This window comes from Pigmentibacter sp. JX0631 (genome assembly GCF_029873255.1).
Lineage (GTDB): Bacteria > Bdellovibrionota_B > Oligoflexia > Silvanigrellales > Silvanigrellaceae > Silvanigrella.
Genome location: NZ_CP123622.1, coordinates 962,501 through 1,423,873 on the forward strand (window position 1 = coordinate 962,501; position 461,373 = coordinate 1,423,873).

398 protein-coding genes, 8 tRNA genes and 1 pseudogene (1 of these 407 running past the window's edge) are annotated in these 461,373 nt (G+C 29.5%); 197 read left to right on the forward strand and 210 right to left on the reverse strand.

Annotated features, from left to right (window positions below):
• The first annotated feature begins 353 nt into the window (after nucleotides 1-353).
• Nucleotides 354-1,079, forward strand: coding sequence for a dihydrodipicolinate reductase C-terminal domain-containing protein (locus QEJ31_RS04135; protein ID WP_280592510.1), 726 nt, complete (start codon nucleotides 354-356; stop codon nucleotides 1,077-1,079).
• Nucleotides 1,080-1,232: 153 nt separating this feature from the next.
• A complete protein-coding gene (locus QEJ31_RS04140; RefSeq protein WP_280592511.1) occupies nucleotides 1,233-1,838 on the forward strand; it encodes a hypothetical protein in 606 nt (201 codons plus the stop codon).
• On the opposite strand, the gene QEJ31_RS04145 is transcribed toward QEJ31_RS04140, so the two are convergent.
• Nucleotides 1,835-2,479: a hypothetical protein gene (locus QEJ31_RS04145; protein WP_280592512.1), complete on the reverse strand. Its 645-nt coding sequence runs from the start codon at nucleotides 2,477-2,479 to the stop codon at nucleotides 1,835-1,837. The genes QEJ31_RS04140 and QEJ31_RS04145 overlap by 4 nt on opposite strands.
• A gap of 155 nt (nucleotides 2,480-2,634) precedes the next feature.
• Between QEJ31_RS04145 and QEJ31_RS04150 the strand changes: the two genes are divergently transcribed.
• The 5 genes from QEJ31_RS04150 to QEJ31_RS04170 all read left to right on the forward strand — a co-directional run bounded on the left by QEJ31_RS04150 (nucleotide 2,635) and on the right by QEJ31_RS04170 (nucleotide 8,402).
• Complete coding sequence (locus QEJ31_RS04150; protein WP_280592513.1) at nucleotides 2,635-3,426, forward strand: hypothetical protein; 792 nt, start codon at nucleotides 2,635-2,637, stop codon at nucleotides 3,424-3,426.
• A gap of 55 nt (nucleotides 3,427-3,481) precedes the next feature.
• A complete protein-coding gene (locus QEJ31_RS04155) occupies nucleotides 3,482-5,032 on the forward strand; it encodes a response regulator (RefSeq protein ID WP_280592514.1) in 1,551 nt (516 codons plus the stop codon).
• A 32-nt stretch (nucleotides 5,033-5,064) separates the two neighbouring features.
• Entirely contained in the window at nucleotides 5,065-5,838 is a 774-nt protein-coding gene (locus tag QEJ31_RS04160) for a DUF6588 family protein (RefSeq protein WP_280592515.1), read from the forward strand.
• Between the two features lie 197 nt (nucleotides 5,839-6,035).
• Complete coding sequence (locus QEJ31_RS04165; protein WP_280592516.1) at nucleotides 6,036-6,371, forward strand: hypothetical protein; 336 nt, start codon at nucleotides 6,036-6,038, stop codon at nucleotides 6,369-6,371.
• A gap of 33 nt (nucleotides 6,372-6,404) precedes the next feature.
• Nucleotides 6,405-8,402: a PP2C family protein-serine/threonine phosphatase gene (locus QEJ31_RS04170; protein WP_280592517.1), complete on the forward strand. Its 1,998-nt coding sequence runs from the start codon at nucleotides 6,405-6,407 to the stop codon at nucleotides 8,400-8,402.
• Nucleotides 8,403-8,404: 2 nt separating this feature from the next.
• On the opposite strand, the gene QEJ31_RS04175 is transcribed toward QEJ31_RS04170, so the two are convergent.
• Both QEJ31_RS04175 and QEJ31_RS04180 read right to left on the reverse strand, forming a co-directional pair.
• Complete coding sequence (locus QEJ31_RS04175) at nucleotides 8,405-10,345, reverse strand: ABC-F family ATP-binding cassette domain-containing protein (protein ID WP_280592518.1); 1,941 nt, start codon at nucleotides 10,343-10,345, stop codon at nucleotides 8,405-8,407.
• Between the two features lie 4 nt (nucleotides 10,346-10,349).
• On the reverse strand, nucleotides 10,350-11,246 hold the full coding sequence (locus tag QEJ31_RS04180) for an alpha/beta fold hydrolase (RefSeq protein ID WP_280592519.1): 897 nt from the start codon (nucleotides 11,244-11,246) through the stop codon (nucleotides 10,350-10,352).
• Nucleotides 11,247-11,381: 135 nt separating this feature from the next.
• On the opposite strand from QEJ31_RS04180, the gene flgG reads away from it, so the two are divergent.
• The 5 genes from flgG to QEJ31_RS04205 are packed head-to-tail and all read left to right on the forward strand — an operon-like array spanning nucleotide 11,382 to nucleotide 15,815.
• Entirely contained in the window at nucleotides 11,382-12,167 is a 786-nt protein-coding gene (gene flgG / locus QEJ31_RS04185; RefSeq protein ID WP_280592520.1) for a flagellar basal-body rod protein FlgG, read from the forward strand.
• Nucleotides 12,168-12,179: 12 nt separating this feature from the next.
• The gene (locus QEJ31_RS04190) at nucleotides 12,180-12,974 is read left to right on the forward strand and encodes a flagella basal body P-ring formation protein FlgA (protein WP_280592521.1); all 795 of its coding nucleotides are present in this window, start codon (nucleotides 12,180-12,182) and stop codon (nucleotides 12,972-12,974) included.
• Nucleotides 12,958-14,229, forward strand: coding sequence for a flagellar basal body L-ring protein FlgH (locus QEJ31_RS04195; protein WP_280592522.1), 1,272 nt, complete (start codon nucleotides 12,958-12,960; stop codon nucleotides 14,227-14,229). The genes QEJ31_RS04190 and QEJ31_RS04195 overlap by 17 nt, the downstream gene beginning before the upstream one ends.
• A gap of 21 nt (nucleotides 14,230-14,250) precedes the next feature.
• Nucleotides 14,251-15,327 (forward strand): flagellar basal body P-ring protein FlgI, encoded by a 1,077-nt coding sequence (locus QEJ31_RS04200; protein WP_280592523.1) that lies wholly within the window; start codon nucleotides 14,251-14,253, stop codon nucleotides 15,325-15,327.
• An 11-nt stretch (nucleotides 15,328-15,338) separates the two neighbouring features.
• Nucleotides 15,339-15,815: a rod-binding protein gene (locus QEJ31_RS04205; protein WP_280592525.1), complete on the forward strand. Its 477-nt coding sequence runs from the start codon at nucleotides 15,339-15,341 to the stop codon at nucleotides 15,813-15,815.
• 6 nt (nucleotides 15,816-15,821) lie between these two features.
• Here QEJ31_RS04205 and QEJ31_RS04210 read toward each other — a convergent pair whose 3' ends face one another.
• Nucleotides 15,822-19,355, reverse strand: coding sequence for a hypothetical protein (locus QEJ31_RS04210; protein WP_280592526.1), 3,534 nt, complete (start codon nucleotides 19,353-19,355; stop codon nucleotides 15,822-15,824).
• Nucleotides 19,356-19,636: 281 nt separating this feature from the next.
• Here QEJ31_RS04210 and QEJ31_RS04215 point away from each other — a divergent pair, with 281 nt between their 5' ends.
• From QEJ31_RS04215 to QEJ31_RS04250, 8 genes are all read left to right on the forward strand, one after another.
• A complete protein-coding gene (locus QEJ31_RS04215; protein WP_280592527.1) occupies nucleotides 19,637-20,962 on the forward strand; it encodes an ISKra4 family transposase in 1,326 nt (441 codons plus the stop codon).
• A gap of 137 nt (nucleotides 20,963-21,099) precedes the next feature.
• Nucleotides 21,100-22,215: a methyltransferase domain-containing protein gene (locus QEJ31_RS04220; protein WP_280592528.1), complete on the forward strand. Its 1,116-nt coding sequence runs from the start codon at nucleotides 21,100-21,102 to the stop codon at nucleotides 22,213-22,215.
• A complete protein-coding gene (locus tag QEJ31_RS04225) occupies nucleotides 22,212-22,925 on the forward strand; it encodes a glycosyltransferase family 2 protein (RefSeq protein ID WP_280592529.1) in 714 nt (237 codons plus the stop codon). Before QEJ31_RS04220 ends, QEJ31_RS04225 begins: the two co-directional genes overlap by 4 nt.
• 12 nt (nucleotides 22,926-22,937) lie before the next feature.
• Nucleotides 22,938-23,624: an HAD family hydrolase gene (locus QEJ31_RS04230; protein WP_280592530.1), complete on the forward strand. Its 687-nt coding sequence runs from the start codon at nucleotides 22,938-22,940 to the stop codon at nucleotides 23,622-23,624.
• Nucleotides 23,625-23,626: 2 nt separating this feature from the next.
• Nucleotides 23,627-24,577, forward strand: coding sequence for a class II aldolase/adducin family protein (locus tag QEJ31_RS04235; RefSeq protein ID WP_280592531.1), 951 nt, complete (start codon nucleotides 23,627-23,629; stop codon nucleotides 24,575-24,577).
• Between the two features lie 15 nt (nucleotides 24,578-24,592).
• On the forward strand, nucleotides 24,593-26,152 hold the full coding sequence (locus QEJ31_RS04240) for an NTP transferase domain-containing protein (protein WP_280592532.1): 1,560 nt from the start codon (nucleotides 24,593-24,595) through the stop codon (nucleotides 26,150-26,152).
• Nucleotides 26,153-26,163: 11 nt separating this feature from the next.
• Nucleotides 26,164-28,194, forward strand: coding sequence for a hypothetical protein (locus QEJ31_RS04245; RefSeq protein ID WP_280592533.1), 2,031 nt, complete (start codon nucleotides 26,164-26,166; stop codon nucleotides 28,192-28,194).
• The gene (locus QEJ31_RS04250) at nucleotides 28,194-28,841 is read left to right on the forward strand and encodes a hypothetical protein (RefSeq protein ID WP_280592534.1); all 648 of its coding nucleotides are present in this window, start codon (nucleotides 28,194-28,196) and stop codon (nucleotides 28,839-28,841) included. Before QEJ31_RS04245 ends, QEJ31_RS04250 begins: the two co-directional genes overlap by 1 nt.
• Before the next feature lie 19 nt (nucleotides 28,842-28,860).
• On the opposite strand, the gene QEJ31_RS04255 is transcribed toward QEJ31_RS04250, so the two are convergent.
• Nucleotides 28,861-30,621, reverse strand: coding sequence for a glycosyltransferase family 39 protein (locus tag QEJ31_RS04255; RefSeq protein ID WP_280592535.1), 1,761 nt, complete (start codon nucleotides 30,619-30,621; stop codon nucleotides 28,861-28,863).
• Nucleotides 30,622-31,019: 398 nt separating this feature from the next.
• Between QEJ31_RS04255 and QEJ31_RS04260 the strand changes: the two genes are divergently transcribed.
• The 5 genes from QEJ31_RS04260 to QEJ31_RS04280 all read left to right on the forward strand — a co-directional run bounded on the left by QEJ31_RS04260 (nucleotide 31,020) and on the right by QEJ31_RS04280 (nucleotide 37,282).
• Nucleotides 31,020-31,649 carry a hypothetical protein gene (locus tag QEJ31_RS04260; RefSeq protein WP_280592536.1) on the forward strand — a complete coding sequence of 210 codons (630 nt, stop codon included), beginning with the start codon at nucleotides 31,020-31,022 and terminating at the stop codon, nucleotides 31,647-31,649.
• A gap of 233 nt (nucleotides 31,650-31,882) precedes the next feature.
• Entirely contained in the window at nucleotides 31,883-33,097 is a 1,215-nt protein-coding gene (locus QEJ31_RS04265; RefSeq protein ID WP_280592537.1) for a hypothetical protein, read from the forward strand.
• A gap of 71 nt (nucleotides 33,098-33,168) precedes the next feature.
• Nucleotides 33,169-35,544, forward strand: a complete 2,376-nt coding sequence (locus QEJ31_RS04270; protein WP_280592538.1) for an adenylate/guanylate cyclase domain-containing protein — start codon at nucleotides 33,169-33,171, stop codon at nucleotides 35,542-35,544.
• A 9-nt stretch (nucleotides 35,545-35,553) separates the two neighbouring features.
• Nucleotides 35,554-35,988 carry a GatB/YqeY domain-containing protein gene (locus QEJ31_RS04275; protein WP_280592539.1) on the forward strand — a complete coding sequence of 145 codons (435 nt, stop codon included), beginning with the start codon at nucleotides 35,554-35,556 and terminating at the stop codon, nucleotides 35,986-35,988.
• 28 nt (nucleotides 35,989-36,016) lie between these two features.
• Nucleotides 36,017-37,282 (forward strand): MFS transporter, encoded by a 1,266-nt coding sequence (locus tag QEJ31_RS04280; RefSeq protein ID WP_280592540.1) that lies wholly within the window; start codon nucleotides 36,017-36,019, stop codon nucleotides 37,280-37,282.
• Nucleotides 37,283-37,308: 26 nt separating this feature from the next.
• On the opposite strand, the gene QEJ31_RS04285 is transcribed toward QEJ31_RS04280, so the two are convergent.
• The 3 genes from QEJ31_RS04285 to QEJ31_RS04295 all read right to left on the reverse strand — a co-directional run bounded on the left by QEJ31_RS04285 (nucleotide 37,309) and on the right by QEJ31_RS04295 (nucleotide 39,296).
• Nucleotides 37,309-37,761: a hypothetical protein gene (locus QEJ31_RS04285; protein ID WP_280592541.1), complete on the reverse strand. Its 453-nt coding sequence runs from the start codon at nucleotides 37,759-37,761 to the stop codon at nucleotides 37,309-37,311.
• Nucleotides 37,762-37,845: 84 nt separating this feature from the next.
• Nucleotides 37,846-38,298, reverse strand: coding sequence for a hypothetical protein (locus QEJ31_RS04290; RefSeq protein WP_280592542.1), 453 nt, complete (start codon nucleotides 38,296-38,298; stop codon nucleotides 37,846-37,848).
• Between the two features lie 14 nt (nucleotides 38,299-38,312).
• A complete protein-coding gene (locus tag QEJ31_RS04295) occupies nucleotides 38,313-39,296 on the reverse strand; it encodes a pyridoxal-phosphate dependent enzyme (protein ID WP_280592543.1) in 984 nt (327 codons plus the stop codon).
• Nucleotides 39,297-39,368: 72 nt separating this feature from the next.
• On the opposite strand from QEJ31_RS04295, the gene QEJ31_RS04300 reads away from it, so the two are divergent.
• The 11 genes from QEJ31_RS04300 to QEJ31_RS04350 all read left to right on the forward strand — a co-directional run bounded on the left by QEJ31_RS04300 (nucleotide 39,369) and on the right by QEJ31_RS04350 (nucleotide 53,847).
• Nucleotides 39,369-40,655 (forward strand): 50S ribosomal protein L11 methyltransferase, encoded by a 1,287-nt coding sequence (locus tag QEJ31_RS04300; RefSeq protein WP_280592544.1) that lies wholly within the window; start codon nucleotides 39,369-39,371, stop codon nucleotides 40,653-40,655.
• A 2-nt stretch (nucleotides 40,656-40,657) separates the two neighbouring features.
• Nucleotides 40,658-41,947: a hypothetical protein gene (locus tag QEJ31_RS04305; protein WP_280592545.1), complete on the forward strand. Its 1,290-nt coding sequence runs from the start codon at nucleotides 40,658-40,660 to the stop codon at nucleotides 41,945-41,947.
• A gap of 540 nt (nucleotides 41,948-42,487) precedes the next feature.
• Entirely contained in the window at nucleotides 42,488-44,281 is a 1,794-nt protein-coding gene (locus QEJ31_RS04310; protein ID WP_280592546.1) for an MraY family glycosyltransferase, read from the forward strand.
• Nucleotides 44,282-44,306: 25 nt separating this feature from the next.
• Entirely contained in the window at nucleotides 44,307-45,314 is a 1,008-nt protein-coding gene (locus QEJ31_RS04315) for a hypothetical protein (protein WP_280592547.1), read from the forward strand.
• Complete coding sequence (gene asnB / locus QEJ31_RS04320) at nucleotides 45,314-47,164, forward strand: asparagine synthase (glutamine-hydrolyzing) (protein ID WP_280592548.1); 1,851 nt, start codon at nucleotides 45,314-45,316, stop codon at nucleotides 47,162-47,164. Before QEJ31_RS04315 ends, asnB begins: the two co-directional genes overlap by 1 nt.
• An 8-nt stretch (nucleotides 47,165-47,172) precedes the next feature.
• Complete coding sequence (locus QEJ31_RS04325) at nucleotides 47,173-48,516, forward strand: nucleotide sugar dehydrogenase (protein ID WP_280592549.1); 1,344 nt, start codon at nucleotides 47,173-47,175, stop codon at nucleotides 48,514-48,516.
• Nucleotides 48,517-48,550: 34 nt separating this feature from the next.
• Nucleotides 48,551-49,465: a class I SAM-dependent methyltransferase gene (locus QEJ31_RS04330; RefSeq protein ID WP_280592550.1), complete on the forward strand. Its 915-nt coding sequence runs from the start codon at nucleotides 48,551-48,553 to the stop codon at nucleotides 49,463-49,465.
• Between the two features lie 23 nt (nucleotides 49,466-49,488).
• The gene (locus QEJ31_RS04335) at nucleotides 49,489-50,718 is read left to right on the forward strand and encodes a hypothetical protein (RefSeq protein ID WP_280592551.1); all 1,230 of its coding nucleotides are present in this window, start codon (nucleotides 49,489-49,491) and stop codon (nucleotides 50,716-50,718) included.
• A 353-nt stretch (nucleotides 50,719-51,071) separates the two neighbouring features.
• On the forward strand, nucleotides 51,072-51,884 hold the full coding sequence (locus QEJ31_RS04340; protein WP_280592552.1) for a transketolase: 813 nt from the start codon (nucleotides 51,072-51,074) through the stop codon (nucleotides 51,882-51,884).
• Entirely contained in the window at nucleotides 51,884-52,804 is a 921-nt protein-coding gene (locus QEJ31_RS04345; protein WP_280592553.1) for a transketolase C-terminal domain-containing protein, read from the forward strand. Before QEJ31_RS04340 ends, QEJ31_RS04345 begins: the two co-directional genes overlap by 1 nt.
• 5 nt (nucleotides 52,805-52,809) lie before the next feature.
• The gene (locus tag QEJ31_RS04350; protein ID WP_280592554.1) at nucleotides 52,810-53,847 is read left to right on the forward strand and encodes an NAD(P)-dependent oxidoreductase; all 1,038 of its coding nucleotides are present in this window, start codon (nucleotides 52,810-52,812) and stop codon (nucleotides 53,845-53,847) included.
• On the opposite strand, the gene QEJ31_RS04355 is transcribed toward QEJ31_RS04350, so the two are convergent.
• From QEJ31_RS04355 to QEJ31_RS04370, 4 genes are all read right to left on the reverse strand, one after another.
• Nucleotides 53,839-55,620, reverse strand: a complete 1,782-nt coding sequence (locus tag QEJ31_RS04355) for an ABC transporter ATP-binding protein (protein WP_280592555.1) — start codon at nucleotides 55,618-55,620, stop codon at nucleotides 53,839-53,841. The two genes, QEJ31_RS04350 and QEJ31_RS04355, sit on opposite strands and share 9 nt — an antisense overlap.
• Before the next feature lie 144 nt (nucleotides 55,621-55,764).
• The gene (locus QEJ31_RS04360; protein ID WP_280592556.1) at nucleotides 55,765-56,715 is read right to left on the reverse strand and encodes a glycosyltransferase family 2 protein; all 951 of its coding nucleotides are present in this window, start codon (nucleotides 56,713-56,715) and stop codon (nucleotides 55,765-55,767) included.
• Nucleotides 56,712-57,632: an NAD(P)-dependent oxidoreductase gene (locus QEJ31_RS04365; protein WP_280592557.1), complete on the reverse strand. Its 921-nt coding sequence runs from the start codon at nucleotides 57,630-57,632 to the stop codon at nucleotides 56,712-56,714. Before QEJ31_RS04365 ends, QEJ31_RS04360 begins: the two co-directional genes overlap by 4 nt.
• A 183-nt stretch (nucleotides 57,633-57,815) precedes the next feature.
• A complete protein-coding gene (locus QEJ31_RS04370) occupies nucleotides 57,816-58,985 on the reverse strand; it encodes a hypothetical protein (RefSeq protein ID WP_280592558.1) in 1,170 nt (389 codons plus the stop codon).
• Nucleotides 58,986-59,426: 441 nt separating this feature from the next.
• On the opposite strand from QEJ31_RS04370, the gene QEJ31_RS04375 reads away from it, so the two are divergent.
• Nucleotides 59,427-60,245 (forward strand): methyltransferase, TIGR04325 family, encoded by an 819-nt coding sequence (locus tag QEJ31_RS04375; protein WP_280592559.1) that lies wholly within the window; start codon nucleotides 59,427-59,429, stop codon nucleotides 60,243-60,245.
• A 239-nt stretch (nucleotides 60,246-60,484) separates the two neighbouring features.
• Here QEJ31_RS04375 and QEJ31_RS04380 read toward each other — a convergent pair whose 3' ends face one another.
• From QEJ31_RS04380 to QEJ31_RS04510, 27 genes are all read right to left on the reverse strand, one after another.
• Complete coding sequence (locus QEJ31_RS04380) at nucleotides 60,485-61,048, reverse strand: transposase (protein WP_280593270.1); 564 nt, start codon at nucleotides 61,046-61,048, stop codon at nucleotides 60,485-60,487.
• Between the two features lie 125 nt (nucleotides 61,049-61,173).
• Nucleotides 61,174-61,638 carry a hypothetical protein gene (locus QEJ31_RS04385; RefSeq protein ID WP_280592560.1) on the reverse strand — a complete coding sequence of 155 codons (465 nt, stop codon included), beginning with the start codon at nucleotides 61,636-61,638 and terminating at the stop codon, nucleotides 61,174-61,176.
• A 132-nt stretch (nucleotides 61,639-61,770) separates the two neighbouring features.
• Complete coding sequence (locus QEJ31_RS04390) at nucleotides 61,771-61,950, reverse strand: hypothetical protein (protein WP_280592561.1); 180 nt, start codon at nucleotides 61,948-61,950, stop codon at nucleotides 61,771-61,773.
• A 515-nt stretch (nucleotides 61,951-62,465) separates the two neighbouring features.
• A complete protein-coding gene (locus QEJ31_RS04395) occupies nucleotides 62,466-63,452 on the reverse strand; it encodes a class I SAM-dependent methyltransferase (RefSeq protein WP_280592562.1) in 987 nt (328 codons plus the stop codon).
• 510 nt (nucleotides 63,453-63,962) lie between these two features.
• On the reverse strand, nucleotides 63,963-64,493 hold the full coding sequence (locus QEJ31_RS04400; RefSeq protein ID WP_280592563.1) for a DDE-type integrase/transposase/recombinase: 531 nt from the start codon (nucleotides 64,491-64,493) through the stop codon (nucleotides 63,963-63,965).
• Between the two features lie 388 nt (nucleotides 64,494-64,881).
• Nucleotides 64,882-65,217, reverse strand: a complete 336-nt coding sequence (locus QEJ31_RS04405) for a hypothetical protein (RefSeq protein ID WP_280592564.1) — start codon at nucleotides 65,215-65,217, stop codon at nucleotides 64,882-64,884.
• Nucleotides 65,218-65,333: 116 nt separating this feature from the next.
• On the reverse strand, nucleotides 65,334-65,624 hold the full coding sequence (locus QEJ31_RS04410) for a class I SAM-dependent methyltransferase (protein ID WP_280592565.1): 291 nt from the start codon (nucleotides 65,622-65,624) through the stop codon (nucleotides 65,334-65,336).
• Nucleotides 65,625-65,710: 86 nt separating this feature from the next.
• Entirely contained in the window at nucleotides 65,711-67,072 is a 1,362-nt protein-coding gene (locus QEJ31_RS04415) for an aspartate aminotransferase family protein (protein WP_280592566.1), read from the reverse strand.
• 20 nt (nucleotides 67,073-67,092) lie between these two features.
• The gene (locus QEJ31_RS04420) at nucleotides 67,093-67,542 is read right to left on the reverse strand and encodes a VOC family protein (RefSeq protein ID WP_280592567.1); all 450 of its coding nucleotides are present in this window, start codon (nucleotides 67,540-67,542) and stop codon (nucleotides 67,093-67,095) included.
• Between the two features lie 13 nt (nucleotides 67,543-67,555).
• The gene (locus QEJ31_RS04425; protein WP_280592568.1) at nucleotides 67,556-68,128 is read right to left on the reverse strand and encodes a D-sedoheptulose 7-phosphate isomerase; all 573 of its coding nucleotides are present in this window, start codon (nucleotides 68,126-68,128) and stop codon (nucleotides 67,556-67,558) included.
• A gap of 2 nt (nucleotides 68,129-68,130) precedes the next feature.
• The gene (locus tag QEJ31_RS04430; protein WP_280592569.1) at nucleotides 68,131-69,204 is read right to left on the reverse strand and encodes an NDP-sugar synthase; all 1,074 of its coding nucleotides are present in this window, start codon (nucleotides 69,202-69,204) and stop codon (nucleotides 68,131-68,133) included.
• Nucleotides 69,205-69,212: 8 nt separating this feature from the next.
• Nucleotides 69,213-69,980 (reverse strand): SDR family oxidoreductase, encoded by a 768-nt coding sequence (locus tag QEJ31_RS04435; RefSeq protein ID WP_280592570.1) that lies wholly within the window; start codon nucleotides 69,978-69,980, stop codon nucleotides 69,213-69,215.
• Nucleotides 69,981-69,997: 17 nt separating this feature from the next.
• Entirely contained in the window at nucleotides 69,998-70,732 is a 735-nt protein-coding gene (locus QEJ31_RS04440) for an acylneuraminate cytidylyltransferase family protein (protein ID WP_280592571.1), read from the reverse strand.
• On the reverse strand, nucleotides 70,729-71,574 hold the full coding sequence (locus QEJ31_RS04445) for a sugar phosphate isomerase/epimerase family protein (RefSeq protein ID WP_280592572.1): 846 nt from the start codon (nucleotides 71,572-71,574) through the stop codon (nucleotides 70,729-70,731). The genes QEJ31_RS04440 and QEJ31_RS04445 overlap by 4 nt, the downstream gene beginning before the upstream one ends.
• A complete protein-coding gene (locus tag QEJ31_RS04450) occupies nucleotides 71,571-73,484 on the reverse strand; it encodes an N-acetylneuraminate synthase family protein (protein ID WP_280592573.1) in 1,914 nt (637 codons plus the stop codon). The genes QEJ31_RS04445 and QEJ31_RS04450 overlap by 4 nt, the downstream gene beginning before the upstream one ends.
• Nucleotide 73,485: 1 nt before the next feature.
• The gene (locus QEJ31_RS04455) at nucleotides 73,486-74,874 is read right to left on the reverse strand and encodes a CBS domain-containing protein (protein ID WP_280592574.1); all 1,389 of its coding nucleotides are present in this window, start codon (nucleotides 74,872-74,874) and stop codon (nucleotides 73,486-73,488) included.
• Between the two features lie 19 nt (nucleotides 74,875-74,893).
• Nucleotides 74,894-75,724: an SDR family oxidoreductase gene (locus QEJ31_RS04460; RefSeq protein WP_280592575.1), complete on the reverse strand. Its 831-nt coding sequence runs from the start codon at nucleotides 75,722-75,724 to the stop codon at nucleotides 74,894-74,896.
• Nucleotides 75,721-76,713, reverse strand: a complete 993-nt coding sequence (locus QEJ31_RS04465) for a glycosyltransferase family 2 protein (RefSeq protein ID WP_280592576.1) — start codon at nucleotides 76,711-76,713, stop codon at nucleotides 75,721-75,723. The genes QEJ31_RS04460 and QEJ31_RS04465 overlap by 4 nt, the downstream gene beginning before the upstream one ends.
• Before the next feature lie 39 nt (nucleotides 76,714-76,752).
• Nucleotides 76,753-77,880: a glycosyltransferase family 4 protein gene (locus tag QEJ31_RS04470; protein ID WP_280592577.1), complete on the reverse strand. Its 1,128-nt coding sequence runs from the start codon at nucleotides 77,878-77,880 to the stop codon at nucleotides 76,753-76,755.
• Nucleotides 77,877-78,971, reverse strand: coding sequence for a glycosyltransferase (locus QEJ31_RS04475; RefSeq protein ID WP_280592578.1), 1,095 nt, complete (start codon nucleotides 78,969-78,971; stop codon nucleotides 77,877-77,879). Before QEJ31_RS04475 ends, QEJ31_RS04470 begins: the two co-directional genes overlap by 4 nt.
• A gap of 58 nt (nucleotides 78,972-79,029) precedes the next feature.
• Nucleotides 79,030-80,052, reverse strand: coding sequence for an NAD-dependent epimerase/dehydratase family protein (locus QEJ31_RS04480; RefSeq protein WP_280592579.1), 1,023 nt, complete (start codon nucleotides 80,050-80,052; stop codon nucleotides 79,030-79,032).
• A gap of 24 nt (nucleotides 80,053-80,076) precedes the next feature.
• Nucleotides 80,077-81,135: a glycosyltransferase family 10 gene (locus QEJ31_RS04485; protein WP_280592580.1), complete on the reverse strand. Its 1,059-nt coding sequence runs from the start codon at nucleotides 81,133-81,135 to the stop codon at nucleotides 80,077-80,079.
• 91 nt (nucleotides 81,136-81,226) lie between these two features.
• Nucleotides 81,227-82,531, reverse strand: coding sequence for a lipopolysaccharide biosynthesis protein RfbH (gene rfbH / locus QEJ31_RS04490; protein ID WP_280592581.1), 1,305 nt, complete (start codon nucleotides 82,529-82,531; stop codon nucleotides 81,227-81,229).
• Between the two features lie 16 nt (nucleotides 82,532-82,547).
• Nucleotides 82,548-83,633, reverse strand: a complete 1,086-nt coding sequence (gene rfbG / locus QEJ31_RS04495; protein ID WP_280592582.1) for a CDP-glucose 4,6-dehydratase — start codon at nucleotides 83,631-83,633, stop codon at nucleotides 82,548-82,550.
• A 21-nt stretch (nucleotides 83,634-83,654) separates the two neighbouring features.
• Nucleotides 83,655-84,503 (reverse strand): sugar phosphate nucleotidyltransferase, encoded by an 849-nt coding sequence (locus QEJ31_RS04500; protein WP_280592583.1) that lies wholly within the window; start codon nucleotides 84,501-84,503, stop codon nucleotides 83,655-83,657.
• Nucleotides 84,504-84,528: 25 nt separating this feature from the next.
• The gene (locus QEJ31_RS04505) at nucleotides 84,529-85,650 is read right to left on the reverse strand and encodes a glycosyltransferase (RefSeq protein WP_280592584.1); all 1,122 of its coding nucleotides are present in this window, start codon (nucleotides 85,648-85,650) and stop codon (nucleotides 84,529-84,531) included.
• An 18-nt stretch (nucleotides 85,651-85,668) separates the two neighbouring features.
• On the reverse strand, nucleotides 85,669-86,637 hold the full coding sequence (locus QEJ31_RS04510; RefSeq protein ID WP_280592585.1) for a GDP-L-fucose synthase: 969 nt from the start codon (nucleotides 86,635-86,637) through the stop codon (nucleotides 85,669-85,671).
• A gap of 163 nt (nucleotides 86,638-86,800) precedes the next feature.
• On the opposite strand from QEJ31_RS04510, the gene gmd reads away from it, so the two are divergent.
• Nucleotides 86,801-87,961, forward strand: a complete 1,161-nt coding sequence (gmd, locus tag QEJ31_RS04515) for a GDP-mannose 4,6-dehydratase (protein ID WP_280592586.1) — start codon at nucleotides 86,801-86,803, stop codon at nucleotides 87,959-87,961.
• A gap of 700 nt (nucleotides 87,962-88,661) precedes the next feature.
• Here the strand turns inward: gmd and QEJ31_RS04520 are convergent.
• Genes QEJ31_RS04520 through QEJ31_RS04530 form a run of 3 tightly spaced genes read right to left on the reverse strand, consistent with a single transcriptional unit; the run spans nucleotide 88,662 to nucleotide 91,674 of the window.
• Entirely contained in the window at nucleotides 88,662-90,233 is a 1,572-nt protein-coding gene (locus tag QEJ31_RS04520; protein WP_280592587.1) for a response regulator, read from the reverse strand.
• 2 nt (nucleotides 90,234-90,235) lie between these two features.
• Nucleotides 90,236-91,171: a hypothetical protein gene (locus QEJ31_RS04525; protein ID WP_280592588.1), complete on the reverse strand. Its 936-nt coding sequence runs from the start codon at nucleotides 91,169-91,171 to the stop codon at nucleotides 90,236-90,238.
• Nucleotides 91,168-91,674 (reverse strand): hypothetical protein, encoded by a 507-nt coding sequence (locus QEJ31_RS04530; RefSeq protein ID WP_280592589.1) that lies wholly within the window; start codon nucleotides 91,672-91,674, stop codon nucleotides 91,168-91,170. The genes QEJ31_RS04525 and QEJ31_RS04530 overlap by 4 nt, the downstream gene beginning before the upstream one ends.
• 192 nt (nucleotides 91,675-91,866) lie before the next feature.
• Here QEJ31_RS04530 and fumC point away from each other — a divergent pair, with 192 nt between their 5' ends.
• Nucleotides 91,867-93,261 carry a class II fumarate hydratase gene (gene fumC, locus QEJ31_RS04535; RefSeq protein ID WP_280592590.1) on the forward strand — a complete coding sequence of 465 codons (1,395 nt, stop codon included), beginning with the start codon at nucleotides 91,867-91,869 and terminating at the stop codon, nucleotides 93,259-93,261.
• A 50-nt stretch (nucleotides 93,262-93,311) separates the two neighbouring features.
• On the opposite strand, the gene QEJ31_RS04540 is transcribed toward fumC, so the two are convergent.
• On the reverse strand, nucleotides 93,312-94,268 hold the full coding sequence (locus tag QEJ31_RS04540; protein WP_280592591.1) for a hypothetical protein: 957 nt from the start codon (nucleotides 94,266-94,268) through the stop codon (nucleotides 93,312-93,314).
• A 252-nt stretch (nucleotides 94,269-94,520) separates the two neighbouring features.
• Here QEJ31_RS04540 and pheS point away from each other — a divergent pair, with 252 nt between their 5' ends.
• From pheS to QEJ31_RS04555, 3 genes are all read left to right on the forward strand, one after another.
• Nucleotides 94,521-95,645: a phenylalanine--tRNA ligase subunit alpha gene (gene pheS, locus QEJ31_RS04545; RefSeq protein WP_280592592.1), complete on the forward strand. Its 1,125-nt coding sequence runs from the start codon at nucleotides 94,521-94,523 to the stop codon at nucleotides 95,643-95,645.
• A 23-nt stretch (nucleotides 95,646-95,668) separates the two neighbouring features.
• Entirely contained in the window at nucleotides 95,669-98,500 is a 2,832-nt protein-coding gene (gene pheT / locus QEJ31_RS04550; RefSeq protein ID WP_280592593.1) for a phenylalanine--tRNA ligase subunit beta, read from the forward strand.
• Nucleotides 98,501-99,354: 854 nt separating this feature from the next.
• Nucleotides 99,355-100,866: a hypothetical protein gene (locus QEJ31_RS04555; RefSeq protein ID WP_280592594.1), complete on the forward strand. Its 1,512-nt coding sequence runs from the start codon at nucleotides 99,355-99,357 to the stop codon at nucleotides 100,864-100,866.
• Nucleotides 100,867-100,915: 49 nt separating this feature from the next.
• On the opposite strand, the gene QEJ31_RS04560 is transcribed toward QEJ31_RS04555, so the two are convergent.
• The gene (locus QEJ31_RS04560) at nucleotides 100,916-102,814 is read right to left on the reverse strand and encodes a prolyl oligopeptidase family serine peptidase (protein WP_280592595.1); all 1,899 of its coding nucleotides are present in this window, start codon (nucleotides 102,812-102,814) and stop codon (nucleotides 100,916-100,918) included.
• Between the two features lie 111 nt (nucleotides 102,815-102,925).
• Between QEJ31_RS04560 and QEJ31_RS04565 the strand changes: the two genes are divergently transcribed.
• The 4 genes from QEJ31_RS04565 to argF all read left to right on the forward strand — a co-directional run bounded on the left by QEJ31_RS04565 (nucleotide 102,926) and on the right by argF (nucleotide 108,933).
• Nucleotides 102,926-103,648 carry a VTT domain-containing protein gene (locus QEJ31_RS04565; protein WP_280592596.1) on the forward strand — a complete coding sequence of 241 codons (723 nt, stop codon included), beginning with the start codon at nucleotides 102,926-102,928 and terminating at the stop codon, nucleotides 103,646-103,648.
• A gap of 102 nt (nucleotides 103,649-103,750) precedes the next feature.
• Nucleotides 103,751-104,872: a glutamine-hydrolyzing carbamoyl-phosphate synthase small subunit gene (carA, locus tag QEJ31_RS04570; protein ID WP_280592597.1), complete on the forward strand. Its 1,122-nt coding sequence runs from the start codon at nucleotides 103,751-103,753 to the stop codon at nucleotides 104,870-104,872.
• Nucleotides 104,865-107,987, forward strand: a complete 3,123-nt coding sequence (gene carB / locus QEJ31_RS04575; protein ID WP_280592598.1) for a carbamoyl-phosphate synthase large subunit — start codon at nucleotides 104,865-104,867, stop codon at nucleotides 107,985-107,987. Before carA ends, carB begins: the two co-directional genes overlap by 8 nt.
• A gap of 1 nt (nucleotide 107,988) precedes the next feature.
• Nucleotides 107,989-108,933 (forward strand): ornithine carbamoyltransferase, encoded by a 945-nt coding sequence (gene argF, locus QEJ31_RS04580; protein WP_280592599.1) that lies wholly within the window; start codon nucleotides 107,989-107,991, stop codon nucleotides 108,931-108,933.
• Here argF and lepB read toward each other — a convergent pair.
• Complete coding sequence (gene lepB / locus QEJ31_RS04585) at nucleotides 108,930-109,637, reverse strand: signal peptidase I (protein WP_280592600.1); 708 nt, start codon at nucleotides 109,635-109,637, stop codon at nucleotides 108,930-108,932. The two genes, argF and lepB, sit on opposite strands and share 4 nt — an antisense overlap.
• A gap of 85 nt (nucleotides 109,638-109,722) precedes the next feature.
• On the opposite strand from lepB, the gene QEJ31_RS04590 reads away from it, so the two are divergent.
• Both QEJ31_RS04590 and QEJ31_RS04595 read left to right on the forward strand, forming a co-directional pair.
• Nucleotides 109,723-111,780, forward strand: a complete 2,058-nt coding sequence (locus QEJ31_RS04590; protein ID WP_280592601.1) for a site-specific recombinase — start codon at nucleotides 109,723-109,725, stop codon at nucleotides 111,778-111,780.
• A 16-nt stretch (nucleotides 111,781-111,796) separates the two neighbouring features.
• Complete coding sequence (locus QEJ31_RS04595; RefSeq protein ID WP_280592602.1) at nucleotides 111,797-112,891, forward strand: alkene reductase; 1,095 nt, start codon at nucleotides 111,797-111,799, stop codon at nucleotides 112,889-112,891.
• Between the two features lie 13 nt (nucleotides 112,892-112,904).
• On the opposite strand, the gene phnD is transcribed toward QEJ31_RS04595, so the two are convergent.
• The 4 genes from phnD to QEJ31_RS04615 all read right to left on the reverse strand — a co-directional run bounded on the left by phnD (nucleotide 112,905) and on the right by QEJ31_RS04615 (nucleotide 116,461).
• Nucleotides 112,905-113,831: a phosphate/phosphite/phosphonate ABC transporter substrate-binding protein gene (gene phnD, locus QEJ31_RS04600; RefSeq protein ID WP_280592603.1), complete on the reverse strand. Its 927-nt coding sequence runs from the start codon at nucleotides 113,829-113,831 to the stop codon at nucleotides 112,905-112,907.
• A 137-nt stretch (nucleotides 113,832-113,968) separates the two neighbouring features.
• Entirely contained in the window at nucleotides 113,969-114,766 is a 798-nt protein-coding gene (locus tag QEJ31_RS04605; protein ID WP_280592604.1) for a MetQ/NlpA family ABC transporter substrate-binding protein, read from the reverse strand.
• A gap of 20 nt (nucleotides 114,767-114,786) precedes the next feature.
• Nucleotides 114,787-115,437 carry a methionine ABC transporter permease gene (locus tag QEJ31_RS04610; protein WP_280592605.1) on the reverse strand — a complete coding sequence of 217 codons (651 nt, stop codon included), beginning with the start codon at nucleotides 115,435-115,437 and terminating at the stop codon, nucleotides 114,787-114,789.
• Complete coding sequence (locus QEJ31_RS04615; protein WP_280592606.1) at nucleotides 115,406-116,461, reverse strand: methionine ABC transporter ATP-binding protein; 1,056 nt, start codon at nucleotides 116,459-116,461, stop codon at nucleotides 115,406-115,408. Before QEJ31_RS04615 ends, QEJ31_RS04610 begins: the two co-directional genes overlap by 32 nt.
• A 336-nt stretch (nucleotides 116,462-116,797) precedes the next feature.
• On the opposite strand from QEJ31_RS04615, the gene QEJ31_RS04620 reads away from it, so the two are divergent.
• On the forward strand, nucleotides 116,798-118,039 hold the full coding sequence (locus tag QEJ31_RS04620) for an aspartate kinase (protein WP_280592607.1): 1,242 nt from the start codon (nucleotides 116,798-116,800) through the stop codon (nucleotides 118,037-118,039).
• A 64-nt stretch (nucleotides 118,040-118,103) separates the two neighbouring features.
• Here the strand turns inward: QEJ31_RS04620 and QEJ31_RS04625 are convergent, their stop codons facing one another.
• Nucleotides 118,104-118,832 (reverse strand): VC0807 family protein, encoded by a 729-nt coding sequence (locus tag QEJ31_RS04625; protein ID WP_280592608.1) that lies wholly within the window; start codon nucleotides 118,830-118,832, stop codon nucleotides 118,104-118,106.
• Nucleotides 118,833-118,972: 140 nt separating this feature from the next.
• Between QEJ31_RS04625 and QEJ31_RS04630 the strand changes: the two genes are divergently transcribed.
• The 4 genes from QEJ31_RS04630 to QEJ31_RS04645 are packed head-to-tail and all read left to right on the forward strand — an operon-like array spanning nucleotide 118,973 to nucleotide 123,585.
• Nucleotides 118,973-119,572 carry a class I SAM-dependent methyltransferase gene (locus QEJ31_RS04630; RefSeq protein ID WP_280592609.1) on the forward strand — a complete coding sequence of 200 codons (600 nt, stop codon included), beginning with the start codon at nucleotides 118,973-118,975 and terminating at the stop codon, nucleotides 119,570-119,572.
• 9 nt (nucleotides 119,573-119,581) lie between these two features.
• On the forward strand, nucleotides 119,582-120,850 hold the full coding sequence (locus QEJ31_RS04635; RefSeq protein WP_280592610.1) for an aminotransferase class V-fold PLP-dependent enzyme: 1,269 nt from the start codon (nucleotides 119,582-119,584) through the stop codon (nucleotides 120,848-120,850).
• Entirely contained in the window at nucleotides 120,837-122,333 is a 1,497-nt protein-coding gene (locus tag QEJ31_RS04640) for an FAD/NAD(P)-binding protein (protein ID WP_280592611.1), read from the forward strand. The genes QEJ31_RS04635 and QEJ31_RS04640 overlap by 14 nt, the downstream gene beginning before the upstream one ends.
• Entirely contained in the window at nucleotides 122,320-123,585 is a 1,266-nt protein-coding gene (locus QEJ31_RS04645; protein WP_280592612.1) for an ATP-grasp domain-containing protein, read from the forward strand. The genes QEJ31_RS04640 and QEJ31_RS04645 overlap by 14 nt, the downstream gene beginning before the upstream one ends.
• A gap of 1 nt (nucleotide 123,586) precedes the next feature.
• Here the strand turns inward: QEJ31_RS04645 and QEJ31_RS04650 are convergent, their stop codons facing one another.
• The 3 genes from QEJ31_RS04650 to QEJ31_RS04660 form a co-directional block, all read right to left on the reverse strand.
• On the reverse strand, nucleotides 123,587-125,206 hold the full coding sequence (locus QEJ31_RS04650) for an ABC transporter substrate-binding protein (protein ID WP_280592613.1): 1,620 nt from the start codon (nucleotides 125,204-125,206) through the stop codon (nucleotides 123,587-123,589).
• 242 nt (nucleotides 125,207-125,448) lie between these two features.
• Complete coding sequence (locus tag QEJ31_RS04655; protein WP_280592614.1) at nucleotides 125,449-126,648, reverse strand: FAD-dependent oxidoreductase; 1,200 nt, start codon at nucleotides 126,646-126,648, stop codon at nucleotides 125,449-125,451.
• A gap of 26 nt (nucleotides 126,649-126,674) precedes the next feature.
• Nucleotides 126,675-127,607, reverse strand: coding sequence for a 50S ribosomal protein L11 methyltransferase (locus QEJ31_RS04660; protein ID WP_280592615.1), 933 nt, complete (start codon nucleotides 127,605-127,607; stop codon nucleotides 126,675-126,677).
• Nucleotides 127,608-127,759: 152 nt separating this feature from the next.
• Between QEJ31_RS04660 and QEJ31_RS04665 the strand changes: the two genes are divergently transcribed.
• The 3 genes from QEJ31_RS04665 to QEJ31_RS04675 are packed head-to-tail and all read left to right on the forward strand — an operon-like array spanning nucleotide 127,760 to nucleotide 130,112.
• Nucleotides 127,760-128,746, forward strand: a complete 987-nt coding sequence (locus QEJ31_RS04665) for a hypothetical protein (RefSeq protein WP_280592616.1) — start codon at nucleotides 127,760-127,762, stop codon at nucleotides 128,744-128,746.
• Nucleotides 128,747-128,769: 23 nt separating this feature from the next.
• On the forward strand, nucleotides 128,770-129,012 hold the full coding sequence (locus QEJ31_RS04670; RefSeq protein ID WP_280592617.1) for a hypothetical protein: 243 nt from the start codon (nucleotides 128,770-128,772) through the stop codon (nucleotides 129,010-129,012).
• Between the two features lie 17 nt (nucleotides 129,013-129,029).
• Nucleotides 129,030-130,112: a rhomboid family intramembrane serine protease gene (locus tag QEJ31_RS04675; RefSeq protein ID WP_280592618.1), complete on the forward strand. Its 1,083-nt coding sequence runs from the start codon at nucleotides 129,030-129,032 to the stop codon at nucleotides 130,110-130,112.
• A gap of 62 nt (nucleotides 130,113-130,174) precedes the next feature.
• Here QEJ31_RS04675 and QEJ31_RS04680 read toward each other — a convergent pair whose 3' ends face one another.
• The 3 genes from QEJ31_RS04680 to QEJ31_RS04690 all read right to left on the reverse strand — a co-directional run bounded on the left by QEJ31_RS04680 (nucleotide 130,175) and on the right by QEJ31_RS04690 (nucleotide 132,283).
• The gene (locus tag QEJ31_RS04680; RefSeq protein ID WP_280592619.1) at nucleotides 130,175-130,504 is read right to left on the reverse strand and encodes an HPF/RaiA family ribosome-associated protein; all 330 of its coding nucleotides are present in this window, start codon (nucleotides 130,502-130,504) and stop codon (nucleotides 130,175-130,177) included.
• A gap of 66 nt (nucleotides 130,505-130,570) precedes the next feature.
• On the reverse strand, nucleotides 130,571-131,563 hold the full coding sequence (locus tag QEJ31_RS04685; RefSeq protein ID WP_280592620.1) for a universal stress protein: 993 nt from the start codon (nucleotides 131,561-131,563) through the stop codon (nucleotides 130,571-130,573).
• Nucleotides 131,564-131,593: 30 nt separating this feature from the next.
• Nucleotides 131,594-132,283, reverse strand: a complete 690-nt coding sequence (locus QEJ31_RS04690; protein ID WP_280592621.1) for a hypothetical protein — start codon at nucleotides 132,281-132,283, stop codon at nucleotides 131,594-131,596.
• Nucleotides 132,284-132,561: 278 nt separating this feature from the next.
• Here QEJ31_RS04690 and rpsP point away from each other — a divergent pair, with 278 nt between their 5' ends.
• The 3 genes from rpsP to QEJ31_RS04705 all read left to right on the forward strand — a co-directional run bounded on the left by rpsP (nucleotide 132,562) and on the right by QEJ31_RS04705 (nucleotide 134,192).
• The gene (gene rpsP, locus QEJ31_RS04695) at nucleotides 132,562-132,825 is read left to right on the forward strand and encodes a 30S ribosomal protein S16 (RefSeq protein WP_280592622.1); all 264 of its coding nucleotides are present in this window, start codon (nucleotides 132,562-132,564) and stop codon (nucleotides 132,823-132,825) included.
• Between the two features lie 123 nt (nucleotides 132,826-132,948).
• Entirely contained in the window at nucleotides 132,949-133,221 is a 273-nt protein-coding gene (gene rpsT, locus QEJ31_RS04700) for a 30S ribosomal protein S20 (protein WP_280592623.1), read from the forward strand.
• A gap of 215 nt (nucleotides 133,222-133,436) precedes the next feature.
• The gene (locus QEJ31_RS04705) at nucleotides 133,437-134,192 is read left to right on the forward strand and encodes a transporter substrate-binding domain-containing protein (protein ID WP_280592624.1); all 756 of its coding nucleotides are present in this window, start codon (nucleotides 133,437-133,439) and stop codon (nucleotides 134,190-134,192) included.
• Here QEJ31_RS04705 and QEJ31_RS04710 read toward each other — a convergent pair.
• The 3 genes from QEJ31_RS04710 to QEJ31_RS04720 all read right to left on the reverse strand — a co-directional run bounded on the left by QEJ31_RS04710 (nucleotide 134,176) and on the right by QEJ31_RS04720 (nucleotide 136,622).
• Nucleotides 134,176-135,111 carry a substrate-binding domain-containing protein gene (locus QEJ31_RS04710; protein ID WP_280592625.1) on the reverse strand — a complete coding sequence of 312 codons (936 nt, stop codon included), beginning with the start codon at nucleotides 135,109-135,111 and terminating at the stop codon, nucleotides 134,176-134,178. The two genes, QEJ31_RS04705 and QEJ31_RS04710, sit on opposite strands and share 17 nt — an antisense overlap.
• 133 nt (nucleotides 135,112-135,244) lie before the next feature.
• A complete protein-coding gene (locus QEJ31_RS04715; protein ID WP_280592626.1) occupies nucleotides 135,245-135,934 on the reverse strand; it encodes a type 1 glutamine amidotransferase domain-containing protein in 690 nt (229 codons plus the stop codon).
• A 103-nt stretch (nucleotides 135,935-136,037) separates the two neighbouring features.
• A complete protein-coding gene (locus tag QEJ31_RS04720; RefSeq protein WP_280592627.1) occupies nucleotides 136,038-136,622 on the reverse strand; it encodes a TetR/AcrR family transcriptional regulator in 585 nt (194 codons plus the stop codon).
• Between the two features lie 247 nt (nucleotides 136,623-136,869).
• Here QEJ31_RS04720 and QEJ31_RS04725 point away from each other — a divergent pair, with 247 nt between their 5' ends.
• Both QEJ31_RS04725 and QEJ31_RS04730 read left to right on the forward strand, forming a co-directional pair.
• Nucleotides 136,870-137,274, forward strand: a complete 405-nt coding sequence (locus QEJ31_RS04725) for a hypothetical protein (RefSeq protein ID WP_280592628.1) — start codon at nucleotides 136,870-136,872, stop codon at nucleotides 137,272-137,274.
• A 200-nt stretch (nucleotides 137,275-137,474) separates the two neighbouring features.
• Nucleotides 137,475-139,700 carry a cation:proton antiporter gene (locus QEJ31_RS04730; protein WP_280592629.1) on the forward strand — a complete coding sequence of 742 codons (2,226 nt, stop codon included), beginning with the start codon at nucleotides 137,475-137,477 and terminating at the stop codon, nucleotides 139,698-139,700.
• 150 nt (nucleotides 139,701-139,850) lie between these two features.
• Here the strand turns inward: QEJ31_RS04730 and QEJ31_RS04735 are convergent, their stop codons facing one another.
• From QEJ31_RS04735 to QEJ31_RS04745, 3 genes are all read right to left on the reverse strand, one after another.
• Nucleotides 139,851-141,011 carry an MFS transporter gene (locus QEJ31_RS04735; RefSeq protein ID WP_280592630.1) on the reverse strand — a complete coding sequence of 387 codons (1,161 nt, stop codon included), beginning with the start codon at nucleotides 141,009-141,011 and terminating at the stop codon, nucleotides 139,851-139,853.
• A gap of 151 nt (nucleotides 141,012-141,162) precedes the next feature.
• Nucleotides 141,163-141,678: an oligoribonuclease gene (gene orn / locus QEJ31_RS04740; RefSeq protein WP_280592631.1), complete on the reverse strand. Its 516-nt coding sequence runs from the start codon at nucleotides 141,676-141,678 to the stop codon at nucleotides 141,163-141,165.
• A 39-nt stretch (nucleotides 141,679-141,717) separates the two neighbouring features.
• Nucleotides 141,718-144,381: a valine--tRNA ligase gene (locus tag QEJ31_RS04745; RefSeq protein WP_280592632.1), complete on the reverse strand. Its 2,664-nt coding sequence runs from the start codon at nucleotides 144,379-144,381 to the stop codon at nucleotides 141,718-141,720.
• Nucleotides 144,382-144,517: 136 nt separating this feature from the next.
• On the opposite strand from QEJ31_RS04745, the gene QEJ31_RS04750 reads away from it, so the two are divergent.
• The gene (locus QEJ31_RS04750) at nucleotides 144,518-145,126 is read left to right on the forward strand and encodes a hypothetical protein (RefSeq protein WP_280592633.1); all 609 of its coding nucleotides are present in this window, start codon (nucleotides 144,518-144,520) and stop codon (nucleotides 145,124-145,126) included.
• Between the two features lie 3 nt (nucleotides 145,127-145,129).
• Here QEJ31_RS04750 and QEJ31_RS04755 read toward each other — a convergent pair whose 3' ends face one another.
• Nucleotides 145,130-145,699: a TIGR00730 family Rossman fold protein gene (locus QEJ31_RS04755; protein WP_280592634.1), complete on the reverse strand. Its 570-nt coding sequence runs from the start codon at nucleotides 145,697-145,699 to the stop codon at nucleotides 145,130-145,132.
• Nucleotides 145,700-145,865: 166 nt separating this feature from the next.
• Here QEJ31_RS04755 and proB point away from each other — a divergent pair, with 166 nt between their 5' ends.
• Together proB and QEJ31_RS04765 are read left to right on the forward strand one after the other, a co-directional pair.
• Complete coding sequence (proB, locus tag QEJ31_RS04760; RefSeq protein WP_280592635.1) at nucleotides 145,866-146,957, forward strand: glutamate 5-kinase; 1,092 nt, start codon at nucleotides 145,866-145,868, stop codon at nucleotides 146,955-146,957.
• Nucleotides 146,950-148,200 (forward strand): glutamate-5-semialdehyde dehydrogenase, encoded by a 1,251-nt coding sequence (locus QEJ31_RS04765; RefSeq protein ID WP_280592636.1) that lies wholly within the window; start codon nucleotides 146,950-146,952, stop codon nucleotides 148,198-148,200. The genes proB and QEJ31_RS04765 overlap by 8 nt, the downstream gene beginning before the upstream one ends.
• A gap of 44 nt (nucleotides 148,201-148,244) precedes the next feature.
• On the opposite strand, the gene QEJ31_RS04770 is transcribed toward QEJ31_RS04765, so the two are convergent.
• Both QEJ31_RS04770 and QEJ31_RS04775 read right to left on the reverse strand, forming a co-directional pair.
• Nucleotides 148,245-150,251, reverse strand: a complete 2,007-nt coding sequence (locus QEJ31_RS04770) for a M13 family metallopeptidase (protein WP_280592637.1) — start codon at nucleotides 150,249-150,251, stop codon at nucleotides 148,245-148,247.
• Nucleotides 150,252-150,389: 138 nt separating this feature from the next.
• Nucleotides 150,390-152,399, reverse strand: coding sequence for a M13 family metallopeptidase (locus QEJ31_RS04775; protein WP_280592638.1), 2,010 nt, complete (start codon nucleotides 152,397-152,399; stop codon nucleotides 150,390-150,392).
• Nucleotides 152,400-153,078: 679 nt separating this feature from the next.
• Between QEJ31_RS04775 and QEJ31_RS04780 the strand changes: the two genes are divergently transcribed.
• Both QEJ31_RS04780 and QEJ31_RS04785 read left to right on the forward strand, forming a co-directional pair.
• The gene (locus QEJ31_RS04780; protein ID WP_280592639.1) at nucleotides 153,079-153,759 is read left to right on the forward strand and encodes an AzlC family ABC transporter permease; all 681 of its coding nucleotides are present in this window, start codon (nucleotides 153,079-153,081) and stop codon (nucleotides 153,757-153,759) included.
• Nucleotides 153,749-154,078 carry an AzlD domain-containing protein gene (locus tag QEJ31_RS04785; protein WP_280592640.1) on the forward strand — a complete coding sequence of 110 codons (330 nt, stop codon included), beginning with the start codon at nucleotides 153,749-153,751 and terminating at the stop codon, nucleotides 154,076-154,078. The genes QEJ31_RS04780 and QEJ31_RS04785 overlap by 11 nt, the downstream gene beginning before the upstream one ends.
• Nucleotides 154,079-154,186: 108 nt before the next feature.
• Here QEJ31_RS04785 and QEJ31_RS04790 read toward each other — a convergent pair whose 3' ends face one another.
• Complete coding sequence (locus QEJ31_RS04790; protein ID WP_348524545.1) at nucleotides 154,187-154,537, reverse strand: HU family DNA-binding protein; 351 nt, start codon at nucleotides 154,535-154,537, stop codon at nucleotides 154,187-154,189.
• 299 nt (nucleotides 154,538-154,836) lie between these two features.
• On the opposite strand from QEJ31_RS04790, the gene eno reads away from it, so the two are divergent.
• The 3 genes from eno to QEJ31_RS04805 are packed head-to-tail and all read left to right on the forward strand — an operon-like array spanning nucleotide 154,837 to nucleotide 157,604.
• Nucleotides 154,837-156,120: a phosphopyruvate hydratase gene (gene eno, locus QEJ31_RS04795; RefSeq protein WP_280592641.1), complete on the forward strand. Its 1,284-nt coding sequence runs from the start codon at nucleotides 154,837-154,839 to the stop codon at nucleotides 156,118-156,120.
• 24 nt (nucleotides 156,121-156,144) lie between these two features.
• A complete protein-coding gene (locus tag QEJ31_RS04800; RefSeq protein ID WP_280592642.1) occupies nucleotides 156,145-156,414 on the forward strand; it encodes a hypothetical protein in 270 nt (89 codons plus the stop codon).
• Between the two features lie 11 nt (nucleotides 156,415-156,425).
• A complete protein-coding gene (locus tag QEJ31_RS04805) occupies nucleotides 156,426-157,604 on the forward strand; it encodes an ATP-binding protein (RefSeq protein WP_280592643.1) in 1,179 nt (392 codons plus the stop codon).
• Nucleotides 157,605-157,613: 9 nt separating this feature from the next.
• On the opposite strand, the gene QEJ31_RS04810 is transcribed toward QEJ31_RS04805, so the two are convergent.
• On the reverse strand, nucleotides 157,614-158,969 hold the full coding sequence (locus tag QEJ31_RS04810) for a hypothetical protein (protein WP_280592644.1): 1,356 nt from the start codon (nucleotides 158,967-158,969) through the stop codon (nucleotides 157,614-157,616).
• A gap of 226 nt (nucleotides 158,970-159,195) precedes the next feature.
• Here QEJ31_RS04810 and QEJ31_RS04815 point away from each other — a divergent pair, with 226 nt between their 5' ends.
• Both QEJ31_RS04815 and QEJ31_RS04820 read left to right on the forward strand, forming a co-directional pair.
• A complete protein-coding gene (locus QEJ31_RS04815; RefSeq protein WP_153421330.1) occupies nucleotides 159,196-159,420 on the forward strand; it encodes a NifU family protein in 225 nt (74 codons plus the stop codon).
• A 1-nt stretch (nucleotide 159,421) separates the two neighbouring features.
• Nucleotides 159,422-160,549 (forward strand): Mrp/NBP35 family ATP-binding protein, encoded by a 1,128-nt coding sequence (locus QEJ31_RS04820; RefSeq protein ID WP_280592645.1) that lies wholly within the window; start codon nucleotides 159,422-159,424, stop codon nucleotides 160,547-160,549.
• Here QEJ31_RS04820 and QEJ31_RS04825 read toward each other — a convergent pair whose 3' ends face one another.
• From QEJ31_RS04825 to QEJ31_RS04860, 8 genes are all read right to left on the reverse strand, one after another.
• Nucleotides 160,550-161,365, reverse strand: coding sequence for a hypothetical protein (locus tag QEJ31_RS04825; RefSeq protein ID WP_280592646.1), 816 nt, complete (start codon nucleotides 161,363-161,365; stop codon nucleotides 160,550-160,552). It abuts the gene before it with no gap.
• Between the two features lie 216 nt (nucleotides 161,366-161,581).
• Nucleotides 161,582-162,739, reverse strand: coding sequence for a response regulator (locus QEJ31_RS04830; RefSeq protein ID WP_280592647.1), 1,158 nt, complete (start codon nucleotides 162,737-162,739; stop codon nucleotides 161,582-161,584).
• A 296-nt stretch (nucleotides 162,740-163,035) separates the two neighbouring features.
• A tRNA-Asn gene (locus QEJ31_RS04835) sits at nucleotides 163,036-163,110 on the reverse strand.
• Between the two features lie 121 nt (nucleotides 163,111-163,231).
• A complete protein-coding gene (locus QEJ31_RS04840; protein WP_280592648.1) occupies nucleotides 163,232-163,894 on the reverse strand; it encodes a hypothetical protein in 663 nt (220 codons plus the stop codon).
• A 6-nt stretch (nucleotides 163,895-163,900) separates the two neighbouring features.
• Nucleotides 163,901-165,352, reverse strand: a complete 1,452-nt coding sequence (locus QEJ31_RS04845) for a DUF4340 domain-containing protein (RefSeq protein WP_280592649.1) — start codon at nucleotides 165,350-165,352, stop codon at nucleotides 163,901-163,903.
• Nucleotides 165,349-166,995, reverse strand: a complete 1,647-nt coding sequence (locus QEJ31_RS04850) for a Gldg family protein (RefSeq protein ID WP_280592650.1) — start codon at nucleotides 166,993-166,995, stop codon at nucleotides 165,349-165,351. Before QEJ31_RS04850 ends, QEJ31_RS04845 begins: the two co-directional genes overlap by 4 nt.
• A 3-nt stretch (nucleotides 166,996-166,998) precedes the next feature.
• Complete coding sequence (locus tag QEJ31_RS04855) at nucleotides 166,999-167,727, reverse strand: ABC transporter permease (RefSeq protein WP_280592651.1); 729 nt, start codon at nucleotides 167,725-167,727, stop codon at nucleotides 166,999-167,001.
• Nucleotides 167,724-168,704 (reverse strand): ABC transporter ATP-binding protein, encoded by a 981-nt coding sequence (locus QEJ31_RS04860; protein WP_280592652.1) that lies wholly within the window; start codon nucleotides 168,702-168,704, stop codon nucleotides 167,724-167,726. Before QEJ31_RS04860 ends, QEJ31_RS04855 begins: the two co-directional genes overlap by 4 nt.
• A gap of 183 nt (nucleotides 168,705-168,887) precedes the next feature.
• On the opposite strand from QEJ31_RS04860, the gene QEJ31_RS04865 reads away from it, so the two are divergent.
• From QEJ31_RS04865 to QEJ31_RS04890, 6 genes are all read left to right on the forward strand, one after another.
• Complete coding sequence (locus QEJ31_RS04865) at nucleotides 168,888-169,385, forward strand: response regulator (protein ID WP_280592653.1); 498 nt, start codon at nucleotides 168,888-168,890, stop codon at nucleotides 169,383-169,385.
• 6 nt (nucleotides 169,386-169,391) lie between these two features.
• A complete protein-coding gene (locus QEJ31_RS04870; protein ID WP_280592654.1) occupies nucleotides 169,392-170,174 on the forward strand; it encodes an aspartate kinase in 783 nt (260 codons plus the stop codon).
• 23 nt (nucleotides 170,175-170,197) lie between these two features.
• Entirely contained in the window at nucleotides 170,198-170,881 is a 684-nt protein-coding gene (locus tag QEJ31_RS04875) for an NAD(P)H-binding protein (protein WP_280592655.1), read from the forward strand.
• An 891-nt stretch (nucleotides 170,882-171,772) separates the two neighbouring features.
• Nucleotides 171,773-172,825 (forward strand): cysteine synthase family protein, encoded by a 1,053-nt coding sequence (locus QEJ31_RS04880; protein ID WP_280592656.1) that lies wholly within the window; start codon nucleotides 171,773-171,775, stop codon nucleotides 172,823-172,825.
• Entirely contained in the window at nucleotides 172,822-174,153 is a 1,332-nt protein-coding gene (locus tag QEJ31_RS04885; RefSeq protein ID WP_280592657.1) for a hypothetical protein, read from the forward strand. Before QEJ31_RS04880 ends, QEJ31_RS04885 begins: the two co-directional genes overlap by 4 nt.
• 14 nt (nucleotides 174,154-174,167) lie before the next feature.
• A complete protein-coding gene (locus QEJ31_RS04890) occupies nucleotides 174,168-175,052 on the forward strand; it encodes a hypothetical protein (protein WP_280592658.1) in 885 nt (294 codons plus the stop codon).
• A 62-nt stretch (nucleotides 175,053-175,114) separates the two neighbouring features.
• Here QEJ31_RS04890 and QEJ31_RS04895 read toward each other — a convergent pair whose 3' ends face one another.
• Entirely contained in the window at nucleotides 175,115-175,639 is a 525-nt protein-coding gene (locus QEJ31_RS04895) for a phospholipase D family protein (RefSeq protein WP_280592659.1), read from the reverse strand.
• 245 nt (nucleotides 175,640-175,884) lie between these two features.
• Between QEJ31_RS04895 and QEJ31_RS04900 the strand changes: the two genes are divergently transcribed.
• A complete protein-coding gene (locus QEJ31_RS04900) occupies nucleotides 175,885-177,030 on the forward strand; it encodes a serine hydrolase domain-containing protein (RefSeq protein WP_280592660.1) in 1,146 nt (381 codons plus the stop codon).
• A gap of 50 nt (nucleotides 177,031-177,080) precedes the next feature.
• Here the strand turns inward: QEJ31_RS04900 and QEJ31_RS04905 are convergent, their stop codons facing one another.
• The 3 genes from QEJ31_RS04905 to bioB are packed head-to-tail and all read right to left on the reverse strand — an operon-like array spanning nucleotide 177,081 to nucleotide 181,563.
• Nucleotides 177,081-179,291: an aminotransferase class III-fold pyridoxal phosphate-dependent enzyme gene (locus QEJ31_RS04905; protein WP_280592661.1), complete on the reverse strand. Its 2,211-nt coding sequence runs from the start codon at nucleotides 179,289-179,291 to the stop codon at nucleotides 177,081-177,083.
• A gap of 24 nt (nucleotides 179,292-179,315) precedes the next feature.
• A complete protein-coding gene (locus QEJ31_RS04910; protein ID WP_280592662.1) occupies nucleotides 179,316-180,521 on the reverse strand; it encodes a pyridoxal phosphate-dependent aminotransferase family protein in 1,206 nt (401 codons plus the stop codon).
• On the reverse strand, nucleotides 180,511-181,563 hold the full coding sequence (gene bioB / locus QEJ31_RS04915) for a biotin synthase BioB (RefSeq protein WP_280592663.1): 1,053 nt from the start codon (nucleotides 181,561-181,563) through the stop codon (nucleotides 180,511-180,513). Before bioB ends, QEJ31_RS04910 begins: the two co-directional genes overlap by 11 nt.
• A 161-nt stretch (nucleotides 181,564-181,724) precedes the next feature.
• Here bioB and QEJ31_RS04920 point away from each other — a divergent pair, with 161 nt between their 5' ends.
• Nucleotides 181,725-183,044: a hypothetical protein gene (locus tag QEJ31_RS04920; RefSeq protein WP_280592664.1), complete on the forward strand. Its 1,320-nt coding sequence runs from the start codon at nucleotides 181,725-181,727 to the stop codon at nucleotides 183,042-183,044.
• A gap of 23 nt (nucleotides 183,045-183,067) precedes the next feature.
• Nucleotides 183,068-185,005 (forward strand): glycoside hydrolase, encoded by a 1,938-nt coding sequence (locus QEJ31_RS04925; RefSeq protein ID WP_280592665.1) that lies wholly within the window; start codon nucleotides 183,068-183,070, stop codon nucleotides 185,003-185,005.
• A 1-nt stretch (nucleotide 185,006) separates the two neighbouring features.
• Here the strand turns inward: QEJ31_RS04925 and QEJ31_RS04930 are convergent, their stop codons facing one another.
• From QEJ31_RS04930 to QEJ31_RS04945, 4 genes are all read right to left on the reverse strand, one after another.
• The gene (locus QEJ31_RS04930) at nucleotides 185,007-185,693 is read right to left on the reverse strand and encodes a hypothetical protein (RefSeq protein ID WP_280592666.1); all 687 of its coding nucleotides are present in this window, start codon (nucleotides 185,691-185,693) and stop codon (nucleotides 185,007-185,009) included.
• A gap of 18 nt (nucleotides 185,694-185,711) precedes the next feature.
• Nucleotides 185,712-186,920 carry a tetratricopeptide repeat protein gene (locus QEJ31_RS04935; protein ID WP_280592667.1) on the reverse strand — a complete coding sequence of 403 codons (1,209 nt, stop codon included), beginning with the start codon at nucleotides 186,918-186,920 and terminating at the stop codon, nucleotides 185,712-185,714.
• A gap of 74 nt (nucleotides 186,921-186,994) precedes the next feature.
• A complete protein-coding gene (locus tag QEJ31_RS04940; RefSeq protein ID WP_280592668.1) occupies nucleotides 186,995-187,630 on the reverse strand; it encodes a hypothetical protein in 636 nt (211 codons plus the stop codon).
• A gap of 33 nt (nucleotides 187,631-187,663) precedes the next feature.
• A complete protein-coding gene (locus QEJ31_RS04945) occupies nucleotides 187,664-188,545 on the reverse strand; it encodes a hypothetical protein (protein ID WP_280592669.1) in 882 nt (293 codons plus the stop codon).
• Nucleotides 188,546-188,592: 47 nt separating this feature from the next.
• Between QEJ31_RS04945 and tyrS the strand changes: the two genes are divergently transcribed.
• Complete coding sequence (gene tyrS / locus QEJ31_RS04950) at nucleotides 188,593-189,858, forward strand: tyrosine--tRNA ligase (RefSeq protein WP_280592670.1); 1,266 nt, start codon at nucleotides 188,593-188,595, stop codon at nucleotides 189,856-189,858.
• Between the two features lie 49 nt (nucleotides 189,859-189,907).
• Nucleotides 189,908-191,209: a hypothetical protein gene (locus tag QEJ31_RS04955; RefSeq protein ID WP_280592671.1), complete on the forward strand. Its 1,302-nt coding sequence runs from the start codon at nucleotides 189,908-189,910 to the stop codon at nucleotides 191,207-191,209.
• 17 nt (nucleotides 191,210-191,226) lie between these two features.
• On the opposite strand, the gene QEJ31_RS04960 is transcribed toward QEJ31_RS04955, so the two are convergent.
• The 4 genes from QEJ31_RS04960 to QEJ31_RS04975 all read right to left on the reverse strand — a co-directional run bounded on the left by QEJ31_RS04960 (nucleotide 191,227) and on the right by QEJ31_RS04975 (nucleotide 196,961).
• Nucleotides 191,227-192,459, reverse strand: a complete 1,233-nt coding sequence (locus QEJ31_RS04960) for a S8 family serine peptidase (RefSeq protein WP_280592672.1) — start codon at nucleotides 192,457-192,459, stop codon at nucleotides 191,227-191,229.
• A gap of 86 nt (nucleotides 192,460-192,545) precedes the next feature.
• Complete coding sequence (locus tag QEJ31_RS04965; protein ID WP_280592673.1) at nucleotides 192,546-193,325, reverse strand: SDR family NAD(P)-dependent oxidoreductase; 780 nt, start codon at nucleotides 193,323-193,325, stop codon at nucleotides 192,546-192,548.
• A 9-nt stretch (nucleotides 193,326-193,334) separates the two neighbouring features.
• Nucleotides 193,335-195,218: an ABC transporter ATP-binding protein/permease gene (locus QEJ31_RS04970; protein ID WP_280592674.1), complete on the reverse strand. Its 1,884-nt coding sequence runs from the start codon at nucleotides 195,216-195,218 to the stop codon at nucleotides 193,335-193,337.
• 3 nt (nucleotides 195,219-195,221) lie between these two features.
• Nucleotides 195,222-196,961, reverse strand: a complete 1,740-nt coding sequence (locus tag QEJ31_RS04975; protein ID WP_280592675.1) for an ABC transporter ATP-binding protein — start codon at nucleotides 196,959-196,961, stop codon at nucleotides 195,222-195,224.
• 175 nt (nucleotides 196,962-197,136) lie between these two features.
• On the opposite strand from QEJ31_RS04975, the gene QEJ31_RS04980 reads away from it, so the two are divergent.
• A complete protein-coding gene (locus tag QEJ31_RS04980; RefSeq protein WP_280592676.1) occupies nucleotides 197,137-198,504 on the forward strand; it encodes a DHA2 family efflux MFS transporter permease subunit in 1,368 nt (455 codons plus the stop codon).
• Between the two features lie 3 nt (nucleotides 198,505-198,507).
• Here the strand turns inward: QEJ31_RS04980 and QEJ31_RS04985 are convergent, their stop codons facing one another.
• The 3 genes from QEJ31_RS04985 to purH form a co-directional block, all read right to left on the reverse strand.
• Nucleotides 198,508-199,281 carry a transporter substrate-binding domain-containing protein gene (locus QEJ31_RS04985; RefSeq protein ID WP_280592677.1) on the reverse strand — a complete coding sequence of 258 codons (774 nt, stop codon included), beginning with the start codon at nucleotides 199,279-199,281 and terminating at the stop codon, nucleotides 198,508-198,510.
• Nucleotides 199,282-199,296: 15 nt separating this feature from the next.
• Nucleotides 199,297-200,064 carry a transporter substrate-binding domain-containing protein gene (locus tag QEJ31_RS04990; RefSeq protein WP_280592678.1) on the reverse strand — a complete coding sequence of 256 codons (768 nt, stop codon included), beginning with the start codon at nucleotides 200,062-200,064 and terminating at the stop codon, nucleotides 199,297-199,299.
• 116 nt (nucleotides 200,065-200,180) lie between these two features.
• Nucleotides 200,181-201,833 carry a bifunctional phosphoribosylaminoimidazolecarboxamide formyltransferase/IMP cyclohydrolase gene (purH, locus tag QEJ31_RS04995; protein ID WP_280592679.1) on the reverse strand — a complete coding sequence of 551 codons (1,653 nt, stop codon included), beginning with the start codon at nucleotides 201,831-201,833 and terminating at the stop codon, nucleotides 200,181-200,183.
• A 234-nt stretch (nucleotides 201,834-202,067) separates the two neighbouring features.
• Between purH and QEJ31_RS05000 the strand changes: the two genes are divergently transcribed.
• Entirely contained in the window at nucleotides 202,068-203,201 is a 1,134-nt protein-coding gene (locus QEJ31_RS05000) for a cyclic nucleotide-binding domain-containing protein (RefSeq protein ID WP_280592680.1), read from the forward strand.
• Between the two features lie 3 nt (nucleotides 203,202-203,204).
• On the opposite strand, the gene QEJ31_RS05005 is transcribed toward QEJ31_RS05000, so the two are convergent.
• Complete coding sequence (locus QEJ31_RS05005; RefSeq protein WP_280592681.1) at nucleotides 203,205-205,352, reverse strand: S8/S53 family peptidase; 2,148 nt, start codon at nucleotides 205,350-205,352, stop codon at nucleotides 203,205-203,207.
• 323 nt (nucleotides 205,353-205,675) lie between these two features.
• Here QEJ31_RS05005 and QEJ31_RS05010 point away from each other — a divergent pair, with 323 nt between their 5' ends.
• The gene (locus tag QEJ31_RS05010) at nucleotides 205,676-207,172 is read left to right on the forward strand and encodes a hypothetical protein (protein WP_280592682.1); all 1,497 of its coding nucleotides are present in this window, start codon (nucleotides 205,676-205,678) and stop codon (nucleotides 207,170-207,172) included.
• On the opposite strand, the gene QEJ31_RS05015 is transcribed toward QEJ31_RS05010, so the two are convergent.
• The 4 genes from QEJ31_RS05015 to nadA all read right to left on the reverse strand — a co-directional run bounded on the left by QEJ31_RS05015 (nucleotide 207,169) and on the right by nadA (nucleotide 210,185).
• Nucleotides 207,169-207,888, reverse strand: a complete 720-nt coding sequence (locus QEJ31_RS05015) for a transporter substrate-binding domain-containing protein (protein WP_280592683.1) — start codon at nucleotides 207,886-207,888, stop codon at nucleotides 207,169-207,171. The genes QEJ31_RS05010 and QEJ31_RS05015 overlap by 4 nt on opposite strands.
• A gap of 166 nt (nucleotides 207,889-208,054) precedes the next feature.
• Nucleotides 208,055-208,612 (reverse strand): acyltransferase, encoded by a 558-nt coding sequence (locus QEJ31_RS05020; RefSeq protein ID WP_348524548.1) that lies wholly within the window; start codon nucleotides 208,610-208,612, stop codon nucleotides 208,055-208,057.
• A 54-nt stretch (nucleotides 208,613-208,666) separates the two neighbouring features.
• Nucleotides 208,667-209,062 carry a hypothetical protein gene (locus tag QEJ31_RS05025; protein WP_280592685.1) on the reverse strand — a complete coding sequence of 132 codons (396 nt, stop codon included), beginning with the start codon at nucleotides 209,060-209,062 and terminating at the stop codon, nucleotides 208,667-208,669.
• Nucleotides 209,063-209,072: 10 nt separating this feature from the next.
• On the reverse strand, nucleotides 209,073-210,185 hold the full coding sequence (gene nadA / locus QEJ31_RS05030) for a quinolinate synthase NadA (protein WP_280592687.1): 1,113 nt from the start codon (nucleotides 210,183-210,185) through the stop codon (nucleotides 209,073-209,075).
• 182 nt (nucleotides 210,186-210,367) lie between these two features.
• Between nadA and QEJ31_RS05035 the strand changes: the two genes are divergently transcribed.
• From QEJ31_RS05035 to QEJ31_RS05050, 4 genes are all read left to right on the forward strand, one after another.
• Nucleotides 210,368-211,225 (forward strand): 3-hydroxybutyryl-CoA dehydrogenase, encoded by an 858-nt coding sequence (locus tag QEJ31_RS05035; protein WP_280592688.1) that lies wholly within the window; start codon nucleotides 210,368-210,370, stop codon nucleotides 211,223-211,225.
• A 25-nt stretch (nucleotides 211,226-211,250) separates the two neighbouring features.
• Nucleotides 211,251-212,081: a Bd3614 family nucleic acid deaminase gene (locus QEJ31_RS05040; protein WP_280592689.1), complete on the forward strand. Its 831-nt coding sequence runs from the start codon at nucleotides 211,251-211,253 to the stop codon at nucleotides 212,079-212,081.
• Between the two features lie 10 nt (nucleotides 212,082-212,091).
• Nucleotides 212,092-213,204 carry a DNA polymerase IV gene (gene dinB / locus QEJ31_RS05045; protein WP_280592690.1) on the forward strand — a complete coding sequence of 371 codons (1,113 nt, stop codon included), beginning with the start codon at nucleotides 212,092-212,094 and terminating at the stop codon, nucleotides 213,202-213,204.
• A 249-nt stretch (nucleotides 213,205-213,453) separates the two neighbouring features.
• Complete coding sequence (locus QEJ31_RS05050; RefSeq protein WP_280592691.1) at nucleotides 213,454-214,398, forward strand: NAD(P)-dependent alcohol dehydrogenase; 945 nt, start codon at nucleotides 213,454-213,456, stop codon at nucleotides 214,396-214,398.
• On the opposite strand, the gene QEJ31_RS05055 is transcribed toward QEJ31_RS05050, so the two are convergent.
• Nucleotides 214,395-220,520: a TcdA/TcdB pore-forming domain-containing protein gene (locus tag QEJ31_RS05055; RefSeq protein ID WP_280592692.1), complete on the reverse strand. Its 6,126-nt coding sequence runs from the start codon at nucleotides 220,518-220,520 to the stop codon at nucleotides 214,395-214,397. The two genes, QEJ31_RS05050 and QEJ31_RS05055, sit on opposite strands and share 4 nt — an antisense overlap.
• 608 nt (nucleotides 220,521-221,128) lie before the next feature.
• Here QEJ31_RS05055 and QEJ31_RS05060 point away from each other — a divergent pair.
• Complete coding sequence (locus QEJ31_RS05060) at nucleotides 221,129-222,406, forward strand: MFS transporter (RefSeq protein ID WP_280592693.1); 1,278 nt, start codon at nucleotides 221,129-221,131, stop codon at nucleotides 222,404-222,406.
• 299 nt (nucleotides 222,407-222,705) lie between these two features.
• Here the strand turns inward: QEJ31_RS05060 and QEJ31_RS05065 are convergent, their stop codons facing one another.
• Nucleotides 222,706-223,998: a hypothetical protein gene (locus tag QEJ31_RS05065; protein WP_280592694.1), complete on the reverse strand. Its 1,293-nt coding sequence runs from the start codon at nucleotides 223,996-223,998 to the stop codon at nucleotides 222,706-222,708.
• A 106-nt stretch (nucleotides 223,999-224,104) separates the two neighbouring features.
• The gene (locus QEJ31_RS05070) at nucleotides 224,105-225,139 is read right to left on the reverse strand and encodes a hypothetical protein (RefSeq protein ID WP_280592695.1); all 1,035 of its coding nucleotides are present in this window, start codon (nucleotides 225,137-225,139) and stop codon (nucleotides 224,105-224,107) included.
• 524 nt (nucleotides 225,140-225,663) lie between these two features.
• Here QEJ31_RS05070 and QEJ31_RS05075 point away from each other — a divergent pair.
• Genes QEJ31_RS05075 through QEJ31_RS05085 form a run of 3 tightly spaced genes read left to right on the forward strand, consistent with a single transcriptional unit; the run spans nucleotide 225,664 to nucleotide 228,709 of the window.
• Nucleotides 225,664-227,286: a Do family serine endopeptidase gene (locus QEJ31_RS05075; RefSeq protein WP_280592696.1), complete on the forward strand. Its 1,623-nt coding sequence runs from the start codon at nucleotides 225,664-225,666 to the stop codon at nucleotides 227,284-227,286.
• Between the two features lie 24 nt (nucleotides 227,287-227,310).
• Nucleotides 227,311-228,339, forward strand: coding sequence for a hypothetical protein (locus tag QEJ31_RS05080; protein WP_280592697.1), 1,029 nt, complete (start codon nucleotides 227,311-227,313; stop codon nucleotides 228,337-228,339).
• On the forward strand, nucleotides 228,314-228,709 hold the full coding sequence (locus QEJ31_RS05085; protein WP_280592698.1) for a hypothetical protein: 396 nt from the start codon (nucleotides 228,314-228,316) through the stop codon (nucleotides 228,707-228,709). Before QEJ31_RS05080 ends, QEJ31_RS05085 begins: the two co-directional genes overlap by 26 nt.
• A 301-nt stretch (nucleotides 228,710-229,010) precedes the next feature.
• Here the strand turns inward: QEJ31_RS05085 and QEJ31_RS05090 are convergent, their stop codons facing one another.
• Both QEJ31_RS05090 and QEJ31_RS05095 read right to left on the reverse strand, forming a co-directional pair.
• The gene (locus QEJ31_RS05090; protein ID WP_280592699.1) at nucleotides 229,011-229,322 is read right to left on the reverse strand and encodes a hypothetical protein; all 312 of its coding nucleotides are present in this window, start codon (nucleotides 229,320-229,322) and stop codon (nucleotides 229,011-229,013) included.
• On the reverse strand, nucleotides 229,306-229,656 hold the full coding sequence (locus tag QEJ31_RS05095; protein ID WP_280592700.1) for a type II toxin-antitoxin system RelE/ParE family toxin: 351 nt from the start codon (nucleotides 229,654-229,656) through the stop codon (nucleotides 229,306-229,308). Before QEJ31_RS05095 ends, QEJ31_RS05090 begins: the two co-directional genes overlap by 17 nt.
• A 414-nt stretch (nucleotides 229,657-230,070) precedes the next feature.
• Here QEJ31_RS05095 and QEJ31_RS05100 point away from each other — a divergent pair, with 414 nt between their 5' ends.
• Complete coding sequence (locus QEJ31_RS05100) at nucleotides 230,071-230,433, forward strand: helix-turn-helix domain-containing protein (protein ID WP_280592701.1); 363 nt, start codon at nucleotides 230,071-230,073, stop codon at nucleotides 230,431-230,433.
• A 101-nt stretch (nucleotides 230,434-230,534) separates the two neighbouring features.
• Here the strand turns inward: QEJ31_RS05100 and cueR are convergent, their stop codons facing one another.
• Genes cueR through QEJ31_RS05115 form a run of 3 tightly spaced genes read right to left on the reverse strand, consistent with a single transcriptional unit; the run spans nucleotide 230,535 to nucleotide 233,472 of the window.
• Complete coding sequence (gene cueR, locus QEJ31_RS05105; protein ID WP_280592702.1) at nucleotides 230,535-230,942, reverse strand: Cu(I)-responsive transcriptional regulator; 408 nt, start codon at nucleotides 230,940-230,942, stop codon at nucleotides 230,535-230,537.
• A gap of 30 nt (nucleotides 230,943-230,972) precedes the next feature.
• Nucleotides 230,973-233,189, reverse strand: coding sequence for a heavy metal translocating P-type ATPase (locus QEJ31_RS05110; RefSeq protein WP_280592703.1), 2,217 nt, complete (start codon nucleotides 233,187-233,189; stop codon nucleotides 230,973-230,975).
• Between the two features lie 22 nt (nucleotides 233,190-233,211).
• The gene (locus tag QEJ31_RS05115) at nucleotides 233,212-233,472 is read right to left on the reverse strand and encodes a heavy metal-associated domain-containing protein (RefSeq protein ID WP_280592704.1); all 261 of its coding nucleotides are present in this window, start codon (nucleotides 233,470-233,472) and stop codon (nucleotides 233,212-233,214) included.
• Nucleotides 233,473-233,639: 167 nt separating this feature from the next.
• Here QEJ31_RS05115 and QEJ31_RS05120 point away from each other — a divergent pair, with 167 nt between their 5' ends.
• Nucleotides 233,640-234,842, forward strand: coding sequence for a 3-oxoacyl-[acyl-carrier-protein] synthase III C-terminal domain-containing protein (locus QEJ31_RS05120; RefSeq protein ID WP_280592705.1), 1,203 nt, complete (start codon nucleotides 233,640-233,642; stop codon nucleotides 234,840-234,842).
• A gap of 357 nt (nucleotides 234,843-235,199) precedes the next feature.
• Nucleotides 235,200-236,927: a hypothetical protein gene (locus tag QEJ31_RS05125; RefSeq protein ID WP_280592706.1), complete on the forward strand. Its 1,728-nt coding sequence runs from the start codon at nucleotides 235,200-235,202 to the stop codon at nucleotides 236,925-236,927.
• A gap of 51 nt (nucleotides 236,928-236,978) precedes the next feature.
• On the opposite strand, the gene QEJ31_RS05130 is transcribed toward QEJ31_RS05125, so the two are convergent.
• From QEJ31_RS05130 to QEJ31_RS05140, 3 genes are all read right to left on the reverse strand, one after another.
• A tRNA-Asp gene (locus QEJ31_RS05130) sits at nucleotides 236,979-237,055 on the reverse strand.
• Nucleotides 237,056-237,123: 68 nt separating this feature from the next.
• Complete coding sequence (locus QEJ31_RS05135; protein ID WP_280592707.1) at nucleotides 237,124-237,615, reverse strand: hypothetical protein; 492 nt, start codon at nucleotides 237,613-237,615, stop codon at nucleotides 237,124-237,126.
• 101 nt (nucleotides 237,616-237,716) lie between these two features.
• Complete coding sequence (locus QEJ31_RS05140) at nucleotides 237,717-238,871, reverse strand: catalase family protein (RefSeq protein WP_280592708.1); 1,155 nt, start codon at nucleotides 238,869-238,871, stop codon at nucleotides 237,717-237,719.
• Between the two features lie 325 nt (nucleotides 238,872-239,196).
• On the opposite strand from QEJ31_RS05140, the gene tmpT reads away from it, so the two are divergent.
• The 4 genes from tmpT (at nucleotide 239,197) to QEJ31_RS05160 (ending at nucleotide 244,275) form a co-directional block, all read left to right on the forward strand.
• Complete coding sequence (gene tmpT / locus QEJ31_RS05145; protein ID WP_280592709.1) at nucleotides 239,197-239,838, forward strand: thiopurine S-methyltransferase; 642 nt, start codon at nucleotides 239,197-239,199, stop codon at nucleotides 239,836-239,838.
• A gap of 315 nt (nucleotides 239,839-240,153) precedes the next feature.
• Nucleotides 240,154-241,173 carry a hypothetical protein gene (locus QEJ31_RS05150; protein WP_280592710.1) on the forward strand — a complete coding sequence of 340 codons (1,020 nt, stop codon included), beginning with the start codon at nucleotides 240,154-240,156 and terminating at the stop codon, nucleotides 241,171-241,173.
• 206 nt (nucleotides 241,174-241,379) lie between these two features.
• Entirely contained in the window at nucleotides 241,380-242,792 is a 1,413-nt protein-coding gene (locus QEJ31_RS05155; protein WP_280592711.1) for a pitrilysin family protein, read from the forward strand.
• Nucleotides 242,793-242,796: 4 nt separating this feature from the next.
• Entirely contained in the window at nucleotides 242,797-244,275 is a 1,479-nt protein-coding gene (locus QEJ31_RS05160; protein WP_280592712.1) for a hypothetical protein, read from the forward strand.
• A 4-nt stretch (nucleotides 244,276-244,279) separates the two neighbouring features.
• On the opposite strand, the gene QEJ31_RS05165 is transcribed toward QEJ31_RS05160, so the two are convergent.
• Genes QEJ31_RS05165 through QEJ31_RS05215 form a run of 11 tightly spaced genes read right to left on the reverse strand, consistent with a single transcriptional unit; the run spans nucleotide 244,280 to nucleotide 257,368 of the window.
• On the reverse strand, nucleotides 244,280-245,278 hold the full coding sequence (locus tag QEJ31_RS05165; protein WP_280592713.1) for an ABC transporter ATP-binding protein: 999 nt from the start codon (nucleotides 245,276-245,278) through the stop codon (nucleotides 244,280-244,282).
• Between the two features lie 2 nt (nucleotides 245,279-245,280).
• Complete coding sequence (locus QEJ31_RS05170; RefSeq protein WP_280592714.1) at nucleotides 245,281-246,102, reverse strand: ABC transporter permease; 822 nt, start codon at nucleotides 246,100-246,102, stop codon at nucleotides 245,281-245,283.
• A 12-nt stretch (nucleotides 246,103-246,114) separates the two neighbouring features.
• Entirely contained in the window at nucleotides 246,115-249,663 is a 3,549-nt protein-coding gene (locus QEJ31_RS05175) for an AAA family ATPase (protein WP_280592715.1), read from the reverse strand.
• 23 nt (nucleotides 249,664-249,686) lie between these two features.
• Nucleotides 249,687-250,910 carry an exonuclease subunit SbcD gene (gene sbcD, locus QEJ31_RS05180; protein ID WP_280592716.1) on the reverse strand — a complete coding sequence of 408 codons (1,224 nt, stop codon included), beginning with the start codon at nucleotides 250,908-250,910 and terminating at the stop codon, nucleotides 249,687-249,689.
• A 30-nt stretch (nucleotides 250,911-250,940) separates the two neighbouring features.
• Nucleotides 250,941-251,699 (reverse strand): outer membrane protein assembly factor BamD, encoded by a 759-nt coding sequence (bamD, locus tag QEJ31_RS05185; protein ID WP_280592717.1) that lies wholly within the window; start codon nucleotides 251,697-251,699, stop codon nucleotides 250,941-250,943.
• Between the two features lie 34 nt (nucleotides 251,700-251,733).
• A complete protein-coding gene (gene mce, locus QEJ31_RS05190; RefSeq protein ID WP_280592718.1) occupies nucleotides 251,734-252,147 on the reverse strand; it encodes a methylmalonyl-CoA epimerase in 414 nt (137 codons plus the stop codon).
• 9 nt (nucleotides 252,148-252,156) lie between these two features.
• A complete protein-coding gene (gene meaB / locus QEJ31_RS05195) occupies nucleotides 252,157-253,155 on the reverse strand; it encodes a methylmalonyl Co-A mutase-associated GTPase MeaB (protein WP_280592719.1) in 999 nt (332 codons plus the stop codon).
• Nucleotides 253,156-253,159: 4 nt separating this feature from the next.
• A complete protein-coding gene (locus tag QEJ31_RS05200; RefSeq protein ID WP_280592720.1) occupies nucleotides 253,160-253,723 on the reverse strand; it encodes an acetyl-CoA carboxylase biotin carboxyl carrier protein subunit in 564 nt (187 codons plus the stop codon).
• Between the two features lie 16 nt (nucleotides 253,724-253,739).
• Complete coding sequence (accC, locus tag QEJ31_RS05205; RefSeq protein ID WP_280592721.1) at nucleotides 253,740-255,284, reverse strand: acetyl-CoA carboxylase biotin carboxylase subunit; 1,545 nt, start codon at nucleotides 255,282-255,284, stop codon at nucleotides 253,740-253,742.
• Nucleotides 255,285-255,314: 30 nt separating this feature from the next.
• Nucleotides 255,315-256,865 carry an acyl-CoA carboxylase subunit beta gene (locus QEJ31_RS05210; RefSeq protein ID WP_348524549.1) on the reverse strand — a complete coding sequence of 517 codons (1,551 nt, stop codon included), beginning with the start codon at nucleotides 256,863-256,865 and terminating at the stop codon, nucleotides 255,315-255,317.
• A gap of 11 nt (nucleotides 256,866-256,876) precedes the next feature.
• A complete protein-coding gene (locus QEJ31_RS05215; RefSeq protein WP_280592723.1) occupies nucleotides 256,877-257,368 on the reverse strand; it encodes a cobalamin B12-binding domain-containing protein in 492 nt (163 codons plus the stop codon).
• A 162-nt stretch (nucleotides 257,369-257,530) separates the two neighbouring features.
• On the opposite strand from QEJ31_RS05215, the gene udk reads away from it, so the two are divergent.
• From udk to QEJ31_RS05250, 7 genes are all read left to right on the forward strand, one after another.
• The gene (udk, locus tag QEJ31_RS05220) at nucleotides 257,531-258,241 is read left to right on the forward strand and encodes a uridine kinase (RefSeq protein ID WP_280592724.1); all 711 of its coding nucleotides are present in this window, start codon (nucleotides 257,531-257,533) and stop codon (nucleotides 258,239-258,241) included.
• 281 nt (nucleotides 258,242-258,522) lie between these two features.
• Nucleotides 258,523-258,759, forward strand: a complete 237-nt coding sequence (locus QEJ31_RS05225) for a hypothetical protein (RefSeq protein WP_280592725.1) — start codon at nucleotides 258,523-258,525, stop codon at nucleotides 258,757-258,759.
• Nucleotides 258,760-259,007: 248 nt separating this feature from the next.
• Complete coding sequence (locus tag QEJ31_RS05230; protein WP_280592726.1) at nucleotides 259,008-260,654, forward strand: ABC transporter substrate-binding protein; 1,647 nt, start codon at nucleotides 259,008-259,010, stop codon at nucleotides 260,652-260,654.
• Between the two features lie 110 nt (nucleotides 260,655-260,764).
• On the forward strand, nucleotides 260,765-262,348 hold the full coding sequence (locus QEJ31_RS05235; RefSeq protein WP_280592727.1) for an ABC transporter substrate-binding protein: 1,584 nt from the start codon (nucleotides 260,765-260,767) through the stop codon (nucleotides 262,346-262,348).
• A gap of 107 nt (nucleotides 262,349-262,455) precedes the next feature.
• A complete protein-coding gene (locus tag QEJ31_RS05240; RefSeq protein WP_280592728.1) occupies nucleotides 262,456-264,081 on the forward strand; it encodes an ABC transporter substrate-binding protein in 1,626 nt (541 codons plus the stop codon).
• Between the two features lie 150 nt (nucleotides 264,082-264,231).
• Complete coding sequence (locus QEJ31_RS05245; protein WP_280592729.1) at nucleotides 264,232-265,851, forward strand: ABC transporter substrate-binding protein; 1,620 nt, start codon at nucleotides 264,232-264,234, stop codon at nucleotides 265,849-265,851.
• The gene (locus QEJ31_RS05250) at nucleotides 265,827-267,608 is read left to right on the forward strand and encodes an ATP-binding protein (RefSeq protein ID WP_280592730.1); all 1,782 of its coding nucleotides are present in this window, start codon (nucleotides 265,827-265,829) and stop codon (nucleotides 267,606-267,608) included. The genes QEJ31_RS05245 and QEJ31_RS05250 overlap by 25 nt, the downstream gene beginning before the upstream one ends.
• A 1-nt stretch (nucleotide 267,609) precedes the next feature.
• Here the strand turns inward: QEJ31_RS05250 and QEJ31_RS05255 are convergent, their stop codons facing one another.
• From QEJ31_RS05255 to QEJ31_RS05300, 10 genes are all read right to left on the reverse strand, one after another.
• Nucleotides 267,610-268,155, reverse strand: a complete 546-nt coding sequence (locus QEJ31_RS05255; RefSeq protein ID WP_280592731.1) for a hypothetical protein — start codon at nucleotides 268,153-268,155, stop codon at nucleotides 267,610-267,612.
• A gap of 21 nt (nucleotides 268,156-268,176) precedes the next feature.
• Nucleotides 268,177-268,527, reverse strand: coding sequence for a hypothetical protein (locus QEJ31_RS05260; protein ID WP_280592732.1), 351 nt, complete (start codon nucleotides 268,525-268,527; stop codon nucleotides 268,177-268,179).
• Between the two features lie 40 nt (nucleotides 268,528-268,567).
• On the reverse strand, nucleotides 268,568-269,035 hold the full coding sequence (locus QEJ31_RS05265; RefSeq protein ID WP_280592733.1) for an NUDIX domain-containing protein: 468 nt from the start codon (nucleotides 269,033-269,035) through the stop codon (nucleotides 268,568-268,570).
• Nucleotides 269,032-270,198 (reverse strand): MFS transporter, encoded by a 1,167-nt coding sequence (locus tag QEJ31_RS05270; RefSeq protein WP_280592734.1) that lies wholly within the window; start codon nucleotides 270,196-270,198, stop codon nucleotides 269,032-269,034. The genes QEJ31_RS05265 and QEJ31_RS05270 overlap by 4 nt, the downstream gene beginning before the upstream one ends.
• Before the next feature lie 133 nt (nucleotides 270,199-270,331).
• Entirely contained in the window at nucleotides 270,332-271,105 is a 774-nt protein-coding gene (locus QEJ31_RS05275; protein WP_280592735.1) for a hypothetical protein, read from the reverse strand.
• Between the two features lie 48 nt (nucleotides 271,106-271,153).
• On the reverse strand, nucleotides 271,154-272,248 hold the full coding sequence (locus tag QEJ31_RS05280) for an FAD-dependent oxidoreductase (protein ID WP_280592736.1): 1,095 nt from the start codon (nucleotides 272,246-272,248) through the stop codon (nucleotides 271,154-271,156).
• 72 nt (nucleotides 272,249-272,320) lie between these two features.
• Nucleotides 272,321-273,745 carry a S41 family peptidase gene (locus tag QEJ31_RS05285; protein WP_280592737.1) on the reverse strand — a complete coding sequence of 475 codons (1,425 nt, stop codon included), beginning with the start codon at nucleotides 273,743-273,745 and terminating at the stop codon, nucleotides 272,321-272,323.
• 162 nt (nucleotides 273,746-273,907) lie between these two features.
• Nucleotides 273,908-274,729, reverse strand: a complete 822-nt coding sequence (locus QEJ31_RS05290; protein WP_280592738.1) for a succinate dehydrogenase/fumarate reductase iron-sulfur subunit — start codon at nucleotides 274,727-274,729, stop codon at nucleotides 273,908-273,910.
• A gap of 20 nt (nucleotides 274,730-274,749) precedes the next feature.
• Nucleotides 274,750-276,669: a fumarate reductase/succinate dehydrogenase flavoprotein subunit gene (locus tag QEJ31_RS05295; RefSeq protein ID WP_280592739.1), complete on the reverse strand. Its 1,920-nt coding sequence runs from the start codon at nucleotides 276,667-276,669 to the stop codon at nucleotides 274,750-274,752.
• Nucleotides 276,670-276,675: 6 nt separating this feature from the next.
• A complete protein-coding gene (locus QEJ31_RS05300) occupies nucleotides 276,676-277,341 on the reverse strand; it encodes a succinate dehydrogenase cytochrome b subunit (RefSeq protein WP_280592740.1) in 666 nt (221 codons plus the stop codon).
• A gap of 393 nt (nucleotides 277,342-277,734) precedes the next feature.
• Between QEJ31_RS05300 and QEJ31_RS05305 the strand changes: the two genes are divergently transcribed.
• A complete protein-coding gene (locus QEJ31_RS05305) occupies nucleotides 277,735-278,109 on the forward strand; it encodes a CBS domain-containing protein (protein ID WP_280592741.1) in 375 nt (124 codons plus the stop codon).
• An 8-nt stretch (nucleotides 278,110-278,117) separates the two neighbouring features.
• On the opposite strand, the gene rsmA is transcribed toward QEJ31_RS05305, so the two are convergent.
• Entirely contained in the window at nucleotides 278,118-279,014 is an 897-nt protein-coding gene (gene rsmA, locus QEJ31_RS05310) for a 16S rRNA (adenine(1518)-N(6)/adenine(1519)-N(6))-dimethyltransferase RsmA (protein WP_280592742.1), read from the reverse strand.
• Between the two features lie 65 nt (nucleotides 279,015-279,079).
• Here rsmA and QEJ31_RS05315 point away from each other — a divergent pair, with 65 nt between their 5' ends.
• The gene (locus tag QEJ31_RS05315) at nucleotides 279,080-279,718 is read left to right on the forward strand and encodes a glutathione S-transferase family protein (RefSeq protein WP_280592743.1); all 639 of its coding nucleotides are present in this window, start codon (nucleotides 279,080-279,082) and stop codon (nucleotides 279,716-279,718) included.
• Between the two features lie 765 nt (nucleotides 279,719-280,483).
• On the opposite strand, the gene hflX is transcribed toward QEJ31_RS05315, so the two are convergent.
• The 5 genes from hflX to QEJ31_RS05340 all read right to left on the reverse strand — a co-directional run bounded on the left by hflX (nucleotide 280,484) and on the right by QEJ31_RS05340 (nucleotide 282,287).
• Nucleotides 280,484-281,875: a GTPase HflX gene (gene hflX / locus QEJ31_RS05320; protein WP_280592744.1), complete on the reverse strand. Its 1,392-nt coding sequence runs from the start codon at nucleotides 281,873-281,875 to the stop codon at nucleotides 280,484-280,486.
• 19 nt (nucleotides 281,876-281,894) lie between these two features.
• Nucleotides 281,895-281,969, reverse strand: a tRNA-Thr gene (locus QEJ31_RS05325).
• 51 nt (nucleotides 281,970-282,020) lie between these two features.
• A tRNA-Gly gene (locus QEJ31_RS05330) sits at nucleotides 282,021-282,097 on the reverse strand.
• A gap of 21 nt (nucleotides 282,098-282,118) precedes the next feature.
• Nucleotides 282,119-282,204, reverse strand: a tRNA-Tyr gene (locus QEJ31_RS05335).
• A gap of 7 nt (nucleotides 282,205-282,211) precedes the next feature.
• A tRNA-Thr gene (locus tag QEJ31_RS05340) sits at nucleotides 282,212-282,287 on the reverse strand.
• Nucleotides 282,288-282,503: 216 nt separating this feature from the next.
• Here QEJ31_RS05340 and QEJ31_RS05345 point away from each other — a divergent pair.
• The 7 genes from QEJ31_RS05345 (at nucleotide 282,504) to QEJ31_RS05375 (ending at nucleotide 291,254) form a co-directional block, all read left to right on the forward strand.
• Nucleotides 282,504-283,076 carry a hypothetical protein gene (locus QEJ31_RS05345; RefSeq protein WP_280592745.1) on the forward strand — a complete coding sequence of 191 codons (573 nt, stop codon included), beginning with the start codon at nucleotides 282,504-282,506 and terminating at the stop codon, nucleotides 283,074-283,076.
• 178 nt (nucleotides 283,077-283,254) lie between these two features.
• Nucleotides 283,255-284,292, forward strand: coding sequence for an ATP-binding cassette domain-containing protein (locus QEJ31_RS05350; RefSeq protein ID WP_280592746.1), 1,038 nt, complete (start codon nucleotides 283,255-283,257; stop codon nucleotides 284,290-284,292).
• Complete coding sequence (locus QEJ31_RS05355) at nucleotides 284,270-285,070, forward strand: ABC-2 family transporter protein (protein WP_280592747.1); 801 nt, start codon at nucleotides 284,270-284,272, stop codon at nucleotides 285,068-285,070. Before QEJ31_RS05350 ends, QEJ31_RS05355 begins: the two co-directional genes overlap by 23 nt.
• Nucleotides 285,071-285,844 carry an ABC-2 family transporter protein gene (locus QEJ31_RS05360; protein ID WP_280592748.1) on the forward strand — a complete coding sequence of 258 codons (774 nt, stop codon included), beginning with the start codon at nucleotides 285,071-285,073 and terminating at the stop codon, nucleotides 285,842-285,844.
• Nucleotides 285,845-285,984: 140 nt separating this feature from the next.
• Nucleotides 285,985-287,082, forward strand: a complete 1,098-nt coding sequence (serC, locus tag QEJ31_RS05365; RefSeq protein ID WP_280592749.1) for a 3-phosphoserine/phosphohydroxythreonine transaminase — start codon at nucleotides 285,985-285,987, stop codon at nucleotides 287,080-287,082.
• Nucleotides 287,083-287,358: 276 nt separating this feature from the next.
• On the forward strand, nucleotides 287,359-289,974 hold the full coding sequence (locus tag QEJ31_RS05370; protein WP_280592751.1) for a hypothetical protein: 2,616 nt from the start codon (nucleotides 287,359-287,361) through the stop codon (nucleotides 289,972-289,974).
• Between the two features lie 146 nt (nucleotides 289,975-290,120).
• A complete protein-coding gene (locus tag QEJ31_RS05375; RefSeq protein WP_280592752.1) occupies nucleotides 290,121-291,254 on the forward strand; it encodes an ABC transporter substrate-binding protein in 1,134 nt (377 codons plus the stop codon).
• Nucleotides 291,255-291,295: 41 nt separating this feature from the next.
• Here QEJ31_RS05375 and QEJ31_RS05380 read toward each other — a convergent pair whose 3' ends face one another.
• The 17 genes from QEJ31_RS05380 to QEJ31_RS05460 form a co-directional block, all read right to left on the reverse strand.
• Complete coding sequence (locus QEJ31_RS05380) at nucleotides 291,296-291,547, reverse strand: hypothetical protein (RefSeq protein ID WP_280592753.1); 252 nt, start codon at nucleotides 291,545-291,547, stop codon at nucleotides 291,296-291,298.
• A gap of 66 nt (nucleotides 291,548-291,613) precedes the next feature.
• A complete protein-coding gene (locus QEJ31_RS05385) occupies nucleotides 291,614-291,958 on the reverse strand; it encodes a hypothetical protein (RefSeq protein WP_280592754.1) in 345 nt (114 codons plus the stop codon).
• Nucleotides 291,959-292,361: 403 nt separating this feature from the next.
• Nucleotides 292,362-293,027: a contact-dependent growth inhibition system immunity protein gene (locus QEJ31_RS05390; protein ID WP_280592755.1), complete on the reverse strand. Its 666-nt coding sequence runs from the start codon at nucleotides 293,025-293,027 to the stop codon at nucleotides 292,362-292,364.
• A gap of 15 nt (nucleotides 293,028-293,042) precedes the next feature.
• Nucleotides 293,043-295,076, reverse strand: a complete 2,034-nt coding sequence (locus QEJ31_RS05395; protein ID WP_280592756.1) for an RNase A-like domain-containing protein — start codon at nucleotides 295,074-295,076, stop codon at nucleotides 293,043-293,045.
• 18 nt (nucleotides 295,077-295,094) lie between these two features.
• Nucleotides 295,095-295,820, reverse strand: coding sequence for a hypothetical protein (locus QEJ31_RS05400; RefSeq protein WP_280592757.1), 726 nt, complete (start codon nucleotides 295,818-295,820; stop codon nucleotides 295,095-295,097).
• 10 nt (nucleotides 295,821-295,830) lie between these two features.
• Complete coding sequence (locus QEJ31_RS05405) at nucleotides 295,831-296,715, reverse strand: hypothetical protein (RefSeq protein WP_280592758.1); 885 nt, start codon at nucleotides 296,713-296,715, stop codon at nucleotides 295,831-295,833.
• Nucleotides 296,712-297,797: a hypothetical protein gene (locus QEJ31_RS05410; protein WP_280592759.1), complete on the reverse strand. Its 1,086-nt coding sequence runs from the start codon at nucleotides 297,795-297,797 to the stop codon at nucleotides 296,712-296,714. The genes QEJ31_RS05405 and QEJ31_RS05410 overlap by 4 nt, the downstream gene beginning before the upstream one ends.
• 1 nt (nucleotide 297,798) lies before the next feature.
• Nucleotides 297,799-299,319, reverse strand: a complete 1,521-nt coding sequence (locus tag QEJ31_RS05415; RefSeq protein WP_280592760.1) for a hypothetical protein — start codon at nucleotides 299,317-299,319, stop codon at nucleotides 297,799-297,801.
• On the reverse strand, nucleotides 299,316-300,281 hold the full coding sequence (locus tag QEJ31_RS05420; RefSeq protein WP_280592761.1) for a hypothetical protein: 966 nt from the start codon (nucleotides 300,279-300,281) through the stop codon (nucleotides 299,316-299,318). Before QEJ31_RS05420 ends, QEJ31_RS05415 begins: the two co-directional genes overlap by 4 nt.
• A 16-nt stretch (nucleotides 300,282-300,297) precedes the next feature.
• On the reverse strand, nucleotides 300,298-300,894 hold the full coding sequence (locus QEJ31_RS05425; RefSeq protein WP_280592763.1) for a hypothetical protein: 597 nt from the start codon (nucleotides 300,892-300,894) through the stop codon (nucleotides 300,298-300,300).
• Between the two features lie 293 nt (nucleotides 300,895-301,187).
• Nucleotides 301,188-301,682, reverse strand: coding sequence for a hypothetical protein (locus QEJ31_RS05430; protein WP_280592765.1), 495 nt, complete (start codon nucleotides 301,680-301,682; stop codon nucleotides 301,188-301,190).
• Nucleotides 301,683-301,696: 14 nt separating this feature from the next.
• Nucleotides 301,697-302,341, reverse strand: coding sequence for a hypothetical protein (locus QEJ31_RS05435; RefSeq protein WP_280592766.1), 645 nt, complete (start codon nucleotides 302,339-302,341; stop codon nucleotides 301,697-301,699).
• A gap of 272 nt (nucleotides 302,342-302,613) precedes the next feature.
• Nucleotides 302,614-303,426, reverse strand: coding sequence for an ATP-binding cassette domain-containing protein (locus QEJ31_RS05440; RefSeq protein ID WP_280592767.1), 813 nt, complete (start codon nucleotides 303,424-303,426; stop codon nucleotides 302,614-302,616).
• Nucleotides 303,427-303,501: 75 nt separating this feature from the next.
• Complete coding sequence (locus QEJ31_RS05445) at nucleotides 303,502-304,653, reverse strand: citrate/2-methylcitrate synthase (protein ID WP_280592768.1); 1,152 nt, start codon at nucleotides 304,651-304,653, stop codon at nucleotides 303,502-303,504.
• Between the two features lie 151 nt (nucleotides 304,654-304,804).
• A complete protein-coding gene (locus QEJ31_RS05450; protein ID WP_280592769.1) occupies nucleotides 304,805-305,779 on the reverse strand; it encodes a hypothetical protein in 975 nt (324 codons plus the stop codon).
• A 112-nt stretch (nucleotides 305,780-305,891) separates the two neighbouring features.
• Nucleotides 305,892-306,437, reverse strand: coding sequence for a hypothetical protein (locus tag QEJ31_RS05455; RefSeq protein ID WP_280592771.1), 546 nt, complete (start codon nucleotides 306,435-306,437; stop codon nucleotides 305,892-305,894).
• A gap of 289 nt (nucleotides 306,438-306,726) precedes the next feature.
• Nucleotides 306,727-307,857, reverse strand: a complete 1,131-nt coding sequence (locus tag QEJ31_RS05460) for an NUDIX hydrolase (protein ID WP_280592772.1) — start codon at nucleotides 307,855-307,857, stop codon at nucleotides 306,727-306,729.
• Nucleotides 307,858-308,421: 564 nt separating this feature from the next.
• Here QEJ31_RS05460 and QEJ31_RS05465 point away from each other — a divergent pair.
• Together QEJ31_RS05465 and QEJ31_RS05470 are read left to right on the forward strand one after the other, a co-directional pair.
• Nucleotides 308,422-309,825 carry a hypothetical protein gene (locus QEJ31_RS05465; RefSeq protein ID WP_280592773.1) on the forward strand — a complete coding sequence of 468 codons (1,404 nt, stop codon included), beginning with the start codon at nucleotides 308,422-308,424 and terminating at the stop codon, nucleotides 309,823-309,825.
• 49 nt (nucleotides 309,826-309,874) lie between these two features.
• Entirely contained in the window at nucleotides 309,875-311,353 is a 1,479-nt protein-coding gene (locus QEJ31_RS05470; protein WP_280592775.1) for a nicotinate phosphoribosyltransferase, read from the forward strand.
• On the opposite strand, the gene QEJ31_RS05475 is transcribed toward QEJ31_RS05470, so the two are convergent.
• Nucleotides 311,350-313,221, reverse strand: coding sequence for a cation:proton antiporter (locus tag QEJ31_RS05475; protein ID WP_280592777.1), 1,872 nt, complete (start codon nucleotides 313,219-313,221; stop codon nucleotides 311,350-311,352). The two genes, QEJ31_RS05470 and QEJ31_RS05475, sit on opposite strands and share 4 nt — an antisense overlap.
• 101 nt (nucleotides 313,222-313,322) lie before the next feature.
• Between QEJ31_RS05475 and QEJ31_RS05480 the strand changes: the two genes are divergently transcribed.
• From QEJ31_RS05480 to QEJ31_RS05515, 8 genes are all read left to right on the forward strand, one after another.
• Complete coding sequence (locus QEJ31_RS05480; RefSeq protein WP_280592778.1) at nucleotides 313,323-314,303, forward strand: hypothetical protein; 981 nt, start codon at nucleotides 313,323-313,325, stop codon at nucleotides 314,301-314,303.
• Between the two features lies 1 nt (nucleotide 314,304).
• Nucleotides 314,305-315,561: a fumarylacetoacetase gene (gene fahA / locus QEJ31_RS05485; RefSeq protein WP_348524550.1), complete on the forward strand. Its 1,257-nt coding sequence runs from the start codon at nucleotides 314,305-314,307 to the stop codon at nucleotides 315,559-315,561.
• Nucleotides 315,562-315,909: 348 nt separating this feature from the next.
• On the forward strand, nucleotides 315,910-316,917 hold the full coding sequence (locus QEJ31_RS05490) for a hypothetical protein (protein WP_280592781.1): 1,008 nt from the start codon (nucleotides 315,910-315,912) through the stop codon (nucleotides 316,915-316,917).
• A gap of 135 nt (nucleotides 316,918-317,052) precedes the next feature.
• Nucleotides 317,053-317,598 carry a pentapeptide repeat-containing protein gene (locus QEJ31_RS05495; protein WP_280592783.1) on the forward strand — a complete coding sequence of 182 codons (546 nt, stop codon included), beginning with the start codon at nucleotides 317,053-317,055 and terminating at the stop codon, nucleotides 317,596-317,598.
• Between the two features lie 28 nt (nucleotides 317,599-317,626).
• Nucleotides 317,627-318,220 (forward strand): hypothetical protein, encoded by a 594-nt coding sequence (locus QEJ31_RS05500; protein ID WP_280592785.1) that lies wholly within the window; start codon nucleotides 317,627-317,629, stop codon nucleotides 318,218-318,220.
• 49 nt (nucleotides 318,221-318,269) lie between these two features.
• On the forward strand, nucleotides 318,270-318,833 hold the full coding sequence (locus QEJ31_RS05505; RefSeq protein WP_280592786.1) for a hypothetical protein: 564 nt from the start codon (nucleotides 318,270-318,272) through the stop codon (nucleotides 318,831-318,833).
• A 165-nt stretch (nucleotides 318,834-318,998) separates the two neighbouring features.
• The gene (locus QEJ31_RS05510; protein WP_280592787.1) at nucleotides 318,999-320,699 is read left to right on the forward strand and encodes a hypothetical protein; all 1,701 of its coding nucleotides are present in this window, start codon (nucleotides 318,999-319,001) and stop codon (nucleotides 320,697-320,699) included.
• Between the two features lie 13 nt (nucleotides 320,700-320,712).
• Entirely contained in the window at nucleotides 320,713-321,744 is a 1,032-nt protein-coding gene (locus QEJ31_RS05515; protein ID WP_280592788.1) for a hypothetical protein, read from the forward strand.
• A gap of 157 nt (nucleotides 321,745-321,901) precedes the next feature.
• Here the strand turns inward: QEJ31_RS05515 and QEJ31_RS05520 are convergent, their stop codons facing one another.
• From QEJ31_RS05520 to QEJ31_RS05535, 4 genes are all read right to left on the reverse strand, one after another.
• Complete coding sequence (locus QEJ31_RS05520; RefSeq protein WP_280592789.1) at nucleotides 321,902-323,329, reverse strand: FAD-binding oxidoreductase; 1,428 nt, start codon at nucleotides 323,327-323,329, stop codon at nucleotides 321,902-321,904.
• A gap of 98 nt (nucleotides 323,330-323,427) precedes the next feature.
• Nucleotides 323,428-323,504 (reverse strand) — tRNA-Asp (locus QEJ31_RS05525).
• A gap of 90 nt (nucleotides 323,505-323,594) precedes the next feature.
• Nucleotides 323,595-323,942, reverse strand: a complete 348-nt coding sequence (locus QEJ31_RS05530) for a hypothetical protein (protein ID WP_280592790.1) — start codon at nucleotides 323,940-323,942, stop codon at nucleotides 323,595-323,597.
• Nucleotides 323,943-324,032: 90 nt separating this feature from the next.
• Nucleotides 324,033-325,679 carry a peptide chain release factor 3 gene (locus QEJ31_RS05535; protein ID WP_280592791.1) on the reverse strand — a complete coding sequence of 549 codons (1,647 nt, stop codon included), beginning with the start codon at nucleotides 325,677-325,679 and terminating at the stop codon, nucleotides 324,033-324,035.
• 136 nt (nucleotides 325,680-325,815) lie between these two features.
• Here QEJ31_RS05535 and QEJ31_RS05540 point away from each other — a divergent pair, with 136 nt between their 5' ends.
• The 5 genes from QEJ31_RS05540 to QEJ31_RS05560 all read left to right on the forward strand — a co-directional run bounded on the left by QEJ31_RS05540 (nucleotide 325,816) and on the right by QEJ31_RS05560 (nucleotide 330,029).
• Nucleotides 325,816-327,219, forward strand: a complete 1,404-nt coding sequence (locus tag QEJ31_RS05540; protein WP_280592792.1) for a hypothetical protein — start codon at nucleotides 325,816-325,818, stop codon at nucleotides 327,217-327,219.
• 121 nt (nucleotides 327,220-327,340) lie between these two features.
• On the forward strand, nucleotides 327,341-328,027 hold the full coding sequence (locus QEJ31_RS05545) for a hypothetical protein (RefSeq protein WP_280592793.1): 687 nt from the start codon (nucleotides 327,341-327,343) through the stop codon (nucleotides 328,025-328,027).
• Nucleotides 327,978-328,748 carry a hypothetical protein gene (locus QEJ31_RS05550; RefSeq protein ID WP_280592794.1) on the forward strand — a complete coding sequence of 257 codons (771 nt, stop codon included), beginning with the start codon at nucleotides 327,978-327,980 and terminating at the stop codon, nucleotides 328,746-328,748. Before QEJ31_RS05545 ends, QEJ31_RS05550 begins: the two co-directional genes overlap by 50 nt.
• Nucleotides 328,745-329,227: a hypothetical protein gene (locus tag QEJ31_RS05555; RefSeq protein ID WP_280592795.1), complete on the forward strand. Its 483-nt coding sequence runs from the start codon at nucleotides 328,745-328,747 to the stop codon at nucleotides 329,225-329,227. The genes QEJ31_RS05550 and QEJ31_RS05555 overlap by 4 nt, the downstream gene beginning before the upstream one ends.
• A gap of 19 nt (nucleotides 329,228-329,246) precedes the next feature.
• Complete coding sequence (locus QEJ31_RS05560) at nucleotides 329,247-330,029, forward strand: RsmE family RNA methyltransferase (protein ID WP_280592796.1); 783 nt, start codon at nucleotides 329,247-329,249, stop codon at nucleotides 330,027-330,029.
• On the opposite strand, the gene aguB is transcribed toward QEJ31_RS05560, so the two are convergent.
• From aguB to QEJ31_RS05585, 5 genes are all read right to left on the reverse strand, one after another.
• The gene (gene aguB, locus QEJ31_RS05565; RefSeq protein WP_280592797.1) at nucleotides 330,015-330,878 is read right to left on the reverse strand and encodes an N-carbamoylputrescine amidase; all 864 of its coding nucleotides are present in this window, start codon (nucleotides 330,876-330,878) and stop codon (nucleotides 330,015-330,017) included. The genes QEJ31_RS05560 and aguB overlap by 15 nt on opposite strands.
• Nucleotides 330,879-330,881: 3 nt before the next feature.
• Nucleotides 330,882-331,928, reverse strand: coding sequence for an agmatine deiminase family protein (locus QEJ31_RS05570; RefSeq protein ID WP_280592798.1), 1,047 nt, complete (start codon nucleotides 331,926-331,928; stop codon nucleotides 330,882-330,884).
• Between the two features lie 106 nt (nucleotides 331,929-332,034).
• Nucleotides 332,035-332,379 carry a hypothetical protein gene (locus QEJ31_RS05575; protein WP_280592799.1) on the reverse strand — a complete coding sequence of 115 codons (345 nt, stop codon included), beginning with the start codon at nucleotides 332,377-332,379 and terminating at the stop codon, nucleotides 332,035-332,037.
• 85 nt (nucleotides 332,380-332,464) lie between these two features.
• On the reverse strand, nucleotides 332,465-333,457 hold the full coding sequence (locus QEJ31_RS05580; protein WP_280592800.1) for a hypothetical protein: 993 nt from the start codon (nucleotides 333,455-333,457) through the stop codon (nucleotides 332,465-332,467).
• A gap of 227 nt (nucleotides 333,458-333,684) precedes the next feature.
• Entirely contained in the window at nucleotides 333,685-334,014 is a 330-nt protein-coding gene (locus QEJ31_RS05585; RefSeq protein WP_202914064.1) for an HU family DNA-binding protein, read from the reverse strand.
• A gap of 161 nt (nucleotides 334,015-334,175) precedes the next feature.
• On the opposite strand from QEJ31_RS05585, the gene pdxY reads away from it, so the two are divergent.
• Entirely contained in the window at nucleotides 334,176-335,039 is an 864-nt protein-coding gene (pdxY, locus tag QEJ31_RS05590) for a pyridoxal kinase PdxY (RefSeq protein WP_280592801.1), read from the forward strand.
• A 4-nt stretch (nucleotides 335,040-335,043) separates the two neighbouring features.
• Here the strand turns inward: pdxY and QEJ31_RS05595 are convergent, their stop codons facing one another.
• Entirely contained in the window at nucleotides 335,044-335,571 is a 528-nt protein-coding gene (locus QEJ31_RS05595; protein ID WP_280592802.1) for an MgtC/SapB family protein, read from the reverse strand.
• A gap of 157 nt (nucleotides 335,572-335,728) precedes the next feature.
• Between QEJ31_RS05595 and QEJ31_RS05600 the strand changes: the two genes are divergently transcribed.
• Entirely contained in the window at nucleotides 335,729-336,040 is a 312-nt protein-coding gene (locus QEJ31_RS05600; RefSeq protein ID WP_280592803.1) for a hypothetical protein, read from the forward strand.
• Here the strand turns inward: QEJ31_RS05600 and QEJ31_RS05605 are convergent.
• Nucleotides 336,015-336,818, reverse strand: coding sequence for a hypothetical protein (locus QEJ31_RS05605; protein WP_280592804.1), 804 nt, complete (start codon nucleotides 336,816-336,818; stop codon nucleotides 336,015-336,017). The genes QEJ31_RS05600 and QEJ31_RS05605 overlap by 26 nt on opposite strands.
• Nucleotides 336,818-337,795: a hypothetical protein gene (locus QEJ31_RS05610; protein ID WP_280592805.1), complete on the reverse strand. Its 978-nt coding sequence runs from the start codon at nucleotides 337,793-337,795 to the stop codon at nucleotides 336,818-336,820. Before QEJ31_RS05610 ends, QEJ31_RS05605 begins: the two co-directional genes overlap by 1 nt.
• A gap of 147 nt (nucleotides 337,796-337,942) precedes the next feature.
• Between QEJ31_RS05610 and QEJ31_RS05615 the strand changes: the two genes are divergently transcribed.
• The 4 genes from QEJ31_RS05615 to QEJ31_RS05630 all read left to right on the forward strand — a co-directional run bounded on the left by QEJ31_RS05615 (nucleotide 337,943) and on the right by QEJ31_RS05630 (nucleotide 342,014).
• A complete protein-coding gene (locus QEJ31_RS05615) occupies nucleotides 337,943-339,118 on the forward strand; it encodes a homogentisate 1,2-dioxygenase (RefSeq protein WP_280592806.1) in 1,176 nt (391 codons plus the stop codon).
• A gap of 25 nt (nucleotides 339,119-339,143) precedes the next feature.
• The gene (locus QEJ31_RS05620; RefSeq protein ID WP_280592807.1) at nucleotides 339,144-340,283 is read left to right on the forward strand and encodes a UDP-N-acetylglucosamine--N-acetylmuramyl-(pentapeptide) pyrophosphoryl-undecaprenol N-acetylglucosamine transferase; all 1,140 of its coding nucleotides are present in this window, start codon (nucleotides 339,144-339,146) and stop codon (nucleotides 340,281-340,283) included.
• 6 nt (nucleotides 340,284-340,289) lie between these two features.
• Nucleotides 340,290-340,832 carry a tRNA (adenosine(37)-N6)-threonylcarbamoyltransferase complex ATPase subunit type 1 TsaE gene (gene tsaE, locus QEJ31_RS05625; RefSeq protein ID WP_280592808.1) on the forward strand — a complete coding sequence of 181 codons (543 nt, stop codon included), beginning with the start codon at nucleotides 340,290-340,292 and terminating at the stop codon, nucleotides 340,830-340,832.
• A 90-nt stretch (nucleotides 340,833-340,922) separates the two neighbouring features.
• Nucleotides 340,923-342,014: an ABC transporter substrate-binding protein gene (locus tag QEJ31_RS05630; protein WP_280592809.1), complete on the forward strand. Its 1,092-nt coding sequence runs from the start codon at nucleotides 340,923-340,925 to the stop codon at nucleotides 342,012-342,014.
• Here QEJ31_RS05630 and QEJ31_RS05635 read toward each other — a convergent pair.
• A complete protein-coding gene (locus tag QEJ31_RS05635) occupies nucleotides 342,005-342,499 on the reverse strand; it encodes a hypothetical protein (RefSeq protein ID WP_280592810.1) in 495 nt (164 codons plus the stop codon). The genes QEJ31_RS05630 and QEJ31_RS05635 overlap by 10 nt on opposite strands.
• 436 nt (nucleotides 342,500-342,935) lie before the next feature.
• On the opposite strand from QEJ31_RS05635, the gene QEJ31_RS05640 reads away from it, so the two are divergent.
• The 4 genes from QEJ31_RS05640 to QEJ31_RS05655 all read left to right on the forward strand — a co-directional run bounded on the left by QEJ31_RS05640 (nucleotide 342,936) and on the right by QEJ31_RS05655 (nucleotide 345,584).
• The gene (locus tag QEJ31_RS05640; protein ID WP_280592811.1) at nucleotides 342,936-343,766 is read left to right on the forward strand and encodes an F-box protein; all 831 of its coding nucleotides are present in this window, start codon (nucleotides 342,936-342,938) and stop codon (nucleotides 343,764-343,766) included.
• 15 nt (nucleotides 343,767-343,781) lie between these two features.
• Nucleotides 343,782-344,642, forward strand: a complete 861-nt coding sequence (locus tag QEJ31_RS05645) for an F-box protein (protein ID WP_280592812.1) — start codon at nucleotides 343,782-343,784, stop codon at nucleotides 344,640-344,642.
• An 86-nt stretch (nucleotides 344,643-344,728) separates the two neighbouring features.
• On the forward strand, nucleotides 344,729-345,064 hold the full coding sequence (locus QEJ31_RS05650; protein WP_280592813.1) for a hypothetical protein: 336 nt from the start codon (nucleotides 344,729-344,731) through the stop codon (nucleotides 345,062-345,064).
• 112 nt (nucleotides 345,065-345,176) lie between these two features.
• The gene (locus QEJ31_RS05655; RefSeq protein WP_280592814.1) at nucleotides 345,177-345,584 is read left to right on the forward strand and encodes a hypothetical protein; all 408 of its coding nucleotides are present in this window, start codon (nucleotides 345,177-345,179) and stop codon (nucleotides 345,582-345,584) included.
• Nucleotides 345,585-345,675: 91 nt separating this feature from the next.
• On the opposite strand, the gene QEJ31_RS05660 is transcribed toward QEJ31_RS05655, so the two are convergent.
• Complete coding sequence (locus QEJ31_RS05660) at nucleotides 345,676-345,954, reverse strand: hypothetical protein (protein ID WP_280592815.1); 279 nt, start codon at nucleotides 345,952-345,954, stop codon at nucleotides 345,676-345,678.
• Nucleotides 345,955-346,172: 218 nt separating this feature from the next.
• Here QEJ31_RS05660 and QEJ31_RS05665 point away from each other — a divergent pair, with 218 nt between their 5' ends.
• Complete coding sequence (locus QEJ31_RS05665; RefSeq protein ID WP_280592816.1) at nucleotides 346,173-346,535, forward strand: nuclear transport factor 2 family protein; 363 nt, start codon at nucleotides 346,173-346,175, stop codon at nucleotides 346,533-346,535.
• A gap of 69 nt (nucleotides 346,536-346,604) precedes the next feature.
• On the opposite strand, the gene QEJ31_RS05670 is transcribed toward QEJ31_RS05665, so the two are convergent.
• From QEJ31_RS05670 to rpoZ, 6 genes are all read right to left on the reverse strand, one after another.
• The gene (locus QEJ31_RS05670; RefSeq protein ID WP_280592817.1) at nucleotides 346,605-347,027 is read right to left on the reverse strand and encodes a hypothetical protein; all 423 of its coding nucleotides are present in this window, start codon (nucleotides 347,025-347,027) and stop codon (nucleotides 346,605-346,607) included.
• A 174-nt stretch (nucleotides 347,028-347,201) separates the two neighbouring features.
• Complete coding sequence (locus tag QEJ31_RS05675; RefSeq protein ID WP_280592818.1) at nucleotides 347,202-348,959, reverse strand: proline--tRNA ligase; 1,758 nt, start codon at nucleotides 348,957-348,959, stop codon at nucleotides 347,202-347,204.
• A gap of 28 nt (nucleotides 348,960-348,987) precedes the next feature.
• On the reverse strand, nucleotides 348,988-349,887 hold the full coding sequence (locus tag QEJ31_RS05680) for an SAM-dependent methyltransferase (protein ID WP_280592819.1): 900 nt from the start codon (nucleotides 349,885-349,887) through the stop codon (nucleotides 348,988-348,990).
• Between the two features lie 2 nt (nucleotides 349,888-349,889).
• On the reverse strand, nucleotides 349,890-350,741 hold the full coding sequence (locus QEJ31_RS05685) for a Cof-type HAD-IIB family hydrolase (RefSeq protein WP_280592820.1): 852 nt from the start codon (nucleotides 350,739-350,741) through the stop codon (nucleotides 349,890-349,892).
• A gap of 32 nt (nucleotides 350,742-350,773) precedes the next feature.
• The gene (metG, locus tag QEJ31_RS05690) at nucleotides 350,774-352,777 is read right to left on the reverse strand and encodes a methionine--tRNA ligase (protein ID WP_280592821.1); all 2,004 of its coding nucleotides are present in this window, start codon (nucleotides 352,775-352,777) and stop codon (nucleotides 350,774-350,776) included.
• A 109-nt stretch (nucleotides 352,778-352,886) separates the two neighbouring features.
• Nucleotides 352,887-353,114 (reverse strand): DNA-directed RNA polymerase subunit omega, encoded by a 228-nt coding sequence (rpoZ, locus tag QEJ31_RS05695; RefSeq protein ID WP_280592822.1) that lies wholly within the window; start codon nucleotides 353,112-353,114, stop codon nucleotides 352,887-352,889.
• A 200-nt stretch (nucleotides 353,115-353,314) separates the two neighbouring features.
• On the opposite strand from rpoZ, the gene QEJ31_RS05700 reads away from it, so the two are divergent.
• The 16 genes from QEJ31_RS05700 (at nucleotide 353,315) to QEJ31_RS05775 (ending at nucleotide 372,361) form a co-directional block, all read left to right on the forward strand.
• Nucleotides 353,315-354,886: an ABC transporter substrate-binding protein gene (locus QEJ31_RS05700; protein ID WP_280592823.1), complete on the forward strand. Its 1,572-nt coding sequence runs from the start codon at nucleotides 353,315-353,317 to the stop codon at nucleotides 354,884-354,886.
• Nucleotides 354,887-354,895: 9 nt separating this feature from the next.
• Nucleotides 354,896-355,816 carry an ABC transporter permease gene (locus QEJ31_RS05705; RefSeq protein ID WP_280592824.1) on the forward strand — a complete coding sequence of 307 codons (921 nt, stop codon included), beginning with the start codon at nucleotides 354,896-354,898 and terminating at the stop codon, nucleotides 355,814-355,816.
• On the forward strand, nucleotides 355,813-356,667 hold the full coding sequence (locus QEJ31_RS05710) for an ABC transporter permease (RefSeq protein ID WP_280592825.1): 855 nt from the start codon (nucleotides 355,813-355,815) through the stop codon (nucleotides 356,665-356,667). The genes QEJ31_RS05705 and QEJ31_RS05710 overlap by 4 nt, the downstream gene beginning before the upstream one ends.
• A 295-nt stretch (nucleotides 356,668-356,962) precedes the next feature.
• Nucleotides 356,963-357,907, forward strand: a complete 945-nt coding sequence (gene choX / locus QEJ31_RS05715) for a choline ABC transporter substrate-binding protein (RefSeq protein WP_280592826.1) — start codon at nucleotides 356,963-356,965, stop codon at nucleotides 357,905-357,907.
• 18 nt (nucleotides 357,908-357,925) lie between these two features.
• Nucleotides 357,926-358,765 (forward strand): ABC transporter permease subunit, encoded by an 840-nt coding sequence (locus tag QEJ31_RS05720; protein WP_280592827.1) that lies wholly within the window; start codon nucleotides 357,926-357,928, stop codon nucleotides 358,763-358,765.
• The gene (locus QEJ31_RS05725; protein WP_280592828.1) at nucleotides 358,762-359,622 is read left to right on the forward strand and encodes an ATP-binding cassette domain-containing protein; all 861 of its coding nucleotides are present in this window, start codon (nucleotides 358,762-358,764) and stop codon (nucleotides 359,620-359,622) included. Before QEJ31_RS05720 ends, QEJ31_RS05725 begins: the two co-directional genes overlap by 4 nt.
• Nucleotides 359,623-359,631: 9 nt before the next feature.
• A complete protein-coding gene (locus QEJ31_RS05730) occupies nucleotides 359,632-360,705 on the forward strand; it encodes an aromatic ring-hydroxylating dioxygenase subunit alpha (RefSeq protein WP_280592829.1) in 1,074 nt (357 codons plus the stop codon).
• A complete protein-coding gene (gene betA / locus QEJ31_RS05735; RefSeq protein WP_280592830.1) occupies nucleotides 360,686-362,398 on the forward strand; it encodes a choline dehydrogenase in 1,713 nt (570 codons plus the stop codon). The genes QEJ31_RS05730 and betA overlap by 20 nt, the downstream gene beginning before the upstream one ends.
• A 360-nt stretch (nucleotides 362,399-362,758) precedes the next feature.
• Nucleotides 362,759-363,193 (forward strand): hypothetical protein, encoded by a 435-nt coding sequence (locus QEJ31_RS05740; RefSeq protein ID WP_280592831.1) that lies wholly within the window; start codon nucleotides 362,759-362,761, stop codon nucleotides 363,191-363,193.
• A 191-nt stretch (nucleotides 363,194-363,384) separates the two neighbouring features.
• The gene (locus QEJ31_RS05745; RefSeq protein ID WP_280592832.1) at nucleotides 363,385-363,798 is read left to right on the forward strand and encodes a chemotaxis protein CheW; all 414 of its coding nucleotides are present in this window, start codon (nucleotides 363,385-363,387) and stop codon (nucleotides 363,796-363,798) included.
• A 24-nt stretch (nucleotides 363,799-363,822) separates the two neighbouring features.
• Nucleotides 363,823-365,190 (forward strand): CheR family methyltransferase, encoded by a 1,368-nt coding sequence (locus QEJ31_RS05750; RefSeq protein WP_280592833.1) that lies wholly within the window; start codon nucleotides 363,823-363,825, stop codon nucleotides 365,188-365,190.
• Entirely contained in the window at nucleotides 365,183-365,689 is a 507-nt protein-coding gene (locus QEJ31_RS05755) for a chemotaxis protein CheW (RefSeq protein ID WP_280592834.1), read from the forward strand. The genes QEJ31_RS05750 and QEJ31_RS05755 overlap by 8 nt, the downstream gene beginning before the upstream one ends.
• 16 nt (nucleotides 365,690-365,705) lie before the next feature.
• Nucleotides 365,706-367,550 (forward strand): methyl-accepting chemotaxis protein, encoded by a 1,845-nt coding sequence (locus QEJ31_RS05760; protein WP_280592835.1) that lies wholly within the window; start codon nucleotides 365,706-365,708, stop codon nucleotides 367,548-367,550.
• A gap of 2 nt (nucleotides 367,551-367,552) precedes the next feature.
• Nucleotides 367,553-369,961, forward strand: coding sequence for a hybrid sensor histidine kinase/response regulator (locus QEJ31_RS05765; protein WP_280592836.1), 2,409 nt, complete (start codon nucleotides 367,553-367,555; stop codon nucleotides 369,959-369,961).
• Nucleotides 369,954-370,988, forward strand: coding sequence for a chemotaxis-specific protein-glutamate methyltransferase CheB (gene cheB, locus QEJ31_RS05770; protein WP_280592837.1), 1,035 nt, complete (start codon nucleotides 369,954-369,956; stop codon nucleotides 370,986-370,988). Before QEJ31_RS05765 ends, cheB begins: the two co-directional genes overlap by 8 nt.
• Nucleotides 370,985-372,361, forward strand: a complete 1,377-nt coding sequence (locus QEJ31_RS05775; RefSeq protein ID WP_280592838.1) for a fused response regulator/phosphatase — start codon at nucleotides 370,985-370,987, stop codon at nucleotides 372,359-372,361. The genes cheB and QEJ31_RS05775 overlap by 4 nt, the downstream gene beginning before the upstream one ends.
• 3 nt (nucleotides 372,362-372,364) lie before the next feature.
• Here QEJ31_RS05775 and QEJ31_RS05780 read toward each other — a convergent pair whose 3' ends face one another.
• Nucleotides 372,365-373,168, reverse strand: a complete 804-nt coding sequence (locus QEJ31_RS05780; protein WP_280592839.1) for a transporter substrate-binding domain-containing protein — start codon at nucleotides 373,166-373,168, stop codon at nucleotides 372,365-372,367.
• A gap of 55 nt (nucleotides 373,169-373,223) precedes the next feature.
• Entirely contained in the window at nucleotides 373,224-374,552 is a 1,329-nt protein-coding gene (locus QEJ31_RS05785; RefSeq protein WP_280592840.1) for a putative Na+/H+ antiporter, read from the reverse strand.
• Between the two features lie 80 nt (nucleotides 374,553-374,632).
• On the opposite strand from QEJ31_RS05785, the gene QEJ31_RS05790 reads away from it, so the two are divergent.
• Entirely contained in the window at nucleotides 374,633-375,346 is a 714-nt protein-coding gene (locus QEJ31_RS05790) for a YjjG family noncanonical pyrimidine nucleotidase (protein WP_280592841.1), read from the forward strand.
• Here the strand turns inward: QEJ31_RS05790 and QEJ31_RS05795 are convergent.
• The 3 genes from QEJ31_RS05795 to fabF all read right to left on the reverse strand — a co-directional run bounded on the left by QEJ31_RS05795 (nucleotide 375,327) and on the right by fabF (nucleotide 378,261).
• Nucleotides 375,327-376,094: a transporter substrate-binding domain-containing protein gene (locus tag QEJ31_RS05795; RefSeq protein ID WP_280592842.1), complete on the reverse strand. Its 768-nt coding sequence runs from the start codon at nucleotides 376,092-376,094 to the stop codon at nucleotides 375,327-375,329. The genes QEJ31_RS05790 and QEJ31_RS05795 overlap by 20 nt on opposite strands.
• Before the next feature lie 30 nt (nucleotides 376,095-376,124).
• Nucleotides 376,125-376,892, reverse strand: a complete 768-nt coding sequence (locus QEJ31_RS05800; RefSeq protein WP_280592843.1) for a transporter substrate-binding domain-containing protein — start codon at nucleotides 376,890-376,892, stop codon at nucleotides 376,125-376,127.
• Between the two features lie 127 nt (nucleotides 376,893-377,019).
• Nucleotides 377,020-378,261, reverse strand: coding sequence for a beta-ketoacyl-ACP synthase II (gene fabF / locus QEJ31_RS05805; RefSeq protein WP_280592844.1), 1,242 nt, complete (start codon nucleotides 378,259-378,261; stop codon nucleotides 377,020-377,022).
• A gap of 331 nt (nucleotides 378,262-378,592) precedes the next feature.
• Between fabF and QEJ31_RS05810 the strand changes: the two genes are divergently transcribed.
• From QEJ31_RS05810 to QEJ31_RS05825, 4 genes are all read left to right on the forward strand, one after another.
• A complete protein-coding gene (locus QEJ31_RS05810; RefSeq protein ID WP_280592845.1) occupies nucleotides 378,593-379,264 on the forward strand; it encodes an HAD family phosphatase in 672 nt (223 codons plus the stop codon).
• Between the two features lie 7 nt (nucleotides 379,265-379,271).
• Nucleotides 379,272-379,931, forward strand: a complete 660-nt coding sequence (locus QEJ31_RS05815; RefSeq protein WP_280592846.1) for a hypothetical protein — start codon at nucleotides 379,272-379,274, stop codon at nucleotides 379,929-379,931.
• 149 nt (nucleotides 379,932-380,080) lie between these two features.
• Nucleotides 380,081-381,208: a histidine decarboxylase gene (locus QEJ31_RS05820; protein WP_280592847.1), complete on the forward strand. Its 1,128-nt coding sequence runs from the start codon at nucleotides 380,081-380,083 to the stop codon at nucleotides 381,206-381,208.
• A 79-nt stretch (nucleotides 381,209-381,287) separates the two neighbouring features.
• Nucleotides 381,288-381,542: a hypothetical protein gene (locus QEJ31_RS05825; protein WP_280592848.1), complete on the forward strand. Its 255-nt coding sequence runs from the start codon at nucleotides 381,288-381,290 to the stop codon at nucleotides 381,540-381,542.
• A gap of 187 nt (nucleotides 381,543-381,729) precedes the next feature.
• Here QEJ31_RS05825 and prmC read toward each other — a convergent pair whose 3' ends face one another.
• The 3 genes from prmC to rpmE form a co-directional block, all read right to left on the reverse strand.
• Nucleotides 381,730-382,680, reverse strand: a complete 951-nt coding sequence (gene prmC / locus QEJ31_RS05830; protein WP_280592849.1) for a peptide chain release factor N(5)-glutamine methyltransferase — start codon at nucleotides 382,678-382,680, stop codon at nucleotides 381,730-381,732.
• A 4-nt stretch (nucleotides 382,681-382,684) separates the two neighbouring features.
• Nucleotides 382,685-383,758 (reverse strand): peptide chain release factor 1, encoded by a 1,074-nt coding sequence (gene prfA / locus QEJ31_RS05835; protein WP_280592850.1) that lies wholly within the window; start codon nucleotides 383,756-383,758, stop codon nucleotides 382,685-382,687.
• A 138-nt stretch (nucleotides 383,759-383,896) separates the two neighbouring features.
• Nucleotides 383,897-384,118 carry a 50S ribosomal protein L31 gene (gene rpmE, locus QEJ31_RS05840; protein WP_158999405.1) on the reverse strand — a complete coding sequence of 74 codons (222 nt, stop codon included), beginning with the start codon at nucleotides 384,116-384,118 and terminating at the stop codon, nucleotides 383,897-383,899.
• A gap of 277 nt (nucleotides 384,119-384,395) precedes the next feature.
• On the opposite strand from rpmE, the gene QEJ31_RS05845 reads away from it, so the two are divergent.
• Entirely contained in the window at nucleotides 384,396-384,962 is a 567-nt protein-coding gene (locus QEJ31_RS05845) for a DUF2807 domain-containing protein (protein ID WP_280592851.1), read from the forward strand.
• 327 nt (nucleotides 384,963-385,289) lie between these two features.
• Here QEJ31_RS05845 and QEJ31_RS05850 read toward each other — a convergent pair whose 3' ends face one another.
• Nucleotides 385,290-386,183 (reverse strand): IS982 family transposase, encoded by an 894-nt coding sequence (locus tag QEJ31_RS05850; protein WP_280592852.1) that lies wholly within the window; start codon nucleotides 386,181-386,183, stop codon nucleotides 385,290-385,292.
• A 135-nt stretch (nucleotides 386,184-386,318) separates the two neighbouring features.
• Between QEJ31_RS05850 and QEJ31_RS05855 the strand changes: the two genes are divergently transcribed.
• The gene (locus tag QEJ31_RS05855) at nucleotides 386,319-387,113 is read left to right on the forward strand and encodes a hypothetical protein (RefSeq protein ID WP_280592853.1); all 795 of its coding nucleotides are present in this window, start codon (nucleotides 386,319-386,321) and stop codon (nucleotides 387,111-387,113) included.
• 74 nt (nucleotides 387,114-387,187) lie between these two features.
• On the opposite strand, the pseudogene QEJ31_RS05860 reads toward QEJ31_RS05855, so the two are convergent.
• Nucleotides 387,188-389,069 (reverse strand): annotated as a pseudogene (locus QEJ31_RS05860) (FAD/NAD(P)-binding protein).
• A 222-nt stretch (nucleotides 389,070-389,291) separates the two neighbouring features.
• Here QEJ31_RS05860 and QEJ31_RS05865 point away from each other — a divergent pair.
• Nucleotides 389,292-389,834 (forward strand): GNAT family protein, encoded by a 543-nt coding sequence (locus QEJ31_RS05865; protein WP_280592855.1) that lies wholly within the window; start codon nucleotides 389,292-389,294, stop codon nucleotides 389,832-389,834.
• Nucleotides 389,835-390,098: 264 nt separating this feature from the next.
• On the forward strand, nucleotides 390,099-390,647 hold the full coding sequence (locus QEJ31_RS05870) for a hypothetical protein (protein WP_280592856.1): 549 nt from the start codon (nucleotides 390,099-390,101) through the stop codon (nucleotides 390,645-390,647).
• A gap of 111 nt (nucleotides 390,648-390,758) precedes the next feature.
• Here QEJ31_RS05870 and QEJ31_RS05875 read toward each other — a convergent pair whose 3' ends face one another.
• Nucleotides 390,759-391,289, reverse strand: coding sequence for a metal-dependent hydrolase (locus QEJ31_RS05875; RefSeq protein ID WP_280592857.1), 531 nt, complete (start codon nucleotides 391,287-391,289; stop codon nucleotides 390,759-390,761).
• A 185-nt stretch (nucleotides 391,290-391,474) separates the two neighbouring features.
• On the opposite strand from QEJ31_RS05875, the gene QEJ31_RS05880 reads away from it, so the two are divergent.
• On the forward strand, nucleotides 391,475-392,368 hold the full coding sequence (locus tag QEJ31_RS05880; RefSeq protein ID WP_280592858.1) for a transposase: 894 nt from the start codon (nucleotides 391,475-391,477) through the stop codon (nucleotides 392,366-392,368).
• Nucleotides 392,369-392,414: 46 nt separating this feature from the next.
• Here the strand turns inward: QEJ31_RS05880 and QEJ31_RS05885 are convergent, their stop codons facing one another.
• From QEJ31_RS05885 to QEJ31_RS05915, 7 genes are all read right to left on the reverse strand, one after another.
• Nucleotides 392,415-392,912 (reverse strand): hypothetical protein, encoded by a 498-nt coding sequence (locus QEJ31_RS05885; protein WP_280592859.1) that lies wholly within the window; start codon nucleotides 392,910-392,912, stop codon nucleotides 392,415-392,417.
• Nucleotides 392,913-393,039: 127 nt separating this feature from the next.
• Nucleotides 393,040-394,014 (reverse strand): tRNA pseudouridine(55) synthase TruB, encoded by a 975-nt coding sequence (gene truB / locus QEJ31_RS05890; protein WP_280592860.1) that lies wholly within the window; start codon nucleotides 394,012-394,014, stop codon nucleotides 393,040-393,042.
• A gap of 20 nt (nucleotides 394,015-394,034) precedes the next feature.
• Nucleotides 394,035-394,451: a 30S ribosome-binding factor RbfA gene (rbfA, locus tag QEJ31_RS05895; protein ID WP_280592861.1), complete on the reverse strand. Its 417-nt coding sequence runs from the start codon at nucleotides 394,449-394,451 to the stop codon at nucleotides 394,035-394,037.
• Between the two features lie 20 nt (nucleotides 394,452-394,471).
• Nucleotides 394,472-397,792: a translation initiation factor IF-2 gene (gene infB / locus QEJ31_RS05900; RefSeq protein ID WP_280592862.1), complete on the reverse strand. Its 3,321-nt coding sequence runs from the start codon at nucleotides 397,790-397,792 to the stop codon at nucleotides 394,472-394,474.
• A gap of 67 nt (nucleotides 397,793-397,859) precedes the next feature.
• Complete coding sequence (locus QEJ31_RS05905) at nucleotides 397,860-398,366, reverse strand: hypothetical protein (protein ID WP_280592863.1); 507 nt, start codon at nucleotides 398,364-398,366, stop codon at nucleotides 397,860-397,862.
• A complete protein-coding gene (gene nusA, locus QEJ31_RS05910; protein WP_280592864.1) occupies nucleotides 398,335-399,957 on the reverse strand; it encodes a transcription termination factor NusA in 1,623 nt (540 codons plus the stop codon). The genes QEJ31_RS05905 and nusA overlap by 32 nt, the downstream gene beginning before the upstream one ends.
• 58 nt (nucleotides 399,958-400,015) lie before the next feature.
• Nucleotides 400,016-400,687: a hypothetical protein gene (locus QEJ31_RS05915; RefSeq protein WP_280592865.1), complete on the reverse strand. Its 672-nt coding sequence runs from the start codon at nucleotides 400,685-400,687 to the stop codon at nucleotides 400,016-400,018.
• A 213-nt stretch (nucleotides 400,688-400,900) separates the two neighbouring features.
• Here QEJ31_RS05915 and QEJ31_RS05920 point away from each other — a divergent pair, with 213 nt between their 5' ends.
• From QEJ31_RS05920 to QEJ31_RS05930, 3 genes are all read left to right on the forward strand, one after another.
• Nucleotides 400,901-401,389: a hypothetical protein gene (locus QEJ31_RS05920; protein WP_280592866.1), complete on the forward strand. Its 489-nt coding sequence runs from the start codon at nucleotides 400,901-400,903 to the stop codon at nucleotides 401,387-401,389.
• Nucleotides 401,390-401,462: 73 nt separating this feature from the next.
• Entirely contained in the window at nucleotides 401,463-402,176 is a 714-nt protein-coding gene (locus tag QEJ31_RS05925) for a hypothetical protein (RefSeq protein WP_280592867.1), read from the forward strand.
• 10 nt (nucleotides 402,177-402,186) lie between these two features.
• Nucleotides 402,187-404,079, forward strand: coding sequence for a S8 family serine peptidase (locus QEJ31_RS05930; RefSeq protein WP_280592868.1), 1,893 nt, complete (start codon nucleotides 402,187-402,189; stop codon nucleotides 404,077-404,079).
• 1 nt (nucleotide 404,080) lies between these two features.
• Here QEJ31_RS05930 and trxB read toward each other — a convergent pair whose 3' ends face one another.
• A complete protein-coding gene (gene trxB / locus QEJ31_RS05935) occupies nucleotides 404,081-405,004 on the reverse strand; it encodes a thioredoxin-disulfide reductase (protein WP_280592869.1) in 924 nt (307 codons plus the stop codon).
• Between the two features lie 259 nt (nucleotides 405,005-405,263).
• Between trxB and QEJ31_RS05940 the strand changes: the two genes are divergently transcribed.
• On the forward strand, nucleotides 405,264-406,043 hold the full coding sequence (locus QEJ31_RS05940; RefSeq protein ID WP_280592870.1) for an SDR family oxidoreductase: 780 nt from the start codon (nucleotides 405,264-405,266) through the stop codon (nucleotides 406,041-406,043).
• On the opposite strand, the gene QEJ31_RS05945 is transcribed toward QEJ31_RS05940, so the two are convergent.
• Together QEJ31_RS05945 and QEJ31_RS05950 are read right to left on the reverse strand one after the other, a co-directional pair.
• The gene (locus QEJ31_RS05945; RefSeq protein WP_280592871.1) at nucleotides 406,038-406,802 is read right to left on the reverse strand and encodes a tyrosine-protein phosphatase; all 765 of its coding nucleotides are present in this window, start codon (nucleotides 406,800-406,802) and stop codon (nucleotides 406,038-406,040) included. The genes QEJ31_RS05940 and QEJ31_RS05945 overlap by 6 nt on opposite strands.
• Nucleotides 406,803-406,979: 177 nt before the next feature.
• Nucleotides 406,980-408,050 (reverse strand): phosphatase domain-containing protein, encoded by a 1,071-nt coding sequence (locus QEJ31_RS05950; protein ID WP_280592872.1) that lies wholly within the window; start codon nucleotides 408,048-408,050, stop codon nucleotides 406,980-406,982.
• Nucleotides 408,051-408,305: 255 nt separating this feature from the next.
• On the opposite strand from QEJ31_RS05950, the gene QEJ31_RS05955 reads away from it, so the two are divergent.
• Nucleotides 408,306-409,571: a hypothetical protein gene (locus tag QEJ31_RS05955; RefSeq protein WP_280592873.1), complete on the forward strand. Its 1,266-nt coding sequence runs from the start codon at nucleotides 408,306-408,308 to the stop codon at nucleotides 409,569-409,571.
• Between the two features lie 146 nt (nucleotides 409,572-409,717).
• Here the strand turns inward: QEJ31_RS05955 and QEJ31_RS05960 are convergent, their stop codons facing one another.
• Together QEJ31_RS05960 and QEJ31_RS05965 are read right to left on the reverse strand one after the other, a co-directional pair.
• Nucleotides 409,718-410,179, reverse strand: a complete 462-nt coding sequence (locus tag QEJ31_RS05960; RefSeq protein ID WP_280592874.1) for a hypothetical protein — start codon at nucleotides 410,177-410,179, stop codon at nucleotides 409,718-409,720.
• A gap of 105 nt (nucleotides 410,180-410,284) precedes the next feature.
• Nucleotides 410,285-410,371: transfer RNA gene (locus tag QEJ31_RS05965), tRNA-Leu, on the reverse strand.
• Between the two features lie 129 nt (nucleotides 410,372-410,500).
• Here QEJ31_RS05965 and fabG point away from each other — a divergent pair.
• Nucleotides 410,501-411,319, forward strand: coding sequence for a 3-oxoacyl-[acyl-carrier-protein] reductase (fabG, locus tag QEJ31_RS05970; RefSeq protein WP_280592875.1), 819 nt, complete (start codon nucleotides 410,501-410,503; stop codon nucleotides 411,317-411,319).
• A 47-nt stretch (nucleotides 411,320-411,366) separates the two neighbouring features.
• Here fabG and QEJ31_RS05975 read toward each other — a convergent pair whose 3' ends face one another.
• From QEJ31_RS05975 to der, 9 genes are all read right to left on the reverse strand, one after another.
• Nucleotides 411,367-411,819: a hypothetical protein gene (locus tag QEJ31_RS05975; RefSeq protein WP_280592876.1), complete on the reverse strand. Its 453-nt coding sequence runs from the start codon at nucleotides 411,817-411,819 to the stop codon at nucleotides 411,367-411,369.
• Nucleotides 411,816-412,307, reverse strand: coding sequence for a type II toxin-antitoxin system antitoxin SocA domain-containing protein (locus tag QEJ31_RS05980; RefSeq protein ID WP_280592877.1), 492 nt, complete (start codon nucleotides 412,305-412,307; stop codon nucleotides 411,816-411,818). The genes QEJ31_RS05975 and QEJ31_RS05980 overlap by 4 nt, the downstream gene beginning before the upstream one ends.
• Before the next feature lie 92 nt (nucleotides 412,308-412,399).
• Entirely contained in the window at nucleotides 412,400-414,535 is a 2,136-nt protein-coding gene (locus tag QEJ31_RS05985; RefSeq protein ID WP_280592878.1) for a hypothetical protein, read from the reverse strand.
• A 1-nt stretch (nucleotide 414,536) separates the two neighbouring features.
• Entirely contained in the window at nucleotides 414,537-419,468 is a 4,932-nt protein-coding gene (locus QEJ31_RS05990; protein WP_280592879.1) for an MG2 domain-containing protein, read from the reverse strand.
• Between the two features lies 1 nt (nucleotide 419,469).
• Nucleotides 419,470-421,191 (reverse strand): hypothetical protein, encoded by a 1,722-nt coding sequence (locus QEJ31_RS05995; RefSeq protein ID WP_280592880.1) that lies wholly within the window; start codon nucleotides 421,189-421,191, stop codon nucleotides 419,470-419,472.
• Nucleotides 421,158-421,742: a DUF1175 family protein gene (locus QEJ31_RS06000; protein WP_280592881.1), complete on the reverse strand. Its 585-nt coding sequence runs from the start codon at nucleotides 421,740-421,742 to the stop codon at nucleotides 421,158-421,160. Before QEJ31_RS06000 ends, QEJ31_RS05995 begins: the two co-directional genes overlap by 34 nt.
• Nucleotides 421,743-421,807: 65 nt before the next feature.
• The gene (locus QEJ31_RS06005; protein WP_280592882.1) at nucleotides 421,808-422,785 is read right to left on the reverse strand and encodes a DUF2135 domain-containing protein; all 978 of its coding nucleotides are present in this window, start codon (nucleotides 422,783-422,785) and stop codon (nucleotides 421,808-421,810) included.
• Nucleotides 422,786-422,811: 26 nt separating this feature from the next.
• The gene (locus QEJ31_RS06010; RefSeq protein WP_280592883.1) at nucleotides 422,812-424,197 is read right to left on the reverse strand and encodes an RsmB/NOP family class I SAM-dependent RNA methyltransferase; all 1,386 of its coding nucleotides are present in this window, start codon (nucleotides 424,195-424,197) and stop codon (nucleotides 422,812-422,814) included.
• A 2-nt stretch (nucleotides 424,198-424,199) separates the two neighbouring features.
• On the reverse strand, nucleotides 424,200-425,705 hold the full coding sequence (der, locus tag QEJ31_RS06015) for a ribosome biogenesis GTPase Der (protein ID WP_280592884.1): 1,506 nt from the start codon (nucleotides 425,703-425,705) through the stop codon (nucleotides 424,200-424,202).
• 138 nt (nucleotides 425,706-425,843) lie between these two features.
• Between der and QEJ31_RS06020 the strand changes: the two genes are divergently transcribed.
• Entirely contained in the window at nucleotides 425,844-427,211 is a 1,368-nt protein-coding gene (locus tag QEJ31_RS06020) for a CCA tRNA nucleotidyltransferase (RefSeq protein ID WP_280592885.1), read from the forward strand.
• A 3-nt stretch (nucleotides 427,212-427,214) separates the two neighbouring features.
• Nucleotides 427,215-427,961: an RNA methyltransferase gene (locus tag QEJ31_RS06025; RefSeq protein WP_280592886.1), complete on the forward strand. Its 747-nt coding sequence runs from the start codon at nucleotides 427,215-427,217 to the stop codon at nucleotides 427,959-427,961.
• Here QEJ31_RS06025 and QEJ31_RS06030 read toward each other — a convergent pair.
• From QEJ31_RS06030 to QEJ31_RS06040, 3 genes are all read right to left on the reverse strand, one after another.
• Complete coding sequence (locus QEJ31_RS06030) at nucleotides 427,941-429,071, reverse strand: PQQ-binding-like beta-propeller repeat protein (protein WP_280592887.1); 1,131 nt, start codon at nucleotides 429,069-429,071, stop codon at nucleotides 427,941-427,943. The genes QEJ31_RS06025 and QEJ31_RS06030 overlap by 21 nt on opposite strands.
• 293 nt (nucleotides 429,072-429,364) lie before the next feature.
• A complete protein-coding gene (locus QEJ31_RS06035) occupies nucleotides 429,365-430,975 on the reverse strand; it encodes an aldehyde dehydrogenase family protein (RefSeq protein WP_280592888.1) in 1,611 nt (536 codons plus the stop codon).
• A gap of 125 nt (nucleotides 430,976-431,100) precedes the next feature.
• Nucleotides 431,101-432,315, reverse strand: coding sequence for a KamA family radical SAM protein (locus tag QEJ31_RS06040; protein WP_280592889.1), 1,215 nt, complete (start codon nucleotides 432,313-432,315; stop codon nucleotides 431,101-431,103).
• A gap of 204 nt (nucleotides 432,316-432,519) precedes the next feature.
• On the opposite strand from QEJ31_RS06040, the gene QEJ31_RS06045 reads away from it, so the two are divergent.
• The 21 genes from QEJ31_RS06045 (at nucleotide 432,520) to QEJ31_RS06145 (ending at nucleotide 457,275) form a co-directional block, all read left to right on the forward strand.
• A complete protein-coding gene (locus tag QEJ31_RS06045; protein ID WP_280592890.1) occupies nucleotides 432,520-433,809 on the forward strand; it encodes an FtsX-like permease family protein in 1,290 nt (429 codons plus the stop codon).
• 12 nt (nucleotides 433,810-433,821) lie between these two features.
• The gene (locus QEJ31_RS06050) at nucleotides 433,822-434,511 is read left to right on the forward strand and encodes an ABC transporter ATP-binding protein (protein ID WP_280592891.1); all 690 of its coding nucleotides are present in this window, start codon (nucleotides 433,822-433,824) and stop codon (nucleotides 434,509-434,511) included.
• A 170-nt stretch (nucleotides 434,512-434,681) separates the two neighbouring features.
• Complete coding sequence (gene bamA / locus QEJ31_RS06055) at nucleotides 434,682-437,036, forward strand: outer membrane protein assembly factor BamA (protein ID WP_280592892.1); 2,355 nt, start codon at nucleotides 434,682-434,684, stop codon at nucleotides 437,034-437,036.
• A 35-nt stretch (nucleotides 437,037-437,071) separates the two neighbouring features.
• Complete coding sequence (locus tag QEJ31_RS06060; protein WP_280592893.1) at nucleotides 437,072-437,677, forward strand: OmpH family outer membrane protein; 606 nt, start codon at nucleotides 437,072-437,074, stop codon at nucleotides 437,675-437,677.
• Nucleotides 437,674-438,678, forward strand: a complete 1,005-nt coding sequence (lpxD, locus tag QEJ31_RS06065; protein ID WP_280592894.1) for a UDP-3-O-(3-hydroxymyristoyl)glucosamine N-acyltransferase — start codon at nucleotides 437,674-437,676, stop codon at nucleotides 438,676-438,678. Before QEJ31_RS06060 ends, lpxD begins: the two co-directional genes overlap by 4 nt.
• Nucleotides 438,679-438,703: 25 nt before the next feature.
• Nucleotides 438,704-439,171 (forward strand): 3-hydroxyacyl-ACP dehydratase FabZ, encoded by a 468-nt coding sequence (fabZ, locus tag QEJ31_RS06070; protein ID WP_280592895.1) that lies wholly within the window; start codon nucleotides 438,704-438,706, stop codon nucleotides 439,169-439,171.
• A gap of 11 nt (nucleotides 439,172-439,182) precedes the next feature.
• On the forward strand, nucleotides 439,183-440,004 hold the full coding sequence (gene lpxA / locus QEJ31_RS06075; RefSeq protein ID WP_280592896.1) for an acyl-ACP--UDP-N-acetylglucosamine O-acyltransferase: 822 nt from the start codon (nucleotides 439,183-439,185) through the stop codon (nucleotides 440,002-440,004).
• Nucleotides 440,005-440,007: 3 nt separating this feature from the next.
• Nucleotides 440,008-441,237, forward strand: a complete 1,230-nt coding sequence (gene lpxB, locus QEJ31_RS06080; protein WP_280592897.1) for a lipid-A-disaccharide synthase — start codon at nucleotides 440,008-440,010, stop codon at nucleotides 441,235-441,237.
• Nucleotides 441,237-442,976 (forward strand): ABC transporter ATP-binding protein, encoded by a 1,740-nt coding sequence (locus tag QEJ31_RS06085; RefSeq protein ID WP_280592898.1) that lies wholly within the window; start codon nucleotides 441,237-441,239, stop codon nucleotides 442,974-442,976. The genes lpxB and QEJ31_RS06085 overlap by 1 nt, the downstream gene beginning before the upstream one ends.
• The gene (locus QEJ31_RS06090) at nucleotides 442,969-444,183 is read left to right on the forward strand and encodes a tetraacyldisaccharide 4'-kinase (RefSeq protein ID WP_280592899.1); all 1,215 of its coding nucleotides are present in this window, start codon (nucleotides 442,969-442,971) and stop codon (nucleotides 444,181-444,183) included. The genes QEJ31_RS06085 and QEJ31_RS06090 overlap by 8 nt, the downstream gene beginning before the upstream one ends.
• A gap of 4 nt (nucleotides 444,184-444,187) precedes the next feature.
• Nucleotides 444,188-444,634, forward strand: coding sequence for an NUDIX domain-containing protein (locus QEJ31_RS06095; protein WP_280592900.1), 447 nt, complete (start codon nucleotides 444,188-444,190; stop codon nucleotides 444,632-444,634).
• 192 nt (nucleotides 444,635-444,826) lie between these two features.
• Nucleotides 444,827-446,233, forward strand: coding sequence for a hypothetical protein (locus QEJ31_RS06100; RefSeq protein ID WP_280592901.1), 1,407 nt, complete (start codon nucleotides 444,827-444,829; stop codon nucleotides 446,231-446,233).
• 232 nt (nucleotides 446,234-446,465) lie between these two features.
• Nucleotides 446,466-447,041 carry a hypothetical protein gene (locus tag QEJ31_RS06105; RefSeq protein ID WP_280592902.1) on the forward strand — a complete coding sequence of 192 codons (576 nt, stop codon included), beginning with the start codon at nucleotides 446,466-446,468 and terminating at the stop codon, nucleotides 447,039-447,041.
• A 5-nt stretch (nucleotides 447,042-447,046) separates the two neighbouring features.
• Nucleotides 447,047-447,853, forward strand: a complete 807-nt coding sequence (locus QEJ31_RS06110; protein WP_280592903.1) for a hypothetical protein — start codon at nucleotides 447,047-447,049, stop codon at nucleotides 447,851-447,853.
• The gene (locus QEJ31_RS06115) at nucleotides 447,850-448,989 is read left to right on the forward strand and encodes a hypothetical protein (protein ID WP_280592904.1); all 1,140 of its coding nucleotides are present in this window, start codon (nucleotides 447,850-447,852) and stop codon (nucleotides 448,987-448,989) included. Before QEJ31_RS06110 ends, QEJ31_RS06115 begins: the two co-directional genes overlap by 4 nt.
• Nucleotides 448,986-450,632 (forward strand): hypothetical protein, encoded by a 1,647-nt coding sequence (locus QEJ31_RS06120; RefSeq protein ID WP_280592905.1) that lies wholly within the window; start codon nucleotides 448,986-448,988, stop codon nucleotides 450,630-450,632. Before QEJ31_RS06115 ends, QEJ31_RS06120 begins: the two co-directional genes overlap by 4 nt.
• Nucleotides 450,619-452,433 (forward strand): HEAT repeat domain-containing protein, encoded by a 1,815-nt coding sequence (locus tag QEJ31_RS06125; RefSeq protein ID WP_280592906.1) that lies wholly within the window; start codon nucleotides 450,619-450,621, stop codon nucleotides 452,431-452,433. Before QEJ31_RS06120 ends, QEJ31_RS06125 begins: the two co-directional genes overlap by 14 nt.
• Before the next feature lie 164 nt (nucleotides 452,434-452,597).
• Entirely contained in the window at nucleotides 452,598-453,092 is a 495-nt protein-coding gene (locus tag QEJ31_RS06130; protein ID WP_280592907.1) for a hypothetical protein, read from the forward strand.
• 291 nt (nucleotides 453,093-453,383) lie between these two features.
• Nucleotides 453,384-454,073: a hypothetical protein gene (locus QEJ31_RS06135; RefSeq protein WP_280592908.1), complete on the forward strand. Its 690-nt coding sequence runs from the start codon at nucleotides 453,384-453,386 to the stop codon at nucleotides 454,071-454,073.
• On the forward strand, nucleotides 454,046-454,999 hold the full coding sequence (locus QEJ31_RS06140; protein ID WP_280592909.1) for a hypothetical protein: 954 nt from the start codon (nucleotides 454,046-454,048) through the stop codon (nucleotides 454,997-454,999). The genes QEJ31_RS06135 and QEJ31_RS06140 overlap by 28 nt, the downstream gene beginning before the upstream one ends.
• The gene (locus QEJ31_RS06145; protein ID WP_280592910.1) at nucleotides 454,966-457,275 is read left to right on the forward strand and encodes a HAMP domain-containing sensor histidine kinase; all 2,310 of its coding nucleotides are present in this window, start codon (nucleotides 454,966-454,968) and stop codon (nucleotides 457,273-457,275) included. Before QEJ31_RS06140 ends, QEJ31_RS06145 begins: the two co-directional genes overlap by 34 nt.
• A gap of 7 nt (nucleotides 457,276-457,282) precedes the next feature.
• Here the strand turns inward: QEJ31_RS06145 and QEJ31_RS06150 are convergent, their stop codons facing one another.
• The 4 genes in view from QEJ31_RS06150 to QEJ31_RS06165 are tightly spaced (at most 42 nt apart) and all read right to left on the reverse strand, a layout consistent with a single transcriptional unit that may run on beyond the window.
• Nucleotides 457,283-457,894: a CoA pyrophosphatase gene (locus QEJ31_RS06150; RefSeq protein WP_280592911.1), complete on the reverse strand. Its 612-nt coding sequence runs from the start codon at nucleotides 457,892-457,894 to the stop codon at nucleotides 457,283-457,285.
• Entirely contained in the window at nucleotides 457,894-459,129 is a 1,236-nt protein-coding gene (locus tag QEJ31_RS06155; RefSeq protein WP_280592912.1) for a small ribosomal subunit Rsm22 family protein, read from the reverse strand. Before QEJ31_RS06155 ends, QEJ31_RS06150 begins: the two co-directional genes overlap by 1 nt.
• Nucleotide 459,130: 1 nt before the next feature.
• Nucleotides 459,131-460,153 carry an endolytic transglycosylase MltG gene (gene mltG, locus QEJ31_RS06160; RefSeq protein WP_280592913.1) on the reverse strand — a complete coding sequence of 341 codons (1,023 nt, stop codon included), beginning with the start codon at nucleotides 460,151-460,153 and terminating at the stop codon, nucleotides 459,131-459,133.
• Nucleotides 460,154-460,195: 42 nt separating this feature from the next.
• Nucleotides 460,196-461,373 carry the 3' portion of a hypothetical protein gene (locus QEJ31_RS06165; RefSeq protein WP_280592914.1) on the reverse strand. It continues 265 nt past the right edge of the window, so only the last 1,178 of its 1,443 coding nucleotides appear in the window; its start codon lies beyond the right edge, outside the window — the gene reads right to left on this strand; its stop codon occupies nucleotides 460,196-460,198.

Below are 461,373 nucleotides of genomic sequence, written 5' to 3' on the forward strand. Positions count from 1 at the left end.
TTTATGGTAGCTTTTACTCTACCTTGACGGTTCTTTCTTTTATGAAGGAACCTTGTAACTCGTCTCTTGCGATACGAATCACTACGCTCCCGCACTCTGTTTCTGCTCTCTTCTCTTGTCAAATAACTTAACCAGTTTCAGGACTTCCACTCTCGTGGAGAACCGTCTGGTGAGTGATGTAGCTACAGAAACCAAAATATTTTGTCAAATTTTTTAATCGAAAATTTTAATTTTTTTTTTATATCATTATAAACAAATGGTTACATGAACAACAGACTTTCCTTTGAATTTTGTAGCATTCGATATAATGTTCTTAACGTTTAGTAGTGCAGTCTTAGAGTTAAGGATAAACCATGAATATTGTTTTGCTAGGTTCTAATGGAAGATTGGGTAGTCTTATACATAATCAGTTAAACGCTGAAAATATTCCCACATTCGCTCTTGCAAAAGAAATTCTTGCAACAAAAAAAGATTTTCAAAATTTTTTCAGCAATCTACCCGAAAATGCAATAATCTTGGATGTAAGTCTTCCAACAGGAACTGAACATTTAATAGAGCAGGTTAAACAACTCAATTCAGAGATTAAAAATAAATTGAAGGGTATCGTCATTGGAACTACGGGGCATACAAATGCTCAACAAGAAAAAATTAAAGATCTTTCTAAAGAAATTCCTATTTGCCTTGTTTCAAATTTCTCTAAAGGAGTTTTTCTATTTGATCAAATTTTAAACGCTAAAACATCTAATGGAATGACTGTCTGCGAATTGGCTCATTCATTAGGCTTTGATCTTGCATTGAATGAAATTCACCACACCCAAAAGAAAGATGCGCCCAGTGGAACAGCAGTTAGCCTTGCAAACACTGCGAATTTGCCTCTTGAACGAATCTCATCGACACGAGTTGGGAATGTCATAGGTGAGCACACTCTGTATTTCAGCCAAGACTCAGAGATGCTCGAAATAAAGCATTCCGCTCACAGCCGAAAATTATTTGCTTTAGGCGCAATCCAAATTTGTAAAAATATAATTGCAAAAAGCCCAAATGCAGGACTTCTCGCAAAAGAAGAATTTTTTACTTAGTAATTCTAAATATATATTCAATCTGTTGCAAAGCATAAATACCTCAATTATACCTTTGCTGGGATGAATCCCAGACATTGCAAGTATGATTAAAATTTAATACCTTAATGTAAATTTTAATTTTTTTCTTAACAAAAACTTCTTGGTTGGAACATGGATACTTTAATTTTAATTTTTCGGATACTTTTCATCATAATTGGTTCACTAACTGCAATTATTTACATTCTCTTTCAATTTTATCAGAAAGTACCAAAAGCAGCATTTAAATTAATCACAGCGGATTACTTGGTTTATTCATTAATTTCATTGATCTTTGGATTTGGAACAAATTCTTACTATGGGCTTGCCTCGTTTATTCCATTGTTACTATTAAAATATGCAGCAAATAAATCGATTGTACCTGAAAAGCTCAACGGTTCTGGATTTTGGATGGAAATCGATTGGAAAAAATTAACTCCAAGAGGATTTAATAGAAATGTTCCAAAACACATTTTAGACGAAATGAATAAAATGTTAAACAGCACCCCTAAAGATACACACTTTATAGTTCCTAGATTTTATGCAATCATTGCTGTAAAATTTATGTTGCGAAAAATGCAAAAAGAATCAAAAAATATGCCAACTAACTTTTCAGTTCAGCAACAAAATATGGGCATGGATCAAATAAATATGCTTGCAGAAAATATCTTAAATTTGGCAAAGGGAAAATCAGAAAAGAAAGATTTTAATATTGGTGTACTTAAAATAACTAGGCACTAATTTATTATTTTTGGTAAATCCATAACCCAAGAAATATTGTTATCATCTCTATTCATTCCAGCAATAAACACTGCTGGAATGCTGTCATTTTCTGAAGAAATATTTAAAATTTCTGCAAATTGCTGAACTTCATCTAGGTTTTTATGTGACTCAACCCATTCTAAGAGAGGTTTCATTGCTGTACCAACCAACACTATTTTAGGACAAAGACTTTCTTCAAAATTTCCAATTAAATCGATTAAAGAAGTAGTTAAAGTACCTGAAAATGGTTTAGATTCTTTATACTTATCTATTCTATTGTCAACACACACAGGAAGTGCTAAAGTTTTTGCCAATGTTTCTGCTGTTTTTAAAGTACGATTTTCGTTACCAGCTACTATTAATACCTCAGAATAAAATTGTAGAGAAGCTTTCATAGCGTTAGAAAAGTCGCTTTGTTGTTTAAATGAACGCCAAATAACTTCGTCGTTTAAAGACTTTGCTCTTTCTGAATAGCTTGTATTAATTGGAATTTTTAGACTTTCAGAAATAAATGTAGATATAGTTTCAGCAAAAGTTTCTGCTCCTTGCTCACCTGTCCTGCTTAAATATTCAGGAGCTCCAGCTTCTCCTTGCGTAAAAAATAAAAATAAAGCTTTCATAATGCTCCTTTCAGTAAAAGCTAGTGTAGCACTCTAATCAATACTCGCTTCACTTAAACTACTATAGTATGTTAGAAAACAATCTTTGCAAAATGTTATGATATCTTTTTGCAAAATATTAAATTGCATTAATAGTATTTCTTAGGAGTTTTAAAATGTCTGCTGATACTGACAACACTCAGAATATTGAATTTGAAAATCATTTTGCTCTAAAGGTTGTCGTAATTTACTTTCCAAATGGCTATCATATAAATAGTGAAGAAAGTTTAAATATCTTAAAAAATGCTTGGTCTAAAAATTTAAAATCTTGGCACTCACCATATACATGCTTGTTTGATTTAAGAAATTTTACAATTAATTCAGAACTGGAACTTGAATTTGAAAAACTAATTAAGTTCTTTAAAAATTTTTTCATGCGAAAAATAATTGGATTTTATGATAAAAATTCACCTTCTGTAAATGTAAGTTTCGATAAAATAGAAGGTTTTGAAGAAGCTGCATCACAAACAGGCCTTGCAAGAGCAAATTCACCAGAAAGAAAAGTAACTGATTTAAGAAGTAAAATACAATTTGATAATGATTTTAACGCACATGTAATGGAAATAAGTTTTTTATCTGAAACTGAATTAAATACTAAAGAAGATCTTGCAATATTAAAATCTAAATTACAAAATAATTTAATGTTATGGCATACTCCTTATTCTATTATTATTAACTGCCTCAATTTAAGTTTTTCAGCAGAAGCTAAAATTGAATTTAATAAAATAAATAAATTTCTGTCAGCTTTTTTCTGCAAAAAGATAGTAGGATATGCTCCAAAAGGACAGAAAGATACTTATCCATTTCTGACCTATCGCTCGCGCCATTTAGCCGCAGGTTCACTGGAAAATGAAGGCTTAGAAGCAGGAGACAAAGCAAATTGCTCTACACGTAAAATTGGCACATAGATAAATTAAAAAGTAGCTATAATTAGACATTCTATAGTTATAGGAGTCTATTTTTATGCCTACTTCAAATACTGATAAAGAAATACAAACTGCATTTGTTAAAAACGCATTACAAAAACTTCAAGAAATGAATGGAATAGCAAACGTTTTATTACGCGAAGGTGCTAAACCTGAGCTTACAGATGCTTTTTCGCGTGCTTCTAACGCATTAAAAAATTTTTCTGTTACTTGCCATCAGAATCAAGTAGCAGATTTTATAGCTGGAAAAATAGATCCTCATTTTGAAGCAATACGTCTTGAAAATGTTAAAGTAACTGATGAACTTAAACAAAACATAAAAGACAAAATGTCTCAACTGAAAGAACTTATCCAAAACATAGCGCAAGATGAAGCTATTGTTGTTCCGCAAGAGACTGAAAATATTCCTAAAGAAGATGAACAAAATTTACACTCCTTACTTTCTGCGATTGGGCAATTAAGTGTTTGGAGTTTTCATGAACTCATGAACACATTAGCAAAAGTCCAAGGTTTTACCGAAATGCTTGATGATATTTATTCGCAAATTCCAGAAGCAGCTAAAGAAAGCCGAGATAATTTAAAAACAATTCAAAATAAATTATTAGCAAATACTTCACATATGACAGGAGTTATAAATAGAATTCGTTCCTTAAGAGGCAAAACTAAAATTGTTATTAAAGAATATAATATTCGTGATGTAGTAAAAAATATTCAAGAACTCACCCAACAGCCTCCCAAAACATTAAATTGGTCATCACTGCATATACCAAGCGTGTTGGTACCTTTTGATCATATTATTTTTGAACAAATTTGGGTACATTTATGGAAATTATTAGGAGAATGGCTTCCTCCAAAAGCTAATGCGCAACCGAAATGTTTTGGAAAAATTGAGTTAAATAAAAATACTAATGATGCTAAATATAAAAACAATATTTCGCTTTATTTTTGGTATGAACCTTATAAATCTGAAACTTTTGACCCCACATCATTAACGTATAGTAAACAAACTCCACAAGCAGATTTAGCTTATGTTTATCATTTTACTTCACAAATTGCGCAAAGAATTCATTCTTCTATCAGTGCAGCTAAAGCACCTTTTGGGGGAACGGTTTTTTCTATAACTCTACCGTGCGCAGATGTTGTTTCATCAGTAAGTGAAACAGGTTATCAAGTTCCCCAACCACTTCATATTGGTAAATTGGCAGAACCAGAAAAAAATTCAAAAACAGTACTAATTATTGATGATGAAAAAGATCTTAGAACAATCTTAAGTTTAAAAGTAAATAAGATGGGATATAATGTTTTTGTCGCTGAAAATATTTCTGAAGCAATTAATTTTTTAGATAGTAAAAAAATTGATTTAATAATTTCTGATCTTTTTATTGGCCAAGAAAGTGGATTAGATTTATTAAAAACATTAACAGTATCAGACTCTAAAATTCCATTTATTTTTATCACTGGTGCAAGTGAAGATGATATTTCAAAACCAATTCTTGATATATTAGCTAAATATTCTAAAGCATTTCTAACAAAACCGATTCCGACTCAGCTTCTAAAAGAAACTCTTGATAAATTTGTCCCAAAGTAATAATATTTTTCCTAAAAATGAAAGGAATTTATATGTTAAAAATTCTTATAAATTATAAATATTTATTTATTTTTAATATTTTTTTTAATGTAACAGTATTTGCTGATAATAATATTGATTTTAAATTTACTTCATCCCAAATTCCTGATAGCGATTATGAAAACATTGTGAAGCCTTTAATTAATCCAACAAGATTTCAATTTATGTCTGCACCAATTCCATCAAGTGGAAAAATTATTCCTTTAGGAATTTCTGCAGGAGGAGGAATATCATACTTTACTCCTCCGCAATCAATGATAGATTCTTTAAATAAATATTCTGATTCAGCTAATAATTTTCCAAATAGCATTATAATTCCCAGATTTATTGGAAAAATTGGAATTCCTTTTGGAATTGATGTAGCAGTTAACTATGCTAAGGTTCCACAAAGTACTATTGAGTTTTATGGAATAGGGGGACAATTTATTTTATCTAACCCTAGAGTAATACCAATTTCTTTAGCATTAAGAGGTGGATATACTCAGATTAATGGATTTGCACCTTTTGACGCTAATAGTACTAATGCTGAACTACTTTTAGGCGTTCCTCTTCCAATTTTAAAACCCTACTTTGGAGGAGGAAGCAATTGGTCAAACGCTTCTACTACTTTCAAAATTGGAAATTCAACGTTAACAAAAAGCTCTTCATGGAACGAAATTTATGGAATTATTGGTTTTCAAATTATTACAATCTTAGCTTTAGATGTTGAAGCCCAAATCTCCCCAACTCAAACTATTTATAATGCAAAAATATCATTGGAAATTTAATTATTTTTTATAAAATATTTAATTTTATTTTCCTACAATCAATTATATTTCAATATATTTTAACATTAGGAAAATTTTGCTGCATTAAAGCTTTAAAAAGCAAACCGAAGCTTATTGGAAGTACAACCTGTTTTTTCTAGAGCAGGCTTACTGAAGGAATTCAAGAAGTATTCCTGATATGCCATGGAGGCTTTTTTATGATTTTTTTTACGTTGCAAAAAAAACTGAGGGAACTTGTAACTTCTAAATGCACTTTACTATGGCTTGAAGGAACACAACATGAAAGAGTTCTTAAGATTAAGTTATCTGGGAGTAAAATAATATTAAATTTAGCTAATGGAACAACTAAAGTAATAGCATTTGAGAAATATACATTTACTTCAGTTGGGTTGCAATTTTGGTGCCAGGGAAAACCTGGAGTTTTATATAAGTGGGAGCAGGTAGGAAATACAGAAAGTTATAATAATGAAAAAACAAAACTTGATGATAACGTTCCAGATGATGATCCAACTCCACCAGATATTGCAGCATAGTTTTTTTGATTTCTAAAGATTTTTGGAGTTTTTATGAGGCTAACGGCAAAAATTCTTTCTTGGTTACTCGCTTCGGTTGTCGTAGTGATGATCATGTTTACTAGTTTAGCTATTTATATGCTACAAAAAAATCTTGAAGAAGAGGCATTTCGTTCACATAAACTAATTTACTCTCTATTCTTACCTACAATTACTCGCTATCTTTGGGAATTCGATATTACAGGTATTAAAGAAACATTAACTAATATAATAGAAAATAATTATGCTAATAAAATTTATATTTATGATGCTGATTCAGTTCTAGTTACGTATTTATATAAAGACAAGAAAACAGGAAAGATTTCAAATATTAAAGATACTAAAATGAGTGAATCAGGTAATATTATCACACCAGAATTTAAAATGCAGTTAGATAAAAAATCTTTATCTAATGAAGAATTTTTTATCTATCAAGATAACATAATGAAAGATACCTCTAGAATTATTGGTGCTATGCTACATAAGAAAGGGACAAGCACTAGTTCATCGATTATTGGTTACTTTGTGTTAGACTATTCAACAGATAATATTGCTGTTGCAGTTCAATCTATGGTTCGAGGAGTGGTCATTTTAGCTCTTTGTGTTACCATAATGCTCGTTGTATCAATTGGATTTTTACTGAGACAATCATTGATAAATAATATTTTAAAATTAAGTCAAGCAAGCCTTGATATAACAAGGGGTACTTTTACTCGTATTGAAGAGCCAAAACGCAGCAAAGATGAAATGGTTGATTTAGTAAAAAACTTTAATATTATGATTAGTCAAATAGAAATAAATCAAGAAAATTTAAAATTACTTGCTGAAGAAGGAATTAAGATCTCTAGTAAATTTGATATTAGTGATGTTGCAATTCAAATAGCTGAATCTTTACAAAAAATTGCAAAAATTAATCTGCACATTGAAGTCTTTGTTATCTATTCTATGCTCGCTTCGGATCAAGTAGAAGGATATCATGAGATGATAAAATCAGGACAAAGAAACTTTATTCGCTTTGCAGAAGAATTAAAAGAACCACCAAATAAAAAACGCTTTGTAATAAAAGATAGTGCTGGACGTAATTGTGTTATTTTACAAATTGATGATCTAAGAGCTGTTCATCTGTTTTCCTTTACTGCAGCTCAATCAATTTATAATGCAATATTAGCTTTGCAAATCAGTATTACAAATGCTCTCGATAACATTCGTTTTGTTGCTGAACAAAAAGAACAACAAAGACTCGTCAGTGAGCAAGAAACTGCTCGCTTGGTTCAAAACAATCTCATGCCAAAATTTGAATATAGAAGAGTTGGTTTTTTTGAAATTGCAAATCATTTTGAAGCTGCAACGGAGTGTGCGGGAGATTGGTGGAATTATTATATTTTACCAAACAATAAACTCTTATTACTGCTTGGTGACGTAACAGGACATGGAACTGCAAGTGCAATTTTAACCGCAGTCGTGAAAGGATATTGTGACTCAATTCATATTCAACCAAATATTACAGCGAATGAAATTCTGGCACAATTGGATTCCGTAATTCGTTCGAGTGGTGACGGCAGCAAAGTAATGACAATGTTTTCGGCAATTTTAGACCCAAATAATGGTGTCATAGAGTTTTCAAATGCTGCGCATAATTTCCCAATGTTAATCAAAAGAAATAATGAGAAAAAATCTGTAGAAAAACTTGTCGCTCAAGGTCGTCCATTAGGCTATGAATTAGTTAACAATAAAGAAACAGAAAATCCTTATTCATACGCACTAAAAAGAATTCAACTAGAATCAGGTGATATACTATTTATTTTCTCAGATGGATTAATTGAAGCCGTTAACTCAGAAGGGGAAGAATTTAGTGAAAAAAGGCTTAAAAATGCCTTACAACGTTATTCAGAAAGTGAAGCTTCAATTATAAAAGAAAATATTATGCACGATTTTAGAGAATTTACTTCTTACAAAAAATTAGATGATGATGTTACTTTCCTTGTCTGTAAGTTCAATAAAGAAGCGGCTTGATTTTATTTCTTTACAATTTTAGCTTCAATTTCTAACCATAATTCTTCATTATCGAAAAGTTTTTTCTTATTTACTTGCAAAGATTTTTCTAATTCACTCATTTTTTTATAGTCACTAGGATCAAGCTGGTGCATTTGTGCATCGATTTCTTTTATTTTTTCAGAAATTTGATAAATTTCAAGTTCAATTTTTTCTTTTGATTTTTCCAACTTTTGAATTTCTTTTTTACTATCAATCTCATTATCTTTTGCATTATTCGTAACTTTTGTATTCTCAACGGGCTCATCAATTAATTTCGCCATTTCCATACTTCTATCAGGACTCAAAATATCTGGAAATCCTGATAAGGGAGCAAGACGTTCATAGTCTTCGAGTTTTCCTTCAAATAAAGCAAAACGCCCATCATTGGTCATGGCAAAAACATGTGTACAAATAGAATCAATAAAATTTCTGTCATGGCTGACAAATAATACGGTTCCTTCATATTCATCAATTGCATCAGCTAGTATTTCAGCGCTTGACATGTCTAAGTGGTTTGTGGGTTCATCAAGCAATAAGAAATTTGCATTTTTTAATAATAGACAGGCTAATCCAACTCTACTTTTTTCGCCACCTGAAAGAACTTTCACATATTTAAAAACATCATCACCACGAAATAAAAAGCTTCCTAAAACACTTCTTGCTTTTTTCTCACCAATATTATCAGAAACACTTAAAACATTATCTAAAATAGTTTTATTCTCGTCTAAAGTGTCTAATTGGTCTTGCGCAAAAAAAGCTAAAGAAACATTATGACCTAATGTAAATTCTCCTTCTAAAGGGTTTATTACATTTGATAATGTTTTAAGAAAAGTTGATTTTCCAATACCATTTGGACCAATAATTGCAATTTTCTGACCACGCAAAACATTTAATTCTATATGTTTTGAAAGAATAGACTGATAACCAATACTCATTTTTTCAACTTTTAAAACTTCTTTCCCACTTTGCGTTACCTTGGGTAAAGAAAAAGAAATTTCATCAACAGAATTATCTATATCAAAGCTACCTTCTACTTCTTTCATTCTTTCAAGCATTTTCATCCGGCTTTGAGCTTGTTTTGCTTTAGAAGCTTTTGCTTTAAATCTATCGACAAACCGTTGAATTTCATCTGCTCGTTTTTTATGGCGTTCATATGCTGCTGTTTCAAGTTCGAGTCGTTGCTCTCTTTGTTCAAGAAATGAATCAAAATTTCCTTTATAAGGAGTAAATTTTCCGTTGAATAAATGTAAAGTAATTGTTGATAATCTGTTTAATAAGGCTCTATCATGGGAGACAAAAAGAAGGGTTCCGGCAAAACTTTGCAAAAACTTTTCTACCCATATAAGACTTGGTAAATCTAGGTGATTTGTAGGCTCATCGAGAACCAAAAAATCTGGATCATTTAAAAAGACTTTTGCAAGCTCAAGACGCATGCGCCATCCACCTGAAAGCTGTTTAGGACTTTTATGGAGTTGATTTCCAAGAAACCCTAAGCCAACTAAAATTCCTTTCGCTCTGGCTTCAAGAGCGTAGCCTCCTGCTTCTCGAAAAGCATCTTCTATTTTTTCAAATTTTTTATGCACATCTTCGCTATAATTATTTTCCATTTCTAATAAAATAAGATCTAAATCGTGTTTTAATTTTTTTAACTTTAAAGCACCATCCATACATTCTTCTAGGACTGTATCTTTTGGATTCTGATTAGGTTCTTGGGGCAAATAACCTAAATTCATTTTAGCTGGTTTTAGAATTTGTCCATCATCAGGTTCTTCAATACTACAAAGTATATTTAGCAAAGTTGATTTACCAGCACCATTTGGTCCAACTAAAGCAATTCGCTCTCCTTCAGGAAAGTGATATGAAGACTGACTAAATAGTATTTTACTGCCATATGCTTTACTTAAGTTTTCTATTCGAATCATTTTATTATTCCAATTTTAGTTCATACTTTCTTTGGGTCCAATGAAGTAAATCTGCTAATGCTTCGTTCCGTATTGGATCAATTTCATTAAAAATTTCATGCCCAGCTCCTTGCAACACTCTTAAAGAACTATCATTATGCGAAAAATAAGGCACGCATTTTTTAGTTACATCAACTTTTACTAATTTGTCATCCTCTGCCGCAACTATTGTAACAGGGGCGCTAATTAGTCGTATTGCTTGAATTATTTTTTTTTCTTCCACAGCACCTAAAAATGTATTCCCCATGCGAGCTGTTATGGTTGTTAACCGCAGAGTATCTTCTTCAGCAGCAATATTATTTTCAGGATTATTTGATAAGTCATCTGAAGGTATGCCTATCGGAGCAGTTAATTGCGGTAAATATTTTGCCACGCTATTAGCGAGAAACTTTTTCCAACCTGGAATAGATTTTTTAATAGCATAACAAGGTGAACTTAAAAAAACGGGCGGGCAAGAATCCGCCAGATGGGCAGCGGCATAAGTGACTAAAAGAGACCCAAAACTGTGCCCCATTATTCCAAAAAAAGAATCTTTTTGTTTAGTTAAACCTAGTAATTGTTTCACGTGATTGGTCATAAAAATAACATCAAGAACCATTGCGTGTAAATTTTCAGCGTCACCCCGTTTCGGACCTGACTTTCCGTGCCCCCTTATGTCAAAGATAGCAAAGGCAAGATTTTGTGAACAAATAGCTTTTGCAACATGTGCATATCTGCCGCTGTGCTCACCAAATCCATGTACGGCAAGAACAACACCATTCAATTTTGACTCAGTAACAGTATTTTTTGACGGAGTATAAACTCTAAAAAATAATTCATTTCCATCGAAACTTTTTATGTTTTCAGCACGTTCTTGAAACATTTGTAATTACCCCTTGCTTCAAAATTTCCTATAGATTTTCAGATAGCTGCAATGTTTTCACACAACTTTTCTTCCAAAACAATTTATCCTACAAAAAGAATTTTATTCTTCTTTGGATGCTCAAAAGGAGGTCATATGCTTCGGAGTTTAAATACAGCCGCAACAGGAATGGATTCCCAGCAACGCCTAATAGATACTCTCTCGAACAATATGGCTAACGTGAACACTATTGGTTTTAAAGCAAGTAAAGCGTATTTTCATGATTTGCTCTATCAAAATATCAGAGCTCCTGGACTCCAGACTACGACAGGTGTGATAGCTCCAAGTGGAATCCAAATTGGAAATGGTTCTAAGATAGTTTCTGTAGAAAAATCGTTTGATGAAGGTGCTATTAAAATTACAAACAAAGATACAGACATGGCCATTATGGGGAAGGGTTTTTTTCGAATTCAACTATCTGATGGAACCATTGGTTACACAAGAGATGGAACTTTTAGAAGAAGTGCTGATGGTAGAATTGTTACTTCAGAAGGTCTACCACTCATCCCTGAAATTGTGATTCCACCTAATACCCTCCATTTAACTATTGGCTTAGATGGTTTGGTATCAGCAAAAGTGAGTGGTGAACAAGAACCAAGAAATTTAGGACAAATTTTGTTAGCGAATTTTATAAATCCTGCTGGATTAAATTCAATGGGTCGAAATTTGTATACAGTAACACCATCCTCAGGTGAACCTATTGTAGCAATTCCTGGAGAAAATGGAATTGGAAATATCGATCAAGGAGAACTTGAAACCAGTAACGTTAATATTGTTGAAGAAATGGTTCAACTTATTGTTGGTCAAAGAGCTTATGAACTAAACAGTAAAGTAATCAAAACTGGGGATGAAATGCTATCTTCAACTAATCAAATGAAATAATGGATAGTAAAAATGTTATCTGCGTTACCTTCTATTTATGTTGAATATAAAAATCTTGCAAAAGCAGATAGTATTGCTGAAATCCAAAAAGATCTTATTGTGCAATTCATGAAAAATTTAAAAAAAGATGACAATATCATTGTGGATAATTCTAATCACCAAAAAACAGAAAATGAAAAAGATATTAATTACATAGTTCGTTGTATACAATGTAACGTAGAAGTCGGTCATGACTATGAAATAATCCATTCATCAGTCAATAAAACAAAAAATGCTTTTACTAATCAATATGTTTTTGATCTAAGAAATGAAAAAAATCAAAAAACAACTTGGCGTCTTGAAATAACCGAAAAAAAAATAATTTTCTTTATTTCTGCTAAAAGTAATTTATTAATAAATAACATTCTAACTGATAAAGATTTAGAAATATCTCAATGCAATACTGATGATTTAAAATGCAATCCCAAAAATTATTTTTTAAATAAATCAGACGCTCAATCAAATCTAATTAAAGTAACCAATAAAAGGACAAACACACCAATTAGACAAGGAAAAGAAATTGATATACTAACTTTGTCACAGGAAATTCTTGTTCATTCAGGAGAAAAAATAAAAATTATTTATTCTCCTACAGATAACCTAACTATTCAGACTTATGGAAAATCTCTTACTAATGGTGGACTTGGTGAGACTATTCGTGTTCAAATAAGCAACTGGTTTGACAATAGTTCAGTTTCACAACCCGCTGGAATTATTGAAGGAACTGTGGTAGCTCCTGGTGAGGTTAAATATGCAGTCAAACAATAAATACCAAAAATATCAACATATTTTTGATGAAATTAATTTGCGCGAAGAAGATGGTTATGTTGAATCAAATTTAAATAAAATTTTTCATGAGTTACAAACAAAGCCACATAAATATAAAGCAAAAACGAAACAAGAAAAAAAAGATCTTTGGTTTACAACGGTAGATAAATACCTAAATTCAATAGAGTATGCAATTGACAAAGGTAACAGCACAACTAAAAAAATGTCGCACGCCCTAGATAACATCCCCGAACCAACTTCTAAAAAATTTGTTGTAAGATTTACAATACTTTTTGTTGTTCTTGCACTAATTATTTTTTTTGCCAGTTGCAACAAAGCTTCTGCGCAGATCATTCCTTCAACCCAAGATTTACCTTTGCCTTTATCTAAAGCGGTCGAATTAAATAATCAAAAAAATCAACTTTCCCAAGAAAAGGAACAAGAACGTTTCTTTATTAAACGTGAAAAAATGCAAATAAAAATGAAAGAACCAGGTTCTACTACCGGAAGCATTTGGGCTGATTCTAGCCAGCCAAAATCTCTTGCAACCGAATATCAACCAACTCGTACGGGAGAAATAGTAACAGTTAACATTCCTGAAGATCTGCAATTTAAACCGCAGGAACAAGCAGGAAACAATAATTCAAATCAAAAGTATGATCCAATAAAAACATTGAAGTTTGAAGTAGTCGGATTTGAACCCGGTGGAGATGTCTATCTGCGTGGAACAAAAAATTATGTCAGTGAATCTGGTGAACAAAAAAATATCATGATCATGGCAAAAATGCCGCAAAGAAATTTAAATAAATTTGAAATCGAGGCTAAAGATCTCACACAAGTAGCTATTACGAATAATAATAATGGAATGGTTTCAGAATATGCTGCTGCAGGTTGGGATTTAACCGTATCCAGACAACTTTCAGGATATGCTCCTGATTTAAATGCTGGCATTGCTGCGCTTGATGGCCAAAAAAAGGAGTTAGAAGTTCAACAAAAAGCTTTAAAAGATCAACAAAAATCAATCACAGAAGAAGCTGATAGATTAAAGAAAGATAGAAATAGATTAAATGCAGAAGCAGCTCAAGCTAGGCAATTACTAGATTCCGCAACAATTATGGATCCTCCTGAAGAAGATGGAAACGGAAAAGATAAGAAAGGTAACGGAGGAAATAATAAACAAAATGCAGCCAGTGGAAACAGTGGAAACTCTAGTAATAATAAAAATGCTTCTGGCCAAGGAAATGGAAAAAAGTAAGAAATAAAAAAGGAGGTTTACTTGTTAAAAATACTTAAATTAAAAATTTTTATCAGCAAACTTCTTTTTGTTACATTATTGTCTAATTCTGCTCAATGTTTTGCCCAAGAAAAAGAAGCAGGTATTCGAATTAAAGATTTAGTAGAAATTAGAGGAGTTCGAGGCAATTCACTCACTGGGTTAGGTCTTGTAGTAGGTTTACAGGGTACTGGTGACAGTAAAGCCAGTGTAGCTACAAATAAAGCAGCTGCTTCCGTCCTGAATAGACTCGGCATGAGCGTTACAGCGAACGAAGTCATAACAAAAAATACAGCCGTTGTTGCCGTTACAGCATCACTCCCTCCCTTTGCAAGAATAGGTGATAAAATTGATGTACGAATTTCTAGTATTGGAGATAGCAGCAGTTTAGAAGGTGGTACCTTATTATTAACAACCTTAACAGCAGCTGATGGACAAGTATATGCGACAGCACAAGGAAGTATAACACAGGGAACTTCAATGGCAGGAAACGAAGGAGGTGCTGGTCAACCTGCAAAAAGCTCTGCACCCAAAACTGTTTCTCTTGCTTTAAATGGTATTGTGGAAAAAGAATTTCCCGCTACTTTTATTAATAATAATAAAATAGAATTAAGTTTAATTAATGCTGATTTTACAACTGCAAGTAGAATAGCAAAAGTTCTAAATGATTATTTTAATGATTTCATAGCAGACCCTGTTAACAGTGGATTGATTTCTGTAAAACTTCCAAGAACTGTTACAAGAAATAATCCAAGCTTTAATCCTGTTACTTTTGTAGCAATTCTTGAACAATTAAAAGTCGTTCCTGATTCTGTTGCGCAAATTGTAATTAATGAAAGAACAGGAACAATTATAGCTGGAAATAATGTTATTTTAGAACCTGTTGCTATTAGCCATGGAAGACTTGAAATTATAGTTGGAAAAAAATCAAGTAAAGTAGCTGATCTTCCCTTAACAACGACTGTTGGCGAATTAGTGAGAGCCTTAAATACCTTAGGCGCAGGCCCAAAAGATGTTGTTTCTATTCTTCAGACTTTAGAAAGTTCCAAAGCCTTAAGAGCTAAAATAAAGATTTTATAAAGGAATGAGGCATGCGAATAAATTTAATGGATTCTGCTACGAAATATAATTCAAATGAACTTTCTACTAATGAAATTAGTAATGAAAAACCTCTTTCTGAATTTGAAAAGAAAAAAATTGAAAAATTAAAAGAGGCGCAAAATGTAGCAAAGGAATTTGAAAGTATCTATCTAGACATGATGATTAAAAGCATGCGCCAAACTGCAAAGCCAGAGGATGAAAGTAACGCCCATGATATTTTCCAAAGTATGCTAGATGGAGAATATTCTAAACTTATGGCTGATTCTCAAAACTTTGGTATTCGGGATCTGGTTTTAAATTGGATGAAAGAAAATGATCCCATGTTAAATCCCAATTTAAAAACTCTGAATTCAAAATCTTTAGAAAACGAAATAAAATCAACCCGTAATACAATAAACGAAATAAAAAACAATAATTACCTGAATAAATTTGCTTTAGATCAATATAAAATAGAATTAAATAAATAACTTTTTTTAATTCGCAATATAGTATCCATTAGAAGACATAACAGTACCCGATAGGTTTAATTTTTCACTCGCTAATGAAAAATTAATATCTTCAAGTTCCGCATTAGATGTCCTGTCTAAATTAATTGTTAGCTCAGTAAATGAATTGCCAAAATCTTTGGAAACAAACACTTTTTGCGTAGTCACAACAAATAGAGAATTTCCAATAACTTTGACAGATTTTATTGCACTTTCAATCAATCTTGAATTTATTTTATTGGCAGTACGATTATATATATGCAGTCCTTTATTTGTTCCGATAAATAATTTATTTTCAGTAAAATCAATTGCAGAAATTGTTAATCCATCTAATTTTATAGGCTGTTTATCAAAGTTTATTAAATCTTTTGTAAAATAAATTTCATTATTTATTGTGAAGTAAATATTATTTAAATTTGTAGAAAAATATTCAAAAGAAAAATCGTAATTTTTTACAAAATTTCCATTCTTGAATTTAAAAATGCCGCTTCTACCTTTTATGTACAATTCATTATCAAAAATAAAAAACTTCTTTAATGAAGAATCATTATAACTGATTTGTTCTAGGCGTAAAGTCGATGAATTTTCTTTATAAATAAAATTACTAGAAAGAAAATACATGTTTCCTTGATAAAAAATACCATCAAGGAAATTACTTTGATCGGTTGAATTAGAAAGCGGAAGAAGTACAGAACTAACAAGACTTAAACTTTTCTTTTTTCTAATTTCATTTTCAGAAATAATATAATAGTAATTATTTCCTTCAATTACTTTAATTAATTTTTCATTATTCTTAACAAATTTATTAAAATTTAAATCTTCATTTAGGGACAACAAAAACATGTTTTCATTTTTTATAATATAGGAATAATGGAAGAAACCTTCTAAATTATCTATAGCATTATCATTAAATGCACTACTTTTTTTAAATACACCATTTAAACCATTCGTAGAAGCATACAACCCATGGCTAGTGCTAAATAAGACATAATTATTATAAAAATAGATATTTTTTAAATTAATATTTACAGGGATATTTAAAGCAATTTTTTTAAATTTTATAGCGATATTACTTTCCCAATTTCCGACACCATCCATCTCACTATAATACAGAGATTTCTCAGTCAATAAAAACAATTTTTTATTGATAAATTTAACAGATTGAATATTTTCAACAGAAGAAAAATTGTAATCAGATTGTGAAGCGTAATGGATAACAGCTAATTTTAATGAGTTTTGTGGACTAAAAGTGGCTAATAAAATATTTTTATTAGAAAAGACTACTAAGTTATTATTCACATTTTCCAAACCCACCATTGAAAAATTAGAAAATTTATTTTGCAAATAAAAATTTAGTTTTTCCCCATTTTTAGAACAATATAATCCTCTTGAATTAACATTACTTCTAATTAATAAACAAATACTACTATTTACTTCGGTTAATGCTATAACATTATTTTCGTCAAAACTAATTTCATCATTATTTTCAGTAAAAATTGCTACTGGAATTTTTGTAAATTCATCTTTTCCAAAATTCTTCGCCACAAATAGCCCTTTTTCTTGTCCCGATTTCAAAATATATATTTTATCTTTTGCCTTAAATATTTTAAGTACAGAATTCATTTCAAGTTTTTTTGGATAAAATGAATTTAAATATTTAAAACCCATGTTTGTGGCTGCAATAATGTCATCTTGAGTAACTAAAACTCCTAAAAAACTTGATGCCCCCGTAGGATCCTTTTTAAAAAGAGGGGTTACTTCACTACTTAAACTGAATTTTTTTGTATATATCCCATTTTCTTTTGTACAATTTATCCCATTTTCTTTTGTGTTATTATTAACAAAACACATTGCAGCGATATATAAAGAGTCTCCAAACAATTTCATGTCATAAATATCATTGTTCTTAAAAGATAGATCCTCAACAAATCCATCTAAAAGAACATTTTCATAATCACTTCCAACGGCAGTTGATTTTGAGAAAAACAATCCCGAGTTTGTTCCTAAAACAACTCTTCCTTCATATGTGTACAAACTTTTTATTTCGTTTTGTGAAATATTCCTTCCAACTATTGGAATATCCGTTGCTATTTGAATAAAATTTTGACCGCCATTTTTTGAATAAAAAATATCTTTACCACGTACAGCAAAAATATTATTTTTTTCTGCAAATATGTCTTGAAAAATTCTAAAATTATATCCATTTATTTTAACAGGAATACTTTGTAAATTAATATTGTTATTATCAATACTAAAAAGGCCATTTTGCTTTGTGGCCAAATATACTTTTCTACCATTATTAGCTATACTAACAAAATCATCCACAGTTATTATTGAGTTTTTAATATTAAGTTTTTTTTCAATTTTCTTAAATACAGAAGGATTGTTTAAATCAGCAAAATATACCCCCCCTTTTTTACTTTCCTTATTATGTTTAAATGCTACGACATAAATTTTATCATTATGAACCGTAAGTCCTCTAATTTCAATTCCTTTAGGAATCCCATTTACCGCATTAAATTGACCATTTACTCCATTTTTTGATACATACAAAGATTCTTTATCCGCACTATTCACAGCTACAAAAAGTAAATTTTCGTGTTTAAAAACCCTGAATATTGATAATTCATTAAAATCATTTGAATTAGAGACTGAATTTGAATTATTGTCTAATAATAATTCTAGATCTTTCTTAAATTCTTTTGTTTCTGCTTCTGCATGTGGATATTTAAATTCTACTCCTAATGAAAAATTTCTTTTCGAAATACTCGTGTGAGGTAAAAATAATTTAGCTTGACAAGTTTCATTTACTTGCAATATTTTATTTAAGCAATTTTCATCAGTCATAAATTCATTCAAAAAATTTTCTATTTTTACAGGTGAAGTTCCATTATTTTTAAGCTCAATAGTCTCTGAATAAAATTGATTAACTTTAAATTTATTTTGTAAATTTGGGGATATTTCTAGGGAAAAAACACTACTGTAAAAATTTTTCTCATTTAATTTTTCTTCTATATTGCTGAAAATAATTTCTATATTATGAGAAATTAGCTTCTTAATTTTAAAAAAATATTGAGTACTATAATTTGTATTTAATGTATTAGTACTTCTAATTAATTGCAATATTTTAGAATCATAGTTATCAATCGGAATATCAATTCCAATTTCATTCGAAAAAGAAAATTTTTCATTATTCTTAGTATTAATTTCTAAATATATTAAATTTAAATTGCATTTTATGTCATCTTTTTTTAAAAATAATTGATTTTCTATTCCCTCTGAAAAATTGTTAATTTGCCAAATTTCATCATTTTTCCGACCAAAGCAATTAATATATTTTCCTTTTGCAATAACTTCCGAAATTTCATTATTACCAATGGAACTATAATTTTTATTTATACTTATTTTTGGGTAGATTCCTTCTTCTAATAAAATATTTTTCTCTGAATCGGAATTATTACGACAACTAGTAGAAATAATTATTGCAAAAAACAGATAAGTTAAGAAACCAAAATATTTCACAATTTTCTCCATTTTTAATTTTCTTAAATTTGAATTGCTGAAAAATTACTTATCTTTTTTTTTAAGATAAATTTTCATAACTGATTATAATAAAAATGAAATTCTTTCAATCTACAAATTTTTCTTTTTTGTAAAAAATTCTTTTAATTAGGGAGTGTTCTCCAATATTGAAGAAGATTTGATTTTTGGCATGTTTCCCGCAAAATCTGGAGAAAGCATAACATTTATTGACAAATATAATAATATTTGCTAGCATCATCTCTGCTGGGGGTGAAGAAAATATGTCTGAAAAGTTTCGAGTTATAACAGAGCTAGTAAGTAAAGATGGAATAATAATAGAGCGGAAAGAAGTATCTTCTTGCGAGTTATCTGAACCTTTAAATATAGAAGAATTAGGATATACCCATGTAGCACAAATAGAAATATTAAAAGATATTACTGAAAATAAAATACACCATCAAACAAAATTAATAAGATCTAACACAATATGCCCTTCTTGCGGAAAAACAACTAATAAACATGGTACTTTTACTTCAAATTTTCATTCTGTATTTAGTGATCATAAAGTTCAAATTCAAAGAAGAAATTGCAATTGTGGTTGGACAAATAAGTTTACGCTTGAGGGGCTATTTGGGTCTGCATTTCACCCTGATCTATTGAAATTGCAGTGTGAATTTGGTTCAGATAATAGTTTTAAGCGAGCAGAAAATCTTTTAAAAGCTCTAAATACAAGACATCGTCCAGTAAATAATCATGTTCGTATTTCAAAAACAATTGAAAAAATAGGTTCTATAATAGGAGAATTTAAGACAGAAAATCCTGTGCAAATAGAAAAACCTGCAAATATTATGGTTGCCCAGATCGATGGTGGACATATTCAGCCAAAAGACAAAGACTTACGTAGTTATGAAGTTCTTGTAGCAAAATGCTATAATTTAGAAAATCAGATAGAAAAGGATCAACATCATACTGAACTATTAAAAAGTACTTGTATAGCTTCTGCTTTATCCGATCAAGGAGAGACAATAAAAAAGCAACTTATTTATGCCGCTTTATCTGAAGGAATGACTAAAGAAACCACTGTATATGCCTTATCAGATGGAACTAAAAATTGTTGGTTTGCACTTTCTATTTTATCTGGAAAATGCTCTCAACTTATAAAAATATTGGACTGGGAACATATTGCACGTAAGTTTAAGCTTGTAGAACAAACCTTAGCAGATGAATTAAAAGATAAATTAGAAAGTGCAAACAGAAAATTATGGCATGGAAATAGCAAAGATTGCATAGAAAAACTTTTATATATCAGAAATGAATTGGGAGAAATAGAAAATAAGAAGTTAAATAATTTAACTGAATACCTTGTTAGGAATGAACATTACCTTATAAATTATGAAGAACAAAGGAATAATAATCTTCCCTATACCAGCAATGTAATTGAATCTGCTGTGGATACTCTTATAAATGAAAGACAAAAAAAGAATAAAAAAATGTCTTGGACAAGAGAAGGGGCTCATCATGTCCTTCAAATTAGAGCGTCTATTGCTAGTAAAACATGGGATATTGATTGGAAAGATGCTTTCACAGTTTTAACATCGGCTGTATAAATAATTATCTGTCATTAAATACTATGCTTTCATTCATATTGAAACTTTTTTTACTTTGCAAAATTACTAGTTTTAGATATTCTGTTAAGCGTTAAATTTTTTTAATGAATTTGATTTCTTAGTTTAAAGGATGTCTAATGAATCCGAGCTACATTTTGCGCACAAGTTGTCCTGTTTGTCAGGGTAAAGAAATAAATTTGCATTATTCAAGCCATTTTCCCATACTACCAATTTGCACAGAAAAAAAAGTTGAATTTGATATCAACATCCCCTTTGAAATAGGAATATGCAATGAATGCGGTCTCATTCAGTTAACGAAACTAGTGGAACCTTCTCTACTCTATGACAATTTCCACTCTGAAGGTCTTGGTGAAACATGGAATAATCATTATGAGGCATTTTCAAATATAATTAAAAAACTACCAGTTAGGGTAGCTTTAGAAGTAGGAGCTGGTCAGGGTAAATTAACAGAAAAATTAAAAGAAAAGTTGCATTTGACTGTAGTTGATCCTTTATATAGAGGTAATAGAAATAATATTGAAGTTTTTAGCACTATGTTTGATTCGAATATAAGCGACACTATGATGGGTAAATTTGAAATGGTTTACTCTTCCCATACTTTAGAACATTTTTATGAATTCAATGAATATTTTCAAAATTCTTTTAAAGTTTTGCAAAGTAATGGATTTTTAGTTACCGCTGTTCCAAATTTAGAATTTTCATTTAACACAGGTTATACAAATACTTTAAATACCGAACATACTTCTATTTTAAGTCTATCGCATCTTATAAATCTACATCAAAAAAACGGATTTATAATTAAAAGTATAGAATATTACAAAGATCATAGTATTTATATTACTTCTCAAAAATCAGAAAAAATAAACACAAAGATAAATTCAGTAGAATATTCTCAGGTTTTACTTGAAAATTTTATTCTTCGAATAAAAAACAAAATTGATATTATTAGAAATAGAGCTAATGATAAAAAAATTAATTATCTTTTTGGTGCGAGTAACTTTGCTCAAACATTATTTGCATTTGGTTTACAAGAAAATTATTTTTCTAATTTATTAGATAATAGTGATATTAAAGCAAAAAAAAGACTATATGGAACTAATTTAGTATCTCTTCATCCAAAAGATATTGACCTTAATTCTGCTCGAATTTTTATTAATGCAGGGACATACTCAAAAGAAATCAATATTCAGCTTAAAAAATTAAACCAAAATATTGAGACAATAATACTATGAATTTATCTATCGTAATTCCTTGTTTTAATGAAGAAAAGGCAATTCCTATTTTACTTGAAAAATATTATAATATTTCACTACTTATACCTCTGCAATTAATTCTTGTAGATAACGGCTCTACCGACAATACGAAAGGAATTATTGAAACTAAAAAATTAGATCCTAAGTTTAATTTTGTTACTTTTTTAAGAATTGAAAAGAATGTGGGTTACGGTCATGGAATTATGTTTGGAATAAAACATACTAAAACAGACTTTATTGGATTTACTCATTCAGATTTACAATGCGATCCTGATGATATATTAAAAGCATACAATAGAATTTTAGAAATTGATCCAAATGATACTAAAGTTTTAATTAAAGGAAGAAGAATAGAAAGGCGGAAAGAGGAAAAATGGATTTCAGCAAAACTTGACTCTATTGCTTCTTTTTTGTTTTTTAGAAAATTTCATGATATTAATGGACAACCAAAAGTTTTCCATCGATCACTTTTAGATTCATATATTTACTATCCAGTTGATATAACATTTGATGTATTTGTAACTTATAAAACAAAGCAACTAGGTTATCAAATAATTGATTTTCCTGTTTACTTTCATAAAAGACAATTTGGAAAATCAAGTTGGAATACTTCTGTTTTAAAACGTTGGAAAACCATTCTATCATTTTTTAAAACAATACTTTTTTTAGTATTTAAAATATATAAATAGGATCTAAAAATTATGATTTTTCAAAAAAACAAAATTAAAACAGTTGTTTTCGACCTTGACGATACATTAATTCCTTCTTCACAATTTTATCATGATTCATATCTTCTATGTGGAATTGACAGCCAAGGTGAAAATTTTAAAACAGCTAAAGAACTTGTTAAAAAAAGTTTAGGTAATAATCACACAAGCTCTCATAATAGAATTTTATACTTTAAAAAATACTTAGAACTAGAAAATAATTTCACTTCTAAAAATCTCATCTCATTAGTCACAAAGTATAATTTCTACTTAAAATTACTAATAAAAGATTTTATTGAAAAATCTAAAAGAAATCTCCTCTTTAGACAATTAAAAGAAAAATATACATTAGCAATTATTACTAATGAAACAACATTAAGTCAAATTATAAAATTAGAGGAAATTGATTCAAATGGGGAATTTTTTAGCAATATAATAACATCTGAAGAAATTGGGGTTGAGAAACCATCAGATGAAATTTATCAATATTTTTTTAAAACTTGTCAGACTCTTCCAGAAAACTGCCTATTTGTTGGAGACAACTTCACAACTGATCTCCAAAAACCAATTTTACTTGGCGCAAGTACAATACTAACTCAAGAATTTAATAATGAAAACGATGACTATCAAATTAATTGTACCAAAATAAAATCTCTAGAAGAATTAAAAGAGGTCTTATAAACATGAGTATAAATGAACTTATTACAGCTTCAAATCTTATTGGAAATAAAATACCATTGTGGAATCAAGGAAAAGGCGGTAACTGTTCTTTTAAAAACAACTTAATAGATAATATTATATGGATAAAAGCATCTGGATACAGATTAGATAAAGTATCTTTAGAATCAGGACTCGTTTCAGTTGATATAGACAAAGCATCTAAAAAACTATTAGAAATATTTCATCAATTTTCAAATAGAGACATTAATTACGATGATGAGAAAGATTATGAGAACATTTTATTAAATTCTGCTTATCATACAAATTCTAATTTAAAACCTTCAATGGAAACAGGACTTCATATTGTCTTAAAAAAAGATTTTGTTTTTCATTTCCACTCAACTGCAGCATTAATAATGTATGAATTTAAAGATAAAACTAATGAATTCTATAAAAAATATCCTCAGTATAAAGTATCTTTTATAAAATTTATACAACCTGGTCTTGAGTTAGCTTATGAAGTATGGAAAAAAAATGAAAGTGATATTTTTATTTTACAAAATCATGGTGTTATTTTACAATCAAACAACATAAATATATTAAAATCATGGGAAATGATGGAAAAAGAATTTTTTCAATTTATAAAACGCCCTGATGTGAATAAATTATACACGTCTAATGCTAATTTTTCCTTAAAAGGCTCATCAGCCCCTCTTAAATTTTACTTCCCCGATTCATTAGTTTTTGAAAATAATTTAATTTCAATTTTAAAATTTATAAAGACAAAAAATGGTCAAAATTATTATGAAATAGATCCTCTCAAAAAAGAATTAGATAAAAATGCTTTTGAGCTTTGGGAAGCCACGTCTTTAATTTATAATTATTTCCCACAAACGTTAGAAATACCCAAAGAAGCGGGAAAAAGAACAATCGATCTTCCTTTTGAAAAACATAGAGTTTCACAAACACAATAATGAGGATTATAAAACATGTCCAAAATAAAAATTCATTTGTTGATTCCCATGTCTGGCGAAGGAATTCGCTTTCAAAATTATGGTTATACTATTCCTAAACCTCTCGTTCCTATTTCTGGTGAACCAATGATATCAAGAGTACTTGATAATTTCCCAGAGCATTGGGAATCACATTTTGTCATATCAGAGAATCATGCAAAAACACAATTACCCAGTATACTAAAAGATCTAAGAAAGAATTGTAACATATCGATAATTCCCCCCCATAAATTAGGTCCTTCATTTGCTGCACTTGAAGCCTTAAAACATATCCCCGTCAATGAACCTGTTTTTGTCAGTTACTGTGATTATGGAATGATTTGGGATAGTAGCCAATTTGAAAGATTTATTGTCGATTCTTCTTGTGAGATCGCCCTTGTTTCTTATCGAGGATTCCATGCTCATTATTTAACAAGCCAAACTTATGCCTATTCAAAAATGAGTGGTGAGTTGGTAGATTGTGTGAAAGAAAAAGGATCTTTTACAGATAATAGAGAGAATGAATTTGCATCTAGTGGTGGATATTATTTTCGTTCAGCTGGTCTATTAAAAGAATGTATTGATTTTCAAGTATCTAAAAATCTCAGCTATAATGGAGAGTTTTACACGAGTTTAACAGTTCAAGCATACTTGCAACAGAATCCATTAGCTCATGTAAGAGTATTTGAAATACCGGGTTTTTTTCAATGGGGAACCCCAGAGGATATTGTAACTTTTGAATATTGGGAAAAAACTTTTCGAGCATACAATCGAAATCAAAGACAACCAATTAAATACACTGAGCAAATAATCATGCCTATGGCAGGAAAAGGCTCTCGATTCTTAGAAAGTTCAAAACGTCCTAAACCATTTATAGATATAGATGGAATTCCAATGTATGAGAAAGCTTTGCAATCATTACCTCAAGCAAAAAAAACGAATATCATTATGCTTGATGAACATAAATCATATATTACTCATTCAAACTATAATTTCACTTCCCTATCCGAAACACCTAACGGTCAAGCATTAAGCACAGAATTCGGTTTCCTTAACGTTGACATGAACAAAGATGTTATTGTTTCCTCCTGTGATCATGCAATTGTCTTGGATAGTCAAGTATGGCAAGAATTTCAAAAGATAAAAGATTGTGACGCGGCTATTTTTACAGTGAAAAGATATCCAGGAGTTGCTAGAACACCCCATTCATATTCATATGTTATCATTGATAATCTAGCACATCCAAACAACTTCCCTCTCGTAAAAGGAATATCATTAAAAGCTCCTACTACAGAAAATCCTTTAGAAGAAGAGCTTCTTGTTGGAACCTTTTGGTTTAAAAAATGTTCTTTATTAAAACAAGGGATTGAAATGTTAAAAACTTCTCATTTTGATCTGAATAAAGAATTGTATCTTGACAGTATTTTTAATGTACTTATTCAAAATAATTATAAAGTATTATCAATACCATTAGATGGATATATTTGCTGGGGAGATCCCCAGGCACTAAAAGAATCGCAATATTGGTATGAAATATTCACATGCAAAAAGGTATAGTAATATAAAATATGAATAAAATAAATTTTATAAAAATAAATTCTATATCCAAAGTATTCTTAATTGGACTATTGCTTCGTTTATTTTGTCTATCTTATGATAATACTCTTTATTTAAGTAAATATTTCATTCCTTTTATCGATTGGAGTATCCTTCATCCTTTCGAAAATCCTTGGAAAGAGTTTCCACCTGTTTATTTTCCATACGGTTCATTTATTTATCTTTCATTGTTATTATCAAAAGCATTTGGTTATCTCATTTTTGGAGCCAGTTCATTAGGAGATACTGTCCTTAGCAATATTTTTATTAAAGCACCTCTCTTTTTATTTGACATATTACTATATAAAGTAATTGAAAAATTTACACATTCCAACAAGAATATCAATTATTTTTATTGGTTAAACCCTATTGTGATTTATGTTACTTATATTCTAGGATCAATTGATATTGTTTCTATGTCTTTGTGTTTTTTGTCGTTACTTTTATTAGTTAGAAAACAGTATATTGCTTCTAGTATAGTTTTATCACTAGCTTGTTTGAGTAAATTTCATATATTTATTATTTATCCATTTATGCTCGCTTACATATATAGGTCTAATTTTTTATCAACTTCAATATTAAAAATAACAAAATCTATTCTAGTTTTTTTAATAATACTCTTTATTGGTCTTATTCCTATTTTACAAAGCGGACATTTATTATACGTATCCTTTGCTTCACCCCAAGCACTAAGTATTTTTTCACTTGCCTACAAAATAGATGATTCCTCATACTTATTTTATGGATTACTGTTCTTGTCAATTATTTTATATCGGCTTGTTTTTTCAGCTAATATTAATGAAAGAGGATTGATTTTTGGAAGCAGTATTATTTTTTCTCTTTTAATCATTATAACACCGCCAGTAGCTAATTGGTATATTTGGTTAGTTCCTTTTTATTGCATATTCTTCATAATGTATAGCAATTCTCCAAAAAAACTATACTATTTATTTATCGCAACTTATACAGTAAAGTTCATAATTTTAAGTCATTTTAAAAATACCCCTATTATTATGAATTCCTTTTTAATAACAGCTCTTCAGTCAATAGTAATTTTAATTGCAATTTACATGTGGATTCTTGTAATTATACATGACTGCCCCATAGGAAAAAAAATAAAACCAATTGTAATTGGGATATCAGGAAATTCAGCCGCCGGTAAAAATACTTTAAGTTTTGTCATTTCCAAACTATTTGAACAAAAAGCTCTCACAGTAATCGATGGAGATGACTATCATAAATGGGAAAGAGGAAATGAAAGATGGGAAAAAATAACTCATTTAGATCCCAAAGCTAATAACCTCCATTATTTATTTACCCACCTTACAAATATTTTTAGAGGAAGATCTATTTATAAAACTTTTTACGATCATAGTAATGGTAAATTTACACCATTTAAAGAAGTAAGATCTTCACCAGCAATTGTACTTCAAGGACTTCATATTTTTTATCAAGCAAAACTTCGCAGATATATTGACATTAAAATTTTTCTTGATCCAAGTGATGAAATTATTTTATATTGGAAAATAAATAGAGATGTCAATGAAAGAAACTATAAACTCAATGACGTATTGAAATCCATTGAAAGAAGATATGAAGACACTAAAAAATATATTACTCCTCAGAAGCAATATGCTGATTGGATAATAAATTATTTCCCATTGCATGAAATATCTAGAGAAGAAATTTTAGCTGGTAAAAAACCAATACTAGCAGTAAAACATATTCTATATAATGACTTTCCAAGTGATGAACTTTCGCATGCTCTTTTAAGCTCTTGTAATGTTGAAATTAAAGTTAATTCCTTTCAAAATGACATTAATAAAATTGAAATAACCATTCTTCAAGAGCCTAGTGCACATGATATTTACAAAGCATCTATTGTACTTTTTGATAATTTGCCATCGTTACTTCGTTTAAGTCACCCTCCAAAATGGAGTTCTGGTTTTCAAGGTATCAATCAACTCATTTTTTTAATCCTAATCAATAAGAGTTATATGTAATGCAACTACCAACTTTCGTTAGACATAGAGTTAATAGTATAAAAGATTTAAGTAATCATGCGCCAAACTGGGGAGCTGAAATTGATATTCGATCAAATGTTAATATCCCAGGGGAGCTTCATCTTTCCCATGATCCATGGACATTAGGAGATAATTTTGACTTATGGCTCAATGCTTTTGTAAAATTAAATATTTCTGGGCCACTTATTCTCAATACTAAAGAAGATGGATTAGAATCAATTCTAATAGAAAAACTTCAAGAAAGAAAAATAACTAATTATTTTTTTCTTGATACTACTCCTCCAACTCTTATAAAATATGCTTTTGGTCTGAATATTAGAAATTTTGCTATTAGAGTATCTCAGTTTGAGAATGTCGAAAATGCTTTATTATTTAAAGATCACGTAGATTGGGTTTGGTTAGATTGTTTTGCTGGTGTCCCTGTAGACATAAACATATTAAAGCCAATCTTACTGCATTTTAAAGTGTGTATTGTTTCACCTGAACTCCAATCATGTCAATTAGAAGATAATTATTTAAAATTTCTTCCTCTAGTTCAAAAAGCTAAGTTAATTTGCACAAAGTCTCCTAATTTTTGGTTAAATAAAATGTTAGACAATAATAAATCTAGAGAAGTCCAGTATTAATTATCAATTTTCAAAAAATTTAGAAACGTTTCATTAAAACTAATGGCAAAGAATAAATATTATTAATAATTTTCCATTCCTTCCAACCATTTTTAATCAGTTCAGGTATTAAACTTGTACTATTTGGATGAATAACTAACACTTTAATATTTGAATTATTTTGTATACAATGAATTAAATCTTGAGAAGGCTTACAATATAAAACTTGATCATAAATCAATCTAGAACTTAAATATTGTTTTATAGTATAATCATTAATGATAACTGAAAATACAATATAACTTGGATCTATAACAAACTCATTCCCTGCCAATCCATTGGCTTTTAATTCCTTAAAAACAAGATCATAATTGACTGGAAATTGAGAAATAACTCCATTCTTATAAATAGGCAAGTTATTTTTAATAGAATCTCCTAAATTAATTTTTACAAATTTTATTTGATAAATATTATACAAATTATAACAAATTATAAATATTAAAACAAATGCTGTATATTTATGAAAATATTTATAAATTAAAGACACTATGTAAACAAAGCCTAAAACAAAAAATGGAGCTACATACTCTGCTTGATATCTCCCCCCCCCCCAGAGAGTACAATTTATAGAGTAAAATAAGCAATATCCAAGAATAAATAACATTAGAGCTAATAAATGATTTAATATATTTTTTCTTGCAGTTGGAATAAATGAAAACAATGCAATTACCACCCCACCAATTCCAATTGCATTAGAGATAGATAAATATGGTATTTCAGTTCTAAAAGATAATATAATTCGTTCTAATACATTATAGTGTAAAGGAATAAAAAAACACTCACCGGGCGAATAAGAAGCAGGAGAAGATGAATATAACAATCTAATTATATAAGGAATAGCAGACAGAATAGGTAATAAAAAAATTAATAAATTTTTATAAGTATAATTATATTCTCTTCTTTTAATAATTATGAGTATAAAAATTGGTATAACTGCTAAAATAGCTGTATGACGAATTAAAGTAAAAATTGAGATAATAGAAACTATTCTTATTATATTTTCAATTGTAAGAGAGCTACTATATTTATAGATAAATAGTAATGACAAACTCCAAGCACAACCAGACCAAATAGAGAACTCAAGTATAGTAGATGAATACCATAGAACAGGAATAGTAACAACACATAAACTTGATAGAAAAGATAAAAAAAATGAAAAATTATTTCTTATAATTTTAAAGACTGTAAAGCCTAAAAGTAATAAACATAAAATTTGAGGAAGGAAAAATTGATAATTATTCACCAAACTAATAGAACTAAAAAAAGACGGAAGCAGAGTTCTTAGAGGTGGATGAAATTCAGTAAAACTATAACCACCAAAATACCTAAAAGAAAACAAATAAAGAAAAATAAAAATACAATTAAAAAAAACATAAATATGCCATGTTTTTTTTAATAATTTATTATGAATAATAAACAAAACATAAAAAAACATAATTAAACCAATATTTACAAAAAAAAGAGGCCACTTAAAAAAAAGACTATCTATATTTAATTGTGAATATATATCAAACTTAGATAAATGATATAATATATTTTTAGTTATTTCTATCGAATAAAATTTTGAAAAATAAGCATGATATATTTGATCTCCAGTTAATGAAAAATCAAACAATTCATTATACGAAAAAAGAATTAAAAAAAACAAAATACCTAAGATAACGATAATATCTATTTTTCTAAGAACAATTACATCTTTATATTTTTCATTAGTCAGTGATAAATATAATAATAAATTCATTATTGACAACAAAATAAAAGGCTCAAAAAAAATAATTATCTTATTTGTACTAGGTATAATAAGTAAAATATTAAAGCCGCGTTGTAATGTGTAACTAAATATAAAACATAATAATATAATTTTAAACCAGTTTAAATTTATATAAATTAGATTTTCTTTCATAAAATTTGTTTGAAAATAAGTTTTGATAATTAACCCCTTTCATGTTAAGTGATTTATCAAGATTATCTTTAGCCTCATCAGATTGACTAAAAATATGTTACTTTGTTTTGAAGAGTTTCAGCTTTCAAAGGAAAGTCCTCAAAAGCTTTATATAAACAGTAACTTATTTAAGCTCCAAAAAAATACTATATATTACTTTTGTTAAAGAGGAAGAATAAATGAGAGCATAACATTTATTGACAAATATAATAATATTTGCTATCAGCATCTCTGCTGGGACTGAAGATGAAATAATAATAGAGCGGAAAGAAGTATCTTCTTGCGAGTTATCTGAACCTTTAAATATAGAAGAATTAGGATATACCCATGTAGCACAAATAGAAATATTAAAAGATATTACTGAAAATAAAATACACCATCAAACAAAATTAATAAGATCTAACACAATATGCCCTTCTTGCGGAAAAACAACTAATAAACATGGTACTTTTACTTCAAATTTTCATTCTGTATTTAGTGATCATAAAGTTCAAATTCAAAGAAGAAATTGCAATTGTGGTTGGACAAATAAGTTTACGCTTGAGGGGCTATTTGGGTCTGCATTTCACCCTGATCTATTGAAATTGCAGTGTGAATTTGGTTCAGATAATAGTTTTAAGCGAGCAGAAAATCTTTTAAAAGCTCTAAATACAAGACATCGTCCAGTAAATAATCATGTTCGTATTTCAAAAACAATTGAAAAAATAGGTTCTATAATAGGAGAATTTAAGACAGAAAATCCTGTGCAAACAGAAAATTATGGCATGGAAATAGCAAAGATTGCAAAGAAAAACTTTTATATATCAGAAATGAATTGGGAGAAATAGAAAATAAGAAGTTAAATAATTTAACTGAATACCTTGTTAGGAATGAACATTACCTTATAAATTATGAAGAACAAAGGAATAATAATCTTCCCTATACCAGCAATGTAATATTAGAGAATTACAACTAACCAATATAATACATTGATTATATTGGTTTTAAAATAAATTATTAAGAAAAGCTAAATCATCCCGATAACCGTACATGCTACTTAATGCAAAGGGAGGACTTCACTTTGGTAATTAAAAAAGTGGCTCAAAAATCTACTGATTCCTTGGCTTCTATTAGAATGTTTCTTGTGGAAAATAGTAGAACAAATTCAGCAAAAGAAGTCAGAAATAATGTCCTAGTAGCATATAAAAATCTTTCTGAGGTTGAGAAAGATTATTGTAGTAAATTTACAGCAGATCTTCTTCTTTCAAAATTTAAAAGACATGATAAATTCACAGAATATCTTCATTCCTACATAATGCTTTCAGCACAAGAAAAAGATTGGGATCATACTTTAAAACTTTATGATCTTCTTTTGAAAGAAGAAAACTCTTACTTTTTTATCAAAAAGTTAAGTGAAGCATTGATTGAATTAGTGAATCATGAATTCGAAAATGAATTTATAAATGAAACTATGTTAGCTCACTATCTTACCTTACTTGTTAATATTGCAATTACAAATCATAGTTTAATAGAAAAAAACAAGTATGATAGAATTCAAATAGAAGGTATTATAGATTATATTTCTTCTAATATTATAGCTATGTGCAATGTTAATAGTATTGAAATAAGAATTGCAGCAGTTATTCTCCTCAATAAAATTTCAGGAAAAGGGAATTACAATCTCCAAAAAATTCTTTCTCGATTTGGTCAGACTTTATTGGAGCATATTTTTCAAAAATATTTTCAAAATGCTGAAAGCAAAGATATTGCATTTAATTTTTTTAATGCTCATTTTGAAATATTCATTTCTAGTTCCCCTTATTTGGCAGAAATGACTAATTCTGTTATGCAAAGTCAAATGTTAAAAAATGAGAAAGTTTTTTTAGACTTTCTAGTTCACTATATAGATAATCATCATAATAATATAGATGTTTTAAAGTCATTATCAATTCATCTATCTTTTCTTCTTAGAAGAAGCTGTGATTTAAATAAACAAGATTTAATTAGATATTTAATAGATCTTATCTTTAAAAATCTTGAATTAATTCAAAATAATTCAGAAATTTTATTTGTAGAAAGCTTTGAAAATGTTATAGAAATTTTGTCAAAAGTCCATTCTAAAAATATTAGAGAAGCGATAAATTTAATAACAAAATATTACCTAGATAAAAATAAAAAACAGACCAAGACACCTAATAATAAAATAATAAATATTTCCTCTAAAAGATTAAAAAAATCTACCCAAAAAGATGAAAATAAAAGTTACTTTGATGAGATCTTTCTTTTGGCAAAATAACACATTTTTTCCTATTTGTTGAACTTTGAAATATCCATAATAGTAGAAAGAAAATACTAAAAGGATTCGCAATGAGCACAAAGCAATCAACATCAGAGCATTCTCAGAAAAAAAGTAAATTATTTCATTTTCTTCTAAAACCATCTTCATTTAAAGTTGGAATTATTCTTACTGCCTTATCTTTATTTTTTTTAGTAAGACATTACACTTTGCCAAAAAATTCAATTGACATTGTTGGACAACTAGAAAGAGAGCTATACGATATAAGATTTAAATTAAGAGGACAAAGAGAATTTACTGGAATTGTTGGCACACTTTCTGCAGATGACAAAAGTTTGGAGAAATTTGGGCGTTGGCCTTTTCCCAGAGGAGTATATGCTCAAGCGTTTGAAAATCTAAAAAATGCAGGAGTTAAATGGATAGGTTTTGATGTTTTCTTTTCTGAACAATCGCATAGACTTTTAAAAGAATCTGTTCCTGAATTAAAAGAAATTATTAAAAATAACTCTTACTCTTCTGAAAAATATGACAAGTTATTTTTAGATTTAGAAGAATTTAGTCCGGGTGATGTTTCTTTAGGGAAAAGTATAGAATCTTTTGGAAAAATTGCTCAAGGTTTTTTTTATGTCGAACATGCAAATCAAATAAAAGATTCTAGTTATGATTGGTATACAAGCTTTTTACGTTTAAAAAACTCCGCTATTGATTTTTTGGATTTTCCTACAGGATATAAACTAGCAAATTATCGGGATATTCTTTCTCCAGGAGTTGTAACCAATACTGCAGTTATTGCTGGTAAAGCAAAATATATGGGTTTTGCGAATAATCAATCGGACAGCGATGGCATGATAAGAAAATCAACCTTAATTCGAGGTATTGAACCAATAAATAAATTTGGCGAGAAATTAGCTCCTCCCATTTTGGTTCCCAGTTTGGCTTTATCTTTGGCAGCTAACTACCTAGAAAGCGCAATTATTGTCCACTTTGATTCTGCCGGAGTCGATTCAATTGAATTATATCCGAGCGATAATAAGAAAAAACAAATTAAAATTCCTGTTTACTTTGATGGATTAGGAAAACTTCTAATTAATCACTATGCTGAATTTTCTAAAATACCTCAAATTTCTCTTGTTGATGCTTATGATAATAAACTACCAAAGAATATTCCTAAAATATTAGTATATGGAGGAACTGCAACGGGTACGAATGATAAAAGACCTTCACCATTTGATGAAAACTTTGATGGAGTTGGGCATCATGTCGCCATAATAGAAAATATTTTAACTCAAAATTTTATGCAAAGACCCTTATCTGCTCCAGTCATCGAAGTTTCCTTATTACTAATATCAGGAATTATTTTTTCTTATGCATTAAAATACTTAAATGCTTTAAAATCTTCAATATTTATTATCTCAGTGTTACTTTCCTTTTTTTATATTGACGAACATTATCTTTTTGGCAAAGGTAACTGGTATTATGCTGGCATGTTTTATGTGCAAAGCATTTCTATTTACTTTGGGATAACAGTTTTTAAATATTTTACTGAAGAAAAAGAAAAGAAAAAGGTTCGAGGAGCCTTTCAACACTATTTAAACCCCGCAGTCATTAATCAGCTATTAGAACATCCTGAGCGATTAAAATTAGGTGGCGATAAAAAGTTTATGACTGTTTTTTTCTCAGATGTTCGAGGATTTACAACGATTAGCGAAAGCCTAACTCCAGAGAAATTGACCTCTGTATTAAATGAATATTTTACCCCGATGACAAAAATAATATTAGATTCCAATGGTTTATTAGATAAATACATTGGAGATGCTATTATGGCTGTTTGGGGAGCACCTATTCCAATAGAGGATCATGCTGATAGAGCTTTAATATCGAGTTTAAAAATGCTTGATGAGCTTGAAAAACTGCAGAAAAAATGGGCTGCTGAAGGTTTGCCTTTTTTAGATATTGGGATTGGACTGAATACCGGTGACATGGTTGTAGGAAATATGGGGAGTGATCAACGTTTTGACTATACTGTTCTTGGGGACTCTGTAAATTTAGGTGCACGATTAGAAGGTATCAACAAAAACTATGGTACAAGAATTATTTGTTCTGAATTCACAGTTAAATCATTAAAAAACCCGCAAAAATTTCTCCTCAGAGAATTGGATAATATTCAGGTCAAAGGAAAAAATGAACCTGTACGTATTTTTGAGGTGATGCGCTTCATAGAAAGTGATAGACAAAAAGTTATAGAACTTGTTAAGTTGTTTGAAGAAGGCTTAGCCTTCTATAGACAGCAAGAGTGGGATTTAGCAATTCAAAAATTTAACTCAGCCATTCAGCTTAATAATGGCAGCGATCCTCCCAGCAAAGAATTCATTGAACGCTGCAATTATTTAAAGCAAAAAGGTCTAGAAAAAGATTGGAATGGCGTATGGGTCTTCAAAACAAAATAGGTACGCATTATGTCTTCATTAAAAGAAACGTTAACAAACGATTTAAAAACCGCATTAAAAAGCCAAGACAAAGAACTCACTGCTGCAATCAGAATGCTCATAAGTGCAATTCAATATGGACAAACAGCAGCCAAGCCTGTTCCTGAATTTGATTCTGTCCTAGGTTATAGAAAACAACTTGCAGATTCACTAGAAATGTTTCCTAAAGATGGCGAAAAATATATTCAAGTACAAAAAGAATTAGAAATTGTTGACAGATATCTTCCAAAACCTCCAACTGACGCAGAATTGAATGATATTATTTCTATCAATTTAGCAAAAATTCAACCTCAAGAAAAACCAAATATTGGAATAATAATTAAAGAAATTAAAAATAAATTTCCAACTTGTGATGCCAAAGCTGCTATGGCACTTATTCAAAAGGCTATTTCAGAAAAAAAATAATAATTGAATATATTTTTATAGGATGAATATGACTACTCATCAACAATCTGATAAAAAGACTTTGTTTCTTTGTTCTTTAGGTGGCGCTTTTGAGTTCTATGATTTTTCTCTTTTTGCTATTATGTCGCCTATTATTAGCCAGCATTTCTTTGATAGTTCAGATCCTAACTTAGCTTTAATAAAATCATATGGAGTCCTAGCTACAGGTTATTTTGCTCGTTTTCTTGGAGGTTTTTATTTCAGCCATCTTGGTGATACCTCCGGTAGAAAAAAGCCCTTTATGTGGACTTTGTTTTTAATGGCTTTACCGACATTAAGCATTGCTTTCTTGCCTACTTATCAACAAATTGGAATCATTGCTCCACTTTTTTTAATCTTTTTTAGAATTATTCAAGGATTTGCTTTAGGAGGAGAAGCACCTTGTGCTATGACTTATATTCATGAATATTCAAGTGATAAAAAAAGAAGCTTATCAATGAGCATTTTATTTTGTGGAATATTATTAGGTTCATTTTTTGCTTCTCTTATCAATACATCTTTAACATCTCTACTTGCAAAAAGCGATTATGAAAGTTGGGGTTGGAGAATTCCTTTTGCTATAGGTGGAATTTTAGGATTAATAGGTCTTTATTTAAGAAAAAATTTGCAGGAAAGTAAAATTTTTATTGCATGTAAAAATGAAAATAAATTATCAAAAACTCCATTTTTTACTCTTCTAAAAAATAATTATAAAAATGTTTTTTTAGGCATTACAATTTTGTTACCTTCGGCCACTGCATTTTTACATTTTTTAATATTATCATCTGCAAATCTGCAAAAAAATTATAATTTTAATAAACAAGACATTCAAGAAATTGTTTCTTTAGGATTTTTAGTTAATGCATTTTCTTGTGTTTTTTTTGGATACTTTGCTGACAAAATAAATCCAAAGAAGATATATTCAACTGGTATAGTTTGTTTATTTATTTTAACTGTTATTTCATCTTCTATTTTTAGTACGCAAAACTTTTTTTATTTAAGTATTTATATTTTTATTTTAGCTATTGTATTGGGAAGTTGTGTTGGTACTGTGTTCCATCTTTTAGCAAATTTATTTTCTACCCATACAAGAACTTCTGGTATTGCCTTATGTATGAATACTACAAATGGTCTTTTTATTGGTCTAACACCTATAGTATTTACCGAAATACTAACAAAGACCAATTTTAAACTTTTTCCAAGTTATTATATATGCTTTTTGTGTTTTATAGGATTAATAAGTATAAGCTTAACAGGCAAAAGGAAATTTCAGTAATTAAATGCAAGAATTGCAATTCTCATTTAAAATGAGTAACTTAAACTCACACCCATAGCCAATTGATTTAATTTTTCAACTTGAAAAAAGTCAGAAGATGACTCGGTTTTTATATCAACTTCAGCTTTATTTTCTGGTAAAAGAGTTAACAATGGGGATGCTTGAAATCCTGGTTTTTCTTTATTTAAAGTATGTTTTTGGTTACAATCAGATAAAGATAGTTCCACAATTCCAACCACAGCACCCACACCTGTACCGATTAAAGTAGCAGTTGCAAGATTTGCTGCTATATTATTTGAATTTTGGTTTGCAACTAGAACAAGAGCTCCAACTCCTAAACCTAAACCGGCACCAAAAAGAGTGTCCCGAAAGATAACAGGCCCTACATCACAGGCTGCATTTGCTTGTTGCATTACAGGAAATATAGCTAAACAAGTTACTATAGAGAGTTTAAGTTTCTTTATTAATTTATTTTTCATAAAAACACCAATTGTGAACTATAAGAAAAAATCAAACTTTTTGTTTGAAAGAAGAGAATAAACAAAAATAAAAATATTTGCAAATCAATTGCCTTTTGAATGTTCCTTCAATTTTTGCAGAAAAGCTTCGTCAAAATCAGCAGCTATCACACTTTCATCTATTCCGCCATTAGAAATATATTGTACTGCTAATTGGAGGAAGTTCTTCTCATTTCCTAATGAAAGATATTTCACTGCTTGAGGAAATAGATACCAACTAACAGCACAAATTTCATTTGCTATTTGAATTGTTTTTGGCAACTGAGATACATCCTCAACCTTTGCCCATTCAACTAAATATTTTATTGTTTCACCTTTATTGATGTAAAAATCAAAGTCATTTTTTCTTTTACAGAAATTAGTTTCAATAAATTTTTGGAGCTCGTTTCTTTCAACAGCAAAAGTTGGAATTCCTACCGTAGTTGAAATAGCAAATAGTATTTTTGGATATGAATCATTTCTAGAAAAAACTGAATAAAACAAAATTTTCAAACTCATATCCTTTTAATTCCTTACTTTGAGAAAATATTATTCGGTAGAACAGCTTGCTTAAAGGAGTTTTTTTGCAACCAATCATTGTCCATCATTTTAGTCATGTAATTGCGAATGCCATCTGGTAAAATTACAACTAATTTGGAGCCAGCAGGAACCTCTGGTAAAATTTCACTTACACCAAATAAAGCAGTACCTGAGCTTCCTCCGCATAAAAAGCCTTCCTCACGAATAGCTTTCCTGGCCCAGTGAAAACTAGGTTCATCAGTAGTTTTCACCCATTTATCTATCAAGTTCACCGCTAATGCCTTAGGAAAAAAATCGTATCCAATTCCTTCTACTTGATAAGTTGAAACCTCAGTTCCACCACCTAAAATACTTCCTACTGGATCACAACCAATTATGTTGCAACTAGGTTTAAGCTCCTTAAACTTTTTTGCAATCCCAGAAATAGTACCACCAGTTCCAGCCCCAGCAACCAAATAATCAGGAACACAGCCCAAATCATCGATTATTTCTTGTGCAGTGTACAAATAATGCGCTTCTGCATTTGATGGGTTGGCATATTGATCTAGAACATGGGCGTTTGGCAATTCTTTAGCAAGTCGATTGGCTACAGAGATGTGACTTTCTGGTGCATCAAAAGCAGCTTCCGTAGGAGTGCGAATAATTTCAGCTCCTAACGCAGCAAGAACAACTTGTTTTTCTTTACTCATTTTTTCTGGCAAAGTTATAATAACTCTATACCCTAATACGGCACCAGCTAAAGCTATACCTATACCTGTATTCCCGCTTGTGGGTTCAATTAATATATCTCCAGGTTTGATACGTCCAGACTTTTGTGCATCTAAGACCATTTGGTAGCCAATTCTGTCTTTAACAGACCCCCCTGGATTCATAAACTCACATTTTGCATAGATCTCAACCCCAGGTTTATGAAATAAGCGATTTATCTTTACAAGTGGAGTTTTCCCAATGGACTCTAAAATATTTTTTGTTTGCATTTTAATACCTTCCTATGCGACTAGTTGGAGTCGGCTTTTATTCAAAATGCTATTAACTCAAAAAGGGTAAATATGTCCAAGCAATCAGCGAAACAGAAAAAAATCAATTTAAAAGTTGCCAAAGGACTTCGTCTTCGAATTGCAGAAGATGGAAACATTTATGGATCTATTTCTAGCTCTTCTGGAGAATTTTTTATTGCTCCAGAAGTACTCACCCTTCTTACCTTACTTGCTAATTGCAAAAATTCACTTTTAGTTAATGATCTTCCTAAACTTTTAAAACAAAATTATCAAGGACTGCAAGCTAATCTTCCTACCAATGAAGAATGCGAACAACTATTAAGTGACCTACTAGGAGCTGGCGTACTTGTTAGTGATGAAGTGCAATCTGTAAAGCATATGCAAAACGATGGATTTGGTGATCCTTGGGCGCAATGGACAATGCTAGCGGATACTCCACGATGTGATGCCTACTATAAAGCACTTTCTAAAAAAGTAACTGAGAAAACAATTGTATTAGATGTGGGATCTGGATCTGGATTATTGTCTGCAATTTCTCTCCATTTAAAAGCTAAAAAAGTTGTTGCTATTGAAGAAACAAATGCTGCAAAATATATTCAACCAATCCTCCAAAATCTTCGCTTAGATATCAGTAAAAATCGATTTATTTTACACAATAAGAATAGTTTTGATGTCACTTTGTCAGAAGATATTTCTTTAATTGTAAGTGAACTATTTGGAAATGATCCTTTTCAGGAAGGAATTCTACCGACATTAAGAGAAACAGCACAAAAATTTTCAAATCAAAACATTAATTATATTCCTGAAAAATTGACTGTATTTGCTCAAATTATAGATTTAAAACAGCATGCTGCAAAAAATAGAATTCAAAGTTTTCAATCTTTAAAAAAAGAAGAAAACAATTTTTTATCGCAATTTTTCCAATCAGCATTAAATGCTTTAGATCTTGATGAAATTTCTTTTTCATTACCATTAACTAGCAATGATTTTACAACTATTTCCCAACCAGTGGAATTGGGATTATCTGCTCTAAATCCCCCACCAGTTTATTCAAAAAAATTCAACCCGTTTCATGGTAGAAAAGAAATTCATATTGAAAAAGATTCTTCTACTAGCATTTGCATTATATGGTTTAGAGTTCATTTGTTAAAAGATATTAGCATTTCATCTCTTATAACTGAAAGTGACGCTTGCGACCATTGGAGTCCAATTGTAATTCCCTTGAAAAAAAGTCTACAAAAAAATGATAAATTGGAAATCGAATATGAATTGAATGATTTAGAAAATTTTTTAAATTGCAAAATTTATAAGAAAAAAGAATTGATAGGATCTAGATAAATATGGATATTATAAACTTAGAAAGACAGATAAAAAAGAATATTTATGGAAAACCGCAAACAGCTAAATTATTTTATCCACCTGGATTCGGCGAAACGGCTAAAAGTGAACTCAGTACAATCTTAGCAAATCTTTGGTATCCACAAAACACAAAAAATACTTATGAATTAAATGCTAAATATATTGACTTAAAAGACACTCACATTTCAGTTTTAATGGAAATAATATTGCGTACAAAATGTTTATCAGATGTTCATTTAGTTTTAACGTATGAAAAATGTCATAACAAGGATGAATTTCGAAAAATTTGTTCTAGTATCAAATGGAATTACTATTTAGAAAAAAACCTAAATATAAAAATTAAAGTTAATTCAACAGCCAGTAAGGCCTTTCACGAATCTAGCTTAAAAGAAATAGCAAATGAAATATTATCTCCACTCGTAAATAATATATACTCTGGAGAAAAATCTAATGAAGATACCGTTATCAGCTTTGAATTATATAAAGATAAGTTAACTACTAGTATTTCTCTTGCGGGACAACCCTTATACAAACGAGGATACAAAAAAGATTTAAAAACATTAGCTCCTTTGCGCGAAGATCTTGCAGCTTGTTGCATTCAAAAGTTTTTTAACACCTTAAAACAAAAAGATATTCATAATATTCCTGATAAAGTCTATGTGCCTTTCGCAGGCAGTGGTACACTTGCATTTGAAACTCATTTTTATTTGAATAATATTAATAATCATTATTTTGAACGTGAATATGTTTTTATGAAGCTTCCATTTTTTAAAAAAGAAAATTACAACTTTCTCATAAAAAAATCCTCTGAAATAATGAAAACTTTCAATGATATTGAAATACTTTGTATTGATACTGCCGAGTCTGCAGTAAAAAATAACCTTGAAAATATAGAAAATTATTTAACTCTAAAAAATCAATTTTCTTCTGCAAAACTAAATATAAAAGTCGAAAAAAATGACTTTTTTCAAAACAACTCTTTTACCTTAAACCAAAATTTTGACTTTCTATTTATCCCCTTAAACCCTCCCTATGGTTTACGAATTCAAAACAAACTTAACTCAACGCATTTCTATCAAAAAATTGCCCAAACCCTCAACCAGTTAAATGAATGTAAGACTGAAGAACAGAAACACATAGGTGGATTTATTCTTTGCCCAACTGAAGAAGCATGGTCATCATTTTTAAAAACTTTAAAATTTAATACAAAAGACACATATCATTTTACTCAAGGAGGGCTTGATATTAGAGTTTGTCAGTTTTATTCATGATTAAAAATCTAACGTAAGAGAAGAAAATAAATTTAGAAAAGCTACATTTGAGAATGTTCTATGCAAACCAGAGACACCCCTTATTCCAAATATGATCCTTAGATGCATGATTAAAATTACATATTGGTTTAGAAAATATGAGGTATGATACGTTTTTACATAATTTGTGGTATAAAGTTATTGTTTATCTGTGTGCACTAAAAAGATGAACCTAATGGTAGTGGCTTATTAAGCCATAAGAAACGATCAATATGTTTATAACAATAAATAATAGATTTGCATTAGGATAAAAAAATATGCTACTATTTGAGAAATATAGTAAATGAGAATAATATGAACTTTAAAAATATCAAAGACCTTAGGCTTGTATTTTACAAAAATTTAGATAGAGAAAAAATTATAGCATTCAGTGGCAATGCTGTTGCAAAAGGTTTAATGGACAAGTTGAGGTTTTTTGTAAGATACAGAATACTTGTTCAAATTAGCTCTAACAATAAAGTTATAACTTATTTTTAACCGCTATACATCGGGAGTTTTATTTTGATAGGGATTTATATTCTCCTCATTTTTTTTACTGCGTTTGTTTTATCCTTGTTATTAGTGCCATTAATAATTAAATTTGCGAAAGTCAATAAACTATATGATTTACCAGATTTAGTAACTGAAAAAAATCAAATAAACCCTAATGTTTTAAATTACGAAAGTTCCTTTGATCCGCCAAGAAGAATTCACACAAAACCGATACCAAGACTTGGAGGAGTTGCAATTATTATTGGATTTTTTTCCAGCCTCATCATCTGGAAATTTCCTTTAAACATGGTCGGTATATTTATATGCTCATTTATTATGTTCTTAACTGGATTTATTGATGATATCAAATCTCTTTCAGCAAAGTTTAGACTTTTTATACAAGTAACAACTTCTTTAGCAGTTGTGTTAATATCTAATTTACAAATTCATTCCATTGCATTGAGTCAAACAACTTTCTTGCAAATACCTTTTGCATTAGGATTAATATTATCAACCTTTATTATAATTGGTGCAATTAATTCAATTAATATGATCGATGGTCTTGATGGATTAGCTGGAGGTGTAGTTCTAATCGGCATATCTCTATTAAGTTATATCTACTTTTTGTCAACCCATAATTTAAACTTACTAATTGTTTTTAGTATTCCTATTATAGGAGCTATACTTGGTTTTTTAAAATACAATACACATCCTTCCAGTATATTTATGGGAGACTCAGGTAGTAATTGGTTAGGATTTATGGTTGGTGTATTTATAATACTTATTATGAATAATTTCACTATTTCAGAAAATATCAGTAAGTTAGATATAATTAGTAATTCTTCGATGCAATTTATACCCATAATTAGTATAGTATTATGTCTATCAATTCCAATTTTTGATACAGCTCATGTAATTCTATTAAGGTTATTTGAAGGTAAAAACCCAATGAAGCCTGATAAAAGACATTTTCACCATTCTCTAATGAAAATTGGATTTACACATTCACAAAGTGTTATTATTGTATATTTTTTAATGCTATTTTTTGGAATACTCGGAATATTACCTGTTGCATATCCTCAATATGGCCTTACCTGGACTCCTTATGCAGGAATAATATTGCTTATAATTTGTATAACATTTTCAGTTAAATTAAATGAAGGATTTATTACAAATTTAGCTGGATATAAATTATTCTTAGCTTCTCAAAAAACGACTGGTCCAAGAATATCATTCATTTTAAAATATTGGGAACATTTAAATCGATATACTATATATTCTATTTTACTTGCAACGCCTTTTTTATCTGATATAGCACCAAAAAATGTTGCTTTAGCTTCTGCTGCTATGTGTTTTGTTATGATTTGCACAGTTTTTATAAGAAAATCTGACAGCTTTTTTGAATCATTTATCATAGCTATATCAACTACAATTTTACTTACCGCAAACAATTCAAATATCATTTGGATAGAAATTTTTAGTAATAAGTACAATTTACAAGAGGCATATAATGTTTTATTTATTTGGCTTCTAATAAGTACATTACTATTTTTTATCGTCACCTTCAAACGCAAGTATTTAGTTATTGCTCCAACAGATTTTCTTTTAGCAATTTTACCACTTATACTTCTTTTATTACCCATTGAAATTCAAAATGAATACAAATTAAATATTATCGCTTTAAGAAGTCTTGTTTTATTTGCAGCCCTAAGAACATTATCTAAAAGACATAATACCTTTTTTTACAAAGTTCATTTTATCTGTATAATAGCATTAGGCTGGATAGCTTTAACTAGTTTAGCAGGATTAAGATTGGTGCATTAAATATACCTGTATTTAGGAGTACAAGTTGATTTTATCTAAATATCATAAACATCTTGAAAAATATATAGTCAGCTTTGGCAATAAAGATATTTTTGATTTTTTGATTTTCATTAATTTAAACAAAAGTAGACTATTTTTAGGAATTATCTTCACTATAATTATTGGTTTTATTGTAATTTATATTAACATAAAAAATACTCCTTACATAACTGCTATAAAAGTAGAGCCTTATTTTGTAAACTCAATTTATCCCACTGATATTAAAAGAAACTTAATCTATTACAATCAAAGTATTAACAGAGAAGAATTTCTTAATAAAGTATTTAAAGAATTAAATCATTATGACATCAAAAAAATTAAATTTGAAATTGTAGTTAATGAATTTAACCAAAATTCCATTTTGAAATTTTTTTTACCACAAGAAATAAATAAAGATGAATCAAATAAAATTATCCAATCATTCTTAGCAGAAGTTAAAAATGAAAACGAAACAATAGCTAAAAATTTAAATTTATTTTTAAATAATCCCTTTAATTCCAATAAAAATCAACTTGAATTTCAAGAAAATTTAATTCATATTTCTATAAAAATGAAAATAATTATAGATAAGTTAATAAAAAAATATAAAATAGATTTATCTGCGCAAAATTATAGTAACTCAGCATACATTTATTCATCTTTAGATCATTCTACAGTATTCACTTCAATCATAGGAATTTTGATTAATTCAAATAAAATCAATTTTAAAGAAATTGAACCCGATATAAAATCTTTTGCAATTCTTAAAAACGATTTTGATATACTATCAAATAATAATTATGCTTTAGGCGTAAAACTAAGAGATAGTATTCTTCCTATTTTTAATCCCAATAATTTTGAATATTTGACGATAAATGAAAAGAAAAAATTATTGCAAGAAAATTTAAAGATTTTTATTTCAATTTTAGTCTTAGGACTTTTAATTTCATTAATTGTATGTTTTTTCATTGATTTTCATAGAAATTATAAAATTCGTTATAAAGGAAATAATTAGTGTGCGGAATATTTGGCATAATCTCAAGACCGAACGTGTTTAATGAGAAAATTGTTAGGGACGCTCTAAATAAGATATCTCATAGAGGTCCTGATGATTGGGGGCTTGAAAAACTAGAATTAAAAGACAAATGGGATGTTTGGTTTGGTCAAAGAAGATTATCAATAATTGATCTGTCTTCCGCAGGTCATCAACCTATGACTAAATTTTTACCTGATAATATTATATCACTATGTTTTAATGGTGAAATTTATAATTTTAATCAACTTAAAGAACAATTAAAAGATAATTGGAAGTTCCAATCAGGTACAGATACTGAAGTTATTTTAGCAGGAATTCATTTATTAGGAAATGATTTTTTAAAAAAGCTTAATGGAATGCTTGCAATGGCTTTTTTCAATCAAAATGAGCATAAAATTACTTTCGCAAGAGATAGATTAGGAAAAAAACCTTTATATATTTATAAGTCTAAAGATTGCATAGCGTTTTCATCAGAATTAAAATCAATTATCAATTTAAAATTACCATTAACCATAAATAATGAAGCTTTAGAGTTTTATCGTTGGCTTGGTTACATACCTGCAAATCTAACTATTTATAATGAATGTTTTAAGTTAAGCGCAGGCTCTTACCTTAATCTTGATCTCTCTAAAAATAATCTAGAATTAGAAAATGAAACATTATACTGGGATCCATTTATTGGATACGGCAGACAATACAAACATTCTTATGATGAAGCGATAGATGAATTTTTAGAATTATTAGATGATGCGACTAAAATAAGATTAGTCTCCGACGTACCTGTAGGAGCATTCTTGTCAGGAGGGATAGATTCTTCTTTAGTATTATCGAGTATAAAGAAATTAAATATTCCTAATTTTCAGTCATTTACAGTTCAATATGATAATAAAGAATTTGATGAATCTTCAATTGCAATCGAAACATCAAATAATTTAGACATTCCTATTCAATTATTGCATTTAAAAGAATCAGATTATCAAAACCAAATTCTAAAAATCCCATTTCATTATGACGAACCATTTTCAGATAGTTCACAAATTCCAACAATGGCTATTTCAGAAGCAGCAAGAAAATTCGTTACAGTTGTTCTAACTGGAGATGGTGGAGATGAGGTATTCTTAGGGTATCCTAGATTTTCCTACACTAAAAAACTTGTCATTATAAATCAATTAACAAAATTAATTCCATTTTTAAATAAAACAATTGCTTCTTCTTTAAAAACTAAACTTGGAAAAATACTATTTAGAAAAATATTAAACTTGTTCTCTGTAAATTCAACAAATTTAGATTCAAAGCTTGAAAAAATAAACGAAATTTTATCTGCTAAAAATGAATTTCAATTATATGATATAATTTTACGAACAAATCCAAAATCAAAAACAAATAACCCTTTAAATAATTTTAATAGCTATTTCGAATTTACTAAGAATTGGTATCCTAACTATTCTTGGCAGAATCTTGATAATAGAAGCATAGAAGAAAAATTTGCCGCATTAGATCTAGTAACTTATCTAAGAGATGACGTGTTAGTAAAAGTTGATAGAGCAACGATGGCCTATTCTCTAGAAGCCCGTTCACCTCTGCTAGACTATAGAATTGTTGAATTCGGTACTTCTTTGCCTCTCCATTTCAAAATTCAAAATAATGTCTACAAAAAAATCCTGAGAGATGCATTAGCGAGAAGGACGCAAGGAAAAGTATTGAGCATGCCCAAAAAAGGATTTGGTGTTCCACTGCCTGCTAACCTTCCAAATGGATCAAATTTAAATTCTAGATGGAATTTATTTATTGAAAATGAATGGGAAAAATATACTAAGCAACATAGTTAGGAAATATTATGCAAAATCATATGTCAACAGAGATTCTTGAAATTAAATCAACAAAAATTGGAGTAATTGGCTTAGGTTATGTTGGTTTGCCTTTAGCAATTTCTTTTTCCAAAAAATATAATGTTATTGGTTTTGACATAAATAACGAAAAAATTGAAAAATTAAAAGCAGGAAAAGATTATACTGGAGAGATAGAAAATACAAACATTTTAAATAATGATAATATTTTATATACATCTGATTATACAGATTTAACAACATGTAAAGTTATAATAGTTGCGGTTCCTACTCCAATTGATAATGGAAATAATCCTGATTTAACTCCACTTTTGTCGGCTTGCTCCTTAATTGGAGAAATTTTAAAATTAAATTCAAATATTTATTATATTTGTTTTGAGTCAACGGTCTATCCTGGTTGCACAGAGGAAGATTGTAAACCATTAATTGAAAAAATTTCTGGCAAAACTCATGGTGTAGATTTTTATTTAGGCTATTCACCAGAAAGAATAAATCCTGGCGATAAAAAACATACATTTGAAAATATTACTAAAGTAGTCTCTGGATGCTGTAACCATTCACGTGATTTTTTTGCCCAATTATATAATTCGGTTATATCAGCTGGCGTTCATATTGCTTCCAGCATCAAAGTTGCTGAAGCTGCTAAAATTATAGAAAACACTCAAAGAGACATTAATATAGCACTTATAAATGAATTATCCATAATTTTTTCCAAATTAAATATTGATACACATGAAGTTCTAAGCGCAGCAAGAACAAAATGGAATTTTCTCGATTTCATTCCTGGCTTGGTGGGCGGTCATTGTATTGGAGTCGATCCCTATTATTTGACTTATAAGGCAGAGACAGTGGGATATATTCCAAAAGTTATTTTATCAGGAAGAACAATAAATGATTCAATGGCATCATTCGTTGCTTCTCAAGCAGTAAAATTGGCTCTAAAAAATAAGCCTAAAAACTCAGAATTATATAGATGTCTTATATTAGGTTTTACATTTAAAGAAAATATTTCTGATTTTAGAAATACTAAGGTAGCACAAATAATTAATTCTTTAAAAGAATATAATTTCCATACAGACGTTATTGATCCACTTGTAGATAAAAAAGATGTCCATTCTGAATATAATATTGAAATAAATACTCATTTAAATATTGATTTTCAATTATATGATTGCATTATACTTGCAGTACCTCATCGCGAACTTGTTCCTACAATTGAAGAAATAATTAATCCAGATAAACAATATAACGGCGTTTTTGTAGATGTAAAAGCATACTTAAATTCAACTCAAATAGCGCAGATATCAAATCACATAACTTATTGGCGTCTTTAATTTTATCGAGTTAATTTTAAATTAGGATTTTAATATGAATAATAATTTTGAAGATATCATTGACAAATCAATTTTTCAAAATGTGATTATAAGAAATAATTTTATTCAAAGTACAGACATAAATATTCAATATACCGGAAATGCAGAAACGGTTAAATCATTTGGAGAAGAATGGAATATTTTTAAACATTCTGATTTATCCTTAACTGAAACAGCTGCAAAAGAATATTTTGACGTTTTTCCATTAGAGCAATTAAATAAAAATTGGATTGGAGTAGATGTTGGCTGCGGTACTGGAAGATGGGCTAGAAGAATTAGCCCCTATGTAAAAACTCTGTACGGCGTAGATCCTTCAGAAGCGATAAATATATTTATGGAAAATACTAAAAATGATGACAACATCATTCCAGTTAAGGCGTACGCAGAAAATTTGCCGTTTCAAGATAAATCTATCGATTTTGCTCTTTCATACGGAGTCTTACATCATATTGAAAAAACCGAAGAATCAATAGCAGAAATAAATCGAATCCTAAAAAATGATGGTATTTTTCTTTTTTATTTTTATTATAATTTAGATAACAGATCTTTTTTGTTTAAATGCATTTTTTTAATTGTAAATATTATGAGAAAGTGTATTAGCAAATTTCCTCCATTTTTAAAAAAAATAACATGCGATTTACTAGCAGCATTTATTTATTTGCCATGTGTTATTCTAGCAAAAATAGTTAAATTAATTTTTGGTGAAAAACTAGCTGAAAAACTTCCTCTTTCTTCCTACAGAAACAAAAATTTTTATATAATGAGAAATGATAGCCTTGATAGATTTGGGACACCGCTTGAAAAAAGATATTCAAAAGAACAATTAACAAAACTTCTAAAAGATAATGGTTTTAAAAATGTTGTATTTTCAAATAATATACCTTATTGGCATGGTTATGCAGTAAAGTAATTTGAATATTAAGGTAAATTTTAATGACCATTCCGTTCTTGACACCTACTATATTTTTTATATTAGTTACGATTTTTATCATGTACAAAAATGGAAAATATTTTTTTTACAAATTTCTATTTTTATTTGTTTATTTATTTTTAACCTCATTTTTTCTTAAAAGAGAGCCTGATCATTATACTTACTTAAACTTTATGACAAATACTTATACGTCTATAAGTACTGCTTTAAAAGCAAATAGCGGAGTTTATACTTTTGCAGCTTCTTTAGTGTATATTATTAACCAATTTGTTAGGTCTATTGATTTAAGTATTTTAATTAATAACAGCTTTACAATAACATGTATTATTTGTATACCAAATATTTTTTCTAATAATAATTCAATTATTCCTTTAAAAAAACATATATTTCAATTAGCTTTAATTATACTTTCTCCTATGATAGTCACTTCAGGAAAAAATATGAATAAAGATTTAGCAGTTTCATTTTATTTATGTCTTTCTTTTTATACATTTTACTACATGATTGAAAAAATGAGAGAAATTATACATTTAAAAATTAAAGATATAACAAATATTATATTTATGATACTGTTATTTATCATTTCTACTACCTATTTAAATTTTGTAAGATCATCTTTGTGTAGTATTTTTATTGTGTCTATAATTATTTTTATTATATCAAAAATTTTATATTTTATTTTTAATAAAAAAGTACATATAAATTTTATAAGTATAATTTTAATTTTTATTTCAATATCATACATTCAATTGTTTAAATGGGATAGTTTAATTTTCTCTCAATCCGAAAATCTAGGTAACGCTACGATAAAAGAACTTCAAGGATTAAGTCAGCCTTATATTTTTGATACTCTTTTTTACTCTTTGCAAGGATATTTTTATTCTTTTTTTGGAATATACATTTCACAATTAAGTACAAACACATTATCTTTAATTAACTTTATCCCTTCTGTAATAATAAATATCACGTATTTAATTTTAATAATCAAATTGATTAAAAGTGATAAAAATAATCTAACATTACAAAATCTCTGTTTTTGTTTTATATTTTTTCATATTGGAATACAAATATGGGGTACACCAAATTATTCAAATTTATTTAGACAACAAATTCCTGACGTTTTTCTAATTGCAATTTTTTTACTTATCCATAAAATGAAGCTAAAAGATAATAAAGTTGAACCTCCAAATTATTCAAATATACAAATATCTGTTATTAAGAATTCTAATTAAATGTCTTTTTATATTTTAAGGTTCATCTCTAAAATATCATTTTTGAACTACTATATAAATCCAAGATCCATAAAATTTTAAAGTAGAATATTTATAATAAAAAACAAGAGTATAATATAAAATTTATAAATAATTATTTGCTTTAATTTGTGCAATATATTATTTTAGAAAGTAGTTTTGCTAAACCATTATATAAATTATTAATGGGGAAGCTTTTTATCTCATAAAAACTAAAGTAGGCAGAAATTTAAGTGATAACTGGAATAATATTAACATAAATTAGAAAATTTGAAGTATACCTTTAGAATGATCTATACTTCATGGATTTAAATTAATAAAATTGGAGAACCTATATGCTAAAACCTTATTCTAAAGAGATAAATCCAAATAACCTGAGAAAAAATATTTTAAACATGGCTAAAGTAGGTAATTCTGTACATATTGCATGCGCTTTTTCAATTGTTGAGATTCTTTCCGTTCTTTATCAAAATTTCATTAATATAGATCCTAGTAACCTTAAAAATACTAATAGAGATCTCTTTTGCCTAAGTAAGGGGCATGGAGTCATGGCCTTATATTCATGCCTTTATGAAATTGGAATATTACCTGAAGAATACTTGAACAAATATTTCCAAGATGGAAGTAAATTAAAGGGACTTTCAGATGCAAATATTCCAGGAATTGAAGTGTCCGGAGGTTCGCTAGGGCATGGAATTACTGTTTCTGTTGGATTAGCGCTCGCCGCCAAATTAAAAAATAAATCAAATAAAATATACTGTCTAATAGGTGATGGAGAAATGAATGAAGGAAGTGTTTGGGAAGCATTACTTTTTTCGAAACATTGGAATCTTGATAATTTGATTTTAATAGTTGATGCAAACCAGTATCAAGCAATGGGACTATGTTCCGAGATTCTAGATTGTGAACCTTTTTATAATAAATTTGAAGCGTTTGGTTTTGAAACATGGGAATGCGATGGACATTCTGTATTAGAACTTAATAGAGTATTCAATCAAGCTTTAATAAGTAAGCACGAAAAACCCAAAGTGGTTATAGCAAGAACTGTTAAAGGAAAAGGCGTGTCGTTTATGGAGAATAATAACGCTTGGCATTATTCTCGACTAAATAACGAATTATTTCAAAAGTGTCTTGAGGAGTTATCTTAATGAGAGAAACAATTTCAAATTTCTTAGCTGAAACAGCTTTAAATAATCCTGATTTTTATGTTTTAAGCGGTGATCATGGTTATGCACTTTTTGATGAAATTAGAAAATCAGCTCCAAAACAATTTATTAATGTTGGAGTATCAGAACAAGCGATGGTTGGTTATGCTGCAGGAATGATAAAACAAGGCTTAAAAGTTGTAATTTATGGTCTTTCCTCTTTTGTTCCAATTAGAGTTATAGAATTTATTAAAATGGATATTTGTTATGAATCTCTACCACTAATTATTTTAGGGGATGGCGCTGGTTTGGTATATTCTACTTTAGGGCCAAGTCATCAATCAGCAGAAGATATCGCTTGTATGAGATCTTTGCCAAACATAAATATTTTCTCTCCCGCAGATAAATATGAAATGTCTGCAAGTTTAAATAAAGCGCTAATTTTAAATTCGCCCTCCTACATTAGAATTGGAAAATCTGATAAGCCATGTGTACACAATCAAAGTTTTCAAATGCCCAAAGTTTCAAGATTAATTTCAATTTCAGAATCATATTCAAATGAAAATTGTATTGTAGCTACAGGATCCATGGTTTCAACTGGAATAAATATCTCAAAAAAATTAAATGTTGATATATTTTCTTTTATTGAATTAACAAACTTTGATGAAAAAATAGTCGTAGATCAAATAAAAAAATATAAGAATGTATTTACTTTAGAAGAACATTCTATCAATGGAGGAATTGGCTCTATTCTATCAGAAGTAATCGCAGAAAATGGTTTGAAAATAAATTTAAAAAGAATTGGGATCAAGAATAAGTTCTCACAAAAATGTGGCAGTTATGAGTATTTGATGAAAGAACATGAGCTTGATGAGTCTTCAATATACTCTCACTTATCAAATTTCATCGAGAATAAAGGTTAAAATAATTGTTAAATAATCTATATATAACAGATTTAGAACATATATATACACATACACAAGAAGTATTTAACGAAATTTCAAACAAAAGAATTTTTGTTACGGGCTGTACAGGATTTTTTGGAATATGGTTAATTGAAAGTTTTCTATACATTAATAAAAAAATGAATTTAAACTCTCACATGACTATTTTAACAAGAAATAAAAAAAAATTTATTTCGTTACATAATCATTTAACTAACTTTAGCGAAATTGATTTCTTAGAAGGTGATATTTGTTCTTTTGAATTCCCTCAAAATAAATATGAATATATTATTCATGGAGCTGCTGAAGTAAGCAATGACGAAATCTCAGCTATTGAAACAGTTGCAACTATCGTAAATGGAACTAAACATATTTTAGATTTTGCTAATCATAATCAAACAAAAAAATTATTATTTATTAGTTCAGGAGCCGCATATGGCAAACAAATTGCCTCGCTCCCATATATCACTGAAGAATCAAATATAGCTCCCCTTACAACTGACTCGACATCAGTTTATGGTGAGTCAAAACGATTAGCTGAATTATTATGTGTATTAGCTGCTAAAAAAGGGATATTAGAAATTAAAATTGCAAGATGTTTTGCTTTTATTGGACCTTACTTACCTTTGAATAGTAGGTTTGCTGTTGGAAATTTTATTAAGGATGTGATCGAAGGAAAAAATATTGTTATAAAAAGTAATATTCAAGTATATAGATCCTATTTATACGCTTCTGATTTAGCTATTTGGCTTTGGACAATACTCATTAAGGGTAATAATTGCGAAATATATAATGTTGGATCAGATAAAGAAATATCTTTAATTGAATTGGCAAATTTAATATTGAAAGTTTCAAAAAGTAATTGCAAAGTTCTTGTTAATTCTTCTCAAAACAATTTAAATTTAATAGACAGGTATGTCCCATCGATTGAAAAATCAAATAGCTCATTAAATCTAAAGCCAACAATTAGTCTAGAATTGGCTATTGAAAAAACTTTAAATTGGAATAAAAAGTTATTTTGAAGAAACCTCAATAATTTTATCTATATTTTTTAACGCTCCTGTTCTGTGGGATACAATTATTGTTGTGCACTGTTTCTTCAATTTTGAGATTGATTCACAAACTTCATTTTCAGTACTTTCATCTAAATTAGAAGTTGGTTCATCTAATATCAAAATTTGTGGATTATTTAAGATGGCTCTTGCAATGCATAATCTTTGTTTCTGTCCGGCCGATAATTCAGAATGATTTTCGCTAACTCTATAATTTAGCGTTTTAGATAAAAAATCTTTTTTTAACGAAACAAGTTCTAGCGTACTCCATATTTTATCTTCATCTGGTATAGAATCTAAACCATAAAGTAAATTTTCTTTTATGCTTCCTTCAATTAAAAAAGGCTCTGGTCCAACATATCCTAGTTTAATATTGTTATTAAAAAAATAGTCTTTAGGTGATTTACCATCGACCCAAATATTTCCATGTTGTGGTTCCAAAATACCTAATAAAAGCATTAATAAAGTAGTTTTCCCTGACCCACTAGAACCTATTATACCTAACTGTTCTCCCGATTTTAAAATCATACTGAAATTTTCAAGAATTTTCTTTTCATTCGTATCATAGTAAAAACTTACAGCATCAAAATTAATTTCTGGTGCATTTTTAAGAACCGCAGACATTACTTGTTTATGAATTTTCTGATTATCTACTAAATTAATATCTGGTGTTAATGTCGAGCCTTTAAATTTTATATGTGTTATAGGCAATGAAGATAGCATTTTATCTCTATCTGAAAACTCATTAAAATATTGAACAGATTTTTTGAACTGCGGATATGAAATATTTAACATTCCAAAAGAATTTGTTATTACTGAAAGATTTTGGATAAATCTTACTAACATATAAAGAAATGAAATCAAAACTATTGACTTTGTGTGCCAAAACTCTTGACTTATAAAAATCGTCACAACCAAAAGAATTATACCAAGAAAAGGAGTTCCAATAGAATTAAAATTATTTAAAAAACAAACTCTAATGTAATTTAATGAATAATTCAATGAGTTTTTTATAAGTCTTATATATTCTTGATTATTTGTTTTCATTATTTTTATGAAAAGAATGTTTCTTGATACTTTTTCAATACCTTTATTTATTTCCTCTTGTTCTGATGGTATTTTTTTTGACAAAGACCTTATTTTTTTGTTATTTTTAGATATTATAAATCCAATAACTAAAATACCTAGCAAACAAACAATTGCTTCCTTCCATGCTATAGCTATTAAAAAAATTAATAGTAAACTACACTGTATTAATGTTGATACCAATGAAAGACTACTCGACATAAAAATTGAAAGTTTTGGTGCTAATTCTGAGATCATGAAATTGACGTTAGAAGAACTTATTTTTTTTGAAGAAGATTGAAATAAAAGATCATATATAGCTAGATGTTTAATTCTACAATTCGAATATTCAGTTATATATGTTAAACTTTGAGAATTTATCAGTTGTGATATAAATCTCAAAAATCCTATAAAAAACAGTAAAACAAGAACAGTCAAAATTGTTAATTTAGGAAAACTATAACCAAAAATAGTTACATTGTTACTTATAAATCCAAAACTAATAAGCAAAAATTGTATTGCTAAAGCAAACAAAAACTCAATAAATGATAATAAAATAGAAGAGAAAATTCCAAGAAAAAAAACAAAAATAGCTTTTTTACCCATAAATTGAAATATTTTTTGGATTTTATAAAACCCATTTAACCCAGCAAATCTCTTATAATACAATGATTTCATTTCGTATTCTCAAATTAAAATATTTTTAAAAATTCTTATAAATTAATTAACTATTCTCAAGATTAATAAAATCTTAAAAAATCTTATTAATCTTATAAAACATTTTACTGTCACTTACATTAAATAACTTCCTATAGTTCATCTTTATCTTGCAAATAAACATCTAATTTTGAATATTCCTTTTTTCAAGTTTTTCCTAAATCTTTGTGAAGTAACAGCAACTATAGCATCATAAACTATATTTCTTGATTTCATACAAAGGTAATGTTTAATGCCATAAATTTTTAATAGTTTAATTCCGTATAAATTTGATAAGAAGAAAAGATATTGAGTGTGTCTATACCAAATCTGCTTTCCCCAATTCATTGGAGCTCTTTCTTTCCTTACTTCAACTATAGGAAAATTAAAAATAGTCACACCTGTATTAGTATTTGCAAGTCCAACTTGTAAACCATACATATGAGCATATAAAGTTTTTATAGTTTTTGCTGATACTTCATTATTAAAAATATCTTTCCGAAAAATATTAGCACTAATAAGGGTATGTGCTAAAAGATTATGTGGATTATTTTTGACAGAGAATAAAGCAAAATCTTTATAGCTTTTAAAATATTTTCCTTCCAAGCCTAATGAAATTGTTTTGGGCAATATAAAGAGTCCTGTATCAGATTTAACTTTTAATTCATTTAATACTAGGAGAATTGAATTCGGAAAGATAAGTTCATCATCACCAAGTATCCAAACATACGTTCCAGAAGATCGCAGAGTACAATAAAAAATATTATTTATCCCACCAATATTATTAGAATTAATATAATAAGTTAACCTAGAAAGGTTTATATAACTATTTTGAAGAAAAGCATTAGTATCATCCGTAGAAGAATTATTTGAAATTAAAATTTCTATAAATTCATTTTGGGGATCTACTGTCTCACATTGAGGAATAAGGTCTTTCAATATTTCTGATAAATAAAAACATCTATTGAAAGTGGGTATAGCAATTGTCAAAATTGGTTTTTTAATTAAAGACTTTTTAACTAACCCATTTTTAGAGTCTGATAAGTAATTTTTTTCAATACTTTTATTATCTTTCATTTTAATTTATTCCGATAAATATTAATAATTTCTTCTATTCCTTGCTGATAATTAATTTTTGCTTTCCATCCCAAAGCCTCTAAATTTGAGTTATTTGCACAAGAACTCATAATTTCATCTTCCCGATAAGGAATGGCACCATACTCTAATTTAGAACTACTTTTTGAATATTTAAGGACAAAATCAGTAAACTCTCTAAGTTCAAAAGCTTTACCTGTTCCAACTTCATAAATTTGATAACCATTATGGTTTCGTAATTCATATTTTAATATTTTTAAATAAGCATCGACTACGTCTGTGATAAAAATGAAATCTCTTTTTTGATGTCCATAAGTTAAGTTAACAATAGGGAGTTCTTTTATAGCAATATTTTGAATAACTCCCTCTATGAATTTTTGCGGTTTATCGAATGGACCATAAATATGTTCTAACATAAGATCTATAACTCTTATTTTGCTAGAATAAAATTTAAGCCAATAGTTTAAACTTTTTTTAGTCAATGAATAATTAAGTAAATATGAATAAAATGCATTATCTTTATTGAAATAAGAATCAGTATTTATAAAAATTTTTAAATTATTCATAACACCTAATTCTAACAATCTTAAAGGAAGTGTTAAATTAGCTAGAATTACATCTGAAGTTGAAGCAAAATTTCTTCCATACTCAGTTGCTGTATGAATAATTACATTAATATTATAATTTTTAAATAGAAAATCAAGATCATCCTTATTTATACAAAAAAACTTAAGTTTATTACAATTGAACAATTCTAGCTTAGTAAGATCAGAAGATTCTCGATGTAAAACTATGACGCTAAAATTATTTTCTAATAATTCAGGTAACAATCTAGAGCCTAAGAAACCCGTTGCTCCAGTCAACAAAACCGTTGGTTCTTGATTTCTATTCATTGTCATTTTATACTGAATTCCCCTGCTTAAAAAGTAAAATACAAAGATTATACTTTATAAATAAATATTGACACATGAATTTCCCTAATCATAATTTTCATAAAAATCAATGCTTATTGACAAGTACTATTCAACGTTTTAAGAGTAATGCATACAATTCTATTTTACAACAAAGAGCAAACTCTTTTACTAATTTTTACCCCATATAGCTTCTCTATATTGATTTATTGCTAGGTCATACTTATTTTTAAGTGCTAATATTAGCTCATTCCTATTTAATATATTATTTGCACTAATAGCATTCTTTTCATAATATTCAATTAAGTCATTTGGGCTTTTAATTTCAGGTAGATAAATTACCCCTTCTGAATATTCTTGTGAGTAAATTGAAGTATCAACATCATGGGGGTTAAGCATAAGGACATGTTTTTTTCCAAATTGACTTGCCTCAAGTAGAGAAGAAGAAGCTAAAGATAAAATAACATTAGACTTAAGCAGATCTTCTGATAATGTAGAATTAGAAATATCCCAGTTTAAATGCTTTTTATATTTTTTAAAAAAAATTTCTCTTTCAGAGGGATGTGGTCGATAAATAAAATACTCATCTTTAAAATTAAATTTTTCTTTTAATTTATCTCTTATTTTATTCATAAAATCATAATATTTCATTACTGTATCAAAAGAATATGACTCCTCAAACCCTCCCATAAATAGAATGTAGTTTTGTGTTATTTCTATTTCTTGCACTGTATTTAAGTATTGCATAGCCTCATAAAATCTATAAATACATAAAGTAAAATACATATCATTAAACACAATTTGCTTATTCAGAAAGAATTTATATTTTTTATACAGTTTATTTTTAGGTAATTTTCCAAAATATAAAATTTTTGATTCAGAAAACTTCCTGCCAATATGATGAATGCCGTGCGGTAAATACACTACTTTAATAAATCCATTTAGCCATCTATCAAGAATAACTAAGCCACAAGTTAAATATGTAAGATCATCTACCACAATAAAATGGATGGAAGGACGACAAAAAACTAGTTTTAATAAAAAAGCTCTTATACATGATACAATGCGCATTTTTCTATTCATAGGGATAACTTCTTGTAATTTTGTTCCAATTTTATGAGGAAAAAACAAGAAATGAGGAACATTATATCTCTTCAATAAAGCTTTGTCTTCAGGGCTCAAAGGATAAGACGTCACAAAGATTAAAGGGTAACGTTTTTCATCAGATGCAGATATTACACTAAAAAAATGAGCCTTAGTGAAGTACTCAGAAACAGCAACCCTATATTTTTTACGGGAAAAAGTTGTAAGAATAAAATAATAAAGTGCTTTAAATATCATTTACTCCCTTTCAAGGTTTAAATAACCAATAGTGAAAGTATTATATTACATAATTTTTTCAAATTTAATAGGGTGTGTTTTGGATTACACAAATCTAGCCAACAGAATTAACTGTAAATCCCTTCAAATACAAAAAGCGGTTTAAATTTAAGTTTAGAGAGAATGTATGATTTTTTTATACTTCTCTACAAATTAGAATAATACATTTCATAGTTTTCAGATTTTTGTAAGTTAGCATAGAATTAACTTAGACATTCTTTTGCCAAAAACCTCCTTTTATATTTAGAAACATGAAAACGTTTAAATTAGTAGCAGATTTCCTCCCAAAATGGGTTAAATTGCATAGAACGCAAGCACTATAAAATAATGATAAAACTATTGAAATTTCTTCGTTATAAATTACTATATCATCGTTGTTACTTTTAGAAAGGAAAATAAAATTTGTTTATTAAAAAATTAATAAAAAATGTAATGCCAATCGGATTGTATATTTTATCTAATAAGATAAAATATTTAATTTATCAATTGAGAACCTCTAATGGGTACAAAGGAAAATACAATTCATTTAGTGATGCTATAAATTTTAACAATAAGTATATTGATGGATTTAAATCAGAAGAATACAATAAAAATATTTTAAAAAAGACAAAAAATATTGAAAATAATATCAAAAGCTTAACACCAGTTGTAAATATAAATGATTTTATTTTAAGTATGGAAATTATTTTACATATATCCCAAGGAAATAAAATACTTGATATAGGAGGGAGCATTGGCCATCATTACTTAAACATAAAATCTACAATAAATGACCTCGACTTCTATAAATCCAGTGAGCCAAAATATTTTATTATGGAGAATAAAAACTTATTAAATTCTATCAACTCCTATTTCTTTAATGAAAAATTTATAGGAATAACTGAACACCCTATTAAAGCTGATTTAGTAATAATGAGTAGTACATTACATTACATCGAAGATTGGAAAAGTTTAATAAAAACTTTAATTGATTTAGGAACTAAAAAATTCGTTTTATCCAGAGTACCCGTTCATTCTGGAAATACTTTTATTTCATTTCAAGTAATCGAAGAAGGAGGCTTTCCCTGCTACTTTTTTAATGAAAAAGATATAATTGATTTTTTTTCTGAAAATCAATTTTATCTTAAAAAGAAATGGGCTTGCCCTGAAAATCATGCTGTTTATTTTGGGCCTGCAAAAAATGATTCAAAATACGGATATGGTTTCATATTTCAAAAATGAGTTAAATATTTTTAACTCCCAAAATTCATAGAATATTCAAGATAGTGTTTTTGATTTAAGAAAACAGCCTCTTTCCGCCCAAACAAAAGACTAATTTACGTTTATTATAATGTCCTTATGAAGACTCTTGAAGTTCAAAATAATGAACATCACCAATTGCAAGGCATCCTTCCGACAAGTTTGTTTGCAAGAAGTAAATTAGTTAAGTAAAGAATTCAATTGAGGCTAGTAGTGGAATTCTAAGAGAGCCATTTGTCAGAATTATTCATAATATTTTTACTGTTATGAAGAAGTTCAGTGAGATATTTAATTAAATTAATCTTATTGGTATAGGCGTTGGCTAAAATGGAAGTGATTATGGCTACAACATAAGCATCATTTTGGTTTTTGAAGAAATGAGAATTTCTTCTATAGCGAATGGCAATTTTTAGCATTCTTTCGCTCAGGATGTTTTCAAGTGGTGCATTTTTAATTTCACAAAATGCGCAAAGTTTTTCGAAATATTGAATAATATATTTATACGCTTTTCCTATTGGTGAATTAGGTTCTACCAGTTTTTCATTTAGTCCTGATTGAAAGATATACAAAATTTTATTCATTATTAGTAAAGAATATTTTTTATGAAATAGTAGACGTTCTATTCGATTAAGTTTTTTCTTTTTTGCTTTGCGAGCATTGAGTAAAATGTCTCGATATAAAAGTAAAATTTTATCTACTTTTTCAGTGAACTGTTTCCTTAAGTCGTAAAAATTTCTTCTAGGATGGACATAGCATAACGATAAATCAACTTTATTTTTATCAATTTATTTTAGTTACTAGAAAGATTATCTATCATAATAACGACTTTTTCTGAGTTGGTTCTTTGATTGCAAAATACAGAAAGTCGATTTCCAGCATGTTTTGAACCGAATAAATAATGAACAATTTTTTATTCGGGAAATAATGCAATTATGTTAGTTATTCTAGTTTTCGTTGAAATTTGATTTGCTTTTTGTCCCTTTACAATTCTAATTTTTTTTTGCTTTTTTAAATCTTTTTTTAAATTAATTATGAGAAAAGGAGAACCATCGGCACGAAGAATATCAGCATAATGAGCAAAATAATCTTTTAAAAATTGATAGAATTGACGAAGTTTTTTAGCCACCTGTTCCAGGAGATCCCATTGAGTAGCATCAGGAATTCTTGCACCAACTTGAGAGGATAAAAATTCAAAACAACAAGCAAGCATTCCAAACTGATAACGAAATGATGTTAAAGTTGCTACAGCCGAATGATGATAACGACCAATTTTATGATAAGTTAATTCTTCTAGTAAAATAGGTTTTTCAATATGATTACCACAAGAACAACGTAACGATGGCATATGGAAAAATTTAACTTTTAATAGAGGCATGGATAGAACAAGTGTTTGTTTTTCGATATATCCTTGATTTAATGTTTCTTTATGACAAGATGGACATTGTTTGATATCGTCAGGAGTTATCAGTACTTTTTTAGCATTCAGATAGTTTATCTTTCCTGAGGATTATTTCTTTTTAAAATTAGAATCGATTGAATTATCAGCTGAATCTTTTTGTAGCTCAATTTGATTATTTTCAGACTCAACTGTTTTTTCATTGTAATCAAACAGAAAAGCTTCATTATGTGAACCAAAAGTTAGCTTTTGGAGTTTTGTACATGCAATTCTTTTTTGTTTCACTTTCATTGATAAACAATAATGTTCTTCAATAATTTTTAAAAAACTCTTATTTTATCATTTGGAAGATTGTTGCCGTGGACAAAAAATTCATCATATCGTCTTTTTCGGCAGTGAGAAAGTCATTATTATTTTATCTAAATTAGAACCTATAAAAAACATTATACAAAAAGAATAAATGACTAATAATTTAATTAATTGTCAAATTTTATAAATAAATTAAATTATTTTTCAATCTCTCAATGTTATAGCTCTATTTAAATCACATCCAAGTATGATAATTTGTAGCTTTTTTAAATCCAATTTTTCACACTCTTCCTCTGAATTAGGTGTTTTAAACTTTCCGTTTAACATTCTTTTTGTTGAATGCAAAAATCAATGTCCATCATAATACAGAATTTGCAGACAAGTTTTTTGTTTATTTCTAAAAACAAATAAAGAGGATTACTAAAGTCTCTAAAGTGATCCCTTTTATGTAAAATAATACTTTTGCTCATAATAATTTATTACTTTTCACCCTTATACTACTTTGATTTTTTCCCTGTATATAATAAACAATCTGAATAATGATATTTTGATACAATGCACTCATATTCAAGCTCCATTCTGTGGAAGAAATCTGATAATTCACAAAAAATTTCTTTGTTATTATCTTTATGAATATTTAGTAATGGATCTGACAATGCAATCTCTCCATTAGGTTGCGGTTTTGAATTTTGAAGCCAAAAAATTTGATTAAAAACAGGATAACCTTGAAGCCCTTTAATACTACCTTCAAAGCCACAGACTTTAAAAACTTCAATTAAAGATGTTGGTGTAAAATAATGGATATGAGCTTTATGATAAAAGAAATTAGAATAACCAAGATTTTTGTAAAGTGATAGTAAAGCATCAAAATGATTCGGAACTTCAAAATGAATAATTCCATTATCAGATAATAGTGAATGAGCTTTTCTGAGAAATTGAACAGGGTTTGCAACATGTTCCAAGACTTCAAAACTTGTAATTATATCGTATTGTTGATTTGCTATAAAATCAATAAAATTAACATTAAATATATTTGCCTTCAAGTATTCATTTTTGGCATATTGATAATCTTCTCTATTTGGTTCAATGCCATGAATAATTTTAGCTTTAGAATGTTGTAAGACATTAGAAATAACTCCACCAAATGAGCAGCCTATTTCTAAATAATTCGTATTTTCTGTTATATGGTTAGAAAATGAATCATATTGCTTTTTATTTAATTTACTATATATTCTCCTGTGCTGATCAGATTTTGTATGAGAATTAAGAGTTGAAGAAAATTCTTTTCTATAATTTTCTTCATAATAATTTTCACTCTCCCAAAACTCTTTTCCTAATATTCCATGTCCATTAAATTTATTTTCCCAAATATAAGCATTTCTACCATCACGAAGAGTAATCTCTTTTTTATAATAATCACTAACAGACTCATGTTCAAAACCGACTTGATCTAGCATTTCTCTTGTAATTTTTGTTTCATTCATAAAATCTCCTTTAGAGTTAGTCTTTTATAAAATAATAATCCATAATATTCTTTTATAAAAATCAAATCAATATGTTAAAAGAAAATCGACTTTTACATAATAATTTTATCCAATTTTAGTTGAACTATTTTCTTTACATCCTAAATTTGAGCACATTCTATAAATCATTTTTTAAAGATAAATAATAATAGTTAAATCGGTCTTTCATTTTATGCTTAAACCATCCTTTCAATAAATTTGTATTGATTATAGCGTCCCCCATCGTCAAGACAAAAAGAGAACTAATTTCATTAATGCACAACATGATCTAATACTTCTATATTTCTATCCCCTTTTAAGCTAAACTGACCATCATGCAAACCTCCTGTTGTTGTTATTTTGATCCTGTGAACTGACAATGGTATTGTAATCCAAAGATTGATGAAAACTTTCGTAATTATAAAATCTAAAATACTCTGTAATTCCTATTCTAAAATTTGTATAAGTTTCGTATTTTAAGCTCCACTGGAATCACTGGACAAATAAATTATCAAGAAAACACCGTCTGCCATCAATAATTATTTGTATGCTTTCTTCGAGAAGTCGATTTGTAAATTCATTGATGGTAATTTGAGAACCATAATCTGTATTGAATATTTTAGTTTTACCAAGCTTTAAAGACTCTTCAAGGGCATCTAAAAAGAAAGAGGATTTCAATTTATTGGTTAATTTCCAAGATAAAATATAATTACTATTCCAATCAATAACGGCATAAAGATAAATCTTACTTTTTCGTAATCTAATGTATATAATGTCCATAATCCAAACCTGATTTATTTCAGTAATATCCATACCAGACAATAAATAGGGATATTTTTTAAGCGCAAAATTTAGAATAGAAAGGTTTTTCTTTAAGTAAATCAACTGCAATACCATAAGGCTCATTAAACGATCAACTTTTTTAATATTGATTTTTATATTTTTTGCCTGACAAAGATATGCAGTTATTCTCCTGCTCCTACAAAAAGGGTATTGAGTATAAATTTCATCAAAAAGGTTCATAATATTTATGTTGCCTTAATTCTTTTCAAGGGGTTTAAAAATGAAAAGTTAACTAAAAACATGATATCAAAGGAACGGCTTTATTTTCATAAAAATAATTCACTTTCTTTGATGCTTGAAATGAAAAACAAAATTGAACAGGATATCCATAATATAATATTTGACCCAAGTGATTAATTAGTAAGCACTTTATTAAACTCTGCGCTACCGTTGCCGATATTTTAACCTCTATCTTATTTATTGCAAAAGAAAGTAATTTAAATTTTGTTGATTACCTTAGGGTTCTTCTTATTTATCAAAACCTTTGGATGCAAAACCCAAAAGATTGGTTACCTTGGAATTATCTAGATACAATCAACATAATTAAAAACCACTCTCTATAAAAAATTTAATACCATTTATTGTAATTGTAAAATGCACTTATTGGGAGGACACAAGAAGAAGCGATATGTTCAAATACATGAAACAAAGAAATAACATCATAATAATTATCTTGAAGCTCTATAATGTTTGAATACGTATTGAAACCTTCTTGTTTAAGCATTTGATTTACATCTTTTGAGCCTCTTTCCTCCATATCTGCATAGTACTCTTTGCTAAGATGAGATGTATTATTTAAAAAAATAATGCCTGATTTTAAACATTTCATTACATAAACATTTGGGATATCTTTTGTTTTCACTGCATATTGAATTATATTTTCTTCATAAATAATATTTATCACATATGGAATACAATCATTCTAAATTATATATCTGAAATTAAAATTAAAAGCACATTTATGAATATTACTTTTTAAGAATTTTTTTTCAATCTTTTAATATAATATTTTCGATCTGTTTATTTATATGCGCAACCCATAAACATTAATTCTCTAGACCATCTAAAGAATTTATTCTTAGTTCGCACGGGTATAAAAGGAGAAAGTTTTATTAGGCAGTTTTTTTTCGATATCGCAAGTAGATATTTGAATACTTGGTTGAAAATTTTAGCTTCAGCAGATAAATCTGAACCATAAGCTTTTAACCCTAAATTCGAAAAACCAGAAAGAAACTCACCTCTTCCACATCCCACTTCTAAAAATGTTTGCCCAACTTTCATATTAAATTTATCAAATAAATGTTTAGTCAATTGCTCAGGATAACTTGTATATGGAGCTCTTTCTCACTGCTGTAAACTATTTTTAAGTAGTCAATCATTATTTTTTATCCTATTCTTCATAACAATTCGCTTAAAGACTCTTTTAAAATTCCAATTCCTTCAATTAAAGCTTCATCATCTATAGATAAAGGAGGCCCTAACTTAATTGTCCCACAGCATGTTCTTATAGATAATAATCCTTTTTGCATTGCTTTTTCAATAATTCTATCTACCAGATCTATGTCTAATTCTTTTGTTATAGGATTTCTAATTAAAACTGCCCATACCATACCAGTGCCGAAAATTTCACAAACAATACCTGGCATTTCTGATTGCCATTTATATAATTCTTTTTCTATAATATTACCTTTTCGCGCTGCTTCATTTATCAAATCTTCTTCTAATAAGGCAGTTATAGCAGCATAAGCTGCCGCTGCACCTAATGGATTTCCACCATGAGTACTATTTAGTGACGGATCAATATCAATAATTTCGCTTCTACCAATTACAGCAGAAACTGGTAAACTCGACGAAATCGCTTTTCCGCACCATATGATATCAGGAGTAATGTCAAAATGTTGATAACCAAACAACTTACCTGTTCTTCCAAAACCAGCTTGAACTTCATCAAAGCCTAATAAACTATTGTTTAAATCGCACCATTGTCTTAAAGCTTGCATATAATCTTTTGGAAAAAAAACAGCACACCAACCTTGATAGGGTTCAGCATAAAATCCTGCGATATTTGATAAGTCAACGCCTGATTGTTCTAAGTTTTTCATGCTATATTCAAAAAATTCTGCGCCAGTCATATTTTTTTCTTTTAAAACCCAAGGATAGGGATAAGGTAAATGAAATATTTCTGGATGATTATACTTAATCCATTTTTTTCCACTGGGCTTTCCACCAAGGGTCTGAGACCCCATGGTTTTTCCATGAAATGATCCTTCAAAACCCACTACAATTGTTTTATTTTGGTTAATTTTAGATCCATATAATCTTAACATTTTAAGAGCGGCTTCTGTCGCTTCCGAGCCCGTCGATAATAAAAGCACTTTATTTAATTGCTTTTCAGTAATATCTAAAATTAATTTACAAAGCTTTGCTCTTAATTCAGTTTGATAATAATAAGCGTTCAATAGTTGATGATTCACAGTATCTATAATGGCAGAACATATTTTAGGATGCGAATGGCCAACATTGGCAACAAAAATTGTTGACGTAAAATCTATCCAACAGTTTCCAGAAGAATCAAAGACTTGATATCCAGAAGCTCTGTCCCAAACAACCGGAAGTTGATCATTCATAGACAAGGGTTCTAAAGATAAACATTCTTGAATGATAGGAATTGTTGCTGGGTTTGGTATGGGTGTATTAATGTTACGATATTTTGTCGCAATTTTATCGACATTTACGGGAGTCAGGGAAAACTCATACATTAAATAATCTCCTATTTAAATTAAATCAATATTTCTACAAGTTCAATATAATTTCCTTCTGGATCCTGGCAAAAACAAACTTTAGCTTTTCCAGAAGAAGATAGTTTGGGAAGACTTATAAATTTAATATTATTTAATTTCAAATAATTGTATGCTTCATCTACATTTGTAACAGTCAAAGCCATATGCGCATTTCCTAAATCATATATCATTTTTGAATCTTTTTTGCTATCACCTCTATTTATATTTAAATAAAGTAATAACTCAAGCATCCAGCCATCAGGGGCAACCATTTTTACAACATGAATTTTGCAGTTTTCCACCCCAAGTATATGAGATATAAAATCACCTTGTTCAATCTCGTTTGATTTAATTTTAAACCCCAATAAATTAACATAAAATGATATCATTATATCTATGTTTAATACAGGAATGCCTATATGCCTACCAGCATTAATAATCTGATTCATAATTCCTCAAAATTTATTTAAATAAGTTTTCTTCAACAATTTCACAAATAATATGTCCAATCATAATATGACTTTCTTGAATATTTGGTGTATGTTCTGAGGGAATTCTAATACAAACATCGCATATATCAAGCAATTTCCCACCACTTTTTCCAGTTAATCCAACAACGATCATACCTTTTTTCTTCGCTGCTAAGGCAGCCTCAAGAACATTTTTAGAATTTCCACTTGTGGAAATTGCTAATAAAACATCATTATGAGTTCCGAAAGCTTCTACTTGTCTAGAGAAAACAAAATCATAATTGTAATCATTCGCTATTGCGGTGAGAGATGAAGTGTTACAGTTTAACGCTATGGCAAAAAGAGCTTTTCTTTCTATTAAAAATCTTGAGACAAATTCTGCTGCAATATGTTGACTGTCAGCAGCACTGCCTCCATTTCCGCATATCAGTAGTTTATTATTTCCTCGAAAAGCATTTTCAATTACTTTAACTGCAAATGATATTTCTTCATGGCATAGTTTTGCTATATTTAATTTAACATCTATTGATTTTTGTATTAATTCCTGAATTTTATTTTCTTCCATTTTTAATCCTTAAATGCAAATTTATAATTACTTTCTTGAATAGAAATATCAAATTTCTTTGCAAAACCTGAAAGTTCATTTTCAAAAGTAGTAGAATATTCATAGACAAGATCAAATTTTGCTTTATTTTTTCCTAAAAATGTTTCTACAATTCTTCTAGCATTAGAGTCTTTAATACAATATCCTATTAATAAATTATTTGGCTTACTACACAAATCTAAAATATTCATAAAATGCAGAATTTTTTCCTGATTATTTTCCATTAAATTTCTATAAAAATTTAAAATATCAAAAAAAACTAATTTTCTACTTTCTAAAAAATCTAATTTATCTGAAAAATAATTTTTTAAATCATTCACAGCTTGATTATATCTTTCTGGTGTACCAATATCTCTAATATAATCAATAGATTTATATGCAAAAATAGCTCGCTCTTTTTGCAATAAACTTGGAAGAAAATCTTTTTCGAAATTCTGGGGAAATTTATCTTGAACATCAGAAATTAATTCAGTATTTAAAATAGAAACAGCTGCATTTACATTATTAAGAAAAAGCATTTCATTAGGATGCGGACGAACTATTAATTCATTAATTTTTCCAGTTTGCTCGTTGTAATCTATCAAGTCAGCATCTAAAGGATGAAAGTTCGAATGAACAGTCAGTGTACATTCAGAGTTTTTTTGCTCATGATATAAACAAAATTTATTAAAATTAATATTAAAAATTAAATCTCCGCTTAAAAAAATGAGATATTTTCTATCTACTTTATTTTTAACCAGAGATAAACAACCAAATGTATCTAAAGGAGTTTCTTCAATAATAACTACCACTTTATCGTCGTAGCATTGATTAACTCTTTGTTTAATGATCTCAGCTTTATATCCAGCTAAAATAAATATTTTTTCAATTCCTAAGTCTAAAAGTGAGTCTATCTGCCAAAAAAGAACTGGTTTGCCATTAAATTCAATGAGTGGCTTAGGAAGCTCCGGAAATAAAGCTTTAATTCTAGTTCCTTTTCCACCAGCCAGAATAGCTGCTGAATAGTTTTTAAAATTTATTTGACAATGCTCTCCCACCTAATACCTCAATGAAAAAAACTAGTCTGACCACCATCTACTGTTAAAATAGCGCCTGTAATAAACGAAGCTTGTTTAGAACAAAGAAACAAGCATGCTTGTGCAACTTCATTCACTTCCCCCAAACGATTCATAGGGACATGCGTTTTAAGCATTGTTTGAACTTTTATAGGATCTTCTCGCATTTTGATATCCCATACTCCACCTGGAAAAAATATATTCCCTAAGGCCAAACAGTTTACCCTAATTCCTTTTGGTGCTAATTTTTTTGACAGGTGTTTAGAAAACGTCTGTAAAGCAGATTTTGCAACTGAGTAATCTATCGGTGCCTCATAGGCTTCTAGCCCACAAATAGAACTAATAAATAATATATTACCAGAAGATTTTTCCAATAAAGGAAGGAATTCTCGTACCGTATTCACTGCTGAATTAAAATTTAAATTCAAGACTTTCTCAAATTGCTCAGAACTCGGAACAGGATCTAATACACTTTTACCACTACCTACGTTACAAACTAAAATATCTAATTCAGAAATTTCTTTTTCAATATTTTTTCTTAAATTTGATATAGAAATAGAATCAGTAAAATCACATTCTCTCAACTCTACTTTTTCTTTAATTTCCATTGGAAATTGTGAATTATTAAAAGAGTCTATAGTTCTAGCAGTATAAAAAACTTTTGCTCCATTTATAGCAAAATGATTTGCTATACTCAATCCAATTCCTCTGGAAGAGCCTGTGACAAGAACCTTATTGTTTTCAAATTCAATTTTCATTTCACAACCACTATTCTTTAATATTTATTTACAAGATAATCGTGAACACTATACTTGTATTTCTGAATTTGATATTCTAAATATTCAAAATCATTTATAGTATCAATTTCAGTACAGACAGGAGATTCAAAAGCTAATATTTTATCTCCATGAAGAGAATTGTTTTTCATAATTATATCATTAATAACTATATCAATATACCCATCAGGAATATAAACTTTTGGTACCTGTTGACGGGGGGCTACTGAGTAATTATTAATATTGTTACCCGCTAAAGGTATAAAATATTTATTCAAGTTATCTTTTAAAAACCATTTATAAGGAGACTCAGGACATTCATGTGCAGAGCGTAAAGAAGTAAAATCATTATTTTCTAAGAAAAGTTTTATAGCATTACTTAAAATATTGACTTCTCGCAAAGGTGTTGTAGGTCGAAAATGCACCCAGGAATCAGGTAATTTTACATCATTTTTTAGGAACCAATGAATTGTATGCTGCATAAATTCCAAATCACTTGAATTGTCTTGGGATATATCCGCGGGACGAAGAAAAGGAACTTCTGCTCCAAATTTTAGTGCTATCTCTGCAATTTCTTCTGAATCTGTAGAGACAATTACTTTTTGAATTTGGGGACACATTTTTGCTGCAGCAATTGAATAAGCAATTAATGGAAAATTACCAAGTAGTTTGATATTTTTTTTTGGTACCCCTTTTGATCCGCCTCTTGCAGGAATTATTGCATAGAAATTCATATTAAATTCTCTTTTATATTTTTAAACAAATCTTGTATGTACATTAACTGCTTTTTAAAAATATTTAAACCTTCATCATCTCTGTATGCTTGCATAATAAATAAACCTTCATAGTTTAATTTATTCAATAATACTAATACTTCTTTTATATTTGCATCTCCTGTTCCAAGAACGACAGAGCCACCGTTCTTTTTTCTGTCTTTTATATGAACGTCTGTTACATAGCTGCCATAAAACTCAAACTCTTTACTAGGATTATATCCAATACTTGCACTATTTCCAATATCATAATTAACAGCGATCATTTTACTTGGAAAATTTTTAAGTAAAGATAAAAATTTCTCAGGACACAAATCAGTTTCCAAAGATAAATAAACTGAATTTAATTCAGCATCCTTTAAGCATTGTGAAATTGACTGGACAAAAATCATTTTATCATCATCAGTTTTTAAAGATGAATTATCTACACAAGGAATTACTATATTATTTACTCCAAGAGTAGGCGAAATTTTTATGATATGTTTTAGAATAGAAACAGCTTCTTCAAGTCTATATTTATCTGTCCCATGCAAAGGAGATTCCATAAAAAAATCTGCACAAATACTTTTAACAGTGACGCCTGTCTCTTGAATAATTCCTTTAATTTCCTCAATACCACCGGAATAAATTAAAGGATTTTTTTCAAATTTGGCATAGTCTAAAATAAATTCAATACTGTCTAAATTTAAGGAAGCTGCTATAGGGAACTCATCTTTCCAAAAATGAATAGGGTGTGCCTGATATCTTCCTTCAAATTTTGGTAACAAGCGCCCCTGCATTACACCAAGTTTTAATTCTTTCAAAACCATTTCTCCAATCTCTCAAGCGCAATCCAAAACCCTTCACCATCATTTTTATGCCCCTGCCAAATTTCAGGAATAAATGATGCTTTTGGACAATGCTTATCCAACAAATAAGCTAGCTTATTAAATTCAATCTCTCCCTCACCAATTTGGAGACCTTCACCGTCTACTCCTTCTGCATCACCTAAATGAATATGAGCTGTGTAAGGTGCGACTAAATTTAAAAATTGCTCCATACTATATTTGTGATAATTACACGTTAGATGCGAATGTGAATAATCTAAACACATTCTATAATTAAATTCTTTACAAAACCAAGCGCATTCTTCAGGAAATTTAAATAAGTTTTGATATTGCTGTCCCCCCATATGCCATGGAAAAGGAGCCATTGTTTGTGGTATTAACTCTACTTCAGGATCTTCAAATTGTTTGAAACTTTCAAGAAGTTCAAAGTACATAGGCTTTCTTAGATGTTCTTGCAGAGGAGAATTTTGTGTAAATCCCCCTACGTTTGCTACAATTAAAGGCCTTTTTTCATTTGGAAAATATTTTTTTAATTCCTTCGTAATAGAAACAACTTTTTTCATATTTTGAATAGACTTTTTCCTATACTCTAAATCAGGAGAACAAAGATCTAACAGATGATCACCTTCAAACAACTCAGGAGCATGAACAACAAACCCTTGTGTATAATTCCTATCAAAAAATTGTGAAATATTCTCATCCATATCTTTGTAACTTAAATGAAACTCAACAATGTCCGGATGAGATATTTCTATTATTTGTTTATAGTCATGATATCTTACAGGCACACCCCAATTTCTTTTAAATTTATATTTTTTAGGTCTAACTAGTAAATTACCGGGAAGATCAGAATCATACAAAATTTCACCTGGGTTAATATTTCTCTTTGCTAAATTCCCAATTAATTGATTAACTTTATAGGGCTGTAGACCTTTACCTGGGCTAATAAATTCAAACATGTCTTCTTTAAATACTTCATCCTTACTAATAAAAACTTTAGCTGTAATACTTTTCGCTAAGTTTTCTCTATTAATCAACTCTCCTTGGCTTATTCTTCTTTTAATATTTTTCGAACCGAGGGCTAACTCCACATTCCTGATACAACGAACCATTTCTTTCATTTCGCTAGGCAATAGACTAACTTTATGGTCGTTACCTTCCATTTTTTTATCGAAAGTAAAATGCTTCTCAATAATTTTAGCGCCTAAAGCGACAGCTGCAATAGGAACTTCAATTCCTCTTTCATGTCCTGAATAACCTACTATTGAAGTCATTTTTTGGAGTTGGGATAAATAATTTAAATTAACATCTTTAAAAGGACTGGGGTAAGTAGAATTGCAATGTAATAAAGCATAAGGAGAGTCTAAAGAATTCAATAGATCAATAGCAAATTCAATTTCATTTTGAGATGACATCCCACAGGAACAAATTAAAGGTTTTCCTGTTTTTGCAATGGCTGTTAGGAGTTCATGATTTGTGAGATCAGCTGAAGCAACTTTATATAAATTAATGCCGTAATCTGCTAAAGCATTTACACTTTGTACATCCCAAGGAGTACAGAAAGCAATAATGTTCTTTTCTTTACAGTAATCAAATAATCCAAAAAGGTCATGATTAGATAATTGAACTCTAGATAATAAATCTAGAGTATATTGTGTTGACAAATCTGCTTCACTATTTTTATTAGCAAAAGATTTTCCATACAAACTTTCCATATTTCGCATTTGAAACTTTACGGCATCGACTCCACAGTCAATAGCGGAATCAATAAGCTCTTTGGCAAGTTTAACTGAACCATTATGATTATTTCCAATTTCAGCAATAATAAAAGCAGGTTGATTTTCACCTACCCCTTTGTTTTCAACTTTAAACTCTTTAAATATCATTTTAATTTCCCTGATTTAAATCACTTACTCTGACAGTCCAACTTCTTACACCCTGCATTTCAAAAATAAAATCTTTAACAATGAGACCTTTTTCCTTCAAAAACTTTGTTAATCTCGCTTTTTGTTCTGCGTGAGATTGAAAAAGAAAAAAACCACCTCCACCCGCACCCATAATTTTACCGCCAATAGCACCATTTAATTTACTTGAATTATAAATATCATCTAAAACGTCATCACTTATGCCATTTGCAAATTTTTTCTTAAGCTCCCATGATTCATCTAGCAATAAACCAAAGGAATCTATTTCTCCTCTAAGCAATAAAGATTTCATTTCATATGCTATTTCTCTGGTTCTATGGGCATATTCAACGACATGATTTTTTTTCATCTCTTTTTTCTGCTGATTATGAATTTGCCCAACAGGATGTCCTTTTCCTGAAAAACAAACAAGTAATCGTTCTTCCAATTCATTAATAACTTCTTGATTTAATTTCAAAGAAAACACTTCATTTTTTTTGGAATTAAATTCAATAAAATTAAAACCTCCAAAGACAGTAGCATATTGGTCCTGCCAGCCTCCAGCAAAAGCAAGCTCAATTCTCTCTGCTTGAAAAGCCATTTCAGCAATTTCATGACTATTTAATTTATCTTCTCTAAATTGATTAAATGCAGAAATAACTGCAGATACAACTGCTGATGAGCCACCTAGACCCGAATGCAAAGGAAAATCGCAATAGATCTCTAATTCAAAACCATATTTAGGTTTTAATAAGTTTAATACTGCTTTAATTAGATCTAAGTTACCATTATAAATCATTTCATCTATAGTAGCGAATTCAACTATTTGATTAAAATCATGCGAAATAATTGTTATCTTTGAATCTAGCCGTTTTTTTAAGCTACAATGTGCATAAAGATTAATAGTAGCATTAAATACAGCGCCACCAAAATCAGAAAAGTAAGATGTTAAGTCGGTACCCCCCCCCCCAAAGCTGATACGGACAGGTGCTTTTCCTCTTGCCAATAAATTTGCAGTTTCTCTATAATGTAACATTTCAGGAAAAATAATATCAATTGGTTTACCTGAATCATCAATAATAGGAATAAATTTACATCCACAATCAAATATTTTTAAAACTTCTTCTCTAGTATAAAAAGAATTAACATAATTAAATGAAGTATTGACGAAGTTTTTTGGGCTGTCTAATTGATGAGCCCCTTCAATAAATGCTCTTCTAATATCACCGTCTGTTAATAATCCTTTAATTTTTTGATTCTGATCTAATGCAATGATAAAACCTTTTGCATTGCTTTCAATTTTTTCTAAACAATCCAATATTGTGGTATCTTCTTTAATTTCTAATGATAATTCACTAATTATAGGTAGCATATAAAAATACCTCTCTATTTCACCAAATTGATCTTCCACCATCGATCACTAAATTGGCGCCATTCATATAAGACGATGCATCTGAGCATAAAAAAATAATAGCACCTTGATATTCATTTGCATTTGCCATTCTACCAAGAGGTATTTTTTTAGCTACATTCGATAGAAATAAAGTATTTTGATTATTAAATACACCACCTGGAGAAATTGAATTAGATCGCACTCCTTTATCAGCCCAATAAGTTGCTAAATATTTTGTTAAACCAATTATACCATGCTTTGTTATGGAATAACTAACTGGTTTTACATCTTGTTGATCATCCGGTAAACCTTCTTTGTAATATAATCTTTGATCAGGTGCAATTATGCCTAAATCTGAAGAAATATTTATAATATTCCCAAAATTTCGTTTTGACATTTCTGTACCAAAAATTTTTGAGCAAATGACGGAACCTTTTAAGCTAACATCTAAATCTTTTGACCATAAATCAAAGTCTAAATTTTCTAATCGATTATTTGCTTTCATACCAACTGCGCCTACAGCTGGATTACAAGCAGCATTGTTAATGAGCGTGTCAACAAATATTCCTTTTTCCTTTAATTCATTAAATACATTTAAAACACTTTGTTCAGAAGTGATATCCATTTGATAATAAATGGATTGATTTACATATTTTTGATTTAGATCATGCGATAAATTCTTAACTTTTTCAATATCGATATCGGTTAAAATAACATTGCCACCAAAAGCCATTATAGCTTCGGCATGCATTTTTCCTAATAAACCTGCACTACCCGTAATTAATATATTTTTATTTTCTAAAGAAAATAAATTATTTGAGATATTCATAAACTAACCTTTATATTTTTTAACATTTTATTAAGAATATATGACATTTTTAAGAAATTTTGTGCAAAGCCCAATTTAGTATAAATTTCTGGCTGATATTCTTTTTTTGATTTTGTCACTAGTAATTTTGATAAATCCTCGTTCCCAGCATCAAGAGCTCTCATTGCCGCTCTCAAATAAGAAAATGATTTGTTCATTTTATAAAACTCCATTGTTTTATTACTAATATTTATTTCAGAGTTTTTACTAATGAATGAGTCTAAACATTTATACATAACATCTAAATCACAATTTTTACGTATAGCAGAAGATCCCTGCTGTTCATGAATACGATAATTTAATAGAGGTTCCATTACAAATGCTATTTTTTCTCCATTTTTAAGTATTTTTAACCAAGCATTTAAATCTTCATTAGTTGGAAAATCATCATCAAATAAATTTTTTAATAAGCTTGATTTTCTGGTCATATAACTAGGACAAGGAAGAAAATTTCCATACTCAAGAAAAACTGGTAAAATGGAATTTAAATCACCGATTAATAATTTAGCTTTTTCTTCAAAAGAAAAATTGTATAAAAAATTATAATTTTTATTCTTTATAATATTTTTTTCTGAATTTAAAAAATTTAACTGAGTAAAAACATGATTTACTTCTGAGTAATTTAACAAAACATTATATTGTTTTTCAATTATTTTCTCAGAATAGATATCATCAGCATGATATATTGCCACATATTTACCGTTTGTTTTTTCAATTGCACTTGAAATATTTTTTGTATATCCGATATTTGTCTCATTTTTAAAAAATTTTACTCTAGAATCTTTTCGACAAAAATCACTAACTATAGTGGAAGAATCATCAGTGGAACAATTATCAGAAACAATAATTTCAATATTTGAATATGTTTGTCTTAATAAACTCTCTATTGTAAATTTAATAAATTTGCCGCAATTATATGATGGTATAGCGATTGAAACCAATTCGTTCATATATTTCCTTTGCAAACTAAAACTAATATAAAAATTAGATCAAAATGATGAATATAAATTAATAATTTTTTTGACAATTATTTCTTCATTATATTCAAGTAAAAATTTATTATATGCATTAAGCCTTAACTGTTCCATAAGCTCCTTATTTAAATAAAGTTTTTTTATTGCAGTTCTAAGACCTTCAACAGACTTGACGTTTACCAATATTCCCGTTTTCATGTCTTCAACAATTTCATTACAACCAGGAACATTGCTTGTTATGATTGGTCTTCCACATGCTGCCGCTTCAATAAGAGCTTTGGGCAAACCTTCTCTGTAAGACGGTAAACATACCATTGTAGCTTGCTTATATAAATCTTTCATATTTTGTTGATAACCTAAAAATTTGACTGAAGGTACTGCTAAAGAAATTTGTTCAACTTCCTGCTTAGTAAGAGAAGATGGATTTCCACTATCAATATCCCCTGAAATCCAAACTTCATGTGGAAAGTTTTCCTCTAAAAGAAGCTTTGAAGCATTACAAATTTCATAAATTCCTTTTTCTTTTATCAATCTAGCAGGAACTAATATAACGGGAAATTGCCGATTATTAGGAAGATCTTCAAAATAATTAAAATCAAATTGAGAAACTCCACTACCTTTAATTAAGTATAAATTTTTATCTCTAATTTTTAATTTATTTTTGAAAAAATCAAAGTCTACAGTATTTTGAACAATTAATCTGGAGTTTTTGCCATTAAACAAAAACCGATATACTAAAATCACAAAAAATTTTATAGTTCTTGCATAAATAGCTTGTGAAATAAAAATTGTACCTAAACCCGAAACTGCAAACACAACTTTCTTATTCAGTAGACGTAAAGGAATGCCACAAAATATTATAGGAATAATAGTTACTAAGTGAAATATTTTATCAAGCTTAGATATTTTAAACCCTAAAATAAATATTCTCAATAAATCTATTAATCGAATTCTCTGCCTTGAAAAGGGTAAGTAATGAAAATTTATATTATAATTATTTAATATTTTTTCTTCTTTTTTTGTTATTTCAGGCGCAAATAAAGTAACTTCTCCATTAAGTTTTAACACTTCGCGTGCAATATTAATTCTATGAGACAGAAAAAAATTTGTATTATTAATTATAAAAGCTATATTAATCTTCATGTATAATTTTTACCACTTGTAATTAAATTATAAATTAATTTAAATTTTGCTAAATAACATTCTTCAGAAAAAAATGACTTAGCTCGGTGAAAATTCATTTCACCATATTTTTTTAGAATATTTTTATCAAAAAATTGCATTATTCTATTTGCTAATAATTCAGGATTTCTTTCCAAAACAATTTGCATATTATCGTCACCTAAAAACTCTTTTGGATTAGCATGATAGTTTAAAGTTATGCAAGGTACAGCTGAAATCATAGCTTCTCCTAAAGCGTTTGGCATTCCTTCAACCATGGAGGTAATTAAAAAAATGTCATGATTTACAATTTCTTTATCAACTTCTTTACAATAACCTTTAAAAAAAATATTTTTTTCTAGACCAAAATTTTTGACCATTTGAACTAAATTCAAATACTCTGGGCCCTCACCATATATTGAAACATTAAAATTAATATTTTTTTCTTTCATTATACTAAATGCATTTAAAGCAATTGGATAGTCTTTTATTTTTATAAGTCGACCTATCATTATAATTTTTAATAAATTGCTGTCAAAATAATTATTTTTTACAACACCATTTTCTTTTATTATATTCCCAAGTTCATAAATGGGTTTTTTATATTTAATAAATGCATTTTTCCAAGCTTCTTTTGCATCAAACGTTTGAACTATTAAACCGTTTGAAAAACAGGTATAAATAAAATTTAGCATTAAAAATTTTAAATTCCGATACAAAAAGTTCTTATTTGAGTATTTTAGATAATATTCGGGATGAGTTTGCTCAAATGGAATCCAACGGATTTTTCCTAAAATTTTAAAAAGCAAGCAGTACTTATGATCATGAGCTAAGAAACTAATAACAATATTTTTTTTTGCCTTATATAAAGATTTAAATATTTCAGTAGAATATTTTCCACTTGGGCAATATTTATAAAAGTGATTTTCATCTATTTCTTTACAAAGAAACATTATTGAAAAACCATTTTCAATAAGTGTTTGTGCTTGTATAAGAATTTGCTTTTCCGCACCTCCACCCGATTTTATATAAGAGAATGCAAAATAAATAATTTCATTTTTATTATATTTCATAAAACCACCATTATAAAACAATTCTTAAATAAACATTTTTTAAATTATTTCAATTAAATCAAACTTTATTATTATAGTCTTGATACCAATTTAAAAATAAGTTTAACCCTTGTTCTATACTAGTTTTAGGAGTAAATTGAATATCATTATTTAAATATGTAATATCCGCGTAAGTTGCAGGAACATCACCTGGCTGAATGTCTTCATGAATTATAATTGCTTTTTTATTAAAAAATGATTCCATTTTATTTAGGAGATCTTTGACATAAATAGGCTTATTATTTCCAATGTTATATACTCGATAAGGACTTGAACTAGCTGATGCAAGGGGCTGATTTGAATTCCAGCCAATGAGTTGTGTGGGTTTGTGTTCACAAAGGCGAATAATACTTTCAGATATGTCATCAACGAAAGTAAAATCTCTTAGCATATCTCCACGGTTAAATAATTTCAAAGGTCTATCATTTTTGATAGCATCAGCAAATAAATACATAGCCATATCTGGACGTCCCCAAGGGCCATAGACTGTGAAGAATCTTAGTCCCGTGCATGGTAATTGAAATAAATGCGAGTATGTATGAGCAAGCAACTCGTTACTTTTTTTAGTCGCAGCATAAAGACTTATAGGGTGATCAACAGGGTCATCTTCATGAAAAGGAAGTTTGGTATTGTTTCCATATACACTACTACTAGAAGCATATATGAGATGCTCTATAGAATTATGCCGACAACATTCAAGAATATTGATAAAGCCTTCTAAATTAGACTTTAAATATGCATGAGGATTTTCCAGACTATATCTTACTCCAGCTTGAGCTGCTAAATTTATGACAACATCAAATTTCTGCTCTTTAAAAAGAATTTCTAACTCTTTAATATCACATATATCCATTTTAGAAAATTTGAAATTTTCAGATTTTTTATGTTTATATATCTCATTTAATCTATTCTTTTTTAAACTCACATCATAATAATTATTTAAATTATCTATACCATATACAGTATAATTTTTGTCTAATAAATTTTTAGTTACATGGTAACCTATAAAGCCCGCCGCTCCAGTTACTAGAATTTTTTTCAAATCAAACCTCACTACTCTGTATTTTTATTTCGAATATTTCATATTTTCAATCAATACTTTCACAAAATTTTCAGCATTAAATTTATCTAATTTATCATTTAAAACAAATTTTTTTATATTCTCTAAATAAGAAAAATATTCAACATCACTCATATTAATCATGTATCTATAAATTTCATTAAAATTCTTAAAATCACGATAGTCAATAAAACAATTTTCAGGTATATACTTTTTAATATTATTTTCACCTAAGTATACAGGTACACATAAAGCAAAAAAAGAATCAAATATTTTTTCAGTAATATAGCCAGAAATATTTTTTGCATTTTCGTAACAAATAGAAAATTTATATTTCTGTAAAGTTTCTATTTTAGAATTTACTTTCCCTTTATAAACAGAAATATTTTTTTTTAAAAAACTTGGTAACATATTATCTCTATCTAATTTATTTAACACCTTAAAAGAAATTTTATTCTTTAAAAATGGATTAAAAAAATTGTAAAACACCCCAGATTCCCATCCTGTGCCATATAAGTCAAAATCTATCATACTGTTTTTTTCAAACCAATTAATAGCTTTAATTCTCTCTGAATATAATTCTCTTTTGTCATAATTAATTTTATTTCCAGAAATCATCGTACAAAGTTTTTCTTTTTTTTCATTTCCATATTTTAATTGACTTGGTACCTGATTAGGCCAATAAAATTTCACATACTTTTCATTGTCAACCAGATCAGGATTCCATGTGAACACCTTATCAAAGTACTCATGATTCGTTTTTATCCAATTATTTTTTTTGATAATTTCACATTCAAAAATGACTAAATTCAGACTTTTATTTAAACTTTTTGCTTTATTAAGAATTTCTATATTATTTGAAGGAAAGTCTAAAAAAAGAAACGAATCAAATTCTTCAAGTGGCCTTTGATCTAAAGTTTCTATAGTTATATTTTTATTCTGTAGTTTTTCTTTTAATAATACAAACGGGTATTCTAAATTTTCTCCAATAGGGTATCTATTTTTATCAAATATACCATTATCTTTATTGTAGATATCATAATAACTAAACACACCTATTTTCATGATAAATAACTTTCGTTAACAAGTTTTTTAATTATAAATATAAAAATCTGCTAAAAAAAATACAATTACTAGCAGATTTTTAATATTAATATTAAAGATTCTTGACATGCATTAAATTACTAGCAATATAGTTTAGCATTTCTTCGTTTAAGCCTGGCCATATTCCAACATAAAAAGATTTTTCCATTATCAAATTCGTATTTTTTAAATCACCAATAACTCTTTTATTTATTTCTAAATATCCTGGTTGTTTAGTAATATTTCCACCAAAGAGTAATCGTGTTCCGATCTTTTTATCATTCAAATATTGAAGTAAACTAGAGCGATTCATATTCGCATTTTTAAGAGTTAATAAAAAACCAAACCAAGAAGGATTCGCTCCCTCAAGTGCTGTTGGAAAATCAAAATATTCTTCTGCACCTAATTCGATTAATTTTGTCTTAAGGTAATTAAAATTGTATCTTCTTTTTTCAATAAAACCAGAAACCTTTTTTAACTGAGAGAGTCCTAATGCAGCTTGCCAATCAGTCGCTTTCAAATTGTAACCAATATGTGAATAAATATATTTATGATCATAGCCCAATGGCAATTCACCAATTTTCCATGAATATCTTTTTTGACAAGTATTCTCCTGAGCAGGAGCGCAATAACAATCCCTACCCCAATCACGAAAACTTTCAGCAAACTTTTTTAGGGCAGGATTATTAGTCATAACAGCACCACCTTCACCTGTTGTGATATGATGCGCAGGATAGAAGCTGCATGTTGCTAAGTCTCCAAAAGTTCCTACATGTTTTTCATGTATTGTTGCTCCCAAAGCATCACAGCAATCCTCAACAAACCAAATTCCCTTTTCTTTGCAAATCTCGGAAATTTTTTTCGCATCGTAAGGGTTACCAAGAGTATGAGCAATCATGACTAATTTTGTTTTTGGAGTTATGGCTTCTTCAATTTGCTCTGGTGTTACGTTATGAATTTTTAAATCAACATCAACAAATACAGGAGTTAATCCATATTGTAAGGCTGGATTTATAGTTGTAGGAAAACAAGCTGCAGGTGTTATAAACTCATCACCTGGCTTTAACTTTCTATCTTTTAAGAAAGGACTTGTGAGAGCTGAAAACGCAACTAAATTTGCACTAGAACCAGAATTAACCATTAGTGAATGTCGCAACCCCCAAAATTTGGCAAATTCTTTTTCAAATTGTTCATGAAATCTTCCAGCTGTTAACCACATATCTAACGAAGCATCTATCAGCATAGAAAGATCATCAACATCCAAAACTTTTCCATTTGCTGGAAGAAAAGTTTTCTCTGGTTCAAACTTTTTTCCAGCCGCAAAATTTTCTTCATAATATTTATGACACAGAGAATGAATTTCTTCGCGAGAAACCACGCTATTACTCCTTTAATTATTTAGCAATTTGTTCATATTCTTTTATTTGTTGCATTGTTAATTTAAGCATGTTCTCATTGTTTAAATATGCTTCATACCACTTTACGGTGTGTTTTAATGCATTTTTTAAATCCCACTTAGGCTCCCAATCAAGTTTATATTTAGCTTTAGAAATATCAAGCTTAAGATTAAATGCCTCATGAAATTTTTGTTGTTCCGTTTCTGTTAACCAACTCCCTCCATCACGCCATAATTCGCAGATCTCATTTACTATCCATGAAACTTTACGTGAGTCATTTTCTAAGGGCCCAAAATTAAATGCTTCTGAATACGTATCACCATTTTCAAACAGTTTTTGTGCTAGTAAAATATAACCACTTAAAGGTTCAAGAACATGTTGCCAGGGGCGGATAGAGTGAGGATTACGTATTTTAATAATAGTTTTATTTGTCAAAGCTTTTATAATATCTGGAACTAATCTATCAATTGACCAATCACCTCCTCCAATAACATTTCCAGCTCTTGCAGAGGCTATTCCAACTTGATGTTGAGAGTATTTACTTGGATTAAAATATGATGAGCGGTAACTTGAGACAATTAATTCCGTTGCCGCTTTACTACTACTATAGGGATCATAGCCGCCTAAAGCTTCTTCCTCTCTATAACTCCAAAACCATTCTTTATTTTCATAACATTTATCGGTAGTCACAATAACTATAGAACGAACCGATTGATCTTTCATACGTCTTACTGACTCAAGTAAATTCGCAGTTCCTATCACATTAGTTTCATAGGTTTCTATTGGATTAGCATATGAAACCCTAACTAAAGGCTGTGCAGCAAGATGAAAAATAATTTCTGGCCGAATTAAATTTACATAACTTGATATTAAGTCAAGATTTCGAATATCCCCAATTTTTGTATCAACAAGATTTTCAATACTAATGGTCTTATAAATGCTTGGTGTCGTTTCTGGTTCAAGAGAGTAACCATAAACTTCAGCTCCTAAATAATTTAACCAAGCTGACAACCATGAACCTTTAAATCCAGTATTACCCGTAATTAATACCTTTTTATTTTTCCAAAAATTATTGCTACTCATAATATTCTCATTATTAATAAATTATTTCATCCAAGGTATTTCACCAGAACTCCACAAATTTTCAAGATAGTCTTTATCTCTTTTTGTATCCATACACTGCCAAAAACCATCATGTTTATACATAACTAATTCTCCTAGTTCAGCCATATTTTGCAGCGGCTCTTTTTCAAATATACTGTCTGGATTATTTTCAGGCAAAAATTTCTCAAATCCTTTTCTTAAAATAAAATATCCGCCATTAATATATTCTTTTGGTTTTTCAGCAAATCTCAATATTTTATTATTGCTATCATCAAATTCAAATACCCCAAATCTTCCAGGATTATGTACTGCTAAAACTGTACCTAATGCAGTATGATTTAAATGGAGCTTAAGTTCTTCATGCAAATTAGCATTAGTTAGCCCATCTCCGTATGTTAAACAAATGTGTTCATATGATGTATTTTCATTTAAGTAATCAACAGCTTGTCTGACTCTGTGACCTGTCATTGAATTCAACCCAGTTTCAAGAATAGTGACTTTCCATTTATTTCTATTAAAATGAAAAGGTTCTTTATTAGGTTTTACAATAACTTCATGCATATTTTCAGAAAAATTTATTTCAATATTTTTTTCAACATAAGGAAGGGTTAAAAAATAATTTTTAATTTGATCTATTTTATATCCACCGCAGATAACAAATTGACAAAAACCAAATTTTGCATAAAAATCCATTATATGAACAATAATAGGCGTACCACCCACAGGAACCATTGGTTTCGGTAAATTCATGGTCTCTTCAGACAAGCGAGTCCCTAAACCACCAGCGAAAATAACAACTGGGATTTTTTCTGCTATACTTTTTAGCACCAAAGGTGAGTCTTCATTCATACTAAATCCTTTAAATAAAACTTTTTTAAGACAGTTTCTCTAATAATTCTTTGTAACTATCAAAACATTTTTGACTATCAAAATCTAACGCTCTTTTTAAAAGCAAATCATTTAAATCCTCTTTTTGATTTAATAGATCGTACATCTTCTGACTAAATCTTAAAACATTTTCATCCATAATCTCACCATATTTTCCATTTTCAAGAATTTCTAAAGCACCTGGACTTTCTAAAGTCATTATCTTTTTATTAAGAGCTAATGCTTCTACAAAAATATTTCCAAATGATTCTAATCTGCCTGCAAAAATAAAGAGATCTGAAAATGATACATATTTAAAAGGATTTTCTGTATTTCCTATGAAAACTACAAAATAATCTAATTTATTTGCAGATACTTTTTTTTCCAAACGAGCCCTATCAAGACCATCTCCAACAATCAAAAAAACAAAATTTAAATCTGGATAGTTCTCACTAAGATGCTTTATTGCATCAATTAAAAAATCTACATTTTTTTCATAGGATAACCTTGAAACTGTGCTAATAACTTTTCTATTTTTACATATTTTTTTTAAATTATACTCTATATTTTCTTGAGATAGTATCTTTATTTTTTCAATATTTATTGGGTTATAAACTAAAAAACATTTCTGAATTTTTACTTTATAATTATTTACTAAATCAAGTTTACAAGCATTTGATACACAAACAACAGCGTCAGATTTATTATAAAGGACTGATAATAATTTGGATAATATTTTATCTTTTAAGAATCTACTTCTTTTTAAAAATTTAGAAGGTATTGAATGTTCAACACAAATAACTTTAATTTTAGGCAAAAAATAAAAAACCTTTAGCAATAAAATATGTATATTTGAATTACTTATATTGGAAACAATTAAATCTAATTTATTTAATTTAATTGCTTTAAATAAGTTTTTTATTTTATTTAAAAAATTTTTAGAAGAACTATAATTCAAATCTACTATGGACACTGTATCAGGTATTTTTGAAAGCAAAGTAGATGATTTTACGTCCGTTAATAAAAAAACTTCCCATTGTTTCTGCTGAGAGAGATATGTTAAAAGTTCAATTGCAACATACTCAGCTCCACCTGTTCTTAATGAAGGGATATAGAATGCTAATTTCAATTAACTTCCTCACTTATTTTACAATTTTAATTGATTAAATAAAACTATTGTTTTAGAAAGGGATTCATCAAAATTAGCTTTAGATTCCCATCCCAACTCTTTCAAAATAGAACAATCCATTAACTTGCGTGAAGTCCCATTTGGCTTGCTTAAATCAAAATTAATATTACCTTCATATTTTACTAAAGATGAAATTTTATAAGCCAATTCTTTAATACTAATTTCAACCCCTGAACCTACATTTATATGAGAAAGATTATGTAATTTTCCTAATTGACACTGTTCAAGATCTTTAAAAGATACATTTGCAGCCAAAAAGCTAACAGCATCTCCAAGATCCCTAGAATACATAAATTCTCTTAGGGGAGTTCCATCTCCCCAAACAATAACTTCTTTTTTATTTGAAAATTTTGCTTCACATATTTTTCTAATTAATGAAGCTATAACATGTGAATTTTCAGGGTGATAATTATCATTTTTTCCGAATAAATTAGTAGGCATTACACAAAAATAATCTCTATTATATTGCTTTCTTAAACTGTTAATAAGCTCTATTCCAGCAATCTTTGCGATTGCATAAGGTTGATTCGTATATTCTAATTTTCCTGACAGTAAATATTCTTCTTTGATCGGTTGTGGACAATTTTTTGGATAAATGCAACTACTTCCCAAAAAAACGAGACGATGAACATTGCTTACATGTGCTGACCAAATCACATTGCTTTGAATTTGCAAATTTTCAAAAATAAAATCAGCTCGAAATGTATTATTGGCATGAATTCCACCAACTTTTGCTGCTGCAAGAATGACAACATCAGGTTTTACATTTTGAAAAAATTCTTGGACGGAGTTTAAATTTAAAAGATCTAACTCACTTCTAGTTCTTGTTATAATGTTTGAAAAACCCTGATACTCCAGCGACTCAACGATTGCTGTTCCCGCTAATCCTGCATGACCAGCAACAAAAATCTTATCACTTTTATTCATCAGCCCCACAATTATAACCTCGCAACTGAAATTTATTATAAAATACTTGAAATATAAGCAAATAGTATGAGAAAACATGCTACAAAGCTATCATTCAAATTATAGCATAGCATCATATAAACTACTTTTTAACAATTGTGTAATATACAAGCGGAGAGATTAAATGACAAAACAAAAAACTGCTCTAATTACTGGCATTACTGGCCAGGATGGGGCTTATTTATCTGAATTCCTACTAAAAAAGGGCTATGTTGTACATGGTATCAAACGTAGAGCTAGTTCTTTTAATACACAAAGAATTGATCATATTTTCGTAGATCATCACAATCCAAATGCAAAATTTTTTCTTCATTATGGAGATCTTACTGACAGTACAAATTTAATTCGAATTATACAAGAAACACAGCCTGATCAAATTTATAATTTAGCCGCCCAAAGCCATGTTCATGTGAGTTTTGAAACACCAGAATATACAGCAAATGCAGATGGAATTGGTACTCTTCGAATTTTAGAGGCAATTAGAATTTTAAATTTATCATCCAAAACAAAATTTTACCAAGCTTCTACAAGTGAATTATATGGAAAAGTGCAAGAAATCCCTCAGACTGAAAAAACCCCATTTTATCCTAGAAGTCCATATGCAGCTGCAAAACTCTATGCCTATTGGATTACAGTAAATTATAGAGAAGCATATAATATGTTTGCGTCTAATGGAATACTATTTAATCATGAAAGTCCTTTACGAGGCGAAACATTTGTTACAAGAAAAATAACTATGGCTGTTGCAAATATTGCTGCAGGTCTTCAAGACTGTTTATATATAGGAAATATAGACGCAAAACGCGACTGGGGTCACGCCAGAGATTACGTTGAAGGTATGTGGAAAATTTTAAATCATCATTCACCAGATGATTTTGTATTAGCCACTAATAAAACTACATCAGTTAGAGATTTTTTAAAAATGGCGTTCAAATATGCTGGAATTGAAATTAATTTTTCAGGAAGCGGAGTAAATGAAATTGGCAAATGCAATAAAACTAACAAAGTACTAATTAGAATTGATCCTAATTATTTTCGTCCTACTGAAGTGGATTTACTAATAGGTGATGCAAAAAAAGCAAAAGATCTTTTAAATTGGGAACCAACTGTTGATGTTGAGAAACTTTGCCAAGAAATGATCCTCGCAGACATAAAACGCATAAAGGATTTACAAAGTAGCAATTTAAATGATATCAAAAAAGTGGAAGAATTATCTCATTATGATGGCGGTTTTATAGCTTGGCACCAAAAAAATGTCTTGAATGAACAAAATATTAGAAATTAAACTAGATAAACATTTCAAATCAAATTTAACAAAAATCATTTTTAAAAATAATTTAAAGCATAAAAATATTTAACTCTATAAATTACTAGAATATAATCCTGACCCCCATTTGAAGTTGTCACTTTCAACTATAGAAAGGAGAACAAATGGACAAGCTAAAGGAAACAAGAAAGAGGTATTGGTATCAAGAAAAAGCTTAATTTTAAAAGATTACTTTAATTCTGCTTGAGTTTATAAGCAATATCAAGAAAATATCTAATTCATCCAGTGACCTTAAATAATTGAGAAGGTATTGCATGAATGGTAAAAAAGAGTTCCATCATTTGTTTGCTATTGAATTTCATAAGTCATTTGCTGTTATTTTTTCAACAAGAATTTTTTATAACCTAGTTCTTTGAATTCAAATGTTTCAATTTATTATCTATTTTTTGTATCAATTTACCGCTTGGTAAAGCCAAATCTGTCGTCTACATATTGATTCTATTAGTGTTGTATATCCTTAAAACTGGAGTAGATGGAATAAATGTGCTTCTATAATTTCTATTAGATTTAAATAAAAAAACATTATTATTCAATATTGTCTAGATCATTCTTAGTATTTTTTAATTTTATATATCACAAATTAGAAAAAATTAATCATTTGGTAAAAATTTTTATATTATTTTGATTTTAAGCTAAGTACTAGATTTTGAAAAAAGAATTATTTCGGCATGAATTTACTAACAACTTTTTTTACTTCATCAAGACCGGCTTCTTTTGTTATATAAAATACATTGTCATATTTAAATCCATTTTCACCACCTTGATTTACAAGGTTACTACTAAAGAAAATGAAAGGTGTTTGTATTTTTTCTTCACGTAAAGCAACTAAAAAATGTGGACCCGTCATCCTAGGCATTCTAACATCACAAACAATTGCCACAATTCTTTCAGCAAGTGGTTTTTTATCCTCTTGTTGAAAATACTCTAGGGCTTCTAAACCATCACCTGCTTCAATAGATTCCCAGCCTGCTTGTTTCATTGCACGTTTCACAAGCCTACGTATATCTTGTTCATCATCAACAATTAAAACTAAAGGATTGTCTTTTCCAGCAAATTTTTCTGTTGCTGTATTACTACTATCAACGGAATTTGCTTTTTCATTTTCTTCTTTATGCGCTTCTTCTGCTTCTTGAAAACAATTTAATCCAAGGCTGAACAAAATATGTGAATCTTGTAAAATAGCTTCAAATTTAGCACTACCTGGCATTTTATTAGCAAATTTTTCCAAAGTAGTTGTAGCTATTTTTTGTTTTCCACCTGGAATGCAAGCGCATTGAGCAGAAATAGTAACAAACTCATCATTTCCATTTATATCAATATAAATAACACTGTTACCTTGAGGAATAACATTACACAATTCTGCAAATGCTGCATTCAACCACATAATAAAGTTAACAGGATTTGCTAATACAGCGGGATCATACGTATCATCTTTTCTAATTTTATAAGTAACACCTTGTGTTGTAAAACGATGCACATTTAGCATAAGAGCATCATCCACCATACTCATAATTTTAGTAATTTGTGTTTCAGATAGTTTTGGATTAGAGAATTTTCTAAACCACACTGCTAAATCTTGAATATCTTGCATATATTGCAAGGCTTTTTTCATATCATCTTGCGAAGCAGGATCTGCTAATGCTGGCATGATTTGAGTTTGTAAAATTCCCCGACACATTGTGATTGGATTTATCAATTGATGCGCAATATCTGCCCCAATTTCCGATATTGTATTCATTCTTACAGAGTAATGTAATTCGGCTTGAGCTGACATAAGATCAGCCATTTTTTCACGCATTTGTGCATGCGTACTTTGTAATTCATCATACATTTTTGTCAAACTTAAATCTGCTATTTCCATGCAAATAAGAATTTCTTCATTTCCATTCTGCGGAATAATAATTTTATGCAGTTTTACTTCTGCAGGAAATGAACCAACAGGACCTCTTCTTACTTGACGTTGAAAGTCATAGGCTTGTCCTAAACTCATTGCTATATTAAAAAGATCATAAATTAATTTATGATCTTTCTTATCAAACAAATCACTAATATTAACTTTAGCCGCAGATTTTCCAGCGCCTCCAAACCAAGTTTGCTTTTTAAAGGTAGCATTGCACCAACGCATGAAATGATCATCTGGACTAAAAAGAGCTATACCAGTTGAAACATTTTTTAGAATTTGGGCTGCAAGATCTTTATCCAGATCCTTGCTAAATTCTGCTGCTGACATTTTTAATGCTTTTCCTCAACAACAAAAAAATGAAAACTTCTTAATCGACTGTCAAAATCTTTAAATCGTTTTTCAAAGCGCATAAGACAGACCACTTCGGTCATTTTTCCTGGTTTTACATTGACTATAAAATGATGCAATCTATCAAAAATAAGCTTTATACCTAATCCACCACTCACTCTTTTTCCCATAGATTCTGTTTTTTGATTTTCATCGATATATTGCATAACTGTTTTTTTACTTAAAGTACCAAAAGGATCACTGACAGAAATTCCAAATACTTCTCCGTCAAAACCCCACTTCATTTTTACCGTTTCACTATCTTCCAATTCAAAAGCTTCATGGCGTGCACTATTTTTCATGCGAGGATTTGCATCAAATACAGCATTTAGCAATAATTCATCTGCTAATTCACAAACTCTATGCGCATAATGTTGGAATCGTTCGCTATTTCCGCCAATTTTAATGATAAAACCTTCGAGACTAGTTAGCGCTTCTCTTTTATCAATTTGATTTTTAATTTTTTTTTCATTAAAAATGGATGGAAATCCCAGATGTTTATCTAAACCTGGATAATCTTTTGTCTCAAATTTCTTCAATAATAAAATAAGCTCTCTGGCATCAAATTCACCATTATTTGTTGCAACAAAGCATTGTATATTCGCACAATCCATCAAACTTGGAATTACTTTTTGCAGAGATTCTTGCAGAATCACAATAATTCTACTTTCTGGGTATGCAAAAGAAAACTCTTTTAAAAAATCTACTTTCCTAGCATCAGCAAACAAAAAAAATCTTTCGTGTTTTTCTTTTGCTGCAAAAATTTTTGCTTCTTCTTCAGTTTTGCAAGGTTGAAAATCAACTCCAGCTGAACGTGTTAACATTCCTAATTTATTTTGAAACGCTATGGAATCAGGTAAGAAGCAAACAACTTTCAAGCCGCTTCCCCCTTAAATCGTTTGATATTTGAAGAAATAAAATAAAAGTATTCATTTGGTTCAAAATCAATTTCTAAATCAAGACCATCTTTATTCTTCATCACTAAACTGAAATCATCATAACTTTCTTGAATTGGTATTTCTTTTCCTAATGTAAGTAACAGAGTTTCATGCGTGTCATTGGAAGGGCAATAAAAATTTGCTTGAATACTTTCAACCAAAGTTCTTTCACTTAAAAAATCGCTAATGTTAAATTGCTCAACTAACCATCTTGGAACGTTAATGTAAATACATTTCCCGTCTTTAAACTCGTCGAGAATTTTATACCAAGCTAATATCCCGCATGAATTAGCTCTTTTTACTTTTGAGAAGTCTAAGCGAATGATCTTATCTTTCGAGTTTGCAAATGCTTGTTCTAAACCCTTTTTGATTTTTTCAATCGAAGACTCTTCATTTAGTAGCCCTGAAAACTCAACGTTTGAATTGTTTACTACTACTTCCATCCGATTCACCCCAAAAGTACACAATATTTTGTTAAAATAATATCGGTCTTAATTCTGACCTCTTTAGTTCACAAGAAACTTGCTCCAAGCTTTGACCACACCTATAAATATCTAGCTAGCCTTTTCTAGGCGCTTTTTATTTACCGAAAGGAAACTTTTTTCTTTCTTCTCTACCTTTTAGGAGATTCTACTATGTCTACTCGGATAGAAACAGATAGCATGGGTGAAATTGCAGTGCCACAAAATGCTTATTGGGGAGCACAGACTCAACGGAGTTTTCAAAATTTTAAAATCAGTGGAGAGCGATTTCCTCGTGTATTTATAAGAGCTTATGGCTTAGTCAAAAAAGCGGCGGCTCAAGTAAACTCCCAACTCGGTGAGCTAGATGGAGAAAAAGAAAAATATATCAGTCAAGCCGCTGACGAAGTAATTGCAGGAAAATTGGATGACCACTTTCCACTAGTAGTATGGCAAACAGGATCTGGTACACAAACTAATATGAATTTCAATGAAGTCATCTCTAATAGAGCTATTGAACTAGCTGGTGGGCAAATTGGAAGTAAAAAACCCGTTCATCCAAATGATGATGTTAATAGAGGACAAAGTACGAATGATAGTTTTCCAACTGCAATGCATGTTGCTGCTGCTATTGCTGTTCACGAAAACTTTATTCCAGCAATTGATAAAATAATTTCTACCTTTGAAAAAAAGGCAAAAGAATTTGAAAATATAATTAAAATTGGACGAACACACTTACAAGATGCGACTCCTTTGACACTTGGCGATGAAATAAGTGGATGGGTTGTTCAATTAAAAATGTCAAAAAAAGCAGTCTTAAATGCAATGGAAATGGTTTATGAATTGGCTGCTGGGGGGACTGCGGTTGGAACTGGTTTAAACTCACATAAAAACTACGCCACAGGAATAGCAAAAAAATTAGCAGAATTTACAAAAATTCCTTTCATCACTGCGCCAAATAAATTTCAAGCTTTAGCTGGGCAAGAAGCACTAGCAACACTTTCTGGAGCATTAAATACAACTGCTACGGCATTCATGAAAATTGCAAATGACGTAAGATGGCTGGCAAGTGGTCCACGTTGTGGAATTGGTGAAATTTCCATTCCTGAAAATGAACCTGGCAGTTCAATTATGCCCGGAAAAGTAAACCCAACTCAAAGTGAAGCAGCAACTATGGCTTGTTGCCAAGTGATGGGAAATCATGTTGCTGTTACCGTAGCTTCGAGCCAAGGAAATTTTGAACTAAATGTTTTTAAACCTGTGATTATTCACAATGTTCTTCATTCAATTCGCCTTCTAACGGATTGTTTTCTTGGTTTTGAAGAACACTGTGCTAGCGGCATACAAGCAAATACCCAAAGAATTAAAGATCTTATGGAAAAATCTTTGATGTTGGTTACCGCTTTAAATACACATATTGGTTATGATAAAGCTGCAAAGATAGCAAAAACTGCTCACCATAATGGAACCACTTTAAAGGAAGAAGCTATAAAACTTGGATACCTTACTGCAGAGCAATTCGAAGCTTGGGTTGATCCTAGTAAAATGCTCTCACCTCATGGGAAGTAATTTAACTTCCACTTTAAAAGGATAGAAAATAAAAATAACTTAAGCCAAAATTATTTTCCTATCCATTCAATATGTATAATTCCAGGACGTCCATTTTGCCCATCTTGCCCTGGAAATCCATCCCCACTAGCAGAGCCCATTACTCGAGCTCCTCCTTGATGCGGAGTTCTTTCTTTGCTACCAATTCCACCTTTACCACCAACACCAACATAAACAGTGAATTTTGTTCCAGGAGTAACAGTTAAAGTATGTTCTTCAATTATACTGCTGTATCCATCGAGTCCATCTCCTCCTTTGCCTCCTAATCCCCCATGAAAATAACGCGTTTGTCCTTCTAAAAAGTTGGGATACTCGAAATAGCTTCCGTGTCCTCCATTCCCACCTCTTCCACCAAACCCTCCTAAACAGACAGAGTAGTCAGTAAATTTTGATTTTATTTTCATAGTATTATCTGAATTTTTTGTATTTGTAGAAGCTTTTGAAAATGCCAACGGACCAAAAGTAGAAACTTCACCTTCTGTTCCAAAAGTTCCTGAAATTTTTGCACTGATGGATTGTGGGTAACCATTTGCTGTTTTTTCTGCAGAGTACCATCCGCTATTTTCATCCCTATATTTTCCTAATTGTCCCAATTGCCCAGGTTCTCCCGAGTGATGGCCATTCGCTCCTCCTCCGGCAGTGGCATTTCCACCCCAAGAAGCACCAAACCAACTACCTAAATAGTAAGATGCACCTGCCCCACCAGCACCTCCACCACCACCTGCATTTCCTCCAGAGCAACCTATAACTTTCACTGAAGTCACATGCTCTGGAACAATCCATTCCCCCTGATAAGAGGAAAAGCTGCCATCAGCATTCATTTGTGCGGTAAAAAGTTTTGAATGTTGATTAGACAAAATATGAATTTCAGGTGGATTCACTTTTACTTTTTCTTCTTCTTTATCTTTTTTACATGAGTTTAATATAATTAATAAGGAAATAAGTGAAATTTTTTTAAATCGATACATAGTGCTCCCTTCAGGTTTTTATAAAGAAACATTAGTGTTTAAACTTAAAAAAATAAGGATATCCTCAGACATAGCACAGATAAATATAAGAAAAATTAAATCAGTGAGAAAAATAATTCAATTTTGCTTGACTCTTTGCTATTTAGGAGAGTCAGTATATAAACGGCATTGCCTGACGCATCCAGGAAATATTGTTTTTTGCTTATATTTTCATCAACATTCAAGTCAGATTTTGCAGGAGTAAGAAGTAGTATGTCAAAATCAGAAGATATCACCCAAATATTAAATGCTCCATATTCTATTCAGTATCAAAATATTGATGAATTAAAGACTCTTATCCAAAATGAAAAATCAGTCTTTATCCAAATTGTTGGGCAAGAAGGGGATCGCAATCCCGATTTGACAGTATTTTCCTCTGAAATCATTGAAGAAATTCGTATTCGATTTTCTGGAAAACGCTCACCATTACAAGAATGGCTTAAATCCTTGCGTAATATTCCTGCTGAAGAAAGAAAAAATGCAGGGGCAATTATTAATGAACTTAAGTCTGAAATCGAAGCTTATTTGAAAACTTTTTTAGATAATTTTCGACTTGCTGCAGAAACAAAAAAACTAGAAACTCAAACAGAAGACATTACGTTACCTTTTCCAAAACTAAATTTAGGAACGAGACATCCAATATCAGTTGTAATGCGCGACTTACTAGAACCTTTTCAAAGAATGGGTTTTTCAGTCGTTGATGGTCCAGAAATAGATACCAATTTCTATAATTTTGATGCTCTGAATGTTGTTAAAGATCATCCTGCGCGAGAAATGCAAGACACTTTTTTCTTGGCGAGCGAGTGGGTACTTAGAACTCACACAAGTAATGTGCAAAGCCACGCTATGATGGAAAGAAAATTGCCTCTGAAAATAGTTTGTCCTGGATGCGTCTATCGGAACGAATATGACATGACTCATCTCCCAAGTTTTAGACAAATAGAGTGTCTTGTTGTGGATAAGGGAATTCACTTAGGCCATTTAAAACATACTGTAAATGAAATGTTGAATGCTGCTTTTGGGAGACCTGTGAAATTACGTTTTCGGTCTAGTTATTTTCCTTTTACAGAACCTAGTGCTGAAGTTGATGTCCAATGCCAACAATGCCTTGGAAAAGGTTGTCGGAGTTGTAAATATGTGGGTTGGTCAGAAATAGGTGGTTGTGGATTAGTAAACAGAAAAGTACTTGAAAGCTGTGGCATTGATACCTCAATTTATAGTGGATTTGCATTAGGTTTTGGTATCGATCGGATGGCGAAAGATAGATTCGCAATAGCAGATCTACGTTCCATGTTAGATGGAGATATTTCGTTTCTAAATTCGTTTACTTTATCATAATCCCATTTACAAAGGTAACAAAAATGCTCGCTAGTCTAAAATTCATAGAAAGATTTATTACTCTTCCTAAAGTAACACAAAAATATAATATCAATGGAAAATCAATAGACATTCAAACATATGACCTTCCTAAAATAACTCCCAATTTAACGAAACAAGGCTTTGAAATTGATAGTATTATCAAAAAAGGAGAAGGCCTTGAAACAGTTGTTATTGGGAAAATTGAAAAAACAGAATCCCATCCAAACGCTAGTAAATTACAGATATGTCAAGTAAATATTGGAGACAAAGAATACAAACAAATTGTTTGTGGTGCAAAAAATGCACGAGAAGGTTTATATGTTGCTGTGGCGCTTCCATCAACAATCTTACCAAATAACATAGAAATTAAATGTTCTAAAATTCGTGAAGTAGAAAGTAATGGTATGCTGTGTTCAAGAGAAGAGCTTGGACTACCAGTAATTAAAGAACTTGATGGCGATGGTATTTGGGAAATATCTGAAGATCAGCAAGGCGGTAAGCCTCAAGACTATCTAAATGAATATTTAGGCTTCCCAATATTTGAAGTGTTAGAAATTTCAGATACTTTATTAGAAATTAGTGTCACACCTAATAGACCAGATATGTTATTTCATGCCGGAGTTGCAAGAGAAATAGCGGCTGCTTTTGAGAATTTAAATATCCCTTATACAAGAAATACCTCTGACAAATATTCCATTAAAAACTCTATCAAACCTGAAACAGTTAAAAATGATGCTATAAAAAATATAGAATTAAAATGTGGTCATATCAGTTTTTCCGCAGAAAACTCTATTCATACTCCTGCATTTTTTATGCTAGTTGACTCAGTGCAAGTTAAACCGAGCCCAGCTTGGTTAAGAAATTTACTAGAAAATCTTGGTCAAAACTCTATAAATAACATAGTCGATATTTCAAATTATTTATTACTTGCATTTGGGCAACCTAGTCATGCATTTGATTTAGAAAAATTACACTCAAAAAATCCTAATGAAAAGAAGATTTATTTAAGGCAAGCTATAGAAAATGAAAAATTTACTGGATTAGATGGAAAAGAAAGAACATTAGACCCTAGTGACCAAGTTATAAGTGATATAGAAACAACTCAAGGTTTACTTGGAGTTTTAGGCGGAGAATTTTCCAAAGTAACAAAAGATACAAAAAAAATAGTGATTGAATTTGCCAATCCTCATTCCGTAGCTGTTAGAAGATCTTCAAGAAGACATGCTAGACAAACTGAAGCAAGTTTCATGTTTGAAAAAGGAATTGATGCCGCTGAAAGATTTTTTGCCGCAGCAGAATATTTTGCTCTAATGGAAAATTTACAAAATATTAAACCAATTTATTGTGGAACAGTTCATTCTCACGATAAAAATAAAAAATCTGAAATAAAAACTGAATTTCCTATTAATAAAATTAATTTTTTATCGACTGCACAAGAAAAAATTCTAGGTGCAAATATTATACCTTTTGAGAAACAATTAAAAATACTTTCTTCCCTTGGCTTTGAGCTAAGCAATGTAACGGAAAAATCAGCTTTAATTAACGTCCCCACTTGGAGAAGTTTAGATATTGATGGACAAGCTGATCTAGTCGAAGAATTTATAAGAATAGAAGGAATTGATTTAGTACCAGCAACTCCGATGGTAACATTAACGAATGTTAATTATGATGATAATCAATTCAAACACTTTGAAAAACTAAGTTCACGTTGTACCTCTTTAGGATATAGTGAAGTTATTAGTTTACATTTTATGCGGTCTGATGAACACAAAAAATTAAAACTAGAAACCATAAATTCGTTAGGTGAACCTGTTGCTTTATTGAATCCAATAATAGGTGATGAACCCTTTCTACATACAACACTGATTCCAGATCTTCTTAGAAAAATTGCGAAGAATTTAAGCTACGGCAATAACAGTGGACAACTATTTCATATTTGTCGCACATTTCAAAACCGTGATATTGAAGGAAACAGAATCTTTGAACAAAATAATTTGGAAGAATTTATAACTACAGAACTAAAAAATACAAATATTCCGCATAGCGAATACCATTTTAAAGAAGGTTTTGCTTATACAAAAGAAAAAACTCAACTTGGAAGACCAGTTGAAACTCCAAGATTAGCTGGAGTAGTATTTGGCAATAGAATAGAAAAAAATTGGCAAAATACTTCTGCTATAAAATGGACTTTACATGACATTATTGCACACGTTTCATCCCTACTAAGTTGTATGGAATGTGAGCCTTCTGTCATTAGAATAACTGATGATAAAAATAAAGAATCTGAAGATTTAAAATTTCACCCTTTTGCTGCTGCATTACACCCAGGAAGAAGGGTGGGTATATATTTAAAGTCACAAAATAATGAATTTGTTTCTGTTGGTTGGTGCGGAGAACTGCACCCACAAACAATGCGCAACTATGAAATAGATGTTCCTTGTCTTGCGTTTGAAATAAATGTTTCTTTATTAATAAAACAATTAAATGCACCAAAAACTTTTATTAAGCGAACAGCATTAACTCAAAAATTTCCTACAGTTTCTAGAGATTTTGCTTTTCTAATTAATGAAGATATAACAGCAAAAGAAATTCAAGATAAAGTTAGAAGCTCATTAGAAAATCTTCTTTCTAATGAAACACCTGCAATATTTCAAGATTTAAATATTTTTGATATTTATAGGGGTAAAGGTGTCCCAGAAGATAAAAAATCTATAGCTTTTAATATTCAATTAATTCCAACGGAAAGAACTTTTACTGAAAAGGATATTCAAAAAATATCAAATACAGTTATACAAGTACTTAGTTCTGAATTTAAAGCCGAATTAAGAGGATAAATTTCTAAAATATTTATTGTTTAAAATTTGACGAGTTTCTTTTTATTTTATTTTGAATTATTCTTTATATAAAAGATTAAAAGCAAAAAAGAAAGAAACTCAAGTGATTTTTAAAACTAAAGTCTTTATAAATGAATATTTAAAAAAAATTGCCAAACTATCAATTCTTTTTTCCTACTTACCATATTCTTTACGTTCCATGTAATTTGGAGCAAACACATTCCAATTGCAGACATAGAAGCTTATTATTGGGATTGGTCCAGAGATTTATCTCTAGGATACTATGATCATCCAGGAGCAGTTGCTTGGTTTTGTAGATTAGGAACTTATCTTACAAATGATATAAGTAATTTAAGATTTTTCGTCCCAATTTTTAGTTTATTCACAAATATGTTTTTAATTTTATCATATAAATAATTGTGTAAAATAGTTTTAAAAGTTATTAAAATAAATGAATTTTCAACTAAAGAGGAATTCCACAAAATTAATATTGTAAAAGGAATCTAAAATTTGCCTGACAATAAAATGGAAGTGATTGATAACTTTTAATTGGTTAAATATTTTTGAAAATTTTTTATTCTTTTAAAAAACTAGTTCCATAAATTCTGCCTCTTTTCAAAGTAAAATTTATTGACAATATTTAAATTTAGAATTATTCTAAATTTATAATAGTTATATAGATGGCCATCTTAAAACTATTTGAAAGGCTACTAACTCATAATTAGTTATAAATGCCTTTTATATATAGATATTTTATATGGATATTTTAATCAAATATTTTTTAATAATAGCAGAATTATAAGGATGTAGTTTGCTGTTAAACATAGTAAACATTACATGGAGATCTTTATATTATGAAAAAAATATTATTAACATCTTTATCACTATGTATTTTTCAATTTAAAGCTTTTGCAGAATATAAAACTAGAGTCATTATTGGAAATGGAACATCAGCGCAAGTATTTCGCAGAACTGCATCAATTGATAACTGGAAAACAATTGTCATAGGAGGAAATGGCTTATGGGATAATTTTAAAGAACATAAAATGGGTCAAACAGCCCATATCCTACATTTACCAGGTCAAATAATACCTGCCTTTATAAATGCTGATGGCAAAAATAATCTGACCGGATTTCTTGATTCTAGCACTTATCAATTTGAACTTAACAAGTTATCTCAACAAAATAACTATAGAGATAATGCAATTGTTTATTCAGAATACTTAGTTAAAAATATTTCAAGAAATGGAAAAAAAGTGATTGTCAATGCTAGTAGCAAAAACATGGATCATATTTCAATTCAAGCTGATGAAGTTATTTTAACAACAGGCATTCCTCCACAAAGAAATCTGTCTAATTTAATTCAAGATGCACATAAAAAATCGAACAATCTTGGTTTTGTCCAAATTCAAGAGGCTGTAGAATACTTAAGTAAAGAAAGCAAGTATTATACAACTGAACCTTTAACTGTAGCATTGTATGGAGGTAGTGCAACTGCTGCTTGGGTTGCCGATGTAATTGATGAACGCCAGCCTCTTAAATTTTATTGGTTTGCGCGCCCTGGTAAACCAGGTGAAGACAAATTTAAAGAAGCAGCTGTAGCAGGTGATCGAAATTATCTTATATTAAAAAAAACTGAAGCCATCAGACAAATCAAAGATGTAGAATCAATTATTTATATGTCTGAAGGAGATCTTGATGATAAAGGTAATAAATTATCAAAACCAAAAGTAAAAATTAATTTTAATGAAAACTTTGGAAAAGAATCAATCTTTGTAGATCAACTTATTTATGCTTTAGGCGGTGATCCTAATAGTAAAGAAGGTATAAAAAACATCTTATCTGAAAATCTTAACAATGAACTTATACCAATTCGCGATAATCAATATGTAATTGTTGATTATAATTCCCCTAAAAAGGAAACTTATGGTTTAGGATGGACTACTTCAGATGGAATGGTAAAAATTATAGGAACAGCCGCATATAATTTTTCAAGTAGAAATGGCATACATTCGGTTCAACCTCCAATGGAGACATTGCCTACAAATGGGCAAGTACCTCATGGAATTGCTGTTGCAGCTTCAACAATTTCAGCCTTAAATAATTATATTCCAATTATCCAAGATAGAAATGGAAAAATACATTATTCAATGGTGAATATAAATACTGCAAATAGCAACCAATTAGCTTCTTTTATTGCAATTTACTACCAAGATCTTAAAGAAAAATTTGCAAATTTAGCTGTTGAAAAAATCATTGCAGCAAGATCTAATGCAAGTAAAGCATTTGGTATTTCAGATACTGAGTTTAATGAAATTATAAATTATATAAGATTTTTGCAAAAAGAAACTCTAGATGTAAAATAACTACTTTCTAATTCATTTCATTTAAAACCAATTAAAGTCTTTCATGATTTTAATTGGATAAATACTTTTGAAAAAATTTTAATTCTTTATCTAAAACTTTTACTATACTTTCGGCTTTTTTAAATCCATGCCCTTCTCCTGAAAATATATAAACCTCATGATAGATATTATTTTCTTTTAATGCAGTTGCTATCTTTTCGGTTTGTTTAACATTTACAACAGGATCCTTATCACCATGAAAGAAAATAATCGGTGTTTTAATTTCATTTGCAGAATTTATTGGAGAACGATTAAAGTATAATTCTTTATCAGTGAGAATTGATCCACCAATTAAAGATTGATCATAGTATGCTTCAAATTTATGAATATGTTCAGTCATAGCAATTAAATCAGCAATCCCATAAGTACAAGAAGCACAAAGAAATTTATTATTTTTAACTAATGTAGATAGAAGAGTATATCCACCTGATGAACTTCCTGCTAAAATTACTTTGTCTTTATTTACTAAATTTTTTTGAATCAAATATTTAACTGCATCCAAACAATCTTCTACATCTTTAATACCCCATTTTCCTTTTAATTCTTCGCGATAAGATCTACCAAATCCCGTGCTACCTCGATAATTAACCTCTAAATAAGCAAAGCCCCTACTAGTATAATATTGAATTTTTGGATTCATCAAGCAATCAACATTTGCTGTTGGACCTCCATGAATTTTAACAATCAATGGTGGAAGATTATTTTCATCCTTTAAATATTCAGGATTAAAAGGAGGATAATAAAATGCATAAACAGATTTATTATCTCGAGCTGTAAATTCAATTTCTTTTGGCTCTGAAATATAATTAGAAGGAAAGGAATCATCTAAAGATTTTCTCAAAATCTTAAATTTAAATGGTTCTTTTATATTTGAAGAAACAACTGCTAGAGCTAATAAACTATTTCCAGCAAACATAACAAACTGATTATTATCTGCAGCAATATTATAAATTGTAGATAAATTATTATTAATTTCAACAAATCCATTATTTTTTAAATATATTTTTCCTGTTTTCCACATTCCGTTGTCACAAAAAGTAACAATTAAAATATCCTCTTGCAGAAAGGAAAAAGTTCTAGTTCCTGAAATCCACATAGGTCTTCCAAAATCACTCTTTTTTTCTAAGATAATTTCGAAAGAATCATTAACTATTTTATATATGTTCCAGTAATTATTTCCATCAAATGTAACAAAAAGTTCATTTTTGGGACTCCATATTGGCTGGTAACATGCGCCTACTGAAGAATTTAAGATTTTTTTGCTATTAGTTATTATATTTTCAGAAGAAATATCAGCAACAAAAAGTTCATTATTATCCCACGGCATATTGGGATGATTCCATTGCAACCAACAAAGTTTTTTTCCGTCAGGACTTACAGAAGGATTGCTATAAAAATCACTACCCGTGAATAATACTTCAGTTTCCTTCGTTACTAAATTTATTCTTACAATTTCTGTTGGAGGAAATTGATTTTGCGTAGAATCATTTTTTCTCAGACAATATAAAAATTTTCTCTTACTATCTAAAGAAAAATCCGCAAATCTTCCTTCAAAAGGGAACGTAACAGGATTGATTTCTTTAGTGTTTAAATTTTTATGATAAACCATTCCATCTTTACTATTTGCAAAATAAAGTTGATTCTCTTTTACAAGAAAAGCTCCGCCACCATAACCATGCACCATAGTACCGACTGAAAATTCAGGCGGTGTTTCATCTTGGATTGAACCATCCGGATGCATAGATACAATAACATTTCTTCCCTTTTCGTCGGGTCTTGATTCTCCCCAGTAAACGACGCCATTGTCTATAAATAAATCGGTAAATGAGATTGATTTACTCGCTAAATCTTTTGCCTGAAAAGGGGAATTCCAAAATCCGTAGTCATTTTTATTGAAGCTTTCTTTCATTTTTGCGACCTGTATCTATAAAATAAAATATGTCATGATATTAAAAGAATTCAAATTCTATACCAGAAAGTGAATGTCTCTTTTCTTAGGTTTAGTTTTAAAGGATATCGTGTGAAAAACAAAATAATTTTAATAAGTATTATCGTTCTAGCTTTTTTACTAGCTAGATATCTTAATATAACTACTAACAGCGAAGAAGAGATAAAAGCCTTTAGCTTTTTTAAAGATCAGATTGATAGTTTAAAATCTCTTTATTTACAAAATAAAATTATTTTTATTATCTTCTTATCTATTATTTTTTATTTACTAAATATAGCATTTATACCTTTCATTGGCCCCTTTTTTGTTTTATTAGGCGGAGCTTTGTTAGGACCAGTTATCACAACTATATTATTTTCTTTTTTGGTCTCTATTTCCTACACTTCATCTTTTTTAATAGTTAGAACAATTTTTATTAAAATTCATTTATTAAAAAAGTTTAATAAAAAATTTGAATATATAGTTAAAGGATTTGAAAAGGATGGTTGGGTTTATTTATTATCAGTTAGGTTAGCCGCTGTTATACCAGCTATTGCTATTAATATAGGTATGGGACTTACCCGAATTCCTACAAAACATTTTTATTTTGCAACACAAGTAGGTACTTTACCTATAATAGTTGTTTACTCTTATGCAGGAAGTCAAATTCAGCAATTTAAAAGCTTTAATGATCTTATTACCCCTGACTTTCTTCTTATTATGCTATTCATTGCAATTTCTCCAATTGTTTTAAAACTCATAAGTGAATTAATTTTAAAAAAACACCCATCTACAAAAAAAAAGATTGACAAGTAACAATTTTGAGTGCAATTATAATCCAATTTTTGGCTAAATGGTGAGGCCTCGCATTTAGTCGTCAATTTAATTCCTAAAATTATGTTTAATGGAGAAATATTTATGCAGGCATCTTTATTATTAGAAGATGGCTCCTATTTTCATGGCCAAAGTATTGGATTTCCAATGGAAACCAGCGGAGAAATCGTTTTTAATACTGCTATGACTGGATATGAAGAAGTTTTGTCTGACCCTTCGTATTTAGGACAAATTGTTCTTTTTACTAATAGTTATATTGGAAATACAGGCATTACTCTCGATGATTTAGAATCAAAACATATGTATGCAGAAGCATTAATTTGCAAGAATATTCCTGCTTATGCTGACAATTATCGTTCAAAAAAATCCTTGCATGAATTTTTATATAATCAAAAAAAGTCTGCCATTTTTGATCTTGATACCAGATTATTAGTGCAAAAAATTCGAGATTCAGGCTGCCTTTATGGAATCATTTCAACTACAGATAATGACATCATTTCTTTGAAAGAAAAATTGAAACATACCCAGAAAAAAAACTTAGCAAATACTGTTTCTATTTATAGCAAAACAGAAAATAATCACTGCATTACTACAAAAGATCAAGAAAAAAAATACAAAGTAGCTGTTTTTGATTTTGGAATAAAACAAGGAATTCTTGAATGTTTATCTAATTTAGGATGCGATATCTCGCTTATCCAATACCCTTTTTCTATTGAAGCTTTAGATGCCATCCAACCGGATGGCATTTTTTTTAGCAATGGTTCAGGAGACCCAAATATTTTAGCAAGTGAAACAAGTATTTTAGAAAACATGCAAAAAATCTTAATAAAATATCCTTGCTTTGGTATTTGCCTTGGACATCAATTGATTGGTCTGAGTTTTGGAGCAAAAATTAACAAGCTAAACAATGGACATCATGCTATAAATCACCCAGTAAAATCATTTCTTACAGTACCTCATAAGGTCATGATAACTTCACAAAATCATAATTTTGTAGTTGATATCGAAAACATAAAAAACGAATTTGAAATAACTCATCTCCATTTAAACGATAATACTCTGGCAGGAATGAAGCATAAATTTTTGCCAATTTATTCAGTTCAATTTCATCCTGAAGCAAATCCTGGCCCAAGAGATGCAGAAGAAATATTTCTATACTTTATTGAATTGATGAATACTTTTAAAAAAGAGAAAAATAATGCCTAAAAATTTAGACCTTAAAAAAATATTGATTATAGGTTCAGGTCCAATTCAAATTGGACAGGGCTGTGAATTTGATTATTCTGGAACACAAGCTTGTCTTGCATTAAAAGCTGAAGGTTATCAAATTATTTTAATAAATTCTAATCCAGCTACGATTATGACAGATAAAGAAACAGCTGATAAAATTTATATTGAGCCTATAACAATAGAATACGTTTCGAAAATAATTCAAGATGAACTTCCTGACGCAATCCTTCCTACAATGGGTGGTCAAGTTGCTTTAAATTTATTTATGGAACTTACTGAAAAAGGTATTTTGTCTAAATATAATGTAAAAAATATTGGAGTTGATCCTCATACCGTTTCTTTAGCTGAAGATAGAAAACTATTTAAAAATCTAGTTTTAGAATTAGGGTATGATGTAGTAAAAGGTGATCTTGTTCAAAATAAAGAAGAAGCAATAAAACTAGCTGGAATATTAAATTTCCCGCTAATTATTCGTGCCTCATTTACTTTAGGAGGTACAGGGGGCGGAATTGCTTATAATCACACGCAATTTCTGCAATTAATTGAAGCCGCATTTTCAGCAAGTGCTAATCATGAAATTTTAATCGAAGAGTCTATTATTGGTTGGAAAGAATATGAATTAGAAGTTATGCGTGATTGCAATGGAAATTTTGCCGTAATATGTGGTATAGAAAATATCAATCCAATGGGAGTCCACACCGGTGACTCTATTACTATAGCTCCATGCGTGACTTTAACTGATAAAGAATATCAATTTTTAAGGAACACAGCAAAAGATATTTTTGAAAAAATTGGAATGAAAACCGGTGGAGCTAATATTCAATTTGCAATTCATCCTGACACTGGAAGAGTTGTCGTGATTGAAATGAACCCAAGAGTGTCTCGTAGCTCGGCGTTGGTTTCAAAAGCTACCGGTTACCCTATAGCAAGAATTTCTGCTAAATTAGCTGTTGGTATTACGTTAGATGAAATAAAAAATGAAATTACGAAATCGACTAGCGCTGCATTTGAACCCGCAATTGATTATGTCGTGGTAAAAATACCAAGATGGGATTTTGAAAAATATAAAGACGCTGATCCAACTTTAGGAATTCAAATGAAATCAGTTGGAGAAGTTATTGCATTTGGGCGTTGCTTCAAAGATGCATTTCAAAAAGCTTGGCGTTCTTTAGAACAAAATATTGATGGCTGGCAAAGCTCAAAGTCTATTTATTCAGAAAATCAGATAAAAAAATTGCTTTCAAATGCGACCCCTAGTTTATTTAGTTATATTAAAGATGCTTTTTATTTAAAAATCTCTATTGATGAAATTTATAATTTAACAAAAATCAGCAAATGGTTTTTATATGAGTTAAAAGAATTGTTTGATTGTGAGCAAGAAATAATTCGCGCAAATATTCCTCTAGAATATTCAACTCTTTTTAAAGCTAAAAGATATGGTTTTAGTAATCAACAAATATCTGAATTAAAAAATTTAGCTGTCGATGAGATAGAACGTTATTTAATGAATTATGAAATAAAACCTACTTTTAAAATGGTTGATACTTGCGCCGGAGAATTTGAAGCCCAAACGCCCTATTACTTTAAAACTTATGAATCATTTAATGAGAATAAAGTATCTAAAAATAAAAAAATAGTTATTTTAGGAAGCGGCCCTAATCGTATTGGCCAAGGAGTAGAATTTGATTATTCCTGTGTCCATGCCGTAAAAGCAGTACAGGAATTAGGTTATGAAGCCATTTTAATAAACTCTAATCCGGAAACGGTAAGTACTGATTTTTATATCTCTGATAAATTATATATGGAACCATTAACTAATGAAGATGTTCTAGATATTTTGCAAGCAGAAAATCCTGCTGGCGTATTAATTCAATTTGGCGGGCAAAGCCCATTAAAATTAGCAAAAAAAATTGAAAAATCTGGATTTAAAATTCTTGGCACATCATTTAAATCAATAGAGTTAGCTGAAGATAGAAAACTTTTTGGTTCTATTTTACAAAAAAATAAAATTGCTGCTCCAAAATTTAGTACCGCTTTGACAAAAGAAGATGCAATTAAAATTGCTGATGAAATTAAATATCCCGTATTAATTCGCCCTTCCTTTGTTCTTGGTGGGCGTGGAATGGCAATTGTATATACAGAAAAAGAATTGATTGAATATTTTGATCAAGCTCTTGATTTAGATCCTTCAAAACCAGTTTTAATTGATAAATATCTTAACGGTGCAATTGAATTTGATATAGACTTATTATGTGATGGAAAAGACATATTTATCCCTGAAATTATGGAGCACATTGAGGAAGCCGGTATTCATTCTGGAGATAGCAGCTGCATTATTCCGCCCCTGCATGTCAATGCAGAACTTCGTTCGAAAATATTTGAAACCTCTAAAATTCTTGCCCTTGAATTAGCTGTAATAGGGTTGATGAATATACAATTTGCTCTTTATACCGAAGAATTATATGTTTTAGAAGTAAACCCAAGAAGTTCAAGATCAATCCCATTTCTATCCAAAGCAACAGGTATTTCAATGGCAAATCTTGGTACTAAAATTTGCTTAGGAATGGATATAATAAATTTAACACAAAATATTAAATTTAATTCGCATGAGAAATACTCCTTAAAAGTACCAGTATTCCCTTTTCATAAATTCCCATCTTTTACTCCTAAACTTGGGCCAGAAATGCGTTCTATTGGAGAAGTGATGGTTCAAGCAAATACTTTAGGTGAATTATATGCTAAAGGCTTTATTGCCGCCGGATATAATTTAAATTTAAGCGGAGAAATTTTAAATTGCACAAAAGATATTTATTTTAAAGTTCTTGAAAACGAACTCGCTATTAATACAAAATTTACCTCAAAAATAATTCATTTAAATAAAAATTCTGATAAAAATAATGTAATAGAAATGATAAAAAATAACAAGATAGCTATTCTTCTAATTTCACTAAAAGATAGTGAAAATTTAGATCTTGAATTCATTCCCCAATTATTAAAAGTTGCAGTTCAATATAAAGTTCCAATTGCTTCAACTACTCGTTCAACTTATTCAGCTCTAAAAGCTTTATTATTTTTAAATGAGGGAATGTAACATGAATCTTAAAGGAAGATCATTAAATAATCTGTTTGATTTAAATATTGATGAGTTTAATTATATTTTGAATTTAGCCCATCAGGTAAAGAAAGAAAAGAAAAGTAATATTTTTCCGAAAAGACTGCAAAATAAAAATATTGCTTTAATATTTGAAAAGCCAAGCACCAGAACCCGTTGTTCCTTTATTGTAGCTGCGCATGATGAGGGTGCGCATGCAGAATCACTATCTGGCAGAGATATCCATTTAGGTGAAAAAGAAAGTATTGAAGATACAGCTAGAGTTCTAGGAAGATTGTTTGATGGGATTATGTTCAGGGGATTTAAGCATAAAACTCTTGAAATGTTAATTAATTATGCAAATGTTCCAGTGTGGAATGCCTTAACAGATATTCATCACCCGACTCAAGCAATTGCAGATATTATGACATGCCAAGAATATTTAGGTAAATTAAATGGAAAAAAAATTGTTTATTTAGGAAATGGGAATAACAACGTAACTCATTCACTTTTAATTGCAAGCAGTATAATGGGAATGGAGATTGTTATTAGTTGTCCAGAAAGGTACTATCCAGATCAAAGCATAGTACAGCAATGCATTAAGCTTAGTAAAAACTCCAAAGCTAAGATTTCTATTTTAAATAATCCCATTGAAGCAGTAAAAAATGCTGATTGTATTTATACTGATGTTTGGATCTCAATGGGTGAAGAAAAAAACAGTAATAATGAAGAGAAATGCAAAGAACTTTTACCTTATCAAGTAAACAAAAAAATAATGTCAGCTACAAAAAACTCAGAATGTTTTGTCCTTCATTGTTTACCAGCATATAAAAACTTGGAAATAACTAGCGATATATTTGAAGAAAACAATAAATTTATTTTTGATTTAGCTGAAAATAGAATGCATAGCATTAAGGCTGTAATGCTTGCTACTTTAATCAATTAATTTTTTATTGGAACAAACCACCTATCATTTCTAAAGCCAGGAATAATAGTTCCTGGTTGATCATATGTAGAGTATGCAATGCTAAAAGCTCTACCATAGATTCTGTCTTGATCCATAAAGCCCCAAAATCTACCATCCGCAGAATTATCTCGATTGTCGCCGATAACAAGTAATTTCCCTTCTGGAACAACCCAAACTTGAGTTTCTGTATCTGTTAAACTATTCGATTTTCTTTTCAAAATATAATGCGGTTCTTTGCTAAAGCCTGATTCAAGAAATAAGTTATACTCATCACCAGTCTCCCCACCTCCAAGATTTTCCATAATGGCTCTATTCGTCTGAAATTCTTGCTTGGCAAGAACACCATTTATTGTTAATATTCCATTCGTAAAGGAAACTTTATCTCCAGGTATTCCAACAACTCTTTTAATTAAAGTCAAACTATTTTCTGATTCTGGTCCTTGAAAGACCACTATATCTCCTCTTTCTGGTTGAGACCAACTATAGATTCGGGTTTGCATAAATGGCAACATGATTCCATATGATAATTTATTTACTATGACATGATCCCCAATTTTCAAAGTTGGTAATAAAGAACCAGTTGGAATAACATACCAATTTAAGAAGGTAGATCGAAAAATGAAAATAACTGATATAATCGTTATAATTGATTGGAGTTCCTGAATTAGCTTACCTTTGTTCATATAATCTAAAACCTCATTTACAAGAGTCAAACAGGGTATATCATACACTGACACAATTGCGAGTATATGTAAAAGGAGTTGTATTTTGAAATTATTTAAGCATATAGCAAGCGGAGTTGATAAGTTCATACATGCTGGCAATTTAAAGTACGATTTAAACTCTATCCTTTCCAGTGCCAATCCAGACGTTTCATTAGAAGAGAGAATTCTTTGGATTCAAAAGCTAATGTATTGGATTCGTTCTACAGAAAAAATTCCACTCCAATTTGATTCTTCGATAGGCCAAATTCATACTGCAAGAGTTAGCTTTATTTTGCAATTACTTGATAGAAATATTGAATGGAAAATTGCCGTTTCTAAAATTTTCCGTTCCGTCATTCAAGAAACAAGTTCTTTACAACTTTTTTGTGATACAGGTCTTCCTAAAGAAGTCGGTTTTTTACAAGAAGCCACTGATAGATTTTTAAATAAATTAATTCCTACACCCCCAGATGACAAAGAACTTTCAGAACTTTTTTTAAAAATATTTCCCCGCACTGAAGATGCTATTTGGGTTAAAAACTTAACAAAAGAAACAATAGTAAAAATTATAGAACTATTTGAATTTCAATCAACTAATGAAAATTTATGGGAGAAAATTCATTTTGAAATTACTGAAGCGATATGTATAATTGTTAGCCAAATTCATGCAATAGGACTATCTGATGGGGTAAGAAAAAGAACCAACTTAACATCAGTAAAGGAATCTCCTTTTTTACTTTTAAACGAATCTATTGATGAATTTTTAAATTTTCAAACTTTGCAAAAAACTGAAGTAATTATTAACTCAATATTAAAATGTAATCATAATATAAAATTATGTAGATATGCAATTCAAGAAGTTTTTCAACACTTAGAAGATTATGGAATTAGCGTAACATTAGTTTATCAATTAGAAAAATTAACTTTCCACCTAGATAGATTAGAAGTTCTACTAATTTTCTTGTATTCAAGAGAAAGTATATATAATTCAAATATTATTCAAAATTTTATTTCTAAACTTATTAAAGAAAGTTTAGCAAAAAAAAGCTTAAAAGCATTGATTCAAACAAACTTAAATCAATTATCAAGAAAAATTGCAGAAAGAGCTGGGAAAACAGGTGAACATTATATAACCAGCAATAAAAAAGAATATTTTTACATGTTTAAATGTGCCGCAGGAGGTGGTATAGTTACTGCTTTTACAACATTTATTAAATTCTTTATCGTAACAACTAAATTACCTCACTTTTTTGAAGGATTTTTTGCTTCAATAAATTATGCAGCTAGTTTTGTATTTATTCAACTTTGCGGTTTTACACTAGCAACTAAACAACCTTCAATGACAGCAGCTGCGCTTGCAGGAAAATTACATGATATTAAAGAAAGTTCTTCCTTAAATAGTTTTGTAGATGAAATAACAAAATTAACTCGTTCACAATTTTCTGCTATTTTAGGAAATATTATTCTTGTTGTTCCAATTTCTTTATTAATTGATTTTCTTTACAAAAAAATAACTGGGCATAGCGCTATTACACCTGAAAAAGCTTATGCAACGATCCATTCCTTTAGTATTTTTGGACCCAGTATTTTTTATGCAATATTTACTGGTTTTTTATTATGGTTTTCTAGTTTAGCTGCGGGATGGATTGAAAATTGGGCTGTTTATAGAAGACTTCCAGAAGCAATTGCAAAAAACAAACGTCTTATTTTTTTACTAGGAAGTGAAAAAAGTGAAAAAATTTCTAAATTTTTTGCGAATAATATCTCTGGATTTGGGGGAAATATTTCTTTAGGTTTTATGTTAGGAATGACTCCTCAATTTGGTAATTTTTTTGGTATCCTTTTAGATATACGACATGTAACTTTAGCCTCAGGATCTTTCGCTTTTGCATTATCAGCATTGGACTTTACAAATGTAAATAAATATGAGTTTATAAATGCTTGTTTAGGAATTATAATGATTGGTATTTTAAATGTTTCAGTAAGTTTTTATTTAGCTCTTTCTGTCGCTATAAGAGCTAGAAAAGTTCAAAGTTTGGAAAGAAAACAAATAAGAGTTGCATTATTTAAAAGACTTATTTCTTCACCACTTGAATTTTTGTATCCTTATTCAAAAAAATAATTTTACGGAGTGATTTATGTCGAATCTTTTTGATCCAATTAAAATCGGTGATTTGAGCCTAAAAAATAGAATTATTTTAGCACCCCTGACAAGATGCAGAGCAAATTATGAAAGAGTACCTAATCAATTAATGGCAGAATACTATGCTAAGCGAAGCGAATTTGGTTTGCTGATTACAGAAGCTACTTCCGTTGAATTACAAGGAGTTGGTTACCCAAGAACCCCTGGAATTTGGAGTGATCAACAACTCCATGCTTGGAGCAAAATAACAGATGCTGTTCACAATAAAGGTGGTTTAATTTTCTTGCAACTTTGGCATGTAGGGAGAATATCAGATAGTATCTATACAAACTCTACACCAGTAGCACCAAGTGCTGTTAAACCAAATGCTAGAATATCTTTAATTCGCCCTGAAAAATATTTTGAAACTCCTAGAGAATTAAGACAAAACGAAATTAAAGATATCGTGATTTCCTTTCAAAAAGCTGCACAAAATGCTAAAAAAGCCGGCTTTGATGGAGTAGAAATTCATGGTGCAAATGGATATTTATTAGATCAATTTTTACAATCCTCAACAAATTTAAGAAATGATGAATATGGTGGATCTTTGACAAAAAGATTAAAATTCCCATTAGAAGTAACAGATGCTGTGATAGATGTTTGGGGCTCTGGCCGGGTTGGTTATCATATTGCACCGCGGTGTGATGCTCATGATATGAAAGATGAAAATCCTATTGAAACATTTAGTGCTTTAGTATCAGAACTCTCTAAAAGAAAAATTGCATTTATTTGTGCTAGAGAACATCAAGCTCAAGATAGTATAGGCGCAAAATTACGAAAATTATTTGATGGCGTTTATATAGCGAATGAAGGTTTTACAAAAGAATCCGCAGAAAAAATTATTTCGGATGGAAATGCAGATGCTGTTGCTTTTGGTAAACTTAGTATATCTAATCCTGATTTAGTCAAAAAGTTTGCAGAAAATATACCCTTAGAACAACCAAATCCTAAAACTTTTTATGGAGAAAATAAGTATCTATTTAATCAAGCAGAACCTATGCCATCACAAGGTTTTTACGAGAGCGATAAGTTAGGATACACTACATATTGAAAGTAAAATAAAATTATTTTTTACTAAATATATTTGCTATATCCAATCCTGAAGTTTCTACTTCCTTAACAAATTCATCATAATCCGTGCTATTTTTTTTGAGTGGAATGAGCTCTTGCATATTGTTAATGCTGTTGGGATAGCTCTTAATGCATTCAGCTATAGCAGGGACTAATTTTGCTTTTAAATCTTCACTTAATCCCTTTCTCGCATATACAGGTTCATTTGGTATTGGTTTAGATAACCATAAAACCTTTGTTTCTTTAGCTATATTTGGATAAATATTAATAACTTTATTTCGTGCATCATTTATTTTTTCAGATTTTCCATCCTTCTCTTTAGCAGAAATTGGTGGGGGGTTATAATATGCTGCAGCTGCATCTACCTGCCCTTGCATTAAAGCAATAATTGATGCATCCATACTTCCCGTCGGAACTTCTTGCGCAAATTTTTTATTATTTTTTTTCATTAAAATTTTTGGGTATATATAACTAGATGCAGAACTTGCATCAGAAAATGCAAATTTTTTACCTTCAAGATCTTTTATTTCATTTATACTTGAAGTAGATTTCACAAAAATTGCTGATTGATAAGTTGTTGTACCATAGCGAATAACTTGTAATAATGGTTCTGCACCAAATTTATTTTTAGCTATTAGAAAGCTGACAATATCCCCAAAAGCGAGATCAACTTTTTGCGCACCAATAGCTTCTACAACGGCAATATAACTATTTGGTACTTGAATATTAATAAAAATCTTTGATTTATCTTCAATACATTTTGCTACAGGTTTAGCACTATCAAGAGCTTTTGTAGCATGCCCTGAAGGAACTATAGCTATTTTTAAAGGGTTATTTCTAGAACCTAATTGATCTGCTGCAACAACACTATTAGAAATTAAAGCAGAAAAAAAAATGCTTGTAAATATTTTTAATTTCATCACAAATTCCTCAATTAAACAATTAATCACAAAACAAATATTATTTATTTCATTTTATTTGTCAAAATTAAAGAATACAAAATTAAAAAGCCTTAAAATGAATTTCTCATCTTAAGGCTTTTTAACTCCAATTAGACTTACCAAGCAGGAACCGCACCAGGGAATAATTCTTGTGTTTTCTTTAAAACTTCATTAGAATTCATAACAGCTTTTAATTTATCAAATACTTTTTTAGATTTATCAGATTCTTTCACAACTATAACATTAACATAAGGTTTTGCTGTTTTAGGATCTTCTTTTATTAAAGCATCTGCTGGAACAAAACCAGCATTTTTTACAAAATCATTATTTAAAACTGCTGCAGCAACATCTTGAACTGCACGCGCCGCCTGCGCAGCATCTACACTTTTAATAACAATATTTTTTGGGTTTTCACTGATGTCTTTAGGAGTAGGCAACTCGCCAACTCCATCCTTAATTTTAATAATTCCTGCAGTTTTTAAAAGATTTAATGCTCTTCCTTGATTGCTTGGATCATTTGGTATTATTACAACAGATTTGTCAGTTAGTTCATTTAAATTTTTAATTTTTCTTGAATATACTCCCATAGGATAAATAAAAGTGTTTCCTACAATGGCTAATTTATATCCTTTTCTTGCTTTAGCTTGTTCCAAAAAAGAAACTGTTTGAAAAATATTAGCATCTATTTCACCAGAATTTAAGGCCTCATTCGGAATTTGATAGTCAGCAAAGGTAATCGTTTTAATTTCAAGATCATATTTTTCTTTTGCCAATTTTTTAGCAACATCAAAAACTTGAATCATCGGCCCAGCAGTTATACCTACTTTTAAAATATCAGTTGCATGAACAGAAAAAGAAAAAATAATTGAAATAAATGACAAACCAATCAAATAAATTAATTTAGCAATTTTCATAAAAATTCCTTTCAAATTACTTAATGAGAAACTTTTTTTGTAATAAAGTCACCGGTGAATTGAATTACTAAAACGAGCGCAACTAAAGTAACTAATGCCTGCATCATAACAGGAGTATCAAACTGATAATAACCGTATTGAATAGCCATGTTACCTAATCCACTACCGCCAACAGCTCCTGCCATTGCGGAATATTCTGTTAGACTAACAAATAAAATTGTTGCAGCATTTGCTATTCCAGGAACAGCTTCTGGTAGCAAAACTTTAAAAATAATTTGCATAGGTGAAGAACCCATTGCCTGCGCTGCTTCAATAAGACCTTTATTTACGCTAGCTAATTTACCTTCAACAATTCTAGCAAAAAAGGGAATAGCCGCAACACTTAAAGGAACCATTGCTGCTGCTGTACCAATTGATGAACCTACAATAAATCTTGTAAAAGGAATAATAGCAACCATTAAAATAACAAATGGTACAGAACGTCCCACAGTAACAATACTACTTAATGTTTTATGAATGATTTTATTTTCATAAAACATTCCTTTTGCGGTAACAGTTAAGCCGACCGCTATTGGAAGACCTATTATAAAAGCACATACTCCAGCTACTAAAACCATATAAATGGTAGCTAATGTTGATTCAGTTAGAGTATTTAAAGTTTCCAGAAACATAACCTAAAACCTCAGTAGATATTTTTAACTCTTTTAAATAGTCAATTCCTAATTTAATTTTGTGCTGTTCACCTGTTATTTGGCACAACATGATTCCAAGTGGAGAATTATTTATTACATCGATATGAGCCTGTAAAATATTGACATTTAAATCAAATTTTTTAACTAAACCCGATATAATAGATTCGCTTGCACTATCTCCAACAAAGGTAAATTTTAAAATTGGTGAAGAAAATTTATCTGGTGCTACTGAAAGATTATCTTCAATATGTTGAGGCAAAGTAACATGAAAAGCAGATCTAACTAAAGCCTTTGTTGCTTCAGCTTGAGGATTGCTAAACATTTCAACCATAGAAGAATTTTCTACAATACTCCCATTTTCTATCACTGCTACACGATGACATATACTTTTTACAACTTCCATTTCATGAGTAATTAATAAAATTGTAACACCAAATTTTTCATTTATTGCTTTTAATAATGCTAAAATAGATTTTGTTGTTTCAGGATCAAGCGCGGAAGTAGCTTCATCACACAATAACACTTTAGGATTAGAAGCCAAAGCCCTAGCTATTGCAACTCTTTGTTTTTGTCCACCACTGAGTTGATGTGGATAATGATTTATTTTATCTAATAAACCAGTTACTTCTAAAAGATATTTAACTCTTATTTCAATTTCTTTTTTATTTTTTCCAGCAAATTCTAAAGGCAATGCAACATTTTTAAAAACATTAGCAGAAGATAGAAGATTGAAATGCTGAAATATCATTCCAATATTTCTTCTTTGATTGCGCAATTCAGATTCTTTTAAAGAAGTTAAATTAACACTATCAAGAAATACTTCGCCTGCAGTTGGCTTTTCTAATAAGTTAACAGTACGAAGTAAAGTACTTTTTCCAGCGCCGCTTTTCCCTATAATTCCAAATATTTCACCTTTAGCTACTTCTAAATCTATTCCTTTTAATGCATAGGAAATTCCATTTTTGGTATTAAAAGATTTTTTAATTCCTATTAATTTTATCATATATAAAGCCTAAAAAATAAATCTGATTTTGAATAAATTGAATTCTAAATTTATTACAAATTAATGACAACAGCAACAATAGCCAGAATAACACATTCGTAAAAATTTATATTGGAGAGGATATTTTATAAAAAGAAAAATGTTAAGAAATTTCATTTAATTATCTCGCTTTAGCTGAAAAAAAAGTGTAATGCCCGCAAGCTGTATATCAAATCGGCATCTGCCTACTTAAAACATAGAAAAGATTTCTAGTCAATGAGAAATTGGAAGGTAAAAATACTGACAAATAATCTAATTTATGATAGTAAAATTATACCCATTAATTAGGAGTTAATTGTGCAAGAAAACTCTACACTACCAATCACTAATCAAATTAAAAATCAAATTATAGGTCCTGTTTTTAAATTTGGCGGAACAAGCATGGGCTCGATTGAAAGAATTGAGCATGTTGCCGATCTTTGTTTAAAATTAAAACCTTCCGCAATTGTAGTTTCTGCTATGTCAGGCGAGACCAATAGACTCGTATCTTTAGCGAATAAAATATCTGAAAGAATAGACGTACCAGAATACGACATGCTTGTTGCAAGTGGAGAGCAAGTTTCTGTTTCTTTATTAAGTCTTGCCTTGCGGAAAAGAGGCATTGAACCCATGCCAATGCTAGCTCCCACAGCAGGAATATTAACCGATGCGCAATTTTCAAGAGCTAATATTTTGCAAGTTAAAGGTGAAGCCATCAAAATAGCTTTAGAAAAAGGGTTGCTGCCAGTAATTGCAGGATTCCAAGGCGTTACAGAAGACGGTCAATTAACTTCATTAGGCAGAGGAGGTTCTGATACTTCAGCAGTTGCTATTGCAGCAGGTATAGGAGCCAAAGAGTGTATCATTTATACTGATGTAGATGGGGTTTTTACAACCGATCCAAGAATTTGCAAAAAAGCTCGAATTATTCGCAAAATTAACTATGAAGAAATGCTTGAAATGGCAAGCCAAGGAAGCAAAGTATTGCACATAAGAAGTGTACAACTTGCTGCAAAATGGGGAATTCGTTTAGTAGTTAGAAATACTTTTTCAAGTGATGAAGGAACAGAAATGAGTACAATTGACGAACCAATTGAAGGAGAAATCGTATCAGGAATTGCAGCTTCACAGAATGAAGCTTGGATCCAGGCTACTTGCCCAAACTCTCCACAATTTAACTTATCTAATGTTTTTGATTTACTAGCTAAAAAAGGAATCAATGTTGATATTATCAATCAAGCAGAACACAATAATCATCTAAAAATTAGCTTCACAATTACACAAACAGACTCAAATCTAGCTATGGAATCATTGAAAAAAGAATTTCCCGCCATCACTCTTAATTTAAGAGAAGACGTAGCTAAGATTTCCATAGTTGGTGTTGGAATGCGAACACATGCTGGCGTTGCAGCTAGAATGTTTAAAACTCTCGCAAAAAGTGGAATAGATATTTTGCTAGTAACCACATCGGAAATAAAAGTTGGCTGCCTCATACTTCGGGAAAAAGTACCTCAAGCCGTTAATGCTTTGCATGAAGAGTTTATTCCAAGTCCTGAATAAAAAATAATCTATCCCTTTTAAAATAAGTTAAATTGATTAAAAATCATTCAGTTAGTTTGATAATTCATTCAGCACGTAAAATTTCGCCAGCTTTCAAACCTGTCAGCTTTTTTAGCCGATGAACAAACCACCAAATACCCAACATTGAAATAGCCATTTTAGGAATGGCCACTACAAAATGACCTTTCCAAGTCATCTCAGCTAATTCTTTGTTAAAAGCTTCTGTCTGCGCTGGGCTTACAATAATGTTGATGGCTAATATATAATTTAAAACACCTCCTAAAAAGAAAGCCCCACCAAAAACCATTGTAATTTGCCATATTAGAGCTTTAAAAGCCTTTTGTGCATTATTTGCTGCTAATTTTTCTTCTAATAATTCAGTTTTAAAAATATTTTCATTATAAATCAAATAATTAACAAATGGCTTACCTACCCACGCTGAAGCTATTGTAAATATTCCTAAAAAAGTAGGAATAGCCGCTTCTTGAATTGCAAACCAAAATCCATCTAATTTATAAAACGCAAATATTCCTTTAATTAAAATACTAACAATACCTAATATTGCTATGGGGCTAGCTTGTTTTCTCTTCATGAAATCATAAACGCCATAACCTAGTGGAAAGATAAGGGCAATAATTAGAGTTTTTAAAGGATCGAAAGTTGTATTGAGTTTATTTAAAATAAAAACAGGTATAACAACATAAAAAATAATTGAAACAAATAAATTTTCTTTTACTTTTGGCTGCGTTGTAGGCTGTTTGGCTATGTTATCAATTCTTTGTTTATTTTCCATAATAGCTTTCTTTAAATGAAGGATAAGCATCAAAAAGATGTAGTTTAGCATAAATTCACGAAAAGTAAATTTTTCAATAAAGTTCACTAAATATTAAAACGATATCTTAGTTCACTAGATTTTTTTAATTGAGGGTTGTTATGAAAGAATTTAATCTTGAAGTATTTAATAACAGCAATCAGACCCAAGTCTTGACATTTATTAACAATAAAACAAAAGAACTAGGTTTTGATATGGCTTCCCGACCTGAAACTGGGGCTTTACTAAGAGTTCTAGCTGCTTCAAAACCCAATGGTAAAATTCTCGAAATTGGTACAGGCACTGGGTACGGAACAGCTTGGCTGTTAGAAGGAATGGATGAAAATTCTCAACTAATTAGCATTGAAGCGAATATAAATGTACAAAATGTTGCAAATGAAATTCTAAAAAATGACAAAAGAGTTCAATTACTGAATGAAAATGGATCTGAATTTTTAAAAAAGCAGCAATTACATTCTTTTGATATTATTTTTGCAGATGCTTTTCCAGGCAAATATGAATTACTTAGTGAAACTTTAAATCTTTTAAAACCTGGTGGAATTTATATAGTTGATGACATGTTACCTCAACCAGATTGGCCTGCAGATCATTTTCCACTTGCTCAGTCAGTCATAGAAAATTTGAAAAAATTAACTAATGTAACATCAGTAGGATTACATTGGTCCAGTGGACTAATATTAATGGTTCCGAAATTTAAGTAAAGGTAGTTCATGAAAGAAGCTTATAATTTAATAAAAAAAATAGATGAAGAATATTGGAAAAAATTCAGAAATGATTTTATTCTTGATCCAAATTTTATTCATTTATCACTTGCAATCCAAGTTTCACACAGTATTCAATTAAATAAAGAAATTGATAAATATAGATCTATGATCGATAAAAATCCTGACTTAATGCGAAGAGAAAGACATTTTCATACTGGAGAAACAATTACTGCTGCAGCAAAATATTTGAATACAAGTAAAGATTTAATTGCTTTGACAGAAAGTTCGACAATGGCAATGGCCATTGTTTTAAATGGATTTATTTTTAAAAAAGATGATGAAATAATTACTACTGATAGTGAGCATTATTCGCTAGAAAAATTGTGTGAATATAACGCAGTAAGACAAAATTTAAGTATAAAAAAGTTTGAATTAAGTAAAGTAATAAAAGGAATTAAAAAAGAACAAATAATAAATGGAATTTTAGATAAAATTACAGATAAAACCAAATTAATTGCAATATCATGGGTTAATTCTAAATATGGATTAAAAATGCCAATAAAAGATATTGCAAAAAAATTAAAAAAAATAAATTTCTCTCGCTCTGAAAATGAAAAAATTCTTTTTTGTGTTGATGGTGTTCATGGATTTGGTGTCGAGGCGTTTCAATCAATCCACGAACTTGATGTAGATTATTTTGCTGCAGGTTGCCATAAATGGCTTTTTGGTCCAAGAGGTACCGCTATTCTTTGGGCAAGTGAAAAAGGGTGGAAAAGAATAGAACCTACTATTCCATCTTTTGAGAAAATAGCCTGGGATATTTTTTTATCATGGGAAAATAAAAAGTTTAAAGAAGAAGAATTACTGAAATCAAAATTTTGCACACCAGGAGGGTTTAAAAATTTTGAGTATATTTGGGCTTTGAAATATGCTTTTGAAAATCAAGAAAAAATTGGAAAAATTAATATTTATAAAAAAATAAAATATTTAGCAGATATTTGTAAAAAAGAGTTAATTAAAATTAAAAATTTAGAACTCATAACACCATTAAATAGTGAATTATCCTCTGGTTTTATTTGTTTTAATTTCACTGGGATTGAGCCATCTTCAATTGTGAAAAAAATGTACGATAAAAATATAATTATTGGTCAGTCACCTTATAAAGATACTTGTTTACGAATAACACCTAGTATTTTTAATACTGAAGAGGAAATTATTACAGCTTGTAATTTGCTAAGAATAATAATTAAAGAGATTAGAAATGAAAAAAGATAATTACTATGATATTGCAATTATAGGTGGAGGTGCTCAAGCAACTGCTTTTATTTCAGGAATTTATTCTAATTTTATTAAAAAAAATATCGAAAAAAAAATCAAAATTATAGTTATAGATAGAATAGAAAATTATGGTTGTGGAAAAGTTTACAATCAAGATTATCCATGGCTCTTAATGAATACTCCTAGTACTGATTTATCCATAAATATAAATGATTCTAATGACTTTAAAAAATGGTTGCAAGCTAATTCTAAAACTTTAGAGCTTTCAGAAAAAAATATTGAATATGTTCCACGCAAAATTTTTGGATTTTATTTAAAAGAAAAATTAGAATTCTTTATTGAAGAACTTAAAAAGAAAAATATTGAAATAATAAAAAAAGATTCCCTAGCAAAAAAAATTAATTTAGATAATTATGAAAATAAAGTTACAATAACATTATCAACAAATGAAAAAATTTATTGTAATTTCACAGTTTTAGCCAAAGGGCATGATGATTTAAATGATCCATATAAATTAAAAGGAAAAAAGAATTATATTCACAACCCTTTTCCAGCAATTAAACATCTTGCCAATTTTCCTAAAGATTGTTCAATCGGTATAATAGGGAGTAATTTAACCGCAATTGACATAGCTTTAACATTGGAAAAACTTGGACATAAAAATTTTTATATGTTTTCAAGAACAGGAAAACTTCCTGAAGTAAAGGGGAAATACTTAAAAAGCGAAGAACCAAAATATGCAAATTTAAAAAATATAATTAGATATAAAAATGAAAACCTTACACTAAAAGATCTCTTAAAATTTATAAGAAAAGAAATGTACGGACATAAATTAGACTGGAGGGAAACTCTATTTTCAAAAAGTAAAGCAAATGAGAAAGATTTATTTATTAAAAAAATAAAGTTAGCGAAAGAAGCTCCTACTCCATTTAATGTTATACTTGGGATGATACCTGAATTCGCTAAAACTTGGCGGTTTGTTAAAACTTCTGAGTTTAATAAGTTTATGAATCTCTATTATTCTAAAATTCATCAAAAACATGGTGCTATACCACTAATAAATGCTGAAAAAATTGAAACCATGCTATTAAATAATATACTTCATATAAGAGATAATATTCAACTTATTGAAAAGAAAGAAGATCACTTTTTAATTTATTCAAATAAAGAAGCTATCAAATGTGATTTTGTTATTAATGCCTCAGGCCCTTTAAGAAAAGTATGCCACGAGAATCAAGGACTATTGAAAGAATTATGTGCAAAAAATTATATAAACGAAATTGACATAGGGGGGATTATTACAAATCCAAAAAATGGTAAAATATTAAGTATAAATAAATTGTGTGAGCAAAAAATTTTAGCAATAGGACATAATGCTGAAGGAACGCATCCCTTTATAAATAATTTTGCTTGGATTCTAGAAACAACAAATGAAGTTAGTTTATCGCTGCTGAATGAGGTATTATATGGAAAAGTATAACTCCCAACTCCAGGGTACAATTTGTATTGTAGATGCATATTCAACAGGAAAGAAATTATTACATGAATTTAGTAAATATGGTAAAAAATGTATCCATATAAAAAGTACAGAAAAAGAAGAAGATGATCATAAAAGAACGGAATTTATTGCAGAGTTAACATACACAGGAAATTTATTCTCTTTAAAAGATGAACTAAAAAAATTTAATCCAGAATTTATTATTGCTGGTTCTGAAATGGGTGTAGAACTTGCTGATAAATTAAGTGAAGTATTTAATATTCAAAAATGTAACAACCCTCTTTCAACGGCATTAAGACGCAATAAATACTTTATGCATGAAAAATTAAAAGAAGCAAATTTAAAAGCAATAAAACAATTTAAATCAAAAAATGTTTTAGAAATTATGAATTGGGCAGAGGTAAATAAAAAATGGCCAGTTGTTGTAAAACCACTTAATAGCGCAGCAAGTGATGGTGTAACTATTTGTGGAAATACAAATGAAATTGAACAGGCATTCAGTAGAATTATGTATCAAGAAAATAAATTAGGTATAAAAAATGAAGAAGTATTAATTCAAGAATACGTTGAAGGTACGCAATATTTTGTAAATACTATCAGTTGGAATGGTAAACACTATATTTCAGATATTTGGAAACAAAATAGAAGAAGATTAAAGGATAGAGCATTTTTATTTGAATCCATGTCTTTATGTGACAGTGAAGGGGAATTAGAAAAAGAATTAATTGAATATACAAAAAAAATTCTTGATGCTTTAGAGCTTTCGCATGGCGCTGCTCATAACGAAATTATAATTACAAAAGATGGACCAGTTTTAATTGAATTAAATGCCAGACTAATGGGGGCATCAATTGAGGATGAGGCATTTAAACAAGCATTGGACATGACTCAAGCAGAAATTCTTGCTTTAGCATATTCAAATCATGATTTATTTTTACAAAATTATGCTGATAAAAAATATTTAAAAAAACAGCATTTGCATGAAGTTTCATTTATTTACGAAAAAAATGGGATACTTTTAGATTTTCCTAAAAAGTATAGTATTGAAAGAATGTTTTCCTTTTTTTGTTTTTCTGGATTAAATCAAATTGGTAATGCTGTAAAAAAGACTGAAGATACCTTAGGTCATCCTGGATATGTTTATTTAGTTCATCATGAAGAAGAAATTATTTCTAAAGATACGGAGCAAATTTTAAAATGGCAACGAAATAATGAATTATTTATTATTGAATAAATTATCTTAATTTAAGTTTCCATACATAAAATAAAACTCCATTATGTTGTTCGCCTAAAGAAGCAAGACGGTCTGAATTATATGCAAAAGACATCTTTTGATTTAGAACTACCACAAATATATTATTATTATAAAAGTATTCAGACATTTTCTTTGTATAGTAAGAGGTATCATTAATATTTTTTATTGAAAGTTCATATAATGAATCAAAAGAACTATCTTTAGGACCTTCATTTGCATAATATGCAGTCGTTTTAAAAAATGAGAAATTTTTATTAGGATCATTTGAAGAAAAACCAAATCCTGTCCACCAAAGAACATTGGTATCATTTTCTGAAAATTTAGGATAATTTAAATCTGTATCGTAAAATTTGACTTGAATTCCTACATCTTCAAGCTGCTTTTTTATCTCTTGAATATAAGGAAGCGAATTAATATTCTTAATGTTAGCCCAATATGTATGAACGTGAAATATTTTATTTTTCCAAAGTGAATGTGGTATAGAATTCAAAAGTTGCTTTGCTTTTTCAACATTTTGTTTATTTAATGGTTTTTGAATTCTATATTCTTTTAGTGCACTAAAAGCTGGGATCATTTGATCTTCAGGTATAATTTCTTTGTATAAAGAAGTGTTTGCTATTTTTTCACGGTCCAAAGCAAGAGAAATTGCTTCTCTAAATTTTTTATTTTTTCCTAATTCCGTTCTAAAATTAAAAAGGAATCCACCATTTGAGTAAATATTAGGGAAAATTATTTTTCTGTCAGTACCTGATTTTCCTCTGCCGCTATCTCCTAATAAAATCTTAATATCACCTTCGTCTTTACTACTAAATATAAATCTAATATATTTTGGTATATCTTCTTTACGATTAAATTTTTTTAAAATAAATTCATACTTTTCCCAATTTACATATTCAACTTTATATTTTCCAAAACCAACCGGATATTTTTTCCAATTTGTATAAGATTTATCTAATTCTTCTATAGGTACAATAGGTATTCTTCCTATAGAAACTTTATTCAAGAAAAATTTGTTTCTCCATTTTAATTTAAAAATAATATTGTAATTGTCAACGACTTCTATTCCTTTTACTAGACCAGTTGGATAGTTTATTGAATTAATCTCAGTAAATGGAAGATTATTGGTATTTTTTAGTTCTTCAATGCCTACAATATCATTTAAAAGGGATGTTACTACAGAATTTTTTTTATTTTGTAACAAAGCTCTTAATATTGAAAACTCAACATCATATGCTGTAACTTCTCTTTTGTTCTGAAACAAAACATTCTTCTTTAGAAAAGCTTGACATATATTATCTTCACAGTAGTAACGTTCAATTAGTGAGTTCTGTTTAATTTCATCTGTAGTACTTGCTTCATCCCTTGCAATCAAACAGCCATGAACAGAAGCTGTAAAAGTTTCAATAACATGTGATACCGCCCTTGATGTATCCCACGGAATTTGGGGTATTTCAGAAAGATTAATTGTTATTGTTTCTTCTGCAGGAAATAAAACCTGATAAGAAAATAATTGCTTTACTTTATTAAATATAAAAAAAACAAGAAAAGGGATCAATATTGCTAATGCAAATCTTTTTAAATCAATATTTTTAAATTTCATTGCAAAATTTTCCATATTCAAAATTCTTAATAAATCATTCAAATATTAATTAGTAAAAAAAAAGATCATTGTCTATGCGATAAATAAAATTTTTATCTCAAAACTCCACATTTATTAAATGTAATTTATGCAAAATATTTAAATTATTTCAGAATCAATCGAATATTATTACTATTTTTATAAAAAGTCAAATTATTTTATCTAAGTTTAAAATATTGCAAATTTGAATCATAATTTTTTATTTAAGATTTTATAAATCTTGTAAAGAATCTTCTTGGATGGAGTCTACTATGTAAAAAATAACTTTTTTCTTGCATAATTAATTCATGAGTTATGTAAGCTGACCAAATTCCTGCTGAGAACCCCGTAGCAAGCCAGCCTGTGCTTCCAAGAATTTTTCCTAGTTTACCAAATTCGCCCAATAACGGTAATTCATCACAAGGATAGCAATCAATTATAATCTTTTTTGCAATTAATTTTTTTCTTAAATCTACTCCATTTTCTAAAAAAGGTAAATTAAAATGCATTGTTAAAAATGGTAAAATTACATTAGAATGATAATTTATTATCTTTTCCCAATTCTCGGCAGTTATTTTTTTCTCATCTAATGATATACCCGCACCTGCAGACGGCAGTAAAAATCTCGGACCAGTCAACTTTAAATAAATATTTTGGTCACTTTGAAAAATAGTTCCAGCTAAATGACCATTTGCAGCACGAAAAGAAATTGGATTAGAAAATATTTTTTCTTCAAAATTAAAGCAATATTCTACCAAGCAATCACTCATTGGAACTAAAATTTCTTTGTATTTTTCTAAAAGGCTAGAAATTTTTAATGAATTAGCAAGAATAATAATTTCTGCATTTAATTTTACTTTATTTGCTAAAGTTATTGAACACCCTTCGTTATTCTCAGAAATAGAAGAAACCTTATTTTTTATAAATTTTACTTTTTTGTCTAAAAGATAGTTAATCAAAGATTTTTGAAATTTATTTCCGTCAAGACATTGTAAACTGTTAAATTGTTCTTTAAAAATATTGGGCTCATTTGTTGGATCTAAATTAAAACCTAACTTAACAGCTTCTTCTAATTCTTGAAATTCAAAATTTTGCATTCCAAAACGATAACATGGAATTTGAAGCCAATTTTGATTTTCATCTAAAGTATTTAAAATATTTTGAAAAAAAATATTGGATCCATTAACACAAAATTGTTGTAAATATTTTGCAACCTCATTTCCATGCGCAACATTTGCACGAGTTGGTGGATCATTTAATGAGGGCCAACAAATTTGGAGAGTATCAATAAAAGTATCTAAAGGAACAGTATTTTCTGGATGAATAATTGCAATATTAAAATTCTGTTGACTTAAAAAAAAAGCTGAAAAACAAGCATAAGGACCTGCACCAACAATGACTACGTCATATGACTGAATTTCCATTTTCTTCTCAATATAAGTATGGAGACTTAGTTTTTCTTTTGATACACCAAAGAACACCAATCTCCAAGAATGTAATCATTTAAAAAATTCGTCTGAAATTGTTTCATAAAATTTTTAAAATCATTCATTTCAGAAACTAATATTCCAGAAAGTATGATTATAGCATTTCTATTTGCGTGATCGCAAATAGCTTGCATTATTGTTTGTAATGGCTTACTTTCAATATTGGCTAATACCATCTGAAAATCATTTTTTTCAATTTTTACTAAATGATCAATAATAAATTCTATTTCAGTAACATGATTTACTTTTGCATTCTCAGTTGCAATTTTTAAACAATCAGGATCTAAATCTGTCCCTAACACATATTCAGCTCCTAGCATTTTTGCAGCTATCGCAAGAATTCCACTCCCAGTGCCGACATCAAGAACAGATTTTGGTATTGGATAATTCAACATAGCCGTCATGCATAGTTTCGTTGTCTCATGTTGCCCTGTTCCAAATGCCATACCAGGATCGATAATAATTTTATGCTGTTGGGTAAATTGTTCTACTTTTTCCCAGGGTGGTAAAATCGCTATTTTATCTGCTAGAAGAATGGGTTTAAATGAAGCTTTCCAGCTCTCTCTCCAATTTTGATCTGAGATAGGTTTTATTTGAAAGGTATTAGAGTCAAAGGGAAAATGAATTGACTGGAAAACATACTCAAGAGAGTTTTGAATTGACTGTAAGTATTCAAAATCCTCACTATAGATTAAGGCTGGCGTTCTTTCAGCCAATTCTGAATAAAAATCTGGCCTAGGAAAGTTTGGATTATATTCTGCTGGTATATCACAGTCTATTGAACCTATTACAAAATTTTCAATTCCTAACTGTTGTAGTATAGAGGCAAGTAAATCCTTGTGTTCTTCAGCTATAAATATAGCTAATTCATAACATACAGCATTAGAAATATTCATTTAACCCATTCCTTTCGAAATTTAATAGTTTTAAATCTTAAATAAAAACCAACTATGTCCTGAATTCATTTTGTGGTATAGAATCATAAGTTGGTAGTTTAAGAATCTATTTCAACAAACCCAGCCATACCTTTTTTTTTTGGAGAAAAAAAGTGTTTTTAGTTAAGAATAAGATTAATAAATTTTCAAAAAAACATATAAAACCTCTTAGAATTGTTATTGGAGGGGGTAGTTTAGGACTTTTTTTTTCCCATAGAATATCTATTGAATATCCAAATTCAGATCTCTTTATAATCTCTAAATCAATTCCAGATAAAACTATTCTTATTGAAGATTCTAATAAATGTAAGTCTCAATTTAACTTTAAAAACTTCATAGATTCAAATAAAATAAATAAAATTCAAAAAAAATTTAACCACAAGCTAATAATTTTTTATATCTGTTTACCTCCAGAAGAAGTTAACGCTTCAATTGATTATATAAAACAAATAAATAAATACAATCAGTTTTCAGCAAAAAATGTAATCGTATTTTTTAACAATGGAGTAATTAATTATCATTTATTTTCCAGTAGTTTTTCTAAAAATGAATATTTTATTATTAGAAGTATTGTTATTTCAGGATTTATGAGAATAGAAAATGAAAATAATATTCTTGTTAAAAACACATCTGGGAGAATTTTTTATTACGGATATTACGGAAAAAAAAATAATTTATTAAAAAATATTTTACCAAAAAAATATTTTGAATTTAAATATTCTAAAAGTATTTTTAAATTGGAAAAAGCAAAATTTCTGACTAATTTGTTACTTGGCTTATTTATCAATAAAAGGTTATTAACAAATAAAGAAATTTTTCCTTTAGTAAAACCTGCTACTTTAGATGAAATTTTTTATAATTATAGCATTTTATTTAAAGATAAAAAAATAACTCCACATTTTCTAAAATATTATTTCAACCAAGCTATTAAACAAACAGAAAGCAACATAAATAGCATTTCATATGCTTGGTATCATGGCAATACAAAACCAATTGAATATTTTCTTGCAAAATTACAGGAACTATCTTATTTATCTAATAACTCTAAGGCGAAAAATTTTTTTGAAAAATTGATCTCCCTTAAAAATTCATCTAACTAATTTTAGTTTTGGAAGTAAATTGTATGACTACACTAGAACGATTTAACTTTTTAGCAAGAAAAAATGCTCCTGCAACAAAGGTTTTTATTTTTTTGAATATCAGTATATATATTTTTACTTGCTCACAAAATCCGTTTAATATAGAAAAAATTATTCAAGGACCTGGTTTAATTTCCCTAATAACATTTGGAGCTAAAGAAAATGGTCTTATTGCTCTGGGCGAAATTCACCGTTTTTTTTTCCAATTTTTCTCCATGCAAATTTAATTCACCTTGCTGTAAATATGTTTGGATTTTGGTCCGTTGGTAGAATTTTTGAATATATAGCTGGCTCTAAAAATTTAATTATTTTATATTTTATTGCAGGAATTACCGGAAATATATGCAGTTTTGCTTTTATACCAAGTACATCAGTTGGAGCTTCAAGTAGTTTATTTGGTATACTATTTTGCCTTTACGTTATTCAAAAATACGAAGAAAAAATTTCTGCTCAATTAAAACACCAAAGAACAGGAATGCAACTTGGAAACATTATTCTCATAAATATCATTTTAAATATAGGATTTGGAATTTTTTCTACTATTTTTGATTGGGCTGCACACTTAGGAGGGTCAATTGCAGGAATATTATTTGGCTTTGCTTTAACAACTAAGCACAATTGGAATTTAAAAATTATTCTATCAGAAAAAAACAATTCTATTGTAAAAAAGAAATTTTTTGATAACTATTATATCTACTTTATAGCAATTTTTGTAGTTGATATTTTATTTTTATTATCATTTTTTAATATAAAAAATTACCAAATAGTGTATGGTGAAGCTCTAAAAAAAGCTGCAAAAAATAATACTACTTATCTAAGGTATAGTGATTTATCTCAATATGAGTTTATTTTAGCAATTCAAAATAAAGAAACAAATCCACAAAATATTCTCCAAGATGCCTTATTTCTTCATGACAAGAATATCTTTTTTTCTGCGATTAAAATTTATGAAGTTTTATTACTTATGATTGAAAATAATTTTTATTCACCAAAGTTCAGTAACCCAGAAAATAAAAGATTAATTACAGAATCATTAAATTTAGCAAAATCAAAAAAACCTCTGCCAAAGGAATTAGTTGAAAAAATTAGTAATATTTCCAAAATTACCTCTGATATATGCTCTAAACCAGCTGCTCTTTTTATGACTTTGGGTTACTTTGATATTTCAGGATCACTATATGAATGTGCTCTTGGTTTAGATTTATCTGAGAATACTTTTGCCGTAAAATCAGTTGAATCTTTTTACTTAGCAAACGATAAAAATAAAATAAATGAAATACTTTCTTTAGTTGTTCATATAGAAGATGAAGCAAAAAAGCAGAAGTAAAATTTTACTTCTGCTTAGTCAATTGTAAAAACACTAAATTTGATTACATTATCAGGAAATGTTTATTCTTCCGCGTATAAGTTTTGTGAAAATTTAGTTGCCTTATGGTTTTGCTTTTTTTCATGACTTTTTTTCATTTGCTCTACTGCTTTCTTTGCACATTGATGAATACTATTGTACATGTCAGAAGATTTTACTGTTACATTACCATTAAAACTGCCATCTGACCAAATTAAATGGGAAATTTGTTCTTCTCTTTGGATTGATAAAGTCCATTTAGTAGTAATATTATTTAAAGCAATAGGATGCAATTTATCTTTTGTTTCCACTTCACAAGCATCTTTTAATGCATTAGTTAATTCAAAACCATCTGCTGCAACTTGAATTGACATAGGTACTCCTTTATTCAACGAAGTCTACAGGACATTAACATAAATTGTATTTTAATGCTACTATTTTTAAGTAAAATGGGTGGGTATTTTTTGAGCAATTAATAAAGGAATTTGGCAAGCTTCCTCAATCGCAGCAGTTTTACTACCTAAAAAAAATCTTTTCAATGCACTACCAGCACTTGCTCCTATGATTAGCAAATTTCGATCAGAATTTTTACTAATATAATTCAATATTTCATCGCCAACCCGACCAAAATCCATATAAGTTGTTACATTACTATTTTTAATTTCACTTTTTACTCTTTCATAAACTTGATTTAACTGAATTTGTTTTTGATTTTTTATTTCTTCAATAGTTTCCTTTTGTACTTGAGAAGGGACATAATCAATTGGAAAAATATGTGAAACATTTAAATCAAAATGTAGGTTTAATGTGTCAATAATATGCAGAATTGTTAAATCTGTTTTAAGTTTATCTGTTATTTCAGTAGCATATTTTTCTGCTAAGAAACTATCTTCTGTTAGTGAACTTGCAAACGTTATTATTTTAGGTGTCCAATTTATCCAATTCTCGCCTTCAGGTACAAGCAAAGTCGAGACATGACATTCATCACAAATTTCAATGGCAGGAGCCCCAAATAATATTCTTTCCCAAAAATTGTACTGCTGCTTAACAACAATCACCAAATCGTAATTATAGTGTTTTTCCTCTACAGCATCTATTGTTGCTGTTACCTCATTATCTAGTTTAATTTCAAAAAGAATATTATCTGGTATTGCTAGATTAAATATTTTTCCTAACCCCTTAAAATGATCTATAGTTTCTAATTTTTTTTGTTCTATAAATCTTATATAATCTTCCGTATGTGGGTACTCTGGTTGTGGTTGAATTACATTTTCATCAAAGTAATTATTTGGAACATGTGCATAATATTCACCGCAGCTTAGAACAGTTAATTCTGCTTGAAAAACATTAGCAAATCTTAAAGCTATAACTTCAGCATTTTTTGCGACATCAGATAAATCAGTGACGCATAATATTTTTTTAATCATTTGCATGAAATAATCCCCTTTGATATTTCATTTTCCTTAGAATTTTAATTTATTTGCTTCTTTAACTCTACCACTCGCTAGCAATATTTTCATAAGCATGTTTTTAGCACCAATATCATTTTTATTCTGGGAAAGTAGAAATTTAATTGCCAGTTCAGAAAATTTATATTCTTTTAGTTCAAAATAAATATTGGCTAATAACATAATATTTTCTTTAGTCCTCGCTACTCTAGCAAAAGCAGGCAAAGCTATCGCCAAAGCTTTTTCAGCTTCTTTATTGTTTAGCAATGATTCAATAGCGGCAGCGAGAATACCTGCTTCTTGGTATTGGTAGCTTTTTAAGTAGGCGTTTCTGATTCTCTGCTCTAGGAAAGATTCATTCAAGGGTTTAGGGACATAGTCTGCATATTTTGCTTCTTTAAGAAGTTTTAAGTCAAGATTATCATTAACTTCGCAAACTGCTAAACAAGGCGGTGGGATCTTGAATCTATATCCTGCATTAATAAACCGAGATGGGAAAAAGTGATAATGCTCAAATATAGTGACATCCTCAACAACGAAATGCATTAATTCTCTTTTTTTATATATGATATCAATAGCTTCCGCAACATTTCGAACCTTTGTTATTTCTCGAGCTCCACATCTTTTTAATGCGCCTTCCATCATTTGTGCCATATTTTCTTCGGTAGTTATATATAAAGCGCGCTTAAGAAAATCAGTCTGCACATTAAACCCCTTATATTTATGCGATTATACCAAAAAGGAGAATTTCTTCTAGTTTTAAAATAAAGACACGTTTTTAGGGCATATCCTTATATTTTCTTGACAATTCTCGTAGAAGGTTCTATCAGAGGCAATTACGTCGGAGTTGAACAAAGTTTCACACGATTCTTCACTCGCAACGCACCCTGTGCTTGGTTGGGTTTAAAGCAATTATGCCATAAACATCACACCCTAGCAGCAAGTGCCTCAATACATGGCAAAAGTCATTAAAGGAGTAAATCATGGCTCTTAAATTCAGATTACAAAGACTAGGCAATAAAGGCCGTCCTTTTTACCACGTGGTAGTAACAGACTCTCGTAATGCTCGTAACGGCCGTTTTATTGAGCGAGTAGGCTACTACAACCCTATGCCAGCACAATCTGAAGTAGAACTTAAAACTGACAGATTAGTTCATTGGTATGGTGTAGGTTGCCGTCCAACTGATAGCGTAGCAAATCTTCTTAAAATCAAAAAAGTAGATCTTGCAGCTCTCACTAAAAGATAATTGTTTAAGCCTCTAGGTACCCAATGCGCCTAGTGTGCGTTTCCGGTGTTATTTTGGTTCAGCCAAGTATGTGTAATAACACCTTTTTTTTGCAGCACATACTTATTTCTTTTGGAGTCCATCATGGCAAATCACGTTTCTTCCGAAAAACGCGCTCGTCAAACTGAAGTTCGTCGTTTACGCAACCGTGCTAATATGAGCACTATGAAAACTGCAGTAAAAAAAGTTATTGAAGCTGTCCAAGCAAAAGACTTTTCTCAAATTGATGCTTTATTACGCAATGCTCAATCCGCAATTGCGAAAACTCGTCAAAAAGGTACTATTCATAAGAATAATATGGCTCGTCGTATCAGCCGCCTAAATTCTTTTGTAAATAAAGCTAAAAATGCTAAGTAATTTTTTAGCACAAAAAAAGGCTAGCTTTCCATAAAGCTAGCCTTTTTTTATTTTCAATTTTATAATTGTATTGCACAAAATTCTTTTTTAGACTTTAATCTAAGTTTATTCCAAAGTAACAATGATAATTTAAAATATCTTTATTTAAATGTATTTTGTAAAAATTAATTTTTTGTTATTATTAAAGCTAGTGACAGCAAATAAGGGAATTCTAAATGCCAGTTAAATGTTTTCTTGCTTTCTTTTGCCTTATTTTTATGTCCGCATTTGCACAAAGCAATAAGATAACCTTACTAACTGAAGCTATGGAACCTTTTATTACAGAAAAAAATCAGTTATTAACAGGACCTTTTATAGAAGCGTTTCAAAAAATAGCTAATGATCAAAATATCGAATATGAATTTCAAAAAACTCCAATTCGAAGAGGACTGAAAGATATCGAAAAAATGCCCAATCACTGTGTATTTTCTGCTAACTATTCACCAGAAACTTCAGAAATTCTTTTGTATGTAAGTAAACTAGCTCAGTTAAAAATATGGGCTTACAGTGCAAAAAAAAGTAACATAAATTTGAAAAGTATTCAAAATTTAAAAAAATATAAAGTTGGAGTGATAGATATAGCTGAGGTGAAAGATATTTTATCATTAAATGGAGTACAATATTCTTTAATATTTAAATCAGATTCAGCTATAAAAATGTTGCTATCTAATCGATTTGATATTCTAGTTAGCGATATTAATTTAGATTTATTAAACAAAGACGATACTAAAAAAATCAAACCAAATTTAGAAATACTTACTGTTGAAAAATGGCTAATTTGCAATAACAACCTTAAACAACAATTAATAAAAAAATTGCGTGAAGCATTATCTGAAGCATTATTTTCGACTAAAACTAAGGAAATATGGCAAAAATATAATATGCTAAAGTTCTATACCACAAATCGAAACGAATTTAGTCCTTCAAAATAACACCTGTTTTAGTTTTTAAAACATTTGGCAGATCGCTTTGTTTCATTTTTTTATTCACTGCTTCAAGCGCTAAATCTATGCTTGTTGTAGCTTGTAATGAAGGAAATTGATCTACAGTTGCAAATAGTTCCTTAGATTTAAAATACTGTTTTATGCTTGGAATATTATCATAGCCAACGACTAAAACCTTCTCTTTAAAATTCATTTTTTCTATCGCTTTTATTGCTCCTATAGCCATAGTATCATTCCCACAAAGTATAGCTTTTAAATTATCTATTTCTTGCAAAAATTGAGTCGCAACTTCATACGCCTTAGCTTCTTCCCAATCTGCTGACTTAACTTGTACTACATTAACTTGAGCTTCCCGCATAGCTTCTCTAAAACCTTCACTTCTTGATTTTGCATTTACTGATGAAGAAAGACCTTCTATAATTGCAACTTTATCACCATTTTTAAGCTTTTCTTGAGCTAAAACAGCTCCAACTTCTTTTGCTCCATTAAAATTACTTGGTCCTACGAAAGGAATATTTATTTTATATTTTGCTAAAGCTCTATCATCAATTTTATTATCCATATTGACTATAATTATATTTTGATTAAGAAGTTTTAGAACAGTAGGGACTATTTTAGAAGAATCTACAGGCGCTATCACTAAAGCATCAATTTTTGCTTTAACAAGTTCATTAATTATTTTTAATTGCCCTTCATGATCAGTTTCTGTTTGAACTCCTTTAAAAATAACATCCACTTTTTCTGAATGACTTGTTTTATATAGTTCAACACCATTGCGCATTTCTTTAAAAAATTCATTGTTTAATGATTTAACAACAACTGCTATTTTGGGTTTTTTTGCATAAGATGAAAGACAAAAGAATAATACACTTAGAATATAAAAAGATTTCTTTATTTTTGCAAACATTCCTTTTAACTCCTTCTATTTTATAAATAGATTTTATTATAAAATATATTAAAAAGGTTTAAAAGAATAAAAAAGCAATGTTCTTGACAAAAAAAATAAGAACGAAGTTTAGTTAGTCCTAAACTTCGTTTGGTTATTTAGCCATTTGTTCAACTAAAGTTTTAGCAATAAATGGTGAAGTTGCTGGGTTTTGTCCAGTAATTAAGAAACCATCAGTTACAACTTTTGGTACCCAATTTTTCTCAGAGCGATGATAAATTGCACCTTTCTCTTTTAACGCTGTTTCTAGTTGGAACAATAAATGTCTTGATAAATCAAGCTCATCATCTTCAGAGTTTGAAAATCCTGTTACGTTTAAACCTTTTACCAAAGGTTCACCATTTGGTTTTTTAGCATCACGTAAGATAGCTGGAGCATGGCAAATTAACGCAACAAATCTTTCAGAATATAAAAAGTCTTGAATCATTTGAAGTGCAAAAGAATCATTTGCTAAATCCCAAAGTTGGCCATAGCCACCTGGGAAGAATGCAGCATCAAATGCACGATAATCAATATTCCGCAACACAGAAGTATTCGCTAACGCTCGCATAGCCGCTTCATCTTTAAGAAATTTATGAGTATTTTCAGTCATAAACATTTCTTCGTAACTAAATGGATCTATAGGAGCTTTTCCACCTTTTGGAGAGGCAAGAACTACTTCATGTCCAGCTTGTTTAAAAGTATAGTAAGGTGTTGCTACTTCATCAAACCAGTTACCTGTTTTTTTACCGCTTAAGCCCATATCTTCGTGAGAGGTTAAAACCATTAATATTCTCTTAGTCATGACAAAACTCCAATTACATAAAATTTATTTAAGAAGAAACAGAAACAGATCTGTTTACCATCTACAAACCGACTAGTTGGTTTGTAATATCCACAAAAAAAATTCATTTCACTAAGGAATGAATAGCTGATTGAGCCACTTCTAATAAGGCAGAATCAGAACCAACGCCTCTACCAACAATCATGGCTCCTTCTAATGCAGAAAGTAAATACAAAGCTTGCTTTTTAGAACTAATTTCGCCTTTAAATTCCAAACTTTTTGTACCTTCTTCAAACACTTTAGTTAACCATTGCTGATTAAGTTCAAAAAATTCCCCTACTGCTTTTGTTATTTCAGGAGGAAGAATATCTGCTTCAGCACCTAACATTCCACAAACACAGAGCCTTCTATTCGTCTCAAAAGTTTTACTAAAAAGCTGGATGTATCCATTTAGTTTCTCCAGCGCTGTATGATTACTACGTTCTATTTCACTTAACAGTGATGCAAAACGACTAGTGTATCTTTCAACTACCATGCTAACTAAATTTGCTTTTGTCGCAAAATGATGGTGAATACTTGGTTTCTTTAGTCCTACTTGCCGTGAGATGTCATCGTAAGAAAAACCATTGTATCCATTTTGCTGAATCAATTGTTCAGCGGCATCAATAATGCGATGTGCTATAGGAGATAAATCCTCAAGCCTTTTCATTCAAACTCCTTTGGAGAGAAAACTCTACCGACTAAAAGGTTTGTAAAGCAATTCGAATGTATTGTCAAACAAAAAAAACTAAAAATTCACTTTAAAATTAATATTATGATATTATTGATTTTTATTTAAAAAACTAGGATATTTTGTTTTGAAACTAAATTCCGCTTTCTTTTTCTTTTTAACTCATGAATAATTCATCTGTTACTGCGAATTTTTTCTAAGTTAGCAATAAAAAAGGAGTTTTTGTATGCTAAAAAAAATTGGAATCATTTTTTCTGCTTGCCTATTCACTAGCTCACTTTCCGCATCAGAATTAGAGGAAGTTAATATTTTCTGTAAATCAGAAATTAATCCTTCAGCTTCGTATTATGAAAATAAAAGCATTAAAATTTTAGGAGAAACTAAAACAATTGTTTGTAGTGGAAAAAATATTAAAATTTTCTCTATATCAAAAGATGAAAATCATTTTTTTAGAATATTAGGAAAGCTTACTGAATCATGTCAAAAAGGAATACAATATGATTTAGAAAATTCTGCTTTTTATAATATCCTTCCAGTTAATAATGCTAGTGAAATTCTTTCTAGTTTTGCCATTGAAAATACTTTTAAAAAAGATCAATTTCTTTTCTTTAGTCCTTTAGGCTGCAATTAAATTTTTTTAATTTTATATATTAAATAAATTATATAAAATATATCGTAATTTTTATGAAAATTCTTATATTTAAATTTCTATTCATACTGCTTTTTAAAAAAACTAAACATTATTTATAATTCTTTATTATTTTTCAATGCTAGATTATGAATTAAAGTCATAATGGTAAATTCATTTTTTGACTAAATGAAGGATTATAAATGACCCATATCCCGCAATTAATTATAGATTTAGCAGTTATTCTTGGTGTTGCTGCAGTAGTAACATATGTTTTTCGGAAAATTAATCAGCCAGTAGTATTAGGATACATTGTTGCTGGTATCATAGTAGGCCCATATACACATCCTTTTTTTTCAATAGTAGATGTTAATTCATTAAAAACTTTGGCTGAATTAGGTGTTATTTTTCTTATGTTTGCTTTAGGACTTGAATTTAGTTTTCGGCGTTTAGCAAAAGTCGGTATTTCAGCCGCAGGTACTGCTATCATACAAATTATATTTATGATTTCTATTGGGTTGTTAACAGCCAAACTTCTTGGTTGGTCCAATATGGATTCTATTTTTCTGGGCTGCATGGTTGCAATTTCATCGACAACGATAATTATCAAAGCTTTTGAAGAACTTGGATTAAAAAATAAAAGATTTGCTGAATTGGTTTTTGGTATATTAATTGTTGAAGATCTTGCTGCAATATTAATGTTAGTTGCACTTACAAATATTTCCATGACTGCTAGTTTTAATGGATTAGAACTTTTAATTGCTAGTGGGAAATTAGCTGTTGTAGTAGGTGCGTGGTTTTTAATTGGCATGTTTTTAGTGCCTCGATTTGTAAAAAAAGTAGGGCAACAAAAAAATAATGAAATGCTAGTTGTTGTTGCAATTGGACTTTGCCTTGGTTTGGTGGCCTTAGCGTCTTATTTTAACTATTCAGTAGCGCTTGGGGCATTTATAATGGGCTCGATTATAGCTGAAAGCCCTGAAGCAAAACATATAGAGCATTTAGTACAGCCACTAAAAGATCTTTTTGGAGCTGTCTTTTTTGTTTCTGTAGGTATGTTGCTCGATCCTAATGCTATAATTAATAATTTTTCTTCAATTTTATTAATTTCTTTTGTTATTATTTTTGGCAAACTTTCTTCTGTAACAGTGGGATCTATTATAACAGGACAAAGAATTCCAGTTGCAGTTCAATCTGGTTTTAGTCTTGCCCAAATTGGTGAGTTTTCATTTATCATAGCAACCTTAGGAACAGCTTTTAAAGTAATCGATTCTAAGCTATATCCAATAATTGTTGCAGCTTCAACTATCACAACTTTTACAACTCCTTATTTAATTAAATATTCTTTAACTTCTGCAAATAAAGTTGAAAATTTAATACCTAAAAAACTTATGCTTTACATTAATAATTATATAAATTGGTTTCAAAAATTTAGTATTGTTGAAGAAAAACAAAAAACAAATAATTTAAAAGTACTAAAATGGGTATTAAATTTAATTGTTGTAATAACAATTTATTCTTTGGTTTCTGTGTTTTTAGAGCCTCAAATAAATGCTTATATAGAGTCAGAAAAACTTGCAAATTTTTTAGCCTGGCTGACTGCATTTGTATTAGGAGCTCCTAGTACTTGGGCTATGCTAAACAGTTTCACGTGTGATACTAAAAATATCCATTCCAAAAGTTCCATGCGAGGAAAAGCAATTATTTTGTTTTTAGTAAGAATAATTACCTTGCTAATAATTGGATTTTTAAGCTTAAATTTTATTCCTTCAATTATTACATTGAGTGTCATAATTGTAATTTCTTTTATATTTCTTAAATTTTTTCGAAGACAAGTATCTGCTTACTACATCTGGTTTGAAGACAAATTTAAATCTAATTTTAATCAAGAATCTAATACCAGTAATTTAGAGCAGGTTAACTCAAGCTTAGCTCCTTGGGATGCGCATTTAATTGAAATATTAATTCCATATAATTCTTTTTTGGCAGGAAAAAAAATATTTGAAACAAACATCCGAGACAAATATGGAGTTAACATAGTTGGTTTACTTAGAAATCAAAATCTGTTTATCTCTCCTCAGCCTAATGAAATTATTTTCCCGCAAGATATTTTACTTTGTTTTGCCACAGATGAAGAAATTGAAAAATTCAAAAAAGATCTCGAAATATCTTCTAATATACAAAATAAAGCCAAAGAAATTTTAGACTATTGCTTACAAAAATTTATTATTAAAAATGACTCTATCATAAACGGAAAATTAATTAAAGATACTAATATTAGTGAAAAATTCCATTGTACTATTGTGGGAATAGAAAGAAATAATACTCGAATTAAAAGCCCTAAAGCAAATTGCGAATTATTTGAACATGATATCCTCTGGATTGTAGGAGAAAACCATATGCTTGAAAAATTAAGAGACACTATTTAATTCATATATAAATGTATAATTTCCTTGATAAATTAAAAATATATGCACAAAATTCAATCATCAACTTTGTAACTTTTTTTAGCAGCCTATTTTTAAAATATTTATTAGTAAAATTTAAAATTAAGTCTTGCTAAATTTTTAAAATTATATTTAGTTATGTTTAATATTATTTTTTATATAATAAACTATAAATAAAGAAACAGAAAGAAATATAGCAGAAAATAAAGAAGTTAGCTCTATAGATAAATATTGAATAATTTTTCCTCCAATAAAAGATCCACCAGCAATACCTATATTAAAAGCAGATATATTACAACCAGATGCAACTTCTTCTGCGCTTATTTTACATAAAGACACTATTTTCATTACTAAAAATTGGAGAATAGGAACAATTGAAAAAGAAAAGAAACCCCAGAAAAACAACAAAATTACTGTAAATAGTTTATTATGTTGTGCAAAATAGAATAAAATAATTACAACAACTAAAGCGATAATATTTAAGTACATAATCTTGTAAATATTGTATTTATCTGATAATTTTCCACCAACTAAATTACCAATAGCCACTGAAATACCATATAATACTAAAATATAAGTAATTACTGACAAATTAAATCCAGTGACTAAATTTAGAATATTTGAAATATAAGTATACGCAATAAAAGGTCCTCCAAAACTAAACACAGTTAATAAAAATGCTGCTATTAATATTTTATTTTTCAGAAATTCAAACTGCTGAGTAAATGAACTGGACTTTGGTTCTTCTAAATTTTTAGGGACATTTTTTAAAATCCCAAAAAATGAAATTATTCCAGCACAGATAATTATCACAAATGTTGTTCTAAAAGAAACATGTTCTGCAAGGAAAGTACCAAAAGGGACACCAACGACTAATGCAACCGTCAAACCACTAAACATGATAGCTATAGCGCTAGCTTGTTTCTCTTTAGGAACTAATTGAATTGCAACTTTAGTAGCTATTGCAAAAAATGTTCCATGCGCAAATCCTGTTAAAATTCTACCAATAATCAATATAAAATACGTGGGAGCAACTGCTGAAATACAATTTCCAATTGTAAATAAACCAACGATTGCAAGCATTAGATTTTTGCGTTTCCAGTTCATAGTTAATGCTGTTAAAAATGGTGCCGCGATCACGACCGCAAGAGCGTACATTGTCACGGCAAGTCCGGACTCAGGAATGGTTATTTTAAAGTATTCAGCAAGCTCTGGAAGCATTCCAATAACGACAAATTCAGTCATACCAATCGCAAATGCAGTAATAGCTAAAGGTAAAAGAGTAAAAATCATAAAAAGTATCCTTTAAATATTTGTGAGTTTTGTATCGGAATACTATTATTTAAGTTTAAGATTAATCATTCTTATTAAAAACAGCTTAAATTTTCAGATTGAGAGAATGTAAGAAGATAAAAAAAGGCTTTATTTAATGGTAATAGCTTTATTATAACTTAACAAATTGCAAATAATATTTTAATTCTTCAACAGATTCTTTAATATCATCTATTGCTCTATGTTTATGTTTTTTATCATACTTTTTATTATGAATACTTTCAAATATAATCTTAAAACTAGAGACATCAAGCATTCTATAATGAAGGACATTTGATAATACTGGCATCCACTGATCAATAAATTTTCTATCCTGTCCAATGGAATTTCCTGCTAGTATAGCTTTTTCGCTAGGGGAATATTTTTTGATAATTTCAAGAAGTTCTTTTTCAACTTCATCTTCTTTTTTTCCATTAGGAACTTTAGCAGTTAAACCACTTTTCCCATGATGCTCAGTACACCAAGCATCCATCCCTTGCAATATACTTTGATCTTGATAAACTATGGCTTCATATTCATGAACAGTATTATAATTAAGATCAGTAACTAACAAAGCTACTTCTAAAATACGCTCTTTCATATGGTCTAATCCAGACATTTCCATGTCTAACCAAAATAAATATTTCATATAATTTCTTTCGCCTTAAGAAAAATATTTAATTTTATCTTAAAGTAACTTTAATGATTCTTCCAACATTTCCAATTCTTTTTGATTATCTAAAAGTTGCTTTTTGGCGCCTTCTAAAATATGCGCAGGAGCACCTTTTACAAAATCGGCATTTCCTAACTTTTTCTCAATTCCTACTAAAGTTGCTGTTACTTTTTCAATTTTCTTTATAAGTCTCTCTTTTTCGGCTTGTCTATCAACTAAACCTTCTAAACTCACAAAAATTTCAGAACCATTTACTAAGCTAGGGGCACAAAATCCCTGTTTAGTTGTTTCAAAATGAAACTGTGCTTTAGCCAAAGCTTCCATTTGTGGGACTAAATTTCCAAATTTAGTCTTTTTATCTTGAAGATAAACTTGAAGATCTGTAGCTGGGTGAATATTAAATTTCCCCCGAATTGCACGAACAGCTACAACAACTGCTTGGACTTCACGCATATGTTTGATTGAGTGTTCATCAATTAATTCTTCTTTTGGCATAGGTAACTTTTCAAAGCCAATAGTTTTACTCTTCTTATCTGGATTTAATTGTTGCCATATTTCTTCAGTAACAAATGGCATAACTGGGTGCATTAGGCGAAGAATTCCATCGAAAAGTTGGAAGGCTAGAGTTAGTGTTTCTTTAGCTAATTTAATATTTGTTTCGTCAGATAATCTTGGTTTTAATAATTCAACAAACCAATCACAGTAAGTCATCCAAATAAATTCATACATTGAACTTGTATATTGAGAAAATTCAAATTTTTCGATAGCTTGATGAACATTTCCAATTAAATCGAAAAACTCACTAGTAATCCATCCCATAATAGTATCGTTTGATCGATTTTGTAATTGATCAAAAGTTATGTTTTCTGGATTAAGTTTAAATTTTTCAGCATTCATTGTTAAGAAACGAGCTGCATTCCAAATCTTATTTGCAAAGTTTTTCCCTAAATCACAGCAATCATCACTCCAAAAAATATCTTGGCCTGTTACTATCTGATTTACTAAGGAAAAACGCATTGCATCAGTACCATATTTGCGCATAACCGCAGAAACATCTGGTGAGTTTCCGAGCGATTTACTCATTTTCCGGCCACGCGAATCGCGAACTATTGGTGTAAAGTAACAAGCTTTGAAAGGAGTTTCCCCAGTAAAATACTCTCCAGCCATTACCATTCGCGCAATCCAAAAGAAAATAATATCTGCCCCCGTGACAATAACATCAGTAGGATAGAAATATTCTAAATCTAATTTTTCTTCTTCAGAAGGATTTGCCCAATTATGCACGCCAAATGGCCACAACCAAGAACTGGCCCATGTATCCAAGGCATCGGGATCTTGTGTTAACGCAGTATGACCGCACTTGTTACACTTTAAAGGAGCTTTTTCTTCACAATGGATGTGTTGACATTGATTACAAGTATACATCGGTAGGCGATGTCCCCACCACAATTGACGAGATATACACCAATCTTGAATATTAGTGAGCCAATATTCCCAAGTTTTTTCTTGATGAGCAGGAATTAATTTTAATCTTCCTGAACGAGTTGCATCTAGAGTTAATTCAGCTAGTTTTTCCATTTTAATATACCATTGCTCACTTAAATAGTATTCAATTGGTACATTACCGCGCTCAGATATTCCAACAACTAATTTATGTGGTAGTATTTTTTCAACAAAACCTTTTGCTTCAAGTTCTGCAATTAATTTTTTTCGTGCTACGAATCTATCCAAACCTTGATATTCCTGAGGAACATTTTCGTTTAATCTTGCATCTGGATGGAAAATATTTAGCAGACCTAATTTATGCCTTTTCCCTACTTCAAAGTCATTCATATCATGGGCTGGGGTAATTTTAACAATTCCCGTTCCGAATTCTTTTTCCACAAAATGATCAGCTACAATCGGTATTTTTCTATTTGTAAGAGGTAAAATTACATTTTTCCCTATCAGATGCATATATCGTTCATCACTTGGATGAACAGCAACAGCTAAGTCCCCAAACATTGTTTCTGGGCGAGTCGTAGCAACAATAACATGCTCATTATTTGAATTTTCAATTGAGTATCTAATGTACCAAAGAGAACCATTTTTTTCTTCAAAATTTACTTCTTCATCAGAAATAACAGATTGGCTCACGGGGCACCAATTCACTAGACGATGACTTTTATAAATAAGGCCATCTTTGTAGAGCTTAACAATAGCCTTTGTCACTGCAGCGGAATATTTTTCATCCATAGTAAAAGTGTTTCTAGACCAATCGCAGCTAATTCCTAATGTTTTAAGATTTTCTTCAATTCTATTGCCATAGTTTTTTTTCCATTCCCAAGCATGTTCTAAGAATTTTTCTCGTCCTAAATCCCGTTTAGAAATGCCTTGATCAGCTAGCATTTTTGTTACTTTAGCTTCGGTTGCGATGCTCGCATGATCTGTTCCAGGAATCCAACAAGCCTCAAGCCCAAGAGCCCTATGCCAACGAATTAGAATATCTTGCAGAGTGAACATCATATGCCCCATTGTGAGATCACCCGTGACATTTGGGGGGGGCATGACTATGGTGTAAGGTTTCTTCTCTGGATTTCTTTTTGCACTATAAAACTGATTTTTATTCCAGAAATTACGCAATTTATCTTCAGTTTGCGCTGGTTCGAAGGCTTTGCTAAAAGCTTCAAATTTAGTCACGGGTAGCTCCTTTAGTTAAAATACACCCATTTTTATTACCACTGAAACAATCTAGGGACAACCTGGAAAATTAATTCCAAAAAGATAGAATATTAATGAAAAAAGTAATTTTAATTTCACTAAATATGAGGGCAAAATGATTAAAGTATTTAAAATCATAGGTATACTTTCATTCTGTGCAATACAGATTACTGCAATGGGACAAGAGCTCGAGAAATTAATTTTTATCCGACATGGTGAAAAACTGAAAAATTCTTCACTAGGCCAACTAAACTGCCAAGGATTGAATAGATCGCTAAAACTTCCGAATGTTTTAATAAATAAATTTGGAAAACCTGATTTTATATTTGCGCCAAATCCAAGCATAGAAATTGGTAAAGATGATGTTAAGCATTCATATGTTCGACCATTAGCAACTATTGAACCAACTGCAATAAAACTTGAAATGCCTATCAATACCCAAATAGGGTATAATGAAGTTAGCAAACTTGTAGAGGAGTTGCTTAAAACTAATTACAAAAAAAACACTATATTTATATCATGGGAACACAAAAAAATAGTAGATATAGTAACTGACATATATTTAAAAGATACAAAAAATAAAAAAGAAGAAATTCCAAAATGGCCCGATGACGATTTTGATTCTATTTACATTTTATCAATATCGGAACAAAACAATAGCTATCAAATAAAATTTAAAAAAGATAGTCAACAACTTAATAATTTAAGCCAACAATGCCCTTAATAATTATTTAATCCATTTCTCAACTACTACTGGTTTCCAATTTATCATAAGAGAAAATAATTTTTCTATGTTACTTTCACAGATTAATAATTTTTCATTTTCTTTTTTTATAAATTCTTCACAAACAGCATGACTAATAAATTTAATTAAATAGTCGTAAAATCCATCAACATTTAGAACAGCACATGGTTTCTGATGGTATAGTAATTGAGCCCAAGTAACTATTTCTAGTAATTCTTCAAACGTTCCAAATCCTCCTGGCAAAGCTATAAAACCGTCGGCTAATTTTGCCATTAATGCTTTACGCTCATGCATTGATTGGACAATATGAAGTTCAGATAAATTTTTATGCGCTATTTCTTTTTTGACTAAATATTCAGGCATCACTCCTATTACTTTTCCACCATTTTGTAATACAGAATTGGCAATAGAACCCATTAAACCGACATTTCCACCGCCATAAATTAAGGTAATGTTATTACTAGCCAAATACTTTCCTAAGGCTACGGCTGTTTTAGTATATATACTTTTCGCTCCATCATTAGAACCACAAAATACACAAATATTTTTCATTACGAGCCTTTATCAAAGTAAAGAAGGTATTAAAAGAAAGAAAAAGAAGATTGCTAATGCAATTCATTTTAAGATATAAAATTATTGGTAGAGTTTTGCAAACTTCTTTCATAAGATTTTAATATCAAAACCCCAAAATCCCCATCCTAATCAAAGGATATTATTAATGAAAATAGTTATTAAAGTTGGTACACAAGCTATTTTAGATAAAGACGGAACCGTCTTAGAAGCGACTATGCATAATTTAGTACAACAAATTGCAAAGTTACAGCAAGATGGAATACAAGTTATTTTAGTGAGTTCTGGAGCAGTGGGTTCAGGAAGAAAAGTTGCAAAAGATATCCTTGAAAAAGAGTATGGTTCAACTACTGCTGAAAAACAGTTACTTGCGAGTTTAGGACAACATGAATTGCTGCATACTTATTCAGTAATGTTTAAAAAATATGCTATATTAGCAGCACAAATCCTATTAACTAAACAAGAATTTAATACCCGCCAACACTATTTAAATATTTCAAGACTTTTAAAAGAAATTACTCAACAAAAAAACATTGTTCCAATTATTAATGAAAATGATAGTGTGGCAATTGAAGAACTTATGTTTACAGATAATGATGAATTATCCGGATTAATTGCCTCCCAATTTAATGCTGATAAACTCATTATTTTAACTAGCGTTAAAGGAGTCTACAATGGGAATCCTGATGATCCTTCTTCACAATTAATATCCGTTATTGATCCTGCAAACAAAGGGTGGCCTGAAGTTTCTACTACTAAATCTAAACATGGTAGAGGCGGGATGATTACTAAATTAGGAATAGCAAAACGGATGTCGGATCTCGGTATCACAACTCATATTTGTAGTATTCAAGAAGATCAGGCTATTTTAAATGTACTAAGCAACAAACAAGTAGGAACAACTATTTTACCTACTAAAAAGAAATCAAATTTAAAAAGATGGATCGCATTTAATACACCGGTTTCTTCTGGAGTCATCTATATAAATGATTGTTTATTTAAAATAATTCAAGATAACCAAAGAATTTTGAGTATTCTTCCTGTTGGAATAGAAAAAGTAACTGGCGAATTTAAAAAAGGTGATTTAATCGAAATTTGTAATTCACTAGGAAAAAAAATAGGCGTAGGTATTGCTAAATACCATTCTGAAAAGTTAAAAGAGTTTATTGGACAAAAAGGAAAACCAGAAATTGTTCATTACGATCAACTTCATTTTAATGTGAGTCAATTTTATGAGTAATTTAAATCAAATTTTTACCGACATGAAAAATTTGGCAAAAAATTTTTCATTAGATGAAAAAAAAATTAATGATATTTTATTAGATATTTCAAATAAATTAATCAATAATAAAGATTTAATTATTACTGAAAACAAAAAAGATCTTGCAAATTTAGACTCACAGAATCCCATGTATGATCGCTTATTACTAAATGAAAAAAGAATTTACGCTCTTGCAAATGACTTAATAAATATTGGAAATTTATCTTCCCCTTTAAAAAAAATACTTGAAGAAAAAACTCTTAAAAATGGTCTTTTACTGCAAAAAGTTACAGTACCAATGGGAGTAGTGAGTGTTATCTTTGAATCTAGACCAAATGTCACTTTAGATGTCTTTTCTTTATGTTTGAAATCAGGGAACTTATGTATTTTAAAAGGTGGAAAAGAAGCTTATCACTCAAATAAAGTTTTAGTAGATATTATTAAAAAATCACTAGAAGAGCTGAAAGTAAATTCTAATATAATTTTTCTATTACCTAATGAAAGAACTGCTGCAGAAGAACTATTTAATGCTACAGGTTTAATCGATGTCTGTATTCCGCGAGGAGGAAAAGGACTAATTGACTATGTTAGAAAAAATTGCAGAATTCCAGTAATAGAAACTGGTGCTGGTATAGTTCACACTTATTTTGATGAAAGCGGAGATCTTTCTAAGGGAACAAATATTATTGATAATGGAAAAACAAGAAGAGTAAGTGTATGTAATGCTCTAGATACATTATTAATTCATAAAAATAGATTGAGTGATTTATTTAATTTGATCGCTCCATTAGCCAACAAAAATGTTACCATATTTGCTGATGAAAAAAGTTATGCATTTTTAACTAACAAATATCCTTCCGAATTATTGAATATAGCAAATGAAGAACATTATGGAATTGAATTTTTAGATTTTAAAATGTCTATAAAAACTGTAGATTCATTGGATAGTGCAATTGCGCATATTCACAAATATACCTCAGGTCATAGTGAAGCTATTATTGCTGAAAACTCTGCGGTAACTGAAGAATTTCTACAAAAGGTTGATGCTGCTGTTGTATATGCAAATGTGCCTACATCTTTTACTGATGGTGGTCAATTTGAAATGGGAGCGGAAATTGGGATAAGTACCCAAAAACTTCATGCACGAGGACCAATGGCTCTCAATGAACTCACAAGTTATAAATGGCTAGTGAGAGGCAATGGTCAAATAAGAACATCTTAATTATAAAGAAAGAATTATATAACTTCTAAATTTCTTTCTTTATTTTACCAAAGAGCTATTCTTTCATTTTCAGATAAAACCATAGGATCTGTTTTTTTACAGGAAAAAGACTGTTCAAATTCTTCAGATAATTTAGCCTGATTATTAACTCTTAATTCAATTGGAGAATGAGGATCTATTTTTAATAAATACTCTTTTTCTTTTGGCTGCATCACTCCACACCATGCCCGACCAAATTGAATAAAAAATTGTTTCTGATGTTCTTTATCTGAATTACTACTTTCAGGGAAAGCCGTATGAAATGCATTTTTAACACCAACAAAATCAGCTATATTTTCTCCCAATGTAAGCTTTCCATCAACACCATCTTTTGCAAAGAGTTTCACAAGTTTTTCTGTTTTTTGACGAAATTTTTCAAGATCATGTTTATCCATCCAAGGATTTACTTTTCCAGTTTCGTCATATTTAGATCCTTGATCATCTATAGAGTGGCCGATTTCATGAGCAACAACCATTCCCATAGAACCTAAATTAACGTAATCTGGTTTAGATGAATCAAAAAATGGTGGTTGTAAAATTCCAATAGGCATAACAAACTGATTTGCAGTAGGCATATAGTAAGCATTGACAGTTAAAGGTGACATTTTCCATTCATTTTTATTAACTGGTAACGTAATATCATCTAATGTTTTTTGAAATTCGCTTTGGGTTAATAATTTCTGATTGTTTATAAATTTTATTGGCGATAGATCAATTTCACGTTCAAAATCCCAATCAATTAGTTTTTTTGGTTTTACTAATTGAAAATGAATTGTTTTAATTTTTTCTTCTGCAATAGTTTTTGCTGATTTTGACAACCAATTATTTTTTTGAATATTTTTTAAAGTGGTATTTTGAATATTTTTAACAAGCTTTTCTACACGCTCTTCAGGAAATTCTTTATAGAAAGTTTGAATAACATTGAAATCTAGAATTCTATCCATTGCATTTACCGTTTCCTTAACACACTCTTTATCTAAGGGCTCATCTATTTCTGAAGAGCCAAAAAATTCATTATTAAATTTTTTAACAGCTTTATAAAAATCTGGTTGTGAATATCTGAAATCTTTAAAACTTAAATAATTCCATAAATAAAGAAATTGTAAATCTTCTAATGAGGCTGTTTTTAATTGTTTGTTAAGTTCTGCAAGAATGTTTCCATAGATAGCATTTATTTTTACAGATTTAGGAATTTTATTAAGCATTACTTCAAAATATAATTCAGGGTAATCTTTAATTAATTTTTCTCTAGACACAGTATTATCTTTTGAAAAAAATTCTCGCATTTCTGCTCTAGTTGGATAAATTTTAGCCATTGATTTATCAAAATTTACAATAAATTTAGCTTTACCTTCCATTTTATTCAAATTGATAGTTTTTGCAAAATTTTGTATTACTTTTTCATATTCTTGCATCAATTTAGCATCAGAATAATATTCTTTTGCACCAAACGGTAAGGCATAATAAAACATTACATCTTTCTGTTTTGAATTTGATCGATTTACAAATTCAAAAATATGCATAAAATTAAAATTGCCAGATATGGAATTCTCAGCAAATTTCTTTAATAATTGTTTTTTATCTTTAATTGAAAAGATTTTTTTTATTTCTGCTAAATATTCTTTTTCTTCATTTAATCTTTCTTTAGTATTCATACAAGAATTGTAGAAATTATGAATCATTTTTTGTTGTTTTGTTAATTCACTTAGTGTGCTTAAATTATTAATATATTGTAATCTTTGATTTTTAATTCTTTCAGCGGAATCATTGAAGCTGTAGATATATCTACTTTTACTTTCAGGTAATTTAAAGTTGGTATTTTCTACTTCACAAACATAAGAATAAAAATCATTACAAGGATTTACACTAGAATTTAATTTGAACTCACGACTTGCCGGAACTTGAAATTCATCGTCTGGTATCGTTTTTATTTTATTTTCATTTGCTAACAAAGGAGAGCTAGAAAATAATGAAAGGACAAGGGAAAGAGTCATTTTTTTAGATAACTGCATTTGTAAACCTTTTTGCTAGTAAAACATTTTTCCAAGAAACATAGTGTTACTAACAAAAAAGTAGATAAAAAACAAATATTAAATTATTCCAATATCTTCTATAGCTATAAAGGACCTATATAAAATAAAATTTTTTTCTTACCAAAGTGTTACCCTTTCAGAATCAGGAAGAGTCATATTTTCTCCTTTTTTACACATAAATGTATCTTCAAATTGTTTTGACAGTTTCATTTGTCCATTAACACGCAAATCAATAGGCGAGTGAGGATCAGTTTTAATCATGAATTCTCTGTATTTTGGCTGAATAACACCGCACCAAGTCTTAGCATATTGAATAAAAAATTCTTTTTGTTCTTGTTTTGTTGAAGAACTTCCATTAAAAAAAGCTGATTGATAAGAATTTTGAAGTCCAACAAAATCAGCAATATTTTCTCCTAATGTTAACTTTCCATCAATTCCTTCATGATCAAAAAGTGTAACTATTTTCTGAGTTTTTAATTTAAAATTATCTAGATCACTATTTGACATCCAAGGACTTAAACGCCCTTTTTCATCATAATTAGACCCTTGATCATCGATAGAATGACCAATTTCATGAGCAACAACCATACCTACTGAGCCCATATTTATAGTATCAGATTTTGATTCATCAAAAAATGGTGGTTGTAATATACCCATTGGCATAACAAACTGGTTTGAAGTTGGATTATAATACGCATTTACTGTTAATGGAGACATATCCCAGCGCAAATCATTAACTGGTTTTAAAATATTTAATAGTAATTTATTAAAATCATTTTCTCTAATAATTTGCTTGTTTTTTTGAAATTGATCTGGATATAAAGACAAAACATCTTTAATATCCCAATCTTTTAGATTTTCAGGTTTTACCACTTGAAATCTAATTTTCTCAATTTTTAAAATTGCTTTTTCTTTGGCTGTAGGGGATAGCCAATTATTATTTTTTATATTATTTAGTGTTGTATGTTGAACTTTTTCAACAATATTTTTTATTCTGTCTGTTGGAAAATTACTGTAGTACTGTTTTACTACTTCATAATCTAAATTTCTTTCCATTGCAGATACGGTTTCTTGAACACATTGTTTTTCGATTGATTCGTCAATCTTAGATATTCCATTATATTTTAGTTTAAATTCTCTATATTTTCCATAATAATTTGGATGAGAATATTTTACTATTATATTATTTGAAAGTGTATTCCACAAAAGTAAAGCTTGTAATTCTTCTAAACTTGCTTTTTGTAACATTGAATTCATTTGACTGTATGATGCAGTTAAAATTAAATTTAAATTAACGTCTGCTGGAATTTTTTGCAGTATTTTATTAAAATTTAATGCTGGGTACTTAAAGAGAAGAAACTTACGTTGAACTGTGTTGTCTTTTGTTTCAAGTTCACGCATTTCTGATTTTGTAGGATACTGACTTGCAATAGCTTTTTCAAAACGCAAGATAAAGTCAGCTTTTGCTTCAGAATTAGTAATATTTAATTCATCAAAAAGAAAAGATATTAAAATTTTGTAATCATTTGTCATGTCATTATTATTGTAATACTCTTTTACTTTAAGAGGCAAATTATATGTAAAAATAATATCTTTTATCTTAGGATTGCTTATATTATCCATTTCTTCTATATTTACTAACGAAGAATTACCTTTTAAAGTATCTTCTGTAAATTTACTTAAAACTGCCTGCCTGTTCATACTAAATATTTCTTGAATAGCTACATTTAGTAAATTAATTTCTTCAGCTTTTCTTGCATCAATATTTGTGCATGAATTGTAAAAGTTTTTTATCATTTTAACCTTATTAGGTAATTCATTATTTACTAATATAGAATTAATGTAACTTAATCTTTTTTTAGTAATTTTCTCAGCTGAATCATTAAAGCTAAAAACGTATCTACTTTTACTTTGAGGAAGTTTAAATTGAGACATTTCATTAGAACAAACAAATTTATAAAAATTGTTGCATGGTAAAATGGATTCGTTTAATTTAAAATCTCTTTTTTCTGGAACTGTAAATTGAGCATCAGGAATTGTTGGATAGTCCTGAGCAAAAATATTAATCGGTAAAAAAAATGGGATAATAAAAATACTCTTAGACATATTAAGTTTTTTTAATTGCATAGAATTACCTTTTCTTAAATTAATTTTGAAAGTAAATTTTCTTCTAATTTTTTTTGAAAGTCAAATATTTTGATTACCTTTAATATTTATTTACAATAAAAATAGTTATTAATTTTAGTATTATTTTTTCTTATTTTAGCTAAATTTTAATAAGCAAGTTGTTTAATATAAAATAACAAAAAAACTGGTAGGCCAAAGAATATTTATGCTTAATTATTCATCATAAAATAAAATTACACTTTGAAAATTTTGGAACTCTTAATAGTAAAACAATTTTTATTGGTTAGCAAAAAAGATGGGAAATACTAAAAATATTAGGAAGAAGAGAAAATCAAGTAACAATTGCTTTGTTAATTTTTAGAAAAATATTTATCATCAGATTACAAACATAATTTCACTTATAATGTATTAAATCAAATATGATATCTTTAAATTAAGAAACAACTTTTTTACTTTATTTTTAATATAAAAAAATTGACTTATTTGATTAAAAAATTTAAAGATATGGAAATTTGGAATATATAGTAATTCCGATATTTTCTTTTTATGTTGAACTTGGAGCAATTTTGAAGTGTTATTCCGTATAACTTTTTATCCATAGAATTATTAAACCATCAATTATCATTTTCTCCAATACTCTCATGCTGCATGATGTTAGTGTACTACTGAAGGAATAAAAATGTTTTTTGAAGCTTTGAAAGATAGTAAACCTACTGCTTTTGGTTATCTTTTACTAGGAGCTGCTTTTGGAGTTTTATTTCAAAGCCTAAATGTCCACTGGATATATGGAGTTTTAATGAGTGCCACTGTATATGCGGGATTTTCTCAATTTATAGCAATTCCAATATTGGCTTCCCACGGTTCTTTATTCAGTATCGCAATTGCAACTTTTATTGTTAATTTAAGACATATTTTTTACGGAATTGCTTTTCTAGATAAATTCAAAGTAAATAAATTTTTAAAAGGCTATCTTATTTTTGGTTTAACAGATGAATGCTTTTCTATTATTAGCTCAAAAAACATGAAGTATAATAGAAAATATGAAGCAACTATTGTAATATTATGTCACATTTATTGGATTATAGGTACTATAATAGGAATATTTTTACATAAAGAAATTTCTGAGTTTGATATAAATTTTTTGTTTTTTTCTCTTGTCGCTCTATTTGCAATTTTAACAGTAGATGCTTATAAAATTAATAAAGATTTTTATTCTATTTCTATTGGTATATTAACATACATTTTTTTTAAATTTATTGGAGTACAAGAGGTTCTCTTCTTTAGCATGCTAAGTAGCTTTTTTATAATTTATTTTTGGACATTTTTTACTGAAAGTAGTGAGGAAAAAAATGTCTCTTGATAAATATCAAGCGTATATTTTAACAGCAATTATTCTAATGAGTTTTGTTACATATTTAACTCGACTAGTTCCATTTATTTTTTTAAAAAATATAAAAAATAGTTTGATTAAACAAACTGGAATACATTTACCAGTTTGTTTTATGGCAATTCTTACAATTCATTCCATTGATGCTTTAAAAGAATTTGATCCTAATTATATTGTAAATGGCTGGATAGCTTGTCTAGCTTCAATTTTTTTCTATTGTACCATCCGCTCAGTTCTTCTTAGTATGATTCTAGGTACCGCAGTTTATTTTTTAGTACTAAACTACATATAAAAATTAATAAACTTATTTATTAAAATTAATGTGCAAATAACTGCTATTTTAATTGTACACACACAAAAAAAACGGGTTCTTAAAAGAACCCGTTTCAAAAAAATTTATTTACTTTTTCTTCTTTGCAACTACAGCAGCTTTTTTAGCTTTTGCAGGAGAACGAGAACCAGTAACTTGTTCTTTTAAGGATTTGGCAGCACGGAAAGCAATTTTCTTAGAAGCAGGAATTTTAATTTCTTCCCCTGTTTGTGGATTGCGACCCATACGTGGAGCACGTTCTTTTACTTGCAAAATACCAATCTTGTCGATGCGAAGTTTTTTGCCAGAAGCAACTTCACTTTCAACAGTATTTAAAAAGTCAGCAATAACTTCCTTAGTGATTTTTTTTGGAAGTTGGTCAAATTTAGCAGCAACATTTGCGATCATTTGACTAGTAGAAACAGTCTCTGGCTTAGCCATAGGGTACGCCTCCTTTATAAGAAAAAAAGAACAAGAGCCAAATGCTTTGCCCATTTTAACTGTCAAAATTGACACGTAATTTTTTTAAAATGGAAGTTCTGCATGCTCCTGTTACTTAAATATAAGGAAATCATTATATAAGTCAATAGCCCACCGAAAAAATTGTAATAAAGCTAGCGTATAATCGGCACTAGGTGACCTCTATTTACAACTCTATTGATGTGAAATTGAAATTGTAGCATAACAATGTTGATTGAAAGGCAATTTGATGCCTGTTTTTTTATCAAAAAGGAGTTCATATGTCACTTATCGACGCTATTCGTGCAAGACAAATTCTTGATTCACGTGGTAATCCTACTGTTGAAGTTGAAGTTTTAACTTCTGAAGGATATATAGGACGCGCTTCTGTACCATCAGGTGCAAGCACAGGAGAATACGAAGCTTGTGAGCTTCGTGATGGTGATAAATCAATTTATCTTGGCAAAAGTGTATTAAAGGCTGTAGAAAATATAGAACAACATATCGCTCCTCTTCTAGAAGGAGTGATGGAAGTTTCTGATCAAGCCGCAATTGATGATTTACTTATTGATGCTGATGGCACTGAAAATAAATCTAAATTTGGGGCTAATGCTATTTTAGCTGTATCTATGGCATGTGCAAAGGCAGCAGCTGAAGAAGCTGGATTACAATTATACCGTTATTTAGGCGGTACTTATGCAAAAACATTACCTGTTCCGTTAATGAATGTGATCAATGGCGGCGCACATGCAGATAACAATATTGATTTCCAAGAATTTATGATCGTTCCACATGGTTTCAATAATTTTTCTGATTCATTAAGAGCTGGCGTGGAAATCTTTCATCATTTGAAAAAAGTTTTGAATGAAAAAAACTTAGCAACTACAGTAGGTGATGAAGGTGGGTTTGCTCCAAATTTGAAAAATAATGAGGAAGCTCTACAATTATTAACTTCTGCTATTGAAAAAGCTGGATATAAAATTGGTTCCCAAGTTAGTTTTGCTTTAGATGTTGCAGCAAGTTCTTTTTTCAAAGACGGCAAATATAACCTTGAAGGCGAAGGTGTTAAAAAAACATCTTTAGAAATGGTCGATTTCTATGAAAAGCTTTGCAATAAATATCCTATCGTAAGTATTGAAGACGGTTTGGATGAAAATGACTGGGAAGGTTGGAAAATATTAACAGACCGTCTTGGCAGTAAAGTTCAATTGGTTGGAGATGACTTATTTGTTACAAACCCTAAATTACTTGCGAAAGGAATAGAGAGAAAAGTTGGAAATTCTATTTTAATTAAGCTAAATCAAATTGGGACTGTAACTGAAACATTAAAAGCAATTGAACTTGCAAAAGTAAATGGCTATACAACAATTATTTCACACCGCAGTGGTGAGACAGAAGATGCTTTCATAGCTGATTTAGCAGTTGCAACTAATTCTGGACAAATTAAAACTGGTAGTGCTTCTCGCACCGACCGAATTGCAAAGTACAACCAACTTATTCGTATAGAAGAAGAACTAGGAACAACCGCACAGTTTGCGTGGCGAATGGGTCGTCGTCCAAACTAATTGTTCCCAAAAATAGAAACGAATATGACAAACTTTCAGAGTATTGAAATAAAGGACTATTCTATTTTAGCAAGCCTTTTTATAGATCTCAGGGGAAAGGGAGTTTCTCTTTCCACTGCAGATCTAGAAATTTTGCACTCATGGGAAAAAGCAAATCTGAAACCAGAATTTATCATGCAAGTAATGTTTGAATATGCATCTGAATGTCGTTCGAGAGCAAAAGATTTTCCTAATAACCTTGCACCAATTTCTCGCCGCTTACATTCAATTTTAGCTAAGTCAGCTGAATCTTAGGAGACAGAGAAATGAATGAAAATAGATCATTTGAAGACATATTTTCGTCGCTACAAAGGCTAGCTGAAATACGTGAACAAGAAGAAGGCATATTCAAAAGAAATTCAAAAACAAAATGCTTTTGTGGACGTAATGACTTAATTTCACAACAAGCAGAAGAATTTATTGATAATGATGAGTTAGAATCAAACCAAACAAAAGAACCAATTTATATTCAAAAAAATGAATTAACTTTTAAATTTGCAGTTTGTCCAGCATGTAATCCTCGCATTGATTGTAAGATGTGTGAAGGAACAGGTCATAGAATTTTAAATAAGGTTCATGTATATGAAGCAGAAGATGGTGAAACTGAAGAACATTTAGTAGAAGAATTATCTCCAAATTCTTGTGCATGTATGCATACAGAACATTTAGTAAACTTATTAAACAATGCTGATATTCCATGCAAATATATGGATGCAGATTTTATAAATATAAAAGATGAACATTTAAATTCAATACAAGAAAAAAAACTTGCAGATAATATTCAAAAGATTCATTCATTTTGTAAACAAATAGCAATTAAAAAATTAGAAAATTACGATAAAAACTTAAAATACTTCGTTACTTTATTTGGTCCTGTTGGGTCTGGCAAAACTTTATTAGCAATATCAGCATTAAAAATGCTCATTATTGAATTTGGTTTTAGTGGAAAATTTGTTGATTTTCAATTTTTATTAAATCAACTAAAAGCAGAATATGAACAAAATAAATCTGGTGAAGTTCTTCTAAATAAATTAAGAAATATTGATATTTTAGTAATTGATGAACTGGGAAAAGGGCGAAATGAGAATGAATGGCAATTGGAAAAATTAGATGATCTCATTAACTCTAGATACAATGCAAGAAAAGTAACTATTTTAACAACTAATTATTTACCTCCATTATATAAATATGATGAAAAGGATATACCAAGAAACCCAAATCGTGAAATATCCAATTACTGGGGACAAGAAATAAATAATGGAAAAAATCAAAATATCCCAATTCACGAAAGTTTTTGGAATCAATCGTTACTAGAGCGTTTAGGAGCCAGAATGTACGAAAGAATTTATGAGGTTTCTGAATTTATAGATTTTACTGGCCTACCAAGTTTTAGAAAACATATTGGAAAAAGTTTTTTAAATATTTATTCTTCCAATCACTCATAAAAATTTTAATTATAAATAAAAATCAACTCCAGCTTGTGTTGTTAGTAACTCATTTGTTTTTGTACCATTTGAATAAGTTTTTATTTTCCAGTCATAATAGCCATAGCTCATACTAATAAATAAATATTTTTTTGTTTTAAGTTGCTCATCAAATGAGTATTTTAAAATAGGTGTTACTACAAACGAATTGGCATCATTAGCAAGTAATTTTTTCGTAACATAATTAAAATTGAGATCTAAGCCCAGTTGAATATTTCTTGTTAAATAAACTACAGGCTGAACCCCTACACTTACTCTATTTGTTGTTCTAGAATAGCTCTTTCCATCAGATTGTAAAGATTTTCTATCATCACTAATATGTAAAACAGGTAAATTTGAAGCATATACATTGTTTAAAAGAATAATGCTTGTTAAAAGACCACCATATTTATCAAATAAAAACTGCGAGGAATCAGCTATACCTATAGTATTTTGCGGATAATTAGGAGGAACTCTACCTTCGCCATAAAAAGCGTTATTTACGGATGTGTTTGTTGGTTTTGCTTCTTTATCTGCAGGCAATGAGGAAAACCAGATAGTAGTAGTTCCTTTTAATCCATCCGATAGAGGTCTATCAAAGATACCACCAAGAATAAAAGAAGAAGTTAATCTTACTTTATCTTTTTGAACATTTTCAGAAGCATCTTTGCCATAACTATTATATGCACGCATAGATAAAATAGGTTGAAACATTTTTCCTTCAGATAATAAAAATTTACCTGACATAAATAAAGTAGCAACATAATCATCATTTTCATAAAGAATATTATTGCCATTTTGATCAATTAAGGGGTTTCCATTTTTATCTTTTGCTGTTGTATAGACAGATTCTTTATTTAAGGCTAATGAAACTTGAAAGACATCTGTTTCTATTCCAAAACCATTCAGTTCCAATTGATTAAATGGATTTGTTTCTTGAAATAAATAGATTTCTTCGAACTCAAATGTTCTTCTACCAAACCAAACGGAATAACCATGACTTCCAAATGGGATATTTAAATAAAGATCCCTAAGCTGAACAACTTTTTCAGAGTACGTTTTTGGGAACAAATCTAAATGATATTTTTTCTGCCAAGCGTAATACACAGAACTTACTAATGAAAATGTATCAGATTTTTCTATTCCAAGTTTTAGCGAAATGTAGTCAGTACTATAGGCGGCTGCACTGGTGGCTTGATTTTCTAAATTTTGATTAGGAATATCATTACTTTGAAAAGTTTCTCCAGCTGTATTAAAATTACCACGAAATGAACCACTTGCAGACAAAACCCAGTCGTCTAAAAATTTATACTTTTCTTCAGCACTTACATTTTGATGAAAACTCATTAAAAAGCTAACCAAAAGAAAATACTTTCTTTTATTCATATACTTCAATAAAGAAGTATTATTACAACATCTTATATAAAACAAATTGATTTATCCTACAAAAAATTATGATATAACTCAAAATACTCAAGCAAGTCGCCCTTGACCGAGCAAGATTAGATAATATGTTTATACAGATATTATCTTCAACCAAGCAAGGTTGGCATATTTTTGAAAGGTTATTTAAATGATTGCAAAAATTCAAGAAATCATCGAACAACAAATTAGACCTGCTCTACAATCAGACGGAGGAGATATCGAGTTGATTGATGTTGAAGACGGAATTGTAAAAGTTCGTCTTGTAGGTGCTTGTTCTCATTGCCCTTCTAGCGCTATGACATTATACCAAGGTGTGGAAAAAATGTTGATGGATAAAGTGCCAGAAGTAAAAGGCATAGAACAGGTTTGGTAAGATGGAAAATACACAAAATTTAATAACGTTCCATTCTGTGAAAGAATTGAGTTCAAGGGTAACTAAAGAAATTTATGATCTTTTGGGTTCTTTTCCTTGGCAGGAGCGAATTATCTCAGTTGAAAAAAAAGATTCAAAAACATTGATTCGCTTTTATTCTGACGGATTAAATCTAGCGAGCAAAGCACTCATTGAACAATTTTTAAAAGAACAATTAAGCTCTTTTCAGGAAGAATTCGCTGTTTACTTTGAACGAAAAGAAAAAACAACAGCTAGTCCCAATTCAGCTCCAAAATCTGCATCCCAAGAAAAGCCTCAAGTCGAAGATTCTGCAAAAAAAACTTCTTCCGGTAAAAAGCCAATCGCTGGTGTTAAACGCATAATTGCTGTTGCCAGTGGTAAAGGTGGTGTTGGAAAAAGTACCGTAAGCGTAAATTTAGCCATAGCTTTACACAATCAAGGTTATAAAGTTGGTATTCTTGATGCTGATATATATGGCCCAAGCGTACCTACTATGCTTAATCTCCATCAAGATCCTTTAGTGAATGAGCACAACAAAATTATTCCTCCTGAAGCTCACGGCCTAAAGGTAATGTCTTTTGGTTTTTTTGCACCTGAAGAAACTGCTGTTATTTGGCGTGGACCAATGATTATGAAGGCTCTTCAGCAATTCTTCTGGGATGTTGATTGGGGTTCTCTCGATTTTCTAATTATAGATCTTCCACCAGGAACTGGGGATGCACAATTAACTTTAGTTCAAAGTATTCCCATTACTGGATCCGTTATTGTAACAACTCCACAAAACGTTGCTTTGCTTGATGCCGTAAAAGGTATCGCAATGTTCAGAAAAACAGAAGTGCCTATCCTAGGCGTTGTTGAAAATATGTCTACTTTTACTTGTCCTGCTTGTGGTAGTGAATCACATATTTTTGGAACTGGTGGCGCTGAACGCGTTGCCAATAAATTTGAGGTAGAATTACTAGGCCATGTACCATTGTTGCCAGAAGTCAGAGCTGCTGGCGATGAAGGAGAGCCATTAACAACTCAGCCAAATCACCCTATTCGAATTCGTTTTGCTGAAATAGCAGAAAAAGTTGTTAAAAATGCTATACAGATGGAAAATAAGTAATTAAGGGAAATTTTCAAATTTCACACATCCGCGTTTATTTAACATACTATCTACTGTTTTCCTGACTTGTCTAAATGTAACTTTAGCGTTACCTATGTCACAGACTAATCTTGAACTTGTTTGAGGTGGTGGATATGCTGTTAAAGTTACAATAACTTCCCCTCTTTTTGAAATATTATCTCCACTTGAAATTTTTTGATCAACTATTTTTTGAAAATAACTATTTAAATAATTAACCTTTTCAACCGCTCCCATATTTTGAATTGTTGCAACTAAATTTTTTGATTTTGTATCATCATCGGTATTATTGGCTACTTGATTTTCTTTATTCTGCAGGATTAATTTTGTATCCAGCGCTCCAGATATATAACTAATTTTGTCTAAACTTAGAGACTCTGAGTGAACCACTTCAAAGATTCTAGATCGAATATGATCCATTATTAGGGTAGGAGGCGCGATCATTTTATTAGTTAACACAACAAAGACATGTCTTTTTGTAGCATCAACCCATTTTCCCTCATTAATATATGATTGAGCTATAACAATTGCTGTTTCTTTAGATTTCAAATACTTGTTAATATATTTAAATTTCCCTACAAGAAAAAAGTCTTTCGCACCTACCCTACCAGGTTGAAGGTTGCCATCTTTCGTTGTAAAGGCATCTCCTGCTTGAAAAATTGTAGAATTTGAACTCTGTTCATATGCAGGATAACCGCAATTTAGAGGCCCCTTCATCCCACATTCAAAGGAATCATCAGCGTGAGCTGAAAAGGAAATAGCGAACAAGAAAATATAAATTTGTTTAAGATAAAACATTTATTGTCCTTTCTTAGCACAAGATATTCTGATTGATCGTACCCTCATTTTGGCAATTGATAGTTTATTTTTTGACATATTACATAGTAAAATGGAGATCTTTTACTCCAACCTAACAATAAGTTTCTTCTTTTGATTGTTGACTAAATGCATTCAGCATAATATTACGATTGCCATTCATGGTTCAATGCTATGCTTTTAAGAAGTGAATTTTGATTAACTCGCTCGAGAGGTCTTCATAACTGATTGATTTGTAATGTTTTTTTGCTGCTTCAATTGGTATGAAAGAATAGACTCAAATAGCTTTTTAGAAAGACTAGGGCTCTCAAATTCTACACCAACACACCATTCTCCAGATTCAGAACTCGTCCAAGCAACTTTTCCTGTCAAAGATTGCAACCTATCCTCAATATTCTGTTGGTTTACCACTTTTGCTTTTGTATTTTCGCTTAAAGTTGCCAAAGCTGGAACCTTTTCCTCTTCAGCTTTTTTAGCAATAGAGTTCCCTTTAGTTGATGTAGACTTTTTCTTGTTATTTCCAATCTCACTCTCCTTTTTCTTCCCATTTTCTATTTGATTAGAAATCATCTTTGTTATTTCAAGAATTTTCCCATTTTCAATATCATTTGTAGAAGGTAATTTTAAAATAACAGAGCTTCCTGATGAGATAAATTCCATACTAGCGAGCAATTGATTCCAGTCAGTTAAACCAATTTTACTGTTTTTACTGGGTTTTAATTTTACTCCACTGAGTGAACAGTCCTCTATAATTCCACAAAAGTATAAGGGGATGGATTTTATTATTTCTTTTTTTGCAGCTACTTTTTTTGGTGTTTTTAATTCTTTCTTTGTTTTTATTTTTGTCTTTTCTAAGCTTTTTGAGTTTTTAGCTGGAATAGGAGACAACTTTTGCTGATATGCCACAAGACTCTCATTTTCTAAAATAATTTCAGCTATTGCTGGTAAATTACAAGTAATCCTTTTCTGGGCACGAATTTTTCCATCACAAAAACGCTGTGCAACAGCTATTACTACGTCAGGATTAACTGGTTTTTTTAACCAACTTTGACAATCAGGATATTGTTTTAAAGTGGTTTCAATATTTTGCACTACTTCAGTTGTATCAAAAGCTGTAATGAGAACGGGTATGCTATATTGTTTTTTTAATTTAGCTGCAGTTTGCGCACCGTTCGCATCCGGTAAATCATAGTCAATGATAAATGCATCAATGTTGTCGTTTATTTTTGCCAATTCTATTGCTTCAGAAGAGTTTCTTGCTACGATAACCTGAACCCCTGGATAGTGATCTTTAAAAACTTCACTCGTCATTACCAAACTGGCTTTGCTGGCATCGGCTATTAATATTTTTTTCACTCTAACACTCCCCTTGGCTTTCTTAAAAGCATTTAATAGCTACTAAAAATGACATTCTTTAAATAGTAATATGCAACTCTAGGACACAGAGAGGAAAGAATCGAACCGCATAAATATGTGACGAAATAGGAAAAATGATTGCAACAAATCAATTCATAAATAGCTAAATGGGAAAATTGATTACAAATGATCAATTCATAAATATCCAAATTTTTATGGAGACTGGTATAAAATTAGCCAAAGGTACAGGCAGATAAAGAAGACAAAGGCTATGCCTTTGACGAGGCGAGAAGGAATGGCTCCCCAGGGGTGGATTGAACACCCGACCAAGTGATTAACAGTCACTTGCTCTACCACTGAGCTACTGAGGAACTTCTTCGTGAAGTGTGTCTACATAATCAATGCAAAGAGGTCAAGTCGATTTGAAAAAAATTTTAAGATTTTTTTCATTCTTTCTTTTTTGCTCACAATAGAGCAAAAATAGCACTATTTCTAAGGAATGAGGCCCTCAACTCCAAGAATATCGCTCTTTTCCCAAGCAAACTCCCACTTGTGAACCCGTTGTTGACCGGAAACAAGAGGACGTAAGATATCCAATCTTTTCAACCGTCTGTGAAAATTACCTGGATCTATTTCTTGACTTGAAAGCATGCCTACTAACAAGCGTAAATCCTGAATAGAAAACACTTGAGAGAGTAGCTCAAAGGTAAAAGTTGTATTTTTTACCCACAAAGGAACTTGGTTTAGACATTCTCGCAAGAAAAGTCTGCTATCAGGAGCTAAAATGGAGTCTTGTGAGAATAAGTTTTCAGCATCAAGCCACATTCCCTTCGCATGCGCAGAGAACTCTTGCGGCAAGGCAATAGCGCGGACAATAGCTATGCTTTGGACTTGTTCGAATAAAAGATCACGGTCGTAAACGTCTACAATACGGTCTTTACAACGTGCTGAATTAAACCAAGTTTCAAGCTCTGCAAGATGTGACCCTGCAAGAAGATCACTTAAAATTCGACGAGTGCCACCATGCAAATGCATATCTTGTCTAAGAACAATACTTGGAAAAGTCTGTCTCTCGCTGTTTTGATCTTTTGTTACCAATACGCGTAGACTACCATTTACGGCAGCAATCGGAATCAAAAAAAGTTCTGTTTTCAAGAAAGGTTACTCCATCTGTTTTTTCACTGATGCATTTGAAGGATCACCAACTGAATAAAGCTGGGCAAGTAGAGAGAGCCACCCTGCATCTACGATATAAACGATAGGTGAGTCTGATCGTTTTAAATACACATTTTTTTCATTTTTTGGAACCCTATTTCCAACAATTATTTTTATTGGTTGAAGTTTTTCTGCTGTTCCAAACTCAAAAGAAAAAACTTTAAGAGGTTTTGTCATCCCAAACTGCACTAAATCAGTCTCAGAAGGGTTTAAAATAAGATCATCTGCAGTCATAAACTCCCAGTTAGAAAAGAAAGAAAAGGCATCTTGATTGGGAGTCTCAGATACAGCTGGCTGTTGATTGGGAGAAGTTATTTTGTACCAATTATTATCTTTTTTAACAAATGCTAAAGTGTTCGCAAGATTAATTTTATTTATTTTCTCAAGTGCGACATTTAACATAACTAGTCTATTTTTGAACATTTTCTCAAGCGGAACAAGGTCAGGCCAGAGATCTAAATTTAATTTTGCAATAGAACCATCTTTGACATAAGTATAAATACCTTCTTTGGTAATACTTAAATCAAATGTATCAATTGCCTTTCCTGCAGAGTCTTTAAAAGAAATATGCGCTACTGGATTTTTTAAGTTGAATTTTTCAAGCAAACTTTCATTGATTTCAGACTTCTCATATATTTTTTTAGCTAGAAGGCCTTGGAATCTCATCAAATAATCTGAGACAAAACCACTGTCAGCTGGCCATTTACTTGGTTTGAGCACTTCCCAATTATTATTGCTTTTTCCGACTAAAATTACTTTCCCATTATTGGTAATTTCAAAAGAATGGACATCGTCTTTAGTAAATGTACTGACCCGCTTACTTCTAAAATCTTCTAATTTTTTATTCATTATAGTTTCAGAAAAAGCATGATCGATCACTAAAAGTTTTGTCTTGTTCGGATTCATAGCGTAAACAGAAGCTGGAGAAATACTACCGGAAACTTTCCCACCTATTTCAAGCGGACTTCCAACGAAAAGCTTGGCTTCCTGATTCTTTTTTAACTCCACAGAAATTGTTAATTTAGGAGTTTCTAAACCAAATTGTGCTAATTGTTTTTTATCTCCAGTAAGCATATTCTCTGTGTTTACCAATTCTTGCTGAATCCCTAATTGCTGAATAGAAGCTAAAATATTATTAACGGCATCTTGATCTGCTGACAATTGAAGAGGAGTAACAAGACGCCAAGGCTTATCATTTGCATCACGAACAAAAGTAAAATTTCCAGCACTATTTTGAATTGAAAATTTTAAGATATCTTTTGTTTGAAAAAAAAGAGCAAAAGAAGCTTCCTTAGCTTTTTCTTCTTTCTTCTCTGTGTAATACCCTTCACCATAATAAACACCAACTAATGCAGCTATTGCAATTACTCCTAGGCCAACTGTAGTAGAAAATTTCATGCAGATCTCCTTCTCATCCAAATGAAAAAGCCTGCCAACGCCGTTGAAATAGGTAACACACCAGAAAATAAGATTAGCCACAATGCAGGATTTCTTGACAAGTTAAACTGTTTTGGCGTGAAATCTTTTGTAGGAATGGAAACAAGTTCTTGGTCTTGATAAAGATGAGCTATTGTTAAAGGTAACATTTCTTCACTTATTGGGACTGATTTTGAGAATGGACTAACTATACCAAATCCATAAACAACTACTTCTGATTTATCTTTTGCTGCATCTGCTGGTTTAGCAATTGATTTATCTGAAGAAAAATTAGATGCACCAGAAATGTCTACGCTAACAGCCAATGGCCAAGCTTTATTAGGATCAAAATTATTATCGGGGATAAGCTGAAATGGAGAATTTAAATCTATTTTATTTCTTGCCTCAGCAGTTATAGTAATTGGAGCAGCGTTATAAGCAGAAGTTAGAACAATTGAATGGGTTTTTATATTTGAGTTTCCACTTTCATTTAAAATTGTTATAGGCCGAGCTCCATCAATCGGCATCACTCCTTGAGCACCAAATGATTGAGTAATTACTTTTGTAATTGGTGATTCTGTACTAAAATTACTCGCTATAACTGGAGGGCGTGATAAGTTTTGTTTCATTATTTGTTGCCCAATAGGCGTATTAGTATTTAAAGTTAATAATATTGGATCTAACTTTAAATTTAATTTTGCGTATAATTTTTCAAGCCCTTGCTCACGATAAGGATTGACAATTAATACTAAACGTCCGCCTTGTGCAATAAAGTTTTCTAAAAGATTTTCAACCTGCTCAGAATAAGTTATATTGTTATCACCTGCAACCAATACTCTTGCTTCTTTAGGTAAGTTACCCTGTTTAATATTCCATTCTTTAACATCATAAGCTCTAGAGCGCAGAGACATAACTATATCGGAATAATTTTTTTCTGCATTTCCTTCAGAACTGATAGATGGTTCTCCATGTCCAGTTAAAAAGTAAACAACTTTTTTATATTTAATTAAATTAATTATCCCATTTGTTAATTTACTTTCAGTAATTTGCCCCTCAACTTCGCTCTTATTATTATCGGTTAGCAACATCAAACGAGAATAACCAGAAGGCTGTAATTTTTGTATAATAGCTTTATCTGATAAACTTAGCGCTCCCATATACATTAAATTTTTTGATCGACGCATATATAAATTTAATAAGTCAGTACTATTATCACAATAATTATCCGTTGGATTTGATGCTGGAATACAATAAATTTGCACAGGTTTACTTAATGAATCTAATAATTTTTCAGACTCATCACTCAATGAGTTTATTTTATTATTAGTCAAATCAAATGTTTTGGAAAATGTTGTTTTATTTAGTATAACTGCAACTAAAATGATAATTGCAACTGCTATAAGACTAGTAACTGCTGCCTGTGCAAAAAACTTGGGGGCATAAGCTTCATGTTCTTTATTTTTTTCACCAATTGGTGAAACAATGTAAATTATTATTGCCACAGAAATGGAAACTAAAATAATAGGTAATGGTTTAGAAATAAAATATAAATATTGCCACATCAAAACGACTATAAGAGCAACAAACAACGCACCAATTGAAAATTCTAGTTTATGCTTTTTCATTTTTTATAATCTCCACTTTTTACTTTCCATTACAAAACGACATAGAACTAAGAAAACAAAAATGATAGCTAAATAAGTTGCTAGAGACCCTGTTTTTATCAAGCCTCTAGTAAAATCTGAACTAAGCTCTAATAAATTAACATTTTTTCTATACCAATCTGGTACGCCTGTAATAAAGCCTGAAAGAATAAAAATTAAGATAAAAAAAGTAGAACCAAGATAACTAATAACAGGATTTTTTGTTAATGCGCTAATAAATAATCCTATGGAGACTATGGCAGCTGAATTTAATACTAAACCAAGCCAACCAGTAAATAAAACCTTCAGATCAGGTTGAGTAAATATAAATGAATAAAGTGGATAAATTAACATTAAAGTAATTAATACACCAAAATAAAACATAATTCCTAAAAATTTACCTAAAACAATTTCCCAAGTAGAGATTGGAGCAGCTGAGTGCAAGCGATAGGTACCACTCCCTAAATCTTCACTGATTGCGCGCATAGTGAATGCTGGAATTATAAATATATTGATATAATTTAAAAAACCTAGAACTTGTCCAAAAATATCGGCGACAGGATCTATTGATTGTCCACGGATAAGAAGCATATTAACTACAATGAAAAAAACAATTCCTGAAATTACAAAAATGATACAGGCAGCGATCCAGCCTAGGGGTGTTCCAAAAAATCCTTTAAAATCTCTTTCAGCAATTGATAATGTTGCGCTCATAAAAGTTCTCCTGAAGGTAAAATTTGAACTTGATGATGTCCTGGTTGTGAACGAATCACTTCAAAAAATAATTCTTCTAATCCTTCTTTTTTCTCTTCTATTCCAATTAAGGGGAAATTTTGTTGAACAATTTGCTCCGTTACGTTTGCAATACTTTCGTTATTTCTATCAGCCCAAAATTCATTTCCAAATTCTACTAAAATAGAATTTAGTTTTTGTGTCATTGGTTTTGCTGACTTCACATAGTTACGTTGTTGGAACCAATGCAAAGCATTTTCCGCTTTTGATGCAAAAGTATATAAATAGTAAGAAGGTTTTGTTGAATCATTTTGAATTGAAGTTTTTGCTGCTATATGACCTTGATTGATAATAATAACTTCATCACATGTTGCTTGAACTTCAGATAAAATATGGGAACTTAAAATAACTGTCCGCTCTTTTGCTAATTTTTTAATTAATTTTCGAATATGTAAAATTTGATTTGGATCTAAACCTTCCGTTGGCTCATCTAAAATTAAAACATTTGGTCTATGAACTAAAGCTGAACACAAAGCAACTCTTTGTCTGTAACCTTTAGAAAGATTCCCGATTATTCTATTTGCTACATCACTAACATCACATTCTTCGATAACCCTATCTACTTCACTTTTTCTAATTTTTGAATTTATCCCCCTGATCTTCGCAACATATGTTACAAAATCTTTCACTTTCATATCTTTATATAAAGGGGGATTATCAGGTAAATAGCCAACTTGTTCCTTTACTTCTTTAGATTGAGTAACAACATTGAAACCACAAATCTTAACTTCACCTGCACTTGGCCCTAATAAACCCGCAAGAATATCCATAGTTGTTGATTTACCTGAACCATTTGGCCCTAAAAACCCACAAATTCTTCCAGTTCCCACTGAAAAATTTAAATTATGTAAAACCTTTCGCTCGCCAAAAAGCTTTACCAAATTATTCACTTCGATCATTTTGACCTCCTCAAAAAAGCCCTAATTTTCGATCCAAAATATTATTTATATACGGCAAAAACGTACCGTCAAATTGCCAATATATTAATGTCTAAGCAGAATATAAGCAAATTCAAGAGAAGCAACACCTCCTCCGATTAAAAAATTGCAAAAGGGATAGAAAAGTAAGAAAGGTCTTATGCCATGCGGAAAAGGAAATTTGGAGATCAAACCTTTGCCAAAAAGGTTGCTGAACTCAATAGGAAAGCAATGGCACAAGAACATATTGTTAATTTAGAAGCCTATCGCGCGGCTTCAAGAAAACCCGAAGCAAAAACAATCTTGGTTGTCGACGATGAACCTGTCATGCGTAACGCTATTAAAAGAATATTTGAAAAAGACAATTATCGCGTATTGCTCGCAAAAGACGCAATGGAACTTTCAAAGATAATTGAAGACACGAAGCTCGATCTGATTCTTTTAGACATTCAACTCCCCTGGGTTGACGGATATGAACTTTGTGCTTTACTTAAATCACATCCCCTCCTTAAAAATTTGCCAGTCGCATTCGTTTCAGGCAATAAAACAGAAGAGGATATCCGCAAAGGTTTTGATGCAGGGTGTGATGAATATATTACAAAACCTTTTGAAGTTGAAGCAATACAAAAAATGGTGAGTCAATTACTTCTGAAGTCGAGTTAGAGAAACATGGAACAAAAAAAATGTATTGTATTAAAATTTGGGGGGGCTTCCGTAAGTTCCCCCGAAGCATTTGCTTCTATCGCTGAAATAATTTTGCAACGGAGATCGCTATATCAGCAAGTTGTCGTCGTAGTTAGCGCTATGGGTGACACAACTGATGATCTTATTGCATTGGCACATAAAGTAAATCCTAATCCACCGAGAAGAGAGCTCGACATGCTCGTTTCTGTTGGAGAAAGAATAAGCATCGCACTATTAGCAATGGCTCTTGCTGCTAAAAATACAGAAGCAATTAGTTTTACTGGTAGCCAATCAGGTATTTTAACAACAAACGATCATGCTAATGCTAAAATTATTTTAGTAAAACCACAGAGATTGTTACCTCAATTAGATAATGGAAAAATCGTAATTGTTGCTGGATTTCAAGGAATGAGTCAAAGCGGTGATATCACAACATTAGGACGTGGAGGTTCTGATACTACCGCTGTAGCTTTAGCCATTGCATTGCAAGCAGAAAAAGTTGAATTTTATAAAGATGTAAATGGTATCTATGACAAAGACCCAAAAAAATTTACTGATGCTAAACTAATAAATCAATTAAGTTACAAACAAGCTTATACAATCATGGAACAAGGTGCGCAGGTTTTACATGCAAGATGTGTTCGACTTGCAGAAAAAAACTCTCTTCCACTGAAAGTATTGCCTTTTAACAACTTTTTAGATGAAAAACTTGGCACAACGATTCAAGACACTGTAAAGTTAAAGAACACTATTTCATATGAAGACTGAAATTTTTAAATTCGGAGTTTCTAATGAAAAATATCGTTGTAGTAGGAGCATCTGGACTTGTAGGGAGCAATGTACTTGCATTGCTAAAAAATACCCCTGATGTTACCGTTACTTGTTTAGTTAGACATCCTAATAAAATTGAAACTACAGAAAATATAAAAGAAATTGTTTTTGATTTTGAAAAAGAAGAAGAATATAAAAAAATTGGCACTGATATTCCATGTCACATCTTTTTTTGTTGCATTGGCACAACGTTAAGAAAAGCAAGATCTTTAGAAAGTTTTCATCGGGTAGATAGAGATTATCCCATAAAATTCGTTGAAATTATAAAGAAAAATACCCCCAACTCTTTATTTGTATTTATTTCAAGCATAGGCGTTTCAAATCCTCGAGGTTATTATTTGTCTGCAAAATGTGAAGTAGAAAAAGCAATTACAAAAAGTTTGTTACATTATATCATTGTAAGACCAAGTGTTTTGCTTGGCAAAAGAGATGAATTTAGACTAGCAGAAACTGTTGGTGGATTTTTCCTTTCTAAAATAGAAAAGTTGACTAAAAAATTCAATATTGATGACGCATTATCTTTTAGCAAATATGCCCCTATAGAAGCTTCTACAGTTGCAAAAGCCATGGTTCATCATGCTTTAAATTTTGATAAATCTATCCCTGGAATGGTTTTAGAAGGGGATAGTTTAAATCATTTTTAGACGATTTTTATTGTTTATATAGACATTCCTCTCTTCCAAAAAATTAATATAAGAAAAAAAATTTTGCATTTCCTCTTTCTATCGAAAATCATGAAAAAACTTTCTTTTTGCAAAAAATTTGCTTTAATTCTTTATCAAGATATAAAAATTATTTATGAATAGTTTTATTTTTCGCAATCTCCCAGTTCCTAAAAATTGTAAAAAATTAAATTGCATTTATCTATAATTCCATATTTTTAAAGAAATATTTTTTTTGTAAAAATATTTCGAAGAAATATGTTGCTATTAAATTAGTCATAAATAAATCTACTCAGGATATTGTTCTATCAATTTTTTTTATGTACTCTCACTTGAGAGCCACTGAAGAGGGCTATACAACACATCTACCAATATTTAAGTTTAGCTATAGCTAAACTTGGAAAGACTTAATTTTTCATGAACTCTTTGCGATTGATCGCTAAAAGCAACACACTCTTCTCCGCTCATAAAATAAAATTATTTAAAATAATTTTACTTACCTTTTTTTATTTTATACTAAACACTAATCACCCTTGCTATAAGTTAAATCAACAAACATTTTTGCTTGAATCGAATATGCCAAAAAGCACACATTCTAGCAAAAAAATAATGCTTGAAAATGAAAATTCAAATTATTTTCCTATATGTAACACTTGCTTTGACAGCGATCAATGCTGCAAAAGCTCTATGAATAAAAGCGTTCAACATACATTTTTAAATTTAAATACATTCCAAATAATTTTGCACTTTGATAGAAAAATTAAATTTATAACGTATCACAACGATATTTTTAGACCCCCCATTTCTTAATCCGACTTTTTTTAAGTAATCTACATTTTAAATATTTAACTTCATCTTTAAAAGGATTAGGAAATGAAAAATCTTTATCAAAATGTTATGGAATCAGTTGGAAATGTTCCCACTGTACGCTTAAATAATATGCATGAAACTTGTAAATTTCATAATTTATATCTCAAGCTTGAATCATGTAATCCTGGTGGAAGCATTAAAGAAAAAAATGCTGTTTACTTAATAGAGCAAGCAGAAAAAAAAGGTTTACTAAAAAAAGGTGGGGTTATTGTCGAATCTAGTTCAGGGAATTTTGGAATTGGTCTTGCTATAGTTGGGGCTGCAAAGAATTATAAAGTTTTTATTGTGGTTGATGCAAAAACCCCATCAGCAACAAGGAAAATGCTTGAAGCTTATGGAGCTACTTTAATTGATGTGCCTTTATCAGAAGCCGATGCAAATGGTTCTATGCAAGTTGCGAGAATGAAAAAAGCAGAAGAAATTGCTAATTCAACAACTGGAGCTTGGTATCCATGCCAGCATAAAAACACAGAAAATCCTACCGCACATAGTATTTATACTGCACAAGAAATTATCAATAATTTTTCAGGAGCTCCTGATGCTATAGTCATTGGTTTAAGTACTTCTGGACAACTTACAGGAATTGGATCTTATTTTAAAAAATTTTATCCAAATACAAAAATTATAGCCGTAGATGTCGCTGGCTCAAGCATTCTTGGCACGCCACCACACCCTTATAAAATGACAGGTTTAGGTCTTTCATTTACTCCACCACAATTCAATGAAAATTTAATTGATATTGCATACAGCATTAATGACAATTTAGCTTTTTCTGTTTGTCATGCACTTGCAAAAAAAGAAGGATTGCTGTTAGGAGGTTCCACAGGAGCGATAGTTGCTGCAGGCTTGTCTTATGCATTAGGTGTAAAAAAAGAACAATCCATTTTAATGATCAATCCAGATAGAGGCGATCGTTATTTAGATACTATTTATAATAAACAATGGATTGAAAAACAAAAAATAGTTCTAAATAGTGAAGAATCTTTACAAAAAGAAATTTTAAATTTAAAGCCAATTGAAAAATTTTATTACAAAAAACAGGGTAAATTATTATGAAAAACACCTTTTTAAATAAAATGCTAACATTATGGAAAGAGTTTTTACCTCTTTCTATTAGTGATGTGACGATGGCAATGGGTGATCCCATGGTAAATTCTGCTTTAGCACATTTACCACGATCACAAGAAAATTTTGCGGCATTAGGATTTATTAAATCACTTGTCGTGTTCTTTGAAAGCCCTATTATTTCCATGCTCCACGCTTCTAATGCTTTATCTAATAAAAAAGAATCGGGTGCAGCTCTCTGGAGATTTTTATTAATTTGTTGCGCTGTACTAACAATTTGTTTAATTATTTTAGTCATTCCTTCCGTTTTTTATTGGGTGACTGAAAATTTATTTGGAATTTCAACAGAAGTATCTTCTCTCGCACACAAAATGCTGATGTGTTTATTATTATGGCCAGCATCTATTGCTGTTAGAAGATATTTTCAAGGGATTTTAATTATAAATGGTAAACAAAAAACTCTAGCACATGCAGGATTCCTTCGCTTCTTTGTTTTACTTTTTTGTATTTTTTTAGGATATTTCTTAAATATAAATAGTGGATTTTTAGCAGGTGGATCGATGATGATCGGCGTTTTATCTGAAACTATTTTTGTTATTTTAGCTGCTAGAAAATATAAAAATTCTTATTCAGAGAAAAATTTACAAAAAGAAACCAAGTTTTCTACTCCTAAAAATGTAAAAGATATTTGGTTGTTTTATTGGCCACTAGCTCATTCCATGGTTCTTGTTTGGGGAGGAAGGGCTCTGTTAATTTTATTTTTAGCTCGTGCTGTTGATAATTCTTTAGCTTTAGCAATTTGGCCTATAACTTGGGCCTTAATTCTTGTTTTTGGAAATACTACCAGAATGGTTCAACAGGTTATAATTAGAAATAAAGAAAAGTTTCATCCATCTGATTTTCTAGTTTTTGCACTAAGCGTTGGGACAATTTTATCAATATTTATTTTAATTTTAGCATTAACATCAATTGGAAATAATATACTTTTATTATTCATAGGAAATAATGAAAGTATATTATATGGTGTAAAGAAAATATTGCTGATTTGTTTTTCTGTTCCTTTATTTATCGCAATGCAAAATGTGTTGCAAGGACTTTTAATTGGAGTGGGAAAAACAAAAGAAATCAATTTTGCAACTTTATCAGGTACTATTGTTCTACTGTTTTTTTCCTTTATTGGTATTTATTTTAAATATCCAGGCGCTATCGTAGCAGCTTATGCAATGATGATTTCTTTTATTTTTGAAATTTGTATACTAAGCGCTAAAGTTCCTTGGAATCATTATATAACTCAATATTCAAAACAAAAATTAATTTAGAAGGTCAAAAAATAATGAAATATACAGCAATAGCACCTGGTACTTGTGGTGAACTTCTTCAAGGATATATTGACGATAAAGATTTTTTAATCAATAGCCCAATTCCTTATTTTGCAAAAGCAAGTGTTAGTTTTAATAGTAATTCCAATAAAACTGAATTCTTAGATGAGTCAAAATACTCAAAGATTAATAAAATTATTGAAAAATTATTTTCACATTTTAAAATCAGGAAAAATATTTCTTTAAATTTAGAGATAGAGTCTAAAATTCCCCGAGGAAAAGGGCTTGCATCTAGCACCGCAGAATTAACAGCTGTGCTTTTAGCTATTAGTAAAGCATTTAATAAAAGACTTACTGATAATGAAATTAATAATTTACTAATTTCTGTTGATAAGTCTTCAGATGGAGTATTTTTATCTGGAATATCTTATATAAATCATCTTAAAGGACATATATATAAAAAATTTAATTATATACCATCATTATCTTTTATTATAGTTGATTCTGGAGGTGAAGTTTCAACACAAAAATTTGATAGAAATTTAGCACGAAGCGTTTCACTTAAAAATGAAAATTCTTTAAGATCTGCTTTAAAAATGTTGAAAGAAGGTTTTTTATCAAAAAATAATAAATTGATAGCGGAAGCTGCAACTATAAGCGCTAGAATAAACCAAAACGTTTTATTTAAAGATCCTCTTGAAACACTTGTAAATGGAACAAAAGAATATGGCAGTCTTGGTGTTAATTGTGCACATACCGGAACTGTTTTAGGAGTTATGTTTGATCATAAAACAACTGATCAAAACCGTTTGCTTGATCGAGTTCATTCCTTAATTTATCCACTCCCAATTTTAGGAGTTTACCCGCTTATATCTGGTTCTCGTATAATAAAAAATTAAGCCAAAAAAGATCTTAAATAAAATCATTTAAGATCTTTCGTTCTATTAGAATGAAAAAAACATTAATTAACTTTTGTAGATACTTTTTGTCTACTATACCAATTTTCAGAATATTTTTTGGCTAAGTTAGCATCATCAATAACTAAAACATTTTCAGCATTTTTTTGTTGTGCAGCTTTAGTAAAATTAAAACTTCCTGTAATAATTGTGAAGTTATCAATTATCATAACTTTATTATGTGCAATAGCTACTTTATCATCTTTCCAAGTTTGTATTTCTTGATTTACTAAAAATTTTGCAGAGGAATATTTCTGAGAAAATTGTGACTTATCAAGAATAATCATAACTTCAACTCCTCTTTTCTTTGCATCTATAATAGCTTTAGCGATAGGTGCACTTGTAAAAGAATAAGCTTGAATAAGTAAAGTTTTTTTTGCTTTTGCAATATTTTTTGTAATTAATTCTGTACAATTTTCTCCAGGGGTAAAACAAATTTCATAATTAGAATTATTAAAGCTTCCTGCAAAAATTTTAGGTGCACTTAGTAAAAGCATGAATAAAATTAAAATATTTTTTGTGACTGACATTGTTACTCCAATGTAAATATAATTTTTCCTGACTTAGAATTTTTAACTAAAATCCAGGCGATGTTACCTAATAACAGTTACTCTTCAAAGTTAACATTAAACTATATATTTTAATCAATTATTTCAATATGTTAAAAAACAAGACTTGACTCATCACTTATATCCATACAAAGATATACCCTCTTAGATTTTTACTCTAAGTTCTGTGTGGTTAATAAAAATTAATTCAATAATTTTGGTGATTTATGAGAAGATTTAGCGTGGGTTTTTATTCTCTTCTTTTTTCGTTAAGTTTAAACAACAAAGCTTATTCGAATATAGGAAATAAAAAAGAAATATTAAGTAAGGTTAAAAATTTTACACAAATTATTGAAAAAGAAAAAAAAGATCAACAAGGATTTGTTCTTGCAATTTTGTACAAAGATCAAATCATTTACAAATCAATATATGGGTATAAAAAAGGCAAACAATACCCTATAACTGCAAAAACTTTATTTCCACTTGCCTCGGTATCAAAACCAATTACAGCAACAGCTTTAGCATTAATGGCGCAACAAGGTAAAATAAATTTAAATGAACCTTTTGAGTTACCTTACCTTAAAAATCCTATTCAATTTTCTAATATCTTAAGTCATACCACTGGCTATCAGTTTTCAGGAGATAGAGAAATTGAGCGCGGATTTAGTCGTGACAAACTTTTAAATACACTTAAAAATCATCCAGTAGATTGCGAACCTTTTAATTGCTATCGCTACAGTAATGCTACTTTTAGTTTAGTAGAAGAAGCACTTAATTTACATGATCTAAACTATAATGAAGTTATGAAAAATTTAAATCAATCTCTGCAAACCAAAGAAATTAAATTATTAGTTAATAAAACTAATCAGGATCTAGCTTATCCCCACTTAAAGCAAAAAGTGAAAGGAAAAACCGTTTTTAAACAGTTACCTTTTCCGCCATATTATCCAAAAACAGTTCCTGCTTCTGCGGGTGTATTTGCATCTCTAAATGGCATGGTGGAATTCTATAAATTAGCTTTTGGATATAAGCCTAATATTTTATCACCTAGAATAGCAAAAAGTATGTTTACTCCAGTAATAGTCAATAGTGATGCTAAAAAGTGGAATGTTCAATGGCCAGCAAAAAAAGAAAATATCGAATCATCATATGCTTTAGGTTGGCGAATATTAAATATTAAAACTAACCCTGATAATACTCTTGTTTATCATCCAGGATATATAAATGGTATAACTTCATTTATTGGGTATATTCCATCTAAAGAAGTAGGAATAATTATTTTGACCAATCAAGGTTCAAAATTTGCTTCAAAAAATGGTATTGCTTTTTGGAGCCAAATAATTAAAAATAATAAAAAAATAGTCAAGTTATAGAATTTTATTTCTATATTTTGCAGAATTTAATATTTAAAATTTGCAAAAAATTAATTACACTCAGTCTTTAAATAAAAATAAGTTTTTGATAAAATATCCTGCAAAATTTCTTTTTTTGTATTAAACCCAGAAAATAAGTACACAACATTTCCTAAACACCTAGCATCTATATTATTTTCTTTTAGTTTTTCTATTAAGGTTTTAGAGCGTGTTGATGTGTAATCAGAATGCTGATCTTGCAATTCAAAAACTAAGACGGTACCTAGTACAAAAACTTTATCAATATTTGGCAATTCAGAAAATTGCTCAATTAATTCATAATTCCAAGGTATTTCTAAACAATTATTATCATTACAAAAGTGAAGAGAATTAAAAGTTTCTTCAATAGCTTCAGTAGCAACTAAACAACCAATAGGGTGCGCGGTATATGAATGTCCATGCAGCAATGCAGTTGATAGATTATCTCCTAAAAAGCTTTCGTAACATTCTTCAGTAGTTAATGTTACGGATAAAGGAAGCAAACCTCCTGTTAACAGTTTTGCATAACACGCAATGTCAGGCTTTTCATCCATTAAATGCGCAGCAGACATTTTTCCTAGTCGCCAAAATCCAGTAAAAACCTCATCAAATATAACAGGAATTTTTCTTTTCTTACATTCTTGGATCAATAATTTTTGAAATAATGGATCAATTAATTTCATTCCTCCAGCACCTTGTAATATCGGTTCTATAAGGAGAGTTCCTACCGTAAATGAAGAATCTTCTAAAACATACATTTGAGAATCAATATATTTTTGATAAATTTCTTTTAATAATTTATTTTCTCTGTTTTTATCAAAAATTTCATTTATATTATTTATATCTAACTGAATTAAATTTTCATCATTAAAATCATCTGGCAAAGAAACATAATATTTTTTATTTTTCATAAAGACTGATGGATATGATAGCCAATAACCTTTAGGCTCATACCAGTAATCATTAAATTTAAATGAATTTGGATTCGTTGCATTCATTGTTGCATGGGTATCACCATGATAAGTATCTTTTAAACCAAGCACCAAAATGTTTTTTATTTTTTCATTTTGATTTGGAAGACCAAACTTTTTTCTAAATGCAATTTTTATAGCAACTTCTACTGCAGTAGAACCATTATCAGAAAAGAAAACTCTTTTTGCCCAGCCTTTCCCAACAGTATTCATTAATTTTTGAGTTAATTTTACTGCTGGCTCATGAATATTTCCTGGGAACATTACATGCCCATACCTTGCGGCAGCCATCGCAGCTGCGTGAGCCAATCGCGAAGAAGCATGCCCAATACCTTGTGTCCACCAGCTGGCATTTGCGTCATAATTATTGTGAGTTAAAATATTTTGATCTCTCAACTTATTTAAATTAACATAAGTTATATTATCTTTATAAGCACTATCTATTACTTTAGGCTCAATGTTCAATCCATGTTGAGTAAACGGCCACCAAATATTCTCTTTTGCAGTTTCAATATAGTCTTCAATAACTTCAATTTTTGTAACATGATAACTGGTTAAATGCTGAAATACATTTGAAAATATCTCATCATTCATTTTAAACCAATTTTCAAGTTCTTTTTTCCCAACTTTTTCTGATTTTGTTTCTTTATTTTCGGTAAGATTTTTAAATGAGAAAACAGGAAACTTATTTTTATACTGCCTTTTTAAAAAAAGTGCATTTTCATCTTTGCCTTCAAATAATAACACACATGCAATTTCGTAACCTTTTGTTTCAAGCAGCGCAATCGAACTAATTGTACATGAAATACCACCTAATCTGCTGTCAGCAACAAAAATAATAGGCAATCTTAATTTTCTGTAAACATCACATTGCAATTGGCCTTGTATTGTTGGTGAAGCAACGCCACCAGCTCCTTCAATTAAAATAAATTGCGCTTCATTATTAATGAGTTCTTCTTCTAATATATTTAACATTTTTTCATCAAGTAGAAACTGTTCAGAAGGATCGTTACTTTTTTCAATAATAGCTCTATGCGGCGATACTGGATTTGAAAGAGAAAATATTGTTTTTGTTGAAACTAAATCAGAAGGATTATTAATTTTAATAAAAGAAGAATCAGAATCTAACGGAAAACCAGTTTGAATTGGCTTTATATAAAGTAACCGAAGCGCATTCTTTACAGCAGACATAGTAATGCCACAGGAAAAAATAGTTTTGCCAACATCTGTATTTGCTGCCATTACATAATAAGCTGGAAATTTTGTTAACATATTTTAGTTCCTATATTTAACCAATTATTTTTTTAAAAATTCAACCAACATATCAATGTCATTTCTTGAATGACTGGATTTTAAAATAACTCTAAAGCGGGAAGTTCCTTTAGGAACTGTAGGAGGTCGCAAAGCTTTTAAAATTAAACCGTTTTCAATAAAATATTTTTCTTTTTGTTTTATTTCCCAATGATATTTATAAACAAGTGGAAATATATTTGACCTTTGTTTACTAAAATCAAATATGTCAAAGTTAAACTCAGATTCATTTTCTGAAAATTCAGCCAATCTATCTCTCAAATAAGAAATATTTTCATGTAGTTTAGTAATTAAATTTAAACCTTCTGAAGAGTAAATAATTTCTAATGATTTTTGTACAGCTCCGGTTACAAAAGGTGAAACTGCAGTTGAATTAATTAACAATTTAGATTTTTGAATGATTCTTTCTTTTAATTGATAATGATCTGTTGCCAGAAAACCACCAGCAACACCAATTGCTTTCCCACAGCCAGACATGGAAGCAAGAATATAAGGTTTTAAAAAGGAATACGCTTGTAACCAAGTTCTACTCTTTCCATAAGTACCAACAGTATGCGTTTCATCAATGATAATTAATAAATTATATTTCTCACACAATTGCAGTAAAGCCTGCGGATCAGAAAAGTCACCATCAACAGAATATAACGATTCAATAACAACAATTTTTACCGGTGCTACAGAATGCAAAAGTTTATGTTCTAAATGCATATAGTCATTATGCCTAAAAAAGTCACTATACACATTTGCATTTTTTAAACCATAAAATAAACTTGCATGGCAACGATGATCGATAAAGTAATGAATATTTTGTTTTTCTTGTTCTTCCCACTGAAACAAAGAAAGAGCATCAAATAACGCTGCATTAGCAACAAATCCACTTGGAAAGAAAATTGAATAACGAAACTCAGTTTTTTCCGAAAAATAATTTTCTAGCAATGAAATATTTTGGTCGAGTTCCAATACTAATCTAGAACTACCAGAACCCGCACCATTTTTTAGGGCACTTCTATGCCCAGCATCGATAATACTCTTGTTATTTCTTAGATCTAAATAATCATTGGATGAAAAATCAATAAAGTTTTTATTATTTTTTACTAATTGCTGAAAGGAATTTATCTCACGATAATTACCTTCTGCTATTATTTTTTTTAGTGATTTTTCCCATACTTCACTTAGATAATTAAAGGACATTTACCATTTCTTTATTACTAACTGTTAGCGGTTTTGTCATATCATCAATCAACTGATTATCAAACGTATAACCAGGTAAAGGAGAAGTAAGTAGAACTTCACCAGAAAAAATAGAATTTGCTCCGGCAGTTAAACATAAGATTTGAGCTTCTCTGCTCATATCCATTCTTCCTGCTGATAAACGAATACGAGATTTAGGGAGTAGAAGACGAGCAACGGCAATAGTTCTTACAAAATGTAAAATATCAATATCTTCCATTTTTTCCAAAGGGGTTCCATCAAATTTTACTAAAAAGTTAATCGGAACACTTTCTGGTTGTGGGGTCATGGTCGCTAAAAATGCAATCAGTTTCATTCTATCTGAAGCGGATTCACCCATCCCCAAAATACCGCCACAGCAAATATTGATATTTTGATTTCTAACATTTCTTAAGGTTTTTACTCTATCTTTAAATTTTCTAGTGGTAATTACTTTTGAATAATAATCTTTAGAAGTATCTACATTATGATTGTAATAATCTAAGCCAGCTTGTTTTAGTTTACTGGCTTGCTCTTCATCTAACAGTCCAAGAGTAACACATGATTCCATACCAAGAGCTTTTACTTGTCGTATGGCCTCTAATACACGATCAAATTGTTCGCCACGTGGTGGTTTACGCCATGCTGCCCCCATACAAAAACGCTGAGCTCCGTTTTCTTTGGCAGCTTTTGCCTTTTCTACAATATCTTCTACTTCCATCAAGGGATGTTTTTTTATGTCCGTTTCATAGCGTGCGCTTTGGGGACAATAGGAACAATCTTCAGGACACGAACCAGTTTTAATTGAAAGAAGGGCACTTCTTTGGATATCGGCTTGGGGCCAATTTTCCTTATGAACAACAGCTGCTTCTTGTATTAATTGCAAAAAAGGCATGTGGTAAAAATTCATAGCTTTTTGATAAATTTCTTCATCGTAATCTTCTGAAATTCCACAATCAATATTTTCTGTTTGACAGGATGCTGATAGGGGTTGGTTTTCAAAAGATTCGGATATCTGTTGCATTCACTTCTCCTCAAATTTATCACTCATAAAAGAACCAATAAGTCTTACAATTATTGATAATTTATGTAAAGTGCATCCAGATTAGGAAATCTTTTTTTTTAAGATATTTTCTACCTCATAGGCTAAGAATTTATCAAAGGACATTTATTTAAAGGGAAGCAATGACAGTACGAATAGAAAACATAACTATTTTTGCAGAAATTGTTAGCAGCTTTTGTCATTTACCTGCTTTGTTGCAGTCAAATGAATCCATTGCACAAGAGTTTCAATCAACTGGTAAAACAGTTTCCGATGTTGCAAATTCTATTCAAAAACATACGGGTATAACCCAAAGGCGACATGCTTTGCCTAATCAAGCAAGCAGTGATCTGGTCGTTCAAGCAATTTTACATTCTTCCATAAATTTGGAAGACATTTCTTCTGTAGTCATTGCAACAACCTCAGGCGATTGTCCCTCACCTGCTACAGCTCATTTTGTCCATGCAGGGTTAAATCTCGCCCCAAATGTCCATTGTTTTGATATTGCTAGTTCATGTAGCAGTTTTCTTTCCGCTTTAAGAAGTTCTTTAGGCATCATCCAAACTACTTCGCAAAATGTTTTACTTGCAGCGAGTGAAGTAAAAAACAAAGGTTTACCACAAAATGACTTAAGAACCCGCTCTTTGTTTGGAGATGGAGCGGCTGGAATCATTTTAAGACAAAATTTCCAAAAGAAAAATAATGATTTTTTTTGTTTTGTATTTCAAGAAACAAATTCAAAAATTATTCACAACATTGAAATTCCTGTAGGTGGATCGCGACAACCAACGACGAATGAAAATATTCATAAAAATAAATTGTTTTTAAATCAACCAAAGGAAACTTTTTCAATTATTGTTAAATCACTTATTAAAGCTATAGAATATTGCTGGCAAAAAAGACTCCAATTATTATCAGAATGGAATGAAAATAAACCAGAATTAATTGCCTGTACTATTTATATACATCAAGCAAATAAAAATATTCTTAAAGAAGTTAAGCAAAAAATAAATTCTCATTTATCTGAAAAAATCCCTATTCTAATGGCTGATATTGGCAATACCGTTTGTGCTTCTTTACCTATTTTACGTTCTAGAGTGCTTTTTATAAAAAACATTCTTATACATGAAAAAAAATTCATTTCTAAAAATGAATTAGCCAGTTACTTTAATGAATTATGCTCAAAATCAAAGAAATTTTCTTTTTCTCTTGTAGAAAATGGAATATTATTTCAAACTATTTATGAAAATGAAAGAATAGAAATATTTGATTCAGGCTCTACCTCATTATATAAATCTTGGTTAGAACAAATAAGTGACGAAGAATATTTAGATATACTAAATTTGGTAAAAAAAGAACTTAAAACTTGCAATAAAGATGTCACAAGAATAAAATATCTTGACATATGGATTGCTGCTGGAGGTGGTTTTCAAACAGTAGGAGTCCTGCATGGAAAATTATAAATAAATAATATTCTAGGATTTATATGAAATTTTTTTCTAAAAATTCCCTCTTTTTTTTTATCTGCATTAATATAAATAATATAAATGCATTTGCCGATTCAAATATAATTGATATTCAATTAGACAATTGGAGTGCAGAAATAAATTTAAAGAGTTTAGAAGTAATGGGAAAAACAGAGCAAAATTCTCTTTCAATTGCGTCGCCTATTTCCCACTTACTTAGTGACTTTAAAAATTTAAAAAAAAGTTCTAATACTTTTAGCTGGGATTATCCGGAAAAAAGTATCTCTGTAGAAGTCAAAAAAGAAAACAATTTCTTAGTATTTAAATTCACTTCTAAAATTCCACAAATATTTGAATGGCCAAGCACCTTAACATCTACTAATTCAGAAACAAATAATTCTGAAGAGTTAGTTATACCAGATGGAGAAGGTTTACTTATTCCGACTCAAGATCCTTTTTGGATTACAAAAATTGATAAATATGACGCTTATGAATATTCAATGAAAGAACAGCTCACGTTACCTTTATTTGCTAATATAACAGATTATAATACTGTGACGTATATATCAGATAGTTCTTTAAACAATACTTTAAAATTTAATAAAAATTCAGATAGTATTTATATCCAACAAGAACATCAATTTAGGCAAAAAGATAATTTAGCACCTTACATTATAAAAATAACAGTAGACCCAAAGCAAGATTTTTTGGCTCCTGGAAAACATTTTAGAAATTTATTAACTCAAAAAAATGAACTCATTACATTAAATCAAAAAGCAGCTCAGAATAAAGAAATTACTAAATTATACGGCGCTTTTCATGCATATCTTTGGGGAACAGGAAGAACAGAGGAATCTTTAAATTTATTAAAAGATTTAGGAATTCATTCTCTGTGGCTTGGTTACGACCAAAATATTAATGAGAAATATAAAGTGACAAAAAAATTTATTCAGACAGCAAAAAATTATGGTTACTTAGTGGGGCCTTATGATACATGGGAAAATATTCAAAATCCAAAGACTGCAGACACCCAACTTTCTATTTTTCCAAATGCCTGGCCAATTGCTGCTATTATTGAAGAAGGAGGCAAACGCAAACCTGGGTTTCAAAACCGTGGATACGAAGCAAGTTCTGAATATTTTGTGAAGCAAAAACCTGAAAATAAAGATTTATATTCCAGGCTAAAAAATTTCAAAGAAACAGGAATTAATAGTTACTTTTTGGATGTCGATGCTACAGGCGCATTGCATGATGATTATTCACCAATTCATCCTATGAATGCAAAAAAAGATATGGAAAATAGAATTAAACGATTAAATCATATTTCTAAGCAAGAGAAATTAGTTTTAGGCTCGGAGACTGCTGTTTATTGGGCAATTCCAAGTCTTGCTTTTGCACATGGAAATTTTTCAGTATTTAATTCTCCGCATTGGAAATTGACTAGACAAAATAAAATTTATGGTCGTTGGTATCCTACAGAAAGACCTGAATTCTTTTTTAAAACTATTAAAGCCCCTGAAGACTATGAAAATACTAAATATAATCCATTATATCGAATTCCATTGTTTCAATATGTGTATCATGATGCCATCATAACAACTGATAGATGGGAAATTCCAATAACTAAATTTAGTAACTTGAAAACAAAAAGAATTCTATTTGAAATACTATATGGAATTCCTTCTATTTGGTCTTTAGATTTTAAACTAATTAAAGAAAACAAAATAGAATTAAAAAAATATTCTGATTTTTTTCAAACATACCATCACAAAATTGCTGAATTACCATTAACTAGTTTTGAATTTTTAACTAACGATAAATTTGTTCAACAAGCAAAATATAAAAATGAAATTATAGTAACTGCAAATTTTTCAAAGATTAGTTATAAAAATATTCCTAAAGAAAGTGTTGAAGTAAATTATCTTAAAGAAAATAAAAAAGTAATATATACACCTTAATTTATTTGTTTTTCTCTTCATAAAATACTTGCTCAAATACTTTTCTCTCATCTACCATCGTATATGAAGCTTTTGTTTCTTTAACTAAATTATTAGCAAATTCTAAAACTTCTTTTAAATCACAGTTTTGAATGCCTTTTTTCAAAAACTTAATCATGCCTTCATTCAATTTTTTTTGTGCATTTAAAGCATGTTCTATTCTTTGAGTTTGGATATCTTCAAAATTTAATGATTGAATCATAGTATAAACTTGAGGTCTTAAGCGTTCTTCTAATCTAGAAACACTTTCAATTCGTTTTGAAATTTCAGACCAAATTTTATCAAAAGCATTTGTATCCGTTGCGGATGTTTTTGGAGTTTGTGCTTGGGTTTGATTACCAGTTTTATCTTGTCCACTTGCTTCGGCGAAAATATCGTCTGCTCTAAAATTTGCTCGTTGGTTTAAAGCTTGGGCTTCAGACTCTGCCTTGCTAAATAAATTTTCATAAATTTCATTAGCCTGCTGCCCCTCTTCAACCACTAAATTGTCCATTTTTTGAATTGCTTCAGACATAGCTTCAACAAAAGATCGAACATTTGATTGCAAATCTATTAATTGATATTCCATCAAAATTGAAAAATGAAAAAGAAGCTGCATCAACATTTGTTCAGGAGTCTGCGCTTTTGCAAATGATAATTCTTTTTCCATTAGCTTCTCTCCAATATTCTAACCTTCTATCGAAGCACCTAACTCACTTAGTTTCTCTTTAGCCTTATTATAGTTAGGATCTATCTTTAAAATACGTCTAAGTATCTTAATAGCTTCGTCCTTTTTATCCCAAAAAATAAGAGTTACTGCCTTATTAAACAAGACAAGATGATTATCGGGTTGTTTCTTTAAAATCTGATTATAAGTTAACACTGCTTTTTCAAAATCTTTTGAATCGCGATAACAAATAGCTAAAGAATTGGCGTAACTCACATTTTCTGGATCTATCCGCACGGCCTCTTTTAATAGCTTTAAAGCATTGACATAATCTTTCTTTAAAAAGTAACAATAGCCCAATCTTTCAATAATGTAAGGATGTTTTAATCCAGCACTAGCACCAATATTTAGTATACTTAAGCACTCATCAATTTTATTTTGCTTGAGTAATGATTCCGTACAACCTTCATAACGAATAATGTTCATTGGGCTTAATTCTAGAGCTTTTTTTAAATCTTCAAGAGCTTTTTCATCTTGTTTCATAGCTGTATATATATCAGCTCGTACAACATAGGCGTGAATATAGTTTTCATTTTTTTCAATTCCTTTATTCACATAACCTAATGCTTCTTCTAAACTATTTTGCTTAATTTGCACCCTTGCCATGCCTATATAAGGCCTAGCCGCTTTTTCTGATACTTTTGTCAGCTCTGAATAAATATGAAATGCCTGAGGATAATCTTCAGCTCTTAATTTTGCTTTAGCGAGTTCATAAACTCTCTCTGGATTTTTAGGATTGTTAAATACATTATAAGCATTTCTTATTTTAGGTAACAAATCCCCTTGGGATATAGGACGGACTAAAATGTCATCCATTCCCATTTCCAAGGCAAACATCAATTCAGCTTTATTTAGTGGTTTAGACATTAAAATAAAAGGAGGGCGACTTACATTTGGATCTTCCATTAATTCTTTGAGCATGTCGTAGCCAGTTACGACATCTAAATCATCACCTTCCAAAGCAATATGTGCTGGTTTTACTTTAAGCTCAGCTAACGAAGCATGACCATCTCTATCAGCCCGCACATTATTAAAACCTAATTTATTTAAATGATGTTTAATTATAAGACGGATTTCATTATGAGATTCACCAACATGGATTGATAATTCAGTACTAAAAGGTTCTGGTGGATTTAAGCCAAACTTTTTAAAGAGATCAGAATGATCCACCTTGAACACCTCTTCCTTTAAAACGAAATCACTAATGTGGATGCCAAAAGAAAAAGTTAATCAACAAAAAGTTATTAGCCTAAACCTGTAGCCAATAATTTTCTACCTTGTGGAAATAAAACTTCAATTTTATTTAATCCACTTTCAGCAACCACAAAACCTATCCCAAATGACTTATGATTTAAAATTTCTCCTGGTTTGAATCGTACAGAAGCTTTGTATTCTTTAGCATGATTCAAATTATTTTTTTGTGCGCTAAGACGAGCTTCATAGTTAGCTATATCTTCTGAAGTTCCCGACTGCATACTTAATGGTAATTGATTTGCACTTTTAGATACTCGTCCTTCACCATCTTCTTTTTTTCTAGACTTAGCCTTAGATTTTACCTTTTTCTTGCCTACGGCATCATCACCAGCTAAAAGTTTTGCACCAGCGTCTAAATCTAAATCTTGTTCATCATCTCGTTCCATTTCTCTTTTACCTCCTTTTTCTAAAGCAGCTTCTGATTTTGGTGGACGATATTGTTTTTCTGACTTGCAAGTATTGCATTGCACTCTGCCAGGTTTGTTATTAGCTTCAGTAGTTACAATAGTATGAGTTAAATTCATCTTGCAACGATTACAGTACGCTAAAATGTCATGTCCGACCCGTGAGGCAGATTTTGACTGCGAAGAGATAAAAAGAGAATTAGGGCCATCAGTAATTGCCATTTTTCCTCCAAATGGAACGAATTTATTGAAAAATTAAATTGAAAAAGCGAGTTCTAATCCCGCTGTCTGCCTGAGTGTTGTATCATCGGAATCTGTCTTGACAAGCGTATAATAGAGGTGAAGCACTGGTCCTTTAAAAAAAATTCCTGATCCCCAAAATATTCTGTCCTGTTTAGGATTGTAACCAATACTTCCTCTGAGTTCAAAATAAGTCTGAATTAATATGTTGACTCCTGTAATTACACTTTGAAATCCATTTCTTGAATCAATTAAACCATCTATATTAAAGGTAAAGTAATTATCTAAAGCATAGGTAGAAATTCCCACATTAGTAATATTTGAATTATATTTATCAAATAATCCTCTTGTTCCAACACCTAAAAAAATAGGATTTTTCCATGGAGTATTAATTTGATAAAATGCGCCTAAACCTAAGCGATAGTTTTCATTTTGCCATGCCCATCTATCAGTTAAACTTAATTGCTGAAATTCAAAAGACAATCCTAAACTTAAATTAGAAAGAAATGGAAGTTGATAACCAGCTGCTGCTGTAAAACTTCTATCACGAGTTAAAGTATCTGTTGGGATAGTTTCACGCGCTCGAATTACCATTGCAATAGGTGTTGTAGTTGAGTCAAAAACTCCTGCTTCAACTAAATCCAATTTATTTTGCCAAGATCCACTACCAAATACAGAATATTGCTTCTTTAATGCTGGTAAAATAGCCGGATTTGCATCGAGCATTGAAGCATCTCCAGGGGCTGAAGCTCCAGCTCCACTGCCTGCAGATAAGTAAGAAGTTGGCTGCATGAGCACTGTTGAAGGTTTTATATCTGCGGACAATGCTTGATTAGAAATACCGAGAATAGATAAACAAAACTGGACAAAAAATATTTTCTTTAGTTTAAAAGACATAATTGAGCTCCATAGGATGCTTTCAACTTGAAAGGCAGATTATTTTTATGACCACAAAAAATTCATTTATTAACAACCTCCGTAAACGGGGGCTTATCGCCCAAATAAGTCATGAAGAAGAACTAGAACAAATTTTTGAAAAAGGGAATCAAAACGAAAAAGGTGTTCGTTATTCTGTCTATTGTGGATTTGATCCTACTGCAGCCAGTCTCCACGTAGGAAATTTAGCCGCTCTTATGATGCTTAGACGCGCACAAGATGCTGGTCTACAACCTATTGTTCTCTTTGGAGGAGCGACTGGTTTAATCGGAGATCCCACTGGCAGAACAGAAATGCGTCCTATGAATACAAAAGATCAAATTGCTAATTATATTGAAAATTTCAAAATATTAGTAAACAGATACTTTCGTTTTGATGTTCCTAATCCACCTATTTTTGTAAACAACATTGACTGGATTGGTCAAATGAGTTGGATTGATTTTTCAAGAGATATAGGTCGCCATTTTACTGTGGCTAGACTTTTATCTGCAGAAGTAAATAGAAGTCGCTTTGAAGATGGCGGATTAACTTTCATGGAATTAGGTTATCAAATTCTTCAATCATTTGATTTTCTCCACCTTTATAAAAATTTTAACTGTATAATGCAATTTGGAGGTGATGATCAGTGGTCTAATATTTTAGGCGGAGCAGATCTTATTCGCAGAGTTGTTTCTGGAAAAGCTTTTGCTGTTACTACGCCTTTACTAGTTGCTAGTGACGGAAAAAAATTTGGTAAAACTGCAGGCAATGCTGTTTGGTTAGATCCTAATTTATTTTCACCATATGAATTCTTTCAATTTTTTAGAAATGTTCATGATGCAGATATTCAAAAAATGTTAAAGGTATTTACTCTAAAAACTCTTGAAGAGATTGATCATATTTTGGCAAATGAAAATATAAATCAAGTCAAAGAGGTTATGGCTTTTGAAATTACTAAAATAGTCCATGGCGAAGAAGAAGCTTTGAAGTCGGTTGAAGCTTCAAAAGTTTTATTTTCAGGAAAAGTAGGTGATCTATCACATGCTCCTTCATTAATTATTTCAAAAGAAGAACTTATTGCTGGTATTGATATTTTAACTATTTTAATCAAATGTGGTTTTTCTAGCAGTCGAGGTGAGGCAAGAAAATTAGTTCAAGGTAACGGCTTAACGTTTAATGGAAATAAAATGACTGATTTTAATTATAAATTACAAGAAAATGATTTTGTCACTGAACAAAATGCCATTATTCTTAGAAAAGGTAAAAAAGATTATCATCTTGTTAAACTTGAATAATTTATTATAATAAAGATCTATTCTGTTTTTTTAAAAAGAGAAGGATCTTATGTTTAATAAAGTTTTGGTTATAGCTAGTTATTTTTTATTTTGCTCATGTTCAGCAAAATTATTTAGCAATAATGATTCAACTCCTTCAGGGTTCCGTAAAATAGATTTTTCACCTAAACAAAATCCAACAGAACTAATAAGAGATCCTCTAGATCAAAGTAATGAATCTCTCACAAGTATAGACTACATTTTTGACAATTATAATAAAAATCTTTTAAGAGATGTAAAAATTTATATTCAATTAAATTCTTCGCTCCAAAATAGTTATGATGAAAATTCTATTACAAAAACCGTAAATCAACTTTCTCCTTATTTAAATACAGATGTAATTAACAAAACAATACCTTTAATAGATAGTAATAATTTTATATTTTCCGCATCACCGATGAATACTCTAAACAAAAATATTGTATCAGACACTTATGGAATATTTTACAAGTTTAATTCAGAAACTATCAAAAAAAATAACTTAGAAGAACTTTATTTCATTGATGATAAAGGAAATACAATTGAGAAAGAAAAATACTCAACAGTATTTTTTGTAAAAAATTATTATGCAAGAAATTTAAATAAAAGCCTTATTTACCCAATAAATTCAGAAATAAAAAACAACTGGGAAATATTTATTCAATGCGCTAATGGGAGTTTTACAGATATTCAAAATAACTTAACTTATTTACTACCAACTTGGCCTAGAGTTATTATTTTACAATTAAATCCTAATACAAAAAACACAATTAAATATTCATTACATAAAAACGTAATAGTAAAATCAGACAATAGTTTTGTCCCAACAGCAAATATTTATCAAAATACAACCAGATCATTTAATTTCAATGATTTAAGTTTACCAGCTAATAGTACTTTAAAAAATCATATTATCTCAATTCCAGTACCTTCAAAAAAAGAAAATACTTTTAATGCTATCTACAGCCAAGAAGGAATGTCTAAATTTTATTCGAGATTTAGCAGTAACTATATAAATAATTTTAAAAATTATAGTAATTTTAGTAGTTGGCAAATACTGATTAATAAATCTTGGATTGGTTTTTCACAAAACCTTGATACTAATTATAATACAATCGAAAAACCTGATAAAATAGTTATTAATTATTTAAATTTAAAAAATTTACCAGTTGATCAAAACTATTCAAAAGATTTTTTACCTAACGGAATACATTATGTTGATACTAGTGATCCTAATACTATATTAACAAATATACCAGATAAATTATCGATTGATTCTAATTTAATAAATGAAGAATTAGTTCTTAATTTCTGTAAAGAACAATTATTATAGAAATCAAATTTATTACACTAATTGTTTTTAAATCCGCTATCTATAAATGCTTTTACATCTAAGCGACCATATTTTGTTTTTTTGCTAACACCATAATAACTTGAATATGCATTATTTGCACTTGAAAATAAATCTGTTAAAGCTCTATTAATATTTGCAGACGGAAAAATTCCAAAATACAGCGATAAAGCTGCTCCGACAAGTGGGGCTGCAAAACTTGTTCCAGAAACAAATTCTAATTCACCATTTTTATTATTTAATTCTATTAAACTTGCTTGGGCAGAAATATCAACATCATCTCCATAATTTGAGCTAGAAGCTAAACTCAGATATGAGGAATGAGAGCCTACAGTTATTATATTATTCAAATTATAAGAAGCGGGATAAACTGGTAACTGTTGTAAGTCAGTTGACTCATTTCCAGCAGCAACAAGAAATAAAACATTACTTTTTGCCGCTTGAGAAATAATAATTTTTTCAGCTAACTCTACATTTGGATCAGGCTTTTCTGTATATGACAAACTTAAATTTACTAACTTTGCTCCCAAATAAACAGCATAATCCATTGCAACTGCAAGCTGCATCGATCCATAATTCTTATTTAAATTGGCATCAGGATCGTCAGAAAAAGTAATTTTTAAAGATGAAATTTTGGAATTTTTTGCATAGATATTTTTTACTACAGACTGTTCTACAGTTCCAGTAAATATTGATGCAATATAAGTTGCATGTGATGCCCAGTTTTTTTTATTTTCATCATTAGTTAAGTTAATTATATCAACTAAATTATTTTTAATTAAATAGGTTGACGGAATAACTCCCGAGTCAACAATGGCAACTTTAATTGGATACAAATTAAGATTTTTTGTCTGAATTTCTGACAAGGCTTTATCAAAGTTTGCCTCACAGTAAGCATTAAAACAACTGTTTGTCGTAGTTAAACTAGAATTTAAATTATTGAAATATGGTCTTTTTTTTTCATTACTTTCTGGTATTTTATAAATACTATTCAAATAAATAAAATTGTGATCGTTTTTCCCCATATTAATAGATTTAACAGCTATCATATTTGGTACTGTTTTAAATCGATATATTACTTCTTTGCCATAACTTAATAGTTCCAAATCATTTAGTCCTGTTTCAATCACGTATGAACCATCTGATGTTGTTAGAATTTTATCATCATTAATTGTAAATTTTGAACAAGAATAAACAGAAAAAACAAAGAAAATAAACAAATATTTTATCATTGTATATTTTATCAACCTTAATATTATTGTTTATTCAATTATAGTTTGGATATTTTATTTATCAAGAGGATTGGTAATTTTATATTTTATTTTTGCTCAAAAATCGAGCCTTTATCAGCTAGAAATAGTTTCCCATGGGAATTATTTCTTAATTCTGAATCATTAAATAAAAACTTATAAATTTTTTCAGCTGCTTTTGCTGGCTCAATAAATTCATTATTTTGTTTCATTTTTTGATACAGTTTCACAATACTGAGATCATTAGACGAATTTTGTAGTATATTATTTACCATATCTGTATTTACAGTCCCTGGATGAACAGATAAACATGTCAACTCATCCATTGCAAAACGTTTTGAAAGCCATTTAAAATAAAATAAACAGGCTGCTTTAGACCCCCCGTACAATTCAAGACCAGGAAATGGATCGATAGCTGCAAGCGATGATAAATGAGCAACAAAAGGAGTTATTTGTGAATCCGTGTCATTTTTACTCATAATAAAAGGAAGAATGTCTTCAATTATTTCAGCACATGAAAGGTAATTTATTCTTAAAGATTCAGCTTGAGATTGCCAAAACAAATGTTTCTCTGTCCTATTCGATTCACTAACCGACAATATTGGCATCACTCCCGCTGCGTATATAAAACCAGCTATTTGTTTACCATACAAATTTTTAGAAAGTTCTAAAATTGGGCTATCAGTTATAGGATTTAATAAATCCCACCAAATGAAATGATCTTCAAATCCACACTGTCCTCTACCCAAGTGAATAATTTTGTAATTATTATCTTTAATTATTTTTGCTAATTCAAAGCCAATTCCTCTTGAAAACCCTGTACCAATAACCCACTTTTCAGTACTCATTATTTCTCCTTAGTTAAATTTTGTATCTTCAAAGTTTTTAAATGCTTTTAGTACTATTTCTGGTGAAGTAAACTGTATAATTTTTCCTGAGTCCAGCCAAAGAATACGATCGCATTTTTCAACTGTTGATAATTGATGTGCCACAATAATTTGTGTTTTGCCGTGTAAAAATTGATTTGTAGCATTCACTAATAACTCCTCAGAATAAGGATCGATTGAACTTGTGGCTTCATCCATTAAAACAATTGGTCTATTTTGTAGAAGGCATCTAGTCATACAGAGCAATTGTTTTTCGCCTAAAGAAAAATTTCCACCATTTTCCTTCATTTCAGTGTCTAATATTTTTTTACCACTACTGAATACCTTTCTCAATCCTAATTTTTTTGTTACTTCAAAAATTTCGTCGTCAGATATATTTTTATCTAGAATTAAATTATCTCTTAGTGTTCCCGAAAACAAAATAGGTTCTTGTGAAATTAGAGACAAACTAGAACGAAAGTCTTTAAGACTTATATAATTATCTAGTACTATTTTATTTTCATTAAGAATAGGCTCATAATTATTTATTGTAATTTTCCCATTGAGAAACGGGTATAAATAAAAAATAGCATTAATCAATGAAGATTTTCCGCTTCCAGTTTTTCCAATTATCCCAATTTTTTCTCCAGCTTCAACATCAAATGAAATATCCTTCAAAATAATAGGTGTGTGGTCAAAGTACCTTAAACTTAAGTTTTTTACAGTTAATTTAGCATTTTTTAAACCATTCAGTGGATTAGCAACATTTCTTAAGTGATTAGAAGAATAATTTTTCTTTCCGTTATTAAACTGCGCTTCAATCGGCAGAAAATTACCTTCTTCCAAATTCATTTTTAGATAAGAATCCAACCTTTCAATTCCTGTTAAAGCTTCTTCTATAAGGGCTAACCATTCAAAAAATACTTGCACAGATGACGAAGTCATTAATATAAAAGTAAGAACCACTATAAGTGAGCCTAAAGAAATGTAATAAAATTTCATTAAAAAAGCTCCTAAAGCTCCTGTAATAAAAAATATGGCAATATTCAAAAAACTCATTTTTAAAGAAAAAAAACTAACTAAATTCAAAGTTCTAAATCTCTGAAAAATAAATTCCTTTAATTTTTCGTTAAACTTATTTGTAAAGACATTTTCTTTACCATACACTTTTATAACTTTTGCACCTTGAATAGTTTCTGAAAAATGAGTTATTGTAGGCGCTCTATAAATATTTAGTTGCCTTCTTTCTTTTCTTATTAAGAATTTATTTTTTTTATATAAATAAAAGTTTAAACCAACTAAAAAAAGTAAAACAGGAAAAAAGTAAGGACTAGCAAGCAATATTAGTAAACAAAATAATACCAAATCAAAAATTAAAGATAAAACCTCAGCTAACGGACCTCCTGACATTCTTGTAATAGCAGAATAGTCACTACTAAATCTGGTAATTATTTTCCCAAATTGATTTGTATCAAAAAAATGAATAGGAAAACGAGATACTCTGTATGTTGTTTCATCATAAATTTTAGCGGTAGACAATGTTCCTATTTTAGAAATATTAAATCGGAAATATAAACTTAATGCAAATCCAATAAATGATAAGAATAAAAGTAGTGTAAAAAACTGATCAAATGTATAATTTTTAAAATAGCTATTTCTATTTTCGCAAATTGCATTGTTAACACATAATTTATCAACCCAAATACCAATTATATTGGCGTTTATTAATAAACAAGCTCTTCCCATGAAACCTAAAAATGTAAGAAAATAAAAATTATTAATATTATCTTTTAAGGATAAATAAATTGTTTTATATACTGAATTAGAAAAACTATTTGCACTAGATACTTCATCAACATTATTATCTATAAACATAACTTATTCCTGTAATACAATATTAGATAGAAAGTTTCTTACATCTTGAGAGTTTTTAATTAATTCACGAAAATTTCCATTTTCAACAATTTTTCCATTTTTTATAAAAATAACTCTATCACAACTATTTAAAACAGATAATTTATGAGTTACTAAAATTCTTATTTTATTTTTCCAGTATCCATTCAATAATTCGTTAATTACCTTTTCTTGAGTATTAACATCCAAAGCACTTAAACAATCATCTAATAAAATTATAGGTCTTTCTGAGTAGCATGCTCTTGCTAAAGAAATTCTTTGCTTTTGACCACCAGATAAATTAATACCTCGCTCTCCAATATTAGATTCTAATCCCAGTAAAAACTGTTCATTTTCATGTTTAAATTGAGACAATTCCAAACAATTATTTACTCTCTCATCATTAGTAGATGTATAATTAAATTCAAATGCGACATTATCTCTTAAGTTAGAATTTATAACAAAAAAATCTTGGGGAACATAACTAAAATACGATCTTAACTCTGACAGTGAAATATCATTTAATGATCTATTATTTATAGTAAACTCTTTATAATTTGTCTTTATTAAATTTAGTAAAGCCTGAATAATTAAGCTTTTTCCAGACCCAAACTCTCCTATTATAGCAACAAATTCGTTAGACTTTATATCCAAAGATATATTTTCAAGTAAAATTTTATTCTCTTTTATATAGTATAGTTCTTTAATTCTAATAAAAAAACTTGAATATTCAAAACTAGGAAGTTTAGATTCATACTCTTCTAATTCTTGCTCCCAAAAATTTTGAATTCTCCTAATAGAAGTGAAACTATCAGTAATTGAAACAAACATTATCGGTATCATTCGCATAGGTCTTGTTAGAAGTACACTAAAAAGCCAAAAAAGACTAAAAATCTTTCCAGCTGTAAATGACGCTGGATCTACTTTATACAGTAAATAAATACTAAAAATATTTATTATGAAAGGAGAAGAATATCCTATAGAATTAATAACAGCAGCATTTCTTACCATAGAAATTCTATTTAAAGTTTCTAGTTCACGATATACTTTTATTTTTTTTTCAATTCCCTCTGTCCAACCTAACATACGTATAATTCTTATATTTAAAATCCACTCAGATACGACTCCAATTCTTAAAGAAGAATAAAATTTATTTTTAAAAAATAGTCTTCCTTGTTTTAGTCCAAGTGTAATATTAATTGCAAGAATTCCTCCTACAATAGAAAATATTATTAATGGGTTAAGACCTGTTATAAAATATATTGCAAATGGAGCAAGCATCACAGGAATAAGGTAAGAAATGAAATTCGGGAAAATATCATCAATAAAAGTAACTGAAGTTTGTATATCTGTCGCATAAATAGATAAAGATTCTCCAACAGATATTTTATTATCAGCATCACTTTTAATTCTTAACGCTTTTGCATAAGTAAAATTTGATAACCATGTTTGCAAAAAACTTCCTTCTTTTAAAGCAACATATTTTGCAAAATACAGAAATATTTGAGAAATAAATGAAAAAACAAAAATAAATAAAATATATTTTAAATATTGATAATTGACACTAAATTCTCTTATTAAATTAAGATAATCAATTAATTCTTTTTGATAAAAAGGAACGAGTAAAGAAAAAAGACTAGAAATCAAACTTAATAGAAAAATTATTAACTTATATCTAAACCGCATGAAAAAAATTTTTTTAAATAAATTATTTTTAGTAAGCATTAAATGACCCATTGAATATTATTTTAATACATAGTATAGAAAAAACATCGAAATTTCAAATTGAATTTAAACAGAAAAATATCTTAATTTAATAAAATTTAAGTAATACCATAATTTTGTTGTAAATAGTTTCATTTTCTCTTAATAGTACATTCTCGGTTTAAGAAAGGATTTTATGCAATTTTTTTCCAAAAATTTTGCCATTATTGTAATTGTGGCAATGGCTTTCTTCATAGAACTACTTGATACAACAATAATTAATACTTCAATTCCCCAGATTGCAGAAAGCTTTAATGCTGCACCATTAACTATTAAAATTGCTATTACCAGTTACTTAATGGCTTTAGCTATCTTTATCCCAATTAGTGGTTGGCTAGCGGATAAGTTTGGAACTAAAAAAATATTTCTTTCTGCTATTGTCATATTTACTTTAAGTTCATTGTTTTGCGGTCTTTCTCAGTCTATATTTCAACTCGCTTTATTTCGCTTTATCCAAGGCATTGGCGGAGCATTGATGATTCCCATTGGTAGACTTATTGTTTTGCAATCTTTTTCTAATCAAGATCTTCTAAAAATTATGAGTTATATTTCTCTTATTGCATTAATTGGACCCGTTTTAGGACCATTGCTTGGAGGCTATATTACTACTTACTATTCTTGGCATTGGATATTTTTTATAAATATCCCTTTAGGAATTTTTGAATTTTTGATGGCTTATAAGTTTATACCTAATGAAATAGCTAAAATGCCAAAAAAACTTGATATAAAAGGATTTATTTTAATAGCGATTGGATTGACATTAATAGCATTTAGCGCAGAAAATATTAGTGAAAATCTAATTTCTAAAGCAATAATTTGGACATTACTACTAATTGGAATTGGATTTGTTTTTTTATACATTATACATTCAAAAAAAACAGAAAATTCAATATTAGATTTAAATTTATTTAAAATTAATTCATTTCAAATTGGAAATATTCAATTACTAATTTCTATAATCGCAGCTGGTGGTATTTCATTTATTCTGCCAATTATGTTGCAAACATATTTTAAATTAAATCCATTGTATTCAGGTTTATTTACTGCACCTATTGCATTTGGAGCAATTTTAATAAGGCCATTCATTCCATATATCGTCAAATATTTTGGATATAAAAAACTTTTAACTTTAAATACTTTATTACTTTCTTCTTGCATATTTGCATTTTATTTGATTTCTAATATCAATTACTTCTACTTAATTTTTTTAGGTATTATTTATGGTGTATTTTATACTATTCAAATATCATGTTCAGCTGTTATTGGATATTTAAATATTGAAGCTAAAGATAAAAGTGCTGCAACAAGTTTACAAAGTACAAATCAACAATTTTCATTAACGCTTTGTATTTGTATTAACGCATTTCTAATTCATTTATTTACATTAAATAATAGTCAAAATTCAGGAATAACCCATAATATTGAAGCATTCCAATATACATTTTTAACTTTATCAGTTATTTTTCTTTTAAATTTATTTTTTATTAGGAAATTAAGAATTTAAATTTCAATTCTTAATTTCCCATTTCTGTATACCATATTTATCATATAGTTTTTGAAAGTTTTCTGTTAATTTTATTGTCTGAAAACTATTATCAAATAATTTCATCAGTCGAAGACTTTTCTCTTTATTTTTTGGACTTAATGCAAAATATAAATTTTCTGCTTTTAAACAGCCCACTTTTTTATATTGGTCATTATAAAAATTGTTTTTTAAAAAAAAGTCGGCTGTAATAGAATCTACTACAAATGCGTCAACATCATTACTTCCAAGTAATTTAAAACCTGCATTAAAAACATCTTCAGCACTAATTTGGTTTACTTTTACTTTTTTATCAGAATGATTTTTATTTAAATAATCTGTTAGTCCAGGATAATTAGCTCCTTGTATTGTTGCAATATTAATATCCTTCAAAGATTCAACGTTTTTAAAAGACCATTTTGATAATTTTTTAACATAAAAACACATTTGTTGATATGCTACTGCTTCATGACTAAAAATAAAATCAGGAGCTTCCCCCTTAGCAGGTGCTAAAATTCCATTAATTTTGCCTTCACGTACTTCATTTACAGCAATACTCCATGATGTTTTTTGAAACTCAACGTTAATTCCTTCATTTTTATAAGCATTTTCAACTAGCTCTATGACGAGACCAGGTTTATCTAAATTATCACACATCCAAGGACACCAAATATTATAAGCAATATTTATTGATTCTGAATAAGCTATTTTTCCAAAAAATAAAAAGAATAGAATTATAATAATTTTAAGATACTGCATAAATTCTCCATATTATTATTCTTCAAAATTAAATTCATCAATTTCATATTTTTTCTTTAGCACTTCAAAAAAATTATTATTTTTTAAAATTTCAATATTTTTATCTAGAATACTAGCTAAATAATTACTTTTATTTTGAAATTTTGGGGTAAAAGCTAGGTATATTTTCTCAAGCTCAAGACAACCAACTTTTTTAAATTCTTGTTCTTGATTTGTTTTTTTTAAATAATAATCAGCTGCAGAATGATCAACCAAAAGTACGTCAAACTGCTTAGATTTCAAATACTCAAATCCAGTTTCATATATATTTTCAACGTTTAAAAATTTAAGTTTTTTTATATTTTCTCTGTTGAGATCAATATATTTATTTAATTCATTGTATGTATTTCTAAATGAAATTCCTAATTTAATGTTTGTTAATGATCTTTCATCAGTATAGATCCAATTTAGGTTTTTACTCGCAAAAAAACACATATGTCTTTTCGCTAAATGTTTTTTTGGAAAATAAAATCCTACAGCCTCCTCTTTAGAGGGACTTAGTAATCCTAATGCACGGCCTTCTTTAACTTCTAATTTTGCTAATGGCCAAGAATTTTTTTGAAACTGAATTTTTATATTACTCAAACGATAGATTTCCGTTACCAATTCAAATAAAAACCCTGGCTTAGAGGGAGTATTACACATCCATGGGCAATTATAATCCCATGCTATGCTAACTGAATTATAGTCTGCAAAAGCTGAATTAAAAATCGAAAATAATAGGATAAGTAAAATTTTTTTCATGTAAATTCCATTTACTAAAAGTTATCATTTATAAGTATAATGGAATTTTTTTAAATTAGATAAATAAAAAGAATTTTTTTGACAATACAATGTTACTAAGAAATTCAAGACTAATTTTAATGCTTAAAATGTCTCACACCTGTAAATACCATAGCAATTCCATAATTGTCGCAAGCTTTGATTACTTCAGAATCTTGGACACTACCACCAGGTTGTATAATATATTTAATACCAGCTTTGTGAATTAAATCTATACTATCAGGAAAAGGAAAAAAAGCGTCACTAGCTAATATAGCATTGTCCAAACTTAGTCTTGTTTTATTTAGACAATGTTCAACTGCATCAACTCTGTTGGTAAATCCTCCTGCAATAGAAAGCGTTTGCCTTGAATTTGCCAATACAATTGCATTTGAACGAACATGTTTTACAACAGTCATGCCAATAATTAAAGAATCCATAATTTCATTACTTGGTTTTACAATAGTCGGATACGTTACAGAATTTAAATTTAATACACTTTCATTAGAGCTTTGTGCTAAAAAACCACCTTGCACTTGTGTAAAGATAGTTTTACTCGCTAGTGGTAATTCAAAATTGAATTTAACTAAACGAAGATTTTTCTTTTTTTGCAGTACAATTAATGCTTCATTTGTAAAATTAGGAGCAATAATTACTTCTAAGAATATTTCACTCATTTTATTTGCTAATTCTTCTGAGACAGTATCGGTTAAACAAACTATTCCTCCAAAAGGGCTTACCGGATCAGAATTAAAAGCATCTACATATGCTTGATAAATTGAAGAATGAGATACCCCTACTCCACATGGTGTATTATGTTTTAAGATAACTGCTGCTTTTTTCGTTTTAAATTCATAAGCCAATCGAATAGCATGTTCAATATCTAGAACATTATTGTAACTTAGTTCTTTTCCATGAAAACATTCCATATTTGTTAAGCAGGAATATTTGTGTTCATTTATGTCAGAAAAACTATATAATGCAGCTTTTTGATGAGGATTTTCTCCATAACGGAGTGTTTTTTCTTTTTTCAATGATAAAGTAACTGAATCAGGTATATGATCAATATTTAGAACATTTGTTTCACGAATAGGACCATTCTTATTGTCAAGATTATTCTTTAATTCAAATTTTTTCTCAAGTGCATTTGCAATTGTTTGATCATATGCAGCTGTTTCTTTAAACGCTTTTAATGCAAGTTTTTTTCTAAATTCATAAGATATTTTTCCATTATTTTTTTCTAATTCTTGAAGAAAAGGATGATAATCTCTAACATCACAAAGAATTGAAACCGAAGCATGATTTTTAGCTGCAGCTCGTAACAAGCTAACTCCACCAATGTCAATGTTTTCAATCAGTTCTGCTTCAGAAGAAACTTTCTCAACGGCAGATTGAAATGGGTATAAATTACAAATAACTACATCAAAAGGTAAAATACCATGTTTTTGCATATCTCCAAAATCACTCTCCAGTGCAGGGCGTCCTAAAATTCCTCCAAATATCTTAGGATGGAGTGTTTTTACTCGGCCTCCTAATATTTCTGGAAATTCAGTTATATTTTCAATCCGTTGGCAGGAGTACCCCAATTCTTTAATAGCTTTATATGTAGAAGAAGTGGCATACAATTCGCAATCAATCTTGGAAAAAGCTTTACAGATTTCTAGCAATCCTGTTTTATCACTTAATGAAAGCAATATTCTTTTCACAGTTATATGATCTTCAATTTTTACTTGTACAACTTGAATGCTCATAGTGTCCTCACTCTAAGTAATTGGAATTAAAAATATTTTTTATAAATTTAAGATTAAAATTAAAGCGCTGATCACGCTTTTTTCTCCCCAAGCAGATAACATTGACTATAAAAAAAAGATATGCCTAATATTTGTTTTTCAATTTCCGAAAGCCAAAATGCAACAAAAATTTAGTTTTTTTCTTTATTTTGTAGCGGTTATATTTGAATTAATCATTCACTAAAGTGGATTTACATGTTTAATGAGCTTAGAAAATTTTCATTATTTACAGACTTAACAGATAGTCAAATAGAAAGACTGCAAGAAATTTCATTTGAATTAAAATTAAAATCTGGAGAAATTTTTATTCATGAAGGCAAAGTTGAACAAAAATTTTACATTATTCTTGAAGGTGAAGTTGAAATAATAAAAAAAAATGGTGACAGATATTATCCATTAGCAAAATTAAATAGCGGGGAAATTGTTGGGGAGATGGCTTTATTTGAAAATTCAGCTCGTTCAGCTAGTGTTAAATCTATCGAAGAATCAAAATTAATTTGCTTTGATTTAGAAAAAATAAAAACAGACAGTAATTATCTAGATATTTATGCAAAATTTACTGCATATTTTGGAGACAAAATATCAAAACGCTTACGTTACACAAATGAAGTTACAGTTGAAGTTTTAAAAGAAAGATTAGCAATCGGAAATTTTGCTGTTAATATTATTGCAATCACTACACTCTATGCAATATCTTTACAAATGTTACAAAAACTTAAAAATTACATGTCAAACTCCACTGTAGTAACAATCCTTGTATTATCTATGTTTTGTTATTTTATTATATCGATGATGTTAAAAAGCGGTTACCCTTTAAAAGCATTTGGAATAACAACTGAACATTGGAAAAAGTCTGTATTTGAATCTATTATTTACACCATACCTTTTCTTATTATTATTTTAACAATTAAATTTTGTTTAATATTATTTATCCCAAGATTAAATAATATTCCCTTATTTGATCCTACAGCAATTTTTAAATCTGCAGCTGACATAAATATGAAAGTTTATTTTGCAGCTCTTTCTGGGTATATTGTATTTGTCCCCATTCAAGAATTAATTGTTAGAAGTGGCATTCAATCAGCATTACAAAAATTTCTAACGGGATCTAAATTTAAAACTAAATGGTCTGCAATAATTTTATCAAATATTCTTTTTGCAGGCGGACATTCACATATTAGTGCAGGATTTGCCTTATCAGTATTTGTACCTGGAATATTCTGGGGATGGCTCTATGCCAAACAAAATTCACTTATCGGAGTAAGCATTTCCCATATTTTAATCGGAGTATGGGCTGCATTTATAGTAGGTTTTGAAAATATATTTTAAGAATTAATCTGCAAAATAAAAACTGCTTTGCTCATGCCAACTATCTATCACATAACCAGCACATTCTCCTAGCCACAAATATCCTTTATGACTGCCTACACATAAATTTTTATGCGTATCAATTCTTTCTTTTTGAGAAAATCCTGTAATAAATTCATTAATTGAAATGGCTTTTTCTTCTTCTAATAAACTAAATAAATAAAAACTATCTTTATTATATTTATTAGAAACAGGATAAAATTGCTCTTTTGGAAGAACATTTTCATTACACTCAGAAATTTTTAAATAACTATAACCTTTTCCTACCATTTCAATTCTTGGCTTTTTAAAAGGTGAGTCATTATTTTTTATGATGCAATACATTTTATAATCATAACTACCCCCTTCTTTGAAACCAAGCATTCTAAAAGTACTAATATCATATCTAAAAACAAATTGTGATTCATTTTTTAGTAAAGCATAATTGTAATAAGAAGATCCTACTTGTTTATCACCAACTTTTAATTTTCTATAATCATAATCTATTGGATCAATTTTAGAAAAACCAGCATTAGTTTGATCAAACTCTAAAGATAAAAAGTATCTTGGATCATTATAATCTGCGCAGTGGGAGACAAATAAATCTCCCCAATGAATAAATCGATTTTTCATACGTAAACAAATATCAGCATTTTTTAATTTTAAAGAGGAAAAAACATATTTTTCATTTGGAAATATTTTTGCAGGAATTCCTCTTAAATCCCATTCCTGATACATTTTTAGTGATTTTCTACAGGGTAAAAAACCTATTTTTTGCCATGTTGAAGATTCTACAGATGCTACAGTTAAACAGAGTGGGATAGAATCTTTTTCTCCATCAGTTGTAACTATTTGCCCAGATTCAGTTAAAAAGAATTGCAGATCATGATCATTATTAACAACACTAAATTTTTCTACATATGATTTTAGTGAATTATGACTTGCTAATGTATAGTTTTCATAGCCATTGTTAGAAATATTTATTTTCCATTTCACTGGAATATTTTTTAAATCATTTTTATGAATGTTATTTAATTCAGGGATTGCTTCTATTGTTTCATCTTCATGAGTTGGACTATTTTCCATGTTACTTTCATCGAAAGTACATGCATTTTGGATTGCTTTAATGGAATTTAATACTCGACCTTCTTTTACATAATTTTTAAGATTGTCGTAGACGTCCGCTGTTTCAATTAATATTTGTTTAATTTCTTGAGCTGTTGCATGAGGACGGCAATTCCAAATGACTGCAGTAACACCACTTACAATTGCTGCTGACATTGAAGTCCCATTTGCATATGATATTTGTCCATTTTCATCAAGATATGGAACATTATGCCCCAAAGCTGCAATGTCAACTCTTTTTGGACTATAACGGGAACCGCCACCTAGTGCATTTGTGTAGAGTTCTACTGAATGATTATCTAAATACTTTATAGCGCCTACTCTAAGTACGGGATCATTATTTTTAGCTTTTACTTTTGTTGGTTTGTAAGCTGATGGCCAAATTAATTTATCTGGGCCCAATAAATCCATATTAAAATGATCATTTCCAACAGATGCAATAATAAGAAAATCATTTCTATCAGTTAAACTTGATAAGGTATCATGCCAAACTTGATAGTCATCGCCTTGATATCCACCTGAAATATTAATTATTTTTTCATTTCCAGAAAATACTGCTGCTTTTAAAGCTTCTAAAAATGGTTGACTAGCATTAATATTCGGGATTGCAACCCTATTTATAATTGGAATTGCTGGAAATATACCCAGAGAATGCTTGCTTTTATTATTTAAGGCAGTTGAACCAATTATAGATGATATTGCTGTACCATGAATTCTTATTTGTCTCGAAGTGTTATAGTCATTAACATTTTTTTCATACTCAACCATATCATTTTCATTAAAATGAATATTTTTATTTATGTGATATATATTTTTAATAATATTTAAGTAAGGATTACTTTTAACTTCCGAATCAATTACTGTTACATCAATACCATGATATACTGGTGTAAAATTATTTGGGTAAGCAGTGTGCGCATAATTTTCTGCCGTATATTCTGCATAGACATAACCATTACATACTAAAATTAAAAACAAACTAAATTTTTTAAATAAAGGATATTTCATACTAGTCTTCCAAATAAAATGTTTATTATTCAATTGCATTTGTTGATTTATATTTTATTTAAAAAATTTACAAATTATAAATAATTTAATTATTAAAAATTTTATGATAAAAATATTATTATTTCATGGTTTAAATAAAATATAAAAAGTTTCTGTCTAAAGTAGAAACAAAATATTTGTAGTAATTAAATTATATTAAAAACTTGACAATATTTTTTGTTTTCTTTAAAAATGGCTCTATATTTTTGATTTTGTTAGCTTTAGTCATTCATTACTGCAGACTTTGTAGTTTAAATAACAATTTGGAAAAGAAAGAAATTTTTATGCTAAAAAGACTACTAGGAATTCTTTTTTGTCTTTTTTCTTGCCAAGTATTTGCTTTGACATATAAAAATATTAGCAAAAACACACATACTAAAATTTTGTATGATGAAGGAATGCTTCTTTACTATGCTTATTCATATTCGCAAGCTGAACAAAATTTTCGTATGGCTCTGCAATTTGATCCAAGTTGCGGCCCCTGCTACTTAGGTCTGGCTATGGCAAAAAAACAGCAAGCAATCGAACTTGGAAAATCTTTTGCCAATTTAGGGATTAATGAAATTAATAATGCTAAAATTTTAATTAAAAATAAGCAAAGTTTTTACTATGCTGTTACAATTGCTTTAGAAAAAGCATTTAGCTTAAAGGAAAAAGAAGATTTAAATTCTCTGCAAAAAAATTATATTGAAGCTTTAAAAATACTATATGGAAATTTTCAAAACGATCCAGAATGGAACTCAGAATCACTTGCCTTGCTAGTTGACGCAATTTACTACTACCCCATTTCTAGTTCCGACAACTTTCATTGTAATCAACAAAATAATGAAAATTTAAAAAAAGAAGCCGTGGAGCTGATGCAAAAATCATTCCTGAACCGAAAATTTAAACTCCATCCCGGAATTCTACATACCTACATTCATATGCAAGAATCTGATATCAATGATTCACATGTATTAATGGCAGCGAAATTACTCCCAACTTTTCACAATAATTATCTTGCTCATTTTGCCCACATGCCAAATCATGTTTACTGGCACAGAGGTATGTATCAGGAAGCAATTCAAGCAAATATAAATGCAATTAAATTAGATGAAAATTACTTCAAAAAAAATGGTATTGGATTAAGTTCATATTATTACGAATATCATTATTTACATTCTCAGCATTTTTTAACATTTCTGGGATACTTGACTAATAATTTTGATCTTGCCTTAAAAAATGCACAAGAAATTAAAGCAAAAATGGATTTAAATAGAATGCAAGATATCCCCGACTACAGAGATATCTATTTAACATTGGAGCATACTGTACTTGCTAGATTTGAAAAATGGGATGAATTAATAAAACTTAAAAAGCCTGATGGACTAGGAAACTTTGGAAATTTATTCTATAATTATACTCAGGCGTTAGCCCACATTAATCAAAAGAATGAAAAAGAGTATTTAAGTTACTTTAATGAGATAAATTCAATCCAAGTATCAAAAAAAATAGAAGATGATTTAAAAAATCTTGTTTTGATAAATTTAAATGCAAGCAAAATGGTACAAAATAATATTTCATTTAGTGAAATTGAAAAATACTTTTTAGAAAATAACATAAAGAAAATAGAAGACAAGTATTTAAAAAACAATCCACCTTTTTGGTATTTTCCTTCCGCAGTATTATTAGGAAAATATGCTGAAAAAATAAAAGATACAAATTCTGAAGAAAAATACAAAAATTTATTTTATCAGTTATATCCAAATTCAAACTTTATAAAATTAAATAAGAAAAGTTAATTTTTTAACATTTTTTTTCTATTATTCTCTATGATATTTTCTAATTTTTTTCCTTGAACAAGTTCCTTTACTTTCTTTTCAATAACTTCTGAAATATTTTTACATTTATTATTAAAGTAATGATATAGAGGAATTTTTTCAGTCAATGCTGGATTTAATTCTTCAATTAACTTAGCATGTTCTGATTTTCTTATTTCTATTTTTGCATTAAATTCATCTGTAATAAACAAATCAACTCTTTGTTTAATTAGCATTTCTATGAGTTGCTCAATTGTATTGACAAGTATTTTATCTTTTACTTCTGAAGTCTTTTTTTCTACTAATACAGAACCTTTTATAATTCCAATTGTGTGATTTTTTAAACTCTCCCAATTTTGAATTTTAATGTTTTTTCTTTTTAAAGCATAAGCTTTTAATTGCATATAGTTTATAGGTTGGGAAATTCTGATAAAATAAGGATAATCTTCTCCATAACTAAATGGACGAAAAACTTCTGCACAAATATTCCCATTTTTTAATTCTTCGGTAACTCTATAGCCAGGCAAATCAATAAATTCAAATGGAATTTTTGCTTGTTCATAAATATCAGTTAAAATAAGTGAACCTAGAATTTGGTTTTGTGTATACATAATTCTACCTATGTGAACACTTTTTTCAGCTTCACTGGCAAATACAGAAGAAAATATAAAAATAAGAATACAGTAAATTATTTTCAAAACTTGTTCCCTTTGCTTCCACATTATTTACATTATAATATATTTATAAAAATTATAAATATAGCGCTTTTGGCGTTGAGAATAATTAAGTATTTAGCTTTTAGTGTAGCTATTATACTAGGTTTTATTATAAATATGGAGTTTTTAGCTTTGTTAATATAATAATTTAGTTGCGTTTTCCAATTTTTTTGGCTGGATTTCCGGCAAAAATTTCACCATTGGGAATGTTTTTAGTAACTACACTACCCATGCCAATGACAGCTTGATTTTCAATACTAACACCATCAACAATGCACACATTTGCCCCAATCCAAACATCAGAACCTATCGTTATTCCTTTGGATGTGACTGTTTGCTCTTTTATGGATTTACTAAGGGAAATACCGTGATTAAAGGCATATATTTTAGTTCCATTAGCAATACGAGTATTTTTTTTAACTATTACCCCTTTTGCCCCACCATCTATATAAACTCCAGCATTAATACTTACACCATCTTCAATAATAATAGGGCCATGTAAAAAAGTTTCCGCACCAATAGAAACATTATTTCCAATAATAATATCTCTTCCAGGTTCTGCAAAGATATTTGCTAATGAAGAAATAAAACAATTTTCTCCAATTTTTACGGTTTCTAATTCTGTTAATTCTTTTTGAATTTCTTCTTGCCATGGTTTCGCCCATAACAAATGTTTCTCTTTTAAAGAATAATAAAGCCATGGCATATAATTTAAACGCCGTTTATGTTGTTCTATATATTTTTCCACTTATTCTGCCTTTTATAGAGTTTTTAATTCTACTTTTTTATAGCTAATCATTGTTCTTCTAGCATCAAATAAGCTTTTATAACTTTCATAACGAATTCGTAATTTTTCAGTTTCAGCTCGTACAGTAACAATTTTTTCAAGTAGCTCGATATATTCTGAATCTGCTTCTGCAAGTCGTTTTAATCTTGCTTCTGGTATTTTGTCAGCGGTCAACTCTATTCGATTCATTATTTTTGCTCGTACAGATGTGCGTAATAGTTCTAAACGCTCAGCTTCTTTTCTTTTTTCAACATATTCTAAACCAATTTTGTTGGCTAATTGAATAATCTCCTCTAGCCCTAATTCTTTTATTGGAGCAGCAGCAGGCTGATTTTGAAAATAATTTTTAGTTACTTTTTCTTCTGACAAATGTTTACCTTTATTTTAGAGAAGTAGTACTCATTTCCAACATACGTTCTAAAGCTAGTTTTGCAAGCGATCGGTTGGGTTCGTGCACTTGAATAATGTTTTGGGGGGTTCCGAGTTTTATTTGCTCTAAAGCCCAAGTTAAATGCGGTAAGTCTATTCTATTCATTGTGCCACAAAGACACATAAAAGGATTAATACTGATAATAGTTTTATCCGCATTTTCTTTTGCAATTCTGTTTACTAAATTAAGCTCTGTTCCAACTGCCCACTTACTTCCTGCAGGACTTGCTGCAATTGTTTTAACAATAAAATCAGTAGAACCTGCACAATCAGATTTATCGACAACTTCCATAGCACATTCAGGATGTGAAATAATTTTAAATTCAGGATCTTTTGCTCTTATGGCATCTATTTGTTTCGCAGTAAACATCATGTGAACAGGACAACAACCTTCCCAAAGCATTACTTTGGTAGTTTTTATCATTTCTTTTGCAAGTCCACCATAAGGTTTTTTAGGATTCCATAAATTCATCTCTTCTAAAGGAATCCCTAATTTTTTTGCAGTATTTCTTCCCAGATGCTGATCAGGATAGAAAAAAAGAACCTTTTTTTCTTGCAACGCCCAATCAACAATTTTTGTTGCATTAGAACTGGTACAAATAACTCCACCTTTACTTGCAACAAAAGCTTTTAATGCTGCGCTTGAGTTTACATAAGTAACAGGCATGATACTATCATGTCCCAAAGTTTCTACCAATTGATCCCACGCTTCAACCACGTCATCTGCATCAGCCATATCAGCCATATCACAGCCAGCACCTAGATCAGGCAAGACTACGGTTTGATTCCCTGTTTTTAAAATATCAGCGCCTTCAGCCATAAAGTGTACACCGCAAAAAACTATGAAATCAGCCTCAGATTGTTTTGCTGCATATTGTGCTAATTGCAAAGAATCTCCACGAATATCACTCAATTCAACAATTTCTGGGCGTTGATAATGATGCGCTAATATAACAAGTTTCTTTCCAAAGTAATTTCTAACGGCTTGAATTCGCGCCCGCAACTGAGTCTCTGAAAGTGTGGGGTAGGGAGCTGGTAAAGGAGATTGATACGCAATAGCCATGAAAAAGTCCTTCTAAAATAACCTATATCAAGTACAACTTTATCTTTATGACTTGAATACAACTTAAGCAATAACTCAAGACATGTTTTTTCAATTGGAAGTTTGCGAAGAAAAAAGAAAACAATATAGTTTGAGTGGTAAAATGTAAAATGACTCAGTTTCATGTTCTATTGGGGGAAAAAATGACTCTTCTTTCAGAAATTAAAACAATAGCTGTAATAGGTGCTGGGCAAATGGGAAGCGGAATTGCACAGGTCGCTGCCCAAGCTGGTTTCCAAGTGATATTATGTGACAATCGTTTAGAGGGATTAACAAAAGCAGTTCAAGGAATTGAAAAAAGCTTAACTAAATTATTTGAAAAAGGTAAAATAGAAGAACATCCCCCAGCAATTCTTGGAAGAATTAAAAAAGCTGTACAACTAAATGATATTGCCAATGCTAATTTTGTCATTGAAGCAGTAAATGAAAATGAAAATTTAAAAAAAGAAATATTTTCCCAACTCGATAAAATTCTTCCAGCAAACACAATATTTGCAAGTAATACAAGCAGTTTACCTATTACAAGAATAGCAACTACGACACAAAGAAGTAGCAAATTCATTGGCATGCATTTTATGAATCCAGTTCCTATTATGAATTTAGTAGAAATTATTCGGGGCCATGCTACTAGTGAAGAAACATATTTAATCACTAAACAACTTGCAGAAAAAATGCAAAAAGTTACTGTATGCTCTCAAGATTATCCTGGATTTATAATTAACAGAATTTTGATGCCAATGATCAATGAAGCCTTTTATACGCTTATGGAGGGCATTGCTACTGCTGAAGATATCGATGCTGGTATGAAATTAGGGACAAATCAACCTATGGGTCCTTTAACTTTAGCAGATTTTATTGGACTAGACACTTGTTATGCCATTATGAAAGTATTACATGATGGACTAGGCGACAGTAAGTACAGACCTTGTCCTTTATTAAAAAAATATGTCGATGCTGGCTATTTTGGAAAAAAAACAGGTCAAGGTGTTTACAAGTATTAATTAAACTATGTTATTTTTTTAAATTATGCAAAATATCGTTCCAGAACAAATACTTTATTATCTAAAAAAACAAAATCAAACTGATTATGCATTTTTAGTCTATCAAAACACTGTTTATTTTGCGCAAAATATAGTAACAAACGACTCCCCTTTAACAGCAGTAACAAAACTTATTCAAGGAATATCTGAGCAATATAAAGATAATGCACACTCAATTTTACGCAAAAAAATTTATACATCATACTTTCCTACTAATAAATGTCTAGGAATGATCAAAGTTGCAGCAAAAAGATTTGCATATTTATCAAGCTCACAAACTAATTTATTTCCTATTCCTTTTGAAATTATAGAAATTAAATATTCAATTCATTATGAAATAAATAACGATATCAAAGAGTTTTTACATGGACTTATGTTAAAAAATAGTAAGGAATGCATGCAAGCAGCACTTGCTTTGAAAGAAAAAGTAACAATTAAAAATTCTTTAGCTCTTTCAGATAGAAAAATTGCTGCAATTTTAGTTGATGAAAATTATAATGTTTTAGCTTATGGTTTAAATTCGAATGCAAAAAATAGAACAAGACATGCTGAAATTGATCTAATTTACAGATTTTACAATCAAAATAAAAAAAAATTACCTAAAAATAGTAAATTATTTATCACACTAAAGCCTTGTATAATGTGTTCTAATATGATAACCGAATGTGCTGAAGATATAGTAAACATAAAAGTATATTATTTTGAAAAAGATAATGGTACATTTTCAAAAAAAACCACACTAGATAGTGAAATAAAATGCAGTTTGGCTTCAAAGACTTCATCTAGCATTTTAGAACATCTATATTTGCTTAATTAAGGAAGTCCTTTTGCCTAATAATTTTTCTGAAAAAAAAATACATCCTTCTTTATTAAAAAGAAAAATTATTCATATCGATTTAGACGCTTTTTATGCTGCTGTTGAAATTAGAGATAATCCTTTGCTAAAAGGAAAACCAGTTATTATTGGCGGGCTCCCTCAAGAAAGAAGTGTTGTATGTACTTGTTCTTATGAGGCTAGAAAATTTGGAGTCCGCTCAGCAATGTCATCTGCAATGGCTAAAAAACTTTGTCCTCAAGCTATTTTTATTCGCCCACAATTTGAAAAATATAAAAAAGCATCTCAAATCGTTTTTCATATTTTGCAAAAATATTGTTCAACCATTGAACCTATGTCTCTTGATGAAGCGTATCTTGATGTTACGAATGAGTCTAAAGAATCCTCAGCCACTGCTATAGCCCAAAGTATTCGAAATGAAATATATTCAAATACACAGTTAACTGCATCTGCAGGAATAGCTCCAAATAAAATGGTTGCGAAAATAGCATCTGATATCAATAAACCGAATGGTTTAACCATAATAAAACCTAAAGATTGTTATTTTTTTATGCAAGATTTACCTTTAAAAAAAATTCCTTTTATTGGCCCAGTAACAGCACAAAAATTCGCAACTCACGAGCTCATCACTTGTAGAAATGTTATTGAAGCTGGAAAAGATTATATCATAGAACATTTTGGTGAATCGGCAATTTGGGTTTGGGAAAAAGCTCAAGGTATTGATGAAAGCGAGGTTTGTACTACCCATATTCGTAAATCTTTTGGTGAAGAAGAAACTTTTGCAAAAGATTTAACCAATGTTTCTGAAATACAAACCGAATTAAATCGCATAGCTAAAAGTTTATATCTAATATTAGAACGCAAAAATATAGCCTTTAAAACAATTTCAATTAAGGTAAAGTATAATAATTTTCAAGTTAAAACTAAGGCAAAAAGTTTTCCATTATACTTTAGCGATCTTTTCTCAATGCAAAAAATTTCCAATGAATTATTCCTTGAAATGGAAAAAACAGCTCTTCCTATTCGATTACTAGGAGTTTCTGTTTCGAATGTTATTAGTAAGAATGAGATGCAACAGGTTACTTTATTCCCTGATTATATTTAATTTTTAATCCAGTTAAATTGTCTAATTGAACTAACAGATAACAGATTTAGAATATAGTTTTTCATCTTATGAAAGAGTTTTTTTTACTTATTAAAAGTTTAATGAAACAGGAAAAACAAGGTGATTGCTAAATGAATTTAAATTACTTTTATTAAATATTAACTAGCATAAACTATTGCAAATTTAAAAATATTCCACTATTTTCCTTTAGTTACTTTTGTTAACTCCAAAATTCAAGGAAATAGTTTTATGAAAAGCTTAATGTTTGAAAGCTATGGTAATTCATCCGTATTAAAAATTGTTGAAGAAAATATCCCTATTCCTGCAAAGAATGAGGTCTTATTAAAAGTAAAAGCAGCAGGAATTAATCCTTTAGATTGGAAAATAAGAAATGGTGACTTAAAAATCATGACCGGAAATAAGTTTCCAAAATATTTAGGTTGTGAATTTTCAGGAATTGTAGAAAAACAAGGAAATGATATAACAGATAATATTGTTGGTAAAAGAATTTTTGGATACATGCCAAATACTATGGCTCCAGGGGCAATGCGCGAATACATCTGCGTACCAAGATCTAATGTAGCAGTTATACCAAATTCAGTTAGTTTTGAAGAAGCAGCTGGAGTTATTATAACATGTACCGCAGCTCATCAAGCTATTACAGAATTAGCGCAAGCAAAAGCAGGACAAAGTATATTAATCAATGGTTGTTCAGGCGGATTAGGATTATTTGCTCTTCAAATAGCTAAAAATTTGCAATTGAAAATTACAGGAACTGCTTCAGGAGATGGAATTGCTATTGCTAAAGAATTTGGTTGCCCAACTGTAATTGATTATAAAAAAACAGACGTCCTTGTTAGCAACGAGAAATATGACATTATTCTTGAATTATCTGGAAGAATGCCTTTTTCACAAGCAAAAAAAATAATGCAAGATAAATCAGTTTTTATAAACCCTTCGCCTGATTTAGGAAGTATTATTTTTTCAATTTTTCATAATTTATTTTCAGGAAAAAAAATTAAACTTTTAATGACAAAATATTCACAAGAAAAACTAAATTTATTAATTGATTTAATGAATAAAAATTTAAAAATTAAAGTGAATAAAATATATCCTTTTTCTGAAGTTATTAAAGCTTATCAAGAAACTGAAATAAAAAGTCCCATAGGAAAAAATATTATTAAATTTGATTAATGTTTTTCATTACAATTTCTTACCGTTGCACTACGATTAAATAGAGTTCCTGTTGAATTTACACACAAAGGAAAATCAGAAAGTGAAAAATCTCTTACAAAAAATGGGCTACTCCAACCAAATAAATAAGACTGTAAACTTATAGTAATTTTCTTTGCAGAAATTGGCACTAAAGGTGTTACCGTAAAATTACTTTTTTGCCCCCACCAACTATGGAAATTTTCTATCTCACCATTTTTATGCTCAACAACTATTTCTATAGAAGAGTTGTACCATCCATCATTAACAAAAATAATGCTTCTTCTTTTAGTTCCACCTGCAGGAACTTGTGCATCTAATTTATCTTGCTCAATTTTAAATTCTGTAGCATTAATAAGATTATTATAACTTTCAAGTGCTTTCTCTCTTTCACGCTTTTCAAAGTTGTCAAAAGATTCTGCTAGTACTTTACTTCCTTCTGAAATAGTTACACTTGAATTATTTTTTTTATGATCAGTTTTGTTTAAATTTATAAATGAAATATTATTTTTCTGTAAAACTAATTGATCCTCCATATTTTTCAAATTTATTTTTATTTTACTGTTTTCATATTCTAAAGAATAATTTTTTAAATTTCCTTTTTTAAGTGGCTTAGTGTATAACTTATTTGAATATTCATCTAGAAAATAGTAATTTCCTAAATCATCTGAACCTAAGTATTTTTTTGTGGAATCAAATAAAATAATGATATCTTTCTTAATATCATACCATGCAAAAGAACCATAAGAATCAGTTAAAGATAAAACTTCAAAATGTTTTTTATTTGATAATAAGATTTTTTGCATGACTTCACTTAAATCAATTGCTTTATCCTCTGAAAGAGAGAAATTTACACCTGTAAGAAAAAACTCTCCTTCAGTATTCGGAGTATATAAATATCTACTATTTGTTAAAATAACTGGCTTATGATTTACAATTGAAATTGATTTAATATCACTTAATTCATTACAATTATCACAAATTTTTACTTTTGTAGCTTTTTGTTGATTTTCTTCCCTCTGGTATAAAGAAAGACTAAGTGTTTTTGGATCACGACTTGTAAAATAATAAACAAATTTACCATCACTTTTTTTCAGAAAACCAGCATATTCAGAAGACAACATTTCTTTACTTTCTTCATTCGATAAAACAATTAGTTTTCCACCGGGAATTTCTTCACTCGAATTGATAAACCAAGCAATTAAATCATTATTCTTATCAGTAACTTTTACAGGTTGGCTAATATGAAATGATCTTTGTACTTTTAAAAGTGCTTCAATCAATCTTGGTTGCATTTTAAATCTAGCACTTTCTTTAACATCTATTTTAAGTAAATTTCTTATTTCGCCGATCCTTGCAATGGTAAATTCCCAATCTCCAAATATTCCAGGGATAGAAGATTCAGAATTTTTATAAATCAAAGTATTGTGTTGAATATCAAAAAATGGTTCTGAATTTCTACTCACCTGGACTATAGGAATTGTATTTTCTTTATTTGTAACAAGTAAGTTTTGTTTAAAAATGAGACCACTTTGTTTGTCATAGTAATATACTAAATTATCTTTTTTTCCTAGAAGGCTAAATTTACTGAAGTTAAAATATTGTTCATTTAATATGAAAGGAGAATAAAGTTCATTTTTTCCAAAATCATACCATGCAGATTTATCTATACCATTTTGTTTAATATGATTTACTTTTATTAATCCTTCATGCTCAGGGAATGTAGCAGCTAAATTTTTTAACTCATTCAAAAACTTGCTTTGATCAGATTCTGTAACTTCTGTTTCAAAGATATTCGTAATTTTCCCATTACTTGGATTAATTTGATATGTTTTATTATTTTCTTTTATGGTCAAGTTTTTCTGCATTTTTCCAGAAATGAATATTTTTGTATTTTCCCCTATAGAAAAAGAATTATTTTTGACAAATTTAAGTGGATTTTTTAAAGACGAAAGATCAATGGTCCAAACATCATTCGTTTTAACAAATAAGCTATAAGTAGCATTTTTTCCGACTTCAAGAGTATATTTCCCATTTCCACCATCTATATTATACCTTATTTTATTAGTATACTCTGAAGGAATAACTGGAGTTAATAAGGTTCTATTCTTGTTATCTAATGCAATATGAATATCACTATTTTCTGTTTCAAAATGCAAATTTCTAACTGAATATTCAAATAAATCAACAAAGTAGCGAAACACAAATTGTGCATTTTTGTTCTCAGAAATTTTATTAACAGCCTCTAATTCGGAATTATGTCTTGTCATAATACCTGGAGTATAAGAATATGTATATGATATAGTTTTTTCCATTAAAAAAGGAAGTACGATTGCAGTATTTTCATCTAGAGTAATTCTTGTAACAGAAGGTAAATCTAATGTCTCACGGATATTGAATTTATTAACAGGATCTGGGGTAGGAAATTTTGAACTTCCTTGAAAGTTTGAAAAGTAACTATTAAAAATTCCTTTATGCCAATTTTTTGTTTTATGCATGAAGTGTGATCCATAAGTTATTTTAATTTCAGTACCCGAGGTAAAATCAATTTTTTTAATCACGGCTGAATTTAAATTTCCTGAACAATTACCAGTTCCAGATTTTGAGTAACTACTATGAGCCAGTGAAATAATATTCAAATTTGGTGAACAATCAGATAGTTTTCCATATCGAGAATGATCTTTTAAAAATTCATTAAAAAATTTTGCAATTTGAATGGATTCCTCTTGCGCTTCTATCGCTGCACTTGCAAAACCTGTAAAACCGATGGCAAGACCAGCAAATGGAGTTCCTATATATCCCAATACGGAAGAAGCAACACCTTCTCCTAAAGCTAAACTTCCTAAAGACATCGAAGCATTAATAGTATCAAACGAAAATTGGGTTGCAAAAATCCCTTTTTGCGATCCTACGGCGTAGGAATATTCAAATGCATCAAGAGCAGCTGCTGCAACAGAAAATCCTGGAGTTAGATATCTTGCAGCTGTTAATTTATTAACAACCTGATCAACTCTTGGCATGAAATTTCCTTCATTAGTAATAACATTTGTTTTAATTAATGCTGATATCATTTCTTCAGTTTGTTTTATTTTTTGCAAAATATCTGTGGTTAATTGAACATCAATAAGATAGTTTTGTGCTTTAATCAGTTTACTTAATGCCGGATCATAAGAAGATTCATCTTCACCATTACTACTATTCTTTTTATACATACCATAAATGGTTTGTGCTAATAACAAAGGAGTTATTCCTAGACCATCTCCTTCTCCCATATTTTTAATCACACCATTTTCATCAGTTTTAATGGGAATATTTTTCACATTTTGTATTTCATTGCTAAAAGCATTCCAAATTTGATTTATTCTTATTGATTCATCGGTCGAAAGTTGTATATTTTTCTTTAATTCACCTGTTTCACTATTAATAAATGATATTTGCTTTTCTTGCGCATTTAGAGTTGATAAAATTGGTGCAAAATTTTTACTTAGTTTGTATTTATTCCTTGCATTTTCAGTAAATTCTTTAATATATTTCGCATATTTTTTTGCCTCAGCTTTTGTACTATAAATTTTTTGCATAGATTTTAAAGTACTTGGCAAATCACCCAATGGTCCAGAAGAGCCTTCTTCAACTATTTCGTTTAATTCAAATGCAACACTTCTTAAATTATCTTTATTTTCACTTAATTTTTTTAAGTCGAGATCCTCAGGTAAATATGTAGCTTTAATTGTTAAAAAATCTTGTTTATTTTTCCTATAAACATAAAATTTATCACCTTCTTTATGACCTGTATATTTATTGTCATGTAAGTAAAATTTATCGCCATTTTTATCAACCCGAACATCTGTGGTTCTAATACTTACTATTTGAACAGGAATTTCTAAGTCATTTAAAGAAGTCAATAAATTTTTTGCATAGTTTTCTAAAAGTAAAATGTCATTTGCATTTTTTGATGGATTACAACTAACTAAACTTATGTAGTCTAACCTTTGTGAGTTTGTCGTTTTAAATAAATTATCTTTTATTTTTTTTGCCAATAAGTCTGCTGCTATGCCACCAATAAGAAGGCTATTATTAACTTCTTTTGAATGCCCTACTACATGTATTTCAATTTTATTTTTTAGATCTCTATTCAACTCTCTTTCATTTATTAAAGAAACCTCATTTTCATCTTCCACATCTGATTCTGACATTTCTTTTAGTTTTTCAATTCTATCCTTCTCTTTTTCAGAAATATATTTATCAAAATTATCATTTTCTACAAAATAAAGTTCAGAATTTTCTTTTAATTTATTATAAATATTTTTAGCAGCAGTTTTAGTATTTTCGTCTTGCCCTAATTGTAAAATAAGATTTTGACGACTTTTTTGAAAATCAGAACTTCTTTTAAACCAACTTGAAACAGAAGCCTCTGGAGTAAAAGAATTAAATATTTTGTTTAAATACATTATTTCTGCTGAAGGATTAATTTTTGCAACTTTATCTAATATTTTATTATATACGTAAGGCCCAGAAATAGAAATTGTAGAATCAATATTTGTCATTAAGGTATCGTATCGATAAAAATTTTCTGCACCTTTATTTACAGTATTTGTTTCCTTTGATGGTAATTTAAATCCTGGGTTATTTTTTTCATTTGTAAAAATTTGTAAATAATTACTTTTTATTAGATCGATAAGTTGTTGCAGCCAATGTTCATTACTATGAATAGAATGACTTAAAATAAATGAATTATTACCGCGTATAATTTTAAACTCACCTTCGCGCACATATTGATCTTCTAATTTAAAAAATAAATTATCTACATTTAAATATTTTGGATCTTTTGCAATTCTTTCAATTTCTTCTGGCAAGTTTTTAATAGCTTCTTTCACATTTGGATCTAAATTTGATAGATTTAAAAGAAAATTTATTTTAGATTTTAATAGTTTTAATGAATTATTTTCAGTTATTTTGTATGATGGAATTAAGTTTTTATTATTTAATATAATTTCGTTGAAAAATGCCTGAGTAATCAGACTAAGTGAAAGATCTTTCGCTAATGGTAAATCAAAATAATTTTTCAAAGTGCTATTTTTGGCTATTAACTCATAAATAGGAATCATTGTTGGAAGTAAGTCAATATCTGCATATGCTCCAGCAAACTTATCTACTATATATAAACGAAAAATGTCTGAACCAGCAGCAAAGTTAAACCGCAAATCAAGTTCATGTTCAAATATTTTTAACATATCCCAGTTTGCAACTACATTCCGAATATTTTTGAATTTTAAATTGTTAAAATTTTTCTCTAAATATTCAATATCCTGATTCATTTTTTTAACATTTTCTAGGTATTTTTTTTCAGCTAATTTTTCATTTGGTTTTTTATAAATTTCTTTATCAATAAAATTTGCTCTAATTGTGTCTTTAGTTGCATTTTTATTTTTTATTAGTTCTTGGGAAAAGTATTCTAATAACTGGTTTTGTAATTCAACATATTTATCAGAAAATCTATTTTCATAATTTATTTCATATTTATATTTTGCCAATGTGATATCTAAATACTCTTTAAAACTTTTTTGTGTTTCATAAGTAAATAAATTTTGAGAATCATACCAAATTTGTACTTGATAATCAGGATTTATTTTTGCCCAAATTTTTACATAATCAATTTGTGCTTCACCCAATGGCCCCCCTAACCAAATAAAGTGCAAATTCTTAGCTACAGGTTTTGCAGTACTTATGTATAGTTTTTCTAGATTCGCCGCTAATATCTTATACTTCTGATAATAGACACTATCAAAGTAAGGTCGGGGTAACTCATTTATGAACTCAGATAAAAATTTATACTGCTCCTCAACTGTTTTGCCCTGAAAATTACTTAATTTGTCAATCGTATTAAAATCATAATTACTTGGTACGCTAATTTCATTTTTCATAGACTCTTTAAATTCTGCTATGAATGAACTATCTATCACAATTGTATCATTAAAATTTTTACTTAAGTGAACGTATTTTTCTGTATTTTCTTTTTGATTTTGAGTATTTTTTTCACAACCATTTAAAAAAATGAAGTAGAAAAATAAAAATATGAACTTGTAAATTTTATTTTTTATAAACATAGCGATCCTATATGAAATATGTTTTTGTTTTAAAATCATTTGGATTGAGTGTCGGTGGATATTTTATTAACTAATTAATTTTACTAAATAAACAAACTCAAATCCATATAAATTTGTTTATTTATAAATAACTAAAAAAAAATAAAAATCAAACATTTTTCTAAATTAAATTAACAGAGTTATAAGTATTTAAAAATTTAAGAATTTATTCTCTCCATGAAAAATAAATTATAATTCATATATTAGTTTCAATTTTTTTTATAATTTCAAAATGTTAAAAATTTTTATTCGTTTATTTAGATTATTTTTGTCACTTTTTTTTACTTGTATTTTCATTTTTAATATATTTTATATTTTTCAGCACAAATTAAGTCAACAAAAATTAAAACTAATTTTTACAAAATAGATCCCAAAATATATATATGAAATTTTTTTTATAAAGACATTACATCACTATAACAAAAATGGACATTGGGAAAAAATAATTCTAGAAAATCAAGATATTTTCGGGGTGGATAGTTAAAAATCAAGAAATTTTTTATTCTCCAGCAGCATTTTATGCTAAAAAGAAAATATGTTTCTGCTTAATTTTCTAGAGGTATTTTCTTATGTCTATAGATCATCAATATTTAACCAAAGAACAAATTAAAGTAATAAGTTTATCCTCATTTGGTGGAATGTTAGAATACTTTGACTTTGTTATTTATGGTTTTTATGCACATATAATTGGAGAAGTTTTTTTTAACTCATCATCCCTTTTAGTAAATCAATTGCAAGGATTTAGTATATTTGCATTAGGTTACATAGCACGCCCCATTGGTGGTTTTATCTTTAGTCATATTGGAGATACGCAAAGCAGAAAAAAATCATTCCTCTTTACTATCTTTCTTATGGCCTGCTCGACATTTTTTATTGGTTTTCTTCCCACTTATTCACAGATTGGAATACTTGCACCTATATTATTAGTAGGTCTGCGTTTTGTCCAAGGCTTTGCAGTTGGAGGCGAGCTTCCTGCTTCAATTACTTATGTTTTTGAACATGTTCCAAAACAAAAAAGAGGTTTTGCCTGTGGAATTCTATATTTTGGAGTGATTGGAGGAATAGTATTAGCCTCAATTACATCAACTTTAACTTTTCATTTTTTTCCTCACGCCATCATTCTAGATTGGGGATGGAGAATACCATTTATATTTGGTGGAATATTGGGGATTGTTGGATTAATTTTACGGAGAAATTTAGTTGAATCATCTATTTTTGCAAATATTTATTTAGCAAAAAAAACTGTTAAATATCCAGTATGGGAATTATTTAAAAACTACAAAATGAATTTGCTTTCTGGAGTTTTTATTACTGCATTTTCCGCAATTGTTACTTCATTAGCATTTTATATCCCAAGTTACTTACATGCATACTATGGTTATAATGAATCACAAGTGCTATTTATGAATACCCTTTCTGTTATCATTCAATGTTTTTCTATTATTGTTATGGGAAAATTAAGCGACTATATCACAAGAAAAACAATGGCCACTATTGCTACTATTTTATTTTTCTTTTTAACACCATTTCTCTTCAATTTGTTAGGCACTAATAATGGAGCAATTTTGTGGAGTACAAGTATTTTTCTAGGTATTATTTCAGGCTGTATTGTAGGGTGCATTGCTTCTTTATTAGCAGAGTTGTTTCCTACCAATATCCGTTTTTCTGGAATTTCAGGTTCGTTAAATCTTGCCACTGCATTTTTTGCGGGACCAGCTCCACTCATTTTTGATTTTTCTATTAAATTTTCGCAAAATATTTTACTGCCTGGATTTATCGTCAGCCTTTTTGCTCTTATTGCTTTTTTATTTATTCGTAATATGCAACCACAGTTGGAGAAAATATGAAGATAATAAAATATTTTGCATTTAGTATAATTTTCCTTAATTTCATAGTTTTTTTCACAAGAGAAAAATAATTCAACAAAACTTCCAACCAAAGAAGAAAATTCAAACAATGCTGAACCCAAAAAAAGTATTTTAGATAAAGTTAAATTAGTTAATGCTGAAATTAAAGCAAGCATAAACACTGCTGGAGAAGCCGAACAGGATCAGGAAAAACATGGGATTGATAAAGCCAATAGTAATAGCGAGAATTCTGGGGAAGAAAAATCAACCCCACGATAATATATCTTTCGTTATTTTCATTAAAATCTTTCACTTGTTATTTCCGCATTCATATTTTCCCATATTGTATATGGTTCAAAATAGTGTGAAATATTAATCCCTTTCTTTTTAAGAACTTCAGAAATTGTTTCATTTTTAGATTCAATCTTAACTGATATTTTTTCAAATTTTTCTAAATTACTATTATCTTTTAAATCAAGGCGGTTATTAAGTTTATTAGTATTATATAAACATTTTACCTCACCCTTATTATCAACCATAATTAAAGAATTTTTAGTGCAAATATTTTCGCCAATTTGTGTATCATTTTCTAGAATAGCATATAAATATTTATAACTTGTTAAACTAAATTTAACATATTGAATTGCAAATTTTGGATCACTTAACTTACTGTCTTCATTTGTAAAAGGAATTTGAATTATCCTATCAATTTTATCTAATTGATTATTGTCATCAAAAAAATAAATATTACAATTATAAGATTTTTCTTTATTGTCATAATGAGAATCTACAATTGAATTTTTTCCATATGGTCTGCACAATTGCTTATTACCTACAATTTTACTTACCTCTATTGCTCTTTCATTTTTATTTTTTTCAAAATTATTAATAATATAAAAAAAATCAGAAACAGAATCTCTTGGGTAATTGTTGCCATATAATCCTATATTTTTTATTTTTCTATCCAGATCTTCTCTCAAATATTCCATTAATAAAAAAAATTTTCGATCAGAATTTAAATTAATATTTATTATATTATTTAATTTTCCACCTGTTTTACCAATTTCAATTTTATATGAATTATAATTAATTTTAAATTCTAGTAATTCAATATTAATAAAATTTTTTTCATTTTCATTTATTTTTTTAATTTTTAAAATTAAATCATCTTTAAACTTTATCTGTTCATTTTTACTTTTTTTATCTTCCTTTATTTTATACTCAATCGCAAAATTACTTTCAGGATTATTTTGTGTATCATTATTTTCAGAATATAAGATAAATTTCTGGTTATTTATACTAATTTTTTTATTTTCTAAGTCAAATTCTTTCCCAAAAATTTTTATTTTATTAAATTCAAATTTGCAATTTTCAGCATATAATATTTTATTGTCACGCATTAAAATATTTTTAAATTCTCTTTCTCCACAATACAAATTATAAGAAACTGAATTTTCAATATTACTTTCATTTTTTTGATTAAAATTTACATACAAAACTTTGTCAAATTTTTGCGAAACATTATCTTCATCTTTTTTCTTTCCACAACTTGAAGTAAAAAAAATTATTAAAATGATATAAACAATTTTCATTTGCCATCCTTATAATAAGTTATTTTCAAATAAATAATATATGCAGATTTATATAAACCTGCATATTTTTTTTATTTTAATAATTTACTTTAAAACTTAATTACTTTTACTCTTCAAGTTTACTTATTGGGAAAACTTGAAAACCATAATTAGGTGAAGTATATATCATATAATAAGTAACTCCTCTATTATTCCAATTATTTTTTTCATTAAATTCAATGGTATTACATGCTATACTTTCTATATTACCATTTTTTGCTTCATTATAAACTTTACTAATATTTGCCAAGTTTTCTTTATTAGTATTATTTATATTTAAAGACCTTATTACCAAATCTTCTTTAACAAAAAAGCAGTTTTTAATTCTATCATCATTTTCAGCATAATTTTTGATGCTTAAAGTATGAGTATCACTACCAATACTAATTTCATTTCCATTCGTATCCTCTACTTTATTCCCCTTTACGATTTTATAATTTATATCAAATGCCTCTGGAGCGGGTAAATTATTAAAAGTAACAGCTAATTGTTTACCTACTATAATTTTATTTACATTTGTAACGTCTGGATTTTTTAATTTTGGCTTTCCTGTATCATCATCAATTTTTGGTAAACCAGTTTTAGGATCTATTTCAAAACGCCCTTCTGCAAATTGTGCTTCGTGTAATTCTAAAGATAATGTTTGAAGATTTTCACCTATTTTACCATATAAATACCTAGTATTTCCTGCGGGGTCAGAATTAAATTGAGCACTACTAGATTTTCCTTTACTTAGGACTATTGAAAAATCTCCTTTAAAAATTTTATTTTCAATTTCTTTTTTCAAAATGATTTGCGTAACTAAAATGTTGCAGTTATAATCTTCATCACTAAAATACGCTATTGTATTATATATTTTTGTAATTGTTTGCCTTTTAAGTTCAACAACACTATTATCTTTACGCATACACTTTACTTGCGTAGTAATTTCGTAATCAGAATTATTTACTTGATTATTACTGAAGTTCACAGTAAGTTCTTTGTAAGTTTTAACTTGTAGCTCTTCAGTATTATGTTGTTTTTCTCCACCTTTTTTACAACCTGTGGATGCTAACGCTATAACTAGCAGACTACCTGTAACAATTTTTAGCATTTTAGACATATTATCTCCGTTATCTAGTATAAAAGTACTTAGCCAGATTCAGCCCGATTATTAATGAATGTAAGAACTGTCAAATTTATAAATAATTAATTTTACTGTTTATATTACATTTTTTTTAAGAGCTCAGAATTAAAATAAAAATTTTAAAAAAAATAAAAATTTATAAATTAAAACATTAATTTAAATTTTTTATTTGTGTAAAATGAACAATAAAAAATACAATTTCGAAGCAATAATTTAAAAATTAAATAATTTTATATATTTATTAATAGTATTATACATTTATAACAAATTTTAAATAGCTAATGTTCTCAGGCGCCTCTCAACCTATGGACTTATATATATTTCTATAGAAGTAATAAAGTTTTTTAAACAATTAATATTATTAAAAAATAGTGAATTTTTTATAAAATTTCAATTTTTTTTCCTATCGACTTCACCCACACTTTTCTGCTATAAATCAGAGTGAACTTTTATTCATCATCCTTTTTCCTGAATAAAGGTTATAATATTAGGAGGTTATAATGTCGGTAGTTAACCAAGAAGACAAAAAGGTAACACGTTTTATGAAAGCTAGAGCAAAAAATTTAGTTGTTGCAGGGGTTTCCGTTGCAGCCTTATTTGGAGTCACTTGTGCAGGAGTACTGGTTTTCAAACCAGAAGCTGTTAATAACATTACTAAAAGCCTAACAGCCCAAGCTTCAAATGGGTATGCATTACCACAAGCTACTGTTCAAACAGCAAATCCTGATACGGCTTTTTTGAAATCCTTTAAGAAGGTATTTTCGGGTATTGCAAAGGATAGCAGACCAGCTTTGGTATTCATCATTGCTGAAAAAAAAGTAACAGTACAGCAAAATGAATTTCCATTTCCTGATGATTTCTTTTTTCCTTTTATGCCGCCTCAATTTAAAGGGCCAAAAGGCCAAAAAGATAAAAGACAATCTGTTGAAACAGATGGTGGTTCTGGATTTATCGTCGATTTAAAAAGCGGTTACATTATAACAAATAACCACGTCATTGAAGGCGCTGATAAAATTACAGTAACAACTTATGATAATAGAAAATACAAAGCTAAGGTTGTTGGAACAGCCAAAAATTTAGATATTTCTGTTCTAAAACTTGAAGATTTCAAACCATCAAATGAATTAAAACAAGTTAGTTTAGCAAATTCAGATGAAGTAGAAGTGGGCGACTGGGCGATAGCATTAGGAGCACCTTTTGAATTACCCCAAACTCTTACCATGGGTGTTGTCAGTGCCGTTCAAAGATCAAGTGATACCTTAGGAATCACTGGAGCAAATAGTTTCATCCAAACAGATGCGGCCATCAATCCAGGAAATTCAGGCGGTCCTCTTGTTAACTTAGATGGACAAGTCATTGGAATGAATACTGCTATTTATTCAAAAAATGGAACTAGCGTGGGTATTGGTTTTGCAATTCCTTCAAATACTATTCGTTTAGTTGCAGAATCAATTATTAATAATGGTAAATTTAAACAAGTTTACTTAGGTGTTGAAATGTATGACCTCAATCGTTTTGGTACAGCTGCCATGAAAGACATGAAAGTTGATCCAAATACTGAAGGGGCATTAGTTATCCGCGCCGTTCCAAAAAGTCCTGCAGCCCAAGCTGGTTTAAAACCATACGACATCATTCAAAGTGTAAATGGCAAACCAGTTAAATCTAGTATTGAAATTCAAAGACAAATTATCTTCTTAAAACCTGGTTCTGAAGTTAAATTAGGTATTTTAAGAGAAGGAAAAAACATTGTTTTAACAGCTAAAGTAGCAGAACTTCCAAATAAACAAGACATCAATGAAGCAAATGCTGATGATAATTCGAGTGATTCTAAACAAGAAAGATCCATGGCTTCAGCTTATGGGTTAATGCTCTCGAATAAATCTTCAGGATCTGATAAAGGTGTTTTGATTACTGGTGTGCAAAACGGCAGTCCTGCAGCACAAGCTGGCTTAAAACAAGGAGATCTTATCCTCAAAGTCAACAAACAAGCAGTAGCTTCCGTAAAAGAGTTTGAAGATATCTTGAAAAAAGCGAAAAAATCAGGTGAAAATTCTCCTATCTTTTTACTCGTTGCCAGAGATGACGGTTCAAGTTTAGCAGTCATCTTGCCACCAAACAGTTAATATTAAAACTTTGAAGGTAGATGTTTGGTTTCTGGAAGATATGAACAACAAATTAAAATTATTGGCATTCACCTCGCAGGAACCAACACAAAAAAGTCCGCGATAGTTCGAACTTCGGTTCAACTGTCGCGGATTCTTTCAGGCCTACCAAATCAATATGAATTTCAAATTTTAAAAAATGCCTTGGCTGCTTATTTTCCACAATTGCCAATTGAACCGATAGAAACAGGACATCAATGGCGAAATTGTATTTCACCCTTATTTTGGGAAGCATTTACTCCCGACTTAGGCGCAACTTCATATCAAGACTCTGACAATAGACTTCTTGAAGCGTTAAATGATCTTGGTGGAGCACAAATTTTTTGTATCGATGCGCCTTTGTCTTTGCCCCCATGTCTTAATTGCAATTTAATTTGCCCTGGCACAATGGAATGTCCAACAAATACTGTTTTACATATGCGAAAAGAATGGGAATTTAGTAAAAAAATATTCAAAAAAATACGTTTACCTCAGCCATATGTTGACAGATATTTTGAAGTTTTTGCTAGAAATCATTTTGAAAAAAATATCATTCCAACAGGACTTGAGTTTGAAGCAATAATGTCGAGCAGCAAAGCACCTTTAACAGCGAGAGCCATTCGACTCGCAAGAGAAATTCAATCCAGATATCCGCATGCTCTTATTTTAGAAACAAATTCACATGCAAGTACTGTTGGCTGGGCTTTAATCTGTGGTGAAAAAAATGTTAAATATAACTTATACAAAAGCCCCTCTCAAGGAGCAAAGCAACGGGCTCAAATTCTGCAAAATTTAGAAACTTATCGATTTGCTGTAAGAAGTGCTGGGATACATGAACTGTTACTCAATGAAATTCATTACCACTTAGAAGTTTTTCTTGCTGCAATGTCTGCACAAAGTGCTTGGGGATTACTGACTGGTCTGGTAGTAATCAACCCAGAGTTTTTAACTCTAAATGCCTCTTCTCCATTTAGAGGCTGGCCCTGTATTCCTAAAGGAATTATTTCGCATGCAAGATCAAAAATATCTGAATAAAATTAGTGGTTGGATATTAACAGACGGCACTTGGTATCCTACTGAAGAATGGTGGCATATCAGTTCTATTTACGATTTAAAAGAACAAGGCTTCCCAAGTTTACAAAGTAAAGAAACAAAAGAAATTTTAGACTCTGGAGACGAATCGAATATTCGTGATCATCTCGCAAATTTAGGTTTCATTAAAATTTCTCGTAGTCAAATAGATGGAATTAAATTAACAGTCCCACAACTAATAACGTTACAAAATTTACTTTCTTTGTGTGACCCTGACGATGAAATTGGATTATTAGGAAGTAATGGTTCTATCAAACATATACGTATTGCCAGAATTATGAAATTAAAAAATCCAAATATATTATTTGATTAAAGATGGTTAATTTTAAAAAATAATTTGTACTATTGATATTGATTGAAATTAATCTGTATTGCCATCTAATAATGTAGGAGAATCTAATATGTTGATCATTGAAAAAATTTAATTTTTTTAATATTTTATTTTTAAGATATCAACAATCATGATTTTTTGCTCTAAGATATTTTTCCTATTAAATTATAAGGGAACAAGAATTAGCTTCGATTATACTAATGTCTTTTTTCGAATTCTATGGGCAATTCTGAGATCTTTAATGTGTTGTCTTCTTCAATAGCTTCAGCAGCTGGGGCTTTTTTCAATCAGTAAAAACAATATGTGCTTTTTTCCCATTGCAATAAGCAATGTGCGCAATGGTTTCTAACGTAAGATTACCGGAGCCTTTGAGGATTTTTGAAGCCATAGATAAACTCAAGTCATGCTCTTTTGCAAAGCTTCTAAACCCAAGATTATTTTCAGCCATCACTTTTGAAACGAATTTAGAGATGTCTTCTTGAAGAAGTCTTAACGTTTCTAATTCTTGCTCTGCTTCTTTGTCTGCTGCAGCAATTTCTTCTTCTGAAAGAAACTCTTTAAAGACATCATCCACATTTTTAAGTCGTATAGTCATGAATGCCCTCCTTTAATAATTTATTCCTTCGAGTTTTTGCTCTCTCGATATCTGCTTTTTGCGTGGATTTATCACCTCCAATTAAGATCACCGTTAACGTGTTGTCGATAAATGTGTAATAAATCCGAAACCCACTGCTTAAATCCCTAAGTTCGTAAACCCCTTCCCCTAAAAATTTAGAGGCTGGAGAACCGAGTTCTCTTCCTTGTAGCTGCAACATTCTGATAAGTTTTCTGATTTTTTTAGCATCGTTTTTATCTTTCAAACTTTTTAAAAACTCAGATAAAACATCTTGTTTGCCGTCCTCGCAATATGCTTTCACTTCAATTTCCACAGCAACTACTCCTTGTTGTTCGGCATAAGAGAATGATACTTTATAAAGAATCACTTGTCAAAGGGTTTTCGCTGAAACATATATATTATATTTTCAGGTACTTATAGCACCCTTTATTAAATTGAATTTTTTTTAGATCTGAACTTGTAGCTTTGACAGCAAACAAAACGAATCGACTAATACAATATATTATACTACTATAAAATATATTAGAAGGATGTCGATGTGATATATGAATGGGAACACAAGTTTTGGTCAGAAAAAGAAAGCTCTCCGCCCGTAAAAGAATGATTCGATAACTTAACTCTTGAACAGATGACAGCAAATTTAAAAGAGTTGGGATAAGAGTTCTCAAAAAAGAGACATCAAAATAGCTCGTGAACGTCTCGCAAAATTATAAGGTGGTAAGTTAACATGAAAGTAAAAAATTTTAATGATTATCTGAAAACAAGACTAAACGACACCGAAATTGCTGAAATTGAAGCTCAAGCAGAAAGAGAGTTTCAAGCATTAAAAGCATTACAACAAGGTGTTGCAGAGGCTATCAATGCTTATATGAAAAAAGAAAATATCGGATTTAATGACATGGTTCGAAAACTTGATATTAGCCCCTCAAAACTCTCTAAAATTAAAAAAGGAAAGGCGAATTTAACTCTTGCAAGTATTGCGCACATAGCGGCATTGCTAAAACAAAAGCCAGTTTTTTATTTTAAAAATGATATAGAAAATGATTTTCAAATCTACGAATCAAAGTATCACAGTAAATCTTCCGTTTAAAACATTTCTTCTAAAAGACTAAAACATATCTAGAAAAGAAGATAAGAATAAATTAACAATTAAAATTAATTTTCAGGAATTATTCTCAACATTAATCATTTTCATATATTATAAATTCTGCTTAACTTCTCTAATATTGGACACTCTGGTCTATCATTTCCTTGGCAACAATTAACTAAATTTTCTAATGTATTTAACATAGATTTTAGTTCATCCATTTTACTTTGTAATTTTTCAATATGTTGTTGGGCTATCTTTTTTACGTCTTGACTACTTCTTTTTTTATTTTTCCATAAATCTAAAAGTTTTTTTATTTCAATTATTGAAAAACCTAACTCACGTGCTGTTTTGATAAACAATAAAACTTGAATATCATTTTCTTGATATAAACGATAACCAGCCTCAGATCTTTTTAATTTTGTTATTAATCCTTGTTCTTCATAATAACGAATCATCTTAATATGAATCCCACTTTTCTTTGCAGCTTCACCAATATTAAAAAAAGACATAGTAACTTTTTCTTTCAGTTTTAAATATTTTTACTTTAACTTCCATTTTTTTAATAGTAAAGAATTTGTAACAACACTTACACTACTAAAAGCCATAGCAAAACCAGCAAACATAGGATTTAAAAATCCTAAACTAGCTAAAGGAATTCCTAAAATATTATAGATAAAGGCCCAAAATAAATTTTGTTTGATTTTTTTATAAGTTTTTTTTGAAATATCTATCGCTTCAAAAACTAGAGAAGGATTGTTATTCATTAAAGTAATACCAGAAGCATGAATAGCTGCATCCGTTCCAGATCCCATAGAAATTCCTACATTTGCTGTAGCAAGAGCTGGAGCATCATTAATTCCATCACCGACCATAGCAATGAATCCATACTTTGATTTTAAATTTTGAATTATACTTAATTTTTCATCAGGTAATACATTAGCATAAACTTCATCAATACCAACCAATTTTGCAACATAATTGGCACTTCCTAAATTATCTCCAGATATCATTACTGTTTTAATATTCAAAGATTTTAATTTTGCAATCGCCTCACTCGCATTACTTTTTATGATATCTCTAAAAATAAAAATACCTAGTAATTTACCACTTTCATTGTTACCTTCTATCAAGTAAGAAATCGTACTGCCAAAATTTATATTTTTAGCAACTAATGCATTTTGATCTTCACTTAAAAATAAATTATGTTCTTGTAATATTTTCTCACTACCTAAAATAAATGATTTACCAAAATAATTTCCTATTATACCTTTACCTATAAGTGCATTTAAAGAATTAAATTTAAAACTTTCAATTTTATTTTCTTTTGCATAAGTAAGAACTGCTTTTGCAAGTGGATGTTCGCTTCCTGATTGCAAACCTGCAGATAAGGAAAGAATTTCTTCTTTTGAAGAATTTATATTTATAATATCTATTAATTTAGGCTGCCCGATAGTTAAAGTTCCAGTCTTATCAAATGCAACAACTTTCAAAGCGTGAACTTGTTCTAAAGCTTCAGCATCTTTAATTAGAATTCCGTGCTTTGCAGCGACTCCAGTTCCTACCATAATCGCTGTTGGAGTCGCTAATCCTAATGCGCAGGGACAAGCAATTACCAGCACAGCAATAGCTTTCAATGCAGCTTCAAACCAATTACCGCTTATTATTCCCCAAGTTATAAAAGTAATAAATGCGATGATAAGTACAATTGGAACAAAAATAGAACTTACTTTATCTACTAATTTTTGAATAGGAGCTTTTTTTGCTTGTGCCGTTTCAACCATTTTTATAATTTTTGCCAGAAGAGTTTCTGTCCCAATTGCAGTAGTTGTTACTTTTAAAAATCCACTTCCATTTAAAGATCCACCTGTAATTCTATCACCTTCACTTTTTTCAACTGGCAAACTTTCTCCAGTTATTAAAGACTCATCAACTTGCGAATGCCCTGATAAAATAATGCCATCAACAGGAATAATTTCACCTGGTCGTACCAATACAATATCGCCAGTTTTTACATCTTCTATTTTTACTTTAATTTCATTTCCATCTCTAAAGATTGTCGCATTATCTGGACGAAGATTTTCCAAAGATCTTATAGCTTCAGTAGTTTGAAATTTTGCTCTATTTTCTAAGTATTTTCCAAATAAAATAAGAGTAATAATTGTTGCTGAACTCTCAAAATATAAATGCATGTCAGCTAAATTATTATTATAGTATTGATAGCAGACTTCAATAATACTTAATAAATATGCCGCAGAAGTTCCAATTGCAACCAATAAATCCATGTTTGCATTTTTAGCTAAAATAGCCTTTAAAGCTGAGCGATAAAAGCGAAAACCAAAAATGAATTGAACAATAGATGCTAAAATAATTTGCAACCATATATTTAGTGAAATGTGAACAGAAAAAAGCATAAAAAACATAGGTAACAATAATGGTAAAGTAAAGAGCGCTGATAACAGAAGAATTATTTTTTCTTTTTGCATTTTCTTTTTTAAATCAGAGCCTTTATTTGCTTTATTGCTGTCATATATTTTTGCTGTATATCCACTTTTCTCAACTGCATGTATAAGATCTGAAATTTTAACCTCCGCAGAGATTTTCACTTGAGCTTTTTCAGTTGCTAAATTAACGCTCGTTTCAGTTACACCATTTACCGCTGCTAAAGCTTTTTCGACATGATTTACACATGAAGCACAGGTCATACCTTGCACTTCTAAAGTAATTATTTTTGATTCGTTATTATCAATTAAGTTCATATTAAACACCTTTTACTGAATATTAATTCAATAATTTAACTTTGTAACCTAAATTATTTATTACATTAATAACTTCATCAATTTTATTTTCATCTTTAATTTCTATCACTACTAGTTTTTTATCTAAAAAAACAGAATATTTAGATATAACTCTAACAGAATTAAGCTCTTTAGAAATTTTATTAACACAAGAATTACAATTCATACCTTCAATATTCAAAGTAAAAACAGAAACATTTTCAATACTATCTTTTTTAAATAGTTCTTTCAATTTTTCAAACATAAAACCTCCTAATTTATAGCTACCATAAAAAGTATAAAGTCTCCCATTATAGGAGAGTCAAGACTTTTTTCTATTTTTTTTAACTATTTATCTTTTAAAAATTTAGTGTTATTCTAGGTAGTTAAATTTCATTGAGTTGCAAGAGTTCTTTCATAAGGACAATAGTCATGAATTATCATAGTGTTATATTATGTCAATTTGATTTATTAAACTTAAAAACTCCTATAGATCAGAAATTATTGAATTTTTATAAGGCAAAAATATTTGCAAAAAATTATTGTAGCAAAGAAAAAGTAACAGACCCTCAAAAAATTGAACAAATTTACAAAGATGTATTTGAAAAGTTTTCAAAATATGCAATTTCAGAGGATCGTATTCAAAAAATGCAAAATGTTATGTTAGATACTAATCCTGAAAATTTTATTACTGAAGATAATTATTACCCAGAATTATTTCCAAATTTAGCTGAAAGTCCACTAGGAATTGATATTTATGCTAGATCGTTATTATTTAATAGAATAGCCTTAAATGTATTAAATCAATTTTATCCAGATGACTTAAAAAAACCTGATGATATAATCCATGTTACTAATACTGGTTACTTATCCCCAGGTCCTGTGCAAACATTTGTAGATCAAAAACAATGGTTCAATACTTGCGTTACCCACTCCTATCAAATGGGTTGTTATGGAGCATTTCCAGCTGTACGTATGGCGAGCGGATTTTTATTTTCTTCTTGGAATGGTTTTCAATACGCTAAGAAAAAATTACATATTGATATTGTGCATACTGAAGTATTTTCTTTACATACTAATGTGGACGAAATAACCCCAGAAAATATTATCAATATGACGCTATTTGGAGATGGATTTGTAAAATATTCCGCCTATGAAAGTAAAGAATTTGAAAATTTAAATACGACTGGATTAAAAATTTTAACAAATTATGAAGAGGTATTTCCAAATTCAAGTGAAAATTTATATTGGATACCAAATAAACATCACTTTTACTTTTATCTTTCAAAAAATGTTCCACATGTAATTAAGAATAATATTCTTAATTTTGTAATAAATTTATGCGATCAAATTGGTATAAATTTTTTAGAAAATAAAAACAACTTTATTTATGCAGTACATCCTGGTGGTCCCAAAATTGTTCAGTATGTGCAAGAAATGCTAGAATTAACTGATGATCAAATGCAATTGTCACGCAAAACATTTTTCAATCATGGGAATGTAAGCTCTTCAACGATTCCAATTGCATGGAAAGATATCGTGGAAGATAATGCAATTCCTAAAGGACAAAAAATTATTACAATAGGTTTTGGCCCTGGCATTACAGCAAGTGGTCTTATTTTTGAAAAAGTTTAAAGATAATCTGCCTTGTAATTTATTACAATTTTGTCTGTAGTATAAAATAAATTAAATTTTTTCACTTTTTTTATTTTATTTTTTATAAAAACAATAAAATTTAAAACACAATAAAAATTCAATTTTAGAATTGAAAGAAATTTATCTTATAAGTTACAGAATTTTATTTTATTTATAGCTTCCTATAAATTTTTTTAAAATTACTATTGACTATTACATTAATTTATAATAACGATAAAAAATAAATTAAGTTTTACAATTTTATAACAAAAGCAAATAAATTTAATGTTAATTTAAAGTAATAAACTAATCTTAAAAAAATTATTTAAATTAAATATTAAACAAAAGGAAATAATTATGAAAGCAATTATATCTATTAGCTTTATAGCCTCACTAACCTTATTTTCATGTTCTAATAAAAATTCTGAAAACACTAATACTTATAATACTCATGCTATCCAGAAACCCCAATTATCTAATTTTTTAGAAAATCATGATATTCATACCAGTATTATAGGAAAAGGTTATAATTCTGTAGATAAATCTATAAAAAATAATTGCTTGGATAATACTTATCATGAATTTATTCAAAGCGGAAAATCAGAAGTTAATTTCTTTAATAATTTATCATCTGAAGAATTAAGCGAAAAGTTAAATATAAATGTCAATGGAAAATTACATTCTCCACAGGGTGAAGTATCCATTGATACAAGCTTTCTAAATATGTTAAATACGAATGAAGCGAGTTCAACCGTTACGCTTATTGCTAATGTAACAAATGGGAAAAATAGATTAAAAAGAATTAATGAACATTCACCTGGATATAAACTAAATGACTTTTATAAATCAATTTTTGACAAAAGTAAGGCTGAATTTATTAAAGTCTGTGGAGATGAAATTATTGACTCACAAAAACTTTCTGCTTACTTAATTATTACGGCTCGTATAGATTTTAAAAATAAAGCTACAAAAGATAAGTTTGAAGCTAAAGTAGGTGGAGGAAAAAATTTATTTGATGAAATAGGTGTAAATGCAAGTTCATCTATTAGCAATTTAGATGAAAATACAAGAAAATCAATAAAAATTACTGTAGCTGGTCTACAACTTGGAGGAGAATTTAAACAACTACAATCAATATTGAAAAAAAATGTATGTAACTTAAATCAAGTTGAGCAATGTAATCAAATGTTTGAAACCATAAATAATTACTTTTCAAATGAATTTATGAATCAATTGGATACAAAAAATGAAAATTCTTGGATTGTTTCAGAAATTAAATCTACTCCTTATTCAAAACTTATTATTCTCGACGACAAATTAGAATATTTTAGTGATCAATTTAATTATGGATTAAATTATGCAAAATTTTCATCTAAATTATCGAATATTAAAGAAATAAACTCAGATGCATATAAAAATATAAAAAAAATAGTCAGCCATGAAAATTATAAACATTTTTCAAATAATGAAAAAAATTATTTAAATGAAAGTTTAAACTCTGCACAAAACAATATAAATATGGTAGATGAATATTTTTCAGAATGTAATTCATCTGAGTCGTTTAAAGAATGTATAAAAAAATATCAACAATATTTAGATCAAAATTATGTACCCATAGATCAAGAATTAAGAAGTGCTAAGGTAAATAATTTTATTGGTTCATTTAATACAGGAATTCAAACTTTTGAAATTAACAACAATGTATTCTATAAAAAAGAAATAGATAAGAATATTTTTCCTGAATCAGGGAATCTTAGTTATACCTTTGTTAATGAATATGATGAAGAAATGAATGATAGCTCTATAGAACTTGTCTGCCAATTAGATTACAGATCTAAACTTAATAAAGTAAATTCAATTGTTTGGTTTACAAGCTTCATTTCGTCGCTTCCTTCATTGTATACCTTACTTGAAAAGGCTGTAAATCAAGAATATGTTGTTCTTGATGTGATTTGGAATAGAAAAGACTCGGATGTAACAAATCGCTACATAAGAGACAATTGTGGAAATCATGGGAAATTATTCTTTATTTCGCATGTGCAGTCAAATACAAAAAAGATATCAATATGGGAAGTGAAGGAATGATTATTTTATTAAGTTTTTATCGATATTAAGGGATAGACTTAATGAAATTAATGGCGGGATGGACGGGACTTGAACCCGCGACCTCCGGCGTGACAGGCCAGCGTTGTAACCAACTCTACTACCACCCCGCTTACAAGAACTAACTGTATGCCACAAACAATTCCCTATTGCAAGTCCCTATCTGATTCTTTGTTTTTCATTCGGATATACAGTTATCGATCACTCCCTCACACATTTTCCCTAATTGAAACAAAGAAAGAAACTCATAATTTGGATTTGAAAAAGTTGAGTAATTATTTAAGAACAAACTATCTTTTGTAGAGTATTGATAGACAGAAATTCTTCCATTCACAAAATATTGATTATCAACAAAAAATGGATGCCATAATGAATAAAAATGATCCGCAGGTTGCAAAATTGAAAACTGTTCTCCATACTTTTTTATGCACATTTCTTTTAGCATTTTGTAACCTTCCAAACCATCACTTAATTCAAAATATGAAAATATATGATCAGGAGTAAGCCATTGCGTTTTCCAATAGCCCACAACTTTAACATAATTATTTTGCGAATCTCGTAACCATTTCCAATCCAATTTTTTATTCACACAATTGACATATGTTTCATCAGCAAGTGCAAAATTTTTTAAACAACATAAAACAAAAATAATTATCCAGTTTTTCAACATAAAACCTTCTATATAAAAAATATATTATTAATTTTTTTTGATATATGAATATTTTATTTTGAGCAAGTAAAAATAAGAATTTGAAAAGATCTTAGAAAACTTTACTTTGGTAACAAAATTTCCCAAGTTTCAGAAGAAGGAATAGTAGGAGCAACAGAGTTTAATTCATTTCTAAATTTTGATAATTCCAAATATACTTTTTTTCTTGTCCGATTTATTCCACCTAAAGGTCGTAAATCTTCACTACCATGCCAGGGTGTAAAAGATAATTCTTCACAAATTTTTAAAGCTTCGGATGAATTTGGAGCTTGTTCTTTAGGGATATAAATTGTTGCTACTTTAAAGATATTATTTTTTCCTTTCCAAATCGTTGGCCATTCTACGGTTGAATCTTCTATGAGATGTTGTTTCGCATCGCGTTGCGGAATGATATAAAAATCAAAACAAAATTCATTACTAGCTAAATTCATGGCCAAAGCATCCGCAAGGAAATTATCTTGTCTTTGCTCTTTTGGAATGTCGATAAAGTTTTGTCCAGAACAAGGCTTTGCAGTAAATTTCATTGCTGATTTTTCACCAATTTTATATGGCGTTTGACTCCAATATTGTGAAGCTAATGGATTTATCTGTGTTTTGGATAGTGCTTTCAAAATCTCACCTTCATAAGGATTATTTTTGAGCCACTCTTTAAATCCTTCAGGACCATTTTTTTGCGCCATCATCAAAGGCAAGTAGTCTTTTGAATTTCTTAAAAAGAATACAGGGTGATCTATCATGACGAAATCTTGAGTATTAATTTCTCCATTTGCCTCTTCAAAGTTTAATAAATTTGCTTTTACATCAAGTACTTTTATTGCCATACCGTGGGCGTCAGCAATTTTATCTGACTTCAAATCGCTTGTTCCATTTGAAAAGCGAAGAATAGCTTTATATTCTCCTTTTGTAGAAAAAATACCTTTTCTAAATTTTGATGGAATATTCGCTTCAATTTTAAATTTAGCAGCAACACATCCATGTTGTTTAGCATGCGCATCTCGTTTTGCCGGATGATCTTGGCCTTGTCTTAGATTGTAACCATTTTGCACAACCCCTTTTAGAATTTTGATTAGTTGCTCATTGAGCTGTTCTTCTTCAGGTGTAGAAGGAATTTCTTCTCCTAACGAAAGTACTTTTTTTCTTTTTACTTCTTGAGAAAAAACTGTTTGAGAGAAAACAAAGAAAGGGAAAAACAAAATAATTATTTTTATAAATCGCATAAATTAAACCCTCAAAGTTAAAATTAGTGTATAAATTATCTTTTTAATTTAGGCAATTAACATGTAGTTTAGAACTGTTACATTGGTAACTTTATTTAAATTTTTTATCATTTTTCCTATAAAAACTAGATCAATATTTAAATGGTTTATTTAAATTTTAACTAAAAAAAATAAGTTACCAATAAAAAAACCTGTATTTTTTTTGCTCTCTATAATTTTTTTTTACAATTTTGATTAGTTAAAAAAAATAAAACTAAACAGAATTGATTTATAGAAAATTTAAATTACATTGTATTTTTTGCTATTTAATAAGAAGGATTTTTTAATGGATAAAAACTTTTGGTTAGAAAGATGGGAAAAAAATAATATTCCATTTCACCTTGAACAAACAAATCCGAGCTTAGTAAAATATCAGCATTTGCTCACTTCAATTCCTAAGAGTAATGTTTTTCTTCCCTTGTGTGGAAAAACTTTAGACATAAAATGGTTACTTTCTAAAAATCTTCAAGTTACCGGTGTTGAGCTTAGTGAAAAAGCCATAGTAGAGTTGTTTCATGATTTAGGTGTCATTCCTAAAGTTACAAGTATAAAAGATCTAAAAATTTATTCGGCTGAAAATTTATCCATATATGTAGGGAATATTTTTAGCTTAACAGCAGATATATTAGGAAGTATTGACTATATTTATGATAGAGCGGCTTTAGTTGCTTTACCTAAAGAGAGTAGAGAAAAATATACTTCACACTTAATAAAAATAACAAAATCTGCTGAACAGTTACTAATAACTTACAATTATGATCAAAATTTAATGGAAGGGCCTCCCTTTTCTCTTTCGCAAAATGAAATTTTTACACATTATGCTTACATATATAATATTTATGGTTTAGATTCTTTTGATGTGCCAAATGGATTAAAAGGGATATGCCCTGCAAAAGAAGAAATTTGGCATCTTAAAAAGAAATCATGATATTATTATCTAAAACCTTCATTAATATAATACTATTACATAAATACAAAGTTTTTTCTTGTATTTTTAATCATTTCTTAATCTCACAGTCACTCAAATTACAGATTTACTAACTCAGTAAATTTAAATAATATCAATTTGTTATATCTATTCTAAATATTACAAATTAATTAATATCTATATTTTTAATTAGTTACTTTAATTAATAAATCAATTGAATATCAAAGTAATTCTCAATAATAATAATTTTGTAACAAGTATATATTGTTGCTAATTAACTATTTATTTATTTCATTTTATCATAAAGGAATATTTATGAAATTTACTTCTAAAAAAATTTTAGTTTCATTAACTCTAATTTCAGCTTTAGGACTTTATTCTTGTAAGAAGGGTTCTCATTCTTCTTCCCAAGAAACAACTGCAGATGTAACTCCTGGAGTTATAGTTCCTGAAAAAGATCTTAAAAATTTAATTACTGAAGATAAATCTTTTATTTCTGAAGATTTATCTATTGAAGCATCTTCAGAAAAAGGAAAAACAACTGGTTCTGTTTACTTTATTCTTAAAGACTCTGAGATGAAAGGCGTTTGGGGACAATATAACGTAAAGTCTACAAAATTTGACATTGAAGCTATCAATGAAGGAACTAAAGAAAAAACTAAAATTAAATTTACTGCTTATAGAGATAATGCATGTGGTTTTGAAAGACAAATGAATGATGGTATTACATGCCCAACAGAAAAACCTGATTTTTCAAGTTTGATTGTTAAGTACGATCCTGCAGATAATGCTAAATTAGAAAATGGGATTTATACAGGAACAATCAACATTCAAGCAAAAGGTTGGCATACACCAAGTTATGAAAAAGAAATTAATTTGGAATTTAAAATTAATAACAAATTGGCAAATGTAATTACAGCTACAAAACCATTTGTTTCAAAAGATTTCTCATTAAAAGCAGCAAATGAAACTAGAAAAAGTTCTGTTTACTTTTTAATCAATGACTTAAAACCAATTTGGGGAGTTGATCAATACAAAACTAAAGGGACAGACTTTAAAGTTTTAGCTCAACATGGTGACAAATTAGTTCAATTGACTCTTACTGGTTACAGAAGTGTTGGCACTGGTGTAGACTGTGGAATTTTAAATATGAATGATGGAGCAATCTGCTACAACAATTTTGGATCTGTGTTAAATGTAAAATTTGACTCAACTAAAAATCCAAATCTTGCAGAAGGTTTATATACAGGTAAATTTGAAATTTTAGCAAAAGGCTGGCATTTAGAGTTTGCTGAAAAAGTTGATTTAGAACTTGCTATAGAAGTTAAAAAATAACGACGAACTAGTTGCTTCTTTAAAATAGCTAAATAAGGGTGGATAATTTAAATATCCACCCTTTTCTTTTTTATCCATAAGAAACACAATTAGTTACATTTATTTAATTTTTCAGATATTGCAAAAAATATAAAAAAGGATAATAAACATGGAACAAGTAATGGATAAACCCTTTGTTTGTTTTTCTTATCTATTTAGGACTTATTATGCCTGTTTTTTCTAGGTTTTTTAAAACAGTTTTCTTTACATGTTTATTTTCGCAATCGGCAGTAGCTAACATTTACAATAATAAAAAAAATTATTATTTAGAGAAAGTTAGCCAAGTTTTACCTGAATCATCATTATCAACACACTTATACAAGTATTCTAATGGCTTAACTTTAATAGTAGTCCCGCAAACAAAAAATTCATTTTCTTCGCTTTTTACAGTTGTAAATGCTGGTAGCAATAAAGAAATTGAAAAAAAAGATGCAGGTATTGCGCATTTTTTAGAGCATCTATTTTTCCTAGATGCGAAAGGCTCAAAAAATCAGAAATTCGAACAAGAACTAGTTAAATTAGGTGCTGAATTCAACGCTCACACGTATAAAAGATATGTCAGATTTTATATCAATTTTCCTGCTCCTGTTTTTGATGAAGTTTTAAAATTACAAGGAAATATGTTTAAAAATTTAGAAATCAATAGCACTTCCCTAGAAAATGAACGAAACATTGTATTAAATGAAAGATCTATATCTTTAGATAAAGACGATATTTTTTCTAAAACTTCAGAGTCACTAAATAAAATTCTTTATCAAAAAACTCCTTATGAAGAAAGTATTCTTGGTCCAGAAGAAAATATTAAATCATTTACTGCTAAACAATTATATGATTTTTATTCTCAACATTACTCTCCCAGAAATACTATTTTTATAGTTGTTGGAAAGTTTAATCCAGATGACATTGCAGAAAAAATTTACCAAGAATTTAAAAACTGGAAAGGTAAATCTGAGAATTTTGAACAAAAATATTATTATAATACAAATTTTTCAAATTACATTTGCTTTGATAAAAATTTACCGATAAATCGATACTCTTTTGTTTTTAAGAAAGAGCGTTTTTCAGAAGAAGATATTATTTATTTTGAAATACTAAACTATATACTTACTATAAAATCAAACTCGTTTATAAATGAACTTTATGATAAAGATTATATTTCGGATTTTTATTTATATTATAATACAGGAAGTGGTATTATTAATGATCAAACTGAATTTAATTTTGAAACAAATAACACTAAAAATTTTTCTTTCTATAAAAATGCTATTTTTAATAAATTAGATGAAATAAAAAATACTAAATTCACCTCTTATGAATTAAATAAAATGAAAGATTATTTAATCAAAAATACTGCTTTAAGTTACGAAAAAAATTTTAATATAGCCGAGAATATTACTTTTAATTATTTTACCTTTAAATCTACAAATCCAGAATTAAAATTCTCCGAGATTATTTCAAATTTAAATAATTCAAAATTTTCAAATTGGATTGAAGAAAATTTTATTAAAAATAAATATTATACAATAAAATTTATGCAAGATAAAAAATTAACTAATTTCTGTAAAATTGATGAAAGATAGAAATATGTATATTAATTATATTAAATATATTTTACCATTATTAGTAGTATTTAGTAATTCAGTATATTCTATAGAAATATTTAAGAAAAAAAGCAATAATTTGTATGATAACATCCATTTAATTGAAAGGGAACAAATGGATTTTAATAAAATATCATTACCAAATAAAAGCTCTATATACTGGCATAATAGCTCCGATAAATCGCCTTTATTTTATTTAACCATTTCTTTTGGAAATGGTCTAAATATTTTTAATGATAAAGAAAAAACTGCCTTTCATTTTTTTCTCCAGTTACTAAATTTGAACTTAGTAACAAGAACACACCCAATATGTGTAAATGATGGAAGCGATAATCTAGAAATTAATTACTTTTATACTACAGAAAATAAAGTCTATTTTCAGTTTATAGGGTTGAATAAAAATTTAGATTATCATCTGCAATACATAAATTGTATTTTTGACAATCCACAATATTTTGAAGAAAATTTATCTTATTACATAAAAAATTGGAAAAACAATATATCAGATAAAATAAATTTAAATGATAGTTCATTAATTCAAGATTTAATTAATGAAGAAATAAGTTATTTATCTTATAACAAATTTTATAATCTAAATAATGCAAAAAAATTAGATGGTGTCAAAATAAAAGATATTACAAAAATACACGATAAAGTAGTACACGCAAATGGTTTAAAATTAGTTTATATATCCACTACTGAAAAAGATCAATTACCTGTAATTAAGAAATTCTTAAATAAATTACCTCAAGGTAACATTTATCCAGAACTATATTCTGAAAGTAATGAATTACAAAAAAAATCAGAGAAATTTGATGTTTATATTTTGCAAAACAGGGACTTTAAACAAAATTATATAACGATTAGTCAAAATTTTTCAGATAATTATAATTTTAGCAAAGCAGATAATATCCACCTTGATATTATCTCCTCTGATTTTAAAAACAATATATTCTTTCCTAAAATTCGTTCCGAAACAGGTATTAGTTATAACCCCTATACTATACTCAATGATTCTGAATTTTCCTTAGTATATGAAAGCCCTAAAAATGAAGTATTTAACTCTATCAATATTTCTCTTGAACTTCTAGATAATTATATAAAAACAGGTATATCTAGTGAAAATTTAATTAATACAAAAAAAAGCATTATTCACTCAGAAGCAAAAAAAGAATTTACAAATTCAGATTATCTAAAGTTAATCACTGGGAAAGTTTCATCTAATTTAATTCCTAATATTGATGTAACTGATTATCTTTTATACATAAAAAATATTAACGATTTAAATAAAATAAATAATACATTAAATTCATTTTTTAAACGAGAAAAATATTCTATCATTTATATCATTGGTGATCCAAACATAGAAGAGCTCAATAGACTTAAAAATCACCCAAGAATTCAATCAGTTAATCTTTCTACTAAAGAATATTTTATTGAAGAGTATAAGAAAAGAAAATAATTTTTTATTTTAATAGAATATCACCGGCATTAATTTTTACAAAAACATCTTCTAAGCCAGGGGATTCTGTACAAATATCATTAATTTTAAGTTTTAATTTATCTGTAACAATATGCAGAATATTAACAGATTCTAAAAATGAGCTCATGCTTCCGTGGATATAGGGTAAAGATAACTTTAATGCTCCAGTACTTTGACTCACAGTTTTAACGGCTTCAACCCCAACATTTTTTTCTTTTAGGAAGAGTTGATGTTCTTCAATCCAACTTTTTACATTAGAAACTTCAGTAAAACAACATACTTTATGCATTCCACCTAAAGCTAATAAATCTTTATTTTCTTTTAAAGTTACAATTTCTCCTTGTTTTATAATGGCAATTCTACTACAAAATTCTTCTGCTTCTTGCAAATAATGAGTTGTTAAAATAATAGTTAAACCTTCTTTATGCAAATCCTCAATAAATTCCCACATACTTTTTCTAAGTTGAATATCGACGCCAGCTGTGGGTTCATCAAGAACTAATATTTTTGGTTTATGCACTAAAGCTCTAGCTATCATCATTCTCCGCTTCATTCCACCGCTTAATTCACGAGTTGTTTTTTTCTCATGATCAAGTAACATTAATTTATCTAGCAAAAAATGAATCCATTCCGAATCGGGTTTAAAGCCAGATAGTTTACTTTGAATTTTAAGCATAGTTGATAAATTAAAGAATGTGTCCGCAATTAATTCTTGCTGCACTACTCCTAACAATCTTTTAGTTTCAGATGTATTTTTAGAGACACTCAAGCCTTCAACATAAACATCACCAGTAGTTGGTTTATTTATTCCGGCTAATAGACTTAAAAGAGTTGTTTTACCTGCACCATTATGACCTAACAGGCCAAAGCATTCACCTTTTTTAATAGCCAGATCTATTGGTTTTAAAGCTGTAAATAAATCGCCTTTAGGTAATTTATAAGTCTTACTGGCATTTTTAAATTCAATTGCAATATTATTCATAATTACGCCCTCAAACCAAAGCCAGACTTTAAAACTTTCACAGAAAAAACTGAGACTAAAATAAAAAATAGTATTGAAACAGAAAAACTAATAAGAGGAGATGTATCTGAAATACCTAAAACCGAATAACGAAACATACTAACGATATAAAATATTGGATTGAAAAATCTTATAAATTGAATCCATTCAGGAAAGGTATTAAAGGAAAAGAAAACTCCAGAAAAAAAGATCAAAGGCTGTACAATAAAAGAAATTAACATACCAACCTGATCCCAGCTTTTACAAACAGCACCAGCCGCTATACCAATACTTCCAAATATTCCAGTAGCTAAAAATAATGCCGCAACTAGTAAAAATGGATTAAAAGGAACAAAAGTCCAGGCGCATAAAAATCCTGCCGCTAAAACAGCTAAAGTAACAATAAGAGAGCGGATAACAGCCCCGCTAATATATGCAAACCACATAGCAAATGGAGAGAGCGGAGCCATTAAAACATCGACGATTGTTCCACTCCATTTAGCAATCATAATGCTACTCATTGGGTTTTGCAGACCGGCATTTACAACTTCCATAGCTATAATTCCAGGAATTAAAAAGACTACATAGTCATAACCATGAGTAAGAACTTGATCATTATTTTTTGATATTAGTTTTCCTAAAGCCAATCCAAATAAACCAAAATAAAGAATAGCACTACCAAAGGGAGCTAGAATTGTTTGTGCAGGGACTGCAAAAAAACGCCGAACTTCTCTTTCAAAGACACCAAAACCTGGAAGCCAAGATTTTCCTTCTGCCTCTTTTTTCAAATATTCTTGAATATTCATAAAAACCTCAAATCAAATATTTTCAACTTTCAATGCAGAATGTCCATTTCCAAGTTTTTCAACAATTATCCTTGCACCGATAGCTTCTTTTAAAAATTCAACATGACTAATGATGCCCACTTGGGTACCAGTTGAATATAATGATTCTAAGGCACTCATTGCAACTTGCAAGGTTGAGGGATCTAACGTTCCAAAACCTTCGTCCAGTAAAATTGTTTCAATTGGCATTTTAACAGTTCGGTAATCAGCTAAAGCTAAAGCGAGAGCTAAAGAAACAAGAAAAGTTTCACCTCCTGATAAAGTTTTAAAAGATCTTACCTCATTTGCATGATATGCATCTTTAATTGCAAATGCGAGTCTGGGTTTATTCTCAGAATCTAAAGCCGGTGCCAAGGAATAGCGTTTTTCAAACCTAGCCAAATGATAGTTAGCTTTTCCAATTAATTCTTCCAGATTTAAAATTTGGGCAAATTTTTTAAATTGTTCACCATTATTAATGCCTATTATTTGGTGTAATTTTAACCAAACTGAGTATTCACTTTTTACAATATTTAGTTCATTGAAGTATTTTTGTGCAATTTCTTTATTTGCAATATTTTTATCTATTTGAAATTGAATATTTGTCTTTTCTGAAGTTATTTCATCGATTTGTATTGTTAATTTCTTTTTTGTAGCTAAAAGTTCATCTAAATTTTCAATATAAGCATCGATTTTTAAAGTTTGATGTTGATTTAAATCATCAAGTCTTTGCTGCATTAAAGCTGATGCCGTTGATTTATCCAACTCCAATTCAGTTGTAATAGCCTCATACTTTTCTTTAGTAATTTCATCGAGAAAGTTCTGTAATACTTCTTCTTTTGTTATTTTATATTTTTTACATTCTAATTCAATTGAAGATGAATAAATAAATAAAGCATCTAGTAATTGCTTTTCCTTCAATTCACTAGCTTGAATTAAACTTTTAATTAATTTAATTTTATTTTCTTTCTCACTTAATTGTTCTTTTTCATGTACTAGCGTTTTATATTTTTCATCTAACTCATGATACATATTTTTTTCTATTAAATTCGGATCTTCACCAGAAAAAATAGTATTAATTTCTTTGATTAAAATATCTAATTTTCTTTCAATTTCCCCCATACTTTGCAAAATATCTGAAATATTTTTTTCACGCACTAAAATATCTTTTTCTAAAGATATTTTTTTATGATTCAAAGAATTCAAACTAATATCTATTTCTCTAAACCTAGAAAAATAATTATTTTCAGTTAATTGAAATTTATAATTCTCTTGATCCTTTAATTTCAAAGATTTTTTGTAATTTTCAAAAGAAAAATTTTCATCAAAATAACATAAAATATCTATAATATCTTTCATTATAAATTTAATTTTAGTATTTATTTCTTTTGCTTCTAAATATTTTTCTTTATTTATGTTATATAAATCGAGTTTTTCTTGTATTTCAATTAATGATTTTTGAATTACATTAATTTCTTCTTCATTCTTTTGTTCTAAATTGTTTAAATGCTGAAATATTTTTTCGCTAGTTAAACCACTCTCTAGGGAATTTGATAAATTTAAGAGCTTAATTAATAAATTTATATTTTCTTTTTTTTCTTGCTTTAATTTATCAAGATCTAATTTAAAATTATTTATTTGCTCTTTTAAAACGAGAATATTTACTTCAAAACTACTTAATTCTTTTCTAGAATTTTCTATCAAAATTTCTTTTTGCTTTAATTGTTCAGTTAAAAATTCATACTGACTTAATGCATCTAAATCAGCACTCCGGAAAGATTTTTCACTAAAATATGGATGACTTGAACTCCCACATAAAGGACATTCTTCACCACTCACTAATAATTGCCTTTTTTCAGCAATATTTAAATGCCATGAGAGTTTATGAATATGATTTTTAATTTCATTAATACTATTTGATTCATTAAGAAAGGTATTTTTATCGGCAAATATTTTTTCGTTTTCTCGTAATAACAAAAACTCATTTTCTTCTATTTTATGTTTTAATTTTATTATATTATCATCAATTTTTTGCATATTTTCAAGATGGAATGAGGCTTTTGAAAGTTCTGCCATATTTGCAATTAAATTATCTTTTTGTTGCTGAAATTGTTTTAATTTTTCTTGTGGTTTCTCAAATGGTAAAGAACGCAGAATAACTTCTTTTTTTATATTCTCAAAATCATGTTTAATTTTAGAGTATTCTTTATCTGATAAATATTCGTATTGTACTAAGGTATTTAAAGTTATAAGAATTTCTTCATACAATTTATTTTTTTTTCTTTTTTCTTCTATAATAGAAAAATCAATCGATTTATACTGAGCTAGGAATTTTTCTTTCTCTTGTAAATAAAATATTTTCTTTTCTTTTGTTTCATTTAATTTACTAAGAGTGAAATCTTTTTCAATTCTCAATTCTTTTGCTTTAGCTATTAAGGGTCTTTGCCTTTCATTTTCAGTTTTTAAATTTTCATATATTTCGTTATATTTTTCAATATTTAATTTTAAAAAGTCGATATGACTTTCATATAAATTAGCTTCATTTTTATTTTTTTCTTTTTGTTCATATAAATTTTGCAATTCTGCTTTTAAATTATCATGTTTAAAAATTAGTTCTATAGTGTTTGCATATTTCTTATAATTTTTAAATTTTATAATATATTCAATATTATTTTGATATTTTTCTTCAGTTTTATTCCATTTATTTTGTGCGTCTATATATTTTTCTTGCAGTAAAATATTTTTTTCAATCCAATCAATATTTTTTTGAACTCTTTTTGCTTCAGTATCAAGAGAAGTATATTCAATTTGTTTTTTATTTAAATTTTCTAAAAGATTTTCTTCTTGTTCATTAGTTAATACTTCTACACCACTATATTTTAATGAAGCAATAGATAATTTTTCTTCAAATTCTTTCTTTTTTTCGGCAGCTTTTTTTCCGATTTCTTTATATTTTTCGGTATTCGTCAGTCTTTCTAATATTGCTGCTCGCTCTTCTTCATTTGCTTTTAAAAAAGCAGCAAATTCTCCTTGTGCAAGCAGAACCATCCGTTTAAAATCTTCTACTGTAAGATATTCAAGCACTTTATTAAAGTGAGGCTCATAAAACTTTGGTCTTTGATCGCTAACTATTTGTTCCCAGTCATTTAACTCATCTGAATATCGTTCCAAAATTCTTCTAGGATCTTTAAAATTTCCCTCTGGTTTTTTAAATGCTCTTTCACATTGCCATGTAGCTCTATATTTAATTATAGTATTATTTTCTTGCTTAGAAAAAGTTAATTGCGAATATGCAAAAACTGTTCCTTTAGACATAATTTGTCTGCAGTCATTTTCAGGATCTTTATCTGATTTTGCTTTAGTTAAGCGAGGAGTTTGTCCAAATAACGCCAAACACATAGCATCCATTAGTGTTGACTTACCGGCGCCTGTAGCTCCCATTACTAAAAAAAGTGGTGCATTACAAAGATCTTTTTCAAAATCTATACTATGAAATCCATACAAAGAATTTAAATTTTCCAGCTGAATTTTTATTAGTTTCAATTTATTTTCCTTTATTAAATAAATTAAATATTTTCTTCATTTAATAAACTACGAAAAGCTTGCAATAAATTTTCGTCTACTATTTCATTATATGTGTCACACATTTTTAAAAAAACCTGCTCAGCAGTTAACTCTTTTAAAGAAAATGTTTCGTTATTTTTTGCAATTACATTTTCAGATTTAGCTGGAACTTGTCTGACATAAGCTATCAGAGGAGAATTTTCTTGGAATTTATTGCTTAATAAATTTTTTAGTTCTAAATCTAAACCTGAGCGGTATCCGTTTACTTGCACTGTAATAGCCAAAATAGGCGACATTGGTGTTTGCCAAGAAATATTTAGTAAAACATTATTTATTTCTTCTAAATTTGATTTTACTTCTATTATTTTTCTGAATACAGGAACTTCAAATTTTTGCACGGTTTTTGCTTTAGAACCTTTTTCATAAGAGATAATCTGAACATATCTAGGAAAATTTGATTCTTTAATTGATAATGGAATTGGTGACCCACTGTAATATGCATTTGATTGCTCTACTCGATATGCCCTATGTATATGACCTAAAGCTATATAAGAAAATCTCGAATCGAAAATTGTAGAGGGAAGTCCTCCCATTGTACCTATCATATGTATTTCTTGTGGAGCATCATCTAGCTCGCTGCCACAACACGCCATATGGCCAGTTGCAACAATAGGAGCACCATGCGCTATATTTTCAGCAGCTTCAGCTAAGTCAAAATAAAATTTTTGTATTTTTTCTTTAAAGAGAGAATATATTTCATTTTCATTTTGAAAAGAAGTTCTTATGCCTAGCTTATATTCATGAATAAATGGAACTGCGACAACAACCAACTCCACAACATTTTCGGCGTTTTTAATAGGACATAAATATCGATCTAGATTTTTTCCTTCAAACGAAATTCCTCCTACAATAAAAACATCAAGAAGTTTTAAGAGCTCAGCGGGCGCATCAAGCCTTGTTGGGGAATCATGATTTCCACCTACTATAATTACTTTTTGTACCTTAGTATTTTGCGATACAGACAAAAGAAATTGATAGTAAATTTTCTGAGCTTCTGCGGAGGGTTGGGATTGATCAAAAAGATCACCAGAGATAATAAGGACTACAATTTCTTGTTCCTTTAAAAATGGGATCAACCAACTTAAAAAATATTTATGATCTTCTTCACGTCCGATACCTTCAAAAGTAGCCCCTAAATGCCAGTCAGAAGTATGAAGAATTTTCATAATTACCTTCTTTTTTATTTGAATGTAATGTTACTTTATAGATAGTATTTCTTTTGCTTTTTGCCGTAAATCATTTGGCTTAACATTTTTAATGACAGCATATTGATCTGAATCTGGATTTTCTTCTAGAAAATCTGCCATTTCTTCATAACAAACAGCTGCTCTTTCTTTCGCTTCTAATTTAAGATCATCATATTGTGGAAATTTCGTTAAAATTTCTAAATATCTATTTAATGCTGCTGAATATAAGTCTTTCCTCCAATAAAAACGCGCAATAAACATTTCATGTTCAGCCAAGCGTCTTGTTAGCACCTTAATTCTTTCAGTAGCTTCTGGAATATATTCAGCATTCGGATAATTTTTTACATAAAAACTGTATTTTATAATTGCTTTTCGAGCTGAAACCTGCTCTCTATCAATTTCTTCCGAAGCTTGCAAATCATTAGAATTTGCAATTCTATATTGAACAAATGAAACATTTTTATCGATTGGATTCCTACGCGCGAAGTCTTCGTAAGCAGCAATGGCTTCTGGATATTTACCAGATAAATAGTAGGCATTTGCTTGCATTAGTTCTGCTTCTGGTAAATTTTTGGAATAAGGATAACGAGCTTTATATTCATCTACATTTGAAACAACATCAGACCAATTTTTATCTTCAAATTCATCACGAATGCGAGTTATTCCTTCTTCTTGAGATTGTTCAGAAATTGGTACAGTTCGGCATGATACTACTGTAAAAAGAAAGAAAAAACTTAAAATTGAAACATAAAGCTTTTGAATTGGCATAAATAAAATTTCTTCTTTAAATGTTAGTCTAAAATTAAATTGCGGCTTGCTCCTCGACTAATTCGACAAGCACTCCTCCCGTAGCATGGGGATGCACAAATACAATTCGAGTATTATGTGCACCATACCTGGGCTTTTCATCAATAAGCCGAATATTATTTTTTTTCAAATATTCTATCCAATTGTCTAGATTCTGCACCTCAAAGGCAATATGTTGAATGCCTGCACCTCTGGTCTCTAAAAATTTTGCAATTGGACTGTCATCCGCAGTAGGAGAAAGTAGTTCTAATCTTGAAAATTCACATCTTAAAAACTCGACAGCTACTTTTTGTTCCGCCACAACTTCTGTGCCTTCATTATTCAAGTGTAAAATTTCATTAAAAAATTTTTTAGCTTGAGCTAAATCTTTGGGAACTATTCCTAAATGATTAATTCTTTTTATATGCATAACATATTCCTATTTTATTTCTTTCTGAAAAAGTTCACTTGCTATAGACATGGCAGTTGTTTTTCCTAGCGATAATTTTTCTATCTCTACATCATTAATTTGCTTAACTTTTTCTCGAAAAACTTCCTCTGCTAATATTAAAATATTTTGTAGAACTTCGTTTCGGAGTCGTAAAGTTCTTAGTTCTTGTCCAATATGACTGTTTTTTTCATATTCTTCATGCTGAAAAAATGAGTTTACTAGTTCCGAAATTCCTTCATTCTTAGCTGCTGAAGTTTTTAGTACTGGAGGATGCCATTGATTTTCTTCATTTGGAGCTGTATTTTCCATCAATTCTTGAATCATTCTTGAGGAATCTGCCAAATCACATTTATTTACAACGTAAATATTTGCTAATTGTAAAATACCCGATTTCATTAATTGAATTTCGTCGCCACTATTGGGCATTAATACTAGAACCGTAGAGTCTGCTAAGCTAGTAATTTCACTTTCACTTTGACCAATCCCAACAGTTTCAACCAAAATATAATCAAAATTTAAAACAGATGCTAAACGAATAGCGCTACGAGTGGCGCGCGCAACACCTCCGAGCGCTCCACGCGAACCCATAGAACGGATAAAAACATGAGGATCACGAAAATGTTCATGCATTCTAACTCTATCACCAAGAATAGCTCCGCCTGTTAATGATGAGGAGGGATCTACTGCAAAAATAGCAACCTTTTTCCCTAATTTTCTTAATTCTTTTACAATTAAATTAGTTAGAGTTGATTTTCCAGCTCCTGGCAGTCCCGTAATTCCTATAATTCTTGCTTGCATTGTGGCATTTGTAGATAAATTTGGGTGTGCTAAAAGCTTAGGAGCGAGCAAAGGATCATTTTCTACAAATGTAATAGCTTTACTTAAAGCTCTAATTTGAGAATTCCATTGATCAACATTTTCAAGACAAAATTTTCCTATTAAAGAATTTACAATAGTATTAATATCAATGGATTGTTTTATCTTCATTCAATTAACCTTGATTTGTAGGGGACAAATATAAAAGAAAATCTCCAACAGAAACACTGTTTCCTTTACTAATTTTTATTTTAGATATTGTCCCATCACATTCAGCAACAATTCTATTTTCCATTTTCATTGCTTCAATAATAACTAAAGCATCTCCTTCTTTGACAACAGATTGTTCAGAAACTAACACGGAAACAATCTTTCCAGTCATAGGCGATTTTAATTCTCCACCAAGAATATTTGTTAAATTTGTTCTTGATTGAACAGGTTTTATTACATTTGCTAGATAATTTTTTTGCTGAATATAGTTGTTACTTTTAATACCAAATCTGTAATGTTCACCTTTTTTTTCTATAAAATTATTATTTACACGAACTATTTTATTTCCTATTAAAATACTTCTTCCATCAGCTAAAAAAGTACATTTTTCTTCAATAAATTGTCCCAAATTATTTTGGATATAGAGGGAGAAATATTCTCCTTTTGCTAAATGCATGAAGTCAATAGAAGCTGGGACATCAATGATAAATTCTTCTTTTCCTTTAGTTTTTTGCACATGAATTTTCATAAAATAATACTCCTAATTATCTTCTTGTACTTTCTAAACGAAAAGCATTTGACCATGCAGACGTTACTTCTGGAAGCACATTTACTTTTGCTTCTAATTTTGCTTTTTGGTCAGTAACTTTAATTGCAACAACAGCAGCTTCTTCTTTTGTTAATATAGCATGTAATTGTTCTGAGTTTTCAAGTAATTTATCATTTTCTTCAATAAAGCGGGTTGTATAGTTACCTTCACGAAAATTTGGAAATTCAATTAATGCTTGATGAAATGGAATTGTTGTTTGAATACCTTCTATTTGAAATTCACTCAATGCTCTTGCCATTTTATTTAATGCATCATTGCGATCTGTTCCATAGACTATTAATTTAGCAATCATGGAATCATAAAATTCAGGTATTTTATAACCTGGATAAATATGTGAATCTACTCTTACTCCTGGGCCAGAAGGAAACTCAAGATCTTTTATTGTTCCTGGATCAGGACGAAAATTATTAAAAGGATCTTCCGAATTAATTCTTGCTTCTATAGCCCACCCACGAATAAAAAGATCTTTTTGGGCAAAAGGTAATTTATCACCCATAGCTATTTTTATTTGCATTTGTAATAAATCAACACCTGTTACTATTTCTGTTACTGGATGTTCAACTTGAATTCTTGTATTCATTTCCATAAAATAAAATTTTGTTGGAGATTCTAATATAAATTCAATTGTTCCTGCATTTACATAACCAACACTTTGAGCAGCTCTGACTGCAATTTCGCCCATTTTTTTTCTTGTTTCATCACTAATGTAACTCGAAGGGGCTTCTTCAATTAATTTTTGATGCCTTCTTTGAATAGTACAATCTCGTTCAAATAAATGAACAATATTTCCATGAGAATCTGCTAAAACTTGAAATTCAACATGTCTTGGATGTTCTATATATCGCTCACAAAAAACATCTGCATTGCCAAAGTAACTAAGAGCTTCCCTTTGGCAGGCTTCAAAAGCTTGCGCAAGTTCTTCATCCTTGCGAACAACACGCATTCCTTTTCCACCACCGCCTGCTGCGGCTTTTAAAATAAGTGGATATCCTACTTGATGTGCAGTATCTTGGAGATCTTTTAAATCTTTTAATGGCTCATTTTTGCCAGGACTACATGGAACCCCTGCTTCTGTTACTTTTCTTTTCGCTAATGTTTTATCACCCATAGCATGGATAGATGCAGGTGAGGGGCCTATCCAAACTAAACCTGCTTTTAAAACTTCATTTGCAAATTCTGCACTTTCTGATAAAAAACCAAAACCTGGATGTATAGCTTCAGCTTCAAGCTCTTTTGCTGCATTTAAAATATTTTGGATATTTAAATAACTTTCATTACTCGGCGCATTGCCAATCCAACAAGCTGCATCGGCTAAAGCAACGTGTCTAGAATGAAGATCTGCCGATGAATAAACAGCTAAAGGTGACAAACCTAAATCACGACAAGCTCGAATAATACGCACACCAATTTCACCTCTGTTGGCGATAAGTACTTTTTTAAATGGCTTATGTATTAATGGTAAATATTGATCATTAAACATTTTAAAATCCCATCCTGAATTATATTTTAATTATAAAGGAATATTGCCGTGTTTTCTTTTTGGTAATTCTTTTCGTTTTTGTTTATTTAAAGTTAGAGCTTGAATTAATAATTTTCTTGTTAATTTAGGTTCAATTACATCGTCTATAAAACCTTGCTGTGCAGTGACGTACGGATTTGCAAAAGTATCCCGATAGTTTTGAATTAATTCCTGTCTTTTTTTCTCAGGATTAGTTGATTTCGCAATATCATTTTTGAATATAATATTGCATGCACCTTCTGGTCCCATGACTGCAATTTCTGCGCTTGGCCATGCAATATTATAATCAGCACCAATATGTTTAGAGTTCATAACATCATATGCGCCACCATATGCTTTTCTTGTAATCACTGTAAATCTAGGAACTGTAGCTTCACAAAATGCATAAAGTAACTTAGCACCATGTTTAATAATCCCACGCCATTCCTGCTCTGTTCCAGGTAGAAAGCCTGGAACATCAGTAAAAACTATTAAAGGAATATTAAATGCGTCGCAAAAACGAACAAAACGAGCTGCTTTTATGCTTGCATTAATATCTAATACTCCAGCTAGATTCATAGGATCATTTGCAACAATCCCGACTGATTGACCTTGTAACCGAGCAAAACCTATAATCATATTTTTTGCATAATTAGGTTGCAACTCTAAGAAAGAATCCAAATCACAAACTCGTTTAATAATTTCTCGCATATTATATGGCTGATTTGGATTGTCTGGAATAATTGAATTTAATTCTAAATCTGCTCTATCCGCTGCATCACTACAATTATGTACAGGCGGTGCTTCCAAATTATTTTGCGGAAGATAGGAAATTAATTTTTTCACAAATGCAATGGTTTCATATTCATCTGCGCAAGCAGCATCGGCTACACCACTTTTCGAATGATGCGTATCTGCTCCACCCAATGATTCAAAATCAACGTCTTCACCAGTTACCGTTTTTATAACATCTGGCCCTGTAATAAACATATGTGAAGAGGTTTGGGTCATTATTATGAAATCGGTAATAGCTGGAGAGTAAACTGCACCACCTGCACATGGTCCTAAAATTGCACTAATTTGTGGAATAACTCCACTTGCTATGGTGTTCCTATAAAAGATATCTGCATATCCACCTAAACTGGAAACTCCTTCTTGAATGCGTGCTCCACCACTATCATTTAAACCAATTACCGGAGCACCATTTTGCAAAGCAAGATCCATTACTTTACAGATTTTTTTTGCATGCATCGCACCTAAAGAACCACCAAAAACAGTGAAATCTTGGGCAAAAACATATACAGGGCGACCAGCGATAAATCCATAGCCGGTGACAACGCCATCACCTAAAAATTTTTGTTTTTGCATTTCAAATTGATCGCAATTATGAGTAACAAATGCATCTAGTTCTACAAAAGAATTACTATCAAGAAGCTCTTGAATTCTTTCGCGTGCGGTCATTTTTCCTTTTTCGTGTTGAGCATCGATTCTTTTCTGCCCTCCACCAATAAATGCCTTGTTCCGTTCCTCTTTCAGCTTCAAAATTGCTTTTTCCGTACTCATTGTCATTTTAGTTACCCTTCAAGTATTTTTTTTATTTCAAGGATTACATCTTGCACTTTTGTTCCTGGAGTAAAAATTGCCTTAACTCCCACTGATATTAAAAAAGGAATATCCTCAGCAGGTATCACTCCACCACCAAATACAGGAATGTCGCCCCCTCCCTTTTCTTTTAAAGCTTCAATTAATTTGGGAAAAAGAGTTTTATGCGCGCCTGAAAGCAAAGACAAGCCAACAATATCAACATCTTCCTGAATAGCGGTTTGAGCTACATCTTCAGTTGATTGACGAACACCTGTATAAATAACTTCCATACCAGCGTCGCGGAGAGCTTTGGCGATATATTTTGCACCTCTATCATGACCATCTAGTCCACATTTTGCGATTAAAACTCGAGGAATTTTTGTAAAAGAAACACCTCCAAGAATATGCGAACCTCCACCGACCTCAACTTTGGAGAAACAGATAGGTGAAAGATTATTCAAAGAATAATAGGGCTTTATCATAGATTAAAATCCTGTATATGAAGAGCTCGATAGCAGATTACAAAGCGTTAGTGTATTTATTACGTATGATTTTGCAAGAATTTACAAAGATACTTGCAATGCGAAAGAATAAGAGCTAATGCTTTGCTGTTTTGAAAAGAATTACTATCAGGATGTCAAAATATGTGGCAAAAACATGCTTATAAGTTACACTCGCTTGAGTATAAAGTACGAGAAGCAAAAGGAAAAATTAACATATTTGATCGCCAATGGAATCAGCCCTATGTGATTGGTGTTTGTGGGGGCTCTGGCAGCGGAAAAACTACATTTTGTAAACAACTTGTAAAGTATTTAGGCCATGATAACGTTTTGCACATCAGTCAAGATGCCTATTACAAAGACTTAAGCCATCTTCCCTTTGAACAAAGGGCTGACGTTAATTTTGACCATCCAGATATTATAGAGTTCCCTTTGTTAGCCGCGCATTTAGACGATCTTATGCTCGGGAAAGATGTTAATTTACCTCTCTATGACTTTGCTAAACACAGTAGATTACTAGGAAATCAATATGCATCTCCTAAACCTATTGTTGTTTTAGAAGGAGTTCTTTTATTTTCTGATTCAGATATTGAAAAAAGAATAAATCATAAGGTTTTTATCGATGCTTCAGAAAAAGTAAGATTTGAACGCAGACTCAAACGTGACGTGCGGGAACGAGGAAGAACACCTGAATCTGTGCATAAACAATTCAATCATTCCGTTAGTCCAATGCACAATATTTATGTTGAGCCTGGAAAAACAAAAGCTGATCAAGTCGTTTCTGGTGAGCAATCATTTGATACTGTAATAGTAGACCTATCCCTAAAAATTTTGAAAGAACTCTTTTCAAATTAAAATTTCTGGCAAAATTTCCTTTATTCTTTTTAACAAGTTGAACACAAAATAAAAATAATTAAATACCCAATTAAAAAGCAGACAGTTTTGTCTGCAAAGATACTTTTACAGTTATGTTTTCTTGATATGTAATTAACTACCATTTATTAGACACAGTAACTTGATAAGAACGTCTCATTTAATAAGACGCTTTTTATTCATATTTTATATTTCGTTTCTTAAGATCATTTGTTATAATAATTTATAAACAAAATTGACATCTATTATTAAGGAGAAAATAAGTGGAATACTTATTGAGTAAGATATATTCTGATCCAATATATTCGATTAAAAGTTTGACAACTTTTCAACTAAATTACTTTCTTGACTACTTTAAATTTGAATGTCGCAACGAATATTATCCAACCAGTCAAGAGTGTAATGATGATAAAGAAATGGCAAATTTAATTTATAAAAATATAAAAACTGAAATCAAACAACGAGTTAAACTTGGCATACCATACAGACAGCTACACTAAAAATTATCTATGCAAAAATATCTAAAAAAAATTAAATTAACAGGCAAATTATAATTTTATTTGTGAGAAACCATATGTGAAATAAATTTGCATAAAAAAGTTTCATCTATTTTTATTTTTTACTAAACAATTTATAAATTTTATTGAAATTTTCTAAAAAATATGTGAAAAATAATATCTCATATAAAATTGAGAACTTACTTTAAATTGAATTTTTGGAAAATTAAACTTTAAATATTGGATACGATATGCCTAACACAAAAAAACTTCTTGTTATTTTTGTTATTTTTGTTTTTATTACTATTGTCATTCCCGTATCAGTGCAAGTCTATAAAAAGACGCAAGCATATGCTTCCGGTGAAGTTTACACAGATGATGGTCATGAACTGACAGTAAATATGGCTGAAATTCCCCAAATTCCTTGGGATGTTAAAAAAGCCGCAGTTCATGTAATAGAAACCTTTACCGCAGCAGTCCACGGTAGTTTAGCTCCCTACTATTTTAGAGATCAAAAAGAGCCCTCAAATCAAAATGTTTTGCTTGAAAGTTATAGTTGTGAAAAATTAATTTGCAAAGCTATTTTAAAACGGAACATGGAATTTCATAACGGACGAACAGTTACCGCCTATGATGTGGAATACTCACTTATAAGAGAAATATTAGCTGACCCAGAAGAAAATTATGCTGAATCTATTTTAGATGATATTGAAGGTATCAATTCCATAGCATTTAATTATTTAAAATATATCAAAATCGATGGAAATCGGTATCCCTCTGGCAATGTCAAAGGAATTATCGTTAAAAATGAATTTGAAATTGAATTTCACTTAAAAAGAGAAAATAATTTTTTCTTTGCTAGAATTAGCGATGGCAAATTACCAATAGTACCAATAGAAACACTGAAGGAAGATCATCTTACCTGGAAACAATTTCCGGTTGGTTTTGGAAAATATAAAGTTACTAATGTTGATTTAGCAAAACATGAATATTATCTGCAAAAAGTTTCGTATAAAGAAAATATCCCAAATAAAGTAAAATTAATTTTCACCGCCGATCAACAAGGTGACATAAAATTATTACTTGGCGGCCCACATCGCGGTAACGAAGAATATGAACACCGCCTGGTCTTTTCAAACCCCTATTCAAATGGCGGATTTTTATTTAATCATACAACTGAGCTTGGCAGTAATTTTTATTTTCGCAAAGCAATTTCTTATGCTCTTGATAGAAATATAATTGCCAGGGCTTCGTATTTTAATGAATTGTTCCCAGAAGATCAATTGCTTCCCAATTCAGTTAATTTTAAAGAATACCGTCCAGATTTACCCTTACAATCCCAAAATATAGAACTAGCAAAACAATACTTAGCTAAAGTACCAAAACATCTTTGGCAAAATAAGCGGTTTGAAATTCCCGTTTATTGGGAAGATGTTAAAGAAATTTATACACTGCCATATATTGTTGAAATTAAAAAGCAACTCGCTGCAGTTGGATTGCATGTTGACTTTTTAAATTCCGATGAAAGGTTTGAAAAATTTAACACAGGAGATACCAGGGTCTTTTGTTTTACAGGGTTTTCCTTTGCCAATAAAGACCCTCATAAATTATTTAGTTACTTTAGAAAAGGAAGCTATTTCAAAAATGAACATCCAAATAACCCACTTTATGAAACCCTCTACCAAAATGCCGTAAACAACAAAGATCCATTAAATACAAAGCCAACAAAAATACTTGGCAATTATTTTTTTGATGAGTCTATTATGGTTGTTCTTTTTGTCCAGCGCATGTCACTTTCCTATGACCCTAGGGTAGTCATCAGCCTTGGCAACCAATACAACGGAACACGCTTTGCTGTTTGGGAAATCAAAATGCGGAGCAATAGTTTGATAAACTAATATTTTTTAGTAATAGATGACATAATTATCTAAATAATTTAAATATACAAAATGTTTTTTGCTGTAATCATTTTAATGTTTATGGCTTTTTTATGTGCTTTGAGGCCTCTATGCAAAATTTTAAATTAAATAAAAGGAAATTTCTAACTAATTTTGCAAAAGGAATTTTTTACCCTTGGGTACTAAAAAGTTCCTTTTCTAACGCTAATTCCCTTTGCCCCTCAAAAATGCTAAAAATAAATCTATCAGATATTCCCCAAATTCCTTGGGATATTGAAAAAGCATCTTGGCATGTCCTATCTACATTTCACAATGCAGTTCATGGAAGTTTGTTTGAACATACAAATTCAAAAAAATTTTTGATAGAAAAAGCTCAGTATAAAAATAACAAGTTAATTTTATACTTAAAAAAAGGAATTTTTTTTCATAACGAACGAGAAGTAAATGCCTATGATGTTGAATTTTCTTTCTACAAAGACTTGCTAAATTATCCCAAGCACAGTTTTACTAAAAACTTAATGCAGGCAGTACAAGGGATAGAGCAACTAAATTTAGCAAATATTTGTTATACTGAGTATAAGCAAATTTGGTATCCAAGCAATTTTATTTCTGGCATTAAAGTGATCGATCCTTATACACTTGCTATTAGTTTACATTGTCCCGATTACTATCTATTGAATAATTTAAATAACCCAAGACTTCCTATTGTTCCAATCGAAGAACTAAATCCAAACGATTATACTTGGAAACAGACCCCCATTGGTTACGGTGAATATCAGGTACATTCCTATAATCATACAAAGAGTGAATATATATTAAAAAAAATTTCTCCTAGCAACGGAAAAACACCACATTTTATCCAACTGCAGTTTCATGATAAAAATATAGCAGACATATACGTTCTATATCGTTACAGATTGCAGAATAAATTAACGAACTTTATTAATATTAAAAAACCATATTTTTATGCTAATAATGGATTTTTATATAACTATCAATCCCAATTAGGTTGTAATATAAATTTTCGCAAGGCCATATCTTATGCGATTAATAGATGTGAGCTCGCCAAAAAAGCTTTCAAACAAGAAATAGTTCCTGAAAATTATTTTATCCCAAAAAAATTTCTGTTAAGTAAACAATCAGAATTTGAAGAAAACAACCATAGTTATGAAAAAGCCCTTCATTTTTTAAATATGGTTCCAAAAAATTTATGGCAGAATAAAGTGCTACAAGTTCCAACAATATTAGATTATAAAAATATTCAAACCATTCCTTACCTGCAAATGATAAAACATCAACTAAAAACCATTGGACTGCAAATTGAGTTTTTAGAAACTAATTTAAACTATGATAAATTTATAAAAAATGATAATAATCATTTGTGGTTTACTGGTTTTGCATTAGATAAAAATAATTTGTTGAAAAATTTTCTTCACTTTGTTGATAGTTCTTATTTTGAATATGAGCAACCTAGTGACCCTACTTTAGCACATTTAATTGAAAAAGCCTTTCAAACATATCAAACAGATCCCCACTATTTACAAATACTAAGCAAGTATTTTAAAGAACAAGAATATATGACTGTCCTATTTAATACTTACTTTCATTACTCTTACAATCCTAAAACAGTTAAGTCATTGGGTAAGCAAATAGAAAATTGTTCGCTTACCTTAAGCGAAATTGAGTTTTTTTAATTATGGTAAGCTTATAATTTAAATTTATTTTTAGTGACAATAAGCAACTGATCAGCTACAAATAAAACTCTTTATGATTGTATTTTTAACTTTAACTAAGAGTAATAATGCACCAAGTATTTTTTTACCTTCGAAGAAACTCTGTAAAATTAATTGTCCTTTTAGGAGCTATTTTTTTTCTGTTCTATTTGTTTTTTTTTCAAACACATCCTGAAGATAGAAAAGAATTAGAAACAGTTTCTGTTAATTTAGGTGAAGTTAGGCAAATTCCCTGGGATCTAAAACAAGCACCCATCCAAGTAAATGAAACCTTTGTTGCGGCGGTTCATGGTAGCTTGACAAGCGTTCATTCCTTCGGCTCAATAGATAATTCCAACCAAAATACCTTACTAGATAAATATTACTGTGAACAATTAGTCTGTTACTTAGAATTAAAAAACAATATTTTTTTTCATAATAAGCGGAAAGTCAATGCTTACGATGTTGAGTTTTCTTTAATTAAACAGATTTTAAAAGACAAAGCAGAAAGTTTTACCCTTCCAATACTAAATGATGTTGAAGGAATAAATAAAATTAATTTCAAGAATCTTAAATGGATACAGTATTCTGAAATTAGTTATCCAACAAATTTAATTAGTGGAATTAAAGTTATTAGTGCAACTAAACTGCAAATAAAACTCAAGCATTTTAATAAATACTTCTTTCATAAAATATCTCAAGGTCGTTTACCAATAGTACCTATTGAAGAATTACAGGCTGATTATGAAACTTGGAAACAGTATCCAATAGGATTTGGTAAATACAAGGTAACCCATGCAGATATTGAAAAAAGTGAATATTTATTAGAAAAATATGATAAAACTGAAAAAATTCCTGATAAAATTTTTTTGTTTTTTAGTGATACAGTAAATGGTGATATTAACATGCTTTTAGGAAATCCTTTACGGCAACTACCAAAAGATGATCATATTTTAGTTTTATCAAATTTTTATTCCAACGGAGGATTTTTATATAACTACCAAACCGAATTAGGCAGAAATGAAAACTTTCGCAAAGCAATATCTTTTGCTTTAGATAGATACAAAATTGCAAAAGCATCCCATATCAATGAAATTTTTCCAGAGGATCAGCTGTTAAGCAACTCAGATTGGCAAATGACTTATCGTTTCCCGAGATCTATTCAAAAACAAAACTTGAAAAAAGCCAAAGAGTATCTTGCAAAAGTACCTAAACATTTATGGCAAAATAAAATTTTTGAAATTCCAACTTACTGGGAAGATGTTAAGCACATATATTCTTTACCATATATTAAAGAAATGCATAAACAACTAGAAGAGCTTGGCCTAAAAGTTAAGTTTTTAGATACGAATATTGAATATGATAAATTTGTCAAAGGTGATAAAAATACTCTTTGGTTTACAGGCTTTGGAATTAGCTTTGTCAGTTTTGATCCAAATGCAACTTTTGGGCATTTTATTAAGGGCTCATATTTTACCTATGAACAACCTAATGATCGCATTTTTAATTCAATGTATGAACAATCAACAAAACATTATTTAGAAAAACCTTATCTTACCCAACAAATGAGCAAATATTTTGCGGATAAAAATTTTATGACTGTTGTAATGAACCAGCGGATGTCCCTTTCATTTAACCCACATAAAATTGTAAGTTTAGGAAATCAATACAATGGCATTCGATTTGCTTTATGGGAATTAAAACTCAAACAATAAAATTACATATTTTTTAGATATTTTGCAGGTAAAATTATTTTTTTAGATATTCATCTGCGTGACATAACTACACAAATGCATTAGATATGCTTCGTACAAAGGTTATGACACGCTCATCAATCTTCTTTCACTATAATATAAGAAACTCATATGACTAGCGACAAAAATAAATTATCAGTAATTTTTATATTTCTTATTTTAATTGCAATAATTTTAGCTGTTAATAAAAAATTAAAAAGTCAAATATATGAAGATTCTGGAGTCTACCCTGATGATCAAACAATAACGATAAATTTGTCGGATCAACCGCAAATTCCTTGGAAACAGGTAGATACCTCTACATATGTGGTTGAATCCTTCTCATCAGCTGTCCACGGTAATTTAGTTTCTTTCAATGGAACCTTTAATGAATCTACTGATAGTAATTCTCTATTAGAAAAATTTTTTTGCGATGGGAAAATTTGTTATGCTAATTTAAAGAAAGGCATTTATTTTCATAATGAAAGAGAAGTTACTGCTTACGATATTGAGTTTTCATTCATCAGACAATTACTTACCTTCAATAATGATAATTTTGCAAAAACAATTCTGGATGACCTTGTAGGAATTGATAACTTAAAAAAAGAAAATATAAAAAAATTACTGATAGATAATCACTTAAACTATCCAAGTGGACTAATTTCAGGAATAAAAGTTAAAGATAAATACAATATTATTTTTAATTTAAAAAATGAAAATAGTCATTTTTTTCAAAAGGTTTCAACTGGTTATTTACCAATAGTGCCTGTAGAAGAATTTGATGATTCGTATCTAAACTGGAAGCATTATCCAGTAGGATTTGGAAAATATAAGGTTGTTAAAGTAGATTTGCATAATTATGTATTTGTTGTTGAGCGTGTAAGTGACAAAGATGACATTCCAAAATTTATCAGATTCATTTTTGATCAAAGAGATATTGGTGACATAAAAGGTTACATAGGCCTAAATAAACAAAATCCTAATTTTGATGGACACATTATATTTCCGGATATTTATTCAAGTGCAGGATTTTTATTTAATTTTAAAACTGAATTAGGGGCAAATAAAAATTTTAGAAAAGCAATTTCTCTTGCGTTGGATAGACAAAAAATCTCAAAATCTTCTCCTTATGGTGAATTTGTAGCTGATGATCAGTTACTTCCTGCATCTGGTTGGCAGAAGAACTATAGAGCAGAAATTCCTGTTCAGAAAAAAGATATTGAAATAGCTAAGTCTTTATTAAAAACAATACCCGAACATCTTTGGAAAGATAAAATATTTGAAGTTCATACTTTTTGGCCTACAAGTAGAGATTTAAACGAAGAACCTTATATCCAAGAGATAAAAGAACAATTAAAAGAAGTTGGTATACTTATTCATTTTATAAACACGGACATGAATTACACCAAATTTAAAAAAGATGATAAAAACGTTTTATGGTGGAGCGGGTTTGATACTTCTAAAACAGATCCAAACTCAAATTTTGCATTTTTTAAACAAGGATCATTTTTTGATAATATCTATCCAAACGATCCGCAGTTGGATAAATTATATGAAGAAGCTACTAAAAATTTGAGTAAAAGCCCTATTTTTACCAGACATCTGAGTCAGTATTTTACTGAAAATCAAATTATGGTAGTAGTATTTCAAGTTAGAATTTCTTTTTTATACAGAAAAAAAAGAATTTCTTCATTTGGAAATCAATATAATCCTATTAAGGTTTTAGTTTGGGAATTGAAATTAAACAAATAAAAATAAACTGCATGTGGAAAAAGAAATTAAAAAATATAAATAAAAAAATATATGTAATTTACTGGATAATTATCTCTTTTATAATTTCTTTTATTTTAGTGATAATTGATATCGCAGTAATTAATCATCAACTAAAAGACTACTACTTATCTACCTTTGGTTACACAGAATACTTAATGCAAAATAATTATTCGCTGGAAGCATACAGACGGCTTATAGAAGTTTCTTCATCAATTTACATTTATGAAAAAGTTGAAAAAAATAACTTTTTTGCTGCGGAAATATGGGACTGCGTAAAATGTGAAGGAAACCGTTTTCCAATTTGGCAAACAAATGCCTCTTCTATAGCTGAAACAAAAACAAAAAATTCTATATTTTTGAATGATGTTTTCAAAAAATTGAATTCAATTTTTATATATAATGACTGGCTCATTATTGGTGTTTCATTTCCTATTTATTCTTATAAAATTTCAAATGACAAAGTGTTTCAACAAAAAAAATACACTTTAAAATTCTATAAAAAAGCATTAGACTATAAAGTATTCAAAGATAGTACTTCATTTTTTGAAGTATTTACAATTTTAAATGTCTTAGTTTTCATGCTTCTTCTATTTATAGTTATTTTACCTTTATCAATTTTAAAAAGAAAAGTTGCAGTAAATACTGCCAGAAAAATAGAATCTAGTACATTAGAAAATATCAAAAATATGATTGAACATGAACTAGTAAATCAAGAAAATGTCTTAAAATTTCCGTTAGATTTAAAAGCTTCAATAACTGCTGCTTTGCATCATAATAATGTAGCACAAATTATATTAAGAAAAGTCCGCATAGAAAATATAAATCCATTAGAGGTTTTAGATGAAGTATGGAAAAATATTGGTAATACAAATATTTTACTAACTTGTAATATTAATATAAAAAATAAGGCTAGATTTGACAGAAGTAAGCTATTTATCGCTTTTAATACGATATTAAAAAATGCTGTTCATTCAAGTGTTCAAGCAAAAAATATTGAAGTAAATATAGTTCAAAACTGGTATCATAATTTCAAAAAAACAATTTTGGTAGACATTTCTAATGATGGATTACCAATACCTAGAGAATTACGTTCAAAAATTTTAAACGGCTTTACAAATAAAACAGACGGACATGGAATTGCGCTTAAGAATTTAAAGGAAATATTGAAAAAAAATGGTAGCTATTTAAAATTACTTTCAACTTCTAAAACTTGCTTTTCATTTGAAATTAAGGCTGCAGAAGATAAAATGATAATTCAAAAGAAAATTTTATTAAAAAATGATATTATTGAAGAAAATATTAAAAATAAAATAGATGAACTAAGTGAAAAGCCATTGGTTATATTAATAGAAGATAATGAATTAATTTGGCATGGTTGGAAGTTAAAAATGACCGATGCCCACATTATATTTTTTCGAAATCCTGATGAATTTTTTTGTCATATAGATGAAGAAAGAATGAATGGTAATTATTTTTTATCAAAAGTTGATGCTATAATTAGTGACTTCGATTTTGGTAATGGTGTAAATTTTATTAATTCTAATTTAATAGGAGGTATTGAAAATGAAGAAGAAAAGTTTAAAGGGAAAATAATTTTATGTACTGGTTTTAATGAAAAAATACAAAAAGGCATACCACAATTTATGAAATTAAAAATTGATTTATTTTTTCAAAAAAGACCTATGTCATATTTAGAAATAAATGAAATGATTAATATGAAAAAATCATCTTCCTAAATTAAAAATTGTCTATTAAATTTCTAATTCTATTTAAATTATCATCAACAAAGCATTTTTTATAAATCATTTGTCTAGCAATTATTGAAAAATCATGCACTGATATTTTCATTTTCCTAATAAGAACTAATAATCTAACTAATTCTCTTCTTGCTTCAATAGAAAGTTCTTTATCAATTAGTTGTATTTCTTTTAAAAACACTGAAATATTTGGATCATCATTAAAATCAGAATGCTGTACATTAAAAAATGTGCAAATAATTTCAGGATAACTTTTGTTAAAAAAATCCCCCATTTTTTTAACAACTTTATAGTCATCTAAAATTTTAATTGGATTTTCATATATTCTATGCAAAGTTTTCAAACTTATTTCCAGTAAATTTGCCATTTCTTCTCTTGCCTCTAAAGGAAAAGATAAAAAATAGTCTACTTGAGTACTATCTTCTTTTAATGGCTTTATCTTTAACTGTGAATTACAGTTTGCTGAAAGAATTAGTAACATTTTATTCAATTTATGAATAATATTATCTGCTATAGTAGTTTCCATTTTACAATAATTTCAAAATCTTTACTTACTAGATATAGGTAAATTTGCAGGAGTATTTTCACAAGTTCCTTCTTCAAGAACATCAATTATAATATCGTGTGAATCAAATACAAAAGATCTTTTGCAAAGAAAATTCATGCGTAAATCTTTATTTGTAGCAGTTCGATCGGCAGAAAAAAATTGGCGATAAGAAATGATATCATTCTTCCCAACTTTCTCTTTTGAGTCTGGTGTTCCATATTTTGGATGCTTTAAAACTTCTGCAATATTTTTGCCAATCCAAGGTTTTAATGAAACATTATCAGATTGTCTTTTATCGATACTTTCACAAGAAGCTAGAAGAAATGGTAGTAAAAACAAAATTTTTTTCATAGTAAAAATCCTTTTATAAATTAATAATTTAACAATATTATTACCAACGTTCATCAACTTTTTTTTGGCCTAAAAATATCTCAGCAACCCGCTTTTTTGTTGCTTTAGAGACATCTAAAGGAAGTTCTGTTATTGGAAACCACTTTGCTTCCGCAATTTCTTTATTCCGCTTAAATTCTTCTATTTGAAATTCTTTTATAATATATAATGTAACTATATCATGAACTCCAAGATAAAAATTTAAATAACAATCTATAATTTGGGGTGAATTTATAGGAGTTACAGCTACCTCTTCTTTTAATTCACGAACAATTGCTTGTCTTGGGGATTCTCCTTTATCAACACCACCGCCAGGAAAATGCCAGCCAGCGGTATAAGTATGTTTGACAAGCAAGACTTCATTCTTTTTATTTAAAATTACAGCTCTAACACCATGTGTAGTAATACCAACACATTTTTGATAGCTTTTAAATAATTTTAATAAAACAAAGTAAATGCTAAATTTCAACTAAGCCTCTTTTTCATGAAAATACTTCTACTTAATTCAATACCATAAACTGCTACTGGAAATAAAATCGCCAAAAAGAATCCATTGCTATCAGAATAAAGCATACTTACTCCAACAATTGGAGGACCAATTAATGAACCTAAGCCAAACATCGCAACAATTGCTGAGTTTCCTCCAGCTAAACTGCTTCCTTGATATTTATTTCCAACAATAATTAAAGCTAGTGTATAAAATCCTGAGATACAAGCTCCCCAAAAAAACAAAATAACATATAACACAATAGGCTGCAAAATAAATATTTTTATACCTATAGCTCCTAAAACTCCTAAAATAACACATACTAATAATGACTTTAAAGACCCATATTTATCAGCAATAGCTCCTATAAAATATTGCAAACAAGCTTGTCCTAAACCAACAGAAATTAATAAAGAAACAGAAACTCTTTCAGTTAGTCCATTTTTTTCACCAAATATTGGGAGCAAATTAAATGCTGAAGTTTCTAAATATCCATAGACAACTGCGGCAAACATAGCTACTGGAGTGGAAAGAATAATAGGAATTAAAGGAGTTTTTTCTTCAGACGTAATATTTGGAATTTTATTTTTTGCAATAAATAATGGTACTAAAACTAGAGCAAGAAAAAAAGACCCTACGATAAAAGGAGTGAGTCCTTGCGACCCTGTAATAGTTAAAATACCCGCGCCAGTAAAATATCCAATGCTTAAACAAGAAGAAAAAATACCCATGATTCTTCCGCGAATTTGATCATTTGATAATTCAGCTATCCATGTTTCACTTGCAACAAAGATTGCATCTAGACAAGCTCCAAAAATAAATCTTAACAAAAACCAAAACAATAAAACTTGCGTAAAATAAAAACTAATGAATGATAAAAGAGAAACTACAACACAAAAGAAAATAAAAACTTTTAATCCATATTTTTCTAAATATTTTACAAATAATGGTGAAAGTAACATAGCTGCTAAGGCTGGCATAGCAGTATTTAGCCCAATTATTGAAGAAGAATATCCCATATTTTTCATTATGATTGATAGTAAAGGCAGAGATAAACCAAAACCAATACCAGTAGCAGCAACACAACATAACGCAGCAATAATTCCTGATGTATTTTTATTTTCACGAAAGTTAAGAAATTTCACAAATTGTATACCTATAGATAGCGGAATAATAACCTAAAGGTTATTGAATTTAGAACTTTATTTTAAAAATTTTATTATGTCAAACAAGAAATTATACCATAAAAAATGGTAATATATTAATAATTATATACAATTATTCGTTTTTTTCAGCTTTTTCTTTAGACATATCTTTATTCAAACTACTGTTTTCAACACCATTCATTTTATTATCTTCATTATCCATTCCTTGTGCTGAAGATTTTTCTTTAATAGGTGCTTGCTCTTGTATTGGTACTTTTGTAGAAAATCCTTTAGGCAGCAAAGGAGACTGACGTTCATCTTTATTCACTGATTTTCCAGTTTCTTTTGAATAAGTCCCTTTTGGTAAATTAGGATCAATGAACTCTGTTTTTTGGAATTTCGGCAATTCACCAGGCATCAAAGGATGATAGCTTTGTTCAACTGAAATATCGTAGTGAGGAGCATCGATATAAATATTCCCACTGCCATCAATTCTCACATTTACATTTTCTAAATCTTGGTTTTTTATTGAGTTTATATTTACCCCATTTAAGTAGATGATTCGACCTGTCATGTAAGTAGATTCATAAGGTAATTTTCTTGGACTCATTGGAACTGGTTGAACAGCAATTCCCTGCGGTCTTTGCAGTGTTACAGCAGGAGCATTCATAAGTTCTAAAGACTGATTTGTTACAGGTATTGGCACACTTCCTACTCTTTGAACCCCACTTCCTTGTAATGGAGCTACTTGCATAGGAATTTCTTGCATACTTGTTTGAGCCTGCTGTTTATATTCTGGAGGTATCGACTTAAAATCTGAGATAGGATCTTGAGCAAAAGCTTCAACTACATAGAAATTTAAAAATAAATAACAAATATTTTTTAAAAAAGAAAAATAATATTTCATAATATTCCTTAATATTTAAAGGAGTTAATTACAAAATAACCTATTTACTTATTTTTCAAAGAGCATTTTTTGCATTCTTTCACCAATTACTGGAGCAAATAAAAAACCGCTTTTATGAGCTCCTGCACAAATAAATTTTTTTATGTTGTCATTTTTTGAAACTAATTCTGTTAAAACAATTTCAGAATGTCCAAATCCAACACGATAACCATCAATTTGTTTTAAAAGTTTAATATTTGAAATATTATGAGGAAAATCAATAAATAAATTTTGGAGAAAATTTAAAAATTTTATATTTTTTTCATACAACCTATCATTATTACCAATATCATTTAAATTATTTATTTTAGCTGTAGAAGATGAAATATAATTAATAAAACTATTACCACTTAAAGTAATTTTATCTTTTGTTACCAATGAAACTTTTTCTACTAGCGAATACTCATTTAAATGAAATAATTTTTCTCCTTCAAATGTAGAACCTATTGTTAATCTTTCTTTAGCAAGTTCTAGAGGTAATTCAAATTGTAATTCATTTAATAATGGCTTAGTCCATGCGCCAACACAAAATATAATATTTTTACAATGAGATTTTCTTATAATATCTTTATAATAAGAAAGATTAAAATCATTTTTTTCGATATTTACAGATCTTTTTTCCAGTACATTTCTTAGTAATAGTAACAATTTTTTTCCATCTACCCAAGCTTCATTCTCATATATAATTGTGTTATTCTTTGCTTGAATACTGGTTAAAGGTAAATTTCGTTTATTAAGTTCTACATCTGTTTGCTTTACTCTTTTATAATGTTCAAACATTTCAAAGGAATTAGAAAAATAGTCTATTCCTTTTCCTTCATTATAAATTTTATTTACTTGAAACTCAGAAGCATTCAATTCTTTTATTAATGATTGCAACCAATTTTTATAAATTACTTTACTTTCTAGTTTTAATCTAAAATGCGGATCTCTAGCAAATAGCTGTCCTTTAGTTGCTAAATTAGCAGCCGCTGCATAAGAACCTGATTTTTCGTTTTCATTTGAAATAATTTTTATCTCTTTCGGAGAGATTAAATTTCTAGTTAAATATTCGGCAACTGACAATCCCAATATACCAGAACCTATAATAATGTATTGTGTCATTTTCAAGCCTTTATAAATTAAGGATATAATCCTTCAAGACTGATATATGACAGATGAATTAAAAAGATAAGTTTATTTTAAATTATCTTGATTAAAAGCATATTTTCCCATACTTTTTAGGTAAAGGTAAGCGCTTTTTACTTGATAGTCGTCCCGTAATTGGCTTGGCCATTTACTTATTTCAATATCATTTTCATTTTGTTTATTTTGGAGCGAAATAGTATCTTGATCTTTTGCTTCGATATGTTTCTCTAAATCAGCTTCTCTTCTGGGATAACGTAATTGCGGGCTCTCATTTTGTTGTAACTGTTGAACTTTCCCAAGAACTGATTGGGAAATGAGAGGGATATCTGGAGTAATTCCTTTTGCTTGAATACTTCTTCCTTTCGGAGTGAAGTACCTAGCAATAGTCATTTTTAATGCTCCCCCATTAGGTAAAGGAATAATATTTTGCACACTTCCTTTCCCAAACGTTTGCGTACCCATAATTATTGCACGTTCCCTATCTTGTAATGCACCCGCAACTATTTCACTCGCACTGGCGGTACCTTCATTTACAAGAACAATCATTGGAAAACTTGATAAAGTATTTCTTTTTATTGCATATTCAACATCATCTGGTTTATTGATATCTCTCCCTACAGTAGAAACTATAATGCCCGAATCAATAAATAAATTTGTTACTTTAACTGCTTGTTCGAGTAATCCTCCTGGATTATTCCGCAAATCCAAAATGAGTCCCTTAATTTTCCCATTATTTTTTGTTTCAAAATTTTTAATATACTTTCCTAATTGTTCAGACGCATCCTCTTGAAAAATAGTTAATTTTGTATATGCATAACCTGAAGAAAGTTCTGCAATAGAAGCACTGTTACTTCGAATAACTTCTCTTTCAATAGTTGCCTTTTTTATTAACCCTTGTTTCCCATTTTTATCAGGTGTAAAATATTCAATAGTAATACTACTACCAACTATTCCGCGCATTTTACTAAGAGCTTCTTCAATTGTTTTTTGATTTACTATTACATTTCCTACAGAATAAATAATATCTCCAGCTTTTAATCCAGCTCGTTGCGCAGGTGAATTTTCTACAATTTCGACTATTTCTAATTTACCGCCTGCTGGATTAATAACAACTCCTATACCTCCAAATTTACCGCTTGTATCAGAACTAAAGTCTGAATATTGTTTTGCAGTAAGATATGTTGTGTGCGGATCTAACTCTGATGTCATTCCTTTTAAAGCTTTTTCAATTAAAACATCAGGATTTACTGCTTTTGGATCCACATAATTTGCCTCAAGTAAATTTAGTACCTTTGCAAAAGCTTCTAGTGATTGAAATTTTTTATTTTCTATTTCTATTTTTTGTTTTGCATCTTTTTCATTTGTATTGTCAGGTGGAATTACATTAGAAAATAGTTCATCAGGATGAGCAAACGTTTCTGAAGCATGAAAAGCAGTGAAAATTACAAGCAATTTAACACATAATTTTAACATACTCTTACCTTTGCAACTTATAATCCATTTTTTTATTAATTTTATTTTAATCTTATTAATAGTAGATATAAAGCAGGTAAAATTTGACTCTCTTTTTTACCTAGGAAAAAATCCATAAGCTATTTACATATGGATTTTTTATCTAAGTAACAAAAGTTATTCCTAGGCTGGAGAGCCTTCGTTTGATCCTAATTTACGCCCAGGATAACTTTTTCTTCCAGAAATCATAGACTTCATAAATTCTCTATTGAGCCGAGCAATATTTTCCAAACTAATATCTTTTGGACAAGCACCTGCACAACTTCCCATATTGGTACAAGAACCAAAATCTTCAGAATCCATTTGATAAACCATCTTCGCAACTCGCTGAGAACTTTCAGCTTGCCCTTGAGGTAACAAAGAAAGTTGTGAAACTTTCGCAGAAAGAAACAACATCGCAGATCCATTTCGACAAGCTGCAACACAGGCACCACAACCTATGCAAGTAGCCGCATCAAATGCGAGATCAGCATTTTCTTTCGGAACTGGAATTGCGTTTCCGTCAGGAGCACTTCCTGTATTTACAGATATATAACCACCTGATTGAATTATGCGATCGAGTGCGCTTCTATCTACAACGAGATCTTTAATAATTGGAAAAGCCTTCGCAAGGAATGGTTCAACTACGATAGTTTGTCCATCTTGATAATGACGCATATGCAATTGGCAAGCGGTTGTTGATGTTTGCGGTCCGTGCGGATTGCCATCGATCACCATCGAACAGGAACCACATATTCCTTCACGACAATCATGATCAAAAGCTACGGGCTCTTCACCCTTCTGAATTAATTTTTGATTTAATATATCGAGCATTTCTAAGAACGACATATCTGGATTTACATTGTTTAGTTCATAGTCAACCAACTTCCCATTGGCATGCGGACCTGATTGTCTCCAAACCTTTAAATGTAAAGTCATCATTTTATGTGCATTTGATTTATCCATAAGGTCATAATCCTTTTTGTTTACTTATAGCTACGTTGAGTTGGGTGACAATATTCAAATTTTAGCTCTTCAACATGTCTTTCAGGTTTTTTTCCTTCACCTTTATATTCCCAAGCAGCTACATGGGCAAAATTAACATCATCTCTCTTTGCTTCATTATCAGGGGTTTGATGCTCTTCTCTAAAATGTCCACCGCAAGATTCTTCTCTTGCAAGAGCATCGAGGCACATTGTTTCCCCAAGTTCAATAAGATCGGCAACTCGTCCAGCTTTTTCAAGCTCTTGATTTAATTGTTCGCCATTTCCAACAATGGAAACATTTTGCCAAAACTCTTCTTTAATTTTAGGAATTTCTTTTAGAGCTTTTTCAAGACCATCTTTATTTCTAGCCATTCCACAGTAATCCCAGATGACATGACCAAGTTGACGATGGAACTGATCAACCGTTTTACTTCCTTTTATTCCTAAAAGTTTCTGAGTTCTTTCTTTGACATTATTCATTGCTTCTTTAAATTCGGGTCTATCTGTTGTTACCTTTTGTAAGTTAGCACCACCGATATAATGAGTTAACGTAGTTGGAATAACAAAATAACCATCAGCTAAACCTTGCATTAATGCAGATGCACCTAATCGGTTCGCACCGTGATCTGAAAAGTTAGCTTCACCAAGAACATGCAAACCAGGAATTGTAGATTGTAAATTATAATCTACCCACAAACCTCCCATAGTATAATGCACCGCAGGGTAAATACGCATTGGTGTTTTGTATGGATTTTCACCGGTAATTTTTTCATACATTTGAAATAAATTTCCGTATTTTTCACGAATTTTATCTTCACCTAAACGGTTAATTGAATCTTGAAAATCTAAGTAAACAGCTAATTTTGAAGGACCTACACCATGTCCATTATCGCATTCTAATTTCGCTGCTCTTGATGCCACATCGCGTGGTACTAAGTTTCCAAAACTTGGATAACGCCGTTCAAGATAGTAATCCCTTTCATTCTCAGGAATTTGAATTGGAGTACGACTGTCATTTAAATTTTTTGGAACCCAGCATCGTCCATCATTTCTAAGTGATTCTGACATAAGTGTTAACTTAGATTGGTGATCACCAGAAACAGGAATACATGTTGGATGTATTTGTGTGTAACAAGGATTGGCAAATAATGCGCCTTTTTTGTGCGCACGCCAAATAGCTGTAGCATTAGATGCTTTTGCATTTGTAGATAAGTAAAATACATTGCCGTATCCACCAGTTGCTAAGACAACAGCATCTGCATGATGCGCTTCTAATTCACCAGTTATTAAATTACGGACTATAATTCCACGTGCGTGACCATCAATAATAACTAGTTCTAACATTTCAGAACGTGGATACATTTCCACACTTCCTTCTGAAACTTGCCGCATCATTGCTTGGTAAGCACCAATTAAAAGTTGCTGACCAGTTTGTCCTCTTGCATAAAAAGTTCTTGAAACCTGTGTTCCGCCAAAGGAACGAGTATCCAAAAGTCCACCATATTCGCGCGCAAAAGGAACACCAAGGGCTACACAGTGATCAATTATGCGTACGGAACATTCTGCTAATCTATGCACATTCGATTCACGGGCACGATAATCTCCACCCTTAATTGTTTCGTAAAATAAGCGGTAGATTGAATCGCCATCATTTTTATAATTTTTTGCTGCATTTATTCCACCTTGAGCAGCAATTGAGTGTGCTCTACGTGGAGAATCATGAATAAAGAAACACTTAACATGATAACCCATTTCACCAAGAGAGGCAGCTGCAGATGCTCCAGCAAGACCACTTCCCACAATAATAATTGAATGTTTTCTTCTATTGGCAGGGTTCACAAGTTTTGAAGAAAAACGGTGATTTGTCCATCTATCTTCAATAGGGCCCGTAGGGCATTTTGAATCAAAATTGAATGTCATAATTTGTTACCTTGCTAGAAAAACGTAAATTGGTTGAGAAAAGAAGCCTGCAGCAACAACTACAGCATAAGTATAGCCAAAATATTTAAAAAACTTGTTATACCTTGGGTGACTTATTCCGAGCGATTGAAAAATAGATTGAACACCATGATATAAATGAACACCTATTAGAATCATAATCACAGAATAAGATGCCACATAAAAAGGATCTTTAAACTTTTCTACAACTAATTTATAAATATCTCGCATTTGAATACCGTCATACGTAACAAAATACATTTCACCCCATTTAAATGTAATTAAATGCCAGATAATAAATGCAAGAATAATAGTCCCAGTATAGATCATTGTCCTAGATGAAATAGAAGCTGACTTTACTCTTACAGGAGTAACAGAATAAAATTTTGGCTTTGTTGTTCTGTTACGTATAAATAAAGTAAAGCCAGTAAAAGCATGAATCAGAAGAACAAGAACTAAAAATAATTCGGCTAAATAAATTACCGGATTTGATGTCAATGCATGTGAATATTTGTTGTAAGCTTCAGCACTAACAAATATCAAAATGTTACCCAGCATATGTACCATCACAAACAACGACCAAACGGTTGCTGTTAATGCCATAAAGTATTTTTTACCAATGGAACTCGTTAAAAAACCAGAATTTGCTGACATAGAGCAATTCTCCTAAATAAAGTCAAATTAACAGTGAATAAGCAGCACACAATTTAAGCTAAACACTCTCCCTTTTCCACATATAAAACGTTTAATCTTTTATAGCAAATCTGTAATACAACTATCAGATCGAAACAGGACTAAATCATAACCAAAATCAAAGTAAACTTTCGTCACTATCAAGGATAAATTTTAAAAATTTATAAATTTAATTAATTTATTTTATCAAATATTAACTGTGAAAAATTTTCCTATTCAAAAAATCAGAATGCAAAAAAAATCACTACTTAATGATAATGATTATCATTTTTATTATTAATATTCTTCTGATTGACTAAGGAAACACAATTCAAATAAAATAATTCTTATAAACCTTAAAAGACGGGAAAGATCATGCATATCTCGACTTACATGACACCAGTTCCAAAAACTGTTTCAGGAAAAACTGAAATTTGGAAAATTGAAGAAATGATTAAAAAGTTAGGCATTCGCCATATGCCAGTTTTAGATGAAAATCACTACGGACTTATTACAGACAATGATGTCCAAATAGTGAAAGCATTTGCTTCTTCACATGAATTTTTAGCCAGAGATTTTATGACTCAAAAATTTATCCAAGTAAAAGCTGATTCTATTTTAAAAGATGTGATTAAAGATCTAATAGATAAAAAACTAGATTGTGCTTTTATTTTTGATGACAAAAATATTCTAATAGGAATATTTACAATGATCGATGCTTTAAAAATACTTTATGACAAACTTGAATAAATTTAAATTTACAAATTTTTACCTGCATCCTGAAAAAACTTATAAAAAGCTAAAATGACGATTGGTGATATGGTATCAGGTCTAGATTCTTCTGTAATATTATGCTCAGACGCTAATTGCCAAAACTCTTCGACTTTTTTCGGGTTTTTTTGTTGCAATGTTTGTAATTGTAATGCTAGAGCTCTGCGTAACATTTTTCGTCTAGCGCTGAATAAAACTGTTGTAAATTTACCGAACGAGGTGTCTTCTTGATCATCAGCAAAACTAAACAGATTTGGTGTTAATTTAATAATTGCGGAATCAACTTTTGGTTTTGGGACAAACAAATGCGCTGGTACATCGAATAATTTTTCAACTTTAAAAAAAAGTTGAACTTTTACAGTTAATCTTCCGTAATCTTTCGTTCCAGGTTTCGCATTTAATCTATCAGCAACTTCTTTTTGTACCATAAAAATACCGTTACTATATAATTTTTTAAATTTACAAAACCACATTAGAATATCGCTTGTGATATAGTAAGGAATATTTCCAACACAAATAGGTTTAGTAGAACTACTAATATTGTTATCTTGGATTGGATTCCATTGTAAAATATCTTGATTTAATATATTTAACTTATCAGGATAATCTAACACTAATGTCTTCATTAATCCTTCGACAGCACGTTGATCTTTTTCAATAGCTAGTATTTTTATATTTTTTTCTAACAACTTTTTTGTTAAAGCCCCTGAACCAGGTCCTATTTCATGTAAATATTTTTCCCTACCAGCATCATATAAAACATCTATGGATTGAGAAATTTTATCTATAATTGCTTCACTATTTAGAAAATTTTGCCCTAAAGATTTTTTTGCTTGGAGATAAAACGCCTGATTGTTTTTTTCCTGATTAGTTTTATTTTTCATAAAATTCCTATAGAGTTAAATGCTCTTGTAAGCAACATGAAATTCATGACAAAAAGGATGGTGCTATGTCAAGTCAATCCCTCGTTTTATATGAATGTCCCGCTACCCGTTCTGATAGAGTAAAGTTTTTATTAGAAGAAATGCAAATCCCTTATGAGAAAAAAACTCTTATTTTAAGCAAGTCAGAACATTTAAGTAAAGAATATTTAGAAATTAATCCTTCCGGATGTGTTCCTTTTTTAATCGACAGCTCTGCAGATGTTAAACTAATAGAATCAGGAGCTATTTGTCATTACTTAGCGCAAAAGTACAAAAAAAATATTTATTTTCCTTCTGAGAAAAATATCAAGGAACAAGTAGCTTACGATGAAGTTATGTTCTTTATAACCTCTACCCTCGATCCTATATGTTTTAATTTATTTTTTCATACGAAAAGACTCCCGCCAGAAAAACGAATTGCATCTATAGCGGAAGAAAGTATTAAGAAATTTTCCCGAACAATTGAATTTATTTCAGCAAAGCTAGAAAAAAACAAATATTTATTGTCAGATAAATTAAGTACTCCCGATTTCATTCTTGTTCCAACTTTACTCTGCATAAAAGAAGAAGTAATGAAATATCCTATCGTTCAAAGATATATCCAGAATATTTTAGAATTAAGTTCTATGCAGAAAGTTCGAGAAGATATTAAATCTTTGGCGTAAGAAAGCAAAAAAGCGCTATATTAGCGCTTTTTTGAATCTTTTTGTGGAGCTTGTTGTTCTTGTGGCTTAGCTTGGTTAGCAACAGGAGCAGATTTTGATTTATCTTGCTTTTTCTTTTTTTTACTGTCTTTGCTAGGCATAGCAATCTCCTTTATTTGTTATTATTTTACGTTACTTTAATAGAATAGAAGAGGTCTATAAAGAAAGCAATACTTCCTAGGAAAAATAAAATAAAAAAAAGGGCTAGCCGTTCGGTGCTATCCCTTCGTCGTTCTTCTGAGGAAGAAATGTGGCATGTATATTTTTGTGAGGACAATGCTATGGCGAGAGATCAAAGGAAGGTATTTTTTGGGCTGGTAAAGAAGCCTTAATCCTCCGAACAATTTTGTCTCATGGCTTCTTTGGACGTTATAAACTCAACTTATTTTAAATTGCAAGCTTTATACCGAGGTATCTAAAAAAAAGACTCCCATTTTTATTTCGCACAATTATACTCAAAAAGTGACTTGGAATTTTTTACAGTCAAGCGTTAAAAAACTTTCGACTCAAGCAAATATTTTAAGAAGACTTTTTCTTTTTTGCATTGTTTTCAAAAGATGAGATATTTTTTAAAAACGCTTTAATTTTAATCATTTTTTTATTTTTTTATTGTTTTTAAACCAATTACTTGTAATGAAATAAACTAAATTGAATAATCCTTTATTTTATTTTTTGTAATTTCTATATTCGCAAAATATTTTTAAAAAACTTAGAATCATTGCAGATTTAATCTTTTTTTAATTGATACCTTTCTTTTAGGCGTTGAAAATATTCTTTTTTTCCCCGTAATAAAAAGTATGTCCCCTCGTTTTCATATCTTTCATTGATTACCCTAAATTTTTCACGAATCTCTCCCACAGCGCCTGTAGTTTGATAAGGAACAAAAACAGACTCGTCAGTCATTTCTTGTTCAAAAAATTCTTGGATAAATTGATACACAGTTTTTACGTCAATCTCATTTTTTGTAGAAATAAATAGCGAATTTGCATATTCCAATTTAACAGTTTGAATAACACTGCTTTCTACTTTATCCACTTTGTTAAAAATATGGACACTCGCTGTATCCTCTAAAACACCAATACCTTGCAAAGTGGATTTCGTTACTTCTAAATGAGTTCGCCAGCTATCATCTGAAATATCAATAACATACAATAGAAGCGAAGCATTTAAGGCCTCTTCCAAGGTGGAGCGAAAGGAAACAACTAAATCGTGGGGAAGTTTTCGGATAAATCCAACAGTGTCAGAAATCAAAATTTTAGGATGTGTTTCAGGATATAAAGGTCTGACAGTGGTATCTAAGGTGGCAAACAATTTATCCTCAACAAGCACTTCACTTCCGGTTAGTTTACGCATCAATGAAGATTTTCCAGCATTTGTATAACCTACCAGGGCTACACAAGGCTGCTCAGCTCTTTTTTTCCGCCTCGTTCCTTGTTCTTTCTGAATAAATTCAATTTCTCTTCTTAACTCTGCTATTCTGTCACGAATTCTTCTTTTATCTAATTCAATATCTGTTTCACCCGCCCCTCTTGCTCCGGCACCACTTCCCTGCCGTTCACTCGCACCACTTTCACGAATACGAGGAGCTAAGTATTTTAATCGAGCTATTTCAACTTGTAAGCGAGCTTCCCTAGTTTTTGCGTGCTTGCTGAAAATCTCAACTATAACACCAGTCCTATCAAGGACTTCAACTCCAAAAGCACTTTTTAAATTAGATATTTGCGATGGAGTCAGTTCACAATCAAAAATAATAGCTTGAGGTTTTTTGGCAGGATCAATTTCTATATCAGCAGATGAAAAACTTTCTTCCTCTTCCTGCTCAGCTTGTTCTGCTTTTTGTTTCGCTTTGCTTTTTTTAATTTGTGGCCCTGTTTTGACTTGTCCAGAACCTCCAGTTAATTTAGCAATTTCTTTAATTTTGCCTTCTCCCAAAGGCACAGCTCCTGCCGCTGAGGCTCGCCGTTGGAAAATAGTATCAACAACAGAGAAACCCAAAGTTGTTACTAAACGTTCAAGTTCTTTTAGAGACTCTTGATTTTCGCTATCAGTTACATCTGGAGTTGGAACACCTACTAAAAGAGCATTAGGTAATTTATTTTGATTTAATTCGATAGGCATGAGAAACCTTTTGCAACAATGGAGCCCATATCCGGGCTTGAACCGGAGACCTCTTCCTTACCAAGGAAGTGCTCTACCGCTGAGCTACATGGGCGTATGCTTAGATAATAAATTCATTCAAGGCAAAAAGCGAAGGCTGGAAAATTGGAGCGGGTGAAGGGGCACGATCCCTCAACATTCAGCTTGGAAGGCTGACGCTCTAGCCAATTGAGCTACACCCGCTTAAGAATGGTGAAACGTATATGGTGGGGAGGGGCAGATTCGAACTGCCGAAGTCGTAAGACAGCGGATTTACAGTCCGCCCCATTTAGCCACTCTGGAACCTCCCCGATACCGTGGAGCTGGCTAAGGGAATTGAACCCCCAACCGCCTGATTACAAATCAGGTGCTCTACCAATTGAGCTAAGCCAGCGTACGTCTCGGTGAAAGTGTGAATAATGTATGTATGCCAACCTTGTCAAGCAATCTTGTAAAAAAAAAATATCCAATTTGTTAAGGAGCTTGGAAGCGGGCTTAAAGTAAACCAACTTCAGGAATATTTTTCCTCAACAGATTTGACTCGTACCATAAAGACATTTCAATTCATTTCCAAAAAAGAGTAAAATCTTGCTTAGGAGAATAAGTACATATGGCTGTTAATATAGGTTGCAACAATTTTTTAAAACCATGCAGGAAATTAGGATTGTTATCTATATGCCTTCTTGTCAGTAGCGGATCTTGGATTTCCCAGGCATTTAGCCAACAAGCTTTTACCAGCGAAGATGATATGCGAGATATATTTGTTGCTGGAGGCTATGGAGCTTTATTTGGCGCAACTATGGGAACTGCTATTTTACCCTTTCTATCGGGATCTCCAATGAGCAATCTTCGAGTTGTGGCAGGAGGAGCTTCTATAGGTTTTATGATGGGCAGTGCTTTTGGATTATATAATGTTTCAAAAACTCAGACCAGTTCCTACTTTAATTATGCTCCAGAAAATGAAGAAAACTACTACTATAGTATGCCACCAATCATACCTGGACAAGGAAAAAATACTCCTTCTAAAAAAGAGAAAGAGGAACAAAATATTGCTAAGAAAAAAGAAATTCCAAAAATAGGTGCTTTAATTGTTGGAGAAGGTAGTGATATTCACTTGGGTATTCCAGCATTTTGGGTTGGAGAACATGAAATAGGAATCGTTCTAGCATCTATAAAATTTTGAATTAAAAATGTATTCACTTTTTTATAATATTGGTTTGTAAAATTTGACAAAAACGTAACTTGTCTTTATTTTCAACGAAACGCAACAACAACGTTGCTTTAGTAACTTAAAGTCGAGCCATGCATTCATAAAAAATAATCCCCAAAATTAAAATTCCATATGAAAGAAAAATAAAGCTATGAATAATGCTATTAACATGCATTCAATTTGCAAAAGTATTGAAGAAAATATTCCGTATGAAAAAAAAGATATTAGGGGAAAGATAAAAAACTATTTCTTCCCCAAAAAAAAGAAAAAATATCTTATTAAAAACTGCTCAATAAATCTGTCTGCAGGCAAATCTCTTGCCATCATTGGATCCAATGGAGCAGGCAAATCTACATTAATGAAAATAATCTCTGGAATTATGCAACCATCAGAAGGAACAATCAAAATATTAGATTATGTTCCATACGAAGGAAATAAAAGTTTTCAAAAAAAATTAGGCGTTGTATTTGGACATAAATCATCATTAATTTGGGATTTACCTGCTAAATATAGTTTTGATTTGCATAAAACTATTTATGATATTGATGATATAAGCTATGAAAGAAGATTAAAGCATTTAACAAGCATTTTATCCATGGAAAAATGTTTGGAAAGAAAAGTAAAAAATATGAGCTTAGGTGAAAGAGTAAAATCAGATTTAATTATGAATTTACTCCATTCTCCAGAACTTATTTTATTAGACGAGCCTACTATTGGCGTTGATATGGAGTCAAAAATGATGATTCGTGAATTTATCAACTACGAGAAAGAAAAAAATAATAGAACATTTATTTTAACCTCCCACGATCCAACAGACATAGAAAATTGCTGTGATGAAATAAATATTCTTGCAAAAGGAGAAATTGTTTTAGCTGAAGAAACTTTAAATCTTAAAAAAAGATACCAACAAAAGGTAAAAATAATTCTCAAGAATAAAGAGTTAAATCAAGGATTAATGAAAGAAAATATTTTAGCCTGGTCTTCCCAAGCAGAATTTTTTATAATTAATGATTGTTTAAATGTAATTGCAAACAAAGAAGACGAAATAAATTTAATAAATTTATTTATCTCCATGAAAATTACAGACTTTGAGTTAAAATCAATGTCCTTTGAAGAAATTTTAGCAGGACAATTTCAGATATTTAAAAATAATGAAAGTGATAATTATGAATCTGATGACGATGATTAAATATAGCGAAAAAATTAAAAAATTTATAAAAATTTATACTACTGAATTTTTAGCTAATAAAGCAACGGTTATTAGCTTAACAATTGGGGGGTTTATACTTCCTATCTTAGTCCAATTGATTACTTGGAATTTTGTCTTTGCAAATAATGAACAAATTAAACAATATACTTTCTCGCAAATAGTTATTTATGTGAGCATAACAGTTCTTTTAATGGTGACAAATGATTCCGATGAAATTATTAGCACTATGTCTGAAAGAATAAAAAATGGTAGTATTGATATTTACAAGACAAAACCCATTTCAAATTTTAGTTTAATACTACATACCTCTTTAGGAAGAAATTGCATTTTTATAGCTCTTACTTCATTAATACTTTTTATTTTTACCATAGTTTTTAATCCCATAATAACAATTCCAGTTTTTATTCTCTATCTTCTTTCTCAAATACTATTGATACAAATAGCTTATACTTTTTCATTATTTTGTTACTGGTTTATAAATAGTTTCTTTATAAATTATCTTTTTTACTTAGTTTTACAAATAGTTGGTGGGTTTTTAATTCCAATAGATTTATGGCCTGAACCATATCAAACGGTATTAAGATATAACCCTTTTAGAATTATAATATCTGCAATACCTGATGTTATTTTAAACCCAACACCTAAAAATTTAATATCTACTTTTCTTCTTGCCATATTTTATATTATTGTCTTTATTTATATAATTAAGTTTATTGAAAAGATAACAATAAAAAAATACACTTCACATGGTGGTTAAATGCTAAAATTAATTCTTAAAAATTTTAAATACAGACTTCTCAGTGAAATGAGTTTTAAAACAGATTTTCTAGGAGAATTATTCGTCACTCTTTCTATCAATATATTTACCATTTGTTTATTTAAAGTAATATTTTCTTATAGCGGAAATTTTGGTATATGGAGCTTTGACGATTTTTTTCTTGCATCCTTATTTTATATGTCCTTTCGGCTTTTTGTTGAATGCTTAGATGATAATATGTTTGAATTTTTTGAAACTGTTTTTGAAGGCAAAATTGATAGTTATTTATGCAAACCAATAAATTTATTATTTTTTGTGCTGTTTTATTTTTTCAGAGTAACAAAATTAATAATTGCTGTAGCAATCTATTTTCTGTTAATATTTTATATATTTTATAGTAATATAGTAACAAATTTTTCAGATATTCTTTTATTTTTTGTTTCATCAGTAATTTCAATTACTATAGGGATTCTCTTTACATTTATTATGGTCTATTTAAATTTATTCTCCCAGAAAAACTTATATATGGGTTTTTATATGCATCATTTTTCCCAACTTTGCTATTTACCCCCAACAATATTTAGCCAAGGTTTATTTAAAATATTATTTATTACTGTTCCTTATATGTTTATTTCTTCTTTACCTGTGCTCATTTTAAAATATAAACATTACAATTTGATTGCACTCTCCATCATTCCATTACTTATTCTATTTTTTATAGCATATTTGTTTTGGAAAAAATATAAAACTCTCTTGAAATCATTTGGTGGTTAATCTAAGTATTCATAGAAAGCTATTCATTTTTGGAAAGTATTAAACAAGTATTCTTTTAGCAAAAATAGTTGTGCAAGTTAGATTTTTAATTATAATATACCGATAAAACATCGTCTTTTAGCAACTAAAGAGAGGTTTCTATGAATGTTCATTATTTTAGTCCAGGGCCTGCAAGCTTACCTAAAGCAGTAAAAAAACAAATTAAAGAAGAATTATTAGATACTTTTGGAATTGGTGTCAGTGTGATGGAAATTTCACACCGCTCCAAACAGTATGAACATTTAAATGAAGAAACCCTTCAACTTGCCAGAAAAGTTTTTCATGTACCAAACACCCACTCAGTTCTGTTTTCATGCTGTGGGGCTCAACAACACTTTTCCTTAATTCCTCAACACCTTTCTAAACCAGGCGAAGAAATTGCCTATACCGATACCGGTATCTGGGCGCATTTAGCATGTGAAGAAGTTCACGCTCAGCCAAGAAAAGTTCATATTGTATACGACGGAAGAACTTGTGACTATGTTTCGTTAGGAAATCCCAAAAACTGGGAAATACCTGAAAATTCTAAATATGTTCACATCACCGTTAACAATACAGTTTATGGAACAGAATATAAAACTATTCCCACATTTGGGAAAATTCCGTTAGTTCTTGATATGACCAGCTCTTTAGCGGCACGAACTGACATCCCATGGGAGTCAACAGCAATAGTTTATGCTAGCGCACAAAAGAATTTTGGGATTGCGGGAGTATCTGTAATAATTATCCGCAACGATTTACTTGAAGCTAGTAGGGAAATCACAAAAGCAAATTACTTAGGTAAAGCTCTTTCTTATCATGCAATATTCGATACAAAAAGTGCTTTAAATACTCCACCGGTATTTCCAATTTTCGCAATGAATCGAATGCTGCATTGGATTGATCAATCTGGCGGAATAAAAACTATGGAAAAATGGTCGCTGGAAAAGGCTAAAATGATTTATTCTGAAGTTGATGCTGGGCTTTACATTGGCAGAACCGATAAACAAGATCGCTCAAGACATAATTTTGTTTTCCGTTTGCCAAATGAAAAACAAGATGAACATTTTATAGCAGAAGCAGCAAAACATCATTTATTAGAAATCAAAGGATATCGCTCTGTAGGTGGCATTCGTGCGTCGATGTATAATGGAGTCAGCCTTGAATCCGCAAGTGCTTTTGCTGAATTTATGAATGATTATCGTAAGAAGTTTGGCTGAAATTTTATTGTTTGAAATCCTATATCCAACAAATATCCTTTAAATATTACAAAATAAAATAATAATTCTTCTTTTTAAAGACAAATATTTTAAAATCACACTAAATAAAATTTAATAAGCCAATATTAATAATAAAAAATATTTAAAAATTTAATAATAATTTAATTACTTTTAAATAGTCATAAATATTCGATTTGAAGTAACAAATTACTTTTCAATAAATTATGGAATTATTTTTGCTTTGCTACCTTTGAACAGTTTTAAAAGGGGGGAACCATGTTTTTAAATTTTAGAGATCACCCAATTAATTTTAATTATGAGAAAATTACATTTGAAAATGAAACTTTAAAGGAAGTACAACAAATAAAAAACAGCTATATACAAGCTAATATTTTTCTACAAGGGGCTGTGACTTATGCTGCAAAAAAACTATATATTGAAAACACTCGTACAGAAAAAAATATAATTTTAAATTTTGCGCAAAATGTTAGTTATCGCTACTTCATTGTGCTAAAAGGTATTGCGTACTATGAGCTTTTAATAACAAAACAAAATACAGAAGAAAATTCAGTCATTGAACATGTAAAAAAACTGTTAAAAACTAAGTTTGCAAATGAACAAAGAGATTACTGGCTTGGACATTTATCAGATCCAGAAAAACTTTTTAATATTATAAGCTGTAAAAACCCTACCGGAGAAAGTGTTGCTGAATTTAGATATAGACTATTTTTTGTTTACAAGATGATGCCTTTTGTTGAAAAGTACATTTTAAAAAAATATAGTATATTTACTCTAAAATCACCCTATGATGAAATAAGACATTATATAAAAAGGCATGAAACAAATTGGAAAATAAACAAAGAGTGCGTTAAAGAATTAAAAAGAAGATCCTCTCAAAAAAAATCAAAATTTGTTTTATACTGCCCAGGAACTGCAAATGAACTTAATTCAAAAGAATTAAGGCGCGATAGCGATGAAAAGAGTCAAATTTATAAAGATAAATTAGGAAAACTAAGATTTCCAACTTATAGACAGGTCATTTATCCTGAAGCTACCAACAGAAAAAGTTCAGACATAAAAGATTTTATGTTCAATAAAGTTAATTTCTCTCAAGAAGAAATTCAAGAAATGACTAAAAGAAATTATAGGAGTGTATTAGCTGATGCTAGTATACTTGATAGCGCTATAAATGCCCAATCAGGCGCAACTACATATGACTATATTGAAGATACACAAAATATTGAAGCTAGAAAATTTTTAGACTTATCAAATGATGCCTTTATGCCAAGACTTTCAGGAATTTCTGGAACTATGGACTACAGTATTTCAATGGCTTGTATTGTTGGTCTTGGAGTTGATAACAATAGTATTGATTTTAATTATCTTCACGTCATAAAATTAGCCTATATTGTATGGATGTCGCAAGCACAAGATCATAGCTTACATGAAATGCTTTTTTCAGCATTATCATATGGTCTTAATTATCAAGCTGGTCCCAATGTAATTAATTACATTTTACCAAACAATGAAGAATTTAAAGAAAAAGTAAAAAAAGTAATGGAGGATAATGAATTTAAACTTCCAATTGAATACTACAATGACTATTGCATTTTTATAAAAAAATATAATAAAGATCTTAAATATGAATATGCATTAGAAACTATTTCTTCATGCAGAGCAACTGGAAGAATGGTAAGTTTAATTAATTTAAAAGTGGAAGTACAGAACATAAAAGATCCAGCTACTAGTAATTATGGAACTTATCAGCCTAATAAAGTAGATAAAAGCAAGGGTACATACCAAATATACAACTTAAAAACAAGACTTTTAGAAATTAAAAACGTAAATAATAAACCAAAAGTAGATAAAAAATTTACAAAAAAATTAGCTACCACGATAGTTAGACCTGATGGGAATTTAAAATTTTTTGGCACGCAAAATGTTGGCCTATTATTTAATATATTATCTTTAAATACAAAGCAATACCGCTACGTTTTTTCCGAGGACGTGCAAACAAATTTAAAATGGTGGGTAGGAGAAAATGATATAAATAGAGAAAACTATGAAAATTATTTCATTGACATTAATTTTTTTCGATCTTTACTAATATATAAATCTATGATTAGAGAAGAAAGAGATAAATTAAATGAATCTTTATTTGGCTTATGCAAAGACGCTCTTGTTGCTTTATTTATTCAAATTAAAGACCCTGCAAAAAAAGATCAAGAAATTCTGCTTTTAACATGTTTTTATTACTATATTAAGAAAGAATTGAACATATCTTTGCCAATCCTTGAATTTAAACTTTCAAATCCTGGTGATAAAAAAACATCTTATTTAAATATCATCTCTATTAATGATATAGTAAACGCCTTTGCTAGAATACTACTAGATGATGGATATTTAAATATTCCGAATTATGTAAATCATAGTATTACTTTAATATTAAATGAATTAAAGATTTCTTTTTCTTGGGTCGAAAAAATTAAAAAAGCAATTAAAATAAATAAAGATCAAAAAATTATTTGTGAAGACATCTTTAAAAGAAAAATTTTAAAGCTTATGCAAGATGATTTTATCTCTGAGTTACAAGCAGAAAATAATTTAAATTTTTATCATACAAGGTTAGAAGAAATGTATAAAAAATATAATTTAAGCAATGGCTCACAAATATCACTTAATAATAGTATTACTAACTCAAGTGTGAGTAGTTCAATAACTGAAATTGCAGGTAGTCAAGTTATAAATACCAATAGCAATGGTGGCATGTCATTACCACCACCACCTCCTCCTCTTCTAGATTTTTATAAAAAGAGAAAAGGAAACAGATTGCTTGAAAAATTTAAACATGTGAAAATTATATTTGATACCGATAGTGAAATTGTATCTTAGTTTTTTATACTAACCTCAATCTTGAAAATTTGATAATACTTTTAATATAAAAACTATACTCGTCATTAATTAAACAGTTCAAATATTCAAAATTAAAAGTATTTGCTAATATTAAAATAATGAATTAATAGAAAAAGGAACTAACTATGAAATATACTTTTCGTTTAATACTTATTTTTATATTAATTATTTTTAGTTTTTTTTCATATCCAGCTGAGAATAACTCAAAAGAAAAAAAATTCCAAATTTTGTATTATAATTCAGAAAATCAAGAAGGATTCTGGTGGAGAACTACATCAGAATTTATGCAGGCAGCTTGTCAAAATTTAGGAATGGATCTTAATATTGTTTATGTAGATAGAGATGCTGCTTTTATGGTAAATGATTTCAAAAATAAAGCTGCTACTTTAAACAAACCAGATGCTGTTGTTTTCCAAAACTTAAAATCTAATGCCGTTAATATGCTGAATATAGCGGAAGAAAATAAAATTCCTGCATTTATTTTTAATGCTGGTTTGACTGAGGAACAAGATAAGCAATACGGCAAACCCAGGGAAAAATTTAAATACTGGATTGGTCAAATTTTACCTGATGATAAAAAAGCTGGCTATGATTTAGCAATCCAACTGTTTAATGAAGCAAAACGTTTGGGACTCAAAGATAAAAATGGGAATATTCATTTTTTAAATATTATTGGGACAAAAACAGATACCTCTTCAATTGAAAGAGAAAATGGATTAAAATTAGCTTCACAGCATGAAAAGAAAATTATTTTAGACCAAATAACAACAGCTAATTGGGATCGAAATGAAGCAGAAAAATCCTTAAATTGGCTGATATTAAGATATCCAGAAGCAAATGTAGTCTGGGCAGCAAACGATCTCATGGGATTAGGGGCTCTTGATTCTTTAAGTAAAACTAAAATTAAACCTGGAAAAGATATTATAATTGGTTCTATGGATTGGGTTCCAGAAGCTCTAAAACATGTTCAATCAGGAAAACTTTTCACTTCATTGAATGGCCATTTTATTGAAACAGCTTGGGCTGCGGTTTTAGTTTATGACTATCTAAATAAAAATGATTTTGCGTCAGAAAAAACTTCCTTTACTTCAAAAATGACAGTTCTTTCCAAATCAAATATTAATTTATATTTAAAAAATTTCAAACCAGATAATTTCAAAAAAATTAATTTTTCAAATTTTTCAAAAGTTAAAAATAAAAATTTAAAAAAATATGACTTTAGCTTTGATTTAGTTTTGAAGAAAATTATTTCTAATTAATTATTTTAAATTTAAATATTTTATTAAATATTTAATTATATTTAAAATGTTTGATGTGCATTATGTTTTATTATTGAATATTCTTTTACAGTATCATTATTGTTAAAAACTATATCTAAATCTTTAGTTCTTGAAATATAACAAATGAATTTATAAGAAAAGTATTTAAAAATGATATTATCATTAGAAATTCCAATTGAATTTGGTTCCCCTAATAACTTAATTACATCTTTTTTTGTTGAAACATTTGGGATAATATTTATTAATTTTTCTTCATCATAATTTCTTCCCATAGTTGTGCACCCTATTAAACTCAATAGGAGTATTGGGATTATTGAGATTTCAATTATTTTCATATCCTATCTTTCTATATATAATTGCTTATCTTTTTTTAAATTTGAGTAGTATGTATAACTACTTACTGTTTTATTTTCAGAAAATGCAACATAAAGATTTCTTACTTCATAAAAATTAGCATAAAATAGAAGTATAAATCCTTTATACTGACTGTAATGAAATATTTCTTGATTATTTAGATAAAATATTTTTTCTGGCGAACCTATATTTTTCAGAACTACTTCTCTTTTAGTTTCATTTATTTTCAAGTATGATTCGTTAAATTCAAAAGAGGAACCTTTACTAATACATGAGTTTAAAACAATTAATGGCATTAACAATAAAGGAATTACAATTACTTTATTCAATTCACACTCCATTTCTATGGTAAAAAATTATTTAATTGATATTTATTACTTTTATTTTTGTTCAAAGTAATATTAAATTTAAGATATTATAAATATTTCTACCTTTCTTCAATAGATGTAATTTTTTTGTCAAATAACTTTTAGTTATGGTACGTTATTGTATGATTAAACTCGTTCCTAAGTATCACAAATTATATAATCTTGATTTTAGTAACAATAAGAAATATTTATCAATTATCACAATATTACCAATCACTTATTCTATAAGAAAAAATGTTAAAAATAAAATATTCTTAAGATCACTTTATGCTAAATATTTTTCCATTCTTAGGTCTGTAAATAAGTCCTCTTAAAGTAAAGATATTAAATTTAAGTATGCAATTCAATAAAAAATATTCATTAATTACTTCATTTTTTTGCTCATATTAAAGTTGAATTTATAATTATATATTTTATCTGCCATGTATTCTAAAAGTTCTCTCTTTGAATTAAAATCACCCCACTCTTGCGGAATTATTTTAAAATTTATTTCTGTTTTCAAAAAATCTTCTAAATTCTCATCTGTTATAGTAATTTTTACTAAAAAATTTACCTCTTCAATAATTGATTCTAGTTCATAGATAGTAAATTTTTTAGTAATTTCATCGATTATTAGATCTATATTTTTAATATTTACTTCACTATCTTTACTGAAGTAAGACATATATATTTTTTCAAGATAATTAAATTTAACTTTATCAAAGAAGTATTTGGTGTTATTAGCTCCTTCTGCTAAATATTTTATCATGACATCACGAATTCTTTCTAATAGTTTTGTATAAGTCTTAATATCAGGATCATTTGGAAAAATATCCAACTCAAAATTATCGATTAAAATTTTTTTCAAATTTTCTTCAGTTTTAACCTCTTCTATTAGATGATTAATTTGATCGATAACTAAATTTAAGCCCGTTCCTTGCCAATCTATTATAACGTCATAAATTGCATAATCAAATTTATCATACATATAGTCTTGATGTAAATAACATCCAATAATGTTTTTAAGTTCTGCAAATTTTTCAATGTTCATCTTCTAGTCCCTTAATTATTCAATAGGAAAAGCAGTTAAAATGAAATATCCTTCTGGAAAATCTTTACTCTTTTTTAACACTACCTTTGTGTTAGTAACATTAGTAAATTGATCAGTAAATTTACTATATGAAGTTCCAGTAAAGTGACTTGAAGGAACAATTGATTTAAATTCGAGTTTATAAGCTTTTGGATCAGGATTTCTCAACCAATTCTCAATATTTACCTTATTCTGAGCAATAGTATTTGCAATAGCCTGCTCTGCAATTGTGATGTTTGGAAAGGTTGAAGTTTTTCCACCTGGAACTTTAGGGTCATTCAAAGCTCTAAATTTCAAACTTGCATTCTCTATGCTGGTATGCCTGTCTATAGTATGACCATATGGTCTACCTTCACTAGCCAACAAATTCCCGCTTGGAATAGTTTGCGAGACAAAAGTTTTATCTGGTAAAAGAATTTGCTCTCTTGCCAAAGCTTTAGCGTAATGATTTACAATTTTATTAGAGGCTAAGTAGGAAGCGTCGGCAATTTTTTTGAGCTCAACGGTATTTTTAAGTAGTCCTCTAGGGGTAATTAGAGTTGCAATTTCTAATGAAGTTTTGGTTATAAATTTAGCTTTTTCTTCGGTAGAAAGGGTATGAAAATTTTCAACATCAGATTTAATTTTATCAACAATAATAGAATAGGTTCTATCATAGTTATAAAGAGCGTCAGCGATTGCGGTGGCTGAATCTATAGGATGTGTAACAAGTTCATAAACTCCTGTAACAGTATCTTCAACTACTTGATAAACGCCTTTTGCAACACCAGAGCCAATACTGCTCATGGTATCAATATTTTTCCATGCATTATCGATATCATCTTCAAATTTAGGTATATCATTATTTTTAGCTGAATCTTGTAACTGATTTAAACTAATTTGAGATAATACCTGATAATCTGCAGGCAGCGATTTATTTAAATAAAGAGCATAACTAAGATCATTAGCCGTTTGCATAATGTAGTAATGCTCATAGGAACTAACGGCTTTAATAGATTCATCAACATTTAAATATTCATTAGTAAATCTTGAATACTTTCTGTTATTAAAGTTTCCATTTTGCTTATTTTGTTGAAAAATTGAAAAAACATATCCACGGCTCGTATATCTTTTTGCTTGTTCTAATAAATTATTTGCTAATAAAAGATCAGCTTTTAAAGCATTTTCAATTACCCGCTCCGCACGTTCAATTGTCATTGGAGAGTATGAGTGTTTCATTACATGCAGTGCATGATTTATATTTTGTAAATTTCTAGCAACTTCAAAATAATTATAAATATCAACAGTAGCCTTTAATTGATAGTTTTTTAATTTAGGATAGTATTGAATATATTTTTTAAATACACCATTTTCATTAAAAACTTTATTTATAACTTTTCCTATTTCAGCTTTCCTCTCAGGATTTTTTTCCTTTTGGTACTCAGTAAATAAATTTACACCTTTGCGAATCATTTTTTGTGCTTCAGATAAACTACTACTTTGAATTCCCTCTTCAATTTCGTAGACAACTGTTTCTGGTGTTTTTCCCTGAAAAGGATCTACAAAGTTTTTTTCATTAGAAGAAATATTTAAATTTTTTCCCTTTGTAGTATCAGAAGAATCACTTGGAATTGAAGAAGACGAATTATCTGTAATAGTTTCTTTATACTCCAACAATTTTAAATTATTGGACTGATAAGAGGAATTTCTTTCATGCATATCTTTAATTGCAGATATTAATTTAAGCGATTCCTTAAACTGCTGGTGTGAAATTTGATTCAATCTTTCTTGATGTTGATACATCTGTGCAAGTGTAGCTGCAGAGAATCGTTCTGCTTCTATTTGCATAGGAGTTGGTGGCTTAATTCCTCCACCAGAACCACCACCTCCTCCGCCAGGATATGGTACTATATTTATATTTATTTCCCCAGTATTTCCAGTAATAACTGAACAACATGAATTTGCAGAAGTACTAAAGTGATAAAAAAAGTTTAAAAATACAATTAAAATTATTTTCAAATAATTTAGCATTATTTACCTCTTTTAAGCTTACTGTATTTGTTTAATATATTTTTGATACTGTTCTTTATTATAGAAATCTATTTTCTTAAATTCATTTAAAATATTTAATATCGTACTGTGCAAATCTTTCTTATCTTTCAAACTATTGAAAGGATTTATATAATTTTTTATTGCATTATTCAAGATGTGTTCATTTATTTTATTTAATTTAACATCAACTTTATCGATCTTAAAAGAACAACTTTTTTGAAATTTACTAGTTACTGTATACCATTCATAAGAATCATCAAGTTTTAACTCTTTATTTTCAAACTGAAGTGTATTTTTACCCTTTTCTATATATCCTAAATCACCATCTCTATAGTTTCCAGAAAAATGAATTTTTATTTTATCAAAATTACATTTTTCAAAAGTATAATCAACTGTAAAATAATAGTAATTTTTTATTTCTGAATTTTTATTATTTTTCTTTTGTCTAAAATCACAGTTTACAAAATAGTACTCATTTGAATCACAATATTTTTCAAACAAATTTGCACCAAACTCCGGAAGATTTAAATTTTTACTTTTTTCAATTTTACTAAATGGATCATAATTTTCAGAATCATGACCAATGATTATTTCAGGAATTTGATTGGCAGGATTTTGTGTACCAGGCTCGGGACTGTAATTTTTATTAGTAGAATTGTTTTTGCAACCAATTAAAAATATTAGATTAGAAATAATTAAAAATTTATATAAATATCTTTTCATAAAAACTCCTTTAATTTAATTTTTTTGAATAGTAATCAAATTGCTTTTTATCATATTGAGGAAAAGATTTTAGCTCACCTAATATTTTTATTGCATTTAACTTGCTTGTTTCCATGTTTTTTCTAATTTCATTTATATTAATATCAATTAATACATTTTTAATAACTTCAGTAATTTTATTACGAAATGTGCTATATTCGTCCTTATTATAAAATTGGTTTAAAGTTTTAAATTGTTCTATCTCTAAAAGAATTAATTCAATGTTTGATTGCCAAAATATATCATCATAAATAGTTAGATTCTTTTTTAATTCATTTTCAATAAAACAAATTTGAAATGAAATATTATATACCCCTACTTTATTAACTTGATCATTTAAATTTTTTAATAAATCATACGATTTTGAGTACATGTCAACTAATTTTTTATACTCATAAAATACATTAATGTAAGCTTCTAATCTACTTACTGAGAATTCAGATAATGAAGCTGATATCTGATTAATAACAAAACTACAATTTTTATCATACTTGCTTGTCTTTGTATACCAAGGATAATAGTCATTTAAAACGATTGAATATCCTTTTAATGTAGCATTATTTTTTCCTTCTGTAACTCTATGAAAATTTTTATGCGCATAAAATGTTGCATTTAAATTATTAAAATTGCAATTGCTATATTCATATGAAATATTGTAGTTAAATTCATTTATTTTTTTAATCGAATATGAGCCCAGTTGAAGATTATTAAAATCACAATTTATATAATTTTCTGAAGAATTATTACATCTAGAAATAAACAAATTACTATTTGTAAATTGCAATTTTTCACTTTCCAAAGCAAATGTTTTCACATTCAATAATATTAGTGATAGAAAAAATGTCATATTTTTCATAATAAAATCCTTTCAGTTATTTTTTTTAAATTTTCTTTTACACTTTTAATTTCAGAAATGTCATTACTTTTTTCAAAATTGTAAACATTATTTTTAAATTCAGCGTACAATAAATCTAGATCAATATCTTTTTCATTATAAAATAATTTTAAAATTTCTTTTAACTTATCATTCTTTAATAATTCATAATTTATTTCTTTTTTGGATGAACTATAAATTTTATATACTAAATTATTTTCATATAAATTCAAAAGAAAATTTATATATAAAAAATCTTTATATAAATTATTATTATTTATAACTAAATTATTATAAATACTATTGATATATTTTTTTTGCATGTCAGTTAATTTATTTTTTAAAATTGGAACTGGTTTTCCTGGAATTTTTATAAAGCCATCTATAAAGTAAAGTCTTTCAAATTCATTAAATTCTTGTTTTAAAATTAAATTATCTCTACTTTCTGTAAGATTTACTAAAACTTTAAGTTTATAAAATTCGTCATAAAATACATTGTAATTATTCTGCTTAAAAAGCTCTTTTAGCTTAATAAATTTTTCTTTATAATCTTTCCTATTCTCAATAATTTTTTTATTTTCGAAATCCTTAGAATCAACAATATCGAAACTAGTTGAATCAGAATTTTTAGCATAATTTTCCTCTCTGTTTTTTTTATAGTTCAATAGTTCTCCTGAAATTACAGCAGAATCATTTATTAATAAATCTACATATTTTTCCATTGTCAATTCAGATTCTTTTAAATTCCTATTTTGGAAACTATGACCAAATATTCCTTTTGAAAATATTTGATTATCTATTTTTTTTAAATCATCAGAATTTTGTGGATTTATATTAAATGAAAAAGTTATAAAGTCTCCTTTATAATTGTAACTTATTGAATTATTTTTTTCTTTCTCTTTTAGTCGGCCATCTGTACTAGAAATTCTCGATAATTGATTTCCAAGAATATAATCTATCTCTTTTTGTAAATTTTTGTCATTCACTTCATTATCAATATCATTTTTGCATGCAACAAAAATTAATAACAAAGGTATAAATTTTATAGTCATTGAATTTTTCAAATTAATTTCCTCCACAAATTAATTTTTTTCTGTATGAATTATATCTTGTAATTACATCTAAAATTTGAGGTATTTTTTTTACAATAAATTCATTATTTTTATTAAAATCATCAATATTTTTTTCTAATGTATTTTCTATTGTAATATTTATGTCTTTCATTAATAAATCAGACAATTCAGTAAATCCTTCACAATTATCTCTATTAGATATAAAAATATCAAATAATTCTCTAGTTTTAATATCGCGAATATCATTATATATTGTGTTTTGTATTTTTATTACTTTCCTGTCTGACTCAATTTTATTTTGAATACTACGGATTTGAGACTGCGAATATTTTTCAGCCAACTTTTTTACAATACTTATTTTCTTTTTATCTATTGAATAATTCGTTTTTAAATATTCATAATAACTTTTGGTAATAGGATCTTTATATTTTTCAAAATATTTTATATCAAAATCACCTGTATTTGACGAAAATATTGTTAAAAATTTTTCAATTTCATTTTTATTGTAAATAAATCCACCATTAATTGCTTGTATTTCATTAATTTTTTGGGTTATTCTATTTTCTGTCTCTTTTAATATTTTATTTATATTTATTTCATCTGTTTTATTTGATTCCTTATATTTTATTTCTTGATCAGTACTACAAATATCATAAGCAAGCTTTTTTATTTCATCAGATTTATAAATTATTGAATTATTTTTATACCATTCCTTTGCTTCATTATATTTACTTTCCACTTTTCTTTTGAATTTATTAAATTCTTCTTTTTCTTTATTTTTTTGAAATATTCCTGCAAAATATGCATATATAAATGCAGCAGCAAAAACAGCCGCAATTACAATTGCACCTAATCCTGTGGAACTAGCAGCCCCTGCCACAATAGCGCCAGCAATACCGCCAGATGAAATCATGATAAAAAAATTTCTTCTAATATTTGGATCATTATGAATTAGAATATCAGGTGCAGTTTCTTCAGTATTTGGTGTAAAATATAATTCAGCAAGATTAAATGCTTGTGGTTCAAAGGTAAGGGCATTTGAATTTTCTAATTTTGCGGCTAGACTACAGTAATCTTTTAAATTATCTTTAATATCTAAAAGCTCCATTTCTGCTTTTCTGTAGTTATACAAACTATTTTTTATAGATAAATCATTGTGCTGCAATTTATTTGAATATTCTAAGTAATTTGAAAGCCCTTTGAGATCAATATTATTTTCTTGTTCTTCAAGTTTTGATTTTAAATTATTTGCAAAATTTAATTGACTAATTAATTCATTCTTTGATTGGTTATAACTTTTTGTTATTTTATCAATGTAATTATTTTTAATAAATAGTGACTGAGAAAATTGATACCCTATTGCATTAGGAACATTGTATTCCCTCTCTACACGCACGATATGTTGCGCATTTCGCATAAATTTTTCAAAGTCAAAATTGCCGTAATTTGCAAATGCTTTGCTAGGAAATAGCAATTCAAAAAAAATTAAATTTATTGAAATTTTTTTTTTCATTTTTCACGCTCTTGCAAAATACTTTTTACTTTCTGAATTGAGGATGTATTAAAGTTCGGCTCTCTTTCAATTTCTTGAAGAATAGTTCTTAGATAGACATCATCAAATTCATACTGATGATAATTACTAGTGCTTTCTGAAGTTTGAAATGAATCACTAGTAGCTGAAATTATTTTGTCTAATAAAGAAACTATTTTCTTAATTTCTCCAACAATTTTCTTGTATTCAATATTTTCTTTAGAATAACTTTTTATAGTTAGTATTTTACTGTAAAGAATATTTAGTTTACTCAAACTATCATTAGCATTAAGTTCATTCATAACCGAAGAATTAATACTAATTAAGTATTGAATATTTTGAATTAATAAACTTAAATTTTCCTGCGCATTTTCTAAATCCATTTGATTTAAAGTTATTAATAATTTTGATATATTTAATTTAATATTATCCATTGAAAAAATAGCATTTTTAGAGCTTTCAATATTTAGTTGAATTTGATTTATTTTTTCTTTTGATTCTTGGTTAAAATCTATTTCAACCTTCTTAATAATAAAATAGCAAGGGGAGTAATATTCTGTAGAAAATGATGTCTTTGGATCAAGATCAATCAATTGCAAACTGTTACCACTTATTTTTAATTTATTATTCCCAGGAATAACATGACGAACACTTATTCCTGATTGTATTTTTAAATTAAAATAGTCACTTTGAAATCTACCATTTTCAAATCTATTTGCACAAAATCCCCTTGAATAGCTGATAGTAAAATCCATCGGTAAAGAAAATGATTTAGTATTTGTTAGAGAATGAGAAATGTAATTACTAAAATTGCAATTATAAAATTTATTGTAATTTTTTGAGCAAGAGTTAGAAATTATATTTTCACCAATAATATTTGAAAATGCTGAATGAGAAAAGCATAGGAAAATAATTGCAGATGGAATGTTTCTGAGCCTTATCATTTAATAATTCCTTTATTTAGTAAGCAGGTTTTGTAAGATAAGCTGTAATTGACTTGATATATATTTTTTTATTTTTCTGAAAAACAGTTCTTAATCTAGGCTGCAAATTAAATGCATATGGAATATGTTCTACTTTAATTCTAATTTTAGTAAATTTTGTATTTGAACCATTTATCTCGCCCAAAGATTTTTCTTTAATTGAGTGTTCATGTATTACGTTTCCATCGTTATAAATATCTATGTATGCATAAGGAGGTTCGTATGTGGTTTCAAAATTAGCCGCTATTTCGTATTCTACAATAAGCGAATAATTCTTATCTGATGGATATTTATAAAAAGGACTACTATAGTGGCCATAGCCATTAAATGAAGTAATATTCCAATAATTATTTTCAATAACTCCAGCATTAGTTCCACCACCAGTGTAAAATGCAATATCTTGGGCTGTCATTTTCTTAGAATCTACTATTATCACCCTATTATTTTCATTTTTTCTAATACCATTTTTTGAATACTTATCATATGTATTATCATAAATACTTTGTGAATTAGCATTAATACTTGTAAGAACTATTTGAGTTATTATTATTTTCTTTAAAAAATTTTTAAGCATTTCATGACCTTTATTAATTTTTATCTTTATTTCTATCAAAATTAAATAATTTAAATTCATCAAGTAATCATTGTAAAAAGTTGCAGAAATATATCTAAATCTAGACAGAAGAAAATTGTTATTGATAGATTTGTTTCTGTTTGCCTCACCCAAAAATTCTATTCAATAATATCGATACTTGTCTAAGTGAGAAAAATGAAAATCATTAAATAAGGATAAAATTTAAAAATATTTTCTTTTATGTGACAAAATATATAAGATATAAAAAATTTATTTTTACTACATTAAATTAGTTAATAATCACAATTAGAAATACGCATCTTATTGCATCCTTCCTCGCCTCTAAAGTATTTTTTTTCTTTAATAAATTCATCACTTAATCCGCATTCACAAACTAGAGACGAAACGGAATCATTCATTCGAATCTCATCAAGGTATCTTAATTGGTACCCATTAGTATGATTTGAAAGAATATCCCAATGCCCTTTTAAATAGGAATCAGTATACAATTTGACAGAGCAATGAGGCCCGAGTACAACAGAACTTATGGCATTATCAAATGATCTATTATTTCCTCTCCACCCATTTCCAAACCAGTCTTGAATATGTCCATTCCAAGATTCTCTTTCAACCATATGATTATTTAGATTATACAATTTTGCACCAGCAACAATAGTTTCTGAATATCCACTTTGTATATGTTCATATAAAGTACAAGTATTTGCAGAACTAATATTTGCAGAAAGTATTGCGCCAATTGATAATATTGTTAGAGTTAATTTATTCATTGTTATTTTCCATATTAGTTTATTTTATTAGCAAAGTAATTTTTTATTTTATTTTCTACAGCAGGATATACGTCATTATTTACCATATTTTTTAAGTCTGTGCTATAAAAACTTTCTGAATACTTAAAAAGTTTTCTTTTCTCTTTTGCTTTAAAAGAGTTGAATAGATGATCATAGTACAGTGATTTGAAGTTTTCAGATGAGACTTCAGCTACTTGCCAAGTCCCATTGTAATTCCTAAATCTAATTACAAATTCGGGCTGCTTTGACTCAATGCTATTACTTTGAATGAACAACCCAGGATCTACCATTCTAATTTTAAATGAAGCAGCATAATAATCACTGTTACAATTTTTTAACTTAAGACTATTTGAATTCATATTGTTAGTAAATGTACCATAATTATCAGAATTTAAATCATCTTCTGAATACTCATAATGATTATTATCGTAATTTAAATTTTCTTCTACTTCATATTTAAATTCAAAAGTATTAGTAAAAGTCCGATTAAAAACACTGTAATTATAAGTAACAGGAATAATTATTGAGTTTGAATTATTATATTTACTTATATTTTGATTTAATTTATCACAAAAATTCTGTGCAAAAGAATTTCCCATAAATAAGACAGATGATACAGCTAATAATGCTTTCTGCATTTTATTCCTCTTAATTAAACAATATTTTATATAAATATTACGATGTAAAAAACCTTACCTTTTAAACTTGTATTTTTTTCCGAAGTCAGTCAAAATTTAAAAAACTCCATAACCACATGTAATTATTAATAATTACAACAATTTATAATTATTGAATTTTTTACCAAAATATCTAAAAAATATTTATTTTTAATTTATTTAATTTTTTTTAGTACTGTTTTTATTACAATAGATATATTTTTTCTTTTAAATTCTCACACATTACAAATAATCTACACATCATCCCTACCTGCAATAAAATTTTCTGCTTCTTGGGTACTAGGATTTGTAAAAAATTGCGCTGTTTGTGTGTATTCTATAATTGTTCCGTGACGCATGAAGAGTGTCCAATCAGTAACTCTACTCGCTTGATATAAGTCATTAGTTGCCCATACCAATGTTGTTTTATCACTCATATTTAAAATTAAATTTTCAGTTTGCTTTAACATTACTGGATCCATGCGCAGAAATGCATCGTCAAGAAGAAATATTTTAGGTTTGCGTAACAAAGCTCTTATAATGGCTAATTGCTGCAAAAAAGGAAGTTCAACTTGACTAGGTAACAACTCTGCAAGGGAATCAATTAATGCTTTATTATGTTGAGAGATGGGTAAAGTATCTATTAATTGATGAAAGGGCAAAATATCTTGGATACCTGCTAAATTTTGGGAAAGCGCAAAATTTTCTGCTATCGAAACAGGAAGCCAAGCACTTTTTTCAGATACCAAAGCAATTTGGGAAGATATTTTTTTGAGAATTTCTTGATTGGGTTTTTTTCCTGACAAAGGAATTCCTAAAATACGAATTCCTCCTGTTTGTTTAAAAGAATTTAGCAATAAATTATTGTCCATTTCCCAGATGAACTGGGCAATAACAGATAGAACCATACTTTTTCCTGAACCTGCAGGTCCAATAATCGCAACGGATTCTCCTTCAAATATAGTAAATGTAAGTTCCCTAATAGGAGAAATAAACCCAACAGAAAGCGAATAATTCTCAAATGAAATGACAGGTGTTGATTTCTTTTTAAATGAATTTGTAGCCATTATTTATCTCGCAAAAAAAATCTCATAGAAAAAATCTATGAGATTACTTTATAATACAAATGACTTTAGTGTGTATTATTTTCTATTTTTTATATCTACATATTTATCATCTGCTGGACCAACATATTTAGCTGCTGGACGATAAATACGGTTGTCTCTCCACATTTCTACGATATGTGATGACCAACCTGCTACTCTGGATACAGCGAAAATTGGAGTAAAATCAATAGATTCAATTCCCATTAAGCGATACAATGCACCAGACCAGAAATCCACATTTGGCCAGATATAATCTTTTGAAGTTTTGCTTAATTCTTCAATCATAGAATCATGCACAATTCTTAAAGTCTCATAAGTATCTTTTTCTTTTTTAGAAGCAACCAATTTTTCTAACATCCCACGTAGAACTTTAGCTCTTGGATCCATTGTTCTATAAACGCGGTGACCAAAACCCATTACTTTAGCTTTAGTAGCTAATGCATTTGCTACCCAAGCTTTTGCATTTTCTGGCGCTCCAATGGCATCAGCCATTTCAAGAACTTTTTCATTCGCTCCACCGTGCAAAGGACCTGAAAGCGCTCCAATTGCAGCAGAAATAGAAAGTGAAAGTTTTGCTTCAGTTGAAGCAACAACTCGTGCAGCAAAAGTAGATGCATTAAAATCATGGTCAAGATGCAGAATTAAAGCAACATCAAACATACGTGCTTCTTCTTTATTTGGTACGTTACCATTTAGCATATAAAGAAAGTTTTCTGCGTGTGAAAGATCAGGATTTGGAGCAATTGCTTGCAAACCACGTCTCTCACGAGAAATTCTTGCAACTGCTGTAGCAAGTTGGCTAATAATTTTGATTGCACTATGAATATTGTGTTCTTCATTTTTTAAATTAACAGGTTGCTCATCAAAACCAATAGCTGCAATTGCTGCTTGCAAAACTGCCATTGGGTGTGCAGATCTTGGAGCAGCAGAAATAACAGCTTCAACAGTTTTTGGTAAAACTCTATTCGCTTTCATTTCCGTTAAGAATTTATTGAATTGATTTTGCGTTGGTAATTTACCATATAAAGAAAAATAGACACACTCTTCATAAGTTGATTTTTCAGCAAGCTCTTCTATAGAAATACCACGATAGATTAATTTACCTACTTCACCTTGAACTTGGCTTACTGAGGTAGCATCAGCGACAACTCCTGCTAAACCTTTTGAAAATCCTTGTTCTTCTGCCATAATATGCCTCCTCAAATAATTAAAATCATTAATTAAATCAGTATTATAAATTAAAAAATACGTAACTCTTTGTTAAAAATGAGATCGCGTATTTAGACTTCTATACTCCTGTAAGTCTTCTCATACAACTATCGGAGCGGGGCGGAAACTCTTAAGTATTTTTAGCATAATTAAAAAATTTTGTGCTTTCCTTAACTAATTCTTGATAATTAGCTGGTTTTCCTTCTTTTAATAACCATCTTTCAAACCATAAAATACATTCTTTAAACTGCGCATCAGAAATGATTCCACGAAATTTTTGTATTGCTAAAAAAACACCGTAGGAGATGAGAACATCAATAGCACAGTATTCTTCTATTTTTTGCGAAGCATGATTACAGTAGTATTCTTCAGCGACGAGGGATCCGTCCATTCCTGCCATTTTTCCGCCCAGGCCAATTGCTTTCGCAATAGTATCTAATCCAACTCTGGCATTTCTATTATCATAGTTACAAACAAAATTCATTAAATCAAAAACTTTATCAGCTGCATATTTGTATCTATAAGAGTCATTCCCTAAATTTTTTACATAATCTTCTATAGGACATGTAATAAAATGTATTAAACTTCTTTGTTCTAATACCATTAAATCAAAATTAGCTATGTTAAATCCACAAAAAGTAACAGGTAATTTTTTTAATTTACTTTTCTGATATTCTGTGAGATTACGATTAAAAGTATGGTCATACCAATGTTTATGAAAATCTTGATATTTCATTGAAAATTGCCAAAACTCTTCTATAATTTTTTTTTCATGACTTAAAAACTCATGATAAGAATTTACTTTTGGAATTGTTCTTTTAAATCCATCCATTATATAATATGTTTCTGGATCAATATATAATGCACAAATTGATACTATTGAATGATAAATAGTTTTGGGAAATTCTATATTTTCTTTTTCTTTAATTTTCTTTAATAAAAGATAATCATTCCATTTTAACGAAATATCTTCTTCATGAAAATGATCATCTAAAAAATTTTTTGCTAAAAGTGGAATATCTGGAACTGTTTCAATATCAAAGATCAAGAAAGGAGCTTGAGGCCTTTCCATTTTTAAAATAGTGCTACTGGGATTCACCGACATTTGCATGCACCTCAAATTATTATAATTAATACTTTCAGTTCAAAAGCATAGAATTAACAATTTTAGAACATAACTAAATATCTTGTTTCTTGACAAGGATTAAGAGAGTCTATTAAATTTCATATTCAATATAAAATCCGGCTGTTAATACTGTCCCAACATAGCTCAACTGAAGACCAAGCATTTTCCATGATATGTCGTAAGTTACTTGAAAAAAAGGAAGGTATTTTAAATCATCTGCAATAGAAACCAAACGGCTATCATAACCTTTCACAACACCTAAGTTGTAACCTAAATCTGTAGAAAATCCATTTTTGTCGCCAGTTCTATAAATACTTCTATGTAAAGCAAAAACATAGCAACGATCATTAAATGAATTGATAAATGAGCCGGCTATAAAACCTGAATATGCAACCGCTAAGAGATCATGCTGCCAATTTTCTTCGGCGTCTTGATTCACTAATAAACTTAAATGAAAAGACCACATCCCTAAGTAAACTGCGTCTTTACCTGGTTTTCCCCAGAGGGAAAATTCTGAGTTACTTTCAGCGCTAGACTTAGGTTTTTCTAATTCTGTTGATTTTTCAGGATAAGCATTTTTAATTTCTGAATTACTTGTTCCAGTAATTCCTAAATGATATTTTTCAATATTGTTCATGATTAGCTCTTTTGAAAAAACTTCTTTTTCAAAAAAACAACAGATAGATAATAGTGTAATTATTTTTATTAAAATATTTTTTGTTACCATATTTATATTTACGAAAAAAGGTTTAACGAAAGAAAAAAGCATACTTTTTTGAAGCAAAAAGTATGCCAATTATTAACATTCTGTTAACTTTGAATTAATACTAATATAAGGCGTGAAATGCTTAATTTTTATACACTTCTACAATATAAATGTATAAAAAATAAACAAAATAAATCAACAATTTTAGATATTTTTTGAATTAAAAAGCATCTAAATAAGTTCTAAACGTATCACAAGTCTTCCCAGTAATGCCTAAGTTATATCCATCAACTTTAGCCCCTTTTTTACATTCACTCAATTTAAACCAACGATAACCAGGGCTATTAGGAATATTAAATAATTTATTGCTAACTTCATGCGCAAATTTATCCTGCGGTACAAATTTACGATTGTCTAAATAATTTTTATCTAATTTAACGACAAACAATACGTAGTCATTAGATTGTAACACCATTAAACGCTTTGATTGATCAAGCTCATTCTTTAATGATTTAAATTTACCAGCTTCTTCATCAAATTCACGGATAGCGCCTGTTATTGGATCTTCAAATTCTTGTGTTGCAAAATTTAAATGTTTATTCTCATGATATGCGCATGAACCACCTGGAAAATTCCACCATTCTCCTAGCTTAGGAGATCTCAATTGTAATAAGAATCTTTTATCTGGTTTTGAATCATCAACTATTAAAACCCCACATTTTGATATTGGTTTTGTTGGAATTACTTTATCAGAAAAATAATGAGCAACTTTTTGATGTTTAGGTAACGGCATAAATAGTTTTGTAGTTGGGCTATTAGCAGAAACTAAAGATAAAACTCCAGGACTATCATCATAAAATAAAGTTAAAGCTTGATTATTTATCTCAACAGACTTATCTCCGTTTACACAAAAAACTTGACTACTTGGAATTGAAGGTAAGCCATTTTCTTTAAATAAATTATCTCTTTTAATAGTATTCGCTGAAACACAAACTGATTTATTATGAGTAACAACAGAAGGATTATTTCCATTGCTTAGAAGAAAATCAATTTCTTTTTTTAGTCTGATATTTCTGCCAGTAGTTTCAAATGCTGGTCTTTTAAAGTAATAAAAATCATTTGCTGTATATTTTACTTCAGTATGCAATACACCATCAACATCAAAGCCAATTTTAGCATTTTTAGGTCTTGCAAAAGGAGAGGTTGAACTCTCTACTTCATATAAATCATCTGTACCATTATAAGTTATAACTTCTTGATTTTGAGGATTTTTATCCGATTTTTCTGATGAATTAGAACAGCTTGTAACCATAAGTAATAAAATAGAAACGAATTTTTTTTGAATTTTCATTGCTTTCCTTTTATAGAATAATATATAAAAAAACCTTTAATATTAAAGATATCTGTTTATATAAAGAGAATTCTCAAATAACAGAATTTCTTTGTATCAGTATAATATAATCGATGCAATATTATTTTAAAATTTATAGAATATATTCAATTTAAATAAATATAAATCATTATAAAATTTAAAGTAAATAAAATTTTTATTAATTTTCTAATTAAATACAGAAGAAATATTCCTAGCTTACTCGTCCTAGTATTCTCCAACCTTAGTATTTATGATAAATTTTATTAATTTTAGAAAAATATTAAAATTTAGTTTGTTTAGTAATAAAAAATTACAATACTATAATTTTATTGAATTATTATTGAAATTTGTAAATACACAGGTGTTTTTAAACATTTTCTGTTAATTTAAAATTTATTTAAAAAAAAACTTGCCAGATAGTTAATTTCATTTTAAATATGTAATTGCTGTTATTCGTTAATAATTTCAAATGTTTCCCTTTAAATCTTTGGCTATCTATTAGTGTTCAAAGCAAATTAATGCTCTGCGGGAGTAAATACTCAAATGGTAAAAAATAATGATATGGGCAATCTATTTAAATTCTGTACTGGCGTTTCTAAATTAGATTTTTACCCCTTCACAGAAATTAATAACTGGAAAAATTTGGGTTATTGGCTTCTGGTTCTAAAACCTTACATTGACAAAGAAAACACTCAAGACGGCATTCTTGAAACCTATCATTTTTGTGAAAAATCTAATACTTTTGAAGCAACCGTATGCCTTAAAGCCACATGGCAGGACGGAACGCCAATCAGTAGCTTTGAAGCTGCTATGGGTATAGCAAAAGGTCTTGCCCATAGAAAGACATCTTGCTCCATCCAAGTAAAAGGTACAGAAGAAATTACTCACTTTGGTTGGGAGAAAAAACATTACAGCGGAGTAGAAATTATCTCACCAATTAAATTTAAGCTAACTTTAACAGGTTTAGTTGAAAATATTAAAGGTGTACTTGAAGATATATTGTCATTTACAACTTTAAGAAATATTATATGGCCTGTAAGATTAAATTCTTTTACACATCCTATTTATGATCCAAGCTATTTTGATATAATTAGTAAATATCCAATAAAATTTGAAAGTGGAAAATATTTTTTATCTGTCCTTGGTAATTTAGTAGAACTTTCTACTTTAAAAAATAAAACAAATTATGATTTTTACTTTAATACATTTGATTTTAATCAATATAAAAATAGTCATGATTCAGAAGAAAATTTTAATGTAAATAAAAAACAAAATATGCATACTTTTTTCGCTATTTTTAATTCATTGAGCGATAATTTTTCATCAATTGAATCTCGTCAAAAAATTTCTAGCATTTTTAGAACCATTGCAAAAGAACTCCAAAATGAAGAGAATATTCAGTTAATTAATGGGCACATTGATAAAGATGAACCTGGTTATAACCCTGACATAAAGTGGGATGAAAATGCGTTTGAATTTCCAGAGCATTTAAAGGAAATTAAAATTGCAATTCCTTTTCCATCTGCAAAAAATAAAATATTAAAAAGATTTGAAGCCGATGCAGAAAAATATTTAATTAAAGTTAAATGGATTGATATGTCTGATGAAGAACACGCTGACAATAATTTTGATTTACAAATTGTTATTGCACGTATTCAAGGAAATAGACAAATTTGGATTCAAAATATTATTAATTCTCATTCATTCATTCAACAATTAGAAAAATTTCCAAGAACTTTATCTTCCTTAAAAAAAATAAATTTAAACTCGGCTTCAACACTGCCCTTAAATTCTAACTTATTGAATGAATTTGAAGAAATCTGCCATACAGAGTGTTCCATAGCTCCAATCTTCAGATATCACCTTCATACTTATTCCAGAAAAAACCTTCCTATAGTATTAAACATTTCTGAATTCAAAGAATTTTATTTTTCTTTGAACAGATAAAAGTTTAAAAACTTTTATTTTTGCTTAAATCTAGACCAAGGTACCAGAAATGTCAGCATATTTTTCTTCATTGTATAAAAGCTCATTAAGTTTATTAACTGATTTTTATCAACTAACGATGGCTTATGCATATTGGAAAAAAGGAATTTCTGAAACCAAAAGTGTCTTCAACGTTTACTTTCGTAAAAACCCCTTTAAAAATGGATATTCAATAGCTTCAGGGCTGGAGCTTGCAATAGATTATATTAACAATTTTTCCTTTACTGAAGATGATATCCTGTATTTAAAAAGTTTAACAGGAAATGATGGGAAACCCTTGTTTGCTGATGAATTCTTAATTTATTTAAAAAATTTGAAAATATCTTGTGATGTTTATGGAATTGAAGAAGGAAACGTAATTTTTCCGAATGAACCTTTGCTCAGAATATCAGGGCCTATTCTTCAATGCCAGTTATTAGAAACTCCACTTCTTAATATTTTAAATTTTCACACACTTATTTCAACAAAAGCAGCTAGAATAGTATCTGTTTCAAATCAGATTCCTGTTTTAGAGTTTGGCTTAAGAAGAGCACAGGGGCTAGATGGGGGGTTAAGCGCTAGCAGAGCTGCATATATTGGAGGATGCGTAGGAACCTCCAATACTTTAGCCGGGAAAATATTTGGAATTCCAGTCAAGGGAACACACTCGCACAGTTGGGTTATGGCATTTTCTAGCGAACTCGAATCTTTTTATTCACTTGCAAAAGGTATGCCAAATAATGTTGTTTTTTTAGTTGATACTTATGACACACTAAAAGGAGTCAAGAAAGCTATTGAAGTGGGTAACTGGCTAAAAGAAAGAGGTAAAAATCTTATTGGAATTCGTTTAGATTCTGGAGACCTCGCCTATTTAAGCATCGAAGCTAGAAAAATGTTAGATGCAGCAGGTTTTAAGGATACAATTATAATTGCAAGTAATGATTTAAATGAACATGTAATTTCAAGTTTAAACGAACAAGGTGCTAAAATTTCAGCTTGGGGGGTTGGTACTCAACTCGTGACTGCATTTGATGATCCTGCTTTAGGCGCTGTTTATAAATTATCTGCTATTCAAAATGAAAGTGGAAAATGGAAACATACAATTAAATTATCAGAACAAACAATAAAGATTTCTACCCCTGGAATTCTCCAAGTTCGTCGTTACTTTAAAGACCAATATTTCTTTGCTGACATGATTTACGATGAATTAACTTATAAAAAAGGCAAAGAAGCTGATATTATTGATCCAAGCGATATAAATCGATATTATAAAATCACAACCAACTGTGAATATGAAGAATTATTGAAACCAATTTTTGTAAAAGGAAAATTAGTTTATCAAACTCCAGCACTTGTACAGATAAGAGAAAAATGTTTCGAATCATTGAATAAATTACACCCTAGTATCAAACGACTATTAAATCCGCATCACTATCCAGCTGGATTAGAGAAAAATTTATTTAATTTTAAACACGATCTGATAAGAAATATTAAAAAAAATTTAGACTAATTTGATGTTTTGTGTAGTTCTCTAATTTTTTCTAATGATCCTCTTGAACCAAAGATAAATAATTCATCATTTTCAAAAAAAACAAAAGTTGAAATTGGATTTTTAATTCTCACGTTATTTCTATTAATTGCTAAGACAATACAATTATAATTTGGTCGTATAGCGGCTTCCAATATCGTTTTATTTACAAATGGATGTTCTTTATTTAAGCGAATTCCAGCTAATATACATTGATCAAGAGATATCATATTTTCATCTAGACGTTCAACACTACAAAATTGTTCAAGTTCACTAATAGATTTTTCATTTCCATAAACTAAAAGAGTATCATTTGACTGCAGTATTTCTGTTGCTTTTGGAGCAATAATTGTTCTTTTATCCCGACTTATTGCAACTACATTTACTGTAAATTTTTCTCTTAAGTTTAATTCTATCAAAGTTTTTCCAGATATTTTAGCATTAGCTGCGATGTGAACTGGCACAAGATATTCATCCCAAGGGGCTAAACGATCTAAAGTCGAAGTAACATTTTTTGCAGTCATAAGCATATAATTCTTTTTAAGCCTCGATTTAGTATTATCTATTAAATAATTAATTCCTCGAAACAAAGAATATTTTTGATAAAATGGAAGCATTTTATTTTCTATAGAAAAATTTATTACTGCCTGTGAATAAGATTCCATAAATTTACAAAATTTACTTGGAAGAATATTTTCTGCTTTATCAGCTACTGCTAACATACTCTTTACAGTAAAAGGTGTTACTAAAATTGTTATAATAGCTGTTGCAACAATTGCTGAAAAATTATCACTATCTATCACACCTAATCCAACACCCATTTGAGCAATAACAAAAGATAATTCACCTATTTGTCCCATAAATGCACTTGTCCGAATGGAATCTTTTACGCCAGAACCAGCACAAAGATTTAAAATTAAATTAAAAGAAAATTTTCCAATTATAATTAAAGATACAAAACTTAAAATAACATGCCATTTTTCAAGAATAATACTTGGTGCAAAAAGAAATCCAATTGAAACAAAGAAAACTAAAGCAAAAATATTTTTTACTGGTTCAATTATATTTTCAATTATTCTTAATTCTCTGCATTCGGATAAAATAGACCCCATTATAAATGCACCTAATGCAGAAGAAAAATTCCAAGATGCTGACAAAAAAGCTAAACCTAAAGCCAAACCAGTGCTTAAAATAACTAATAACTCTTCCTTGCCAGTATGAAAAGCTGAGTTGATAACTCTTGGAAGCAATAAAGTACCTAACAACCACCAAAGTAAAATACTACTTACAAAGATAGGAATGAGTTCTAGTAAGGCGATATCACTACCAGTTACAGATGTTGATAACCAAATGATCATAAAAATTGCAATAGAGTCTTCAACAAGTAATACTGCCATTAATTTATCTGCAAATCGCGCACTTTTTAAATGTCTATCTTCAAGTATTTTTATTATTACAGCAGTCGATGCAACTGATAGAACCGATCCAATAAAAATAGCCTCAAAACCAGTAATACCAATAAATCGACAGATTTGAGTTGCCGAAAACCACATCAATAGAACTTGAATAATACTTACAACAATAGGTCCAAAACCTATCGAAGCAATTTTCCTAACCCCAAAATGCAGTCCCATTGAAAACATGAGCAGTAAAACACCTAATTCCGCTAAAGTACTAGCAGATTCCTTACTAACCACGTAAGGTGTATATGCAATTGGTAAAGATAAAAGGACACCGCCAAATATGTACCCGAGTAACAGAGGTAGTTTGAAAAATTTTTTAAATATCCAGCCAAATATTCCACCAGTTAGAAGAATTGCTGATAGATCTTGGATAAATATATTGTGCATTTATATTTACTCCTTTAATTTCAAAAATAAATTCAATCTACCTTTAAAATTTCAATCCAGATCAAGGTACACATGATGCTAGTAACTCAAGGAGAACCATTATGCAAAGTTTAAACATTTTTATGCACGAACTCCTAGATTATGCAGGTTTATTTCCACCCGCTAAGTTAACCTTACAAGAATCGCTGTTAAATTATTCTTCTTATACTAAGCATATACAAAAAAACTGGTTAGGAAAATTTATTTTGCCAAGTAACAAAATAGCGGAATGTATAGAAATAATGTTAAACCAGAAAATTTTTAAGTCAAACAATGCTTCCTTGAAATTTTCTATTATCTTAAATTCATGCGAAAAAATTAATGATTATAGTGGCATAATTGATAGTGATTTAAAATTGATAGATCAGTTTGAATCTGCCTGCAAAAATAAAATTAGTATTGATTCAATTGAATTTTTTCCTCCTAAAGAAGTATTTCAGCCCAATAACCTTTCATTATTTAAAAACATGCTTTCTTTAGTTGATAATAAATTATGTAATGCCAAAAAAATAAAATATAAATATTTGGAAATTCCTTTTTCTGAAAACATAAATGAGTATATAGAATTTATTAGTGACTTTAATCTTAATCAAAAAGAAATTAAATTTTGCATAAAGCTTCGTACAGGAGGGGTAACACCACAGCAAATTCCTTCCGCATTTCATATTGCTCAAGCAATTCGTTTAAGTGCAGAAAAACAAATCCCAATCAAAGCAACGGCTGGATTACATGTTCCGGTTCCAAATGATAATCCAGAAGTAGGGGCAAGACTCCACGGGTTTTTCAATATTTTCTCTTGCCTTTTACTTTGTTATAAAAAACTACTAACAATATCTGAAATGGAAAATATTCTTGAAAATTACTCTTACAGTGATTTCAAGTTTACGGAAGATGGTTTTACTGTAGGGAATAAATTTTTAGCTAATGCTGAAATGACTCATCTTAGAAATTCTTTTATAAAAAGTTTTGGAACTTGCAGTTTTTTAGAACCAATAGAACATTTACATGAAAATAATTTTTTGGAAGGAAAGAAATATGCTTGAACTGAAAACTTGGTTGGATGTAAATCCAAAGCATGATTTTTCTATTTATAATATTCCATTTGGAATTTTTTATACTGGGCAAAACCCTAAAAATGCCCGCTGTGGTGCCGCTTTAGGAGACTACATTATTGATCTTTCAGCGCTATATGAATTTGGTTACTTTAAACATCACAAAAATCTCCAAGAAAAACATTTCAAAACTGATAAGCTAAATTGTTTTTTAAGCTTAGGTAACAAAATTTGTAACGATGTTCGAATTAGCATTCAAGAGTTATTTTCAACTCAAAATCAGATTTTAAGAAAAAACTCAGAGCATTTAGAGAAAATACTTGTACCTATGCAAACTGCAGAAATGCTAATGCCGATTAAAGTTGCTGACTATGTTGACTTCTATTCCAGTCTGGATCATGCAACAAATGTCGGCAAAATGTTTCGAGATGAAAAGAATCCCCTTCTTCCAAACTGGAAACATATCCCAATCGGATATCATGGCAGAAGCAGTTCTATAGTAACCACAAAAACTAATATTATCCGCCCGAAGGGACAGTTATGCCCTCCTGATTCAAATCAACCAACGTTTGGCCCTTCAAAACAGCTTGATTTTGAACTAGAAATGGCATTTGTCACGAATCAAGACACTGAAATGGGTACTGCTCTTACACCTGATAGCGCAGCTCACAATATCTTTGGCCTAGCACTGTTTAATGACTGGTCTGCACGTGATATTCAACGCTGGGAATATGTTCCGCTAGGACCGTTTTTAGGTAAGAGCTTTGCAAGTTCTATGTCTCCATGGTTAGTGTCCTTAGAGGCTCTAGCTCCTTTTTCACTACCCAGTATTGATAAGGATGTTGAAGAGTTAGAATATTTAAAAGGTACAAAAAATGGCCGTTACGATATAACCCTTGAAGTTTATTTAAAAAGTTCGAAAATGGACGGGGAAATTCTAATTTCTAAATCAAATTACAAACATATGTACTGGACCTTGTTTCAGCAGTTAGCACATATGACTTCCAATGGTTCCCCTATAAGAGTAGGGGATTTATACGCCAGCGGAACTATCAGTGGTCCCACCCCCGACTCCTACGGCTCTATGCTTGAAATCTGCTGGAAGGGCTCAAAACCATTAAGCTTACCAGATGGAACGACACGAACTTTTTTACAAGACGGCGATACAATTATCTTTAAAGGCTACGCAGAAAATTCCCTCTTTCGCGTAGGTTTTGGTAGTCTATTTAATACCGTTATTTCTTCTTAAATTTCCAAAGTACTAGTTATGATTAGAAGGTTTTCGATGTCTTTTTCAAAGACAGTTAAATTTTTCAGTCGTCTAAGAATATTTTTAATTCCTTATAAATATGACATATTTTCCTAGATTGAATACTTTTACCTATAAAATTAGTACTTTATATACTTTAAAAAAATGTCTTAAATTTTGACGAAACACTTAGCGTCTAGTGCTTTTGGATCTTCAATAGTAATCAATATGTATGGGATTCTTAATAAAGCAATTTTGCTAATCCAGTTATCTAAGAAGACCTCTTTTAAATAAGATGATTTAAATAATTATGAATTTCTCAAATATTTCTTTAGAAAGGAAAGTTTTATGCGCAAGTTACAAGAAGCAGTTAGGTTTCCTCAGTCTGTTCAACTCTTTCGTTTTTGCTTTCGCGTTCTAGAGCTAAGACAACCAAACGATAAGGTGCACGATCAAGATTTAGGGTCTATCCTAAATTATAATCCAAGTGATACAAGCCATTGGAAACGCGGTAAAAAAGCTATTCGTAATGTGCAATCACTTGAAAATCTTGCTAAAGCTCTAGATGTTGACCTCGAAATCATTCAAGACTTGGCTGATGGCCACGTTGATCTTGATGAAGCTTGGTGCGACTTCTGTGATGCTGAAGAAGAGCGTCGCTTGTCTTTAGAAGAACCAGGTGTCCGTATTGAAAGACGTGACAGAAGCTTAGAAATTGAAAAAGTAGCACAAGAGATCCTAGCAAAAGCTAATGTAACTTCAGTTCCTGTTCACATTCCAGAACTTATTTCCGCATTTCCTTTCATTCAGTTAATGCCTGGAGATGTTTCTGACAAATTAGCACGTAGCTCTAGAGTTAGACCTGGTCACTATGCTATCCGTTTCCGCAAAGGTGACATTAGAGCGCATACTCGTACAGCTATTGCAAGAGAAATTGCAAGAATTGTTCTTCTTTCTGAAAGAGAGAAGTTTAAGTTCACAAGCCGTTGCGAAACGCTATCACAAGCTGAAATTGTTGATTTTGCAAATGCCCTTCTAGTTCCTAGAGAAGCTCTAGCTGTTGAGATCCAAAAAATTTCAACTCGTGTAAACATGGTAAAAGCACTTGCCGATTTATTTTGGGCACCTAAGTCTGTTATCCGTTCTAGACTTTCTTCTATTCTATTTGAAACTGCTTCAAATAGTGTATTTGAAGCTGCCGCTCTTGAAGCAAGAATTTCAGTTCAAGATAGATCTGAAATGGTTGATGAAGAGTTTCTTGATGAAGAATTTAGTGAAGATTCAAACTCAGTTTCTTTTGCTAAAAAACAAGGGCGTCCTGCTCAAGGTGTAACCGCACCAAACTCTGTTCACTAATTCAATCTGTCACATTTTTGGATATAATAAATTAAAAAGAGAGCTTTTTCAAAGGCTCTCTTTTTTTTATTCTTGATTTTTTTGCTTTTTGAGGCAATGTTTAGTTTCAAGTCGAGCTTAGGAGGTTTACTCATAATGGTTACTATATTGGACAAAAAATCGAAACCAACAAAAGTCAGCTTAATGGCACGAAAAGTGATTGATGAAGATGATGACGATGACTTTTTAGATGATGACGAAGAAGAAGAGGAAGATGGTATTCCTGAAATTCGCAGTGAAATCGATTCTGATGAAACTAAACCCAAAACCTTAACACGCAAAGAAGCAATTGATATTCTGCAAACTACACGTGATTTTTCTAAATTAGATTTTAGAAAAGCTAATTTAGCAAAGCTTGATTTTTCCAATTGCAACTTTGAAACATCAAATCTTTCTTACGTAAACTTTAAAGACTCAAACTTAGAGGGCTGTAATTTTACGAATGCCAGCTTATGGAATGCAAATTTAGAGGGTGCAAATTTAACGCGAGCAAATTTAGAAGATGCAGATTTAGACTACACTAAGTTAAGAGGTGCCATTCTATATCGGGCAAATGTAAGAAGAGCAACACTTCCTACTGACCTTATTCCAAGAGAAGAAATTTTACGTTCCATTAATGAAGGTACTAAAGTAAATAGATAGTAGATTTTTTTAAGGAAGAATTATTAAAATGGATTTTAAATTTCTTGCTTTCCCTTGTTTGTTGTTCACAACTGAATGTTTCGCAATACCGGAAATATTTATTTCTAACAGAACAACAAACCCTATTAAAATTACATATAATTATTTAAAACATAATACTTATTTAAGTGATAATCATACTATACTGAATCCTAATCAAACTTATGGTGGGGAAACAAGAAGATATGTAATAAATAATAATTACTTAATTGAGCTTATCGATACCCATATTGAATGTAGTTGGCTTCACACTCTTGGAATAAAGCATCCAAATGGGTGGGGCATAAAATTAAATATAAATTATAATGAAATAATTACTATTTGCGCTAATAAATACAATGTATTTGATAATAAAAATCATGCTTCAATTGAATATTTTCAAGATGAAAGTGGCGTTGAAAAAATAATTTTTAGAAACATTGGTTGGTGGGTTCAAAATGATAAATTTCCTATTGAAAAAGAAATAATTCTTAATTCATTAAAAAATGAATATTCTCCGTATTGGATGAATATGTTTCTTTATTATGGAGATAAAATAGAAAATTCTTCTATTCCTAAGATAAGAGAATATGCAGGTTACTAAAATTAACTTCAAATGACTCTTTCTGAAATAATTAAACTTGGAGAATGCTATGAAAAAATATTTTTGGGTGTTTTTTTTAGTTTTATTGCCAATCCAATCTTTTGCTTTAATAAATGTTAAATTTGTAAATAAAAGTCTTCATGCTGTAGAATTGGCAAGTATTGATACAAATTCATACCATACATTAAATCCTACTATGGTGTCCCAAGTATCAATACAGAATTCATTTCTAACTCAAAGTCAACGTTTTATTATTAATAATAATTACGCAATTCAACTTGTAGATACGGGGGAAGAATGCAGCTATTTAAATGCATTTAATATTCGATATTCTAACGGAACAAAAGTTGAACTATATATTAACAACAACAAATTATCTTCAATTTGCTCTACTAAAAAACATTACTTAACATATGCAAAAAATATAGAACTAATTTTTGCAAATGATCCAAACCCCTTGTTTATATCAGATGTCTTAATAATACGAAATGCGGGATGGTGGGCAAATACTAACGGATATCCAGTGGAAAAAAATATTTTATTAAACGCTCATAAAATGAATTTAACTTCTGAGCAAATAGTGCATTTCATGCTAAATGGAATTATTCTCTAATTCATAAAATTAAAATTTCATTTGCCAATCTAACTTGCAAAATATAAATTTGTTTTTAAGTTGAAATTTATTTTAATTCAATTATAATTCTTAAAAATCATCAAAATAATAATTATAAATTAATATTATATCATATTAAATAATAAATACCCGAAAGGACTCAAAATGTTTTCACGGTTTATTTATTATAGCTTATTTTGTTTAGTAAGCTATAATGCCTATGCAGGCTCTCCATCTTTATATAATAAATGTACATTTGGAAATATCAGTCATCCTAAAAACTCTTCAGCAGTAGCTTTTGATGAGGAGTGTTTAAATGCTTATGTTTTACCACCTAATGTTGGAACAGCTAAAGTTACAGCAGTTCAACAATCGCAAAATTTAGGGCTATGTCCAGCATTAAAAACAAATTTAGTTTCTTTAGGGGAAAGTACTAAAACTAGACTAATATTACTAAAAAAAATAAACAAAATGTTAGAAGAGTATAAACCTCTTCAGCTTCAACGTGATAAATTATACGCAGTTGTCTCAAAAAATAAAGCCCTGTTTGATTCAGCTTCAGAAAAATTAAATAACAATAAAGTTAAAGAAAAGAAATTACTAGATAGAATTACAGAAACAAAAACTTCATATGACAGACTTGTAACAATATCAGCAGCAAATTCAGAAATTAATTTAGCAAGAGATTTTTATGAAAAATCATTAGTTGAATATAAAACCTTCATAACAGGAGATCTTTTTAAATCAGAAAATGACTACTATTTTATTAAGAAAGAGTATTTACGACATAATGAAGATTATAGTTACTTTGATTCAAAATATGCCGAAAGCATTAAACCTCTCCTAGATCTTCAAAAAATGGTTGACGATTTAGAGAGAACTTCCTTGGAAAGCTATAAGAAGTATGTTTCATTAGAGGGATTAACTGCCCAAATATTATTTAACGTTGATTCTACAAACATTCTTAAAGGATACAAATCTCTTAATAAGAATTTAAATTTAACTTGGCAAGTAATGCCGATGAAAGATGCTTTTTTTAGCGCCTCAGTAAAATTAGCCGACAATTCTGCTGATTCTACTGCAACAGCTTTAATCGATAGTGTTATTCCCGGTATTAAATCACAAAGTTTGAAAGATTTAGATTCAAATCAAATCACACCTTCACTAAATGAAGGACAAGTAACAGCTCCTTATCCGTTTGGGAGTGTTTCTGGAAAAGTCCGTTTAAATTTAAATGGAGCATGCGTTTATTTCGATAATGTTAATAAATCTGTAGCGGGAACTGATGTAAATAATATAACAGCAAATTTAAGTTTAAACGTTAATTATACATATCAAGTAAAAGTTAGACGCTCATTCACTGCAAAATATAATTTATACAATATGTTGTCCAGAATTGAAAAACAATCAACTAAAGGAGGTTGGATAAAAACTTCTTCACTGCACTCTGTAGTTGAAGATAAAAATTCTGGTGATTGGTTTCACATAAAGTTTGATGGTGATTCATCTGCTTTTCAATACACTCCGCAAGAACAAGATGAAATAACTAAACAAGAAAAAGCATTGCTTGTAGATAGGGCTTTAAAACAGTTCGCCGCAATTAATTCAGGAACTCCACAACCAGCACCTGCTTTAGTTACTCCCCCAGAAAGCGGCTTTATGTATGCTTCAAAGCAGTTAAGGTATTGTCCTCACTTTTATTGTCAAGTTGGATCATTTGTGTTGGGAACATTGTCATCAATATTTGGCAGCTCTACAGCAGTCTCTGAGTTTAAAAATAAAACTAATGTTTGGGCAATAGATCAAATAGATGGTTATCAAATTATAGATCGATCAGGATCATTAACTTTTTCAAGTAAGTTATAAAAAAGGAGAATTTATGAATGTTTTTCTAAGAAATTTTCTAATACTTGCAAACTTTCTACCTTTTTGCACATCCGCTTCAGAACATATTGAAGTTAATATCTCGGCATTTAATGAACCAATTGAAATTTTTGTTGATGGAAATACAATTTTTTATTCATCACTTCCTAAAAATTTAGTAGGTCAAGTAAATTTTCAAGTAAATACCATAGGGACTTTTTATCCCTCAGGTATTACTGATAGTAATTGTGAATTAGTTGAATCAAGAGCAAAAAATGCAGTCAATTCTTTTTTCCCAAATTCTGTCAGAGTGGAACAACGAAATTTAGTGCGAAAATATGGATCTGTAAAATTAAAATTTTCTACAACTGATAGTTTTTATTCAAAACTTTTAAAAAGAAGAATAGTAGAGAAAATTTCTGAAAAACTTAACAATAATTTATCCTATGACTTTAAAGATAATTTTCAAATTGATGAAGCATCTTTTGTAGTTGAGTATGATAAAAATGCTATTTCAAATATAATTGACAATAAAGAAGAAATTAATAAACAACTTTTTAAGGTTACAGATATTAATTTGCTGAAAAAAGGATCTATATCTGTTGAATTAAACTCTTCTGATTTTATTTGTGATTTACACTCTGGAAAAGCAAAAATTAAATTAATTTATCAAGGCAAATACGGAATAAAAAAGAACACTAATTATATACTTAGTAACTCAGAAATTGAACACATAATACTAAACTTAAACAATAATAAAATAAAATATTTCGAACCAAACGTTATAAATTCAAAAGAAAAAAATTTAATTCTTTCTTCACTACTTTTAAAAGAAAGTCTACAAAGTATCAACCGTTCTAATTTAGATATAGATAACTTCTTTCTATTGTTAGAGCAAATAACAAACCAAGACGATGGAAAGATTTATAGTAACCTATCTTCTAATCTTTTCACAATCACAATTGGCGCTGTTGATAATTATCCTTATAAATACACAGGAACCCTAAACTTTGAGATACAAAAACCAAATCTAAAACAAACTCAATAAATATTTATTTTCTAACTAGCAAATGAAATATTTTTCTTATATGGCTCTCCTTATTTATCATCCACAAGTAATTCAGATATACTCCCAATGAATTCTTTATTTCTTTTTTGGCAAATCAATTAATCACACAAACAATTAATTAAAAAAGTTTCCTATCTTAAAGACTATTCTCTGGCAATTTAATAGGTGTATAATAACGATCCAAAAGTTTATTTCGAAATCGATTGAAAGGGTCTACTTTTTTCTTAAGTGAAAAAAATTCTTTGTAATTTGGGTAAGCCTTCATAAATTGATCTTCGCTAGCATGAATTTGATATGGAAGGTAGTAAGTGCCATTTAAAGATAAAGCTTTATCTATTAATTCTTTTGTCCATCTAGCAACTTTATCTTTCTCTTGTTTTTGTAACCCTTGCTTATAATAAATTACAAATGAAAAAACTTCTTCACGCGCCCAACTCATTAAAGAGCCAGTATCAGGTAGAGCATGCCGAACAGAAACATTAATAACATTCACATGAAAGTCATCAAATATTTTTTTCATCATAGGTACAAATTTTTCAAAATTCTTCACAGGAATAAAATATTCTTGCAGCACATAAGTATTTGGATAGCGAATCAAAGGCTCTAGTTCAGCAACATCATAACTCGCTTCATAATTTCTCCAAACTACTTTAGGTTTTGAATACAGCTTAGGTTCGAGTTTATTTCGAACATTAGAACCATGAGGGATAGAAGAAATTGCTGAAATAGTCATAGGTTGCAACAAGTATTTTAAATCTTTTGGAATTAGTCGTTCTTTTACTGTCAATGGTTTCAAAGTTTTAACCCATGTGATTGCTCTAATTTTTTTGAATTCAGGAAGAATAAAGTCTCCATTGTGGAATACAGCATTTGAATCTGACTTAACCGAAGAATAAAAATAGTCCTTATATTTTTCTAACTTTATTTCTTTTACTGATCTTTCAACCTTCGTATTATCAGTAAGGTACAATGTAGCTTCAACTATCACCCCCAAAGCGCCATAGCCTCCAATCGCTCCATAAAATAATTCTTTGTTTTCGCTTGAAGAGCAATTTACCAAACTGCCATCTGCTAACACTATTTTTATAGATTCAACTGAATGAATAATTGGCCCCTGATTCACATACCTTCCATGCGCATTTACACTCAGAGATCCTCCGACAGTAAAATTTGAATAAGTTTGCATAATTTTGAGAGATAAATTTTTCTGATCAATTGCAGTTTGAATATCACGCCAGCGTATTCCTGCTTGGACAGTTATTTTTTTAGCCTTTTCATCAAGAAAAATAATATTATTCATTTTTCGCATATCAATTTGGAGGGCATGTTCTGTGGCAGTCTGACCACCCATACTGTAACGTCCACCACCGATTGAGATTATTCCTGAGGATTTCTTGATCTTTTCCTGAATTTCAAAAACTTGAGTAGGAACAAAGACAGAATCAACCTGAATAGGATTGAGATGGCTAATGTCATTTACAATAATACTTGCAAAGCTAAACACTGAGGGAGAAATTAAATTAAAAAAAATTATTTTAGCTATAATCTTCTTAAGAAAAAACATGATTATCATCCTAGCCAGGAGCGAGAGTTCTGTTATACTCTTAAGCTTTTTTACCAAAAAAAAAGCAGTAAGACTAAATCTTACTGCTTTTTTTATAATGGCGGGATGGACGGGACTTGAACCCGCGACCTCCGGCGTGACAGGCCAGCGTTGTAACCAACTCTACTACCACCCCACTCGTGTGAATCTGTATGCCAGAGTCAAATTATGAATGCAAGTGGTTAAATCACTTTTTTTTTAAAATTTGATAAATAATGTATTTCAATCACTTATGTGGAGAAAAAAGACCTCCAAAGAGGATATACAAGCCAAAAAGGATGGCAAGCCCTGCGATTACATAGTAAAATATTGTAAATATTGAGAATTTCTTCTTGTTGTTCTTTTTATTTGTTTTTTGACCAGATTTGTACTGTCCAGAATGTTGGATTCTTCCAGAGTGTCCACCCTTAATATTTCTAGCCAAGGTGTCTTGCTGACTTCGACCTGATGTTCCATTTTTATGTTTTTTGTGTTCAGATTTATTCTTATGATCGCTCATCTGGATGATTTTTCCTCCAGAATTATGGTCACTTGAGTGCAATTTAAACATATTTACAGAAAACAAACTCTTCATTTTTATGAGCTCCTCAAAAGAGAAGTATTCTCAGAAAATCAGCCAATAATATTATTTTTATTGCGTTATATTCAATATACAGTAAAAAATTTAATCCTCAAATATGTTTGTTGACATTTTCATCATATTACCATGCATACTAGAGTTGCTTCTAAATAACTGAATTTTAGTGCATTTTTCTTGAAAATAACTCAATGAAAAATCATTTTTAAACAAAAATAAAGGATATCCCTGCATATCTCTTACACAAACCACGTCGGTTGCGGTTCTTGCTTCAGAAATTTCTTCATTCGAAGCATTTGTCCAGCGTGCATGCTTAAACGGCAAGGAATCTAATGAACAATCAACATTATATTCATTTTTTAAGCGAAAGAGAAGCACATCAAATTGCAGAACCCCAACAGCCGCCAAAATAGGGTCACTGGCCGAGCGACTCTCATCTATGAACATTTGGACTGTACCTTCTTGACACAACTGAACTAATCCCTTCAACAATTGCTTTCTCTTTAAAGCACTTGTCGTTCTAACGACAGCAAAATTTTCAGGCGCAAATGAAGGTATTCCTTCAAACTCAAAACTCGCACCTTCTATTAAAGAATCGCCAATAGAAAACACCCCAGGATCATAAATACCAACAACATCTCCTGCATAAGCTTTTTCTAAAGTTGTTCTATCTTGAGCAAAAAATTGCTGTGGAGTAGTAAGCCGTATTTCACGATTTAAACGCGGAATAGTTACGTTAAGACCTGTTTCATAACAACCGCTTACAATTCGTAAAAAAGCTATTCTATCGCGGTGTTTTGGGTCCATATTAGCCTGAATTTTGAAAATAAACCCGCTAAAATCTGTTGAATAAGGGTCAATTTTACCTTGGCTGCTGCCTTTTGCTGAAGGAGGAGGAGACATTGAAAGAAACTTTTCTAGAAATAAGCGGACACCGAAATTAGTCATGGCTGCGCCAAAAAAAACAGGAGAAAGCTCACCCTTCAAAAATCTTTCAGCTGAAAATTCATCACCCGCCATTTCGAGCATTTCTAATCCGTCTAAAGACTCACTCAGTAAGTCTTGTGGAACAAGTTGCGAAATACTTTCTTTATCTGCAAGAGGAATAATTCTTGCCGCTGTTTCAGTGGTTGTATTTCTTCCCTCAAAGTAGTGAAGGGTCTTTGTTTCTCTTTCTATAATCCCTTTAAATCTTTCACCTGAGGATACAGGCCAACTCATGGGATAGGTAGCGATTCCTAAAACACTCTCAATTTCATGCATAAGCTCTAAGGGATCACGCGATTCTCTATCCAATTTATTTACAAATGTAAAAATTGGGATTCCCCTTAATTTACAAACTTCAAATAACTTAATTGTTTGCGGTTCTACCCCTTTTGCAGCATCTATTAACATGATAGCAGCATCTGCTGCAGCCAGGGTTCTATAGGTATCTTCAGAAAAATCTTGGTGCCCAGGAGTATCAAGTAAGTTACAAATATAATTACGATATTCAAAATTCATCACACTTGTAGAGACAGAAATACCACGTTGCTTTTCTAGTTCCATCCAGTCTGAAGTAGCAAATTTCTTTGATTTTTTTGCTTTTACAGAACCGGCCAAACGTATAGCACCACCAAGAAGTAATAATTTTTCTGTCATTGTGGTTTTTCCGGCGTCAGGATGTGAGATGATAGCAAACGTTCTCCGTCTGTTTACTTCTTCTCTGAGTAATTGTTTGTCAATGGAAGACATATGTTTCTCCTATGGGGATACTAAAATGACTGCTTTTTGCTAGCACAATTTTGACACTATGGGAATTTCAGAGGTACAAGATTGCGAGGATACTTGAGAACAGGTGAATCACTACAAGCACCAAGAGGCGTCTTTCATGAATCAGGTAAGTTTACTACAACTTAGAGAAATAGCAGACCAATTAATACTATTGTCTGGCACATTCCAAATAAAACCCCACTATCTTCGAGCTAAGCAAATTAGGCAAGCCGATAAATCGTTAGTCGCAGTAGATGCTTTCTTTTCACAAGATTTAGCTTCAGAGGCAAAACAATGGAAAGAATCCATCGAAGGTTTAACAATTCTTAGAAAAAAATTACAATCTGTCGAAGAAAAACAAAATGAAATTGAAGAACTTCAAGCTAGAATTGCAAGTTTAACAAAAAATATTCAACCTTGGATTGCTCTAGAAGATACCGAACGGCAAAAGATCATCCAAAATGCTAAACGAGCACAAGAATTCATTAACAATAATTTAGAAAAAACGGAAGCACATATTATCCATCGTTATAACCGCTTTTCTGCCCTAAAGGATCTCTCTCCTTATGCAGATAATGCAAACTATCTTTGTGAGGCTGTATTTCATTTTGAAAATAGAGAAAAATATGAGTTAAATATTGATAAAGTTGAAAAGAAAAAAATAGCTGCAACCGAAAGACTAAAAACTGTAAATCGAGGATTCTGGTTGGCTATTATATTTTGTATTTTTATTATAACAATTCCTATTTGTTCTTTGTTTGCTTTAAGTTTATGGAAAAGAAAGAAAGATATTGAAAATCAAATTGTCAATTCCGAAGAAATATTAAGACGCGAAAATAAAAGATTAATTTCTGCCGAAGAAGGCTCCGTTGTTGCCCAAGATATTCGTTCTATTTTAGGAGAAATTTCATTAGAGCAAATTCGTGATACACTAGCAGAAGTTCGTGATTTACGCGCTGAGTTTCAAGGGCCAGAAAGAACAACAAGTTCCACAGCTATTTTGTTAAGTTTCATTGATCTGCACAAAATAAAATTAGAAGAATTATTTGGTAATATTCCAGAAAACCCAATTAAAACATTTAAGTGGTTAGCTGATTTTGTTTCTAAATACCAAAATATGGAAGTAAATATTAATCAATTAGAGACCAGAAAGAATGAAGTTATCCAGCAACAAAAACAACTCACAAAAGGGTATTCACCAGAAATTTTAATAAATAGTATAAAAAAACTTGAATTGGTTATTTTTCACACTATGCAATTTCCTTTTACAGAAGACAATAAAGATTTCTTCGCAGAGTTATGCATAAAAATACCTCCAGTTTTATCTCAAGTAAGAGAAGTCTTATTTTTTGTCAGTCGCAGCCATCCTATAGATCCTCAATATTGGAATAATTTAAAATTAAAAATTCAAGGTTTTTCAAACACTATGTCATTGTGCGTATTAGATGCTGAAATTGGACAACTAGATAATTCATCAAGTGATACATTACCTGAAAAAGCAAAAATTCAAGCGAATAGTTAGTTTAAAAACAAGCCATATATTTGACATAAATAAAATTAGAAACTTAAAATAAATTTCATAATAAAAGAATAATTAGTATAATTAGACTATAATTGTATATTACTAAATACAAGGCTGAATTATGAAATACTATTACCGTTGTTTAGTTATTTTCTTTTTATTTAGTTCAATTGCTTATGCTGATGGCGAAGAAAATAAAATATCATTTGATTTTGCGAAGATGTCCATATCAACTTTTGGAGTTTCTACTACAAATCAAGAAGAGCAAAATGGTAGTTTAAAAGCTGAAGTAAATGCACGAAAAAATGCAATCCAAAATATTGAAACTTATTTTAAAAACACTTGTAGCAAAATTGAGAAAGGTCAATTAGGCACAAAACCAGAATGGGAAAAGTTTTTTCATTCCCAAGGCAGTGAAATATTTTCAAATGGCATTGTAAAAGTTTCCCTTGCTGCTCCTTACAGAGATATTATAAAAACACCCAGTAATTCAAAGAAAAAACCAGTAACCACAGAAGATGGAAAGAAAATTGCATTTTCAATGCTATTTACAATTCCTGGAAGTATCGTTCAATGTGGTGCTATTATTTTAGATGTTGGAAATAATAAAAAAGTTTTAGTGTCTCCAACGAAAGTTGTTTCCTCCGCTATTGGCTTAACTGTTGTAAAATTAGCTTATGATGGAAAGTCGGAATTAAAAGCAGCTTCTCCAGAAGATGCTGCTATTTTACAAAATACAACACTTGCAAAGGAAGCATATGTACCTGCTAGTGTTATTCCTGTTACAGTTATCGTTCCAGGACAATAGTTTTGCTCAGCAAAAAAAGAAAATAATTGATTCTCAACACAATACTTATAAAGAAGATTTGCCAACTATTGTATTTGTTTGTGAATACTGTAGCTTGAAAAAAGAAAAAATTTCTTTGGAGGTAAACTTTACACACATCTCTGAAATAGATAGGTTTAAATATGTTTTTTCGTCGGAATGGAATCAAGATTCTCAGTTAATTCTTAAAAAACAGCAAGATACTGAATATCAAATTTCAGGAACAAAATCTTGGCCTCCAAAAGTACCTCATTCACTCTCTCCGTTAAAAAATAAAAAAGGATTGCTTGTATTTCGAAACTATCAATCCATAGCTGAAAAACATCAGCCATATTTTGAAAATTACGTTTTATTTTATCATGATCATGTTTATATAGCAGAAAAAGTTAGTGAAATTCAGAACTCCTTAAATACTTCAGATCCCAATTTAAATAAAAGGGATGGAATCAGGTTTTTCATTACCAAAGAAATATCAGGGGAAAGCATTAAAGATTTAGAAAAAGTAATAAAAAACTTTACAGCCGATAAAAATTCAATAATTATCCCTTATCAAGTCACTTCTGAGGGGGTTAGATACAAAAGTGATATAGATGTTAACCAAAAAATGCGAACCATAAAACAAATAAATCAGTTCGTCCCTAATTTATCTGCACAAGCCCCCAAAGGAACAACTGACATTATTGAAATTACAAGAGTCAAATGAAGAACTTTAATAATACTTTTTTTCTTACAATTACTGCTTATATTTTGTTTATAGAAAATAAAAAATCCAATAAATTGCAAAATGAACACAATTTTTATGTAAACTTAATTCCAGAATTATCTCAACAAAAAATTAATATTTTCTTACCTGAACTAGACAGCAAATTATGTGAAGAAATTTTTCAGTCTGCTAAAGTCTTGTGTGACTTTGAAGCACTTACTTTTTTACCGGATGAATCAAAAAGTGATTATGAAAAATCGAAACAAAGAGTTAAAGAATTATTACAAAATGTTTTATTTAATGACTTATTTATAAAATATAAATCAAATAACTTATTTTTTGAAAATTGGCGCTTATTAATAGGTATGTTTGTCACTTTTTCAGAATGGTGCGATAATATTGATTTTTATAAAGAAAATTTCGATACACAACTTATATTATTGAAAGAATCTCCATTAATATCATTCAACCAATTTTAATATTTTATAGGTTAAAGTTATGAGTATACAAAAACAATTATGGACATTTATCAGTCATGAATTAAATTTGCAGACAAAAACTATACAGTTAAATGAAAATGAACATCACTATGCTTTTCATGTTCTTCGCATATCTGTTGGAGATGCCGTAGAAGTAACTAATTGTAAAGGTATTAAGGCAAAAGGTATTGTTGAAAAATCCTCTAAAAAAGAAATTATAATTAAAATTATTGAAGTTATTAAATTAGACATATCAAAGCTAAAAGTAGCATTAATATTAGCATATCCAAAACCAACAACATTGGAAGAAGTGGTTTCTAGCGCATCTGAATTAGGTGTAAATGAAATCCATATTTTTAAAGCAGACCGTTCTGCAACAAAAGCACCAATTAAACTAGAAAAACTTAAAATAGTAAGCGATGAAGCCGTAAGAATTAGTAAAAGTAGTTATTCTGCTGAAATATTTTCTTATGAAAGTTTAAATTCTCTAGCTGAAAATTTAGAACTAAAAAACAGCAAAGAAAATTTAATTTTATTCTGTGATGAATCGCATGTGTATGAAGGTAAAATAACAAATTCAATATTAACTAAAATAAATAAAAACTTTGAAAAAAATACACAAAATATTTATATAGTAATAGGTCCTGAAGCTAGTTTTTCTGATAATGAAAGAATAATACTTACTAAAAAAATACAAGCAATACCAGTTTCTCTTGGGGCTAATATTTTACGAGTACCTAATGCAGCACTAAGTGCATTAGGTGTTGTGTTGAATTATATAAATGATTTAAAAACCATCTAAACTTAAAATAGTTTTGTATTTCTCTGGTCTTCTATCCCTGAAAAAGCCCATTCCAGCTCTAAAAGTTGAGGCTTCAGATAAATTTAACTCAGCATAAAGAATGGTTTCTGAGTTTTTATCCGCTTCAGTTAATTTATTTCCCATATAGTCACAAATAAAAGAACTACCATAAAAAGTCATATTTTTTTCAGTCCCAACTCTGTTAGGTGCAGCTAAGTAAACAGAATTACAAACTGCATGCCCAATCATTGCTCTTTGCCACATGTCTTTTGTATCAATAGCGTGAGCTTCAGGGGGTTCACTACCAATTGCTGTTGGATAAAGCAGTAGATCTGCACCCAATAAAGTCATAATTCGAGCCGATTCAGGAAACCATTGATCCCAACAAATTCCTACTCCAATTTTTCCATATTTAGTATCCCAAACTTTAAAACCAGAATCACCAGGATTAAAATAATATTTTTCTTGATAGCAAGGCCCATCAGGTATATGTGTTTTCCGATATACGCCCAATATTTCTCCGCTCGCATCAATCATGGCAAGGCTATTAAAATATGCTTGACCAGCTTTTTCAAAAAAACTGATTGGCAAAACAACATTGTATTCTTTTGCAATAGATTGAAAATGACTTAGAAAAGGATGGTTTGTAACAGGTGAAGCTAAAGAAAATAAGTGATCATATTGTTCTTGACAAAAATAGTGATTTTCAAATAACTCAGGTAATAAAATAATTTTTGCATTATTTATTACTGCATTCTTAATAAAATCAGTCGCTTTCTTGATATTTTCTTCTAAATTATTTGACATTTGCATTTGTATAATAGCTAACTTTACAACGTTACTTAACATTAATTATCTCCAAAGCTTTCCAGAAGGCTGTTGTTGGGTAACACAGTGAAAAGAGCCACCACCTTTAATTATATTTTTAGAACTTAAGCCAATTACTTTTCTATTTGGAAATAATTTTTCTAATGTTTTTAAAGCAATTGAATCATTAGGATCTTGATATGTAGGGACAACTACAAATTCATTGCCTATATAAAAATTTGCATAAGTACAAGGTAATCTTTTTCCTTCTATTTCCATTCTGTTTTTTGGTAGAACTAAAGGAATTAAATTAAAATGATTGCCAAATTTATCGGTTGCTGTTTGTAAAATTTCGAAATTATGCAACATAGTTTTATAATTAGGATCAGCCTTATCATCTGTTATTGAATACACAATAGTTTTTTCATCAACAAATCTAACTATTGTATCAATATGTCCATCAGTATGATCACCTTCTAACCCATTTTCTAGCCAAATAAGTTTATCAATACCTAAATAATTTTTTAAATAAACTTCAATATCTTTTTCAGTTAAATTTGGATTCCGCATTTTACTTAATAAACATTGTTTAGTTGTTAATGCCGTTCCTTTACCATTTACGTCTAAGGAACCGCCTTCCATAACAATTTCAGTTTGAAAAAAATTTAAATTTAAAATATTCGCCAGTTGGAAAGGAACTAAATTATCTAATTGCCAATTAAACTTTTGTCCCCATGAATTGAATTCCCATTTAACAAAAGAAACAGATTCAGAGTTTTTTACAAAAATCGGGCCATTATCTCTAAACCAAACATCATCAAGTGGTATTTCGTGAATAGTTACATTATTTAAATTATTTATTTTGCGAATAGCGCTTTCTTTTGCTTCTTTATCCCTAACAATCAAATGAACTGGTTCAAATTTCGCTACTGTTTTAACAAGCTCAGCAAATTCATCGCGCACATTGTTTAAATAACCAAACCACATTTCATCATCGAAAGGCCAACAAGTCCAAGTAGCAGCATGTAAACTCCATTCTGCAGGCATTCCAAACTCATGTTCTATTGGTAAACCTTTGACTGAATTTGACATTTCATTTTCCTTATAATTATTGGTAAAAAATAAAAAAGACTCAATAACTTGAGCCTTTTACATGAAGGAGATCTTTAAGTCTAGATAATTGTGCTCCTGAACATACTTAACCTCCTTTAAATACCCTTGCAGTAACAGTTTTAATTTCTTGTTGAATAACTATTATTTTCTTGGCTTCAATAATGTAATCTTTGATAGCATCATAAGCTTTTCTCTCATCACCGCCATGAGCTAGCCATTGAGCTATTGTATTTCCACTTATAAAGTCGTTTGCAAAACCAAATACAACCTTATTAGCTTCCCTATATGCAGTCTCACTATCCATTCCTTCGTCTTCAAAACAAACTTGCGCAAAATTAAGTGCCCTGTGTACGGTATCCTCAACATAAGAAGATTGCACCCCTCTGGCTCGATGAACACTATCTTTCGCTTTGAATTTAGTTTTTGGCATACAACACCTCTTTCTTAGTTTCGGCAGAATGACGAAAAAAGAAAATATGCGTTGCAATATTACACTAGTTTATTGAATTATTGATTTAATTGATTTTCCAAAGCCGTTTGTATTTTTCCCGAATTACACTTGTTGGCTCAATTTGCGACTCTTGAATCTCTTTTAGAAAATTATGATCCAATAGAATTGGTTCTAATATTACTTTTGTGTCTTTTTGATTGCTAAATTGATGATACAATTCATTCGCAATTTGCCAGCCTTGCGCATACAAAGGTTCAGCAACCGAAGCATATTGCTGGGTTGTTCCTTTTTTAATTCTTCTTATGGCTTTTAACGAACCATCACCAGCAGCAATAGATATAATATCAGTTCTTGGATTTTCTATATCAAAATAAATATCATTTATAGCAATAGAATGAGTCCATTTATTTTTAAATTCAGCATTTAACTTATTAATTTCTGTTCGCATTAAATTTTCTGCATTTGCAATTGGCATATCAACGACTTTTAAGAGGTGACAAAATTTGCATTTTTTTATTTCATGCTGAATAAGCTCTGCTTTATAACGAGCTATCTTAAATTGATTATCAGTAAAAACTACAATACCTACATTTTTTAATTTTGTTTTATATATTTGTTCTACAGCTAAATTTATAACATCTTTAGGATCAGTAGTTATATTGTAAATTAGTTTATTTTTATCAAAACCAATTATTTCATTTGCATGCCATCCAATTAATTTAATATTATTCTTTTTAGCTTCAAGAAGTAATTTTTCTTCATTATCTATTTGATGACCAGCAATTACTATTGCACTTGGCTTTTCTAATATACTTTCTCGGAATAATTCTGAGAATTGAATTGCATCTCCTTCTGCATCCAGCTTTTTTATATTCCAGTGTAACAAGTCAACAGCTTCTTCAAAAGAACGAAAAACTTTTGAAATACCACCATTTTTAAAGTCATACCCTATAAATAATATATTTTTTGAAATTTTACTCTGTACTTCTTGAGCAATCACAGGAAAGAAAAGAAAAAGGAATATAGACATTACAATTTTTGATAAATTTAACCACATAAATTGGTATCCTCAAACTTATAACAGTTCATCATTTTTAAATAAATTTGTTATAAATAAAGAATAAATCAATTCATTTTAAAAAGCTACTTCAGAAAAAGTACATTTATTTTGTACGCGGAGAATTCCCTTTCTAAAAACTTTCAGAAAATGAGTTTATTAAAAAGGGAGAAATTCAAGTTCTATCTAATCAGCATATTTTGGAAATTCAGAAAAGTTAAAAACTATTATCTTTTTTTCTTCGCTGATTTTCTTTTCACACCAACTTTTTCTTTCAGAGAGGAGGCAACTCTAAAGCTAACTTTTTTCGAAGCTGGAATTTTAATTTCTTCGCCAGTCTGAGGATTCCGACCTTTTCTCGCGGCTCTATCCTTTACTTGTAGAATACCTAGTTTATCAATACGAACTTTTTTACCTGCAGCAACATGATCTTCAATGGCATCAAGAAAAGCTGCTATAACTTCTTTAGTTAATTTTTTTGGTAACTGATCAAATCTTGAAGAAACCTCAACAGTTAAAGCAGATGTAGAAACTGTTGCAACTTTTCTTTTTGACATAAACATCCTCTCATATGAAGGTTAAATAAAACTGTTGTTATAGTTGCCTGAAATGACATATATATCAAGAGGCAAAGTATAATTTTTTATTTCCCATTGTACCATGGGAAAACTTTGAAACCAAAATGTTCAAAGGAATTTTTCTTCGGAGTTATGTAACCATGATACAATCTATTTTATCAATCCAATCTTGTGTGAGCTATGGACATGTGGGGAATAGCGCTGTTACCTTCCCATTACAACGCCTAGGAGTCGATGTTTGGCCGATACATACTGTTCTATTTTCTAATCACACTGGTTACGGACAATGGGGTGGTAGAGTTTTTGACATTGCCGCAGTTCGCGATGTGTTTTTGGGAATTAAAGAACGAGGAATCTTACATAGATGTAAAGCTTTATTAAGTGGTTATATGGGTTCTCAGGAACTTGGAAATGTCATGATCGAGGCAATTGAAGAACTAAGAGCATTAAATCCCGAAACAATATACTGCTGCGATCCTGTAATGGGTGATGTAGGAAGAGGTTTTTTTGTTAAGGAAGGAATACCTGAATTTTTTAAGGAAACAATGCTAAAATATGCGACCATAATAACTCCTAATCATTTTGAACTTGAATATTTAAGTGGTCGTAAAATAACTTCTTTAGAAGAAGCAGTTAACGCCGCAAAAGAAATAATGCAAAAAGGCCCTGAAGTTGTGTTAATTACAAGTCTTTTATTAGGCGGTGAAGAAAATAAAAAAATCAATATGGTTGCTGTGAATAATAAATCTGTCAGTATAGTAACAACTCCATATATAAATATTAGCTTAAATGGAACTGGAGACATTACTGCTGCTTTATTTACTTATTTTTATATTAACTACAAGAAAGACATTACTAAAGCATTAGAAGATACTGTGTCCCGTGTATTTAGTATTATAGAAAAAACTTATGAAGAAAAATCAAAAGAACTCGTTTTAATAAAAGCACAGGATTATTTAATAAATCCAAAACATAAATTTAAAGCAAATTTAATTCAAAGCTAATAAACTAATCCATTGTACTATTGCCTGAATGATGATCTGAATGATGTGAGCTTCTATTTCTAAAAAATTTTTTTTCTACATATGCAATAAAAGATAAAAATAAGATTAAGGATATTGTTATTACAATAGTCGATAGAAAAATACCGTATCCTACTAAAATTCCCAATGCAGAAACAGTCCAGATAACCGCAGCAGTTGTTAAACCCTGAACTTTACTTGATGATTTAAATATAGCTCCTGCACCAATAAAACCGATTCCTGAAACAATTTGCGCAACTATTCTAGTTACATCTGCTGTTGGAATAGAATTTGCTGAACCATAATCTGACATCATTAATGAAACTGCTGTAAAAATGGCTGACGCAGCACATATAAGTGCATTTGTTTTAATTCCTGCTAATTTTCCTCGATATTCCCTTTCAGCCCCAACTAAAGTTCCAATAATAAGAGCAACTCCAACTTTAGGAAGCAAATAAAAAAGGATATCAATTTCTGGTATGTAGTGTATTGGTAGAGCAAATTGTAAAGCCATCAAAAAAACCTTATTTTAACTCAAAATAGCCAATATTATTATTGTTGAAATAAATAATAATTTGTTTGTAAATTTTTCATTCCTAGCCAAAGATATGACCAAATTTCATTTTTATGAACTCCAACCGAAATAAGCCCTATAAACTTTCGGAGTTTTTATGACAGACAAAAAAAGTGTAATAAATGAAACTGATTTAGAAAGGCATATGAATGATCAAGCTGCAAGAGCAGAGAGTGCAGGAATTGCCCAAAAAAAATTTTTTAACTTCCAAAAATTAATTACAAAAGTTTATTCTCTTTCTGATAAAGAATTTGACATAGCATTTAGTACTTTAGAAACAATGTTAGAAAATTTTAATAATAAGAAAAAAGAAACTGAAAAAGAAAATAAACTTGATAAACAAAAAGAAAAATCAATAGAAATATTAACAAATAAAAAAACAGTTATTGAAACTCAGAAAAATAAATAGAAAATGTTTGATTTTTTGATCTAAAAACTACAGATGTTGGTTTCAAAATATTTTGAGCAACATAACCAACCCATTTCACCTCAATTTGTGTATCATGAGCAAAAAATCCATAGTAAAATTTACTATCAATTGCAACTGCATAACCATTATCTTTGGCTGTTACTGAAACATAACTTTGTACTTCTATATCTTTGCCTGAAACATCAATATTTGAAATAGAAAAATATTTGTTTTGCTCAAAATTGTTTACTTCTTTATCAATATTAGTTTGAATATTTTCACTGTATTCTTTCCTAACTTTTTCTTTTACAATATATAAACCATCATTACTTTTTTGAGTTTTGAATGCATATTCTCCACACATAAAACTTCTAATTCCATTGGCACCAAGTTTAGAAAAAAGTAATGAAAATTGTTCGAAGTAATCATTCGATATAGATATATTTTTATCCGCTGAATATGAAATATCTGTTCCATCTAATTGAAATGAAAAAAATTCAGTGCCTAATGGTCCTATTACACTGGATTTTAGTAAAGAAAAGTTTTTTTCCCATATCCCTTCGATTTCAATAGGTGGAAGACGGAGACTTTCAGTACTAAAATCTGCCAAAAATTGTGGATTTTTACCAACAAAACAACGATTTTGAATTATTTGCGAAATTTTTAATACTTGATCATCATTTAAAACAGGAACAAGCTCATGTTTTTTTTTCATTGTAACACAAGAGGTTAGCAATATAATTAATGTAACTATTATACTTGTATTTAATTTATTCATTAATTTTTCACCATTAATTCAAAAGCTATCTTATTTATTTTTTCCCCTGTTAAATTTTCAACTGTTCTTAATCCAGTTGGCGAAGTGATATTAATTTCTCCAATTTTATTTCCTATCAAATCTAAACCAGCAAAAACTATATTCATACTTTTTAAAAAGAGACCAACTGATTCACATAATTTTATCTGTTCTTTTGACATCTCTCTGATATGCGCTGTACCGCCTTGGGCAAGATTAGACGCAATTTTACCGTGCTCTGGAATTCTTACAAAATCGCCGATGATTACACCGTCAGCAATTAAAACCCTTCTATCACCTTCCGTATGAATTTCTTTTAAATAAGGTTGAACAAGATATTTTTGCTTTAAATGATTATGAATGGATTGTTTGTCTAAGAATGCAATAAGATCATTCATATTAGTAAACAATTGAACATCCTCACCTCCATGTCCTAACCATGGTTTGCAAATAATTCCATCATCAAATAAATTTATATTTTCTTTCAAATATTTTTCAATAATAGAAATATTTTCTGATAAACATGTTGGAATAACATTATTTTTGTTAATAACTCCTGAACTCAAAGCTTTCCAATGCAAAGCTTTTTCGTGATACGCAAGCAGAACTTCAGCTGGATTTAAAATTTTAACTTTAGTTTGCGTCGCTAAAATCCAACAAAGATCTTTATAGCCTTCATTAAAAGGAGGATCTTTCCTAATAAAACAATAGTCAAAAGATGAAAAAGAAACTAAATTCTTTTTTACTTGCTCATAATTAATATTATTTATATTTATTTCTTTTATTTCATTGAATTGATTTAAATAAATTTCTTCATTTAAAAAATGTATATTTTTATCTTCACACCAAAAAACTTCCCAATTTTTAGCGATTGCCGCTTCTGCTAAAGCAAGACTAGAATCTGATTTTAAATTTACTTTTTCCAATTTATCAGCAATAATTAGCAATTTTTTTTTCATAAAAGCCAACTTTCTAAAATTATGACTCAAAACAGTACAAAGGTATATTAAGTGTTTCCAAAAGGCAAACAAAAGCTTGCCCCATATTCCTATAAGATGTTATAAATTATCTTGAATTAATTTGTCACCTTAAAAAGGAGTGAACCAATGATTGATTATAGAAAGCTTGGTTTTGTTTCAGCAAAACAACATACTATCTGTGAACTTGACGGTAATATGCTCATTGAACATGTAATTACTCGTGAAGGATTTAGCGATCATTATTCTATATTATATCAGAAAAGAGCTCCTACACATGAAGTTAAAACTGAAATTTATAAAACAGATAATCCTTTTTTTCCAAATTGCAACAAATTAAACTCAACAGAATTAAAAAGAAGACATTTTCAAACTCCACTTCTAAAAAAAGAAGGAAATTTATTAGAAGCAAGAGCAACATTACTAATAAATGATAGCTGTTCTGTAGGTATTACAAATTTAACGAAAAATGATGAGCATTTTTTTTCAAATGCAGATGCTGATGAATTATATTTTATTTCCGAAGGAGAAGGAATTTTACAAACCATAATGGGTGAATTAGATTATAAGAAAGGGGACTATCTGTTTATACCCAAAGCCATTCCTTTCCGATTTTTACCCGCTATGAAAACAAATATGCTCATTATTGAAGGTAAAAATAAATTTGGCATTCCAGCAGAATTTAAATTACCCAACGGACAAATAAAACTAGATTCCCCATACAATCATCGGGATTTTCATGCTCCAAATAGACTTTTATCAATAAAAGATAATGAAAATTTTTCATTTATAATTAAAAAAGATAATACACTAACCAGACATGAATACACAGATTTTCCCTATAAAGTTGTTGGATGGGACGGATGGTATTGGCCTTTCTCGTTCTCGGTTTATAACTATCAACCTAAAACTAGCTCAGTCCATTTACCACCCACAGTACACTCAGTTTTTAGCGCTAATAAGTTCTATGTCATGAATTTTGTTCCAAGAATGCTTGATTATCACCCTAAAGCAATCCCTTGTCCGTGGCCACATTCCAGCTTAGATTGTGATGAAGTTATTTTTTATGTCAGCGGCGATTTTACCAGCAGAAAAGGAATATCTAACTATTCTATTAGTTTCCATCCATCTGGGATTCCCCATGGTCCTCACCCAGAGCGTTATGAACAAAGCATTGGCGCAAAATATACTCAAGAACTTGCAATAATGGTTGACACATTTGAACCTTTATTTGTAACTGAAGCTGCAGGGATACTTGAAGATAAAAAGTATCATTTTACCTGGGATAGTCCTAATCATCTATAATTATTAAATAGAAATGGCTTAAAGAATGGCTCACAAAGAATCTGATAAAACTTATAATATAGTTTTAACTGGCGGTGGTACAGCTGGACATGTTTGGCCACATTTTGCATTATTTGAAGCAGAAAACTCTCCCTTATATAAAGCTTCCAACGAAAAAAAAATAAATGTTTATTATGTCGGCTCCCAAACAGGCATGGAAAAAGATTTAGTTACTACGAATAAACCCAATTGGCATTATTTCTCTATTTCAACTGGCAAATTAAGAAGATATTTTAGTCTTAAAAATTTTTCAGATCCTTTTTTAATTCTTCTTGGTATTCTCCAAGCTTTTTTCTTTCTTGGAAAAGTCAAAGCATCTATTGTTTTTTCTAAAGGAGGATTTGTTTCAGCTCCCGTAGTATGGGCGGCGTGGTTAAGAGGAATTCCTATTATTATTCACGAAAGCGATGCTACACCTGCATTAGCTACTAAATTAACAGTCCCATTTTGCAATAAAGCGCTTGTTTCATTTCCAGAAACTATTAAAAAATTTCATCCTTTTTTTCAAAATAAAGTATTAGAAATAGGTTTACCTATACGCGAATCTTTATTTTCTGCTACAAAAGAAGAAGGTCTTAAATTTTTCTCATTACCTAACAACCGAAAAACCATTTTAATTTTTGGTGGTAGTTTAGGTGCACAAAGTCTGAATCAAAAAATGTACACAATTATTCCCGAGCTACACAAGAACTATAGTATTATTCATATTGTTGGTAAAGGTAACAGACAAGAACTACCTGGGCTTGAATATTATCGCCAGCTCGAGTTTCTTACAGACGGAATGAAATATGCTTATAGTGCTGCTGATTTGGCAATTTGTAGAGCAGGAGCGAGTAGTATTTTTGAATTAGCTGCAGCAAAAGTTCCTATGATTCTAATTCCTTTAGGTCTACATGCAAGCCGTGGCGATCAAATTATAAATGCAAGAATATTTATGAATAAAGGATGGGCTCAATCAATTGACGAAAATACCTTTCAAAATGACTCCGCCATTCAATTAATAGATTCTACTTTTAACTCTTTGGAAGAACGAAAAGTTGCTTTAGAAACTTCACCAGCTAAAGACTCTGCTTTAAAAACGGGACAAATTATCTGGGAAACTATGATAAAATATGGAGATATTTAAAAAATAATGACTCTAAAGTTTACAAATGATTTACAAAAATTTTTTATTACCGAGCAAAAAGATGCTGATTCAGTTGAATTTTCTGTAAATTTAGAAAATTTAGATTTAATTACAAAAGAAATTAGTCTTTTTTTCCAAGCAGGAGATTGGCTTTTTCTTGATGGAGATCTAGGCTCAGGTAAAACTACTTTTGTTAAAAATTTGTTGGAAAATTGGTATTCAAGTGAGAAAGGCTCTAGTCCCACTTTTTCAATTCTAAATATATTTCAATTAAGCAATTCAAGAAATAATATAGAAAAAATAGTGCATCTTGACTTATATCGAATTAAAAATGGAAATGAATTATTTTTTCTTGGACTAGAAAATGAATTTTCGTTAAAAAATTCATTTTGTATCTTTGAGTGGCCTTATAATATTGAAATTGAAGAATATAATTCTTTTTTTAAGATAACAGGCTGCCAACGTCCTAAAAGAATTTTTGAAATATCTATTGAATTAGGTGAGCAAAATAATTCTAGACTGTATTGCATAAAAAAAATAAATCTTTAATTTCATTCTTTACATGTGTCAAATATTTAATTTTCTTAATCTAAAAAAATAATTTACAATATATTAAGTTCCTTAATTAAAGGAAGTAATATGAAAATCAAATTATTTGCATTTATAGTAAGTATATTTTTCATTTATACAGCTTCTGCAATAAAAATCACATTTTTAGTCCCAGGTAAATCGAATGAAGATTTTTGGGTAACAGCAGCAGAATTTACCAGAGCTGCTGCAGTAGAACTTGGATTTGACTATGAAGTTTTATATGCCGAACGTGATAGAGAAAACATGATAGATCTTGTCTATAAAATTGCCAGCGAAACAAATAAACCTGACTTTGTTTTAATAGTGAATGAAAAAAACTCGGCACCACAAATGCTTAAAATATTGAATAATAATAATATTAAAACATTTCTAGTACATGTAGATTTAACAGATGATCAAAAAAAAGTTATAAAATATCCAAGAAGTATATATAAAAATTGGATTGGAACTGTTGTTGCAGACAACGTTCCTGCCGGATACCAAATTATGAATGAAATGTATAAAAATATTCCAGAAAATTTAAAATCAAAAAAAATGTTTAAATTAATTGCAATCAATGGAGATAAAGAAACAAAAACATCTCTCGAAAGAGAAAAAGGTTTATATAAATTTTTAAATGAAAACAAGAGTATTCAACTTCTCCAGATAATAGCAGCTGAATGGGATAGGGATATAGCTTATCAAAAAACAAATCACATGTTTGATAGATACAAAGATATTGATTTTATTTGGGCTGCTAATGATCCAATTGCATTAGGAGCATTAAAAGCAGTCTATAACCATCAAAAGCTACCAGGTAAAAATATTTATATCGGCGGATTAAATTGGTCAAAAGAATCTTTAGAAGAAATAAAAAAGGGAACAATATCTACTTCACTAGGTGGACACTTTATTAATGGAGCATGTGCAATTGCAGTTATCTTCGACTATCTTAAGGGAATCGATATTAATAGTTCTAATTACGAAATGAAGATAAATTTTTTCTCACCTATTGGAAAAAAAGAGGTAGATGAATATTTTAAATATTTAGATAAAAGCAATTGGAATAAAATTAATTTTAAGAAATATACAAAATTCTATAACAAAAATTTAAAAGAATATAAATTTAACCCCAAAGAAATATTGAAAGACTATAAGTAAGATTGATCTATTCTTAATTTTTGAATTTTCTCTGCAATTTCTTCGTACGATAAGTATTTTGAATAAGTATTTTGCAGCAACTCAGTATTAAACATATATAATGAATAGCCATAACTTACATTATGTGATTGAATTATAAATAAACCATTTAACAGATATCCATTACTTCCAAAAGTATGCCATTCAGACATAAAATTATTCGCAGGTTGCACGATATAGTATGCATCACCATATTGTTTGATACATTCGTGTGTTAATTCTTCAATTTTATTGATACCTCCTTTGAGGTCGAAAAATTCAATAAAAACAGCAGGAAAAAAAACCATTTCTTTCCAACTACCATCAACAGTTACTTTTTTATTCCCATTTTTTAACCATTTCCAATTGTGGCTGATGTTGGAGCAATAAACATTAACAGTTTCAGCTAATGAATAATGACATTGAAGAAAGATAGTGAGTATTAATAATTTTTTAAAAAAGTTCATAACTCCTCCATTGAAATAAAATTAATTTTTTATGCTCTATTTTTTTTCCAAAGATTACAACTTATAAAAATTATTTTGATTTGAATACTTTGCAGAACATTTTTAAATTATTTACCTTTTTTTTATCCTTTTGTCTACTTCTAAAGATTTTCAGTTTCTCTATTTGCATAAAAAAAGGATTTTTCATATTTGAATACACTAAGTCAATAATTTTTTATCAATATGATGTTTTCACAATAAAATATGTATCTTTTTTGTTAATTAAAATTATATTTATAAAGCGGAACTAATACAAAATTAACGAAACAAATTCAATTAAGAACATTAATTAATTATAAATTTTATAAACTTATTCATAAATTATTTGACTTAATAAAAAAATAAAAATACTGTTTACTTTTTTAATGAAGTAACTTTTGATACAAAAGGATTTTCAATGAAACATATTTTTGCAATTATATTTCCACTTTTAATTTACTTAAATCATGCATTTGCGATGAAAAGTAACGAAAATTTAGACAACATTCCGCAAACTTTGAAAGAAAATATTTACTCAAACTTAGATGCAAGTTCTTTAATTAATTTATCAAAAACAAGTACTTCTTTAAATGAAAGTATAAGTGAATATATTAACTACACAAAAAAACTAAGTACAATTAAAATAAATGGGACAAAAAATGAAATTTCTGAATATTTAATGTTACTTAACAACAATTTGAATGAAAAATTAACTAATACAAATAATTTAATTATCGATTATTTTGATTCCTATGATGACTTAAGATTTTATGACAATAGAGCTTTTGGACTTTTACTATTGGCACTTGATACATTTCCTAATTTAAATAAATTTACTATGATATTTCATGATTCTACCAATAATAATATTTTTGAATCCATCTCTATTGAAATAAAAGGAAATGAAATTTACTTGGTTGGAAGTTTTGAAAGATTATCTAGTTTCTTTAAGCAATTTTTTGCAATCAAAAATAATGAAAATATTTATAAAGTTAATATGACCCTCAACCGCAATAAAAATGCTGGCTATCATTATAGCGATATTGATTACATATCGCATTACATGATTAAATACATACCAAATATTAAAATTATTCAAATTGATGATAAAAACGAATCTTATACAAAAGATAGACATTTTTACACAGAAGAAAGTGTTAAAAATTATTTTATAAATAATGATAATTTTAAGAGCAAATCTTTGTTTGTTATTCTAAATGGTGAAGTAAAAAAATACAACAAAAATTAAAAAGGATTTAGTACAGTGCGATTATTATATATTCTTTCAATTATTTTATCTTTTCTAGTCACAAATTCATACGCCGAAAATGAGAAAGATTTTTTAAGCAACCTCCCGCAAGAACTTGTTTCTGAGATAACTAAAAATCTTGATCCACAATCAATCATAAACTTAAAAAGTACAAGTAAGGCTTTAAAAACTCAAGTAGAAACATATTTAACATATCTAAATAGCAAAGATGAATTAACAATAAAGGGAAATATTGCTGAGTTAAAAAAATGGCTAAAAATATTAGATTTTTCATTAGCAAATCAAAATAGCCAAGTTAAAAAACTTGTTCTAAAAGTTAGCGACAGTAAATTTGAAAATTTAAACTGGTATTGGAATAATTCTGAAATTTTTAATGACTTGTTACAGAAAATTTCAATTAAATTTCCAAATATTGAACATTTGGTAATTGAAAAATTTATCTATAATTTTCAAAGTCGTGTTGAGTATTCAGAATTTAAGGCTTATCCAGATAAACTATATTACATAGGTACCGTTTCAACTATAGATTGGTTAATTGTTAACTTTTCAATGTTTAAAACATACAACAACATAAAAACAGTCCAATTTGATCTTCTAAAAAACTCCAGTAGAGTAATGAGTAGCATTCATTCATTAGATTTAGCATCTACAATTAGTGTGCAATTGTTACAGCTTGATACTATTATTGTAAATGACATTGATAATTACTATTTTGAAAAATCTTATTTTTTCTCACGTGAAGAAATACTTTTAAATATTGTAAACATAAAAAAATCATTAGGCGTATCTCCAATTAATCCTATTTTCGTGATTTTAAGAAATGGAATAGAAGAAAAATACTATTTTAGTAATTAAAATATTGAAATAGCAAAATTTTTCCTAATAAAAAATGGTAATTTTTTACTTTACAGTTCCGAAAACAAAAAGAAAAGGAACAGATTTTGAAGAAAATTATCGTTATTTTTTTATCAATTTATATTTTTCCAGTTTTTGCGAAAAGAATGAAAGAAAATCTTTGTTACAAGTGTTATCAAGGATGCTTAGGAAAGCCTAAATATAATTCATTAACGCCTAAAGAGGTTGTTAATTTTCTTAAAGATGGAAAATTGTATATAATAAAGGATTACAACAATGCACTTGCAAAAAGTGACTTGAGCATTTTAAAAAGTCATGAATTTTTGCGAGATGGAACATACTTTATAAATAATTACGTCACATTTATATTGGGCTGTAAATGTTTTGAAAAGTGCCAAGATAGCAGTTGCAACACAAAGTAACATACTTATAAATTTTACCTTAGTCAGAATTATTTTATTTAAAAAGTTGAGTTCTAACTTTTTTTTTCATACAATTATTTCTAGGAATAAACTAAAAAAGGAAGAATAATATATGCTAAAAAAAGTGCTGTTTTCTTTGATAATTTCATTACCTTTTGTTGCTTCAGCTAAATCAATTTTAGAACCAGGAGAAACTCTTGTTGCAGGCAGAGTTCTTCAATCACCAAATCTTTGCTTTACATTAGGATTTAGAGATCAAGGGAATTTAGTAATTACAAATAGATCAGGAAAAGTAATTTGGAGTTCAAATACTTACAATACTTTTGCAACACAGCTCTATATAGATTATGGTAGTAATTTAAAACTTTTAAACTCAACCGGTGCTCCAATTAATTGGCAAACTAATACTTCTGGGGCTTTTGGCTTTTTGAGATTGCAAAATGATGGGAACTTAGTAATTTATAGCGATGCATTTAAACCTTTATGGTATACAGGAAGTTACGACGCTTCTTGCGGATAAGGTGCATTTAATACTAACCACAATTAGATGGTAAAATTAATCTATGGGCTCCTTAGTGTGTTCTTACAAAATTACATCAATTGTATAAAAATTATAATTTATTGTTAGTTTCCAATATTTCATCAATAATCTGTTGAATTTCTGGGTTTTTCCAAATTAAATGTTCATGTAGCTCTAATGCGATCAACGTTGGTGCTAATTTTTTAATAGTTTCTTTTGCACTTATCTTTGCATTCTCAGTTGCTGTAGCCGAAGTAAGAATTTTTGCATTTGCTAATACCGCAGCAACAGTTCCTTTTCTTGCTTTAATCCCATCAATTTCTAATTCATTTATATCATTAGGTAAAATATCTTCTGGCATTATACTCATGAACCACCTCCAAAGATTTAATAAAAAAACCTAAAACAGGCTATTATTATATTAATGTGCTAAAAAAAGCAATGATTTTGAATTTAAGAAACATCATTTACTAAATAAAATTCTAACATTTAGTAATATAAATATACCAAACTTAATTTTTCCTTTACTAAAATATCTTTTATTAATAATATCAAAAGTAACTTAATTACTAGGGGAAGAGTAAAAACATGAGCTCTGAAAAAAATAAAAATATTGCGCTCAAATGGTTTGCAGCTTTTAATCAACATAATCTAGAGAATCTTCTTTCACTTTACGCAGAAAATGCTGAACATTATAGCCCAAAATTAAAAATCAGGATGCCTGAAACAAATGGACTTATAAAAGGAAAAAATGCATTAAGTGAGTGGTGGAAAGATGCATTTGAAAGACTGCCCACTTTAAAATATGAGCCCAAAAAAATTATTGCTGATAATGATACCGTATTTATGGAATATATTCGGCATGTCGAGAATGAAGAAATATTAATGGTGTGCGAAGTTCTTGAAATAAAAAATGATGTCATTATATTTTCTAGAGTTTATCACTGTTAATACTGTAATAATACCACATTGAATAAATTTAAACTGCTAAATACAATTTTATAATTTGACTAAATGTAATTAATAGCAATTTGTAACAGTATTACTTGCCCATAATGATCTTAAAGAATTCCATGCATATACCACTAAATTACCGTCACCCTGCATTACAACCCAAGCTCCTTCGTGATTTTGCGTTTGCGAATTCCAAGTAGGAGTTCCATTGTAAGTATAAGTTACAAAATTTCCGTCTCTTTGCATAAAAGCAATATATGTTGCTGTATTATCAGTTCTAGATGACCATATTGCTTGATTATTTATGTTTTTATAAATTACCAAATTACCATCATGTTGCATAGCTAATCGAAAACAACCATTGGAAGAAGTTAACTGATCCCCCCTTTGAATATATTCGCCAGGTAAAAGCCTATCTTTTGCAACTAAATCAGATATAAAACTCATTGCACAAATTACAGAAAGAGTCTTCAAACTTAAAGCTCTCATAAAATCTCCTTTTATTAAATTGAGATTTTATTTTAATTTAAAACATGAAATATAAAAATGTCATTTATTTAGCATTACTTAAAATAGTTAATAATGAAGTTTAGAATTTAATTGAAATTTAGAATTTCATTATAAAAGATTATATTATAAACAAGTATAATTCTATTTAACAAATTAAACAGAATTATACTTTGCATATTCAGTTTTAATTTCATCCATTAAAACTTTTACTATTTCATCGGTTTTAATTTTACGTGCTTCCATTCTATTGTCCCGATATTTTAATTCTACACAGCCTTCTGCCAATGTTTTTGGAGAAAGAATAACACGAAATGGAATGCCAAATAGATCTGCATCTGCAAATTGCGACCCAGGTTTTTCATCGCGATCGTCAATTAATACATCTAATTTTCCAGCTAACATTTTCTTATAAAGTTCTTCAGATTTTTCTTGGACAGCCTGTTCCTTTTTATTTAAAACACAAAAATGAACTTCAAAAGGCGCAATAGGTAATGGCAAAATAGGACCTCTGTCATCGTGACTTTCTTCAATTATAGCAGGAAGTAAACGTGTAATACCTATACCGTAACAACCCATAATTGGGTATTGCTTTTTCCCCTGATGATCAAGATAAGTACATTCCATATCTTTGGAATACTTTGTGCCAAGATGAAAAATATTTCCAATTTCTATTCCGCGTGTTTCTTTTAGTTCTTTCCCGCATTCTGGACAAGGATCGCCTTCACGGGCTGCTGCAATATCCCCAATAATAACCTTTTTCTTTTCTGAATCAGTTAATTTATCAAGAAAATCGCGTTGGACATTAAAGTTAACAAAGTGAAAATCTTTTTCATTTGCACCTGTTGCAAAATTATTTCCCTTTGCAACTGTATGATCTATTACAACGTAACAAGACTGAAGATTTAACCCAACAAGTCCTGTACTACCGGCAACAGCTCCAGCCTTTGCAATAGCTTCTGGTGTTGCAGGAACAACCTCAGATTGAACTAAAGTCCGCACTTTTTTATCAATGACTTCTAAATCACCCCGGACAAAAGTAATTACAGGAATACCTTTTAAAGTTTGAAACATAACAGCTTTTGCTGTTTGCTCAGCTGAACAATTTAATTGTTTTATTAATAATTCAATTGTTTTTGCATTGGGTGTATGAACTTTTTCAATACTTTTTTCAGCTTCAGAACGAATGACAAATGGTGAAGTAGATATTTCTTCGTTTGCACTGTACTTACAATGCGGACAAGTTATTAGTTTATCTTCACCTGTAGGAACAAGCATTTGAAATTCATGGGAATAGCGACCACCAAAAAGTCCATTGTCGGACATTACACTCACAAAATTTTTGCACCCAGTTCGTTTAAAAAAACGGTTATAAGCAGCAAATACTTGATCATAATATTCTTTTAAATCTTCTTCAGATGTATGGAAACTATAAGCATCTTTCATAGTAAATTCACGTAAACGGATAAGCCCACCTCTTGGGCGAGGTTCATCACGGAATTTAGTTTGAATTTGATATAGCATTACCGGTAATTGTCTATAACTTGTTACTTCCGTACGAGTTAAATAAACAACAGGCTCTTCATGCGTAGGATTTAAAACCATTGGTTTTTCATTTCTATCATGAAATTTCATCATATCTTTACCAAAAGTTTGATATCGGCCAGTTTCTTCCCAAAGTTCTTTTGTTGCAGAACATGGCATTCTTATTTCTTGTCCTTCAACCGCATTCATTTCTTCGCGACAAATTTTTTCAATTTTGGCAATTGAGCGCATACCAAGCGGAAGTATTCCGTAAACTCCGGCAGAATACTGGCGCATAAAACCGCCACGTAACATAAATTTGTGACTAGGTAATTCACTATCGCGTGGTGTTTCTTTAATAGTTCTTCCCACTAACTTAGACATACGCATAAAAAATTTCTCCGAGAATAATAACGAATTAATTTGTATTTAATAGATCTTCTAACATGATGGATTTTCCACCAAGATATTCTTTCATAGACTGATATTCTTTTTTTGCTGACTCTAAATAATTACCACGCCGTACGCACGTTAAAAGACGATTTTTAGGTGTATGATTTGAAGGTACAAATTCAGTAGCAGTAACTTCATAACCAGAAGCTCTAGTCAATGTCATACGCAAAGAATCAGTTAAATGCGCCGCTGTTTCACGTCTAATTTGTGGAGTATGGAAAACAGGATTGAGTGGATGTTCTCCTTCAATTTCTTTCCATTTTCTGGCTAATTCAGCTTGGCAACAAGGTGCAACAGCAATAAAATCTGTCTTTTCTTTAATTGCAAATGCAAGTGCCATATCTGTAGCCGTATCGCAAGCGTGTAATGCCACAACTGCATTTGGTCTGTTTTCATAAGGCCATTTATAAGCAGTCATGGAAGCACATTCAAAACTCAAAAAATCATTATAACCGAGTTTTTCAGCCTTTTCTATGCAGCTTTTAATTATTTTTTGATTTGTATCAACTCCAACAATTTTTGCTTGCGTATTCCATTTTTCTTTAAAACACCAAGCTAATAAAAATGTTAAATAAGATTTCCCACAACCAACATCAAGAATGTGAACAACTTTATGTCTACTGACGAGATCGGTAAAATGTGTTTCTAACAAATTAAACATATGATTAATTTGAATAAACTTTTTGAGATTATCGGGAGACATAGAAGCATCTGCGTTCAATAAACCTAGTAACCTTAGTAACTGGGGAGCAGATTTAGGAGTAATGGTATATTTTTTGTCTCCTAATATTTTTTTAAGTCTCTCATCTGTCCACCATTTTTCTGCTAACTCATTAATAGTTGCAGGTTTTTTATACAATTCCATATTTAAATATTTCCAGCTAATTTAAGGCGTTCTAAAAAAACAGAAACACCATCTTCATCATTTGATAGTGCTTTTGCCTTTGCTATTTTTAAAGCATGAATATCGGCGTTCGCCATTGCAACACCAAGACCAGCTTGTTCTAACATTTCAACATCGTTTTCACCATCTCCAAAGGCGATAACGTCTTTGATATTTATTCCTAAGTATTTGCAAACAATATGCATTGCAGTACCTTTATTTACGTTTGGAGAGCCTATTTCAATCCACGGCCAGCCATTAAAAGTACAAAATTTAGCATTATATTTTTCTTGAAAAAAGCTGCTTTGCGAAGCTAAAAAAAGCTCTCTATCATTATCGGGAGATAATAATATTAAAAAACTAACAACAGAATCAACAGGAGGATTATCTAAATCAAGCTGCATTACATCAGAGTCATAATGCGAAGCAAATTCATTACTATCTAATAAATTTGGATGCAAACAATAAAAGCCTTTTGAAGTGTCAACTAAGATATTTTGAACAGGATTATTAGTACCTTGATTCAAATATTGTCTCAGCATATTAAATATAGCATCTCGTAAATTATTATCAATAAAAGAAAGTAACATAGGATAATCATCAGAAATATCTCTTCGAATATCATTCCCATTTAAAGTGATAATAGGAGCACTTAAATTTAATCCTTCTGTAACAGCTTTCACTGATTTAATTGTTCTTCCTGTTGAAACAATAACTTTCACACCTTGAGAAATAAAATCATTCAAACATTTTAAATTTCTAGGAGAAATTTTCTTCTGTGAATTTAACAAAGTACCATCTAGATCTACAAAAATTGCTTTATAATTAAAGCTCATATTCACTCCATGTAAAAATTCTAGTTGATTTCTTAACTTAAAATTGCACCTTCTTTTAAATATTCAGGAAGAAATACAGGGCTCACTTTTCCATCTAAAGTATCTGTTGATAACATCATTCCTTCGCTTGTACCAAAACGCATTTTTCTAGGTGCTAAATTACAAACAATTATAACTTTGTGATTTACAACTTCTTCAGGTTTAATCCATTCACGTATTCCAGAAAAAACAATGCGTTCTCCCAATTCTCCTAATGAAACAGAAAGTTTTAATAATTTATCAGAACCTTCTACACACTCAGCACTTATAACAGTTCCAACACGCATTTGAACTTTTGAAAAATCTTGAATTTGGATTGTTTCTGTAACTTGAGTATTTGTCAGGTTAACTTTTTCTTCTTTCATTTTTTCTTTTCCAATAACTTTATTTTCAGAATGTTTTACTTTAGTTTTTTCATTACTATTTTTAGGTTCTAGTATTGCTAATTCGGCTTGAATATCTATTCTATTAAATAATTTAGGTATGGCTTCACAGATAAATCCTGCTTGAATATTCAAACAATCGCTGGCTCTAATAAAGTGTTCTGAAATAGCAACATTAACTTCACCCACACTTTCAAGCAATTCTTTCATTTTTTCAGGATAAAAACTGTAAGCTAAATACCCAACAGTTTTTAATACAGTAACACATGTAGCTAAAATATTTGCCAACTGTACTTTTGAGCTATCATCAATAATTTTAGCTATTTCCCAAGGTTTTTGTTGTGCTATATGTTTATCAGCTAAAGAAACAAGCATAGAAATTTCATTTAAAGCATCAGATAATTTAAAATCATCAAAAGCTTTTGTAACTATATTTACAGCATTTTTACACGCTTCTGCTATTTCCTTTTGTTCTGAAAGCAATTTACTTTCATAATATTTAGGAATTTCTTTAGAAAAATATTTTTCAATCATCGTTAAAGTACGAGATAATAAATTACCAATTCCATTGGCTAGATCAGAATTATATCTTTCAAAATATGACTTCCATGATATATCTATATCTTCCCCAGGATTTGTTGCACGATAAACAAAGTTTACAAACATATCTCTACCATAATGTAAAATTTGTTCCACTGTAACAACATTTCCTAGACTTTTAGACATTTTATGACCATCTTTTAGCAACCAACCAGTAACAAGTAATTTTGGTAGCGGGATATCTAAAGACAAGCACATAGCTGGCCAAAAAATACCATGAAATTTTAAAATATCTTTGCCTAATATATGATAAGCATTGTTCCAAAAAGGACTTGTTCTTGCTTCTTCTAAACCGCCTATACCTGTAACATAATTAGGTAGAGCATCGAACCAAACATAGGCTACATGTTCCTTATCAAAAGGTAATTCTACACCCCAAGTTAATCTTGTTTTTGGACGAGAAATACTTAGATCACCTTCTAAACTATCAAGCATAGAAAGTAATTCATTAATATATCTTTCTTGCTGTGTTATTTTTCCTTGCGAAATTAATTCTCTTAAATTTTGTTTATATTTTGATGTCTTAAAAAAATAATTTTTTTCTTTTCTTAATTCTGTAGGTCTTTTATGAACGAGACAGTTATTATTTTCGTCTCTTTCATTGCTATTCAAAAAGCCTTCACATTTAATACAATAATATCCTTCATGTTCACCAAAATAAATGTCACCTTTATTATAGCAATAAGTTAAAATATCTTTTACATTTTTAACATGATGTTTATCTGTTGTTCTAATAAAAATGTCATTATTTAAGCCAAATTTATGAAACTCTTCTTGCCAAAGAATTGCCATATTATCAACTAATTTTTGTGGAGAAATTCCTAGTTCTTTTGCTTTATCTTGGACTGCTTCACCATGTTCATCGAGACCAGTTAAAAATTTAACTTGCTCGCCTCTTTGTTGATAATGAGATTTTAATACACTTGCGAGGATAGTTGCATAAACATGGCCAGCATGTGGGTTTCCATTGGCATAGTAAATAGGAGTGGTAAAATATCGACACGCTTTAGCCATAAATTATAATTCCTTTTATCTCAAAATAAAAAACTGGAAACTGTATAAATAACAGAATCCAGTCTAAAAAGTGGGAAATATAAACTCATAAATAAAATAAAAAAATGAGCTATTTAACCTTGTTCGGTAAATGCAAACCAGGAACAATTTCAGCATTTTTAATTCCTACTTTTCCCGCAGCTATTTCACGCAAAGCAGTAACTGCTTCTTTATTTTTACATTCAACTAATGGATCGCTACCTTTTTGCAGCTGGCGCATACGACGAGCCGCAAGCATAACCACAGCAAAGCGATTGGGAATTTGATCTAGACAATCTTGAACTGAAATACGAGCCATAATGCATCCTTTAAAAGAGCAAAAGGAAAATAAAAACACTGCCTTTAAAAATACAGCATAACACATGCTTCTAGCAATAGCTTAAGCATGCGTCAACACGTTTTTAATCTGATCGCATGAAGTTTGCATCGTTTTTCCTACCATCTTAAAATGTGTTAATTGATAAGGTTTTAGAACACCTGCTTTTGGAGAAGATTGAAATGACTCTTACTTATACACCAAAAAGAATAATAATAACAATTATTTCAGCCTGCTTGGTGGCTTTCATAGTATATTACTCAGCAATACGTAAAAATTCACAACCCGCAAAAAACCCTAAAGACATTGTGACTGTAGCATTAGATTCTAAAATCACGTCAGGAGATCCCAGAATTATTGGATCCGATGCGAATAGCCAATACATTGAAAATATAAGATTTTTACCTTTAATCAGTTTCGATGAACAAGGACAAATTTTATATATATTAGTTAATGAAATTAAAACATTATCTAATAAATCTTGGAATATTTACTTAAAAAAGGGGATTAAGTTTTCCAATGGGAAGGAAATTACAGCTTATGATGTTGAAGCAACATATAATCAAATTATTACTCCCCAAGGAAATTTCCCGCCTAGCCCCAGAAAAGCAGCTTTTACCAATGTAACTGCTTTTAAAGCAACTTCCGATTATCAAATTCACATTGAATTAGATTCTCCGGATGTCTCCTTCCTGAATAATCTAATCGTAGGAATTCTTCCAAAAGAAGCCGCCTTAAATGCAGCTCCAAATGAAGTAGATAATAAAGGATATGAAAGTGGGCCTTTTATCTTAAAGTCAACTTCCAGTTCTGAATGGGTCTTAGAAAAAAACGATCACTACAATTTAAGTGATAAACCCAAAATAAAAGAAGTTGTTTTTAAAATTATTACTGATAGCGGCACTCGATATGCAGCATTAATACGAGGTGATATAGACATTGCGCAAAATGCAATTGATCCCGATAAAATTACTTTAATCGAAAATACAAAAAAAGATGTTTTTAATGTACTTAGCGCTCCAAAATTATCCACGACATATTTAGCTTTTAACTTTAAAGATCCTATCTTTAGTAATTTAAAAGTTAGGCAAGCAATTGCTTACGGTATAGATAGAAAAAGCATTTTACAATTTAGAATGCAAGGCCAAGGAATACTTGCAAATAGCATGTTTCCTCCTACAAACTTTTTTTATGATAGCTCAATTCCTGAAATTCCATACAATCCTCAGAGGGCAAAAACTTTATTAAAAGAAACAAGCATTCAAGATCCGCTAGCATTTCCTATTAAAGTCTCAAATAGCAATAAATCTATTGTTGAAGTTGCAAAAGCAATCGCAGCGAATTTAAAGGATGTAGGATTTGCACCTACCGTTGAAATGTTAGAAAATAGTGTTTTTGCAGAACAAGTAAAAAAAGGAATTGCAAAAGTTTGGATTTCTCCATGGGTTGGATTTAAAGATCCAGATCACTTACGTTTTGTTTTTGCTACAAATATGATACCGCCAGCTGGTGGAAATAGAGGTGCATATTCCAATCCACAAGTTGATGAACTTCTGCAAGAAGGAAAAGAAGAAATTAGCAATCAAAAAAGAAAAGTTATATATGATCAAGCACAAAATTTATTAGCCGGAGAGCTTCCTTATATTTATTTATGGCATAGTCTAAATGTGGCTGTGGTTTCAAAAAATATTGAAGGATTTAGACTTTATGCAGATGGTAGATACTGGTCTTTAGTGAATGTTACCAAAAAGTAAAGGAACAAAATGGCTAAAGTATTAGTTCAACGTTTCTTCCAATTACTTGCCGTTCTGTGGGGAGTTTCCACTATTGTTTTTTTTCTACAAAGAATGATTCCAGGAAGCCCCGCAGATAGCATTTTAGGCGTTGATGCGTCAGAAGTTGATAAATTAGAATGGCTTACCCGTTATGGTTTTAATGAGCCAATTTGGAAACAATATTTTAATTTCTTAGTGAACTTATGTCAGGGAGATTTAGGCAAAAGTTATGCTAATTATTCTTCAGTAAGTGAAATTATTCTTCCACGGCTTTGGGAAACTATCCAATTAGCTACTGTAGCTTTTCTTTTTTCTATAATTTTAGCAACTATAATAGGAATTATTAGTGCAGCAAACGCTGGTAAGTTTACAGATAAAGCATCTGCTGTTGTTTCTCTTCTAGCAATTTCTGCACCTAGTTTTATAATTGGACCTGTTTTAATGTGGATTTTCGCTGTAAAATTCGATATTTTTCCTTTAATGGGAAATGCGGGAGCAAGTTCTTTTGTTTTGCCTTCTGTTACTTTAGGAGCTTCTCTAGCAGCATTTTCAAGTCGCATGATCCGCAGTGGAATTGTTGATGTATTACAAGAGGATTATATTAGAACAGCAAAAAGCAAAGGATTATCACAATTTATAGTTCTTACAAAACATGCTTTAAGAAATGCTTTTTTACCTACTCTTACAGTTCTTGGAATGCAATTAGGAGTGCTACTTAGTGGGACAGTAATAACAGAACAAATTTTTAATTGGCCAGGACTTGGCAGTTTAGTTGTTGAGGCTGTTCAACAAAGAGAATACAATATTGTTTCAGGCTGTGTAATTATAATGGCAACTATTTATGTCGCATGTAACCTTTTGGTAGATATTTTATATCGGGTTTTTGATCCAAGGGTAAGATTAACATGAAAAAAATTACACTCCGTTTTATTAAAATAGCCGCTAAAGATAAAACTACAATTTTTTCTGGTTGTGTTTTACTATTTTGGGTTTTACTTGCATTAATTCCAATTTTAATTCCTGCGTTTGCAAATATCCCTATTAGTTTACAAGATAGATTACAGGATCCATCTAATAAATACTTATTAGGAGTTGATGGCAACGGACAAAGTGTTGGTCTCTTAATTATGAATGGCGCCTCAACTTCTCTAATAGTGAGTTTATTTACAGTAAGCATGAGCTTGCTTGTTGGAATTCCATTAGGTGCAATAGCCGGATTTTTTGGTGGTAAAATAGATATTTTAATTTCCAGATTTATTGACATACTTTTAGCTTTTCCACCTATGGTTCTCCCCATTGCTATAATGGCTTTTTTTGGAGGAGGTTTAATTAATGTTGTTATTGCGTTAAGTATTACCGGTTGGGTCAGTTACGCGCGTGTAGTTAGAGGTCAATTTCTTTCATTTAAAGAGAGAGAATTTGTAGTAGCAGCAAAATCTTTAGGCGCATCTAGTAATAGAATTATGTTTAAACATATATTCCCAAATACCATTTCACCTTTAGCTGTACAAGCCACTTTTTCTTTAGCAAGTGTCATAATTGCTGAAGCCGGCTTGAGCTTCCTTGGACTTGGTGTAAGCCAATCCCATGTAAGTTGGGGAGGATTACTAAATTCAGCACGTGATTATTTAACTACTAATCCTTTTCTAGCATTTTTTCCTGCATTTGCATTATTTTCAATTGTTGCTAGTTTAAATTTTATTGGCGAAGCTTTGCGCTTAACATTTGATCCAAAAAGTATTGGTGCTGGCAGAGCTTAGTTACTTTATTTGAAATAATATTGCAGTATTATTTCATTCTTTGGAAGTCTACAAAATAATCCCTAAAAGAAAAATTTCTCCAATTTTTAAATTAAGGAAAAATATACATTAATTAGGATAAATCTTTTTTCAATATAAAAAAATACAGCTTATATTAAATATTAGATTACCATTCATTTAAAAATAAAGAAATTAATCCCAAATATGAGATAATAGACAAAAATTTAATTATCCTGTAATGAATAAAATAACGTTGAAATAAAAAGCTCTTGTTCATTTATTGAGGTATATCTGCATGCGAAATTTAATTAATTGTACACTATTATTTATTGGAGCAATTTCATTTCAACAAAATATTTTTGCTGAATGTAAAAAAGTAAGATTTTCAAATATTGGATGGACAGATATATCTGCATCAACAGCTGTAGCAACAGAAATACTTTCAGTTTATGGTTACGAAACTAAATCAACAATTCTTTCTATACCGATGACTTTTGCTGGTATGAAAAACAAAGATATTGATATCTTTTTAGGAAACTGGATGCCTTCCATGAAAGCCGACATCAAGCCTTATCTTGCCCAAGGATCTGTTGAAACAATAGGTACCGTTTTGAAAGGAGCGAAATATACTCTTGCAGTACCGGCTTATGTTTATGATGCAGGCGTTAAAAATTTTAATGATCTTGCACAACATAAAGAACAGTTCCAAGGGAAAATATTTGGTATAGAACCAGGCAATGATGGGAATAGAAATATCCAAGAAATAATTAAAAGTAACGCTTTTAATTTGCAAAGTTGGAAACTCATTGAATCAAGTGAACAAGCAATGCTTATGGAAGTAATTCAAGCAGTAAAAAGAAATAAATGGATTGTATTTCTTGGCTGGGAGCCGCATACCATGAATAAAATGATAAAAATGCGTTACCTTGATGGTGGGGATAAATACTTTGGTCCCCATGAAGGAGAATCTGTTGTTTATATTAATAGCAGAAAAAATTTCTCAAAAGAATGTCCAGATCTTGCAAAATTTTTCCGCCAATATCAACTAACTATTGATGAAGAACAAGAAATAATGTCCCTAATTTTAGATAAAAAAATGCTCCCAAACAGTGCTGCAAAATACTGGATAAAAAATAATTTTGAAAAACTTAAACCATGGATCCACGAAATTAAAACTGTTGATAAAAATATTTTAAGCTTTCCTGAATTCCAAAAAAAGTATGCAGCAATGAATCCTTAAATAATATTGGAGTATTAAATGGATAAAATACCAATTGGTCTTTTTGTACAAGATATTGTAAATAAAATTGTTAATTTATCTGAATATCACTTTCGAAATATTTCTGATGTTTTTAACAACTTTCTTGGAAAAATTATAGACTTTCTTGAAATATCTAATCCAGTACTGTTGGTTTCTATTTTATTAATAATCACATTTATTATTAAAAGAAATTTGAAGACAATATTTTTAATAATTATTGGCTCACTCTTTATATTTAATTTAGGATATTGGAGAGAATCTTTAGAAACAATTACACTTGTTATTTTTTCTACAACAATATCAGCAATGATAGGAATTCCTTTAGGCATACTATGTGCCCATCATCCTTTTATCTACTACATACTCCGTCCAGTTTTAGATTTAATGCAAACAATTCCAACTTTCGTTTATTTAATTCCTACACTAATGCTTTTTGGACTTGGAATGGCGCCTGGTTTATTTTCAACAATTATTTTTGCAATGCCCGCTACAATTCGTTTAACTTATTTAGGAATAAGTAAAGTACCACCATCTTTACTTGAAGTAGCCGATGCATTTGGTGCCAGCAAATGGAAAAAATTAATTTCAGTTGAATTTCCATCAGCTAAAAGTTCAATTTTAACCGGTATTTCTCAATGCGTCATGCTTTCTTTATCCATGGTAGTCATTGCAGCACTTGTAGGTGCTGAAGGTCTTGGCAAACCAGTAGTTCAAGCTTTAAACACTGTAAATATCGTGCAAGGATTTGAAGCTGGAATTTCAATAGTTATTATTGCAATATTACTAGACAGAATACTATCCGTATCAAAAAACAAAAAAGCTGGTGAAGTAACATGATAAATGAATGTTTTAGTGTAAATCATTTGGACCTTGTTTTTGGAAAAAATACTTATCGAGCATTTAGCGCTTTAGATGTCGGCAAAAATCGCGATCAAATTCATAAAGAATTTAATCAAATTGTTGCTGTTAGAAAAGTTGATTTAACTATTTATCATGGAGAAATTTTAGTTATTATGGGTTTCTCTGGATCTGGAAAATCATCTTTACTGCGCTGTTTTAATGGAATGAACGGGCGAGATCATGGACATGTTAGAGGCTCTATTCAATTTAGACCACCTTCTACAAATCAAGTATTTGATATTTTACATTGCTCAAAAAATGAATTACTAGAAATAAGGAAACATAGGATTTCTATGGTTTTCCAACAATTTGGCTTAATGCCTTGGAAAACTGTTGCTGAAAACGTCGCTTATCCTTTGGAAATTCAAAAAAGAAAAAGCAATGAAATAAAAGAACAAGTCGAAGAAAAATTAAGGCTCGTTGGATTATCAGATTGGAAAAATAAATACCCTCATGAATTATCAGGAGGAATGCAACAACGAGTTGGATTAGCAAGAGCTTTTGTGACTAATGCAGATGTTCTTCTAATGGATGAACCTTTTTCTGCGCTCGATCCTCTGCATAGAAAACATTTACAAGAAGAAATAATTCAATTGCAGTATAATTTAAAAAAAACAATTATTTTTGTTACTCATGATTTTTCTGAAGCAGTTCGAATTGGATCAAGAATAGCCATTATGGATTCGGGTCGTATTCTCCAGATAGGAACAGCAAAAGATTTAATTGAAAATCCAAGTTGTGAAATTGTTAAAAAATTTACTACCGAAGTGGGTCATCACCAAATATTTTCATGAGGTTTAAATATGACTAATGAAATAATACATACATTATCTACTGAATGGTTTACAAAAAATGATATTTACCAATTAGAACGACAAGAAATATTTAAAAAACAATGGATTTATGCTGCTGATGAATCTGAATTTAAAAATATTGGTGATTATATTAATCTAGAAATCGCAGGATATCCTTTTGTCATTCTCAAAAAATCTGAAACCGATTTTTTTGCTTTTCATAATTTTTGTCTACATCGAGCAGCCCCACTGCTGACAGAGAAAAAAGGAAATATCAAACAATCATCTTTAACTTGTCGATATCACGGTTGGAGTTATAATTTATCTGGAGAATTAATTGCTACTCCTATGCTTGATATTAATACTGTTAAACAAAATTGTTCTGCAAAACTTCATGAAATTACAATTGGAAAATTAGACAAATTAATTTTTGTAAATTTAAATGCAGAAAATCAAACGTCATTTGCGAATTTTATTGCGCCTGTAAAAAAGGAATTTGAAACTGCAAATTATGACATGAATCAATATAATGTGTTTGGGCAGATGGAAAAAATAGCTAATTGCAATTGGAAAACGTGGTTAGATGGATACCAAGAATGTTATCACTGCTCTACAATTCATCCTAGTTTCAATCGTGATTTTTATTTAAAAAAATATAAAATAGAAAATAAAGAAAACTTTTCAGTCCATTCTTGTGAAAGAAAACATTCTTCTGAAACAGGTGATCAGCAAGGTCTGTGGTTGTGGCATTATCCTAATTTAGGACTTCCTTGTTACGAAAATGCTTTTTATACTTTGCAAGTCAATCCATTGAGTGTAAATCAAACAAAACTTACCTATAAATTTCGCTTTAAAAATAAAGTTACAGAAGATGAACGAGTTGAATTTATAAAATTTGTAGAAAAAATAACAATTGAAGATATTTATATTTGTGAATTAGTTCAAAAAAATCTTGAAGTGGGTATTTATCAAAAAGGAATTTTGAACCCTGAAAAAGAAAATGGAGTAGCTTACTTTCACTCCTTAGTTAAAACAGCTGTGATGAATGCAAAGGACTTTGCTTATGGCGATAAAACAATATGATTTTATAATAATTGGCGGCGGATCTGCTGGATGCGTATTGGCTAACAGATTGAGTACAAATCCTGAGCAGAAAGTACTTGTTTTAGAAGCAGGAAGACCAGATTACATATGGGATATATTTATTCATATGCCAGCTGGACTTATGTACCCATTAGGTAACAAAATGTATGATTGGTGCTATGAAACAGATCCAGAACCTTTCATGAATGGCAGAAAAGTTTTTCATGGGCGGGGTAAAGTTTTAGGTGGCTGTAGTTCAATCAATGGAATGATTTATATTCGCGGAAACCCACTAGATTATCAAAAATGGGCCTCCCAAAAGGGGTTAGAACATTGGGATTTTGCGCATTGCTTGCCTTACTTTAATCGTGCTGAAACACGCATGTTTGGAGCAGATCATTTTCATGGATTTACAGGCCCCCTTCTGCTTGAAACAGGGCCTTGCACAAATCCTTTGTTCCAAGCCTTTTTCTCGGCAGCCCAACAAGCTGGATATCCACTGACAGAAGATGTAAATGGCTATAGCCAAGAAGGATTTGGAAAATTTGATCGCAATATTTATCGCGGAAGAAGACTTTCGGCAGCAAGAGCGTATGTTCATCCAATTAGAAGAAAAAGAAGTAACTTAACAGTTAAAACAAGAGCATTAACCACCAAAATTATTTTTGAAGGCAAAAGAGCTATTGGTGTTGAATACCAACAATATGGAATGACCAAAAGAGTTTATGCTGGAGAAATTATTTGCAGCGGTGGGGCAATAAATAGCCCACAGTTACTCCAACTTTCTGGAGTTGGTAATGCAAAAGATTTAACCTCACATAACATAAAAGTTGTAGAAGACCTACCAGGAGTAGGCGAAAATCTGCAAGATCATTTAGAAGTTTATATTCAATATGCATGCAAACAACCTGTTAGTATGTATCCTGCACTAAAATGGTGGAATAAACCTAAAATTGGTTTCCAATGGTTATTTCAACGCAAAGGGGCTGCGGCAACAAACCATTTTGAAGCTGGTGGATTTATAAGAAGTAACAACTCTGTTACATATCCAAATATTCAATTTCATTTTCTCCCGCTTGCAGTTCGTTATGATGGAACTTCTCCATCAGGTGGGCACGGCTATCAAGTTCATATTGGACCTATGAATTCTGATGCCAGAGGAAGAATTAAGATAAAATCCAGTAACCCTAGGCAACATCCGAGTATTGTTTTTAATTATCTTTCTACAGATCAAGACAGAAGAGAATGGGTTGAGGCTATTCGCTGCGCACGAAATATTTTAAATCAGCCCGCATTTACAGAATTTAATGGGGGAGAAACATCTCCAGGTATGAATATTCAAAGTGATTCTGAAATTTTGGATTGGGTTGCGAAAGATGCTGAAACAGCACTCCATCCTTCTTGCACTTGCAAAATGGGTGAAGACTATATGTCAGTAGTGAACCCAAAAACAATGGAAGTGCATGGAGTTAAAAATCTTCGTGTTGTCGACGCTTCTGTGATGCCGTTTGTTACTAATGGAAATATTTATGCACCAATTATGATGATTGCTGAAAAATCCGCTGATATTATATTAGGAAACTCTGCTTTATTACCTAATTACTTGCCATATCATCAACATAAAGTGCTAGAGCTTCCAAAAACCTCGAATATTACCCCAATTTCAACAAGTCAATCAGTAGAAACTGTATAGTTTATTATTTATAGCTAACTAATAGCACCCGTTCATCCATGTTTCGATTGATTTATTTAGAAATATTTTATTACTATATCCATTTTCTTAAAACACAAATAATTTTATACAAATAAATTCATATTTTAAAATATTAAATAGTAAATTTATTCAATAAAATAAAAGATAAAACTTAAATACAAAAAGATTTTTAGATAATAAAAAACAAATATTTCTATATAAATTTTGAATAGATAAAAAATTATTTAATTAAATACTAAAATATATCAATATATTTATTGACTAAATACGATACTAAATATAAAAATTATTATTCCCAAATAAGTGGGTCTTCTTAATCAACTTCTAAAGGAAAATAAAATGAAAAAAATGCTAATAAAGACAAGTCTTTTAATTTCAATTATATTTTTACAATTTAGCGCTTCTGCCTTATTTATAGAAGATTTTAGAGGTTGGTTACAAAGCTCAAGCACTTCTGTTATTTGTGCTGAAAATAAAAAAAGCTATCACTGGTTGGAAAATGAATCCGTTACGGGTTATTGGGGAGTACATACTGACTATCATGCGGGATATGCTTTTCATTATTTTTTCCTTAGCGAAGGTGCAGGAAAATATAATGAGTTACAAAGTAAATGTATTAGTAAATTTGGTGAAAAATTTAAATATCCTCAACCAGCTGATTACTCTTTTTCAGACTGGTATCCTTTTGCTAAAAATCAAAATGACATGTTTCCAAGCGTGTATGTTTCTAAAGCTTATATAAATTTTACAAAAGCATATATTCCAAAACAATAAAACTTTATTAATTGTTGCTTACTAAAAATAAATTAGATCAGTTTAATAATATGAAAATAAATTCTTTCTGAATAAATTTAGAAAGAATTTATTTTTTTTATCTAGGAATTTTCTTCCTAGACTGACGATTCACCATATATTAAAAAAAATCTAATTAAGTATTATAAAAAAAAGTCATAAAAAAGGGAATTATGGAAGAAGTAAATCACTTTCTCACATTTTCACTTAATAATTTAATTTTTGCGGTACCTCTCAATTTTGTTGAGAGGGTTTTTAGATCTGTAGAAATTACGGAACAACCTTTAGCCTCAAAAAATATAAAAGGCGTAATTAATATTCATGGAAAAGTTATACAAGTATTTGATATTAGAAAACTTCTAAATCTTCCTGAGAAAGATTTATCAATTTATGATCAATTCATTTTAGGAAATGGGAAAAAACCAATCTGTTTATGGGTCGATACTGTGCATGACGTCATTCAAAGAACAAAAGTTCAAATAACAGAGTCGGAAATTATTACCTCAGAAAAAGATATCCTAAATGGTATGATGAATTTCAAACAAGGAGTCATTTTTTTTATTGAACCAAATTGTTTTTTTAATTGAAAAACAAGGAAATTGGCGGTTTAAATGGAGAAAAAACAACTACCACGAGAACTTCTCGTTGAAATGGGAAATTACATTTCACGTGAGTTAGGTATTTTTTTCCCAAATGAACGTCTTGTAGATCTTGAACGAAATTTAATTAATTTAGCAAAAGAAAGAAATTTTTTATCTATTGAAGATCTTATTAATGACTACCTAAAAAATCCGGTTTCAGAAGAAAAATTACAATTATTAATTACCCAAATTACAGTTGGTGAAACATATTTTTTTCGAGATCTTAGAAGCTTTGAAGTACTTGAAGAAATCATTCTAAAAATAATAGAAAATAAAAATTCTGAAAATAAAGAAATTAGTATTTGGTCTGCCGGATGTTGCACTGGTGAAGAGGTTTATTCAATAGCTATTTTGTTTAAAAGGCTCCAAGCTAATTTAGTTGATTGGAACATTATATTAATTGGAACGGATATTAATAAAAATTTTCTCGAACGTGCTCAAAATGGAATTTATTCAGAATGGTCTTTCAGACAATCACCTGCTTGGTTAAAAAGTTACTTTACAAAAGGTATTAATGGAAAATATAAAATACTTCCAGAAATTCAAGCTATGGTTAAATTTTATAATTTAAATCTTATAGACTCAAGTTATCCTTTATCATTGCAAAATTTAGATTTAATTTTATGCCGAAATGTCTTAATTTATTTTGATTCTACGCAAATTAAAAAAATTATTTCTAAATTTTTTAATTGCTTAAATAAAAATGGAATTCTTCTAGTAGGCGCCACAGAAACAGCCCCTGAATACTTTCCTCAATTTAAATACATTTCTTATCCTGATGTAATTGTTTATGCAAAAAATGAAGTTGAATTCTTGGATAACTCTTTAGAAAGTAGCAATACAGAAATAACCAACAATAATATTTCTATAAATTACAATGTAAAATATGATTCAAATATTAAGCATAATAATATAATAGAGAAGAAAAAAGATCCTAACTATTATGCACAATTGCTTAAGTTCAGTACAGAAGAAAAAATTGATTTAAATGCACTAATTATATGCGAAAAAGCAATTAACTCAGATAAATTAAATCCCAGCTATCACTATTTTAAAGCAAAAATATTAAATTCAGAAAATAGAATTGATGAATCTCTAATAGAATACGAGAAGACATTATACTTAGACAGCAAATATATATTAGCGCATTTTGATTTGGGAAATATATACTTAAGTAAAAATGAAATAAAAAAAGCACGCAGACATTTTGAAAATGCATTATTACTATTGGAGATAGAAAAAAAAGAAAATATTATATTAGGTTCATCAGACATAAGCGTTGAATATTTAATAGAAAAAATATGCCTAATTTTTAAGGAATATAATTTTGATGAATAAAGAAAAAGAACAAGAAATACTTAAAAAAAGAGCTATTGAACTTTCAATTTCATTGGATGAAGAAAAAAATAATTTTGAGACAATTGAAATTGTTGAATTTAGACTTTCAGATGAAAGATATGCTATTGAATCAACCTCAGTAAGAGAAGTTTATTCCTTAAAAGAATTTACTCAATTACCTTCCATTCCAAAATATATATTAGGAATAATGAATATCCGCGGAGAAATAGTAACCGTTGTTGATTTAAAAGTATTATTTGAAATTCCAAAAAAAGAATTACAAAATTTACAAAAAGTAATTGTAATAGAACAAAATAATTTAGTTCTAGGAATTCTTGTTGATAATATTATTGGAGTTTACTTGCAGAATATAAATGATATTAAACTTGGAATACCTACTTTAACAGATATTAGATCTGAATTTTTATTGGGAGTCACGAAAGATCAATTAGTTATTATTGATGCCATAAAATTTATTAATGAAATTAAATTATGTTAATTTATTGGAGATTGATATGAAATGGACCATTGGTTATAAGATTACTGGACTGATTTTTATTTTAATAAGTATTTTTGTAATTTTATCTATAATTACTTACAAAAGCACTTTGCAATTAATGGATTCATATTCTTCTATATCACATTCAAATGAATTGATTAATGAAATAGAAAAGCTTAGATCAACTATGTACTATGCAGAAACTGGCAAAAGAGGTTATGTTATAACAGCTTTTGATCACTACTTAACTCCATTTAATGAAGCTGCAAACAAAATAGATAAACATATAGAAAATATTAGAAATTATATTCAAGAAAATAAAACTCAAATTCAACGATTAAATGCTTTGAAACCATTGCTAACTGAAAAAATGAATGAACACATTAAAGCTATAGAGCTAAGAAATACCACTAGCTATGAAGCTTCTAAAGAATATTTAATTATGGTAAATAAAAGAAATGTAATGGATAAAATTAATGTAATTTTAAATGAAATGTCTGCAGAAGCTAAAAATAAATTATCAATAGAAGAAAAAAATAACGAAGCTGCAGTTGAATCAACAAAACTTTTATTCTACATACGACTTTTTATTAGTACTTTAAGTTTAGTAATTGCTTTTATTTACATAAAATATACGATATCAAATCAACTCATTAAAATAACAGAACTTGTCGGAAAAATTTCTGTTGGAGAATTGCCTAAATCAGTTGAATCCAGCAATAGACAAGATGAAATTGGAGATTTATACAGAGCATTTGCCCAAATGAATCAATATATCCGTGAAACTTCTGACATGTTAGAAGAAATATCTAAAGGAAATATAAATATTAAACTAAAAGCCATGTCAGATAAAGATGTTTTGCGTCTTACTTTTTCTAGAATGGTAGCTTATTTACATAAAGTTGTAAAAGCTTTAGATGAAGTCGCCAAACAGAATTTACGGTATAAAATAGACCCTGAATCAAAAGAAGATATTCTAGGACATACTTTAATTGCCATGGTAGAAAAATTAAATATCATTATCAATCGTTTGAAAGAAGGTTCGCAAGTACTATCAAAATCTGCCACAGAAATTATGTCTGTTACAAGCCAAGTAGCTGCTGCAGCAACTGAAACATCTGGATCAGTGCGAGAAACAATCGTTACTATCGAAGAAGTAAAACAAACAGCTCAACTTTCAACTCAAAAAGCAAAGAATGTTTCTGATACTGCAAAACGGGCATCTGAAGTTTCATTACTTGGAGCAAAATCAGTCGATGATTCTATTTCTGGCATGGGTGAAATAAAGAAACAAATGGAAACGATTGCCGAAAGCATTATGAAACTCAGTGAACAAAGTTTAGCCATTGGCGATATTACTTCAGCTGTAAATGACTTAGCCGAACAATCGAATTTATTATCCGTTAATGCTTCAATTGAAGCAGCTAAAGCTGGTGAGCTTGGAAGGGGATTTGCCGTAGTAGCGCAAGAAGTCAAAGCTTTAGCAGAGCAATCAAAACAAGCAACCACGCAAATTCGAACTATTTTAAATGATGTGCAAAAAGCAACAGCAAAAGCTGTTTTGACAGCTGAACAAGGTGGAAAAGCGGTTGAACTTGGGATGAAACAAGTTTTGCAATCAGGTGAATCAATTAAAACTTTATCCGAAAGTATATCTGAAGCAGCACAAGTTTCTAATCAAATTGCAGCCTCGAGTCAACAACAACTTATTGGTGTAGATCAAGTTGTTATAGCTATTCAAAACATAAATCAAGCAACCAATCAAAACGTAACAGCAACAAAACAAGTTGAAGTTTCTGCAGGAGAATTAAATAGACTGGGACTTTTATTAAAAGAAATTGTTGATGAATTTAGAGTATAACAATGGATCAAAAACAACAACTCCTGCTGAATAAGCTTCTCCAAACATTTAAGCTAGAGGCAGAAGAACATTTAAATAATATGATAACTTTTCTAGTTGAGCTAGAAAAAGAAAACGACGAAAATTCAAAAAAAACCTTAATAGAAAATATTTTTCGAGAATTCCATAGTTTAAAAGGTGCTTCAAGAACAGTTAATCGTTTAGAAGCAGAAAAAATATGTCATGCTTGTGAAAATGTTTTTTTCTTACTAAAAAATAATCAATTAAAATTATCCTCAGAATTATTTAATCAATTTCATGCTCTTTTAGATCTTCTCGGAAAAGTAGTGGTTATTAATGATAACGAAATTTCAGACAAAGACAAATCATTAAGCAGAGATTTACTACAAAAATTAAACAAGTCGTCTAATCCACAAAACCAGGGGATATCCGAAAATAAATTAGCAAATAGTGAAAAGAATAATTCTGAAAGAAATATTCCAAGCAGCTCTGATAGTAATAAAAAAATTGAAAAAAATCTGCAAGAAGAAATTAACAACAAAACGCCGCAAGGAAAAACTTCAAAAAACGAAGTAACGGAAAAAGAAAATAGTGCAGAAGAAATTTCTAAAGAACAAGAAAAAGAAAATATAGCAGAAGAAAAAAATGAGAAAAAAGAAAATAAACAAAAAAATAACTCAGAAGAAGATAAAAAACCAAAAATTGAAAATTCAAAAAGCAATATTAGAATTTCCACAGATAGACTTAATAATGTGTTACTACAAATTGAAGAGTTACGTGGTCTAGCTATAAATTCACGAGATCATCTTGTCTTCGTCAAAGAGTTGGGAAATGTAATAGAATTATATAAGCGAGAAATTAATAAAAATGAACATATTTCTAATGATACACTTGCATCTTTAGGAATAAAAATTTCGAGTCTCATTGGTTTTCTTGATAGAGATCAGCGTTCATTTCATAGTATGCTAGATTCAATTTTAGGTGACATGCGAAAACTTTTAATGTTACCTTGCTCAAGTGTTTTAGATTTATTTCCAAAAATTGTTAGAGACTTATCGCAATCTTTAGAAAAAGAGGTAGAATTAATCGTACAAAATGGAGAAATAGTTCTTGATCGCCGCATATTAGAAGAAATAAAAGATCCATTAATTCATATCATTCGTAATTGCGTCGATCATGGGATAGAAAAACCAGCAGTAAGAATTGCGAGAAAAAAACCTGCCAAGGGAACAATAAATATTTCAGTTTCAGCAACTCTTGGTAATAAAATTGAAATTTCAATTTCAGATAATGGAAATGGAATTAATCTTGAAAAATTAAAAAATAAAGCAATTCAGTCTGGTCTTATTTCTTATGAACATTCCTTGAAAATGACAGAGCAAGAACAAATACATCTTATTTTTGAATCGGGCATTAGTACAAGTGATATGATCACCGATCTGTCTGGAAGAGGCTTAGGAATGGCCATTGTCAGAGAAAAAATTGAAAAATTAGGAGGATCTATCCAAGTCGAAATGGTTCAAGGGAAAAGTACTAACTTTACAATTAGAGTACCAACAACTCTTGCGACTTTTCGAGGAATTTTAGTTCGAGTTTGGAATCAATTACTTGTATTTCCTACAGTTCATGTTGAAAGAGCAATTAGATTGGCTTTTTCTCAAATTAAAACAATTGAAAACAGAGAAGTTATTCAGTTTAATGATCAATCTGTCTCCGCTGTTTCTTTAGCCCATGTCCTTAATATGGAATTAAAACAAGATTCAGGAGTTAAAATTCCTGACAAAGTTTTATTTGTTGTTGCAGAACTTTCTGGGCAAAATATTGCATTTCAAGTAGATGAAATATTAGGGGAACAAGATGTCATTGTAAAAAGTATGGGTAAAAAATTAGGAAAGGTACCAAATATTTCAGGGGTAACAATTTTAGGTAGTGGGAAAGTTATACCAATACTAAATATGTTTGACCTAATGAAATCAGCTATTACTTTAAGTTCAAAATCAAGTATTTTAAATCCTGAAAAAACCAACGCTGTCACTACAAAGAAAAAATTAGTTTTAGTTGTTGATGATTCTATTACATCTAGAACACTATTGAAAAATGTTCTTCAAGCAGCAAGCTACGAAGTAAAAACAGCTGTCGATGGCAGTGAAGGATTATCTTTGGCAAAGAGTGAATATTTTGATCTGATTATTTCAGATATAGATATGCCAAATTTAGATGGATTTGAAATGACTAGACAAATAAAGTCAGACGAAAAATTAACAAAAATTCCCGTAATTTTGGTTACCTCGAGAGACACTAAAGAGAGCAAAGAAAAAGGTTTAGAAGTTGGGGCAAATGCTTATATTGTAAAAAGCAGTTTCGATCAAAGTAATCTTTTAGAAGTTGTATGGGGGTTACTACATGATTGATGTTCTGATAGTTGAAGATTCATTGGTAGCACAAGAATATCTTATTCAAATTCTAAGTAGTGATCCTTTAATAAGGATTGTTGGAACTGCTAAGTCCGGTGAAGAAGCAATTGAGCTAGTTAAAAAACTTCATCCGCATGTTGTTACAATGGATATCGAACTCCCAAAAATGAATGGTTTTGAAGCAACCAAAGCAATTATGCAGGCTTGGCCAACAAGGGTCATTATCGTAACAGCACTCGAAGCAAAACTGTTAGATCTTACCTTTAAAGCCATGTCCGCAGGTGCCGTTGCACTAATAGAAAAACCACCTGCTTTTGGTAATGAAAATTCAGAAAAAAAGAAAAAAGAACTAATCGATACTGTAAAATTGATGTCGGAAGTTCCTGTCGTCAAACATCGTATATCAACTAAAGTACCAAGTAACGCAGAAAATCCTTTGAAAAAAAAGATTAGAGTTCTTGCCATTGGAGCATCAACTGGAGGTCCACCAATATTAGAAACTATTTTAAAAGGCTTGCCAAAAAATTTCCCCGCTCCGATTTTAATCGTTCAACATATCACTGAAGGTTTTATAGAAGGACTTGCAAAATGGCTATCTACTTCTATAGAAATGCCAATTCATATTGCGACTCATGGAACTTTACCTTTAGCTGGACATGTTTATTTAGCCCCCGATCATTATCATCTCGTCATCGGTAAAGATGGCTGTATTGAATTAAATAATGATCCTCCCGATCATAATTTAAAACCTTCTGTAGAACATTTATTCCAATCTATTGCTAAAATATTTGGAAGTGATGCTGTTGGAGTTTTGTTAACAGGGATGGGACGGGATGGTGCAGATGGGTTAAAATTAATGTTTGAAAATGGTGCTTTAACTATTGCACAAGATGAGCAAAGTAGTCTGGTGTTTGGAATGCCTAATGAAGCAATAAAAATAGGAGGAGTAACTTATGTGTTACCTCCTGAAAAAATCATTGAAACTATATTAAGTATTGTAATTAATACTGAAGGAAAATCATGAGTAGAATTTTAGTGATTGAAGATAGCCAAACTCAAGCTTTAAAAATTCAATTTATCCTTGAAGATGCTGGATTTGAAGTTGAAGTAGCTACCAATGGCAAACAAGGCTTGGCTTTATTTTCTGCAAAAGATTTTGATGTGGTTATCAGTGATATCATTATGCCTAACTTAACTGGTTATGAAGTTTGCAAACAAATAAAAATGGATGCTAAAAAATCTAAAACTCCAGTCATTCTTCTTACGACTCTCAGTGATCCTATGGAAGTTATTCATGCATTAGAATGTGGAGCTGACAATTTTATTACCAAACCTTATCAAGATGAATTACTTATAAAAAGAATTAACGATGTATTACTTACTAAAGAATCGAAACTAAATAGCTCCAATGAAAACTTTGAACTTGCTAGATTTTTAGATAAAGAAATTATGATACCAATTAACAAAGGACAAATATTAGGCCTTTTACTTTCCACATTTGAAGATATTGTAAGAACAAATAGTGAGCTACAAGAAAACAAAGCCGAATTAGAATATAAAAATCGAGAAATTGAAAAAATAAATTTAAGATTAGAAGTAGAAATGAAAGCTGCGCAACAAGCACTGCGTGGTTTATTTCCAAAGGTAGAATATGTTGAAAATTTCATAACCCATCCTATCAAAATAGCTTTATTTAATCAGAGCGCTTCTGAAGTCGGTGGAGATTGGTGTGGATTTTATAATATTGGAAAATATAAATTAGTATTAATTGGGGATGTGACTGGACATGGTGCAGGGAGTGCCGTGGTAGCCGCATCTGTTTCTGGATATTTTGAATCGTTGGCAAATAGTAAGTTATCAGAAGAAATTGATTTAATTACTTTATATAAAAATTTAAGCCAATTTATTAAAAAAATCGGCAATGATGAATTTTGTATGACAATGGCTATGCTTTTATTTGATGAAGACATGAATAATTATTATTATTTAAACGCAGGACACAATCATCCTTTTATCGTTTCTTACAAAGATACAAATAATATAGAAATTAAAAAAGCATTACTTAGTGGACATATCTTAGGACATGTTCCTGAAGAAAAAGCGAAAAATCAAGATGATATACAAATTAATAAATTTGAATTTAAAAATGATTCAATGCTAATTTTATATACTGATGGCTTAACGGAAAATGCAAATAAAATAGGTGAACAATACGATGAAAATCGTTTAAAAAAATTCTTTCAAAAAAATAATTTTAAATTTACAAATCCACTAGTTATTATAAATAAAGTGATAGATGAAATATATAATTTTTATGACGGTTATCCTATCCAAGATGACATTACTTTAATTCTTATTAAAAAAGGCTCAAAAAGTATTATTGAAGAAGAAAGTTAAAAATTAATTTTTAACAGGCAATAAACTTTTTCCTATTTTAGCTCCAACATGCTTTGTAAAAATTTTTAGTAATGTTCCATCTTTTAAAATACTATCAATTACGGATTGAAATTTTTCTGCATCTTCTTTTCCAAATCTCTTTTTTGATAAAATGAGATCACCCGGAACCAATTCTGTGTTTTCTTGAAAATCTTTTACAATAAATTTATTACTTGATTTTAATTTTTGTAACCAATAAGGATAAACAACATTTAATGCTACAACCGCCTGTACTTCATTTTTTTCTAACAGAGAAAATAAATCGTCTACTCTAGGCACTTCTATAATTCTCTCTTGATTTTTAATATTTTCAAACATATTATCGAAATAGGCACCATGTTTAAAAGCTCTAACCCTAGCAAATTTAATTTCCGGATTATTTTGTAATTCTTCTAATTTTAAAATTTTATCATATTTATTATTCAAAATTAAAACTTGTTTTGCATTTAAATAGCGAACAAAATGTGCAAACTTTAATCTTTCTGGAGTAGGTATACCCGAAACTGACATATTTAATTCTCCCGTTTCTAACTCTTTCCAAATACGGGCTCTTGTTAATACATCAGTATGAAATGAACAATTTGTTCTTTTTTTAATTTCCTCAATTACATCATAATCTATACCATTATATATTTTATCTTCTTCATAAAAAAGAAACCCTATCGTATAAAAACCAAGCGAAATTGGTTTTTGACTATCACAAATATTTATTTTACCAAATGCCAAGGATTCATACATTAACAGCAAAATACAAATAATAATATTCATGAAGTAGCACCTATTTATGTTTTTACCAATACAAAATATATCTTAACTGTATTTATTATAAGAAATATAAACACAATATTGCAAATATTGTGTAGGGAAGAGAGCCTAAAAAAAGTTTTAGTGGGCTTATACCATCTTCTCCAAGGGTTTTATTCAAAATACCATACCCAATAGGGTTAGGAGCATTTGCAATAACTGTTAACCCCCCGCCTGCAACAGCACCCGCAACAAGAGAAAACTTCATTGCATCAGATAAATTAGGCACAAGTGTCCCTAAATAGGTTAAAGCAGCATTATCTGTTACTGCGGTTAAAGCAGTTGCGCCAATAAACATAGATACAGGTTCGAGCATATTTACAATTGGTACTAGCCACCATTGCTGCAAAGCCCCTAAAGTAACTAACCCTCCTAAAAAGAAGCCAACCAACAAACTCTCTCTAATTTTTAAAGGCTCTTGATATTCTTTTGTCACTTCATACCAACCAATATATAATAAGAATAGTGGAACCAAGAAAGAGATATATTTATGATAAATAATACATAGAACTAAGAAAAAGATATTCACTAATATAATCCAATAAGGAGATTTTTCTTTTTCTTCAAGCTGGGCTTGTTTTTTATCTAATTTTTTTATTTCATTTCGATAAATAAACGCTGTTACAATTGTACTAACTATTACAGCAACCATTGATTTCCAGCCAAAATTAGTAAACATGAAAGCTGCATCCCATTTCCAGGTACTAGCAACGATTAGAACTGGCGGTGCTGCAAAATGAGTTAAAGTACCGCCGATAGATATATTTACAAACAATAACCCAAGCATAGAATATTTAAATTTTAAATTATTCGATTTTGAAAAAAAGTGCTCATATAACAGCATGGCACAAACCGTCATTGCAACAGGTTCTGTGATAAAGGAACCAGATAATGAACCAAATATTAAAATACAACAAAAAAAGGCAATTTTTTGATTTATAAAAAATATTTTTCCAAAAAAGATAGATATGTAAGTTATGCCTCTGTCCGCTAAATTCATCACAGGTTTTGTTGCTGACATACACATAATTGTAAAAACAAAAACTGTTTCTTTAAAATCTAGTTGGTTTAAAAAACTGATTGTTGAGGACATTCCTAAGACAATGGAAAGAAATGCAATAAAGATAAAAGCCCAAAAACCAAAGACGACTTCTACTTCTCCTAAAAAATGGAGCAATTTTTCAGGCATAGAACCTTTTTTAAACTTATGTGATAACGCATTAATTTTACTTGTACAAAAAGTATGAATAACCGCCGATGCAAAAATGAGAGAGGCTGTATATGTTATCGTTTTATTTTGTAATAAGTCGTTCATAAATACTAAATTATCTGAACAATTTGTAGCCATTAGAAAACTTTCCTTGCTTCTTAACAAGAGCTTTGCAATATTCTAGCTTTCATTGTGTTATTGGTATGAAAGGCCTAAAAATGAAATACTCTTTAATATTTTTTGACGCTGATGATACTCTTTTTGACTTTAACAAGTCTCAGAAAATTGCTTTTAAAGAGGCAATTACTCATTTTAATATAAATTATCATCAAGATCTTTTATATTTTGAGTATCAAAAATTAAACAAAGAATTATGGACTTTATTGGAAAAAGGCGACATCAATGCCAATGACTTGAAAATTCTACGGTTTCAAAAATTATTTGAAACACATCAAATTCAACAAGATCCAAAAATCTTTGCAAATTTTTATATCGAAAAAATTTCCAAAAGTACACATACCATTCCTTATGCTGAACAGTTATGCCATATCATTCATGCAAATAATATCGAAATAGGAATTATCACGAATGGTTTTACAGATACCCAAAAACCTCGTCTGCAGGCCTCGAGTTTAAGCAAATATTTTAAATCGGTTACTATCTCTGAAGAAGTAGGGGCAAGAAAACCACAAGCTGAAATATTTAATTTAGCTTTAGCCAAGCATTCGCATATTCCAAAAGAAAAAGTTTTAATGGTTGGAGACAATTTAGAAGCTGATATACATGGCGCAAAAAACGCTGGACTTGACACTTGTTGGCTGCATAGAACCGGTCTTAAAACTAAACAGAATGCTAATACAAATTATATTATCACTGAGCTAAAGCAATTGCTAAAAATTTTGGAAATAAACCTTAATCATTCCAATTTTTAATTTGCTCAGTTAAATTAATTTTCTTTTCAAGCAATAAATATTTAATTAATTTATTCAACTTATCTCTATCTGCTATATCTAAACTTTTAGAAAATCCAAAATAAATCGTTGAGTATTCCCCTGGTATTTCAACTAGCTTTATTTTATCACTAATTTTATTTTTCCTTGCTAAATAAATAAAAACATGGGAACTATATCCATGAATTAAATCTACTCTTTTCCCCAAAAGTTTTAATATTAATAAATATATGGATTCAGTTGAAGCCGAAGTTTCAAACTTTAATTTATCTTTATTTTCTAACAAAAAGTTACTAATTGCAGCATCTTGTTTTATTCCAATTGTAAAATTTTCAAGTTGTTTTACAGATGTTATTTTATTTAATTTAAAATCACTCCTTGCAATTAAATAAGGCTTATCTTTCATAAAAGGAATATCACTATTAATAACATACTCATTTTCTAATTGCTTAGCAGACATGGCCATCATTTGAATATGACCTAGTTTTATTTCATGGCTCATTCTTGTATGATTATACTTTTCAAACACAAATTGATAGTCACTTATACTTTCGATAGTTCGAATAAAATCATACAGAGGACCAACTAATTGCTGCTGATCATTTTCATATATAAAAGTCGGGGCAACAAAATAACCAACTTTTATTATTTTTTTATCTTTTGCAGAAGCATTAAAAATTATTAATATTGATATTGCTAATAAAAAACTCATCAATTTTCTAAAAAACATTGTCATTCCTCAGTAATATAGAAATGAAAGTTAGTCATTCCAATTTTTAATTTGTTCAGTTAAATTAATTTTCTTTTCAAGCAATAAATATTTAATTAATTTATTCAACTTATCTCTATCTGCTATATCTAATTTTTTAGAAAATCCAAAATAAATTGTTGAGTATTCTCCTGGTATTTCAATTAGCTTTATTTTATCACTAATTTTATTTTTTCTTGCTAAATAACCAAAAATATGTGAGCTATATCCATGAATTAAATCAACTCTTTTTCCTAAAAGTTTTAACAGTAATAAATATACAGATTCAGTTGAAGCCGATGTTTCAAATTTTAATTTATCTTTATTTTTTAGCAAAAAATCGCTAATTGCTCCATCTTGTTTTATACCAATTGTTAAATTTTCAAGTTGTTTCACAGATGTTATTTTATTTAAGCTAAAATCACTTCTAGCAACTAAATAAGGTTTATCCTTCATAAATGGAATTTCACTATTAATAATATATTCATTTTCTAATTGTTTAGCTGACATGGCCATCATTTGAATATGCCCTAATTCTATTTCATGATACATTCTAGAATTCGTATATTTTTCAAACATAAATTGAAAATCACTAATACTTTCAATATTACGAAAAAATGCATAAAGAGGTCCAACTAATTGCTGATGATCATTTTCATAGATAAAAGTCGGGGCAACAAAATAACCAACTTTTATTATTTTTTTATCTTTTGCAGTTGCATAGGCATTTATTAAAAAGAAAATTGTCAGAAAAAAATTTATTAAATATTTAAAAGACATTGTTAATCCTCAAAAATAAAATGCATTATATTTGTTTTTCCCAACTCTTTTAATTTTAATTAAATTTTAAAATAAAAAAAGACCTATCAAAATATTGATAAGTCTTTTTTTACGAGAATCTAAAATTTTATGGAATAAATTTCTTGAAAACTAATGAAACATTCGTTCCACCAAATCCAAATGAATTAGACAAAACAGCATTTAATTGACGTTGGTCATATTTATTTGGGGTGTAGTTTAAATCGCAACGTTCGTCAGGATTTTCATAGTTTATAGTTGGAGGTATCATTCCTGTTTTTAACGCCATCACTGAAAAAACAGCTTCAATTCCACCAGCTGCACCTAAAAGATGCCCAGTCATACTTTTTGTTGAACTAACACTTAGTTTGTATGCATGCTCTTTAAATACTGTTTTAATAGCTTGCGTTTCACATAAATCATTTAATTCAGTAGAAGTTCCATGTGCATTTATATAATCAATGTCTTCTGGTTTTAACCCTGAAGTTTGCAAAGCCTGCTGCATAGCTCTAGCTCCACCTTCTCCTTCAGGAGCTGGGGAAGTAAAATGAAAAGCATCGCCAGATGCCCCAAAACCAGCAAATTCACAAATTATATTAGCACCCCTAGCCTTAGCGGATTCGTAGTCTTCAAGAATTAAAATTCCTGAACCTTCTCCCATTACAAAACCACTTCTTTCTTTATCAAAAGGCCTTGAAGCTTTTGCAGGCTCTTCTGAATGATCACTACACAAAGCTTTCATTTGCCCAAAACCAGCATAAGCTATTAGACTTAGAGCAGACTCAGCTCCTCCACAGATCATAGCTTTTGCTCTTCCGGTTTGAATATACATCAAAGCATCTGCAATTGAATGCGCACCGCTAGAGCAAGCCGTTGCCATACAAACATTAGGGCCTTTCGCACCTGTTTCAGAAGAGACTACTCCTGCTGCCATATTCCCTATAAAACCTGGAATAGTGAAAGGAGATACTCTTTTAATACCTTTTGTTCTTGCTATAAAAGATTGATCCTCTAAATATCCTAAAGCACCTATACCAACCCCTATAGAGACACCGATGTGATTTTGATTTTCAGGTGTAATTTCAAACTTAGCATTTTCGAGAGCCATTTTTGCTGCTGCAACTGCTAATTGAACAAATCTTTGATTTCTTTTAACTTCCTTTTCATTCATATACTTAGTTGGTTCAAAATTTTTAACCTGCCCAGCAATAGTCACACAGTTTTCTGGGGGTTCGAACATTGTCAATTTCCCAATTCCACTTTTGCCAGCTATAATATTATCCCAACATTCCTCTAAATTATTTCCAACAGGACAGACTATACCAAGGCCTGTAACAACAACTCGTTTCATTTAGTTCATCCTCTCCTCGTAAACAAAATTCAACAAAAAGTATTTAACCTGTAACAGAATCTATGTCTACATATGCTAAATTAAAAGGCATTGAAAATACTTTCGTATTGGCTATAAAAAAATAGCACAAATCTTCCCGTAAGTAATACACGTTTGTTATAGATAGCAACTATAAGTTTAGAAATTTATCTTTTTCTTTAATTCTCAAACTAGCCCAAAAAAAAGTTTCATGCTACCTATGCAATTTCACCGAGCAGTTAAAAAAGCTCTGCGTTGCTCAATTATTATGAGCCGATACCTTTGCTCATTTCATTATGTAAGGAGTGCGAAGTTGAATGTTCTAAGAAATACAATACTTAGCAAAAAAGCAATACTTTGGGATTTCGACGGATGCCTTTGTGATTCTGAAAAAGTACACTATTTAGCTTATGCTAAAGCATTTCAATTATGTAATCATCAACTTAGCGAATACGACTACTTTGAAACTTTCACTCATACAGGCGGAGGAGTTGCAAAAGAAATTGAATTGTATAGCTTAACTTGCGATCCGGAAGCCATACGAAAAGAAAAAGCAAAAATATATTGGGAACTTATTTTATCCAAAAAAGCGCAGTTTTATAGTGAAATTCCAAAAATCTTAAATATAACAGCCCAAAATAATGTAATTAATGCTATTGCTAGCAATAGTCCCGCAAAAGAAATTGAGCTTATCATATCTCAATATACCGCTACCCACTTACCTATTGATAAAATAATAGGTTTGGAAGCAGGCATGAAGAAAAAACCAGCTCCAGATCTATATTTAAAAGCTTTAAAAGATTTAAATTTATCACCGAGTGAAGTTATTGTATTTGAAGATTCAGAGAGGGGTTTAATTGCTGCAAAAGAAGCTGGCTGTGAAGCAATCTGGATAAAAACAGACTTAAATGAACGTTTTACTACAGATGCTCCTTATATTTCACGCATGACTCACCCTGAACTCTTAGAAATATTATCTCATTAATATGTGGATGGATAATTGGGTATTAAATTTACCAGCTACTTTATGGCCGAAAATTACTTTTCAGGATGGGCTTGAGCATCCTTTTTTGTTTCGTTTTTTTGAAACTAAAGCAAATATTGTTGTTCTTTCTAGTTCTAATAAAGCAAATATTGAAGTCATAACTCAAAACTGTGCGAAACATAACGTCCCTATTCTGCGACGCAAAGGTGGGGGTGGAACAGTTGTCTTAGGGGAAGGCTGTTTAATTTTAACTTTTGCTTTTTATGCCAAAGATGTATTTAATAATCATAACTACTTTAAAATGATTAATCAGCTCTGGATAAATGCTTTAAAAGATATAGGCTGTCCTGAATTATCCCAAAATGGAATAAGTGATATTTGTTACTTAGACAAAAAAATTGCCGGCACCAGCATATTCAGAAAAAAACATTTACTTGTTTACCAAGGTAGTTTACTAGTTCAACCAAACATGCACTTAATTTCTGAACTCCTTGCTCACCCTTCAAAAGAACCCGAGTATCGTCTTGGTAGAAGTCATGAAGAGTTTTTAACAACTCTAAATTTATTAGGTTGTAATTTTTCTACCGAAACTTTAGCTGTTCATTGTCAAGAATATTTTAACAAAAATATCAGTAAATATTTTCAAAACGAAGTTTTGATAAAATAATAAAATATTTTTAATTTCTGTATTTTTAAATAAAAAAATTTAATCCTAATTTACTTTTTATTACATAAAATTAATTAAATATCTAATTTGAATCTGTAATTTGCATCGGATACTATACTCAAAATTAAAAATTTACATTGAGGTATTGTATGGAAAACTTAGATTTTACAAATTACAGAAGTACTTTGGAAAAAAAATATGCAGAATTAAAAAAAAATAAAGATTTTATAACAGGATATCCTGGAAACCAAAATTTTGATTATTCAATATTAAGTAAATTTTTTGAATTTGCTTTAAATAATATTGGAGATCCTTTACTGCAATCTAATTTTACATTAAATACTCATGAATTTGAAAGAGATGTTATAACTTTTATTTCTAATTTATACAAAAAAGAAAATGATGTGTGGGGTTACATTACAAATGGAGGAACAGAAGGAAATTTAACTGGAATTCATATTGGTCGCTCGCATTATCCCGAAGGAATAATTTATTTTAGTGCGCATAGCCATTATAGTGTTGCAAAAGCAATAGAGTTAACAAGAAGCAAATCAAGTTGCATTTCTGTTCTCCCGAATGGTGAAATAAGTTATCTTGAATTAAAAGAAAAAATAATAGAAAATATAAATCAACCAGTCATTATTTTAGCAAATATAGGCACAACTATGACTGGTGCTATTGATGACATTCAAACAATAAAAGAAATTTTAAGTGACCTAAATATTAGCAATTATTATATCCATTGTGATGCTGCTTTTCATGGATTAATTTTACCATTTTGCAATTTACCAACACCTTTAAATTTAAATGATTTTCACAGTATTTCGGTAAGCGGGCATAAATTAATAGGATCTCCAATACCTTGTGGAGTATTTTTAACACACCAAAATGTTGTAGATAAAATTAAACATTATATTGAGTATATTAAAAGTGGTGACTGCACTATTTCAGGTTCAAGAAATGGAATTACTCCTTTAATTCTTTGGTGTGCAATTCATCAAAAAACCTATGATGAATTTAAAAATATAGCGCAAGAATGTATAGTTAAGGCTGAATATGCCCGAGATAAAATGTTACTTAATGGAATACAAGCTTGGACAAATCAATATTCACCAATAGTATTGTTTAAAAAGCCATCTAATGAAATGATAAAAAAATGGAGTATAGCTCCATATGAAAATATTTCGCACATCATCACAACACCTAATTTACCTTATGAAACAATTGATAAACTAATCGACGATCTTGTTTTAGATAAAGCAAAATCAGTTGACTAGTTTAAGTTAAATATATAAATATTAAAACACTCTAATTTGAATTATAATTTAGAGTGTTTTATTTTTATTTGGAGAAATAATGAAAAATATAAAGCATTATCTATTTTCTTCTTCATTCTTTTTTTTGTTACCTTTTAGTTCCTATGCGAATTGCAAATTACCTGACTCCCTTGCTAATAAAAGTATTATTTCAAAAGTTTCACAGCTTTTTACAAAAGAAAACCCACTAGCTGGTGAATTAATGAAACTTAGCTTTAATAAAGACGGAACTTATATAAACAACTATCTTACCAGCGAAAAAAATATTCTGGGAAATATACGTATAAAAAAGTAACAGAATCTGTAGCTTTTTATTCTGCAGAAGAAGAATTTGAGAACAAAATTACAAAGTATGAAGTTTGGTTACATTGTACTAATAATGTTTCAGGAAAATATGTTTATCGACAAGAAGATGGAGCAATATCTCCACAAGTACGCTCTAATGTCGGAGAGTATTTTTTTGATAGATAAATAAACTTCCTTTAATTATAATTTAATGAAACTAAAAACCTATTTTTATCTTCCAAGTCCCCTAAAGAAAAATACTGTTCTTTAGGTAAATTCCAAATTGAGTGATTATTTGGATAAATTTGAATTTTTTGCTCAAAAACTTTTTCTGGTTGTCCATGAGCTAATTCCATCGCAAATATATACTCTGCAGAATATAACAAATTATATTTACCAGTATAATTTGTTATATTCTTTCCTATTTTAAGCCCCATATCTTCACTAACTAAAGCTAATTTTGGTTCATAGTTTTTTACAGATATATCTAAATTTTCCCATTCGTCAAAAGTTACATATGGAGGATTACTTACAATAACTTCAGCTGCCCCATATTCATTTTTTAATTTTATAAAACTTTCTTCTAAATTTAAATCAAGTTGAAGAAAGATAGTATTTTGCACATTATTTTTTTCAGCATTGATTTTTGCTACATTTAAAGCATCTGCAGAAATATCTACTCCAATGACTTTTGCATTTGGATATTTTTTAGCTAAAGCAATAGCTAAGCAACCTGATCCTGTGCAAAAATCAAAAATAACTGTCGGAGAAATATTTTTTAATTTTAAATATTGCAAAACAATATCAAGCAAAGTTTCTGTTTCAGGGCGAGGAATTAACACCCTTTCATCAACAAATAGCTCTAATTCATGCCAGTATTTTTTCTGTAATAAATATGCAACGGGCTCTCCTTGTAACCTTTTCGTTACAAGATCTCGATAATTTTTTCGTTCAACTTCATTTAAAGGTTTATCTATCTGAATATAAAGCTGTACTTTAGGTAAATTTAAAACATGACTAAGTAACAATTGTGCATCTAAAAGTGGCGTTTCTATTCCGCTATTTGCAAACCGTTTTGTCGTCCAATTCAAAATTTCTCGAATCGTCCAAACAGTTTCTTTTTTATTTTGCTCAACGTTTTGCTTCATTAAATTATTTACCTTCAGCTTGTAACTTTAACGCTTCAGCTTGATAATACTGTCTCAACATCGAAAGCATATCTTGAATATCACCTTCCATAAAAGCATCTATAGAATGGATAGTATAATTTATTCTGTGATCTGTTACACGCGATTGAGGAAAATTATAGGTACGAATTCGTTCACTCCTATCTCCCCTTCCGACTTGTGATTTTCTTTCTTCAGAAAAAGCTTTTTCTTTCTCTATTTCAGCAGCTTCGAACAGTTTTGCCTGAAGAATTTTCATTGCTTTGGCACGGTTTTTTATCTGTGAACGTTCGTCTTGGCACGCAACAACAATTCCGCTTGGTATATGAGTAATACGCACTGCAGAATCAGTTCTGTTGACATGCTGACCACCGGCACCGCCTGCGCGATAAGTATCTATCCGTAAATCATTTTCATTAATGGATATTTCCACATCGTCAGCTTCAGGTAGCACAGCTACCGTAATTGTAGATGTATGCACTCGTCCTTGCGCCTCTGTTTGTGGGACTCGCTGAACCCTGTGCACGCCACTTTCGTATTTAAGTACACTGTATACGCCTTCCCCTTCTATTAAAGCGATGACTTCTTTAGTGCCACCTAATTCATTTTCATTCAGGGACATGACTTCCATTTTCCATTTTCTTCGTTCAGCATAGCGTGCGTAGGCTCTAAATAATTGCCCAGCAAAAAGACTTGCTTCATCGCCTCCCGCTCCAGCTCGAATTTCTAAGAAAATATTTTTTCCATCATTAGGATCTTTAGGTAACAAATGAATAGAGAGTTCTTTTTCTAATTCACTATAGCGTACTTTCAAAGTCTTTAGCTCTTCAAATGCCATATCACGCATTTCGCCAGTACTTTCAGCTATAAGTTCTTCAGTAGAGACGGTTTCCTCTTCTATTTTTTTAAATTCACGATACATTCGAACAGTTTCTTCAAGATCAGCACGCTCTTTACTTAATTTTCGAAACTCTGAATTATTAGAAATAACTTCAGGCCGAGCAAGAAGACTTTCTAACTCTAAAAATCTGCGTTCAATTTTAGCTAGCTGTTGTATCATAAGATTTTTCCAATTTTAAAAGGCAAATTATAGATTAAGATTCAAATTCAGTGAAAGGTTCAAATAACCTTTTTAACATGCAAAAAAGGGAGCATCCAGACGGATATGCCCCCTACTTTTGTTTTTAATTTTAAACAGTTACTTGTTTGTTTGATTTGCTTTAGCAGCAGCGTATTTACGGTTAAAACGTTCAATACGACCTGCAGTATCAAGAACCTTGTGGTTCCCTGTCCAAAATGGGTGGCATACACTACAAGTTTCTACTTTTAGTACATTTTTTGTACCACGAGTTTCAAATGTGTTACCGCAAGCGCAGTGTACTTCGCATGGGCCAAATTTAGGATGTATGTTTTCTCTCATAAAAACCTCAGAATTATTAATAGCTTACGCTTATTTCGTCTTGCGTCAAATACCTCTTGCCGCGAATGACGGCAACTGAAGATGGCAACTAGTAGCAAATGACAGGGTTTGAGTCAACGCCTAATTGCATAGTTTGGAAGAAATCTTTTCTAGACTATTGACATAACTCGTTTTTTTGTTACTTTACTAAGGCAGTCTGCATGTCGTTGATATTTTTAAACTCATCCTAAATTCTTTGGATTAAATCATTCACATAGAAATGTAAAAGGGTGTTCTCATGAATTCGCATTACCAAAACAGAGTATTGGGTTACTTCTCATCAATTGCTATCGCAAACGATTTCGATGTCGAGATTTTCGTCGGAAAGCCTCAAGGATTAGAAATTAGAAGCAAGGAGGGCCTATTCGCTAAAGTTCTCACGGAAGTGAACTCCTTTGGTAAACTGTATATAAGAATGGAGGAGGGCTTTATCCCAAACCATCGTCCACATATTATTATCCACACACATGTACTTAACTCCTTATATATACGCAACACTGTCAGCGCAAGCGTGTTAGATATTAAAGGGCAGCATTTTAGCTTTGAAGGAACTGATACCAGTCAATCCAATTTAATAGGGCATGTAGAAAATTTCAAAATAAACATGTTTGGCTCTGCCAAATTAAATGCCATAGAATTAGAAGCTAAAAATATTTCAGTTTCTTGTAATCATACTTCGCAAATTCGTTTATTTGCACATAATACAATTGCAGGATCTGCTTATGGTAGATCCTATCTCCACTATAAGGGCAATCCTGAATTAGCAATTTTTAATGCTGGGCAGTCTTTTATTTCAGCTTTATAAGCATCTTTTCTAATATATTGCTTTATTTTGTGTTGACATTTCATTCTAGGAATTATTTTATAACAAAATCAAAAAATAACCATGAAAAGTAATGAAAAAAAGAGCAGTTTAATAAATAAATATCAAGTTTAAAACTGTTTTAACATCATAAAATTTGATTTAAAAATATATCTATTTTAGCATACCAGCGAATGATATTCAGGAGTGCTGAATATCAAAATTAACAGCTACAAATTAATTACATCTGGGAGAAAAACTTTCCGCACTAAGTTTATTTAATTATCTAAAAAAAACTATAAATGCCAGTTAAGAGTTGAGAATATGTATTTAGAAAAAGAACATGTACTTAAAAAGGCATGCAGAAAATCTTCCGAAAACATGTACAAGCAAGCCCTTTGTTGAACGGACTTTAGATGCCGTTTGAATACCACTAGATTCAATTAGCCAGTTGAATAGGATTTCAATTGATTGTCTAATTGAACTAACAGATTTTGAATATACTTTTTCATCGTATGAGAGAGTTTTTTTACTTCTTGAAAGTTTAATTGGAGTATGCAAGTTAGAATTTTTTTTAGCCAATTTTTGTTTAGTAAATTGATCGCAGTACGCTCGATCAGCAAATAGTTCTGAGTGATTTAAATTTAAAAGATCATTCTTAACCGCTGTTAAATCATGTGTTGCAGCACGTGTTATTTTCATTGATACCGGGGAAGCAAGGCGTTTATTTTTAAATAAAGCAGTAAGATGAAGTTTCAATCCAAAATAAAAAAGATTTTTGGAAGAGCAGAAACCAATTGAAGAAATTTCTTTTGCTGTATTACATTTGTGAGCTCTAAAACCCTTTGCCAAGATAATTGGTAAAGAGTCAATTAGAACGAAAGGTTTAGAAGTATTTGAATTTAATTTGAACTTTTTATTCTGTAAAAGGAATTTAGAAAGTTCAGGAAAAAGATGATTCAGATTGTTAAGTCTAAATAAAAATCCTTCATAAGAAGGTAAATTTGGAAACCATTCACTAAGGAAATTTTTTGTAAATTTAAAAATTGATTTTATATTTTTAAGTTCATTCAAAATTCCAAAGATGTAAATTGTGATGGTTTCTTCATCAGTAAACGAAGGATTTGAATTAGGACTTATTTTTAAAAAAATGTAGGGAGAAAGTTGAGAAAAAAATTTGCAGGAAGTAAGGTAAACGGTAATGAGTTGGTTCTGCCAATCCATTGGTAGCTCCTTTGTTACTTTGTTTTAAGCAACAATTAACTAACAAATTGGAGCTATTTCTTCAATCTTCACAATATTTTTCTCAACTCTTAACTGGCATTATAAATATTAAATTTTTAAATTGGTACTGATAAAATGAACGCGAAAAAAATAATCAAATATATCTCAATTATGATTACTCCAAGTATTATTCTCATTAATGCATTTGCTTCAGAAGTAAATGCAAATTATGACTTACCTCTTGAAAAAAAAGAAATAACTGTTGGCAAAAGCAAATATTCAGATTCTTTGATCAAAAGAAACTGTTATAAATACTCAGATTATATAGTTGTAGAAGAAGTTGATGGTGGACAAAAAGGCGGTGCACTAATTCGTTTAGAACCAACCAAAAACAATGTAAATATTTTAAAAGTATGTAAGAATAAAATTTCAGATTTTAAAATTAAAATGGTGGCTGATGGGTATTATGGTGGTAAAATAAATCAATTTATCATTAATGATGGCGATGATGGTTTTGGATCTGAATTTCTATTTCAAATATTCGCTATTAAAAATAATAAATTAACTAAAGTATTCCAAGATTTAAGACATGACAATCAAAGTTATGAATATATAAAAACTTCACAAAATAAATTAGGAGTACGTTACTGGAAAAGTTTAAAAGTTGAAAATGACTGCCTTGTAAAAGATACCACTTGCCTAGATAAAATTAGGGTTGCAAATAAAATATCAACTGACTTAAATTTTAACAATTGTATAAAGTCAATAGAACAAAGAATTTCTACATTAAAAAATGAACCGTACGATGTTAGTTACTTAAATAACACTTCAGGAAATCAATTCTTTGTCTATATTGAAATTCCAGATATTTATTCCTCAAAAAATTATAAAATATTGGATAAAAATGTAGTATGCGAGAGTAAACCGTAAAGATATTTATAACATTCTGACAATTCAAAATAATTAGAAATTCACAGTTAATTCATTCTGACAGTTCAAAATAATCATGAATTCACAGTTAATTCATTTACCGCTCTAAACGCCATATCTATTGCAGAATGCGTAAAAGGAATCCAAGAAGAATCAGAATTTGCGATAGTAATGTTACCGACTTTTGTTCTTGCCGCCGTAATTATTTTATCAACTTCTGTTTCTTTATCATATAATGAATTAAATGTATAAGAATATCCATGTGACCATCTATTTACAGTTATTGCTAAAATATCTTTTTCATGATTAAAACCGTATGTACCAAGCATTCTTTGCAGTTGATTTCTAATATCTTTTTCAAAATCAGCAAAACTCATTCCTAAAAGTTTATATCTACCTAATTTAGATTTTGTTCTAGCATCCAAAGAAGGATCTAATACTGTTGGAACATAAGTCATATGCAGACAAATAGGATCATTAGGTGATTTAGAATGTTCATATCCACCAATATTTACTGGATAATCTAATTTCACTCGACAGTAAGTCATGGTTGGAGAATAAATTTCATGCACTCCAGCTTTAAAAAAAGATTGCCAATTTCTTATTACAACCTTACTATATACAATATTTGCTTTAATATTTTTTGCTAAACAGTCTTTTTGTATATTAGAAATTTCAGGTATAATATGTGGTATCATCATATTGTACCCTGCCATAATAACTTGATTGCCTTTCACACGTATCAATTTTCCTGAATGATCAAAATATCCAATATTTACTGAATTTTTTTCATTGTATGCATGCACAACTGTACTATTTAATCTTAATTTAACATGATTACTTGGCAAATCTAATTTTGAATAATCAAAATTCGCAAGAACAACATCGTGCATAGTATTTCCTAAGGCAACAGCTGGTATCATTTTTCTTACTAAAAGTCTTGCTAAGGATGAATTACCATCAGGAAAGTGATAAATATATGGATCTTCAAGTTCAGCTTTACCGACACCACTGAGTTTAGGAATATTTAAACCATCAAGACCTGGAACTCCCAAATTTCGAGCATCTAAAGCAGATACCCCATCAATACCATTCGCATAAAAATCTGAACTTTTTGCTTGAAAAAATAAAGCTACATGTTTTGAAAGTTTTACATTGTTTATTAAATAATCCCTATAGCTGGTTTCTGCTAAATATTTTAAACATTCTTTTTCCGAAAAATTAGGTAAATAATTTATTTTTTTAGTAAATAAACTTACTAATGAAATTTTATCTTCTGCAGAAAAAGGAAATTCTTTTATAAAATTTTGATAACTCTTTCCATTCAAATGCTTTGGATCTACATCATCTGCAATAACTCGTGCAGGATCTCCGTTAATTAACTTATCAACGCCAAATGTTTCTTTATTAAAAAAAACTCCTCGACTCAAACCCATTTCAGAATAAAAATTTCTATTAAAACATTTGCCTAATTCATCGATATTTACACCAATATCATCAAGCAGATTTATAGCTATCTTACTGTAAATACTTTTTGGTGATTGCAGCGATTCAGTGCCTCCATAGGCTAAAATAAGTTTTTTATTTATAATAAATTCGTTTCTTTTAGCATGTCCACCAAAATCATCATGATTATCAAGAATTAATATTTTTTTCTCATTTCCAAACTTTTTTTGGTAAAATCGAGCAGCTGACAAGCCACTAATCCCTGCTCCAACAATCACTAAATCATAATTTTCAAAAATTGGTAGATCTTTAATTGAAAACTTTTCTTTTTCTCGACCTAATTTGTGGGCTATTTCAAAGGAACCATTATGGTTACCCCTTAAACCTTGAAGTAGAGGTGGATAAGAATTTTTTTTTTCTCTCTGAAGCAAAAAGTTGATCAAGAGGTGTTAAACCAGCAGTAATTGCTATAGAAACTCCATTAAGAAAATCACGCCTAGTAATAGTCATAAGAATTCCTTTCATATTTAGTTTAGTATTTATATGAAATAAATATGAAATTGTCAAAAATAATATTATTTTATAATAATTTGCTAAAGGTTATATATTATTTTTACTAAATTTAATTTATTTTATAAAAACAATAATATTTATAATTAAAAATATTTAGCAATCATTAGAACGCATACTATAGTATTTCTATTTATTGTAGATTTAGGTAGGAGATAAAGAATGAAAACTCATATCATACTCAATTTAGAAGGAACTTATTATCTTTCAGAAGTTTTGCCACATGATAAACCAAGTTATCTTGAGCATTTCAAAGAAAAACAAATATATGACCAAACTTTAAACATACCTTTCCCATATACTGAAGCAAATGCTGATTGGTGGATTAATTACGTAACAGAATCAACTTTAAAAATAGGAAAACCAATTCACTGGGCTATCCGAAATTCAGACGGAAAATTAATTGGTGGAATTGGCTTAAATGATTTTGAAATTGGGAAATCCTACAAAACGGAGTTAGGCTATTGGTTAGCAAAACCTTTCTGGAATAAAGGAATTATGACGAATGCTGTTAAAGCAGTAACCGATCTTGGTTTGAATGAATATGGGCTTATACGCATCACAGCACATGTCTTCGACTTCAATATAGGGTCTGCAAAAGTATTAGAAAAAGCAGGATATTCACTTGAGGGCATTCTCCGCAAAAATTATCAAAAAGATGGGAAAATTTTTGATGGTAAACTCTATGCAATTGTTAAAGAATAATATTTATATTTATTTTTTCTAAAGTTACTTTGTTTTAAATAGAGTATCTCCAATTTTTACAGAAAAAGTTTTTAATTTAACAAAAGTATTATTATAACAACTTAATAAAATTATGAAACTTTTACTTTAATTTATATCAAATTTATACTACAATATATTTTCATAGAAAAATACTTAATTTTTTTAGTATTTTTCATTTCGTGAAAAAATTAAATATACTTATTCTCTATAATCTTATTTTTTAAACACAAGAATGAAAAAATCATGCTAAAAAATATAACTCTAATTTTTTTATTATTGTATTGTAATAACCTCTATTCTAAGGAAGAAATTTCTTTTCTAAATAATCAGGATGAAAATATTCAAATTGAATTTATTGTCACTAGACTAGAAGTAAAATCATTATTTAGAGGGCAAGAACCAATGTTTGATTTAGTTAAAACTTTGCAAATTCCTTCTGGAAATTCAAGCTTAATTAGCTTAGACGAAGAATTTTATATCTTTAATAAAAATATTAAATTAAAAATAGATAACTCAGGAACAGAATGCTATTGGATCTATATATTTAATTTTATCAAAAAAACACATGGGTATTTTTTAAGACTGTTTATCAATGACCAAGAAATGGGAAAAATATGTGCTACTAAATATTCTTCTGTTGATTACAAAGTTCACGCTAATCTAGAGTTAGGAAAAAACTCTTCTAATCTATATGTATTAAAATTTTATAACTCAGGATGGTGGGGAGAAAAAACAATTGAAACAGAAGAATTAGAAGTTATTTTAGATTATGATGTTAAAGTTGGGAATTAATTATTTAAAAATAATACTTAAAATTTAATTCAAACTTATTTTCATACATAAACCTTGCTCCACAAGTATTTCAAAAAAATACAGGATAACTGATAAATTATTTTCATAATTTTAGTTTTTTAAATTTTTTCTAATAAATAACGCAGAAATTCCTACAAATAAACAAGGTAACAAAATATAAATAAATTCAGACTTTAAAACAATGAAACCTCTTTCGGAAAAGAATTTTTTTACTCCGATAGGTGAAACTTTAATTTCGCGAAATGAAAAGAAATATCTTGATTCATTAAATGGCCACCAAAATTCTACCCCTAAACCACCTGAAGTACAAGCATCAAGAATTCCATGGGAAAGCATTGAAACAAACGCAAATAAAAAAACATATAAATGTTTTGCTGTTAAATAATTAGAAAAAAATGCGGCGATTAGACCTATTAGAAAAGCCAAAAACACAGAATGAGTAAAACCTCTGTGTCCCCATTGCGACTCATACTTTATTCCATAATTAAATCCAAGGACATCTAAATCAGGAATTACTGATAACAACATTCCTAACACTAAAAGACGTTTGGGAATATGTTTAAATCCACATGCCATAGTCAATGCCAGGGGAACTGCAATATGCGAAAAAGCTGATGCCATTTTATTTAATTCCTTTTAATTTGGATTAAGCAAGTAGCAATTTTTAAAGTTACAAACAATTACATAATCAATCTTGTTATAACTTATGCCAGTTAAGAGTTGAGAAAAATATTGTGAAGATTGAAGAAATAGCTCCAATTTGTTAGTTAATTGTTGCTTAAAACAAAGTAACAAAGGAGCTACCAATGGATTGGCAGAACCAACTCATTACCGTTTACCTTACTTCCTGCAAATTTTTTTCTCAACTTTCTCCCTACATTTTTTTAAAAATAAGTCCTAATTCAAATCCTTCGTTTACTGATGAAGAAACCATCACAATTTACATCTTTGGAATTTTGAATGAACTTAAAAATATAAAATCAATTTTTAAATTTACAAAAAATTTCCTTAGTGAATGGTTTCCAAATTTACCTTCTTATGAAGGATTTTTATTTAGACTTAACAATCTGAATCATCTTTTTCCTGAACTTTCTAAATTCCTTTTACAGAATAAAAAGTTCAAATTAAATTCAAATACTACTAAACCTTTCGTTCTAATTGACTCTTTACCAATTATCTTGGCAAAGGGTTTTAGAGCTCACAAATGTAATACAGCAAAAGAAATTTCTTCAATTGGTTTCTGCTCTTCCAAAAATCTTTTTTATTTTGGATTGAAACTTCATCTTACTGCTTTATTTAAAAATAAACGCCTTGCTTCCCCGGTATCAATGAAAATAACACGTGCTGCAACACATGATTTAACAGCGGTTAAGAATGATCTTTTAAATTTAAATCACTCAGAACTATTTGCTGATCGAGCGTACTGCGATCAATTTACTAAACAAAAATTGGCTAAAAAAAATTCTAACTTGCATACTCCAATTAAACTTTCAAGAAGTAAAAAAACTCTCTCATACGATGAAAAAGTATATTCAAAATCTGTTAGTTCAATTAGACAATCAATTGAAATCCTATTCAACTGGCTAATTGAATCTGGTGGTATTCAAACGGCATCTAAAGTCCGTTCAACAAAGGGCTTGCTTGTACATGTTTTCGGAAGATTTTCTGCATGCCTTTTTAAGTACATGTTCTTTTTCTAAATACATATTCTCAACTCTTAACTGGCATAACTTATCCTTATTAGTATTATTTTCGCATATTTTCTAGATGATATGGATTTGAGGGTGGACAAATTTCAATGTCGTTATCAGAATTGTAAATATAATTACTTTTTTGTCCATCAACAACTTGAAAATATCTATCATTAACGACTTCAATTTGTTGGATTACTCGATTCACAAATTCATCTAATTTATCATTTCGCTTCAGATTATAGGAATTTTCATAATAATTATTGATAGTGGTTGGGAATAAACATTTATTTTTCATATTATGATTAGGTTTTAAAACTTTCTTTACCTGAATAAGATCCTGTGTCGGAAAAATATTTAAATCACCTTTAATAGTATGATATCTTTCTTTTATATTTTTCTGATCATTTTCTTTATTATTTTTAACTTTTTCAAAAGCATGGTAGTCTTGAAAACTTTTTGGTAAGAAAACAGCATATGAATTTGTTTCTTTTGCGAATACTGTTGCGTTTAGAAAAAACGCTGCAAAAACAAGAATAATATTATTTTTCATAGATTATAAATACTTAAAATAGATATTAATGTAAAAATAGTGTTTGAAAAGCTTAACAAACAAGTATTCACTAACAGAAAATTATTTTTTTTACAACTTTTTTACAAACTAGATAAGTTAACTCTTGCTAATACATTTTTTTCTTTGGCATAATTTTAAATTGATTTGTTTCTGCTATAAATTTAATTTCTGAATAAAACATTATCTCAAAATTTTTTACTTTAACAAAAGCTGAAGTAATTTGCTTTTGTTGTAAAAACTGTTCTGGTAGTATTGAATTACTTCTATCGAGTAGTACAATATTTCCTGAAGATATTTGTTTTAAAAAATTTTCATCTAATTCAATCTCTGGAATTTTGGGTAATATCTTTATTACAGGAATTAAATTAGAGTCAATTTTATTTTTTAATTCTTGTTTATCAATATCTGCAGATACATAAATAGCATTTTCTACATGCCAAGGCTCAACAAATTCTCTTCTTAATTGTGAGCAATAACCCACAGTACCAATGGCTTTAGCTAAATCCCTTGCAAGAGAACGAACGTATGTACCTTTTCCACATAATACTCTTAGTGAAATACTTTCTTCGGATAGATTGGAATTGACTATTTCAAGTTTTTCAATAAAAATTTTTCTTTTTTTAGTTTCAATTGGATTCGGAATACTTCCACTTGCCCGCATATATTCATATAAAGGCTTTCCATTCATTTTTAATGCGCTATAGACAGGAGGTATTTGTTCAATTTCTCCTTGAAATAAATTCAATTTTGCTTCAATCAATTCAGCAAAGTTTTGTGGTACGTTTTTTTCTTCTACAATTCTTCCAGACGCATCTAATGTATCAGTTTCTTTACCTAATTTAATAGTAAACAAATATTGTTTTTTTCCATCCATTATTTCGTCTGATAGTCTAGTAGCTCCTCCAATTAACACAGGTAACAAGCCAGTAGCAAAAGGATCTAAAGTTCCTAAATGCCCAACTTTATCAATATTTAATGCTTTCCGTACCAGGGATACAATTTTATGACTTGTCATACCTGCGGCTTTATCTACTAGAATTAAACCACAGTAATTGCTAACTTCACTTTGCTTAATATTCATAATTTTATATTGTTCTTTAATTATTTTTTAGGTTGATGCTCTTGATTTAAAGATTCATCTTTTAAAGATGAGTTTTTTTCATTTTCTTTTAATTCATCACTAACTTTAGTTAACAATGCACCCATTTTTACTGAATACTCTACACTATCATCATAATAAAAAACTATTTCTGGAGTGTAGCGAATCAGTAAAGATTTTCCTAATTCACGTCTGATAAAGCCAGAAGCTTGCTTCAAACCTTTTTCAGCTAATTTTCTTTGCTCAGGTTCACCCAATACAGAAAAATAAACTTTAGCAATTTGTAAATCAGGAGACATTTTTACTGAATTTAAGGTAATGCCACGCACCCGAGGATCAGATATTTCTCCACGAACAAGCATCATTGCAATATGTTCGCGGATTTGCTCACCAAGTTGTAGCATTCTTTTTGTAGCCATTTAAACAAAATATCCTTTAATTAATTAAGAGTAGCAGCTATTTCTTCAACAATAAATGCTTCCAAAATATCACCAACTTTAATATCATTATAATTTTCTACGCCGATACCGCACTCAAAACCTTGTGCAACTTCTTTTGCATCGTCTTTAAAGCGTTTTAAAGAACCAATTTTTCCAGTGTAAATAACCACACCATCTCGTACTATTCTAACATGAGAATTACGTATTACTTTTCCATCAGAAATCATACTACCAGCAATAACTCCAACCTTAGGAACAGAGAAAGTGTTCCGCACTTCTGCATGCCCAATAATTTTATCTTGCTTGATAGGAGCTAAAGTACCAACCATTGCAGCTTGAACAGCTTCAATAAGTTCATAAATAATGCTGTAGCATTGAATTTTAATGCCTGCCTGTTCAGCTACTTGTGCAGCAACTCTATCAGGACGAACATTAAAACCAAGAATAAGAGCATTTGAAGCTTTTGCTAATATGACATCAGTCTCAGTAATACCACCAACTGCAGAGTGGAGAATTTTAGTTTTAACTTTTGCAGTATCTAATTTTGCAAGAGAAGCTCTAATTGCTTCTGCAGAACCATGGGTATCTGCTTTTACTATAATAGAAACTTCTTTTGCTTTATCTTCAGCTTTTGCCATTAAGGCTAACAATTCATCCATAGATGAACCACGTTGACTTGCTAAATCTTTTTGGCGTTGCTTTTCAATTCTGTAAGCAACTGCTTCTTTCGCAATAGCGTCACTAACAACACAGTTAAATTGGTCACCAGCAGCTGGAACATCGCTCAAACCAATAATTTCTACAGGAGTGGCAGGTTCAGCTTGGGTAATTTTTTCGCCGTTAGCGTCATTCATTGCTCTAATTCTACCCATTGAAGTTCCAACGACAATAAAGTCTTGGTTTTTCAAAGTACCCTTAGTTACAATAACGGTCGCAACTGGACCTCTTGCTTTGTCAAGTTTCGCTTCGATGACAATACCTTCTGCTAAAGTATCTTTAGCAGCTTTTAGATCTAGCACTTCTGCTTGTAGTAGAATGGACTCTATAAGTTCATTTAGACCTTGATGCGTTTTAGCAGAAACTTGGACGAAGATAGAATCTCCACCCCATTCCTCAGGCATAACACCTTGGTCTGATAATTCTCTGTTAATACGATCTAAATTAGAACCAGGTTTATCTATTTTATTCACAGCGACAATAATAGGCACATTAGCTGCTTTAGCATGCGAAATAGCTTCAATAGTTTGAGGCATCACACCGTCGTCCGCAGCAACAACTAAAACCACAATATCAGTAACTTGCGCCCCTCTGGCACGCATTGCAGTAAATGCTTCGTGACCAGGAGTGTCTAAGAAAGTTAATTTTTGACCTTTATAATCTATCTGGTAAGCACCAATATGTTGAGTAATTCCACCAGCTTCTTTTGCAGCTACATTTGCAGATCGAATAGCATCTAGTAATGATGTTTTACCATGATCCACATGTCCCATAATTGTAATAATTGGAGGACGTGGAAGTGAATTTAATTCATTATTTTGTATTGTTCTACGCGCTAAGATATCACCAATAGTTACACTAGAACTTTGTGTTTCAAATCCAAATTCTTGTGAGACAAATGTAGCAGTATCAAAATCAAGTTGTTGATTAATACTTGCAGACATTCCTAGCTTCATTAATACTTTAATAACTGCACTTGCTTTTTGACTAAGTTCACCTGCCAAATCATTTACAGTAATCGATTCGTCTATACGAATTATTTTCTTTGATGCCTTAGTTGGATTTGCAGCTTCAACTTTTTTAATTTCTTTTTTCTTGAAGGATTGAGAAGCTTTTTTCCGATTAGGAATCATTGTTCTTACAACAATAGCTTGTTCTTCACCACCTTCAATTTCTCCGTAAAGATCTAGATCTTCATCATCCTCTAAACGGCGAGCATTTTTATTGCGGATACGACGAGCATCTTCCTCATCAGTAATTCTCCGTTTTTCTCTATCCTTATCTTTTTCACGATCTTTCAATCTTGAAGGAACATCTTTAGTAGGAGTTGTTGCCGGAGCTTCTCCACCCATAACAAAAGGTCTACTTGTTACTGGCGCAGCTGGACGAGGTCCAAAACCTCCAGTTCTTTCAGAGTTATATCCTCCAGAAGAGCCTGGTCTACCTTGTTGTCCGCCAGCACCTGTTCTAAAGCCTGCCTGACCATTACTGTCACGAGAGTCTCTGTTGCCAAAGCCTCCAGATTGACCAGGACGGCCACTGCCTTGTTGAGCCCCATTACGAGGTTGAAAATCTCTATTACCATTACCTCTGCTGTCACGAGAGTCTCTATTATCTGAACGTTGTCCACCCATCATACCATTTTGGGATTGATTTGGACGACCATAGTTATCGCGTGGATTACTAGATCTTGGAGCACCATTGTCGTCTCTACGATAAGCATTTTGTGAATTAAAACTTGCAGTTGTATAGCTTTGTGGTTTTGTAGGTGGAGCGGAAGGAGTTGCTTCAGCTTTTCTAACTATAACCGCACCTGTCTCTGTTTTTGTATTGGAAACAGATTTTGAATTTTGAGCAGGAGTCGCTGTACTGGACGCAGAACGTATGACTTGAGCAGAACTTGAAGAATTAGAACTTGGGGAATTGGTAGTTTGCACGTTATTAATCTCATCACTCTTTTGAGAGCGTATAGCTGATGTTGCACCTACTTCGGAGCCCTTAGACCTTGATTCTGTATCAGTTCTACTGGAAATTGCCTCTTGAGTTTGAGCGGAAGCAGCTGTTGTCTCTCTGTAATCTGGGGTTGTAGTTTTTTCTCCTACACGTGTAGAAGAATTAGAAACAGTTTGATTGTTAGCTAATGCGGATTTCATATTCTCACTTGCAGTGTCTTCTTCGTTATGAACTGCTTTGTTTCGTTTATGAATATCATCAGATGAATGTCTTTCAGGAACATCTTGAGAGTGTTTCTCAGATGTATCTGTACCAGCCGCAGCTTTTTTAATTACTGGAGCTTTTTTCGGCGCAACTTCGACTTTTTCATTTGCATCTTGGTTAGATTTTTCTTGTGATTCTTCCCCTGATTCAGGAGAAACTTCGACTTTTCTTCTAATAATTAATTTACTCGCTGCAGCTTTTTGAGCAGCTTCTTTTTCAGGATTTTTTCCAGACCGATGAAAAGCACGCAATTTAGCAGCCTCTGTTTCAGAGATCGCATTAAAGTGATTTTTTACTTGAATCCCGAGTTCTTGAAGCTTAATAATGGCAGCCTTGGTCTCAATCCCCAACTCTTTCGCCAAATCAAGTACTCTAATACGACTCATCAAATGCAGCTCCCAATATAATCATGCCAACAAAGCTAGCACGGTAAAAATAAATAAAAACTTTATATTACGACTCAAATTCTTTGGCCATAATAACAGACAAAACTTTAATAACAGCATCTTTTCTAGTAAGAAGCATTGCTTTTACTGCTTTTTCTTTGCCAAAAAATGTTTTTCCCAGCAAAGCAGAGGATGCATTAATTTTTATTCCTAAAACTCTACTCTTATACCGAATGAGCAAAGCATCACAATGACGATAAAATCTTTCACTACCATCATTTGAAAAAAGGAACACTCTGGAAATACGATTTGGATCCTTTTGTTTTTGTTTCGCACGAACAGCAGCTAGCCCTGCTTCTTCAGTTTGTAGCAATGTTTCGATGCTTTCCAATCCACCACGAAGACTACCGCAGCGGCGTGCAAAGGCAAGAGCGTGAATCAAATTATCACTTAATTCAACACTTGGAACTTTTATCGTACCATCAGGAGAAAAAACCTGGAAAGACTTTTGCAAGTTATGGAACAACAATTGAAGTTCAGTATCAGTTTCCAGAGATCTTGGCAGTTTCAGCATGTAACTTTCCAGACAATTTTATAGGTAATCCAGTTTTATATGCAATTTCATCTGCATTAGAACTAGCAACGGATTTAAAATCAGAATAACCAGCAGTATGAATAACTGCGGCTATTTGTTCAGCAACGCCTTTTAATTGCATCCAATAGCGCAAGCGTTCTGTAGGCACATTTTTTATATCGACTTTTTCAGGATCTAACAAAGGCTGAGGACGAGTTTTTGCAACAATATCATCAATCGCAGCTTCAGCTTCTTCTGATTCAGTCATTTCTTCTTCTTCATCTAAAATTGGCTCACCTAAATGAAAATCTTCTAAATCTTCATCTGTACTAAGATCAGCTTTTTGCTCTTCCAAAGAAGCAGCTAATTCAGCTGCTCCCTGCATGACTTGTTCAGCTTCTTCAGGAGTTAATCTTAACAACTTGATCAAAGTACGTTGATCCATTCTCGAAATATCTGCAGGATCTTTGTATCCTTCGTTCACAAGAATTTCAGCACGCATTTCGCCTAAAGCAGGAATTTGCGCTATTACGTTTTTATATTCTTGAACAAGTTCACGCATTTTAGATTCTGAACGAATATCCACTTTCCAACCGGTTAATTGGGCTGCAAGACGGACATTTTGGCCTCGTTTACCAATGGCTAGAGATAAATGTTCATCAGGAACGACAACTTCCATAATATGCAAACGTTCGTTTACAATAACTTTTGATGGTTCAGAAGGCGCTAAGGCATTACAGACGAAACGCGCAGGATCTCTATCATACGGAATGATATCAATTTTTTCACCGCGTAATTCTTGAACAATAGCTTGAACACGAGCACCTTTTATACCAACGCAGGCTCCTACTGGATCAATAGATGGCTCAGTACTGTAAACAGCTATTTTAGAACGACTACCAGGATCGCGTGCTGCACTTTGAATCACAACAATACCTTCAGATATTTCTGTCACTTCTTGTTCAAATAAACGAATTAAAAGTTCAGGATGTGCACGACTTAACATGACCTGTGGCCCACGAGTTGACTTTTTCACATCAACAACGAAAGCAATTACTTTGTCACGAATTTTGTATTTTTCGCCAGGTATTTGTTCCCGTACAGGCAATACACCTTCTGTTGGGCCTAAATCAACTATGATATCCGCCTTATCAAAACGACGGACTTGTCCAACTACAGTTTGATGTTTTTTATCTTTGAATTCTCTGACAACTTTTTCCTTTTCAGCTTCCATCACCTTTTGTACAATTGCTTGTTTAGCGGCTTGGGCAGCGATACGGCCGAGCTGGTCAGTTGGAAGCGGTTCACCTATTTCATCACCAATTTGCAAGGAGTCATCCATTGCTATTGCTTCAGAAGCAGGTATTTGCTTACTTACATTTGTAAGTTCGTTGTCTGCGACAACTATACGATAGCGAATTAACTCAATTTCTTCTGTTTCTTCGTTGAAACGTGTTTCAAAGACGCAATCACCAAAATGTTTGCGTGCAGCTGTAAGAACCGCTTCTCTTAATGCGCCTATTAGCAGCTGGCGATCAATATTTTTTTCTTTACCTACAGTTTCAATTACACGCTTCAAATCTATTTGCATTAAATGCACCTCTGAAAACAAGCTTAAAATTCAATGAATCCCATTAGTTAGAATTCGACTATTTTATTTTTTTTAATGCCCCTTGCCGAGCTTTTTGTCGAGCAGCATCTTTCGCTAACTTTACCGACTTCGATGCTGGATGGAATGGTAACACAAAAGCTATCTTAATTTCCTCAATGGGAACCTCAAATCTATGCGAACCTTCCACAAGCACTATGACTTTAGAATCTTTATTATCACAAATTTCATTTATTACCATAGTGAACTTGCTTCGACCAGAAATTTTCTGCCAAGTTTCAACAGTTATAACATCACCTATGGACGCTTGAAAGTCTTCAAGATCATAAAGAGTGGGCTCAGACCCAGGAGAACCTACTCGAATATTTACATCATCTGTAAATGGTTCAAAAACAGTAGACTCCATAAAATACTTATGAACTTCAGTACATTCATCAAATGACAGGTTTGTATCAGCCAAACGCGGGGACTTATTTGCCTCAATATCGGACAAAGAGTAGCCTTTATCTAAAATGATATCAACAATCGACTCACCCTCTTCAACAAAAAAAAGCCAATTTCTAACCCGCATTTTCAAAACACCAGGCTCAACAACCTTTTGTTTTTGCAAGTTTGCAAGCTCTCTTCTTAGGTTATGAAGAATTTCACTATGATTTTGCCTAGTTAACTGTTTTGGGTGACTTAGTTTATTCGCATCGTTTTCTAGATACAAGAGATCTCCAAGATTTTAAAAAGTTTAAGGAATGTTAACCCTTTAATAAATCCCCAACGGAGGGGGCAAACTTTAAACAAATTGGGTATAACGTAATTCCTATAAAATCAAATCAAATTTTTCATGAATTGAACAAAAATTTATATCTATGGTCGAATACAGATCCCACAATTATACAAATTTCTTTTCTTATATATTTGAAAGGAGATAAAATTGAAAGGACTTTACAGAAAAAGACTTGGAATTTGGGGGGAAGAGACTCTTGACTGTTGGATGAGTAAAAAAAAATGGATTCCCATATTAAAAAACAAGAAAATAAAACGAGGCGAAATTGATAGAATTTATCAATTCATGAAAAACCATTACTGTATCGCAGAAGTTAAAACTATTTTTTTAAATAAAAGCATGTCTAGTGAATATTTGTTTTCTGAAAACTTTATGAAAAAATTCGTAAAAAAACAGCAACTTCTAAATTTATTGAAATTTGCTAATTTCTATCTTAAAAACAAAGAAAATAATGTTTTCATCAGAATATTTTTAGTTTTCTTATTTAGTAAAAACAATTTTTACATCGACAAGATACACTTGTGCCAGAACATTAAGATTTGTTACTTAGAAAAAAATTTCGTTATTATTTCTATAATTCCTGAGTTTACCCCTAATTTTTATGGAAAAACGGATTTAGAAATTTGGCAAAAGTAAAAACTTGAAGAATTTTCATAAATTTAGAAATTTAAACTTCGATAAAAAGAGTACTTCCCAATAGGTGGATAATATGCGAATTAAAAATGTCATTTTATTGCTTTTAATTATAATAATCGCAATTATTATCATAATATTTTTGGAAAACTATCAAAAAAGTACTGATTTAAAGCAAACAAATACCTCTAAAGAAAAAATCGAAACAAATAGTTCTAACAATGAAAGAGTTGATTATAAAAAAGGGATGGAAGAATTAAATAGACAAAAAAGAGAAAATGAAATAAAAAAAACAAATAGTATTATCAAAACAAAATATAATGAAGATGAATTTAAAAAATATATTAAAGATAAAGTAAATACAAAAATTCCAAATCATGATAATTTATATTTTATAGATAATATTTCAGCAGTATATAAAAAATCTGATGAACTTATGAATAGAGAATATCTATGGCAAGATGAGGAATTTTTATATTATAAATCATCCAATAAATTTGATCATTTTTCAAATGAAGAATATTTAGCGTTGTTTGATAAAAACACAAATAGTATATATACCACAAATGGATTTTTTATTCTTAAACATAAAAAAGATCCAATTAACTTTTCAGGTATGTATGATAGAAATAATGTTGATAAAGTGACTGATTTCAAAGAAGATATATCTATTGTAAGAGCAAAAAACAATAGCAATTTAGTAAAAATTTATCAATCTCTACAAAATGAAAAAAATTTAATTAGTGTATCTCTAGAAATACTAGATAATATTCTTGTAAAAGATTTTTAAGGAAAGATGAATGAAAAAATTATTTTTTATAATACCATTTTTTTCCATAATATTTTTTTACTCTTGTGAATTGATCTTTCGTGCCGATGAGACTGAGAAAAAAGACTTATTTAAGGAAATGTGGCATTTAAAAAATACTGGACAAAAATCCTATGCAAAAACAGAAGCAATTTCTGGCATTGATTTAAATTTACCTAGCGATAAATATACTGGAAAAAATATCAAAATTTTAATTGCTGATGACGCTGTAGATTTAAAACATCCTGATCTTATTTCGAATGCTTTAGTTAATGGTTCTATTGATCTTTACAATGATCCATTAAATTCTGTTTCATACATACCTATTACACAAAACACTGAAACACATGGAACGAAAGTTGCTGGAATAATAGCCGCAGCTAAAAACAAAAACAATAATTTTAGAGGCATCGCTTATTCAGCAAAATTAGGAAGTGCAAATTTATTTGAAAAAGCAAACTCAATTTTTTCTTACACAACTTTGCAGATGTTAATGTATGATTTTGCATTTAATCAAAATTTTGATATCATAAATCAAAGTTATGGAGAAAATCCTTTTGTTTATTCTTCAATATATTCTTCAAATTCTCAAGCTATTAATGAATTAATAAAAAATAATTATAGGAAAAACTCGACAAAAGGTTTTATCATAGTTACTAGTGCTGGAAATTATACTTGTGAATTTAAATATGCTGATAAATATACTGAAATAAATGGAAAAAAATCAAGTTATGAAACAACTACAAATATAAACTTTAATAATCTAAAAAATTTAAAAGACTATGAGAAAAAATATTTATCAAGAATAAGACCTCATTTATCTTTATTTGATTGGAAAAAATCAACACCTTATACTATTGTTGTAGGAGCACTATCCGCAAATGGAATTATTGCTGAATATTCAAGTATTGGTTCAAATTTATGGATCACTGGATTTGGAGGAGGGGAGTTAAGTAGAAAAACCGAAGATAATTATTTCAACTCTGATTCTATCGAAAGACCAAAAATTATTACAACAAATATTCCTGGGAGAGTAGGATTTGGAAATTTATTTGATAATGGATTTTTATCTGAAAATAAAAATCTTCATTATTCATCTACTTTTACTGGAACCTCAGCAGCAGCTCCAACTATTTCTGGGGTAATCGCCTTACTGTTAAGTTCGAATCCAAAATTATCCTTTTGGGATATAAAACATATTTTAGCAAAAACTGCTAGCAATAAAAAAATTGAACCCAATCCAAAACCCTATTGTATTAAAGTCATCGAAAATTTAAATTTATTTGAAACAGGAAGTAATCTTTGGTCAGTTTGGAAAAATAATTGGGTTACCAATGCTGCGGGTTATCACTTTAGTAATTTTTATGGTTTTGGCGTAGTTAATACAACTGAAGCTTTAAATTATGCTCTAAATTATGATTATCCCTATTTAGGGAAACTAATTTCTAACTATGTTTATAAAAATTATAATATACAAAAAGTAATTAATGAGGGATCATTTGATTATCCAATTGAGATAAATATTGATAGAAATATAAAAATCCAAGCAATAAATATCTATCCAATTTTAGACGCTAGTAAATCTGACGGAATAGGAATTGAAATTGAATCTCCCCAACATACAAAAAGTGTAATATTATATCCTGGTAACTCATTAATTTCTGCTAGTACTGATGATTATAATAATAGACTTAAATTTCCAGGAAATAATTCCAAACTTGCTGATGAAAATATTGGTTTATTAACAAATGCTTTTTATGAAGAAGATTCCAAGGGTTTATGGAGAGTAAAAATAATTAATGCAAATAAAAAAGAACTTAATCAAAATAATCAAGTTCTTTTTAAGGGAATTAAATTTGAAATATTAGGCTTTTCAAAGAATTAGTTTAATGCGCAAAACCTTCTATATATTTTTCTGCTTGCAAAGCCGCTTGACAACCTCTTCCTGCAGCCGTGATAGCTTGGCGATATAATTTATCTTCAACGTCACCCGCTGCAAAAATTCCTTCAATATTTGTATAGGTTCCATTTTTTGTTAATATATAGCCCTTTTCATCCATATCAACCAATCCTTTCACAAAATCTGTGTTTGGATGATGACCTATAGCCATAAATAAGCCGTCAACGGTAATATTATCCTTTGTCCCATTTTTATTTTTCGCAACAATACCTGTTAAGCCTTTGTCATCAGAAATGGTATCTATAATTTCTGTATTATAAATAATTTTAATTTTCGGATTTGCAACTACACGTTCTTGCATAGCTTTACTAGCTCTAAATTTATCACTTCTATGAATTAAAATTACTTCGGCCGCCAATTTGGAAAGATACATTGCCTCTTCCATGGCACTGTCTCCACCGCCAACAACGGCAACTTTTTTATTTTTATAAAAAAAGCCGTCACAAACAGCACATGTTGATAATCCGTAGCCCATCAATTTATCTTTATTTGGCAAGGGCAATGTTATTGCAGAAGCTCCGGTAGCAATAATAACTACTTTTGCTTCTAGATCTGGTTCATAGTCACGCTTAATGATGAATGTTCCTTTATTGCTTCTTTCTACTTTTGATACTGAACCATTTAACATGCGAGCACCTACTTTTTCAGCCTGTTCACGCATATCCCGCATTAATTTATTTCCATCTATTCCATCTACAAAACCAGGCCAGTTTTCAATTACACTGGTAGTAGTCAATTGACCGCCAGGTTGCATACCACCAATAACAACAGGTGATAATGCTGCTCTTGCTGAGTATATAGCTGCTGTTAATCCGGAAGGCCCAGAACCAATAATGACAACATTTTCCATTTTTTACTCCAATGCTTAAAAGAATCTTAATGCGGTTTAAACCGTTAAGTATAATTTAGACTTAGTCTAAGCTCTGTCAAGGCTTCTTTCTTCCACTTCTTTTTTATTGAATAAATTATATAGTAATATTATATATTTATATAATGATTCAGAAGCTTTTGCGAAAAGAATCAACTACAATGTACAGCTAATTAAAAATATTATAAACCAAGTTTGTCTTCTTTCATAATTCTATGAAATTCTTTAAAAGGACATCCTAATGAAATCAAATAATTCAGAACTATTCTGGTTAAGTGGCGCTTCTAGTGGAATTGGATATGCTGTAGCCGAAGAACTTGCAAAGAAAAAAGCCAGTATCATTATTTCATCAAGAAATGCGAATAAAATTTCTGATAAAATAGGCATTCTTAAAAACTTAGGCGCAAGCAGCATAGAGTTAGTAGATTTAGATATATCTGAAGATGAAGCAAAAAATACTATAAATAACACACTAAAAGGAAGAAAATTAGCTGGCGTTTTAGTAAATGGAGGCGCTTATACAGGAAAAAAATTAGTCGAATATAAGTATGAAGACTTCCTTCAAAGTAACAAAAATATTCTTGCTGGACCAGCACAATTTATATTAAACATTTTACCTTTTTGTGAACATAATAATTCTAGTATAGTTGCAATTACAAGTACATCGGTTAAAGAGCCTGTTGGTTTATTACATATGTCTGCCATTTATAGATCAGGTTTAGTTGTTTTCTTAAAAAATTTAGCACATGAAATTGGTCATACAGGAATACGTATTAACAACGTTGGCCCTGGTTCTACAGCAACAGAACATATAGAACATTTAATAGAAAGTTCAGCAATAACGACAAATACAAATGCAGAAATAATTAGGAAAAACTTTGAAAGTCGTTCTGCACTTAATAGAATGGCAGATCCATCAGAAATTGCAAAAGTAGTTACTTTTTTATTTTCAAAAGATGCATCATTTATCAATGGACAAACTATACTAGTGGATGGTTGTTCCACTAGATCATATTTATAATTTTATAAAACTATTTGCAGCTTGTTTCATTAAATCATTAGTTATTCCACATTCTTCAATTAAAAAATGCGAAATACCACCATTTTTTTGCTGTTCAGTAATAAAATTCTTCATTTTTCCTATTTTATGTTTTTCTAACGCACTTGTTTTTTCATAGTCACATTCTATTGCATTTATTGTTTCTTCACTCAATAAGTTTTTTTGCTCTAAAGCCATAGCAGAAAGCATAGCTGCAAATGCACCAGTTCTATCTCTACCAACATCACAATGAAACAAAAAACTATTTTTATTTATCAAATCAAGTAAAGCTTTTTCAAAAAAAGTGCACATAGTTTGTTTAAATTCTATTTTTTTCCAATTCTCAAAATTTTCTATATCATTGATTTCAAAAGTTGTATTCGGATGAAAACCATATTTTCTGGTTCCATTCTCCATTTCACAGTAATAAGAATGGGGATTCCAAGGGCTAAAATTAAACGAATATATTGTATTTGGATTATTGATTTTATTACAACTCCAGCCAGAAAAATACTTATTTGAGCGATAGACAAGACCTGTGTTAAACATTTCTTTCTTCAAACACTTATTTAAACTTTGGCCTACATCTCTGAAATTTAATCTGTAATCAAAAAGCCCAATCCATAGTTTTGGTTCGTATTTACTTTTATCTCTTTTATAAACATAGCCAATAATCGCAACTAAAGACAAAATAAGCAGCAAAGGAATTAAGGTGAAAAGTAATATCTTTTTTTTGTTCATCAAATATCCATATCTATATACTAGTAAACAATAAAATAACTTTCCTAAAGATCGTTACTCCAATTCAAAAGACAGTTTTAAATCATTTAACTAAAAAAAAATAGTCGAAATAAAAAAAACCGAGTTTTATTTTCTCGGTCTTTTTTATAAATATAGAATATTTTTTAAAGAGAAAAATTAATTTCCTCCAGCTTTACAACCTGGGTAAGAAACTATTTCAGAATGTATTTTTGTTATTTTATCTAATAATTCATCGTCATTATTCAGTTGATTTAATACAATTCTTTCCCATTCAGATGTATTTAAAAATCCAGAACAACCATGCATCCATGGAGCATAAAATAATTTCTGAGTGTTTTCTAATTCTTCTGCCTCTTTCGAATTAGTTACAAGAGTATGATCTAATGCTTTGATTGATTGATCTAAGATCTCAGTTACATTATCTCTTGAAATAAATCCCATTTTATAAAATTGGATTGCTAGATCAGCTGTAGTGAAATAAGGAATTTGATTTTTATATATTTCATATCTTTTCCTTGAATCACTAGTAGAATAATTGATAATGTTTTTATCTGGTCCAGCATAAATATGATGCATGAAAGTTACAGTTCTATTTGGATACATAGATGATATTTTTAAATAAACATCTGGATCCAATTGTCCATTATCACCCATTAAAATTGCATAAATTTCCGGGTCACTATCCATTATTTTCTTTATAGCTGCAACTTTTCCATTTAATATCATATCATTTATTTTATGATTTAAATAACTTGAACCTGTTCCAACAGGAAAATAAGGATCTATTTCTTCTTGTGGCACATTATGATTGTGATTATGAATTACACTTGGAATTTTCTCGATAATTCCAACTACACCATGAATACTATTTTGGATATTTAATTTATTTGAATTAGCTTGAGAAGGCAAAGAAGTTTGAGTAGGAAATTTGTTAACTTGTAAAAAGTGATTTGCTGGATAAGCCAAAGGACCTTTTGCACCAGTTACATAGAATATTTCTCTTGCAGAAGTTGTGTTATTATCAGAGAAATTTTTGAATAAAAGAGGCATAGCAAAAAAAGCATTAGATTGCATTGAGTTTTCAGCAAATAATTTTGTACCAGCCATCACTGCTGTTATCTTAATAGTGTCGTCTACATCAGATATTATTACATATTTTTCAGCATAAGCTGAAATATTAAGTATCAGTGTAAGAAAAGAAAAAATGAAAGAATATATTATTTTCATGTAAGCATCCAATAGTTATAAGTTTTATTTAACTATATGTAATTCTTAGACTATATTCCGTCAAGGGTACTAAGGAAACAATGTAAATTTAACTTAAAATACAAAATATACTAAGACATTTTTGATTTTATCCATAATATTTAATATGATTTTAATCAAAAATTAATTTAAATAATAATACAAATTAGAGGATATATATAAATATTTTCCTATTAAAGACGATATATCAATAGTTATATTCATATGGATAAAGCTATGCGATATATTATCTTTTCAAGAATACTATTTGCCATTATTATATTTTTATCCTGTAAAAATCAAACCGATGATAAATCTGTAAGTAAATCTATACCAGATCAACAAAAGACAATCTCTTCTTTTCCATTTAGTTTCTATTCGACAGCTAACAGCGGAAATGAAGATAATTGCTTAATAATCCTAAAAGAAATGCAACAAAATGGCGTTACTATGATAGGGCCTTACTACGGCCATAATATTACACAATGTTTTAAATCAGCTAGTAAATTAGGAATGAAAGCCATTTATAGAATTGATTTAATAGGGCAAGATAATAAAAACCCTATAAATTTCACATCTACTCCAATAAATGATGCGCCAAATTATGCTGAAATAAAGCAACAAGTTAAAACAACTATTCAAAATATAGTCAATGATCCTGATTTAAATAATGCTGTTGCTTGGTGGGCTGTTTCTCCAGAAGAATTAAGATATTGGCGAAAAAATGAAATGAATTACTTAACAAATTTAAAAAAAGCAATTTTAGAAGTAGAAAATGAATTAAATTTAAAACATAGACTTCTGATGATGTATGAACCAAATAATAGAAAAGCTGCAGACTTAGTAAATATTGGAAAATATGGCCTTGATGTCCAAATGCGGGGGGTTTATGGAAATGGAATAGATGATCCAAATTGGCCGAATATTATTGAATTCGGAACACAAGCAGTTTATCAATCATCAAATGATTTAAAAAATCTTGGCGGCGTTACTTTAAATTTGAACAAAGATTATTCAAGTAGTCTTAATGAAGAACAAGCAAAATCATTAATTCGAGTTGCTGCTTATGTTGCACTAATAAATGGTGCTAAAGGAATTCAAATTTGGTCGTGGGCAACCCGCGCGGGGTTATCAAAAGAAAATAGAGACAAACAAGTTGCAGCATATATGAGTGTTAGTAATGACTTAAATGGAAAATTGCATTTAGCAAATATTTTTATGCAAGGCCATAAAAATCAAGACAAAAGTTTATTCACAATCACTTCAGGAACAGCAACCGAAAATTTAAAATTCGAGCTATGGGACTATAATAATAGTAAATATTTGTTCTTAATTAATACTTCATTAAATAAAAAAGTTTCAATTAATTCTTTACTAAATCTAAATTTTCAAAAAAATGAATTTATCGAAGGATTTTCAAATAATACATTTAAAATGCAAAGTAATAATACATTTTCTTTAGATATTGATCCATTAAGTATTATAATTTTGAAATTTTCATAAATAAAATATTTTTATTAACACTTAAATTTATTACAAATTATATAATTAAATTAAGAATATAATTTGGAATTAATACAATACATTAATCCTACATTCAATCTGAAATTAAGAAAGACAATTGGGTTCAGTTGTCAATTTGAAAATTTTTATTCATACTTCGCTTTCATATCTTTATGGCCTTCTAAATGTTCTAATAAATATTTTTTTTGGGTATTATTCAATAACTTTCTTATTTTAATAATATTTTGGAAATGTAGTTCTAAGATTCTTTTTTTTAAATCTAAATATTCAAGGTACATTTTTTTTAAATCTGTATCTGACTTTGTTTCATCCAGAATGGCTGTATTTATTTTTGCTAATTTTCCATGCAATTCATCTGAAATTGCTTTAAGTAAAACAATTTGATCATCAAAAATTTTCTTCATTTTTTGCTTTTGATCTTTTGTTAAATTAAAAGTGGAATCATCTAATATTCTAATACTTGCTATTATACTTTGAGGTTCCACTTCATGTGGCTCAATAAAAACCTCTTCCGCTTTTGCTTGCAAAAAATTTGTCAGTAATAAAGTTACAACAAGATATTTATAGCATTCTTTAAGGTTAAGCATAAAAAAATTCTCCGAAAACCCAAACAAGGAATCGGATTTACTATTGTCATTTTTAATTATTTTATTAGTCGGGGAATAGACATAAGATCGGTGAAAACTAGAAGTTGGTGCTCATGACCAGAATCGAACTGGTACACCCTTGCGAATACAGGATTTTAAGTCCTGTGCGTCTACCTATTCCGCCACATGAGCACGAATGATTACATATAGCAAGAATTTAAGATTGACAAGCCTTGGAAGGATATTTACGCAATTTTTTTTTCATGCTAGCGTCAAGACGGCTATTTTGTTCAATTATTTGCTTATCTAATAGAGGAATATATGGAAAATACTGAAAAAAAACAGGCAACTGCAGCAGAAATCGCTCAAATAATTAGCAGTATTTATGCAAAAAACCTTTTTAACGGCAAAGTCGCTTTAGTAACAGGAGCATCAAGGGGAATAGGTAGAACTATTTCTATTGCTTTAGGCACGTTAGGGGCAAAAGTAATCGTAAATTATGCTGGTAATGCATCTGCAGCTGAATCCGTTGTCTCCGAAATCAAAGAATGCAATGGAACGGCAACTTGTGCAAAATTTGATGTTGCAGATTTTAATTTAGTGCAGGAAAGCATAAAAGTTCTTGAAAAAGAACATGGCGGAATCGATATCTTAATCAATAATGCTGGTATTTCTAAAGATAACCTGTTTGTAAAATTTAAAGAAGACGATTGGAATGCTACTTTGGATACAAACTTAAAAGGTTCGTTCAATTGTTCGCGTGCAGTTGCAATGGGAATGATGCGCAAAAGATCGGGAAAAATCATTAATATCTCATCAGTAGTAGGTTTAACAGGAAATGCGGGACAAACTGCATATGCCGCTAGTAAAGCAGGAGTTATAGGACTGACTAAAGCTCTTGCATTAGAACTTGCTGGAAGAAATATTCAAATAAACGCATTAGCGCCTGGATATTTTACTACCGATATGACAAGCACCTTGGGCAATGAAGTTATTAAAAAAATAGAGGAAAAAATACCATCTGAAAAAGTTGGCGATCCAATCGAAGTGGCAAAAGCGGTTATCTTTTTAGCATGTCAAGCTTCAAGCTATATTACTGGCCAAACTCTTGCTGTTGATGGCGGCATGACCATGCACTAGAATTTCCTAACGGTTAAAACCTGTTTTTCGAAATAAGAACATCGTTTTTATTTTTCAGGTTGGTTTATATTAGGAAAATAATATTTAACGATAATTAATAATAGACCTATTGTATTTACAAAAGTGACAGTTAAAAGAGTAATAATAACACTGTCACTAACAACAATAAATTTTAATGCTGTTAGAACTATGTGACTAATTAAAATTAACGCAACAACAAGATAATAAAAAATAATAATTGTAGTTATTTTTTTTTCTAACCTTAAGCGTGCGTTCAATTCTAATTTTTTCTTTTTTAATGCAAGAACATCCTGCTCCCGTTCAATGCTTTGTCGAGTTATAACATTTTGTGCGCTATTAAAAATATCTTGACATTCAGGAGTAACAAAATCTGATTTCGTAGGATCTAATTCAATATCTTTTAGTTCAGTAGAATCAATTTTGTCAGAAAGAGAATGGGTCTCTCCAAAAATACTGGGTTCTAAACGAATACCTATCAAGTTCTTTTTACCTTGTCTTTAAAATAATTAAAAATTTCTTCATTTGGTATCATTTTGTTTCTGAAATTGGGATCATAATTTTTATCCCACGGTGAGTCTTTTACATGTGTTAAATAGGAGAGTTTTAATCCATCATACCCACCAAATTGTTCCCAAATAAAGTTCAATATATCTAACAAATTTTGGTCTTTAGTATTGACTGAAGGTTCGCATATTTGAGATCTTCCAGTGGAGTTTTTTACTTCTGTTAACTTCTTTTTAATACCATGAGATCCAAAGGGAGAGAGATCAAAATATAATTCAGGGATGACTGGTCCATGTTTCCAAGCTTGAAAAGTCTTATCAATAAGCGGGGATTTATAAACTGCTAGATAAATACCGTGGGCAAAATAAAGTAACTTTTGTATCTGCATATGTGAAAGTAATTTATTTTCACTTTTTGCTTTGTCAATAAAAAAATTGGCAACTGCCCTAAAGTTGTGAAGCATAATCTAACCCTCTTAGGTTTTATATACCATAAAACTATAAATTCATTCAAGATATCTAAAAAAATAAATCCAAATAAGAGAAACATAAATTATTAATGCCATTTGGTTTCTTTTAACAATTCTATAGCAAATTTACCTTTCTTTGATATTTCTTTCACATACTCAACATTGAATCCAAATCCATGCCCCTCACCTATTCCACTAAAAATCCATTCATTTTTATCTTTATTAAAGGTTATGGAATCAGGGCATGAATTTAATTTCAATTTATTCCTAAAACTTTCACAATCCAAATATTCCTCATTTTCTGGATATTGAATATGGAGTTTTACTTTTCTACCATCTACGATATATCTTTGGATATTTAAAATAAACTCTGACTTTAAAGAAAGTTGTAATTGTTTGCCAGTAATATTTTTTGTCCAAGGTTGTATCCCTCCCTTAGAAAACATCAACCATTTTTCTTTTAAATTTAGAGAATTTAAATATAAAATTAGGTTTTTATCGACTAGCTCTGAATTAAATATAGAATCTAAATTTTTTGCATCTGTTAAAGAATTACCTAAAAAAACCATACACTTAGTAGTATCACAAATAGGATTAGTTTTATTAGAATAAATAGAATTCCAGTAAATAATAGAACGAAAAGCTTTGTTAGCTTCACCTGAAATTTTACTATCTTCTGCTTTCACAACAGCATTAGTATAGGAAATAGGATCAGTTAAAAGATAATACTTGTTTTTTTCTAAAAGTCCACCAAGAAGAAGTTTTTCTTGGAGATTTTTCTGCCCAATTAAAGAAACAAAAAACATTCCACAAGTAGTAAACATAACATCTCTACCATGAACCTCTTTATACCAATTAGAATAAAATTTAGGACAATTATTTGTAACTTTTATTTTCTCTTCTCGAAGTTTTGAATAAAGTTCTACTTTAACTAAACCTTTATTATCTAATTGGGAACTAATTTTATTTAAAGCAATAAAGTTTTTTAAATATTTGTAACTATGCTCTGCTACTACAAAGCCATTGACTCCTTCTTGTCTAAAAATAGCTAAATATTGAGGATTATTTCTAGGCCAAACATATAAAACATGTCCATAATAAGGTTTAGAAAAGACATTCCCTGTACTTCCAGTTTTTGCAATAATACTATTTTCAGAAATTAATTTTTTAAACTCAACAGAATTTCGATTTAAAGTAGAATTTTTGTAATACTCATGTTCTGCTAAGGGAAAAAATAATTTTCTATCGCCTGATAATATTGAATTCCGCATTAACCAACCAGTTTGAATTAAATTTAAAGGGTAAAACCATGTTCCATCAGGTTTCCTTTCTCCAAGCACCCAACTCTGCATTGTTGCAGAATTATTTAGTAAAGATAAGTCCAAATTATTTAATTGATACTTTTCATCATTTATTAAACTACTAAATTTTTTTTTATCAAAAAATTTAATTTTATTATTTAGTTTTAAAATTTCTCTAGTATCACTTTTTAGCAATGCTTCAGATAAAAAATTTATTTCTTTCAAGGTTAGTTTTGATGTATCAATGCTTGAAAAAACAGGAATTTTAAGAAGAGATCCTAATGGAGCAGCCTTTTTTTGATTACCTGAAAAATCAACTAATTTCCCAGTTGTTATATGAATAATTCGCCACGAGAGACTTCCAGAATCCTGCTCTTTTTGAACATCTAAAATCTGTGAAATTAGCGTGGGAAAACTGCAAGGTTTTTCAATACTCCAACCATATTTTTTAATTAAACTTTGCAAAGCATTCCTAGATGTTTCTTTTAAGGGCCTATCGTATTTTACATCCTGTTTTAAATCATCTAATTCTGATTCATTTGTTTCATCAATTTTGCTAAATAAATGAACTTCTCCACTATAAAACATGGCACTGCCTTCATCAGCCCATATTGGTAATTTGCCTTTACAAGTATGAAAATTAGCTTCATGCATTAATTCATGTTTTACAAGTAGTTCTACTGTATAAGGCTTAATAGGAGTTGCCTGGACAACTATTTTTCCAGGACTCCAAGTTCCAGCCACCCCATGTAAATTATTTTTGTAATTTGCCTTTTGCTTCTTATTAAAGGGATAGATTCTTAAGTTTTCAGTATCTTTACCAAATGAATATCCCAAAGACTTCAACTCAAGTTGCATTTTGTTTATTTTATCTATTAACAAAACTTGTTGCTGAAGTTCTCCATATAAAAAAATATCCATTTCAGTTATTTTTTACCTCAAATGAAGAACTTAACCCAAAAATATTATCATTATACATATCTGTTGCTTTTGTTGCGGGAATTGAACTCATTCCTGAAAATCTTACATTCCAAACATTATATATTTCTAAACTATCATTTTCATTACTAGGTAATTCTAAAACACGAACTATTTTTTCTGGATAACGTTTAGTTTCTAATATCGCGTCTGTTTTTATTTTGAAATCCGATAAATAAATATCATCATTATCTACTCCTTCAGCTATGGAAGGAATTAAATCTTCAACTACTAAAAAATTACTATGAATATTGCGATTATTATTTAACTTACTACGTTTTATTGTTAGTTTAACTAAAACTATGTCTCCAATTTTTAATTCTGATAAATTGATTTTTTGAACTTCTTTCTTTTTCTCATTATACTTTAAAAATTCTTTTTTAATTTTAATTCCATTATCCATCTCTTTTATATCATTCATTGGTACAAATGCTTTAGCAGAAGCCAGAAGCGAAAATCCGTTTGGTAAATTTTCTGGAACTAAAGTATTAATTGATTTATCAGATTTTAAATTTTTCAAATTTCCTGAAAAACCTCCAAGAGTTGGAGTTAATTTTAAAATAGTTTCATTATCTGTTCCTTTTATATTAATACTTGAGGTTGATAATTTTTTAAACATTTTTACTTCATTCTTAACAACATCTTTTAAATTAATAATAACTTGAGCAGTATTAAAAGTTGAACCAAAACTATACCCATTTTCATTTAATGTCTCTATTAATCTATTCTTAAAAAGATTTTCAAACTCTTTATTAATTTTATTGTTCTTAAATAAGATATTGTAAGCTGAAGAATATATAGTAATATAATCTATTGGAAATGGTAAATTTTCTTCGCTATCGCTTAGTTTAACATTTTTAAAATAAACTTGATTATTAATTTTTGGAATATCTTCTAATATTTTATCTTGTAACTTTTGCAATAATATATCGTAATTTTCTTTTTTAATTTTAGAAATTGAATCATTATACGTCCAACTTTCAAGAATTTCTAATGTATAAACCAATGATGAAATGCTAATTTTATCTAAAGGAGAATCTATTATATTTTTAAATACCTTTTCTAATTTCTCACTTGGAATCACATTTAAAATTGCAGCATTTCTAAAAAACAAGAAATTATCTTCCGATACTTGATCATCTTTAATTAAAAGTTTTTCAATATTTTGCATACTTAACCAATCTTTTGCATGATCTAAAGCCTCACTAACTTCACCTTTCATTGCAAGAAAATTTGCTTGTTCTAAACCATATGCTGCAATAAGTGTCATATAAACGCTAGGGGAAGGATTTTGCTTCCACATCGTAAATGCACCATTGCTTAATTGATTTTCAATTAATTTTTTTAAACCTAATTCAGAATTACTTAGAGCTTTATCATATACTTGTTTATATTGCCCTAGTTTATCATCTTTAACACCAAGTTCATTAAATAATTTGTATAAAACCAAATTTGGTAAAGTAGAAGAAACTAATTGCTCTGTACATCCATATGGATAAGTAATTAACCAATTTGAAGCTAATAAAATATAACCTGTTAATCCGTATGTTGCTTGGACATGAAGATCAGATATTTTAGCTTTTTCTGGTATATTAAATGTCAAATTATTACTATTAAAAGTGCCTGGAAAATTTTGCTGAATACCATTAGGAATTAATTTTAATGAATAATCACTTTCACCACCTGTTTTTAAACCAGCTGCATGAAAAGAAAATGTTAAATTACCGAGACCTGATGGAGTTAAAGCTTTAACAGAAAATGGAGTTATAATATCTTTCATCGCTAAAATTTGTCCATTTACTATAGAATTCTTTAAGAAAAGATTATCACTCGCAATAATTTTAGAAGTAAAAGATGGTGATAGATTACTAGAGTTATAAAATCTTACATTAAAATTTAATTCATCATCTGTTCGTAAAAATTGCGATATATTTGGATTAGTTGATAAATCAGTAACTGTTTTCAAATATGATTTTTGTTCTCCAAATCTTCCATCCTGGTCAATAGCCACAACATTAATTACCCATTCAGTCACATTTGCTGGCATATTTACTACAATTTCAGCATTTCCTGATTGATCAGTAACGACATGCGGAACCCAAGTTGCGGTATCTCGCATTTTATTTCGCGCCAATTGGTTTTTAGCTTTTAATGCAAATAAATCAAAATTTTCTCTTCTTATTTTATCTGCAAAACCATATCCTTGTAAATCATCTGAATAAAAAGTCATTAAATTTAGTTTTGGATCTGGATAGAAAAAATCAATAATACTTGGCCGAAATTCATTTTGAACATCATAAACTGCTTTATCAACAATAGAAACTGCTAATTCTACATTTGCTGCTGGAGATTTATCATATTTTGTAACATGGAATTTGATCTTAGCTTTTTCCATGGGTTCTAAAACTTTTTTATTATTTAATACAGATATATTTAATTTTTTATCTTTTTGGAGAATTTTAAAACTAATTGATCTTTCTAAAAACCTACCTTCATTTTTAGGTATGGTTAATGTTACAAAAAAACCATTGCCATAACTTTCTTTTGCTTCAATATCTAGCCAGGCACTGCGACCAGTTAAATTTATAAGTTTTTTCTCATAAATTTTACTTCCAGCTATTGTAATCCAAGCAATACCTTTTTCATTATTACCCCAACCTTTGGGAAGTAAAGCTAATAATTTAAATTTACTATTTACTTCAGCATTCTTTATATTTGAAAAGAGTTCTACTTGAGAATTATCTAATACAGCTGAATTAGTTTCGTCTGCTACAATAAATTCAACAGAATCGGATTCAGAAGAATTTTTCATTTTCTTCTTATTCAATGAAATTAATTTTGCTTTTGCTATTATTTTTCCAGTACTTTCAATTTTAGGTGTCATAATTTTAGTGACACCATCTTCGTTTGTAGTAAATGGAATTTCATCAAGTTTCTTTTCTTTCCCATCAGCAGTTAAAAGCTTAAAAGTTACTATACCACTAGCATTTTTAGCGATATCTCCATTTGGCATACTTGAATGAATAAATATTTCATTGTTACTTTTAGTATTAGATATAATATTTTTAATTGAAAGTGAGGGATAAGCTTCAGATAATGTAACAGGATAATTTTCAGTTAATATTGCTTGACTACCTTGAGCATCCATAGCTTTTATCATTAATGAATAAGTCCACTCTTCATCCTCTGAATCTTTTGATTCAGGTAAAGTAAATTCAAATTCTCCCATTCCTGATGAGTCAAATTCGTTTGCAGAGCTCCAAGAGCCTTCAAACACTCCATTATTACTATTTTTTAAAGTAAACTGTTTTGCTTTATCTTCAGATTTTTTTTCAGATGAACTTGATTCTTCTTGCATACCATGCACACCTTGCAAGCGCACATCTACCGAACTAAAAATTCTAATTGGTTGATTTTGACTATTTGTCAGTTTCTTCCCAAAGTAATCACTTCCTGACTGTATCCCATAACCTTCTTCACTTATCCATTGTGCAACTTCAAACTTCTTTCGATATACATAAATTTCATATTTTGCATCACTTGGCACTCCACCAGAATAACGAATTGCTTTAAATTTTAAATTAACAGTTTTACCTGGATAAAAAGATCCATCCATTTTTTCTAATTGTAAATAAAATGTTGGCTTAACATAATCACGAACTCTGAATTCCCCAGAATATGAGTTTTGCTCACTTTGTGCATGAATTTGATATATTCCCGGAGTTTGATCGCTTTGCAAAGCAATTTTTCCTGAAAAAGAACCAAATTTTGTTAAGTTAATATCTTTTAAGCTCTGTACAAGAGCTCCTTTATTATCCACGATATCAATTTTATCTAAGCGTTTAATTGGAGTATTAAAGAAAGATATTGGAGTTATTAGTTTACCAGAGTCTCTTGATCGCATTATCCCTTTAAAATAAACTTCTTCCCCAGGCTTAAAAATAGGTCTATCTGTCATCAAAAATATATCGGATTTGGCTTCATTTACTGACAGAAATTCTGTGCTTGCAAAAGCATTAATTCCATTTTTTTCTAATCTTACAACTAATTTAGAATCAAATGGAGTAGTGTCTTCAACTAATAATTGACCTGCACTATTTGTTTTACTAGGAGATGTTAACCATTTACCTCGACTGTCCCTTAAATAAACAGTAGCTCCTTCTACAGGTGACATATCTCTATTCATTGCTGTAATTAAAACTTGATTTGTTGATTGCTTAACTTGCATAGATATATCTGATATTTGTAAAATACTTTGTGCTTCATCTTGACCTTGTACAACTTGAATTAAATAGAGGCCTGATGGTAGCTTGGGTAAAATTATATTATTTTGATTATATGATTTATTTTCACTTATCTCGGAAAATTCAAAGCCAGGAGTTTCTCCTTCAATAATTTCAGTATTGCCCATTAATGGAATTCTAAATTTTTTAACTAGTTTTGTATTACTTGGAGGCAATATAAAAATTGACTTTCTTTGATCCGCAACTGAAACTTTTGGCAATATTTTTATAGAATCAGATAATATATCAGTAAAGTTTTTTCTAAATTCTGGGGAAATAAACCTTCTTAGCTTATCCAACGGAACATCAACTCGATTAAGCCCTTTTGCAATAAAATGACCCGCATTTAGTTTAGTTGTAGGTTCTTCATAAGTTCTACTTATATTTAATTGACCTTCCAAAAATTTATCAATATTTATTGGTTGGAGTATTCTCAACTCCATTTCAATATCTCGGTTTTGATAATCAAGCCTTATTTTTGCATTTTCTTCTGACGAAAAACTATTTTCTATCGTTAAATAAAAAGGAGATGCAGAAACAGATAGAAAATTTAATAAAATAAAAATATAAAAAATATTCCGTATTAAATACATGTTAAAATTCCTTACTATTCAAGGAAAATCCAGTTAAATTTTCGTTATTTTTTCCATAAAATCCAAAAATAGGTAGTTGATTCAAAGTTTTTAATGTATCATTCTTCATATTATTAATTTCCTGAATACTTTTTCTTTTCCAATCAGGAATTTGTTCCTTCCCACTATTTTCATTATCATCAGATAATAAATTTTTTGTTGCACTAAGAAATGAAGAAGAAAAAAATGTATTTAAATTAAAAGAAAAAAATAGTTGACTTGAAGTAAAATTATTCAAATCACCTGATTTCCAATTTAATATTGACTTATTTTGACTTTTACAAGATGAAGACATTTTATTAAATAATTGACTACTACTTGCCATTATATAAACATTTGCTTGTTTACAGTACTCAACAATACCATTTTCAGCAGCAACTAATCCATCAATAGGGAATCCTTCATCTAAATTTGTTTTATTATTTGAAATGATTAATCCTACTTCAGAAATATTAAACTTTGCATCACTATTGAGATCCCAGATAAAAGCAAAACCACTTTTATTCTTTCCTAATTTAAATACATCATAATTTAATTTTTCATCAATAATTAAATCGTCTACTGGAATTGGATTTGGTATAGAAATGCTTGCTGCAAAAGAAAAAAATACGTCATGAGGAATAGATTTTAAAACACCATCTGAGAATGATGGAGTTAGAATATCAAATAATTTATTTCTTTCTAATTTCATATTTAAAGGTTTTGTTTCATTCTCAGTTAGTTTAAAACTAAACTCAGGATTATATTTATTCTTTTCGAATAAGACATTCAAAAAGTTATCAAAGTAGCTTTCTAATCTTAGTTTAGCTACCACACTAGCATTGGGATCTTTAATTGAAAATTCTTCTCTTGGATTTTCTAAAGTATTAATTAAAGTAATTAGATTAAATGATAAATATATTTTGTTTTCAACTTCAGATATATAAATATCCTGGTTAGCTAAATTTATTTCCCATATTTTTACATTTGAACCTTTAAAAGCATATTTTTTCTTTCCATATTTTTTAGTAATTGTGACTAAAATATTTTTAGAACTTCTTGTATCTTCAGTATTATACTCTAATACAATTCCATTTTTTCCCCTTATTGTATCATAATAAATAATGGGGTTTGCTTCAATGATTTCTTTTAGCAATATATTAAGAAAGGGTTCTGCAACTTTTTTAAATCCAATTTCTAAACTTGTTATATTTTTTATGTCACTATAATTTGACATATATCCGCTAAAAACTTCGGATTCTTTAATTTTTTGAAATTTTTCATTTTTTGTATACCAATTATAAAAATCTTTTCCATTAGCTATTTTTATTACTAAAGTTGGATTTGTTCTTGCTAAGATAATTTTTTCAAAATTATCGCAAACAGCTTTACTATCAGGTCTTTTTGGAAGATCAATTGAATTTAATGAAACTCCATGCAATAATTTATCCAAGGTATAAGCATCAGCATTGCATTCATTATAGACATTATCAGGAAGATTTTTATCTAAATTTAGAACTGATAATTTTTTATTTATACTTTCGTCTAAGTATTGATATTTTAATAAAACTTTAGTTTCATTCATCTTAATACTATCAAAAGAACTTGAAAAAAATTTAAAATAAAAAATAATAGCACAAATTAATATAGCTATTAATATACTTATAATTCCTATAATTTTTTTATGTCTTGAAACATTTTCCATTTATAAATTCCTACAAAAAAAGGATTTCTATTATTTGGTAACCATTGAGGATCAGGAGAATTAAGTAAATCATTGATTGATACTATTCGAATTTTTGCATTTTTCCCTTTTCCTCCATTATGATACATAACTAAAGATTTATTATAAACTTTTCCAACATATAGCATTAAATGCCATGGCTCTAAGGCATTACTATTCTTATTAAATGCAAGAATATCTCCAGGTAATAAATCATTTACATTTTTTGAAACATATTCAAAATTATAGGTAACTAAATTTTCAGCATCTGCAAATGAAGAATATTTGGAATTTGATATTTCCCAGATATTTGGAAAATTTGGAAATAAAGATCTAGCTTCTTCTGAAACACTTGGAAAATATAATTTTTCAGGAATTTGCAGAATGTTTCTTTGTTTTAAAGTACGTTTTTTTAATGCTTCTTTATATGCAAACCTAATAAAACCAGCGCAATCTTGTTGTTCTTTTAACCAGCTAGAACTTATTCTTCTTGCTTGATAAAGAGCTAAATTTACGATAGCTGTTCGCAGCAATTTTTCATCTTTTAAGTTAATTAATTTTTTATTTTCAATGGAATTTTTAATATTACTAAAGGTTATTAATTTTTTTTTATGCTTTTACTTTCTATCTCTGAATAATCTTTAGTTTCTTCCGATGAACTTAAATGAATATTATAATCTTCATTATTTGAATCATCACTTTTATAATCATTAGAAGATTTCCATTTATCTAATATTTCTTTTGAAATTTCTAATTTAGAGTTTTTTCCATTTTTTGCAGGAACTATGATTTCTGGTTGTTGATTATTTCCCTTAAACACTACATAAGCTAGAGTTACAGTCTCACCAGGTTTAGCTAAAGGTTTTTCAATATCTTTTTTTAATTGATTTGGCATTCCTTCATTCGTTATTACAGTAAGTCTTCCTAATGTATGTTGTACTGCGCCACCAGGCCAATAATTTGCATCAATTCTATAAATACCAATTAATGGTTTTACATTTTGATAAATATAAGGGCCAAATCCTGGTGTATCAAATGAATCTCCTTCTTTATTCAAAAAAAACTTTCCACCCGAAGGTGATTCAGTTTGCACCCAATAAACATGAGAACCATCAGGTTCATATATGTGCAAATCAGTATATGCACCATCTGTATCATTACTTAATATTATTTTTAGACCTATAGAAGGAATTCGTGCTTCAAAAGTTCTTTTAATGAAAGTTGTTCCTGCTAAATTTCTGCACTCTACAATTACAGTATTTTTTCCTTTTGCAGCTGGAAAAGTTCGACTAAACGCACCATTTTGGTTTCTTGTAAAATATCTAGAGCCATTTATATTTATGTAAATTGGATTCGCAGTTACGTCTGAACAGGTACCAGAAACAGTTACCATTTGATTTAGAGTCCAACCTCCTGAAGGACTTTTTAATGTTAAAACAGGCTTTGTAGTTCCATTTCCTATATTTAAAAAACCTCTTCTGAGTAAAACATCTACATTTGCAGAAGCAGTTGCATAACACAAATTTGGAAATGAAATAACTAAAGGCAGCAATAAGTTAACATATTTTAATATCATTTAGAAACCCAATAATAAAATAATAGCTAATTCATTCTTTGCATTATTCCTACAAACATTGTGTCCGAGTTTTCAAAAGGAGAACCAAGCATTTTTTGCTCTTTTAAAATAAAATTATTATTTCGCATTAGAAATTTTTCAATAATTTTTTCATTCTCTTCATAAATCCAACTGCAAGTGGAATATACAAGGTAACCAGCTTCTCTTACTCCTAAACTTGCATTTTGTAAAATATTCAACTGCAGTTTAGTTAACTCTTCAATATTATTTTGTATTATTCTATACTTGGAATCAGGATTTCTTCGCCAAGTTCCTGAAGAGGAACAAGGAGCATCTACTAGCACCCAATCAAACCCATTTTTATTTTCAACTTCTTTTGCAAATTTAGGAAGACTGTTACCTTCCCACTTGATACAACGAATATTAAAAAAACCGCTTTTTTTTGCTCTCTTTTTTAACTCTTCTAGTTTATATTCTCTAATATCAGAAGCATAAATAACTCCCTTATTGTTTAAATAACTAGCTATTTGTTGAGTTTTACCACCGCCTCCAGCACAAGAATCCCAGACAAACTGCCCATTTTTTACTTGAATATTTTGTCCAATTTGCTGACTTGCAAGATCTTGAATTTCAAATAACCCATCTCTAAAAGATCTCAATGCAAAAATCCCACCTTTTACCTCTTGTAACATTATTATTCCAGGCAAATAGATAGAAGCTTTATATCCTTCTTGTATTAATTCTTTTAAAACATTTTCTGTTTCCGAAGAATTATTTAACCTTATCCACATAGGTGGCCTTGATTCTAGGGATTGAAATAATATATTTTGTTTTTCCGCATCCCAATTTGAATAATTAAATCTGATATTAAAATGTTCAAAATAATACAAAGGAACACTATAATAAATCATTTTAGATTCTAGTGAATTATTATTTTCAAGAGAATTGATTAAAGCTTCATAAATTTTTTTTTCTTCAGGAAATAAATCTTCAGGAATTTTAAAACTTGTATTTTCAGGAGTATCTTTTGCTGAAAAATATCGAAATCTTATCCATAAATAAAATCGCTCTGTATTTATGGCTGAAAATGCTTTTATAATATTTATTTCTTTTGAGTATTTTTTTGTAAAAGAAGAAAAAAAATCTTTGAATTCTAAAAAATTATTTTTTTTTATCGCTATAAAATATTCTTCAGCAAATAATGCAAAATAGCCGTATCTTATAGCAGCAAAAATTCCTTCACTATACCAACGTCTATCTTTGCTACCATACTTCGAATTTTTGGCAAATTCTTGTGACAACCAACGGTCTATTTGCGGTAGTGAGTCTTGAGTTACAATATTATTCCACAGTTTATATAAATGCCCCCAACGACCTTCAAAATTTTTAACGTTAGACATTTCAGAACTCATTCTTATTCCTCTAAATCATCATCAAAAAATTCAATCTCAGACCCATCTAAAGATTTCATATCATCATTCGTTAAAGATCTAATATCATCATCATAATTACGATCTTTTAAGAAACGAGCGCCTTTATTTGTTTTAACGCGTTCCCCTTTTTCATCTAGTGGAGAACGAGATCTTTCTCTAAAAATAATTGATATAGGAATATTTTTATAATTAAATGCCTCTCTAAAGGCATTTTCAAAATATCTTTTATAACTAAAATGTAAATCTTGAGGATGTGAACAGAATATAATAAATCTGGGCGGTAAAGTACCAACTTGGGTTGCATAGAAGAATTTAATTCTTTTAGATTTATTTTTTACCATTGGTGGTGTGTGTTTTAATAAAACTTCTTTCAGTACGTTATTAACCTGGGAAGTAGAATTTCTTTTGTTACTTTGATCGTATAGATCTAAACATAAAGGAATTAATTTACTCACCCGTAAATTTTCTAGTGCACTAACAAAAACTACTGGAGCATATCTTAAATATCTTAAATCTAAGTGTAATTTTTCAGTAAAATCATTTACTGTTTTAGAATTTTTGTCTTTTATTAAATCCCATTTATTTACAACAATTAAAATTGGTTTGCGTAATTCAAAAGCATAGCCTGCTACACGGGCATCACCATCCGTCGCTCCGTCTTCCGCATTTATGACTAAAACAGAAACATCAGACTCTTCTAAACAAGAGACACTTCTAAACGCTGAAAACCGTTCAAGTTTATCTGCCATTCGACTTTTTCGACGAATTCCTGCTGTATCAATAACTTGCAATTCTCTGCCATGGTACTTCAAAAAAGCATCTACCGTATCACGAGTTGTACCAGGACGATCATCAACAATTGAACGAGTTTCTCCTACAAGTCTGTTTAAAATAGAGGATTTACCGACATTTGGACGACCAATAATGGAAAGTTTTATGGGGGGATTTTCTAAATCATTTTCTTTAATTTTACTTGAATTTGCAAAAATTTCAGTTGCAGCATCAAGCAAGTGACCCATTCCTCTATTATGTTCAGCACTTACAGGAAATATCTTAGATACTCCAAGTTTTCTAAACTCTTCTACAAAAATATCATCTTTTGGCAAATCGCATTTATTCACGCACACTATAAAGTTTTTTTCTGATTTTCGGAGTCTTCTGATCAATTCAGAATCTATAGGATGAATTCCCTCTCTACCGTCAACAACAAAAATGACCGTTTCAGCTTCTTCAATAGCAAGTTCAGCTTGTTCAACCAATTGTATTTTGATGTTATCTTTAGAGGTTGGTTCAAATCCACCCGTATCGCAAAGATAAAAAAGTTCCCCATTATGTTCAGCTCTGCCAAAAATACGATCTCGGGTAACCCCAGGTTCGTTGTGCACTAAGCTTTTGCGCTCACGTATAATGCGGTTGAACAAGGAACTTTTTCCTACATTTGGGCGTCCTACCAAAGCTACAAGACGTGTATATGTTCTTAAAGTCATTTTTGAGTGATCCTGTTTCTATCTTTTAAAATATGCTAAATGCTATTCCAGATGCCATGATCCTTAAATAATCGTTGAGGCTAAAAAGGGCTAATCTATGAGGCATCATAGCCAATCAACCTGCATAACGGAAAATTTGTGAAACATAAAGCGCTTTTTAAAAATAAGGAGTTTTCTCCTTACTCAAATGTCCGCAAATCTAGAATATTTGTTTCTGCTAAACAAATTTGCTCCATTCTTCAAAAAAATGGATATGAAGCTTATGTTGTGGGTGGAGCCGTAAGAGATCTTGTCATCCGACCCAATTTAGTTCCAAAAGATCTTGATATTGCAACATCTGCTCTTCCCTCAGAAATTAAACAACTCTTTGAAAATAGTCGATTTGTTGGGGAATCATTTGGAGTATGTCTCGTCCAACATAATGATATTTCCTTTGAAGTAACTACTTTTCGGAAAGATGGAGAATACATAGACAGAAGAAGGCCTGCAAATGTAACAAAAGGAACGTTTCAGGAAGATGCCAATAGAAGAGATTTCACTATCAACTGTTTATACTTTGACCCCATAAAAAATAAAATTTTGGATCCCCACAATGGTTTGCATGATATTCGCCAGAAAATCATCCAATGTGTTGGGGACGCTGATAGTCGTCTGCATGAAGATGCTTTAAGAATCATTAGGATGTGTAGATTTTCAGCAAATTTACACTTTCAAATATCTGACGAATGTGTTCTTGCTGGTAAGCGTAAATCAGATGGAATTTATTTGCTTAGTAAAGAAAGAATTTTGCTTGAGTTTAAAAAAATAAAACTAGGTCGTTTTTACTTTTTTTATGAAAATATTAATAAAATATTAGATATTAGTTTAGTCTTTTTTCCTAACTACTTAAAAGATTCTTCAAATTCAAATAAAAGTATTATTAAAAACACTATTAATACTAGCAAAATAAAAATAGATACCCCATATCCTTTTTTCAATTTTCTAAAAACATTTTTATATATTAATGATATTAATTTAAAAAATTATGAGCTCATGTTACAGCAATTTGACCAATGGCCATTAACATCTGAAGATAAAAAAATTTGCTCACTATTTTTAAAAGCCATCCATTTAAAAGAGCACATACCCCCTCAAACAGAAATAGAAGTAACAGATTTTATCTTTTTTGAGATATTAGTTAGTTTACAGAATATTTCGCAGTGTTTGGCATACGGCATATTTATTAATTTATCAGTATTTATTAAGGACCCATTGCTGAAAGAAACATTATATAAAATGATTGAATTTTCAAGTCAAAATAAAACACCAACCATAAACTCTAGTGAAGTTGTTAAACAAGTAAAAATTTATGCTTATGAAAAAAAATATATATCTGTAGTTATTAAGTATTTACAATATATATACTTAAAAAAAGGAATAATGCCAAAAATTCAAAGTATCTTGCAATTTAAAAATCAATTTTTTAAAGAATATTTTGAAATATTAACTCTATTAAACAAAAAGTAACAAATGAATCAAAAAAGTATTTGCATTATATTAGTTTGTCCTGAACATCCTAGCAATATTGGCTCTGTCGCTAGAGCAATGAATAATATGGGAGTGTCAGAATTAAGATTAGTGAATCCTTGCGACTATTTAAAGCATGGCAGTGAAAGTGCTATGTCGTTGGCTATGCATTCCCATACCATATTGCTAAATGCGAAAGTCTATTCATCATTGCAAGATGCTGTTTCTGATAAAAATTTTATAATTGGTACTACGAATAGAATTCGCGGTCATCACAAATTTCTTCACTCCGCATGGACAATAAAAGAACTTTTAAAAACAAATAACGATTTTACTTTTGTCTTTGGGAGAGAATCTTCAGGATTAACAAATTCAGAAATAGACCTTTGTAATCATCTTTTGACAATTCCAACTTTTGGTACTTCACATTCTCTTAATCTTGCTCAAGCAGTTATGGTTGTTTTGTATGAAACAAGTAAATACTTAAATTCAGAAGTGAACGCCATTCAACCAAGCTTTAAATATAAAACAACAGCTAATTCAGAGCATATTGAAATGCTAAAAAACAATATCATGTCTTTTCTACAAAAAATTAATTACATTAAAAATGGCAATGACAAAAAAAGAAAAAGTGTTTTTTCTAAATTATTGGCAGAAAAAAAATTAACAGCAAAAGAAGTGAATATCATTCAAGGAATTATTCAGAAAGCTGAAAATAAAATAGATTCTTTAATCAATGGAAGGCAGTAAATCAAATTTTTTCTTAAATGCATATATTTTATGATCAAAACCACTTACATAAAATGCATCATTATCACCTGTTAAAATATTTGAATAAATTGGCCCCCCAAGTTTATGACTCCAGACTAGTTTTCCTTCAGGAGAAATTTCATAAACTTTATAATCAAAAGACCCAACTAGTATATTACCAAATCTATTAAATTGAGGCTTTGAATACACTGTTCCACCGCATTCAAAATCCCATTTTTTTGTTCCATCTGGGTTCATTGCATATAATTTATGATCATAGGATCCAATATATATAGTCCCATTTTCATCAACTTTAGGGCTAGAATAAATCATTCTTCCAGTTTTATATTGCCATTTCTTTGTTCCATTAGGATTTAAAGCATAAATATTTGAATCGTACGATCCAAAATAGATAGTTCCATCTTTTGCGAAATCAGGCGATGAGTAAACATACCCTTCTGTTTCAAACTCCCAATTTTTTATACCGTTTTTATTAATTGAATATAACTTATTATCATTCGATCCAATATAAATATTGCCTAATTTATCAATACTTGGACTTGCAGAGTAAATTGGGGCATTAGTTTTAAATACCCATTTTTTACTTCCATTTTCGTTAACAGCGTAAAGGTTTCCATCATTAGAACCAACATAAACAGTTCCTTGTTGATCAACTACAGGACTTGAATATATATCACCCTCGGTTAGAAATTCCCATTTCTTTTTTCCATTAGGATATATAGCATACAACTTTTTATCTGTAGATCCAAAGTAAATAATACCATTTTTATCCACAAAAGGAGAAGAATAAATTGCGCCATCTGTAAAAACATTCCACAAAATATTTCCTTTCCTATCAAATGCATATAGTTTTTGATCAAAAGAGCCCACATACATGACACCATTTGTAGATTTTGCAATACTTGAATATAAAATAGATCCAGTTGTTATATTCCAATCAAAAATCATTTTAAATGGTATGTTTCTTTGTTTTGTTCTTAGAAATCTTTCAAAATTAATTGCATTATGGGAAGCTACCGATTTTTTAATGAATATAGAATTTATAGCAATAGAAAATAATAATATTCTAGTTAAACTTAATTTATGCATAGAATCACCTCTTCTTATCATCAATGAAAATCTAATATCATAAAAGTAACAGCAATTATAGAAAAAAGTGAAAAATGTTTTCACATAATTATTGGGAATGTATTTTAAATCAATTCTATAAAATTTAGAAAATCTAATTAAGTATCAAAGAATTGCAAAAAAATTGGATAAATATATAATAAAATATTAAATTTTTCATTTGTAGTATTAGCTAATATTTAAAATTAAGTCTTTATTTGATTTTATCCAATTTTTAATTATGATTATTCAATAAACAACTTTAATCTTTCCATTTAAAATTTTGTGAATTTGTCTAATGCTGACTGAGTTGTCGAACGAATATTTCTTCTTGTAATGGTTCCTTGTGAAACAAAGTTCAATAAGTACCATTTACCACCAGCTTTTCCGTTTGTACCACTAGCTCCATCACCACCAAAAGGTTGCATGTTAACAATAGCCCCTGTTGTTTTTCTATTAACATAAAAATTACCGGCTAATTGACTTAAAATTGGAATTGCTTTTTCTAAAAAGCTTTCATCTAAGCTTATTACACTTCCAGTTAAACGATAATTATGCTGTGTTATTATTGGTTCAATTTCAGAAAATTGTTTATAAGTTTTAATTGCAATTACAGGTCCAAATATTTCTTCACTTAGTAATTCATGTTTATCAGCATAAACTTCAATTATTGTTGGATCAACATAGAAGCCTTTTTCTTTACTATAATTACCGCCAGCTATAATTTTACAATTAGAATCTTTTTTCGCTCTCTCAATAAAAGCTGTAATTTTATTGAATTGCCTTTCATTTATGACGGGACCTACATCACATAATCTTTCTGTTGGGTTACATACTTTTAACGCTTTAGTTTCAACCAACAAAACATTTTTTAGCTCTGGCCAAACTTTTTCATCAATTATTGCAACACTATTAGCCGAACATTTTTGTCCACTTCTTCCAAAAGCACCTTGTACAATAGACCGAGCAGTATCAACAACATCAATATTTTTATCTGCTACAAGAAAATCTTTCCCGCCAGTTTCAGCAATAAATCTTGGAAAATTCATGCGTGAATTTTCTGTGTTAAATAAATAATTTCCAAAAATTCTTGCGGTTGCAAAACTACCAGTAAAGTTAACTGCACTTAACTCTGGATGCGTTAAAATACTTGGTAAACAAGGTTTGCCATCACCGGTGATCATATTAATAACGCCCGGAGGAAAACCGGCTTCGTCCAAAGCGAGCATTAAAAGATATCCACTAAACACAGCATCATCAGAAGGTTTCCAAATAACAGTATTTCCAGTAAGAGCCATTACTAAAGGAAGGTGATATCCAATTGCTTGTGGAAAATTAAAAGGAGTCACTGCGCAAGTAAATCCTTTTAGCGGTCGGAGTTGAAGTTGGTTTGTTTCTCCCCAACCGTCACCTAATTCTTCAGCTAAAAGTTCTGTATAAAAATAGTTATTAAAACGGACAAAATCCATTAATTCTGCCCATTCTACATAGGTTTCATAACTATTATATCCACATTCAATTGTGGAGGTTGCGCATAATTCATATTTCCATTTCAATAAAACATTTTCTAAGTCTCTAAATTTTTGGATTCTCGATGCAGGCGATAATTTTGCCCAAGCTTCTTTTGCATTCAAAGCTGCATCAATTGCTAATTTTGCATGCTCCGAATCAGCTTGTTGTAAAGTTCCAAGCAGTTCCCCATTTGCAGGATTAAAGTTTTTTAATTTATTCTGCGAATAAATTTTTTTTCCATTAATAATCATGGGAACATCAAATTGTTTTGGTACTTTATTTAATGCAATAGAATATTTTTCCCACTCAGAATCTATTTCTCTTGGATTAATTATCATTTCATTATTGGGCATTTTTAAAGAAAGTTTATACATACTTTTCTCCCTTGAAAATAAAACTCCTTGTAACGCTTTCAAAAGCTTCTCATAATACAGGAATCTATTTTCTACAAGATTAAAGAAATTTGGAAAAGAAATTCAATTACTTATTAATTTTATTTTTAAATTCGTTGTGCATGCGGGTATGATTTTTCTTCTAAACTGATTTGTGGAACATATCCTTCTAAAGGACTCGGTTCGGCCCAAGGCTCATTATTTAACTGTTTTAAAATGACATAATCACCATCACGAGCAATAAGATGATTTGGTGATAATGGAATTTTTCCACTCGGAGTATCTAAAACATATTGAGGATTTGCAAAACCAGTTGTGCTCCCTCGCAATTGCCGCATGATATCTAACCCTTTTTCAATAGGTATCCTTAAATGCTCAGTTCCACCAACTATTTGTGGATGATAAATATAATATGGACGTACGCGCATATTTACCAAACCATTTACTAACTCTCGCATTTTAGTAACATCGTCATTAATGTTTTTTAAAAATACAGATTGATTTCCAACAGGTATTCCATTTTTTAGTAAAGTATCAATAGCTGAAGCAGCTTCTGGTGTTAATTCTTGCGCACTATTAAAATGAGTATTTATCCAGATAGGATGATATTTTGCCAGCATTTCAGCGAATTCAGTTGTTATTCTGTAAGGTAACGAAACTGGTGTTCTAGTGCCAAATCGAATAATTTCAACATGTGGTATTTCTCTAAGTTTTTTCAATAAATTTTCTATTGTTCCATCATGTGCTATAAATGGATCTCCGCCGGTTATTAGGACATCCCGGATATTTTTATTACTAGAAATATACTCCAAGCCTTTTTCAATTATTTTTGGATTAAAATGCAAACCTTCTTCACCATCTCTCCGTTTGCGAAAACAATAACGACAATAGACAGGGCAAAGCTGCGCAACACACCAAGCAATTCTGTCTTTGTAAACATGAACCACTTCTTTAACTGGTGAATTAGTAACTTCATTTAGTGGGTCTAATACTCCATAATTGTCTTTTAATTCTTCTAATTTAGGAACTAATTGTAACCGAACCGGGTCATTTTCATTAATAAAATCTATTAATGCAATAGAATATGGACTGATTCCTGCATGAAATACATTTTTTAACTCTAAAAAAGCTTTTTTTTCATCTGCAGAAAAATGAATAATTCCAGGAAAATCTTCGCCAGATTGAATTTGATATTTCATTTGCCAACGCCAATTAGAAAACGTTTCTTCTGGTACACCAAATAATTGAGCGCCCGTTTGTGTTACTAATTTTTTGTTAAATGCAGTTCTGATATGCAACTGATTTGGATAAACAAACGACATACTGATTCTTTCTTTATTTCTATTTACAATTAGTTACAAATTTAATAATATCGTTAGATAATAAACAGGAATTAAAATATTTTCTATTTTTATCCCCACCTTCTTGTACACAATTACTTATCCTTGTAAACAATTATTGTGACTTTTTTAGTTAAGTGAAACTCTCTCAGAGCCATAACTCAAGATTTGTATTAGGACTAATAAATGCAAACAAAAGCTAAAGCAATTCGATTTCTTTTATACCGCTACCTCTTTTCCTCTTGGGCTAGCAGAACGCGAAAAAACGCTTCTTCAATAGGCGTTTTATTGCCAGTAACCGGTGTTGCAATTGGAGTTTTTGCTTTTACAGTAGTTTTAAGTGTGATGGGAGGATTTGTCAAAGACATAAAAAATAATCTTTTCAATTTAAATGCACATATAGAAATTATAGCTAAAAATAAAAATGATCTTATTCCTATTGATCCACTTCTTCTTTCTAAAATTGAATCTTTCTCTTCAGATATTCTTTCTACTGCTCCTTATCAAAGTGGAGATGTAATTTTACAGGCAGGTAATAAAGGGCAAATGGCTAGATTAGAAGGTATTTCACCTGAAAAAGCTCCACTTACCTTAGGAATTGAGAAGTATCTTTCAAAAAATAGTAGCTTAGACATCCTAAATAAAAAGCTTAAAGCGCAAAATATCTACAAATCAGCCGATTTTCCTACTATCATATTAAGCTATGACTTGATGAATCAATTAGGCCTGAATGTAGGCGACAGTTTAACCCTTGTTTCAACACAACCCGATGAGGGACCGGGCGGCCTTTCTCCAATTCAATTTCCTGTAGTTATTGCTGCAAATGTAAATTTGAAAAACTTAGCATTAAATCAAAAAGTAATTTTTTCATCTATTGATGTAGCAAATATTTTTTTCCAAACTCATAATACTTGGAAAGGAATTCAAATAAAAATAAAAAACCCCTTAGATGCTGATGATTTTTCAATAAATCTAAATAAAAAATTAAACCCTTTAGGACTACAAGCCATTCCATGGACTGAATCAAATAGTGCTTTTTTAAAGGTTCTAACCTTAGAAAAGTGGGGAATGAGTTTTGTAATGAGTATGATAATTTTAGTGGGTTGCTTTAGTATTTCTATTTCATTATTACTTTCAGTGCGAAGAAAATCCAGTGAATTTGCAATTCTTAGAAGTATGGGTTTTGAGCAATTAGATCTAAGCCGGCTTTTATTGTGGCAGGGATTTATTATTGGTCTTGCTGGTGTTGTAATAGGACTCATTTTAGGTGGATTATGCTTGTATTTTATTCATAATTATCAAATACCTTTTATAACTCATTCTTATTCATCTAAGCCGTTACCTATCTTAGTAAATTATTTTGATCTCATTATTATCTCTCTGGGAAGTGTTTTTTTAGCAATGTTAGCCGCTGTTTGGCCTGCAATTGAAGTAAAAAATTTGGATATTATTGAAATATTATCAGTTAGAAATTAAATTGGAGAAAATGTGCTAGCAGTAGAAGTAAAACAATTAAAAAAAGTATATCAATTTGGTGAACAAGAAATAAATGCATTAAATGGAATTAATTTTGCAGTAAAAAAAGGGGAAATTGTTGCTGTAACCGGAGAAAGCGGTTCTGGTAAAAGCACTCTTTTGCATATATTAGGAACTCTAGATTCACCTTCTAGCGGTGAAATTTTCGTAGACTACAAAAATCCTTTTAGCAAAAATGATAAGCTTGTTAGTTCGTTTAGAAATTTACACATAGGATTTATTTTTCAACATAATAATCTATTGCCTGAGTTTAATGCCCTAGAAAATGTTATGATGCCAGGCCTTATTGCTGGGAAGAAAAATAAAATAGTAAAAGAAAAAGCTGAAAATTTATTAGAAACAGTTGGTTTAACAAAAAGGTTAAAACATTATCCAGGCCAACTTAGTGGTGGAGAACAACAAAGAGTTGCCATAGCTAGAGCTTTAATAAATGATCCTGTACTTGTTTTAGCTGACGAACCCTCAGGGAATCTAGATTCAAAAAATGCCTATTTAATTCATGATTTATTCAAAGAAATCAATAAAAAATATCAATCAACAATCTTAGTAGTGACCCACAATAATGAATTTGCTGATTCATTACCAAGAAGAATCAGGCTTAGAGACGGGATTGTCCTTTCAGATGATAAAAGTCAAATCTAAAATTTATTACAAATCGTCCCATGGGAACAGATATTTGCCAAAATCCCTCAAATGGTGAATAGTGCAAATTTGTTGATAACTTTTTCAGCTATGCTTATGTGAGTAATTCCAAAATGCCAGGTTTCAAAATACACTTTTCAAAGAATAAAGCAGTTTACAGCTTATTTAGCGTGGCTAGTCTTCTTGCCATGAATTCTCATGCACAACCATCAGCTCCCTTTTCAGCGCAATGGAGTCAAACGGTTACTAAAATAGTCATTCAAGGAAATAAAACAGTAACAAATGAAGCAATATTAAATTTAATGACTATAAAAGTAGGAACAAAATTATCACCAACAATTGTTTCTACTGATATAAAAAATATTTTTGGCAGTAGCTATTTCCAAGATGTAAAATTTGATAAAGGAACAAACAACGAATTAATAGTATCTGTCGTTGAAAAGCCTACTGTAAATGATATTATTTATGAAGGTTTTGATGTAGTTTCTGCTTCCTCATTAAAAGAAAAAATTCTTACAAAAAAATATACTATTGTTGATGAAAAAAAATTATCTCAAGATCTGCGCAGTATTGAACAAGCTTATACCGAAAAAGGTTACTATTTATCTAAACCCACTTACAGTCTTGAACTTACAGAACAAGGATCTGTAAACGTTGTTTTTCAAGTAAAAGAAAATAGACCTATTCAAGTCAGAAAAGTTGATATCTTAGGTAATGAATACTTTAATGATTCTGAACTCCAAGGTTTTATGGCAACAAGACCATACTCTTGGCTATCAATAATAACTGGCGCTGGACTTTATAAAGATGAATTTATTGCTGCTGATCAACAAAACTTAACATATTATTATAGAGATAATGGTTATGCAGAAGCAACGGTTGCTTCTCCAATATCAAAATTAGACAGAAATAAAAAAGATATAGCTGTTTCTTTTTTTATAGAAGAAGGTGAACGTTTTAATATAGGTAAAATCTCTATTACAGGAGATTTAATTTTAACCGAAGAAGAAATCAAAGAACAATTATCTTTAAAAGAAGGTAAAATATACCGGATATCAAAGTTTAATTATGACATGAAAAATCTTAAAGTAATTTATGGTGACAAAGGCTACGCATTTGCCTACGTTTATCCTACTTTTAATATTGATCGTGTAAAAAGAATTTATGACATTACATACAATATTACAAAGGGCGAAAAAGCTTATTTCAGAAAATTTAATGTTGAAGGAAATGTAAAGACACGAGATAACGTCATTAGAAGAGCCTTGAAGGTAACAGAAGGTGAGTTATTTGGCTCGACAAAATTAGAAAAAAGTAAACAAAATATAGAACGACTTGGTTTTTTTGAAACCGTTCAAATAGTCCAAGAGCCTGATGAACAAAATCACGCAATGGATTTGAAAATAATAATTAAAGAAAAACCTACTGGTAAAATTTCTGCTTCTCTTGGCGCTTCCCCTGATATGTCAGGTTCTGGAATCTCTTTTTTCGGCCAGCTACAATATCAAGAGCCAAACCTTCTTGGAAAAGCGTATAATATTGGGGTTAATGGACAAATTAGTCCCAACCAACAAGATAACAGCCAATTTAATTACGCCATCGGTTTGAACTTCGGAAATCCTAGTATTTATGACAGTCCTTGGAGTTACAGTATAGGCGGAAATTACTCCCATAATGTTTCTTCGTTAACTTCAAGTTCAGCAATTAATAAAATCTATATAACCCAAAATGTTGTATCTGGAACTTTAACTGTTGGGCGAGAAGTAATTGAAAATTTACGATTTAACCTTGGTTATTCTTTAGCTAACACCACCACAGATCCTACTTCTCCTCTAACAGGAAAGTTCAACGCATCAGGCTCAACTGAAAAAATAATTCAAAACCTGACTTATGACGCAACTGATAACTACCTTAACCCCACATCAGGAATTTTTCTTTCTGGAACGAATGCTATTGCATTCAAAGGGTACTTTGGTCAGTATTCTTTTGGCTCAAGTTCAGCCCTATTTTCAGGCTATATTCCTGTAAATTTCTCGGATAATTTCAAAACAAATTTTAGACTAGCTTTTCAACCACGTTTTGTTTATCAAATTTACGAGGACGAGCCAGTTCCATTATGGGAAAGATTAAAACTGGGTAACGCATATTATATGAAAGGGTACTCAAATGCAGGAGAAACTTTATCTCCTACAGAATCAGTAACTCTTTCAAATTTAACAGGACAAACAGTCAATTTAGACTCTGGTGGTAACAGAAGCTTTTACTCAACAGTCGAATACTTTGTACCAGTTATACCGCAAGCAGGGTTACGATTTGTCGCTTTTGCAGAAGCGGGCACAGTATTAGATGATTACGATAGTTTCTCTTCTGATAATATAAAGTATGATGTGGGATTTGGTTTTCGCTGGACAACACCTATCGCTCCTTTCAGATTTGAATGGGCATTTCCAGTAGAAAAAAATGGAAAATTAGGTCAAGCACACTTTATTTTCTCAATTGGGTCTGACAGCTTTAATAATATGTAATAATATGTTTCAAGAAAAAATGGAGGATTTTAAAAATGGTCATAAATTTTAAAAATATATTAGCTTTAGTAACTACGACTCTTTTAATGCAAAGTCTTTCTTCTCAGGCTTCGATGGCCAATGAATCCAAGACTACTTCAGCTTCTTCGGTTGGTAAATTAAAAATTTGTGTCGTCAATGTTCAAGCCGCAATATTAAAAACGAATGAAGGCGAAGCTGCTAGACAAAAAATCCAAGTTGATATCGACAAAGATCGTGAAGCTTTAAGAGTTAAACAAAACGAATTAAAGGGGCTTGAAGAAAAGTATAAAGCTCAAGAAGCCGTACTTGGCGCTGAAGATAAAGATAAACTTCAAAAACAATTCCAAGGAAAACTTCAAGAATTGCAAAAAGCGCAAATGAATTTTGAACAAAATGCAAGACAAAAAGAAATTGCAGCAACTCAAGAAATCTATCAAAAATTAATCAATATAGTAAGAGAAACTCGAAAAGCTGAAAACTGTACAGTTGCTTTCGACAGTGGTGCCGGAGTCCTATTAGATGCTGATGAAGTAAAAGACATCACTCAAAAAACTATAGAAAAATACAATGCAATGCACAAACCTAAAGATCTTAAAGATAAAAAAGAGGCTAAAAAATGAGTTTTCTTTCTATTGAAGAAATTATAGAAAAAACAAATTGTGAAGTAAATCCTTTCCAAAAAGAACAAAAATTTGTTGGAGTAGCACCTCTAAATTTAGCAACTCCTGATCACATTTCTTTTTTGATCAACGAAAAATATTTTGATGATGCTTTAACGACTAAAGCAGGAGCAATTATTTGCTCTAAAAAAGACGCTGAAAATTTATTAAATAAAACAAAAAGCGTTTTAATTGTTAGCAGCAATCCTCATGCTACTCTAGCAAAAGTATCTCAACATTTCTTTAAACCAAACCATCCATTTGCGGGAAAATCAAATCAAGCTTGTATTGATGAAACAGCTGAAATTCACCCAACTGCAACAATATTCCCCTTTGCATTTGTAGGTCCAAATGCCCAAATTGGAGAAAATACCGTTATTTATTCGGGTTGTTTTGTTGGAGCTGCAAGCACTATTGGAAAAGATTGTATTCTCTATCCAAATTCTGTTGTAAGAGAAGGTTGCCACTTAGGAGATAGATGTATTTTAAATCCTGGGGCAGTTATTGGAGGAGATGGCTTTGGCTTTGCTCCTACTGAAAAAGAAAATATTAAAATCCCACAAATTGGTGGAGTCCAACTTGCAGAAGATGTCGAAATTGGAGCCAATGCAACCATTGATCGTGGTGCAATGGCTGACACAAAAATAGGCCGCCAAACAAAGATTGATAATTTAGTGATGATTGCTCATAACGTGATAGTTGGAGAATTTTGTTTTATAGCAGCGCAAACTGGTATAGCGGGTTCAACTATAGTTGGAAATAGAGTTGTTATGGCTGGTCAAGTAGGCGTGGCTGGTCATTTAAAAATTGGAGATAAATCAACTTTAACGGCGCAAGCAGGAATTTCTAAAAATGTCCCAAATGGAGAAATTTGGGGAGGTTCACCTGCAAGAACTTATAAAGAACACGCAACAACCATAGCATTTGTGAATAGACTTGTTAAACAAGCAAGCAAGAAATAAGTAGAGAATAGGAGAATTAAAAATAATGGATAATATATTTGATAAAATTGCTATGAGTATGGATGACATTAAAAAAGTAATTCCACACAGAGATCCATTACTGTTAATTGATTGCGTGCATGAAATAAATTTAGGAAAAAACATCATCACAAGTAAATTGCTAACTAAAGATGATCCTGTATTTAGAGGCCACTTTCCCGAGAATCCTATTTATCCTGGAGTGTATTATTTAGAGGCATTGGCTCAGTCAGGAGCGGTTCTTGGGCTTATCACTCGCAAAGAAATGGGAATTGTGGAAAGTAACATTGGATTTCTTTCATCGATTGATGATGTCCGATTTCGTAAGCCAGGAACTCCAGGCAATCGCATAAAATATGAAGTTGCTGTCGATAAAATGCGCGGCCCTTTTTTATGGCTTAAAGGAAAAGCATATATTAATGATGAAGTTGCTGTTGAATGCTCTTTATCTATGGCAATAGCCCCACAAAAATAGGACTTAATAAAATGACAACTTCAGTACAAATTCATCCAACTGCTATTATAGAACAAGGTGCGGAAATTGATTCTGGTGTTACTATTGGTCCTTATGCATTAATAGGCCCGCATGTAAAAATTGGAAGAAATTCAAAAATTCATGGGCATGCGGTTGTTACTGGACATACTTTCCTTGGCGAAGAGAATGAAGTATTTAGCTTTGCCTCTGTAGGTAATCGTCCCCAAGATTTAAAATATAAAGGCGAACCAACAGAATTAATCATTGGAAGTAAAAATATTATTCGTGAATGTGTAACTTTACAACCAGGAACTGTTCAAGGTGGTGGTAAAACCACAATCGGAAGCCAAAACTTATTTATGGCGTATTCACATGTAGCCCATGACTGTATAGTCGGCGATCAAAATGTCATTGCAAATGCAGTACAAATAGCAGGTCATGTTACTATAGATAACATGACAATTATCGGAGGGCTCTGCGCTATTCACCAATTCGTCCACATTGGTGACATGGCTATGTTAGGCGGAGGATCGGCTACAGTAAAAGATATCCCTCCTTACTGTGTTTCAGAAGGTAACAGAGCTATCTTAAGAGGCCTCAATGTTGAAGGAATGAGAAGACGTAATATTTCTCCTGAAGTAAGAACTGCAATAAAAAATGCTTACAAAATAATGTTTTTAAAAGGGCATCCTACCTTAGATGCTGCATACAATGAATTAGGAGATTTGATAAAATTTCCTGAAGTTGAAAAATTTATTACATTTATTAAAAACGCCAAAAGAGGAATTTCTCATCCAAGCCAAAATGCAAACGATTTAAATAACGAAGAGTAAAAAATGAGTTATATCCAAAAAGGTGGAATTTGTGTCGTTGCTGGTGAAGCAAGTGGTGACATTCAAGCTTCACTTTTAATTGAAGCTCTGAATAAAGAATTTGCTAAAAAAAATTTAGCAACTCAGCATTTTTGGGGATCTGCAGGTCCGCATATGCGCAATCTCGGTGTTGAAGATATAGTCAAAGTTGAAGATCTGGCTGTATTTGGCTTAACTGAAATTATTTCGCATTATTCTTTAATATCTAGTGCATATAAAAAAATATTAAAAGAAATTATTGTCCGCAAACCGCTGGCAGTAATTTTAATTGATTATCCCGGATTTAATTTAAAACTTCTTCAAGATATTTATGCATTAGGAATTACTGTAATTTATCATATTCCACCCAAAGCATGGTCACACGGCAGAAAAAGGACTGAAATACTTAAAGAGTATACACATTTGGTAACAAGCATATTACCTTTTGAAACAAATTTTTTTAATGAGAATAAAGTAAATACTATTTTTGTCGGCAATCCTTTAAAAGATAATGTTGATCAGTATTTAAAGGAACATCAATCTAATAAAATTCCTTATCGTGTGGGAATACTACCAGGAAGTAGAAAAAGCGAAATTAAAAATTTATTACCTTTGCTTATAGAGTCTTTTATTGAACTCAAAAAAATTGAACCTAAAGTAACTGGCGATCTTCCAATTGCCCCTACATTAAATCCAAATTTTGTAAAAGATATTGTACTTATTACAGCTCAAAAATTTGGCTTTAATCAACAATGGATTGAGAATAATATTACTTTTGGAATTGGTAATGCTTATGATGTAATGGCAAGATCAAGTTATGCTTGGGTTTGTTCTGGAACTGCTACGCTAGAAACTGCTTTTTTTAATACTCCAATGAGTGTTTTTTATAAACTAGCACCAATAACAGCTTACGTTGCTAAAAAAGTAATAAAAGTAAAATATGTTTCTCTTGTTAATTTATCAGAAAATAAAGAAATTATTCCTGAATATCTTCAAGAAAAAGCCACAACTGAAAATTTAGTTAGTCATGCTTTAAAAGTTTTTAATGATGACCAATATACTAAAAATGTTTTACTAGGGCTTGAAAAAGTTCGAAAAACTTTTCCACCTAATGCTGCACAAAATGCTGCTGTTGCTATTCTTAATTGTATTGAAAAATATAATGTTAACAGCGAATTAAAATTTAAGCTGCACCATGAAAATCGGATTAAGTAATGAAAAAAGAGCACCAAGGTTCATTTATAAAAATAGTTTGGAATTCCGGTAAAAAAGATATTTTATTGGGCTCTCCCTGGTTACCAATTTATTCTCTTTCAGAAGTAACACTTGCTCTTTCAGTGGCAATTCTTTTGCAATTAGTCTTTTACACAACACCAAGAATTCCAGTTATAAATTTGATTCCTGGGCAGCTTAAAAACTATTTCCACTTCGATCAAACTTTAGATAAAAAAGATCTCATTTTTATTATCCCTATTCTAATTGTTCTTTTATCTTTGATAAAATTAATTAGCGGATTTATGAGCAATTATTTAACGGAAAGAGCTGGACATAAAGTAGCACATTCGTTACGAGAAGAAATGTTAAAAGGATTTTTATCTTCCCCAGGAAATAAATTAGATCAAAAAGATCCAGATTTTATCGCTAATCAATTAATGCAAGATACAACATTGCTACAAGCAGCTATTAGTAAAGGAACAATAAGTTCATTTCGTGATTGTTTTGTTCTTTTGGGAATAGTATTAACTATGCTTATGATCTCGTGGCAAGCATTTATTATTGGATGCTGCGTATTTATTCCTTTAGGTTTAATTTTAAAAAATGTAGCAAAAAAAATTAATTTCTACACCCGTGAAAGTCAAAAACATCAAATTGCAATATCAACAAGAATTCTTTCTAGTCAAAATGGTTTACTTACAATAAATGCCTTAAGAAGTCACAAAAGAGAACAAGAAGATTTTGAAGTAACTAATCTGAAAAATTATTTCATAATGAAAAAAAGTTTATTTGTAAGAACTTTTTTTACGCCTGCAATGGAATTCTTTGCAACTTTTCTGCTTGGTATTATTTTTGCTTGGAGAGTAAACTATAGTGGTGATTTTCAAGCTAGTACTTACTCATCAATGTTAATACTTCTTGCATTTTCATTTAAATATATAAAGAATATTACTTCTTCTATTACTTTTTTTAGTGAAATAAGGGTTGTTTTACAAAGAGTTAAATCATTCTTAGGAGACTTTTCTAATTCGAAATTGACTAAACCAAATCCTTTGCCTTTATCATCAACTGCAGCGATAATTGCAAATAATGTTTCTTATACTACAGAAACTGGAAAAGAAATTCTTAAAAACTGTTCTTTGAGCATTCCAAAAGGAAAAAAAATTGCATTTATTGGTGAAAGTGGTGCAGGTAAAACAACCTTTTTAAGATCACTTGCAGGTTTAGTTATCCCTACTAGCGGTGAAATAAAAATTATTCCAGATTTTCTCCTTACTTCACAATCACCTTATATTTTTCGTGGAACAGTTAAAGAAAATATTATTTATGCAGAAACCTCCTATCCTGAACATATAGCTGATGAAAAAGCAAAAGATTTAATTATCGCTCTTATGCTTTCATATTCCGACTCAGGAGCAAAATTATTTTTAGATAAAAACCTTGGATATCTTGGAGATGGTTTATCTGGAGGAGAAAAAGCAAGAGTAGCATTAGCAAGAACACTTTTTCCAAATCCAAAGCTAATTCTTTTAGATGAACCGACAGCTAATCTTGATGCAAAATCCTCTGAACTTTTTTGGAAAGCAATCCAAAATTGGAAAAGTAAAGATTCAGAGAATACAGTCGTAGCTGTATCACACGCTATCCATGAAATAAAAGATTTTGATTATTGTTACATTTTTGAAAATGGAAATATAGTTAAACATGGCATTCCAAAGGAGATTATTGCTAATGCTTAATGACTCCTTTAGTCAAAAATTAAGGAGACAATTAAATCTACCATTACAGCAAAAAAATTTCTTTTTTAAGTTGCTTTTACCAATATTATTTTTAATTTCTTTTTTTATATTTCTTGAAGCTAAAAGACGAAGAAAAAAAAATTATCGTAAAAAAACTTCCGTTCTTAACAATGAAATTGATATTAAAATTATATGTATTGGAAATATACTAATTGGAGGAACTGGAAAATCTCCTATTGTGCAAGAAATAGCTAAATTATTTTTAAATAATAACTATGTTGTAGCAATTGCTTCAAGAGGTATAGGTAGTAATATAAAGTCAGTAAACGTAGATAGTAAACAACAAAAATTTAAAGACTTTCTTTCCGATGAAAATAGAGAACATTTTGAAAAATTAATGTTGCATAAAAATATAAATAAAGAGTTTTATATCTTACAAAATCCAAATCGAGCAGAATCCCTAAAATATTTTTCCCAGCAAAAATTAAAAGAATCTAATAGTAATAAAAAATATGTATTTCTTCTTGATGATGGTCTCCAACATTTCCAATGCCCAAGAGACATAAATATTTGCGTATGGGATCCTAAACTTTTATTGCAGAGCCCTCTTTACGTATTACCGATTGGTCCTTATAGGGAAGGATTTGGAAAAAATGATTTTCAGAACTTACTAACTAATTTTGATTTTAGATTTTGGTCTCGGACATCTTATCAAAATTTAAAAAATTATTCCAAAACTATAAAAAATTGTATAAAAATATTTAATTTAAAAGAAAATATACAAGATATTATTGTTTGTTCGGAAACTATTTTCTATGAAATTAGTCCTGGTAATTCTCTTAAAGAAATTGATTCTAAAGCAATCTCAATTCTAAGTAATTCTTATAATAATATTTCAGTTGTTACTGGAATTGCTAATCCGGATAGGTTTCTCTTAGATTTAAAGCAATTTTTTCCGCAAAAGAATTTTAAGCATCTTTCATTAGGAGATCATGGAAATTTATCGAAAAATGCCCTTGATTTTATTAATAACTCTGAATTTCTTATCTTCACTTTAAAAGATTATTATCGTTGGTGTCAACATCTTGATTTTGCTTTTGCAATTAAATTAAAAAAAACGATATTATGTTCGATTGATGTTTCTTTTTATAATCTAAATCTTGAAAAAGAAGACTTCTTTACTAAACTTGTTGAATTTAAAAGGTAAAATGATGTTCAGGAAAAATGTAGCGGCTCTAATTAAATGCCAAAATAAATATTTAGCATGTTTTCGCAGCGATCATAATAAATGGCAAAATGTCCAAGGCGGTATAGAAACCTCTGACTCCTCTCCAATTGCAGCAATCATTCGCGAAACTAAAGAAGAGCTAGGAATAGAAGAAAAAGATTTTAAAATTATTTATAGATCAAAATTTTGGAGACGGTATTTTTTTCCTAAACATATTTTAAAAAAAGCACGCTTTGAAGGTAATATTGGTCAAGAACAACTTTGGTTTTTAATAGAGATTAAAGATATAAAGAGCATACATTTAGAAAAATCAGTGGGAGAATTTCAAAAAGTAGATCTGTTCACAATTGAACAATTTTTAAGTAATTACTCAGAGTGGAAAAAAGCTAGTTTTTATGATTTCTGCCGAGAAATTGGGATTGTTAATTAATTTATTTTTAACTAACATATTTGGAATGAAAATAGCAATCTATTAAGTAATCAAACATTTCAGGAAATTTTATCACTTAATTAAAATTTTTTTAATTAACCAATCAATAAAAAATCAAAAATTAATATTAATTTATTGTAAAATAAATATTTCTATAGTTTAATACTAAAAACTAACCTATAAGGTGTAATTATGAAAATTAAAACATTTTTTTTAAATTTTTTTACTTTCTTTATAATTAACCTAATTCTTTTTTCCTGTCAAAAAAAATCAAATGACGAGCAAAGCATAGATTTTTATTCACCAGTGACAAATAAATTTTCTCCAGTTAATCAGGATATTCACAATATTATAAATAAGTGGCAAACAAGTTGTGCAATAAATGGAGAATATTGCAAACAGAAAGCAACATTATCAGCTGGAAAAGCAAAAGAAAATGCAAGTAGTGAGGGATATCGGGTCCTTATCATTGACGATAGTGCCATGGCTTTAGCTGCTTACACTAGATACCGGAATAGAGTATTAGGGAATTATATTGAAGACTCTAATGGAAAAATAGTTGAAGATAATAGACAGATTGAAATACCTTTAGCTGCTAATGAAATTCTTACAGATATTCTTAATAATGAAAAATACGGCTTTGTGCCTGCAGAAAAATTAAATGTCAATCAAGATGAATTTAACAAAAATTTTGCCAATGAACTTTCGCAAAAACAATTTATCGATGAATCTTCTGGCCATTCAACAAATATTTTTAATTTTATAGCTAATAATTCTCCGCAAGCCCAATTTGTATTAATCCATAAAAAACCAAGTAATTTTGAAAAAATAGTTTGTGATAATAAATCGAGTGATGAAGAAAAAAAATCGAATCTATATAATTACTTTATAAAAAAAAGCGGTAAAATAATAGAAGTAATTAAAAAATATCATATCAAATTTATTTCTTTATCTGAAGGAATATCTCATGAATCGCTTAGTAAATTAAATTGCAATTTATCTGACGATTTTATGAAAGAAATTAATGAAAGTTACTTTCGTGATTTTCTAGTAAACATAGTATATAAAAATGATGTAATTCTTTTCCAAGCAAACGTATCTGCGAATGAAATTATAGACCGTAATGATAAAAAATATTACTCCGATTGTAAACTAATGCAAAACAGAATCCGTGTTGGAGTAGTTAATACCTTAAATAGGAACATACCTGAATATGGCTTAAACGAAAGAAACAGTAATATTGTTATTGGAAAAAATAAAAATTCTGAACAATGTACAGATGTTTATATCAATATTGCAGTTGAAACAGCGAGACCCTTTAATTTTGCGCAAGGTGTTGTAGAATTTTCAATATTCAATGTAGGAACAACAAAGCCAGTTGGAACAGATGTCGTTAGTTCATTTTCAACACCTATTGCAGTATCCTTCTTTTTAAATGAAAAACTTAAAAATTTAAATATAAACACTGCTGATGATGTATTTGAGCATTTTAAAAAACTTCGTGGTGAAAAAAATCCTGAAGATAACAAAAATTATTTAATACTAGATCCCGCACTCCATAAGCAATTTTCTATTTATAAATTTGGATATTTAAATTAATATTTTGTTACAAATTAGAAATATTAATATATAATTTTTTAAATATAAGCATTTATAATATTTAAGTTTATAAACAATTAAGTCAAATAAATGACTATTTATCAATCAATAATTCTTTAGTAAGTTCAACTTTCAAATAGAATACCCACTTTTTCACATACTAATTTATACAAAAGTTAGGAGGAATATACTTTATTTTTTTAAATATTAAATTGATAAATTGGAGAAAAATATGTTTAAAAAATTATTTTTTGTTTATGTAGGGTGTTTCCTTCTTTCAAATTCAAATGCAGTAACTATAAATACCTTTGATAATTTTACAAGATTTATTTTTGATAAATCGGACTTTAATTTTAATACAGGAAACATACAAGGTGATTACTGGTTTTATCCAAGTGGAGCAGGATCAAATAATTGCATCGTATCTACTGTACCTATATTCATCCCTGCAAATGCACAATTAACTGGACAAATTGAATTTAAAGCAAAAGCTTTAATTTGGATAGAAAAACTAAGTGACTATTACAACACTAATATTTTTACAATTAAAAATATTTCTTCAAATGGAAATACAACTTTCCAAGAAAGTAATATTTATTTGTCAGCTCTTAGCGATATGCGAGTTTTATATTATAGAGACATGAACTCATATATAGAAGCTAAAACAGTTGCAAATGATTTTATTCAACAACCTTTCATTTTTAATTCAAGAGATAGCGTAACTGGTAAAATGAAATTTTGTATTTCAAGTGTAATACCAAAATTAGAATTAGGCATTAGAACAATTACAATTGAAGCTAGGATGTAAATTTTATGAAAAAAATAATATTAATTTTTGTAATAAATTTTTTCACTATTTCAAATGTCTTTTCAAAAAATCTACTCGTTTGTGAATATGATGAACTTTACAAAACAGGTTGTCACATCGAAGAATTTATTATTGGAGAAAATTTAAAATACCAAATGGATTTTTCTACTAACTATAAGTTCGATTGTGAAGGTCATGACTTTCAAGTTGGTATTTCTACTGAATTTGGTTTTTATCCTATGCAAAGAAGTACAAAAATTCAAAAAATTCTTTCGACTTTTCAAGCAAGAGCTGCTTTAAAAGTTTTAAACCCTGATAAATTATATGCAAAAATTTTAAATAAAAATTGTGAATTAACAATTCTTCAGTCAGAACAAACACCATCTCTACAGACAATTACTATGTGGAATGATGATGCAAAAAATATGATAAAAACATTAAGAACTTTTTCTGAATCATTTCAGCTTGCAAAGAATTTATTAGAAATTAATAATTGGGATAAAAATAAACTCTCACTTTTTTATGACCAAATTAAAAAAATTTCAAATTTATATCCACAAAATTTGCAATTAAAATTATTACTTTCATCAATTGAAAGCGTATTGCAAAATAGACCTGAGTTAATACAAGTTGACCAAGCTACTAAAGAAAATTTGATTAATTATTACAAAAATAAAATTCTTGAAATAATTAATGAAGCTAATAAACTTATTGAAATAGTGGACTACTGGAAAATAAAATTAGATGCGGATTTAAAGATAATTATTGATGAATTAAAATTGAAAATAAATAATTCTTTGGAGAAATTATGAAAAAAATAAATGTAGTAATTTTATCAATAATTTCATTAATTACAACATCTACAATTTTTCCAGAATCTGAGCCAGATAATGCTCAGTTAGATCGCAGAGAAAAAGAAGCTCTAAGTAAACTTTCTGATATTGATAATTTATCTGAATATTATGGAAGAATTATTTATATAAGAGATAATTTAATTCTTGGAAGTAAAGGCTTAGATTATCACTTTAAAAACTGTACAAATCAATTAGGAATTTGGATTAATGATTGGTCATTTTTACTTTCTTCGATTGATTTACATGACAAAGAAAATACTAATTTAGTCCAAAACAGTGTAAAAAATTTTTTGCAAAAGCAAATAGATAAAGGAGAAACTCTAAAACAGAATTGTTCTATTATTAATAACAAAGTTAACGAAGCAAAACTTGTAATTAATAAAATGCCTGAATTTAATTCAAATAAACTTACTGAATATAAACAAATTATAGATGAAATTGAAAAAGTCAAATTTAGATTAATACAAATTTTGGATAAATATAGAATTGTTCAAGGTGACAAGGTAGAAAAAATTAACGAATTAATAGAATTAACTAGAAAAGCTTCACTTGCTAAACTAAAAACAGAACTAGTGGGAAACATAAAAATTCCACTGCAGAATGCTATTTTAGAATTTCAAGCTATGCTAGACGCATCAAAACTTTCAGATCAAGCAATCTCTCAAATTTTAAATTCAGAGCAATTAATGGACAAATTTGTTTTAAATATGCAATATTTTAAAGCAAAAAACTTACTACTTAAAAGTAAAGAAGATTGCTTGACGCAACTTTCTAATCTTGAAAAAAGTTCAATTGATAAAAAATATCTTTTCCCAATAAAAGAACGAATAACTAATTTATGTTCTGCTACTGAAAATCATTTCAGAAGTTTAACACAATTAAATATAAAAAATTATGAATATTTAAAAAATTACTATGAATTAGTTAATGCAAATATAAGTATTGATTGCAATAATAAAAATAATACTTTATCTTGCCAAAAACTAAACATAATAAATTCGATTGATACAGAAACTTTATCTACTCTTCCTGACAGTAATTTAGAATTTATTGAAAATTTATTGTCGCAAGTATATGAGGAATATAAAAAATGAGATTTAATTATTCTAATTTATTTATTATACTCTTAAACTTTTTCCTATTTTTTAATAGCTTTTCATTATCATGCAATGAAAATTTAATTGAAAATAAAAAAACTCCTTTAACATACAAACCATTTCCATTGCTAGATCCAGATACAGGGAAAATATTAACTCCAACCGATGAGATACAAATAACAGATAGAAATGGAAATATTTCAAAAATTAAAGCAATTGATTTTTTTAATCAAATAAATGGAATGGAATACTCTTTAAACCAATGGGGTTATTCACTTCGTGATGCCGATGGAAAATATAGTTTAAGCCAATTAGATATTTGCCTAAGTCTTTTAGAAAAGCAGAAAGAATCAATTGACAAAAGTATGAATTTTTCTCCTGAAAACTCCATGCCAAGTTATTCTGACTGGCTTAATAAAGTAACAATTGCCTTAAAAAATTATCAAGCTTTTACACCTTCAATGCAAGATTTAAGAAGAATTGCAAATGAACGAAAGCTCGATGATTATATTACACAAATTCCGCCTTTTGATGTTCCACGTCCACCTACTTTTAAACCTGTAGAATTAAAAAGTTTCAAAAAAGAAAAAACTTGGTCATTCGAAAAAGGTCAAAAATCAAAATTTTATATTAATGGTTTTGCTGGATATAAAGTTGCTGCAAGTAAAATTGAAGTAAACAGTGAAGCAAATGCAGGATTAAATGGAGCTGTTCTTGGAGTTTGGGAAGGAAGCATTGCTAGTGCAAGGGCTTCAACAAACTCTCCAGGAAATCAAAATGGAAAACTTAAAGTAACTGCAGACATTTTTGGAAAAACATTATTTGCCATTGATCAAGATATTGGCAAATTAGGTTATAAGGAAGAAAAAACATTATTCGATACACCAATCCAACACGAAGTAAGCACTCGCTTTACAGTTGGACCTATTCCAGTAAGGCTTGCTGCTGGTATTAGAGGCCAAAATATTATGCGCTGGGGTGTTGAATTGGTTCCTTTACAAGTCCAATCCTATCTTCAGCACTATGCGGGAATTGATGCTTATGCTTCTGCAGCGGTAGATATTTATGTAGCAGGAGCAGGTGTCGTAGGGCGTCTATTGCTTGTAGGAATTGACACTCGTGTTTCCGCAGGAGGATTTGTTGAATTTAATGATGTCCCTGCATTAAAACTAGAATTATTAGGAACAACTCAATTAAATGCATTACAAGGTGACATCAGGCTTTTTGTTTATGCTTATTTACCTTCTTGGAAATTTTGGAAAGGATTTGTTGAACGAAAAGAATGGTCAACAAGCCTTTGGAGCTATAATGGTTACCAAGTAAACGCAACAATTTTTGATTACTCTGCTAAACTTACTCCTACTGGCTTTTCAGCAAAAGGTGACTTAAGTGTTGAGGATGTCCAAGAACAACTTGCTATTGATACAAAATTAAAACGCGAAGAAAAAATAAATAAACTTGAATTTGAAGTTTTAAATCGAATTTCCGAAACCATGAACTCTATTGCAAATGATCTACACAGTGAAAGTAATTTAAATTTAATTAAATCAGAATCGTTAGTTCAAAAAAATAGTGATATATTAAATCAAGCATTTAATGGATACTACAATATTTTAGCAAAATGGATTGAGAAGGATTAAGAATGAAAAAAATATTTTACATTTCTTCACTAGCAATAATTTTTTTTTGGGAATAGCTTTTTATTATAAAATATCATTATTTCCAAAAGAAATGAAACCTATTAGTTGCAATCCTAATGAAAAATCAACTTTTTTTGTGAACTATAAAACCTCTAATGAAACAAATTTTTCTCAGTTTAATAAAAACCCTGAAAAATTAAATTTTGAACTGAACGGTGAAATTTCTGAAATTTGTCTAAACTCAGCAGACAATTTAGAATTCTTGTTTGATTTTTCAAAAATCCAAGTAAAATCAAATTCATCTATTTTAAATATAAATTCTATCGAACCAAATTTTGCATTTGTAAATATTCTAGTTTCTAATATAGGTGAAATAATACAGATAAAAAGCAGTCAAGATATCGAACCTCTTCTTTTAAATTTGTATAAAGAATATGTAAAAAATTCCTTTGCTAATTTCAAAAACTATAATGGATCAGGAAAAATATGGGAAAATGAATTGCTCGGATTTGAAGGTAAAAGCAAATATTCATATAATTTTCTTCATTCAGGTATATTACAAAGAAGATTTGTTGATGATCTTCCGAATACAAATTCCTATGTTATAAATACGGGTAAAAATGTTGAGAAAAAATATTCATCTGATTCTATTACATCTTTTACATTAGATAAAAGAAATTTGAGCAAAAAAATTAGCATGATTAGAAAATCAAAAACATACCTAAATAATAGAATGATAGCGGAAGAAAATACAATTTTTGAGAAAAATGTACTTACTGAAAAGCAAACTTCTGCACTAGATAAAAAAATTCTAAATTCACTTGTTAGTAATGATTTAAAAGGGGAAGAAATAAACGAAAGACTAATGAAAAAAGTGTTACTTGAAAATTTTAAATTTAAAGATTTTTCTTCCTTTCTTAATAGTTACACAGAAAGTAAAAAGGAAAATGAAACAGAATATTTCCTGCAACTTAAATCTTTAATGAGCTTAAACCAAAATACTTTCAATGAAATTTTAAATTTCACAAATAAAAATTCAATTTCCAATACTTTTCAAAATATTTTAATATCTGCTGCTATCTCTTTAGGAACTCCTGAGTCTCAATCGTTTTTAATTGAGTTGTTTAATCAAGAAAAAGATCTTAATAGAAAAATTGTAATTTTAGGTAATTTAGGAAATGTTGAACATCCCTCAAAAAATACTGAAGACTTTATTTTCGCACAATTAAATCCGAATAATAATTTAAACTTATATAATACTGCAGAACTAGCATTGGGCAATATTGCAAGTAACTTAAAAAATTATTCTCCTGAAAGAGAAGTTTATATATTTAACTCACTTCTAAATATTCTAAAAGAAAATCCTAATTCCATAAAAAGACAAGTTACAATTTATGCACTAGGAAATTATGCTGATTCTAAAATTCTTGAAACATTAAAACAAGAATTATCCTCAAGTGATGAAGATGTAAGAAAAGCAGCCGTTTATGCGCTAAGGTTTATAAATCTAGCAGAACCAGATGATTTACTAGCAAAAGTATTACGCAATGAAAAAAGAGAAAGTGTTACTCTTTCTGCTTTAGAAGCAATTTCTTTTCGCAAACAAAGAGATGATATTGTTTCATTAGAAAGAATTTTATTACATGAAAGTCCCTCAGAACTGATTAGAATGCAAGTTTTGAAAAATTTTTCTTTGATAGGACTGCAAAACGAAATTAATTATGCAAAAAATTATGATAGTGCCAAATCTATAAGAACCTATGCCGAAAATCTTTTACTAAGATTTAAATATGACTTTTAAAACTTCTTTAATCAATTGAAATAAATAATAGTAATTAAATAATTTTATGTTTTACAAAAATATAGTATTTTAATAATAGACAAAAAAATGACAAATATTTTTAAATTTAATACCTATTAATATAAAATATTTATGGATTTTCTAAACACTAACCGGAGGTTTTTATGTTTGATTTGCCACCACAAGTAGAGGCCGTAGAACCTAATAGTATCCAAGCAGTCGAAATCAGTTCTGCAAAAGTTGTTGTTCCTTATGCTGATGTAAATAGAACAGTTTTACAAGTTAATAATCAAACTGGATATAAAGTATTTATTGCTACAACTGTAGATAATCCTGGCCAATGGTTTGGTGGTGCAAGACCAAATGTAAACTTTAATGGTGTTGCTATAGGACCATCAAATTATTTAAAAAGAAATGAAGATTTAAATTCAGCAGCAGCATTTAATTCATTTTTTACAATGAATTTTAAATTTACAGCCGCAAGTGGAGACGAAGAATTTGGTATAAGAGTAAACCAAGCTGATGTTTTCAAACCAGATTTTATTGATAATTACTATCCAACTTTCCCAGTTGGTACTCTTGATATTACTGGATACTACCAAGTTCAACACAGAGTATTAGGTAACGCTAATATATTTACAATTTCACATAATCAGTGATTATGTGAAATTGTCTCATTCATATGCAGTAGAAATAATTTACTAAATTTATTTCTACTGCTATTAAAATAAATTCATTTTTTTTATTAAAATTATAAATATATTTTACTTTTTATACTGTTAATAGACTTCCAATTAATAATTTTCTATTCATTAGATTTCCAAAAATAGATTATAAAATAAAATCAATACTACAAATTTTAATATTTGACATTTTAAACAAAAAAATATATTTAAATTTTCTGTTTTATAGTTATAAACAAATTATCTTACTTCATGGATAAGCTAAAGATGGATGCATATGAATTTAGTTGGGAGTTATATAAGGCTCAAACTGAAGATTTTAGTGAAGATCTTCAATTTTATCAAAACTTTTCAAAAGACTGTGTTACTCTAGATATCTTTTCTGGTTATGGCAGAATTTGCAATTTTTTATCAAAAAATAACCTCTTTATAAGTGCAGTTGAAAAAAATAAAAATTTTGCCTCACATATAGCTCTCCCTAAAGACAATATTTACATTACAGATATTCTTGAATTCCAAACTAAAAAAAAGTTTGAACGAATAATAGCCGGATATAATTCATTTTGCTTACTAACTGAAGATAATGATATTTTTAAATTTTTCTCTATTTTAAAATCTTTATTAAGTAGTAATGGGAAAATTTCATTAAACTACTTTCATCCTGAATTTTGGAAAGACTCTATCAATCAAGAATTTTTTTTTAATGGAATGACTATAAACTATATATCAGATTACAATCTAAATTTAGATAGAAAAGATATGGCTTTATGGATTGATAATTATATTGTAGGAAATAAAAAATACACTTATGATTATAAAGTAAAAGTATACAAAGATATTAACGAAATTAATAAATACTTAAAAAAATTTGGCCTCAAGATACTTGATGTTGTCCATAATTTTAACAACAGTAACACTTCGGAGTTAGGATGGCAAGACTACATCATTGGTCATTAATTTTAATACTATTACATACGAGTGGAATATGTTATGGAATAAATATACTTTCTTGGTGGGGATACCTAACTGAAAATGAATTAAAAGTAATAGAAGCTAAATGTTCTACGAAAATTTACTTTGATGAATATTATTCAAATGATGAATTTCTTAGAAGAGTTAGAAAAGACGATTATTCCATTATTATCTTTTCTAGTGTTGTATACAATTTTGTAAGTGATTTAGTTAAGAATCAAAGTGTATCTTTATCTAAATCAAGAAGTGAGTATAATTACTATTTGCTAAAAGAATTTAAAAAGAAAAATTTCCCCCAAAATATTGGTATATTTTCAGTTAGTTATACTGGATTTTTATACGATCAAAATAATTTTAATTTAGACACAAACGATGAAATAGAAGATATTTTTAGAAAAGCTGAAGGTAAAGTAATAAGTATTTTAGATGATCATATTGAATCTCTAAATCTTCTACAAAATTTGAATACTAAAAAAGAAATAAATTCTGTAGTTAACAGTTTTAGTAATTTATTAAATAATAAAACAGTATTTATTACAAATTACAATGATAAAATAGTAAAAAATAAAAATTTTGCTTTTTCTTTTACCTGGATGGGTGAGGCATTATATAGAATTAAGAAATACAATGATTACAAATTTTACATTCATCCAAAAATGAATTACTTGTCTGTAGATTTAATTTCTGCAATAAAAAATGATAATAAAACAAAATGCGTTATAGATACTCTTTTAAATAAAGACTTCCTAAATAATATATTGGCAAGTAATTTTTATATTTCACCATATAGCGACCTACTTAAATTAAACATTAAAAATAGCGGACTTGATTGGATTAAAATTCCAGATAAAAATGAATATAATTTAAAAAGTAATATATGGCAAAGAATAAAAATAAATTTGAAAAACTAAATTTAAAAAGATTAAAAATAAGATTAAATTTTTTCTCATTTTTACTAATAATTATATTTTATTTTTTCATAATATCTATTTTTTTAGTTTTTGTAATAAAATCTAGCGCTGAAAATAAAAATTTAATACTTGATAAAAAAAATCATATCTTTAATTTATATGTTAGTGAAATATTTAAAAACATATCTTTACTTGCTAACTCAACTGAATTTATTGACTATGTAAGATCTGGAAATCTTTCAAGATCAAATTTAAATACACAAATACTAAATACATTTAGTCACTATTTAGGCAAAGAAATTATTGGATTTAGTATTAATGATTTAAATTCTGTCGAGATGCTTTTTATAGGTAAAAAATCAAACACTAAATTAAAATTAACTGTTTGTTACTTAAATGATAAAACAGATTATGAATATGGAAGATGCTCAGCAAATTTAATTATTTACTTTAATAAATTTCTAATTTTTGAAAAAATAAAAAAAATCGAACCTGCAGTTGAAGAATGCATAAATTGTAGCCCGTTTTATTTAAAAAATGGATCTATCATAGATAATTTATACGTAAAAGAAGGTGATAATTTTCAAATAAAGTATACAATAACTAATAACATTTTTCTAAGTACAACAAATTTTTTATTTGTATCAGTTCTAATTATTTTACTACTAATACTTTTCATATTTCTAATTAATCATTGGATTTTAAATTCATATATATTCAATCCAATTAAGAATCTTCATGAATTTATTAAAAATGATTCAAAAAAATACAATTTTAAATTATCTGAAATTGATGAAATTTCCTCCACTATAATTAAGTATAAAAATTTTGAATTACTTAAATTTGAAGTTTCTAAACAACTTGAAATATCTAAAATTGCAGTACAAGTAGCTCATGATATAAAATCTCCAATATTAGCACTAAATATGTTTTTCGAAAAGGAAAAAATATTTTTGCCAGAAGAGAGTCGAATTATTATCCGAAATTCTATTCAAAGAATTCAAGATATTGCAAACAACTTAATATTTAAACATCAAGAAAGCAATAAAAAAAATAATGATAGATTAAATAACTTATCTACACATTTAGTTTCAAGTATAATTCATTCCTTAGTATCTGAAAAAAGGATACAATTTAGAAATTTAATTGACATAAATATTGAAGAAAAATTTCTGCATAATTCATATGGTTTATTTGCCAGCATTCAAATTAATGAATTTAAAACTATACTTTCTAATTTAATAAATAATTCAGTTGAATCTTTTGATGAAAAAAAAGGGAATATTTATGTCACACTGAATGAAAGTGATGGAAAAATTTGTATCTCAATTGAAGATAATGGAAAAGGTATTAAATCTGATTTAATACCAAAAATAGTAGAAAAAGGAGAAAGTTTTGGAAAACCTAATGGTAATGGGCTTGGATTATATCATGCAAAAGAAACTTTAAAATCCTGGGGAACATTTTTAGAGATTGAGTCAGAATTAATGAAAGGCACAAAAATTAGTATTTATCTAGATAAAAAGCCACCGCCCTCTTGGTTTGTTTCAGAAATTGAAATTCAACAAGATTCAATTTTAATTATAGTTGATGATGATATTTCTATTCATAATATTTGGAGCGAAAGATTAAAAGAAATTAATGTATCCAATAATTTTTTTGAAGTTATTCACTTTACTGATCCAAATTTATTCATCGAATGGAAAAATAAACTTACAGAAAACTCTAGCATCAATAAAAATAAAATGTATTATTTATGTGATTATGAATTTATTAATCATCCCTTAAATGGAATTCAAATAATTGAGAATTTAGGAATAAAAGATAGCTCAATTTTAATTACGAGTCACTTTGAAGACTATAATTTTACTGAATCATGTAATTTAAAAAAAATAAAATTAATACCTAAAAGTTTAGTCCATTTTGTTCCAATTAAAATTAAATTAAAAGAAATAAATATACCTAAAAATATTATTCTTATTGATGATGAGGAATTTATATACAATATTTGGAAACTTGATAAAAGATTTAATAATATATACTACTTTAATGATCCTTATTTATTCCTATCAAAAATGTCTCACTTTGAAAAGAGTTTACCTATTTTTATAGACTCATGTTTGGGAAATAATATAAAAGGAGAAGAACTAGCTAAAGAAATGTATCATTATGGCTTTAAAGAAATCTATTTAAATACTAATTATCCAAAAGAAATATTTCAAGAAATGTATTGGATTAAAAAGATAATAAACAAAGATTCTTCAAATTATTTTTAAAATGCTTTTACGTTAAATTTTTAACTCGCAATAAAAAATCATGCAAAATATTTCCAGTAGCTCCCCAAATATCTATTTCTCCAATTTCTTCTATTTTAATAGGATAATGCCATACTTTTCGAGTAAAATTCATGATAGCTCGTTCTTCTGTCCAACATTTTATTTGCAAAAGCTTTTCAATGCTTAAACATATTACATGACTGACTTCACTTTCGTTATGAATAAAATCTTGTTTATCCAAAAGCAAAGCACAAAATGGTTCTATATGATAACCAGAACGTGCAAAAGAATGATTTAATTTTATACTTGCCTTAATATCAGTCTTTTTAATACCAATTTCTTCATATGCTTCACGTAAAGCTGTATCTAAAGGACTTTCAAATGCATCTATCCTTCCACCAGGAAAAGAAACCTCACCTGCATGTTCTTTTAAGTGTGATGCGCGTATTGTGAAAACAAGTTGCCAATCACCAACTTTCACAAGGTCTTCGGTAAAATCTTTTTCTGGACATAATATAGGGAGCAAAATTGCAGATCTTCTTGCAAGATCTGGTACGTATTCATCCAGACCATTCATTTCTTCAAGTTTTTTAAATACTTTCAGTATTTTCTTTGTCATTAATTCCGTTCTTTTGCTCGCATATATAATTCACTATCCAGTTTAACTCTTCTTCCTCTACGATAAGGTTTTTGGGTTGGATCTGCAATAACAAAAGCAGATTCTAATTCACCTTCCTTTGTGCAAAGCAAAATTTTGTTTAAGCCTCCTTCATACTCAACCATTTTTAAAAATTCTTCTTTTTCTCCCGAAACCAAATTATTTTTAAAGTATTCTATTTGCGGAGACTTAGCTTTAATTTCAATAGGAAATTCATCACTTATACTACGCGCAAAAAAAGTTTCAGCAGATTGCACAGAGTTTTTTTGGACAAAAAGATATGAAAAGTTTAATTCATGATGATCTAATTTGGAAAATTTATCTATCAATGCAATTGTTTTTGGAGTATTCCAAGAGTGTCGAAACCAACACCAATCTTTTCTTGTTGTTTCTGTGGAAAGAGGGCAGTTTTTTCTATGCGCGCAGGGAGAAATAATTTGCCCATCATTATTTGCAGAAATAAATTCATTTCTTAAAGTACCTAGAGATTTAGCATGCTCTTCCTGCCCTGGCTCCATAACAAGAAGCAGTCCTCCATTATTTAATTTTGAATATAATGAATTCAAAGTTTTTGCTCGATGCTTTAATGGAATTTCATTAAACACATTAATTCCTAAAATAACATCACTATTTTTTGTTACTTTTTCAGGAGATGTTATATGTTCAACTGAAACAACAACACTTTCAAAAAGAGATTTTGTTAATAGCTTTTTTCCAAAATCAACAATTTTATCCGATCTATCAATTGCATTAATATGTATTTTTTTAGGTAAAATTAACTTATGATTTATGGAAAAAATATATTCAAGTACACTTAAAATGCCTATCGTTCCGCTTAAAGGACCACAACCAAAATCAGTAATAACTAGTTCATCTTTTTCTACTAGAAATAAACTTTCAATTGCAAAAATATTTTCATCTCTGACTAGAGTAGAAAAAACTCTTTCAATATTTGGCAATAAAAAAGAAGCTATATAAGCTTGGAAGCCATCTCCAGTATTCATATAATGCTTATCGAGTTTACTTCTATCTTGATTAAATTGATTCCATAATGTTTGAACATGTGAAGCAATTCTTTGAGTAAGAGCTTTTTTTTCAGTATTATTATCAAATATTCCTAAATAATTTTCCCAATTATTCATGTAATTGGCAATATTTATAAAAAATTTACTTTCTATCTCATAAAAATTTCGCATTCTAATTTTTTTCCTTACGTTTACTTTCTTTTAAAAACAGAACATAATTTTTAACAGCTTTATTGTGGTCATTTAAGTTTTTACTAAAGACGTGAGTCCCATCCCCTTTAGCAACAAAATATAGATCGTTTGAAATAGGATTTAGTGTTGCTTTTAAACTTGCAAGACCAGGGCTTGCTATAGGTCCGGGCGGCAACCCGTAGTTAGTGTATGTATTATACGGGGTAGGAGTTAGCAAATCTTTTTTAGTAATATTTCCTTTGTATCTACTCCACATACCATATATTACCGTAGGATCTGCCTGTAATTTCATTTTAATCTTTATTCTATTGAAATACACTCCTGCAACCCTTTCTCGCTCAGAAGCAGCTGCTGTTTCTTTTTCAACTATGGAAGCTAATGTAATATATTCTAATGGTGAAAATCCTAACTTCCTTGCTTTTTCATACATATCGGGTGTTACATTTTTCTTAAATGCAGATAATATTCCCTTTATGACCTGTTTTGGAGGTAAATTTGGATCAAAAACATAAGTTTCAGGGAAAAGAAATCCCTCTAAATTCTGAATTGAATAGTTTAAACTCAAAAATTGGATAAGTTCTTTTGAATTCATAAGCTCTAACCATTTTTTAACTGGTACTTTTGGAAAATCTTGTGTTAATTTTTCTGCAACTTGATAAATATTTAAACCTTCAGGTATTGTTACCTTAATAGTTAAAATATCACCTTTTACTAATTTACTAATAACCTCTTCAGGCGTTACATCTTTCTCAAATCGATAAGTTCCAACTCTTAAATTTCCAGTCAACTGCATTATTCTTGCATAATCAACTAACAATTTAGGATATCTAATTACATGCAGTTTTTCTAAATCAAATGCTAACTTGCTAAAATTAGTTCCATCTTGTAAGTAGTAATCTACAGCCTGTAAATTAGAGGGATTTGGTGTTTTATACCAATAAAATATTCCTGTTATAATAATGCTAAATATTATAAATAATGAAACAAATATTTTTTTACTCATTTTACAATTCCCATAATTTCAACCTAATATTTACTTTCTTTTTTACAATTCCCACAATTTAAGACCAATATTTCTTCTAACTTCATTTATATTTGGCGCTAATCTAATTGCATTAATATCCCAAATTTTTTTATACATTCCAAAATACTGGGTGTTTAAATCAAAAAACTCTTGACTACTTATTTGCTCAATTTTATCTTTTTCTTTTATAAATATTATATTTGTGTTCGATAAGTAATCAGTAAAAGAATAAATTCTTGGACAACTATCTACACCAAATTTCGTACGACTTGCTAATCTATTCGTTAAAATAATTTGTTGGCTATTTTTATTGCTCGCTAAATTCTTTGTAGAAAACCAAAGTGATGTACCTGAATAACCTAAATGCCCATAGATATATTCCCTATCTTTAGGCCAATTTAAAATACCACATGTTGAATCTTTGCTTGTTGGAGTATCTAATCCATAAACAAACCTTACATTTTTATCATGAATGTATCCTATGTTTTCTAAATAATTTTTCTGGTAATGAGCTAATTCTTCAGTCGCTAGTTTTACATCGGAAATTGTTCCAAAATATCCAGAATGTCCAGAAACAATATTTGTATTTGTTGAAAAAGAAGAAAGTATATTAGCATTAGTGTCACTAACATTCCCAAATAAATTAGTCTCAGTTCCCGCAAAATTGTCTTTATAAGCAGAAATATACGGATAAAATGGGATACTCTTTTTAGTTTCATTTGGCGTTAAGGAAGCATGAAAAAATTTTGTTTTAACTTTCTCATTTAATTCATTTAAAATTTCTATCCAAGAAGATTCCCGCATAAAAAAAGATTCAATAAGTCTTGATAAAATATAGTAATTTATATCAGAATAGACGAATTCTGAAAATTGTTCATTTTTAAAATATTTTAAACATGTATTGTTTAAATTTTCCTTAACAATATTTGAATAATTTTTTTCGTTATGATCAAGTATTGTTTGATATATTTCTTTATCATTAGAAATATAAGTATTTTTATGTTGCCATTTTCCTATTCCCATCCAAAACCAATTTTTAGCCCCTGAATAGTGAGAAAGAAAAGAATTTAAATTAAAATTATTATCATTTCTTAAAATAAATTCTATTAAACAATCATTTTCATTAATAGTATTTTTCGGTAAGAAAATATCGTTTAAAGGAGTTGATATTATCTTTAAAAAATCACTTTTAAATTTCA

Bases quoted from the DNA above. Each gene is read 5' to 3' on its own strand.
- QEJ31_RS04135 (WP_280592510.1), top strand. From the start codon at position 354: ATGAATATTGTTTTGCTAGGTTCTAATGGAAGATTGGGTAGTCTTATA.
- QEJ31_RS04140 (WP_280592511.1), top strand. From the start codon at position 1,233: ATGGATACTTTAATTTTAATTTTTCGGATACTTTTCATCATAATTGGT.
- QEJ31_RS04145 (WP_280592512.1), bottom strand. From the start codon at position 2,479: ATGAAAGCTTTATTTTTATTTTTTACGCAAGGAGAAGCTGGAGCTCCT.
- QEJ31_RS04150 (WP_280592513.1), top strand. From the start codon at position 2,635: ATGTCTGCTGATACTGACAACACTCAGAATATTGAATTTGAAAATCAT.
- QEJ31_RS04155 (WP_280592514.1), top strand. From the start codon at position 3,482: ATGCCTACTTCAAATACTGATAAAGAAATACAAACTGCATTTGTTAAA.
- QEJ31_RS04160 (WP_280592515.1), top strand. From the start codon at position 5,065: ATGTTAAAAATTCTTATAAATTATAAATATTTATTTATTTTTAATATT.
- QEJ31_RS04165 (WP_280592516.1), top strand. From the start codon at position 6,036: ATGATTTTTTTTACGTTGCAAAAAAAACTGAGGGAACTTGTAACTTCT.
- QEJ31_RS04170 (WP_280592517.1), top strand. From the start codon at position 6,405: ATGAGGCTAACGGCAAAAATTCTTTCTTGGTTACTCGCTTCGGTTGTC.
- QEJ31_RS04175 (WP_280592518.1), bottom strand. From the start codon at position 10,345: ATGATTCGAATAGAAAACTTAAGTAAAGCATATGGCAGTAAAATACTA.
- QEJ31_RS04180 (WP_280592519.1), bottom strand. From the start codon at position 11,246: ATGTTTCAAGAACGTGCTGAAAACATAAAAAGTTTCGATGGAAATGAA.
- flgG (WP_280592520.1), top strand. From the start codon at position 11,382: ATGCTTCGGAGTTTAAATACAGCCGCAACAGGAATGGATTCCCAGCAA.
- QEJ31_RS04190 (WP_280592521.1), top strand. From the start codon at position 12,180: ATGTTATCTGCGTTACCTTCTATTTATGTTGAATATAAAAATCTTGCA.
- QEJ31_RS04195 (WP_280592522.1), top strand. From the start codon at position 12,958: ATGCAGTCAAACAATAAATACCAAAAATATCAACATATTTTTGATGAA.
- QEJ31_RS04205 (WP_280592525.1), top strand. From the start codon at position 15,339: ATGCGAATAAATTTAATGGATTCTGCTACGAAATATAATTCAAATGAA.
- QEJ31_RS04215 (WP_280592527.1), top strand. From the start codon at position 19,637: ATGTCTGAAAAGTTTCGAGTTATAACAGAGCTAGTAAGTAAAGATGGA.
- QEJ31_RS04220 (WP_280592528.1), top strand. From the start codon at position 21,100: ATGAATCCGAGCTACATTTTGCGCACAAGTTGTCCTGTTTGTCAGGGT.
- QEJ31_RS04225 (WP_280592529.1), top strand. From the start codon at position 22,212: ATGAATTTATCTATCGTAATTCCTTGTTTTAATGAAGAAAAGGCAATT.
- QEJ31_RS04230 (WP_280592530.1), top strand. From the start codon at position 22,938: ATGATTTTTCAAAAAAACAAAATTAAAACAGTTGTTTTCGACCTTGAC.
- QEJ31_RS04235 (WP_280592531.1), top strand. From the start codon at position 23,627: ATGAGTATAAATGAACTTATTACAGCTTCAAATCTTATTGGAAATAAA.
- QEJ31_RS04240 (WP_280592532.1), top strand. From the start codon at position 24,593: ATGTCCAAAATAAAAATTCATTTGTTGATTCCCATGTCTGGCGAAGGA.
- QEJ31_RS04245 (WP_280592533.1), top strand. From the start codon at position 26,164: ATGAATAAAATAAATTTTATAAAAATAAATTCTATATCCAAAGTATTC.
- QEJ31_RS04250 (WP_280592534.1), top strand. From the start codon at position 28,194: ATGCAACTACCAACTTTCGTTAGACATAGAGTTAATAGTATAAAAGAT.
- QEJ31_RS04255 (WP_280592535.1), bottom strand. From the start codon at position 30,621: ATGAATTTATTATTATATTTATCACTGACTAATGAAAAATATAAAGAT.
- QEJ31_RS04270 (WP_280592538.1), top strand. From the start codon at position 33,169: ATGAGCACAAAGCAATCAACATCAGAGCATTCTCAGAAAAAAAGTAAA.
- QEJ31_RS04275 (WP_280592539.1), top strand. From the start codon at position 35,554: ATGTCTTCATTAAAAGAAACGTTAACAAACGATTTAAAAACCGCATTA.
- QEJ31_RS04280 (WP_280592540.1), top strand. From the start codon at position 36,017: ATGACTACTCATCAACAATCTGATAAAAAGACTTTGTTTCTTTGTTCT.
- QEJ31_RS04285 (WP_280592541.1), bottom strand. From the start codon at position 37,761: ATGAAAAATAAATTAATAAAGAAACTTAAACTCTCTATAGTAACTTGT.
- QEJ31_RS04290 (WP_280592542.1), bottom strand. From the start codon at position 38,298: ATGAGTTTGAAAATTTTGTTTTATTCAGTTTTTTCTAGAAATGATTCA.
- QEJ31_RS04295 (WP_280592543.1), bottom strand. From the start codon at position 39,296: ATGCAAACAAAAAATATTTTAGAGTCCATTGGGAAAACTCCACTTGTA.
- QEJ31_RS04300 (WP_280592544.1), top strand. From the start codon at position 39,369: ATGTCCAAGCAATCAGCGAAACAGAAAAAAATCAATTTAAAAGTTGCC.
- QEJ31_RS04305 (WP_280592545.1), top strand. From the start codon at position 40,658: ATGGATATTATAAACTTAGAAAGACAGATAAAAAAGAATATTTATGGA.
- QEJ31_RS04325 (WP_280592549.1), top strand. From the start codon at position 47,173: ATGCAAAATCATATGTCAACAGAGATTCTTGAAATTAAATCAACAAAA.
- QEJ31_RS04330 (WP_280592550.1), top strand. From the start codon at position 48,551: ATGAATAATAATTTTGAAGATATCATTGACAAATCAATTTTTCAAAAT.
- QEJ31_RS04335 (WP_280592551.1), top strand. From the start codon at position 49,489: ATGACCATTCCGTTCTTGACACCTACTATATTTTTTATATTAGTTACG.
- QEJ31_RS04340 (WP_280592552.1), top strand. From the start codon at position 51,072: ATGCTAAAACCTTATTCTAAAGAGATAAATCCAAATAACCTGAGAAAA.
- QEJ31_RS04345 (WP_280592553.1), top strand. From the start codon at position 51,884: ATGAGAGAAACAATTTCAAATTTCTTAGCTGAAACAGCTTTAAATAAT.
- QEJ31_RS04355 (WP_280592555.1), bottom strand. From the start codon at position 55,620: ATGAAATCATTGTATTATAAGAGATTTGCTGGGTTAAATGGGTTTTAT.
- QEJ31_RS04360 (WP_280592556.1), bottom strand. From the start codon at position 56,715: ATGAAAGATAATAAAAGTATTGAAAAAAATTACTTATCAGACTCTAAA.
- QEJ31_RS04365 (WP_280592557.1), bottom strand. From the start codon at position 57,632: ATGACAATGAATAGAAATCAAGAACCAACGGTTTTGTTGACTGGAGCA.
- QEJ31_RS04370 (WP_280592558.1), bottom strand. From the start codon at position 58,985: ATGATATTTAAAGCACTTTATTATTTTATTCTTACAACTTTTTCCCGT.
- QEJ31_RS04385 (WP_280592560.1), bottom strand. From the start codon at position 61,638: ATGCCTCTATTAAAAGTTAAATTTTTCCATATGCCATCGTTACGTTGT.
- QEJ31_RS04390 (WP_280592561.1), bottom strand. From the start codon at position 61,950: ATGAAAGTGAAACAAAAAAGAATTGCATGTACAAAACTCCAAAAGCTA.
- QEJ31_RS04395 (WP_280592562.1), bottom strand. From the start codon at position 63,452: ATGAATGAAACAAAAATTACAAGAGAAATGCTAGATCAAGTCGGTTTT.
- QEJ31_RS04400 (WP_280592563.1), bottom strand. From the start codon at position 64,493: ATGAACCTTTTTGATGAAATTTATACTCAATACCCTTTTTGTAGGAGC.
- QEJ31_RS04415 (WP_280592566.1), bottom strand. From the start codon at position 67,072: ATGTATGAGTTTTCCCTGACTCCCGTAAATGTCGATAAAATTGCGACA.
- QEJ31_RS04420 (WP_280592567.1), bottom strand. From the start codon at position 67,542: ATGAATCAGATTATTAATGCTGGTAGGCATATAGGCATTCCTGTATTA.
- QEJ31_RS04425 (WP_280592568.1), bottom strand. From the start codon at position 68,128: ATGGAAGAAAATAAAATTCAGGAATTAATACAAAAATCAATAGATGTT.
- QEJ31_RS04435 (WP_280592570.1), bottom strand. From the start codon at position 69,980: ATGAAAATTGAATTTGAAAACAATAAGGTTCTTGTCACAGGCTCTTCC.
- QEJ31_RS04440 (WP_280592571.1), bottom strand. From the start codon at position 70,732: ATGAATTTCTATGCAATAATTCCTGCAAGAGGCGGATCAAAAGGGGTA.
- QEJ31_RS04450 (WP_280592573.1), bottom strand. From the start codon at position 73,484: ATGATATTTAAAGAGTTTAAAGTTGAAAACAAAGGGGTAGGTGAAAAT.
- QEJ31_RS04455 (WP_280592574.1), bottom strand. From the start codon at position 74,874: ATGCTACCTATAATTAGTGAATTATCATTAGAAATTAAAGAAGATACC.
- QEJ31_RS04460 (WP_280592575.1), bottom strand. From the start codon at position 75,724: ATGAATATCTCAAATAATTTATTTTCTTTAGAAAATAAAAATATATTA.
- QEJ31_RS04465 (WP_280592576.1), bottom strand. From the start codon at position 76,713: ATGAACGAATTGGTTTCAATCGCTATACCATCATATAATTGCGGCAAA.
- QEJ31_RS04470 (WP_280592577.1), bottom strand. From the start codon at position 77,880: ATGAAGATTAATATAGCTTTTATAATTAATAATACAAATTTTTTTCTG.
- QEJ31_RS04475 (WP_280592578.1), bottom strand. From the start codon at position 78,971: ATGAAATATAATAAAAATGAAATTATTTATTTTGCATTCTCTTATATA.
- QEJ31_RS04485 (WP_280592580.1), bottom strand. From the start codon at position 81,135: ATGAAAATAGGTGTGTTTAGTTATTATGATATCTACAATAAAGATAAT.
- rfbG (WP_280592582.1), bottom strand. From the start codon at position 83,633: ATGAGTAGCAATAATTTTTGGAAAAATAAAAAGGTATTAATTACGGGT.
- QEJ31_RS04500 (WP_280592583.1), bottom strand. From the start codon at position 84,503: ATGAATGAAGACTCACCTTTGGTGCTAAAAAGTATAGCAGAAAAAATC.
- QEJ31_RS04510 (WP_280592585.1), bottom strand. From the start codon at position 86,637: ATGAATAAAAGTGATAAGATTTTTGTTGCTGGTCATGCAGGATTAGCG.
- gmd (WP_280592586.1), top strand. From the start codon at position 86,801: ATGACAAAACAAAAAACTGCTCTAATTACTGGCATTACTGGCCAGGAT.
- QEJ31_RS04520 (WP_280592587.1), bottom strand. From the start codon at position 90,233: ATGTCAGCAGCAGAATTTAGCAAGGATCTGGATAAAGATCTTGCAGCC.
- QEJ31_RS04530 (WP_280592589.1), bottom strand. From the start codon at position 91,674: ATGGAAGTAGTAGTAAACAATTCAAACGTTGAGTTTTCAGGGCTACTA.
- fumC (WP_280592590.1), top strand. From the start codon at position 91,867: ATGTCTACTCGGATAGAAACAGATAGCATGGGTGAAATTGCAGTGCCA.
- QEJ31_RS04540 (WP_280592591.1), bottom strand. From the start codon at position 94,268: ATGTATCGATTTAAAAAAATTTCACTTATTTCCTTATTAATTATATTA.
- pheS (WP_280592592.1), top strand. From the start codon at position 94,521: ATGTCAAAATCAGAAGATATCACCCAAATATTAAATGCTCCATATTCT.
- pheT (WP_280592593.1), top strand. From the start codon at position 95,669: ATGCTCGCTAGTCTAAAATTCATAGAAAGATTTATTACTCTTCCTAAA.
- QEJ31_RS04555 (WP_280592594.1), top strand. From the start codon at position 99,355: ATGAAAAAAATATTATTAACATCTTTATCACTATGTATTTTTCAATTT.
- QEJ31_RS04560 (WP_280592595.1), bottom strand. From the start codon at position 102,814: ATGAAAGAAAGCTTCAATAAAAATGACTACGGATTTTGGAATTCCCCT.
- carA (WP_280592597.1), top strand. From the start codon at position 103,751: ATGCAGGCATCTTTATTATTAGAAGATGGCTCCTATTTTCATGGCCAA.
- carB (WP_280592598.1), top strand. From the start codon at position 104,865: ATGCCTAAAAATTTAGACCTTAAAAAAATATTGATTATAGGTTCAGGT.
- argF (WP_280592599.1), top strand. From the start codon at position 107,989: ATGAATCTTAAAGGAAGATCATTAAATAATCTGTTTGATTTAAATATT.
- lepB (WP_280592600.1), bottom strand. From the start codon at position 109,637: ATGAACAAAGGTAAGCTAATTCAGGAACTCCAATCAATTATAACGATT.
- QEJ31_RS04595 (WP_280592602.1), top strand. From the start codon at position 111,797: ATGTCGAATCTTTTTGATCCAATTAAAATCGGTGATTTGAGCCTAAAA.
- phnD (WP_280592603.1), bottom strand. From the start codon at position 113,831: ATGAAATTAAAAATATTTACAAGCATTTTTTTTTCTGCTTTAATTTCT.
- QEJ31_RS04605 (WP_280592604.1), bottom strand. From the start codon at position 114,766: ATGAAAATTGCTAAATTAATTTATTTGATTGGTTTGTCATTTATTTCA.
- QEJ31_RS04610 (WP_280592605.1), bottom strand. From the start codon at position 115,437: ATGTTTCTGGAAACTTTAAATACTCTAACTGAATCAACATTAGCTACC.
- QEJ31_RS04615 (WP_280592606.1), bottom strand. From the start codon at position 116,461: ATGATAAAATTAATAGGAATTAAAAAATCTTTTAATACCAAAAATGGA.
- QEJ31_RS04625 (WP_280592608.1), bottom strand. From the start codon at position 118,832: ATGGAAAATAAACAAAGAATTGATAACATAGCCAAACAGCCTACAACG.
- QEJ31_RS04630 (WP_280592609.1), top strand. From the start codon at position 118,973: ATGAAAGAATTTAATCTTGAAGTATTTAATAACAGCAATCAGACCCAA.
- QEJ31_RS04635 (WP_280592610.1), top strand. From the start codon at position 119,582: ATGAAAGAAGCTTATAATTTAATAAAAAAAATAGATGAAGAATATTGG.
- QEJ31_RS04640 (WP_280592611.1), top strand. From the start codon at position 120,837: ATGAAAAAAGATAATTACTATGATATTGCAATTATAGGTGGAGGTGCT.
- QEJ31_RS04645 (WP_280592612.1), top strand. From the start codon at position 122,320: ATGGAAAAGTATAACTCCCAACTCCAGGGTACAATTTGTATTGTAGAT.
- QEJ31_RS04650 (WP_280592613.1), bottom strand. From the start codon at position 125,206: ATGAAATTTAAAAATATTGATTTAAAAAGATTTGCATTAGCAATATTG.
- QEJ31_RS04655 (WP_280592614.1), bottom strand. From the start codon at position 126,648: ATGGAAATTCAGTCATATGACGTAGTCATTGTTGGTGCAGGTCCTTAT.
- QEJ31_RS04660 (WP_280592615.1), bottom strand. From the start codon at position 127,607: ATGAATATTTCTAATGCTGTATGTTATGAATTAGCTATATTTATAGCT.
- QEJ31_RS04670 (WP_280592617.1), top strand. From the start codon at position 128,770: ATGACTACACTAGAACGATTTAACTTTTTAGCAAGAAAAAATGCTCCT.
- QEJ31_RS04675 (WP_280592618.1), top strand. From the start codon at position 129,030: ATGTTTGGATTTTGGTCCGTTGGTAGAATTTTTGAATATATAGCTGGC.
- QEJ31_RS04680 (WP_280592619.1), bottom strand. From the start codon at position 130,504: ATGTCAATTCAAGTTGCAGCAGATGGTTTTGAATTAACTAATGCATTA.
- QEJ31_RS04685 (WP_280592620.1), bottom strand. From the start codon at position 131,563: ATGCAAATGATTAAAAAAATATTATGCGTCACTGATTTATCTGATGTC.
- rpsP (WP_280592622.1), top strand. From the start codon at position 132,562: ATGGCTCTTAAATTCAGATTACAAAGACTAGGCAATAAAGGCCGTCCT.
- rpsT (WP_280592623.1), top strand. From the start codon at position 132,949: ATGGCAAATCACGTTTCTTCCGAAAAACGCGCTCGTCAAACTGAAGTT.
- QEJ31_RS04705 (WP_280592624.1), top strand. From the start codon at position 133,437: ATGCCAGTTAAATGTTTTCTTGCTTTCTTTTGCCTTATTTTTATGTCC.
- QEJ31_RS04710 (WP_280592625.1), bottom strand. From the start codon at position 135,111: ATGTTTGCAAAAATAAAGAAATCTTTTTATATTCTAAGTGTATTATTC.
- QEJ31_RS04715 (WP_280592626.1), bottom strand. From the start codon at position 135,934: ATGACTAAGAGAATATTAATGGTTTTAACCTCTCACGAAGATATGGGC.
- QEJ31_RS04720 (WP_280592627.1), bottom strand. From the start codon at position 136,622: ATGAAAAGGCTTGAGGATTTATCTCCTATAGCACATCGCATTATTGAT.
- QEJ31_RS04725 (WP_280592628.1), top strand. From the start codon at position 136,870: ATGCTAAAAAAAATTGGAATCATTTTTTCTGCTTGCCTATTCACTAGC.
- QEJ31_RS04730 (WP_280592629.1), top strand. From the start codon at position 137,475: ATGACCCATATCCCGCAATTAATTATAGATTTAGCAGTTATTCTTGGT.
- QEJ31_RS04735 (WP_280592630.1), bottom strand. From the start codon at position 141,011: ATGATTTTTACTCTTTTACCTTTAGCTATTACTGCATTTGCGATTGGT.
- orn (WP_280592631.1), bottom strand. From the start codon at position 141,678: ATGAAATATTTATTTTGGTTAGACATGGAAATGTCTGGATTAGACCAT.
- QEJ31_RS04750 (WP_280592633.1), top strand. From the start codon at position 144,518: ATGATTAAAGTATTTAAAATCATAGGTATACTTTCATTCTGTGCAATA.
- QEJ31_RS04755 (WP_280592634.1), bottom strand. From the start codon at position 145,699: ATGAAAAATATTTGTGTATTTTGTGGTTCTAATGATGGAGCGAAAAGT.
- proB (WP_280592635.1), top strand. From the start codon at position 145,866: ATGAAAATAGTTATTAAAGTTGGTACACAAGCTATTTTAGATAAAGAC.
- QEJ31_RS04765 (WP_280592636.1), top strand. From the start codon at position 146,950: ATGAGTAATTTAAATCAAATTTTTACCGACATGAAAAATTTGGCAAAA.
- QEJ31_RS04770 (WP_280592637.1), bottom strand. From the start codon at position 150,251: ATGCAGTTATCTAAAAAAATGACTCTTTCCCTTGTCCTTTCATTATTT.
- QEJ31_RS04775 (WP_280592638.1), bottom strand. From the start codon at position 152,399: ATGCAATTAAAAAAACTTAATATGTCTAAGAGTATTTTTATTATCCCA.
- QEJ31_RS04780 (WP_280592639.1), top strand. From the start codon at position 153,079: ATGTTTTTTGAAGCTTTGAAAGATAGTAAACCTACTGCTTTTGGTTAT.
- QEJ31_RS04785 (WP_280592640.1), top strand. From the start codon at position 153,749: ATGTCTCTTGATAAATATCAAGCGTATATTTTAACAGCAATTATTCTA.
- QEJ31_RS04790 (WP_348524545.1), bottom strand. From the start codon at position 154,537: ATGGCTAAGCCAGAGACTGTTTCTACTAGTCAAATGATCGCAAATGTT.
- eno (WP_280592641.1), top strand. From the start codon at position 154,837: ATGTCACTTATCGACGCTATTCGTGCAAGACAAATTCTTGATTCACGT.
- QEJ31_RS04800 (WP_280592642.1), top strand. From the start codon at position 156,145: ATGACAAACTTTCAGAGTATTGAAATAAAGGACTATTCTATTTTAGCA.
- QEJ31_RS04805 (WP_280592643.1), top strand. From the start codon at position 156,426: ATGAATGAAAATAGATCATTTGAAGACATATTTTCGTCGCTACAAAGG.
- QEJ31_RS04810 (WP_280592644.1), bottom strand. From the start codon at position 158,969: ATGAGTTTTCATCAAAATGTAAGTGCTGAAGAAAAGTATAAATTTTTA.
- QEJ31_RS04815 (WP_153421330.1), top strand. From the start codon at position 159,196: ATGATTGCAAAAATTCAAGAAATCATCGAACAACAAATTAGACCTGCT.
- QEJ31_RS04820 (WP_280592645.1), top strand. From the start codon at position 159,422: ATGGAAAATACACAAAATTTAATAACGTTCCATTCTGTGAAAGAATTG.
- QEJ31_RS04825 (WP_280592646.1), bottom strand. From the start codon at position 161,365: ATGTTTTATCTTAAACAAATTTATATTTTCTTGTTCGCTATTTCCTTT.
- QEJ31_RS04845 (WP_280592649.1), bottom strand. From the start codon at position 165,352: ATGAAATTTTCTACTACAGTTGGCCTAGGAGTAATTGCAATAGCTGCA.
- QEJ31_RS04850 (WP_280592650.1), bottom strand. From the start codon at position 166,995: ATGAAAAAGCATAAACTAGAATTTTCAATTGGTGCGTTGTTTGTTGCT.
- QEJ31_RS04855 (WP_280592651.1), bottom strand. From the start codon at position 167,727: ATGAGCGCAACATTATCAATTGCTGAAAGAGATTTTAAAGGATTTTTT.
- QEJ31_RS04860 (WP_280592652.1), bottom strand. From the start codon at position 168,704: ATGATCGAAGTGAATAATTTGGTAAAGCTTTTTGGCGAGCGAAAGGTT.
- QEJ31_RS04865 (WP_280592653.1), top strand. From the start codon at position 168,888: ATGCGGAAAAGGAAATTTGGAGATCAAACCTTTGCCAAAAAGGTTGCT.
- QEJ31_RS04870 (WP_280592654.1), top strand. From the start codon at position 169,392: ATGGAACAAAAAAAATGTATTGTATTAAAATTTGGGGGGGCTTCCGTA.
- QEJ31_RS04875 (WP_280592655.1), top strand. From the start codon at position 170,198: ATGAAAAATATCGTTGTAGTAGGAGCATCTGGACTTGTAGGGAGCAAT.
- QEJ31_RS04880 (WP_280592656.1), top strand. From the start codon at position 171,773: ATGAAAAATCTTTATCAAAATGTTATGGAATCAGTTGGAAATGTTCCC.
- QEJ31_RS04885 (WP_280592657.1), top strand. From the start codon at position 172,822: ATGAAAAACACCTTTTTAAATAAAATGCTAACATTATGGAAAGAGTTT.
- QEJ31_RS04890 (WP_280592658.1), top strand. From the start codon at position 174,168: ATGAAATATACAGCAATAGCACCTGGTACTTGTGGTGAACTTCTTCAA.
- QEJ31_RS04895 (WP_280592659.1), bottom strand. From the start codon at position 175,639: ATGTCAGTCACAAAAAATATTTTAATTTTATTCATGCTTTTACTAAGT.
- QEJ31_RS04900 (WP_280592660.1), top strand. From the start codon at position 175,885: ATGAGAAGATTTAGCGTGGGTTTTTATTCTCTTCTTTTTTCGTTAAGT.
- QEJ31_RS04905 (WP_280592661.1), bottom strand. From the start codon at position 179,291: ATGTTAACAAAATTTCCAGCTTATTATGTAATGGCAGCAAATACAGAT.
- QEJ31_RS04910 (WP_280592662.1), bottom strand. From the start codon at position 180,521: ATGTCCTTTAATTATCTAAGTGAAGTATGGGAAAAATCACTAAAAAAA.
- bioB (WP_280592663.1), bottom strand. From the start codon at position 181,563: ATGCAACAGATATCCGAATCTTTTGAAAACCAACCCCTATCAGCATCC.
- QEJ31_RS04920 (WP_280592664.1), top strand. From the start codon at position 181,725: ATGACAGTACGAATAGAAAACATAACTATTTTTGCAGAAATTGTTAGC.
- QEJ31_RS04925 (WP_280592665.1), top strand. From the start codon at position 183,068: ATGAAATTTTTTTCTAAAAATTCCCTCTTTTTTTTTATCTGCATTAAT.
- QEJ31_RS04930 (WP_280592666.1), bottom strand. From the start codon at position 185,693: ATGGAAAAAGAATTATCATTTGCAAAAGCGCAGACTCCTGAACAAATG.
- QEJ31_RS04940 (WP_280592668.1), bottom strand. From the start codon at position 187,630: ATGGCAATTACTGATGGCCCTAATTCTCTTTTTATCTCTTCGCAGTCA.
- QEJ31_RS04945 (WP_280592669.1), bottom strand. From the start codon at position 188,545: ATGTCTTTTAAACTAAAGAAAATATTTTTTGTCCAGTTTTGTTTATCT.
- tyrS (WP_280592670.1), top strand. From the start codon at position 188,593: ATGACCACAAAAAATTCATTTATTAACAACCTCCGTAAACGGGGGCTT.
- QEJ31_RS04955 (WP_280592671.1), top strand. From the start codon at position 189,908: ATGTTTAATAAAGTTTTGGTTATAGCTAGTTATTTTTTATTTTGCTCA.
- QEJ31_RS04960 (WP_280592672.1), bottom strand. From the start codon at position 192,459: ATGATAAAATATTTGTTTATTTTCTTTGTTTTTTCTGTTTATTCTTGT.
- QEJ31_RS04965 (WP_280592673.1), bottom strand. From the start codon at position 193,325: ATGAGTACTGAAAAGTGGGTTATTGGTACAGGGTTTTCAAGAGGAATT.
- QEJ31_RS04970 (WP_280592674.1), bottom strand. From the start codon at position 195,218: ATGTTTATAGATAATAATGTTGATGAAGTATCTAGTGCAAATAGTTTT.
- QEJ31_RS04975 (WP_280592675.1), bottom strand. From the start codon at position 196,961: ATGCTTACTAAAAATAATTTATTTAAAAAAATTTTTTTCATGCGGTTT.
- QEJ31_RS04980 (WP_280592676.1), top strand. From the start codon at position 197,137: ATGCAATTTTTTTCCAAAAATTTTGCCATTATTGTAATTGTGGCAATG.
- QEJ31_RS04985 (WP_280592677.1), bottom strand. From the start codon at position 199,281: ATGCAGTATCTTAAAATTATTATAATTCTATTCTTTTTATTTTTTGGA.
- QEJ31_RS04990 (WP_280592678.1), bottom strand. From the start codon at position 200,064: ATGAAAAAAATTTTACTTATCCTATTATTTTCGATTTTTAATTCAGCT.
- purH (WP_280592679.1), bottom strand. From the start codon at position 201,833: ATGAGCATTCAAGTTGTACAAGTAAAAATTGAAGATCATATAACTGTG.
- QEJ31_RS05000 (WP_280592680.1), top strand. From the start codon at position 202,068: ATGTTTAATGAGCTTAGAAAATTTTCATTATTTACAGACTTAACAGAT.
- QEJ31_RS05005 (WP_280592681.1), bottom strand. From the start codon at position 205,352: ATGAAATATCCTTTATTTAAAAAATTTAGTTTGTTTTTAATTTTAGTA.
- QEJ31_RS05010 (WP_280592682.1), top strand. From the start codon at position 205,676: ATGCTAAAAAGACTACTAGGAATTCTTTTTTGTCTTTTTTCTTGCCAA.
- QEJ31_RS05020 (WP_348524548.1), bottom strand. From the start codon at position 208,612: ATGCCATGGCTTTATTATTCTTTAAAAGAGAAACATTTGTTATGGGCG.
- nadA (WP_280592687.1), bottom strand. From the start codon at position 210,185: ATGGCTATTGCGTATCAATCTCCTTTACCAGCTCCCTACCCCACACTT.
- QEJ31_RS05035 (WP_280592688.1), top strand. From the start codon at position 210,368: ATGACTCTTCTTTCAGAAATTAAAACAATAGCTGTAATAGGTGCTGGG.
- QEJ31_RS05040 (WP_280592689.1), top strand. From the start codon at position 211,251: ATGCAAAATATCGTTCCAGAACAAATACTTTATTATCTAAAAAAACAA.
- QEJ31_RS05050 (WP_280592691.1), top strand. From the start codon at position 213,454: ATGAAAAGCTTAATGTTTGAAAGCTATGGTAATTCATCCGTATTAAAA.
- QEJ31_RS05055 (WP_280592692.1), bottom strand. From the start codon at position 220,520: ATGTTTATAAAAAATAAAATTTACAAGTTCATATTTTTATTTTTCTAC.
- QEJ31_RS05060 (WP_280592693.1), top strand. From the start codon at position 221,129: ATGTCTATAGATCATCAATATTTAACCAAAGAACAAATTAAAGTAATA.
- QEJ31_RS05065 (WP_280592694.1), bottom strand. From the start codon at position 223,998: ATGAAAATTGTTTATATCATTTTAATAATTTTTTTTACTTCAAGTTGT.
- QEJ31_RS05070 (WP_280592695.1), bottom strand. From the start codon at position 225,139: ATGTCTAAAATGCTAAAAATTGTTACAGGTAGTCTGCTAGTTATAGCG.
- QEJ31_RS05075 (WP_280592696.1), top strand. From the start codon at position 225,664: ATGTCGGTAGTTAACCAAGAAGACAAAAAGGTAACACGTTTTATGAAA.
- QEJ31_RS05085 (WP_280592698.1), top strand. From the start codon at position 228,314: ATGCAAGATCAAAAATATCTGAATAAAATTAGTGGTTGGATATTAACA.
- QEJ31_RS05090 (WP_280592699.1), bottom strand. From the start codon at position 229,322: ATGACTATACGACTTAAAAATGTGGATGATGTCTTTAAAGAGTTTCTT.
- QEJ31_RS05100 (WP_280592701.1), top strand. From the start codon at position 230,071: ATGAAAGTAAAAAATTTTAATGATTATCTGAAAACAAGACTAAACGAC.
- cueR (WP_280592702.1), bottom strand. From the start codon at position 230,942: ATGTCTTTTTTTAATATTGGTGAAGCTGCAAAGAAAAGTGGGATTCAT.
- QEJ31_RS05110 (WP_280592703.1), bottom strand. From the start codon at position 233,189: ATGAACTTAATTGATAATAACGAATCAAAAATAATTACTTTAGAAGTG.
- QEJ31_RS05115 (WP_280592704.1), bottom strand. From the start codon at position 233,472: ATGTTTGAAAAATTGAAAGAACTATTTAAAAAAGATAGTATTGAAAAT.
- QEJ31_RS05120 (WP_280592705.1), top strand. From the start codon at position 233,640: ATGAATTATCATAGTGTTATATTATGTCAATTTGATTTATTAAACTTA.
- QEJ31_RS05125 (WP_280592706.1), top strand. From the start codon at position 235,200: ATGAAAGCAATTATATCTATTAGCTTTATAGCCTCACTAACCTTATTT.
- QEJ31_RS05135 (WP_280592707.1), bottom strand. From the start codon at position 237,615: ATGTTGAAAAACTGGATAATTATTTTTGTTTTATGTTGTTTAAAAAAT.
- QEJ31_RS05140 (WP_280592708.1), bottom strand. From the start codon at position 238,871: ATGCGATTTATAAAAATAATTATTTTGTTTTTCCCTTTCTTTGTTTTC.
- tmpT (WP_280592709.1), top strand. From the start codon at position 239,197: ATGGATAAAAACTTTTGGTTAGAAAGATGGGAAAAAAATAATATTCCA.
- QEJ31_RS05150 (WP_280592710.1), top strand. From the start codon at position 240,154: ATGAAATTTACTTCTAAAAAAATTTTAGTTTCATTAACTCTAATTTCA.
- QEJ31_RS05155 (WP_280592711.1), top strand. From the start codon at position 241,380: ATGCCTGTTTTTTCTAGGTTTTTTAAAACAGTTTTCTTTACATGTTTA.
- QEJ31_RS05160 (WP_280592712.1), top strand. From the start codon at position 242,797: ATGTATATTAATTATATTAAATATATTTTACCATTATTAGTAGTATTT.
- QEJ31_RS05165 (WP_280592713.1), bottom strand. From the start codon at position 245,278: ATGAATAATATTGCAATTGAATTTAAAAATGCCAGTAAGACTTATAAA.
- QEJ31_RS05170 (WP_280592714.1), bottom strand. From the start codon at position 246,102: ATGAATATTCAAGAATATTTGAAAAAAGAGGCAGAAGGAAAATCTTGG.
- sbcD (WP_280592716.1), bottom strand. From the start codon at position 250,910: ATGAAAATTCTTCATACTTCTGACTGGCATTTAGGGGCTACTTTTGAA.
- bamD (WP_280592717.1), bottom strand. From the start codon at position 251,699: ATGCCAATTCAAAAGCTTTATGTTTCAATTTTAAGTTTTTTCTTTCTT.
- mce (WP_280592718.1), bottom strand. From the start codon at position 252,147: ATGCATATAAAAAGAATTAATCATTTAGGAATAGTTCCCAAAGATTTA.
- meaB (WP_280592719.1), bottom strand. From the start codon at position 253,155: ATGAAGATAAAACAATCCATTGATATTAATACTATTGTAAATTCTTTA.
- QEJ31_RS05200 (WP_280592720.1), bottom strand. From the start codon at position 253,723: ATGAAAATTCATGTGCAAAAAACTAAAGGAAAAGAAGAATTTATCATT.
- accC (WP_280592721.1), bottom strand. From the start codon at position 255,284: ATGTTTAATGATCAATATTTACCATTAATACATAAGCCATTTAAAAAA.
- QEJ31_RS05210 (WP_348524549.1), bottom strand. From the start codon at position 256,865: ATGAGTACGGAAAAAGCAATTTTGAAGCTGAAAGAGGAACGGAACAAG.
- QEJ31_RS05215 (WP_280592723.1), bottom strand. From the start codon at position 257,368: ATGATAAAGCCCTATTATTCTTTGAATAATCTTTCACCTATCTGTTTC.
- udk (WP_280592724.1), top strand. From the start codon at position 257,531: ATGTGGCAAAAACATGCTTATAAGTTACACTCGCTTGAGTATAAAGTA.
- QEJ31_RS05230 (WP_280592726.1), top strand. From the start codon at position 259,008: ATGCCTAACACAAAAAAACTTCTTGTTATTTTTGTTATTTTTGTTTTT.
- QEJ31_RS05235 (WP_280592727.1), top strand. From the start codon at position 260,765: ATGCAAAATTTTAAATTAAATAAAAGGAAATTTCTAACTAATTTTGCA.
- QEJ31_RS05240 (WP_280592728.1), top strand. From the start codon at position 262,456: ATGCACCAAGTATTTTTTTACCTTCGAAGAAACTCTGTAAAATTAATT.
- QEJ31_RS05245 (WP_280592729.1), top strand. From the start codon at position 264,232: ATGACTAGCGACAAAAATAAATTATCAGTAATTTTTATATTTCTTATT.
- QEJ31_RS05255 (WP_280592731.1), bottom strand. From the start codon at position 268,155: ATGGAAACTACTATAGCAGATAATATTATTCATAAATTGAATAAAATG.
- QEJ31_RS05260 (WP_280592732.1), bottom strand. From the start codon at position 268,527: ATGAAAAAAATTTTGTTTTTACTACCATTTCTTCTAGCTTCTTGTGAA.
- QEJ31_RS05275 (WP_280592735.1), bottom strand. From the start codon at position 271,105: ATGAAATATTATTTTTCTTTTTTAAAAAATATTTGTTATTTATTTTTA.
- QEJ31_RS05280 (WP_280592736.1), bottom strand. From the start codon at position 272,248: ATGACACAATACATTATTATAGGTTCTGGTATATTGGGATTGTCAGTT.
- QEJ31_RS05285 (WP_280592737.1), bottom strand. From the start codon at position 273,745: ATGTTAAAATTATGTGTTAAATTGCTTGTAATTTTCACTGCTTTTCAT.
- QEJ31_RS05290 (WP_280592738.1), bottom strand. From the start codon at position 274,729: ATGGATAAATCAAATGCACATAAAATGATGACTTTACATTTAAAGGTT.
- QEJ31_RS05295 (WP_280592739.1), bottom strand. From the start codon at position 276,669: ATGACATTCAATTTTGATTCAAAATGCCCTACGGGCCCTATTGAAGAT.
- QEJ31_RS05300 (WP_280592740.1), bottom strand. From the start codon at position 277,341: ATGTCAGCAAATTCTGGTTTTTTAACGAGTTCCATTGGTAAAAAATAC.
- QEJ31_RS05305 (WP_280592741.1), top strand. From the start codon at position 277,735: ATGCATATCTCGACTTACATGACACCAGTTCCAAAAACTGTTTCAGGA.
- rsmA (WP_280592742.1), bottom strand. From the start codon at position 279,014: ATGAAAAATAAAACTAATCAGGAAAAAAACAATCAGGCGTTTTATCTC.
- QEJ31_RS05315 (WP_280592743.1), top strand. From the start codon at position 279,080: ATGTCAAGTCAATCCCTCGTTTTATATGAATGTCCCGCTACCCGTTCT.
- hflX (WP_280592744.1), bottom strand. From the start codon at position 281,875: ATGCCTATCGAATTAAATCAAAATAAATTACCTAATGCTCTTTTAGTA.
- QEJ31_RS05345 (WP_280592745.1), top strand. From the start codon at position 282,504: ATGGCTGTTAATATAGGTTGCAACAATTTTTTAAAACCATGCAGGAAA.
- QEJ31_RS05350 (WP_280592746.1), top strand. From the start codon at position 283,255: ATGAATAATGCTATTAACATGCATTCAATTTGCAAAAGTATTGAAGAA.
- QEJ31_RS05355 (WP_280592747.1), top strand. From the start codon at position 284,270: ATGAATCTGATGACGATGATTAAATATAGCGAAAAAATTAAAAAATTT.
- QEJ31_RS05360 (WP_280592748.1), top strand. From the start codon at position 285,071: ATGCTAAAATTAATTCTTAAAAATTTTAAATACAGACTTCTCAGTGAA.
- serC (WP_280592749.1), top strand. From the start codon at position 285,985: ATGAATGTTCATTATTTTAGTCCAGGGCCTGCAAGCTTACCTAAAGCA.
- QEJ31_RS05370 (WP_280592751.1), top strand. From the start codon at position 287,359: ATGTTTTTAAATTTTAGAGATCACCCAATTAATTTTAATTATGAGAAA.
- QEJ31_RS05375 (WP_280592752.1), top strand. From the start codon at position 290,121: ATGAAATATACTTTTCGTTTAATACTTATTTTTATATTAATTATTTTT.
- QEJ31_RS05380 (WP_280592753.1), bottom strand. From the start codon at position 291,547: ATGGGAAGAAATTATGATGAAGAAAAATTAATAAATATTATCCCAAAT.
- QEJ31_RS05390 (WP_280592755.1), bottom strand. From the start codon at position 293,027: ATGAACATTGAAAAATTTGCAGAACTTAAAAACATTATTGGATGTTAT.
- QEJ31_RS05395 (WP_280592756.1), bottom strand. From the start codon at position 295,076: ATGCTAAATTATTTGAAAATAATTTTAATTGTATTTTTAAACTTTTTT.
- QEJ31_RS05400 (WP_280592757.1), bottom strand. From the start codon at position 295,820: ATGAAAAGATATTTATATAAATTTTTAATTATTTCTAATCTAATATTT.
- QEJ31_RS05405 (WP_280592758.1), bottom strand. From the start codon at position 296,715: ATGAAAAATATGACATTTTTTCTATCACTAATATTATTGAATGTGAAA.
- QEJ31_RS05415 (WP_280592760.1), bottom strand. From the start codon at position 299,319: ATGAAAAAAAAAATTTCAATAAATTTAATTTTTTTTGAATTGCTATTT.
- QEJ31_RS05420 (WP_280592761.1), bottom strand. From the start codon at position 300,281: ATGATAAGGCTCAGAAACATTCCATCTGCAATTATTTTCCTATGCTTT.
- QEJ31_RS05425 (WP_280592763.1), bottom strand. From the start codon at position 300,894: ATGCTTAAAAATTTTTTAAAGAAAATAATAATAACTCAAATAGTTCTT.
- QEJ31_RS05430 (WP_280592765.1), bottom strand. From the start codon at position 301,682: ATGAATAAATTAACTCTAACAATATTATCAATTGGCGCAATACTTTCT.
- QEJ31_RS05435 (WP_280592766.1), bottom strand. From the start codon at position 302,341: ATGCAGAAAGCATTATTAGCTGTATCATCTGTCTTATTTATGGGAAAT.
- QEJ31_RS05440 (WP_280592767.1), bottom strand. From the start codon at position 303,426: ATGGCTACAAATTCATTTAAAAAGAAATCAACACCTGTCATTTCATTT.
- QEJ31_RS05445 (WP_280592768.1), bottom strand. From the start codon at position 304,653: ATGGCAGAAGAACAAGGATTTTCAAAAGGTTTAGCAGGAGTTGTCGCT.
- QEJ31_RS05450 (WP_280592769.1), bottom strand. From the start codon at position 305,779: ATGTCGGTGAATCCCAGTAGCACTATTTTAAAAATGGAAAGGCCTCAA.
- QEJ31_RS05455 (WP_280592771.1), bottom strand. From the start codon at position 306,437: ATGAACAATATTGAAAAATATCATTTAGGAATTACTGGAACAAGTAAT.
- QEJ31_RS05460 (WP_280592772.1), bottom strand. From the start codon at position 307,857: ATGAAAATTCAAAAAAAATTCGTTTCTATTTTATTACTTATGGTTACA.
- QEJ31_RS05465 (WP_280592773.1), top strand. From the start codon at position 308,422: ATGGTAAAAAATAATGATATGGGCAATCTATTTAAATTCTGTACTGGC.
- QEJ31_RS05470 (WP_280592775.1), top strand. From the start codon at position 309,875: ATGTCAGCATATTTTTCTTCATTGTATAAAAGCTCATTAAGTTTATTA.
- QEJ31_RS05475 (WP_280592777.1), bottom strand. From the start codon at position 313,221: ATGCACAATATATTTATCCAAGATCTATCAGCAATTCTTCTAACTGGT.
- QEJ31_RS05480 (WP_280592778.1), top strand. From the start codon at position 313,323: ATGCAAAGTTTAAACATTTTTATGCACGAACTCCTAGATTATGCAGGT.
- QEJ31_RS05490 (WP_280592781.1), top strand. From the start codon at position 315,910: ATGCGCAAGTTACAAGAAGCAGTTAGGTTTCCTCAGTCTGTTCAACTC.
- QEJ31_RS05495 (WP_280592783.1), top strand. From the start codon at position 317,053: ATGGTTACTATATTGGACAAAAAATCGAAACCAACAAAAGTCAGCTTA.
- QEJ31_RS05500 (WP_280592785.1), top strand. From the start codon at position 317,627: ATGGATTTTAAATTTCTTGCTTTCCCTTGTTTGTTGTTCACAACTGAA.
- QEJ31_RS05505 (WP_280592786.1), top strand. From the start codon at position 318,270: ATGAAAAAATATTTTTGGGTGTTTTTTTTAGTTTTATTGCCAATCCAA.
- QEJ31_RS05510 (WP_280592787.1), top strand. From the start codon at position 318,999: ATGTTTTCACGGTTTATTTATTATAGCTTATTTTGTTTAGTAAGCTAT.
- QEJ31_RS05515 (WP_280592788.1), top strand. From the start codon at position 320,713: ATGAATGTTTTTCTAAGAAATTTTCTAATACTTGCAAACTTTCTACCT.
- QEJ31_RS05520 (WP_280592789.1), bottom strand. From the start codon at position 323,329: ATGTTTTTTCTTAAGAAGATTATAGCTAAAATAATTTTTTTTAATTTA.
- QEJ31_RS05530 (WP_280592790.1), bottom strand. From the start codon at position 323,942: ATGAAGAGTTTGTTTTCTGTAAATATGTTTAAATTGCACTCAAGTGAC.
- QEJ31_RS05535 (WP_280592791.1), bottom strand. From the start codon at position 325,679: ATGTCTTCCATTGACAAACAATTACTCAGAGAAGAAGTAAACAGACGG.
- QEJ31_RS05540 (WP_280592792.1), top strand. From the start codon at position 325,816: ATGAATCAGGTAAGTTTACTACAACTTAGAGAAATAGCAGACCAATTA.
- QEJ31_RS05545 (WP_280592793.1), top strand. From the start codon at position 327,341: ATGAAATACTATTACCGTTGTTTAGTTATTTTCTTTTTATTTAGTTCA.
- QEJ31_RS05550 (WP_280592794.1), top strand. From the start codon at position 327,978: ATGTACCTGCTAGTGTTATTCCTGTTACAGTTATCGTTCCAGGACAAT.
- QEJ31_RS05555 (WP_280592795.1), top strand. From the start codon at position 328,745: ATGAAGAACTTTAATAATACTTTTTTTCTTACAATTACTGCTTATATT.
- QEJ31_RS05560 (WP_280592796.1), top strand. From the start codon at position 329,247: ATGAGTATACAAAAACAATTATGGACATTTATCAGTCATGAATTAAAT.
- aguB (WP_280592797.1), bottom strand. From the start codon at position 330,878: ATGTTAAGTAACGTTGTAAAGTTAGCTATTATACAAATGCAAATGTCA.
- QEJ31_RS05570 (WP_280592798.1), bottom strand. From the start codon at position 331,928: ATGTCAAATTCAGTCAAAGGTTTACCAATAGAACATGAGTTTGGAATG.
- QEJ31_RS05575 (WP_280592799.1), bottom strand. From the start codon at position 332,379: ATGCCAAAAACTAAATTCAAAGCGAAAGATAGTGTTCATCGAGCCAGA.
- QEJ31_RS05580 (WP_280592800.1), bottom strand. From the start codon at position 333,457: ATGTGGTTAAATTTATCAAAAATTGTAATGTCTATATTCCTTTTTCTT.
- QEJ31_RS05585 (WP_202914064.1), bottom strand. From the start codon at position 334,014: ATGTCAAAAAGAAAAGTTGCAACAGTTTCTACATCTGCTTTAACTGTT.
- pdxY (WP_280592801.1), top strand. From the start codon at position 334,176: ATGATACAATCTATTTTATCAATCCAATCTTGTGTGAGCTATGGACAT.
- QEJ31_RS05595 (WP_280592802.1), bottom strand. From the start codon at position 335,571: ATGGCTTTACAATTTGCTCTACCAATACACTACATACCAGAAATTGAT.
- QEJ31_RS05600 (WP_280592803.1), top strand. From the start codon at position 335,729: ATGACAGACAAAAAAAGTGTAATAAATGAAACTGATTTAGAAAGGCAT.
- QEJ31_RS05605 (WP_280592804.1), bottom strand. From the start codon at position 336,818: ATGAATAAATTAAATACAAGTATAATAGTTACATTAATTATATTGCTA.
- QEJ31_RS05610 (WP_280592805.1), bottom strand. From the start codon at position 337,795: ATGAAAAAAAAATTGCTAATTATTGCTGATAAATTGGAAAAAGTAAAT.
- QEJ31_RS05615 (WP_280592806.1), top strand. From the start codon at position 337,943: ATGATTGATTATAGAAAGCTTGGTTTTGTTTCAGCAAAACAACATACT.
- QEJ31_RS05620 (WP_280592807.1), top strand. From the start codon at position 339,144: ATGGCTCACAAAGAATCTGATAAAACTTATAATATAGTTTTAACTGGC.
- tsaE (WP_280592808.1), top strand. From the start codon at position 340,290: ATGACTCTAAAGTTTACAAATGATTTACAAAAATTTTTTATTACCGAG.
- QEJ31_RS05630 (WP_280592809.1), top strand. From the start codon at position 340,923: ATGAAAATCAAATTATTTGCATTTATAGTAAGTATATTTTTCATTTAT.
- QEJ31_RS05635 (WP_280592810.1), bottom strand. From the start codon at position 342,499: ATGAACTTTTTTAAAAAATTATTAATACTCACTATCTTTCTTCAATGT.
- QEJ31_RS05640 (WP_280592811.1), top strand. From the start codon at position 342,936: ATGAAACATATTTTTGCAATTATATTTCCACTTTTAATTTACTTAAAT.
- QEJ31_RS05655 (WP_280592814.1), top strand. From the start codon at position 345,177: ATGCTAAAAAAAGTGCTGTTTTCTTTGATAATTTCATTACCTTTTGTT.
- QEJ31_RS05660 (WP_280592815.1), bottom strand. From the start codon at position 345,954: ATGAGTATAATGCCAGAAGATATTTTACCTAATGATATAAATGAATTA.
- QEJ31_RS05665 (WP_280592816.1), top strand. From the start codon at position 346,173: ATGAGCTCTGAAAAAAATAAAAATATTGCGCTCAAATGGTTTGCAGCT.
- QEJ31_RS05670 (WP_280592817.1), bottom strand. From the start codon at position 347,027: ATGAGAGCTTTAAGTTTGAAGACTCTTTCTGTAATTTGTGCAATGAGT.
- QEJ31_RS05675 (WP_280592818.1), bottom strand. From the start codon at position 348,959: ATGCGTATGTCTAAGTTAGTGGGAAGAACTATTAAAGAAACACCACGC.
- QEJ31_RS05680 (WP_280592819.1), bottom strand. From the start codon at position 349,887: ATGGAATTGTATAAAAAACCTGCAACTATTAATGAGTTAGCAGAAAAA.
- QEJ31_RS05685 (WP_280592820.1), bottom strand. From the start codon at position 350,741: ATGAGCTTTAATTATAAAGCAATTTTTGTAGATCTAGATGGTACTTTG.
- metG (WP_280592821.1), bottom strand. From the start codon at position 352,777: ATGGCTAAAGCGTGTCGATATTTTACCACTCCTATTTACTATGCCAAT.
- rpoZ (WP_280592822.1), bottom strand. From the start codon at position 353,114: ATGGCTCGTATTTCAGTTCAAGATTGTCTAGATCAAATTCCCAATCGC.
- QEJ31_RS05700 (WP_280592823.1), top strand. From the start codon at position 353,315: ATGACTCTTACTTATACACCAAAAAGAATAATAATAACAATTATTTCA.
- QEJ31_RS05705 (WP_280592824.1), top strand. From the start codon at position 354,896: ATGGCTAAAGTATTAGTTCAACGTTTCTTCCAATTACTTGCCGTTCTG.
- QEJ31_RS05710 (WP_280592825.1), top strand. From the start codon at position 355,813: ATGAAAAAAATTACACTCCGTTTTATTAAAATAGCCGCTAAAGATAAA.
- choX (WP_280592826.1), top strand. From the start codon at position 356,963: ATGCGAAATTTAATTAATTGTACACTATTATTTATTGGAGCAATTTCA.
- QEJ31_RS05720 (WP_280592827.1), top strand. From the start codon at position 357,926: ATGGATAAAATACCAATTGGTCTTTTTGTACAAGATATTGTAAATAAA.
- QEJ31_RS05725 (WP_280592828.1), top strand. From the start codon at position 358,762: ATGATAAATGAATGTTTTAGTGTAAATCATTTGGACCTTGTTTTTGGA.
- QEJ31_RS05730 (WP_280592829.1), top strand. From the start codon at position 359,632: ATGACTAATGAAATAATACATACATTATCTACTGAATGGTTTACAAAA.
- betA (WP_280592830.1), top strand. From the start codon at position 360,686: ATGGCGATAAAACAATATGATTTTATAATAATTGGCGGCGGATCTGCT.
- QEJ31_RS05740 (WP_280592831.1), top strand. From the start codon at position 362,759: ATGAAAAAAATGCTAATAAAGACAAGTCTTTTAATTTCAATTATATTT.
- QEJ31_RS05745 (WP_280592832.1), top strand. From the start codon at position 363,385: ATGGAAGAAGTAAATCACTTTCTCACATTTTCACTTAATAATTTAATT.
- QEJ31_RS05750 (WP_280592833.1), top strand. From the start codon at position 363,823: ATGGAGAAAAAACAACTACCACGAGAACTTCTCGTTGAAATGGGAAAT.
- QEJ31_RS05755 (WP_280592834.1), top strand. From the start codon at position 365,183: ATGAATAAAGAAAAAGAACAAGAAATACTTAAAAAAAGAGCTATTGAA.
- QEJ31_RS05760 (WP_280592835.1), top strand. From the start codon at position 365,706: ATGAAATGGACCATTGGTTATAAGATTACTGGACTGATTTTTATTTTA.
- QEJ31_RS05765 (WP_280592836.1), top strand. From the start codon at position 367,553: ATGGATCAAAAACAACAACTCCTGCTGAATAAGCTTCTCCAAACATTT.
- cheB (WP_280592837.1), top strand. From the start codon at position 369,954: ATGATTGATGTTCTGATAGTTGAAGATTCATTGGTAGCACAAGAATAT.
- QEJ31_RS05775 (WP_280592838.1), top strand. From the start codon at position 370,985: ATGAGTAGAATTTTAGTGATTGAAGATAGCCAAACTCAAGCTTTAAAA.
- QEJ31_RS05780 (WP_280592839.1), bottom strand. From the start codon at position 373,168: ATGAATATTATTATTTGTATTTTGCTGTTAATGTATGAATCCTTGGCA.
- QEJ31_RS05785 (WP_280592840.1), bottom strand. From the start codon at position 374,552: ATGGCTACAAATTGTTCAGATAATTTAGTATTTATGAACGACTTATTA.
- QEJ31_RS05790 (WP_280592841.1), top strand. From the start codon at position 374,633: ATGAAATACTCTTTAATATTTTTTGACGCTGATGATACTCTTTTTGAC.
- QEJ31_RS05795 (WP_280592842.1), bottom strand. From the start codon at position 376,094: ATGTTTTTTAGAAAATTGATGAGTTTTTTATTAGCAATATCAATATTA.
- QEJ31_RS05800 (WP_280592843.1), bottom strand. From the start codon at position 376,892: ATGTCTTTTAAATATTTAATAAATTTTTTTCTGACAATTTTCTTTTTA.
- fabF (WP_280592844.1), bottom strand. From the start codon at position 378,261: ATGAAACGAGTTGTTGTTACAGGCCTTGGTATAGTCTGTCCTGTTGGA.
- QEJ31_RS05815 (WP_280592846.1), top strand. From the start codon at position 379,272: ATGGATAATTGGGTATTAAATTTACCAGCTACTTTATGGCCGAAAATT.
- QEJ31_RS05820 (WP_280592847.1), top strand. From the start codon at position 380,081: ATGGAAAACTTAGATTTTACAAATTACAGAAGTACTTTGGAAAAAAAA.
- QEJ31_RS05825 (WP_280592848.1), top strand. From the start codon at position 381,288: ATGAAAAATATAAAGCATTATCTATTTTCTTCTTCATTCTTTTTTTTG.
- prmC (WP_280592849.1), bottom strand. From the start codon at position 382,680: ATGAAGCAAAACGTTGAGCAAAATAAAAAAGAAACTGTTTGGACGATT.
- prfA (WP_280592850.1), bottom strand. From the start codon at position 383,758: ATGATACAACAGCTAGCTAAAATTGAACGCAGATTTTTAGAGTTAGAA.
- rpmE (WP_158999405.1), bottom strand. From the start codon at position 384,118: ATGAGAGAAAACATACATCCTAAATTTGGCCCATGCGAAGTACACTGC.
- QEJ31_RS05845 (WP_280592851.1), top strand. From the start codon at position 384,396: ATGAATTCGCATTACCAAAACAGAGTATTGGGTTACTTCTCATCAATT.
- QEJ31_RS05850 (WP_280592852.1), bottom strand. From the start codon at position 386,183: ATGGATTGGCAGAACCAACTCATTACCGTTTACCTTACTTCCTGCAAA.
- QEJ31_RS05855 (WP_280592853.1), top strand. From the start codon at position 386,319: ATGAACGCGAAAAAAATAATCAAATATATCTCAATTATGATTACTCCA.
- QEJ31_RS05865 (WP_280592855.1), top strand. From the start codon at position 389,292: ATGAAAACTCATATCATACTCAATTTAGAAGGAACTTATTATCTTTCA.
- QEJ31_RS05870 (WP_280592856.1), top strand. From the start codon at position 390,099: ATGCTAAAAAATATAACTCTAATTTTTTTATTATTGTATTGTAATAAC.
- QEJ31_RS05875 (WP_280592857.1), bottom strand. From the start codon at position 391,289: ATGGCATCAGCTTTTTCGCATATTGCAGTTCCCCTGGCATTGACTATG.
- QEJ31_RS05880 (WP_280592858.1), top strand. From the start codon at position 391,475: ATGGATTGGCAGAACCAACTCATTACCGTTTACCTTACTTCCTGCAAA.
- QEJ31_RS05885 (WP_280592859.1), bottom strand. From the start codon at position 392,912: ATGAAAAATAATATTATTCTTGTTTTTGCAGCGTTTTTTCTAAACGCA.
- truB (WP_280592860.1), bottom strand. From the start codon at position 394,014: ATGAATATTAAGCAAAGTGAAGTTAGCAATTACTGTGGTTTAATTCTA.
- rbfA (WP_280592861.1), bottom strand. From the start codon at position 394,451: ATGGCTACAAAAAGAATGCTACAACTTGGTGAGCAAATCCGCGAACAT.
- infB (WP_280592862.1), bottom strand. From the start codon at position 397,792: ATGAGTCGTATTAGAGTACTTGATTTGGCGAAAGAGTTGGGGATTGAG.
- QEJ31_RS05905 (WP_280592863.1), bottom strand. From the start codon at position 398,366: ATGCTGAAACTGCCAAGATCTCTGGAAACTGATACTGAACTTCAATTG.
- nusA (WP_280592864.1), bottom strand. From the start codon at position 399,957: ATGCAAATAGATTTGAAGCGTGTAATTGAAACTGTAGGTAAAGAAAAA.
- QEJ31_RS05925 (WP_280592867.1), top strand. From the start codon at position 401,463: ATGCGAATTAAAAATGTCATTTTATTGCTTTTAATTATAATAATCGCA.
- QEJ31_RS05930 (WP_280592868.1), top strand. From the start codon at position 402,187: ATGAAAAAATTATTTTTTATAATACCATTTTTTTCCATAATATTTTTT.
- trxB (WP_280592869.1), bottom strand. From the start codon at position 405,004: ATGGAAAATGTTGTCATTATTGGTTCTGGGCCTTCCGGATTAACAGCA.
- QEJ31_RS05940 (WP_280592870.1), top strand. From the start codon at position 405,264: ATGAAATCAAATAATTCAGAACTATTCTGGTTAAGTGGCGCTTCTAGT.
- QEJ31_RS05945 (WP_280592871.1), bottom strand. From the start codon at position 406,802: ATGAACAAAAAAAAGATATTACTTTTCACCTTAATTCCTTTGCTGCTT.
- QEJ31_RS05950 (WP_280592872.1), bottom strand. From the start codon at position 408,050: ATGAAAATAATATATTCTTTCATTTTTTCTTTTCTTACACTGATACTT.
- QEJ31_RS05955 (WP_280592873.1), top strand. From the start codon at position 408,306: ATGCGATATATTATCTTTTCAAGAATACTATTTGCCATTATTATATTT.
- QEJ31_RS05960 (WP_280592874.1), bottom strand. From the start codon at position 410,179: ATGCTTAACCTTAAAGAATGCTATAAATATCTTGTTGTAACTTTATTA.
- fabG (WP_280592875.1), top strand. From the start codon at position 410,501: ATGGAAAATACTGAAAAAAAACAGGCAACTGCAGCAGAAATCGCTCAA.
- QEJ31_RS05980 (WP_280592877.1), bottom strand. From the start codon at position 412,307: ATGCTTCACAACTTTAGGGCAGTTGCCAATTTTTTTATTGACAAAGCA.
- QEJ31_RS05985 (WP_280592878.1), bottom strand. From the start codon at position 414,535: ATGGATATTTTTTTATATGGAGAACTTCAGCAACAAGTTTTGTTAATA.
- QEJ31_RS05990 (WP_280592879.1), bottom strand. From the start codon at position 419,468: ATGTATTTAATACGGAATATTTTTTATATTTTTATTTTATTAAATTTT.
- QEJ31_RS05995 (WP_280592880.1), bottom strand. From the start codon at position 421,191: ATGGAAAATGTTTCAAGACATAAAAAAATTATAGGAATTATAAGTATA.
- QEJ31_RS06005 (WP_280592882.1), bottom strand. From the start codon at position 422,785: ATGATATTAAAATATGTTAACTTATTGCTGCCTTTAGTTATTTCATTT.
- QEJ31_RS06010 (WP_280592883.1), bottom strand. From the start codon at position 424,197: ATGAGTTCTGAAATGTCTAACGTTAAAAATTTTGAAGGTCGTTGGGGG.
- der (WP_280592884.1), bottom strand. From the start codon at position 425,705: ATGACTTTAAGAACATATACACGTCTTGTAGCTTTGGTAGGACGCCCA.
- QEJ31_RS06025 (WP_280592886.1), top strand. From the start codon at position 427,215: ATGAATCAAAAAAGTATTTGCATTATATTAGTTTGTCCTGAACATCCT.
- QEJ31_RS06030 (WP_280592887.1), bottom strand. From the start codon at position 429,071: ATGCATAAATTAAGTTTAACTAGAATATTATTATTTTCTATTGCTATA.
- QEJ31_RS06035 (WP_280592888.1), bottom strand. From the start codon at position 430,975: ATGTATAAACTTTCTTTAAAAATGCCCAATAATGAAATGATAATTAAT.
- QEJ31_RS06040 (WP_280592889.1), bottom strand. From the start codon at position 432,315: ATGTCGTTTGTTTATCCAAATCAGTTGCATATCAGAACTGCATTTAAC.
- QEJ31_RS06045 (WP_280592890.1), top strand. From the start codon at position 432,520: ATGCAAACAAAAGCTAAAGCAATTCGATTTCTTTTATACCGCTACCTC.
- QEJ31_RS06060 (WP_280592893.1), top strand. From the start codon at position 437,072: ATGGTCATAAATTTTAAAAATATATTAGCTTTAGTAACTACGACTCTT.
- lpxD (WP_280592894.1), top strand. From the start codon at position 437,674: ATGAGTTTTCTTTCTATTGAAGAAATTATAGAAAAAACAAATTGTGAA.
- fabZ (WP_280592895.1), top strand. From the start codon at position 438,704: ATGGATAATATATTTGATAAAATTGCTATGAGTATGGATGACATTAAA.
- lpxA (WP_280592896.1), top strand. From the start codon at position 439,183: ATGACAACTTCAGTACAAATTCATCCAACTGCTATTATAGAACAAGGT.
- lpxB (WP_280592897.1), top strand. From the start codon at position 440,008: ATGAGTTATATCCAAAAAGGTGGAATTTGTGTCGTTGCTGGTGAAGCA.
- QEJ31_RS06085 (WP_280592898.1), top strand. From the start codon at position 441,237: ATGAAAAAAGAGCACCAAGGTTCATTTATAAAAATAGTTTGGAATTCC.
- QEJ31_RS06090 (WP_280592899.1), top strand. From the start codon at position 442,969: ATGCTTAATGACTCCTTTAGTCAAAAATTAAGGAGACAATTAAATCTA.
- QEJ31_RS06095 (WP_280592900.1), top strand. From the start codon at position 444,188: ATGTTCAGGAAAAATGTAGCGGCTCTAATTAAATGCCAAAATAAATAT.
- QEJ31_RS06100 (WP_280592901.1), top strand. From the start codon at position 444,827: ATGAAAATTAAAACATTTTTTTTAAATTTTTTTACTTTCTTTATAATT.
- QEJ31_RS06105 (WP_280592902.1), top strand. From the start codon at position 446,466: ATGTTTAAAAAATTATTTTTTGTTTATGTAGGGTGTTTCCTTCTTTCA.
- QEJ31_RS06110 (WP_280592903.1), top strand. From the start codon at position 447,047: ATGAAAAAAATAATATTAATTTTTGTAATAAATTTTTTCACTATTTCA.
- QEJ31_RS06115 (WP_280592904.1), top strand. From the start codon at position 447,850: ATGAAAAAAATAAATGTAGTAATTTTATCAATAATTTCATTAATTACA.
- QEJ31_RS06120 (WP_280592905.1), top strand. From the start codon at position 448,986: ATGAGATTTAATTATTCTAATTTATTTATTATACTCTTAAACTTTTTC.
- QEJ31_RS06130 (WP_280592907.1), top strand. From the start codon at position 452,598: ATGTTTGATTTGCCACCACAAGTAGAGGCCGTAGAACCTAATAGTATC.
- QEJ31_RS06135 (WP_280592908.1), top strand. From the start codon at position 453,384: ATGGATGCATATGAATTTAGTTGGGAGTTATATAAGGCTCAAACTGAA.
- QEJ31_RS06140 (WP_280592909.1), top strand. From the start codon at position 454,046: ATGGCAAGACTACATCATTGGTCATTAATTTTAATACTATTACATACG.
- QEJ31_RS06145 (WP_280592910.1), top strand. From the start codon at position 454,966: ATGGCAAAGAATAAAAATAAATTTGAAAAACTAAATTTAAAAAGATTA.
- QEJ31_RS06150 (WP_280592911.1), bottom strand. From the start codon at position 457,894: ATGACAAAGAAAATACTGAAAGTATTTAAAAAACTTGAAGAAATGAAT.
- QEJ31_RS06155 (WP_280592912.1), bottom strand. From the start codon at position 459,129: ATGCGAAATTTTTATGAGATAGAAAGTAAATTTTTTATAAATATTGCC.
- mltG (WP_280592913.1), bottom strand. From the start codon at position 460,153: ATGAGTAAAAAAATATTTGTTTCATTATTTATAATATTTAGCATTATT.